General features: G+C 49.6%; 329 protein-coding genes, 4 tRNA genes, 2 pseudogenes, 1 CRISPR repeat array and 2 riboswitches (1 of these 338 only partly in view). Of the genes and pseudogenes, 159 read left to right on the plus strand and 176 right to left on the minus strand.

Translation table 11 applies throughout. The annotated features are described in order from the left end of the window. The 3 genes from bioB to L3556_RS10730 all read right to left on the minus strand — a co-directional run. Window positions 1-222: the 5' end (the start) of a biotin synthase BioB gene (gene bioB / locus L3556_RS10720; RefSeq protein ID WP_277867266.1), read on the minus strand. Its footprint begins 879 nt before the window's first position; 222 of the gene's 1,101 nt are visible here — the first part of the coding sequence; its start codon is at window positions 220-222; the stop codon falls past the left edge of the window. A 98-nt stretch (window positions 223-320) separates the two neighbouring features. After that, window positions 321-662: a hypothetical protein gene (locus L3556_RS10725; RefSeq protein ID WP_277867267.1), complete on the minus strand. Its 342-nt coding sequence runs from the start codon at window positions 660-662 to the stop codon at window positions 321-323. Window positions 663-1,077: 415 nt separating this feature from the next. Next, window positions 1,078-1,149 (minus strand) — tRNA-Val (locus L3556_RS10730). Between the two features lie 359 nt (window positions 1,150-1,508). On the opposite strand from L3556_RS10730, the gene L3556_RS10735 reads away from it, so the two are divergent. Then, window positions 1,509-2,711 (plus strand): hypothetical protein, encoded by a 1,203-nt coding sequence (locus L3556_RS10735; protein WP_277867268.1) that lies wholly within the window; start codon window positions 1,509-1,511, stop codon window positions 2,709-2,711. On the opposite strand, the gene L3556_RS10740 is transcribed toward L3556_RS10735, so the two are convergent. Then, window positions 2,695-3,489 (minus strand): ABC transporter ATP-binding protein, encoded by a 795-nt coding sequence (locus tag L3556_RS10740; protein WP_277867269.1) that lies wholly within the window; start codon window positions 3,487-3,489, stop codon window positions 2,695-2,697. The genes L3556_RS10735 and L3556_RS10740 overlap by 17 nt on opposite strands. 20 nt (window positions 3,490-3,509) lie before the next feature. Then, window positions 3,510-3,860: a YkgJ family cysteine cluster protein gene (locus L3556_RS10745; RefSeq protein WP_277867270.1), complete on the minus strand. Its 351-nt coding sequence runs from the start codon at window positions 3,858-3,860 to the stop codon at window positions 3,510-3,512. A gap of 75 nt (window positions 3,861-3,935) precedes the next feature. Here L3556_RS10745 and psb30 point away from each other — a divergent pair, with 75 nt between their 5' ends. After that, on the plus strand, window positions 3,936-4,064 hold the full coding sequence (psb30, locus tag L3556_RS10750; RefSeq protein WP_277867271.1) for a photosystem II reaction center protein Ycf12/Psb30: 129 nt from the start codon (window positions 3,936-3,938) through the stop codon (window positions 4,062-4,064). A gap of 16 nt (window positions 4,065-4,080) precedes the next feature. Here the strand turns inward: psb30 and recJ are convergent, their stop codons facing one another. Continuing rightward, window positions 4,081-6,423, minus strand: a complete 2,343-nt coding sequence (gene recJ, locus L3556_RS10755) for a single-stranded-DNA-specific exonuclease RecJ (protein ID WP_277867272.1) — start codon at window positions 6,421-6,423, stop codon at window positions 4,081-4,083. Between the two features lie 125 nt (window positions 6,424-6,548). Here recJ and L3556_RS10760 point away from each other — a divergent pair, with 125 nt between their 5' ends. Then, window positions 6,549-7,757: a glutathione S-transferase family protein gene (locus L3556_RS10760; RefSeq protein ID WP_277867273.1), complete on the plus strand. Its 1,209-nt coding sequence runs from the start codon at window positions 6,549-6,551 to the stop codon at window positions 7,755-7,757. On the opposite strand, the pseudogene L3556_RS10765 reads toward L3556_RS10760, so the two are convergent. Next, window positions 7,754-7,952: pseudogene (locus L3556_RS10765) on the minus strand (transposase); the annotation flags it as partial. The gene L3556_RS10760 and the pseudogene L3556_RS10765 sit on opposite strands and share 4 nt — an antisense overlap. 38 nt (window positions 7,953-7,990) lie before the next feature. Here L3556_RS10765 and L3556_RS10770 point away from each other — a divergent pair. Then, on the plus strand, window positions 7,991-8,365 hold the full coding sequence (locus tag L3556_RS10770; RefSeq protein ID WP_277867274.1) for a DUF309 domain-containing protein: 375 nt from the start codon (window positions 7,991-7,993) through the stop codon (window positions 8,363-8,365). 68 nt (window positions 8,366-8,433) lie between these two features. On the opposite strand, the gene L3556_RS10775 is transcribed toward L3556_RS10770, so the two are convergent. Then, window positions 8,434-9,636: a phosphoglycerate kinase gene (locus L3556_RS10775; protein ID WP_277867275.1), complete on the minus strand. Its 1,203-nt coding sequence runs from the start codon at window positions 9,634-9,636 to the stop codon at window positions 8,434-8,436. Between the two features lie 178 nt (window positions 9,637-9,814). On the opposite strand from L3556_RS10775, the gene L3556_RS10780 reads away from it, so the two are divergent. Then, window positions 9,815-10,204 carry a universal stress protein gene (locus tag L3556_RS10780; protein WP_277867276.1) on the plus strand — a complete coding sequence of 130 codons (390 nt, stop codon included), beginning with the start codon at window positions 9,815-9,817 and terminating at the stop codon, window positions 10,202-10,204. 48 nt (window positions 10,205-10,252) lie between these two features. Here the strand turns inward: L3556_RS10780 and L3556_RS10785 are convergent, their stop codons facing one another. From L3556_RS10785 to groES, 3 genes are all read right to left on the minus strand, one after another. Beyond that, window positions 10,253-10,459 carry a type II toxin-antitoxin system HicB family antitoxin gene (locus L3556_RS10785; protein ID WP_277867277.1) on the minus strand — a complete coding sequence of 69 codons (207 nt, stop codon included), beginning with the start codon at window positions 10,457-10,459 and terminating at the stop codon, window positions 10,253-10,255. A gap of 210 nt (window positions 10,460-10,669) precedes the next feature. Further along, complete coding sequence (gene groL, locus L3556_RS10790) at window positions 10,670-12,307, minus strand: chaperonin GroEL (RefSeq protein ID WP_277867278.1); 1,638 nt, start codon at window positions 12,305-12,307, stop codon at window positions 10,670-10,672. A gap of 107 nt (window positions 12,308-12,414) precedes the next feature. Then, window positions 12,415-12,726, minus strand: coding sequence for a co-chaperone GroES (gene groES / locus L3556_RS10795; protein ID WP_277867279.1), 312 nt, complete (start codon window positions 12,724-12,726; stop codon window positions 12,415-12,417). Between the two features lie 311 nt (window positions 12,727-13,037). On the opposite strand from groES, the gene L3556_RS10800 reads away from it, so the two are divergent. The 3 genes from L3556_RS10800 (at window position 13,038) to rplY (ending at window position 16,214) form a co-directional block, all read left to right on the plus strand. Next, a complete protein-coding gene (locus tag L3556_RS10800) occupies window positions 13,038-14,429 on the plus strand; it encodes an NAD-dependent succinate-semialdehyde dehydrogenase (protein WP_277867280.1) in 1,392 nt (463 codons plus the stop codon). Between the two features lie 88 nt (window positions 14,430-14,517). Next, window positions 14,518-15,861, plus strand: a complete 1,344-nt coding sequence (locus L3556_RS10805; protein WP_277867281.1) for an adenylosuccinate synthase — start codon at window positions 14,518-14,520, stop codon at window positions 15,859-15,861. Window positions 15,862-15,911: 50 nt separating this feature from the next. Beyond that, window positions 15,912-16,214, plus strand: coding sequence for a 50S ribosomal protein L25 (gene rplY, locus L3556_RS10810; protein WP_277867282.1), 303 nt, complete (start codon window positions 15,912-15,914; stop codon window positions 16,212-16,214). A gap of 63 nt (window positions 16,215-16,277) precedes the next feature. Here the strand turns inward: rplY and L3556_RS10815 are convergent, their stop codons facing one another. Then, a complete protein-coding gene (locus tag L3556_RS10815; RefSeq protein WP_277867283.1) occupies window positions 16,278-16,586 on the minus strand; it encodes a hypothetical protein in 309 nt (102 codons plus the stop codon). Between the two features lie 153 nt (window positions 16,587-16,739). On the opposite strand from L3556_RS10815, the gene L3556_RS10820 reads away from it, so the two are divergent. The 7 genes from L3556_RS10820 to rimO all read left to right on the plus strand — a co-directional run bounded on the left by L3556_RS10820 (window position 16,740) and on the right by rimO (window position 22,956). Then, complete coding sequence (locus tag L3556_RS10820) at window positions 16,740-17,294, plus strand: peroxiredoxin (protein WP_277867284.1); 555 nt, start codon at window positions 16,740-16,742, stop codon at window positions 17,292-17,294. Between the two features lie 199 nt (window positions 17,295-17,493). Continuing rightward, window positions 17,494-17,934, plus strand: coding sequence for an ATP-binding protein (locus L3556_RS10825; protein WP_277867285.1), 441 nt, complete (start codon window positions 17,494-17,496; stop codon window positions 17,932-17,934). An 88-nt stretch (window positions 17,935-18,022) separates the two neighbouring features. Beyond that, window positions 18,023-19,201 (plus strand): ABC transporter permease, encoded by a 1,179-nt coding sequence (locus L3556_RS10830; RefSeq protein ID WP_277867286.1) that lies wholly within the window; start codon window positions 18,023-18,025, stop codon window positions 19,199-19,201. Between the two features lie 52 nt (window positions 19,202-19,253). After that, on the plus strand, window positions 19,254-19,964 hold the full coding sequence (locus L3556_RS10835) for a DUF4033 domain-containing protein (RefSeq protein ID WP_277867287.1): 711 nt from the start codon (window positions 19,254-19,256) through the stop codon (window positions 19,962-19,964). Window positions 19,965-20,129: 165 nt separating this feature from the next. After that, window positions 20,130-20,834 (plus strand): hypothetical protein, encoded by a 705-nt coding sequence (locus tag L3556_RS10840; RefSeq protein WP_277867288.1) that lies wholly within the window; start codon window positions 20,130-20,132, stop codon window positions 20,832-20,834. Between the two features lie 118 nt (window positions 20,835-20,952). Then, the gene (locus L3556_RS10845; RefSeq protein WP_277867289.1) at window positions 20,953-21,612 is read left to right on the plus strand and encodes a Mo-dependent nitrogenase C-terminal domain-containing protein; all 660 of its coding nucleotides are present in this window, start codon (window positions 20,953-20,955) and stop codon (window positions 21,610-21,612) included. An 18-nt stretch (window positions 21,613-21,630) separates the two neighbouring features. Continuing rightward, window positions 21,631-22,956, plus strand: coding sequence for a 30S ribosomal protein S12 methylthiotransferase RimO (rimO, locus tag L3556_RS10850; protein WP_277867290.1), 1,326 nt, complete (start codon window positions 21,631-21,633; stop codon window positions 22,954-22,956). A 9-nt stretch (window positions 22,957-22,965) separates the two neighbouring features. Here rimO and L3556_RS10855 read toward each other — a convergent pair whose 3' ends face one another. The 4 genes from L3556_RS10855 to abc-f form a co-directional block, all read right to left on the minus strand. Then, window positions 22,966-23,424, minus strand: a complete 459-nt coding sequence (locus tag L3556_RS10855; RefSeq protein ID WP_277867291.1) for an FHA domain-containing protein — start codon at window positions 23,422-23,424, stop codon at window positions 22,966-22,968. Between the two features lie 65 nt (window positions 23,425-23,489). Next, entirely contained in the window at window positions 23,490-23,987 is a 498-nt protein-coding gene (gene rnhA, locus L3556_RS10860; RefSeq protein ID WP_277867292.1) for a ribonuclease HI, read from the minus strand. 86 nt (window positions 23,988-24,073) lie between these two features. Next, a complete protein-coding gene (locus L3556_RS10865) occupies window positions 24,074-24,370 on the minus strand; it encodes a hypothetical protein (RefSeq protein WP_277867293.1) in 297 nt (98 codons plus the stop codon). Between the two features lie 159 nt (window positions 24,371-24,529). Then, on the minus strand, window positions 24,530-26,251 hold the full coding sequence (abc-f, locus tag L3556_RS10870; RefSeq protein WP_277867645.1) for a ribosomal protection-like ABC-F family protein: 1,722 nt from the start codon (window positions 26,249-26,251) through the stop codon (window positions 24,530-24,532). Between the two features lie 159 nt (window positions 26,252-26,410). Between abc-f and L3556_RS10875 the strand changes: the two genes are divergently transcribed. The 4 genes from L3556_RS10875 (at window position 26,411) to L3556_RS10890 (ending at window position 29,770) form a co-directional block, all read left to right on the plus strand. Next, window positions 26,411-27,511 carry a M23 family metallopeptidase gene (locus tag L3556_RS10875; RefSeq protein ID WP_277867294.1) on the plus strand — a complete coding sequence of 367 codons (1,101 nt, stop codon included), beginning with the start codon at window positions 26,411-26,413 and terminating at the stop codon, window positions 27,509-27,511. Window positions 27,512-27,691: 180 nt separating this feature from the next. Then, on the plus strand, window positions 27,692-28,612 hold the full coding sequence (gene murI, locus L3556_RS10880) for a glutamate racemase (RefSeq protein WP_277867295.1): 921 nt from the start codon (window positions 27,692-27,694) through the stop codon (window positions 28,610-28,612). A 111-nt stretch (window positions 28,613-28,723) separates the two neighbouring features. Next, complete coding sequence (locus L3556_RS10885) at window positions 28,724-29,071, plus strand: YbaB/EbfC family nucleoid-associated protein (protein WP_277867296.1); 348 nt, start codon at window positions 28,724-28,726, stop codon at window positions 29,069-29,071. 57 nt (window positions 29,072-29,128) lie between these two features. Further along, window positions 29,129-29,770: a response regulator gene (locus L3556_RS10890; protein WP_277867297.1), complete on the plus strand. Its 642-nt coding sequence runs from the start codon at window positions 29,129-29,131 to the stop codon at window positions 29,768-29,770. Window positions 29,771-29,792: 22 nt separating this feature from the next. Here L3556_RS10890 and L3556_RS10895 read toward each other — a convergent pair whose 3' ends face one another. Both L3556_RS10895 and L3556_RS10900 read right to left on the minus strand, forming a co-directional pair. Further along, window positions 29,793-30,101, minus strand: coding sequence for a DUF2103 domain-containing protein (locus L3556_RS10895; RefSeq protein WP_277867298.1), 309 nt, complete (start codon window positions 30,099-30,101; stop codon window positions 29,793-29,795). Window positions 30,102-30,114: 13 nt separating this feature from the next. Beyond that, the gene (locus L3556_RS10900) at window positions 30,115-30,420 is read right to left on the minus strand and encodes a DUF3082 domain-containing protein (RefSeq protein WP_277867299.1); all 306 of its coding nucleotides are present in this window, start codon (window positions 30,418-30,420) and stop codon (window positions 30,115-30,117) included. A gap of 80 nt (window positions 30,421-30,500) precedes the next feature. Here L3556_RS10900 and rpe point away from each other — a divergent pair, with 80 nt between their 5' ends. Beyond that, window positions 30,501-31,196, plus strand: coding sequence for a ribulose-phosphate 3-epimerase (rpe, locus tag L3556_RS10905; protein ID WP_277867300.1), 696 nt, complete (start codon window positions 30,501-30,503; stop codon window positions 31,194-31,196). On the opposite strand, the gene L3556_RS10910 is transcribed toward rpe, so the two are convergent. After that, a complete protein-coding gene (locus tag L3556_RS10910) occupies window positions 31,186-32,136 on the minus strand; it encodes a tRNA (5-methylaminomethyl-2-thiouridine)(34)-methyltransferase MnmD (RefSeq protein ID WP_277867301.1) in 951 nt (316 codons plus the stop codon). The two genes, rpe and L3556_RS10910, sit on opposite strands and share 11 nt — an antisense overlap. Window positions 32,137-32,162: 26 nt before the next feature. On the opposite strand from L3556_RS10910, the gene L3556_RS10915 reads away from it, so the two are divergent. Then, window positions 32,163-32,708: a thioredoxin family protein gene (locus L3556_RS10915; RefSeq protein WP_277867302.1), complete on the plus strand. Its 546-nt coding sequence runs from the start codon at window positions 32,163-32,165 to the stop codon at window positions 32,706-32,708. A gap of 59 nt (window positions 32,709-32,767) precedes the next feature. On the opposite strand, the gene L3556_RS10920 is transcribed toward L3556_RS10915, so the two are convergent. From L3556_RS10920 to L3556_RS10940, 5 genes are all read right to left on the minus strand, one after another. Next, window positions 32,768-35,017 carry an O-linked N-acetylglucosamine transferase, SPINDLY family protein gene (locus L3556_RS10920; RefSeq protein WP_277867303.1) on the minus strand — a complete coding sequence of 750 codons (2,250 nt, stop codon included), beginning with the start codon at window positions 35,015-35,017 and terminating at the stop codon, window positions 32,768-32,770. A gap of 21 nt (window positions 35,018-35,038) precedes the next feature. Beyond that, window positions 35,039-37,240, minus strand: a complete 2,202-nt coding sequence (locus L3556_RS10925) for an O-linked N-acetylglucosamine transferase, SPINDLY family protein (RefSeq protein ID WP_277867304.1) — start codon at window positions 37,238-37,240, stop codon at window positions 35,039-35,041. Window positions 37,241-37,262: 22 nt separating this feature from the next. Further along, window positions 37,263-37,694 carry a DUF29 domain-containing protein gene (locus L3556_RS10930; RefSeq protein ID WP_277867305.1) on the minus strand — a complete coding sequence of 144 codons (432 nt, stop codon included), beginning with the start codon at window positions 37,692-37,694 and terminating at the stop codon, window positions 37,263-37,265. 54 nt (window positions 37,695-37,748) lie between these two features. After that, on the minus strand, window positions 37,749-38,096 hold the full coding sequence (locus tag L3556_RS10935) for a DUF29 domain-containing protein (protein WP_277867306.1): 348 nt from the start codon (window positions 38,094-38,096) through the stop codon (window positions 37,749-37,751). Window positions 38,097-38,213: 117 nt separating this feature from the next. Further along, on the minus strand, window positions 38,214-38,672 hold the full coding sequence (locus tag L3556_RS10940) for a type IV pilin protein (protein WP_277867307.1): 459 nt from the start codon (window positions 38,670-38,672) through the stop codon (window positions 38,214-38,216). Between the two features lie 302 nt (window positions 38,673-38,974). Here L3556_RS10940 and L3556_RS10945 point away from each other — a divergent pair, with 302 nt between their 5' ends. Together L3556_RS10945 and L3556_RS10950 are read left to right on the plus strand one after the other, a co-directional pair. Continuing rightward, a complete protein-coding gene (locus L3556_RS10945) occupies window positions 38,975-39,259 on the plus strand; it encodes a hypothetical protein (RefSeq protein WP_277867308.1) in 285 nt (94 codons plus the stop codon). After that, entirely contained in the window at window positions 39,256-39,708 is a 453-nt protein-coding gene (locus L3556_RS10950) for a PIN domain-containing protein (protein WP_277867309.1), read from the plus strand. The genes L3556_RS10945 and L3556_RS10950 overlap by 4 nt, the downstream gene beginning before the upstream one ends. A gap of 545 nt (window positions 39,709-40,253) precedes the next feature. On the opposite strand, the gene L3556_RS10955 is transcribed toward L3556_RS10950, so the two are convergent. From L3556_RS10955 to L3556_RS10970, 4 genes are all read right to left on the minus strand, one after another. Then, window positions 40,254-40,673 (minus strand): (2Fe-2S) ferredoxin domain-containing protein, encoded by a 420-nt coding sequence (locus tag L3556_RS10955; protein ID WP_277867310.1) that lies wholly within the window; start codon window positions 40,671-40,673, stop codon window positions 40,254-40,256. After that, complete coding sequence (locus L3556_RS10960) at window positions 40,673-41,752, minus strand: PIN/TRAM domain-containing protein (protein WP_277867311.1); 1,080 nt, start codon at window positions 41,750-41,752, stop codon at window positions 40,673-40,675. Before L3556_RS10960 ends, L3556_RS10955 begins: the two co-directional genes overlap by 1 nt. Window positions 41,753-41,840: 88 nt before the next feature. Continuing rightward, entirely contained in the window at window positions 41,841-42,929 is a 1,089-nt protein-coding gene (locus tag L3556_RS10965; RefSeq protein ID WP_277867312.1) for an HMA2 domain-containing protein, read from the minus strand. A gap of 55 nt (window positions 42,930-42,984) precedes the next feature. Continuing rightward, window positions 42,985-43,057: transfer RNA gene (locus tag L3556_RS10970), tRNA-Ile, on the minus strand. A 98-nt stretch (window positions 43,058-43,155) separates the two neighbouring features. Between L3556_RS10970 and L3556_RS10975 the strand changes: the two genes are divergently transcribed. Further along, a complete protein-coding gene (locus tag L3556_RS10975; protein ID WP_277867313.1) occupies window positions 43,156-43,836 on the plus strand; it encodes a hypothetical protein in 681 nt (226 codons plus the stop codon). Continuing rightward, window positions 43,837-45,240 carry a hemolysin family protein gene (locus L3556_RS10980; protein WP_277867314.1) on the plus strand — a complete coding sequence of 468 codons (1,404 nt, stop codon included), beginning with the start codon at window positions 43,837-43,839 and terminating at the stop codon, window positions 45,238-45,240. Here the strand turns inward: L3556_RS10980 and metH are convergent. Further along, on the minus strand, window positions 45,237-48,800 hold the full coding sequence (gene metH, locus L3556_RS10985) for a methionine synthase (protein WP_277867315.1): 3,564 nt from the start codon (window positions 48,798-48,800) through the stop codon (window positions 45,237-45,239). The two genes, L3556_RS10980 and metH, sit on opposite strands and share 4 nt — an antisense overlap. A gap of 177 nt (window positions 48,801-48,977) precedes the next feature. Between metH and ndhK the strand changes: the two genes are divergently transcribed. Together ndhK and L3556_RS10995 are read left to right on the plus strand one after the other, a co-directional pair. Next, window positions 48,978-49,691, plus strand: coding sequence for a photosynthetic/respiratory NAD(P)H-quinone oxidoreductase subunit K (gene ndhK / locus L3556_RS10990; RefSeq protein WP_277867316.1), 714 nt, complete (start codon window positions 48,978-48,980; stop codon window positions 49,689-49,691). A gap of 6 nt (window positions 49,692-49,697) precedes the next feature. Further along, window positions 49,698-50,393, plus strand: coding sequence for a lysophospholipid acyltransferase family protein (locus L3556_RS10995; RefSeq protein ID WP_277867317.1), 696 nt, complete (start codon window positions 49,698-49,700; stop codon window positions 50,391-50,393). 4 nt (window positions 50,394-50,397) lie between these two features. Here the strand turns inward: L3556_RS10995 and L3556_RS11000 are convergent, their stop codons facing one another. Then, entirely contained in the window at window positions 50,398-50,694 is a 297-nt protein-coding gene (locus L3556_RS11000) for a DUF4351 domain-containing protein (protein ID WP_277867318.1), read from the minus strand. Between the two features lie 247 nt (window positions 50,695-50,941). On the opposite strand from L3556_RS11000, the gene L3556_RS11005 reads away from it, so the two are divergent. The 7 genes from L3556_RS11005 (at window position 50,942) to polA (ending at window position 57,970) form a co-directional block, all read left to right on the plus strand. Beyond that, window positions 50,942-51,193 (plus strand): UPF0175 family protein, encoded by a 252-nt coding sequence (locus L3556_RS11005; protein ID WP_422110763.1) that lies wholly within the window; start codon window positions 50,942-50,944, stop codon window positions 51,191-51,193. Next, the gene (locus L3556_RS11010; protein ID WP_277867320.1) at window positions 51,190-51,552 is read left to right on the plus strand and encodes a PIN domain-containing protein; all 363 of its coding nucleotides are present in this window, start codon (window positions 51,190-51,192) and stop codon (window positions 51,550-51,552) included. The genes L3556_RS11005 and L3556_RS11010 overlap by 4 nt, the downstream gene beginning before the upstream one ends. A 43-nt stretch (window positions 51,553-51,595) precedes the next feature. Then, on the plus strand, window positions 51,596-52,639 hold the full coding sequence (locus L3556_RS11015; protein WP_277867321.1) for a tetratricopeptide repeat protein: 1,044 nt from the start codon (window positions 51,596-51,598) through the stop codon (window positions 52,637-52,639). A gap of 97 nt (window positions 52,640-52,736) precedes the next feature. Next, on the plus strand, window positions 52,737-53,450 hold the full coding sequence (locus L3556_RS11020; protein WP_277867322.1) for a tetratricopeptide repeat protein: 714 nt from the start codon (window positions 52,737-52,739) through the stop codon (window positions 53,448-53,450). An 11-nt stretch (window positions 53,451-53,461) separates the two neighbouring features. Further along, a complete protein-coding gene (locus L3556_RS11025; protein WP_277867323.1) occupies window positions 53,462-53,683 on the plus strand; it encodes a tetratricopeptide repeat protein in 222 nt (73 codons plus the stop codon). A gap of 97 nt (window positions 53,684-53,780) precedes the next feature. Next, window positions 53,781-54,890, plus strand: coding sequence for a tetratricopeptide repeat protein (locus tag L3556_RS11030; RefSeq protein WP_277867324.1), 1,110 nt, complete (start codon window positions 53,781-53,783; stop codon window positions 54,888-54,890). A gap of 182 nt (window positions 54,891-55,072) precedes the next feature. Next, a complete protein-coding gene (gene polA / locus L3556_RS11035) occupies window positions 55,073-57,970 on the plus strand; it encodes a DNA polymerase I (protein WP_277867325.1) in 2,898 nt (965 codons plus the stop codon). Window positions 57,971-57,997: 27 nt separating this feature from the next. Here polA and L3556_RS11040 read toward each other — a convergent pair whose 3' ends face one another. Both L3556_RS11040 and cruF read right to left on the minus strand, forming a co-directional pair. Further along, a complete protein-coding gene (locus L3556_RS11040) occupies window positions 57,998-59,212 on the minus strand; it encodes a glycosyltransferase family 2 protein (RefSeq protein ID WP_277867326.1) in 1,215 nt (404 codons plus the stop codon). After that, entirely contained in the window at window positions 59,202-60,146 is a 945-nt protein-coding gene (gene cruF, locus L3556_RS11045) for a gamma-carotene 1'-hydroxylase CruF (RefSeq protein WP_277867327.1), read from the minus strand. The genes L3556_RS11040 and cruF overlap by 11 nt, the downstream gene beginning before the upstream one ends. Before the next feature lie 160 nt (window positions 60,147-60,306). On the opposite strand from cruF, the gene radC reads away from it, so the two are divergent. After that, window positions 60,307-61,047 carry a RadC family protein gene (radC, locus tag L3556_RS11050; protein ID WP_277867328.1) on the plus strand — a complete coding sequence of 247 codons (741 nt, stop codon included), beginning with the start codon at window positions 60,307-60,309 and terminating at the stop codon, window positions 61,045-61,047. An 18-nt stretch (window positions 61,048-61,065) separates the two neighbouring features. Here the strand turns inward: radC and L3556_RS11055 are convergent, their stop codons facing one another. Then, complete coding sequence (locus L3556_RS11055; RefSeq protein WP_277867329.1) at window positions 61,066-61,368, minus strand: PepSY domain-containing protein; 303 nt, start codon at window positions 61,366-61,368, stop codon at window positions 61,066-61,068. 219 nt (window positions 61,369-61,587) lie between these two features. On the opposite strand from L3556_RS11055, the gene trpC reads away from it, so the two are divergent. From trpC to L3556_RS11075, 3 genes are all read left to right on the plus strand, one after another. Further along, window positions 61,588-62,526, plus strand: a complete 939-nt coding sequence (gene trpC / locus L3556_RS11060) for an indole-3-glycerol phosphate synthase TrpC (protein WP_277867330.1) — start codon at window positions 61,588-61,590, stop codon at window positions 62,524-62,526. A gap of 47 nt (window positions 62,527-62,573) precedes the next feature. Continuing rightward, window positions 62,574-63,302, plus strand: a complete 729-nt coding sequence (locus tag L3556_RS11065) for an HAD family hydrolase (protein WP_277867331.1) — start codon at window positions 62,574-62,576, stop codon at window positions 63,300-63,302. Between the two features lie 563 nt (window positions 63,303-63,865). Further along, entirely contained in the window at window positions 63,866-64,183 is a 318-nt protein-coding gene (locus tag L3556_RS11075; RefSeq protein ID WP_479682441.1) for a hypothetical protein, read from the plus strand. 37 nt (window positions 64,184-64,220) lie between these two features. On the opposite strand, the gene L3556_RS11080 is transcribed toward L3556_RS11075, so the two are convergent. From L3556_RS11080 to L3556_RS11100, 5 genes are all read right to left on the minus strand, one after another. Continuing rightward, window positions 64,221-65,960, minus strand: a complete 1,740-nt coding sequence (locus L3556_RS11080) for a transglutaminase domain-containing protein (RefSeq protein WP_277867333.1) — start codon at window positions 65,958-65,960, stop codon at window positions 64,221-64,223. Between the two features lie 31 nt (window positions 65,961-65,991). Further along, window positions 65,992-68,484, minus strand: coding sequence for an ATP-dependent Clp protease ATP-binding subunit (locus L3556_RS11085; RefSeq protein WP_277867334.1), 2,493 nt, complete (start codon window positions 68,482-68,484; stop codon window positions 65,992-65,994). A gap of 174 nt (window positions 68,485-68,658) precedes the next feature. Further along, a complete protein-coding gene (locus tag L3556_RS11090; RefSeq protein ID WP_277867335.1) occupies window positions 68,659-69,048 on the minus strand; it encodes a cupin domain-containing protein in 390 nt (129 codons plus the stop codon). Between the two features lie 73 nt (window positions 69,049-69,121). Then, the gene (locus L3556_RS11095; protein ID WP_422110764.1) at window positions 69,122-70,621 is read right to left on the minus strand and encodes a leucyl aminopeptidase; all 1,500 of its coding nucleotides are present in this window, start codon (window positions 70,619-70,621) and stop codon (window positions 69,122-69,124) included. Between the two features lie 145 nt (window positions 70,622-70,766). Next, entirely contained in the window at window positions 70,767-71,117 is a 351-nt protein-coding gene (locus L3556_RS11100; RefSeq protein ID WP_277867647.1) for a histidine triad nucleotide-binding protein, read from the minus strand. 135 nt (window positions 71,118-71,252) lie between these two features. Between L3556_RS11100 and L3556_RS11105 the strand changes: the two genes are divergently transcribed. After that, window positions 71,253-72,011, plus strand: coding sequence for a TerC family protein (locus tag L3556_RS11105; RefSeq protein ID WP_277867336.1), 759 nt, complete (start codon window positions 71,253-71,255; stop codon window positions 72,009-72,011). Here L3556_RS11105 and ndk read toward each other — a convergent pair. Further along, a complete protein-coding gene (gene ndk, locus L3556_RS11110) occupies window positions 71,986-72,438 on the minus strand; it encodes a nucleoside-diphosphate kinase (protein WP_277867337.1) in 453 nt (150 codons plus the stop codon). The two genes, L3556_RS11105 and ndk, sit on opposite strands and share 26 nt — an antisense overlap. Before the next feature lie 154 nt (window positions 72,439-72,592). On the opposite strand from ndk, the gene L3556_RS11115 reads away from it, so the two are divergent. The 9 genes from L3556_RS11115 to L3556_RS11155 all read left to right on the plus strand — a co-directional run bounded on the left by L3556_RS11115 (window position 72,593) and on the right by L3556_RS11155 (window position 78,479). Then, a complete protein-coding gene (locus L3556_RS11115; RefSeq protein WP_277867338.1) occupies window positions 72,593-74,008 on the plus strand; it encodes an isochorismate synthase in 1,416 nt (471 codons plus the stop codon). A gap of 237 nt (window positions 74,009-74,245) precedes the next feature. Next, on the plus strand, window positions 74,246-75,088 hold the full coding sequence (locus L3556_RS11120; RefSeq protein WP_277867339.1) for a GTPase: 843 nt from the start codon (window positions 74,246-74,248) through the stop codon (window positions 75,086-75,088). Between the two features lie 3 nt (window positions 75,089-75,091). Then, the gene (locus L3556_RS11125; protein ID WP_277867340.1) at window positions 75,092-75,997 is read left to right on the plus strand and encodes a GTPase; all 906 of its coding nucleotides are present in this window, start codon (window positions 75,092-75,094) and stop codon (window positions 75,995-75,997) included. A 27-nt stretch (window positions 75,998-76,024) separates the two neighbouring features. After that, the gene (locus tag L3556_RS11130; RefSeq protein ID WP_277867648.1) at window positions 76,025-76,267 is read left to right on the plus strand and encodes a nucleotidyltransferase family protein; all 243 of its coding nucleotides are present in this window, start codon (window positions 76,025-76,027) and stop codon (window positions 76,265-76,267) included. A gap of 107 nt (window positions 76,268-76,374) precedes the next feature. Continuing rightward, a complete protein-coding gene (locus tag L3556_RS11135; RefSeq protein ID WP_277867341.1) occupies window positions 76,375-76,608 on the plus strand; it encodes a hypothetical protein in 234 nt (77 codons plus the stop codon). 72 nt (window positions 76,609-76,680) lie between these two features. Further along, window positions 76,681-76,992, plus strand: coding sequence for a nucleotidyltransferase family protein (locus L3556_RS11140; protein ID WP_277867342.1), 312 nt, complete (start codon window positions 76,681-76,683; stop codon window positions 76,990-76,992). A gap of 26 nt (window positions 76,993-77,018) precedes the next feature. Then, entirely contained in the window at window positions 77,019-77,327 is a 309-nt protein-coding gene (locus L3556_RS11145; RefSeq protein WP_277867343.1) for a HepT-like ribonuclease domain-containing protein, read from the plus strand. Between the two features lie 310 nt (window positions 77,328-77,637). Continuing rightward, window positions 77,638-77,910 (plus strand): nucleotidyltransferase family protein, encoded by a 273-nt coding sequence (locus L3556_RS11150; RefSeq protein ID WP_277867344.1) that lies wholly within the window; start codon window positions 77,638-77,640, stop codon window positions 77,908-77,910. Between the two features lie 107 nt (window positions 77,911-78,017). Then, window positions 78,018-78,479, plus strand: a complete 462-nt coding sequence (locus L3556_RS11155) for a hypothetical protein (protein WP_277867345.1) — start codon at window positions 78,018-78,020, stop codon at window positions 78,477-78,479. Window positions 78,480-78,563: 84 nt separating this feature from the next. On the opposite strand, the gene L3556_RS11160 is transcribed toward L3556_RS11155, so the two are convergent. Continuing rightward, window positions 78,564-79,106 carry a YHS domain-containing (seleno)protein gene (locus L3556_RS11160; RefSeq protein WP_338405740.1) on the minus strand — a complete coding sequence of 181 codons (543 nt, stop codon included), beginning with the start codon at window positions 79,104-79,106 and terminating at the stop codon, window positions 78,564-78,566. Window positions 79,107-79,456: 350 nt separating this feature from the next. Here L3556_RS11160 and L3556_RS11165 point away from each other — a divergent pair, with 350 nt between their 5' ends. Next, window positions 79,457-79,966 carry a hypothetical protein gene (locus L3556_RS11165; RefSeq protein ID WP_277867347.1) on the plus strand — a complete coding sequence of 170 codons (510 nt, stop codon included), beginning with the start codon at window positions 79,457-79,459 and terminating at the stop codon, window positions 79,964-79,966. 76 nt (window positions 79,967-80,042) lie between these two features. On the opposite strand, the gene L3556_RS11170 is transcribed toward L3556_RS11165, so the two are convergent. The 7 genes from L3556_RS11170 to L3556_RS11200 all read right to left on the minus strand — a co-directional run bounded on the left by L3556_RS11170 (window position 80,043) and on the right by L3556_RS11200 (window position 88,650). Further along, window positions 80,043-81,251 (minus strand): PQQ-dependent sugar dehydrogenase, encoded by a 1,209-nt coding sequence (locus L3556_RS11170; protein ID WP_277867348.1) that lies wholly within the window; start codon window positions 81,249-81,251, stop codon window positions 80,043-80,045. A gap of 25 nt (window positions 81,252-81,276) precedes the next feature. Continuing rightward, the gene (gene rpoD, locus L3556_RS11175; RefSeq protein ID WP_277867349.1) at window positions 81,277-82,440 is read right to left on the minus strand and encodes an RNA polymerase sigma factor RpoD; all 1,164 of its coding nucleotides are present in this window, start codon (window positions 82,438-82,440) and stop codon (window positions 81,277-81,279) included. Window positions 82,441-82,736: 296 nt separating this feature from the next. Then, window positions 82,737-83,105 (minus strand): Fur family transcriptional regulator, encoded by a 369-nt coding sequence (locus L3556_RS11180; RefSeq protein ID WP_277867649.1) that lies wholly within the window; start codon window positions 83,103-83,105, stop codon window positions 82,737-82,739. A 267-nt stretch (window positions 83,106-83,372) separates the two neighbouring features. Then, window positions 83,373-83,663, minus strand: a complete 291-nt coding sequence (locus L3556_RS11185) for a TMEM165/GDT1 family protein (RefSeq protein WP_277867350.1) — start codon at window positions 83,661-83,663, stop codon at window positions 83,373-83,375. Window positions 83,664-83,685: 22 nt separating this feature from the next. Then, entirely contained in the window at window positions 83,686-83,994 is a 309-nt protein-coding gene (locus L3556_RS11190; RefSeq protein WP_277867351.1) for a TMEM165/GDT1 family protein, read from the minus strand. Window positions 83,995-84,062: 68 nt separating this feature from the next. Next, window positions 84,063-84,239, minus strand: coding sequence for a hypothetical protein (locus L3556_RS11195; RefSeq protein ID WP_277867352.1), 177 nt, complete (start codon window positions 84,237-84,239; stop codon window positions 84,063-84,065). 121 nt (window positions 84,240-84,360) lie between these two features. Beyond that, window positions 84,361-88,650, minus strand: a complete 4,290-nt coding sequence (locus L3556_RS11200) for a two-partner secretion domain-containing protein (protein ID WP_277867353.1) — start codon at window positions 88,648-88,650, stop codon at window positions 84,361-84,363. Window positions 88,651-89,295: 645 nt separating this feature from the next. On the opposite strand from L3556_RS11200, the gene psbA reads away from it, so the two are divergent. From psbA to L3556_RS11235, 8 genes are all read left to right on the plus strand, one after another. Continuing rightward, window positions 89,296-90,378 carry a photosystem II q(b) protein gene (psbA, locus tag L3556_RS11205; RefSeq protein ID WP_277867354.1) on the plus strand — a complete coding sequence of 361 codons (1,083 nt, stop codon included), beginning with the start codon at window positions 89,296-89,298 and terminating at the stop codon, window positions 90,376-90,378. Between the two features lie 107 nt (window positions 90,379-90,485). Continuing rightward, complete coding sequence (locus L3556_RS11210) at window positions 90,486-91,271, plus strand: sulfite exporter TauE/SafE family protein (protein ID WP_277867355.1); 786 nt, start codon at window positions 90,486-90,488, stop codon at window positions 91,269-91,271. A gap of 96 nt (window positions 91,272-91,367) precedes the next feature. Continuing rightward, window positions 91,368-92,084: a purine nucleoside permease gene (locus L3556_RS11215; RefSeq protein WP_277867356.1), complete on the plus strand. Its 717-nt coding sequence runs from the start codon at window positions 91,368-91,370 to the stop codon at window positions 92,082-92,084. Between the two features lie 72 nt (window positions 92,085-92,156). After that, entirely contained in the window at window positions 92,157-93,263 is a 1,107-nt protein-coding gene (locus L3556_RS11220) for an EAL domain-containing protein (RefSeq protein WP_277867357.1), read from the plus strand. Between the two features lie 91 nt (window positions 93,264-93,354). Further along, window positions 93,355-93,714, plus strand: coding sequence for a DUF6972 family protein (locus tag L3556_RS16330; protein ID WP_422110765.1), 360 nt, complete (start codon window positions 93,355-93,357; stop codon window positions 93,712-93,714). Beyond that, entirely contained in the window at window positions 93,677-93,934 is a 258-nt protein-coding gene (locus tag L3556_RS11225) for a hypothetical protein (protein WP_277867358.1), read from the plus strand. The genes L3556_RS16330 and L3556_RS11225 overlap by 38 nt, the downstream gene beginning before the upstream one ends. A gap of 23 nt (window positions 93,935-93,957) precedes the next feature. Beyond that, complete coding sequence (locus L3556_RS11230; RefSeq protein ID WP_277867359.1) at window positions 93,958-94,467, plus strand: putative molybdenum carrier protein; 510 nt, start codon at window positions 93,958-93,960, stop codon at window positions 94,465-94,467. Between the two features lie 61 nt (window positions 94,468-94,528). Further along, entirely contained in the window at window positions 94,529-95,269 is a 741-nt protein-coding gene (locus L3556_RS11235; protein WP_277867360.1) for a hypothetical protein, read from the plus strand. 59 nt (window positions 95,270-95,328) lie between these two features. Here L3556_RS11235 and L3556_RS11240 read toward each other — a convergent pair. Continuing rightward, window positions 95,329-95,401 (minus strand) — tRNA-Met (locus L3556_RS11240). Window positions 95,402-95,449: 48 nt separating this feature from the next. Here L3556_RS11240 and L3556_RS11245 point away from each other — a divergent pair. Beyond that, a complete protein-coding gene (locus tag L3556_RS11245; RefSeq protein WP_277867361.1) occupies window positions 95,450-95,731 on the plus strand; it encodes a hypothetical protein in 282 nt (93 codons plus the stop codon). On the opposite strand, the gene tsaB is transcribed toward L3556_RS11245, so the two are convergent. The 6 genes from tsaB to L3556_RS11275 all read right to left on the minus strand — a co-directional run bounded on the left by tsaB (window position 95,680) and on the right by L3556_RS11275 (window position 100,104). After that, window positions 95,680-96,381: a tRNA (adenosine(37)-N6)-threonylcarbamoyltransferase complex dimerization subunit type 1 TsaB gene (gene tsaB / locus L3556_RS11250; protein ID WP_277867362.1), complete on the minus strand. Its 702-nt coding sequence runs from the start codon at window positions 96,379-96,381 to the stop codon at window positions 95,680-95,682. The genes L3556_RS11245 and tsaB overlap by 52 nt on opposite strands. 6 nt (window positions 96,382-96,387) lie before the next feature. Beyond that, window positions 96,388-96,558, minus strand: coding sequence for a photosystem II assembly protein Psb34 (psb34, locus tag L3556_RS11255; protein WP_277867363.1), 171 nt, complete (start codon window positions 96,556-96,558; stop codon window positions 96,388-96,390). 57 nt (window positions 96,559-96,615) lie between these two features. After that, window positions 96,616-97,779: a glycosyltransferase gene (locus L3556_RS11260; RefSeq protein WP_277867364.1), complete on the minus strand. Its 1,164-nt coding sequence runs from the start codon at window positions 97,777-97,779 to the stop codon at window positions 96,616-96,618. Further along, window positions 97,776-98,609 carry a thiazole synthase gene (locus L3556_RS11265; RefSeq protein WP_277867365.1) on the minus strand — a complete coding sequence of 278 codons (834 nt, stop codon included), beginning with the start codon at window positions 98,607-98,609 and terminating at the stop codon, window positions 97,776-97,778. The genes L3556_RS11260 and L3556_RS11265 overlap by 4 nt, the downstream gene beginning before the upstream one ends. A gap of 80 nt (window positions 98,610-98,689) precedes the next feature. Continuing rightward, the gene (locus L3556_RS11270) at window positions 98,690-99,019 is read right to left on the minus strand and encodes a DUF2499 domain-containing protein (RefSeq protein WP_277867366.1); all 330 of its coding nucleotides are present in this window, start codon (window positions 99,017-99,019) and stop codon (window positions 98,690-98,692) included. 20 nt (window positions 99,020-99,039) lie between these two features. Further along, on the minus strand, window positions 99,040-100,104 hold the full coding sequence (locus L3556_RS11275; RefSeq protein WP_277867367.1) for a zinc-dependent dehydrogenase: 1,065 nt from the start codon (window positions 100,102-100,104) through the stop codon (window positions 99,040-99,042). A gap of 168 nt (window positions 100,105-100,272) precedes the next feature. Between L3556_RS11275 and L3556_RS11280 the strand changes: the two genes are divergently transcribed. From L3556_RS11280 to L3556_RS11300, 5 genes are all read left to right on the plus strand, one after another. Beyond that, on the plus strand, window positions 100,273-101,745 hold the full coding sequence (locus tag L3556_RS11280) for a TldD/PmbA family protein (protein ID WP_277867368.1): 1,473 nt from the start codon (window positions 100,273-100,275) through the stop codon (window positions 101,743-101,745). 337 nt (window positions 101,746-102,082) lie between these two features. Further along, window positions 102,083-103,150, plus strand: coding sequence for a UDP-3-O-(3-hydroxymyristoyl)glucosamine N-acyltransferase (gene lpxD, locus L3556_RS11285; RefSeq protein ID WP_277867369.1), 1,068 nt, complete (start codon window positions 102,083-102,085; stop codon window positions 103,148-103,150). A gap of 213 nt (window positions 103,151-103,363) precedes the next feature. Next, the gene (locus L3556_RS11290; RefSeq protein WP_277867370.1) at window positions 103,364-105,199 is read left to right on the plus strand and encodes an NAD(P)H-quinone oxidoreductase subunit F; all 1,836 of its coding nucleotides are present in this window, start codon (window positions 103,364-103,366) and stop codon (window positions 105,197-105,199) included. 12 nt (window positions 105,200-105,211) lie between these two features. Then, window positions 105,212-106,705 (plus strand): NADH-quinone oxidoreductase subunit M, encoded by a 1,494-nt coding sequence (locus L3556_RS11295; RefSeq protein WP_277867650.1) that lies wholly within the window; start codon window positions 105,212-105,214, stop codon window positions 106,703-106,705. 4 nt (window positions 106,706-106,709) lie between these two features. Beyond that, window positions 106,710-107,846, plus strand: a complete 1,137-nt coding sequence (locus tag L3556_RS11300) for a CO2 hydration protein (RefSeq protein ID WP_277867371.1) — start codon at window positions 106,710-106,712, stop codon at window positions 107,844-107,846. A gap of 87 nt (window positions 107,847-107,933) precedes the next feature. Here L3556_RS11300 and L3556_RS16335 read toward each other — a convergent pair. Together L3556_RS16335 and L3556_RS11305 are read right to left on the minus strand one after the other, a co-directional pair. Further along, a pseudogene (locus tag L3556_RS16335) lies at window positions 107,934-108,002 on the minus strand (pentapeptide repeat-containing protein); the annotation flags it as partial. Window positions 108,003-108,053: 51 nt separating this feature from the next. Next, the gene (locus tag L3556_RS11305) at window positions 108,054-108,917 is read right to left on the minus strand and encodes an Rpn family recombination-promoting nuclease/putative transposase (protein WP_277867372.1); all 864 of its coding nucleotides are present in this window, start codon (window positions 108,915-108,917) and stop codon (window positions 108,054-108,056) included. 103 nt (window positions 108,918-109,020) lie between these two features. On the opposite strand from L3556_RS11305, the gene L3556_RS11310 reads away from it, so the two are divergent. After that, window positions 109,021-109,593, plus strand: coding sequence for a hypothetical protein (locus tag L3556_RS11310; protein WP_277867373.1), 573 nt, complete (start codon window positions 109,021-109,023; stop codon window positions 109,591-109,593). A gap of 138 nt (window positions 109,594-109,731) precedes the next feature. On the opposite strand, the gene L3556_RS11315 is transcribed toward L3556_RS11310, so the two are convergent. The 3 genes from L3556_RS11315 to L3556_RS11325 are packed head-to-tail and all read right to left on the minus strand — an operon-like array spanning window position 109,732 to window position 112,231. Continuing rightward, window positions 109,732-110,562, minus strand: a complete 831-nt coding sequence (locus L3556_RS11315) for an inositol monophosphatase family protein (RefSeq protein WP_277867374.1) — start codon at window positions 110,560-110,562, stop codon at window positions 109,732-109,734. 2 nt (window positions 110,563-110,564) lie between these two features. Next, window positions 110,565-110,978 carry a 2Fe-2S iron-sulfur cluster-binding protein gene (locus L3556_RS11320; RefSeq protein ID WP_277867375.1) on the minus strand — a complete coding sequence of 138 codons (414 nt, stop codon included), beginning with the start codon at window positions 110,976-110,978 and terminating at the stop codon, window positions 110,565-110,567. A gap of 5 nt (window positions 110,979-110,983) precedes the next feature. After that, on the minus strand, window positions 110,984-112,231 hold the full coding sequence (locus L3556_RS11325) for an FAD-dependent hydroxylase (protein ID WP_277867376.1): 1,248 nt from the start codon (window positions 112,229-112,231) through the stop codon (window positions 110,984-110,986). 179 nt (window positions 112,232-112,410) lie between these two features. On the opposite strand from L3556_RS11325, the gene L3556_RS11330 reads away from it, so the two are divergent. Beyond that, window positions 112,411-113,139: a M15 family metallopeptidase gene (locus L3556_RS11330; RefSeq protein ID WP_277867377.1), complete on the plus strand. Its 729-nt coding sequence runs from the start codon at window positions 112,411-112,413 to the stop codon at window positions 113,137-113,139. On the opposite strand, the gene L3556_RS11335 is transcribed toward L3556_RS11330, so the two are convergent. The 3 genes from L3556_RS11335 to L3556_RS11345 form a co-directional block, all read right to left on the minus strand. Next, the gene (locus L3556_RS11335; RefSeq protein ID WP_277867378.1) at window positions 113,136-114,059 is read right to left on the minus strand and encodes an FkbM family methyltransferase; all 924 of its coding nucleotides are present in this window, start codon (window positions 114,057-114,059) and stop codon (window positions 113,136-113,138) included. The genes L3556_RS11330 and L3556_RS11335 overlap by 4 nt on opposite strands. A 146-nt stretch (window positions 114,060-114,205) precedes the next feature. Further along, window positions 114,206-114,382 (minus strand): hypothetical protein, encoded by a 177-nt coding sequence (locus L3556_RS11340; protein WP_277867379.1) that lies wholly within the window; start codon window positions 114,380-114,382, stop codon window positions 114,206-114,208. Between the two features lie 185 nt (window positions 114,383-114,567). Beyond that, window positions 114,568-115,212 carry a carbonic anhydrase gene (locus L3556_RS11345; RefSeq protein WP_277867380.1) on the minus strand — a complete coding sequence of 215 codons (645 nt, stop codon included), beginning with the start codon at window positions 115,210-115,212 and terminating at the stop codon, window positions 114,568-114,570. 107 nt (window positions 115,213-115,319) lie between these two features. Here L3556_RS11345 and L3556_RS11350 point away from each other — a divergent pair, with 107 nt between their 5' ends. The 7 genes from L3556_RS11350 to L3556_RS11380 all read left to right on the plus strand — a co-directional run bounded on the left by L3556_RS11350 (window position 115,320) and on the right by L3556_RS11380 (window position 123,346). Then, window positions 115,320-117,170 carry a mechanosensitive ion channel family protein gene (locus L3556_RS11350; protein WP_277867381.1) on the plus strand — a complete coding sequence of 617 codons (1,851 nt, stop codon included), beginning with the start codon at window positions 115,320-115,322 and terminating at the stop codon, window positions 117,168-117,170. A gap of 109 nt (window positions 117,171-117,279) precedes the next feature. Then, complete coding sequence (aroC, locus tag L3556_RS11355) at window positions 117,280-118,371, plus strand: chorismate synthase (protein ID WP_277867382.1); 1,092 nt, start codon at window positions 117,280-117,282, stop codon at window positions 118,369-118,371. A gap of 141 nt (window positions 118,372-118,512) precedes the next feature. Beyond that, window positions 118,513-118,887, plus strand: coding sequence for a 30S ribosome-binding factor RbfA (rbfA, locus tag L3556_RS11360; RefSeq protein ID WP_277867383.1), 375 nt, complete (start codon window positions 118,513-118,515; stop codon window positions 118,885-118,887). Window positions 118,888-119,279: 392 nt separating this feature from the next. Further along, entirely contained in the window at window positions 119,280-122,204 is a 2,925-nt protein-coding gene (locus L3556_RS11365) for an NACHT domain-containing protein (RefSeq protein WP_277867384.1), read from the plus strand. Window positions 122,205-122,373: 169 nt separating this feature from the next. Next, the gene (locus L3556_RS11370) at window positions 122,374-122,718 is read left to right on the plus strand and encodes a hypothetical protein (RefSeq protein ID WP_277867385.1); all 345 of its coding nucleotides are present in this window, start codon (window positions 122,374-122,376) and stop codon (window positions 122,716-122,718) included. Window positions 122,719-122,832: 114 nt separating this feature from the next. After that, the gene (locus L3556_RS11375; RefSeq protein WP_277867386.1) at window positions 122,833-123,105 is read left to right on the plus strand and encodes a BrnT family toxin; all 273 of its coding nucleotides are present in this window, start codon (window positions 122,833-122,835) and stop codon (window positions 123,103-123,105) included. A 7-nt stretch (window positions 123,106-123,112) separates the two neighbouring features. Then, on the plus strand, window positions 123,113-123,346 hold the full coding sequence (locus L3556_RS11380; protein ID WP_277867387.1) for a hypothetical protein: 234 nt from the start codon (window positions 123,113-123,115) through the stop codon (window positions 123,344-123,346). Window positions 123,347-123,596: 250 nt separating this feature from the next. Here the strand turns inward: L3556_RS11380 and L3556_RS11385 are convergent, their stop codons facing one another. Together L3556_RS11385 and L3556_RS11390 are read right to left on the minus strand one after the other, a co-directional pair. Next, complete coding sequence (locus L3556_RS11385) at window positions 123,597-124,988, minus strand: DUF3370 domain-containing protein (RefSeq protein WP_277867388.1); 1,392 nt, start codon at window positions 124,986-124,988, stop codon at window positions 123,597-123,599. Between the two features lie 52 nt (window positions 124,989-125,040). Continuing rightward, window positions 125,041-125,679 (minus strand): J domain-containing protein, encoded by a 639-nt coding sequence (locus L3556_RS11390; RefSeq protein ID WP_277867389.1) that lies wholly within the window; start codon window positions 125,677-125,679, stop codon window positions 125,041-125,043. Between the two features lie 128 nt (window positions 125,680-125,807). Between L3556_RS11390 and L3556_RS11395 the strand changes: the two genes are divergently transcribed. The 5 genes from L3556_RS11395 (at window position 125,808) to psaJ (ending at window position 129,404) form a co-directional block, all read left to right on the plus strand. After that, window positions 125,808-127,016: an NAD(P)/FAD-dependent oxidoreductase gene (locus L3556_RS11395; protein WP_277867390.1), complete on the plus strand. Its 1,209-nt coding sequence runs from the start codon at window positions 125,808-125,810 to the stop codon at window positions 127,014-127,016. A 30-nt stretch (window positions 127,017-127,046) separates the two neighbouring features. Then, entirely contained in the window at window positions 127,047-127,859 is an 813-nt protein-coding gene (locus L3556_RS11400; protein WP_277867391.1) for a hypothetical protein, read from the plus strand. Window positions 127,860-127,866: 7 nt separating this feature from the next. Continuing rightward, the gene (locus L3556_RS11405) at window positions 127,867-128,343 is read left to right on the plus strand and encodes a hypothetical protein (protein WP_277867392.1); all 477 of its coding nucleotides are present in this window, start codon (window positions 127,867-127,869) and stop codon (window positions 128,341-128,343) included. A gap of 407 nt (window positions 128,344-128,750) precedes the next feature. Beyond that, complete coding sequence (locus L3556_RS11410) at window positions 128,751-129,245, plus strand: Photosystem I reaction center subunit III (protein ID WP_277867393.1); 495 nt, start codon at window positions 128,751-128,753, stop codon at window positions 129,243-129,245. A gap of 27 nt (window positions 129,246-129,272) precedes the next feature. Beyond that, window positions 129,273-129,404, plus strand: a complete 132-nt coding sequence (psaJ, locus tag L3556_RS11415) for a photosystem I reaction center subunit IX (RefSeq protein WP_277867394.1) — start codon at window positions 129,273-129,275, stop codon at window positions 129,402-129,404. 121 nt (window positions 129,405-129,525) lie between these two features. On the opposite strand, the gene L3556_RS11420 is transcribed toward psaJ, so the two are convergent. The 5 genes from L3556_RS11420 to L3556_RS11440 form a co-directional block, all read right to left on the minus strand. Continuing rightward, entirely contained in the window at window positions 129,526-129,921 is a 396-nt protein-coding gene (locus tag L3556_RS11420; protein WP_277867395.1) for a hypothetical protein, read from the minus strand. A gap of 95 nt (window positions 129,922-130,016) precedes the next feature. Next, the gene (locus tag L3556_RS11425; RefSeq protein WP_277867396.1) at window positions 130,017-130,322 is read right to left on the minus strand and encodes a type II toxin-antitoxin system HicB family antitoxin; all 306 of its coding nucleotides are present in this window, start codon (window positions 130,320-130,322) and stop codon (window positions 130,017-130,019) included. Then, window positions 130,292-131,155, minus strand: a complete 864-nt coding sequence (gene hemG, locus L3556_RS11430) for a protoporphyrinogen oxidase (protein ID WP_277867397.1) — start codon at window positions 131,153-131,155, stop codon at window positions 130,292-130,294. Before hemG (L3556_RS11430) ends, L3556_RS11425 begins: the two co-directional genes overlap by 31 nt. Further along, entirely contained in the window at window positions 131,061-131,741 is a 681-nt protein-coding gene (gene hemG, locus L3556_RS11435; protein WP_277867398.1) for a protoporphyrinogen oxidase, read from the minus strand. Before hemG (L3556_RS11435) ends, hemG (L3556_RS11430) begins: the two co-directional genes overlap by 95 nt. A 31-nt stretch (window positions 131,742-131,772) precedes the next feature. Then, window positions 131,773-131,976, minus strand: a complete 204-nt coding sequence (locus L3556_RS11440) for a DUF2811 domain-containing protein (RefSeq protein ID WP_277867399.1) — start codon at window positions 131,974-131,976, stop codon at window positions 131,773-131,775. A gap of 573 nt (window positions 131,977-132,549) precedes the next feature. Here L3556_RS11440 and L3556_RS11445 point away from each other — a divergent pair. Then, the gene (locus L3556_RS11445; RefSeq protein ID WP_277867400.1) at window positions 132,550-133,935 is read left to right on the plus strand and encodes a CHAT domain-containing protein; all 1,386 of its coding nucleotides are present in this window, start codon (window positions 132,550-132,552) and stop codon (window positions 133,933-133,935) included. Window positions 133,936-133,937: 2 nt separating this feature from the next. On the opposite strand, the gene L3556_RS11450 is transcribed toward L3556_RS11445, so the two are convergent. The 8 genes from L3556_RS11450 to grpE all read right to left on the minus strand — a co-directional run bounded on the left by L3556_RS11450 (window position 133,938) and on the right by grpE (window position 142,951). Beyond that, window positions 133,938-135,113, minus strand: a complete 1,176-nt coding sequence (locus L3556_RS11450; RefSeq protein WP_277867401.1) for a glycosyltransferase family 4 protein — start codon at window positions 135,111-135,113, stop codon at window positions 133,938-133,940. A 12-nt stretch (window positions 135,114-135,125) separates the two neighbouring features. Continuing rightward, a complete protein-coding gene (locus tag L3556_RS11455) occupies window positions 135,126-136,379 on the minus strand; it encodes a glycosyltransferase (protein WP_277867402.1) in 1,254 nt (417 codons plus the stop codon). Further along, window positions 136,376-137,539, minus strand: a complete 1,164-nt coding sequence (locus L3556_RS11460) for a glycosyltransferase (RefSeq protein ID WP_277867403.1) — start codon at window positions 137,537-137,539, stop codon at window positions 136,376-136,378. Before L3556_RS11460 ends, L3556_RS11455 begins: the two co-directional genes overlap by 4 nt. Then, window positions 137,532-138,665, minus strand: a complete 1,134-nt coding sequence (gene rsgA / locus L3556_RS11465; RefSeq protein ID WP_422110766.1) for a small ribosomal subunit biogenesis GTPase RsgA — start codon at window positions 138,663-138,665, stop codon at window positions 137,532-137,534. Before rsgA ends, L3556_RS11460 begins: the two co-directional genes overlap by 8 nt. Further along, a complete protein-coding gene (locus L3556_RS11470) occupies window positions 138,628-138,882 on the minus strand; it encodes a sulfurtransferase TusA family protein (protein ID WP_422110767.1) in 255 nt (84 codons plus the stop codon). The genes rsgA and L3556_RS11470 overlap by 38 nt, the downstream gene beginning before the upstream one ends. Further along, window positions 138,879-140,015 carry a molecular chaperone DnaJ gene (gene dnaJ, locus L3556_RS11475; RefSeq protein WP_277867404.1) on the minus strand — a complete coding sequence of 379 codons (1,137 nt, stop codon included), beginning with the start codon at window positions 140,013-140,015 and terminating at the stop codon, window positions 138,879-138,881. The genes L3556_RS11470 and dnaJ overlap by 4 nt, the downstream gene beginning before the upstream one ends. A gap of 17 nt (window positions 140,016-140,032) precedes the next feature. After that, the gene (dnaK, locus tag L3556_RS11480; protein ID WP_277867405.1) at window positions 140,033-141,988 is read right to left on the minus strand and encodes a molecular chaperone DnaK; all 1,956 of its coding nucleotides are present in this window, start codon (window positions 141,986-141,988) and stop codon (window positions 140,033-140,035) included. Between the two features lie 201 nt (window positions 141,989-142,189). Beyond that, a complete protein-coding gene (gene grpE / locus L3556_RS11485; protein ID WP_277867406.1) occupies window positions 142,190-142,951 on the minus strand; it encodes a nucleotide exchange factor GrpE in 762 nt (253 codons plus the stop codon). A gap of 215 nt (window positions 142,952-143,166) precedes the next feature. Between grpE and L3556_RS11490 the strand changes: the two genes are divergently transcribed. Together L3556_RS11490 and L3556_RS11495 are read left to right on the plus strand one after the other, a co-directional pair. Further along, entirely contained in the window at window positions 143,167-143,547 is a 381-nt protein-coding gene (locus tag L3556_RS11490; RefSeq protein WP_277867407.1) for a hypothetical protein, read from the plus strand. 67 nt (window positions 143,548-143,614) lie between these two features. Beyond that, a complete protein-coding gene (locus tag L3556_RS11495; RefSeq protein WP_277867408.1) occupies window positions 143,615-144,487 on the plus strand; it encodes an alpha/beta fold hydrolase in 873 nt (290 codons plus the stop codon). Here L3556_RS11495 and crtD read toward each other — a convergent pair. Both crtD and L3556_RS11505 read right to left on the minus strand, forming a co-directional pair. Then, window positions 144,463-145,965: a C-3',4' desaturase CrtD gene (gene crtD, locus L3556_RS11500; RefSeq protein WP_277867409.1), complete on the minus strand. Its 1,503-nt coding sequence runs from the start codon at window positions 145,963-145,965 to the stop codon at window positions 144,463-144,465. The genes L3556_RS11495 and crtD overlap by 25 nt on opposite strands. A gap of 169 nt (window positions 145,966-146,134) precedes the next feature. Next, the gene (locus L3556_RS11505) at window positions 146,135-146,782 is read right to left on the minus strand and encodes a DUF3386 domain-containing protein (protein WP_277867410.1); all 648 of its coding nucleotides are present in this window, start codon (window positions 146,780-146,782) and stop codon (window positions 146,135-146,137) included. Between the two features lie 163 nt (window positions 146,783-146,945). Here L3556_RS11505 and L3556_RS11510 point away from each other — a divergent pair, with 163 nt between their 5' ends. Then, window positions 146,946-147,482 carry a P-loop NTPase family protein gene (locus L3556_RS11510; protein WP_277867411.1) on the plus strand — a complete coding sequence of 179 codons (537 nt, stop codon included), beginning with the start codon at window positions 146,946-146,948 and terminating at the stop codon, window positions 147,480-147,482. Between the two features lie 22 nt (window positions 147,483-147,504). Here the strand turns inward: L3556_RS11510 and L3556_RS11515 are convergent, their stop codons facing one another. The 3 genes from L3556_RS11515 to msrA all read right to left on the minus strand — a co-directional run bounded on the left by L3556_RS11515 (window position 147,505) and on the right by msrA (window position 154,773). Continuing rightward, entirely contained in the window at window positions 147,505-151,956 is a 4,452-nt protein-coding gene (locus L3556_RS11515) for a CHAT domain-containing protein (protein ID WP_277867412.1), read from the minus strand. 125 nt (window positions 151,957-152,081) lie between these two features. After that, window positions 152,082-154,022 (minus strand): M48 family metallopeptidase, encoded by a 1,941-nt coding sequence (locus tag L3556_RS11520; RefSeq protein WP_277867413.1) that lies wholly within the window; start codon window positions 154,020-154,022, stop codon window positions 152,082-152,084. Between the two features lie 91 nt (window positions 154,023-154,113). Beyond that, window positions 154,114-154,773: a peptide-methionine (S)-S-oxide reductase MsrA gene (gene msrA / locus L3556_RS11525; RefSeq protein ID WP_277867414.1), complete on the minus strand. Its 660-nt coding sequence runs from the start codon at window positions 154,771-154,773 to the stop codon at window positions 154,114-154,116. A gap of 127 nt (window positions 154,774-154,900) precedes the next feature. Here msrA and L3556_RS11530 point away from each other — a divergent pair, with 127 nt between their 5' ends. Next, on the plus strand, window positions 154,901-155,365 hold the full coding sequence (locus L3556_RS11530) for a YbjN domain-containing protein (RefSeq protein WP_277867415.1): 465 nt from the start codon (window positions 154,901-154,903) through the stop codon (window positions 155,363-155,365). Between the two features lie 48 nt (window positions 155,366-155,413). Continuing rightward, entirely contained in the window at window positions 155,414-156,160 is a 747-nt protein-coding gene (locus L3556_RS11535) for a biotin/lipoate A/B protein ligase family protein (protein ID WP_277867416.1), read from the plus strand. A gap of 5 nt (window positions 156,161-156,165) precedes the next feature. Here L3556_RS11535 and L3556_RS11540 read toward each other — a convergent pair whose 3' ends face one another. The 3 genes from L3556_RS11540 to cas1e form a co-directional block, all read right to left on the minus strand. Continuing rightward, a complete protein-coding gene (locus L3556_RS11540) occupies window positions 156,166-156,798 on the minus strand; it encodes a biotin transporter BioY (protein WP_277867417.1) in 633 nt (210 codons plus the stop codon). Between the two features lie 108 nt (window positions 156,799-156,906). After that, a CRISPR array of direct repeats spans window positions 156,907-159,877; the repeat unit is 29 nt; unit sequence CGGTTCACCCCCACGGGTGTGGGGACAAT. Between the two features lie 16 nt (window positions 159,878-159,893). Then, window positions 159,894-160,169 (minus strand): type I-E CRISPR-associated endoribonuclease Cas2e, encoded by a 276-nt coding sequence (gene cas2e, locus L3556_RS11545; RefSeq protein ID WP_277867418.1) that lies wholly within the window; start codon window positions 160,167-160,169, stop codon window positions 159,894-159,896. A 5-nt stretch (window positions 160,170-160,174) separates the two neighbouring features. Next, complete coding sequence (gene cas1e, locus L3556_RS11550; RefSeq protein WP_277867419.1) at window positions 160,175-161,089, minus strand: type I-E CRISPR-associated endonuclease Cas1e; 915 nt, start codon at window positions 161,087-161,089, stop codon at window positions 160,175-160,177. Window positions 161,090-161,156: 67 nt separating this feature from the next. Between cas1e and L3556_RS11555 the strand changes: the two genes are divergently transcribed. Beyond that, the gene (locus L3556_RS11555) at window positions 161,157-161,396 is read left to right on the plus strand and encodes a type II toxin-antitoxin system HicB family antitoxin (RefSeq protein ID WP_277867420.1); all 240 of its coding nucleotides are present in this window, start codon (window positions 161,157-161,159) and stop codon (window positions 161,394-161,396) included. Here the strand turns inward: L3556_RS11555 and L3556_RS11560 are convergent. The 12 genes from L3556_RS11560 to L3556_RS11615 all read right to left on the minus strand — a co-directional run bounded on the left by L3556_RS11560 (window position 161,353) and on the right by L3556_RS11615 (window position 171,892). Further along, window positions 161,353-161,613: a type II toxin-antitoxin system RelE family toxin gene (locus tag L3556_RS11560; RefSeq protein WP_277867421.1), complete on the minus strand. Its 261-nt coding sequence runs from the start codon at window positions 161,611-161,613 to the stop codon at window positions 161,353-161,355. The genes L3556_RS11555 and L3556_RS11560 overlap by 44 nt on opposite strands. A gap of 2 nt (window positions 161,614-161,615) precedes the next feature. Next, window positions 161,616-161,828 carry a hypothetical protein gene (locus tag L3556_RS11565; RefSeq protein ID WP_277867422.1) on the minus strand — a complete coding sequence of 71 codons (213 nt, stop codon included), beginning with the start codon at window positions 161,826-161,828 and terminating at the stop codon, window positions 161,616-161,618. 92 nt (window positions 161,829-161,920) lie between these two features. Then, window positions 161,921-162,541, minus strand: coding sequence for a type I-E CRISPR-associated protein Cas6/Cse3/CasE (cas6e, locus tag L3556_RS11570; RefSeq protein WP_277867423.1), 621 nt, complete (start codon window positions 162,539-162,541; stop codon window positions 161,921-161,923). Next, the gene (gene cas5e / locus L3556_RS11575) at window positions 162,523-163,170 is read right to left on the minus strand and encodes a type I-E CRISPR-associated protein Cas5/CasD (protein ID WP_277867424.1); all 648 of its coding nucleotides are present in this window, start codon (window positions 163,168-163,170) and stop codon (window positions 162,523-162,525) included. The genes cas6e and cas5e overlap by 19 nt, the downstream gene beginning before the upstream one ends. A gap of 1 nt (window position 163,171) precedes the next feature. Beyond that, the gene (gene cas7e, locus L3556_RS11580) at window positions 163,172-164,350 is read right to left on the minus strand and encodes a type I-E CRISPR-associated protein Cas7/Cse4/CasC (protein WP_277867425.1); all 1,179 of its coding nucleotides are present in this window, start codon (window positions 164,348-164,350) and stop codon (window positions 163,172-163,174) included. Window positions 164,351-164,600: 250 nt separating this feature from the next. Further along, window positions 164,601-164,822 (minus strand): type II toxin-antitoxin system HicB family antitoxin, encoded by a 222-nt coding sequence (locus tag L3556_RS11585; RefSeq protein WP_277867426.1) that lies wholly within the window; start codon window positions 164,820-164,822, stop codon window positions 164,601-164,603. A gap of 23 nt (window positions 164,823-164,845) precedes the next feature. Beyond that, window positions 164,846-165,055, minus strand: a complete 210-nt coding sequence (locus tag L3556_RS11590) for a DUF2283 domain-containing protein (RefSeq protein ID WP_277867427.1) — start codon at window positions 165,053-165,055, stop codon at window positions 164,846-164,848. Further along, window positions 165,052-165,315 carry a DUF4258 domain-containing protein gene (locus L3556_RS11595; protein WP_277867428.1) on the minus strand — a complete coding sequence of 88 codons (264 nt, stop codon included), beginning with the start codon at window positions 165,313-165,315 and terminating at the stop codon, window positions 165,052-165,054. Before L3556_RS11595 ends, L3556_RS11590 begins: the two co-directional genes overlap by 4 nt. Then, on the minus strand, window positions 165,312-165,932 hold the full coding sequence (casB, locus tag L3556_RS11600; RefSeq protein WP_277867429.1) for a type I-E CRISPR-associated protein Cse2/CasB: 621 nt from the start codon (window positions 165,930-165,932) through the stop codon (window positions 165,312-165,314). Before casB ends, L3556_RS11595 begins: the two co-directional genes overlap by 4 nt. 24 nt (window positions 165,933-165,956) lie before the next feature. After that, window positions 165,957-167,543: a type I-E CRISPR-associated protein Cse1/CasA gene (gene casA, locus L3556_RS11605; RefSeq protein WP_277867430.1), complete on the minus strand. Its 1,587-nt coding sequence runs from the start codon at window positions 167,541-167,543 to the stop codon at window positions 165,957-165,959. Window positions 167,544-168,209: 666 nt separating this feature from the next. Further along, on the minus strand, window positions 168,210-170,921 hold the full coding sequence (gene cas3 / locus L3556_RS11610) for a CRISPR-associated helicase Cas3' (RefSeq protein ID WP_277867431.1): 2,712 nt from the start codon (window positions 170,919-170,921) through the stop codon (window positions 168,210-168,212). Then, window positions 170,918-171,892: a helix-turn-helix transcriptional regulator gene (locus L3556_RS11615; RefSeq protein WP_277867432.1), complete on the minus strand. Its 975-nt coding sequence runs from the start codon at window positions 171,890-171,892 to the stop codon at window positions 170,918-170,920. The genes cas3 and L3556_RS11615 overlap by 4 nt, the downstream gene beginning before the upstream one ends. A gap of 150 nt (window positions 171,893-172,042) precedes the next feature. Here L3556_RS11615 and L3556_RS11620 point away from each other — a divergent pair, with 150 nt between their 5' ends. Further along, complete coding sequence (locus L3556_RS11620; RefSeq protein WP_277867433.1) at window positions 172,043-172,540, plus strand: 3'-5' exonuclease; 498 nt, start codon at window positions 172,043-172,045, stop codon at window positions 172,538-172,540. Between the two features lie 6 nt (window positions 172,541-172,546). Beyond that, window positions 172,547-173,842 (plus strand): metallophosphoesterase family protein, encoded by a 1,296-nt coding sequence (locus tag L3556_RS11625; RefSeq protein WP_277867434.1) that lies wholly within the window; start codon window positions 172,547-172,549, stop codon window positions 173,840-173,842. On the opposite strand, the gene L3556_RS11630 is transcribed toward L3556_RS11625, so the two are convergent. Beyond that, complete coding sequence (locus L3556_RS11630) at window positions 173,799-174,356, minus strand: GNAT family N-acetyltransferase (RefSeq protein WP_277867435.1); 558 nt, start codon at window positions 174,354-174,356, stop codon at window positions 173,799-173,801. The genes L3556_RS11625 and L3556_RS11630 overlap by 44 nt on opposite strands. A 142-nt stretch (window positions 174,357-174,498) precedes the next feature. Between L3556_RS11630 and L3556_RS11635 the strand changes: the two genes are divergently transcribed. After that, window positions 174,499-175,908 carry an MFS transporter gene (locus L3556_RS11635; protein WP_277867436.1) on the plus strand — a complete coding sequence of 470 codons (1,410 nt, stop codon included), beginning with the start codon at window positions 174,499-174,501 and terminating at the stop codon, window positions 175,906-175,908. On the opposite strand, the gene L3556_RS11640 is transcribed toward L3556_RS11635, so the two are convergent. Beyond that, the gene (locus L3556_RS11640; protein WP_277867437.1) at window positions 175,844-177,421 is read right to left on the minus strand and encodes an NAD(P)H-quinone oxidoreductase subunit N; all 1,578 of its coding nucleotides are present in this window, start codon (window positions 177,419-177,421) and stop codon (window positions 175,844-175,846) included. The genes L3556_RS11635 and L3556_RS11640 overlap by 65 nt on opposite strands. Window positions 177,422-177,721: 300 nt before the next feature. On the opposite strand from L3556_RS11640, the gene L3556_RS11645 reads away from it, so the two are divergent. Further along, on the plus strand, window positions 177,722-178,225 hold the full coding sequence (locus tag L3556_RS11645) for a universal stress protein (protein ID WP_277867438.1): 504 nt from the start codon (window positions 177,722-177,724) through the stop codon (window positions 178,223-178,225). A 59-nt stretch (window positions 178,226-178,284) separates the two neighbouring features. On the opposite strand, the gene L3556_RS11650 is transcribed toward L3556_RS11645, so the two are convergent. The 3 genes from L3556_RS11650 to gshA all read right to left on the minus strand — a co-directional run bounded on the left by L3556_RS11650 (window position 178,285) and on the right by gshA (window position 183,469). Beyond that, window positions 178,285-181,401, minus strand: a complete 3,117-nt coding sequence (locus tag L3556_RS11650; protein WP_277867439.1) for a two-partner secretion domain-containing protein — start codon at window positions 181,399-181,401, stop codon at window positions 178,285-178,287. A 91-nt stretch (window positions 181,402-181,492) separates the two neighbouring features. Next, window positions 181,493-182,311: an Rpn family recombination-promoting nuclease/putative transposase gene (locus L3556_RS11655; protein ID WP_277867440.1), complete on the minus strand. Its 819-nt coding sequence runs from the start codon at window positions 182,309-182,311 to the stop codon at window positions 181,493-181,495. A 9-nt stretch (window positions 182,312-182,320) separates the two neighbouring features. After that, window positions 182,321-183,469, minus strand: a complete 1,149-nt coding sequence (gene gshA, locus L3556_RS11660; RefSeq protein ID WP_277867441.1) for a glutamate--cysteine ligase — start codon at window positions 183,467-183,469, stop codon at window positions 182,321-182,323. A 172-nt stretch (window positions 183,470-183,641) separates the two neighbouring features. Between gshA and nadA the strand changes: the two genes are divergently transcribed. Next, window positions 183,642-184,607 (plus strand): quinolinate synthase NadA, encoded by a 966-nt coding sequence (gene nadA / locus L3556_RS11665; RefSeq protein ID WP_277867442.1) that lies wholly within the window; start codon window positions 183,642-183,644, stop codon window positions 184,605-184,607. Here the strand turns inward: nadA and L3556_RS11670 are convergent. The 5 genes from L3556_RS11670 to L3556_RS11690 form a co-directional block, all read right to left on the minus strand. Continuing rightward, window positions 184,590-184,799 carry a LapA family protein gene (locus L3556_RS11670; RefSeq protein WP_277867443.1) on the minus strand — a complete coding sequence of 70 codons (210 nt, stop codon included), beginning with the start codon at window positions 184,797-184,799 and terminating at the stop codon, window positions 184,590-184,592. The two genes, nadA and L3556_RS11670, sit on opposite strands and share 18 nt — an antisense overlap. Window positions 184,800-184,823: 24 nt before the next feature. Beyond that, entirely contained in the window at window positions 184,824-185,054 is a 231-nt protein-coding gene (locus tag L3556_RS11675; protein ID WP_277867444.1) for a hypothetical protein, read from the minus strand. A 91-nt stretch (window positions 185,055-185,145) separates the two neighbouring features. Then, a complete protein-coding gene (locus L3556_RS11680; RefSeq protein ID WP_277867445.1) occupies window positions 185,146-185,829 on the minus strand; it encodes an alpha/beta hydrolase in 684 nt (227 codons plus the stop codon). Between the two features lie 29 nt (window positions 185,830-185,858). Next, window positions 185,859-186,650: a proteasome-type protease gene (locus L3556_RS11685; RefSeq protein ID WP_277867446.1), complete on the minus strand. Its 792-nt coding sequence runs from the start codon at window positions 186,648-186,650 to the stop codon at window positions 185,859-185,861. Window positions 186,651-186,763: 113 nt separating this feature from the next. Next, the gene (locus tag L3556_RS11690) at window positions 186,764-187,453 is read right to left on the minus strand and encodes an NUDIX hydrolase (RefSeq protein WP_277867447.1); all 690 of its coding nucleotides are present in this window, start codon (window positions 187,451-187,453) and stop codon (window positions 186,764-186,766) included. A 355-nt stretch (window positions 187,454-187,808) separates the two neighbouring features. Here L3556_RS11690 and L3556_RS11695 point away from each other — a divergent pair, with 355 nt between their 5' ends. From L3556_RS11695 to L3556_RS11720, 6 genes are all read left to right on the plus strand, one after another. Beyond that, window positions 187,809-189,479 carry a putative bifunctional diguanylate cyclase/phosphodiesterase gene (locus L3556_RS11695; RefSeq protein ID WP_277867448.1) on the plus strand — a complete coding sequence of 557 codons (1,671 nt, stop codon included), beginning with the start codon at window positions 187,809-187,811 and terminating at the stop codon, window positions 189,477-189,479. Window positions 189,480-189,569: 90 nt separating this feature from the next. After that, complete coding sequence (ligA, locus tag L3556_RS11700; protein ID WP_277867449.1) at window positions 189,570-191,609, plus strand: NAD-dependent DNA ligase LigA; 2,040 nt, start codon at window positions 189,570-189,572, stop codon at window positions 191,607-191,609. A gap of 396 nt (window positions 191,610-192,005) precedes the next feature. After that, window positions 192,006-193,391 carry a hypothetical protein gene (locus tag L3556_RS11705; protein ID WP_277867450.1) on the plus strand — a complete coding sequence of 462 codons (1,386 nt, stop codon included), beginning with the start codon at window positions 192,006-192,008 and terminating at the stop codon, window positions 193,389-193,391. Further along, complete coding sequence (locus tag L3556_RS11710; RefSeq protein WP_277867451.1) at window positions 193,388-194,122, plus strand: hypothetical protein; 735 nt, start codon at window positions 193,388-193,390, stop codon at window positions 194,120-194,122. Before L3556_RS11705 ends, L3556_RS11710 begins: the two co-directional genes overlap by 4 nt. Beyond that, a complete protein-coding gene (locus L3556_RS11715; RefSeq protein WP_277867452.1) occupies window positions 194,100-194,627 on the plus strand; it encodes a pilus assembly FimT family protein in 528 nt (175 codons plus the stop codon). Before L3556_RS11710 ends, L3556_RS11715 begins: the two co-directional genes overlap by 23 nt. Then, entirely contained in the window at window positions 194,603-195,301 is a 699-nt protein-coding gene (locus L3556_RS11720; RefSeq protein ID WP_277867453.1) for a prepilin-type N-terminal cleavage/methylation domain-containing protein, read from the plus strand. The genes L3556_RS11715 and L3556_RS11720 overlap by 25 nt, the downstream gene beginning before the upstream one ends. A gap of 116 nt (window positions 195,302-195,417) precedes the next feature. Here L3556_RS11720 and L3556_RS11725 read toward each other — a convergent pair whose 3' ends face one another. Further along, entirely contained in the window at window positions 195,418-196,185 is a 768-nt protein-coding gene (locus tag L3556_RS11725; RefSeq protein ID WP_277867454.1) for an HAD family hydrolase, read from the minus strand. A gap of 197 nt (window positions 196,186-196,382) precedes the next feature. Here L3556_RS11725 and L3556_RS11730 point away from each other — a divergent pair, with 197 nt between their 5' ends. From L3556_RS11730 to L3556_RS11745, 4 genes are all read left to right on the plus strand, one after another. After that, the gene (locus L3556_RS11730) at window positions 196,383-197,891 is read left to right on the plus strand and encodes a UbiD family decarboxylase (protein WP_277867455.1); all 1,509 of its coding nucleotides are present in this window, start codon (window positions 196,383-196,385) and stop codon (window positions 197,889-197,891) included. A 113-nt stretch (window positions 197,892-198,004) separates the two neighbouring features. Further along, the gene (locus L3556_RS11735; protein ID WP_277867456.1) at window positions 198,005-198,247 is read left to right on the plus strand and encodes a NifU family protein; all 243 of its coding nucleotides are present in this window, start codon (window positions 198,005-198,007) and stop codon (window positions 198,245-198,247) included. A 30-nt stretch (window positions 198,248-198,277) separates the two neighbouring features. Beyond that, window positions 198,278-198,766: a CRR6 family NdhI maturation factor gene (locus tag L3556_RS11740; RefSeq protein ID WP_277867457.1), complete on the plus strand. Its 489-nt coding sequence runs from the start codon at window positions 198,278-198,280 to the stop codon at window positions 198,764-198,766. Window positions 198,767-198,887: 121 nt separating this feature from the next. Next, entirely contained in the window at window positions 198,888-199,190 is a 303-nt protein-coding gene (locus L3556_RS11745; RefSeq protein ID WP_277867458.1) for a hypothetical protein, read from the plus strand. 25 nt (window positions 199,191-199,215) lie between these two features. Here L3556_RS11745 and L3556_RS11750 read toward each other — a convergent pair whose 3' ends face one another. The 4 genes from L3556_RS11750 to L3556_RS11765 form a co-directional block, all read right to left on the minus strand. Continuing rightward, window positions 199,216-199,617 carry a fasciclin domain-containing protein gene (locus L3556_RS11750; RefSeq protein WP_277867653.1) on the minus strand — a complete coding sequence of 134 codons (402 nt, stop codon included), beginning with the start codon at window positions 199,615-199,617 and terminating at the stop codon, window positions 199,216-199,218. A 92-nt stretch (window positions 199,618-199,709) separates the two neighbouring features. Then, the gene (locus L3556_RS11755; protein WP_277867459.1) at window positions 199,710-201,008 is read right to left on the minus strand and encodes a CO2 hydration protein; all 1,299 of its coding nucleotides are present in this window, start codon (window positions 201,006-201,008) and stop codon (window positions 199,710-199,712) included. A gap of 50 nt (window positions 201,009-201,058) precedes the next feature. Beyond that, window positions 201,059-202,651: an NADH-quinone oxidoreductase subunit M gene (locus L3556_RS11760; RefSeq protein ID WP_277867460.1), complete on the minus strand. Its 1,593-nt coding sequence runs from the start codon at window positions 202,649-202,651 to the stop codon at window positions 201,059-201,061. 114 nt (window positions 202,652-202,765) lie between these two features. Beyond that, window positions 202,766-204,619 carry an NAD(P)H-quinone oxidoreductase subunit F gene (locus tag L3556_RS11765; RefSeq protein WP_277867461.1) on the minus strand — a complete coding sequence of 618 codons (1,854 nt, stop codon included), beginning with the start codon at window positions 204,617-204,619 and terminating at the stop codon, window positions 202,766-202,768. A gap of 409 nt (window positions 204,620-205,028) precedes the next feature. Here L3556_RS11765 and L3556_RS11770 point away from each other — a divergent pair, with 409 nt between their 5' ends. Both L3556_RS11770 and L3556_RS11775 read left to right on the plus strand, forming a co-directional pair. Then, window positions 205,029-205,172 (plus strand): hypothetical protein, encoded by a 144-nt coding sequence (locus L3556_RS11770; protein ID WP_277867462.1) that lies wholly within the window; start codon window positions 205,029-205,031, stop codon window positions 205,170-205,172. Between the two features lie 91 nt (window positions 205,173-205,263). Next, a complete protein-coding gene (locus L3556_RS11775) occupies window positions 205,264-205,659 on the plus strand; it encodes a tudor domain-containing protein (protein ID WP_277867463.1) in 396 nt (131 codons plus the stop codon). Window positions 205,660-205,662: 3 nt separating this feature from the next. On the opposite strand, the gene L3556_RS11780 is transcribed toward L3556_RS11775, so the two are convergent. After that, a complete protein-coding gene (locus L3556_RS11780; protein ID WP_277867464.1) occupies window positions 205,663-206,925 on the minus strand; it encodes a SufS family cysteine desulfurase in 1,263 nt (420 codons plus the stop codon). Window positions 206,926-207,154: 229 nt separating this feature from the next. On the opposite strand from L3556_RS11780, the gene L3556_RS11785 reads away from it, so the two are divergent. Then, on the plus strand, window positions 207,155-207,769 hold the full coding sequence (locus L3556_RS11785) for a Uma2 family endonuclease (protein WP_277867465.1): 615 nt from the start codon (window positions 207,155-207,157) through the stop codon (window positions 207,767-207,769). 80 nt (window positions 207,770-207,849) lie between these two features. On the opposite strand, the gene L3556_RS11790 is transcribed toward L3556_RS11785, so the two are convergent. The 4 genes from L3556_RS11790 to L3556_RS11805 form a co-directional block, all read right to left on the minus strand. Beyond that, complete coding sequence (locus L3556_RS11790) at window positions 207,850-208,704, minus strand: substrate-binding domain-containing protein (RefSeq protein ID WP_277867466.1); 855 nt, start codon at window positions 208,702-208,704, stop codon at window positions 207,850-207,852. A 39-nt stretch (window positions 208,705-208,743) separates the two neighbouring features. Then, a complete protein-coding gene (locus L3556_RS11795) occupies window positions 208,744-210,024 on the minus strand; it encodes a dihydrolipoamide acetyltransferase family protein (protein ID WP_277867467.1) in 1,281 nt (426 codons plus the stop codon). Between the two features lie 101 nt (window positions 210,025-210,125). Further along, on the minus strand, window positions 210,126-210,578 hold the full coding sequence (locus L3556_RS11800) for a YlqD family protein (protein ID WP_277867468.1): 453 nt from the start codon (window positions 210,576-210,578) through the stop codon (window positions 210,126-210,128). Window positions 210,579-210,583: 5 nt separating this feature from the next. Then, window positions 210,584-212,575: a long-chain fatty acid--CoA ligase gene (locus tag L3556_RS11805; protein WP_277867469.1), complete on the minus strand. Its 1,992-nt coding sequence runs from the start codon at window positions 212,573-212,575 to the stop codon at window positions 210,584-210,586. 136 nt (window positions 212,576-212,711) lie between these two features. Between L3556_RS11805 and L3556_RS11810 the strand changes: the two genes are divergently transcribed. The 3 genes from L3556_RS11810 to L3556_RS11820 are packed head-to-tail and all read left to right on the plus strand — an operon-like array spanning window position 212,712 to window position 215,177. Further along, a complete protein-coding gene (locus L3556_RS11810) occupies window positions 212,712-213,866 on the plus strand; it encodes a DegT/DnrJ/EryC1/StrS family aminotransferase (protein ID WP_277867470.1) in 1,155 nt (384 codons plus the stop codon). Between the two features lie 42 nt (window positions 213,867-213,908). Next, window positions 213,909-214,310, plus strand: coding sequence for a hypothetical protein (locus tag L3556_RS11815; RefSeq protein ID WP_277867471.1), 402 nt, complete (start codon window positions 213,909-213,911; stop codon window positions 214,308-214,310). A 12-nt stretch (window positions 214,311-214,322) separates the two neighbouring features. After that, the gene (locus L3556_RS11820) at window positions 214,323-215,177 is read left to right on the plus strand and encodes a carbohydrate ABC transporter permease (RefSeq protein ID WP_277867472.1); all 855 of its coding nucleotides are present in this window, start codon (window positions 214,323-214,325) and stop codon (window positions 215,175-215,177) included. On the opposite strand, the gene L3556_RS11825 is transcribed toward L3556_RS11820, so the two are convergent. From L3556_RS11825 to L3556_RS11850, 6 genes are all read right to left on the minus strand, one after another. Beyond that, window positions 215,174-215,293: a photosystem II reaction center protein J gene (locus L3556_RS11825; protein ID WP_277867473.1), complete on the minus strand. Its 120-nt coding sequence runs from the start codon at window positions 215,291-215,293 to the stop codon at window positions 215,174-215,176. The genes L3556_RS11820 and L3556_RS11825 overlap by 4 nt on opposite strands. A 37-nt stretch (window positions 215,294-215,330) precedes the next feature. Then, the gene (locus L3556_RS11830) at window positions 215,331-215,447 is read right to left on the minus strand and encodes a photosystem II reaction center protein PsbL (RefSeq protein WP_277867474.1); all 117 of its coding nucleotides are present in this window, start codon (window positions 215,445-215,447) and stop codon (window positions 215,331-215,333) included. 14 nt (window positions 215,448-215,461) lie between these two features. Further along, the gene (gene psbF / locus L3556_RS11835) at window positions 215,462-215,599 is read right to left on the minus strand and encodes a cytochrome b559 subunit beta (protein ID WP_277867475.1); all 138 of its coding nucleotides are present in this window, start codon (window positions 215,597-215,599) and stop codon (window positions 215,462-215,464) included. A gap of 6 nt (window positions 215,600-215,605) precedes the next feature. Beyond that, window positions 215,606-215,860 carry a cytochrome b559 subunit alpha gene (psbE, locus tag L3556_RS11840; protein WP_277867476.1) on the minus strand — a complete coding sequence of 85 codons (255 nt, stop codon included), beginning with the start codon at window positions 215,858-215,860 and terminating at the stop codon, window positions 215,606-215,608. Window positions 215,861-215,924: 64 nt separating this feature from the next. Then, window positions 215,925-216,917: a photosynthesis system II assembly factor Ycf48 gene (locus L3556_RS11845; protein ID WP_422110780.1), complete on the minus strand. Its 993-nt coding sequence runs from the start codon at window positions 216,915-216,917 to the stop codon at window positions 215,925-215,927. Window positions 216,918-217,073: 156 nt separating this feature from the next. Next, on the minus strand, window positions 217,074-217,409 hold the full coding sequence (locus L3556_RS11850; RefSeq protein WP_277867478.1) for a rubredoxin: 336 nt from the start codon (window positions 217,407-217,409) through the stop codon (window positions 217,074-217,076). Between the two features lie 99 nt (window positions 217,410-217,508). Here L3556_RS11850 and L3556_RS11855 point away from each other — a divergent pair, with 99 nt between their 5' ends. Then, a complete protein-coding gene (locus L3556_RS11855) occupies window positions 217,509-220,268 on the plus strand; it encodes a valine--tRNA ligase (RefSeq protein WP_277867479.1) in 2,760 nt (919 codons plus the stop codon). 9 nt (window positions 220,269-220,277) lie between these two features. On the opposite strand, the gene cobW is transcribed toward L3556_RS11855, so the two are convergent. The 4 genes from cobW to L3556_RS11875 all read right to left on the minus strand — a co-directional run bounded on the left by cobW (window position 220,278) and on the right by L3556_RS11875 (window position 223,453). Next, window positions 220,278-221,339: a cobalamin biosynthesis protein CobW gene (gene cobW, locus L3556_RS11860; RefSeq protein WP_277867480.1), complete on the minus strand. Its 1,062-nt coding sequence runs from the start codon at window positions 221,337-221,339 to the stop codon at window positions 220,278-220,280. Between the two features lie 26 nt (window positions 221,340-221,365). Beyond that, window positions 221,366-221,510, minus strand: a riboswitch (cobalamin riboswitch). Window positions 221,511-221,773: 263 nt separating this feature from the next. Beyond that, entirely contained in the window at window positions 221,774-222,121 is a 348-nt protein-coding gene (locus L3556_RS11865; protein WP_277867481.1) for a type II toxin-antitoxin system PemK/MazF family toxin, read from the minus strand. Continuing rightward, entirely contained in the window at window positions 222,112-222,327 is a 216-nt protein-coding gene (locus L3556_RS11870; protein WP_277867482.1) for a hypothetical protein, read from the minus strand. The genes L3556_RS11865 and L3556_RS11870 overlap by 10 nt, the downstream gene beginning before the upstream one ends. Before the next feature lie 94 nt (window positions 222,328-222,421). Continuing rightward, window positions 222,422-223,453 (minus strand): sulfate/molybdate ABC transporter ATP-binding protein, encoded by a 1,032-nt coding sequence (locus tag L3556_RS11875; RefSeq protein WP_277867483.1) that lies wholly within the window; start codon window positions 223,451-223,453, stop codon window positions 222,422-222,424. A gap of 279 nt (window positions 223,454-223,732) precedes the next feature. Between L3556_RS11875 and L3556_RS11880 the strand changes: the two genes are divergently transcribed. Both L3556_RS11880 and L3556_RS11885 read left to right on the plus strand, forming a co-directional pair. Continuing rightward, window positions 223,733-226,345, plus strand: a complete 2,613-nt coding sequence (locus L3556_RS11880) for an AAA-like domain-containing protein (RefSeq protein ID WP_277867484.1) — start codon at window positions 223,733-223,735, stop codon at window positions 226,343-226,345. Beyond that, window positions 226,329-226,892, plus strand: a complete 564-nt coding sequence (locus L3556_RS11885) for an outer membrane protein assembly factor BamD (protein ID WP_277867485.1) — start codon at window positions 226,329-226,331, stop codon at window positions 226,890-226,892. The genes L3556_RS11880 and L3556_RS11885 overlap by 17 nt, the downstream gene beginning before the upstream one ends. Window positions 226,893-226,906: 14 nt before the next feature. On the opposite strand, the gene ilvD is transcribed toward L3556_RS11885, so the two are convergent. Continuing rightward, on the minus strand, window positions 226,907-228,586 hold the full coding sequence (ilvD, locus tag L3556_RS11890) for a dihydroxy-acid dehydratase (protein WP_277867486.1): 1,680 nt from the start codon (window positions 228,584-228,586) through the stop codon (window positions 226,907-226,909). A gap of 370 nt (window positions 228,587-228,956) precedes the next feature. Between ilvD and L3556_RS11895 the strand changes: the two genes are divergently transcribed. After that, the gene (locus tag L3556_RS11895; RefSeq protein WP_277867487.1) at window positions 228,957-229,184 is read left to right on the plus strand and encodes a hypothetical protein; all 228 of its coding nucleotides are present in this window, start codon (window positions 228,957-228,959) and stop codon (window positions 229,182-229,184) included. 199 nt (window positions 229,185-229,383) lie between these two features. Next, window positions 229,384-231,045 (plus strand): B12-binding domain-containing radical SAM protein, encoded by a 1,662-nt coding sequence (locus L3556_RS11900; protein WP_277867488.1) that lies wholly within the window; start codon window positions 229,384-229,386, stop codon window positions 231,043-231,045. Here L3556_RS11900 and L3556_RS11905 read toward each other — a convergent pair. Further along, a complete protein-coding gene (locus L3556_RS11905; RefSeq protein ID WP_277867489.1) occupies window positions 231,023-231,691 on the minus strand; it encodes a hypothetical protein in 669 nt (222 codons plus the stop codon). The genes L3556_RS11900 and L3556_RS11905 overlap by 23 nt on opposite strands. Before the next feature lie 291 nt (window positions 231,692-231,982). Between L3556_RS11905 and clpB the strand changes: the two genes are divergently transcribed. From clpB to L3556_RS11925, 4 genes are all read left to right on the plus strand, one after another. After that, complete coding sequence (gene clpB / locus L3556_RS11910) at window positions 231,983-234,580, plus strand: ATP-dependent chaperone ClpB (RefSeq protein WP_277867490.1); 2,598 nt, start codon at window positions 231,983-231,985, stop codon at window positions 234,578-234,580. 532 nt (window positions 234,581-235,112) lie between these two features. Continuing rightward, on the plus strand, window positions 235,113-235,424 hold the full coding sequence (locus L3556_RS11915) for a hypothetical protein (protein ID WP_277867491.1): 312 nt from the start codon (window positions 235,113-235,115) through the stop codon (window positions 235,422-235,424). Further along, entirely contained in the window at window positions 235,421-238,096 is a 2,676-nt protein-coding gene (locus L3556_RS11920; protein WP_277867492.1) for a tyrosine-protein kinase family protein, read from the plus strand. Before L3556_RS11915 ends, L3556_RS11920 begins: the two co-directional genes overlap by 4 nt. 233 nt (window positions 238,097-238,329) lie before the next feature. Further along, window positions 238,330-238,638: a Fis family transcriptional regulator gene (locus L3556_RS11925; RefSeq protein WP_277867493.1), complete on the plus strand. Its 309-nt coding sequence runs from the start codon at window positions 238,330-238,332 to the stop codon at window positions 238,636-238,638. Here the strand turns inward: L3556_RS11925 and L3556_RS11930 are convergent. Continuing rightward, window positions 238,631-239,980 carry an NCS2 family permease gene (locus L3556_RS11930; protein ID WP_277867494.1) on the minus strand — a complete coding sequence of 450 codons (1,350 nt, stop codon included), beginning with the start codon at window positions 239,978-239,980 and terminating at the stop codon, window positions 238,631-238,633. The two genes, L3556_RS11925 and L3556_RS11930, sit on opposite strands and share 8 nt — an antisense overlap. Before the next feature lie 133 nt (window positions 239,981-240,113). Between L3556_RS11930 and gor the strand changes: the two genes are divergently transcribed. The 3 genes from gor to L3556_RS11945 are packed head-to-tail and all read left to right on the plus strand — an operon-like array spanning window position 240,114 to window position 243,335. Continuing rightward, the gene (gor, locus tag L3556_RS11935) at window positions 240,114-241,505 is read left to right on the plus strand and encodes a glutathione-disulfide reductase (protein WP_277867495.1); all 1,392 of its coding nucleotides are present in this window, start codon (window positions 240,114-240,116) and stop codon (window positions 241,503-241,505) included. 13 nt (window positions 241,506-241,518) lie between these two features. Continuing rightward, window positions 241,519-242,289 (plus strand): DUF3153 domain-containing protein, encoded by a 771-nt coding sequence (locus tag L3556_RS11940; protein ID WP_277867496.1) that lies wholly within the window; start codon window positions 241,519-241,521, stop codon window positions 242,287-242,289. 8 nt (window positions 242,290-242,297) lie between these two features. Then, window positions 242,298-243,335, plus strand: coding sequence for an AI-2E family transporter (locus L3556_RS11945; RefSeq protein ID WP_277867497.1), 1,038 nt, complete (start codon window positions 242,298-242,300; stop codon window positions 243,333-243,335). 21 nt (window positions 243,336-243,356) lie between these two features. On the opposite strand, the gene L3556_RS11950 is transcribed toward L3556_RS11945, so the two are convergent. The 3 genes from L3556_RS11950 to L3556_RS11960 all read right to left on the minus strand — a co-directional run bounded on the left by L3556_RS11950 (window position 243,357) and on the right by L3556_RS11960 (window position 246,277). Beyond that, window positions 243,357-244,595, minus strand: a complete 1,239-nt coding sequence (locus tag L3556_RS11950; protein ID WP_277867498.1) for an MlaD family protein — start codon at window positions 244,593-244,595, stop codon at window positions 243,357-243,359. Between the two features lie 27 nt (window positions 244,596-244,622). Next, window positions 244,623-245,450 carry an ABC transporter ATP-binding protein gene (locus tag L3556_RS11955; protein ID WP_277867499.1) on the minus strand — a complete coding sequence of 276 codons (828 nt, stop codon included), beginning with the start codon at window positions 245,448-245,450 and terminating at the stop codon, window positions 244,623-244,625. A gap of 65 nt (window positions 245,451-245,515) precedes the next feature. Then, window positions 245,516-246,277 carry a HEAT repeat domain-containing protein gene (locus L3556_RS11960; RefSeq protein ID WP_277867500.1) on the minus strand — a complete coding sequence of 254 codons (762 nt, stop codon included), beginning with the start codon at window positions 246,275-246,277 and terminating at the stop codon, window positions 245,516-245,518. 84 nt (window positions 246,278-246,361) lie between these two features. Between L3556_RS11960 and purU the strand changes: the two genes are divergently transcribed. After that, window positions 246,362-247,237: a formyltetrahydrofolate deformylase gene (gene purU, locus L3556_RS11965; protein ID WP_277867501.1), complete on the plus strand. Its 876-nt coding sequence runs from the start codon at window positions 246,362-246,364 to the stop codon at window positions 247,235-247,237. Between the two features lie 67 nt (window positions 247,238-247,304). Here the strand turns inward: purU and L3556_RS11970 are convergent, their stop codons facing one another. Beyond that, complete coding sequence (locus tag L3556_RS11970; protein WP_277867502.1) at window positions 247,305-247,790, minus strand: TM2 domain-containing protein; 486 nt, start codon at window positions 247,788-247,790, stop codon at window positions 247,305-247,307. Between the two features lie 139 nt (window positions 247,791-247,929). Between L3556_RS11970 and ffh the strand changes: the two genes are divergently transcribed. Further along, entirely contained in the window at window positions 247,930-249,366 is a 1,437-nt protein-coding gene (gene ffh, locus L3556_RS11975; RefSeq protein WP_277867503.1) for a signal recognition particle protein, read from the plus strand. A 23-nt stretch (window positions 249,367-249,389) separates the two neighbouring features. Here ffh and L3556_RS11980 read toward each other — a convergent pair whose 3' ends face one another. Next, complete coding sequence (locus tag L3556_RS11980) at window positions 249,390-250,193, minus strand: hypothetical protein (RefSeq protein WP_277867504.1); 804 nt, start codon at window positions 250,191-250,193, stop codon at window positions 249,390-249,392. Window positions 250,194-250,256: 63 nt separating this feature from the next. On the opposite strand from L3556_RS11980, the gene dnaK (L3556_RS11985) reads away from it, so the two are divergent. Further along, entirely contained in the window at window positions 250,257-252,182 is a 1,926-nt protein-coding gene (dnaK, locus tag L3556_RS11985; RefSeq protein WP_277867505.1) for a molecular chaperone DnaK, read from the plus strand. An 84-nt stretch (window positions 252,183-252,266) separates the two neighbouring features. Here the strand turns inward: dnaK (L3556_RS11985) and L3556_RS11990 are convergent, their stop codons facing one another. The 6 genes from L3556_RS11990 to L3556_RS12015 form a co-directional block, all read right to left on the minus strand. Next, on the minus strand, window positions 252,267-253,592 hold the full coding sequence (locus L3556_RS11990; RefSeq protein ID WP_277867506.1) for a bifunctional folylpolyglutamate synthase/dihydrofolate synthase: 1,326 nt from the start codon (window positions 253,590-253,592) through the stop codon (window positions 252,267-252,269). Further along, entirely contained in the window at window positions 253,573-254,124 is a 552-nt protein-coding gene (locus L3556_RS11995; RefSeq protein WP_277867507.1) for an MORN repeat-containing protein, read from the minus strand. The genes L3556_RS11990 and L3556_RS11995 overlap by 20 nt, the downstream gene beginning before the upstream one ends. Window positions 254,125-254,401: 277 nt before the next feature. Then, the gene (gene vapC / locus L3556_RS12000) at window positions 254,402-254,794 is read right to left on the minus strand and encodes a type II toxin-antitoxin system VapC family toxin (RefSeq protein ID WP_277867508.1); all 393 of its coding nucleotides are present in this window, start codon (window positions 254,792-254,794) and stop codon (window positions 254,402-254,404) included. After that, on the minus strand, window positions 254,781-255,056 hold the full coding sequence (locus L3556_RS12005) for a type II toxin-antitoxin system VapB family antitoxin (RefSeq protein ID WP_277867509.1): 276 nt from the start codon (window positions 255,054-255,056) through the stop codon (window positions 254,781-254,783). Before L3556_RS12005 ends, vapC begins: the two co-directional genes overlap by 14 nt. A gap of 95 nt (window positions 255,057-255,151) precedes the next feature. Further along, window positions 255,152-255,970: a DUF2189 domain-containing protein gene (locus L3556_RS12010; protein ID WP_277867510.1), complete on the minus strand. Its 819-nt coding sequence runs from the start codon at window positions 255,968-255,970 to the stop codon at window positions 255,152-255,154. Window positions 255,971-256,037: 67 nt separating this feature from the next. Further along, the gene (locus L3556_RS12015; RefSeq protein ID WP_277867511.1) at window positions 256,038-256,649 is read right to left on the minus strand and encodes a CPP1-like family protein; all 612 of its coding nucleotides are present in this window, start codon (window positions 256,647-256,649) and stop codon (window positions 256,038-256,040) included. 153 nt (window positions 256,650-256,802) lie between these two features. Between L3556_RS12015 and L3556_RS12020 the strand changes: the two genes are divergently transcribed. Continuing rightward, entirely contained in the window at window positions 256,803-258,833 is a 2,031-nt protein-coding gene (locus L3556_RS12020) for a PD-(D/E)XK nuclease family protein (protein ID WP_277867512.1), read from the plus strand. 187 nt (window positions 258,834-259,020) lie between these two features. After that, complete coding sequence (locus L3556_RS12025; protein WP_277867513.1) at window positions 259,021-259,593, plus strand: DUF2808 domain-containing protein; 573 nt, start codon at window positions 259,021-259,023, stop codon at window positions 259,591-259,593. 29 nt (window positions 259,594-259,622) lie between these two features. Here the strand turns inward: L3556_RS12025 and L3556_RS12030 are convergent, their stop codons facing one another. Next, window positions 259,623-260,009 carry a type II toxin-antitoxin system VapC family toxin gene (locus L3556_RS12030; RefSeq protein WP_277867514.1) on the minus strand — a complete coding sequence of 129 codons (387 nt, stop codon included), beginning with the start codon at window positions 260,007-260,009 and terminating at the stop codon, window positions 259,623-259,625. Continuing rightward, entirely contained in the window at window positions 260,006-260,233 is a 228-nt protein-coding gene (locus tag L3556_RS12035; RefSeq protein ID WP_277867515.1) for a type II toxin-antitoxin system Phd/YefM family antitoxin, read from the minus strand. The genes L3556_RS12030 and L3556_RS12035 overlap by 4 nt, the downstream gene beginning before the upstream one ends. Window positions 260,234-260,462: 229 nt before the next feature. On the opposite strand from L3556_RS12035, the gene L3556_RS12040 reads away from it, so the two are divergent. Further along, a complete protein-coding gene (locus tag L3556_RS12040; protein ID WP_277867516.1) occupies window positions 260,463-261,161 on the plus strand; it encodes a lysophospholipid acyltransferase family protein in 699 nt (232 codons plus the stop codon). Next, a complete protein-coding gene (locus L3556_RS12045; protein WP_277867517.1) occupies window positions 261,161-262,288 on the plus strand; it encodes a DUF3326 domain-containing protein in 1,128 nt (375 codons plus the stop codon). Before L3556_RS12040 ends, L3556_RS12045 begins: the two co-directional genes overlap by 1 nt. Here the strand turns inward: L3556_RS12045 and L3556_RS12050 are convergent. From L3556_RS12050 to trxA, 4 genes are all read right to left on the minus strand, one after another. Beyond that, complete coding sequence (locus L3556_RS12050; RefSeq protein WP_277867518.1) at window positions 262,197-264,512, minus strand: putative PEP-binding protein; 2,316 nt, start codon at window positions 264,510-264,512, stop codon at window positions 262,197-262,199. The genes L3556_RS12045 and L3556_RS12050 overlap by 92 nt on opposite strands. A gap of 12 nt (window positions 264,513-264,524) precedes the next feature. After that, window positions 264,525-266,777, minus strand: a complete 2,253-nt coding sequence (locus L3556_RS12055; protein WP_277867519.1) for a RelA/SpoT family protein — start codon at window positions 266,775-266,777, stop codon at window positions 264,525-264,527. Window positions 266,778-266,931: 154 nt separating this feature from the next. After that, window positions 266,932-267,816 carry an acetylglutamate kinase gene (gene argB / locus L3556_RS12060; protein ID WP_277867520.1) on the minus strand — a complete coding sequence of 295 codons (885 nt, stop codon included), beginning with the start codon at window positions 267,814-267,816 and terminating at the stop codon, window positions 266,932-266,934. Window positions 267,817-267,851: 35 nt separating this feature from the next. After that, window positions 267,852-268,169 (minus strand): thioredoxin, encoded by a 318-nt coding sequence (trxA, locus tag L3556_RS12065; RefSeq protein ID WP_277867521.1) that lies wholly within the window; start codon window positions 268,167-268,169, stop codon window positions 267,852-267,854. Between the two features lie 217 nt (window positions 268,170-268,386). Between trxA and L3556_RS12070 the strand changes: the two genes are divergently transcribed. Together L3556_RS12070 and trpD are read left to right on the plus strand one after the other, a co-directional pair. Beyond that, the gene (locus L3556_RS12070; RefSeq protein WP_277867522.1) at window positions 268,387-268,746 is read left to right on the plus strand and encodes a hypothetical protein; all 360 of its coding nucleotides are present in this window, start codon (window positions 268,387-268,389) and stop codon (window positions 268,744-268,746) included. 67 nt (window positions 268,747-268,813) lie between these two features. After that, the gene (trpD, locus tag L3556_RS12075; protein WP_277867523.1) at window positions 268,814-269,839 is read left to right on the plus strand and encodes an anthranilate phosphoribosyltransferase; all 1,026 of its coding nucleotides are present in this window, start codon (window positions 268,814-268,816) and stop codon (window positions 269,837-269,839) included. On the opposite strand, the gene L3556_RS12080 is transcribed toward trpD, so the two are convergent. Next, entirely contained in the window at window positions 269,836-270,231 is a 396-nt protein-coding gene (locus L3556_RS12080) for a hypothetical protein (protein ID WP_277867524.1), read from the minus strand. The two genes, trpD and L3556_RS12080, sit on opposite strands and share 4 nt — an antisense overlap. A gap of 92 nt (window positions 270,232-270,323) precedes the next feature. Here L3556_RS12080 and rpmI point away from each other — a divergent pair, with 92 nt between their 5' ends. Both rpmI and rplT read left to right on the plus strand, forming a co-directional pair. Beyond that, on the plus strand, window positions 270,324-270,521 hold the full coding sequence (gene rpmI / locus L3556_RS12085) for a 50S ribosomal protein L35 (protein ID WP_277867525.1): 198 nt from the start codon (window positions 270,324-270,326) through the stop codon (window positions 270,519-270,521). Between the two features lie 74 nt (window positions 270,522-270,595). Next, a complete protein-coding gene (rplT, locus tag L3556_RS12090) occupies window positions 270,596-270,946 on the plus strand; it encodes a 50S ribosomal protein L20 (RefSeq protein WP_277867526.1) in 351 nt (116 codons plus the stop codon). Window positions 270,947-270,956: 10 nt separating this feature from the next. Here the strand turns inward: rplT and L3556_RS12095 are convergent, their stop codons facing one another. The 11 genes from L3556_RS12095 to L3556_RS12140 all read right to left on the minus strand — a co-directional run bounded on the left by L3556_RS12095 (window position 270,957) and on the right by L3556_RS12140 (window position 278,547). Continuing rightward, window positions 270,957-272,006 (minus strand): LysR family transcriptional regulator, encoded by a 1,050-nt coding sequence (locus tag L3556_RS12095; protein ID WP_277867527.1) that lies wholly within the window; start codon window positions 272,004-272,006, stop codon window positions 270,957-270,959. A gap of 56 nt (window positions 272,007-272,062) precedes the next feature. Beyond that, on the minus strand, window positions 272,063-273,625 hold the full coding sequence (locus L3556_RS12100) for a mercuric reductase (protein WP_338405725.1): 1,563 nt from the start codon (window positions 273,623-273,625) through the stop codon (window positions 272,063-272,065). A 33-nt stretch (window positions 273,626-273,658) separates the two neighbouring features. After that, complete coding sequence (gene arsM / locus L3556_RS12105; RefSeq protein ID WP_277867529.1) at window positions 273,659-274,492, minus strand: arsenosugar biosynthesis arsenite methyltransferase ArsM; 834 nt, start codon at window positions 274,490-274,492, stop codon at window positions 273,659-273,661. A gap of 69 nt (window positions 274,493-274,561) precedes the next feature. Continuing rightward, window positions 274,562-275,296, minus strand: coding sequence for a TIGR04283 family arsenosugar biosynthesis glycosyltransferase (locus tag L3556_RS12110; RefSeq protein ID WP_277867530.1), 735 nt, complete (start codon window positions 275,294-275,296; stop codon window positions 274,562-274,564). Between the two features lie 52 nt (window positions 275,297-275,348). Further along, the gene (gene arsS / locus L3556_RS12115) at window positions 275,349-276,404 is read right to left on the minus strand and encodes an arsenosugar biosynthesis radical SAM (seleno)protein ArsS (protein ID WP_277867531.1); all 1,056 of its coding nucleotides are present in this window, start codon (window positions 276,402-276,404) and stop codon (window positions 275,349-275,351) included. Between the two features lie 69 nt (window positions 276,405-276,473). Beyond that, window positions 276,474-276,674, minus strand: coding sequence for a ParE family toxin-like protein (locus L3556_RS16340; protein ID WP_422110769.1), 201 nt, complete (start codon window positions 276,672-276,674; stop codon window positions 276,474-276,476). A 34-nt stretch (window positions 276,675-276,708) separates the two neighbouring features. Next, the gene (locus L3556_RS12120; protein ID WP_277867532.1) at window positions 276,709-276,930 is read right to left on the minus strand and encodes a hypothetical protein; all 222 of its coding nucleotides are present in this window, start codon (window positions 276,928-276,930) and stop codon (window positions 276,709-276,711) included. 184 nt (window positions 276,931-277,114) lie between these two features. After that, a complete protein-coding gene (locus L3556_RS12125; RefSeq protein ID WP_277867533.1) occupies window positions 277,115-277,465 on the minus strand; it encodes a DUF5615 family PIN-like protein in 351 nt (116 codons plus the stop codon). Beyond that, on the minus strand, window positions 277,459-277,797 hold the full coding sequence (locus tag L3556_RS12130) for a DUF433 domain-containing protein (protein WP_277867534.1): 339 nt from the start codon (window positions 277,795-277,797) through the stop codon (window positions 277,459-277,461). Before L3556_RS12130 ends, L3556_RS12125 begins: the two co-directional genes overlap by 7 nt. Window positions 277,798-277,882: 85 nt before the next feature. After that, on the minus strand, window positions 277,883-278,269 hold the full coding sequence (gloA, locus tag L3556_RS12135; RefSeq protein WP_277867535.1) for a lactoylglutathione lyase: 387 nt from the start codon (window positions 278,267-278,269) through the stop codon (window positions 277,883-277,885). A gap of 95 nt (window positions 278,270-278,364) precedes the next feature. Further along, window positions 278,365-278,547 (minus strand): CsbD family protein, encoded by a 183-nt coding sequence (locus L3556_RS12140; RefSeq protein WP_277867536.1) that lies wholly within the window; start codon window positions 278,545-278,547, stop codon window positions 278,365-278,367. Window positions 278,548-278,757: 210 nt separating this feature from the next. Between L3556_RS12140 and hisH the strand changes: the two genes are divergently transcribed. From hisH to L3556_RS12175, 7 genes are all read left to right on the plus strand, one after another. Next, window positions 278,758-279,378 carry an imidazole glycerol phosphate synthase subunit HisH gene (gene hisH, locus L3556_RS12145; protein ID WP_277867537.1) on the plus strand — a complete coding sequence of 207 codons (621 nt, stop codon included), beginning with the start codon at window positions 278,758-278,760 and terminating at the stop codon, window positions 279,376-279,378. Window positions 279,379-279,390: 12 nt separating this feature from the next. Continuing rightward, window positions 279,391-280,596: a 7,8-didemethyl-8-hydroxy-5-deazariboflavin synthase subunit CofH gene (gene cofH / locus L3556_RS12150; RefSeq protein ID WP_422110781.1), complete on the plus strand. Its 1,206-nt coding sequence runs from the start codon at window positions 279,391-279,393 to the stop codon at window positions 280,594-280,596. Then, a complete protein-coding gene (locus L3556_RS12155) occupies window positions 280,586-282,229 on the plus strand; it encodes a DUF3352 domain-containing protein (RefSeq protein WP_277867539.1) in 1,644 nt (547 codons plus the stop codon). The genes cofH and L3556_RS12155 overlap by 11 nt, the downstream gene beginning before the upstream one ends. A 15-nt stretch (window positions 282,230-282,244) precedes the next feature. Continuing rightward, entirely contained in the window at window positions 282,245-283,177 is a 933-nt protein-coding gene (locus tag L3556_RS12160; protein WP_277867540.1) for a pentapeptide repeat-containing protein, read from the plus strand. Between the two features lie 42 nt (window positions 283,178-283,219). Further along, window positions 283,220-284,767, plus strand: coding sequence for an exosortase O (gene xrtO / locus L3556_RS12165; RefSeq protein ID WP_277867541.1), 1,548 nt, complete (start codon window positions 283,220-283,222; stop codon window positions 284,765-284,767). Then, complete coding sequence (locus L3556_RS12170) at window positions 284,760-287,564, plus strand: TIGR02921 family PEP-CTERM protein (protein ID WP_277867542.1); 2,805 nt, start codon at window positions 284,760-284,762, stop codon at window positions 287,562-287,564. Before xrtO ends, L3556_RS12170 begins: the two co-directional genes overlap by 8 nt. A 117-nt stretch (window positions 287,565-287,681) precedes the next feature. Then, window positions 287,682-288,434 carry a SinI family restriction endonuclease gene (locus tag L3556_RS12175; protein ID WP_277867543.1) on the plus strand — a complete coding sequence of 251 codons (753 nt, stop codon included), beginning with the start codon at window positions 287,682-287,684 and terminating at the stop codon, window positions 288,432-288,434. On the opposite strand, the gene L3556_RS12180 is transcribed toward L3556_RS12175, so the two are convergent. The 4 genes from L3556_RS12180 to L3556_RS12195 all read right to left on the minus strand — a co-directional run bounded on the left by L3556_RS12180 (window position 288,426) and on the right by L3556_RS12195 (window position 293,197). Continuing rightward, window positions 288,426-289,856, minus strand: a complete 1,431-nt coding sequence (locus L3556_RS12180; protein ID WP_277867544.1) for a DNA cytosine methyltransferase — start codon at window positions 289,854-289,856, stop codon at window positions 288,426-288,428. The two genes, L3556_RS12175 and L3556_RS12180, sit on opposite strands and share 9 nt — an antisense overlap. 114 nt (window positions 289,857-289,970) lie before the next feature. Continuing rightward, window positions 289,971-291,074 (minus strand): heat-inducible transcriptional repressor HrcA, encoded by a 1,104-nt coding sequence (gene hrcA, locus L3556_RS12185; RefSeq protein WP_277867545.1) that lies wholly within the window; start codon window positions 291,072-291,074, stop codon window positions 289,971-289,973. A 148-nt stretch (window positions 291,075-291,222) separates the two neighbouring features. After that, the gene (locus tag L3556_RS12190; protein WP_277867546.1) at window positions 291,223-292,689 is read right to left on the minus strand and encodes a mechanosensitive ion channel domain-containing protein; all 1,467 of its coding nucleotides are present in this window, start codon (window positions 292,687-292,689) and stop codon (window positions 291,223-291,225) included. Window positions 292,690-292,717: 28 nt separating this feature from the next. Further along, on the minus strand, window positions 292,718-293,197 hold the full coding sequence (locus L3556_RS12195; protein WP_277867547.1) for a DoxX family protein: 480 nt from the start codon (window positions 293,195-293,197) through the stop codon (window positions 292,718-292,720). 262 nt (window positions 293,198-293,459) lie between these two features. Between L3556_RS12195 and L3556_RS12200 the strand changes: the two genes are divergently transcribed. From L3556_RS12200 to L3556_RS12240, 8 genes are all read left to right on the plus strand, one after another. Then, window positions 293,460-294,521 carry an ABC transporter ATP-binding protein gene (locus L3556_RS12200; RefSeq protein WP_277867548.1) on the plus strand — a complete coding sequence of 354 codons (1,062 nt, stop codon included), beginning with the start codon at window positions 293,460-293,462 and terminating at the stop codon, window positions 294,519-294,521. A gap of 14 nt (window positions 294,522-294,535) precedes the next feature. Beyond that, window positions 294,536-295,195, plus strand: a complete 660-nt coding sequence (locus tag L3556_RS12205; protein ID WP_277867549.1) for a helix-turn-helix domain-containing protein — start codon at window positions 294,536-294,538, stop codon at window positions 295,193-295,195. 304 nt (window positions 295,196-295,499) lie between these two features. Next, a complete protein-coding gene (locus tag L3556_RS12215) occupies window positions 295,500-296,321 on the plus strand; it encodes a trypsin-like peptidase domain-containing protein (RefSeq protein WP_277867550.1) in 822 nt (273 codons plus the stop codon). A 466-nt stretch (window positions 296,322-296,787) separates the two neighbouring features. Further along, complete coding sequence (locus tag L3556_RS12220) at window positions 296,788-297,477, plus strand: V4R domain-containing protein (protein ID WP_277867551.1); 690 nt, start codon at window positions 296,788-296,790, stop codon at window positions 297,475-297,477. 128 nt (window positions 297,478-297,605) lie between these two features. Then, window positions 297,606-298,079, plus strand: coding sequence for a globin family protein (locus L3556_RS12225; protein ID WP_277867552.1), 474 nt, complete (start codon window positions 297,606-297,608; stop codon window positions 298,077-298,079). 64 nt (window positions 298,080-298,143) lie between these two features. Beyond that, complete coding sequence (locus L3556_RS12230; protein ID WP_277867553.1) at window positions 298,144-298,614, plus strand: globin family protein; 471 nt, start codon at window positions 298,144-298,146, stop codon at window positions 298,612-298,614. A 33-nt stretch (window positions 298,615-298,647) separates the two neighbouring features. Further along, window positions 298,648-299,097: a DUF29 domain-containing protein gene (locus L3556_RS12235; protein ID WP_277867554.1), complete on the plus strand. Its 450-nt coding sequence runs from the start codon at window positions 298,648-298,650 to the stop codon at window positions 299,095-299,097. Window positions 299,098-299,137: 40 nt separating this feature from the next. Beyond that, the gene (locus L3556_RS12240; protein ID WP_277867555.1) at window positions 299,138-299,581 is read left to right on the plus strand and encodes a DUF29 domain-containing protein; all 444 of its coding nucleotides are present in this window, start codon (window positions 299,138-299,140) and stop codon (window positions 299,579-299,581) included. A gap of 172 nt (window positions 299,582-299,753) precedes the next feature. Here the strand turns inward: L3556_RS12240 and gifA are convergent, their stop codons facing one another. Beyond that, window positions 299,754-300,212, minus strand: a complete 459-nt coding sequence (gene gifA / locus L3556_RS12245) for a glutamine synthetase inactivation factor IF7A (protein ID WP_277867556.1) — start codon at window positions 300,210-300,212, stop codon at window positions 299,754-299,756. A gap of 50 nt (window positions 300,213-300,262) precedes the next feature. Further along, a riboswitch (Glutamine riboswitch) is annotated at window positions 300,263-300,375 on the minus strand. A 237-nt stretch (window positions 300,376-300,612) separates the two neighbouring features. On the opposite strand from gifA, the gene L3556_RS12250 reads away from it, so the two are divergent. Next, entirely contained in the window at window positions 300,613-300,777 is a 165-nt protein-coding gene (locus tag L3556_RS12250) for a hypothetical protein (RefSeq protein WP_277867557.1), read from the plus strand. Between the two features lie 26 nt (window positions 300,778-300,803). Here the strand turns inward: L3556_RS12250 and L3556_RS12255 are convergent, their stop codons facing one another. Together L3556_RS12255 and L3556_RS12260 are read right to left on the minus strand one after the other, a co-directional pair. Further along, window positions 300,804-302,183, minus strand: coding sequence for a TldD/PmbA family protein (locus L3556_RS12255; protein ID WP_277867558.1), 1,380 nt, complete (start codon window positions 302,181-302,183; stop codon window positions 300,804-300,806). A gap of 23 nt (window positions 302,184-302,206) precedes the next feature. Then, complete coding sequence (locus L3556_RS12260) at window positions 302,207-302,581, minus strand: DUF4359 domain-containing protein (protein ID WP_277867559.1); 375 nt, start codon at window positions 302,579-302,581, stop codon at window positions 302,207-302,209. A gap of 81 nt (window positions 302,582-302,662) precedes the next feature. On the opposite strand from L3556_RS12260, the gene L3556_RS12265 reads away from it, so the two are divergent. The 3 genes from L3556_RS12265 to L3556_RS12275 all read left to right on the plus strand — a co-directional run bounded on the left by L3556_RS12265 (window position 302,663) and on the right by L3556_RS12275 (window position 305,148). Further along, window positions 302,663-302,735 (plus strand) — tRNA-His (locus L3556_RS12265). Between the two features lie 23 nt (window positions 302,736-302,758). Beyond that, entirely contained in the window at window positions 302,759-304,387 is a 1,629-nt protein-coding gene (locus L3556_RS12270; protein ID WP_277867560.1) for an ABC transporter substrate-binding protein, read from the plus strand. Beyond that, window positions 304,384-305,148, plus strand: coding sequence for a TlyA family RNA methyltransferase (locus L3556_RS12275; protein WP_277867561.1), 765 nt, complete (start codon window positions 304,384-304,386; stop codon window positions 305,146-305,148). Before L3556_RS12270 ends, L3556_RS12275 begins: the two co-directional genes overlap by 4 nt. Here the strand turns inward: L3556_RS12275 and L3556_RS12280 are convergent. Beyond that, window positions 305,119-305,559, minus strand: coding sequence for a phage integrase N-terminal SAM-like domain-containing protein (locus L3556_RS12280; protein ID WP_277867562.1), 441 nt, complete (start codon window positions 305,557-305,559; stop codon window positions 305,119-305,121). The genes L3556_RS12275 and L3556_RS12280 overlap by 30 nt on opposite strands. A gap of 330 nt (window positions 305,560-305,889) precedes the next feature. On the opposite strand from L3556_RS12280, the gene L3556_RS12285 reads away from it, so the two are divergent. Continuing rightward, a complete protein-coding gene (locus L3556_RS12285) occupies window positions 305,890-306,960 on the plus strand; it encodes a toll/interleukin-1 receptor domain-containing protein (protein ID WP_277867563.1) in 1,071 nt (356 codons plus the stop codon). 68 nt (window positions 306,961-307,028) lie between these two features. Then, window positions 307,029-307,661 (plus strand): hypothetical protein, encoded by a 633-nt coding sequence (locus L3556_RS12290; protein ID WP_277867564.1) that lies wholly within the window; start codon window positions 307,029-307,031, stop codon window positions 307,659-307,661. A 189-nt stretch (window positions 307,662-307,850) separates the two neighbouring features. On the opposite strand, the gene L3556_RS12295 is transcribed toward L3556_RS12290, so the two are convergent. Beyond that, window positions 307,851-308,015 carry a hypothetical protein gene (locus L3556_RS12295; RefSeq protein WP_277867565.1) on the minus strand — a complete coding sequence of 55 codons (165 nt, stop codon included), beginning with the start codon at window positions 308,013-308,015 and terminating at the stop codon, window positions 307,851-307,853. A gap of 388 nt (window positions 308,016-308,403) precedes the next feature. Between L3556_RS12295 and L3556_RS12300 the strand changes: the two genes are divergently transcribed. Beyond that, on the plus strand, window positions 308,404-309,153 hold the full coding sequence (locus L3556_RS12300; protein ID WP_277867566.1) for a hypothetical protein: 750 nt from the start codon (window positions 308,404-308,406) through the stop codon (window positions 309,151-309,153). Between the two features lie 277 nt (window positions 309,154-309,430). Next, window positions 309,431-310,204, plus strand: coding sequence for a hypothetical protein (locus L3556_RS12305; RefSeq protein WP_277867567.1), 774 nt, complete (start codon window positions 309,431-309,433; stop codon window positions 310,202-310,204). A 12-nt stretch (window positions 310,205-310,216) separates the two neighbouring features. On the opposite strand, the gene L3556_RS12310 is transcribed toward L3556_RS12305, so the two are convergent. The 3 genes from L3556_RS12310 to L3556_RS12320 all read right to left on the minus strand — a co-directional run bounded on the left by L3556_RS12310 (window position 310,217) and on the right by L3556_RS12320 (window position 312,240). Continuing rightward, entirely contained in the window at window positions 310,217-310,702 is a 486-nt protein-coding gene (locus tag L3556_RS12310) for a PIN domain-containing protein (protein WP_479682442.1), read from the minus strand. 14 nt (window positions 310,703-310,716) lie between these two features. Beyond that, window positions 310,717-310,944, minus strand: coding sequence for a UPF0175 family protein (locus L3556_RS12315; RefSeq protein ID WP_277867569.1), 228 nt, complete (start codon window positions 310,942-310,944; stop codon window positions 310,717-310,719). A gap of 165 nt (window positions 310,945-311,109) precedes the next feature. After that, window positions 311,110-312,240 (minus strand): FAD-dependent monooxygenase, encoded by a 1,131-nt coding sequence (locus L3556_RS12320; RefSeq protein ID WP_277867570.1) that lies wholly within the window; start codon window positions 312,238-312,240, stop codon window positions 311,110-311,112. A gap of 126 nt (window positions 312,241-312,366) precedes the next feature. Between L3556_RS12320 and L3556_RS12325 the strand changes: the two genes are divergently transcribed. Continuing rightward, window positions 312,367-313,017 carry a TetR/AcrR family transcriptional regulator gene (locus L3556_RS12325; protein WP_277867571.1) on the plus strand — a complete coding sequence of 217 codons (651 nt, stop codon included), beginning with the start codon at window positions 312,367-312,369 and terminating at the stop codon, window positions 313,015-313,017. Window positions 313,018-313,421: 404 nt separating this feature from the next. Here L3556_RS12325 and L3556_RS12330 read toward each other — a convergent pair whose 3' ends face one another. Together L3556_RS12330 and L3556_RS12335 are read right to left on the minus strand one after the other, a co-directional pair. After that, complete coding sequence (locus L3556_RS12330; protein WP_277867572.1) at window positions 313,422-315,713, minus strand: glycosyltransferase family 2 protein; 2,292 nt, start codon at window positions 315,711-315,713, stop codon at window positions 313,422-313,424. Window positions 315,714-315,843: 130 nt separating this feature from the next. Beyond that, window positions 315,844-317,109, minus strand: a complete 1,266-nt coding sequence (locus L3556_RS12335; RefSeq protein ID WP_277867573.1) for a D-alanyl-D-alanine carboxypeptidase — start codon at window positions 317,107-317,109, stop codon at window positions 315,844-315,846. A gap of 239 nt (window positions 317,110-317,348) precedes the next feature. Here L3556_RS12335 and L3556_RS12340 point away from each other — a divergent pair, with 239 nt between their 5' ends. From L3556_RS12340 to L3556_RS12370, 7 genes are all read left to right on the plus strand, one after another. Then, entirely contained in the window at window positions 317,349-318,584 is a 1,236-nt protein-coding gene (locus L3556_RS12340; RefSeq protein WP_277867574.1) for an MFS transporter, read from the plus strand. A gap of 39 nt (window positions 318,585-318,623) precedes the next feature. Further along, window positions 318,624-319,970 (plus strand): type IV pilus twitching motility protein PilT, encoded by a 1,347-nt coding sequence (locus tag L3556_RS12345; RefSeq protein ID WP_277867575.1) that lies wholly within the window; start codon window positions 318,624-318,626, stop codon window positions 319,968-319,970. 1 nt (window position 319,971) lies between these two features. Next, window positions 319,972-320,700, plus strand: a complete 729-nt coding sequence (locus tag L3556_RS12350; RefSeq protein ID WP_277867576.1) for a circadian clock KaiB family protein — start codon at window positions 319,972-319,974, stop codon at window positions 320,698-320,700. A 29-nt stretch (window positions 320,701-320,729) separates the two neighbouring features. Beyond that, window positions 320,730-321,170, plus strand: coding sequence for a thioredoxin domain-containing protein (locus tag L3556_RS12355; RefSeq protein ID WP_277867577.1), 441 nt, complete (start codon window positions 320,730-320,732; stop codon window positions 321,168-321,170). A gap of 80 nt (window positions 321,171-321,250) precedes the next feature. Then, window positions 321,251-321,916: a chorismate lyase gene (locus tag L3556_RS12360; RefSeq protein WP_479682443.1), complete on the plus strand. Its 666-nt coding sequence runs from the start codon at window positions 321,251-321,253 to the stop codon at window positions 321,914-321,916. Further along, window positions 321,913-323,739, plus strand: a complete 1,827-nt coding sequence (locus tag L3556_RS12365) for a M61 family metallopeptidase (RefSeq protein ID WP_277867578.1) — start codon at window positions 321,913-321,915, stop codon at window positions 323,737-323,739. Before L3556_RS12360 ends, L3556_RS12365 begins: the two co-directional genes overlap by 4 nt. A gap of 36 nt (window positions 323,740-323,775) precedes the next feature. Continuing rightward, window positions 323,776-324,228, plus strand: coding sequence for a hypothetical protein (locus L3556_RS12370; RefSeq protein ID WP_277867579.1), 453 nt, complete (start codon window positions 323,776-323,778; stop codon window positions 324,226-324,228). Here the strand turns inward: L3556_RS12370 and L3556_RS12375 are convergent. The 3 genes from L3556_RS12375 to L3556_RS12385 form a co-directional block, all read right to left on the minus strand. Next, window positions 324,154-325,635: a site-2 protease family protein gene (locus tag L3556_RS12375; protein ID WP_277867580.1), complete on the minus strand. Its 1,482-nt coding sequence runs from the start codon at window positions 325,633-325,635 to the stop codon at window positions 324,154-324,156. The two genes, L3556_RS12370 and L3556_RS12375, sit on opposite strands and share 75 nt — an antisense overlap. A gap of 260 nt (window positions 325,636-325,895) precedes the next feature. Then, window positions 325,896-326,108, minus strand: coding sequence for a hypothetical protein (locus L3556_RS12380; protein ID WP_277867581.1), 213 nt, complete (start codon window positions 326,106-326,108; stop codon window positions 325,896-325,898). A gap of 41 nt (window positions 326,109-326,149) precedes the next feature. After that, the coding region (locus tag L3556_RS12385) for a hypothetical protein (RefSeq protein ID WP_277867582.1) at window positions 326,150-326,658 on the minus strand (509 nt) is incomplete at its 5' end.

Genomic DNA, 326,658 nt, shown 5'->3' on the forward strand with positions numbered 1-326,658 from the left:
GTAATGTAAACGCACCCGATTCCCCCAGTAATGCCGCCGCACCCGATAGGCCGCCGCCAATTGATCCAAAATCGCTTCATCCGGGGCCGTGAGAACCCTAAGAGCTTGTTCCCGACTAGGGATGTCTCCCCCTAGGGCGATCGTGGCTAGGTCTTGCCAAAGGTTTGTATCTAAAGCAGGGTTTGAATCTGGATCAAAATCTGAACCAATGAGTAGGGGCATTCCCATAAAATTCCTGAGAGTCCAAACTATTTTCCCCCTATTCTGGGCCGCAACGATAGTACCTGCCAACAAATCCAGGAAAAACCCGAGGCGATCGCCTATAGATCGTTGTAAAACAGCCCTTCCCAGCGGGTGCGTAATCCCTCCAGTTTACCAACTCGGGCCAATAGCAAGTGATTACAATTTTCCGGTTCCAGTTGGCCCGCCCAGTATTTAATTTTTTCTGGATTATTGACCCAGAAATTCATCACTGTATTAATGGCTTGCTGGACATGCCAATGTCGCCGTTGGGAAATATCTTCCACAGAACTGACAAACGTATCTAAGGTACAGTGGTGAACCCCCAGGTATTCAATGTCCTGTTCCTGGGCATAAATTTCTTGCTCCTGGAGCAGCTTAATTACGGGGGAAATACCAAGAATTTCAAATACAAATGCCATAATCCCTCCCGACCAAACAGGCTTACAGATTTATAAAAAAAGTTACCTTGACTTATGCTGGACTGTCTTTACTCAACCCCAATAGTTTTGGTTTGGCGACTATTATAGACACCCCAGCTAGGTTTGTCCTGTTCCTGTTGAACGTTTCCAATTATCCACCGCAATTATAGCTGTCGCCTCTTCTCTTAGACAGCTTGTAGAGCTTGAGCATCTAGCACGGTTAATTCGATGACCATTTTCCTAGACCTCATAAAAGATACTAGGCAATGACCTAAAAGCTAGTTAAGCTGTTTTATCCGCTTCTACCAATTTTCTACCGTTTCTTTATCAAAAGTAGAAGATTCCATTAAAGGAAAAGATATTTAGAAAGTTAGCAGAAGCTTTGTAACCCTTTCCTAGACTTGCTTTGATGAGATGGGCGATACTGGATTTGAACCAGTGACCCCTTCCGTGTGAAGGAAGTGCGCTACCCCTGTGCTAATCGCCCCTAACATTTTCTTCATCCAATCGCGAGACGATTATAGATGGAGATTCCTGTCTTTAATTATTTTTCAATGGTGCCAGCGACTCTTGCGAGTAGGTTTTTGCCCTTAGAATCCAGTTATGGATATCCTGTAGGGGTCATCACTTGAACTGACAAGTATTAACTTTATCATGAAATTACCCATCTTGGGGCTGTTACGTTCTCTATGGCTCCCCAATGTGGCTAGGCAATGTTCCTCACTTCGCGCTCGGCTACTTCTCCCAGTTAAACTGAAGTTAGGGCTGGAGGACGGCGAAGTTCCTTAATAGCCTGAAATTGAGTCTCAGTCTAGATTAAGTGCCAGAAATTAAGGCATTTTTGCAATGACCCAACCCGGAGCATCTACGCCTCAGCTACGCCGTGCGGCAGCCCAAGGAGATCTGGCTGCTATTACTCTGTTGTTGAATCGATCGCTGGAGCCACAACACACCCAAGTCACGGCTCGGATCCAAGGTCATTGTCTACACCTACGACTAGACGCAACAAAATTACCTACGGCGGCAATCTGTGTCACCCTCCTAGCTAGGGAGTTAAAAGCATGGTCACTCCAACCTGCCTTCACGGCCATGATTGACGGCTATGAAAACCTCGCTAAGGAACCTCAATGGTCTGAGCAACTAGATTTGACCAGTAGAAGTAAATTAGAATCCATTGCCCAGGGATTCCACCGGCCCCATGCTTCCGCCTTGCCTCAGGAGTCGCCATTACCAGCGGCGAGATCCCCCCAGTACCTAGATATTGCGTCAATTGAGCAACGGCGGGAAGAATTTGGCATTCCAGTGCAAGCCATCGATCGCCTCGGTTGGCAGACCATGGGGGCAGGTCTATTTCTGGCACTGCTTTTACTCGCTTCTGAGCAGGTCACATTTCTATTTAGTCCCCTGATCACGTTGATTCATGAACTGGGCCATGCGGCAACGGCTTGGTTTTTTGGTTATCCGGCTATTCCTGCCTTTGATTTTATGTATGGTGGCGGGGTCACGGTTCATGGCGATCGCGTCCCCCTGATCCTATGGCTTGTTTATGGTGGCATTGCCTTTCTGTTTTACGTTTATCGCCGGAATCGCCTCACCCTGACCGTTCTCCTGATTACGACTATTTTTTATACGTGGTGGGCCATTGGTTCAACCCACGAAATGCTATTTGTTGCCATGGGCCATGGGTTTGAAATCATCTTTTCAGGTATCTTTCTGTATCGCGGCCTGAGTGGCTATGGCTGCCGTTATCCGATTGAGCGTCCCCTGTACGGCATGATTGGTTTCTTTACGGTACTGTACAACCTGCGATTTGCTTGGCGGCTCCAGTTCGATCAGGTACAGCGGCAAATGTATCTCTATGGAAAAGGGAGCATTGATCATGATTTTGTGCGATTAGCCCGAGATTTTTTTCAGACGGACTTGAGTACGGTGGCCGCGGTATTTTGGTGGCTCATGATATTGACCCCGGTGTTTATTTTTATTCTTTACCGCTATCGCCAATTGATGCTTTTTGTTTTTGCCCGCCTATTCCTCACTCGCTCTGACTGATCTCTACATTTACATTTTCTTGCACCACGGCTTTGTTTCCCCTAGGGGTATGATTTGGCTCGTCCCGAATCACTTTGCCATCCCGGAAGAGCACAATCCGGTGGGTACATTCGGCCACATCCGGCTCATGGGTGACCATTACCACCGTCATGCCATTCTCATTGAGTTGGCCAAAAATTTTAAGAATTTCCTGGGTGGTGTGGCTATCCAATGCTCCGGTGGGTTCATCGGCCAGAAGCAACAGGGGTTGATTGACAATGGCCCGGGCGATCGCCACCCGTTGTTGTTGCCCCCCTGAGAGTTGATTAGGACGATTATGGAGACGGTGACCTAGACCCACCTGTTCCAAAGCCGTTATGGCCCGATCTCGCCGCTCTGGGCCAGACACATTGGCATAAACCATGGGCAGCATCACATTCTCTAGGGCGGTTAACTGGCTCAGGAGGTGGAACTGCTGGAAGACAAAGCCAATTTTACGATTGCGGATATGGGCTAGTTCCGTATCATCCAGCCTGGCCACATCGATGTCATCTAGAAAATAATGGCCATGACTGGGGCGATCGAGGCAACCAATAATATTCATCATGGTTGATTTGCCTGACCCAGAGGCTCCCATAATGGCGCAGTATTCTCCCCGCTCAATTAACAGGTTCACCCCATTTAAGGCCCGGACTTCAGTTTCGCCTTTACCATAAATTTTCTGGAGATGATCTAGGCGAATGAGGGGTGGGGGGGTGGCAGGGGGGCTTGAAACTGCCAGGGGAAGGGATTGGGTCATGTTTTTAGCCTACTCGCCTATCAAATGGATACAGCCTGATCATAGCGGAGGCGTTCTAGGCTGCGATCGCCATACATATCATCAATGTGTTCACGGCAGCAATCAATGGCAAACTCATTGAGTTCTTCTGGGGGCACACCATACAACGATTGAAAGACCTCAGGGTTAACGCGGCAGAAACGCGGACGTTGATCATAGATACGGCATTCTCGATTCACTGGGTCGAGATGGATGCACCAGCCATCCTCACCAATCAAACCCAGGTAGGTGTCCCACTCCTCTGCATTCAGGTATCCGGGAACCTCTGTCCGCTCCTCTAAATCCAGATAACAGCAGGCTCCACACCCTTTAATACATTGCCAAGTTGCCATTATGTTCCTCAGGGGGCCCCCTTGGGGCGTAAAATATAGGCCATGACCACTGCCGCTGATTGACTTGGAGAGATTATGGGGTTCTTAAACTTCCTTGGTAACATCAATTTTGAAGTCATTGCCCAATTGACGATGATTAGCATGATTGGCATTGCCGGCCCAGTCGTGATCTTCCTGCTAGCCCTGCGTCGAGGCAACCTTTAGTTCCTTTCCCTAAACCTTAAGGGGACTCACTTAGTTTAACTAAAAAATCCTCAGCCCTCCGCTGATACCACTGCTGAAGGTGTTCTATTTCCTGCTCTAGGGGTAATGTATCCTTAAATCCCGTGCAGGGATAACCCATTCCCCGAAGGGCAGCAACGATGGTGCGGGGGGCGACCCAATGGGTTTGGCCGAGGGCCAATAAATTGAGTTTCGGCTGTGCCTGTCCCTGAAGCTGGCCCAGATGAATGCTCAGCTTGGCCTGGAGTTCTACCCCCTGGGGAAAACGGGGGCGGTGGCCGGCCAGGTAGACAGTGTTAGGTTTGCCGATGGCCAGTAACCAGCGTAAATGGCTCCAAGACGGCGGTAAGGTCCAAAAAATAAACGTTGGACAGACCTGCCGGGGGCGATCGTAGTGAATTTGGGCGGATAGTTCCCGTTGAGCGACGTAGGGCCGTTGATCGCCATAGATTAAAATATCTCCCCTGAGGTGGGCTAAACATTGGCCGAGGTCATCCAACGGCTGCCAGTTGGGGGAGGGGTAATTCGGTGGCTCGGGACAGTCCCAGGGAATTTCCACATTTTTCTTGATGGAGATAGATACAGGAGTCGTGACGGTGGGACGGAACCCCGCTAATTCCAACTCCAGGGTGGTTTGGCCTCGCCAATTGTGCGATCGCAGTTTGTAGGCAATATCAATCTCCTGGGGCAAAGGGTAATAGTCTCCCCACCGCCAAGCCTTTGCCGGTATGGTAACTGTTTCACTGGGGCAATGGGGATTTTCCTGGCCGAGGGTAAATTTGAGGTGAGCCTGACTGGCTCCCATGGTGCTTTGCTCTAAAACCCTAACTCCCCGACTGGAAAAGATCGGCTCTGGATTGCCCATACCAAAGGGTTGCAGATTTTCCAGACTTTCGTAGAGTTCCCAGGAAATATCCGCCAAACTAATTTCAGCATCCAGGGTTACTAAGGGACGCAGGTACTCAGGTTCCAAACAGCGATGGGCAAAGTCCCGTAGCCGCGATCGCCAGCGGTCTAAATTTTCAGTTTTGAGGGAAAATCCACCGGCCGCTCGATGTCCACCAAATTTTTCCAGCAGATCCGCTGAATCCTGGAGTGCGGCAAAGACATCAAACTCAGGAATGCCCCGCGCCGATCCCCGTAAATGGTTCCCATCTTCGGGGGTGGCAATAAACACGGGAACCCCATACCGCTCCAATAGTCGGGAAGCGACAATGCCAATCACGCCATGGTGCCAGCCAGATTTAAGAATCACTAAAACCCGTTCCTGCTCTGGATCAAAGCCGCTTTCTTCTACCAGGGCGATCGCCTCTTCTTCAATGGTTGTACAGAGGTTCTGGCGTTCCTTATTGGTAGCCTCACAGATTTCTGCCAGGGCTTGGGCTTCCTGGGAATCATCCGTGGTCAGCAGATCAATGACAACTTGGGGATCCCCAATGCGGCCAATGGCGTTAATCCGAGGGCCGAGGCGAAACCCGACGGCGGTTGGTTTCAGGCTGCTATTGGCATTGGGCAGACTATCTGAGACCAGCATCAAAGCTTGAATTCCCGCTAAATTCGATTGGGGAATGGTTTGTAAACCCTGTTTCACCCAGCGACGGTTCACCCCCGTTAAGGCCGCTAAATCGGCGATCGTGCCCAGTGTACAGAGTTCGCGCAGGGGCCGCACTAAACCCTTGACCTGTCCTAGGCGTTGGGCAAGGGAAATGGCTAAAACATAGGCCACACCCACCCCTGCCAAACTGGCATAGGGGGAATCTGGGGGCAACAATTTGGGATTGAGAATGGCTTCAGCCGGGGGCAATTCCGGCGGTATGTCATGGTGATCGGTCACAATCACGGCAATACCCAATTCCCGGGCCCGTTGAATGGGTTCTAGGGCACTAATGCCATTATCCACGGTTAAAATTAGCTTGATGCCCCGTCGGTGGCAGTCTTCAACAATGCGGGAATTAATGCCATAGCCCTCCTGCATCCGTGAAGGAATTTCGTAGTCAATGTTGGCCCCCAAGTGGCGCAAGGCCCGCAGCAACAGTGCCGTACTGGTCATACCATCGGCATCGTAGTCCCCACAAATAGTTATTTTCTGCCCCTGGGCGATCGCCTGACTCAATAGCTCAACGGCAATTCCCAAATTTTCAAAAACCTCATGGGGGGGAGGAAGAATTAAGGACTCTGGCTCCAGAAAGGCTTTAATGTCGGCTTCCGTTTGCCACCCCCGATTCACCAACACTTGAGCCAACAGGGGAGCGCATTGTAATTTCTGGGATAAGTTGCTAATCAGAGCCGGATCGGACTCCTGGAGGTGCCAACGTTGGTTGGGATAGGGGGAAGACGACATCACAATCCTGCAATAACAACCTATCGTATTTTGACACTCCCCGCCCTCATGTACGAGGCTTTCAAGAAACGCTATGGTAATGGCATTCAGTTGATCAACCTTAGCAAAAAACCGAGGAGAATTGAATGACGGTTGCGCCACTCAGTTGGTCTGAATTAGAGGCCATCAATGATTTTTCAGTTGACCTAATTCATGGAGCCACCAACTCTCAGTCCGGCTTACGGTTATTTGGACAGACTGAAGATCAGGTGCGAGTTACCCTCTATCGGGATCATCATGCTTGGTGTCCCTACTGTCAAAAGGTCTGGCTTTGGCTTGAGGAAAAGCAAATTCCCTACCGCATCCAAAAAGTATCCATGGTTTGCTATGGCCAAAAGCAGGACTGGTATAAGCAAAAGGTTCCCTCTGGAATGTTGCCGGCCTTGGAATTGGATGGCCGTTTGATCACCGAAAGTGATGATATTTTGATTGCCCTAGAGCGAACCTTTGGCCCCCTAGGGTATGAGATGACAGACGCAACAGTGATTCCCCTGCGCCAATTGGAGCGATCGCTGTTTCGGGCTTGGTGTATTTGGCTCTGTTCCCGCTACCGCTCAGAACGGGAAGAACAACGGCGGCGAGATCAATTTACCGCAGTAATCAAAGACTTGGAAGCAGCCCTAGACCTAACCCCTCCCTACTTTTTACCCGTTTTTAGTGTAGTTGATGTGATCTTTACCCCCTTTTTGGAGCGCATGAATGCCAGTCTGTACTACTATAAGGGCTATTCACTTCGAGAAGAAAATATAGGTTTAGCCGCTTGGTTTGCGGCCATGGAAACCCGCTCGACCTATCGCGGTACCCAAAGTGATTTTCATACCCACGTCCATGATTTACCGCCCCAAATGGGGGGATGTTACAGCAACGCCCATCCCCAGACCCAGATCAACCAAAACCGTGTTAATTTTGGGCCTTGGTTGGGATTGCCCGATGTGTCCTATCCAGAGCCGGATACAGCGCGGCAAGAGGCCCTCTACCGGGTATTGAAGCATCGTACAAATATTATGCGGGTGAACCCCGCCAGTCCAGAGGTGATTGATTGGGCACTTCGTTGCGCTCTCACCAAATTGATCAAGGGAGAAGACTGTTTACCGCCCCCAGGTTCCGATGGGGCATTGCGCTATTTGCGCGATCGCATTAGTGTGCCCCGAGATATGTCAATCTATGCAGCCAAGCATCTACGGCAGGCCTTGGAAGTAACGGCGGCTTTGGCTGGAGATGGCCAACCGGCCCCGTTGCCCGTGAATCACCGCCAAGATCAGAACCCAGCTAATTTTAACGTGAGTTCGGCTTAAACAACTGTGAGTAAATGGTGATCAATCGTAATGGATGGCTTCTTCGGTTGATGAGTATAGACAATTAGCCCACAGACGATATCCACGATACAGTTGATTGGGGAACGGTGACGAGAGTGTTCAAGTTGAGAAATGTTCTTCAACTGATCAATCACCGTCTCAAATAATGGCCCGTTTCCTCAGCATCAAGAGATCGCTCAATTCTTATCCCCAACTCACGTTAATTTCTATCCATGGTTGTACTGACCCCTGACCATTTCCCAGATGCCTTTTGGCGGGCGATCGCCCAGTTTAATCAAAAAGACTACTACGCCTGCCACGACACTCTTGAAGACCTATGGATGGAAGCGATCGAACCGGAACGCAGCTTTTATCAGGGACTTTTGCAATTAGCCGTTGCCTGCTATCACCTCAGCCAAGGCAATCGCCGGGGAGCCATCTTGCTTCTAGGGGAAGGGATGAAGCGATTAAAACCCTATGGAGCGGACTACGCTCACCTCAACATTGCCCAACTGCGGCAACAGGCCCAATCCTTGCAACGAGAACTCCAGCAGTCTGGAGAGGTGTTACCCCTGCCCGATCTCTCTATTTCTAAAAATGATTTATAAAATCAAACATTCTAGGGTCTGCGGGAAAATTTAGCCCCAAGCTGAACCTGGGGCCAAGGTATTCCTAATTAGAGATCATCTAGGGCGGCAATGCCTGGCAAGACCTTTCCTTCTAGGAGTTCTAGGCTTGCACCACCTCCCGTGGAAATATGACTCATCTGACTGGCTACGCCGACCTTTTCCACCGCTGCAACGGAGTCCCCACCGCCAATAATGGTGCAAACGCCGGTTCCCGTTAATTCGGCTAGGGTGCGGGCGATCGCCTCAGTACCCACGGCAAATTTGTCAAACTCAAACACCCCCATGGGGCCATTCCAGATGACGGTTTTACATTCTGTCAGGGCTGCCTGAAACGCCTGAACCGAATCCGGGCCAATATCTAGACCCATCCAGCCCTCAGGGATTTCTGAGACTGGAACGGTTTTAGCATTGGCATCGGCGGCAAAGGCATCGGCAACGACCACATCCGTGGGCAACAGAAAATCGACACCTTTTTCCTTCGCTTTGATTTCTAGCTGCTGGGCTAACTCCAATTTGTCTGCCTCTACGAGGGATTTACCCACGCTCAGACCCCGTGCTTGGTAGAACGTGAAAATCATGCCGCCGCCAAGGATCAGCTTATCTACTTTTTCCAGGAGGCTTTCAATGACACCAATTTTAGAGGAAACCTTAGAGCCGCCGACAATGGCTGCCAAGGGCCGCCGCGGATGTTCAATGGCATTTTGCAGATACTCGAGTTCCTTCTCAATCAGGAATCCCGCCACACAGGGCCGGAGATACTTAGTGACACCTTCCGTGGAGGCATGGGCGCGGTGGGCCGTACCAAAGGCATCATTCACGTAGACATCGGCGCAGGCAGCTAATTGCTGGGCAAACTCGGGATCATTTTTTTCTTCTTCGGGATGGAAGCGTACATTTTCCAGTAGACAGACCTGGCCAGGGGTCATGGCTTGGCTATGGTTAACGACCGCTTCACCAATGCAGTCATCTAGTTTGACAACGGTGGTATTGAGTAGTTCTCCGAGTCGCTGGGCCACCGGAGTAAGACGCAGCTTGTCATCCACCCCCTTGGGGCGACCAAAGTGACTGGTCAGAATCACCTTAGCGTTTTTAGTGATCAAGTCTTGAATGGTCGGTAGGGCGGCGCGAATGCGGGTATCGTCAGTGATCTGGCCATTGCTATCTAAAGGAACATTAAAATCAGCCCGAACTAAGACTCGTTTACCATCTAAATCAGCGGTAGACAGATCTGCTAAGGTTTTTTTGGACACGATACGGACTCCATAAGTGCGTCAATGGGGAGATGATAGAAATAGAGGCTTTCAGACGTTGTTTAAGGTGAATGGGCGATCGCTCACCTCAACGTTATCCCAGAGTGGTTTATCCCCAGTCTGAGAACAATTTTACCGAAGGGTGTGCCCCCATAACCGATCTCGGAGTTAAACGACCATGTTCAAAACAATTCTCTTTCCCATCGATCGCAGCCGTGATACCCAAGAAGCGGTACAAACGGTTGTTGAGTTAGTCCGTCTATGTCAAAGCAAACTCATTTTACTGTCAGTACAAAATGATCAGATTGCCGACCCTGACTTGGCTGCGGCGATCGCCAGCTTTTTAGAGGAGGCCAAAACGGCATTTTCCGCCCAGGGGATTATTGCTGAAACCCTGCTGCGTCAAGGTAAACCCGCCTTTGTTATCTGCGATGTGGCGGATGAGTTGCAAATCGACTTGATTGTGATGGGCTGTCGGGGAACAGGCTTGACCCAGGAAGGTATTAATGAAAGCGTTAGCAATCGGGTGATTAATCTTTCCTCCTGCCCGGTCTTAGTAGTTCCCTAGGGAGCCTTGATTCACGGCCGCTGAGCACAGGAAGAGCAGATGCCATAATTAAGCTACAACCTCTACTTGATGGGTTTCCACCGTAAGTGGTAAGCCACGCTCTGCACGAACTTGTAGGCAAGCCGCTATGGCATCCTTGATGTTTTCAAGTGCGTCCTCTTTCGTTTGTCCCTGACTAATACAGCCTGGAATACTAGGACACTCTATAATCCAAACTCCATCCTCATCACGCTCAAGGGTTACATTGAATTTCATAAGCCTTAGTTGATAGCGGCATAATATTCACTTAACAGCTTATCTCCTATCTCTCTATGGGATGTATCCCAATAAACAGCCAAATAGGGCGATCGCCCCAGACCATGATAAATCCAGAGCGATCGCTATTTTTTTGAGTTTTGAGGACTTAGCCTCAGATTAGACCTTGATCTACCTTGATCATCTTAGGAATCGAAGACCTTAAAGACCTTAGTAGTCAAAGTCTCCACCCATGCCTGCACCGGCACCGGCAGGAGCATTATCCTTGGGTTCAGGCTTATCAACAATGATGCATTCGGTGGTCAGCACCATGCCAGCGATGGAGGCGGCATTTTGCAAGGCCGAACGAGTCACTTTGGCGGGATCCACAATTCCGGCAGCAAACATATCCACATAGCTGCCTTTGGCGGCATCATAACCGACGTTGAAGTCTTTTTCCTTCACCCGCTCGGAAATGATCGCACCGTTTTGGCCAGCATTTTCGGCAATGCGACGCAGGGGCGAGGTCAGGGCCCGCTCCACAATACCAGCACCGATGAGTTCTTCACCCGTTAGGTTGGCTTCTGCCCAGGTGGCTAGATCGGGGCCGAGGTGCGCCAATGTGGTGCCACCACCGGGAACAATCCCTTCTTCGACGGCAGCCTTGGTGGCATTAATGGCATCTTCGAGACGAAGTTTGCGATCTTTCATTTCCGTTTCTGTAGCTGCACCGACCTTAATGACGGCAACGCCACCGGCTAGTTTAGCCAAACGCTCTTGCAGCTTTTCCTTGTCGTAGCTGGAATCGGTCTCTTCCATCTGGCGACGGATTTGCTCACAGCGGGCTTTGACTTCCTTCTCGTTACCTTCGGCCACAATTGTGGTGTTGTCTTTGGTAATCGTGATCCGGCGGGCTTTGCCCAGCATTTCCAGCTTGGCGGTATCCAACTTGAGACCGGCATCTTCGGTAATCATTTGACCACCGGTGAGGACGGCAATATCCTCAAGCATGGCTTTACGGCGATCGCCAAAGCCAGGGGCCTTAACGGCGGCCACATTCAAGACACCCCGCAGACGATTCACCACTAGGGTTGCCAGGGCTTCTTTTTCAATGTCTTCGGCAATGATCACCAAGGGACGACCGGAACGGGCCACTTGCTCCAGCACAGGAACCAGATCCTGCACTAGGGTAATTTTCTTGTCGGTGATTAGAATGAACGGCTCATCTAAAATGGCTTCCATCCGCTCGGTGTCGGTGGCGAAGTAAGGGGAGATATAGCCCTTATCAAAGCGCATCCCTTCGGTGACTTCCAGTTCAGTGGTCATGGACTTGCCTTCTTCCAGGGAAATAACCCCTTCTTTGCCCACCTTATCCATGGCGGCCGCAATCATTTGACCCACTTCTTCGTCATTACCGGCAGAAATGGAAGCAACTTGGGCGATCGCCTTGGAATCTTCCACTTGCCGGGCATGGGCAGCAATTTTTTCCACCAGGTATTGGGTTGCCTTATCAATCCCCCGCTTCAGGGAAATGGGATTGGCACCCGCCGCTACATTGCGAAGACCTTCTTTGACCATGGCATGGGCAAGGACGGTGGCCGTGGTGGTTCCGTCTCCAGCCGCATCATTGGTTTTAGAGGCCGCCTGACGAATTAAGGCAACCCCAGTATTTTCAATGTGGTCTTCCAGTTCGATTTCCTTGGCAATGGTGACACCATCATTAATGATTTGAGGTGCGCCAAATTTCTTTTCTAGGACAACATTACGACCCTTGGGGCCGAGGGTTACTGCCACGGCTTCGGTAAGAATGTCCATGCCCTTTTCCAAGGCACGCCGGGCGTTTTCGTTGTAGATGATCCGCTTAGCCATAGTTCTGTATTCCTGTCTTAAAACATTGAATGGTGATTAATTGACCTAACAATTGACCGAAAAGTGACATCATCTAAACTGTGACATCACCGCTTCGACTAGAAATCCTAGACAACGATCGCCAAGATGTCTTTTTCCGAAAGCAAAACGTACTCATCGCCAGCAAGCTTGACCTCGGTGCCAGCATATTTGGAGTAGAGAACCTTGTCGCCCACTTTTACATCCATGGGCTGGCGGCTGCCATCATCATTGATTTTGCCGGGGCCAGTGGCGGTGACTTCGCCCACCTGGGGTTTTTCCCGAGCATTATCCGGTAGTAGAATCCCACCGGCGGTTTTTTCTTCGCTTTCGCTAACTTTTACAAAGATGCGATCGCCCAAGGGCTTCACAGTCGAAACACTTAGAGATACGGCTGCCATAGCGTACTGATCTCCCATTTGAAGGTTATTGTGGTTATTGAACTCTCGCCTAAACCCCTGAAAATTCACTCATTCAGGAGAAACGAGAGACTGGTAAAGTGGTTAAAGAGGATTCTAGAAACCGACAAATTCCCGTAGCTTGTCTGGTTTTAGCACTCCCAACCCCTGAGTGCTAATGTACCGGTAATCAGAATCCCTTGGCAATTCCCCGCCGAGTACGGTTTACCGAACGAATTGGACAAACTTAGCTCCCCGGTGTTTGCTAATCCACATTTTGCTCGGTGTTGTTAGCTTGTTAGGTGTTGTTAGCTATGGCGATCGCCTCAACCAACCCCACCACGGGGGAACTTCTCAAGACCTATGCGCCCCTCAATGATGGGGAAATTGAGACCTGTCTCGCCAAGGCTGCAACCGCCTTTGCCAGCTACCGCAAAACCGCCTTTGACCAACGGGCGGGTTGGCTCCTGAAGGTGAGCGATCGCCTCAAACAGGATCGGGAACGGTGCGCCCAGATGATGACTCTAGAGATGGGAAAGCCCATCACCGAAGCGATCGCCGAAGTAGAAAAATCCGCTTGGGTCTGTCGCTACTACGCGGAACATGGGGCCCAGTTTTTAGCTGATGAACTCGTAGACACTGATGCCAGCCAAAGTTTTATCCGCTACCAACCCCTAGGCCCGATCCTGGCGGTGATGCCCTGGAATTTTCCCTTTTGGCAAGTCTTTCGGTTTGCGGCTCCGGCCCTGATGGCGGGCAATGTGGGCTTACTCAAGCACGCATCCAATGTACCCCAATGTGCCCTGGCGATCGCCGAGATTTTTGCTGAGGCAGGGTTTGCCGATGGTGTTTTTCAAACCTTACTCATTCCCGCTAGCCGGGTGGCTCCCTTGATGGCCGACCCACGGATTAAGGCAGCGACCCTAACGGGCAGTGAACCGGCAGGGATGAGTCTTGCCCAAGCGGCGGGTCAACAGATCAAAAAAACCGTCCTAGAACTGGGGGGCAGTGATCCCTGTATTGTCTTAGACAGTGCGGATATAGGGGCAGCTGTCACCACCGGCCTCAAATCCCGGATGATCAACAACGGCCAATCCTGTATTGCCGCCAAGCGATTTATTGTCCAAGCCTCAATTTACGATGAATTTGCCGAGCAACTGATTCACCAAATGCAGGGCTGGAACCTAGGGAACCCCCTCAACCCGGAAACCCAACTGGGGCCCCTCGCCACCCAGGGTATCTTAGACGAGTTAGGCCAACAGGTGGAACAGGCGATCGCCCAGGGGGCAACCCTTCACTGTGGGGGGCAAGTTTTGCAAGGAACCGCAGCCCTACTCCCCGAATTACGCCAGGGTTACTTTTATCCGCCCACCCTTTTAAGTGATATTGGCCCAGAGCATCCCGCCTTTAGCCAGGAGTTTTTTGGCCCCGTCGCCCTACTGTTTCGGGTCAATACCCTGGATGACGCGATTCAACTGGCCAATGCCACTCCCTTTGGCCTAGGGGCGAGTGCCTGGACAACGGATCCCCACCAACGCGATCGCCTCCTGGATGAACTGGAGGCCGGAGCCGTATTCATCAATGGCTTGGTCAAGTCCGATCCCCGTTTACCCTTTGGCGGCATTAAGCGATCGGGCTACGGCCGCGAATTGGGGCGAGTGGGCATCCAGGAATTTGTTAACTTAAAGACCGTCTGGATCGCCTAATCAAAGATTCAGGACTCAGGGTTTGTTTTTTACCCTGGGTCTGCTGCTATAATTGTGGATTGTGTAAATTAATTGACACCGAAAACCCTTGGCAAACGTAGTTGTAGTTGGCGCCCAGTGGGGCGATGAAGGCAAAGGCAAGATTACCGATCTCCTGAGCAAATCAGCAGATGTCGTCGTCCGCTACCAGGGTGGAGTCAATGCTGGGCATACAGTTGTCGTAAAGGATCAAACCTTAAAGCTGCATCTGATTCCCTCTGGCATTCTCTACCCAGAAACAGAATGTATTATTGGTACCGGCACGGTCATTGATCCAAAAGTCCTTCTCGAGGAAATTGATCAACTGGAGGCCCTGAGCGTTAGCATCAATAACTTGATGATTGCGGAAACGGCCCACCTAACCATGCCCTACCATCGCATGATCGATCTGGCCTCAGAGGAACGGCGGGGTAGTCATCGCATTGGCACCACCGGGCGGGGTATTGGCCCGACCTATGCAGACAAGTCAGAGCGTACGGGCCTGCGGGTTCTCGATTTACTGGATGCCGATCAGTTGGCGGCCAAGGTCGAATGGGCGATCGCTTACAAGAATGTTCTTTTAGAGAAGTTCTACAACCTAAAGCCCCTAGACCCAGAACCAATTATCCAGGAATACCTAGGCTACGCCGATCGCCTGCGTCCCCATGTCGTGGATGGCTCCTTGCGAATTTATAAAGCCATTCGGGAGAAGCGAAACATTTTGTTTGAGGGGGCTCAGGGAACACTCCTAGACTTAGATCACGGAACCTACCCCTACGTCACCTCCTCTAACCCCGTGGCGGGTGGGGCCTGTGTTGGTGCTGGAGTGGGCCCCACCATGATCGATCGCGTCATTGGCGTGGCCAAAGCCTATACCACCCGTGTGGGGGAAGGGCCCTTTCCCACGGAGCTTTTGGATGAGACAGGAGAGCGACTAGGGGATCGGGGGGCCGAGTTTGGCACAACAACGGGGCGGCCCCGTCGCTGCGGTTGGTTTGATGCGGTAATTGGCCGCTATGCCGTGCGGATCAACGGCTTGGACTGTGTAGCTATTACCAAGCTAGATGTTTTAGACGAATTGGACGAGATCAAGGTCTGCGTTGCCTACAACATCGATGGCGATCGCTGCGAAGATTTCCCCAGCAATGCCCTGCACTTTGCCCGCTGTCAACCTATCTATGAGACCTTACCGGGCTGGAAACAGTCCACCAGTCATTGTCGTTCCTTAGAAGATCTGCCCGCCGCCGCCCTCAACTACCTCAAGTTTTTAGCGGAAATCATGTCCGTCCCCATTGCCATTGTTTCCCTAGGAGCCGAGCGGAACCAGACGATCATTGTCGAGGATCCTATTCATGGCCCCAAGCGGGCCTTGCTCTACCACAATGGCAGTGATGTTCCGCCCACCTTGAGCTAATTTCACGTTTGATTTTTCCCTTTTTACCTACGTTTTTTCAGGAGTTTTCCATGGCTACCCCCTTAACCATTGAATGTCATCTGCGCCCAGCGGACAGTAAGCCCAATGCCCTGCGCCAATCGGGACAAATTCCCGCCGTTCTCTATGGGCATAACGGCAATGAGTCCGTGAACTTGATCGTGGAAAGCCGGGTTGCCGGATTCCTGGTTCGGGATGCCTTTGTCGGCAAGACCCCCATTGAAGTATCCGTGCCGGACTTACCGTGGCAGGGAACCGCTGTTCTGCAAGAAGTTCAGGCCCACCCCGCCCGAGACACCCTCTACCATCTCAGCTTTTTCGTCAAGAAGCCTTAGGCTAAATTTGAGGACGGAATTTTCGGCGGGGCGATCGCTGGGTTGAGGTTAATCCTTCTAGGGTTATCGCCCCCCTGAAGGATTAATGGGTGGCCCACCTTGGCCCCGCAGTTGCTCACCCATAGCCCGCCCCTGCACGCCCCGACCTTGACCTTGCATTTGTCCCCAAGTACGCATTTGTTCACCCATGGCCTGCCCCTGAGCACCCCTTGCTTGGCCTTGTCCACCCATCTGTTGACCCACGCCAGGGCCGCCCGGGATTCCTCCTGATTGGGGGCCACGTCCTTGAGGGCTAACCGGATTTTGGGCTAGGGCTAAGGGAGAGAGCAAGAACAGTGTTGGAACGGTAATCAATAAGTCATGGATTCGCATAGGAACAACCTTGCAAAACTTGCAAAAAACGTCTGGCAAAGAAATTTGATCTAGATGAAAATTTGGTGCAGATGAATATGCTACTATCCTAGCGATTTTAACCTCAGAGATCCGGCCCCGTACCCCACTTCAGGACAATAAACCGAGATTGCCATGATACCCCTTAAAGGTTTTTACCGACTGAGCTTAGCCTGTCTGCTGGCTCTAATTATTTATTTTGGCTGGAGCGCGCCTGCCCATGCCCTAGGGGGTGAACTGCCCCCCCTGGATACCCCTGCACCAGAATTTAACCTGCCTACCCATAGGGGGGATGGCTCGGTATCTCTAGCGGATTACCGGGGGAAATGGCTCGTTGTGTATTTTTATCCGAAAGACTTTACCTCCGGCTGCACCTTAGAAGCCCAACGATTTCAGCGGGATTTAGACCAGTTCCATCAGCGAAATACCGAAGTGATTGGTATCAGTGCCGACTCCATTGATTCCCATGCCGAATTTTGTGATTCCGAAGGCTTGACCTTTCCCCTCCTCTCCGATACCACGGGTGAAGTGAGTAAGGCCTACGGCTCCTGGTTGGGATTTATTTCTCTCCGCCATAGTTTTATTATCGACCCCGACGGCATTCTCCGCGATCGCTATGTAAAAGTCAGTCCAGCGATTCATTCCCAAGAGGTGTTAACTCGCCTAGATGAGCTTCAACGGGCTGGATAGCTGCCATTCCAGAGGGGACGATGGATGAACTGGCAGATCGATGTAGCCTTGTGGGATTTGTAAGCACTTGCTAAAATGATTAAGTGTATGGGGTGTAGCAATGTATCTGTGCCTATGATCTGTAAAGGTAATTTTTTGATATTGCACAGTACCATTTCTGGTTGCACCATCCTTTACTGCTGCGTGGATTGAAGCTTATATGTCTTCACTAACGTTGACGTTTGTTGCACCGCAGTGGAATACCCTTAGTTTTACCTCAACTCTTTTCCTGAAGCCTATTTTAGACCTACTCCTCAGGGATGTACCTCCCTGCTGTCAGGATGAGTTGCGTCTAGGCTTACAAGAAGCTCTGGTCAATGCCTCCCACCATGGAAATGAGTTAAACCCAGACAAGGTTGTACTGGTGCGCTATTCAATGGTTGAACATCAATGTTGGTGGGTGATTACCGATCAAGGTATGGGGTTTTCACCACCGCGGTATATTTGCTCTGCCGTTGATGATCTACTACCGGAGGCTGAGGCCGAATCAGGCCGGGGCCTCTTTTTAATCTATGAAATCTTTGATGAAGTCTACTGGAATGGCCCGGGCACTGAGTTGAGCCTGTGTAAAGATCTAGAGCGGTATCTGCAAGGATTGTAATGGCATTTAATTTAGCCTAAGAGGGGCAATTAATCCTCGTCCTAGTTATGTCACCATGGGGGCGAGACGTCCGAGGAGGGTTAGGTGTATGGTATCAATCGCCCGTAAGAATTTATTTGAAGATTTACCACGATTTATGGTGGCCCAAGCAGGGATTATGTTTGCGGTCAGTCTAGTGACGATTCAAACGGGCTTACTGGAAGGTTTTGGCCGCTCCTCCACCCTCTTGATTGATCGATCAAAGGCAGATATTTGGGTGGCTTCCAAGGAAATTCGCTATTTAGATCTCACCCTACCCATTGACTATGAGCGGTTGAACGAAGCGGCGGCGGTGGAAGGGGTTGAACTGGCTGAGGCCCTAGTTCTCCGGGGAGCAATTTGGCAGCAGTCCACCGATGGCGAGATTGATCCGGTGCGGGTAGTGGGCTTTGATTCTGGGGGTGAACTCTTCCAGCCTTGGGCTGTTCAGTCCGGCCAGGTGAGTGAATTAGACGAATCCTATGGGGTGATGATTGATCGGGTGGATCAACGCAATCTGAATATTACCGGCATTGGTGATACCGCCGGGCTAAATGATTATCCGGCGATCGTTAAGGGGTTTACCCAGGGAATTCGTTCCATTGTCACCAGTCCCTACGTATTTACATCCCTAGAAAATGCCAACCTCTACCTTAACTTTCCCCGATTTGATGATGCTGATCCACCGGAGTTTGCACCTAGTCTGAATCCAGAAACGCCCATTCAGTTTATTTTGATTCGTGTGGATGCGGATTACGATCTCGAAACGGTGCGCCAGGATTTACAATTGACTCTTCCCGATCAGCGGATCATGACCACCGCAGAACTCTCCCAGTTGACCCGTGCCTATTGGCGTAGTAGTACGGGGGTCGGATTTATTTTAGGTCTGGGGGCCATTGTCGGCATTATTGTCGGCACGGTGATTGTGGGACAAATTCTTTACTCCTCCGTCTCCGATCGCCTCCAAGAGTACGGCACCCTAAAAGCTATGGGGGCCTCGGATTGGTATCTATACCGCATTATTATTGAGCAGGCCCTCTGGATGGCCATTATGGGCTATATCCCTGGTTTAATTCTCTCCCTGACTGTGGGGGCCTGGACCATGGAAACCCGGGCGATCCGCATCTTAATCACCCCAGAGACCGCGGCAACGGTCTTCACCGTAACCGTAACGATGTGTACCGGGGCGGCCCTATTTGCCATTCAGAAAGTCACCCACCTGGACCCCGCCATTGTGTTTAAGTCCTAGGAAATTCTAGGTTTGAGATGTTTTTCGCCAAGATCGGCGTGGAAGCGTTACCTTGGGATTCAATACCGGATTATTCAGGGAGGAGCCTGTTATCGTTAAATTAGCTAAACCCCCCCTAACTACTCCCATTCCTACGGCCAGTGCCTCGGTCTATCAAGATACCTGGTTGGATCGCCTTTGTATTTACATCCTGAAAGCTCAAATCAGTCGAGTGATTGGCCAAAAAACAAGTTTGCCGGGGTATGAGGGATTTGTGGCTCTGTCCAAGCAGGTGATGATTGGTCGGGATACTCAAGAGCAGCAGGCAGCGATCGCCCATGTACTCCGTTCAACCATTCCCCCTTGGATGACTCGCCCTATTCGCCGTCTGTTTCAGCCAAATCGCTGGGTCTGTGAAACCAATGCCTGGTTTGCAACGGTTTTATTTCAGTGGTTGGTGGGCCCCTGCGATCGCCATAGTGTGGATATTGTGGATCAAACAGGTCAGACCCACCAGCAAAACAGTGGGGTTCATATTCAGAAATGCCGCTACTTAGAACAAAGTCAATGTGTTGGCCTCTGTATTAACCTCTGTAAAGTTCCCACCCAGACCTTTTTCAGCGAAGAGTTGGGGATTCCCCTCACCCTCACCCCCAATTTTGAGGACTTCAGTTGTGAAATGGTCTTTGGTCAACAGCCACCGCCCCTGGAAACGGAACCGGCCTACCATCAGCCCTGTATTGCCCAAACCCATGGCTCTTCCCCATGTCCCAAGGTGCGGTAATTATTTTGCAGGGATTATAATTAATCAATTGGGGAGACAATCCCAAGGACAGTTTGATAACTGCCTCTGCATAGAGATGGGGGCCGGTGGGTAAGTTTTATAGTGTCATAAGACGCGATCGGGCCAAAGATTGACTAGAGATTTAGTAGTGAGGGTGTGAGGTTCATGCCTAAGTTCAAATATTTATCGTTGCAACTGGCTGCGGGTTTAACGGCCAGCTTCCTGGCTAGTTGTGGGTTTTTGGTGAGTGAAACCGAGGTAGTGGTTCCGCCGCCACCCCCACCGCCCCCTGCGCCAACCCCCGTTACCGCCGCCCCTGCACCCCTCCTAGAGAGCTTGGCCAAGCCGACGCAGCCGGAAGCGCGCTTGAGTACCCTGAAGCCGGGAGAACAGGTGGGCCGGGCCAATCCCTTTGAACCAGTGAGTACAGGAGAGGAGGGGACAGCCATTCTCAGCAGTAGTGATGTGCCCCTATTACGGCCGGGAACCTACCGCTCGCCGGAAGAAATTAGTGCCAGCCTCAGAAATATCCGCACAGCGATCGCCGCGAGTCCAGGAGGTATTGTAGGTGGCCCCGGTGGTACCATCGCGCCACCGCCCCCGCCGCCAACCCCCACCGAGGCCCAGGGGGTGCGTGTCTTTGGAGTAGCGGCCATTAATGGCATCACCCGTGCCGTCGTCCGGGCTCCAAACGAATCCGTGACCCGTACCGTTCAGGTGGGAGATACCTTAGGCGGTGGAGTGCGGGTTACGGCCATTGAAGCCTATCGCACCGATCCGGTGGTTGTGCTGGAGCAGTATGGGCAAACGGTGCGGATTAGTGTGGGCCAATCTCCGGTGTCCCAAGGTGATGCCCCCCCTGTGCTGTAGTGCCTTTTCGACCTTTTGATCGATCTCTTTGTCTAGTGTAGGTTCCCAATTTTTTCGGTATAATCCTTAGCAGAATGGCTGTGTAAATAACGCCAATATCCCCCATACCCTAGGTTTTATGACAACCTCAGCATCTGCATCAACGCTATCTCCAGACCAGTCATCGGTGTGGATTAAGGGTCTACTTAGTGTGGCCTGGGCCGACGGTCACTTTGACCCTGAGGAGCAAAAACTGATCACGGATTTGATTCAGGATGAAATTGCACCGGAGTTTTCCCTTAGCTCCTTTGAACCCGTTAAGGATGAGGAACTGATTGCGGCCCTGGGCGGCGATCGCGATCTGGCGGAAAACTTTATCCGAACAGCGGTGATGGTGGGGTTAGCCAACGGCATTTACTCCCAGGCAGAGGATGCGGAGTTACAGCGGTTTTGTCGGGCCCTAGGTTTACAAATTGATGCCCTCGATGCCCTGCAACACACCTTAGATGGCCACCACGATGAGGCGATGAAGTCGGGGGATGCGGATCTCCTCAAGCCCATGCGTCAATGGCTCGATGGCATGGATGTCAAGGATGCAAAGGTTGCCCGTTTCCTCTGTCGCTTAATTCCGCCCCAATGTCCCTTTGAGCGAGATGTTACTCTGTTTGGCCGGAAAATTGTGCACATTCCCCCCCTGTGTAAGCTTAATCCCCTCTATGATCAATTGGTGGGCCTCCGATTTCGTTCGTTAACCTATCTGGCGGATGAATGCAAAGAAGATATTACGCCCTACTGTTAGCCCATTATTCCTGAACCTATGCCATCTAAAGCCAAAATTGCGATCGCCCACTTGGGCTGTGATAAAAATCGCGTTGATACGGAACATATCCTAGGATTACTGGTGGAAGCAGGGTATGGGGTGGATACGGACGAAGCGGCAGCGGACTACGTGATTGTTAACACCTGTAGTTTTATTCAGGCGGCACGGCAAGAGTCGGTACAGACCCTGGTGGAGCTAGCGGAAGCCAATAAAAAAATTGTGATTACGGGCTGTTTAGCCCAGCATTTCCAGTCCCAACTATTGGATGAAATTCCAGAAGCCGTTGCCGTGGTTGGCAGTGGCGACTATCAGCATATTGTAGAGGTGATTGAACGGGCCGAAGCAGGCGAGCGGGTAGAGCGGGTTAGTGCGGTTCCCAATTACATTGCCGATGAAACGATTCCCCGCTATCGCACCACCCCCGAACCCATGGCCTATCTGCGGATTGCCGAAGGCTGTGACTATCGATGTGCCTTTTGTATTATTCCCCATCTACGGGGGAATCAGCGATCGCGCTCCATTGAATCCATTGTCCAAGAAGCCAACCAACTCGCCCAGGAAGGGGTTCAAGAAATCATTCTCGTCTCCCAAATCACGACCAACTATGGCTTAGATCGCTATGGCCAACCCCAACTGGCGGAACTGCTGCGGGCCCTAGGTGCGGTGGATATTCCCTGGATTCGTATGCACTATGCCTATCCCACCGGCTTGACTGATGCGGTGATTGCGGCGATGCGGGAGACCCCCAATATTCTGCCCTATCTGGATTTACCCCTCCAGCATTCCCATCCCGAGATTCTGCGGGCGATGAACCGGCCCTGGCAGGCCAATGTCAATGATCATGTGATGGAACGACTCAAGGCAAGTCTCCCGGATGCGGTCTTTCGGACGACGTTTATTGTGGGCTTCCCCGGTGAAACGGAGGAGCATTTTGATCATTTATGTCAGTTTGTAGAGCGTCATCAATTTGATCATGTGGGCGTATTTACCTTTTCCCCGGAAGACGGTACCGCTGCCCATACCCTCCCCAACCAAGTCCCAGAGGAGATAAAAGATCATCGCCGCGATCGCCTCATGGCCCTACAGCAACCCATTTCCTACCGGAATAATCAACGGCAAATTGGCTTAACGGTTCCGGTTTTAATTGAACAGGAAAACCCCCAGACTGGAGAATGGATCGGGCGATCTCCCCGGTTTAGTGCCGATGTGGATGGGGTTGTGTACGTTAAGGGGCCAGCCCAAATCGGACGCATTCTTCCCGTGGAAATTACCGCCGCAGATCCCTACGATCTCTATGGCATCACCCATCTTCGCGAGGATTAGTCCAGTCCATTAACCCACCCAGGGAACACTTGATGTGGATGGTTTACTGGCTCTTGGGGGCGGCTGCTTTTGACTCTCCTGGGTGGAAATATTCCCTAGCTGATCCCCATGGGATAGGACCTCCGGGCGGTACATTGTTGGATAGTGAAAATGGAAACTTGACGTTCCCAAAATAAAAACATCCTGATCGTGGAGCAGCGTATTGTGCTCTAGGGGATAGCCATTGAGTAAAACGCCATTGCTGCTATGGTTATCCGCTAGGAAGTAGAGGGGTTGATCTTGAAAAATAAAGGATTGAATAATGGCATGACAGCGGGAGAGATGGGGATCATCCACGACAATGCGACAGTCCATACTGCGGCCAATTGTCCAACGGATGCCGCCCCAGAGAGTAATCTGCCGTTTAGGTTGCCCCCGTTGACGGATCACTAGCCAGGCAGATGCCGTTGAACCAGGATGACTCGACATGATGCCCAAGAGAGTTAAGAAACTTTTCTGATGCTGACCGTGATTTGAGGTCGAAAAACTCCCCCCTAGTCTTCAGCATAACCAGAAATATCTTGATAACCGGAAATATCTTGGCGAAGGGAGATGGCTTGACCGATGGCAAAACTCCGGGCAATTTGATCACACCGCTCGTTTCCCAGATTGCCACTGTGGCCACGCACATGGGCCCAGGTGATCTTTGAACTATTTAACTGGTCTAGGATTTGCCAAAGGTCTTGGTTGAGGACGGGTTTCTTCGCGGATGTTTGCCATCCCCGCCGCTTCCAGCCTCCAATCCATTGGGTAATTCCTTTTTGGACGTATTCGCTATCGGTATAGAGGGTAATGGAAGAGGGGGGAAACTGCTGCCAAAATTCCAGAGCCGCGATCGCCGCCTGAAGTTCCATGCGATTATTGGTGGTGTGGGGGGCATGGCCACCCAACTCTTGGATGCGGTCATTCTCAAAATAAACCAACACACCCCAGCCCCCGGGACCCGGATTGCCTTCACAGGCCCCATCGGTATAAATCGACGTAATTTTCAAAGTCTTTACTAAAAATCTTTACTATCTTTATTAGGTCTTGCAAATATTACAACTAGTACAGCGGCGCATCGCTCACTCTAGCAGGATTAGCCAAGGGCCCGACTATACCACTGCTGCTCCTCAGAACTACATTGCACGGGACAGGATAAACGCTCAGGATTCAGAAAATCGCTGTAGCGATCGCTGGCCATGTCACGGATCAGGCTAAGGCGGGTGTCAATATAGGAGTTCAAGTGATCCAACTGGTAGCCCTCTAAATGCTGTTGATGATTGAACTGGGCTAGTAACCACTGGGATAGGGAGGCATCATCCAAGTTAAGTAATATAGCGGCCTGGGTACATTCGACAAACTTCCAGAACTGCCGGAGTAGAGACGGTGTCATAGGGTGACCTCTCTTAAGCTTTTCTTCATACTTCACACCTTAGCGGTGTTTTCTAACCTGCGGCCTAGTTTACATAAACATGCAACTAAAGTTACTGAATGCTCATGAAATTTTGTAACTTTTTCTAAAGAGTTTTAACCAATCTCAGAATTATGCCCCTTAGGATTTAGCCTTTGCGGTGCGGCTGGCCCGCTGCTTTTCCTTTTGTTTGCTGCGTTTTTCCGCTGCTTTCCGTTCCCGATCCGCTTGGATGAGCTTTAAGCGTTCCGCCTCCTTTTCCTCAGCAACTTTATCCAGGTAGTAATGGTAGTCGCCTCGGTAGAGCCGGAGTTGGCCATCCTGAATGTCCACGATTTTATTAGCTGCCTTAGAAATAAAATAGCGATCGTGGGAGACGAGAATCACCGTCCCTTCATAATGTTGCAGTGCTTCCTCTAGCATTTCCTTGGCTGGAATATCCAGGTGATTAGTCGGCTCGTCCAAAATTAATAAATTGACCGGTTGCAGCAGCATTTTTGCCAGGGCCAAGCGGGCTTTTTCGCCGCCGCTGAGGGCCGCCACTTTTTTGAAGACAGTTTCGCCGCTAAACAAAAATCGCCCCAGCAGGGTTCGTACTTCTTCGTTTGTCCAGTCTGGGACTTCGTCGTGGATGGTTTCCATCACGGTTTTATCTAAATCCAGGGCCTCTGCTTGATTTTGCTCAAAGTAGCCCGGAATGACGTTGTGATCTCCCAATTTGATCGTGCCCTCACTCGGCTTTTCTGAACCCAGGATCAGGCGTAGCAGGGTGGATTTACCGGCTCCATTGGGGCCTAAAAAGGCAATGCGATCGCCCCGTTCAATGAGTAAATTGGCATCTAGAAACAAAATATTATCGCCGTAGGTATGGGTCATACCCTGGATTTCCACCACCTCGCGACCACTGCGGGGAGCTGCCGGAAACCGAAAATGGAGCGTCCGGCTTTTGTAGGTGGGGGCCTCAATCCGCTCTACTTTTTCCAACTGCTTTTCCCGGCTTTTGGCCTGGGTACTGCGGGTGGCACTGGCCCGGAAGCGATCCACAAAGGTTTGTTGTTTCTCTAGTTCCTTTTGTTGGCGTTCGTAGGCACTCAGTTGGGCCTCTTGCCGCTCGGCCTTCTGCTGAAGATAGGCGGAATAATTCCCCAGGTAGGTGGTGGAGACCCCCCGCTCCGTTTCCACAATCTGGGTACAGAGGCGATCCAGAAACTCCCGGTCATGGGAAACAATCACCATTGGCGTTGTTAAGCCCTTCAGGTAACGCTCTAGCCATTCAATGGTTTCCAGGTCTAGGTGGTTTGTCGGTTCATCCAGGAGAAGCAGATCCGGCTCTTGTAAGAGAATTTTGCCCAGATTCATTCGCATTTGCCAGCCACCGCTATAGGAACTGACGAGGCGATCGCCATCCTCCGAGCTAAACCCCATCTCCGGTAAAATTTTCTCAATCCGGGCATCCAGTCCATAGCCATCTAGGGCCTCAAATTCCCGTTGCAGCCGATCCATGGTGTGAAGTAGTTGATCTAACCGTTCCGGAGTTGCCGTTTCCATCTCCTGGTGAACCTGGAGCAGGGCCCCATGCACCTCATTGGCTACCCTAAAGGCCCGCCAAAACTCTTCCCGGACGGTGCGGGTGGGTTCAATATCAAATTCCTGGTTCAGGTAGGCAATTTTCAGGCTGTCGGGACGAATAATTTCTCCGGCCGTTGGCTCTACCTCTCCCATAATGATTTTTAACTGGGTTGACTTACCGGCCCCATTGACACCCACTAGGCCAATGCGATCGCCGGGCTTCACCTCCCAGTTAATATCTTTGAGGACTTCCCCGGTGGGATAGATTTTACGAATATGATCTAAACGCAGCACAATAAATAAACTCCTGGGCGATCGCGGATTGAGGAACAGCAAACCATACTAGTCTAGCCAGTGAAGTAATATTAAGTAACATCGATCAAAAAATATTTGCGACCAAATATCCTGTTCTCAGTTGCCAGCAACGAACCAGGCCTTTAGAATCAAAAAGCAATGGGTTCAGGTGTGGTGGAGCAACGATTGATGGTCAAAATGATGGCAAAAGCAGCCGTTTATCAATTGGGATTGGGTTTGGGCCTGGCGGCAACGGTGTTCAGTGCCGGTTTAGGTTTGGCAGAAGGCCTCGACACTCCAGAGTCTTCAGAGGTGTCCCGGTCAAATCCGGTTCAAGCCATTGATAGCCAACCCCTGGTTATTCCAGTTCAACCCGTGGATCCCGTTGGTGAAACCTGGAATACCTATTCTCCGCCCGCGACAACAACGGGGCAGTTTCCGGTTAATCCCCAACCCCTGGATATTGACCCTGAATCCTACGGTATTGGTGCCACCCAAGCTCCCCAACCCACCCAAGTGGTGATTCAAGAACGCTCCTCCGGTTGCCAAGCGACGGTTCAATTGGGCCAGGGCGTTCCCCAAGCCATTTGTGATCCAGGCGTTCGCGCCCACGCTCCAGAGACCGCTGCCCTTAACCCCAATCGCATCGGTGCAAATCTTCAGGCCAGTTTACAAGGTTCTCGCCTAGAGCCAGGTTATGATAATCCCTCCGGTAATGGGCGATCGCTGACGGCCGTTCGTCGCTCTTTTCCTGGGCCAAACCCAATCAAATGGTTAGCCCTAAATGGCAAGAATATGCTCTTTCCCCTGGCCAGTCCAGCCCCGATTACCTCTCCCTTTGGTTGGCGGATCCACCCCATTTTTGGGACGATGCGTTTCCATGCTGGCACAGATATGGGCGCACCGGAGGGAACCCCCGTTCTTGCAGTCCATGACGGCCGAGTTGTGGAATCGGGGGACATAGGGGGCTATGGCTTAACGGTGATCTTGCAGCACCCCCCCAATCAAAAGCAGACCCTCTATGCCCATCTGTCGGAACTGTTTGTGAATCCAGGGGAATGGGTAGAACAGGGAGAAGTGATTGGTTTGGTGGGGAGTACTGGCAACTCCACGGGCCCCCACCTTCATTTTGAAATTTTAGAAATGACGGCTAATGGTTTGATCCCAGTGGATCCAGGGGGGCGCTTAGAACTGGCTCTCCAGCAACTAATTCAGGCGATGCAGGTGGCGCAAAATCAGGGTAATCGTGCAACACAATGACCGATTGTCAAGGGGCCAATTCAAAAAACTGTCACCTTAAATTTCAGGGAACTCAATACACCTGATACACTGACCCTAGGCTAGTTCTGCTGAAGGGCTGGGGGGCGATCGTCTGGGTTCCTTACCTGATTTAGTTTGAACAAAGCAATTTAACTCTGGTGTGAGGTTACGAGGTTCGGTGTGAACAACTGGCGTGATCGGCCCTGGTGGGGCCATGGAGCCGGCAGTATTGGGGTTTTTGATAGTGGAGTCGGGGGTCTCACTGTCCTTCGAGCATTGCAAGCCCAACTGCCCCAGGAATCATTTCTGTATTTTGGGGACACAGCCCGCTTACCCTACGGGATTCGTTCAGAGGCAGAGATTTTACAGTACGTCCGGGAAATCCTTACCTGGATGACAGGTCAGGGGATCAAGATGGCAGTGATGGCCTGCAATACCAGTTCTGCCTTAGCTTTAGATACGGTTCGTTCTGAATTTCCAATCCCGATTATTGGCTTGATTTTGCCTGCGGCCCAAACCGCCGTCAAATTAGGTCGCCGCATTGGTGTGATTGCCACCCCAGCAACCGTGGGCAGTGGTAGCTATCCCCTCGCCCTCCAGGAAACGGAACCCACCATTGCGGTGGCTCAATCCGCCTGCCCGATGTTTGTTCCCTTAGTGGAAAGCAATCGGCTCGAAGATCACTATACTCGGGCCATGGCTCGCCAATACCTAGACCCCCTCTTAGATTTTGGCCTCGATACCTTAATTTATGGCTGTACCCATTATCCCCACCTGAGTCGGGTGATTACCGAATGTTTGCCCAAGGATGTTCAGCAGGTGGATCCGGCCCTATCGGTGGCGATCGCCACGGGTCGAGAACTGGATCTGTTGTCCCTGCGAAATCACCATTCCTCCTTTGGCCAGGTACAGTTTTATGTCAGTGGCAATCCCCGTAAGTTTGCTGGCTTGGCAACCCAGTGGTTAGGCTACCGACCCCGGGTGAAGCAGATTCCCCTGCGGGTTTTAAGGAGTCAAGGGTTGAAACGGATGGCCCATATTCCCCGTTCAATGGCTGCCCAAGGAAACAGAGTGCCGACGGAAGGGGTGAAAATTTCCTAGAGCCAAACCTAGGGTTTCTAGCCAATCTTTGAGCGAGGGCTTTTGCTTTTAATCTGGATTTGGTGTAGAAATATGGGGAGTAGCTTCAGAAACATATATCCAAGGAAAACTATGGCACAAGGACAGGGTTTTGGGTTTGGCTTGGGCAAAATGAAGGAGCTGGCCACCGCCATCCAGAAAGCCCAACAGGTTCAAGAAGGTGCAAAAAAGCTCCAGGAAGATTTAGAAAAGATGGAAATTGAGGGTGTTGCTGGAGGAGGGGCCGTTAAGGTGATTATGAGTGGCACCCAAGAACCCCGCCGAGTAGAAATTTCTGCGGACATCCTCAGTGAAGGGGCGGAGGTGCTATCTGACCTCGTAACCGCAGCGATGAAGGATGCCTACGTTAAATCCACCACCACCATGCGGGAGCAGATGGAAGAATTAACCGGCGGATTAACCGTACCGGGACTTTCCTAGGCAGGGTATCGCAGAATAAGCAGGGCATCACTTTCCCCTCCAGAGGCTTGCATCACCATGGCGACTGAACCTCTAACCATTTTGATTGTTGAAGATGATCCGATGATGCAGTTGGGCCTTGAGCAATCCCTGTCGGGCCATCCTGAGTTCACGGTCGTCGGTCAGGCGGAGGATGGGTTCCGTGGAGTTGAACTGGCCCGCAGCCTGCATCCAAGGGTTGTGGTGATGGATATTGGTTTGCCTGGAATGGATGGGATTGCTGCCACCCAAGCGATTAAGGCGGAATTCCCCGATATTCATGTGGTGATGCTAACGTCCCATCAGTCCGAGGTGGAGGTGATTGCCGCCCTTTCCAGTGGCGCGGATGCTTACTGTATTAAGGGATCAACGGTGGATCGTCTCGTGGCGGCGATCGCGGCGGCCCAAGAAGGGGCAACTTACCTGGATCCGCAAATTGCCCGTCAAGTCATTCAACATTTACGACCGCCCCAGTCTCCCCCCCTGGGAATGCCCCTATCCCAGCGGGAGTTGGATGTATTGAAACTAATGGTGGAAGGTTATAGCAATCCAGAAATTGCTGGAAAACTCTACCTGAGTCCGAATACAATTAAGACCCATGTGCGGGGCATTATGAATAAGCTATCCGTGGATGATCGGGTTCAGGCTGCTGTCGTTGCCCTGCGAACGGGCTTGGTTTAGACATGACATGAGAAGCTAACAGCTAAAGATACTGCTGACAAATGCATTCTAGGGCTGACTGACTCAAGGCGGTGAGGATAAATACCTCCTGTACGGTTTTGCCACGGCGGGCAATGACCTTAAATCCGCCCTTGATGGGCACAGAAACTCGTAATTGCAAATGGGGCGATCGCCCTTTGACGGGAGCAATCACGCCAGGAATCACGGTGGTAATACCATCAGCTTGGGCAATGCGTTCTAACACTGGAATGAGCCCGGGAATGTGAGTCGAGTGATTGAGAACAACCCGGCCGCGATCAGAGTCTCCTGCTTTTCTGGCCGATTTCCCCATGTTCTACTTGCCCCTACTCGTCAATCTTCGGTAAGTTACCTTGGCGCAGGGATTGAATCGTCACCTGAAGGGCTAGGCCCACCAACCCCACCGCAATTAAGCTAAAAACCCCCGTTCCCAGGGTACAGACACCCACGACCAGGGTACGGACGGCCACAGATAAACTATAGGCCAGTTGATTGTGGCTGGTCATGGGATGGGTGGCAAAGGAATAGGCGATCGCACTGGTGAGCCGATACAGGAGGAGTCCTAGGGTTCCCGCTAGGAGGGCCCCAGTGAGACAGCGGAGGGGAGTTGTTTTAGGCGTGGTGGGTTCCATTGGTTGCCCTTGGTTAACAGGAGCGGTAAAATTGGAAGAAATTGTTAAAAAGTAAAAAATATTACGGAAGCAGCCCTGCCATGAGTGACAAATCGGTCGTTATTGCCCCTTCCATTCTATCTGCTGATTTTAGTCGCTTGGGTGCAGAAATCCAAGCCGTTGATAAAGCGGGAGCCGATTGGATCCATGTGGATGTGATGGATGGTCGGTTTGTCCCCAATATCACGATTGGCCCCCTAATTGTGGAAGCTATTCGTCCCCTCACTGCCAAACCCCTGGATGTGCATCTAATGATTGTGGAGCCAGAAAAATATGTGGCGGATTTTGCCAACGCAGGGGCAGATATTATTTCCGTTCATGCAGAACACAATGCCTCGCCCCACCTCCACCGTACCCTTTGCCAAATTCGGGAACTGGGTAAGCAGGCGGGTGTGGTTCTCAACCCCTCTAGCCCCTTGGAGTTGATTGAATACGTCCTGGAAGTCTGTGATTTGATCTTGATTATGAGTGTGAATCCTGGCTTTGGTGGACAGAAATTTATTCCGGCAATCCTACCCAAAATTCGCCAACTGCGGCAAATGTGCCAGGAGCGGGGGTTAGATCCTTGGATTGAAGTGGATGGCGGCCTCAAGGTGGACAATACCTGGCAAGTCCTTGAAGCTGGTGCCAATGCCATTGTCGCCGGTTCGGCAGTCTTTAAGGCTCCCGATTATGCCACGGCGATCGCCGGTATTCGGAATAGTAAACGGCCGACCCCAGAACTGGTTACTGCCTAAAGCGTTTCCGCCACTGACTACCCGATATTAAAGGGCTGCGCTGCTGCTCCTGATGGCGACGTTGAAGAATGATTGCCGCCGAATCCTTCAGGAATGGATCACGGTAGGGAATGCCGGCACGGGTGTGTAGGTAGGCTTGCTCTGCTTCCGTGAGGGGAATGGGAACCGATCGCCAGCGGGCCAGGGTTCCCGGGCTTTTTCGTCCCACGGGCGGGGTGGAGCCAAGGGTTAATCCGGCTAAACCTAGGGCGGCTCGACCGGCGGCGGCCGCTGAATAGGTGGCTAAAGAGCCTTCCGGGGCCAGGCATTGACTCACTCCGTTGAGAAATTCCACAGTCCAGAGTTGGGGACAGCGGGGCGGCGAAAAGGGATCTAAAAAAATGGCATCTGCTAAGAATCCTGACTGAATCACGCTCTGAAGGGTTTGACGAGCATCCCCCAGAAGTAATTGACCCTGGAACCGGCGATCGCCGTAGTGGTGTTTTTCTGCTAAAGCATGGCAGATGTGTTGAATCTCTAGAGGCCAAATGGCCATCGCCCCCGTAGCTAGTGCCTGGTGGGGAATCATGGGATTTAATTCTAAGCCAACCCAGTTCACCGGACAGTGGCGATTGCTGTCCCAAATGGTGGTCAGGGCCGCCGCCGTATTATGACCCAAGCCATAGCATATATCTAAAATGTGTAGGGGTTTTCCTGCCGCGCCCCGTTCCTTTAAGCCAGTGGGGCCGACAAACTTTTCTTCCGCTTCTTGTTTGGCACCATAATGGCTATGAAATGCTTCGCCAAAGTCTGCTGAATAAAAGGTGAGGGAGCCATCCCCCGTCCGTTGCAAGATCACGGAGGAGGGTGAGTCTGGAGGTATGGGGCAGCTATGGGGCATCGAAAACTCCGGCGAAAGGCCATACACTAAGGAAAGGGTCAACCAGTTAAAGTCAACCAATTAAAAACCAACTAAAATGGTCAGCTATGGCAGTTTCTTCTTCTGGACAAGGGCAACGACTCCGTAATTTTTTACTGGCCCTGGCAGCGATCGCCCTGGGATTATCTATTTATCTAGGATTTGCATCTAGTAATCAACCCACCTCCCTCGCCTATCAAGCAGAACATTCAACCCCCTGGGATGTCGCCCAAGCCAATGGCCAACCGACATTTCTAGAGTTTTATGCCAACTGGTGTGGCAGTTGTCAAGCAATGGCCACAGATATGGCCCAACTGAAACAAGCCTATGGCGATCGCCTCAATTTTGTCATGCTCAATGTTGATAATAGTAAGTGGCTTCCAGAAATTATCCGCTTTGGTGTGGATGGTATTCCCCATTTTGTCTTTTTAGATCAAAGCGGTAGTGAAGTGGGCATGGCGATCGGGAAGCAGCCTGTCTCTGTCATGGAGAAAAACCTGAATGCCCTCCTGCAGGGCCAACCCCTGCCCTATGTCCAGCAATCTGGTCAAACCTCTGCGTTTACCGCACCCCTTCGAGCCAACTCAGATGATCCCCGGAGCCATGGTGGTTGACGAATATTGCAGAAGATAATGATTGTTCGGTTAAAAATATCAATGTAATGGATAAGAGATTAACCAATAATGTGTCCTTGGGGTAGCTCCATGTTACCCGTCACATAATAGTTCCACATGGCTTCATAGGCATTCTCCACCTCTCGCGTAAATTGCTGGGCATCCCACAAAGGTGCATACTGCTTTGCTTTTTTAAGCTTCCACGTTACCTGTTTTCTCAGGTCTTCATCTGTTCCCAAACGAATGCCCCACTCAACATACTCTTCATCTGTCCAAGCAATGCCTTCAGAAACCCCAGCATTCACTAGAAATGTATAGCTATTGCGAGCTGAAAACTGTTCCCCCACCCGGGTCACTAAGGGTATTTCCATCCAGAGAGCTTCAAGGGTTGTTGTGGCCCCATTATAGGGGTAGGTATCTAAAATAACGTCGGCGATCGCCAAGTTTGCTCGGTGTTCTTCAGAGGTCGCAACAAAGGGTAAAAATTTAATTCGTTCCCGATTTACCTCCTCCCCATCGGCCAATTGATAAAAGAACTCTTGTACTGCCCCTTGATCTGCTTTACCCTTAATTAAAAGATAACTATTTGGAACCTGATTTAAGATTTTGATCTGTAATTGCGCCAAATGGGGACTGCGCTTATTACCTCGTTGTCCACTGAAATAAACAATGGCATCATTGGCAATCTCTAAAGATTGTCGAGTTAAGCTAGGTGTAGAAATCTCAAAACCTTCAACGGCCAAATAAGTATGGGGCAAACGCCAGATTTTCTCTGCATAGTACGTTTGGGCATCATCGGGTAAAACGTAGGGATCTGCAAGGAAGTAATCCATACTGGGCAAACCGGTCGCATCAAAACCTAGCCATGTTAACTGAACGGGGGAAGGCTTCAGAGCCATTACTTCGTAGCTAGTATGAAACGTAAGGCTATCTAGATCAATTAAAATATCAATTTGATCACCATAGATTTTTTGAGCAATCTCCATGACATTCATATCGCCTCTAAAGGTGCTGACATCCTGGTGTTCATACCAATCTTGAATGGGATCGAAGCGTTGCTTTTGATAGGCAACAAAATAGATGTAAATAGAAAATTTTTCCTTATCATGGTTTTTGATTAACCAACGTGCCAGAAAACCAACGGGATGGGTTCTAAAACAACTACATAGATAACCGATCCTTAGGGGGCGTGTTTTTAAGGTTCTAAGGTCATGACTAGCAAAGGAGAAATGCGTTGGCTGGTCTCCATATATACGAGAAAGATTTGTTTGAGAAAGACTAGCGATTTTATTTGAAAGTAATCGATTTGATTTTGGCTGATCCTCAATGTGGGGAAAAAGAAAACAGGGTGTTGACATAGATAATATTTCATTTGAATGATTCATGTGCATTCCTGAATCACACAACTGATGTAATAGATCTTTTAGGGTGCCATAAACTTGAATTGCCTTTTGCCAATAACCACCCCCACCCAACAGAGCAAGAAGCAGCAGGTGTTTAGTGAACATTTGATCTATTAACTGTGTTGCATTTTCATAGGCCATTTCAGCAATTTCAATGGCATTGGGGTAATCCGCAACACCTATATAAATGGATGATAAAAGTTTTAACGTCGTTAGATTTTTAGAATCCAAATCAAATGAAAGCTTTGCATACCACAGAGCCACTTCTGCATTATCTTCAACACAACGAATTCGGATGACACTTTGATTGAGCAAAGGGACTAAATGATTACATTTATCTGGAGTATGTTTTAATATATAGTTAGCAGAAATCCGAACAAAATCAAATGTTTGATGAGATAGAGAATCTTTTTCAAGGATGAAAGATAGGGTTTGGAGCAGTAAGGATAGATCAAATGCAAGGATAAAATCTTGCTCAAAAAGAGAACATAGCTGCTTGACTGCAAGCCGATCAGATGCTTGATAGGTCTGCAATATTTCTAACTGGGCCATTTTAAGCAAATTGTTGATATTCTCGTGATTAAATTCATGAATATATCCCCTGAGTATCCAGGCGATTTCATGATTTTCAGTAAGTTTTTGATCTTCGGCAACTCTTTCTAATAGATCAAGCAGTTGTGTTTTTAGTTCTGAATCATTTCCATCTATTTCTGATAAGGCATACATCCATGCTGCTTGAGCATCTAATTCATTTTGATTGAGCAGAAAACATAGGCCAGCATAAAGATAGCTTTTGAGATTTTGCGGTTCAACTTCAAACCATTCATGGCACAGTTCAAGGCCATGGGAGTACTTCTTAGATAAAATGAGTTCTTCTATTTGCTTTTCAAAGGTTGCTTGATTCATTTTTGTTCATTAATCATAGAGTTATCCTAAAGTATGGCCCGATGGCAGTTCCAGATCACCGGTCACATAATAGTGCCACATGGACTGAAACGCAGACTCAACCTCTTGGGTAAACTGACGCGCATTCCAGAGAGGAGAGTGGTGCTTTGCTTTTTTAAGCTTCCATGTCACCTGTTTTCTCAGGTCTTCATCCGTTCCCAAACGAATTCCCCACTCTACATACTCTTCATCTGTCCAAGCAATGCCTTCGGAAACCCCAGCGTTCACTAGGAATGTATAGCTATTGCGAGAAGCAAATTGTTTACCCACCCGGGTTACTAAGGGAATTTCCATCCAAAGCACTTCTAGGGTCGTCGTTGCCCCATTATAGGGATAGGTATCTAAAACAACATCGGCAATAGGGAGATTTCCCCGGTGTTCTTCATCGGAGGGGTAAAGGGGCAAAAATCTGAGGCGATCGCCTGTAATGCCCATTGACTCAGCAATTTCCAGAAACCAAGCTTGTAATGCATCCTGTTGTCCAGCTCCTTTAATGAACAAATAGCTATGGGGAACATTTCCAAGTATCTGCATCTGGAGTTCTGTCATACGCCGATTACGCTTGGCCGCCCGTTGACTGGTTAAAAAGATCACGGCATCACTGGAAATATCAAAGTCTTGGCGATGCACGGTGGGATTGTTTGCCGTGAAACCATTTACAGCAACATAGGTATGCGGGAGTCGCCAAATTTTCTCACTGTAGTAGGATTGGGCCTGCTCTGGCAAAACATAGGGATCCCCAAGAAAGTAATCCACCGCCGGTAAGCCTGAGGCATCAAATCCAAGCCAACTGATCTGAATGGGGGCAGGTTTTAGGGCTAAAATCTCACAATTTAGATCAAGAGTAACGCTATCTAAGTCGATTAAAATATCAATTTTATCTTCGTTAATTTTATCGGCCAATTTATAGCTATCATGCTCACCGTAAAAGACTTTATTCGACTTTTTGATATACCAGCTTTGCCAGGCATCCGGTTTTTGAGGAAGACCTGCACCGTAGTAGGTATTAAACTCAAAGCGATCGCCATTGAAATATTCGTATAATCCCCACGCCAAAAAACCAATGGCATGACGCTTTAAGTGAGTTGAGAGAAAACCAATTTTGATTTTTTTCGATCCTATTTTTGCAGGTGTTTTGGCCTGATATTTTTTCCTTTTATCCGCACCATATATTTCAATATTTTCTTGACATAAAGACATTAATTGATTAAAAATAGGTTTATTGTACTGCGGGCGATCTTCCAGATGGGGCGGAGATAGCAGCAAGATAAATAAACAACGAACCTGATGGCGTTCTAAGTTCAAGGGCCATTCCTGGAGCAGTTGACCTAAAAGTACATTTTGATGTTCTAGGGTAGCTTTAATTTCTTGTTCATAACTACCAGCAGCCACTAAGGATTGGAGAATGGCATGGTTGGCATATAGGCGATCTGCGAGTTCCTCTTGAAGAGCAAATAGATCCTTTGCCGCCCCAATAGATTTCTCATAGTCACGGGTAAAGCGGTAGAGGCCAGAAAGAAAACTCAGTAAGGTTGGATCTTTTGGCCATGCCTGTCGTCCCAATTCGGCATAGTCAATAGCTAAGGAATACATATCCTGACCAAAACCAAGATTGCGAGCAGTGACACGCAGTAATGGCAACAGTTTAGGTAAATAATCAGCATATACTAAGCACTGCTCAACAAAATTAAAACTTTGGGGTAATCCAGGTACCCTAGATAAAACTAGATCCAATACATCTTGAAGTTGCTCAACGTTAATCTCATCTATAGTTGCCTGAGAAATTAAATGAGTCAGCGGCTCAATTTGCGGACTATCCCAGGAAAAACACTCCTGCTTAAAGGCAAGTTGGCATAGGGCTAGACTGTTTTTGATATTATCGGGTTGAAATTCTTGGATGTAGCCACGAATTAACCAGGCATCCATCCACTGTTGTTGATCTTCCTTCGCGGTAGCATGGCTTTCTAAAATATTAATGAGATCGCCATAATAGGATTCTATCGATTCGACGGACTCTTCCAGAATAGGAGCCATCCAGGCCATTTGGGCCTCAGTTTCTTCTCCCTGGAGTAACAGTGCCAATCCAAGATAACCATAATAGATTGGTTCTAAGGGTTCTATTTCAATGGTCTTTTGGCAACCCTCAATAACCTGAGCATAATCCTGGCGATCGAGGGCATCCATTAAGTCTCTAAAACCGAGTCCTCTAAAATTCGAGGTCAATAGATTTCTCCATAATATCTATTATTGTGTAGGGGCAATCTTGGGGATAGTCCAAGCCAGTTTGCAGGATGGCATCTAATCGGGCATTTCGATACATTTTATTTATCCATTCTTGGCAGAGATACTTCTTCAGACTGGGACTATCTTCGAGATAAAAATCGAGATTATTTCTTTCCCATTGAATCGTAACTTGCCAACTGCGGGAACGCTTACTTTTCTGAAAATCCCATTTGAGTAAATGATGTAAAATCAAACGTAGACTGCTTAATAACTTATCTCGTTCTCGCTTTGACAAATCCCTGATTTCCGTCACTAAATGATCAATATCGAGGTCGCCAAAGCATTTTTCCTCTAGCGTTGTGGCCATGAGTTCAGCCCAACGAGCATAGTCTTCTGTATAGAGATCATCAGACATTGTTAATCTAGTGGAGGATTGTAAAAGTATTTTCTTGAAAATAAAAAATCATAGTTAATTGAGCGTTGTATTGCCGTAGGGTTTTAAGCTAGGGCTATCCTGAATTTTATCCTTAATTTGTTTGCGAACGTTACGGTTCTCTGCTTTCCAATGCGCGTTATTTTTTTCAATCTCGCTGTGCCAGTAGGTCAGTTTAAGTAAATGTTCCCATAGCTTTCTTAGTAAACTCTTTAGCGTTTGCTTTAGACGACGACTCAAATCTTCAACCTCATCAATCAGGTATTGCCAATCAATTGGGTCGATATTCTGATGTTTCAAGGAATCGACCGTAGCGAGAATCCACAGATGATAATCAGTGTGATATAAGTCTTTGCTAGGTGTTGAGGAGATTTGAGTAACCATCTGATCGCCCTATTCTAGGGCCAAGCGAGGTCTTAAGGGAGCAAAAGTGTCTTGAAATAAAAATGCCCTGCCAAGACTAGCCTAGCAGGACAGTATAAAAAACGTTTAACCTAGAGCCTATGGGCAAGCCTCAGGTGTACCATCGGTTGCAGTTAGAAGATCTGTAGCAGTTACTCCATTGGTATCTGCAGTAGCGCAACCTGTCACCGCTTTATCCGTGGTTGTATCATCAGGGGTGTATTGAACCTGGCCAAGGGCAGCAGTTCCTGCACTAAGGACAGGGACTTTATAACCCTGGGCTTCACCAGCACCAATCTTTAGATCACTAGTTGCACCGGCAAAGGTGGGATTTTCTAGGCGGTAGGCTTGTTGGGCGCGGTTAATGGCACCGGCTTGGGTTTGGGCACCCGACAAACGGGCACGGCTGGCTTGGTTAAGCATCGCTGGTAGGGCAATGGCAGCCAAGATACCAATAATGATCACAACAACCAGTAGTTCAACGAGGGTGAAACCTTCGTTAGCTTTCTTTTTGGCCAGCAAGTGCTGAAGAAACTTAGCTTTTAATTCAGTCTTCATGAGGGGGTATACTCCTTAGGTCAAGTCATCTTGTCCTGTACTAAGCCTAAGCTACCCACTTAGCTCACGGTTCATAACACCCCACCCTAAAATTTTTTTTGAATAGGACCACACCTACCCCCCTTTCCCCTCCTAGCTCTGCCTCACCATCCTCCAATGGGGCCTCTAGGCGATCTAGTTTGGGCCCCGCGTCTTTTAGGTGGCACATCTCGGACTTGAGTGAATCAGATTATTCTCCAAATAGGACATTAGGTTCAAGCCAGCCAGCAACTAAAATGTAGTTTAGCTATCCAGAGAGAGCCATGACCCTAACCCTTAATCTTCCATTTGAATTAGAAGAATATCTTTTGCAGGAGGCGAAACAGCAGGATCTTTCCCTTGAGGCTGTAGTATTGCAACTTTTAACAAACTCTCTTTTATTGAAGAAAAAACGGGCTGATGCAGTTCATTTACTTCAGTCTTGGATGGATGATGAAGATATGGAAGAGCAGCACACAACAGGTAAATACTTAATCCATGCACTGGATGCAGATCGCCTATCTGAGCGTAAGCTGTTCCCAGATGATCTCAAGGGTGTAACTTGGTGAGCCAAGTCATAGTGCTAGATGCAGGGCCAATTGGTCTAGTCACCAATCCCAAGCTTTCTGCTGAGAGTATCGCTTGTACCCAATGGCTACAAAGTCACATCATGTCATTTAGCCGCGTCATTGTTCCAGAAATTGCAGACTATGAAGTTCGGCGGGAATTGTTACGAGCAAATAAGACCAAGGGGATTGCCCGTCTAGATGAATTAGCTCAATTTCTTGAGTATTTACCACTTACAACCATTTCAATGCGTCAGGCAGCACAACTATGGGCACAAGCCCGTCAACAAGGACAGCCGACGGCAGGAGACAAAACGATTGATGGTGATATGATTCTGGTAGCTCAAGCGATGACCCTGGCAACTCAAAATACTGTTATAGCAACGACTAATATCGGTCATTTGTCGAGATTTATGGCAGCCGAATTGTGGCAAAACATTATCCCCATCTGAACGTTCACAACATTCCTCTATGCCGTTGCTGCACTCCTGAGGTTTTATGGCACAAGTACCGCAATCCCCCTGCCCTGGTTCCGAGTCACCACCCTCCAGTGGAGCCTCCTGGCGTTCAGTTTGGGCACAGCGTCTTTGGTGGCTAATCTCGGCCTTGAGTGAATCAGATTATTCTCCAAATACGGCATCAGCTTCAACCCAGCCAACAAAGCCGATCAGCCCTGAATGATTTCATCGCTTTTCTTGAGGAATATGGCGAGTTTTAGGACAATAGGCAGGTGAGATAAACTATAAGGCACGGTTGTGGGCAAAGACAGTATCATCGAGCAAGACTACATTTTGGTTTTGACAGTCATGCATTGTAGTCGTGAGTCGGATTACTGGTGGAAAAGCCGCAAGTAGTTGAAACAGCCAGCCTCCTAACACTGCGCTGCGACAGACGAAACATAGAACTTGGTGTGCCGCCAATAGTTTACCGCTGTTGAGCTTCGCCGTTAGACCCCGCTAGTGAGTTCTCGATCTTCGCCCAGGTATAACGGCGCGAGTTACCCATCAGGGTTATGTTTGGAGGAATCCACCCCGATGACTATTTCGGGCCCAAGTGGTGCCTGGGCAAAACAATAGTCCCTAACAATTTTTCCCTCTAGGAGATGCTCTTGGAGTATCTGTTCAATGACTGGAGGTGTTGCTGAATGATACCAGACCCCATCAGGGTAAATCAGTAGGATGGGCCCCTGTTGACACACCCGTAAGCAATTTGCTTTTGTACGATAAATACAGCGGGCAGGTTCTCCCTGGGGACGGTCTAGGCCTAGCTCCCGCAGGCGTTGTTTCAGGTAGTTCCAAGATTCTAGGCCCACTGCCAAATCACAACAAAGGGGCTTGGTTTGATCGGCACAGAGAAACAGATGATGCTGAATCTGGTTAATTCCCAGACAGGTGACGGCTTGTTCTAGGCAGTCCATTAAGCAATGGTTGAAATCTTCAAACGGGCAAAGATCATCCGCCCCGCAGAGGTTTGCAGGGCACTGGTGACAACCACCGGCAGCTGATCGCCAATGTGATCGATCCCTTCTTCCACAACAACCATAGTACCGTCTTCCAGGTATCCGACCCCCTGGGCTGGCTCCTTGCCTTCCTTCAAAATTTTAAGTTGCAGCAGATCCCCTGGTAGATAGATGGGCCGCAGGGCTTGGGCAAGTTCGTTCACATTAAAGACCTGAACTTTTTGGAAGCGGGCAACCTTATTTAGGTTAAAGTCATTGGTGACTAAAACCCCATGAATTTCCTGGGCAAGACGGACGAGTTTGGCATCCACCGTGGTTAGGTCTGCATAGTCGGCAGAATGAATCACAATGCGATCGCCCAGCATGGCTTGCAGTCGATTTAGGACATCCAAACCCCGGCGACCCCGACCTCGCTTTAGATCGTTAGATGCATCGGCCACAAGCTGTAGTTCCTGGAGAACAAACTGGGGAACCAAAATTTGTCCTTCCAGAATACCCATACTTAAAAGTTCCTCAATCCGACCATCAATGATACAACTGGTATCCAGGATTTTAGCCGCAGCAGGCTTAATCATGCCCTCCGCCAATAAGGACGTTTCTACGGAATGGGGATTGATCAAATTCAAAAGGGCGCGACCATGACTGTCGGCCAGCGTCGTTCCCGAATAGGCAAAGAGAACACTGGTCAAAACGGCGGCAAGGGGTTTGATAAAGGAAAATTCTTTGGGAATTGGCAGGAGGAAAATAGGAGCGAGAATCAAATTTGCCAATAACAAGCCCACTACTAAGCCCACGGCCCGAGAAAGCAGCACATCGGGTGGCAACTGGCGAACTTCCCGTTCAATCCGATGGTAGAGGGTTTGAATCACCAGGCCGATGGCAACCCCCACCAGACCACCAAACCCAGAGACCACCCACTGTAGACCATTCAAATTTGCAACTTGGGCCAGGACTGGCGTAGGCAGAAGGTCAATGCTATTAAAGCCGACGGCGGCCCCCGCGACGATAAAAATTAAAACTAATAGGGTATCGAGCATAAGGTCTGGCTCCGATCAGGTCAGGAGTGATCCGTGAGGGTTGCGAGGCTCTCGGTGGGCAGATTCACGCAGTCGGTCTTCCTTAGGATTATACTGATTTCCCTTCCCGGTTGCTCTCTGGGGAAGTCGTGATCTCCGTTTCTGTAGGGGGAGTTTCTGCCATTTCTTTGGTTTTTTGACCATCTTGGCCGTTCCAATCCACCAGACGACCGACCCGGGTTCCGGCACGCAGGCCAACACTTTCTGCTTGGGGCCCTAAAATAACGCGGGATAGGAGTCCCCCCAGGGTAGCCAGAGCGGTTTCACCCACAAAGGCACGACTGGTCTTCATCCACCATTCCAGGACAATATTCACGGAAAGATCTGTGGGGATGGCTGCTTCTGATTTCTCCGCCACCTGACGACTGACATCTTCGCCGATTTGTCCCCCTAGCATTTCCCCTAATACACGACCGACAGCTTCCCCGGGTGGTCCCAGGACGGTTTGTCCGGCGATTCCCCCGGCAAGTTCCCCCACCACTTCCCCCATTTTTGCACCAGAGCGGATTTCTAGGGCCTTGGCAATCTCTGCTTCTCTACGGATTTCTTCAGGGGTCAAGGCTGTTTTCGGGCCAGGTGCATCTTGCATATCCTGAAAGGTTAGCTGACTGATCTGTTCCATTGCTTCTATGCCTAGACGGCCGCCAATGACACCGCCGACAAAGGTTCCTACCTGGGCCCCCATTAACATGCCAGCGGGGCCCATGAAAACGCCTCCGGCCGTTCCGCCCACGACCCCACCGACCACATCCCCAATTTGACCGCCGACAACAAATCCCCCCATTTGTTTTAACTTGCCTCCTACTTCCTGGGGTTCGAGTTCAAAGGCACGGGTGAGATTTTCCAGGCCTTTATGACCCTGGCCAATAATTTGCACATCCCCCCACCGCTCAATCAGGGCAAGGATCTGCAGGGGTGTGATTAAATCTAGGGCGTAATGAATACTAAGGGATGCGGCCTGGAGATTGAGGCGAACCTCGGTGATACCTGGAATCGGTTTAAGATAGTCTTGCAAATAACGACCATAGTCTGGGTCTTTTTTGAGGAGGGGCAGACGCAGGCGCAGGCGATCGCGAGTGAGATGCACAAGCTCGGCAACGGGGGGCAAGCTCTCTTCATCGTCCGATGGTTTGGGCATGGCTTCATCACCTGAAACGTTATGACTTGAAATATGATGCTAGAAATATTGAAAATCCAGGGTGCAGGAGTTGAACCTGCCTAAGGCGAATTATGAGTTCGCTGCCTCATCCGCTCGGCCAACCCTGGTTAGGAGGACAATTCAACCCATGTTGGCTATTCTATATAGCATCTAGTTATCGTATCTAGTTTATCTCACCTTATATCCTGAACACCCTAACGGCCCTATGAAGCTCACAATTAATCCCGGTGTTAGAACCTCCCTAACCTTAATCACTATTATGCTGGCGATCGGTGGCGTAACGGGCCTGGTGGGTTTTATTTTTGGCCGGGAAGCTCTCCGAGGTGTCAGCCAACCCATTGTGAATCCAATTCTGAGTACCTCCATGGGGGAGGGGAACCGAGGACGGCAAAGCTTTTTGAAGGAAGAAGATATTATTGCCCAGGCTAAAAAACTTACGGGGGGTGACGAAATCAATTCACCGCCAAAACAAGAGGCCCCGTCCCCCAGTCCAAAGCCTGAGGCAAAGAATGAAAATGAACCGGAGGAGGCCCTCACCCTGGGAGAGTTTCCGATTGTGGGTGAAGATCAGGGGATTCGCTTTGAGGTGTCCTCTGCCCGCACCCAAGGGGATGAGTTGGTTTTGCAGGTCTCCCTTAAAAATGACAGCAGCCAAGGGGTACAGTTTCTCTATACTTTTTTAGAAGTGACGAATGATAAAGGGGAATCCCTTAGTGCTTTGACTAATGGTTTACCCACGGAGCTTCCCGCCGGTAGTGATGTGGCAACGGGTACGATTAATATTTCCCAGGCTCTTTTGCGGAATGCCAAGGCGATTAATCTCAAGCTATCGAACTATCCCAATCAAGATGTTGAGTTACACGTTCCTGCCATTCCGGTTGAATAGATGATTCCAATTCTGGGAATACTGGGGCAGACGACCGTTGTCAGTCGTTTAGTTGCCGTGATTATTTTGGTCTTGATCAATGCCTTTTTTGTGGCTGCCGAGTTTTCGGTGGTGGCGATGCGGCGATCGCGGGTGGAGCAATTGGTGAGTGCGGGGGATGTGGGGGCGAAGAAAGTCTATATCCTGCAACAACGGATTGATCGATTATTATCTACGACGCAGTTAGGGATTACCCTGTCTAGTTTGGGGTTGGGCTGGATTGGCGAAAGTACGATGGCCAGTGTCCTGTCCCAGGAGATTTTGCGATTTCCCCTACCCGAATCCCAACGCTACTGGCTGAGTCATAGTCTTGCGGCTCCCTTGGCCTTTGCCATGATTGCTTACTTTCAAATTGTCCTAGGAGAGCTATTCCCGAAGGCGATCGCCCTGCGTCATCCCGAACAGTTAGCCCGAGTCTTGGGGCCGATTAGTCTCATAATTGCGCGGGTGGTCAAGCCGATTATTTGGTTACTCAATCAATCCACTTACGGGTTACTGGGGCTACTCAAGATTTCCTACGATGGTCAACTCTGGTCCCATCAAGTGACCCCGGAAGAATTGCAGTTAATTATTGCCTCAAAGGAATCCAGTGGCTTAGAAGAGGAGGAGCGGGAACTCCTTCGTAATGTCTTTGAATTTGGGGATGTGTTGGTGGAAGAGGTGATGATCCCCCGTACCCAAATTGATGCCCTTTCCGATACCTCTAATCTTCAGGATGTTTTAGATGCGGTAGCCGAGCATGGTCATTCCTATTACCCGATTATCCGTGACTCTCTGGATGATGTTCGCGGTATTCTAGCCTTTAAGGATCTGGCCCAGCCCTTGGCGGATGGAGAATTAACGGGCGATCGCCCCATTAGTGATTGGGTAAAGCCGGCATGGTTTATTCCCGAAGGAACGCCCTTGGGGGAAGTCTTACCGATGATGCAAAAATATCGCCTCAGTATGATTATGGTGCGGGAAGCCGAGTCCAGTGGCACTGCCGGATTAGTGACGCTCCAGGATGTCATTAATGAAATCATTGGCGAGGAAGATAATCATCCAGCCCAAGCGGCCCCCATTCGCCGCCTAGAGGTGGGAACCTATTTGATCCAGGCCCAAACTCACCTTGAGGAGGTCAATGAAACCTTAAAGCTGATGCTGCCGGTGACGGATGATTACCAAACCTTGGCGGGATTTTTACTTTATCAATGGCAAAAAGTACCGGAACTGGGGGAAACCCTTGTCTTTAATGATCTTAAGTTTACGGTGATTTCCCGGGACGGTCCCCGCCTAGATCAGGTGCAGCTTCAGTGGCCCGATGAGGTCAGTACTGAGATCAATGCCAGTTCCGTCACTTCTGTAGAAATACCAAAGCAACTTTAAGTGCTAAAATACTTTGCGACTGGATGATAGCAAATAATGGCCGTCGTTGATTGTTCTGGATACAATTGTTCACTTTCATCCATATACATCCCTATCTGACTGGTTTTTAATAACTCTAGCTGGGTGTATTGATCCTCTAAATTGGGGCAAGCTGGATAGCCAAAACTATAGCGAGACCCTTGATAGCGTTGGGCTAAAATATCCCGAATATTGTCAGGATCAGGGGTACAGTTCAGTTCGCGGCGAATGCGTGCATGGAGCCACTCGGCCAGGGCTTCGGCGGTTTGGACGGCCATGCCATGGAAATAGAGATAGTCACTATATTGATCGGCGGCAAAGAGTTTTTGGGCAACTTCAGTGGCAATTTCACCCACGGTGACGGCCTGCATCGGGAATACATCCACCTGACCCGATTCCACAGGAGCAAAAAAGTCGGCGATACATAAACGACGACCAGATTTTTGCCGCGGAAAGGTAAACTGGGCGATCGCCCGTTCCGGAGCTATATCCTTGAAATCACCCTCTGGATCGTAGAGATAGAGCGTATTGCCTTGGGATTGGCAGGGAAAATAGCCATAGATCATCTGGGGATGGAGTAAGTTCTCGTTAATAACCTTCCCTTTCCATTCCTCCAAAATCGGGTAAACCTTGTCCCCTAAAAACTGATCGTACTCCTGGCGGGATTGCTCCTTGGGTTTGCGAAACTGCCATTGGCCGGCGATCAAGGCTTGCAGATCTAAATAGCTGAAAATCTCGGTTAAGTTAATCTCAGGACTATCAATCAATCGGGTTCCCCAGAAGGGCGGGGTGGGACGTTCAATATCTAAACTCACCGCTTCGGAGCGACGGGTATCGATCGCCTGTATTGATTCTGGAGGTGTGGATTCCCCAGCGGGTTTAGGTAGGGTCTGCGGTGAATGACCATTTTGGGAGTCAATGACGTTTTCTGCCGCCCCCTGCCACTCCGTCTTAAAGCCGCGCAAATCATCCCAATCCCCCGCTTTCTTGGCGGGCATAAGTTGATCCATAAAATGGAGATCCGCAAAGGCATCTTTGCCGTAGATCACCCGTCCGTGGTAGGTTTCTTGGCAGTCCTTGGCCACAAACTTCGGAGTCAGGGCCGCCCCTCCTAAGATTACGGGAACGGTGATCCCCCGTTCATTGAAGACCTGTAGATTCTCTTTCATAAAGGCGGTGGATTTCACCAATAAACCACTCATGGCAATACAATCAGCCCGGTGTTTTTCGTAGGCTTGGATAATGTTTTCCACGGGTTGTTTAATGCCTAGGTTAATGACGCGATAGCCATTATTGGTGAGAATAATATCCACTAGGTTTTTGCCAATATCATGGACATCCCCCTTAACGGTGGCAATAATAAACGTGCCCTTTGCATTATCCCCCGCCTCCTGTTTCTCCATAAAGGGTTGTAAATAGGCGACGGCGGCTTTCATGGTTTCTGCCGACTGCAATACAAAGGGAAGTTGCATCTGCCCCGAACCAAAGAGTTCCCCCACCACCTTCATGCCATCGAGCAAAAAGGTATTAATAATCTCTAGCGGGGCATATTTTTCCATGGCTTTGGCCAGTTGCTCATCGAGGCCAATGCGATCGCCATCAATAATCTGTTGCTTGAGGCGTTCTTCTACGGGTAGGTTGGCATCGCCACTGCGATCGCGCTTGGTGGTTTTGCCTTCAAAGAGTCGGGTGAGTTCCCCCAGGGGATCATAGACACACACCTCCCCCTCAAACCGCCGCTGATCATAAATGAGTTGGCGGCAGATCTCCTGGTGATCGGGGTCAATTTTCGCCAAAGGTAAGATTTTAGAGGCACTGACAATGGCCGCATCTAGGCCCACCTGCATGGCTTCGTGGAGAAACATGGAGTTGAGCACCTGCCTCGCCGCCGGATTTAGGCCAAAGGAAATATTGGAGACCCCTAGCAAAATATGACAGCCGGGCAACTCTTGGCGCATTTGGCGAATGGCCGCGATCGTGGCTAGGCCGTTTTGCCGATCCTCTTCAATGCCGGTGGAAATGGGTAGGGCGAGGGGGTCAAAAAAGATTTCAAAGGGGGGAATCCCGTAGGCAACAGCCGCATTGTAGGCCCGCTGGGCAATGGCAAATTTTTTCGCAGCGGTGCGGGCCATGCCCTCTTCATCAATGGTTCCCACCACCACCCCGGCCCCGTAGGTTTTGGCCAGTTCCAGCACTTTATAAAATCGCGGTTCCCCATCCTCAAAGTTCGTGGAATTGAGCAGGCATTTGCCCCCCGCCACCTTGAGACCCGCCTCCATTTTCTCCCATTCCGTGGAGTCGAGCATCAGGGGCAAGGTGACATTTGTGACCAGACGGGACACCAGTTCGTGCATATCCCGTACCCCATCCCGGCCCACGTAGTCCACATTCACATCCAGAATATGGGCCCCTTCTTTCACCTGCGATCTCCCCAGGGCCACTAAACCATCCCAGTCTTCGCCATTGAGAAGATCCCGGCATTTTTTTGAGCCACTGGCATTGAGCCGTTCACCAATAATCAAAAAGGAGTTGTCCTGATCGTAGGGTTGGGGACTATAGATCGAGGCGGCCGCTGGAATTCGCTGAATTTGCCGCTGCTTGGGTTTGAGGGTGGCAGCCATTTCCGCGAGGGCACCAATATGATCCGGCCGCGTGCCACAACAACCACCAATGACCTGCACGCCCAAGTCTTCCACAAACCGGGCCAGGGCTAGGCGTAGTTCCATGGGGGTGAGTTTGTAATGGGCATGGCCACCGACATTTTCTGGCAGGCCGGCATTGGGAATACAGGAAATGGCAAAGGGAGAATGGGCAGAAAGATAGCGAATATGCTCCGCCATTAAATCCGGCCCCGTGGCACAGTTCAAGCCCAAAATATCAATGGGATAGGGTTCTAAAATCGTTAGGGCCGCCCCAATTTCTGAACCGACAAGCATGGTGCCCTGCTGCTCCACTGTCACCGACACCATCAGGGGTCGCCGCTCTCCTTTTTCGCTAAAGACTGCCATCACCCCATTCAGAGCCGCCTTAATCTGGAGGACATCCTGGCAGGTTTCAATGAGAAAGAGATCTACGCCGCCATCAAATAGCCCCAAGGCCTGCTCCTGAAACGAAGCCTGCATTGAGTCGTAGTCAATGTGTCCTAGGGTGGGGAGTTTCGTGCCTGGGCCAATGGAACCCGCCACAAATCGGGGTTTTTCGGGGGTGTCAAATTCCGCGGCCACGGATTTGGCCAGTTCAGCGGCCCGTTTACTCAGTTCGTAGGCGCGATCGCCCAGGTCGTATTCGGCTAAAACAATGGACGAGGAGCCAAAGGTATCCGTTTCAATGACATCGGCCCCGGCCGCCAGAAAATCCTGATGGACTTTCGCCACCGCCTCCGGCTTTGAGATCACTAAATATTCATTGCATCCCTCGTACTCCTTACCGCCAAAATCTTCAGCGGTTAATTCCTGTACCTGAAGATTGGTTCCCATTGCCCCATCAAAGACGAGGACACCTGCATCACGATTATGGAGGCGATCGAGGAAACGATTAGTCATGGCAGAACTCAAGGGTAGCTGAGATAGAAAGGGGAATTGAATTTAGTAATTTCTACGATACCCTTATTCCGAACTCAGGGGAGGGCGCAAAGAAGAGAAGATCAGGGGATACAAACCCCAGGAAGGCGTTATAGTGAGGGGTGAAAGAATTTCCTTAGCCCAGGTTGGGGGCCTGCCATGACAAATACGACAACACCAAGCGTTCTCAATCCCATTAACCGCCCAGACGTGCCCCAGGAATTGGGTGAAAATATTATTCTCACCTCCCTCAATGACGTTTACGATTGGGCCCGCCTTTCAAGCCTATGGCCCCTCCTCTACGGCACGGCGTGCTGCTTCATTGAGTTTGCGGCCATGATTGGCTCCCGCTTTGATTTTGATCGTTTTGGTTTGGTTCCCCGGAATAGTCCCCGCCAAGCGGATCTATTGATTACCGCCGGTACAATCACGATGAAAATGGCTCCAGCCCTTGTGCGTCTCTATGATCAAATGCCCAATCCCAAGTATGTGATTGCCATGGGAGCCTGCACTATTACGGGGGGAATGTTTAGCTCCGATTCCTACTCCGCTGTGCGGGGAGTCGATAAACTAATTCCGGTGGATGTGTATTTGCCCGGTTGTCCGCCGCGCCCAGAGGCGATCATGGATGCCATTATTAAGCTCCGCAAAAAAATTGCCAATGAGCATATTAATGAGCGGGGAAATCTAGCCCAAACCCATCGCCTCTATACGGTGAAACACCAAATGAAGGCCGTTCCTCCCATTTTGACCGGGGAATATCTGAATGCCGCTTCCCGCCAAGCTCCACCCCAGGCGATCGCTGAGGCCATGGGAATGCCGGTTCCGGCGATTTTAGAGGCTGCTTCTGAGTCCGTTCCCCTTACCCCTTAACTTGACTTGAGCAGGGATACGGCTTCCCAGGTTCAACCCTGGTTATATTGGCTCCTCTGGCCCCTTCATCGCCTTCTGCTATTTATCTATTTCTCTAATATAAAAATAATCGGCCGCGAACATCTCCTCAGCCAGGGAGCCTGTATTCTTGCGCCGAAGCACTGTAGTCGTTGGGATCCCGTTATCCTAGCCTTGCTTCGGCCATCTCCCCTACGATTTATGACCAATGCCAACCAATTTTCAGGAATTCAGGGATGGTTTATTCGTCGGTTAGGGGCTTTTGCGGTGAATTTAAGCCGACCCCAACCCTCCTGTTTACGCCATTGTCAGGAACTATTGGCTTCTGGTCAAACTCTGGTTCTCTTTCCAGAAGGGGGCATCCAACCCGATCGCCTCCGTCCCCTCAAATCTGGTTTAGCTCGCATTGCTCTCCAGGCTGAAGCCCTGACCCATCAACCTATTCCCATTATTCCCATTGCCCTAGGATATGCCCCTGCACCTAAATTTCGCGCCCAAGTGTGCATTTATATTTGTCCCCCCCTATTTACGACGGACGCGGTAGAGAGTATCCGCCCATCGGACTCAGAATTAGAAAATATGCCAGAGCCACGGGCGATCGCCCAGGCCATGACTCAACAGTTACAACAGTCTTTAGAAGTGGGTCTAGCCCAGATCAACACCCTGATCAATTCAATAGAATAGGCTTCTAACTGTTGAGCTGTGATGTTAGCCACATTTCTAGATCATCGAAGCCTTGAAAATCCAAGAGAGCTTCCCCCAAGGATTCCAATTGGTCGAGGGATAACCCATATATCTGGTGAACAACCCCATCAGGGAGAGTCCCCAGTCGTCGGCGGAGTTGGCGGAGGACAAGGGTACATTCGCCCTCTAATCGTCCTTTTTGCAGCCCTTTGCGTTCCCCTTCCTGAAGAATTTCTTGATAAATCACTGATTCGCGCATCATTCCCTCCCGAAAAATATAGCCATGAAATACTGGATTCAATCGGTTCTCATCGCTCCCTTGGCATTGCTTTCAGTTCTTGAGTCTATCAAAACGGTACAAATTCTTCTTGTTGTTGCAGATCACGCAGTAGATAACCGGATATATTCAGAAAAAGACGTTATAAAGCTGTTGCACTCCTCTTTGAAAGTCACTGATTAGAGCAAAATATACTTCGTGGTAATCAGTAGGTAGACAGCCCCAACCGTCAAGCCCTTAAAATTAAAGGTAAGTGCATGAGGTCAACCCAATGCAAATTACTCTGAACCTGCCTGATCACCTCAGCCAAGCTGAAACCTTTAACCAGGGCGACTGGCTTCGGGAGATTGCAATTGCGCTGTTTCAGCAAGAGCGGATTTCCCTCAGCCGCGCCAGCAAGATTGCGGGGATGGAAATCATGGAATTTCAAAAGCTGCTGGCAAATCGGGGTATTTGTGTTCATTACGATGTAGAAGACTTTGAGCAGGATGTTCAGCATCTGCGCGATCGCGGCTGGCTATGATCGTTGTCAGCGACACCTCTGCCCTTTCTAATCTTGCTATTATTGATCAGCTGTGGTTGCTAGAAGCCATTTATCAAATCGTTATTATTCCTGATGTTGTTGCCAGCGAATTAGCAGCCGCTAGCAATCTCAAGATTTCAGCCATTCTCAAAGTGGGCTGGCTTCAAACCCAATCCCTGACAAATACCCAACTTTCTGACCAACTGCAACAAGAACAGGGACTCAATGCCGAGGAATTTCTCATTAATGGACGGTTAGATCGCCGTGAAGCCACTCGCCTAGGGCTTTCCATCCCAGGTGTTTTGGGAATTTTGCTGATTGACGGACAAGCTAGACTGCTATTGTTTTCATGCCAATGAACCCCTAGAATAGAACATCAAACACTGTCTTGAAAATATAGCCATGAAATTATGGATTCAATCGGTTCTCATCGCTCCCGTAGTGGTGCTTTCAGTTCATGAGTCTGTCAAAGCAGTGGAAAGTTCCTCGGTTGTTGAGCAGAGACTTGAGCAGCCACAAAGTGCCCAGCCTACTTTACTGACTCAGAAAGAATTAGCTCAGAAAGAACTCGACGAAGCCAATGAACTGTATCAGCAAGCCGAAAATCTCTATTATAAAAGAGACTATGAAGCCGCCCTGCCCCTATACCAGCGCAGTTTAAGGATTCGGGAAAGGGCATTAGGTGAGAATCATCCCGATGTTGCCACAAGTCTCCGTGGTCTGGCCGAGTTACACTCCAGCCAAGGAAATTATGGGGCTGCCTTGCTCCTGCATCAGCGCAGTTTAAGGATTCGAGAAACCGTATTAGGTAAGAATCATCCCGATGTTGCCCAGAGTCTTAATAATGTGGCTCTTTTGTACTCCAAACAAGGGAATTATGAAGTAGCCTTGCCTCTGTATCAACACAGTTTAAGGATTCGGAAAACCGCGCTAGGAGAAAATCATCCTGATGTTGCCCAGAGTCTTAATAATCTAGCCAGTTTATACTATAAAAAAGGAAATTATCAAGTAGCTTTACCTCTGCATCAACGCAGTTTAAGGATTCGAGAAACTGTATTAGGTAACAATCATCCTGATGTTGCAACGAGTCTTAATAATCTGGCTCTTTTATACTCAGACCAAGGGAATTATGAAGCTGCCTTGCCCCTATATCAGCGCAGTTTAAGAATTCGAGAAACCACATTAGGCGAGAATCATCCCAGGGTTGCAACGGTTCTTAATAATTTGGCCAACTTATACCATGAACAAGGAAGCCATGAATTAGCCTTGCCTCTGTATCAACGCAGTTTAAGGATTTTGGAAACTGTATTAGGGGAGAATCATCCCAATCTTGCAACGATCCTTAATAATTTGGCTAATTTATACTCTGACAACGGAAATGAGGCGGCCGCCATACCCCTACGTCAACGCGCTGAAAGGATTCAACAAATGGGGGGTTCTCCTTAGGGAATGAAGTTATACAATATTTGTGTCTTTTGGTTATTGTTTTTATGCCAATAAACCCCTAAAATAAGGCATCACACACTGTCTGAAAAATATAACCATGAAATTCTGGGTTCAATCGGCTCTCATCGCTCCCTTAGTGGTGCTTTCAGTTCTTGGATGTACAAACAATGTTGATAAAGCCGATGAACTGCATCAGCAAGCCACAATTCTTTATGAACAAAGAGACTATGAAGCGGCCCTGCCCCTATATCAGCGCGCTCTAGAGATTCGAGAAACCGCACTCGGTGAGAATCATCCCGATGTTGCAGCTAGCCTTAATAATCTGGCTCTTGTATACTCTAACCAAGGAAATTATGAAGCCGCCTTGCCCCTGTATCAACGCAGTTTAAGAATTGTGGAAACCGAGCTGGGCGAAAATCATCCCAGTGTTGCAGGTACCCTTAGTAATCTGGGTACTTTATACTCTCGCCAAGGAAATTATGGAGCCGCCTTGCCCCTATTTCAACGCAGTTTAAGGATTCGAGAAACCGCACTCGGTGCAAATCATCCCGATGTTGCAGCTAGCCTTTATAATCTGGCTCTTTTATACTATGACCAAGGGAATTATGAAGCCGCCTTGCCCCTGTATCAGCGCAGTTTAAGGATTTTTGAAACCGAACTCGGTGAGAATCATCGCGAGGTTTTAATGGTTCTTGATAATCTGGCTGAATTATACTCTCGTCAAGGAAATAATGAAGCCGCCTTGCCCCTACGTCGACGCAGTTTAAGGATTCGAGAAACCGCACTCGGACTCACCCCGACGTTTCATTGAACCTCGCTCTCTTGGCTGCCTTGTACCACGACCAAGGAAATTATCAAGCTGCCTTGCCCCTGTATCAACGCAGTTTAAGGATTCGAGAAACCGCACTCGGTGAGAATCATCCCGATGTTGCAGATAGCCTTGAGAATCTGGCTAGTTTGTATTCTGAACAAGGAAATGAGGCGGCCGCCTTACCCCTACGTCAACGCGCTGAAAGGATTCGACAAATGGCGGGTTCTCCTTAGGGAATGAAGTTATACAATATTTGTGTCTTTTGGTCATTGTTTTTATGCCAATAAACCCCTAAAATAAGGCATCACACACTGTCTGAAAAATATAACCATGAAATTCTGGGTTCAATCGGCTCTCATCGCTCCCTTAGTGGTGCTTTCAGTTCTTGGATGCACAAACAATGTTGATAAAGCCAATGAACTGCATCAGCAAGCCACAATTCTTTATGAACAAAGAGACTATGAAGCGGCCCTGCCCCTATATCAGAGCGCTCTAGAGATTCGAGAAGCTGAACTGGGTGAGAATCATCCCGATGTTGCAGATACTCTTAATAATCTGGCTGCTTTATACTCTGACCAAGGAAATCATGAAGCCGCCTTGCCCCTGTTTCAACGTAGTTTAAGGATTTATGAAACCGAACTGGGTGAGAATCATCCCGATGTTGCAGATACTCTTAATAATCTGGCTGCTTTATACTCTGACCAAGGAAATTATGAAGCCGCCTTGCCCCTGTTTCAACGCAGTTTAAGAATTTTTGAAACCGAACTGGGTGAGAATCATCCCGATGTTGCAAATACCCTTAATAATCTGGCTGCTTTATACTATGAACAAGGAAATCATGAAGCCGCCTTGCCCCTGTTTCAACGCAGTTTAAGAATTTTTGAAACCGAAATTTTTGAAACCGAACTCAGTGAGAATTATCTCGATGTTGCAGATAGCCTTGATGTTGCAGATAGCCTTGATCTTCTGTCTGCTTTATACGTTCGCCAAGGAAATTATGAAGCTGCCTTGCCCCTGTCGCAACGCAGTTTAAGGATTCAGGAAACCGAACTCGGTGAGAATCATCCCGATGTTGCCACTAGCCTTGGTAGTCTGGCTGCTGTATACGCTCTCCAAGGAAATCGTGAAGCCGCCTTGCCCCTGCGTCAACGTAGTTTAAGGATTCGAGAAACCGCACTCGGTGCGAATCATCCCGATGTTGCAGATACCCTTAATAATCTGGCTCTTTTATACGCTCGCCAAGGAAATCATGAAGCCGCCTTGCCCCTGTTGCAACGCAGTTTAAGGATTTATGAAACCAAACTAGGTGAGAATCATCTCAGTGTTGCATATACCCTTAATATTCAGGCTCTTTTATACTCTGAACAAGGAAATGAGGCTGCTGCCTTACCCCTACGTCAACGCGCTGAAAGGATTCGACAAATGGGTGGTTCTCGCTAGGGCATGGGTAACTATACTCGGTGAGGTACTAGAAAAAATAAGGACAATGGCATCCCCCCTGGGGTATGGATACTCAAACCCAAGGCCAAACATTACCTTGAACCCCTTGCCTGTCACGCTGATCTCTGGGGGCTTATCCTAAATAGGGGGGATATATCCATTGAGGAACGACAGACAACATCATGGCCACTACTGCTGACTTAATGACGGATTCTACTCTTCTGCTGGTAGATGGTCATTCCTTAGCCTTTCGTTCCTACTATGCCTTTGCAAAGGGTCGAGAGGGGGGGCTACGCACATCTACCGGTATTCCCACCAGTGTTACGTTTGGTTTTTTAAGAACACTGTTGGATGTCATGAAAACAGAGCAGCCCAATCATTTAGCGATCGCCTTTGATTTAGCAGAACCCACGTTTCGTCATCAGGCCGATGAATCCTATAAGGCAGGCCGGGTGGAAACCCCAGAGGAATTTATTCCAGATATAGAAAACTTACAGGAATTACTGGGGGCCTTAAATATTCCCATTTTGACCCGGTCTGGCTATGAAGCCGATGATGTGATTGGTACCGTGACCCGGCGAGTCCATGAACAGGGATGGAAGGTGAAAATCCTGAGTGGCGATCGCGATTTATTTCAACTGGTTGATGTCAAGGGTGATATTCAGGTTCTATATCTGAGTTCCTCGTTTAGTAAAAATAATCTCGCCCAGGCGATCGGGCCGGAGCAAGTGAAGGAAAAACTGGGGGTATGGCCCCATCAGGTGGTGGACTATAAAGCCCTTTGTGGGGATCCCTCAGATAATATTCCAGGGGTATGGGGCATTGGCCCGAAAACAGCGGTGCAATTACTGGAGCAGTATGAATCCCTTCAGAATATTTATGACCATTTAGGGGAGTTAAAAAAAGCAACGCGCCAGAAATTAGAGGACGGTAAGACAGCGGCGGATCATTCTAAATTTTTAGCCCAAATCATCTGCGATATTGCCCTAGACATTGATCCAGAGGCGTTACGTTTAAGTCCCTTTAATTGGTCTGAATTGGATCCCCTGCTACATAAGCTAGAATTTCGGGCCCTGCGCCAAAATCTACAACAACTGGATCAGTCCTTAGGAGGTGAAACCTCGGAAGAAGAGGGAGATACCTGGTTTTTCGCGGCGGCGGATACTCCCCCAGCCTCCCCAGTACGGGTGACGATCATTGATTCAGAAGAGAAACTAGCAGATCTCGTCAAAACCCTGGAAACCTGCAAAGATCGCGAAAACCCCGTTGCCTGGGACACGGAAACGACGGCATTGACCCCTCAGGATGCAGAATTGGTGGGCTTGGGTTGTTGTTGGGGGGCAGAACCGGATCAGGTGGCCTACATTCCCTTGGGCCATCACCAGGGGGAAAATCTAGACTGCCCTAAAACCTTGGAAACTTTACGACCCATTTTGGAGGGCGATCGCTATCCCAAGGTGTTACAAAATGCCAAGTTTGATCGCCTCATTTTACGATTTCAAGGCATTCAATTGGCCGGGGTAGTATTTGACACAATGCTGGCCAGTTATGTTCTCAATCCGGAGAGTAGTCACAATCTCACGGATATTTCCCAGAAGTATCTGGCGATCGCTGCCCAAACCTATAAAAGTGTTGTGGAAAAAGGCCAGTCCCTAGCAGATTTAGACGTAGCCACCGTGGCGAACTATTGCGGCTTAGATGTCTATACGACATTTTTGTTGGTGGCGAAACTAAAGGCCGATTTAAGGTTGGCCCCGGCCCTGGTAGAGTTGCTCTTAAATGTGGAATTACCCCTAGAGCCGGTGTTGGCGGATATGGAGTCCCGGGGAATTCGCATTGATCAGGATTACTTAAAGGAGCTTTCCCAAGAATTAGAGGAGCGATTGGAGGCGATCGCCACAGAAAGCTATGACCTTGCCGGGGAGGTTTTTAACTTAAATTCACCCAAACAACTCAGCGAACTGCTCTTTAATAAACTGGGTTTAGATACCCAGAAAACCCGCAAAACAAAACTGGGCTATTCCACCGATGCCGCAACCCTAGAAAAATTAGAACAGGATCACCCGATTATTCCCTTAATTACAACCCATCGTACCCTAGCAAAACTGAAATCAACCTATGTCGATGCCCTGCCCTCCTTGGTGCGTCCGGATACGGGGCGAGTCCATACAGATTTTAATCAGGCGATTACGGCTACGGGGCGGTTGTCCTCCTCCAATCCCAATTTGCAAAATATTCCCATCCGCACTGAGTTTAGTCGCCAAATTCGTAAGGCATTTATCCCTGAACCCGGCTGGATTTTAGTGGCTGCCGATTATTCCCAAATTGAATTGCGAATTTTAGCCCATTTAAGTCAGGAACCTCGCCTTTTAGAGGCCTATCAAAATAATCAAGATGTGCATCGCCTCACGGCCCAACTACTCCTGGAAAAAGAAGACATCACCAGTGAGGAACGCCGCCTTGCTAAAATTATCAACTTTGGTGTGATCTATGGCATGGGGGGACAACGCTTTGCTCGGGAGGCCGGAGTCAGTTTGGCCGAGGCAAAAACCTTTATTCAACGCTTTTACGATCGCTACCCCCAGGTTTTTAGTTATTTGCAACGCACTGAAAAACAGGCCGTCAGCCAAGGCTATGTGGAAACCATTTTGGGGCGACGACGCTATTTTAGTTTTGAAAGCCGGGATGTGGTCAAATTAAAGGGCTATTCCCCAGAGGCGATCGCCGAGGTTGATTTTGGCAAACTAAAAATGAGTCAGTATGAACGTGGACTCCTGCGGGCAGCGGCCAATGCCCCGATTCAAGGCTCTAGTGCGGATATTATTAAAGTAGCTATGGTGAAATTGGCAAAAATTTTGACTCAAAATCCTGAATGTACAGAAAAGACCAAAGGTAACGGCAAGCCCTACCAAGCCCGACTACTCCTACAGGTTCATGATGAACTGGTGTTAGAAATGCCCCCGGATGAATGGCCCCAATTGGAGCCGATTATTACAACTACCATGATTCAAGCCGTTCCCCTATCCGTCCCGCTTCAGGTGGAGATTCACAGGGGCGAAAATTGGATGGATGCCAAGTGACCTGTCCTTAAAGCTTTCAACCTTAACTTAAAACTCCGGCGATCGCCCATAGACCCGCCCCCGCCATTGGTTGGGCCGCTGAAACGAGGATAGGGTAATCCGCCAAACACTCAGACTATCCGCTAGGGGGGATAGCCAGAATAATCCCGAAAATGATCCTTTACCTTGGCCCATCTGCCAGTCGTACACCGGGGCGATCGCGGCGGTCATTAACCAGCGAATTCCCAGGAGAAGCCCATTTAAGCCTAGGGCCCAGATCAATGTCGGGAATGGTTCTGGCACAACCATGACTGCCAAGCCAAAGAAAATGGTACCTAGCAGAGGAAACCCCTGCACTGCCCAGAGAAACCAAAGGTCTCCCCACAGTTGGGCCGTCGCTGTGGCATCCTTCAAATCCAGGGAGCGGCCCCACTCCCGCCAAGTTTCCCGGGCCCCTTCATACATCCGCACCTTGAGAACCGGTGAACCATCCCGAAAGGAGACCCGTGCCCCCCAACGAGCCCCATGGCGCACTAGGGTGACATCATCACAAAAGGAGGTCTGCGCCGAACAATAACCATTGATCTCCTCTAGGAGCGATCGCCGAATCAGCAGACATTGGCCATTGGCAAGGATCCGCGCCGGTTCCGGCTCCACAATTTTGGAAGCCCCAAAGCGATAGATCAGCGTCATCAGTAGCGAGGGCTGCAACCACCATTCCCCTGGAAATTTCAAGACAAAGCGGGGAGAGAGGGAGAGAATATCTAGGTGATCCTGTTGGGCCGTTTGCACCAAACTGGCCACTAACCCTGGCTGGGGCAACGTATCCGCATCCAGTCCTAAAATCCAGGTACTCTCTGGCGAACTGTGGCGAAATCCCGTATGCAGAGCCCATGGCCGCCCCACCCATCCTGGGGGCAGGAGATCATCCTCCACTAATCGCAACCGTGGATCCCGAGATTGGGCGGCCCGCACCAGATCCGGCGTACCATCCTGGGACTGACTATCGACAATGAGAATTTCCCGTACCTCATAGCCTTGACGCATCAACCCATCTAAACAGGGCTGAAGCCGCTGGGCCTCATTTAGGGTTGGAACCACCACCGTCACTGAGGCTAAATCCAACACCCGTGATGTTCGGGGTTTCAGGGCCGAAGGACGATTTAAGCCGGACATCAAACGGCCCACAAGAATAGCTAATCCTGGGGTCTGAACCAATAGGCTGAGGGTGGCAATGGCCCCTAGAGCACCATTACTTAGCAACACTGGAAACCGTTAGGATATCATTGGCACTGGCCGGCGGTAGCTCTGTGGCCAAGGTGGGTAAGACGATAGGCGTTTTTGCCCACAGGAGTACCACGGGTAATACACCCATCAAAAATCCTAAACTGGCGGGAATCCAAAACCGTTCATCTAAGGAGGTGAGGGTAATCATTGCCCCAAAGGCAAAGTTCACCAGATAGACCACTAAGGGAGTTGTCAACTGCGATCGCACCAAAAGAATCGGCTTTTGCCACCATGTCACCATTGCCACTGCCATGAAAACTGCCCCCGTTCCTGCCCAACCCAGAATATTGCGGTAGGGCATACCAAAAAATGCGCCAACTTCCTGAAACTGCCAAAAGGGAACCGCCGCCTGACTCATGGCCGGGTCTAACACAAAATCCCAGGCCGTCAGAAATACCGCAGCAAGGGCAACCGTTGCCGCCCCCGCCCAGAGGGCAACCTTTTTTTGCTGACGTATAAATGCACCTATAACCCCACTGTAGGCGAGGAGAAAGGTGATAAACCCCATATAAAACCAGGAGAGGGGAATCGTAAAAGGGACTAAGCCAGCAATCTTGTAACCTAACCCACTCAAATAGCTGTAGTGGCCAAAGGGAAACCCCGTACTCGTTCCCAGGAGTTCACTGGTGAGGGAAATCCCCACGGCGGGCAACACAAAACCCCAGAGTTTCCAGGGGCCAACGATACGCCAGCCATAGAGGGCGATCGCCACCGCACCTAAGACAATATAAACGACCCCACCGCTGCCCATACTCAGTTGAAATAACTGCTGGCCCCATTGGGGTAGAGAAAGAATAAACTCTGGATGGGGAACCACTAACAATAGACCCGCAAGGCCAAAGATCATGGCGAGAATATGGGTGATCAGACACACCTGCTCGGCAAGCAGAAGGGATTTAATCGGCTTCATCAGGGCAATCCTATAGACGAACGCATTGGCAACAACGGTGATTCCCTTTAGTTTACAGAAGTTTACAGAAATTTAGCCGATCAACGGCACAGATTTGCTATCAATAACCATAGCCCTGAAAATATCCCTAAAAATTTTATCCTCTCTCCACCCCTGAGCAATGATCTACCACTTGCGCATTGCCGACTTACCCAGTGGCGATCGCCCCCGCGAAAAGCTCTTAGAACATGGCAGCCGCCACCTGACCTCCGCAGAACTTCTAGCCATTCTCCTGGGGACAGGCCAGGGGCCGGGTAAGCTCTCAGCGGTGGGCCTGGGGCAACATATCCTCAGGCATCTGAACCAGGGCAACCCTAATGATAATGATCCCGGTGTCTTGAAAAATATTACGGCCGAGGAGTTAATGGCAATTTCGGGGGTGGGGCCGGCCAAGGCGACGGCCATCCTTGCGGCCATTGAGCTAGGGAAGCGGGTACTCCAATCTCGCCCACCGGAAAACACCGAAATAAGTGATCCCAGTTTGGCGGCGGCAACCCTAGCCCAAGATTTAATGTGGCAGACAACGGAACGCTTTGCCGTCCTATTGCTGGATGTCCGCCATCGACTCCTAGGAACCCATGTGATCAGTATGGGGAGTGCCACGGAAACCATTGCCCATCCCCGGGAAATTTTTCGGGAAGTGATCCGGCGCGGTGCAAATCGCCTGATCATTGCCCATAATCATCCCTCTGGGAACCTCACCCCCAGCAAGGAAGACCTGCAATTGACCCGACAGTTATTGCAAGCAGGGCAATTCTTGGCCTTGCCTATCCTGGATCATTTAATTTTGGGTAATGGCGACTATAGTAGTCTGCGGCAAACCACATCCCTTTGGCAAGAGTATCCTCAGGGAGATACCTAGCTTGTCTAGATTCAGGAATTAATCCTCCTCCTCAATTTTTAGAACCCGATTATTGCTCAGATCAACTTCCACTTCATATTCACGATTTTGAGTATAAATTTCTACTTCACAAACATGGCGGCCACTTTCCCATTCAATCTCAACTTCAGCGACATTACCAGGTCTTGCAGCAGTGGCAGTTCTAAGGCAACTAATGACTTGATCCACGGGGACGGCATCTCGCCGACTCGCTAGAGCACCCTCGGTGCGAAGGACAGTAAACAGAAGGATGAGTAAGGCTAGCCAATGATAGCGGACATTAACATTCTGATGTAAGGGCATAAAATCTCCCTTGTAGCTGCATAAAACAAAATATTAGTGACCCGTGGAAATGGTCACAAGTTCCCTAAACGATCAGACTCAATTCTTGACTGAGAACTTACTCGTTTGCAGCATGATGTTAACTTTCGGTGTATCTTGTCTCCATGGCAAAATTTCGCATTCTAGTCTATGCTTGGTTCAAGCTAAGGACTGTTTTGTTTTGTTTAGGCTGAAAACGCTATGCAAATACGTCGTCGCCCCCCCAACCCCGCTGTTATGGTTCAACAATTGCACTACCAAGTTCAGGTTTCGGATGCTGCTCCCCGCCACATTCTCGAAGAAATCGTCTGGCATAAGGAAAAAGAAGTTGCCCAACGCCGTGAGGCCCTGCCCCTACCAGAATTGCAACGCCAAGTCTTAACCGCTCCCCCGGCTAGATCGTTTTTAGCCGCTCTGCAACATCCCCAAACCCAACCGGCCCTGATTGCCGAAGTGAAAAAAGCCTCCCCCAGTAAGGGGGTGATTCGGGGCGATTTCGACCCGGTAGCCATTGCCAAGGCCTACCAGGCTGCTGGAGCAACCTGTCTATCGGTGCTGACCGATCAGAAATATTTTCAGGGTAGCTACGACTATATGAAGCAAATCCGGGCAGTGGTGGATTTACCGTTACTCTGTAAGGATTTTATTATTTATCCCTATCAAATGTACTTTGCCCGACTCCATGGGGCCGATGCGGTTTTACTCATTGCCGCTATTTTGCCCGATCGGGATCTACGCTACTTTATCCGTATTGCCCAGGGTTTAGGAATGCGGGTTTTGATTGAGGTGCATACCCTAGAGGAAATGGATCGGGTCTTAGCCCTAGATAATGTCCAAGTGATTGGTATAAATAACCGCAATCTTGAAGATTTTTCCGTCAATATTGAAACCACGGAAAACCTTATGGCGCAACGGAAGGAGCAAATTGTGGCAAAAAATGTCCAAATCATTAGTGAATCTGGCCTCCACTCGCCTGAGGATATTGCCCGGGTTTCCCAAGCTGGGGCAACGGCGGTGCTTATTGGTGAATCCCTTGTTCGTCGGGATGGAGCCGATGACCATCTCAGTGAGGGCGATCGTATGAAAAAACGAGTTACCCATCTATTGGCGCAAACAACGCCACCGCTACTTAACCCATAAATTCAATTCATAAATTCATAAACTACTAATATTTACCTTTGTAACTTATGCCCTTAAAGGCGGTTTTATTTGACTTTAATGGTGTGATTATTGATGACGAAAACCTACACCAGGAACTCATCAATGAGATTCTTCTCGGTGAAAATTTACGTCCCCAGCCAGAGGAATATCAGCAGTTTTGCCTAGGCCGCAGCGATCGCGACTGTTTGGATAATTTACTGCGGCGGCGGGGCCGTTTTATTACGCCGGACTACCTAGATAAATTAATTGCCCAAAAGACCCAAGCCTACCAAACTCGATTGGGAACCATTGATCCCTTTCCCTTTTTTCCTGGGGTAAAGGAGTTTATTCACCAACTAACCCAAGGAGGCATTGTCGGGGCGATCGTGACGGGGGCGATCCGCCAAGAGGTAATGATTGCCCTAGAGCGGGGGCAACTTAAGGAGTTCTTCGGGGTGATTGTGACTGCGGAGGATGTCTGCCAAGGAAAACCGGATCCGGAGGGCTATCTTCTTGGGGTAAAGCGGCTTCAGCAGATCTATCCAGAGATGGACATTGAGGTAGGGGATTGCCTGGCGATCGAGGATACCTTTACGGGGATAGAAGCTGCAAAAAAGGCAGGCTTGGCGATCGTGGGGATAGCCCATACCTATCCGTTTCATATGTTGCAGCGACGCTGTAATTGGGCGATCGATCAGTTTGAGGCCTTAGAACTGGATCGAGTTAGGCAGGTTTGGGGAGCAGAACCTGTCTCCAAGAGTATATCTGGGCGTTAGTCATCCCAACCCTTTACTCAGCAACTTCTCAAGGATTCCTCGGCAAATGGGATAGATTAAGAACATGGTTAGCTTTTTGGCCCTGTTGCCGCGATCGCTCACAACATTCCTCTATGCCGTTGCTGCACTTCTGAGGTTTTATGGCACAAGTACCGCAATCCCCCTGCCCTGGTTCCGACTCACCACCCTCCAGTGGAGCCTCTTGGCGTTCAGTTTGGGCACAGCGTCTTTGGTGGCTAATCTCGGCCTTGAGTGGAACACTGAGCGTCGAAGAAGATATAAAGAGGCTGAGGAAAGAGACCGAGCTAATGAAGAAAGAGAACGAGCGACTCGCCGAACTAGAATCCAAAATCGATGGATTATTTTCCAAATACGGCATTAGCTTCAACCCAGTCAACAAACCCGATCAGCCCTGAATGATTTCATCGCCTTTCTTGAGGAATATGGCGAGTTTTAGGACAATGGGCCGGTGAGATAAACTAAAGGGATGGTTAGCTTTTTAGCCCTGTTGCCGCGATCGCTCACAACATTCCTCTATGCCGTTGCTGCACTTCTGAGGTTTTATGGCACAAGTACCGCAATCCCCCTGCTCTGGCTCCGATTCACCACCCTCCAGTGGAGCCTCTTGGCGTTCAGTTTGGGCACAGCGTCTTTGGTGGCTAATCTCGGCCTTGAGTGGAACACTGAGCGTCGAAGAAGATATAAAGAGGCTGAGGAAAGAGAACGATCAGATAGAGAACGATCGTTTGCAACTGAGGAAAGAGACCGAGCTAATGAAGAAAGAGAACGAGCGACTCGCCGAACTAGAATCCAAAATCGATGGATTATTCTCCAAATACGGCATCAGCTTCAAGGGAGCGAACAAACCCGATCAGCCCTAAGGGATTTTATGTCATTTATGGAAGAATATGGCGAGAGTTAACTACTATTTTCGCTGGAGGGAGGAATCTCGGCATGGATTGTAAATCGAACATGATTCAAGGCTAAATCCCCTAAGCGCAGACCGCGATCGCGGTAATTTGTGGTTTCAAACCGCATCCCTTTACTGAGTTCCACATGGTACCAGGGTAAACCCATAAAAAAGCGGGTGGGATAGGGGCCCCGATCAATCACATCATCTGGATTTGATTCCATGGGCAACCAGCCATAACCCGGCACATAGAATTCTAACCAGACATGATTGTAGGTGGGTTGGAGGGGAACTCCCCGCTGATCCGGTAGTGGCGGACATTTATAACGGCCGACGGTGCGGCAAGCAATCCCATTCAAACGAGCCAAGGCTAAAAGCACTCCCACATACTCGCCACAGGAGCCGACTCCCCGCTCTAATACTAAATCAGGGGTTTCAATTTTGGGCCGTAGGGCATAGGAGAGGCGATCGTAGACATAATTACGGATTTTAAGCATCTTCCGTAAAATATTTGTTTCTGTGCCCACTGCTTCGCGAGCCGCATCTTGAACAATCGCCGTACTCATCGATAATTCATCATTATCAATCAGGTAAAGCTGAGCAAATCCTTCCGGCAACGATAGCGTCTCATCAATATCATCGGGACGTAAGTGATATTTAATTGCCCGTAATTCGAGCCAGGCCCGCCAACCAAAGAAACGGGATTCCTGGGGACGCAGTTCTGGGAAATCAAAAATAGCGACCTGTTGATCACCGACGGTATCTAAACGAAAAGGAGTACCGACCGGCTCAACCCGCAGAACTTTCTGGCGTAAGGATTCCGCTGGCAGGGCAATACGCCACTCCAGATTATCTAAATGCACGGAGTCGAGGGGCGAAATCTCTTCCACATAGGACATCTCGACTAAATAGCCATTGGAGAGGGTGTAATGCTCCTGCTCTTGGGTCTCAAAAACAAGGGGATGGATGGAGGTGTAGTCGCGGGAGGCAATTTCTAAGGGGGTCTCTAAGTTATTGGGATTATCCCGTAGGTAAGGTTCTTCGCCGGCGTAGGTAACCCAGAATAGTCCCTGATCACTAAAGCTGAGGGCCGTAGGATCGGTAAAGGGCGTAAGGGCCGCAGCTAAAATCTCTCCTGTCTGACGATCCAAGCGATAGACTGACTGCTCAAGGCGATCGCACACCCAAAGGGCATCCGGGCGGATAGCCAAGTTTTCTTCACCAATGCCAGGGGCAGGAAGTTTCCCCAGTTCCTTACCCGTTTGCCGATCTAGGTGATGAATATACCCCGATTTTTGACAGGTGATATAGACCCCCTGCTCATCAACGGCCACCCCCTGCACGGGATAGCTAAATCGCTCAAAGGGATGGATGGTTAAATCCGGTAAGACACAGTAATAAACCCAGTCATCTTGACAAAACCAGAGGGTATCTTGCCAAAGACAGAGACCCTGGGCATCCAGGAATTCATCCCCGTGATAGGGATTAAGTATTTCACTGTGATCATTCTCAGGATTAATCAGAAGTAAATAGCCCCGCACCCGATCTAGGGCCAACAAACTAGAACCAACCGTTCCCTGGCAAAAGGGCATCCGAGGTAGTTGACGTAACCAGAGTGCTTGGGGATCCACCCAGGCTAACCCATAGAGCTGATAAGCTCCTAGGGGCATGACCGTGCGCCATTGGGCATCAACTGTACTCACTACCTTAGACAAGAGATCTCCATGGGCAGTCTCTTCACTGGTCATATGTTCTCCTTGGAGATCTCGAGACGATTAACTACTCAACGGTTTGCGGCTCAACAGCTTGGGGGAGTAGTTCCCGCCGTTCCGTTGTTTTGATTTTGACCTGGCCCGACTCGTCCACATCAATGAGGGCCGTGTCTCCATCTCGCACCCGCGCCGAGAGCATTTCTTCCGCTAGGGTATCCTCTAGGAGCCGCATAATGGCCCGACGCAGGGGCCGTGCCCCGTAGCTGGGATTATAGCCTTCATCAATGAGGCGATCCTTGAACCGCTCGGTGACTTCCAGGGTAATACCTTTTTCCGTTAAGCGGGCAAAGACTTCCTTGAGCAGAATCTCGGCGATTTCCTTCACCTCATCCTTGGTCAACTGCCGGAAGACAATGATCTCATCCAAGCGGTTGAGAAACTCAGGACGGAAATACTGTTTCAGTTCTTCATTCACGAGGGAACGAATCCGGTTGTACTGGGATTCCGCCGGATTATCACTGCCAAACTCAAAGCCGAGGCCACCGGCCCCCTTCTCAATCACCTTGGAGCCAATATTGGAGGTCATGATCAAGAGGGTGTTTTTGAAGTCTACGGTGCGTCCCTTGGAGTCCGTTAAGCGGCCATCTTCCAGGATTTGCAGGAGCAGATTAAAGACATCGGGGTGGGCTTTTTCAATCTCATCAAAGAGAACCACCGTGTAGGGCCGCCGGCGTACTGCTTCGGTGAGTTGACCGCCTTCGTTGTAACCCACATAGCCCGGAGGAGAGCCAATGAGTTTAGAGACGGTGTGCCGCTCCATGTATTCCGACATATCTAGGCGGATCATGGCTTCTTCGGAGCCAAAGAAATAGGTGGCCAGGGCTTTGGTTAGCTCGGTTTTACCTACCCCGGTCGGCCCGGAGAAAATAAAGCTGGCAATGGGACGATTAGGATTTTTGAGACCCACCCGTGCCCGTCGAATCGCCCGAGAAATGGCCTTTACCGCTTCGTCTTGGCCAATCACCCGCTGGTGCAGGGTATCTTCCATGTGCAATAGTTTTTCGGACTCGGTTTCGGTGAGTTTGCTAACGGGTACGCCCGTCCAAGAGGCAACAATATGGGCGATGTCCTCTTCTGTCACCATGGGGGATTCATCTTCACCCGTGGTGGTTTCTGCTTTTTTCTGCTGGGCAATGGAGCGAATTTGGGATTTGAGTTCCATTTCCCGATCGCGCAGTTCACCCGCTTTATCAAAGTTCTGGGCCCGCACGGCATCGTCTTTGTCCTTGAGGACTTGTCGCAGTTCTTTATCCAGTTCCTTGGCCGCAGGGGGCAGTTGGGAATTAATTAAGCGCACCCGGGATCCCGCTTCGTCAATCAGGTCAATGGCCTTGTCGGGCAGATAGCGATCGCTGATGTAGCGATCGGAGAGCTTGGCGGCAGCTTCTAGGGATTCATCTAAAATTTTCAGCTTGTGGTGCTTCTCGTAGCGTTCCCGCAGACCATAGAGGATTTCAATGGTTTCTTCTACGGAGGGTTCACCCACCATTACGGGCTGGAAGCGTCGCTCTAGGGCCGCATCCCGTTCAATGTGCTTACGATACTCATCGAGGGTGGTCGCGCCAATGCACTGTAATTCACCCCGCGCTAGGGCTGGCTTAAGAATATTGGCCGCATCGATCGCCCCTTCCGCTGCTCCGGCTCCAATCAGGGTATGGACTTCATCAATCACCAGCACAACGTTACCGGCCTGGCGGATTTCATCCATGATTTTCTTGAGCCGCTCTTCAAATTCGCCGCGATATTTGGTTCCGGCAACCAGTAACCCAATATCTAGGGTGACAACTCGTTTTTCGTGGAGAATATCAGGAATATCATTATTGGCAATGCGTTGGGCTAACCCCTCGGCGATCGCCGTTTTACCGACCCCAGGCTCCCCAATCAAGACGGGATTATTTTTCGTCCGCCGACCTAGAATTTGGATTACCCGCTCAATTTCTTTTTGCCGACCCACCACAGGATCCAACTTGCCGTCGATAGCCATCTGGGTGAGATTGGCCCCAAACTCGTCTAGGGTAGGCGTTTTAGTGCGTCCCTGCCCACCACCTCCGGCGGCAACTTCGGCGGTTTCTCCCAACATCCGAATCACTTGGGTGCGGACTTTAGAGAGATCAACCCCCAGATTTTCTAGTACCCGGGCCGCCACCCCTTCTCCCTCCCGGATTAAGCCTAGGAGTAAATGCTCCGTACCAATATAGTTGTGGCCCAGTTGACGAGCCTCCTCAAGAGAGAGTTCTAAAACTCGCTTAGCACGGGGGGTAAAGGGAATTTCTACGGCGACAAAACCGGAACCGCGACCGATAATTTTTTCGACTTCAATCCGGGCATCCTTTAGATTTACGCCCATTGAGCGCAGCACCTTGGCAGCCACCCCGGTTCCTTCGCCAATTAAACCTAGAAGAATTTGCTCTGTACCGACAAAGTTATGTCCCAGGCGGCGGGCCTCTTCCTGAGCCAGCATAATCACCTTGATGGCTTTTTCTGTAAACCGTTCAAACATGACCCTACCCCAAATGGTTCCTGCGTGCTGGTATGAACAATCTTAACACGATAATTTCCTTGGCATTATTTATGCTAACGTACCTCCAGTCTAGATTTCCTGACCCGATCGCGACAGGTACGGATTTCGCCCATCCATCGTTTTTGCAGATCCCTTGACTATGGGGCTTAGTTGTTATACAAGAACAACATTTTCCTGTTCATTGGGATCATTCCGGGCAACAATGGCCTTTGCGGGTTCTGTTTGACTTAGGTTAACAGGTTGGTGGGGTACATTGGCGGGAATATAGATAAAGTCGCCAGCCTCATTGATGATTGATTTTTGCAGTCCTTGGCCATAACGGGTTTCCACCCGGCCCTCGAGTAGGTAAATGGCGGTTTCAAAGTCTTTGTGGTAGTGGGGTTCCGCTGCCGCCCCCGGTGGAATAATCACCAGGTTCATGGAAATTCCCTGGGCTTGGGCGGTTTGGGCTGAGACACCAACAAAGTAGGGCAGTTTTTGGCGAGTATGGATGCTGGCATCAGGGCGAATGGTGGTAATGTCGCCATCGGTGGATTCAGACATGGTGATCACCCTAGTCGTTAAGATTGTTGCTTACATAGATTGTATTTTAAGTCCTTGGTTTGCTATGGGTGATTTATGCCTGATCTAGGGATCGATCTAGAACCCACTGAACCAATGTTCGCACCGCAAATCCGGTGCCGCCGGGGTTATTGTAACCGTCTTCTTTGTCTGTCCAAACCGGGCCAGCCACATCTAGGTGGGCCCAGGGGGTTGAATCAATAAATTGCTTCAGAAAGAGGGCGGCGGTAATGGCTCCCCCCGGTCGGGGGCCGGTATTTTTCATGTCTGCGACAATGGATTTTAGACCGTCAAAGTATTTTTCCTCTAGGGGCATAGCCCAGAGCTTTTCCCCCGCGGTTGCGGCTGCATTGGTGAGTTGACTGGCTAATGCTTCATCGTTACTCCAAATTCCGGCGATGGTTTCACCAAGGGCAACGATACAGGCTCCCGTCAAGGTGGCCAGATCCACGATGGCATCCACGGAGAGCTTTTCCGCATAGACGAGGGCATCGGCTAAGGTGAGGCGGCCCTCCGCATCGGTATTGTTGACTTCAATGGTTTTGCCGTTGGAGGCGGTGAGAATATCCCCAGGATGGAGCGCGTTGCCACTAATCATGTTTTCTGTGGCCGCAACAATAAAGTGAACTTCGACCTTGGGGTGGAGTTGGGCGATCGCCTGGGCTGCACCAAAGACCGCCGCCGCACCGGACATATCGGTTTTCATCATTTCAATGCCACTGCCGGCCCCTTTAATATTCAAACCACCGGAGTCAAAGGTGAGACCTTTACCGATAATGGCAATTTTTTTGCAGGCGGGGGTTGAGGGGCGATAGGTGAGATGGATAAATTTAGGGGGAATATCCGAGGCCTGGGCAACCCCTAAAAAAGCTCCCATCCCCAAGTCCCGACAGTCTGCTTCGTCTAAGATTTTCAGACCCATGCCGTAGGTAGCGGCTAGGTTTTGGGCCGTTTCGGCCAGGGTTAGGGAACTGACAATATTGGCGGGGGCATTCACCAGTTCTCGGGCAAGAATCACTCCCCTGGAAATAATATCCGCCTGGTTCAGGCTTGTTATTTGATGCTCCATCCCCATCAGTTGAACCGTTTGGGGATACTCGGCTAGTTTTGCTGCTTCGGGATCGGACTTAAAGCGATGATCCTGATGCAGGCCTAAATAAACCCCTTCGGCGATCGCCTGGGTGGTTTGTGACGGGGACTGCCACTGGGGGAAATGGAGGGCCAGGGTGTTCACTTTTTCCCGGCGGGCTGAACGGGCTACCGCTGCCGCTGTCCGTCGTAGGATTTCTCCGTCTAACTGATCGGCTTCGCCCAGACCAATGAGCATGAGTTTGCGGATGGGGGAATGGGGTGCGAGGCGCACGATCAAGGATGTGCCGGTTTTCCCTTGAAAATCTGCCTCTTGAATGACATCTTGAAGGGTTCCCCCCAGTCGTTGATCCAAACTAGCGTAGGCATTGTCCAAAATGATGGTCTGATCACTTTGGCAAAAACCAATGGCCATTAAGTCCCCTGACCATGCACTGAGGGAAGTTCCATTCGTCTCGATTTTCATAGGGTATTGCTGTCCTCGATCGCCCCCACAAGGGTATGGCTAAAATGCTACAGATGTTATTATGCCTAAAAGTGTTGAGTTTAGATCAAAACATTTCTGGAGGATATCGATGGTTAGCCCAGGATTCTCCTAACCTGGCAACTCCCTATCCCGGCGGCCATTGCAGCGATCGCCCTCCGAGAATATGCAAATGCAAGTGATCCACCGATTGACCTGCATCTTGACCATTATTAATCACGACCCGATAGCCCTGGGTTAGCCCCACCTGCTCCGCTACCCGCTTCACCGTCAATAATAAATGCCCTAAAACCCGATGATCCTCAGGAACCGCAGCACTTAGCTGGGGAATGGGTTGCTTGGGGATCACGAGAATATGCACCGGAGCCTGGGGATTTACGTCCTTGAAGGCTAGGGCTAAATCATCTTCGTAGACAATATCAGCGGGAATCTCGCGGCGGATGATTTTGGCAAAAATCGTGTCATTTTCTGAAGGCATCATCATTACGGAACCAATTTTTTAGCAGGGCTGTATGACCCTTGCACTGGGTTCCAATATACCATGGAGGAAATCGTCAGTTTTTCGATAAGGAAAAAGAATCATGGTGATCCCGATAGCGGGAGGTGGGAAATAGTGCTGGATCAGGTGTTGGAATTGTCTCCGGTTTGGGGATTAGATACCCTACTGTTACTGGTCATTTTAATCAGTTTGGAGGCGGTTCTCTCTGCGGATAATGCCATTGCTTTAGCGGCCCTCGTTCAAGGAATTGAAGATGCCAAGCAACAGCGGCAGGCCCTAAATTTTGGCCTGGCGATCGCCTATTTCTTTCGGATTGGTTTAATTTTGGCTGCCACCTGGGTTGTTAATTTTTGGCAATTTGAACTGGCCGGGGCCTGTTATCTACTGTGGTTGGCCATTAAATACTTTAGTTCCAACAAGGATGCCGCTGAACATCACCACGCTCAGACTTTTACTTCGTTTTGGCAGGCCATCCCCCTACTGGTCTTAGCGGATCTAGCGTTTTCCCTCGATAGTGTGACAACGGCGATCGCCCTGTCCGATGAACGCTGGTTGATTTTACTCGGGGGCACCATTGGGGTGATCACGCTGCGATTTATGGCGGGGTTATTTATCCGCTGGTTAACCGAATTTCCGCGCCTAGAAGATGCGGGCTATCTCACCGTTACCCTGGTGGGACTACGGCTATTGTTGCGGGTGATTAACTCTGAGCTAGTGCCACCGGAATGGATCATGATTAGTCTCATTGCCCTTTGTTTCGTCTGGGGATTTTCACGGCGGCAGTTACCCGAACAGATCGAGCCATCCCCACCGCCGTCACCGGAAGCAGAACCCCTATCGAGTTCCCCTACATCTCATAAATCCAAGGAGTAAGACGGGGTTCCCAAACGACCAACTCCTGGGTTTGGAACCAGAGAGCAATTTCCCGTTCCGCCGTTTCTGGGCCATCGGAGCCGTGGATAATATTGCGGCCCACATCAATGCCAAAGTCTCCCCGCAGCGTCCCTGGCTCGGAATTTAGGGGATTGGTCGCACCAATGAGTTTTCGGCAGGCAGCTACGACACCGCGGCCTTCCCAAACCATGGCAACCACCGGCCCCGAGGTAATGAAATTCACTAGCCCAGGGAAAAAGGGCTTATCTTTATGTTCGCCGTAATGGGTTTCCGCGAGTTCACGGGTGACTCGCATCAGCTTTAGTCCCACGAGGGAATAGCCTTTATGCTCCAAGCGTTGAATGATCGTCCCCACCAACCCCCGCTGTACTCCGTCTGGCTTGATGGCTAGAAATGTTCGTTCCACGCATTGCCTCCCAGGCTTGCTTTACAGATAAATTTTAGACCCGATTGGGGAACACCTGGAGGTCAATTCCAAGATTTTACCCTGGACAACTTTGCCAAACACCGCACGGGAAGGTGAAAATAGGATGGCAAGCGCACCGCCCTGATCTAGGTTTATGCCCGTTTCTCCTTCGCCGACATTTGATCTGAGTGCCCAACACCAATTTCGACAGCAGTTGGTTGCGGGATTAACCCAGGCCCGTAATCAGGGGTGCTTATTTTTAAGTATCAGTCGTGACCTGCCCCCCATTGATCCGCTCCTTGCCCTAGCGGGATTATCTGACTGTGGGATGGATCCGCAGGCGGATTACTTTTATCTGGAGCAGCCGGGTACGGGGATGGCGATCGCCGCCTTGGGGGCATTACGCACCTATACCGCCGAAGGTTGCCAACGCTTTCAGGATGTGCGCCATTTTTGCCAGACCACGTTTGCCCAAATATTTTGCCTAGATGGGGGCCACCCCCGTATTTTTTGCCATTTTACGTTTCACGATCGCCCCACGGGCCACCAAGGAACCAGTGCCAGCCGGGCAATTTTACCCCAGTGGCAGATTCATCAGCGCGATCAGCAGGTGCAACTTACCCTTAATTGTGATGTTTTACTGGAGCCTGGGGAGATCGATCGCCTCTGTGGGCAATGGCAGCGGATATGGGAACATCTGCAAACGTTGCCCCCAACCTTTGACATCGAGTCGGTGATGGTTCCCACCATTTCGTTGCCTAATCTCACGGTTCAGCATCAGGGGTTTGTTCGTGGTGTCCATACCGCCCTGAAGGTGTTGCAAACGGGGGAGATGGAAAAATTAGTTTTGGCCTGTGCTGCGGATATTACTGCTCCTCGTCCCTTTTCCTGGGAAGCGACTCTGCAAAATCTTCGCCACCACTACCCCAACTGCTATTTGTTTAGTGTGCGCTGCGATGGTGGCTCTACGTTTGTGGGAGCTAGTCCTGAACGTTTGGTGAGTCTGGAGCAGGGGGTGTTAACGGCCGATGCCTTGGCCGGTTCAAGTCCTAGGGGGGGCGATCGCCACCAGGATCAAGCCCTCACCACCGCCCTGTATCACAGCGAAAAAGACCGCCACGAACATCAGGTGATTGTTCAGTTTCTCAGCCATACCTTGAAAAATTTGGGTTTGTTGATTCCACCCCCAGGGGAACCCCAAGTGCTCAAGTTGGCCAATATCCAACACCTGCAAACCCTGATCCGGGCCACTCCCCATCCGGCGGTACATCTCCTGGATATTTTGGCCGCTCTGCATCCCACGCCAGCGGTGGCCGGTTATCCACGGGCGATCGCCTACGAATGGATGCGCCAACTGGAAACCTTTGAGCGGGGAATGTATGCCGCCCCCCTAGGTTGGGTGGATTGCAACGGTGAAGGAGAATTTATTGTCGGTATTCGTTCTGCCCTATTACAGGGAACCATGGCACGGCTCTATGCAGGGGCGGGAATTGTGCGCGGATCAGACCCGGAACGGGAATGGCAGGAGGTGCTTTTGAAGTTACAGGCCCTTGTTTCGGCGATCGCCTAATAAAATTGATACTGTATTCCAGAAAATAATTATGGCATCCTCAGCCGGTTATCCCTTAAACCATGACCCATAAAGACCAATCCAGAGGGCGATCGACCTTCCCAGGCATTGGCTTATCGTCGTCACCTTCCTGCCCTAGGGGCCATTTAGATATATTTTTCTGTTATTCCATCGTATTAACTTGCAAAATAGACGAGAGCAAGGTATAATTCCAAAAAAAAAAGGGACAATAGCATAATGATGAATATTGACTCAATCGAATTTCTGGAAAAACTAAAAGAGAAGTTGACTGAACGCCATGAAAACGAATTTACGTTTTTAATTCTTGGAAAGACAGGTGTAGGTAAATCTAGCACGATTAATAGTCTAATGGGGCAAAATATTGCTCCTGTAGGAGATTTCGAGCCTACAACAATGACGGTTGAAAAATATACTACTGAAATGTCAGGAATAAATTGCAATATTATCGACACCCCAGGATTATGTGATGACTTACCTGAACATGGTAACGATGAAAAATATTTAGAGATGGTTAGAAGTAGTGTAAAGAAGGTTGATTCACTGTGGTTTGTAACTAAGTTGAAAGATAAAATAGGTTTTGCTGATAAGAGAGTAATACAATTGATTTCTAATGTTTTTGGACAAGACATTTGGAAGCAAGCTATTATAATCCTTACCTATTCTTGGGATGTATCAGATGAAGAAAAATTTAAGGAAGGATATAAAATAAGAACTCGACTCATAAAAGAAGAAGTAAAGAAATATACTAACGATGAAATTGCATCGGGTATACCATCGGTAGCTGTTGATAATACAAACACATTAACACCAGATGGAAAAAATTGGCTTGGCGAACTTTACACAGAAGTATTCTTGAGAATGTCTGAAAATGGAGCTATTCCTTTCTTGATGGCAACAGTGAATAGAATTAATCCTGTTGAGCCGTCTAAATCGGAAACAGTAAAATATATATACTTAGACAAAAATCAAGAAGAGAAAGTTAAGAAGAAATCCAAGAACCTTTTAGAACAGGTAGCAAAGTTCGCAGGAGTTATAATCAAGGGGTTTTTTGGTTTTTAATTCATGAAGCAATATTTAGTTATTGGTCGAACTGGTGCTGGTAAATCTAGCCTCATTAATCATGTTATTGGACAGAAGGTTACTGAAACCTCCGAGTATGTAGCTTGCACTCGTTTTGTCTCTCACTATATACTGAACACCCCTGAAAAAAATATCTGTTTGATTGATACTCCAGGTTTATGTGATGAGATCGATGAAAGTTATGATATTGCTTACTTGAATCAAATCATCTCCAAAGTAAACCTTAATCATCTCTATGGAACTCTTTATGTAACCCCACTTAATGATTATTTTCGATCAGATGATATGAGAGCCTTTCGCTTATTAGATTCGGAACTTGGCAGTCATATATGGGCGAATTGTAAGATCGTATTTACTTTTTCTATGTCCGTGCCAAGGGAAGAGCAGATAAATCAAGCCGATCGCCGAATTAAGCAAATAGAAAATTATTTTAGTGATGAGATTAAAAAATCTTGTTTTTTAGGTTTTAGCAATTATTTCCTCATTGACTGTGTAAAGGAACCTAGCAATAACACCCTATTAACAGCATTACTGAATGATGCTAGTGATAAAATTGACGACAAATATCTAGCGGAAATACATGGTACTGCATCTTATTTTTATAAGATGTCCGCAAAAATTAAGTTGTATCACTCAGATCATGGTGCAACCCTTGTAGATGCATCAATACTAGAAAGTAATTACATCAATACAATAAGTTCAATAAAAAGTGTTCAGTCTTCTTCTGATCTCACAAACTTAATTAAACAATTAGAGGCTTTGAAGATAAAGGTGAGTCGTTTTAATCATAGAAAAGAAAAGTATAGATGGTCAAATTCTCTAGAAAATGAGGTGATATCCAAGTTGAAAAATATTGCTAGAAGTATTAACGAAAAAACAAAAATCTAGTATCCATATAATCCTTTTAATCCTTTCCTGCAAGAACAATATCACGTTAAAGAACTCGGAATTTTCGGTTCCTTTGTGAGACAAGAACAAACAGAAGCCAGTGATGTAGATGTCCTCGTTGAATTTTCCCAGACTCCGAGCTTGTTGAAATTTATTAATTTAGAGAACTATCTCAGTGATAATCTTGGGGTCAAAGTTGATTTGGTTCATAAGGCAGGCTTAAAACCCCGGATTGGTGAACGGATTTTGGCCGAGGTTATTTATCTATGACTCAGCGGCAGATTCAGGATATTTTAGATGCTGTAGCCGATCTATTCTCAGTTTAACCTGCCATTATTATATAGGTTTATTTAGGGATGTTTAGTAGACATCAAATCTTGTCCGCGATTAGTGGGTATCCCTGGAAAATATGCCTGTTGATGCTAGCGATCGCCGCCTGTGCTCCAAATCATGTCCAGCAATGTCAGCAAATTGGCCAGGCAACCTATACCGTCATGGCAAGGGTAAAGGGGTTTATGACGATCAAGTTGGTGACGAATCCGCTTGTTTCGGCGATGCTGCCGGAATTGTATGGACAGTTGCCGGAGCCAGGGCACTTGGCAAGGTTGTGAAGGTTTTGGTTTGGGTGGGATAGCAAAAGTTTTCTATCATGCAACGAGGAGGTTAACGATCGGAGGTGAAGAATGGCCATCAAAACAGGTTTAGGAATCCCTGATCTCTTAGATGAGCAACGAGATGAAATCCTTAAAATTGCAGCTAAACATGGTGCTTATAATGTGCGAGTGTTTGGTTCTGTAGCACGGGGAGAAGCAGACGAAGAGAGTGATATTGATTTTCTGGTAGATTATTCCCTGGATCGCATTAGCCCTTGGTTTCCGGCGGGTTTGGTATTGGATTTAAAAAAGCTGCTGGGGCGTAAGGTGGATGTAGCAACCGAGGCTGCTCTAAAGGAACGAATCCGGGAGCAGGTCTTAACTGAGGCAGTTCCGCTATGAGGAGTGATACTGAACGATTAAGGGATATGTTAGAGGCGATCGCTCAGATTGAACGATATGCAACGCGAGGACAAGATACATTTAATCAGGATGAACTCTTGCAAGTTTGGATAATTCATCATCTGCAAATTGTCGGTGAAGCCGCTAGTAAATTATCAGAGTCTTTTCTCACACAGCACTTAGAAGCTCCTTGGCCTGCGATCGTAGAATTTAGAAATATTCTAGTTCACGAATACTTCAGAGTAAATTTACAGATTGTCTGGCAAATTGTGGAACAGGATTTACCTAATCTCAAAGCCATAATCACAGATATTTTGCATAATGATTCAAGCTAGCCTGATTAGGCATTAGTTGTTAATGTAAGACACCCAGGGTAAACGCATCAAAAACAGTCTAAACTGCAACTTTCTACTAGCAATTTCTGACAGTTAGTTACTATTGAACTGAAGAGTCACGCTAATGCGGCTTCTAACAACCTAGATGACATGGTTCCTCGTGATTTATCGAGATTTGTCGATTCAAAAATCCCTGTGTTTTATCGAACAGCCTGGAGACTTTATCATATTAGCTTGGGCTTTGATAAAGTATGAACTTTCTGACCGTTAACTAAATAGAAATAGAGTCATGAAAACATTAAGAGAAATAATGAACTGGCTAAAAAATCATAAACCTTTCCTGCAAGAACGTTATCACGTTAAAGAACTCGGAGTTTTCGGTTCCTATGTGAGACAAGAACAAACAGAAGCCAGTGATGTAGATGTCCTCGTTGAATTTTCCCAGACTCCGAGCTTGTTGAAATTTATTAATTTAGAGAACTATCTCAGTGATAATCTTGGGGTCAAAGTTGATTTGGTTCATAAGGCAGGCTTAAAACCCCGGATTGGTGAACGGATTTTGGCCGAGGTTATTTATCTATGACTCAGCGGCAGATTCAGGATATTTTAGATGCTGTAGCCGATCTATTCTCAGTTTAACCTGCCATTATTATATAGGTTTATTTAGGGATGTTTAGTAGACATAAAATCTTGTCCGCGATTAGTGAGTATCCCTGGAAAATAAGCCTGTTGATGCTAGCGATCGCCGCCTGTGGTTCAAATCATGTCCAGCAATGTGAGCAAATGGGCCGTGCAACTCAAGATGTCATGGCTGGTGTGAACGAAATTTACCAAGCTCATCTAGGTCAGCCTGTTTACAATCGAGCCATGGAAGAAAAGGTTGCTGCCGCGTGGGCACAGGGGGCTGATATTCTGGAAGCTGTTCAGGTTTCCGATCGCCAACTCCAGGCCATTCAAGCAGATTTAGTAACGGCCTACACAACCGCCGCCGATGTCACCGCAGAATTGGCAGACTATCTTCCAGCGACCGCAATCCTAAAACCAGAGCAGGAAAAAGCCTACACTAAGTATCAACATCGGGCCCAGTCTGGGGTTGCCACAGCTATTGCTGCCTTAAATCGATATTGTATTGCGGGCGATCGCCATTTTTAGGATGACGTTAGGCTACTGTAGCAAAAGAATTAGCCACAGTTTCAAATTCAAAAGCTGTGGCTATAGTGCGATGAAGATAGGAACTTATCGCTTGATGACATCATTGTTAAGAATCTTTGGCCAGTTGGCATTAGCCTTCACAATTTTGGTAGCCGTATCCTGTCGCCATTCATTCTGAGCCTGTGCACTGTAATTGAGGTAGAGCTTACCGTCACGGACTTCCCACGCAGTTGGCACAGTCGTTGCCAATACTCCACCTGCTGCTGCTTTAGCACAGTAGCCACCGTACTGAGGAGCATACTGTTCAGGGTTTTGGGCAAATAAGTCACGATGGGCAGCATTGGAAAAGAGCCAGCGTACACCATTCCAGGTATAGGAAAATTCTTGCTTACCCTCTACAAGGGCATTCTGAACAAAGTAAGCCACAACATCCTGGCCATCAAGTGCTATACCATTTTCGGTATAAACAGCAGGGTGACGAGTCGTCGCTACGCTTTGAGCTACAGTTTGTGACGTGTCAGATGCAGGTGTAGGAGTGGATGCACTTAGGCTATCACCCAAGCCCACCGTGAGCAAACTCGTGAGAAATAGCGTTGCTAGATACTTAACATTCATAATTTTTATCATCCATGTTAGTGGGTATTCCGTTATCCTGCCTAGAGTTTTGAACCCATAGCAGAATCTACTAGATATACGGAAACTACTCAGGATTGGATTGAAGGTTGCCAGAGCTAGGTCAATCTTGGCAGGGCTGAACTGAGCGTCAAGCAATTACCTGTACTCGACCTCGAAATCGCTCAACACTGTTTTGATAATTTTCTTTGGAAAACTAAAACTGCTACCTGGAATTTGGTGTGGCAGTCATAGGATTACTCCTGAGCCAAATCCCATGGATGTCCTACTTAACGAGCTAGAGTTAGTCAAGTATCTTACATTTTTAATTTTTCTAGTTTTAATCATTCTAGCAAGTCTAAACTATGCAACGTTTTACTAAGGAACCCATCCCGCCCATCCTGCCCATGCCGTTTCCAAGGGCGATCGCCCATTCTTGCTGTTTGCTGGTGGTTGGAAGCCTTTCTATTCTCTTGGCTAGTTGTGGGCAAAGCTTACAGGAGCAATGTGCAGCCGTGATCGACACCGTTCAGGCAAGCCAGAGTCAACAGATATTAGGAACCCAAACCCGCGCTACCACCTTGGAAAATGCCCAAATTTACCAGACCTTGGCTGAAGATCTCCAGGCCCTAGAGCTTCAGGATCAAACCCTAGGGGAGCATCGACAGGTTATGGCCGCCGCCTACGAGCATTTAGCCACGGTGATGGAGGATCGGGCAGAATTGATGGATACCGAAGGTACCCTCACCTATCGTCAAGGCGATACCAGTATGGAGCAAATCATTGAGAATCTCCAGGCCGCTGAACAGCAAGCCTACAAGGATCTGCAAACGCTCAGTCAGGCCTATGCTAATTACTGCCTTGAAAACCGTTGATATGCTCCACAATTCCAACGGGTTGAGTTTTAGGCTTAAAATTTTTGATCGTTTTTCATAGGGCTAAGGTAGACTGCTAATTCGGCTCAATCCGCAGGAGTTGACCATTATTGCGGCTATCCGTTAAAACGTAGAGAAAATCATCGGGGCCTTGGCGTACATCCCGCACCCGTTGCCCTATGGGTATAGAGGTTTCCCGCAAAACTTGTCCCTGATCATCCAGTTCAATGCGATGAACCTCCTGGGAAACTAATCCCCCCGCAAAGAGATTGCCCTGCCATCCCCCATGGCGATCGCCCCGGTATAGGGCCAATCCTGAGGGAGCAATGGCGGGAGTCCAAACCACTAAGGGGTCTACCATGCCTGGTTGAGACGTTTCCGTGGAAATAATCGCCCCTGAATAATCCCGGCTGTGGGTGACAACGGGCCAACCATAATTTTTACCCGGCTCAATTAAATTAAGTTCATCCCCCCCCAGGGCCCCATGCTCCGTAGACCATACCCGATCTGTCAGCGGATCGTAGGCTAGTCCTTGACTATTGCGATGGCCATAACTCCACAGTGCCCCATCCCTATCCCCTCGCCCCACAAAGGGGTTATCTACGGGTATGGAGCCATCCCCATTGATCCGTAAAATTTTGCCGAGATGACTTCGCCGATCTTGGGCCTGTTCGCGAATTAACGCCCCTGCCAACTGTAGGGGAGCATTGCCCCCATCCCCCACGGACACGAGTAGGGTTTCATCGGGCAACCACAGTAAGCGAGAACCAAAGTGCTGCCCTCCGGGTTTAGCGGGGGATACCTCAAAAATGACCTGCCAATCCTCTAGGGACTGCTCCTGAAGGCGGGCCCGGGCTACGGTGGTTCGATTTGCCGCTGCTGTTCCCTGGGCATAGGTAACGTAAACCCACTGATTTTCGTCAAAGCGAGGATGCAGGGCAATGTCTAACAAACCACCCTGACCCAACGCCAACAAATTGGGAATATCGGGAATACCAGCAATGGGTTCGGGTTGCAGTTCTCCGTCTTGAACTAGGCGTAATCGGCCGGGCCGCTCCGTAATCAGGATGTCCCCGTTGGGTAGCCAGGCCATGGCCCAGGGATGTTCCAGTCCTTGGGCGATCGCCACCAGTTCCCATCCCGGCTCTGGCTGGACAGACATCGTTGACATTGATTCATTACTAGGAGAATCAACATCCGGGGCTTGGCCATTACTCGAACCAACCCCACAACCCAGCAAGCAGGTGGTGATTAAAACGGCAAGGGCAATCGACCAACGCACCATAGACAGAGATAGATTCCGTTATTGATTAACGGATGTACTCTTTGAGGACACTATTCCGGTTGGGATGACGCAGTTTCCGCAACGCCTTGGCCTCTATTTGCCGAATCCGTTCCCGGGTGACATTGAACAGTTGCCCAATCTCTTCTAGGGTTTTCATGCGGCCATCATCCAAGCCATAGCGCAGCTTTAATACATCCCGCTCCCGGGGGCTGAGGGTGCAAAGGACGGTTTCCAGGTCTTCCCGCAGCAAATGTTTGGACACTTGATCTTCGGGGGTCTCGCCATCGGATTCAATAAAATCCCCCAGGCGCGAATCTTCTTCTTTACCAATGGGGGTTTCTAGGGAGATGGGCAGTTGGGCGGACTTGGCAATGAACCGAAGTTTCTCAATCGTCATTTCCATGCGATCTGCAATTTCTTCTTCGGTTGGTTTGCGGCCCATTTCCTGGGAGAGGAGTTTTGTGGTCTTTTTAATCCGAGAAATGGTTTCGTAGAGGTGCACGGGCAAACGAATGGTTCGCGATTGATCGGCGATCGCCCGGGTAATGGCCTGACGAATCCACCAGGTAGCATAGGTGGAAAATTTATAGCCTTTCTCGTGATCAAACTTTTCGGCAGCGCGAATGAGGCCGAGACTCCCCTCTTGAATCAGATCCTGAAACGAGAGGCCCCGGTTCATGTATTTCTTTGCAATGGACACCACCAACCGCAGATTGGACTGCACCATCTTTTCCTTGGCTTTGCGACCCACAAACAGGCGATGGCGAAAGGCGGGGAGGGATAACTCCAGTTCTTCGGCCCAACGGCTGGGATGACGCTCTAAATCCTCTGGGTCACAGTCGAGATCCTCACTGAGGCGATCGCGAACCCGTTCCAATTCCAGTAAGTCGGCAATTTTCCGAGCCAATTCAATTTCTTCATCCGCCCGCAACAGCCGAATCCGACCAATTTCCTGCAAGTACAGTCGGATTGAATCTTCGGTGTAGTGTTTTTTCTTGGCTTGGGTGCGACGGCGACCGGCTCGAGGTTTACCTGTCTTAGCATCTAGATCGGCATCGTCAAAGTCCTCTGCTTCCTCATCGTCGGTTTCTGCCTCTACAGTGCCTAAGCCATATTCCGGCAATAAAACAACATCATCAATATTGTTGGCTGCCTGTTCATAAACTTCGAGTACGTTCGCCTGAGTCATGCCGTTTTCCTCATAATCTCCCTAAGTTCCAATTGCAAATTTGTTCAGCCTGATTGCTGTAGATGATTGACTGACGAATATTGATGACTTGCATCCTGGGGGGTGTTGACCCACGCACAGGCTCGGCGATCGTCAGATCGAATTCTACAGAGTTCTGATAACTAATTTAAGCTAAAGCCTAGTTGATTGTAGCCTTTCTAACAAAACTTGCCCATGAATATGGGGATCTTTTTTTACCTGCATCCTTACCCTATGCACATTTTGTCAACAATTACTAACAATTGCGCAATAAGTCGTTACAATTGTGGCTGCTGATAGCCATAGAAGTCAATGCGATAGTCCACAATTTTGACCCCCGTTTCCGCCTCAATCTTGGCGATCAAATCTGCTGGAAGTTGAACATGGACATCCAGAATCTTTTCGGTATCTAGGCAATTTACATGGCTATGACTATCGCTAATATTGCCATAGAGGCGGCCGTCGGCCCGTTCCACACATTCAATGATGCCCTGCTCAGAAAGTGCGTCAAGGTTTTGGTAAACGGAGGTGTGGCCAATATCCTTGCCCTCTTGGTTAAGGCGATCGTAGATTTGGCGGGCGGATAAATGATCCTCTGTCTGCCACAGTAATTCTAGAATCGCCCGTCGTTGACGACTTAGACGCATTCCCATTCGCTGGCATTGCTCTAAGGCATCGGCTAGGGAGCGGATGGGGGAAAAATTGGTGTCAGAAGATGAACTTAACACAAGGCTGGCCTTCGGTATTCGACGTTTTGAATGATTGATATGGTATTGATATTATTAAGTAAGATTAAATCTCATTTACTTTCTAGTACTTTCCTTGTTCTTATATCATAGGGCCGATTTTAGATCATTGGCAGGGGGACACTCATTGGTGGGGAAACATTGGTAGGGAAACAAGGTAGCTACTGATTAATCCTCACTACCTTTGTCTGTCGGTTGCCAGAGTAAATAAAATCCCAACAAGGCAAATCCCACCGCCGCGATCGCCTTTATAAAGAGGACGGGTAGGAGTTCAGCAGCCCCATTGCCCAGGAGAACCCCCAAGAAACTGGTAAAGACCAGGCCAGCGGCAACGCCCAAGAAGGCAATGCGGGGCGATCGGGCATTTCCCCCCAAGGTAATGGCGGCCAGTTGACTTTTATCGCCTAACTCCGAGAGAAAGACCACTAGAAAACTTACACCCAGGAGTTGCCAGTCCATCCGAGATTTCTCCGTTCTTACGCTAAAGATGCCCCAGATCCCACAGCAGCCATAGGGAAATGCTCAATAAACTAGCTCCCGTCATGGTTTGCAGGGCTTGGGCCGAAAGTCGCCCCGCCAGCCAACGCCCTAGGGCAATCCCCAACACGCTGGTCATGATCAGGGCAAAGGCCGCCCCCGTAAAGACGACCCAAGGGGCATGGGACTCCGCCGCCATTAACACAATGGCAATCTGGGTTTTATCGGCAAACTCTGCCAAGAAGATCGTGACAAAGGCCGCCAGAAATTCTTTCCAGGGGCCGGAATTGGCAGGCGATGAGTCCTTAGCCATGGGCTATCTCTCTACCGGAGTAACGGCCGTATTCTTGAGAACAACTGGGCCTTGAAAACGATTTGGGGTTAGGATTCGTTGGATTCTTCGCTGTTTGCTGCATCACCAGCTTTATTTTCGTTCGTCCGGTTGTCATTATGGCTGAACCGCCGACCAAACCGCCCAGAGGAACGCTTCCGAAATTTACGGGCGTAGGCTTGATTACGAAGTGCTTTTTCTTTCTTGGGATTGCGGCGTTTTGCCATGCTTACCTCGGATTGTTGGATTGCCGCTCATAAAAAGAGCAAATTTCCATTATATAGCAGCCCATGGGCCCAAAAAACTGTTTTTTCAGAACTTTAGATAAAACTAGGGCAAGGTGAGTTCTTAATCCTGGGCTTGTTTTGGATCACAGAGGTCTTCTAGCTCGGCATTGACTGTGGGCACTCCGTCAATATCTAAGGGGGATTCATCCCCAGCAACCTCACAGAGGCTTTTTTCAAGGGGGAGGTTACCTTCTTCTTCACCCTGAAGGATCGTGGCGATATTACCTGGAAAAGAGAACTCTAGGGAAGGGATAGCACTATCCGCTGGGAATGGAGGGGGGGCAGATGGCTCTAATACAGTGGTACTGATCACTGTTGTACTGGGTTGAACAGGGCGACTCACCCGATAGAGAAAACCACTGCCACTGAAGCGCGGATTGGTTGGATAGGGGGACTCAAACTGAGCCGATCCTTCTAACCCGCCCAGTTGATCCAAGTTGGGATCGGTGGAATAGACGAGCCAGCGACCATTGGGTGCTTGAATTGCCAAACTTCCGGCATTGTTTGTGAAATTATTGGCAGCAGCTAGGACAACGGCATCTCCCCCCGCCTGCGATCGCACCGGCTGATTCAGGACAATATTGCCATTGAGGGTTTGCAGAAAGACCGATCCACCACTACTAATCCCGGTCGGGTTCACCGTATCAACCGTGAGTGTGCCATTATTGACCAGACTTAAACTGCCCGTGGTTTCGGCGGCGACGCGATTGATTTGATTATTGGGATTCATGAGGCTGACATTCCCATTCACCGTCAAGGCTAATCCACCCGTTTGAATGGGTGCCGTTTGGTTGAGATTCCCGCCCGTGGTCAGGTTCAGAATATTGCCATTGGTATTTACCCCCGCCAAGGTCAGGTCATTGACATCGCGGTAAGTAATAGAGTTCGTGGTATTTGCCGTCAGGGTATTAACATTATTGTTGGCATTTGTCAGAATCACGGGGCCTGAACCATTCAGTTGTAGGGCATTAGCAGTAATAGGGGCAGATTGGGTGACGGGGCCGCCGCTATTAAAGCCCAAGGTATTATTGCCAACACTGACCGGGCCAGTAACCTGAATTCCTTGGCTACCAGCACCACCACTTTGAAATGTCACGTTATTCGTGAAGGTGTATCCTTGGGCTGTAACCAGGCCCGTACCATTGCTACGGCCAAAGTTAATCTGACTAAATTGATTGAAGGCAGGATCATTGAGGAGGTGATCCAGGATAGGGGTCGATAGCTGTAAAGTTCCGGGGGCCCCATCACCAATCCCCATAGTTGCACTGGGGGTAAGGGGTTGAAGCGTTAGGGTACCGCGTCCCAGTACTTGGACAAATTCTAAATCCATACGGTCTGCGGCTAGAGTAATATTAGCGGTGCTGTTGATATTGCCGAGAAAACTATCGATGCAGCCACAGGGATTAATAATTCCAATGGCTCCATTGCCACCAATGCCTTCTAGGACAAGACTGCCAGACACATTATTGGCGATCGTTGGCATGGCAGGATCCGACTCGCCTAACAAGATGCCATAGTTATCCGTGCCTCCACTACCCCCTTGGCCCCGAATAAAGATGTTACCTGTTTCAGTCATAATGCTGGCGATAGGAGCGATGACAACTCCCGGATTATCGTCACCGTTATTGCCCCCTTGACCTTGAATAGAAATATTGCCACTGATAGTCTCAATTATCGCAAACGGTGAGAGCACAACTCCACCATTAAAGTCATCGTTATCCCCTGCTTGGCCCTGGAGAGTGACATTGCCAGTGGTGGTCTCAATTACTGTAGAAGGCGTTAGCAAAATTCCGTCATTGAATGTACCGTCATTCCCTCCTTGACCTTGGATAAAGACGTTGCCGCTCCCCGTCTCAAAAAATGCACCGTCTAGGTACACCCCCGCAGCATCATCAACCCCATCCTGTCCCTGTCCACGCATGGAGATATTGCCGCCATTGGTTTCAATCCAAGCTCCGGCATAAATACCCGCTCCAAGGGTACCATTGGTTCCCATCGCTGGGATATTAAGTGGATCCAATCCACCCCCCATGATCACATTCCCGCCATTGGTGAAAATATTGGTGCAGCAGAGGTAAATGCCACCACCATTTCTATTGCGATCTGAATTCAGGACGACATTGAGGGGGCCATCTAAACTTTCGATATCAATGGGATCAATAAAAATATTACCTTCAGCTTGCAGGATTAAGTTAGAGGTTCCTGGCCCAGTTTTAATAATGTCTTCAATAACAAAAACATCACCTTCCCCAAGGGCTGTGAGAGTAACATTGCCCGTAAATTCCAAGCCAACAGTACCATTGACTGTACCAACCTCAAGCTCTCCGGCATTAGTAAACTGAATATCCCCCGTTGTATTCGCTGCCAGGGTCATAATGCTATTGGTGGAGCTATTTAGGGTAAAAGAGCCGCCTCCTAATAATTCCAAGCCTACTGCTTGTAAAGTACTACTCCCATCTTGAGTCACATTGCCATTAGCATTCAAAGTAATATTGCCTGTTGCTGTGACAATGCTAGAGTTTGTTAAAGAGATGTTGCGATCGGCATTGAAGGTAATATCGCGCAAACCACCGGCAACCCCCGTCACGCTATTGAGGCGAGTATCTTGACCCGCATCAAAGAGAATATTTCCTGTCCCTGAGGCCACCCCTGAGACGGAATTCAATTCAATATCACGGCCCGCATTAAAGGTAATATCACCAGAGACTGAGGCGACTCCCGCCACCGAGTTAATTTGAATGTCGCGATCGGCGTTGTAGGTAATATCCCCTAAGACTGAAACCACCCCGGAGCCAAGACTCATAGTAATGTCGCGATCGGCATTAAGAGTTAGGCTATTGCCAGATAACCAAGACACTAGAGCAAGATTTTCAAAGGTAATATCCCCATTTCCCCCCATTCCAGTAGTTTCAATAATCAATGAACCCGTATTTTGCAGGAAAAAATTAATATCCGCTGCACCTAGGGTGTTGGCATTCGTGGGACTAGCACCAATGGGAGTAACATTCCCGCCCTGAATCGTAATGTCATTGGGATCAAATAAGAGGGTTCCCGCCTGCCCAAGGGGAGCCGCCAGATCAATCCGATTCGACCACCCCGGCCCAATACTCAGAGTCTCCCGCCCAGAAATTTCGGCAAAGCCGCCATCGCCTCCTAGTTCACCACCCCGCGCCGATAAAGAACCATTAAATGTGGTGCTATTGTCTGCCCAGGTAATAATCGTGCCGCCATTGCCTTGGGTCACTGCATTCGCACTCAAGACACTGTTATTGTCGACAAAGGTATTTTGGGCATTGAAACTAGAATCTAAACGCCCCGTGCCTGCCCGTCCCCCTAGATAATCGCCGCCGCCTAGAATCGTGCCACCCCCCAATTGTCCATCGGCCCGCAGGTTGGCATTGATCACAGCCACGTTTTGACCAAGGACATTAATCTGTCCACCAATCCCCGTCGGATTTGATACATCCACCGTGCCACTCACCACCGCAGTGGGGGTATCCATGGGGAGATTAACCTTATTGGGGTCATGAACCAAGCTAAACGAGCCATCGTCATGATGCACCACACTATTCACCCGTGGACGATCTTCTCCCCCCGTGATCAGTCGGGGCAGATCCACCGCTTCAATCACCCCATCTTCAGGAATCCGATCCGCTGGAATCTCTAAGCTGAGGATCATTCCTTCCTGGGAAATCCGTACCATTCCCGTTTCTGGAACCGCCTGAATCGTAATCCGTCCCCCTGGTGCCGATAGGGTTCCGGTATTAAACACCTGATGCCCCATCAACGTTAAATTCTGCCCTGGGCCAACGGCTAAATTTCCCTCATTAATAATAATTCCCGTGCTTAAAAACTCAAATCCAGTGGGGTTGCCAACTAAATTGGTGTAATCATTCATGGCATTGAGATCAAAGATGCCGCCATCAAAGTGTACCCGTGAAGCAGTAGAGGCATGGAAGGCTGCGGGCACGTTTAATTGGGCATTGGGGCCAAAGACAATTCCAGCAGGATTGAGTAAATAGAGGTTGCTATTTCCCCCCATGACTTGAATAAGTCCATTGATATAGCTAACATCGCCACCATTCACGCCAGCGAGAATATTGCGAACGCCGGGATTGGATAAAAAATTGGCAATCTGTCCATCATTGAGACCAAACTGCTTAAACAAATGAAAAAGGTTCTGACCATCCTGGGAGAATGCACCGCCACCAATATCAAACTGCTGACCATTCACCGTCACAGTGGTACCTGTACCATTAACCGCTGGGGTAATTTGGGCAGTAGTGGGGCGAGGAATAAATACGCTTAAAACAGCAAAAAAGGCGAACCAAGAGCGGGCAACCTTAAACATGGCAGTGATTCTCAATCCAGATATCTCATTGTAATACCAGTTGTAATATCAGGGAATAATAGATATCTTATTGCCACAACGTTGTAATAACTTTGTCATAGCATTGTCATAACTGTATTGTTATAACTGGTTTCAACCTAAACCGCAAGTTGTCACATTTCTTTTGCCATCCCATTCATAAAGAGAGTTAAACGAATCCTTTTTAATACGCTTGCGGGAGCAAATAACGACCAACACCTTCTGATTTCCGACACATCAAGGGAACCTCAATTAACCGGTTTCTCCAAAGCCTGCCTCAATCGATCAAAATCAAGTCTGATCTCGACAAAAGCCCCTAAAAAGCATCTAAGCAAACCTCTAGTGAAAAGTTCTTAGAGGGCAGCGATTTTTCGGCATATTTTGTAAGTTCAACAACAGTGGCCTGTCTTCGAGTAGCCGTATTCAATGAATTTGGTTTCGATACAAAAATGATTATTTAATGATTCGTAATATATCTCGCCGCAATATATACAAAAAACAAGAAGCATTAACTATTGTTGCAAAGTCTTTCATTTCTTCGACATTTAAGGCTACATTGCAAGTAACCTTGGGCCTAAATATCTTAGGTTTCAAGGAAATGTCATTTATCTTGAACTCATTTAAATTATGACTACAACTCTCCAACGCCGCGAAGGTGCGAACGTATGGGAGCGTTTCTGTAACTGGGTCACCAGCACCGATAACCGCCTTTATATTGGCTGGTTTGGTGTTATCATGATCCCAACGCTCCTAGCTGCAACCGCCTGTTTCGTTATTGCCTTTATCGCCGCTCCGCCAGTGGATATTGATGGCATCCGTGAGCCTGTGTCTGGCTCCTTGATTTATGGGAATAATATCATCACTGGCGCAGTCGTACCCTCTAGTAATGCGATCGGTCTGCACTTTTACCCCATTTGGGAAGCTGCTTCCTTAGATGAGTGGCTGTACAATGGCGGCCCCTACCAGTTGATCATTTTCCACTTCCTCCTTGGTGCTTCCTGCTACATGGGTCGGCAATGGGAACTGAGCTATCGCTTAGGGATGCGTCCTTGGATTTGTGTGGCTTACTCGGCTCCTTTGGCTTCTGCCATGGCCGTGTTCCTCATCTATCCTCTGGGTCAAGGTTCCTTCTCCGATGGAATGCCCTTGGGAATTAGCGGTACCTTCAACTTCATGATTGTGTTCCAAGCTGAGCACAACATTCTCATGCACCCCTTCCATCAATTGGGTGTGGCCGGAGTCTTCGGTGGTGCCTTGTTCTCGGCAATGCACGGTTCCTTAGTGACCTCTTCCCTCATTCGGGAAACCACTGAAACCGAATCCCAGAACTATGGTTACAAGTTTGGTCAGGAAGAAGAAACCTACAATATTGTGGCTGCCCACGGTTACTTTGGTCGGTTAATCTTCCAATATGCCAGCTTCAACAACAGTCGCGCTCTACACTTCTTCTTAGCTGCTTGGCCCGTTGTCGGCATCTGGTTTACGGCTCTGGGCATTAGCACCATGGCCTTCAACTTGAATGGCTTTAACTTTAACCACAGTGTGATTGATTCCAAGGGAAATGTGATCAACACTTGGGCTGACATCATCAACCGTGCCAACCTGGGTATGGAAGTGATGCACGAGCGCAATGCCCACAACTTCCCCCTCGATTTAGCTTCGGCTGAATCCCATTCTGTGGCTCTGGTTGCTCCTAGCATCAACGGCTAGACCTCCAGCAGGAATTTAACAATGTATTGACCGCCTTCCTTTTGAGGGCGGTTTTTTGCTTTTATCTATTTGCTTGTTTACTGGGTGTCTCTAGGACTGTTTGACCTGTGACTTGGATACTATTGCTTGGCGGCTTGATCGCAGGACTACTCTCAGGGCTTTTGGGTATTGGCGGCGGCTCGATTATGGTGCCCCTCTTGGTGAGTCAAGGGTTTGCGCCCGTAGCAGCGGTGGGAACAAGTACGCTAACCATTGCCTTGATTGCCATTTCCGGCACGGTTCAAAATGCCCGTATGGGTTACTTTGATTGGAGAAAAGTTCTTGGCTTAGGGGTTCCCTCTATCTTCACAGCCCAATTGGGAGCTTACCTTGCCAATCGCTTGCCAGCGGCGAATTTGCTTTTTGCCTTTGGCGTGATGTTGTTGGTCAATATATATCTAATGTATCTCCGCCGCCAATTAATCACTCAGATTGGAGTCGCCGGCCCTCAAGACGCCATAGAATCCCAACAGCAGCAGGGAATAGGAAAGATGAGCATTCGTTTGTTGACGGGGGGAGCGGCGGGGTTATTAGCTGGCTTGTTTGGAGTCGGCGGTGGCATTATTATGGTTCCATTGCAGGTATTGTTTTTGGCGGAACCGATTAAAACTGCGATTCAAACCAGTTTAGGGGTGATTATTATGACGGCGATCGCCGCGAGTCTGGGGCATTTTTGGGCCGGAAGTGTGGTGGTGTCGGCAGGTTTGCTCTTGGCAGTGGGTGGAATTATCGCAGCTCAGGCTAGTGCCCGCTTATTACCGCGCTTGGGCGATCGCGCTGTTATGGTTTTGTTCAACGGCTTGATCCTGATTTTGGCAGGCTACACGTTTTACCAAGCTGGGCAAATGTCCTAATCCACCTCATCTAGCGGAAACATTGTGGCCAGAATAACGTCAAAACAAATGTCAAGAGATTATAAATTGATACATCGTTCTAATTGTTAAGGCACTATGCAATCTCCAATCAACCACCTCATTTCCCTTTCTCTTTTGAGTACCGCTATTTTTGGATTTAACTCAATGGCTGTGGCCCAAGTCACTCCCCCTGGACAATTTGGTGTGGATAATCCGGTATTGCAACGGGCCCGGAATTTAGCCCGCCAAGCAGGGGAACGGGTGAATGGAGGGTTAACCCGTTATCGGGCAGAAGCTTCTATGCATGGCCCCGCCAGTCAATCACCCTTCGTGGATAATGGCGATAGCACATTTACGTTTACCTTTTTAGGGGGAGCGCCGGCCCAGCCTCCGACCATTGAAACCGTTGTCACAGTTGCCTATGATGCCTCCACCATTACGGTGAACTACAATGGCCCGATCCGTAGTGGTGAGGCAACCCTGACCCCAGTTGAGTTCACAGAAACAGAAGCACCTACCCCAGATACGCCGGAAATCCAGCGGGGCATGAACTTGGCTCGTCAAGCTGCGGAAAAGGCCAATGGAGGGCTAGGGGCTTACCGTGCTGAAATGGCCATGTATGATGCAAACCTTGCCCCATGGCGGGTGAATTCAGACGGTAGCTTAACCTTTGATTTTTATGGTGCCCCCCCGAATGGCACAGTGGCAACCGTTCAAAGTATTGTCACGGTTTCCGAAAATGGCTCAGTGGTGACAATTAACTATAACGGCCCGGTTCAATCTCCCATGCCGGGCGATCGGGCATTAAACTAAGAATAAGACGTTCTCATTGTTCACTAGTTGTTCAAGTGTGCTCCATAAAATCCTTGTTATCGTTTTATTACCATGGCTAGGGTAGATCATCCCGGTTGCTCCCGTTGCCAAGAACTACCCGAAGTACCCACTGCGGGAGGGGTGCTGTACCTTTGGTTTCCCATTGCCCATATTTTGACGAAGATGGAGCAAATTTGGAAACGACGGCAGTGGCCCCTTCAGGTTTTACCGGGGATGCAGGGGGTCTGTCTCACCTTGACCGATCAACAACGCCTTGATCAGTGCTTGGTGGAGTTACAGGGGTGTCTGACAACCAAGGAATTGGAGGATACCCAAGCTCTCCATTTACCCAATGGCGGTGAACCCCAACTGGCTGACTGTCCACGGGTGATGCCCCTATATCGATTAGTTGCCCTATCCCAAGCGAATTGGCTCCTGGATCTGCTGGCGGAGAATCGTCTTATTAGCCATTTCCAGCCCATTGTTAACGCGGCCCAACCCAACCAAATTTTTGCCCAGGAAGCCCTTTGTCGCGGGTTAGATACAGATGATTCCTTGATTTCGCCGCGCCGACTCCTGCAAACAGCCCGGGCCGTAGATCTGTTATTTCGAGTTGATTTAGAAGCTCGCAAAGCGGCCATTCAAGCTGCGGCTCACTATCGCTTAACCACACCGATTTTTATTAACTTTACACCGACAGCAATCTACGATCCAGAATTCTGCTTGCAATCTACGGTAAAACTGATTGATCAAGCGGAAATTCCCCACCATAATATTGTTTTTGAAGTCACAGAGTCCGAGGAAACAGAGGATGTTAAGCATCTGCAAAATATTCTTTGCTTTTATCGAGAGGCCGGATTCCGCGTTGCCTTAGATGACCTTGGTTCCGGCTATTCGGGCTTGAATTTACTGCATCAGTTACGTCCTGATTTTGTCAAGTTAGATATGGAATTGATCCGAGACGTGGATCGCGATGAATATAAGGCGATGGTGACGGCGAAACTTTTAGAAGTGGCCCAAGCCTTAGAGATTAAAACGATCGCCGAAGGAATTGAAACCGCAGCAGAATTAGCCTGGGTTCAGGATCATGGAGCCGACTATGTACAGGGTTATTTTTTAGCTCGACCCTGCGCTCCACCTCGGATTAACTTAGATATAGATTCAAGCGTCAGTGACTGAATAATAATCATCAAAAATTTTGGATATAAAACCTTGTATTTGAGGGCAGCTTTTTTTAGAGGGTTTCAAGTAATGTTCGATTGTCCAATCTATGAGCGGAATTAACCGAAGTATTACCCCTGATTCTCGACTGAGCCTAATTGATCGCCATTTGCCAAATACCCCTCAAGTCCAACGGCTGCTCAAAAGAGAAGGCAGAGCACACGTATTCAATGATCTTGAAACCCTACGACGAGTTACAGAGGCGATCATTTCAGGGGGAAAGCGAACTGGAATAGATGATGAAGACGATGATTATGAACGGTATGGACTCTACTTTTCCGAGCCAATCGGCTACATAATAAGAGCAGACGGAAGCCAAATTCCTCTTTACTATGGTGAGATCAAAATTGTGAAGACAACAGGTGAGTATCATGCAATTCCACGCACCAGTCCTCGAAGAACAAGCTAAGCTCTGGAAGTATCTGGAACTTTGGGTTGATCCAGTCCTTTTTCCCCCTAAGATTCTCATGCTAGTAGGGGATCAAGATGGCACTTGCCGTATCTTTAATCCTGCCTCTGATTATAAACTCGTAGTCACTCACCCTAGTTATGAAAATGCCCAAGCATGGCTTCTCGAAGATGAATATGAACGGGTGAAGGGGCCACTTCTAGCTGAAGAAGTTTTTTAGCCTTCAGTCATTAGAGTAAACAAATGGGTCACTTTATCCTCAGAACTGGGGGGCAGTCCGGCGTGGATCGGGCAGTCTTAGATTTTGCTATTCATTATGGGTTGCCCTATGAGGGATGGTGTCCCTGGGGTGGTTGGGCCGAAGATTACCCGCAGCCGCCGGGCCTGTTAGCGGACTATCCCCATTTGCAGGAAACTGCTTCCCCTGAACCAGAGCAGCGTACCCACTGGAATATACGGGATAGTGATGCCACATTAATTTTAGTTTATGGCAGTATATTTAACCAGAGATCGCCAGGAACTCAGTTAACCCAAGCGATCGCTCAGGATATGAACCGGCCCTGTCTAATCCTGGATATTGGCCAGCGAGAAGCCTATCTAAAGCTACAGCAATGGTGTAGTGAACTGGTTCAACGTTTCCAGGAGCAGAATTTTTGCTTAAATATTGCCGGGCCCAGAGAATCAGAAGTGTCAGGAATTTATCAGCGATCCTATGAATTTTTGGAGGTTTTGGAAAATATGGGTCAGCGTTGAGCTATGCCGTCCAATGATTGCCAACTTAGGTGCATTCTCAGGGGTAGGATAATCAAGGGTTATGAAGACTCTCATTGATATTTTTGTAAATATCCTGGGGCTGCTCGGTTCCATCTTTGGTTTACTGATCATTGCCTTTGCTTTAGGGGATGCCTGGCGGCGCATTGCTCTGTGGCGGAGCTATCGCTCCATTTCTGTGTCCCAGGCCCTCTGGGATGCACCCTTAGATCAAAAACTTAAAATTAATGGTCGGATCGATCAAACAAATCCGTCTATACGCAGTCCCATCAGCCAGGACACCTGCGTATTTTGGCAAGTTGCCCTTTCAACCGCACTGCCCTCAAAATCTCAAGGATTTCCCCCCACCTATATTTCCTCCATGGAATATCCCAAAGAACTTGTGATGACCGATGACAATGGCGGGCAACTGACCCTAAACCTCAGGAATGCAGATGTTGAATTTTCCACGCCCCCCCATTTTATGGACTATCAAACCCAAGCCAAGGTTTTTTCCTTCAAGAATCCCCGCACGTTAGCCTATCTCAATGACATTTCTAGTCATGGGCCTCAGGGAAAAAATATCACTGTGAGGGAGTATATTGTCCAGCCCAATCAATCCCTCGTGGTCTGGGGAAAACTAACGGATGTTGATCGTCAGCGTATATTGATTGTTGAAAAAATGATGGATTCACAGCGATCGCTCGTGCCACGAATGATCATAACGCTGCTTCTATCATGGTTCATGGCTTCTATTTTGGTGGAGGTGTTTCTCTATTCCCTAAGAAAACTATTCGGTGGTTAGGGATATTAATCGAAATTGCCTTGCCGTTAGACTAGGGAGGGATGGGCATTGTGGAATGATGGCTCAGGCGGGATTTGAACCTGCGACCTTGGGCTTATGAGTCCCCTGCTCTAACCACTGAGCTACTGAGCCAAAAACTTGTGCGTCTTTTATAGTAACTCAATTTTGAGCGATCGTCAGATGAAATCAAATCAACGGTGTAAACAAACCGTCCTGATTACAATGGTTGGATGCCTTTTGGCGATCGCTGCAGGTGGGGTCTATTACGTTCAACGCACCCTCACCTTTCCGCCTCTGCCCACCTACCAAACCAGAATTTTGTCCGGTAAACCGGAAGGAGCTAGTTGTCTTAATAAACAGCGATCGGCAAGCCTTGCCATTGAACTCATTGATTTAGCCGCGGATAAGGTCTACTTGGCAGGGGGAGATAACCCCATTTCCGAATTTGAACCTGAAGGTTGAGACCAGGTATGGCCATAAAAGGGACGAACCGCTGACCAATGGTAGGTCTGGGAATGGGGTTCCCCTAGGAGCGATCGCCATTGGGCCTGGGCCGAGGCTAAAAGACCTTGACATAGTTGATCTGTGCCCGGAAACTCCAGCAATTGGTAGGGATGGGGCCACGTCTCTAAGACCTGTTGCCATTGCTCCCAGGTCATCAGGGCATCGCCATAGACAGGGGTGAGTTCGCTTGGGGGGCCAGGGGTTCGATAAATACCGCCATAGCAATGTCCTTTTTGGGCGGGGATGGCGATCGCCCGATCCAGGGTAGGATTCTCCCCGGAGTTTAACCACAGGGATGCGGCCAAAGCAGAAACAGGAATCAGGGGCAGATCTAATTGCTGGGCTAATATTCGGGCGGTAACGACCCCTAGGCGCGTGCCAGTAAAGCTACCCGGCCCCACACACACGGCGATCGCCCCGACATCACGCCAGGTTTGGGGGGGCAAAAATGCCTGCAAACAGACATGGAGTTGAGCCGCCAAATCCCGACCTAGGGGCCACAGTTGAATCCGTTGTTGACCTGACGGGTAAGCCACCAAACCAAGACCTAATTCGGGCCCGGCGGTGTACAAACCTAGGCAATAGTGAGATTCACTCAATGGGGTCAAAATAGGCTAGGACACCACAAAGGCGATCGTAATCAAGCCCAATACCAAAAGTAGTCCCACAGAGCCGAGAATGAGGAAGCGTTTTTTCTCCTGTTGACTGGGGGGTTTTGCTTCATACACTTGGGGTTCTACGGCAAAGTTATTGAGACGACCATCGTCATCCACGGTATAGGGCATAATCAGCAGTCCTGAATATCGGTGTAACAGTCCCGTTATTTTAGCAAGAAAACTTTATTAACTATGGGGTTTCTTTACGATTTCCTGTAATTTACCAGCCCTATGGACACGCAACCATCGACCCCGCCAATAGACCTGTTGACCAAAACAACCCAGGAGCCAGATTAGAAAATTTAAGCCATCCCGCAGGGGCAGTAGCCATACCCAGGCCAATAAACCAGGGGCCTTCATCCACACCATGGAGATGATTGCCTGACCCCAGCGCAACCCATGGATGGCCAAACAAAACCAAAGGGCGGCCGGTTCGCCCGAGACAAGAACTAGAAAGATGCTATAGACGGTTCCATAGGTCAATCCCATGCCGTAATACTGATTGCCTCGATTTGAGCGGATTGTGCGGGCCCAGCGTAGTTCCCGTTGCCACACCTGTTGCAGGGGTTCTTGGCCGCAGTCATTTTGGAGGACATAGGTAGACAGTTCAACCTTGAACCCAGCCGCCCAGGCCTCGTACCCCACCCGATAGTCATCCCCAATTCGGTTTAGGGCAATATCCAGACCGCCGATCGCCGCCAGCACTTGTCGCCGGATCACGACCGTTGGTCCAATGGCAAAGCGCAGCCCCCGATCCAAGGATCGCGCGATTAACACACTGGGAATAAAGTCGATGCAACGCCCTAGGGCAGAAATGGCGGCCCCTATGCCTTGAGGATGATGATCAAAATAGCCACAGGTGACAACCCCCAGTTCCGGATTTTCCAGGAGTGCGGTGACGGTGGTGAGGTAATCCGGGGTGACACGAATATCACTATCGGCAAAGACAATAATATCGTGGTGGGCATTTTTTAGGAGTTGGCGCAGATTACTGATTTTGCGATTGATGCCCTCAATATCGGCACAGAGATACCAGCGACAGCGATCGGGATAGGTGGCCGCTAGTTTTTCTAAGACTGGAATGGCCGGGTCTTGATCATTTTGGACACCAAACAAAACTTCGTAGCTGGGGTGGGTTTGTTCACACAGCGAACTCCAATTTTCCCAGGCTCCCGCGTCCACACCGCATACCGGCACCAATAGGGAAACGCCCCCAGGTTCATCCACGGGGGTGGGTTTGGGTTGACTAAAAAACGAGAGTACTCCTAGGGCAGACCAAAGGTAAAAGGCTGCCCCCGTCAGACTCAGGAGAAGCAGGAGAACTTCCAACGTCGCAAGGGCTAGACTCATTGATTTGGGGCGATCGTGCCGATGGTAGGGGAACTGGCACTGGCATAGGCTTTGACGGGAATACGTCCAGCTAGGTAGGCGAGGCGACCCGCTTCTGTGGCCAAGGCCATTGCTCGGGCCATGGCGGCAGAATTTCCCGCTTGGGCGATCGCCGTGTTGATGAGTAGGGCATCGGCTCCCAGTTCCATTCCTTGGGCCGCTTCACTGGGACTGCCAATTCCGGCATCAATGACCACAGGTACCGTTGCGCTTTCAATAATGATTTGAATATTCGCTGCATTCCGCAAGCCTTGACCGGAACCAATGGGGGAGCCTAGGGGCATGACCGTGGCACAACCCACCTCCTCTAAACGCTTAGCCAGGAGGGGATCCGCATTAATGTAGGGCAAAACTGCAAATCCTTCTTTCACCAGTTGCTCCGCTGCCGCCAGTGTGCCGATGGGATCTGGCAGTAGATATTTACTGTCGGGAATGACTTCCAGTTTGACGAAATTATTCTCTTCTTGACCCAGCAGTTTAGCCATTTCTCGTCCTAGGCGGGCAACCCGAATCGCCTCTTCAGCGGTGGCACAACCGGCGGTGTTGGGGAGCATCCAGATTTTTTGCCAATCCAGGGCTTGGGTTAATCCCTCATGTCCCGGGGCATTGGCCTGAACTCGGCGTACTGCCACCGTAACAATGTCACAACCACTGGCGGCCACACTAGCCTGCATATCTGCAATGGAGCGATATTTGCCAGTGCCCGTCATCAGGCGAGATTGAAACGATCGCCCCGCAATGACGAGGGGCTGATCCCTGAGGCTAGACGGGGGAGAATTCAAAGTTTGCATAGGGATGTAGTGTAAGCCGTTCTCCATTCAACCATATCAGGTGGCCCCCATTGGCCGCTGTTCCCCAGAATGATCACGCATCACTGCGTATTAGTATCATTCGTATCTTGGGAGGATTGCCGAGACCGGTGCCAAATCCAGGCCCCTGCCCCACAGAGGGTACAGTTTCCCCCGAAGGTCAGGGCCGCCTGGACGGTGACTAGCCAGGCCAAGGACTCGCTATTGTCAAAATAATGCCAGGTGAGGGCGCACATGGCACTCATGAGGGCCGGCAGCATGGCCCAACTCAACCAATGCCATCCCCGATCTGGATATAAACGGCCAAAGGCCTGAATAAAGGCGATCGCCGCAATCCACTCCAGAACACTGGAAATATGAATCACCCAGGTGGGAATTGACAGTTGGTGCATAGGGCTAGATTCAGTTAAATTTAGGCGCGGGTTAACTGCCCTGGATAGATCAAAATTTTATAGGTTTCTGGGGTGGGGGCAACGGCCTGCTCGACGGCGGTGGCCAGATCCGCTAGACCGTAGCGATCGCTAATCAGGGCATTGACATCAATCCGCTGATTAAAGACTAAATCACAGGAAAGGGCCTGGAGTCGATAGGACGAACTATAGCTGCCCAATAGATCAATCTCCCGCCGATAGAGGACATTGGGATTCAGGGGAATTTCAACTTCATCGGGAAACTCCGCAAAAAAGAGAATCTTTCCTCCCTTGCGGGTGCAGTCCAATGCCTGGAAAAAGGCCTTATCACTGGGCACCGCCAGCAAACTCACATCCACCCCTAACCCACCGGTTAAGCCATGGATTTTGCCCACCAGGTCAGGATCTCGAGCATCAAAGGCCGCTTCCGCACCGACATCCATTGCCTTGGCAATACGCGAGGGGAGTAAATCCGTGGCGATCGCCCGCGCTCCAAAATGATTCACGAGCATAATAAACATCAGGCCAATAGGCCCAGCCCCGGTAATCAAAACCGTTTGCCCAGGGGCGATCGCTGCCTTCTTGACTGCCTTCAAGCAACAATTGGTGGGTTCTACAAAACTAGCCTGCTCAAAACTCACGCCCTCAGGAATTGGAATCAGACCGCCATGGCGAACAATGTGGCCCGGTACCTTCACGTAGTCGGCAAAGCCACCCCCACTGGGTAAAAAGCCCGCCGTGGTTGTTACGGTTTTATAGACATGGCACATGGAATAATTTTCATTCAGGCAATAGGCACAGTGCATACAGGGAATGTGATGCATCACCACAACCCGTTGTCCCACGGCCCAATCCGTTACCTCGTTACCCACCGCCGCAATCACACCCGCCGTCTCATGGCCAAAAATCCGGGGTGGATCGTAGAGGGGATAGCGAATTTTCTTAATATCGGACTGGCAAAGCCCCACAACTTTGACTTGGACTAAGACCTCATCGGCGGCTAATTCCGGGATAGGTAGATCCTCGTAGCTCAGTTGATTGACCCCTCGAAAAACCTGTGCTTTCATGGTATTTTGGCGATCGCCTGACATCCCTACGAGACTACCATGTTTAAGTCGTGTTCAAGGGACTCGCCGCACACATTGGGAGGGATGCTCTAAAGGCCCTTACCAAGTCAGTCTCCATCAGGGTTTGGGGATTTGTTATATTAGGGATTAAATTAACGGAATGGTTCTATGCCCCCTGCAACCTTGTTGCGCTCCCAGGATTTACCCCAACTGACCTACCATCCCAGTGGCGATCGCTTTGATGCGTCCTGGGAGTCTCCCCTCTCCACATTGTTGGGATTAGGCCGGGCCGCTGGAGCCGACTTAGTTGAATTTTTCCTAGAGCGGGTGAACTACATTAGTGCCCTAGTGGAAGATGAGCGGATGACCAGTGTTTCCCCACGATTAAGTACGGGGGCAGGAATTCGCGTCTTCAAGGGAACCGGAGACTGCTATGTGAGTACCAATGATCTGAGTTTTTCCGGCCTACGGACGGCCCTGGAAAAAGCCCTAGGGCTGATGGGATTACAGCTACCCAGTGCCAATGCCTACGTACCAGAGATCCACTTAGAGCTATTGCGGGATTACGGAGTTCGATCCGGTAAAGATGGCTGGTTAAGTGCCTGTAGCCCAATTTCCACCACGGGGGACATTCTTTTAGCCGCCAGCGATCGCCTCCATCAAAAAACAACCCACCTTCAGTCGCGGCGAGTGAGCTATTTTCGGGATTGGCAAGAAGTCCTCGTGGCCGCCAGTGATGGTACCTTTGCCCGGGATATTCGCCTCACCCAATCCGCCATTGCCATGGTTCTGTGTGCCGACGGAGATCATCGCGCATCCATCGGCGAACGCTGTGGTGTCACCAGCCAGCCTGAATTTCTAAGCCATTGGGACTACGACCATTTAGCCGACCAAGTGAGTGAAGCGGCGGGTCGAATGCTCTACGCCGACTACGTGGATTCGGGAACCTATCCCATTATCATGGCAAATCAGTTTGGTGGGGTCATCTTCCATGAAGCCTGTGGCCACCTGTTAGAAACCACGCAAATCGAGCGGAAAACAACCCCCTTTGCCGATAAAAAGGGTGAAAAAATTGCCCATGAAAATCTCACCGCTTGGGATGAAGGAATTTCCGCCACGGCCTTTGGCACCATTGATATGGATGATGAAGGAATGCCGGCCCAACGAACCCTTCTAATTGAGCAGGGCGTTCTCAAAAACTTCCTGAGCGATCGGGCTGGCTCTCTCCGCACCGGCCATCCCCGCACTGGCAGTGGTCGTCGTCAGAGTTATGCCTATGGGGCCGCCTCCCGGATGCGGAATACCTATATTGCACCCGGGCCCTACCATTTAGATGATCTGCTGGCCACGATCGAGCGCGGTATCTACTGCAAGCGCATGGGGGGCGGGAGTGTGGGAGCCACGGGCCAGTTTAACTTTGCGGTGGATGAAGCCTACCTGATTGAAAAGGGCAAAATTGGTAAACCCCTAAAAGGTGCAACCCTGATCGGCGAGGCCAAGGATATTATGAATCGTATTTCCATGTCGTCCCAGGATCTGGAGCTTGCCCCAGGATTTTGTGGGTCTGTCAGTGGCAGTATTTATGTCACCGTTGGCCAGCCCCACATCAAAGTTGATGCCATTACCGTGGGCGGACGCTAGGGGAAATTCTTCTCCCCCTCTCTCGGAACATTGATCACTGCCTATGACAGCTTTTGATGGTCATTTATGGGTCTGAAAAGGCTGTCGCAGCGGTTTAGAAATGATTTTTCTCCCACTTACTGCTTGTCGCTTACGCAAGTCATCACAAATAGCCTTCAGATCATAATTGAATGCCTTGGCGTGTTCCTCTCGATCCCTATAGATTTCCTCTAAAATCTCATCTTTCCACATTTCTAAACTCCCATTAACTCATAAGGCGTGCAGATAGTGGGCAATTCGTACCCAGCGTCAAATTTATTCTACAGCGACAGCCTCAAACTAAAGTATGATCCTAGGCATGGCACATTCCCCATCCATGAATCTAGGCGAACTAGCCCACTACCTAGGCGCAACCCTGAGTCATCCTGAGGCTGCCCAAGTGAAGGTGTCTGGTGTGGCAACCATTGAAGAAGCCACCGCCGCTCAGGTGACATTTTTATCTAATTCAAAATATATTTCCAAGCTAGAGCAATGTCAGGCCGGGGCAATCCTAGTGCCTGAAAAATTTACGACCACTGCCCCCATGCCCCTCCTCCATGTTGCCCATCCTTACCTTGCCTTTGCCAAGGCCATTGAGTTATTTCATCCAGCCCCGCCACCGAATCAGCAAATTCACCCCACGGCGGTTTTGGGAAGCGGCGTGACATTGGGGCAAGGGGTGACGATTGGTGCCTATGTGGTCATTGGCGATCGCGTCCAATTGGGCGATCGGGTGACGATTCATCCCCATTGTGTGATCTATGACGATGCGGTGGTGGGCAATGATTGTCTGCTCCATAGTCATGTAACCCTGCGGGAGCGGGTGCAACTGGGCGATCGCGTGATCCTCCAAAATGGGGTTATTTTGGGGGCCGACGGCTATGGTTTTGTGCCCATGGCCGATGGTAGCCACTATAAAATTCCCCAGGTGGGTACGGTGGTGGTGGAAGATGATGTGGAGATTCAGGCCCTGAGTACCATCGATCGGGCGACTTTGACAGAAACACGCATTGGTGCTGGCAGTAAGGTTGATAACCTAGTCATGGTTGCCCACAATTGCACCATTGGTAAAAATGCCATCCTCTGTGCCCAGGTAGGCTTGGCCGGTTCAACCCATGTGGGAAATAACGTAATTTTGGCAGGACAAGTGGGAGCCGCCGGCCATTTGACCATTGGAGATCGCAGTATTGCTTCCGCTAAAACTGGGATTAATAATTCCTTACCACCGGGCAGTCAGGTGGGAGGCTATCCCAATATGGATCAAAAACTATTTTTGCGCGTCACGGCAGCAGTCAAGCAATTACCCCAGTTACTCCGCCGTTTTCGTGCCCTAGAAACCCAAGTGGAAACGTTAAAGTCCCAACGGCCAACCCAGGATAACCATTAGACAACACCTAACGCCTCATACACCTTATATCGTGCAAAATTCAGATTTAACCACGCCTTAGGTATTGAGTCATTGAGTCATATCTATTTTTGCTAACCCAGGTATAAGCTTCCCTCAGGAGGAGTCATAGGAAACCTAAAGGGCTGAACTGAGCTTTAGGGCGAAGCTACCGGGATATACTGAGGGGTGCAACCGCATAGAGATAGGGAATTGATGGCCGGATCACTTTTGGAAACCGCTTGGTGGATACCCTGCTATGGATTGGCAGGGGCAGTTTTAACCCTTCCCTGGGCCACGGGGTTAGTGCGTCGCACGGGGCCTAGGCCGGCAGCCTACTTTAATTTATTGATGACGATCCTCGGCTTTGTCCATGGTTTGTTTCTGTTTCAACAAACCCAGCAGGGGGAAACTGCAACCATTGTTTGGAATTGGCTACAGGCCCCAGGTCTAGATATATCCTTTACCTTTAGTATTAATTCCGTCAGCATTGGGGCAATAGAACTGGTGGCGGGGCTAAGTGTCCTGGCCCAACTATTTGCCCTAGGCTACCTTGAAAAAGACTGGGGATTAGCGCGATTTTTTGCCCTGATGGGCTTTTTTGAAGCGGCCTTGAGTGGCGTTGCTATTAGTAATTCCCTGCTCCTAAGCTACGGTTTTTTGGAAATGCTTACCCTCTCAACCTATCTACTGGTGGGCTTTTGGTATGCCCAACCCTTGGTGGTGACAGCGGCGCGGGATGCCTTTCTCACAAAACGAGTGGGGGATATTGCCCTGCTGATGGGAATTGTTGCCCTAGGGTCTTTGGCCGGTAGCTTTGAATTTCCTGATTTATACCACTGGGCAGATACGGTAGACCTCCCTGATGGTCTGGGCTTTTTACTGGGAATTGCCCTCATTGCCGGCCCCACGGGGAAATGTGCCCAAGTTCCCCTGCACCTCTGGCTAGATGAAGCAATGGAGGGCCCTAGTCCTGCCTCTATTTTGAGAAATTCCATTGTTGTATCCTGTGGAGCCTACGTTTTAATTAAACTTCAGCCCGTATTAGTGGCTTGTCCGGGTTCGGATATGGCCCTGGTTCTCATTGGTGTTGCCACGGCCGTTACAGCTTCGTTGGTTTCCATTGCCCAAATTGATATTAAGCGGGCCCTGTCCCATTCCACCAGTGCTTATTTAGGCCTAGTTTTTGTAGCGGTGGGAACCCAGTGGACAGATTTTGCCTTCTATATTTTGCTCACCCACGCGATCGCCAAGTCCCTTTTATTTATGAGTGTGGGTAGCATTATTAATACCACGAGTTCCCAGGATCTCACCGAACTGGGGGGACTGGGAGGACGGATGCCCGCCACCGCTGCGGCCTTTGTTGTGGGTGGTTTAGCCCTAGTGGGGGTCATTCCTTTAGGAGGCTTTTGGGCCTTTTATCAGGGAATGTATAGCCTTTGGTTTGATCAGTCGAGTCTAGTGGCCTTGATTTTGCTGATTAATGGCCTAACGGCGGTGAGTTTAATGCGGGTATTTCGTCTTGTTTTTCTCGGAGACCCCCAACCCAAAACCCGGCGGGCCCCAGAAGTCGCCTGGCCCATGGCCGTTCCCATGGTGAGTTTAACGATCCTAACCCTGCTGATTCCCTTAATTTTGCAGCGGGTGGGGTTGATTCCTGCCTGGGATGACTTAAATCAAACGGCAGTGGCTCTACTGGTCTTTTCCGGTTGTCTTGGTTTAGGGCTAGGGGGACTGGTGAACTTAAATCGGAGTTGGACCCGGCCCATTCGCGCTCCCCTGCGCTTTTTCCAGGATTTGTTTGCCTACGACTTTTATATTGACCAACTGTATCGGGTGACGGTGGTATGGCTCGTACAGAGTCTATCCCAAATCAGTGCTTGGATCGATCGCGCCGTTGTGGATCGGCTGGTTAACGCCACCGGATTTGTCTCCTTGGTCAGTGGTGAAATGCTCAAATACAGTGCATCGGGCCAATCCCAAGCCTACCTGCTTCTGATCTTTTTTGGCGTGGCATCGATTGGTGCGTTTATTACTTGGTTGCTGTGGTAGGGGAGATCAATGATGCTCAGTTTACTTTTAGTATTGCCGGTGTTGGGGGCGATCGCCCTGGGAATTAGCCCTGTAACCTTAACGGTGCGAAACTTTCGGCTCATTGCCTTAATTGTTGTTGGCCTGACTCTGGCATGGACAGTTGTGGTGGTGCAGCAGTTTGATCCTAGCCAACCCGGTTTACAACTCACAGAATCCTTGCCCTGGCTAGACAACCTAGGCTTGAGCTACCGCCTTAGTTTAGATGGATTATCCCTGCCCCTAATTGTCTTAAATGGTTTTTTGACGGGGGTTGCCATCTTTGCCAGCCCTAGCCAACTGATTCGGCCGCGATTTTACTTTATCTTGGTTTTATTACTGAATGCTGGGGTCAGTGGGGCATTTTTAGCCGATAACTTACTTTTATTTTTCCTATTCTACGAAATTGAACTTATTCCCCTCTACCTTTTAATTGCCATTTGGGGAGGGGCGCGGCGAAATTATGCCGCCACAAAGTTTTTGATCTACACGGCCCTGTCGGGAGTTCTTTTACTGGCGGGTTTCCTAGGGTTGGTCTGGTTAAATGGCGCGGCTAGTTTTGACTATAATCCTCTTCTAGCTCAGGCCTTACCCCTAACCGCCCAGGTCATTTTGCTATCTTTGATTTTGGTTGGGTTTGGCATCAAGATTCCCCTCGTTCCCTTTCATACTTGGCTGCCCGATGCCCACGTTGAAGCCTCCACACCCATTTCGGTGTTATTAGCCGGGGTTTTACTGAAATTGGGAACCTATGGACTGATTCGCTTTGGTGTTCAACTCTTTCCCCAGGCCTGGCAAATCCTTGCCCCTGTGTTAGCTACCTGGGCGGTGGTGAGTGTTCTCTATGGCTCCTTCATGGCGATCGCCCAGACCGATATGAAAAAAATGGTGGCCTACAGTTCCATTGGTCACATGGGGTTTATTCTTTTAGCCTGTGCTGCGGCAACGCCCCTGGCCCTATTAGCCGCCATTCTGCAAATGGTCAGCCATGGATTAATTTCCGCACTCCTATTTTTGTTAGTGGGGGTGATCTACGAAAAAACCGGCAGCCGCGATCTAACGAAATTGCGGGGGCTGTTGAATCCTGAGCGGGGTTTACCCTTAATTGGCAGTCTCATGGTGGTGGGGGTGATGGCCAGTGGTGGCATTCCCGGGCTAGTGGGCTTTGTGGCAGAATTTTTGATTTTCCGTAGCAGTTTCCCCATTTTTCCCCTACAGACCTTGTTCTGTATGGTGGGTACGGGCCTAACGGCGGTGTATTTTTTACTCCTGGTCAACCGTTCCTTTTTTGGCCGCCTTCCGCCAGAACTAGCCCAATTACCAGCGGTGGACTGGGGCGATCGCATCCCTGCTATGATCCTCGCCACCTTGATTTTAATTTTGGGCCTCCAACCCAATTTACTGATTCGCTGGAGCCAACAGACCGTGACCCTCCTTTCCGCTGCCACCCATGTAGCCCCCGCTATACCCGTTGCTCTTTTCTGGTAAAGCCATGACACCCCCTTCTTCCCTTGAGTTATCAACCCCTGAAGCCCAGGATATCCTCGATCGTTTGGGCCGCGGCGAAGCCCTCCTCCCCGATCATCCTCAAAATGTGCTTGAGGTGGTTGGCGTTCTAAAAAGCTATGGTGTGGTGCTAAAAGCCTATGCGGAAAATCTCTGCTACATTGCCGATCACCAATTTTTAGTTCTCTTTCCCTTTTTTAAGTACTTTAATGGTGAATTTTCCTGGGGGAAACTGTTGCGCCATTGGCTCCACGATCGCATCAACTACGAGTATGCCGAATACTGCATGCGAACGATGCTTTGGCATGGTGGCGGTGGTTTGGATACCTACCTAGATTCCCCAGAGTTCCGTCAACGGGCCACCCAGGCAATTCAGGCTAAGCTCAAGGGTAATCCCTTCATGCAGGGGGTCAATGCCCTCTTTCCTGAATTTTTAATCGAAATGGTGCGGATGCAGACCTACTACAGTGCCCTAGGACAGTTTTGGACGGTCATGTACCCCATTTTCCTAACCCTAAGCGATCGCTATGACACAGGAGAAATCACCTCAATTCCCGATGTTGTTGCCCATATTCGGGCCGGCCTATTAGCCGATGCCAGTTTGCCCATTACCTATGCCGTCACCTTAGGCCAAGAAACCTATGACATTATCCCCAAATCAGCGGGTCTAACCTTTGTGGCAGATACGGCTATTCCCTACGTGGAAAGTGTTTTTTTGCGGGGAACGCCTTTCTTTGGCATTATTTCCTATAATGCCCAAGCCCAGCAAATTTCGGCGGATCAGTCCCTCTTTGGCTACGGTGCCTTGTTTGCGGATCCCCTACCCACAGGAGCCGCTGGAATTCCCCCCACTCTTTTAATGCAGGATATGCGCCACTATCTACCCGACTATTTACATCAGTTGTATCAAACCCGCCTGCGGGGGGAAGATGACCTGCGGGTACAGATCTGTGAGAGTTTTCAAAAATCCATGTTTTGTGTGACAACAGCGGCAATGACAGCCCTATGTCCCTATCCTTGGAATACGGGTAACCCCACGGAACAGAAGGCTAACCGAGCGTTTTATCAATCCTGGCTCGATCGCCTAGGAGCGTCTCGACTCTGGATTGTACAGCACACTTAAAACGAATAAAAACAGATAAATTATCTTACGCATTTTTTTAGTTTCAGCGTCAATTTTATTTAACGTGAGTTCGAGATAAGTAAGGGGTCAAACATTGTTAAATGACGCACCGATAAAATTGACACCTTCTAATTTGGCATGGCAAAACTTAACCGATCTAAGTAGCGATCTCGTAGCTCATCTATTGTCATATCCATGGCGATCGCCTCAGCGTTGTGATCCTAGCCAAGTCTCTAGATCATGGAAATCTTGAAAATCCAAGAGAGCTTCCCCCAAGGATTCCAACTGTTCAAGGGATAACCCGTGGATCTGGCTAATGACCCCATCAGGAAGAGTTCCCAGTCGTCGGTGGAGTTGGCGGAGAATAAGAGTACATTCTCCTTCTAGTTGTCCTTCCTGTCGTCCACGCTGGAGGCCGAGCTGTTCCCCCTCTTGTCGTCCCTTCCGTTCCCCTTCCTGAAGAATCTCTTGATAAATCACTGACTCTCGCATCATTCCCTCCCGAAAAATGGTTTCAATAAGCTCCTTACTGTACTGTAACCCAGCCAATAGTTGAATGATGGTACTCAGTTCTTGCCGAGACTGTTCTGATTCAATTTGATCAATTTGATTAGCCACGATCTGCAATAGAGCTTCTTCGTTGTCAGTTTTTCCTAAGACGGCAAAGGGCAATAGGGCGGGAATATTAAAAAATTGTGTGGGGTCTTCTTCCCAAAGCTTCACCACACGGTAGCGATGGATTGTCGTTGGCAGTTCAAACACATCGGGCACATGAACCCTTGTCCGCCGCAGCAAGATCAAGACTTGAACAATCTCACACTGATAATTGCGATACAGCCTTAGCCAATAGTCCAGCATCCGTAAAGGCAATGTCGGCTCTGGCTCTACCTGAAATTCTAGATGGAGAATACAGTTTTGGGTCTGCACCAAAGTCACTGAGTCAGCCCGGATCGGTTCGAGGTTAAGCTCGGTTTTCAGGATTGATACATCTTCCGATGAATCCTGCAAAAGCCACTGAGTAAATGCAGTGGGATATTTTTCGGCTAGGTATTTGCAGAGGTTATCTCGCATTCCCCTAGCTTATCAAGAATGGTTGGACGTGATCGGGGCTATAGTAAGTAATACGTTTCTGAATTTAATCTTCCTGCGCTTTATTCGCCCTACAATTTATTTTATGAAATCTCGACATCAGTTTCTCGATCAAATCTATGAGATCGATCAAAGAAATAATGCCTATATGATTGAGGTAGCCCTGGATCAATATACGTATTTATTTAACGAATGGGATCCGGCTCCCTTTAAGCGGCGAGAACTTGACGTAGACTTGCAGCAATATTTAGAAAGCAGTTGCGATGAAATTCCAGCCCATTATGACATTGAGCTATGCTTTACCCTATCCCCCGGAACTCAAAATGCTGAATTGGAACATGAGGCCCGCTTGGGTTTGGAAAATAGCTTTAAGTTCAAGCTGTATCTCCTAAAACAAGAACTACGACGCATCAATACCCGCATGATTCGTTATGTTTTTGCGGGTCTAGGGACGCTGTTTGTTGCCCACCTGTTGGCCGAAAAGGCAACCATGAATACCATCGCTTCAGTTCTCAACGAGGGACTTTTTGTGGGTGCCTGGGTCTTTTTGTGGGAAGCGGTCTCTCTATTTTTCTTCTCAAACCGAGATCTCTACGATCGCTATAAAACCCTAAAGCGATTACGCACCGCCCAGATCATTTTTCAAGAGTCTACTTGATTTATAGCTGTCGCCTCTTCTCTTAGGACATTTCTAGTAAGGGGGGGTGGGGGCTTCGCCCCCAGTCAGGGGTTCCACCCCTGCACCCCGTCCTAACCTAGGTGATGATAGCTATATTTATTGATCGAAGTTCATTGATCAGGGTAGAAATGAAAAGCCTAGGGGCTTCACCTGCAAAAGGGCTTGGCTGAGGGCATCCTGGATATGACCATTGGTGGCTAGTACTCTACCGGATGCAATATCAAAGGGGCCGCGATCGTAGGCTGTAACCTCTCCCCCGGCTTCCTGGACTAAAACCACTCCCGCGGCCAAATCCCATGGTGAGAGTCCTCGTTCCCAAAAACCATCAAGACGACCACAGGCCACATAGGCCAGATCAATGGCGGCGGCCCCACCCCGGCGTACTCCTTGGGTGAGATGGGTCAGGTAGCAAAATTCTGCGTAGTTATTATCTTCCGTTTCTCGGCGATCGTAGGCAAAGCCAGTAACCAAAAGACTTTTCTCTAGTTCTCGCGTCTGGGAGACGGCCATGGGTTGACGATTGCGGGTTGCTCCCAGGCCGATCGCCCCCCGAAATAGCTCCCGATGAAAGGGATCGTACACCACCCCTACGGCGGGAAATCCATCGATCAATAGACCCACGGACACGGCACTGAAGGGATATTGATGGGTGTAGTTAGTGGTTCCATCCAAGGGATCAATGGCCCAGCAAAACCCTTGATGCTCTTGGCCAATCAACCCCGATTCTTCAGCCAAAATTTGATGCTCAGGGAAATGGCGTTGGATCACATCTAAAACCGCCACCTCGGACTGGCGATCGGCAATGGTGACTAGATCACCGGCGCGTCCTTTTTCTTCAACGGTATCTAGTTTGCCCCAGTAGCCCTCAAGTATTCCACCGCCGGCCAGGGCAGCTTCAGTAGCCACATCTAAGTAGCGGTGTAAAACCTCTTTATTGGGTAATCCCATCGTTACTCCTCATCTAGGGGAAGACCAATCCGGTTGGGCCCTTTGCCAAAATAGCGGCCAAACTGAAGCTCGTACACTTCATCTTCATCCTGGGTTTCCACTTCCAGATCGGAGCGGGCATAGCTGACGCACAAAAGGGCATAGCCTTGTTCTTGTAATGCAGTGGAGAGGCCCATGGCTTCCGGTTGATACACTTCACCAGAGAGAATTCTAACGGCACAGGTGGTACAGGCGCCATTGCGACAGGCAAAGGGTAATGCAATTCCCTGTTCTTCAGCGGAATGCAAGATATAGCGATCGCCCGTTACCCTAATGTCGTGGGTGACAATGGCAGAATCCGGGGAATGAGGCTCCGTGCAATGATTTGCGGCGGGAGTTAGGGAGCGAACGTGAATTTTGACATGATAGGTATCCATATCGCCTATGGTGACATATTCCTGGGTTGGTCGCTGATCTCAAATAAAATCCCTGCCATAAAACGCAGACTCATTTGTTTTAAGGGCGGTAGAATCTGCAAGAGATAGAGGCCAAAACGACGCAGGCTGACAAGACCTAGAAATTGATTGGAAAATAAACGATTGAGCAGATCTGTAAAGGCTAGGGTTAACCAATTTTCCCAGGTACGACGACGATGGTAGGCCCGTAATACCGCTGGATCACCAATATCTTTGCCCTGCTGGTGAGCCGTGATCAGGGCATCGGCTAGACTGTTCACGTCCCGTAGTCCCAGGTTTAGGCCCTGGCCGCCCACTGGATGACAGGTATGGGCCGCATCTCCCACCAGAACCAGGCGATCGCCCCAGTAGGAGCGGGTGTGCATTAGGCGGGTGGGAAATAAAAAACGTTTGCCCTGGAGAGTAACATCGGCCATGGTCGGGTCTAAATGGGGGATCAGTTTTTCCAGAAATTCAGCGTCATCTAAGGCCAACATCTCCTGGGCCTGAGCGTGGGGGAGGGTCCAAACAATACGGTAACGATCGCCGGTCAGGGGCAAAACACCCAAGGGACCGGTGGGCCAAAAGCGTTCATAGGCAATGGCCGGATGGGAGCGAGCTAATTTTAGGGTTGCCACGACACAGGATTGCCAGTAGGGCCAGCCTTGGGTTGTAATCCCCACAGTTTGCCGCAGGGGCGATCGCCCCCCATCAGCCGCGACCACCAGGGAACTTTCCATAATGGTAGGCGCAACCTGTTGGGAGGTATCCCCTGGTACCAGAGTCAATTGGCCAACCTTGTCCCCTAGCTGAAAATCTGAAACCCACCAGGGACAAAACCATTGAATATGGTTTGAATGTGCCAGGGCGTTCCGTAGGGTTTCGGCTAAGACATGGTGCTCGGCCACATAGCCAATGGCATCGGCTCCCAGATCCTGGGTTAAGAATTCTACGGTTTGGGGATAGGTACCATCGGACAGGCGCACCTGATCAAAGGCTTGAATGCGCGGATAGAGGGCTTGCCAAACCCCAAGGTGACTGAAAATTTGCCGGGCTACTTGATGGAGGGCGTAGGCCTGCCCCTTGGCGATCGCAACGGCCTCCGGCTGAGCTTCAATAATGGCAATCTTTAGGCCAGAGTCCCGCAGGGCACAGGCTAGGGTTAAACCAACAATCCCTGCCCCCACAATGGCCACATCCACCGATACCTGTGGGGAAGGGGGCTGAGCCGACATGTTCTGGACAGCAACGGCGTGATTCATACTAGCGGGCTAGGTAAAATAATCAAATTAGGCATCATTTAGATAAAATAAAAAATCAAAGAAATGAAGATTTGTGAACTCCCTTCCTAGTCTAGCGAACTCTTTTCCCCGATCTAAAAACAGCCAAAGCCGCGCAGAACCAGCGAATACCTATGGCCAAGCCCTATTCCTCCATGCCCATTGAAGACTGTGGTGAGCCGTTACAGCCCATTCCCCCGGAATTTTTTTGCTTGCGGCCCCATCCCTATCAATCACTAGGTGCTCCCTACGGTGCCGCCTCTCCCTTTTATCTCCGCCAGGGCGTGATCAAGGCCCTTCAGCTTGCCCAAAGCCAATTAAACGCACTCCATCCTGGCTGGCGATTAGGGATTTTTGATGGGTATCGGCCCCTGCCGGTTCAGCAATTTATGGTGGACTATACGCTAAAAGACTTGGCCCAGGCGCGGGGTCTGATTCTAGGGGAACTACCACCATCGCAGCGAGAGGCCTTAGAGGCCGAGGTCTATACCTTTTGGGCCATTCCCAGTGACAATCCCCTCACACCACCACCCCACAGTACCGGGTCTGCGGTGGATCTGACCTTAGTGGATGCGGAGGATCAACCCCTTGACATGGGGTCTGCCATTGATGAGTTGTCCGAGCGATCGCACCCCAATTATTATGAATCCCGTCAAGGCGATCGCACCCTATCCCTCCCAGATCGGGCCTATGCCAGCCAGGTGCATGAGCATCGCAGCCTACTGTACCAAATGATGCAAAGCGCAGGGTTTCAGCGACATCCCCAGGAATGGTGGCATTTTTCCCTGGGAGATCAACTTTGGGCCTGGCTAGAAACTCAACACGGTCGAAGGGCGATCGCCCGCTATGGGGGAATCCATTAAAAATCAACACCATTGATTGTGAGATAGGAGCTTTGGGCAATTTTTTCCTTCACTCGATCAACGTCGCGAATAAAAATGGTATTTCTGGAGCCATGACTTTTTTGATTTTGATCATCTAAACGTTTTAGTTGCCTTGAAAAGGGTTCATAGGTATAGGGTACAAAGTTGTGACTAGACATTGTTTCCATGATGTCTTTTTCATTGAAACCGTACAGCGAACCCGAGCCGATTAGCTCTAGAATGACGGTGTGTAGGGTGGGATTACTCAATAGTCCTTCTGCCCCACTTAAAACCGGCGTTTCGTAGCCTTCGGCATCAATCTTAAGCACACTTGGGCATTCACCTTCTAAAATCTCATCTAATTTTTTTACTTTTACGGTAATTGTCGGCGTATCTTCATCCAGTTCATCTCCTTCCTTAACGACGCGATTTCCAAAACTTCTGCGGGAGGTGTAGGCGGTAAATCTCAATTCCGAATCTTGATCTGAGACACCATAATTGAATGCTTTGACCTTACTTGTGAGTCTATTAAGGTATAAATTATCCATTAAATACTCATAGGTCCAGGGTACGGGTTCAAAGCAAATACTTTTGGCCCCCCGGACTCCGGAGGCAAGGAGAGTATAAATTCCCAAATTTGCCCCCACATCAACCAATAGATCCTCTTCGGACATCACATGGAGGAGATAGACCATATCCTCCCATTCATCCAAATGACATAGGAATGTTTCCCAGTAGGTGTCTGCCAGGATGATCTTAATTTCAGGATTATCAATAACTTGAAATAGGATTTTATTGGAGGAGCTATCTAGAAGAATTTTCGTTGCAATCTGCCACTTCCAAAACTTAAGCAGCATCGAAGTTTTTTTCTTGTTAATTAGGGGGTGGCTAGAAACAATTTCGTCACTGCGACGAAGCATATAAATAAATCTATCAAAATACTTTTTGGCCACCGATAGGATATTCATAGATAATGTTGTGCAGTGCTTTAGGGGCGTTAATTGACGTTAATACTTTAATAAATAATATCCTATTTCAGACTTGTTTCTCTGGTGGCGTTGATTCTTTAGATACAGCCATTCATCTGGGCAAAGTTGGGAGCCGTAATGTTCATCGAAGGGGTGGAGTTGATCGACCCATTGAACCCACCAGACAACCAGAGTAGGGGAATGGTAAAGAGGGCAACAGCGGCAACGTGACCAGAGATAATTAATGGGAGGGAGAGGGATTTGGGAGCTAACATGGGTTTCGTGCCTTTAACCTTGATGACTCTATTCTCCGCCACCTCTGAGAATAATGATGTGTTAGCGATCGCCCCTGCTAGTGATAGTTTTGGGCTTCGACCGTGAGCTAAATCACCCTAGTGCGGCAAATCCACTAAAATTGCCTCAAATTTTTCAATAGGTAAAAATCGTTGACCCTCGGTCCCTAGATGGTCACCACCGGGACAGGACAGATCTCCATGGTTTCAATAAGAGCCGTATCTAGGTCATAGTAGGCCCCGATGATCCTTAGGGCCCCCTTAGCGATCGCATCCTTAATTACTGGAGAAGAGCAGAGTCGCTGTCCCTGAAGTTGAACATTGGCTTTCACGGCATTGGCTAGGCGATCGCCCTCTTCCTGGGCTGAACGTTCTACCGCTGGTTGAATGGCATTGACGAGGGTATGCATCGCGCCGGGTAAGGGATTTCCGGCTAGGGTCGCCTGCACCGCACCACACCGCTCATGGCCTAAAATCACCACTAAGGACACCTGAAGCACAAAAACGGCATATTCCACACTGGCAATATCTTCAATGGCAGCAATATTCCCCGCTACCCGAATCACAAAGAGATCACCAATGCCCTGATCAAAAAGAATCTCAGGAATCACCCGGGAATCGGCACAACTGAGAATGGCCGCAAAGGGGGCCTGGTGCTCCGCCACTGAACTGAGGCGATTAAAGTCTTGGTGGGGATGGTTTTGCTGCTGCTCTACAAACCGTTGATTCCCTGCTAAAAGGGCAGCTAAAGCCTGATCTGGATTGAAGCTAGAGGGAACAAGATTCAGACTGCTCAGGTGGGGATTGCTCATGGGGAATTTTTGGTAATGATATTTTATTTTATCCTGCCCCCTTGCCAAGATGGGCCATCCCTGGGTTAAGTTGGACGTGTTGAAATGCTAAACAGTGTCAAAATACAATGAAATCAACTAAGTTTCTCCGTTTTGTGTTGATCCTGTTTTTGAGTTGTCTATTGGTTTTAAGTTGGCGATCGCCCGCCCTGAGTCAATTTAGCGTACCTAACTTGAGCCAAGTGAATGTGGTTCCTCCCCCTCCCAATATCAGCCGAGCCGGCCGCTTAGAAGCTGTTCAGATTACCTTTGACGGCGAACCACTGTTCATGATTGCCTCTGAGCTTGTGCGCGATCGCAGTAATCCGGGGGATCTAATGCCCGTTGAAATGCGGGCTGAACTGATTGAAGCTGGCCTCCAGCGAGTTGTGAAACTTGTGATGGAGCGACATGAGGGGGGAGGCATTCCACCCTTTCAAGTTGTGGTTGCCCAACTCAATCACGAAACAATTATTTTAGCCCAATCCCCCTTGTTTCGGCGCACCGGCACCATTCTCACCGTCACCGAAGCAGATGCCTCCTATAACGGCACCACCATTGAGAAATTAGCTGAGGAATGGCGGGAAATTCTTGAGCGACACTTAACCCAAGCCTTAGAAGAGCGCACCCCTGAAGCCTTTATTGAACAGTTGCGAAACGCCTTTATTACCCTAGCTGTGATGGCCGCTATTCTGATGGGCCTGATTTTCCTGGATCGGTTAGTTAAACGTCTTAATCGAACCGTTCAAGAGCGATTACTGCATTTACAGGAAGAACATTTACGGGAAGAAGTTACAACCACCGAAGTTCAAATGATGGCGGATCCAAGCCAACAGATGAATTTCCCTGCCCAGGCCCTTGCCTTTTTAGACTACCGGCGATCGCTGTTTATTACGGAGCAGGAGTATAAATTATTTTCCGCCCTATCCTATCTACTCTTTTGGGCGAAAGCATGGCTGGTCATTGCTTCTTTTGGCTTTATTTTCGCAGAATTTCCAACAACCCGGGATTTTGCCCAAAAGAGCTTAGACCTGCCCATTGTGTGGATTATCATGTGGTTTATCACCGGAGTTGTCAGTAAGATTGCTGATTTTGGCATTGATTGGCTAGGACGAGTCACGGAAAGAAATGATATTTTCAATGGGATTGATATTCACCGTAAATCCCTACGCATTTCCACGACCACCCAAGTGATGCGGGGAGTCAAAACCTCGGTCATCTACCTATTTCGTGGTACCTATATCATGACCACCTTGGGGGTTCCCATTACCTCCGTCCTGGCCTTAGGGGGGTTATTAGCCTTAGCCCTATCCTTTGGCTCCCAAAGTTTAGTCAAAGATATTATTAATGGCTTACTCATTATTTCTGAAGATCAGTATGCCATTGGTGACGTGGTGATGATCGATGACTTTGGGGGTGCGGTTGAAACCATGAATCTACGGATTACCCAACTGCGAAATGGCGAAGGGATGCTGATTACGATTCCCAATGGCACGATCACGAAGGTTGCTAATCTCACCCGAACCTGGTCACGGGTCAACTTTGAAATTGTGGTGGACTATGAAAGTGATGCGGAAAAGGCCCTCGAGGTGCTGCGTCAAGTGGTGCGCGAAATGTATGACGAACCGGAATGGAACAGTCGCATTATTGCCCCACCGGAGGTTTTAGGCATTGATGAGATGACCCATGGGGGAATGCTGGTGCGAATTTGGATTCAAACCAAACCCATTCAGCAGTGGGCCGTAGCGCGGGAATTGCGCCTGCGGGTACGCCTTGCCCTAGAGAAGCACAATATCTCCATTGGTCGTCCCCATCAGGTGCTATCCATGAATTCTTTTCATGCCAATAATCATTCTGATTATATTTCTGGGTTGAATGAAACACCTGGGACAGTTGGTTCCGTTATCCAGAAGCCACGAATAGATGGGAGAACATCTTAATGGCTGATTTTAAGGGATAGCTCTATGGTTCCCTGTTGGGACAGGAGTCGTATTTTGAGGGAGGATGGAAGATGACATTTTGTTGTTATTCGGCTAAACCATCATTCTCATGGGTAATTCTTTCGGGCATCTTTTTCGGATTACGACCTTTGGCGAATCCCATGGGGGAGGGGTCGGTGTGGTGATTGATGGCTGCCCTCCCCAAATAGATCTGAACGAAGGGGATATTCAAGCAGACCTGGATCGGCGCCGGCCTGGCCAAAGCCGGATGACAACCCCCCGCAAAGAAACGGATACCTGTGAAATTCTATCGGGGGTCTTCCAAGGTAAAACCCTGGGAACGCCGATTACCATTTTGGTTCGGAATAAAGATACCCGGCCCCAAGACTATGGGGAAATGGCCGAAGTTTACCGCCCATCCCATGCTGATGCCACCTATGATGCCAAGTATGGTATTCGTAACTGGCAAGGCGGGGGCCGCTCTTCTGCCCGGGAAACCATTGGTCGGGTTGCGGCGGGGGCGATCGCCAAAAAAATTCTTGGACAGGTGGCTGGTGTGGAGATTATTGGCTATGTCCGCCAGATCAAAGACGTGGAAGCCGCCATTGACCCCAATCATGTCACCCTAGACCAGGTTGAGGCCAATATGATTCGCTGCCCTGACCCCACCACCGCTGAGAAAATGATTGCCCTTGTCGATGACATTCGCCGTCAAGCCAATTCCGTCGGCGGTATTGTCGAATGTGTGGCCCGGAATGTTCCCAAGGGATTGGGGGAACCCGTATTTGACAAGCTAGAGGCGGATTTAGCCAAGGCCGTCATGTCCTTACCTGCAAGTAAAGGGTTTGAAATTGGTTCGGGATTTGCCGGTACCCAGTTGACGGGCCTAGAACATAATGATGAGTTTTACTCAGACGATCGCGGACAAATTCGCACTGTCACCAATCGATCTGGGGGAGTGCAAGGCGGCATTTCCAATGGTGAAAATATTGTCATTCGGGTTGCTTTTAAGCCTACCGCCACGATTGGGTCTGCCCAGCGCACTGTGAACAAAGAGGGAGAAGCAACGATTCTAGCGGCGAAAGGTCGCCATGATCCCTGTGTCTTACCGCGGGCTGTGCCCATGGTTGAGGCCATGGTTGCCCTGGTATTGTGTGATCATTTACTCCGTAACCATGCCCAGTGTCACTTATTGCGGTAGATATTTTCCGCCCAAAACCTGGGCAGCCCATTTCCATCGATCCATGAATAGGCGATAAGATGGTTCCTAAGGGTAGGTTGATTAGACTAAACGTATACCCACAGGTTTGTTTAAGTTTGTTTTATTTAAGGGAGAAAACCCATGGCAACAGGTCGGCGGGTTGCGCGTGTTGCAGAGTTGATTAAGCGGGAAGTGAGCCAAATGCTGATGTCCGATATCCGAGATGAACGGGTGGGGGCGGGCATGGTCAGTGTGACGGATGTGAATGTTTCCGGGGATCTGCAACACGCCAAGATATTTGTGAGTATCTATGGCTCCGATGCGATCCGTAAATCGACGATGGATGGTCTCAAGGCAGCATCGGGCTTTGTTCGCAGCGAATTAGGGCAGCGGGTGCGGTTGCGACGGACACCGGAGGTTGTTTTTGTGGAAGATCGCTCCTTTGAAAAGGGGATGCAGGTCTTGTCCCTGTTGCACCAACTGGAACGGGAACGAAAGGAGCAGGAACCCACGTAGTTTAGTTAAGTGGCTGGGTTCAATTAACCTAAACATACTGGTAAAGGCTATAGTCTCCCTGCCTGGGGGCTACACCGCGATTCCCTTCTCTTACCAGTAATTGTGCCTACCTACTTACGCTAAAAACTTTGCTTGTTAAGGAGTTTGAACAAAAATGAAGTTTTGTGTATGTTAGACCTAGCAACTTTTGACACCTATATATTTATGTGATAGGGTGCATTCTATCTTTATGAATAGAGAGTTCTGGCTTTCCATTACTAAATTAGCTAGGCTGCTAATCGCTGCCTAATCAATAGTTATACTGCTCAGCCTGCTGATTGGGACGTACTTGCAGGTTACTTGTGCCAGCGGCTAGATTAATAGCAGATATTTGCTCTAAAAGCATTAAGAATATGAGTCTTCAAACTTCGGAAAAGATCAAGGAATTGAATAAGTGGGTATTACAAGCGTTTGAAGACTCCGTGGTAGAAGACATCCTTAATAATGCAAGGAAAGCGGGCGAAGCTTTATGCAAAGCGGTTATATTGCATCATTATGATGAGATAAAAGGAAGCAAAATAATTCTTGGAGAAGAAAAAATAAATGGCACTGTTAAACGCGAACGTCAGCTAAGTTTTTCTGGGCTAATTGATGTCGTTGTTTATGAACAGGATGAAAACTACATAATTGTTAAGCCAAAGTCTGTTAGAAACAAAATAAAAAATTATTTAGAAACAATCAGAATTCATGGAAATCCTGCTTCTCATGATACAAATGGCCCAAACGATTTGAGCAGTCTAGCAGACGTAAAATTTACCAAGTTTGCCTTAGTCCAACTTATTTCTTGGTTCTATAAAGATTTCATAACTAAGCCTATTCCTCAAAGAATGCTTCAATATATAGGTGGTATCGAGTCCAATTATATTGATACAGAAAAAGAAACAAGCCTTTACGAAGATGTAAGGGGTTTAGATATTGTAAAAATTCAATACCCGAAGCAGAAAGTTCTTTTACAGGCGAAAGTTAATGATCCTCAAAAGAAGATCAGCTATGAGTTTGTGACAGTTGAGGTTGCAAATAGCCTCTTAATTGGTTACGTTTTTGTTAGGAAGAATATTTCAATAAGCATCACTTTGCAGCATTTTCTTGATGAATTAACGTGTAATTTAGCAAATCTAAACATATGCTCTCCACGAGTTATCAGTTCTGACACTGGTAAGGAGGTAAATAGAATAGCTAGCATCCAAGACAAGTTCAAGGAAATAACCAACGATAGCCTATTCAAAATAACAAATTTCTTTTACATCGATGATTTTGTTTGGCAGTATTGCTTATCAGAGTACGCTAAATTGCTCGACCTAGATCTAGAAAATGAACAGTATTTTGTTGATCAGGAACTCTTTCAACTTCAAGACAATCAGTCGATAGAATTAAAGCCTAGTCTTCAATACATGGGACAGATAATTAATTCTCCCGAGAAGCAAGAGCCAGTCAATATAGTTGTAGGACGTGCAGGAGTTGGTAAAACCACCTTTTGTGAACAGGTAGTAAGTTTAGTAAATGGAATCGACAAGAAGAGAGCTTTACTTATTTCTTCTACTGACTTACGTAATGCAAATGCTGATTTTACTGTCAAAAGTTTAACTGATTTGTATAGGCTGTTTGTAAAAGTTAATGAAGTTGACTCCACCGAAGCCTTGGAGTACAACAACTTTGAAATTAATATTAGTTGTGGAAACTTAGTGCTAATTATTGATGGTTTGGATGAAATAGAATCAACATTAAAAGAAAAGTTCGATTTGGATTCTTTTCTTAAATCTGCTATTTCACTCAATGAAGCCTATAAAAGCTGTTCAATTATAATAACTTCAAGAGACTATTATTTGGATAGATATATACTAAAAGATTCTGTAGCTGTATTTTTTCTCCGGGGATTTAGCAATGAGTTAGTTGATAAATATCTAGCTAAAAGGCTCTCTAAGCAAAGAGTTAAAGACGCTCAAAAATATTTGTCAATTTTTGATATTGCTGATCAAAGCCGACACACCCCTCTCTATCTATCATTAGTATGTGATTTAGTAGATCGAGATGAATATAACGAAGATGCTCTCCCTGATATATCGGAAAGCAGCTATTACTATTCCAAGTCAAAACTAGACAATTTAATCTATAAACTCTTGCAGAGAGAGATTGGCAAGCAATCTCTAGAAATCAATTGTGACGACTACTTTGAGTTGATAGTTGAAATTTCTATCAGACATCAAGGCGAGATTTCAAAAAATGACCTAAATGAGTATATTGCAATCTTCTTCCCATCAATTGAACCTACTTCCAATATTGAGTCAGATAAGTACACGCAATTTTATATAAGTCCTCTCTTTTCCTATGATAGAAGTCGAGATACATTTAAGATAAGGTATGATTTTGTAGATCTGTGGGCAAAAGTCAGGTTTGTTTTATCAAACTTTGAAAGAGAGGTTCTTGACGGAGACTTAAAGAGATTATTAGTTGAAATTTACGATGGCTCTTCGGTGCTATTAGAAGAGCTAATTGAGATGAAAAATATTGCTCAGACAGATTACATTGATCATGGCAGTAATATTCTCCAAAAGCTTATAAACGACTACCAAGAGTCTAATAAAAAAACAATTTTGACTCGAAAAGCTATTTCTGGACTTCTATACTTTGTACTTTCAGACAAAAGTAAAAAGACTAAGAGTGATTATTCAAATTACCTTGTTCGGTTATTTAGATCTGACAAGCTAAATCGTCTTTCTATATTTGGGAAATTCTTCCCATTAGACTTTCGTGGAATTCAAGTTCACGAAGGATTTTTTGAGCAGTTTCATGATTTTGAAAAATGTGAGTTTCCTTCTGATTGTACTGTGTTTTATTACTCAACCTTTAAAGGCATAAATCCAAAATTCAGTGCCACTCTTAATTCTTTGCTTTTTGATTCCACCTGTAACCTTAATGAAGATTTAAGAAGGGCTTTTGATGACAGCTTAAGCTCTGCCGGAAATCTTTCTAGCCAAGTTCGTACTAATCTTTATAGAATTCTAAAGGTTGGTTATCGCTCTGGTAGTTTCTCATGGAAATCAGAAAGTATATATAAAATGGCTCCAATTAAAGGACACGTTTCTTTAGTAGAATATCTAAGGTTTCTAACTTTAGAAGGTATATTGGAGAAACGTTCTGAGAGAGCTGGTAATGGTGATGGCTTTATAGTTTCTGCAAACTTCAAAGATGCTGCTAAAAACCTGATAGCGAACAATATCGTGAAACCTGAGTTAGAAACAGCCATCAAGAAAATATTAAAAGATTTTCACGGTTTATAGTAGTAAATAGCGCAGTATAACAATGCCCATGCACCCGATCGTCGAGAGGTTACCTGTTTAAGTTCGAGGTTGTCTTCGGCGTGTGACGGGCATCGTTAGCCTGTAAATTTGGGAATCCTTTGCGTGCAAGAATGTTGCTTTTGACTCATTACTGAAGGAAATAAAGAGTATGGATCAACTCGTGAATAAGATTGCTGCACTTGGTGTACCTGGTCTAGTGCTCGTAGTTGCTATGGCGGTTACAGGTTGGGCGGGTGCTGCTGCATTAACTGCGTCTTTAGCCGTTCTTGGCGGTTCATTTGGGATTCTTGGAGGAATTGCAGTACTTGGAATTCTTGGACTAATCTCAAAAGGTTTATCAGACTATGGGTTTGAAGCTATTTTCAAAGCAACTGTAGACGAGTTAAGGAGAAAAGGTAAGTCCAAAGTCGATATAGAGCGGGAGGTTAAATCATATCCAATTTCACGAGATTTGAAGCTGAAGATCAAGGATTACCTCCGGACAATGGCATAGTTATGGGTTTAGGGCTACTGGGTACTAATTATCAAACTTGGTGGATTGGGCTTCGCAGTGATGCACCCAACCCAATAGGATTGAAGCCAATGAAGGCAGTGGTACAATCAGTGTATGCAGTGTGAGTGGAATGACGACAAAGCGGCGAGCAATCTATCGAAGCATGAAGTCTCGTTTGAGGAAGCAAAAACTGTTTTTGATGATCCTCTCTATGTTGACTTTTACGATCCAGACCATTCTGAAGATGAGGAGCGTTACCTTATCGTTGGACAGTCAAGCCGAGGACGATTATTGATTGTGTCGTACACCGAAAGGGGTGATTCAATACGCCTCATCAGCGCAAGAGAAGTGACACGAATCGAGCGAGAAGCCTATGAAGAGGGATAAGTCAGAAATGGAAGATGATTTACGGGCAGAGTATGACTTCAAGAGCCTCCGAGTCAGAAAGTTAGGTTCTGGAAGAAAAAGCTTTGGTGGAACTACTGTACGGTTAGAGCCTGATGTCGCAGAGATGTTTCCTAGTGCTGATGCGGTTAATGAGGCGCTACGATTCTTGATTAGAGTAATGCGGGATAATCAGGCGATTGCTCCAACGGCACAGGCTAACAATTCAAATGCAGCGGATTGACCGAAGCCGCTTGGGTGGGGTGCAAAGACACTGGCAACCGCTGACCCGAACTGTTAGACCACCACTCTCCTGTTGAGACGTGGAAAAGGTTATTGGCTGGGTTCAATTAACCTAAACATGCTGGCAGGGAAAAAGGCGGTAATCTCCCTGCATGGGAGCTACACTGCGATTCCCTTCTCTTACAAGTAATTGCGCCTACCTACTTAGTTTGTGTTTGTTTATTTGGCTTAATTTGCCTGGATGCAGTTTCCTAATCCAAGGTTTGAATCGTTAATACCTGGGGTGGGGTGGCATCGGCAGGGTAGAGAAAACTGAGGCGAGTTGGCCGGATCTCCCCAGGTTGGAGGGTTAACCGCAGCAGTTCCGGCCCCTGCTCCCCCTGGCGTTGCACTAAATGGACAAATTGGCTTTGGGGTGTGCCCCGATCGTCCCGATAGTGGAGGCGAACCGTTCCCCGAAAAAATATGCGGTTGGGAGGTGTTTCATAGAACCTTAGTCCCGCAGCGGGGGCATCAAATTTGATCGGGGTTTGCAGGCTCACCGTCACGGTTTGGGGTTGGGTTGTATTATTCTGTAGGGGCAAAAATACATCGTACTCAATGCCGTAGTTGCCATGGGCAGCATAGGCCGTATCTGGATAGCGGACGACGAGAGGGGCGGTTTGAATTTGCCCCGTACCCATGGTTCCGCCCACTAGACTACTGAGGGGATAGGAGACCCGTTGCCCAGACTCAGGAATGGTGAGGGGCGTTTGTCCAGGATTTTGCCAGCGAGAGCCGATGCCAACCCCCGCAACCCGGCCATAAACTAAGGGGCCACTGGCTTCGGGGTCACTGGGGGTGCGATCGCGGGGGGTAACAAGGGCACCATTTTTGAGAATGGACTGCCACTCATCGAGGGTGGGCGATCGCTCCTGTTCGGCTTGATCGGTGTCCCTAGGGGCATATAACCCTAAACTGGCTAGATAAATGGGGCCACTACTGCGGGCCCGAATTAAGGTGGAGCGGCCATTGAGGGGCGGTGTTAGGTTCTGGACAGGAATGGGTAGATTCAGGATCAGACGACTTTCTCCCCCTGGAATAATGATTTGATCGGGCAACTCCGGCGATCGCTGCCCACGCAAAACATCATTCATCACCCGATCTCCAGGGCCAGCATAGATCCGACCTAGGGGATTGGGCTGACTAGGGGGTAGGGGAATAAAGGGCGCATCGGGTTGACTTAGATAACTAGCTCCTTGGAGTAGATCCACCGTGACTGGGCGATCGCCCGGATTATGGGCTAAAACCCCCAGGTAAAGCGTTCGCAGATCATTCTCTTGGGGCGGTTTTGCAATGTGGTGGGCAAAAATATCAAATCGACCCCGAAAGGCATAATTGAGATGGGCCTCTGGGGTGATCATGCCCGTGGGTGGGAAGGTTGAAAGCAAAATCCCTTCACTTTGAACCACCTCTGGACTATTACTATTAAAAACCGGCACCCTATCTAAACGACCCGGCAGTGGCAAAATGGGTTGGGGCTGCTCAATAATAACCTGTTCCCCAGAATCCGCTGGATGGGTAGCTAGGGGCGTGAAGGAAAATCCTAGGGCGATCGCCAGGGCCGATAGCCAATACATTCCCAGACGGAAGTTTGAAACCATAGAGAATCTTGAAACCATAGATCTGTGCATGAATCGTGCCTAAGGACTGGGGTCAAACATTGGCTCTATCATAGGCATTGGCTGCATGGCGAAACAGTTCCTGGCCCGTATGCAGATAATAATCATTAAAACACTGGCTAAACCGATCCATCTCCTCCAGTCCATCCCCAATTAGACTTAAGCAATAGAATAAATTTGTCGCCACCTTGGCCACTTCGGTTGGATTGGGCATCATCTGAAAACAGCGTTGGGCAAGGGCTAGGGATTGTTGGCAACGGTCGAGGTAAGATTGAAATTCTGCCATTAGGTCATCATCAAAGGGATCTGCCGCCAAGGCATTCAACTGGGAGGGTAGGGGTTCAAGAATCCCATCAATGAGATGGCAAACCGGATGATACACCTGTGAGAACCACCACTGTAGCTCTAAATCATGGCCACGCTGCGGATTGGGGACGGTTTGCCCTATGGTGCGACATCTTTGCCGCTGCTCATCGTAGCTTTGGCGGTGCTGGGGATCCCCCAATACTTCGTAGGCAGCATTAATTGCGGCCATCCGTTCATGGTTGGCAGCAGTCGTCAAGTTAAGATCGGGGTGAAATTGCTTGACTAAACGGCGATAGGCATCCTTAACCTCTTCCTGGCTAGCCGAAGCGGAAATCTGGAGGATGGTGTAGTAATTGGTGTCTGACATAAAATCCAAAAATAGAAAAACTATAATTTAGTTATAGATCCATGGAAATCCGGTTAAATCACGGCTGTGATCAAGCATATATCGACAGTACAGGAAGCGTCAGTACAGGATCAGTATAGGGTAAGCCATTGACAGAACCGACAGCACAGATTTGTATTCTTGGGGGTGGGTTTGCGGGTCTCTACACCGCCCTTCGCCTTGGCCAACTCCCCTGGGATGACATATCCCAACCCGTCATTACCCTAGTGGATCAGGGCGATCGCTTTGTATTTACCCCCCTCCTATACGAGCTTTTGACGGGAGAACTCCAATCTTGGGAAATTGCGCCCCCCTTTAGTGAACTTCTGAAGGAGACCTCGATCCATTTTATTCAGGCAACGGTTCAGGAGATTCAGACCAAGACGGCTACGGTGCAACTAAATTCGCAGCAAACCAATTTGCAGGAAACCCTAAACTACGATCGCCTAGTGATTGCCCTAGGGGGAGAAACGGCCGTCAGCAATATTCCGGGCATGGGTGAGTATGGCTACCAATTTCGCACCCTAGCAGATGCCTACCGTCTCGATGAGCGGTTACGGGAGCTAGAGGTTTCTGACCAGGATAAAATTCGCATTAGCCTAGTGGGAGCCGGGCCCAGTGGGGTGGAACTGGCCTGCAAACTGGCGGAGCGGCTAGGCAAACGGGGCCGGGTTCGCCTCATCGATCGCAATAGGGAAATTCTGAAATCTTCCCCTAAATTTAATCAAGAAACGGCCCAAAAAGCCCTAGAAGAACGGGGAGTTTGGGTTGACTTGGAGACTACTCCCATCGCCATGGGCCCCAATAGCCTCACCCTCCGCTACAAAGGTGATGTCACCGAAATCCCAGTGGACTTGGTTTTATGGACGATTGGCACCCAGGTGGCCGCGCCCATTCAAAACCTAGATTTAGCGAAAAATGACCAAGGCCGCTTGATCACAACACCCACCCTCCAAGTACCGGATCACGACCAGATTTTTGCCCTGGGTGATGCGGCCTACATCTGCGATCGCGAGGGTCAGCAGATTCCCCAAACTGCCCAAGCTGCGTTCCAACAAGCAGACTATGCCGCCTGGAATATTTGGGCCAGTCTGAACCAACGCCCACTCCTACCCTTTAGCTATTCTCACCTAGGAGAAATGCTCACCCTTGGCAGTGATGCAGCGGCCCTAGCGGGATTAGGTCTGACGTTGGATGGCCCCTTAGCCTACCTAGCGCGACGATTAGCCTATCTCTACCGGATGCCCACCCTAGACCATCAATTAAAAGTTGGCTTAAACTGGGTGTTTCGTCCCCTGATTGAACAATTGACTCGTTGATTTTTCGGGACTGACACATGGATCCTGTTCATGAATATTATTGAAGAGTCCCCCAAACGGCTAATTGTGCGGGAATGGCCCTGGATTGTGCTGATCATTGGCGGGTTGTGTACCGTTACGGGGTTTATCCCCCTCCTTTTTTTGGGACATCATGAATTACTATGCCAGCGATCTAGTGTGGAGGAGGCTAGCGCGGAGGAGGGTGAATGTCAAATCATCAAATCTTCCCTTTTGGGTACTCAAATTCATCGTATGCCTCTCGCTGCCATTGAAGAGGCTCGTCTGAATCGTAATGCTAGGAGTGATACGGCCGATACCTACCAAATGGAGTTAGTGACCCATGAAGGTCATTATGGTTTTGGCCTGCAAACCTCCGATCGCCATTGGCATGAAAGCCTAACCCAGCGTATGAATCGATTTCTGGCAGAGCCAAGTCAGACCCAACTGCGGCAAACTCAAAATAACCTTTGGCTGGGCTTATTCTTTATCTTGAATGGTGTCGGACTTGGCGTTGCCATCCTAGTCATTGGCATTAAAATCCTCACCATTGAAATTGATCAGCGTTTGGGGGTACTCAAGCTCTCTTGGCAGGGTTGTTTGGGTAAGGATGTGAAAGAATATCGGATTTCGATGATTCGTGGGGCGATCGTTGAGTCTAGCTATCTCAGTCGTGGCAATATATACGGTAATAGTGGCTTTGGCTATCGGGTTGCCCTCGTCATGAACTCTGGGGAGCGAGTACCCTTGCGATGGTATTACAGTACCGGCTGGAGCAACAAGGATCATCTGGCCCGAAAAATCCGTCATTTCCTAGGGCTACCAGAAGAATCCGTAGAAATTTGAGTTAGCCATGAGTAAGCCCATCCCACCTTCACCACCTGGATGGAACAAGACCATCAGCGATTTGTATGCTGAGATGGTGCGAGGAGAGCGGGCATCTGTCGGCAGTCCCGAGGTTGACTGGGCACGTGATTACGAGCGCAGACTGATTCCTCCCGACATGCGGTTTCCTCGGAAGGGCGATGTCTATGAGGCGTTGGAGGACATGACCGTTCACTACATGACTTCGTGGGCAGTACCATTTACAGGCGGCGGTGAGGGACTACTCAAGGAGGGTGACAGAGTTATTGTTGATTCTGAGCCACATGACTCCCGTGCTATCAGCACCTACGCCAGTGCTGTTGATTACGAGGCGTTGGAGGCGCGGATTGTGCCGGCCTCAGACCGGAAGGCACCGCAGTATGGCGGCTTTTACTTCTCGTTCAAGACAGTGGACTTGAATCGGAAGTTCAAGTTGGTTAACCAAGAGGAGGATTCTCATGGCTAACCATGCGCTGCGGCGAAACTGGCAGGGGCGTCACAGTTGCAATCGTTGCGTCCCGTGCGCCGAGTCGCTGAGCTTGGGTCGGTAGATCGCCAGGGTGCCTGTGGGAGTGAGATAGCAGATGCAAATAATCTATCTCTTGTTAGCTTAGAATTCCCCTGGGTCTTGCTCAACCAAACAAGGGAGGCCAAAAGTTAAGGGAGGTAGAAGAGGTGAACAATTGTTAACTAACGTTACTCAGACCGATACAAGAGTGTGATCCGGTAAAATAATGTCATCTTCTGGGGATTCAGATAAGCTGTGCCAGTCCGATTTCCCTGTTTTCATCTGGATGCAAGACTGGTTTCTCCATACAGCCGATACCTCTCCTGAAATCACTTTGATCCGTCTTAAATGAGGACAACACTTCCATGCGTCGATTGTTTGCACTGATTCTCATTCTTTGCCTCTGGGTTGGCTTTACCCCTCTGGCATCTGCCGATGTTGCCGGATTAGTCCCCTGCAAGGATTCCCCTGCTTTTCAAAGTCGTGCTGCGGCTGCGGTGAATACCACTGCGGATCCGGCATCGGGCGAAAAACGGTTCGCTCGTTATAGCCAAGCTCTTTGCGGCGAAAATGGACTGCCTCACTTAATCGTGGATGGTCGTTTGAGCCGTGCCGGTGACTTTTTAATTCCGAGTGTATTATTCCTGTACATTACCGGTTGGATTGGCTGGGTGGGTCGCGCCTACCTGATTGCCGCCCGCAAGAGTGGTGATGCCACAGAAAAAGAAATTATTATTGATGTGCCCTTGGCCCTTCAATGTATGTTGACCGGATTCGCCTGGCCCCTAACTGCCCTGAAGGAATTAGCGACCGGCGAGTTAATAGCCAAAGATGGCGACATCACGGTTTCCCCCCGTTAAACGATTACCTTTGAGGAGCTTACTCCAATGCAAACAAAATATCTTTTGACCTATCTCTCTACTGCTCCAGTGATTACCGCCCTCTGGCTAGGGTTCACGGCAGGGCTATTGATTGAATTTAATCGCTTCTTCCCTGATTTACTCTTTCATCCCCTCTAGACCTTACCTTTTGAGGGAAGCTCCGGGGAGTTATACTTTCGCGCTGTACATGGTCAGTTGCGGGAATATGGACTCCCCCCATTAATCAGAAAGAGCATCCCTCAGAATCTCTTAGATCAGATCACTGAGAGCGTTGCTGTTTCAGAATTTGCACCTGTTCAGGGGTGAAAATTTGCAGCATTTCTTGCTGAGTGAGTTGCATCACCTTGGCCAGTTCCACTTTTTGGGCTGGCCGCAAGTTCATTCCCTTCATCGCTTCTTCCGTGGTTTTACCTTGGCGAATGGCGGTTCTAAAGGCCCGGCGTTGGCTTGGCTCTAAAATTGCCATAATGCGATCGTTGGTTTTTAAGGTCAACCTAAGGAGAGATTGGCGTTGTTGTTGGGATAGGTTTAATTGCTGCTGTTGGGCCGGGTTTAATAGGGCACCCCCAGCTTGGGCCTGAACCGGTATGGTTTGGCTACTCATACCTACACCAATGAAGAGCATTAGAGCGATCGCCCAATAGTACCGTTTCATTACGTTCATCACCAAAGCTCCGTGTAACGTTTGAGCCTATTGGATCCATTGTAGTGAATTATCCCTATTCCTAGACGGATAATTTTTTTGTTGGGTCAGAAAACATCTCGCAGCGGCAGTTCAATCCCATCCACAATTGGAACCGGAACTCCTCGGGAAAGATGAAAATAAATCCAATCTTCCAGTAACTCGGTTAAATGGTGGCGACAATCCAGAATGGTATTTCCCTCCGCAACTACCCCATCAAAGCCGGGAATGCAACCATGAATTAAACCATCCTGATGATCGTGTTCGTAAACTGCTCGGGCCATGGCGGCATTCATATAGTCAGACAACAGCATGGCGATCAATCCTAGGAGTTCATATACATTTAGACGTTCTCGGGCGGCAACGAATTCCACGTTTGGTTAATGTTGGCTGCGATCTCATTGCCCTGTTGAACCCGATCGCCCAGGGCCACGCCACCAATATAGTTACTGCATAGGAATAATCCCGGAAGCTGTTTCAGATGGGTCTGAATGGATTCTAATTGTTGACCATAGCCCAGGGTGTACTGGGGAATGGCCCGTTGCCAACGTTTAACCGATAGGAGTCGTCCCTGGTTGGGAGATAGACCAAGTACACGGTGCAGATCCTGTTTCACAATGGCAGCGATCGCCTCAGAGGAGAGAGTGGTCAATTGGGGATCCGTTGCCCCACCAATAAAGCTAGTAAACATCTGCCAACCTGGGGGAGTCCGGCCCGAAAATAAACAGGATGACCAAATGGTTCCTAGGGTACGAATCCCCTGATTACGGGGAATTAAATGGCCAAATCCTGGCCGTTGAGGCGGAACGGCTCCATCAGGATAGGCGAGAACAACGCAGGCAACCCCAGGATAGGGAATGGTTTCTAGGGCATCACTGGCTAAGGTGGCATGGGGCCGTAGTAGGGTTGCGGCAACGTAGGCAGGAATCGCCAAAACCAGCTGATGGGCATGGATGTCTTGATGCCCCTCGGCCCGTTCCACGGTAATGTGAAAGCCGCCATCCCCCAGGGGAGTAATGGATGTAGCCTGTGCCCCTAAATGAATGTGATCCCCTAGACGGGTGGCGATCGCCGTGGGTAAGGTTTCCAATCCTCCTTGAAAGGACCCCAGTTCACCGGGTCGCATTTTTGCAAGGGTCAGTTTTGGGTTGGGTACGGCCGAGGGCTGAGATTTGCGAGTTTGCCGTAGGCGTAGGGCCCCAGGCACCAACCCCCCCCCCCAATTTCTCTAGTTGGACAATGCGCCGAAAGGCTGCGGCCGCACTTAACTGGGCTGGATCACCGGCATAGACCCCCGACACAAAGGGGGCCACCAGTCGCTCCAACACTTCCTGTCCGAGGTGACGTTGGAAAAAATCCGTCACCGATTCATCCCCAGAACCCAGGCGGGGCGGTACAAATCCCACGGACCCAAGGCCCGCCCGTAGTTTCCCCCAGGGGGAGAGCAAACCAGAGGTAATGAGGGATAGGGGTCGGGTGGGTTCTAAGGCATGGAGTTTCTGCTGCCAGTAGATATAGCGAGGTAATTGGCGATCGCCCCGCAGAATCTGATCATTCAGATTTAATTCCGCAATCAATTCCAAGAGGGCCGGGGTTGGGGCAAAACTGGTGGGCCCCTCCTCCCAAAGAAAACCGTCTTCCCTTTGGGTCGTAATGTTTCCACCCACCCGATCTCCCGCTTCAATCACCTGGACAGAGCGATCGGGCGCCAGTTGATGAAGCCGCCAGGCCACCGTCAAACCACTAATGCCAGCCCCAATGACTAGGCAATCAACCGTTGCTGACCCTACCACTCCCTAATTCCCCATCCAAAATGAGTTAAACCTAAAACCGCTTAAACAAGGTATCCAGATATACCCGAGCCGTGCGGCGATCGCAATCTCCATTTTGCAGCAAAAAGAGCGACAATGCCGCCACAAACACCCGATCCTGATCCCAGTCGGGATGGCTCTCCAAGTAAAACTTAAGGGTTTCGTGTAGGTCTTCCGGAATTTCCGCCAGAATACTAATCGTTGCCTGAGCATTCATAACAATCTTTACCCCATCTGTAGTGCACCAATAGGCCCTAACCCAAAAACTCACCCTGTGGAAACCTGTGGAAAACTCCATGACAAACTTCGGGATAACCCCAGGCAAAAGTGCCCGAAGTCCCCATTTGTGCTTTTGCAGCAGGCTCTAAGGTGAGTTCAGAAAAACCTAGTGGAATTACATTTTGTGATCTGTCGTTGGGACTGTCAATGTGAACTGGATAACATTTTGCGATCGCCACTAACGCAAGAATGCGGGTTTCAGCGGGTCATCGTTCCTTGACTCAGTAAAAATAAGGCAGATCCTCGGTAATCCCCAAAAAGACAGCAACCATCGATTCTACCGTTGCCCCCTGTGGAAAACTTTTGGGAAACTTGTGGAAAACTCCTGAATCTCTGGGGAAAGCTTGGGGAAATATTCCCAAAAATGGGGGGAATACCCTCTCTGGTCAAGAATCTACAAAAGTCATGAAACCTTAACTTATATGGTTAAAATATTACAAATATGCTAAGTAAACCCTGTGTCGGCGATCGCTGGATTATGATGTAAGCTACGCGATCATAGGCCTCAACCATGAAAAAATCCTTTAAGTTCTTTAGCCTTGCCCTAGGAACCCTAAGCTATATTGCTGTTACAACCTCTGGGAGCTTTGCTAAACCCAATGTGGTTCTTGAGTCGCCATCTAATCCTGAAGTAGACATTGTGGCTGCGAGTCGGCCGGAGGTATCGCCCCAATTAAGCCAGGCGGTTTTGAATATGGAGGGCCGCCTCAAAAAAGAGTTTGATGATTATTTTGGCCGAGACTTGGCGGAGGTGACCCAAGCACCGGAGGACATGGCCGTCACCCTTGCCAAAATTAGTGAAGCCACTGGCAGTAAAACCGCCGTGATGTGGGTGATTCCACGGGAAGCTGACCTCCACCTCGTCTTAATTACCCCCAACCAGCCCCCCATTGTCCGGGATTTAGAGGATGTGCCCAAGGATGTTCTTTTCCCGGTAGCAGAAACCTTTCAACGGGACATCTCCAGCCCTTTAACTCAGCAACCCAGCCTAGTCGCTGCCCAACAACTCTATGAGTGGATTATTGGCCCCTACGAAGAAGACTTTCTCAAACCCCAAGGCATTGAAACCATTCTCTTTTGTCTGGGGGCGGGGGTACGTACCATGCCCTTTGCTGCCCTCCACGATGGGGAGCAATTTTTAATTGAGAAATACACCCTCAGCCGCATTCCTGCCTTTAACCTGATCAGTATGGAGCCAGGGAATGTACGCCGTCCGCGCATCTTAGCCATGGGAGCTTCAGAATTTCCCAATCAGAGTCCCTTACCAGCGGTTCCGGTGGAAATTAATACGATTTTGCAACAGGTGCAAACCGGAAATCAGCGGGTACGCACCCAAGGGTTGTTAAATCGCTCCTTTACGATGCGTAATTTAGAGCGTAATTTGCGGCGACAACGGCCAGATATTGTTCACCTAGCAACCCATGCTGAGTTCTTGCCCGGCAAACCCAGTAATTCCTACATTCAGCTATGGGATGATCGCCTTGGCCTGGATCAGGTGGATCAGGTGGAGTGGCGTTTACCGATGCTAGAACTACTCGTCTTGAGTGCTTGCCGCACCGCCGTGGGCGATCGGGATGCGGAGTTAGGGTTTGCGGGTCTGGCCCTACAATCGGGGGTAAAATCTGTCCTAGCCAGTCTTTGGTATGTGGATGACCTAGGGACTCTAGCCTTGATGAGTGAATTTTATGGCCAACTGCCCCAGGAAGCAACCAAGGGAGAGGCCCTTCGCCAAGCCCAACTCAATTTACTCAATCAAACCGTGAAGGTGGAAAATCGTCAGCTAGAACTTTCCCAGACCCAAGTTGCATTGCCCAATACCCTCACTCGCATGGGGGACATTGATTTTAGTCATCCCCGCTACTGGGCGGCCTTCACCATGATTAGTAGTCCCTGGTAGGTTTACCTGGCCTTAAAATCAGCGATCGCCTTTTCTAAGAGGGGATTGAGTTTCTGGGCAGCCGTAGACCAATTAAACGAATCCCAATAGGCTTGATAACAGGACTGCGCTAATTTTTGGTAATTTTCAGGAGACTGGCAGCATTGAGTTATTCTTTGCATGATTTGGTGAGGTAGATCATCCCGTCTTTCAAATAAATACCCTGTCTTTTCATTAGACACAATTGTGCCAATTCCGCCAATGTTTGTTGCTAGGCATGGACAGCCATGGGCTAATGCTTCACAGTAAACAATGCCATAGGATTCGGCAAAGGAGGTCATGATGAAAAAATCACTATCCAGATAAAGATTTGATATGCGAGTCCTATCCGCAGGATGATTCTTATCTAAAAAAGGATAAATCGTAACCATGTCTTGCATGGAATCAGAAATCCTCGGTTCACACCCCACAATGGTCAAATGGGGTTTATATCCCTGAGTATTTAATAGAGATAGGACATCTAAGGCGGTTTGGCCATCCTTGCGTTGCCAATCACGGCCAATAAAGAGTAACTTGATTTCTTTGTGTTGCTGCCTTTGAATGCGCCGATGAATGGCTTGTTCCACTTCTGTGGGAGTAGGAATATGATCTAAGTTTGCACCAAAGGGAATACTAAATACCTTATAGGACTGAGCACCTAAGGTTTTCATCGCTGACGTAGCAGCCCATTCCGAGCTATAAATGGCAAAGGAACATCGTTCTAATGCTTTTCTATCCAGTGCTAATGACTGCTCTACACTATAATCACAAAATTTTGTATAGTAATGACCGAGACTCAACTCAAATGTAGAATCATACCAAAATACGTAGGGCTTATTTGTTTTCACCAGTAGACCTGCCCAGGGATGCCAGGAAAATACTAAGTCATAATCTACGTTCAGAGATTTGAGCTTTTGATTTAAGGAGTACTTCCAGACTGTGTTCACAACTGGATCGGCATCTGTAAAATACTGCTTGTTATGCACTCTAGAATAAAATCGATGCTTTAATCCACCGTATTTGGAGGCAAAAAAATCCGGTATGTCGCAGCAAATAACCTGGTGACCTAACTCAATAAAAGATTTATAAATATAAAACGATATACCTGAGAAAACATTGATATCCGCTGGATTTTGAGGAGCAACATAGAGTATTTTCATAGGGTTGTTATCTTAAACTTGATGTTCAGTTTGATATTCGTCAAAAAAATCTAGCCATTGCTTTTTCAATGATTCATAGGAGTAATGGTCGTGATAATACTTTTGCAGTTCTCGACAATTGATTTGATGAGTAGCTAGTCTATGCACCATTTCTCGAACACTAACAATAAAGGGTAATAGTTCCTCGGTGGATGTTTGCTCAACTCTGTTGGCAAGTAATCCTATATCTTCCAATTTATCCTTGAAATGAGGTGAGTTTAGGGCGTTTAGATAGGCTTGATGAGCCTTTGCAGTATCCCGTTCTAGGGGAACAACAATCACATTAGGATTATTTTCACCATAGTGGGGAATCCCACCTGCACCATAGGCAACAAAGGGAACACCACAGGCCATGGATTCGAGCAAGACAATGGGGGCACCTTCTGAACCCACCGTAGGAAGTACAGTTAAGTCATAACTCAGTAGGCGATCCGCATAGGATTGTCCACCGGAATAGGCCCCAAAGCATTTCACCCGATCGCCAATACCTTGTTCGTCAATAAAATCACGTATGGGTTGTTCATCGGGGCCATCACCATAAATATGGAGTTCTGCCAATACATCCTCTAGGAGATGCCAATGCTTAACGAGGGAAAAGGCACGTTTTTCAGGATTAAGACGGCTAAAGTAGGCTGCCCTTGCTGTTCCCATGGGAATCTTTTTAGGTTGGGCATCAGGAATAGTGGCAGTTAACTCTAACGGTTCAGGAAAGATCGCCATGGATCGACTTTTTTTCTGCCAGTTAAATGAGCTAATAAAACTTTTAGTTGTTGTTGGTGTTTGACCAATGAGTTCGTCATAGAACCACTGTACTAGCCAGCGAGAATCATACCTACCACTTGGATCCCCTGAGAGAACTTCATGGTAGATGCGGGGTATTCTGTGCCTCAAAAACAGTGGAATTAAATTAAATTTCCAGCTTGTGCCTATACTGTAATAAATATCAGGGGCAAATTTGTCTACGATCTGGATTAACTTTTGAAATTGTTTTCCCTTGATCCACCATCGTTGAGGGACAGGCATATCTAGTGAATTCTGGGTTTCAAAACAATGAATTTGAATCTGATCGTGAAAGTGGGTCTTGAAATTCAAATTATCCCTGGAAATATCATTATTGGAAAGCACCAAAACCTGATGATTAGCTTCAGCTAACACCTGAGTTAACCAATAGAGATGCTTTTGAATCCCTCCCCGTCCCCCTAATATTCCCGTAAGAACTATTTTCATAAATAAACTCGCCCTTTCCAAGCACCCCCTTGCCCTTGCCAATGTCGCCGGGCTGAGTCAATTGTCATGGCTGTATACATCAATGCCACCGCAGGTAAAACTCCGGCCATTGCAGGAGGCAGTCCATACCGGCGTAGGGTGGGAATATAGGCGATCGCCATTAACATCCACGTTACCCCAGCAATGATCATTAACTGTTGCGAATGGATCAAGAAGCCGATCACCAAAGCAACTGGTGGAACCAAATACACCAACGTCATAGCCAAAACCGTACCCATCAGTAACCACGGGGAATAATGTAATTGAGTATAGGCGGTGCGGGCCACCATTGTCCAAATGGTCTCAAGGGTGTCATAGGCCCGCAGACTGTAGGTGGTAGAACTTAACCCCAACCAAATGGGATAGCCCTGGCTCTTGATCGCTGTTGCCAAGGCACAATCATCAATTAGGGCCTCCCGAATACAGCTAATGCCGCCAATGGCTTCTAGGGCATCTTGGCGTATCAGAATACACCCTCCTGCTGCCGCTGCGGTTTTCCGTTTAGGATTATTGACCCAACGAAAGGGATAGAGCTTCTCAAAGAAAAAGATAAAGGCGGGAATTAACAGCTTTTCCCAGAAGCTTTTACACCGTAGTTTCACCATTAAGGAGACCATTGCCAATTGGTTGGTTTCTGCGTGGCAGACTAACTGGCGTAAATTATTAGGGCTATGGGCAATATCCGCATCGGTGAGAAGAATATAGTCGGGGTTATGGGTTTGGGCTGCATCAATCCCCTGGGACAGGGCCCACAGTTTTCCGGACCATCCTGGGGGTAAGGGAGAGCCTGCTAGAATCTGCAATTGATCTGAGCGTTCTAACTCAATAGCTGTCTCTTTGGCCTTGGTCGCTGTGCCGTCATCACTTTGATCATCGACTAAGATAATCGAGAGGGAACCGGGATAATTTTGCTGAAGTAAGGAGCCTAGGGATTCGGAAATGACGGTGGCTTCATTGCGGGCTGGAATAACGATCGCCATGCTGGGCCAAGTTTCTAGGTTGATTTCTAGGGTAGGTAATTCTTGGTCACTGCGCCAAAACTGTCCCCGCAGCGTGATTAAACCGAACCAAATGAGACCAGAGGTGATGGCCAATACCAAGAGAATGGTGGTGCTAGTCATAGATTTCTTCTTCTCGCTCCTGCCAATCCATCAGCCGTTGGTGCTGCTCTCGCCGCGATCGCCGACGATACTTTTTCGTATCGAGGAGGGGCTCAGAAGTCAGTTTTCCCCCAGAACCTGATTTGAGCTTGACGTTAGGTTCCGCCGATTGCAGGGACGGGTCTGAGGCAAGGGGTTGTCCTTGGATGGTCTCTAGACAGTCTAAATAAAAGGGATAGCGGGGCCAATCTCCACGGACAATACAACCGGGTTCATGATGGTGGTAGCAATCTTGAAAATGGCACGTCCCTAGGGTAAGCCGCTGGCGAATTTCGGGGAAGCAGGTTGCTAGGGTCTGGGGCGACTTGGGTAGGTTGGGCTGGTTAAATCCAGGGGTATCCGCCAACAGTCCTCCTTCTGTCAATGCAAATAGTTCCACATGGCGGGTGGTGTGTTTGCCCCGACCCCAACGCTCGGAAACGGTACCAATCCGTAGGGATTCATCCGGCATTAAATACTGAATCAAGCTACTTTTGCCGACACCAGAGGGGCCGCAAATAACCGTTAAATGATCCGCTAGGAGTGTTCGTAGATCTTGCCACCCTAAGGACTGAGGCACACTTAAAATGAGGGCACGATACCCCCAGTCTTCTAATCGGCTTTGCCATCTGTTTCGTTGTTCTGGAGTAACTAAGTCTGCTTTACTCAAGGCAATAATGAGACGAAATCCAGTTTCCTCGGCTGTAATTAAAAAGCGATTTATTTGGTGGGTATCCGGTTCGGGATCCGCAAGGGCAAAAACCAGAAGGATTTGATCCGCATTCGCCACTGCCGGTCGCAGGAGTTCACTCTGGCGGGGCAATACCTGGGCGATCGCCCCCCGTCCGCCTTGCCAATCAGGGCCATCCACTTGCACCTGATCGCCTACCATCACCTGTTGACCCATTTTTTTCAGCCGCGATCGCCGTACACACAGTAACTCGGGTCGAGGAGCCATGGCAGACGCTAAACGCACGCGATAAAAATTTGCCTGGACGGCTAAAACCGTTCCCAGCCAGGTTGGGCAGGCTAAACCGGATTCTGTGGCCGCCATCACGTTGATCTCAATCTCATAGAATAGGGGCGCAACGTTCAACGTGCAGGGCATAAAAACTCCCCTGGGATTCAACGGACAACACGCGATAACCTGCCATGCGTAAACTATCGGGAACCTGTTCAATGGGTTCACCAGGATCAAGCCATACCTCTAGGGGCTGGGCTGGGGGCAGTTGCTCCAGACGTAACTTAGTCCGCACAAAATTTAGGGGACAAGGGGTTCCCCGCAAATCCAGGGTTTCTGGTTCTGGCTCAGCCATGGGGGTCATCCGCCAAACAAGCCCCCTAAAAAGTTTTCCAGCCCCCCCTTACCCAGGCGATCGCCGCGAATCTTGGCTAGTTTTTCTAGGAGTTCCCGTTCTTCGTTACTGACTTTGGTGGGAATATCAACATTGACCGTAATCAGATGATCCCCCCGCGCCACTGGATTGCCGACCCGAGGTACACCATGACTTTCAAGGGTTAGAACCGTACCCGGTTGGGTTCCTGGGGGAATGGTTAGTTCTTCTTCGCCGTCCACCGTACTCACCATGAGACGGCAGCCTAAAATGGCTTGGAGATAGCTAATCTTTAGGGTGGAGAGGATATTATTGCCATCCCGCTTAAATTCAGCATCCTCCTCAACAAAAAGATAAACATACAAATCGCCAGAGGGGCCCCCCCGCTGACCCGCATCCCCTTCACTGGAAACTCGCAGCCGCGTTCCCGTATCCACCCCCGCTGGAATCGTAATTTTCAGCTTTTTATTGATCTGGGATTGTCCTTGACCGCCACAGGATTCACAGCGATCTTCAATGATCATGCCGCTACCGCCACAGGTGGGACAACTCGACAATTGGGTAAAGCTACCAAAGGGAGTCCGGGTGGATCGCCGCACCTGCCCCACGCCGTTACAGGTACTACAGGTGACGGGTTTAGTGCCTGGCTTAGCCCCCGTTCCCTTACAGGTTTGGCAGGTCTCTAGGTGGGTGAGCTTAATTTCTTTTTCACCACCAAAAATCGCTTCTCGAAATTCTAGGCGCAGATCATAGCGGAGATCATCCCCACGGGTTGGCCCAGGGCGACGACGGGTTGTTTGGGTTCCCATGCCACCGCCAAAGCCACCAAAAAAGGTTTCAAAAATATCGGCAAAGCCCCCCATATCTCCAAAGTCCGTGGCAAAACCACCCGCCCCTGCGGCTCCACTGACTCCCGCCTCGCCAAAGCGATCGTATTGGGCCCGAGCTTGACTATCGGAGAGCACCTCGTAGGCGCGATTAATTTCTTTGAACGTTTCCTCTGCCCCGGCTTCTTTATTCACGTCGGGGTGATATTTCCGTGCTAAACGGCGATACGCCCGTTTGAGTTCTTCCCCATCGGCGGAGCGAGAAACGCCAAGGACTTCATAGTAATCACGGGCCATAGACAAATTTACCCAAGTTAATCAACGGCTTCATAATCTGTAACGACAGTACCATCATTATCGCTGATCACCGTGGCATCGTTGTCTAAAATTTGGGTCGCCTGGCTACTGGGCCCCATGGTTCCCACCCCCACATTGGTTCCGCCAATGGAACCCCCAGCGGTTTGTTGATACACCGCCGTTCCCACACTGATTAGAGCCTGTTGCAGAGCATCCATTTTCTGACGCATACCATCGGGAGTAATCGTCTCATCGGTCATGGCATACTGCATTTCTGCCACGATGCGCTCAATTTTATCCCGCAGGGCAGCCGGCAAGGATGGAATGTTTTGCTTCAGATTTGATTCGTAACTGTAAAGGAGGCTATCGGCTTGATTCCGTAGCTCGGCCACCTCCCGCTTGATTTGATCATCCTGGGCATAGATTTGAGCCTCTTGACGCATTCGCTCAATTTCTAGGCTACTGAGGCTACCTCGATTGGTAATTTGGATACTTTGTTGTCGTCCCGTGCCCCGATCTACCGCCGATACATTCAAGATACCATTGGCATCAATATCAAAGGTGACATCGATTTGGGGGACACCGCGGGCGGCGGGGGGAATGCCCGTGAGTTCAAAGCGGGCCAGTTCCTTATTGTCTTGGGCTAGGGGCCGCTCCCCCTGATAGACGGAAACTTCGACAACGGTTTGACCATCGGAGGCGGTGGAAAAGCTTTGGGTTTTGCTAGTGGGCAAGGTGGTATTGCGATCGATGATCTTGGAGAAAACCCCCCCGAGGGTTTCAATACCTAAGGATAGGGGTGTGACATCCAACAGAAGCAGATCCTTCACCGTGGTTTCTTTGCCGAGAATACCGCCCTGGATGGCGGCTCCTAAGGCCACGGCTTCATCGGGGTTAATGGAGCGATCGGGGGGCTTGCTACAGAAGGATTTGACGGCCTCCTGAATGGCGGGAATGCGGGTGGATCCCCCCACTAGTAAAACCCGATCAATTTCCTCGACGGATAGGCCGCAGTCAGCGAGAGCCTGGTTCATCGGATCAATGGTGGCTTGGACGAGGTGACTCACCAATTCTTCAAATTTATTCCGAGTGAGATCAATTTCTAGGTGCTTGGGGCCCGTTTCATCGGCGGTGATGAAGGGTAAGTTAATGGAGGTGCTTAAGGTTCCGGAAAGCTCAACCTTGGCTTTTTCGGAGGCTTCCCGCAATCGCTGGAGGGCCATTTTATCCTTAGATAGGTCAATCCCTTCCTGTTCCTGGAAGGTGCCAAGTAACCAATCGAGGATGCACTCATCAAAATTATCTCCGCCCAGATGATTGTTGCCGGCGGTGGAGCGAACCTCAAAGACCCCATCCCCAAGTTGGAGAATTGACACATCAAAGGTGCCGCCCCCTAGGTCAAACACGAGAATAACTTGGTCTTGATCCTGTTTATCAATGCCGTAGGCTAGGGATGCGGCCGTGGGTTCGTTAATGATCCGCATGACTTCAAGTCCGGCGATCGCCCCGGCATCTTTGGTGGCTTGCCGCTGGGCATCACTAAAATAGGCGGGGACGGTGATCACAGCCTGATTGACCCCTTCCCCTAGATAGGCCTCTGCATCCTGCTTGAGTTTTTGCAAAACCATGGCAGAAATTTCTTGGGTCGTATAGGTGCGATCGCGAACCTGAACATCTACAGTGCCATCTCGCCCTTGGGCACAGTTATAGGAGACCCTTGACCGTTCCTCGGAGGTTTCTTCCCAGCGACGACCAATGAACCGCTTAATACTAAAGACGGTATTTTCGGCATTGGTGACGGCTTGCCGCTTCGCCAGTTGGCCAACGAGACGCTCACCGGACTTACCAAAGGCAACAATGCTAGGAGTAGTGCGGCCGCCCTCTGCACTGGGGATTACAACCGCGTTCCCCCCTTCCAAGACAGCGACGCAACTGTTGGTTGTTCCGAGATCAATGCCAATAACTTTACCCATAGTCTCTATCTAAACCCATAATCTCTATCTAATTAGGTGTGATCATCAAAGCCAGCAGCCCAACCAGAGATGGGAATCCTACGCACTAATTTTAGAGGATATCTCACCCTAACAAAAGAATGCCGCAATATTGCTGTTATCCTAGCACCCTTATTAGCAAAAAAAGGGGTCAGACGTGACACCTTGCAAAGATCTAATTAATTAGACCTCACTACTGTCATGGCTTGGGGTAGGGGTGGCATCGGCTTCATCATCTTCGGGCGGGGCAGCAACTTTGACCATGGCGTGACGTAGTACCCGTTCCCCCAAAAGATAGCCCCGTTTTAATTCTTCCAGGACGGTTCCTTCGGGTTGATCCGCCGTTGGTTGCCGTAGAACCGCTTCGTGGAGATTGGGGTCAAAGGGCTTGCCTTCGGGACGCATGGGCGAAACACCCACTCGCTTCAGACAGTCCACAAGTTGCTTATAGACCCCTTGATAACTGCGATGAATTTTTTCTTCCGCCTCGGTTTGGGTCTGAATATGGGTACGGGCTAGTTCAAAGCTATCCACCACCGGCAGGAGTTCGGAAATGGTGGCGCATTTAATTTGCAACTCCAGATCGTCTTTTTCCCGTTGGGTGCGTTTGCGATAATTTTCAAAATCAGCGGCAAGGCGAACATATTGGCCCGTTCGTTCTTCTACTTGCTGTTTCAGGTTTTCCTGTTCCCGCTCTAGTACCGTAAGATGTTCCTGGAGGCCAGGATCCGCCTCTGGCGAACTATCTGTTTCTGCATTCGCTACATTTGATACCTCAGGTGGCTCTTCGGGGAACTGATCCTCAGGGAGATCGCTATTTTCAATAGGTTGAGCAGAATCTTGAGGTTGCCCATCGCCGTGGCTTTGTTCTACAGCCAAATCTTTATCCTGATCATTATCTTGCGTTTCGAGATTGGGGTGGGTAGCAGTGACTTCTTCACTCATAGGTTTCAGTTCTCAAGACCCGACAGCATATAACAGATTAACATTTATTAACTATAGGCCTCGGAAGGCCATTATGAAAGGCAATGATCCTAGCTTAACAACAGAAGTGGGCGGACGGCTATCCCCACCTGCTGACCATTCCACCGAGCCACTCTATTTTTTTATGATGTTTTTAGGATAATTAAAGTAGCCACCACGACAAAGGAGATCCTGCCGTGAATTTTAAGGTTCCAGCCCTCAACCCATCTGTCCGGTTTTGGATCACTCTGATTGCCATCACCTGGCTACTGGGAGCCGTGGGCTTGGGGTGGTTGGTTAAATCCGCCGCGATTCTCCTGCTGCTGCTGTTGATTTCGCCCCTACTGTTGTTCTGGGGGATGCGTCTTTGGCTACGCTGGAACGTTGTTCAGGGAACCTGCCCCGTCTGCGACTTTGAATTTGCCAGTTTACAAGCTAGTTCGGTGCGCTGTCCCTCCTGTGGTGAAGTCTTGACCGTGCGAGATCGCCAGTTTGTGCGCCTCACTCCCCCTGGCACCATCGATGTCACGGCGATCGAAGTAAATGCCCAAGTGATCGACTCTCCTCCTAGTCATTAATCTAGTCATTAATGGTTTGATGTCCTGCCTCAGATCAATCGGATCAATTTGATTACCATGGAGCCAGATGGATTGGACGTTGCCCATGTCTGTGCTGGATGGCCCCTGGACCCATAAATTCATGGTGAGTAATGGTGTTAAATTGCACTATGTTACCCAAGGGGAAGGGCGATTAATTCTTTTTCTCCATGGGTTTCCAGAATTTTGGTATTCGTGGCGGCATCAAATTCCTGAATTTGCTAAGGATCATAAAGTTGTTGCTTTGGATCTGCGGGGCTATAACCAAAGTGATAAACTCCCGGATCCGGCGAGCTACAGCCTAGACGAATTAATTCTCGACATTGAGGGTGTCATCCAAGGCTTGGGCTACGATCGCTGCTACTTGGTTGGCCATGATTGGGGCGGTCTGGTGGCCTGGGCCATGGCCGATGCCCACCCAGAGATGATCGCTAAGTTGGCTATTCTCAACTGCCCCCATCCAGCAAAATTCCGCGAGGGGTTGTTCAGTCCAGTCCAGCTTTTGCGAAGTTGGTATATTTTGGGATTTCAACTGCCCTGGTTGCCCGAAGCCCTCCTAGAGTGGAATGATTACGGGGCGATCGCCCAGCTTTTTCGAGAAGGGGCCGTCAATCAAGGGGCCTTCACCGCTGCGGACCTCGATGCCTACCAAAATGCCGCCGCCAGTCGGGGGGCCCTCCATGCCATGGTCAATTACTACCGTAATTTGTTCCAAACCCTCTTGGTTCGGGATTGGCCGCTCCTGAAGGTGCCAACCCTGATGCTCTGGTCAGAACAGGATAAAACCCTGGGGAAGGAACTTACCTATGGCACGGAAGACTACGTTCAGGATATTAACATTCACTATATTCCCCATTGTGGCCACTATATTCAGCAGGAACAGCCTCACCTGGTGAATCAATATTTACGGGAATTTCTCTGAATTTGCTGGACAACGGTACGGGCACTATAGCTAGCACCGGCGGTACCTTCTCCGGGGTGAACGGAATCTCCCACCAGCCAAAGGTGTTTTAGGGGGGTTCGGCTGGCAATACCAAAGGGGCCAAAGGTTTGCAGGCGTTGACCAATGCCGCCAACAATGCCGCGATCACGGGCGGTAAAGCGGGCAAAGGTGCGGGGAGTTGCCGCTTCGCAATGGATGATATGGTCGGGGCGAAGATCAAAAAATTTGCCAAGCTGGGCGATCGCCCGTTGGGTATATAATTCCTTTTCTTGGGAATAATCAAGCTGGTTTTGCCACCAATGATTTGGTTCCGTAAAGCTAGAGGCAATCAGGGTGCGATATCCAGGGGGCGCACGGCCATCCTCCGGCTGGCTCACGGAGACAAAGAGGGAATTCACTTCGGCGATCGCCCCTTGGGGATTATATAAAAACTGTAGGTGAGGGGGACAGTCTGGTGGAATGGCTTCATCCTTAACCCCCAGATAAATCACAAAGGCCCCGGAGGCAGGGGGTAAATTTTTCAATCGTTGTTGATAGGTGTTGGGGGCGCGATCGCCCAGTAATTTAACTAAATCTTGAATCGTGACGTTAGCCACCACATGGTCGGCGGTTTCGACGAACCTAAGTCCGGATTTTAAGTCCTTGACTCTAACCCCCGTCACCAAATCGCCCTGCACCTGAATCTGTTCCACGGAATGCCGCAAAAATATCTCACCCCCCTGATGGTTTAGGGCCTGCTCGAGGCGATCGCTGAGCACTTGCATACTCCCCTGTAAATGGTAGAGTCCATGGGGGTCTTGGCACAAACCCAGGGCCGTGGCCCCGTACAGAAGGGCGGTTTCGGAGGCATCCACCTGGGAATAAAGCTTCAGCTGAAGATCCAAAAATTGCCGTAGTCGGCGATCGCCCTGGAGATCATAAAATCGAAGAAGATCTGTGACGGTCATTAAGCCATAGGGCACGGTCAACAGGGTATCGGGCCGGAGTGCCGCGACACATTGGCCCAAGTCGTATAAATTTCGCGGCGGTAAAATAGGGTTACGGCCCTGAAACCGCCAACTAATTGCAAATAATTGATCTAAACACTGCCAAAAGGCTTCACTGCCAGGAAATTGAGTATGACGTTCCTGCTGCCACCGCTGGCGATCGCGCCATAGGGAAATGGGTTGGGATTCTCCCGCCAAATAGACCGCACAGGCCGGATCACAGGGGATCGCCGCTGGACAATCCACTCCCAAAGCGGCAAAAATTTCAGCATGGATGCCCCCCGGTTCGAGACCTGCGACTTGGGTTGCCCCCACATCAAAGGTAAATCCCCGCCGGCGAAAGGTAGAGGCACAGCCCCCAGTTACGGCGGCCTGCTCAAAGACCTTGACCCCATAGCCCTCTTTGGTAAGTAACGCTGCTGTGGTGAGGCCGCCAATCCCAGCCCCAATCACAATCACTGATTTGTGCATAACTCCCTGAGAAAAAAGACGTTGATTCGCTCTCTTCTCATTTTGTAACATTTCTGTAACGTTTTTGTAATAATTTCGTTACATCTTCCAGTCTCCTCGTCCCTAGAATTCACCTAGGATTTGATGCCTAGGATTTGATGCCTAGGATTTGATGCCTAGGATTCGATGCCTAGGATTCGAGGAGTTGGAGATTGTCATAGCGGATATCACTAGTGCTGACCTTGCCCTGTTCATTGCTGCGAACCACTTGCCGACTCATTAGGTAGTAATCGCCCACGGGGATATAGGTATCTTCAAAATCCATTTGGCGGACAATCTCTTGGGTCTCAGGATTGCGGAAAACAGCGACATAGTTGGTGGAAATATAACCCGACCCCGTATCTAAGGCTTGACGGTGAGTAATGGCAAAGGCAATCCGACCCATGACGCGACTGACGAAGACAATTTGGTTATCCCGTACCTTGTAGTTGGAACCCATGGCATCCCCCTGAACCCGGATTTCCACTGCCTGACTACTATCCCTATCCCCCAAACTAAAACTATTCTTGCCGTGGGCTGCCTCAAAGCTATTCCGCTTGCGGTGAACAACCACATCCCGCAATTGGTTATAGAGTGACTCTTGCACATCGGCATCATCAATGCCAGAAACTTCGACGGTGTAGTCCGCATCCACTTGAGCTTGACCTTGGTAGGTTTTTTCACCATCTATGAGGGTGACATCTGCCCGAAATCCAGGAAAGTCAGCATCCCAGGTGTAGCGGTTCTCATAGGCAGAGCGAAAAAGGGTTTGAGCATCAAGGGCCTCAGTGGTGGGCATCACGGGCATTCCTCAGCAATGGACAGCAACTATTTCTAGGATAACGGATTTAGACCCCCTTGACGGCAATGTATATCTAGTGTTGACTAAGGACAAAAGCAGGACTTACACACTAGATTTGTACTTGCCCGCCATTTACGTCTGGGGAAGAATATAAAACCCTATGGTATCCCAATTACCTCTGAGTCAACCCACACCCACCAGCTTTCCCTATGCAGTGGAAGGATTAGTTCAGGTGTTTACCTCCGTACACCGCAGTTTTTTTACCGGTGTCATGGCCCAAGCCCTCACCCTTGCCGGCCAGGGAACGCCTGTGCTAGTGGTGCAATTTCTCAAGGGTGGCATTAATATGGGGCCCGATCAACCCGTCCGTCTTGGGCAAAACCTGGATTGGTTGCGGTGTAATCTGAGCCGTTGTTTAGATGCTGCCGATGATATTACCCCTGAGGAACGTCAAGCGACCCAAGAGCTTTGGCAGTATACCTGTGATGTTATTAAGCAGGAACATTATCGCTTTTTTGTCTTAGATGAGTTGAGTTTGGCAATTCAGTTGGGTCTGATCCCTGAAGAGGAGGTTGTAGGGTTACTAGAGCAACGACCGCGATCGCTGGATATTATTTTAACGGGGCCGGATATGCCTGGGTCAATTTTGAATTTGGCGGATCAAGTGACCCAATTGCGTCGGAATTCCCTCGCTTAGGCAGGGCTTTTTCCGTTATTGTCTACCAGGGGCTACCGATCAACGTAAAGGCCGACCAGAAATAGGGGTGAGATAAATTCCGGGAACCCTCAATCATTAATTCTTGGGGTAGGACAATTCCTTCTCCGCCGCGCACGCCACTCCCCCGCAGGCGATCGCCCTCGATGGTCACTTCCCCCCGTACCATTGCCAACTGGGCTTGACGCATTGCTTCTGCCTTAATGGGGGCAGTTTCCAACTGATTATAAAACTCCGTCATCAGCGCCAACGTCCCCTCATCACTCACATACCAGAGACTTGCCGCCGCACTTTTCACCCCCGCTTGTAGAGCCAACCCGGCAAAGCCCAACTCCGCTTCGCGGCTACCCACCGCCGTCCGACAGGCACTGAGGGTTAATAACTCCGTCGGGGGACGATTTAGGCGAATATCTCGCAACTCACTTAAACTCAATTGGCTATTCCAAAACTGGATGTAGGAATTACTGGGACTGCCGGCATTAAACTCCCCATGGGTCGCCAAATGAACCACATTGTAACTGCCGCGCCGCCGCTGACTTTCCAAATTGGAAACCGTAAAGGCTTGATTCAAAAAGTCTGAGCCACCTCCCAACTGCTGACTAATCACCTCAAGCTCAACGGGAACCGCGGGCAGAGGACTTTGGGTTGTAAACTCTGACGCACCCATCGCTAAAATACGGGATGTTTGAATTGGCTGAAACTGGGTATCAATTAAATTAATACTGGGAATCAGCCCTAGATTATAGTTCTCGATTAAGAATTGACCATTGCCCGTGGCCACAATCATGGGCGTATCGGACACCGTACTAGAAACGAGATCAAAACCGCCACTGTGCAAGGCTGCCATCGGTAGAGTCCGAAATCCCTCATCCATGGAGAGCAATAGGGTATCAATGCCCCGTGCCTGAAGTTCGGCATTGAGGGGTTCAATGATCCATTGATAGAGTTGCTGGGCTGCGGGTAGATAACTATTGGTATTGGTCTTTGAGGGATCCTTCACTTCGCGGTTAAAGGCATTCATTACCGCCTGGAGAGCTTCTTGATTCGCCTCCCGTACCGGAATATAGATGGGTTCTCCAGCAGGTGTAATCACTAAAATATCTAATTGCCCCGGTCGGATAAAGGTATAGAGTAATGCCGGGGTTTGTCCCGTTTGCTGCCCCATGTCCAACAGCAGGGATTGAACATTATTAATGCTCAGGTTAACTAGGGTATTGCTGCCAGGGGTGGTAAAGATCTCCTGGAAATACTCACTGAACTCATGGGTATAGAGTCGTTCTAGCCATTCAACGGCAGTATTAAAATCCCCTTGATCCAGGGCATTGGCAATCTGCTCTCGGGCAAATTCAACCCCAGGAAAGAAGGTTGTACTACCCGTGACTTGCTCCTGTTCAATTTCAGTTATCGTTTCATCAATTTCTTCGAGATTGTCCTCTTCCTGTCCAAATAAAATTCGATTGATTTCATCACCAAAAAGAGGAGGATTCGTTGAAGGTATATCTTCCTGAATCGGAGGTGGGGGCGGCGATGTGATGGATGTTTCAGTTGTTGTGGGCGGTGGTTCCATTGATGTTATGGGTACAGGTGCAGCGACCCGGTAGAGAAAACCACTACCGCTAAAGTTAGCTGTGCTAGGAAAGATCGTACTAAACTGTTCAGAACCGAGTAATCCACCCAGAATGTTATTGACGGGATCTGTGGAGTACACGAGCCATCGTCCATTGGGGGCACTTAGGGCAGACGATCCGGCATTATTAATAAAGTTGGCTCCCGCAACCAAGACAATAGAATCGCCTCCAGCGGCCGCAGCAATGGGTTGATTAAGGATAATATTGCCGTTCAAGGTTTGCAAAAACACATTTCCGCCGCTATTAATGCCTGTGGGGTTCACGGAATCAACAATAATCTGACCGCTATTCAATAGGCTAAAATTACCACTCGTTTGTGCTGCTACCGTGCCAATTTGGTTACTGGGGTTCATGAGATTTACATCCCCTGTCACCGTTAGCCCTAGGGAGCCGGTTTGAATGGGGGCCGTTTGACTGATACTGCCCCCTGTCACCAGATTAAGAAAACTGGTATTTACCTCAGAAAGAGTGCCAACGGTGCCAATATTTAGACCTGTACTGGTGGTTAAATTAATTGGGCCTGTGCTATTAGCGGCTAAGGTGCTAAAGATGTTTCCTGGATCGGTTAAATTAAACGTTCCAGACCCTAATAGAGCTAAACCGCCCGCTGTAATGGCTCCATTTTGAGTGACTGTCCCCCCGGAATTAAGGGTGAGATTTTGGCCGCCAAAGCTGATGGGGGTGAGAAAATTAATGCCACCACTACCTGCCCCAGGGGTTCGCAATTCAACGTTGGTATTAAATACAACATTCTCAACATTGATGACTCCAGTTCCATCGGCTCGACCAATAATTAACTGATTAAAACCTGTGATTCTATCCAGTTCATCTACCGTAATTTGCAGACTACTCGGGCCAAAATCGGTAATGGTAATATTTTCACTGGGGGTAAGGGGCTGAATTGTTAAGGTTTGATTGCCAATGATTTGCGAGGAAAGACTAAGAAAAAATGAATCTGCAGTTAAAGTAACATTCCCAAAGTCATTACGAATTGTTGTATCAGAGGCAATATCGATATCCGTAGCGGTTAAGTTAGTATTTCCTCCTTGCAAATTTAAGATACTAGAGCTACTCATGTACATATAGTCGGAGGTTAAATTAATATTACCTCCTAAGCTTTCCAGGGTTCCACCAAGATAAATAGTATTAGTGGCGGAAATATCTATCGAGTTTGCTCTGATTGGGGTGCTTATATCAACATTGCCACTAAAAGCGGGATCGGTGGTTGCAATAAAGCTGCCGTTCAGGAGTTCGATGAAGGCATTGATCTGAATGTCAAATTCTGCCGCTAATTTTAAGGTTGCAAAGGGTGTTCCTGACCCTTTTTGAATACTTGAATTAACATAAATTGTGCTACCTATAATGGTGACACTCGTGCCAGTATTTAAGGCAGTTTCAATCTCACCTTTATCAACAGTTGCGTTAGCGGTCGGTGTGAAAATATCTGGATTTCCACCACTGAAAGAACCATCGGTGGTTGGACTAGCATCAATAGTTACAGTAAAGGGATCAAGGAGCCACAGCCCTGCATTGCCTAGGGGAGCACTGGCATCAACTCGGCCAGTAGTGGCTAAAAACTGTTTCCCAGAGGTTTCGACAAAGCCACCCTCACCACCACTGGGGCCACCCCGCGCTGAAATAAAGCCATGGAATTGGGTTGCGTTATCAGCCCAGGCAATGACCGTACCGCCATCCCCTAGGTTGAGGGCATCGGCATTGAGACTGCTACCTGGATTAATAAAGAGGTTTTGGGCATTGAAACTACTATCTAAACGATTCGTTCCTGTACTGCCCCCTAGATAATCCCCACCAATGAGCATCGTGCCGCCACCGAAGATACCGGAGGCATCGAATTGGGCGTTGATCAGGGCAATATTTTCACCAAGGACATTGATTTGCCCCCCTAGTCCAGTGCCATTAGAGACATCTAGAGTTCCGCCCACCACCGCCGTATTCCGATTCATGGGAACCTTGGTGGGGTCATGGATCAAACTAATCGTGCCATCGTCATTGTGAACCACACTATTGACCCGTGGGCGATCGCCTCCTCCGGTAATCAGTCGCGGTAAATCCACCGCTTGAATAATTCCATCGGCGGGGATACGCTCCGCTGGAATTTCTAAACTTAGGAGCATTCCTTCCTGGGAGATGCGTACCATGCCGGTTTCGGGTACAGCTTGAACCGTAATCGTACCCCCTGGTGCTGAAAGGGTTCCGGTATTAATCACCTGATGTCCCATCAAACTCAGGTTTTGCCCTGCACCTACGGCTAAATTGCCCTCATTGATGATGATGCCAGTATTGAGAAATTCAAAGCCCGTGGGATTTCCCAGTAGGTTGGCGTAGTCGTTCACGCCATTAAGATCAAACACACCACCATCAAAATGCACCCGTTGGGCAGTGGAGGCATGGAAGGCTGCGGGCACATTCAAACTGGCATTCGGCCCAAAGACAATACCGGCAGGATTGAGGAGAAAGAGGTTGCTATTGCCGCCAGTGACTTGGAGTAAACCATTAATATAGCTGGGGTTGCCACCATTGACCCCCGTTAAAATATTGCGAACCTGGGGGTTAGACAAAAAATTAGCTATCTGCCCCTCATTTAAGTTAAACTCTCGCAAAAGATGAAAAAGATTTTGACCATCGCCAGAAAAGGCACCGCCGCCAATATCAAATTGCTGACCATTCACGGTGACGGAGGTGTTTGTACCATTCACGGCTGGGGCCATTTGGGCTTGGGCAACGGTCGCGATCGCAGAGTGAATTCCTAGGGCGATCGCCCATGTTGCGGTTGTAACTGATAGGAAAATCTTGCGATTTAATAGCATAGAAATACTCACTCTACCCTGACAGATAGCCTAAAGATGGCTGGCGATTTTTAATATTAAGTTAATCATTTAAGATTTAACCATGAATTCGACTCATTTTTAGCCGTGAACCCTTGGTTTTACCCCTAGGGAACGGTGGCTGGAATCGTAGCCCCTGAGATATTTTCTGGCGGTTGTTCTTCTGTCTCATCGGGTGAAATTTCTTCTGGGGAACTGATTGGACGATTGCCCTGATCTTCAGACTCTTCTTGAGGTTCTCGGGTTGCAGTTTCCGGTTTCGCGGGTTTACGTTGGCGGGGATTTTTTTCTTCTTCTAGGAGTTCTTCTACTAGGGCTTGCATGGTGCGGTGGCGTTCTACCCCTTCAAAGCTAAAACGATGATAGTTTTGATCTCGAATTAGACCATTGATATAACGAATCCGCTCTGGGGTGGGGGGGTGGGTTGAAAACCAGGGTAGGACGCGCACTTGACCTCGATATTCTTTTTCAAGGGTATGCATTAGGTTCAAGAGTCCATCGGCGGCATAACCAGCCCGAGCGAGCATTTGAGTTCCAAGAATATCCGCCTGACGCTCCATATCACGGCTATAGCTGGAAACCAGTAGGCCGGTTAGGTAGCCTCCCCCTGGAAATAAACGGGTTAGGTTAGCGGTGGTTGTCCCTTGGGTGACGAGTTGAAATCCGTGGGATAGGACGGCGTGGGCTATTTCGTGGGCTAAGAGACCGGCTAGTTCTGCTTCGGAATTGCTTTTGGCGATCGCCCCGGCATTGATAAATATTTTGCCACCGGGGAGAGCAAAGGCATTGAGGGTAGAGTCTTTGATCACAAAAAACTCGTAGTCAAATTCACGGCGGCCGGCGATCGCTGCCAACTTCTGGCCAATTTCATCTACGTAGGCAAGGACTTCCGGATCCTCAATCATATTGAACCGCCGACTAATCTGCCGGGCCGCGGACTGGCCGATGGCCGATTCGCCCTGAAGCACCAGGGCCATGGTTTGCACCGAATCTAGGGACATAAAGGGATTGCCAGTGACGGCTACGCCAATGAGTCCGGTGAGGGCACTGGCCAGCATACCTTTACGGATTTCGCCCTGCATGTGGCGACGAAACCGCTGCATCCGTTCCTGGGCGATCTGCTCAAAGGCCCCTGCCTCAGGGTGATCTGGATTCAATAGGGCAAACTGCTGGGCCGCTAGGGATGCCTCTATCCATTCTTGTTTCTGATCATGGGCGGCAATGATCGCCCGTTGCAGTTCGGGTTGGTCGGGGTAAAGGCCGGCAACTCGCTCTAGAAGGGCTTGGGCTTGCTTTTCCTGGCCTTGTTGTTGGAGAAGATTGGCTAACTGGAGATGGCCGGGAATAAATTCAGGAAATTGATCAACGAGTAACTGTAAGGGAACCATTTGACCGCTATAGAGTTGGCGATCGCTACCACCTTGAAACTCTCGCCAATACACCTGGGCCGCTGGGGGCAGGGTGGCCACATCTAATACGGCCTCTGGCCGGGAAGGAGATGTTTCTGTGGGGAGTTGGCCCTTGGCCTGGCGATAAAAATCTGTAGCAGCGGCCAGATCACCACTCTGATAGAGGCGATCGCCGGCTAATAGAAGTTGGTAGCGCGCTCCGTCCACGGCGACGGCCACTAGGGCACCACTGGGATAGTCCTTGACCTGTTCATCCTCGGTTTTGGGTGGGGGTTCCGAAGTGGCTGATTCCATCTCTGGGGAGGTTTCACTGATGGGATCCCCGAAATCTTCAGACGCTAGGCTTGGTTGTTCCACCCCAGGGGGTTGATTCTCTGGGGAAGTTTCCGGGGTGGGTGGGAGGGACTCCAGGAATAGATCCGCTGCCGAGCCACCACTGGGGGTAAATTCCGGCTGGGCCTGGGCTAACCAAGGGGAGGCATGGGATTTTTCCTCAGCTTGGATGAACGGCTCGTTTTTCTGCCGTTGCTCTAGGGATTCCTTTCCACGACTGGCCAACTCCGTGGCGATCGCCGGTGAACTGGATAATAATCCTAGCCCCAGGGGAACCAAGCCCCACCAGATTTTACCTATCGCCATTAGCTCCACCCCCCTATCCTGTACCTAAATTACCCTAAATCCCCAAAGCATTGATTTAGCATTTATGGGATACCCTAGCCCCATCCTAGGCTCAGTGGATCAATTCTGCCTGGGGGTCATAGCACACCCCTGTTCCGCCCAAACCACAATAGCCATTGGGATTTTGAGCAAGGTACTGCTGGTGGTAATCTTCGGCAAAATAAAACTCAGGGGCCGGCAAAATTTCAGTGGTGATCTCTCCTTTCCCCGCCTTTTTTAGGGCGGCTTGGTAGCGATCTCGGCTGGCGTTAGCCTGTTGTTCCTGCTCTGGGCCATAGACATAAATCCCGGAGCGATACTGAGTCCCGGTATCATTGCCTTGGCGCATTCCCTGGGTGGGATTATGACTTTCCCAGAACACCTGAAGGAGGATCTCGTAGCTGATCACCGTCGGATCAAACACCACCCGCACCACTTCATTGTGGCCGGTCATGCCACTACAGACTTCCTTGTAGGTGGGATTAGGTGTATAGCCTGCGGCATAGCCCACCGCTGTGACATAGACCCCAGGCAGTTGCCAGAATTTTCGTTCTGCTCCCCAAAAACATCCCATACCAAAGAGGGCCAATTCCATCCCCGTGGGGTAGGGTGGGGCAAGGGGATGGCCATTGACAATGTGATCAGCGGGTTTGACAATCGGCTGCGATCGCCCAGGTAAGGCCTGCTGAGGTTCCGGGAGACTTAATTTCTTCATAAAATCAAAGAATGCCATAGCTGCAATTTACCCGCTGCGATGAAAGGCTAAAAACTTAACATTATTGTAACAATTCCCTAACTTGTGATCAGCCACCGGAGAATGGCAAAGTAGAGATGCCGCATTCATACAAGGATGTCCCGGGATGCTTATGTCTGCCCTAGAGTCTTACTCAGATTTCAATTCCCAGACCAGTGAACGCCTCAATTATATAGACATTATCGAAACCGTGATTTCTGGACTCGATCAGTCGGGTAATCCCTTAGTCAGTCATGGTGAGGCAGGAGAAATTTGGAAATTTTGTTATGGCAGTGTGGAAGTCTTTGTGCAATTGAGTGGCAAAACCGATGATGATTTTCTGACGATTTGGTCTCCCGTCCTACCCTTGCCGGTGGCTAATGGGGCGGAACTTTTTAGAAAGCTCTTGGAATTAAACTGGCTCACGACCCTGGAAGCCCATTTTGCCATTGCCGAAGATCACGTCAATGTCGTGGCAACCCGTACCCTGGCGGGGATTACCGCTGGTGAAATTGCCCGTAGTATTACCATTGTTGCTACCCTGGCCGATGATTACGATGACACACTCAAGGCAGAATTTTCTGGAAATTAGCCTGTCTCGAAAATCCCAGTTCTTAGAGTTTCAGTCGTTAGGGGCATCGTGTCTGTTTGGCGATATATTCCGCCGTTGGCGTTACCGGGCAGCCTTCAGATGGCCATCGATCGCTGGCTCTTTGATCATTATCTAGACACCCGCCCCTGTCTGCGGTTTTATACCTGGGAACCTGCCGCCATTTCCCTGGGCTATCATCAACGCCACTACCCGGATCACTGGAACACCCTAGTTTGGCAGGGCTATCCCCTAGATATTGTCCATCGAGCCACCGGCGGTCGGGCTGTCCTGCACCAGGGGGATCTAACCTATAGCTTGGTGACAAGGGGCCACTGGCGATCGCGCCGTTTGGCTTATGAGTCCCTGTGTCAATTTTTAATTCAGGGGTGGAGCCAACTGGGTATTTCCCTATCCCTAGGCCAATCTGCCAGCAGCGAACCAAGGGGCCAGTCCGTTCCATCGACTCCATCGGCCCCGCGATCGCTCAAAGCCAATTGTTTTGCCACGGCTACGGCGGCGGATCTAGTCACCCAAAATGGCTATAAGCTGATTGGGAGTGCCCAAGTCTGGCGAAGCCAGCGAGTGCTGCACCATGGCTCCATGCGCCTCTGCCCCGATCCTGACCTGTGGCAGCAGGTCTTTGGGGATTGCTTACCTGAATCTAGGCTGGTACTACCGGCAATTGGGTCATTGATCACGATTCTTAAGGAAGCTGCCGCCGATACATGGGCGATCGCCCTAGAGGAAGAACCCATTACCCCCCAAGAGTGGCGCACTATTTATAGGTATCTTTAGTTTCCCTAGTAGATCAAGACAAATCGCAGGACTCTAGAGAAAAAAGCAATAATACAAACAATCACCAATTGCCCTGGCAAGGGAAATAGGGAATACTGTTGGGCTAGTTCAACGAAAGGTAGGGGCAGCTTACCGGCGATGCCTAGACCCGCTAAGTACAGCAGGCCGCACAGGTGAATGGCTAATAAACCCGCCAGGCAACTAAGAACCAGCCATTCTAAACGGGGAGAGGGTCTAGGGGCGTTTTTGTCTTCGGGAGGTTTGGGAACGGCTAACCAACCGCAGATCCATGCCCCCGGAATGAAACCAATCAAATAACCAAAGGTGGGTTCCTGCCAATAGCCCAGTCCGCCCCCCTGGGAAAAGACCTGAAATCCACTCAAACCCAATACCAGATAGGCAATTTGGGACAGGGCTGCTGCCTGTCGTCCACCCATGCAACCCACCAGTAAGACTGCTGCTACTTGATAGGAAACAGGTAAGGAATAGACAGGTATCGCGGACAAGGAGGTGGGTAACTCCATGCCACTTTCCCCGGTCATAAATGTGGGAATGGCGATCGCTGCTTCCATAAATGTCCCTGCAATGGTCAGGAGCAGTCCTAAAATAGCCCAAAGGAATTCATCTAAGAAATTCATCTACTGGCGGTACCATTGCATCCAGAAGCAGTGATTAATTGTATTACGCTGATTATCCTACAGGGTAACACTTGTTTTTTAACTAGGACGTGGCCCTTTTGTTGAAGTCGGTTTACCCCCACGGGTGTGGGGACAATAATGGAAATGCTCAAGGGCGCGATCGCCCACCACGGTTCACCCCCACGGGTGTGGGGACAATACGTCCAGACGGCACTTTCAAGTTCAGGAAATACGGTTCACCCCCACGGGTGTGGGGACAATACACGATCGAAGGATTTAACGCCTAGCTCTTTGGCGGTCCACCCCCACGGGTGTGGGGACAATAAGTCTGCCGGTCAATCAAGCGAGTTCGATGCCTGGTTCACCCCCACGGGTGTGGGGACAATCAAGGTTTTGGAGGTAGAATGGCATCACGAGGACGGTTCACCCCCACGGGTGTGGGGACAATTCTTCATCGTCTTCGCTTGTATCATCTCCACCGACGGTTCACCCCCACGGGTGTGGGGACAATCAAAAATTGAAGCACGTTTTGATCTTGTACCTGCGGTTCACCCCCACGGGTGTGGGGACAATGGCAGTTGAACTGCATCCGCGCCGTTGCGGTACGGTTCACCCCCACGGGTGTGGGGACAATGTTTTAGCTGCAACACACGCACCGCTTCACGTTCTGCGGTTCACCCCCACGGGTGTGGGGACAATTACGGGTTCGAGTTTATATAGCTTAGAAACGTTCGGTTCACCCCCACGGGTGTGGGGACAATGGAGCTACCAAGCTACTTTGGGCTAGGAATGCCGGTTCACCCCCACGGGTGTGGGGACAATGCGTCCTTCCGCAGCAGAGGGTCGAGCCGGGTAGCTCGGTTCACCCCCACGGGTGTGGGGACAATGTGGGGCCAGCGACAGCCTGGGGTGTTTGCTCTGCGGTTCACCCCCACGGGTGTGGGGACAATGTGGGGCCAGCGACAGCCTGGGGTGTTTGCTCTGCGGTTCACCCCCACGGGTGTGGGGACAATGAAGTACCGCCGTCCTTGATATTTGCTCCCAGCTAGGTTCACCCCCACGGGTGTGGGGACAATCCGTGTGAATTGTGGCTTAACTGCCATGGTTACGGTTCACCCCCACGGGTGTGGGGACAATTCTCGCGCCCCTGCCAATAATGCTCCTCCAACTCGGTTCACCCCCACGGGTGTGGGGACAATGAGAGCATAATGTTTTCTGTTCCGACATTATCAACGGTTCACCCCCACGGGTGTGGGGACAATGGGGGGGTTGGGATGGGTTGACCATCGCTAACCCGGTTCACCCCCACGGGTGTGGGGACAATCCCCGGGACGTGATCGAGTTGCACGCGACGGCCCGGTTCACCCCCACGGGTGTGGGGACAATGCGAGCGTGTCTAGATAAAGCATCGAGATGTGCGGTTCACCCCCACGGGTGTGGGGACAATCTTTAGTTGTGTGTTCAACGTCAACGACCTTGCCCGGTTCACCCCCACGGGTGTGGGGACAATGAGAGCATAATGTTTTCTGTTCCGACATTATCAACGGTTCACCCCCACGGGTGTGGGGACAATCGAGAATCAAAAAACAGCCGATGAGCGGATTCCGGTTCACCCCCACGGGTGTGGGGACAATGGGGGGGTTGGGATGGGTTGACCATCGCTAACCCGGTTCACCCCCACGGGTGTGGGGACAATGAATGGCACGATCGCTCTGGGAACACGTACATTCACGGTTCACCCCCACGGGTGTGGGGACAATGAATGGCACGATCGCTCTGGGAACACGTACATTCACGGTTCACCCCCACGGGTGTGGGGACAATCAGCCTTGGCTGCTTGGTTGGTTGCCCGTCGTTCGGTTCACCCCCACGGGTGTGGGGACAATGAAGCACTATTCCAGAGGCGATACTAGCGTCTACGGTTCACCCCCACGGGTGTGGGGACAATGGCTTCCTCTGAAATCTCAGTTTGAAAATCCCCGGTTCACCCCCACGGGTGTGGGGACAATGGCAAGAGCCATTAACGCCCTTTGTCACCTCCAGGGCGGTTCACCCCCACGGGTGTGGGGACAATGCAGACGCTGCGCGAGCACACGCGTGCCTGATCCGGTTCACCCCCACGGGTGTGGGGACAATGGCTGTAATGAACGGTGGAACCACTAACTATTCACCGGTTCACCCCCACGGGTGTGGGGACAATCATCACAACTAACACCTTCCCAGTAGACTTTATCGGTTCACCCCCACGGGTGTGGGGACAATGCAAGCTCCTGGGTTTGATCCATTCTGGTGAAAAACGGTTCACCCCCACGGGTGTGGGGACAATTCCCTAGTTACAGCGATAATGTCATCAAGCGTTCCGGTTCACCCCCACGGGTGTGGGGACAATTTTTCCAAACTCCTTAAAGTCTCGTTCTATTTGCGGTTCACCCCCACGGGTGTGGGGACAATGCTGAGGGCGGCCTCGGCGTCGGTGCGGCTGACGCGGTTCACCCCCACGGGTGTGGGGACAATTTCTTCACCCTGCTGCAACCGTTCATACAACTGCGGTTCACCCCCACGGGTGTGGGGACAATCCATTTTGCCAATAGTCAAAACCCACTCCCATCCGGTTCACCCCCACGGGTGTGGGGACAATGGGTAGCCAACAATCGGCTGGGTGTAACCATCCTCGGTTCACCCCCACGGGTGTGGGGACAATGGCAGTAGAGGAGAATTATCATGCCCTCACATCGCCGGTTCACCCCCACGGGTGTGGGGACAATAGTGTGGCGGCCGTGGCTTGACGCTTGTCGAATCAGCGGTTCACCCCCACGGGTGTGGGGACAATATATGACTTCCATAAGGATTTGATGTCAATCCGGTTCACCCCCACGGGTGTGGGGACAATGCTAATCCCAATCCGGCGGGACTTGGTGTAGAGCGGTTCACCCCCACGGGTGTGGGGACAATGTGGACTAACCAGGGATCAGTAGGGCTACGCAGGCGGTTCACCCCCACGGGTGTGGGGACAATGCTGAAACTGGGTTGTTGCATCCTCACTACCATTGCGGTTCACCCCCACGGGTGTGGGGACAATACTTCCATTATTCCCGCTATTGCTGGATTTTGACAAGGAGAACCCCGTCTATGTCTTCTAGGGTTCTGGAAGGGACACCAAAGGTCTTTGCTCCAAATCCTTGTTCAGTATTTTGGGCGTAAATCATGACTGCGGAGCCTTTGCCGATTTTGCGCTCAATGAGGTTCCATAATTCCTCTCGAACCAAGGCAGAAACTCGACCGGCAAAAACACCACTCTTTATCTCAAAAAGCCATCGGCTAAGTTCTCCCTTGAGAGAAGGCTTAACATTTTCTAGAATAATAATCACCATTTTGGTTATCCCTCCGGAATTGACCAGTTTTTGCCGCCTTCTACGGAGTCGAGAACATCATCCCAAAGAAGACAAAGGGGTTCTGAATCATCACTGCTGCCAAATCCAAGAACTGAGTCAATGTCATGGACGAGACGAGGCATGAGCCGATAGCTGGTGAAGCGATCTCGGCATTTGCGGCGGATGATGCTATCGAACTCTGAAGGGCGTGCCTCAGCAGTGGCTTCAAAGGCAGCAGGAATCGTAGTTTCGCCTTTGTATAAATCGGCAACATCATAAACAAACGATAGGGGCTTGCCAGTATGGATAAAGCCTAGGGCTGGGGAATACCCGACGGATTGAATGGCAGCTTGGCAAACTGCATAGAGGTAGGCATTGGCAATAGAGAGGGCTTTGTTGATGGGGTCTGCGGCATTCCAATCGCTTTGCTTATAATCTCGACCCGTCCATTCAATGCCTGTTTCCTTACTCCAGCGTTGATAGAGAGTCCTGACCCGCACTCCTTCATGTCCTCTAATCTGCTGAAGGGATAGGTCTTCACTCAGGGGTTCCTGAAACCGAAACATATACATTCGCCGCACGACCGCCAATCGTTGAATGGAGTCAGCCCAAAGGGAAACTTGGTGAAGTAAGCGATTGGTATTGTTTGCGCCCGATCGCCCATGGGCATAAAAGCGAGAAAGATTTTCACCCACCCACTGAATATTACAGGTATTATCGGCAAGGGCTTTAATCGCGGCATGGGTGATGGAGGTTCCAGGGCCCAGTAATAGGGTGGCAATGGCTGCACAGGGAATTAAGTATTTACTGTCTTCCTTGAAAATGACAATGGCTTGCTGGTCTTGTTCAATGCGGCAATGCTCAAAGTAAATAAAGCTGATGCGATCGCGGTTTTTGGGTAAGGTGCGTAGATTTTTCATAGGTAAAGCCTATAGAGGTTAAAGAATGGGGAAGCTAGGATGGAAGAGATCCTAGAAAAGCAAGTAGATGAAGACACTCCGGGACTACACCATCGTGCTACAGCCAGAAAATAATGGGACGTTTGTGGCCTATGTGCCTGCGATCGATGGCTGCCATGCTTGGGGAGAAACCCCAGAAGCTGCCCAACAGGAGCTGGTGAAAGTGTTTGAGATGATTCGGGAAGAACGCTTAAATGCTGGGGAAGCAATGGGCAACAGCCGACTCAACCATAAATGTCGCGACGATGCCCGACCCGATCCACTGTGATGACGCGAAACGATCGATCAACGTCGTAAATGACTCGGTAGTCACCCACCCTCAGCTTGAAGAAACCACTCAGGTTTTCTGTTAAGGGAATTGGCTGAATTTGCTCAAAATTTTGAACCAGCCAGTTAATTTTATTGACAATCCGTTTGCGGATGTTGACTGGAAGCTGCTTAAGGTCAGCAACGGCTTCTGGCTCATATTCAACGCGGTAGCTCACGGCTAGATCAAGCCCAACTCTTCCATAACCTGCTCGGCAGAAAGCGTTTGCGGGTCAGTTGCTCTTCGTGCTTTTAGAGATAGTAGTTGTTGTTGCAATACCGCTTTAATCGGTTTCCCTGCATCGGGATCTACGATCCAATCTTGCAGAGTTTCTTCTACGGTTTCGCGAATAAGTGCTTTGAACTCATCGATACTTAAGTCTTTAATTTGCAAAGTACGCCTCCTTTGGGTCAATGAAATAGGGATGGGTTGTTGGGGTTGTTTTCAGGTAAGGTAGGTTTTCAACTGCTGTCTTCATCGTGGCATTACTGCGGGCGTGCCAGGGACAGCAATCCACATCCGTAGGATTTGCCTCGACCCAGCCCCTGCTGTACAACGGTTAAAAACGGTTCGGGGGCGATCACTTCTAAAACACCTTGAAAGAGGACGGTGGTAATGCGGATCGGGGGTACTCCCTTCTTCTTAAATCCAAACACATTGGGTGAGGGAATGACATCGGCACTGTGGAGCCGAAATCCACAGCGATCGCCCTGGCGTTCTAGCCATGCCAGTTGGTCGGGGCGATGGTAGAACCCAATAGTTTTCTTGGTTTTAGGGTCACGCTTACTGGGGTTAGCCCGCAGGCGAAACTGGAAGACACGCTGGGTTGAGAACTGATCAGCCGTGAAATTTACCGCTTTGACGGTATAGTCCTGCAAGTAGCGATCGGGTAGTTTTGACCAGTCTGGTTCAATCTCAGACTGCACCAATACCACATCACTATCGGGTTCATGGCGAAAGAGGATGTGCCAATCCTCGCGGGGGTTGTCTCGGCTATCTTCATCTGGAAAGGCTTGCATAATGCGCTGGTGAAATTTGTGGGCATTGCCTAGTTCTCGATGTACCAGGGATTGCCGTTCATTCAGGATTAGCTGGGAAAGGTACATACGGCCTCCGGTGAGTGATAGGTCGTGGTCACGGTGCGGTGACCAAAGCGGCGGCGTTGCCAATCTAGGGGCACATCCTGACGGGTATCAGTCCCCCCATCAGCCTCTAGGACAAAGCGCAACGGGAAGGGGGGATCCTTGCGCCCGCGATGCTCATAGATTGCTGTTTGCAATGCCAGTAAAAGGGGTTGTTCTACAATGCCCATCCTCACGGGATGGCTCGGAATAAAGCTTTTGCGGCCAAAATACAGTTGCCAGTGGGGAGTCTGAAGGGCAGCATCAAGGGAGTTGAGTAATTCCACATCTCCCTCTAACCCCACCAAATAATCAGCATCTGCCACATAGTAGCGATCGCTAAGGGTTGTATTCACCTTGCTGCCGTCATCCCGCATATTGTCTTGCACTGTGTGGTAGTCCCTTTGCAAAACCCCTTCTTTGTTGACCCGTATCCCCATTTTGAGGGCGGCGAGGTCACCCACGGGTTCCCAGCGGGGACGACCCAGGGCGGCACAGATCAGGCCAATCACAGCAGATTTGGTGGGTTCACGGCGGCTATCGCGATGACCAAATTGGCTATGGTCGCCCCAACTCATCATCGGCGATCGCAGCCGCATTAAAAGGGTCGGCATCTTACTCACCCCCATTGCTGAGAGCGGCTTCCAGAGCTTCTTTCAGCAGTGTGTCCACCGACTGTTTGGACTCTTTCAGCAATAGATCAACGACTTCCTTCTCCTCCTTATCCGTGAGTTTTTTGAGGCGCTCTGCCAGAGTTGTACGGGTGACAATACCCTTGTATTGCAGACCGACTTCGCCATACATTTGGGTGAGGTCAGCCCAGTGCTTAGCCAAGGCTTTGACTGAATTTTCGAGGAGGCTTAACCCCCCTTTGGGAGCGATCGGGTCTTCAAAGGCATCAGCCAGGGAAATAGGTTGCCCTTGACGCACCACGGCCATAACGGCAGCGGGGCGGGTGTGGGCAGCAAAGCCATTTTGGTGTCCACTGGGAATTGCTTGCACAAAGGCATCGGCAAAGGCTTTAATCACTGCGTCAAGATGCTCAGCACCACCCAGATTTTTGGCTAGTTGCTCCGTATCGAGGGCAGCAAAGCGATAGTAGGTGGAGCTGTTGTAGCCTGTTTCGCCCATGTGGTCGGCTCCGGTTTCCTCCCGACCACCCAGATCGTCTACGGCGGTGAAGAAGTCAAATTCCTGTTGCAGGGTGTTGACACTGATGGCGTGGGCCATTTGCACCGCTGCATCCACATTGACAGTTGGCAAAGAAGCCATCATGCGACCAAAGAGGGCGACATCGCCGGGTTTGCCCGTTTCTACTAGGGCTTTTTCAATTACCTTGGCAATATTGGGGTCTTTCTTGGGGAGTTCCGGTTTATCCCCTGCCAGGCTTGGTTCAATTGCGGCCCAGTTGCTAACGAGAATGTTGGCGATCGCCGCCAGTTCTGTCTGTCCTAAAAAGACGATGGTGGTGGCTTTCCCTTCGTCGTTAAACTTGAGCTTTAGCCCCTCTTCGAGAGCAAGACGAGCGGCGATCGCGGCCTGTCCCGCCTCAATACCTTGCTCAGTCAGCAATTCCTGAAGCTTAGGGAGCCAGTTGCGGGAGCGATCGGCAAATTGGGCTGGGCCGAGGTCAGCATAGTCTTGATAGAACTTTCGCACCGCCCGCTTTTGGCACTGGCTAGAGATGCGGGCACGGGGACGACCACCAAAGACCGTGGATTTGGGCATCCCATTTTCATCCCGGTTCAGGTTAGCGGGGGGAAAGCTTTGGATCAAATGAAGTTCAAGTTGCATGGGAATTTCCTTATTGAAATGAGAGATTTAACTAAGACAAGGCCAAACGAAAATTAAGATTCATCGGCTTGAATCGCCTTCAAAATCTGTTTGACGATTTTGGGATGCAAGATTTTACCGCTATGAAATGGAATCACGAGCCGAGTACCGTCTTTGCCATAGATTGCGATGGCTACCCTCGCTGCGAAGCAGTTCAAACCCAGCTTTGAGGACTAAACTTTCGGCCTCAGAAGCAGTAAGTCTGGGCTGTTTAGGCAACCTGCACCTCCATCACGGTTGCAGTTAGTTCTCGGCTAAAGATTGCCTGCTTTTCCTCTTCTGACAAAGTTGATAGATAGAGGTTAATGGCTTCTTTAATGTTGGCTTCTACCTCTGGTTGAGAATCACCCTGGGTCTGGCATCCTTCCAAGGCAGGGCAGTAGGCATAGTAGCCAAATTCGTCTTTTTCGATGACGACAGAGAGTTGATGCATGTTTTTTCTCCTAATTTTTCCAATTAATGAGGTGTAGGTTTTGCAATCATGTAGCTAACGGCTTGGGGATCATCAATTCGCTGAGAAGCATCTAACACCTCTAGCCCAACGACATTGCCCTGATTATCAAAGTCAAAAATAATGCCTGACTCATCTTCATCACTTTCGCTAATAGGGGTGTCTTGGAATAAAATTCTCAGCACGTCCACTTCTGGGTCATAGATGATTTTCATGGCATTCTCCAGTACTTTTGAATTTTGCTTGTGCGATAGACTGTGATAACAACTAATGGCTTGACAGTTTCGTCTACAAAGACTCGCAGGAGGTATTGTTTTTCACTGCCAAAACTCGCTCTTGATTGATAAATCGTGCGCCGATTTCGTCCTGATAAAACCTGCTCTGGCTTTAATAGCACTGCTTGAACTTGATCTTGGGTGATTCCTCGGCGTTGCATTTCCTCTAGGGCATGGGCTGAAAAAGTTACGGACTTCATGGGTTATCTGTTTCTAGTGATGAATCTGAACTAGAGGTCATCCAAAAGGCTCTAGCCCATTGGTCTTGGACACGTTTATCAGCTCTATCCCACCAATGTAGATCGGCAATGAGTTTGGGATAATTAACGACAACATCTTTGGCCTTCATCTGGCGTAACAGCGCAGACAAGGGAGACTGTAAATATCCAAGGTCTGTATCTAACAGACTATGGAATCGCCGTTCAATCCCTTTTGCATCAGGATTCTTACGGCGAATTTCCTGTTGTAGCAACCAACAACTATTGCCAAAATTGCCACGATATTTTTGTTCGATTGGTTGAGGGTAATGAGCAAACAGACCTGCCACAAAAATCCACAACCGCCCTTTGTCCGATGGCTGTTCTGGCTGATAGTCAATGCCTACATCTTGTAAGGGCTTCAACACGGTAGAATAAGTATCTATTAAATGCTTTGTATCTCCCTTCAACACATTCTTTAGTGCTGCTCGCGCGCCTTTATTTTGTTTGATATCGTTGATGATCTGTTGATTTTCATCAAACTCAATTTTGAGTTCTTTCTGGATAGCTCTCAGAAAGCGAGATGCTTGGTCAATTGTTTTGTGCGATGGTTTAGTCATCTCTCAACCTATGGAATGAAGGACTTAATTGGCACTGGCTTGGAGCTTGGCTTTCCTCTTGGCAGCAGCTTTAGCTTTTTTGGCTTCCTTCTCCTCTGGACTGGCCCGCAGATCGGCTAGTTTCAACTCCAAGGTACGCAGGGCAGCGGCCCTGGCCTGGTAGTTGCGAATGGACGCAATGGACTCGGTAAAGGCATTGCGGGCAGCGGTTTGGACGGTTTGAGTCCAGGCGGGTAATTCTTTGAAGCCATAGCGGGTGATGCCATCGGCTCCGGTGTGACTGTCTTGGGGTAGGGCATGAAGCAGTTTTGGAAAGGCGCGATCGAGGGTGGCCCAGTATTGAATTGCACCATTGAGATTGGCAGCGAGTCGATCAGCTTGTTGACTAATAGCTTTGTTAGATGCGTTGGGTGGATTGAGTTCCTTTGCCAAGGCGTAATAGGGACTTCCTTGAAAAGAACCAAATATCCGTTTATGCTCTTCCGCCATCGCGATCGCAATCTTCAAGGTTTGCGACAAGTCCGCATCCGTCACATACCGAATCGGCGCAGAGAATTGCTCCCAACTCCAGCCCAAGGGTTTGGCCTTATCCGCACTTAGGCCAGAGATTTGGAAGGTCACGACATAATCAACTAAGTCTTCTAATTTCAGATCAGCGAGCCAGTCAACAATGCGGGGACGATGTTGTTTTTCCGCTGTGAGTAAAAAGGCATCAGCATTGCGCCATATTTGCTTACTGAGAGACAACCGCACAGGCTTATTTTCACGGTAGGCGACTCCACATTCCCACTTTTGGGGTGACACCTGATCTGGTAAGGAATTGCCCATCGTGATCGCCAACTGACTGACCTCACCATTTTCGGGAAACAGCCGCAACCGTCGCCAAGGAAAGGTGAGGTAGCTGATATAGCCTTGGGGTCTTGCTTTCTTGGGTTTGCCGCCATACCCGGTTTCCCAAGCAGGCAGATCCTCTCCTGTCACGGCGCTGGGCATATCTGCTGCGGGGTCATAGCGCATCAGATTGAGCATTAGCGTTTGCTTTAGGGTGCTGCCCCGCACCAGCACATTGGCAGCGTTAATGGTGGGAGTATTCACTGCCGAGCGGTTGCCGCTGGATTGCCCCACATAGAAGGCGCGCAGGCTGGTAATATCCACTCCCTGAAGTCGCACCAGCAACCGAGCAGCTTGGGGGAGGGAGATGCTATAGCCGCTCCATTCATGCTCATGGGAAAACACCTGGCAGGTGCTCATGGTGTGGAGAGCGTAGATGGGTACTGCTTTCTCCAAGGGCAATACGGGATCTTGCATGAAGGGGTGGTCGGTGTGGAGCAGATCAAAGCGATCGCGCCATTTGTTGAGGTCGGCGATCGCCCCCTGCCCGTTATCCTTAAAAATCTCCTCCCAATGGTCTTCATTGCTCGGCCCATGGTAGGCCCGATGGAGGATCGCCAATAGCAGACGATAGATCGCCAGAGTGGTGGGTGGGTTATCGGCCTGGATTTCCCGCAGGCTTTCCCAGGTTTGAAAGAGTTCTACCAGGGAAATCTCTTTAACATGGAAATCCGGGGTCATCACCGGAATCCAGGGTTGATTAACGAGGTTGAAAGACATACTGGAACCTTGTATTTAATACGGTTGGTGGGTAGGCGGAATAACAACGTGCCAGCGATTTGGGCCAATAGGTTTGGCTATCCAGCCGCTTTTTGCGTTCTTGTAGGACTGCCCAGACTGACGGGCGCGATAGAGCGTTGATACAGAAACGTCCAATAAGATGGCCGCCTTCTGGGTTGTACAATCCTTGATCACATTTTTTGGGAAGGCCTGACGCCTCTTGGTAGAGGCTAGAGGTTCTAGCTGACCGGACAAAAGGTTCAATTGATAAGACATGCGGGATACCTTGACTAACGCTCAAGCTGATTGGGTGGGTCTTTGGAGCAAACACTCAGATTCCTTAATCCTCGTTACTGCACCAGCCAAGGCCGTCTTCTTAAATACAATCAGGAAGGACTCAAGATGAGTTGATATCCGTTTTATTTGGCTGGAAGGAAGAAAAACCTAAAGTTTTGGGAAAAGAACAGCGTATTGGCCGGAATGTTTTTGGAGATGTCACCCCCACCACATTTGTGGGGAGAAACGCTTGTAGCAGCGTCTTTCCGGCCAATGCCGTTGGTTCACCCCCACAGGCAATGGGGATATAGATAATGTAGCACGGTTTTCTGCATCCCGCCAACGCCGTCTTGATGAAATCGTAAATTGTCTGAGTTGAATGTCTGAAAGTCATGTGGTGAGCCTCCTTTGGTTTTCTGAATCTTTCTCAATCAGCACCCCCCGCAGGGGATCCAGGGTCAGCCGCCAATCTCCCACCGTCGCTACCCCCTGAGCGTTGACCTCTACACAGCGACAGTTTCTTAGCAAGGCTGATGTCCAGGTTTTTGGGTTTTCCTGAGCCAGTAATGCCGGGACTAGCCCCTTTTTGGAGAGGCGGGTGCTGTGAGCTAACAGCTTTTTGATCAAGGTTAGGTCAGGACGAGTTGTGAGATGGATTGGCTCTTGGTCACTGGGGAAAACCAACCCTGTGTCTGTTCGTTGTAGGAAGATAGTGGCAACCGAAGGCTCACCGAGACGGGTAGCAGCGGCGATCGCACTTTCGTCGTCCTCTTCACCTTTGCGAGTGAAGTCATAGGGCTTCACTTCCCCTTGAGGCGGAGGCAGCTTAATGGCATTGGCTTTTGCTATCTTTTCCTGTTCTTCAGGAGTTAACTCTTCATCGCGTGAAGTTTGCCAATCTTGGGCATAAATGGGTTCTAATTCCTTTGGAATTGGCAGATCTGGGTTGTAAACTGCCCCTATCAGCTCATCAGTTTCCTCTGGAAGTTGAATACTCTGCCGATGCCTCAAAGCTAGCCAACTGCGGAGGAGAATGTGGCGTTCATAGATGTACTTACTGACACCAAATTCTGCCTTGCCGTTGGCGGTAATACTCGGTGCCACGATCCACAATTTTGGGGTGCTTAAGCCTGCTGGTCGCCCGTCCCGCGAATGGCGATGGAGCCGCCCCGATCTCTGCAACAACAAGTCAATGGGGGCAATATCGCTAATCATCAGGTCAAAGTCCACATCCAGGCTTTGCTCAATCACCTGGGTAGCCACCAGAACAAAACGACGGGGGCGATGAGTCTCGCCTTTGCCAAATTTCCGTAAGCAATCTTGCTCAATGCGTTCCCGGTCTTTGAAAAGAAACCGTCCGTGAAAAAGTCCCAGTTCCTCGTTGTCAAAGTAATCCTGTAGTCCTTGGAAAATTGTTTGCGCTCGATTCACCGTGGAGCAAATGACAGCAACACAACCCCCGGCATCTGCCAATACCTGCTGTAAATCCGCCATCCAATCCTCATCCTTGACCCAAGCAATTTCCAGGGCGCGGCACACATGGTCAGAGGCGGCAAAGAATTGGGCGATCGCCTGCCCATTGGCAAAGGCTGTCATTCTCGGGTAAGGAGCCTCTGGTAACGGTGGAACAGGTTGGTTACACCCTGTCGCGTAGGCGGTCAACAACTGTTGCCGGGTGGTGGTGGGCAGCGTTGCCGACAGGGCAATCACTGGGGAACCCAGTACCGCCGCCCATTCCAGAAATCGCTCTAACAATGTGCTGGTGTAGAGGTCGTAGGCGTGAATCTCATCCAGAATGATGGTGCGCCCCGCCAACCCAAAGAGGCGAACAAATTGATGGCGCGATCGCACTACCCCCATCAAGGCTTGGTCTAGGGTTCCAACTCCAAAAGGACTGAGTAAGGTACGCTTCCGCGCCGTGTGCCACTCGCTGGCAAATACCCCCCGACCTTCCTGGTCATAGACCTGTTCCAATCGACAGACGGTTTCTTGATATTCCCCCTTCAGTGCCGCCGCCCCATGGCTGAGGGTGAGATTCACCACGTTGTTGGGGTAACGCTTTTGCAAAAATGCCTGTACCCGCTGAAACATGGCATTACTGGTGGCCTGGGTGGGCAAGCCAATGTAGAATCCCCCTGCGGCTGACTGATGTTGCAGATGATCCGCTAGATACAGGGCCGCTTCTGTTTTGCCCTCCCCCATCGAAGCTTCTACCATTACTAGACAGGGAGCATTCAACGTCTTAGCCTGAGCTTCGGCGTGTTTCTGGAGTTCTCTTGGTACCTTAATTTCAGGAAAAAGCTCGGCAAAGGAGAGGGGTTCTCCTGTTTCGAGGTGACACCATCCCTGGGCTTTGAGGGCTTGCTTCGCCTTCTCGGCTAGCCCTGCCTGATAGCTTTTAAAGGGTTCGTCATTGGCATAGGGAAAGCCTGCTTTCTCGTCTGGATTTGAGGCAATCCAGTCAGATACGGTGGTTAAGCCTGCCAACATCATGGCGGCGGCGTTATCGCACTGGCTGGGCAGATCTTTGGCAGTGATGCCCACAAAATCCCTCAGTTGTTCATAGATATCACGGCGAAATTGCAACCATGTTCCTCGTCCTACATCATCGCTAAACAGAGCTTGGATATCCGCTGAGCCAGGAAAGAAACCATGGTGTCCACCCACAACGACCGCTAACTTTTTGGCTAAACACTTTTGAATCCCTAGCTCCGTCAAAAATTCCGGCAGAGTTGCGGCGGTGACTGTACCGTGGGGTGTTTTCTGTCCTGTTGTGGGATAGCCGTGCCATAGGTCATAGAGAGACTGTCCAACTAATGCTTGTCCCACAGCACTCACCTGAAATTGAAAGGCTGCACTCACCTTACCCAGGTCGTGGCTCCCGGCCATGAAGCCGCAGAAGCGAATCAGGGATTCACCATTGGGTAACCCCAATCCTTTGGCAAGATGCTGACGGGCGATCGGGCTGAGGTGCGATCGCACAATCTCCATCGCCACCGCCGCCGTATCCGCCAGGTGACAAATCACCGGATGGTACTTGGGTTGCCCATCCTCCCGTTTTTCGCCCTGACCTGTCTTTGCCCAAAATCTTGGCTGATTCATTCCCTCTCCTCCTGCTGATATTGAGCTTGTATTCCCCCAATTTCATCCCGCACCATCGCCACCAATGCTGGCGGCCCCAGCACCCGCGCCCCCCTGCCATAAAACAACACCCACCGTTTCACCTCATTCAGCCCCCGTACCACAAACCGCAGCGTCAACGATCCATCCGCGTGTTCCTCAATCTGCTGCGTCGGATGCCAGCGGCGTTCCCGGATATAGGGCGCAGTGGACGGATCAAACCAAATCACCATCTCCTGAGGGACACCCCCCACCTCGTGCTGAAACGCCGAGGCAAAATGGGCTTCGCGGTCAAAGGTGGGGTCAATCTCAAAATGCTGATCCAGCAGCTTGATCGCCTGAATTCGGTCAACGCGAAACCAGCGCGGCTCCTGGCGTTGGTGGCACCAGCCCGTCAGGTAGGGATTACTGCGGGAGAAATGGAGGACGTAGGGATCAACCTCTCGTTCTGACACAGGCTTGCCCGGTGTGGCATAGCGGATCCAAACCCGCTGCTTTTTTTGACAGGCTTCTTCTAAAACCTGCCAAATCGCTGGGCTTAAGTTGATTTCTGCTCCTACCCGAAACATCACCGAATCATCAGCAATTTGCTGCAAATCCACCCATAGTGGTTCGGGCAACCGTTTTGCCAGTTGACGAATAGCTGACTCAAGTTGCTCTTGGTATACTGAACCACTGTAGGACGATAAAATTTTGGCTCCTAAGGTGAGCGCGAAAAATTCTCCCTGGGTCAATGGAATAGAGGGTAAACGCCAGCTTGGATCGGTGTAATGAAATCCTTGTTTGCGGTTCCAGTCAATAGGGGCATCAAAGCGATCGCGCAGGAACTCAATATCATACCGAACTGTTCGGTTACTGACCTCCAACTCTTTCTTTAACTCCACCGTTGTAGTGCGAGGCAGGGTTCGCAGCAGATAATCTATTTTTACGAGGCGTTCCAAACGTCGGGTCATCCTTGCCTTCCATCACTAGCCCAATCCTACTGAGGTGACTCGGCAAAATCATTGCCACCTTAGGAAAACCTTCACAAATCTTTGTATTTTGTATATTGGTTATGCTTATTTGTTAAACCAAACTGAACAATCCTAAGCAATGGACAATCTATGACAACGTTTGTGGCACTAGATTTTGAAACGGCGGACAACGGGCGGGATAGTGCCTGTTCCATTGGGTTGGTGCGGGTGGTCAATTCTCAGATTGTGCAACGGGTTCATTACCTGATTCGACCCCCTCGGCCAATTTTTCGATATACCCATATTCATGGCATTTGCTGGCAGGATGTAATGGATCATCCCACCTTTGGCGAGTTGTGGAGTTCAATCAACGATGTGCTAGAGGGGGCAGAGTTTCTGGCGGCTCATTACGCCTCCTTTGATCAAAGGGTGCTGTATGCCTGTTGCGATCGCCATGGAATTCCCCGCCCCTGCCAACCCTTTATCTGTACCGTTCAACTGGCTCGATCCACCTGGAATATCCGCCCCACCAAACTTCCCAACGTGTGCAATTATCTTGGCATTGCCCTAAACCACCACCATGCCCTATCCGATGCCGAGGCCTGTGCCCGCATTGTTCTGGCCGCAGTCCAGCCCACCATAGCGTGAACCCCGATGCCCCGTTTTCTCCATGTTGCTGATATTCATCTTGGCTTTAACAAATACGCCAATCCGAAGCGTACCCTGGATTTTTTCTACGCCTTTGAGGATGCTTTGCGCCGCTATGCCCTTGCACCCAAGGTTGATTTTGTCGTCATCGCTGGGGATCTATTTGAGGAACGCACCATTGGCCCTGCCACCCTCAGTCATGCGGAACTCTGTTTGGGAATGCTCCACGATGCGGGTATCCCTGTCTTGGCGATTGAGGGCAATCACGACTATCAGCCCTACGGCAGTGGCTCTAGTTGGTTACGCTACCTGAATAGTGCCGAATTACTCTATCTGTTGGAACCGGACGAAAACGAAGACCTTCTCCCCTGGAATCCAGAAGCCAATTGTGGTGGCTATAAAGATCTTGATTGCGGTGTCCGGGTGATTGGTTCTCGCTGGTATGGAGCCAATGCCGCCAAAGCTGTCCAGAGTCTTGCCGAAAAAATAGAAGACCTACCTGCCGGCCCTGAATACACGGTGATGCTATTCCACCATGGACTAGAGGGACAAATCGCCCGCTATCGAGGCGCCCTGCGCTATCAAGAATTGCTGCCGCTCCAAGCCGCTGGGGTCAACTATTTAGCCCTAGGGCATATTCATCGCTACTACGGTGTAGAGGGTTGGATTTTCAATCCTGGGTCTATCGAAGCTAACTCCATTGCTGAAAATCAGGCACAAACACCCCGAGGAGTCCTGCTGGTCAATTTAGACCAAGGCGCGATCGCCACCGAACTGAAACAGGACTATTACCAACGTCCCATTCGCCGTTTTCGCTTAGAGGTACATCCCCACCAAACTGTCAATGAGATTGAATCGGGGGCGATCGCCCTGATGGAGCAAGAAAAAGAGCAAACGAAAGCAGCGATCGTGGAACTACAAATTGAGGGACAGGTGGGTTTCGATCGCCACGAATTAGCCGTTCGCCAACTGCGGGAATGCTTAGAACAGGTGAGTGAAGCCTTTATCTTTTTACTCCGATACGACGTGAACTCTACCCTGTTTGAAACCACCGCCACCGGCGAAGATGGTTTACCTCCCCGTTGTCAAGACATTGAACGAACCGTTTTTACGGATTTTCTGGCAGGCTATGCCCGCTACCGTGATCAGGCGGTCCCCTTAGCCCTGGGCCTGATGGACATCAAAGAACGACTCATCGAGCAACAATCCCCAGAGGCAATCTATGGCTGCGTGGAGCATCTATTAGCCAGGGATTTAGCTAAGAATGAAATTGCCATCCCCACCGATGAAACCGGGCAATAATTGCCTTCTTTTTTGTCGCTAAACCTTGTCGAAAGGACGCTGTGCCCAAACCCTTGCACCATAAAATTACCGCATCTTCCACGGGATGATCGTAGTAGCGGGGTCGTGTCCCTACGGATGTAAAGCCAAAGCCTTGGTATAAATGTAATGCCCCCTGATTACTGGCCCGCACTTCCAGGGTTGCCCACTGGCGATCGCCCCGTTGTTGAGCATCCTTGAGGAGGCCCCACAGGAGACATTGCCCCAGACCCCGCCGCCGATAGTCAGGATGTACCATCAACAGGGTAATGTGGGTTTCCTCTAAAATGCCCCAACTGGCCCCTAACGCCAAAAGTTCCCGTTCCTGTGGCAGGTGATCCATCCCCTGACCATGGATTCCCAAAAGGGTGTGATGGGGCTGGCTCAGTTCTTGGCGATAACTGGCCTCACCCCAAAATCCCCCTAGACACCGCTGATCCAGGGCGATCGCCGCACCTATATCTCCCTCCTGTAAGGGTGCTAAATAAATCTGCATAGCCCTCAATCATTCCCAGAGGAACATCATCGGTGATAATCAGACATCACACCCACCTTCTGACATCTCAACCCCAGCATCTCAATCAAAATTCTAAATGAATCAGTTTAAGTAATGAGTTCAAGACATTTTAGGAGACCCAATGGAATCGGCTAAACCCCTGGCAACCCATCAACCCTTGACCCTATCCACCAAACTAGCCTTTGGGGCAGGAGATCTAGGCACGGCAATCACCGCCAACCTACAGGTCTTTTTCCTGTTGGTTTTTCTCACGAATGTGGCTGGTTTGAATGCAGGCTTAGCCGGCAGTGTCCTGATGATTGGCAAAATTTGGGATGCTATTAATGATCCCGTCATTGGTATGCTCAGCGATCGCACCAAATCCCCCTACTGGGGTCGTCGCCACTCCTGGATGTTTTATGGAGCCATTCCCTTTGGTTTTTTCTTTTTTCTGCTGTGGCTCATGCCCACCACCAATCAATGGTTAGCCTTTGCCTACTATTCATTGATTGCCATTTTATTTAATACGTTTTATACCGCGGTCAATTTGCCCTACTCGGCCCTGACCCCTGAACTCACCAAGGACTATAACGAACGCACCAGTCTGAATAGTTTCCGCTTTGCCTTCTCCATTGGTGGCAGCATTGGTTCCCTACTCTTAGCATTAGTCGTCTTTCAAGCCATTCCTGGACAACAGCAGCAGTACCTAGTGATTGGTGCCATCTCGGCGGTTATTTCCATCTTTCCCATTTACTGGTGTATTTGGGGAACCCGGGCCCGACTCAAGGCCAATGAGGCCGCCAACCCCATGCCAAGCGGCACCACCCTACCTTACCTCCAGCAAATTCGCCTCGTCTTTAGCAATCGCCCCTTTGTCTATGTCATGGGCATCTATCTGTGTTCCTGGTTAGCGGTTCAGATCACGGCTTCCATGATTCCCTTTTTTGTCGGTTCCTGGTTGGGCTTACCCTCCACGGACTACACCATGGTTGCCCTAGCGGTACAGGCCACAGCCATGATCATGCTTTTTGTTTGGAGTGCGGTGAGTCGGCGCATTGGCAAAAAAGCAGTCTATGTCATTGGTATGACCCTGTGGATGATCGCCCAAGCGGGTTTATTTTTTCTGCAACCAGGACAGGGCATCCTCCTCTATGCCTGTGCGATTATGGCCGGTTTTGGCGTATCCACCGCCTACCTGGTTCCCTGGTCGATGATTCCCGATGTGATTGATCTTGATGAACTCAATACCGGACAACGGCGGGAAGGGGTGTTCTATGCTTTTATGGTGTTGCTGCAAAAGGTGGGTCTAGCCCTGGGTCTTTTTCTGGTGGGGCAGGCCTTGAACTTTGCTGGATTTATTTCCACCGTTTCTGGAGAACCTGCTCCCGTACAGCCGGACTCGGCTCTCCTTGCTATTCGCTTGGCCATTGGCCCCATTCCCACGGTCTTCCTGATTGTCGGCATTGTTTTGGCCTATTTCTACCCCATTACTCAAGCGGTACATGGTGAGATTCTGCTAAAACTCCATGCCCGTCGTGAAGGGCAGTCTTAACGCTATGGGCCGGAACCTGGGCTTCAAAGGTTTGCACAGTGGTTACGGCCGTGTTCACCACATTAAACAGGGGGTTGGCTAAAATTCCCGCCAAGGATGTGGCTAAAACCGTGAGAATCAAGCCCACTTGCAGCGGCCGCATCCCAAAGGCCGTCCAGTTGATCACCGGATAGTTTTTGACAATATCAGACATCTCCTGGGACTCTTTGACCACCATCATTTTCACCACCCGGATGTAGTAGTAGATGGATACCACACTGGTGAGCAGGCCCAAAATCACCAGACCATAGGCCCCTGCCTGCCAACCCGCCCAAAACAGATAAATCTTGCCAAAGAAGCCCGCCAAGGGAGGAATTCCCCCCAAGGACAACAGACAGAGGCTCAATCCCAAGGTGAGGAGGGGATCCTTTTGGTAGAGGCCGGCATAGTCACTAATTTGATCGGAGCCTGTGCGTAGGGAAAAGAGAATAACGCAGGTAAAGGCCCCCAGGTTCATAAAGAGGTAAATGAGCAAGTAAAAGAGCATACTGGCATAACCAGCCTCCGTACCGACGATAAACCCAATCATGACAAAGCCCGCTTGACCAATGGAGGAGTAGGCCAACATCCGCTTCATACTGGTTTGGGCTAGGGCAACGATATTTCCCAGAACCATACTGAGAATGGCCAATACCGTAAAAATTAATTGCCACTCACCGGCAACCACAGGGAAGGCGATCGTCAAAAACCGAACGGCTAGGGCAAAACCAGCGGCTTTAGACCCCACGGACAGGAAGGCAACGACGGGGGTTGGCGCACCTTCATAGACATCGGGAGTCCATTGGTGAAAGGGGACGGCGGAGATTTTGAAACTGATCCCAGCAATCACGAACACCAAGGCCATGAGTAAGCCCAAGGACTGGCCAGAGGATAGGGCTGCGGCAATATCGGATAACTGGGTAGAGCCGCCGGATAGACCATAGAGGAGGGAGGAGCCATAAAGAAAAATAGCCGAACTGGAGGCACCGATGAGCAAGTATTTCAAGGCGGCTTCGTTGGATCGGCTATCCCGCTTGGTGTAACCCGTCAGCAGATAAGAGGCAATACTGAGGGTTTCCAGGGATACAAAAATCATCACCATCTCCTCAGCCCCGGAGAGGAACATCCCCCCGACTGTTGCTGTGAGCAAAATACTCATGTATTCCCCTAGGGAACTGCCGGTTTGCTCCACATAACGAATGGACATGAGGATCGTCACAAGGGCTGAAAGGGCAACGATCGCCCGGAAAATCAAACTGAGGTTATCCCCCTGGAAACTGCCTAGGAATGACACCGTATTGGGTTGATTCCAGAGAAATACCATGGCCGCCACCGCACCCAGTAAGCCAGCGATCGCCAGGTAAGGAGTCCAGCGATCGGCGGATCGCCCTTGAATCAAATCCGCCAGCAAAACCAGCAGAAGTGTCACAATAACGATGCTTTCCGGGAGAATTGCTCCCACATTAAGTTGTGCCGCTAATGTTGTCAGATCCATAGGGTAGAGCCACGGTAAAAATGCCAAATGTATCTTAGCCTATTGCCAGCCGTTCTTTGTTGGCTTTACTCCGATTGAGTCCTTGGTTTTGGTACCCATAGGCCAGGGACGTAGATAAAAAACTGATTTAACTCGTAAAGAAGGATATAGATTTACCCAAAGAGTGTAACAAATGGTCGTGAAAGGGCGGGTCTGTGTGAAGTCCGATAACGTCAGGACTAAAGTTAAGGTGGTTGTCCTCGGTATCGGGGGATAATAAAACTATCAAGGTTAGCGATCGCCAAGGAGGATCATAAAATCATGTTTCAACGAATTTTAGCTGCCGTTGATGGCACTGAACTGGGAGAACAAGTTTTCAAGGAAGCCTTATCCTTAGCCAAGGCTAATCAGGGAACCTTAATGCTGATCCATGTTCTCTCGCCTATGAATGAATCCTACCCAGATCCGATTTTTACCTCCCCCGTTGCCACTGGGGTTTATATGGGCCTCCATGAGGAAGTTATGAAAGTCTATACCGAACAGTGGGAAAGTTTTGAGCAAAGGGGATTGGATATGCTGCGAAACCTGACCCAACTCTCCATGGATCAGGGGGTGGCCACTGAATTTACCCAAGCCTTAGGGGATCCAGGGCGAGCGATCTGTAATTTAGCCAAGGATTGGCCCAGTGATCTGATTGTTATTGGCCGTCGCGGCTTAAAGGGACTGAGTGAATTATTCTTAGGTAGTGTGAGTAATTATGTCCTGCACCATGCCCATTGTTCGGTGTTGACTATTCAGGGCATTGGCACTGAGCCAGATCAATAAATCTGGATCAATCAGTGGTGGGCTATGGAATCTCTAACCCCTCCAACTTGAACCTTACGTTAACGGCACTCGGCTGCTAAGGCAGACTCGACTGGCACACCATCGATCTCTAAGACTGTCTCATCTCTTTCTTCGAGTAATTGACAGAGGGTTTTCTCTAGGGGAAGTTCTTCCTGTTCTTGGCCAAAAAGAATGGTGGAAATTTCACTGGTGAAATGTTGCCCTGCTGGGGTGGAATTCATCGGAACAGGTGCCACTGGAGCAATAGAATTACTGGGATTGCTTGGTAGAATCGGTAAGGCCTGATTGATTGAAAGAATTGGGGTTGCTGGAATGGGTAAGGCTTGATTCGTGAGCGTAAATGCCGCAGGAGCCAGACCACTCACAAAAGCCTCTAGGGTAATCAGACCTGCTTCGCCGTTGGTGAGTAAACCAGCCAAGGTAGCAATGCCATTGGCATCGGTGATAGCTGTATTGCCTTGGGTAAAAATTAAAGCAGGGCCACTAGTTTGGCTAAATTGAATAGTGACTCCTGATGCTGGGAAACTAGACAAACTCTCAGCTAACCGAACTTGCAGAGCCGTGGGAACCGTTGAATTCACCAAGGCTTGCTGATTATTGCCTTGCAGGGTTTGGAGTTGATAGTTCACTTCCACTGCTCCTAAGTCAACGATGCCGTTAACAATCCGGGTTGCCCCCCGCTGATCGGTAGTGACAGTGCCGGGAACAGACGCATTTACCCCCGCATTAATGGCCGGACTGCCAAAGACTAAGAGATGGGTTTGGGTGGGGCCGCCATTGTTGGCGAGGGGGCCAATGATTTGACTGGTTGGAACTGAAGGGGCAAAGTAATTGACATTCTCTATACCACTGGAGATCGTGCCACTAATGCCCAGAGTGTTGTTTTGCCCAACAAGGTTATTGCCAGTAAGGTTTAGAGTGCCATTGTTATTAATTTCAGGGCCGGTGGGTGCAGTGTTACCACTAATAAGGCTGTTGGTCACATTGACTGTGCCATTATTATTAAAAATCCCGCCGCCGCTGCCATTAGCCGTATTGCCACTGATGGTGCTGTTGGTCACATTGACTGTGCCATTATTATTAGCAATCCCCCCGCCGCCGCTATTAGTATTAGTAGCCGTATTGCCACTGATGGTGGTGTTGGTCACGGTGAGCATGCCAGTGTTAATAATCCCGCCGCCGGCAGTAGCCGTATTGCCACTGATGGTGCTGTTGGTCACGGTGAGCGTACCATTGTTAAGAATCCCGCCGCCGGTAAAATCACCCGAATTGCCACGCGTAATGGTTAAATCATGCAGATTAACTGTAGTAGTACCCCCTGTAATATTGACCACCCGACGAGTATTTTGACCACTAAGAATAGTACTTGCTGCCCCTTGCCCCTGAATTGTCACATTGCGGTTAAGCGTTAGGGTTGCCCCCTGATAGGTTCCGGCTCCTAAATTAATCGTCCGAGTTCCAGGATGGACGGTAGGATTAGTCGGTAACGCATTATGAACCGCTTGAATCGAGCTAGTGGGCACGGGATCAGTGGTTTCTGGATTCACCTGATTCAGGTTAAACGTCACATTGCCTGTGCCATGGTTAAACAAGCCAGAGTCGCGAATAAACCGCCGCATCGTCAAGGTTAAAGAATTGCCACTCGTCCAAGTAACATTGGTGTTTAGGGTAATATCCCCATTGCCCCCTGTGCCGCCCGCCGTACTGATCGTAACATTATTCGCTAACAAGGCATTTTGGAGAGTCGTTGCAGTTAAAACAGCCGGGCTGTTCGTGGTGTTGAAATTTGGGCTGCCAGAAATATTGTTATCGGATGTAGCATTGATGGTCAAATCAGAAGGGTCTAATAACCAAGTGCCCGTTGTCCCTAGGGGAGCAGTTGTATCCACTCGCCCATGATCCCCTACATGGAGACTTGCAGCCCCCGATGTCTCAACAAAACCACCATCCCCACCCAACTGGCCACCCCGCGCCATAATCGTGCCATTGAAGACCGTGCTATTATCCGCCCAATTAATCACCGTGCCGCCATCCCCTTGGGTCAGCGCATCCGCTGTCATCACGGTGTTGTTGTCCACAAACAGGTGTTGGGCATTGAAACTACTATCTAGGCGACCCGTACCTGCTGTTCCTCCCAGATAATCCCCACCTCCCAGGATCGTGCCACCACCCGTTTCTCCATCGGCTCTCAACTGGGCATTAAGCATTGCCACATTTTGACCGAGGACATTGATCTGTCCGCCCATCCCCTCAGGATTCGAGACATCTATTATCCCTGAGACCACCGCTGTCGCCCCCTCCACCGGCACATTCACCCTATTGGGGTCATGCACCAAACTAATCGAGCCATCGGCATTGTGTACTATACTATTGACCCGTGGATGATCTTCTCCTCCCGTAATCAATCGGGGTAAATCAACGGCTTCAATCACCCCATCTTCCGGGATACGATCCGCCGGAATCTCTAAACTGAGGATCATTCCCTCCTGGGAAATCCGTACCATGCCCGTCTCTGGGATTGCCTGAATCGTGATCGTTCCCCCCGGTGCCGATAGGGTTCCCGTATTGAACACCTGATGACCCATCAATGTTAAATTCTGCCCTGGGCCAACGGCTAAATTCCCTTCATTGACGATAATTCCCGTACTCAGGAACTCAAACCCGGTGGGATTCCCAACAAGGTTGGCGTAGTAGTTAAAGCCATTAGTGTCAAAAATGCCGCCATCAAAATGCACTCGCTGAGCCGTTGAGGCATGGAACGCTGCCGGTACGTTTAACTGGGCATTGGGGCCAAAAACAATTCCCGCCGGATTGAGTAAATAGAGGTTGCTGTTACCTCCCATTACCTGGATTAAGCCATTGATATAGCTGACATCGTCGCCATTCACGCCAGCGAGGATATTGCGAACCCCAGGATTGGATAAAAAATTAGCAATCTGACCCTCATTTAAGCCAAATTGCTGGAATAGGTGAAATAGATTTCTGCCATCCCTGGAAACCGCACCACCACCAATATCAAACTGCTGGCCATTCACCGTGACGACTGTACCTGTACCTCCAACCGCTGGTGTAATCTGGGCTAGACTGGGACGAGGTAAAAATACACCCGAAAAAGCAAAAAGGGAAAGCCACAGGTGAGTCAACTTATGAAGCATTGGAGTGAGCCTTATTAGTGACCCGATCTTAGCCACTCATTTTGCGATCGACAAGACTTCTGTTACATTTCTTTTCATTTGCTTTGACAATCTATTGATTGAGTCTCTGAATCCACTTCTCTAGGTCATTGAGTTCGCTGAAATCCAGCAGGGCATCCCCCAGGGATTCCAATTGCTCTAGGGATAGATGATTGATTTGGGTTGCGAAAGATTCAGGGATGGGCCCGACTCGGCGGGTGAGTAATCGCAGAATAAGTGCGCGTTCGCCCTCTTGCCGTCCTTTGCGTTCCCCTTCCTGAAGAATCTCTTGATAAATCACTGATTCCCGCATCATTCCCTCCCGAAAAATGGTTTGAATAAGCTCCTTCCTGTACTGTAACCCAGCCAATAGTTGAACGACGGTACTCAAGTCCTGCCGCGCTTGGACTGATTCAATTTCACCAATTTTATCCGCGACGGACTGCAATAGGGCTGCTTCATTTTTTGTTTTACCCAAGACCGCAAAAGGAAGCAGGGGCGGAATCCTAAAAAATTGATTGGGGTCTTCTTCCCAGAGTTTAATCACTCGATAGCGATGGGTCGTTGTTGGTAGTTCAAACGCATCAGGCACATGAACCTTTGTTCGCCGTAGCAAGATCAAGACCTGGACAATCTCGCAGTGATAGTTGCGATAGAGTCTCAGCCAATAGTCCAGCATCCGCAGAGGCAATGTCGGTTCTGGCTCGACTTGAAATTCTAAATGGAGAATACAGTTCTGGGTCTGCACCAATGTTACGGAATCGGCGCGGATCGGTTCCAAGTTCAGTTCTGTTTTCAGGATTGAAACATCTTCTGAGGAATCATTCAGGAGCCACTGGGTAAAAGCGGTGGGATATTTTTCGGCTAGGTATTTACAGAGGTTGTCACGCATTTTCCTGTTTTAGGAAATAGATACGGTTGGCATTGGCTGACAAAGTTGATTTTGAAAATCTAATTCTTGATTAGCAACCTGGGCGATCGCCCCGACCATGATTTCTGCCACAGACATGCCTTGGTCATACTGTTTTAGCCACTGTTGGGCTTGGTTGCCTTCCCGGAGAATTTTCTTAATTGGGGTGAGGAAGCAACTAAACCCTTGGCCCTTGGCAATTCCCCAAACCTCGTCGTATAACTGGGCAATCCAATCCGCCGCTAGAATTTCCCGTCCATCCTGCCAGTGGTGAAGTTTGGCTTCTAAGCTATGGCGGGCTGCTGCCGCTTCATTGGTATCGGCTAATTGGGCCAGTTCTGTGGCGTTAAGCTGACTCGTTTTCAGGGGGTCAAGTCCTGGTTGATCCATTAATTGCAATAGACGAGCTTCTAGTAGTGCCGTAATGGCTAACAGATCAATCGGATCGGTGACTAGATCACAAATGCGTAATTCCAGACGATTTAAGTCGTAGGGACGGCGATCGCCATTGGGTCGGACGGCACTCCACAGGTGTCGAACATTCTGCATCGTGCCAATATCTAACTGTTCCTGAGTCCAATCAATAAAATGACGATGACTGGTAAACAGAGGTACGGCAACAGGGGTCTTGGGAAATAGGGCCCAGCGGGTGGAATGATACCCAGTCACCTGACCATCTAGAAAGGGAGATGCGGCACTCAGGGCTAAAAAGAGGGGAGCCTCAACCCGAATCAGCCGACAGGCCTGGATTAACTGCTCTAGATCACCTATGCCAACATTAATATGAATACTTGCGGTGACAACCTTTGTGCCGTAGGTTTGCTCAATGTAGCTATGGTACGGATTTTGGGGATCGGAACGATAAAATTGTTGGCTATTGCCCAAGCTGAGGGTACTGCCCGGTACCAAGGTATAGTCCCCCAATTGGTGCAGATAGGCCCGCAGTTGAAAACGAGGACGGAGGAGATCACAAAGGGCCTGATCGTAGAGGTAGAGGGGGGCAGTGGTATATTCCACATTGCGACTGTCAGGTTCGCGCACAAAACCGGATAGATCCCGGACAATGCGATCGGATAGCCCAATAATCTCGCCCTGGGGGGTTCCGGTATAGATTTCGACTTCAAATCCTTTGGATAGCACCGCGTCTCTCCCCTGGAAAAACAATTTCTCTTATTTTCGCACTCAGATCCGTCGGTCTGTCTACACCCAAGGGATGCAATCCCAATGGTTGCTCTCCTAATCTGGCGATCGCTGGTATTTTGGTGAAATCAACTATAATAAAAAAACCCTTTATTTTTTTTCATAAACAATTGTGTTAGCTACTGCTTTTCCTGTATCGGTTTCCCCTATTCCCACGGATATTGTGGGGGCGATCGCCCAATTAAAGAAAGACCTAAATGCCGTGATTTTGGCCCACTATTACCAAGAGGCGGACATCCAGGACGTAGCGGACTACATTGGCGATTCCCTGGGTCTATCCCGTCAGGCTGCTCAGACCCCAGCGGATGTGATTGTTTTTGCCGGGGTTCACTTCATGGCCGAGACGGCGAAAATTCTGAATCCTGATAAGTTGGTGTTACTGCCGGATTTAGAGGCGGGTTGCTCCCTTGCCGATAGCTGTCCGGCGGATCAATTTGCCCAATTTAAGGCAGCCCATCCCGAGCATCTGGTCATTTCCTACATCAATTGCACGGCTGAAATTAAGGCCCTCAGTGATATTATTTGCACCAGTTCCAATGCCGTTTCCATTGTGGAGCAATTACCGCCGGAACAAGGAATTATTTTTGCCCCCGATCGCAACCTTGGTCGCTATGTCATGGCCCAAACTGGCCGGGAGATGGTGCTATGGCAGGGGAGTTGTATTGTCCATGAAACCTTTTCAGAGCGTAGAATCATTGAACTGAAAGCGGCCTACCCAGAGGCAGACGTGATTGCCCATCCAGAATGTGAGGAGCCTGTTCTCCGCCATGCCCAATTTATTGGTTCAACGACCGCCCTACTGCACCACACCCAAACCAGCGATCGTCAGGTTTTTATCGTGGCAACAGAGCCAGGGATTATCCATCAAATGCAGCGGCAAAATCCCCACAAAGTCTATGTTCCGGCTCCTCCCAGTAATCGTGCCTGCAATTGTAATGAATGCCCCTTCATGCGGCTCAACACCCTGGAGAAACTCTATCTCTGCATGAAAAACCAGCAACCTGCCATTGAGATTGCCCCAGAGATTCGGGCAGCGGCCCTCAAACCCATTCAGCGAATGCTAGAAATGTCTGCCTAGCCGACGGTGGCCGAACAGGATCGCAAGGAATAGTCCACAAATCACTCCTAGGGTGAGGACAACACCAAAGGGTAAGTGAATGGATTGCCAAAACCCAAAATGAATGCGGACAGGGGTGGCATTCTGGACGGAGACAATGGCGATCGCCCCCATCCATAGGGCCATGATCATCAAAAAGACAATTCCTTTCATAAAAGAGTGCTATTGCTCAGCAAATCATTTGGTTTTGGTCTTGTCTAGTTTTTCAATCGCTTCTTCAGTGCGATCGTGGGGATTCAAGGGGGAAAACCCGGGAAATGTGCCACGAATAACATCATTCATTCCCTCGCGGGTGGCCGTACTCAGACCACCGAGGGGTTCCGGCAAAATGCGATCGCCAAAGCCAATATAAACAATACTCAACAGGAGGATCGGTACAATTAAGTCTTGAATACGCATTAGGCCCATGGGAAGATCCTCGTCACGGCTATTTATGGTTCTAGTGTACAAGATTCCCCCTTTATGCTATAGAATGCTTAATTTATTTATGAACTTTAATTTATTTATGGACTTTTTTATGGGTTTTAATGAACTGATAGGCGAGGGCGATCGCCTGGTCATTGATGGTATGGCCCATGGTGAGTTCCCGGTAGGTGCATTTAAACCCAGCTTGGTTGAGGCGATCGCGGCTATCTTGGGCCGCCTGAACCGGAATCACAGGATCCTGGTTGCCATGGATCATCAAAATCGGGGGAGAGGGTTCACTCCTGGGGAGCGATCGCAACCAATAGCCACTAAAGACGACTAGGCCCGCAAAGGGATACTTGAGGCCCACCTCTAGGGTCATGACTCCCCCCTGGGAAAAGCCACCTAAGATTGTGCGGCTCAGATCAATATCCTGGGTTGTCAACCATTGCTCTAGGAGACGACAACTATAGTCAATGGGGGCTTCATCCCCTGCCGCTGGCCCAGGTTCTCGAGGGGGTTCCCCATGGGGATCCCTCACCGTTCCATCCTCCTGGAGGTTCAATTCGTACCACATTCGTCCCCCTGGCACTAAGGGATGGGGAAAGGGAGCATTGGGGGTAAACCCTTGACCGTCCGGGGCAAGAAGGGGAACCAGGGGCAGTAAATCAGCGGCATTGGCCCCCCAACCATGGAGCAAAATCAGCCAATAGGGGGGATCCGCTTGGGGCGGCTGGGGAAATCCTATCACCTCAAGGATGGTATCGGGATCAGACATCAAAAAAACCTCAGGAACGTCTTAGTAGATTAGCGATCGTCCCGAACAGATTCCGAGGCGGGGCTATCCATGGGGGCTGGATGCTCTAGCTTTTCATGCCATTGAATGTCAGGCATGGCCTCAAATGCTTGCCGTAATGAGGTTTCCCAAAATTTACGCACCTTGACGAGGAAGGGATCCCCAAGCACAAACTCTGCCCGGTGTTTGACTAAAAAGCTATCTGCTTCGTACATCACCATACTAAAGGGCGGCCCCACCGAAATATTGGATTTCATTGTCGAATCTAGGGACAGTAGCGCGCACTTCGCCGCCGCCGTAGCCGAGATTTCATAGTTTAGGGTGCGATCGAGAATGGGTTTACCATACTTGGTTTCACCAATCTGCAAAAAGGGAGTTTCCGGCGTGGCATGGAGAAAGTTCCCCTGACTATAGATCAGATAGAGAACGTGCCCCTCACCGCGAATTTGACCACCGAGGAGAAAGGTACATTGATAGTCAATTTGATCCTGCTGGAGCCACTGGCGATTGGAATCCGTGACTTGGCGCATTTTGCCGCCGATATAGCGGGCGATCTCATACATATTGGGCAAGGTGTGTAAACTGATTTCTGCCTGGCCCTTTAAGTCCCGCTGCATCAGGGTTAAGACCTCTTGGGTCATTGCCAAATTACCCGCAGAAGAAAGGATAATCGCTCGCTCTCCTGGTACGGAAAAGTCAAAGAGCTTTTGATAGGTAGAAATATAGTCAACCCCAGCATTTGTGCGGGAATCCGCCGCCATCACCAGGCCAGTACGGGTAATAATTCCTAAGCAATAGGTCATACAACTCCTAGAGTGCCAGCTACATTACGTTCTATACCACTTTTTTTCTATACCACTTTTAAGTGGAATATATTACGCCTAGGGAATCCAACGATGCTGGCAGGGGATCGGGATTAAATTTCAAAGTTAAACCCTTGTTGTTTAAGGGCCTCGTATTTTTGTGGATCAAACTGATACAGCCTTGCTGCTCGATGGGGAACATTATCTTGGATTTCATCCAGTTCAATGAGTAGATGCATCTTTAATATCTTTTTGCGAAAATTACGTTTGTCTAAGGGCTGCCCCAGAATTTTCTCATAGAGTTTTTGCAGTTGGGTAAGGGTAAACTTTTTGGGTAAGAGTTCAAAACCAATGGGTTCCCGCCGCACTTTTCCCTGGAGGCGATCGCTGGCCATGGTCACAATTTTATCGTGATCGAAGGGGAGCTTCGGAATTTGCCGAAAGGGAAACCAAGCCGCATCTCTGGCATCGGTGGCAGCCTGGATGTGATGATCCCACAGATTTACTAATCCGTAATAGGCAACTGTCACCACCCGCTCCCGTGGGTCTCGATCGCGATCGCCAAAGGCATAAAACTGCTCTAGGAAAATGTTTTCGATACCCGTTTCTTCCTGAAGTTCCCTCTGCGCCGCTTCATCTAGGGTTTCGTCTAGGCGCACAAATCCCCCTGGTAGGGCCCACTGGCCGCCAAAGGGGGGTAGGTCCCGCTGAATCAATAGGATCTTAATATCTTCGTCATCTAGGCCAAAAACGACACAATCCACCGTTAATGCCGGCCGCGGATATAGATAGGTATAGGGCATCGGTATTTAGGACAATTCGATAGTCGAGCTTTCACCGTTTAGCATCTCACATCAGGTATTCCAGCGGCTTAATATGCCCTGTTGCGCTACCAACTTCTCAAGGCGTTCATCTACGTCCCAATAATATTGGCAATCTTTATCGTCTTATAGATTACTTGCCATCATGTGTAATTATGCTATCTTCTCAGCATGATCTCATAGTGTGAGCGACTTTGCGAATTTTTCGAGATGGCCATCATAAAGGCGGGAATTTGGAGGAATGGGTCTTTGTCTAATAGCTGTAGTCACTTCCCAGACTAAACTAGCGTCTGTTTTTGTTTCAATTTTGTCAGTCAATCAGGGGGAATAGGGGAAAATGACAGACCCATTTGAACTAATGAATTGGCATAAAAAAACAAAATATCCTTTCATTCTGCTGATTCTTTTGATGGTTGCGGGGGTTTACTTTTTCGTTTACGCCACAGGCGGAGTCAAGTATGTATTTCCGCATTCGATGTACTTACCAATTATCTTTTCTGCCATTGTTTTTGGGATAGCAGGAGGGCTACTATCTGCAATATTAGGGGGCATAGTTTTAGGCCCATTCATGCCCATAGACACCATGACGGGTGAAACGCAACAGACGATTAATTGGCTGTACCGGATGGGCTTTTTCGCACTTGTTGGTTCGATCGTAGGCTTTGCCAGTGATCGGATGCTTTTCTACGTAAAACAAATCAAATGGCTTGCCAATTATGACTCAACAACTGGACTACCTAATAGAATTTCGATGGAGAACTTTATTCAGAGTTTACCCGATCTATCCGAAAAAAACCGTTGTTCACATTTCTTACTAGGTATTGCACTGTCGAACGCAGACGAAATTGAAATGCATTTTGGGGCAAATGCTGTTAATCAAGTATTTTCCCATCTAGCCTGTTTAGCCAGCAGTGAATTGCCCAGCAACCCTTCTGTGTACCGTCTAGGCCACAATTGCCTTGGGGTAGTGTTGTTGGAAACTACCGAAACCGATATGAGGCAGAAGACGGAGAATCTGAAAAAAGCACTTCAAAAGCCGTTCGCCTTTGGTAGTCTGCACCTTCATGGCGATATTTACCTCGGAAGCGTGGTGCTAGAAAGTGCCATCAATGAGCCTGGAAAATATATTGAAAAAGTACGCTACGCCGTATCAGAAGCAACCGCAAAAAAACAGCAAGGTGAGATCGTTGTCTGCTCTGAACACGATGCGAGAATACGAGAAAATATTGAGTTACTGGGCGAACTGATGGATGGATTGCAAGCTGGGCAGTTAACCATGCACTATCAACCCAAGGTAATCACGCAAACCGGCTATATTTATGGTGCCGAGGCACTGATGCGCTGGAATCACCCTGTTCGTGGAAAGATACCCCCAAACCTATTCATACCCCGTGCCGAAGAAAGCACACTCATTGATCAAATCACCTATTTTGCAATGGATCAGGCACTAGGCCAAATCGCAACGTGGGAGCAAAATGGCCTGAAAGGTATGCAAATAGCGGTGAACATCTCAACACGTAATCTAATGAGTCATGATTTCGACAAAACGGTTCGCCAGTTACTAGATAGCCACGGTGTAAAAGGAGAAAATCTGGAGCTGGAAATTACCGAGAATTCGTTCATGGAATATGTTGAAAGCAGTCTCGAAAAGTTAACTACACTATCTAAGTCGAATATAGTTTTATCAATAGATGATTTTGGTACGGGGTATTCATCCCTACAGTACCTAGCCAAGTTGCCTATTTCCGTCATCAAGATCGATCAAGCCTTTATTCGCGGTTTACCAAACAATGTTGGAGCAAAATATATTGTGGAAGCAGCCATAAATTTGGCACACAAGTTGGATATGAAGGTTGTTGCGGAAGGGGTGGAGACCTTAGGCGCATACGATTTTCTTAGAAATGTAGGTTGCGACATAATACAAGGGTATTATGCCAGTCGCCCGATTACGGCCGGTGAATTCAATACACTGTACCAGGAATGTGGCGGTCGGCTTTTGCAAGTCTAGACCTACGCACTAACCAAATTACGCACTAGCTAAATATTAGGTGTCGTCACCCAAGTTAGGATACTGCATACTTAAAATTACTTCTATCCTATGGCTGCAATCCCTGAGCAAGAAAAAGCCCATCACCTACGGCAACTCCTCCAGGAGGCCAGCTACGCCTACTATGCGCTGGATCAGCCCATTATGGAGGATGCCGTCTATGACCAGTTATATCGGGAGTTGGCAACCCTAGAGGCAGACTATCCCGATCTGATTACCCCCGACAGCCCAACCCAACGGGTTGGTGAAAGGCCGGCGAGTCAATTTGTCAGCGTGACCCACGGCACTCCCCTCTACAGTCTTGAAAATGCCTTTAGCTGGTCAGATATGGTAGCCTGGCGCGATCGCTGGCAACGGTATTGGCGCAGTAATCAGGGGGACTTACCGGAAGATAGGAGCTATGGCTGTGAACTCAAAATTGATGGAGCCGCCCTAGCCCTGACCTACGAAAATGGCTGTTTAGTGCGGGGTGCAACTCGGGGAGATGGTATCACTGGCGAAGATATTACGAGCAATGTGCGTACCATTCGCTCCATTCCCCTCCGTCTCAATTTAAGGGAGCCGCCCCCCCTACTGGAAATTCGAGGAGAGGCATTTTTACCCCTTGATGTGTTTCATCAGATCAACCGCGATCGCCAAGATCAGGGAGATCCCCTTTTTGCCAATCCCCGCAATGCCACCGCCGGTACCCTACGCCAACTGGATAGCCAAATTGTCTCCCAACGTCAACTGGATTTTTTTGCCTATACTCTCCATGGGCCCAAGGGTTTTCTTCTGTCCCTGGAAACCCAAATCCAATGCCTAGAAGCCCTAAAACAGATGGGTTTTCGAGTAAATCCCCACTGGCAGCACTGTTCTACCCTAGAAGTAATCCAGGCCTACTACGATCGCTGGCAAACCGATCGGCTTTCCCTGCCCTATTTAACCGATGGGGTGGTGATCAAACTCAATGCCATGCACCTGCAAGAAGGTCTGGGGTTTACCCAAAAATTTCCCCGCTGGGCGATCGCCTGGAAGTATGAACCGGAACAAGCCATTACCCAGGTTCTCAATATCAGTGTCAATGTAGGGCGTACCGGTGCCCTCACCCCCGTGGCCGAACTCAAGCCTGTCCAATTAGCCGGAACCACCGTGGCCCGAGCTACCCTCCACAATGGCGATCGCCTGGCCCAATTAGACCTTCACATTGGCGATACCGTGGTTATTCATAAAGCCGGAGAAATTATCCCCGAAGTCCTGCGCGTCTTTCCCGAATTGCGACCCCAGGATGCCTGCTCCTTTCAACTACCGGATCACTGCCCGGAATGCCATGAACCCGTTGTCCAGCCCAAGGATGAAGCCGTTAGTCGTTGCATTAATACCGATTGTCCCGCCATTGTCCGGGGGGCCATTGTCCATTGGGTAAGCCGGGATGCCCTAGATATTGATGGCATGGGGGAAAAACTGGTACGCCAATTAGTGGTAACGGGCCTAGTCCATACCCCAGCGGATCTCTATGGTCTGACCCTTGAGGAGTTAGCCGGGTTAGAGCGCATGGGGCAAAAGTCCGCCGCCAATGTTTTCAACGCCATCGATCGCTCCCGTGAACGGCCCTGGAGTCGGGTGTTGTATGGCTTAGGCATTCGCCATGTCGGAGTCGTCAATGCCCAACTGCTCAGTGAAACCTTTCCCAGTGCCCCTAGTCTCGCCCAAGCGGAACAGGGGGCGATCGCCCAGATCCATGGTATTGGCCCAGAAATTGCCCAGTCCGTTTACCAATGGTTTCGGATTCCCCGCCATCAACACCTAATTCAATCCCTAGAAAAAGCCGGACTAACCCTCGCCACCGCCTCCCCAGGCCTATCCCAAACCCCTGAAATTGACCCAACCCTGAGGGGCAAAACCTTTGTGATCACCGGAACCCTGCCCACCCTCAGTCGTGATGAAGCCAAAAACTTGATCCAAAACCATGGCGGCAACGTCAGCGACAGCGTTAGTAAAAAGACAAATTATCTTGTGGTGGGTGAAAAAGCAGGCAGCAAACTCAAAAAAGCCACCACCTTGGGCATCACCTGTCTCAATGAAACAGAACTTTTAGAAATGCTGCGTTGACACTCCCCGACGTCAACTGGATTGAGAAATGCTGGGGGTGGTTAAAAACAGAATTCGCAAATGCTTACCCTATGCCCAGAACCTACGATCTGCAATGGAACAAGGACTTAAGTACCCACTGTCCCATACCAGTTTTTAGGGCAATGTAACCCCCTTAACACGCAATGCTCGAGAAGTTTGCTAATTTTAATCCTATTAAGTCCAAGTTGACTTACTCCTTTCGTTTGTCTGTTCAAGCCATTCGTACGATCGCAGTCAACCAGTCCCAGGTAAAACATTTGCTGTGAATCATTTTAGGGCATTTGTTTAGGGTGTTTCTTTAGGACGTTATCTTTTTGAAACATTAAGGTTGGGTTGCTCGGCCTTTTGATCGAGGCTGCATTGCGGGGAATTTCTATGTATCAGCGGCTACGCAATATTCATTCTCGCCTACGGCTTCAGCCTGATCAGGGTTTTACCTTGCCTTTGGTGGTGGGTATGGGCCTGGTGATGATGCTCATTGGTGTCACCATGATGCTCAGATCCCAAACCCAAACAACAACGGCTTCGGCGCAACGGGCCTCAGAGCAGAGTGTGGCGATCGCCGAGGTGGGTCTCACCCGCATCCAGGATTTTTTCACTCGGAATCGTGCCTTCCTACGGGAAGATATTCATCCAGAGGGCTCCGTTTATTGGGCCGGTGAAAGCGGAGCCTATTTAGATGACTTGGGTTGCAATAATTCCCATCCCACCTACGTCGAGGCCGAGGCCTTTAATGAATCGGTTCCTGCTCAAGGGGGACAATTCCGCATTATTCGCTATCAAGCTCCCGGTTCAATTCCCGGTACAGGAACCCTAACCCTACAAGGGGAAACATTAATGGGAAATCAGGTACGCTCCAGTACCCGCCTAGAACTGGGGATTCCCGTCAGTCGCAGTATTGTGCCGAGTATGGCCACCCCAGAGTTATGGGCCCAAGATTACACCTTCCCAGGCGCCGGTACTCAAGTGCTGTCTACGGCATCCACCCAAATTGTCGAGGCCAAATGTGGTAACTTAGGCACGCTCGTCGGTGGGGCGATCGCTGACGGGCAAGTGACCTCCAACCCCGCCCTATCCTTGCCCTCTCCCTTGGCTAGTCCGATTCCCGCTGGCGATCCCTACGATCTGGGATTAATTAATACCGCATCCGGTGTCACCACCATTTTGCCCCGGCCCGCAGATACGCCCAATGGTTTGAACGGAGAATATATTTATCGGGGGCGCATCACCCTAACCACCACGGGCACTTCGCGGGTGATTGTTAAACCGGGAGAGCGCGTCACCCTTTACCTGTCTGGAGATCTACGAACGGCCCTATCAGCGGGGGGAAGTTCAACAACGCGGGTAAAAATTGGCCATGACTGTACCGATACCAGTGATCCACCGGATGGTATGTCCAATGGAGCCACCGTTGTGACAGGCTGTAGCCCCAGTAACTTTAAGATTATTGGCACATCTGCCACCAATGAAATTTCCTTTGCCAGTCGTCATACCGCCGGCTTACCGACCACCACAGAGGCGGTGATTATTGCCCCCAATGCCTTAGTGCGGCTTGGTCAGGCGAACTATACGACCCGGTTTAAGGGGATGATTTGGGCTCGGGAAATAGATTTATCCCAGGGAACAACCACCGTTGAACCCGTGCCCGTGGCCTGGACGACCCTACAGCCCACCCTGCCCCCCCTGAATCCGCCGGGTAGTGTGTTGCCCCTGGGTATGGATTCCATTAGTAAGTGGGAACGCAAGGCGGTGACTCCATGATTGTCTCTCCCTTAAAACTAAATCGTTCTTTTCTCAGCCCCCTAGGGAGAAGGATTCCCTTGGCATCCGCAGGATTTTCCCTGGTGGAAGTCATTGTGGGCATGTTGATTGCCATGTTGTTTGTGGCCAGTTCCATGCAGTTAATGGTCTATGCCATGCTCCTGCAAACCCAAGGACGGGAAATGAGTACCACCAAAAGCTGGATTCAGGAAGACATCGAGCAAATCCGTAGTTTAGCTGCGGGCTACAAGTCAACCCAGCTAACCGCCCCGACAACCCTGGGAGCCACGACGATCAATGTGGAATGGGTGGATGGATTTGCCAGTGGGGATACCCTACGGATTGGCAGTGATCCGACTCCTTACTCTGTGACGGCGGTTTCGACAACGCCAGCCCAATTAACCTTTAACCCAGCGATCGCCTCGGTTCAGGCCAGTGGCGGGAATGTGATCGCCATTAATATGTGCAATGCCACCACTCCAGCCTTTGGATTTGCCCAGGCCCTACGCACAGAACTACCGTCCTTGGTTGCATCTACCCGTACCATTGGTGGTCAAACCTATACCTTGATTCGAGGCGGGCCGGGGGGAAGTGCCATTCCAGTGGTTGCGAATACGCCACCGTACCATATTTTGCAATTTAATTATCAAGTGGTTCCCCAAGGATCAACGACTGCCGTTGCTGTGTTAGATACGGAGGTGATTCCCGATGCTGCCCTTAAATGTCCGTAGGTGGAATCGGGGCGTGACCCTGCCGGAAATTTTAGCCGTTGTGGTGATTATTGGTATTTTGGCGGCCATTAGTTTGCCGAGTTTTTTATCCTGGCTCAACGATCGCCGGGTACGGGATGCCCTTGTCAAAGTGGAAGGGGCGATGAAGGAGGCCCAACGGGAAGCAATCCGTCAAGGCCGCCAGTGTGACTTAATCATTAATACCAGTAGTAACGGATCAATTACGGGAAGTTGTTTAGTGACGGGGCCACGGACTTTTGGCGATCCTGCCCTGCCCTTTCTCACTCCGATTCAGCTTCGCAGTAATCGCAACGACTATAGTTTTTTTGTGAATGGCACTACCAATTCGACGGCAACCCTGGTTGTGGCCTTACCTACGGGTGAAGCAACCCAGCGTTGCTTTGTCCTATCCAATGGGGTGGGGATGATGCGGAAGGGAACCTATCAAGATAGCGATACGGTGGGAGCTACCGCAGCCAATTGTACGACGCTACAGGTGCAATGATGATGCCACGGTTTTTCTTAGGGCGATATATTGCCTTAGATTTTTCCTTAGAGCAACAGGGTAAAAATAATGGGTTTACCCTCACGGAATTAATGGTGGGGGTGGCGATCGCGGGGGTGGTGATTGCCTCGCTCGGGTTTGCCCTCGTCACCTTGATGGGCATTGATCAAACCAGTCAATCCGATGGCGATCGCCGCGTTGAGATTGATCGCACCCTCAGCTATTTATCTAACGATATCCGCCAGGCCCGCAGTGTCAATTTACCCACGGGCTATACGGTGAATCCTACGGCCTGTGCCACCAATACCCCAGTGCTACACCTGCGGAATCCCGATAATACCAACACAGTGTATTACATCCGCGATATTAGTGGCTGTAATAATATTGTCTGGCTCAAACCCAACATGATTTATCGCGTACAACGGACAACGGGCGGGCTGGATTTACCGGATCCCCCCCATGCCATTCCCAATAATGTCGGTAATGAAATCATGGATGCCGTTCAGCCGCCAACAACGGCTTTTACCTGCCCCAGTGGTGAACAAGCAGGAGCCAATGGTTTTTATGTTTGCCTTGAAAACTCGCGCTCCCTCACCATTCATCTTTTTGGGCGGGGAAGCCAGGGGCAAACCATGCCAGTTCAATCCACACGGGTGGCAGTGCGGGGAAGCTAGAAAAGCAGTAGCGAAACAACTGACGGTTTGCGGTGTCCCAATGCGGTAGGTAATGAGATCGCCTTCTTCGTCCACCTCTAAGCTGAGGTAGATTTAGGGGTTTTTAATGACCCAAATTATCCGGCAACAACCTGAAGGGCATCAGGCCGATCAACAACGATATTCGTTTGACTAAACTGGGGCGTTACCGTCCATCCCCAGGTCACAGCCAATCCCATTGCTCCAGCCCGTTGAGCCATGGCCATATCCCCATCTCCATCCCCAATGACCAAGGTAGCTGCCGGTGCAATTCCTAAATCCTGGCACAGGTGGAGGAGGGGGGCCGGATCTGGTTTTGCCAGAGGCGGTTCTATCCCCCTTGCTTGGGTAAAATATGTATCTAATTCATAGGTCTGTAAGAACTCTTGAACATTAGCTGTACTATCCGCCGATAACACCGCCAGGGGAATAGCTGCAGCCGCAAGGTGTTGCACTAAGTCCATCACACCCGGAATGAGCGGTGTTTGACTGGCTTTAGCAGATTCATGGGCATCAGCTTCTGCAAAGGCTTGTTGGGCCAGGGTACGGGCCTCAAACCAACTGATACCCGTTTCCGCAATGTAGGCCGCCGCCGCAATCATATTTTCATAACGGCTTCCCACCGCTTGTAATCCACTGGGGTTCAGGTGATCCCGCTCCACCCCAAAGGCAAGTAAGAGAGGCTCTTGGGTTCCTGGAACCATGGCATCCACACGGCGTGCCCGACGACGGGCTAAATGGGCTAAAAAGCCTTCCGACTGGGCGAGGGTTCCATCTTTATCAAAGACAACCCCTTGAACCTGATTAAATTGATGGGGAGAAGTGTGACCTTGAAGGTGACATTGGAGATTGATTGTTTTAATCATTTACAGACAAAAATTAGGTCATAAACAGTAGATGTAGTTAGACGTGAACATTGATAGGCAGGAGATCATCAGCTAATCAGCATATTTCTCTGTGTCCTTTAGAAAAATAGACTGCCCAAGTATTTTCTATAATAAGTTGAGCAGTAGTGAAGATGGTACGGTTCGATTTTGGGAGTCACTGGTTTGAATAATCTAAGATGACTCAAGATCTGCGAAATTTCCTGCAAATCCTAGAGCAACGGGGTCAACTCCAGCGAATTAAGGCAGCGGTTGATCCCGATCTGGAAATTGCGGAAATTGCCAACCGACTTCTCCAGGCAGGGGGGCCAGCCCTCCTCTTTGAAAATGTGCAGGGATCCCCTTTTCCGGTTGCCATTAATCTTTTGGGAACCCTAGAACGGGTCTGTTGGGCCATGGGTATGGAGCAGCCCCAAGAACTAGAAGCCCTGGGCCAAAAACTAGGCATGCTCCAGCAACCTAAGCCCCCGAAGAAAATTTCCCAGGCGATTGATTTTGGTAAAGTTCTCTTTGATGTGGTTAAGGCTAAACCTAGCCGGGATTTGTTTCCCCCCTGTCAGCAGGTAGTGGTGCAGGGGCCAGACCTGGATCTACAACAATTGCCGTTGATTCGTCCCTATCCGGGGGATGCGGCCAAAATCATTACTCTGGGTCTGGTCATTACCAAAGATTGTGAAACGGGTATTCCCAATGTGGGGGTGTATCGGCTGCAATTGCAATCGGCTAAAACCATGACCGTTCATTGGCTCTCGGTGCGCGGTGGGGCCCGCCACTTACGCAAAGCAGCGGCACAGGGTAAAAAACTTGAGATTGCGATCTCCCTGGGGGTTCATCCCTTGGTAATTATGGCCGCAGCAACCCCAATTCCGGTGGACTTATCGGAATGGTTATTTGCGGGTCTTTATGGAGGTGGTGGAATTCACCTAGCAAAGTGCAAAACCCTTGATTTAGAAGTTCCGGCCCTCTCGGAAATGGTCTTAGAAGGAACCATTACCCCTGGGGAGGTCTTGCCAGACGGCCCCTGTGGGGATCACATGGGCTACTACGGTGGCATTGAAGATTCGCCCCTAATTCGCTTCCATTGTTTAACCCATCGGAAGCAGCCCACCTACCTGACGACATTTAGTGGCCGTCCCCCCAAGGAAGAGGCCATGATGGCCCTAGCCCTAAACCGAATTTATACGCCAATTCTGCGACAGCAGGTTTCAGAAATTGTAGATTTCTTTTTACCTATGGAGGCCCTCAGTTACAAAGCGGCCATTATTTCCATTGATAAGGCTTATCCTGGCCAAGCACGGCGGGCAGCCCTGGCCTTTTGGAGTGCCCTGCCCCAATTTACCTACACAAAATTCGTGATTGTTGTCGATAAAGAGATCAATATTCGGGATCCACGCCAAGTGGTCTGGGCCATTAGCTCCAAGGTGGATCCAGTACGGGATGTGTTTATTTTGCCGGAAACCCCCTTTGATACCCTGGACTTTGCCAGTGAAAAAATTGGCCTGGGCGGTCGCATGGGAATTGATGCCACTACCAAAATTCCCCCGGAAACCAACCATGATTGGGGTGAACCCCTGGTGTCGGACCCAGATATTGCGGCCCTAGTAGATCGCCGCTGGTCAGAGTATGGCCTGGCGGATATTCCCCTGGATCAGGTTCCTGCCTATCTTTTTGGTTATGATTTGCCTTAGGGAGATCAATGATTATCTCAAAAGCGTCTATGGATGGGGATGATAAGATAAGAATTGTAGACCTAGATTCTAAATTAAAGTCCACTTCATCCTGACAGGAGGACGATACCCCTATGGCAGCAACCCTTGAGCTTTGTTCTGAAAACGTTGAAACCGTTCTCGATGAATTGCGCCCTTATTTAATGGCTGATGGCGGGAATGTGGAGCTTGTGGAAATTGAAGGGCCCGTGGTCAAATTACGCCTCCAGGGGGCCTGCGGCTCTTGCCCCAGTTCAACGATGACGTTGCGGATGGGTATTGAGCGCAAACTTAAAGAATCGATTCCTGAAATTGCCGAAGTTGAGCAGGTATTTTAAGCCCATTAGTACAATTCTGAGGCGCAATCTATGGCGGTAACGATCTCCTTGACTCCAGAGGCGATCGATACCCTGGATTTGACCCCTGCCTTGGTGCAGATCGATCCTTGGTTGACATCGGCGAAGATTCTGGACTATGAACAGCAGATCCAATTTGAGATCGATTATCCTCGCCCTAGGGAACAACCAGATTTAGAACTTTCTCAGATTGCGCCGGTGCGTCTCTGGTTTATTCGCCTAGATACGGTGTATCCCTGGTTGCCCTTTTTACTGGACTGGCGATCGGGGGAATTGGTTCGCTATGCGGCAATGTTAGTGCCCCATGAATTTCACCCCCGTCAGGGCATTCAGTATAATCCCCAAGCCTTGGATATGTTTGTGATGGCCAAGGTCTTTATCCTGTGGAAATGGCTCTCGGAGCAAGGCGTTCCCGCAGCAGGCAAAATTAAAGCCATGGCGGAAATGTTTGGCTATGAGTTAGATATGGGGTTGTTCAAACTTTTGCAACATTCCCCCTGAACTACGGGTGAGCTTTCTAGAATGAGAGCAGCGGTGAGGCAGTCGGCTTTATCTTACAAATCTGTCTTGCGATTTTTTAGTCCGAAAAATATTAAAACTATCAAGGTAGGAGTAGGAAATCATGAATTCTTTTTCGTCCCTGCTATTGGCAACATTGATGATGATTGCCCCGGCGATCGCAGTGCGGGCCCAAACCATGCCCGTTTCTCCCCAACCCCAGGATGGATTTGCCGACTCGGCGGCGATCGGCACGATTAATGTCAGCCCTGATCTCCGCTCTGCCCTGGAAGGCCCCCAGAATCCGTCCTATGACCAGTATCAGATGATTCAAGTTGAATCAGCCGCTGCCAACAGCATTAACCAAAATACCCAAGCGGATGTGCAACGGCCACCCCGGGCCCGCTTAATGAATGTGGAATTTTGAATTTTAATGTAGTTGGGGTTGGGAATCAGCCCATCAAAATAACATTATCCAGCACATGAATAATACCGTTATCTGCTGGAATATCCGCCGCCAATACCGTCGCATTTTTGACCTCAAAACCATCGGTGCCATTCATGGGAATCGGCGCGCCTTCTAGGGAGGGGATGGTTCCCATTTGAATTAACTCGTTTTGGGTGTAACGCCCTGCTGCTACATGGTATGTCAGAATTCGGGCCAGTTGGGGCGGATTTTGAACGAGGGTTTGTACCGTTCCTGGGGGTAGTTTGGCAAAGGCCGCGTCATTGGGGGCAAAAACCGTAAATGGGCCGGGTTGCTGGAGGGCTTCAACTAGACCCGCTACCTTAATGGCCGTCAAGAGGGTGGAAAAGTCGGGGTTACTGGCAGCAATATCAACAATATTAGGCATCATAATTTCCTCATGGAAGGCTAAACTCTCAAGCGAAAACTAAACAAAATAAGCAATAGGCAGCTTGACAAAAAGAACTCCACCACCGGAGCTTAGCGATAATCCTGACGCTGAATATCCCCTAGTCGGGCTTCAGGGCGAAGAAAGCGATCCATTTGCGTTTCAAAAAACTGACGGTTGGCAAGGCGGTGGCGCGGGTTCGGATCATCTAAGGGGTAGAGTAAGGCGGTTCGTAGGGCTTGAATCACCGCTGAGGTGACGTTATACATCGATCGCTGGAAACTAATCCCCAGTTGAATCAACATATCATCCTCACCTCGACAGTGTTCTTGGTAATAGGTACGGAGATAGGGGGGTAAAAAGTGCAGCATATCTTGCATGAGTAGAGTGGGCGGAATCCCGGCACTACCCACGGGAAAGACATCCGCATACAAGATGCCGTAGTGAAAATCTTTTTGATCCTCGGGGACAAGACCCGCTTGGGCATTGTAGGACTTGGTGCCACGGAAGGGGGCGGTGCGATAGAAGACTGCCTCAACATAGGGCAAGGCTGCCTCATAGAGCCAGGTAAACCCCTTAGCCTTAGGAATTAGTTCAAAACACGCATCACCAATGTAGACATGGTGATAGATGGGGCGACCGGCCACGGCAAAAATACCATTCACCAAGAAATTCATGGCATCGGGTACGCCCTTAAAGCCGCCTTCATCGTAAATATCTGACATCTCGAAGAAGACAGGAGCCATCACTTCCCAAAACAGTCCTAAATTGGCGTAATAGGATAGCTCGCGACATTTTTCGTAAAACATTTCTGGAAAGAGCTTGTGTAATCCAAGCATTGCCGGGTTGTGCTTGAAGTAAGCGGCGATGGCGCGATCGCAATTGGTTTTATATTCATCGGTGTATAGAAAATCATTAAATCGCCCCCCCATTTCTTGGTGCCAGAGCATGGCCCGCATACAGGCTTCCGCAAATTCCATATTGATGCGATCGTGCCAGAGGTGATGGAAGAGTTTGGGCCAGGACTGTTTGACTTCCCCTTTCTCTATAAATGCCAGCAATTCGGGATGGGCCGTTGCCGCCCCTCGCCAAATCCGCAAATCCGCCGTTTCGCCAGCATAATGATTGGGGAGATCCAGATACTCCTGAGGTAAGAAATATTTGAAAACGGGGAGTGGATCCAAAAATACCCGCTCGGCAATGTAGAGCAAATCCCGCCAGTAAAAGTCCATGGGGACGGCATAGGCTTTATAAATGCCAATGATCTGCATCAAGTTTTCTGGGGTATCCGGTAGCATGGAGCCGCCGGCCTCTAGGCGATGAATCACCTCCCCATGGGGATGGGTAGAGGGTGGAATCAACTCCGGGATTGAAGACATCGTAGGGGTCATCACTACTCCTTTACTTTTGAATATTTTTGAAGGGTATTTTTGAAGATCGTTTATTTTTGCAAGGAGATTGTTTTTACTGGGAAATGGATGGGGGGCTTGATTTCGTCGGCTATCACCCCTAGGGCTTGGGCCGTTACAATTCCTGGAGAGGCTACATCATTAGCGATAAATTTAGGAGAGGGTGGCGGTAGGGTGGCGATCATTGCTGTGGCGGTGGGTTCGGCCCATTTCACTAACCAGTTAGGTTGCAGCCCCAGAAAGAGAATGAGTCCAGCCAAGACAAAAGCCGGAATTTTTTCCCAAATTTCTACTTTGGGAAAGTAGGCGATCGCATTGTCCAGCTTGCCAAAGCAGGTGCGATTGAGCAAAATCACAAAATAAACAGCGGTGAGACCAGTTCCCACCACACAGAGTAGGGTTTGCAGCGGATAGATAGCATAGCTGCCCTGAAAGACTAAAAACTCCGTCACAAACCCCATTAGACCGGGAATCCCAGCACTGGCCATTCCCCCCAATACCAATAGGGCACTGGTCATGGGTAAGCCGCGAATGGGATTCATTAAACCATTGAGAACATCCAGTTCCCGTGTGCCTACCTTGGCCTCAATTACACCGACCAAATGAAACAGAATCGCTAAAATAATGCCGTGGGCGACCATCTGGGTCAGGGCCCCGGTCAAGGCAAGATCTGTGGCCGCCGCTCCCCCTAGCAATACATACCCCATGTGCCCCACGGAACTGTAGGCCACCATTCGCTTAATATCTTTTTGAGCGATCGCCGTAATTGCGCCATAGAGGACACTAATCGTCGCCCAACTGGCTAGGTAAGGGGACAAGTTAGCCCAGGCATCGGGAAATAGGCCCAATCCAAACCGAAACAGACCGTAGGTTCCCAGCTTTGCCACCACACCCCCCAACATCATGGCCACGGGAGCAGACGCGGCAACGTAGGTATCTGGCAACCAGGTGTGTAGAGGCACGAGGGGGATTTTAATCCCAAACCCCACCAGTAACAGGCCCAGTAATAGGTATTGCCAAACCAGCGGCAATCCATGGCCCATCACAGTATCGTAGGTAAAATCGGCGGCACCACTGAGCCAAACCGTCCCTAAAAAGCCCGCCAGAATCAGTGTCCCAGAGAGGGCGGTGTAAAGCAAAAACTTAACTGCCGAGTACATTTTCTTTTCCCCCCCCCAAATGGCAATCAACAGGTAGAGGGGAACCAATTCGATTTCATAAAGCAAAAAGAAGAATAGTAAATTTTGAGCCAGGAACGCTCCCGCCAACCCGCCACTCACCAGGAGCATCAAACCGTAGAATAGCCGGGGTCGCTCCAGATCCGGGCGACTACTCCAGATCGCAATCCAGGTGATCAAGCTATTGAGGCCGATCATCAGTAGGGAGAGTCCATCCACACCCAGGTCGTAGTTCAGGCCCAATGCCGGAAGCCAGGGCAAGAACTCACGGAACTGAACCCCACTACCATCTAGCTGAAACTGGCTAAATAACCAAAGTGTCCAGAGTAGGGTAATGCCAGAAAGGGTGAGGGCCCCATTGCGGGCCCACTGAGCCGTCAGTTTTCCGGGAATGACTGCAATAATCAAAGCACCAAGGATCGGCAGCCAGATGAGAGGGCTGAGCATGGTGATTTATACTCCTAACGCAAAATGGCAATGGAACAAATAAATAAAGAAGGGTAATTAAAGGAAAATTGGAGCAGGGTTAACCCTCAAACAACAGAAGGCTGAGAGAGAGCCTCAAGGCAGGGGGGTAAAATACTGCCAGCTTAAAAGGACAGCAATGAGAGCTACCCCCGCCGTAATCGTGAGAATATAAAACTGCGATCGCCCCGTATTCCCGTACTTGAGGGTTTCACCGCCAAATAGGGAAGCCAAGCCAACCCCGTTGACGACCCCGTCCACCACGTAGCGATCGAGCCAATCGGTCAGCCTAGAGAGCAAGTCTACCCCTAACACAAACGTGTTGCGATAAAACTTTGGGGTATAAAAGTCATAGGCCAGCAGGTTTTGGATGGGTTGATGGATAAGTTTCGCAGGTTGCTGAAAAATTCGGTTGACGTACAGCAGGATACCGATGGCAAATCCCAAAATACTGGACCACGTTAGGAGCAAAGCCATGTCTTTACTGAGGGCCGCCCAGGTGGGTAGAAGATGCAACTGAGCCATGATCAGCGGTAGGTGCAGGATCAAGCCCAGACCGAGGGTCATCGGTAGAACGATTAACCAAAGGGGTTCTGGACAGCGAACGGTCATCTGTTGACTCTGCCCAGCAAAAATTAGTCCAAATAGCCGCGCCAGGCTAAAGGCAGCGACCCAGTTGACGATTAAAATGATACCCACCAGTAGGCCATGGTGATCTTGCCAAAGTTGTGAAGCTAAGGAGAGCATGGACCAAAATCCGCCGAAGGGGGGCAGGGCAATCAGGCCAAAGGCACCGCCAATCACCGCCAGTCCAGTCACCGGGCGACGACTCCACAGTCCTCCCATTTGGGTGAGATCTTGACTGATGGCATTAAAAATGATCGACCCACACCCCATCACGAGGGTGGCCATCCCCAGGGCATAGGTCAGGGCTAAGGTTAAGGCTGTATTGGGGAAATGGGCCCCCACGGCCACAAACATCAATCCCATATAGGTACTGCTGATATAGGAGAGAACCCGCTTCACGTCTATTTGGGCCGCAGAAATGAGGGTTGCCCCAAGGGCCGTTAGAATACCGATGGCGATCGCAAAGGTTGAGGCGCTTGACGAGAGAGCTAGGACGGGTTCTAATTTCACCAACACCCACACCCCCGTGATGACGACGACGGCATTTCGCAAAATCGTACTGGGCAGGGGCCCCTCCATGGCTTCATCCAGCCATAGGTGTAAGGGAAACTGGGCACATTTACTCATTGGCCCAGCAATCAGAGCAATGCCAATTAATGTGATCACGGTTGGATCCGGGGTCGCCGTTTGCGCCCAAATCCCTAACTCACGAAAATCCCAGGTGTGGGCCAGGGGATAAATCGCCAGCACCCCCATTAATAACACTAAGTCTCCCACCCGCTTGGTCAGGAAGGCATCCCGGGCCCCCGTTACCACTAGGGGCTGGTTGTACCAAAAACCCACGAGCAGGTAGGTTCCCAGGGTCAAAATCTCTAGGAGCATATAGGAGAAAAAGAGGGAATTGCATAGGACTAGGGCACACATCCCCGCCTCAAAAAATGCCATTAGGGCAAAGAAGCGGCCCCACCCCCAATCCATTTCTAAGTAACCGACGGCATACACCTGGGCTAGTAAATTCAGCCCAGTAATGACAACACAGGCCCCCAGGGTAATGGTAGAAGCTTCAATGGGAATAGCCAAACTCAAATCCCGCAACTGAAGCCAGGGCACAGCCAAAAATTGGGGTGCATCATTTTCTAAGAGAGCCATTAAAGCCAGCAAACCATGGATGAAGGCAAAGAAGGTGGTGAGAATATTGATATAGCCCGCTGGGCGAGGGCCGGTTTTGCGAATGAGGGCGGGGGACCAGGGAATGGTTAACACCACACCTATCAGTGGGTAAAGGGGAATTAGCCAACTGGTTTGAGGCAAAATTGAGGTCATGGGTGGGGTACCTTCAGCACAATCAGTATCCAATAACGTGGGTGAATGTCAGCACGGAGAACTGACCTTAAATTTCATTTGTTTTATTGATAAAAACCTATGGAATCATAGAGATAGATAGATAAAAATGGTGGATATAGAGGATAGTTTAGCGAAGGATTGGGACAAAATGGAAGCCTAAAATTGATAAAACACTATTTGTATTTTGTTTATGATTAATAAGTTTCAATGATAGGCCGCCATAGAAACAAACCCTCCGTCCTGGCAGATGGGAGATAGGGGCCATCTCTGCAAACCCTTGTAAAGACCTTGTAAATAAACGTAACAGTGGTAATCAAGAACACCCCATTTCCTAAAACTTGGCCTTAGAATCGATAAGGATTTATTGAATACGTTGTAAGTAGGTCTTATGTCTACCGATTTCAATCGTGGCATCATGAAGTTTGAGGGTGCCGATAACCCCGTTATGATTGCTGTTTCTGCCGTTCTCGTCCTTGGGGCGATCGCTACGTTAATTTGGTGGGCCTTAAGCACCGCCTATGTGCTGCATTAATGCATATAAGTCATCAGGCAAGTCATTAAGCATTGTTGATGAAGTGACTGTTTAAGCGTTCAACCTCCCTCGTTTCTCTGGAGAAGGAATTATGGGTCGTGTGTTGGTGAGATTATCGCAAGCAGTGATGGTTTCCAGTGTCATGGTTTTGGCAGGGTTTTTCTTCTCTGGTCTGAGTGAGGCCCAACAGCCGGGCGATCGAGTCTTAGGGCAGTGGAGTGATGGCCTGTGGTATCCGGCCCGGATTCAAAGTGTCCAGGGCAACCGAATCCGCCTCAATTTTGACGATGGCGATGTGGCCACCGTGGGGCCTTCTCAGGTGCGCTGGGTGAACTGGAGCGTGGGTTCACGGTTGCAGTGTAATTGGAAGAACCAAGGCCGCTACTACTCTGGAGTCATTACCCAGGTGAGTGGGGAGCAAATTTTTGTCGCCTACGATGATGGCGATCGCGAGCAAACCGTGATGGGCCGCTGTCGATCTAATTAACACCTAGGCAAATACAGTTCCGAAAAAGGCGATCGCCTCCTGCAATGCAGCAATAAACTGGTCAATCTCAGCCAAGGTATTGTAGAAATACAGGCTTGCCCGGGCCGTGGATTGGGCATTCAGGTGACGATGTAGGGGTTGGGTACAGTGGTGGCCAGCCCGAATGGCGATCCCCGCCTGATCCAAGATCGTGGATAGGTCGTGGGGATGTACCTCCCCAGCCGTAAAGCTGGCAAGGGCGGCGCGATTCGTTCCTTGGGCATTGGGGGTTGGGCCGTAGATAGTCAGTTCGGGAAGTTCCCCAAGCCGTTGAAATAGGTATTGGGTCAACTCAGCTTCGTAGCCATGAATGGAATCCATACCAATCTGGGTTAAATAATCAACTGCGGCTCCCAGGGCGATCGCCTCAGCTATGGCGGGGGTTCCCGCTTCAAATTTGTGGGGTAAATCGGCGTAGGTGGCATGATCGAGAAACACATCCGCAATCATTTCCCCGCCCCCTAAAAATGGTGGCATCGATCGCAGCAGGTCTAGCTTGCCATACAGGAAACCAATGCCCGTCGGCCCACACATTTTATGACCAGAGGCCACCAGCCAATCACAATCCATCGCCTGCACATCCACGGCCATGTGGGGCACACTTTGACAGGCATCAATCAAAACCTTGGCCCCTTGGTCGTGGCCTAAGCGACAGATCTCCGTAACCGGGTTAATACAACCAAGGGTATTAGACACATGGACGATCGCCACTAATTTTGTCTTCTCCGAGAGAAGCGTTTGATAATGGGAGAGGTCAAACTCCTGGGTTTTGCTCAGCTCTACAAATTTAAGAACCGCTCCAGTTTTTTGGGCAACAAACTGCCAGGGAATCAAATTACTATGGTGTTCCATTACCGAAAGAATAATTTCATCTCCCGGTTGCAGGGTATTCATCGCCCAACTATAGGCCACCAGATTAATGGCTTCACTGGCATTACGGGTATAGACAATTTCCTGGCGGGAACGGGCATTAATAAACTGGGCAACCTTATCCCTCGCTCCTTCGTAGGCATCTGTGGCCTGGGCACTAAGGGTATGCACCCCCCGGTGAACATTGGCATTGTAGCCTTGGTAATAGTCCTGAAGTGTATTCAGCACCGCTAGGGGTTTTTGGGATGTAGCCGCATTATCTAAATACACCAGGGGGCGATCGTGAACCTTTCGATTCAAAATTGGAAAATCAGCCCGGAGACTATCGGCAAGGGTGGGGATTGGGGTAAACGTCATAGGGCACGGTTAGGGGGTGAAACATGGGCAAAAGGTAATTGCGATTATCTCCACTCGTAGCAGGTGGGTTGCTGCTGCAAAAACAGTTGCTCGACTTCAGTATATTCGCTCATGGGACTGGGCTGACGGCGGCGTGATTGAGGGTGCTATCAATCGGTGGGTGATAAAATTATGATGACATAATCTTAAATTTCATGGATATTAAATTTCATGGCTGTTTGGGGGGCTTATGACCAGTGTAACGGTTCCAACGCCATCGGTTGATCGGTCTCCATTGCTCCTAAATGTGCAAAATGCTGTCTTGAGAGTGACACCAGAGCATTTTGATCAACTTTGCATTGACAACCCAGAACTACGGCTTGAATTAACGAAGGATGGAGAGTTGATTGTTATGCCTCCAACGGGTGGCGAAAGCGGTCGAAAAAACTTAAATTTAGCCGTTGAAGTTGGAATCTGGAATCGAAAAACGAATCTAGGCGAGGCATTTGATTCATCAACGGGATATGACTTTACGGCGTTTGGGGGCGGCAAATTATCACCGGATGTTTCTTGGATTGAAAAATCTCGATTGGCGGGAATTGATCTAGTTGGCTTTATCCCAGTGGTACCTGATTTTGTGATTGAGCTGCGATCGGCAACGGATCCCTTACAGCCATTGCAGGAGAAGATGCAGGAATACCGCCGGCTAGGGGTACGGTTGGGGTTGCTGATTAATCCTCAAAGCCAACAGGTTGAGGTCTATCGTCCTGGGTGTGAGCTGGTGGTTTTAGAGTCACCGATCGCCATCGATTGTGACGAGGTAATGCCCGATTTTGCGATCGATATGAGCCACATTTGGTCATGAGTTCATCTCAGCCCAGGGTAAATGCTGGCCCAGGGGAAACACTGAATTGCCACTAAATTTCGGTTACTGGGCTAAGAGCATTATCCATAATTTAAGATCCAGTGCCGATCCCTAGGAACTGAGATATGGGTATCTTGGGAAAAAATCTTTTCTGTTGCCGTTAGGGCTGAATCCTGAAATCTAAAGGTAGTATTTAGTCCATTGGGCTGCCAAAGGCGAGTATAAATCTTGACAGCATCTTCAGGGCCAATATCGTAATATTGTGCAAGTAGTTTAATTGTTTCTTCGGAATCCGATTCCATTTTTTGAATGATTTTTTTATAATCTTCAATAAATTGACTGAGCAAACCCTTACGTTTGCCATCTTGCAGCATCGTTTTATGTATATTGAGAACGACACCTTGATAATCTCCGAGAAAATCTTGAAAGCCAGGATCACGATCGCCAGAGCATAAATAAGAAAAAGGTGGATTTAATAATGTTGCATCAATAGAGCCTGCCTTGAGTTGCTCGTAACGCAAATTAGTCGCACCCGCTTTAACCCAGGTTAACCGTTCATAGTCCTTGGGAGAATATTTAATTTTCAAGTAAAAACGTAATGCCCTGGCGTAACCTGAATCCGTATCAATACCAATGTTCTTTTGATTTCCCGCAATATTGATATGTCCACACAAATCTAAAATTCCACCATGAATAGGCAAGAGGGCAAGAATTTCAGAAAAATGATGTTTGAGTGCTATTGATAATGTGTCATCATAGGACATCAAAACAATATCTGATTTTCTTTGGATCAGATCCTGATGGGCTTCATCAGCATTTTTAACATATTTAATGTCGAGCTTAACCTCTAGAGCAATGTTTGACTCCTGGGCAAGCTGGGTCAATACAAAGGCAGAAATATCTTTGAATGCTGAGATTTTTAGTAATGAATTCATTCAACTTCAAAGAAATCTTACTCTAAGGTCATAGACCCCTTACAGGGTTAGGGCTTGGGGATTGGTTTCAATCAAATGGGCCAAATCCTTGAGGAACGAGGCGGCATCTGTACCATAAATAACCCGATGATCACAGGTAATGGTGACATTCATCTGTCGCTTGATCCCCAATAATCCGTCATCGGTGGCCACCACTTGGGGTTTGGAGGCTCCCACGGCTAAAATAGCTCCCTGGCCAGGGGTGAGAATGGCATCAAAGCAATCTACCCCATACATTCCTAAATTGGAGAGGCTAAAGGTACCGCTATTGTATTCTTGCGGTTGGAGTTGCTTACTACGGGCCCGCTCAACCAAATCTTTCCAGGTACGGGAGAGGGTATAAATATCACTTTGATGGGCATTTTGGAGGACGGGGGTAATCAAACCACCACCGGGCATGGCCACCGCACAGGCGACATTAATTTGACTGCGATATTGAATACCCTGGTCGCTATAGCAAGCGTTGATGATCGGATGTTTTTCTAATGTCAGGGCGATCGCCTTGGCCAATAGGGCCGTCATCGTCACACCCTTGGGTTTGATTTGCTTATAGAGGCGATCCAAGGCATCGGTGGTGATGGTGTAGGCTACATGGAAATCGGGAATCTCTAAGCTGGCCACCATATTGCGGACAACGGCATTTTGCAGCGTGGTCAGGGGAACCAATTCGGATTTGACACTGGCCGTAGCGGCTATGGGAGTAGGTGCGGCCTTTGCCGGCTTAGGGGAAGGGGATAGAACGGTTGTGGTTGCGGGGGCACTCCCTTGACCCACAATGGCTTCCACGTCGGCGGCGGTAATGCGGCCATTGGGGCCTGTTCCTGTCAAGGTTTTTAGGTCAACCTTAAATTCCTTGGCTAATTTGCGGGCCCGGGGAGATGCCACTAAGCGACCACTGGCCACGGGAGTCGCCACTGGGGTTTCAACTGTTCCACCATTGCGGGAAGGAGCAGGGGCGGCCGCCGAGCTTGTTTCCGGGGAACTGGTAGAGCCACCATTGGCAAGGGTTTTTAGTTTGGCCACGGCCTCGGGAATTTCTGCTTCCGTCTCCGCCACAAGGCCAATGGTGGCCCCAACGCTGGCCGTTTCGCCTGCGTCCACGGCGATCGCTGCCAAATAGCCCTCATAAAAGGACTCCACATCCATATCCGCCTTATCCGATTCCACAATGACAACGGTTTCCCCTTTCTCCACCTTGTCACCGGTTGACTTGACCCAAGAAACAATCTTTCCTTCCGTCATCGTCGAACTTAGGGCGGGCATGAACAGTTCACGAATCATAAATCTTATATGTCCTTTTGAGGATGGCCAGTTAATGATGCCGCGATCGCTGCCTGACTGGGGCCTCAGCCAAAACAACAATCAAAAGATAATAGGTAACTCTATAATGTACCGCGAATTTGTTCAATCACCCCATCCCGGAGCAGGATTTCCACCTGCATTTTCTGAATGAGATGATCCCCCTGTTTCGCATAGAAGAAGTTATCCATTTGTCCCTGATTCACTTCCTCTTCCATTTCCAGGCGTTGCACTTGATCAAGCTGTTGCAGCACATTGTTTTTCTGCTGAAGTAACTCACCTTGGCGAGTATTCACTTGGGCCTGTACTTCCTGGATGCGGGTGTTTAACAGTTCCGGTGCATCGGCGGCCGCTTGTTTTTTGAGTTCAGCGACAATTTGCTGGGCCTGGAGATCCACTTGCTGAAGTTGGCCATCAATTTGATCAATTTGGGCCTGGAGTTGCCTCTGGGCGTCTTCTTTCCATAGGGGGGTTACAACGGCCTTGACTGTAATTTGCCGCCGGAGGAGCAGCTTGGTTTCTGTAGAATCTGCCATGAAAATTACTCAAACATCCCGTTAATCATATCGTGGTAGCGATCGCTGACCACATGACGACGAATCTTGAGGGTTTGGGTCAGCAAGCCATTCTCCATAGTAAAGGGTTCTAAGATAAAACGGAAGGTGGAAATGCGGTCATCGGGGCGATAGCCGGGCCGATTTTGCACTTCCCGCAGGAGTTCTTGGCGGAACAAGTCGTTGAGGTCTTTGTTATCGACGCTGGGGCCCAGTTTGACCAGTTCACCCACCCCTGCTGGGGCATCCTGCTTGGGAACCTCTAGGCGATAGCCCTTACTGGTAGCCCATTCTTTCAGGGTCTCAATATTGGGGACAATCAAGGCCCCAAGTGCTTTTTTATCCTGGCCCACCAACATGATCTGCTCAATGTAGGCACTGCGGATACAGGCATCTTCAATGGGCTGGGGTTCAATATTTTCACCATTACTTAAAACAATGGTGTCCTTTTGCCGCCCCGTTAGGACAAGATCCCCCATAGGGGTGAGCAAGCCTAAATCCCCCGTATCAAACCAGCTGTCCCCATCCAAAACCTTGGCCGTTGCCTCCCGCTTATTGTAGTAACCCTGCATCACTTGGGGCCCCTTAGCCAGGACTAATCCCTTTTCCCCCACGGTTAAGGGTTCTTTGGTTTCTGGATGGACAATTTTAATGGCCGTATCGGGAATGGGTCGCCCCGCCGAACCCCGTAAATTGGCCCAGTAGCGTCGTCCGGTTAAGACCACCGCCGTTTCCGTTAAACCATAGCCCACTAAAACCTCTACGCCAATCACTTCGTAGAACGTATCTAAGTGGGGGGCAAGGGCACCTCCGCCACTAATGACCTGCTTGATTTGTCCCCCCGTTGCTTCCCGAATTTTGCTGTAAACTTGTTTCTCCCCTAGTCCATAGATTGGCCCTAGGAGCATGACTTGAACTCGCGCCAGGAATTTTTGCCAGCCCGATGGTTGGGGATGGTCTAAACTCAAGCCATTTAATAGCCGCCGTTGCTGGACATAGCGTTGACCTACCCCCAAAAAGAAGGTGGCTAATCGCCGTTTACTACTGGGGGCATCCCGCAGTTGTTTTTGCACCGCTTCATAAAACCCTTCCCAAATGCGCGGAACGGCAATCATGTACTGGGGTTTGCGCTGTTTTAGATCATTCTTGAAGTGGCGAATATTGGTATAGGTCTGACTACAGCCACAGGCAAACAGAAAATATTCACACACCCGTTCGTAGGCGTGCCAAATGGGTAAGACACTCAAAATGCGATCGCCGGCATCTGGTTGTACCACGGCCCATAGACTAAAAATCTGACTGATCAGCCCCCCATGGGTAATCATCACCCCCTTCGGCTGTCCCGTTGTCCCAGAGGTGTACATCAACGTGGCTAAATCCGTGGACTCTATGGCGGTGGCCCGCACCGTACCGTACTGCCCCTCTTGAAAGACTTGATTAAAACTCAAGATAGGAATGGGCAAATCCAGGTTCGGGGTTTCTGAACTCAGGAGTACCACCGTGCGTAGGGATAAGTCTGTCAACCCGGAGGCAATTTTTTTGAGTACCGCTAGATTTTCAATGAGTAAAAGACTAGCCCCACTGTCTTGCAAGATGTAGAGCAATTCTTGACTTTCAGCCTGGCCACTGCGTACCGCGTTAATTGCCCCGGCCATGAGGCTGCCCTGATCCGCAATTAGCCAGCGGGGACTATTGTCCGCAAATAGGGCCACCCGATCGCCCTTTTGTACCCCCAACACCTGAAGTCCGGCGGCAAACCGTTGAATTTGTTTATACAGTTCACTGTAGGTAATCCGGGTTTCTGGCTCTTCGTAGGGGGCATTCAGGGCAATAATGTCTGGATAACGCCGCGCTAAAACTGCCCAAATATCGGATATTGCCTGGAGCGATCGATATTCGCTAAAACGCTCCGGTGGGGTGGCATCCTGGGATAAACCTTCAGGGGGAGTGTAGGTATAAGCTTCCGTCAGCTCAGGCATGGCTATAACTCATAAATGGCAGCACCATCAAGATAATACCTAGCATTGGGGATATCATTCGTATCCGCTTAAGCTTTCGTAAATGTTTTCTCAACAACCTTCCTGGTAAAATCAGGCTGGCTTGACGAGGCACGCTATGACCACTGGAAAGATTCCCATTCTTGATCTGACGGCTCAGTATCAAACCTTGGCCCCAGAGATTCACCAGGCCATTGAACGCATCCTAGAGTCAGGGCAGTTTATTTTAGGGCCCGAGGTCAAGGCCTTTGAGGAAGAAGTGGCGGCCTATTTAGGGGTGGCCCACGCTATTGGGGTGAATTCGGGAACTGATGCCCTTGTCATTAGCCTGCGATCGCTGGGGATTGGCCCGGGGGATGAGGTGATTACCACCCCCTTTTCCTTTTTTGCCACGGCGGAGTCCATTAGCAATGTCGGTGCTAAACCCGTTTTTGTGGATGTAGACCTAGACACGTTTAATCTGAATCCAGCCCTCATCAAAGCTGCGATCACGCCCCAAACCAAAGCGATTTTGCCCGTGCATCTTTTTGGCCAGCCTGCGGCCATGGGCGAAATCATTGAGATTGCCGCCGCCCATAATTTAGTCATTTTAGAAGACTGTGCCCAGTCCTTTGGGGCAATATACACCGCCACCTGCCCAGATTGCCATTGTTCTCAAGCCACCCAAGATCGTCTCAGGAATAAATTTACCGGCACCCTCGGCACCATGGGCGCGTTCTCCTTTTTTCCCACAAAAAATCTGGGGGCCTACGGCGATGGTGGCCTCATTGTCACCGATGATCCAGAGTTAGCCCAATTGGCGCGGATGTTACGGGTGCATGGATCAAAAAAACGCTATCACAATGAACTCCTGGGTTATAACTCTCGCCTAGATAGTCTTCAGGCAGCCATTTTGCGGGTGAAACTCCCCCACATTGACCAATGGAATCAACAGCGACGACGGGTTGCCCAAACCTACAATGAGCACCTGAGACACGTTCCTGGTCTGATCACGCCACAGATTACACCGGGCCATGTCTTTCATCAGTACACCCTTCGGGTCTTAGATGGCAAACGCCAGGGCTTGATGGATGCCCTAGGAACCCAGGCCATTAGTACAATGGTCTACTATCCCATTCCCCAGGATCGTTTACCCATTTACCAGGGGCAGTATCCTGCCTACCCCGTAAGCGATCGCCTTGCCTCGGAGGTCTTGAGTTTACCCATTTGGCCAGAACTCAATGAGCCAACTATTATCCACATTGCTGAGGCAATTAAAACCTTTTTGGCCTAGAATCACCTAGCATTTGGTTAACCATCGTTTTATTTTGGTCCCATGTATACTTTTCAAAAGTTGGCGGCGGCGGGGTGTCTTACCTTTGGGATTATTCCCTTAATGTTTTTTGTATTTATTTTCTTTCAGCCCGAAAAGACCCGCGAAGATCGCAGTGCCATGTTAGGGTTTCTGGTATTTGCCGTTCCTCCCCTGAGTCTAGGGGGAGGGTTGCTCTGGAATATCCAGCGACTTCAGCGCGATCATCTTCACAACACGTTCCACAATCTTTTAGAGCGCAATCGAGGGGAAATTGCGGTGATGAATTTTTCCCTAGAAGCCAAGATTTCTGCCGAAGCCGCTAAAAAATATTTAGAGGGCCAAGCCAAGGCCTTTGGGGCAGACTTTGATGTGGTCGATACGATGGTGGTGTATCGGTTCCCCTATCAGAAAATGCGTCGCTAGAGTGTTGCAACAATGCAAAATCGCCTGACTGCCTGGGGATTTTTATTCCCTGCCCTAGTGCTACTGACTATTTTCGTCTTTGGCCCCATTATCTATGTGGCTATTCTTAGTTTTACGGCGGGTAGTTTTACGCCAACGGGTATGTATTGGGTGGGGTGGCAAAATTATGCCCGACTTTTGGCCAGCCCTGACTTTTGGCAAGTGTTAGGAAATACCCTCTACTTTACGGTGGCAACGGTCATTCCCAGTTTAGTTATTCCCCTAGGGTTAGCTGTGGGCCTCAATCAAGCCATGGTCGGGCGAACATTCCTGCGAACCATTTATTTTTTACCTTCGGTGGCATCCATTGTCGCCGCCGGTTTGGGCTTTCGCTGGCTATTTCAACCGGAGGGGCCCGTTAATGCTCTATTGCAGGGGGTCGGGATCGAGCCAATTTCCTGGCTGGGAAGTCCTGTGTGGGCGATGCCGGTCTTGATTTTGCTTAGTATTTGGAAGCAACTGGGCTTTAATATGATTGTATTTTTAGCGGGTTTGCAAACCATTCCCCAAAGCCGTTATGAAGCAGCAACCCTAGATGGAGCCAATGCCTGGCAGCAGTTTCGCTATATTACCCTACCGGGGTTGGGGCCAACCTTAGTTTTGGCGGCAATTACCACCACCATTTTTACGCTACGGAGTTTTGAGCAGGTCTATGTGGTGACGGGGGGTGGGCCCTTAAATACCACAAACCTGCTGGTATATTTTATCTACCAACAGGCCTTTGGCATGTTTGATTTTGGTTATGCAGCGGCAGCCGCAACGATTTTATTATTGGCTACCCTGGGGCTAGTGTGGCTTCAGCTACGTACCTGGCAAGATCAACCCTAGAGGGAGGATCCTAAGCCAGCGTAGGCACCATAGAAGAATAGACCCACAATTACAATAACGCCCATCCCGGCAACGGTGCCAACTACCCAGAGGGGAATACGACCGGATTCAGACATGATATTTATCCTCCTACTGTCAAAACAATTTGGATAGTTAGTTAAAGAAATAGCTAGAGAAGAGAAGAGCCAAAACAAAAATGAGCAACAACCCCAGGTAAAGGGAGGTGCGATTGAGTTCTACTGGCTGGCGATTAGGATTTGGTTCCGTCATGTCAATACCTCAGACTACCGTTGAATGAATTGCATGGCGGCGATCGCCCCCAAGAAGAAAATGGTGGGTACGCCGAGGGTATGAACCGCAATCCAACGTACCGTAAAAATGGGATAAGTCAAGGGTTCTTGATTTGGACTATTACTGGTCATAGGGGCCTACTTCGCCTCTTGGATAAACGTCTCAACCTGTTGTTTGCTCTCAAACCGATCGGTCACCAAGGGAATCGCCCGCTGGTCTTGGGCAAAGTAGGTGTCCGGGCGGGGAGTACCAAACACATCATAGGCGAGGCCAGTGCTAACAAACAACCAGCCCGCAATAAACAACGCTGGGATGGTAATGCTATGGATGACCCAATAGCGCACACTTGTAATAATGTCCGTAAACGGCCGTTCTCCGGTAGTTCCAGCCACGTCAGATGCCTCCAAAAAACTGTAAAAAGCAAGTAATTTCTATGATACGCAAGTGGGGATTCCCTCACAATGGCAATGCAGCAATTAAATCACTCGTTGTGAATGCCGTAGATTGAACATCCCCGACATAACGGAGCAAAATACCCTGCTGTCCAATGATAAATCCTTGACTGGGACTAAAGAAAAGAATTTTATAGAAGTTTGAGGGGACATTGGTCACATCCCGATCTTTTTTCCAGGTCTTGCCCCCATCTAAACTACAGAGCAAGCTACCACTGCCCCCCGACAACCAGGCTTCCTGGGGGGTGCGAAAGGCGAGGTCTAAAAGTCCCACACTGTTTCGCCCTTGGGGACTGACGGGATCACTCCAGGTCTCCGGATCGGTGATGTCGTTAAAGCTGAGTTTGCCGCCATTGACGAGCATCCACAACTGGCCGTCTGTGCCAAAACCCATATTCTGAACCCGGCGCGAACTATTGCGATTATGGGGTTCCCAGGCGGCTTGCCCTGGCTTCCAGGTGGAATAAAAGCTGCCCCGGGAAGAGACGGCTACGTATTCCCCCTGGGGCGATCGGCTAATATTGCGAACGACACCCACGGCTTCTTGAACTAGTGCCTTCCAGGTTTTACCCCCATCTTGGGTTTGATAAATGGCACCAATATTGGTGGTCATTTCGGCACGACTGGGGCCGAGGGCATAGATGGTATTGGGGTCGCCGGGCAATTTTGCACTCAGGGGAATTTCTGACCAGGATTGGCCGCCATCGGTGGTGTGCAATAAAATCGTTGGTTCGCCGACAATCCAACCTTCCTGACCACTAAAGCTAACGGAGTTAAAACGGTAGTCCCCCGTATCTAGGGCGAGGGTTCGGGGTTGCCAAGAGCGTCCTCCATCGAGGGTTTCCATTAATGTGGCATCGGAACCCACGAGCCAACCATGCTTAGGCGAGATAAAACTCATGTCTAAGACCATGGAGTCACTGGGTAATTCCATCACCTCCCAGGGATTGAAGTCTAAGGTGGTGGAAAAACCACAACTGGTGCAGAGGAGCATCATGGCGACCACCAGCCCCAGCGATCGCCCCCACTGTTTTAGTTGAGTGAGAACATACTTAACGTGCCCTAGAAACCCGATCACTGTTTAATTCCTCTAATTTGCTCTGACGTTGATTTGATCTAAACTTTGATTTATTTTTAATCTATTGGATTGAACCTATTGGATGCCATAGAAACTCAGCAGAAAAAGAATACCTAGGGCCAACCCCCCAAAGATCAGTAAATTTTTCTGACCAGGGGTTAGGGTATTCACACCAAACCCGTAATTATAGTTTTCCTTGAATCCTGAGGCAGAACCCAGAGGGCCAATATTACTAAATTGGGATTTAGGCTGGCCGCAGGCAGGACAACGCCAATTAGCTGGCAAATCCGCAAAGGCAGTATCCGGGGCAATTTTGGCCCGACTATCCCCCTTACTGGGTTCGTAGATATAGCCGCAGGCGCGACATTCAAAGCGATCTAGTGGTTCGGTTTCGATTGTCTCTGGTGCCATGCCCGATTACGATCATTCCCATGGGTTTGCATCCTTGATTATGCCACTTTGGGATACGATTAAAAACCTAACATTGCCCCTAATTGCTCAGGTTTTCCTATGGCTGCTGAAGTGATCAATTTACCAAGTCAGTACGATCCCGCTGGAAGTGAAGCCCAATGGCAACGGCGGTGGGAAGAAAATCAGGTATTTCGGGCCCAAGTGAATCATGGGGGAGAATCCTACTGTATTGTGATTCCGCCTCCCAATGTCACCGGCAGTTTGCACATGGGCCATGCCTTTGAACACGCCCTAATTGATGTCTTGGTGCGCTATCAGCGGATGCGGGGCCGGAATGTGCTGTGGTTGCCGGGGACAGATCACGCCAGTATTGCGGTGAGTACGCTCTTGGATCGGGATCTGGCCAAGGAGGGAACGACCCGCCAGGCGTTAGGGCGATCGGCCTACTTGGAGCGGGCGTGGGCATGGAAGGAATCCTCCGGCGGCACGATTGTCGGCCAACTGCGGCGACTGGGCCTATCGGTGGACTGGACGCGGGAACGCTTCACCATGGATGGGGGTCTTTCCGCTGCGGTTTTAAGGGCTTTTAATCAGCTATACCAAGAAGGATTGATCTATCGCGGTCAGTACATGGTGAATTGGTGTCCGGCGAGTCAATCGGCGGTGTCGGATCTGGAGGTGGAAAACCGTGAGGTTCAGGGACATTTGTGGCATTTTCGCTATCCCTTGACTGATGGTTCGGGTTTCTTGGAAGTGGCGACGACGCGACCGGAAACGATGCTAGGGGATACGGCGGTGGCGGTAAACCCCGAGGACGATCGCTATCAAGCTCTGGTGGGAAAAACCCTGCGTTTGCCGATCATGAACCGTGAGATTCCCATTATTGCGGATACCTATGTGGATCCCAGTTTTGGTACGGGCTGTGTGAAGGTGACACCGGGCCATGACCCCAATGATTTTGCCATGGGCCAACGCCACAATTTACCCATGATTAACTTACTCAATAAGGATGGTAGCCTCAATGAAAATGGGGGAGACTTTGCGGGCTTAGATCGCTTTGTGGCTCGGAAACGGGTGGTGGAGCGACTCGATCAGGAGGGTTTTTTAGTCCGGGTTGAGGATTATAAGCATACGGTTCCCTATAGCGATCGCGGCAAAGTACCGGTGGAACCGCTCCTCTCAACCCAATGGTTTGTAAAAATTCGTCCCCTCGCCGATCGCACCTTGGCGGCCCTCGATAATGATCAATCCCCCCGCTTTATTCCCGATCGCTGGGCCAAGGTCTATCGGGATTGGTTAGTGAACCTTAAGGACTGGTGTATTTCCCGGCAGTTGTGGTGGGGCCATCAAATTCCCGCCTGGTATGTGGTGAGTGAAACCCAGGGGGAAGTGACCGATGATACTCCCTTTATTGTTGCCCCCTCGGCGGCAGAAGCCCAACGCCAGGCGATCGCCCAGTATGGGGAGGGGGTACAGCTAGAGCAGGATCAAGATGTATTGGATACCTGGTTTTCCTCGGGGTTATGGCCCTTTTCCACCCTGGGTTGGCCAGACCAGACCGATGATATTCGCACCTACTATCCCACCACGGTTCTAGTCACCGGCTTTGACATTATCTTTTTCTGGGTGGCGCGGATGACGATGATGGGGCTGCACTTTACCGGAAAAATGCCCTTCCAGGATGTGTATATCCATGGATTGGTACGGGATGAAAATAACAAAAAAATGTCGAAATCCGCCAACAATGGTATTGATCCGCTGCTGTTAATTAATCACTATGGCACCGATGCCCTCCGCTATGCCCTAGTCAAGGAAGTGGTGGGGGCGGGTCAGGATATTCGCATTGAATATAATCGCAAGACCGATGAATCGATTACCGTGGAAGCGGCTCGAAATTTTGCCAATAAGCTCTGGAATGCATCCCGTTTTGTGATTATGAATCTGGGGGGACAGACTCCAGCCCAGTTAGGTTTAATCAGGGACATTCCCGCCACTATGAACTTAGAATTGGGCGATCGCTGGATCCTATCTCGCTATCACCAACTCATTCAAACCTGTCGCCAGGAAATTGACACCTATGGTCTAGGGGAAGCGGCCAAGGCATTGTATGAATTTATTTGGGGTGATTTCTGTGATTGGTATATTGAACTGGTGAAGCCGCGCCTCCAGGGCGAAGATAGCCCTGAAAAAACCACCGTCCAAGGGGTTCTTGCCATGGTTTTAGAGGGAACATTAGGGCTGTTACATCCCTTTATGCCCCACATTACCGAGGAAATTTGGCATACCCTCACCCAGGCAGATTTAACAGATTATTTGGCGGTACAGGCCTACCCAGAGGCAGAATCCCAATGGATTGATCCTGACCTTGAGGCCAACTTTAGCTTAGTGATTGAGAGTATTCGCACTATTCGGAATTTACGCACAGAGGCAGGGATTAAGCCTGGCCAAAGGATCAATGTGATCATCGAAACCCGGGGCGATCGGGAGCAGGTTATTTTTCAAGCCGGCCAAGCCTATATCTGTCATTTGGGGCGGGTAGAGATCCTCACGGTGCGATCGCAGCCAGAGCAAGGAGAGCCAGGAAAATCAGGCAAAACAGACCAAGTTTTTACCGGGGTTGTGGGAACCAGTGAGGTGTTAATTCCGCTGACGGGGATTGTGGATATTCCTGCCCTTAAGGCCAAGCTGGAAAAAGACCTAGAGAAAGTGAAAAGTGAGATGAAATCCCTTCAGGGCCGCTTGAATAACCCTAACTTTATCGAAAAAGCTAAGCCGGAGGTGGTGGCCGGGGCAAAGGCGGCCCTAACAGAGGTGCAACAGCAATGTGAGATTTTAGAAACTCGCCTAGGGTTGCTTTAGGGGCTACACCTAAACCAATAAGGGGCGATCGCCCAATAGGGGGGGAATCCCCTCTGGAAAGCGACCAATGAAAACCAGCCGGGTTTGTCGTAATTCCGAGGGTTGCCAGGGGCGATCATAAAAGGTCTCAAACCGATTGCCAACCCCCTGCACCACTAAACGCATCGGTTTATCGGGCACATTGACAAAGCCCTTGATCCGGTAAATTTCATGATCCTGTACCAGGGATTGGAGATGGCCCACGAGTTCCTTGGGGTTAAATCCCTGATCCAAGACCAGATCTATGGACTGAATATCATCATCGTGATCATGGTCTTCTTCGCTGTCGTGGTGACTGGGCCGGGCATCTAGGTGATCTTCAACGGCGGCATTAAATCCCAGGAGTAGGTCTGGACTCACCTGACCGCGATCGCAGGCAATAATTTTAACTCCAGGGGAAACTTCCTGCCTGAGCCAGGTTTCAATGCGTTTCTGGCTAACCCCATCCAGCTGATCCACTTTGGTCAAAAGTACCATGTCAGCACAGGCTAACTGATCCTCAAAGAGTTCCTCAATGGGGGTTTCGTGGTCTAGGCTCCCATCTTCCTGGCGTTGATCTTCGAGGGCAGCCAAATCCCCAACAAACTGCCCCAGGGCCAAGTCCTCACCATCTACAACGGTAACAACGCCATCTACGGTGGCCCCAGTGCGAATTTCGGGCCAGCGAAAGGCTTGGATTAGGGGTTTGGGTAAGGCCAGACCAGAGGTTTCAATGAGGATACAGTCAAGGCGATCGCGGCGTTTGAGTAGCTCCTGCATCGTTGGCAAAAACTCTTCCTGAACCGTGCAACATAAACAGCCGTTGGTTAGCTCGACAATATTAGAATTATTAGTATTCAGCCTATCGGCAGATTCATCCTCGTCACACACCTGGCACGATCGCAACAGATCGCCATCAATCCCCACTTCGCCAAACTCATTCACTAAGACCGCAATGCGCCGGCCTTGATTATTCTGTAATAAATGACGCACTAGGGTTGTTTTACCGGCCCCAAGAAAGCCAGTAATCACCGTCACCGGAATTTTATGCATAGCCCATCCGTACCTCGCAGATGTGGATTTATTGTTGGCGATCGGCGGGCATCCTGACTTAGAGATGACTCCATCTCCTTACAGTTGCGGGACAGTGGCAGATTTTCACTGCGCTTTCCCCCTATCGTCTGATGGCTGTTCCCCACCAGAACCAATCCTAAAGGAGAACCCTAACACAAATTGGAGTTTACTGGAAAAAAATTTCTTAAAATAAATTTACCAATATACAAATCCGTCAGCAGGGCACCTCGATTAATTCAAAATTTGGAGCGATCGCAAACGAGATTTCAATGGTTTCAGCCTCTATTTTTAACAGATCGAGCAATTTTTCGAGGTTCCCAGCAGTTATCCCTTGTTTTAGATAATTGGAGAATGTTGAAATATCTACGCTTATTCCAGATTGAACAATTTCTCCCCTAGTTCATGAATGCAAATTAATTCAGTTGAAAGGCAAACCTCAATGCTTCATTTAGTCGCTGAAGTTGCTGCTGACCTAACCCACCTAACCGTCGCTGCAACAAGTGGTACTCTAGGGTAACTATTCTAGTGACTCTAATCTTTGAGGCGACTTTAAGACCCGTTTGGCTGAATTCCAATTCATCTGGGGTCAGGATAACTTCATCCAGAGTCGCCTCTTTCAGATTTTGTGAAGAGATAAAGCAAAGAGTGATATCTTGCCTTTGAGAATCGACACAAAGAACGACTGCTGGCCTCAGTTTAGTCTGGCTAAGATCGGTAAAGGGAAATGGTACTAGGACAACATCGCCTTTCCTTAAGGACATGGAATGGCTTCTCCATCATCGAGGCTATAGAGGTCGGGTTCGTTGTTGAGAAAGTCGAAACTACTGCCTTGCAGTGCCAGGGTCATAATGTCTGGGGTAGATGGATCAGTAGACTCAAAGAAGAGCTTTTCTTCCAAGACGGCCTGTTCTTCTGGGGAAAGTGAACGAATGACCTGAATAATGGAATCAATTAGTTGGGTGTTCATGGCTGACTCTCTGATGGCTCCATCTCCTTACAGTTGCGGCACAGGATACCCCTAGCGCACACTTGAATTCATTGGAACATTAATTCTCAAAAAACTAAATCGAATAATATAGGGGAAAAGATTTTGCTTCTTTGGGCTTCACAAACACATGTTGCTGGGGTTCAAGGCCTAGCTCATCAAATCGTTCCCTAGATAGGTGGGCCGTCAAAACCTGACCATCATCAAGGGTAAGCTCTGCCTGAATTTCCCAGCCAAGATGAATAATTCGACTCACCCGTGCTGGGGCGGTATTACCATTGGCCGTGGTTTCAATCACCACATCATGGGGGCGCAAAAATACATCGCACTGAGGCGGGGCATGATCACTATCACTATTATTATGGCCGTGAAAAATGCGAGAGGAACCAGAGAGGACATTCACCGGGCCAATGAAACTCATCACAAAAGGGCTGGCGGGATGATCATAGATTTCGGCAGGGGTTCCCACTTGCTCCACTCTCCCTTGATTCATCACCACGATTTCATCGGCAACTTCCATGGCTTCTTCTTGGTCGTGGGTGACAAAAACAGTGGTCACATGAACGTCATCGTGGAGGCGGCGTAACCAAGCCCGTAGTTCTTTGCGGACTTTGGCATCTAGGGCTCCAAAGGGTTCATCCAGCAGTAAGACCTTGGGTTCCACGGCGAGGGAGCGGGCTAAGGCAACCCGTTGGCGTTGACCACCAGACAGTTGGGAGGGGTAGCGATCGCCCAGACCCGATAATTGCACCAAGTCTAAAAGCTCATCCACCCGTGCCTTAACCTTTGGGCGGGGCGTTTTCCGTAGTTCCAGGCCAAAGGCAATATTTTGACGGACACTCATGTGCTTAAACAGGGCATAGTGCTGAAACACAAAACCAATATTCCGTTCCTGGACGGTTTGGTAGGTTGCGTCTTCCCCCGTGAGCAAAATCCGACCAACATCGGGATTTTCCAAACCGGCAATGAGTCGCAGCAGTGTTGATTTGCCCGAACCCGACGGCCCTAACAGTGCCACGAGGGAACCACTAGGTATGTCTAAATCCACCTGCTTCACCGCCTGAAAACTACCAAACCGCTTCGAGACGTTTTCAACACAAATACCCATGGAACAATACCGCAGATTTCCTAAACTCTACTTATCCTACCAGATAACCGTAGTTTGGTGATGATGCTTTAAATTTTCTCAAAAGAAGGTCTGGGGCGATCGCCCAGTTTGGTTTAGACTGAGGGGCGACGAGGGACAAACCTAGAATAAATGTCATCCTATTAATAGTGTTAATCCTGTGCCCAACCAAAACCCTCAAGATTCCGTAGCTCATCTCCGGGATCTATCCCCCACCCAAGGGTTTAGCATTAAACATTTGTTCAAAGCGTTAGTTTAGGCATGATTGGAAAAGTTCTTGGCAGTCGTTATCAAGTCATCCGCGTCCTAGGGGCCGGTAATTTTGGGCAAACCTTTTTAGCGGAAGATATTCATCGTCCGGGACGGGCGAAATGCGTCGTGAAATATCTACGGCCCGCCCGCACCGATGCCAGTTTTTTACCCCTAGCGCGATCGCTATTTCAACGGGAAGCCCAAACCCTGGAACGCCTAGGCAGCCATGATCAAATTCCCCGTCTCCTTGCCTATTTTGATGAAGACGCTGAGTTTTATTTAGTCCAGGACTTTATTGAAGGCCATGTCCTCCGCACCGAGTTACCGCCGGGCTGTAGTTGGTCAGAGGCGGATGTGATTGACCTGTTACGGGATGGTCTGAAGATTCTGCAATTTGTCCATAAATGTGGGGTAATTCACCGAGATATTAAGCCGGATAATTTGATTCGTCGCCAGAATGATCACAAGCTCGTCCTAATTGATTTTGGTGCGGTCAAACAGATGCGGGTATCCATTGCGGGTGGTACTCTCACTGGCGATACGGCGGTGAATACCATTGCCATTGGTACACCGGGGTATATGCCTCCAGAACAGGCCCAAGGTCGGCCCCGGCCCTGTAGTGATCTCTATGCCTTAGGGATGATTGGGATTCAGGCCCTCAGTGGTGAAAATCCGCTGCAATTACCCCAGGATGCCTATGGATGCTGGAATTGGCGCACCCAAGGAAAGGTGAGCGATCGCCTGGTGCAGATATTAAATCGCTTAGTTCATCCGTCGGTCTTTGAACGCTATGCCACGGCAGAGGAAGCCCTTGGGGCCCTAGATCAAGTGGAAACCTCACCACCCCTGTGGCAACGCTTGGGCAAATTTTTACGCACCCCAGTTCAAGACCTCTGGGGCAATACGGACATTACCCTATCCCCAGCTACCGTTAGCCCGGAGCCAGAGAAAACGATTCCCGATATTCGGGCCATGGCCGACATTCCAGAAACCGCCGAAGAACTGCCGACCTCCCAATCCCGCGGATCTACCCTAGGACGCTATGTATTTATTAGCCATTCCAGTGAGGGGAGCGATCGCCAAATTGCTGAGGCCTTTTTTGATGCCTTGACCGAAGCGGGCCACCATCCCTTTATGGCCAGTGAAAGTATCCGCATGGGAGAAGGCTGGGCCCAACGCATCGATCGGGAACTCAAGCAATGTGATTTTTTTCTACTGTTACTCTCCCAGGATGCGGCCCAGAGTGAAATGGTTCTAGAGGAAGTTCGCACCGTTCGCGCCCTCCAATCCCAACGCCCGGATCACCGTCCCTTTATTTTGCCTGTGCGGGTGAATTTTCCCCTAGACTTACCCCTCAACTATGAACTGCGGGGCTATTTACATCGATTACAACAACGCTTCTGGCGATCGCCCGCCGACACCGCCGCTTTAGTAAACGAAGTCCTTGACATGGTGAATGCCACCCACAGCCCGGCCCTGGCGTCCACAGATAACCCCAATTTTCCCACCACTGGCGGAGTCTCTGGGCAAGCGTCGGGAACGATGAGTGTGGATGCCCCTCCGGTGCCGGTGGCAGAGCCAGAATTGCCGGAAGGCCAGGTGGAAGTGGCATCGGCCTTTTATATTGAACGGCCCCCCATTGAAAATCGTTGTCGGGAAACCTTGCTGCAACCGGGTTCCCTAATTCGGATTAAGGCTCCCCGGCAAATGGGTAAGACATCCCTGATGGCTCGGCTCCTCTATCGTGGCCACCAGGAGGACTATGCCACGGTACCCTTAAGTTTTCAGTTGGCGGATGCCCAGGTATTTACGGATCTAGAAAAATTACTGCGTTGGTTCTGTGCTGGAGTGGGACGGCGCCTGGGCCTGGAAAACCGCTTAAAGGATTATTGGGATGATATTTTTGGCAGTAAGTATAATTGCACCGCCTATTTTGAAGAATACCTATTGCCCAACTGTAAATCCGCCAGCGGCGATCGCCCCCTGGTTCTTGGCTTGGATGAAGTGGATCGGGTCTTTGAATATCCAGAGATTGCCAGTGATTTCTTTGGTTTGCTGCGGGCTTGGCACGAAGAGGCAAAAAATCGTGATCTATGGCGTAACCTGCGGCTGATTGTCGTCCATGGGACGGAGGTTTACATTCCCCTAGATATTAATCAATCCCCCTTTAATGTTGGCCTGGCCATTGATTTACCGGAATTTAATGCTGAACAGATTTGCGAACTCAGTCGCCTCCATAGCCTAGATCTAAGCCAGGATCAACTCAGGGAACTCCAGGCCCTAATTGGTGGCCATCCCTACTTAGTTCGTCTGACGTTGTATCACCTCGCCCGTCAAGATATGACCTGGGCTGATCTGTTCCGGGATGCAGCCACGGAAACCGGCTTATTTCGAGATCACCTGCGGGGGCAATGGTGGCACCTGCATCAACGCCAAGAACTGGTTCCCGCCTTTGCTGAAGTTGTCAAAACCCCTGAGAGTATCAGTCTAGATGCGACCCTAGGTTTCAAATTGCACAGTTTAGGTCTCGTCACTCTGAATGGTAATTTAGCCCAGGTGCGGTGTGATCTCTACCGCCGCTACTTCCGGGAACGATTTGAGCAAAGTGGCACTCTACCATGATCCATCCACGACCATGACCAGCCCAGAGGAACTGTTTCACCAGGGCCAGCAGGCCTTTGAGCGGGGAAACTATGCCGCCGCCATTCAATGCCTAAATCAGGCCGCCGCCCTCAGCCAAGGGAATATCAAACTGGCAGGGGAAATAAAAACCTGGTTAGTCACCGCCTATGAGGCCGCTGGCAACCATGACGCGGCGATCGCCCTGTGTCGGCAACTGCAAACCTATCCCGATTCAGAGATTCGCAAACAAAACCGCCGCCTACTGGCAATTTTGAATGCCCCCCAGCTTCAACGGCGGCCGGAATGGTTGAGTCAAATCCCAGACTTAGAAACCGTCACTGACACAAAGGGAGTGTTCCTTGGCGATCGCCCTAGTCAGGCAGCCCCCCGGAAGCCATCGGCCCAATCCAAGACCGACCTAATGCCCTTGACACCTGAGAATCCAGAAAACCCTGCGAGTACTTTTAGCTTTAGTATCTTTATTTGGGGAACTCTGGGGATTTTAGGGGTGGGGTTGATCCTGGTTGCGGTGTGGCCCCTAGGCTAAATGCCTAGTTCTGCTTAAAACAAATCCGTTACGGCTCCTAAACTACTGGAGGACACCAGTTTGGCATATTTTGCTAAGACCCCACGGGTATAGCGAGGGCTAGGGGGTTGCCAGGTGCTACGCCGTTGTTCCAGTTCGCCATCGCCAAGATTAATCTGGAGGCGATTAGTGACCGCATCAATGGTGATCGAGTCTCCTTCCTGAATCAGGGCGATCGCCCCCCCGACCGCCGCCTCGGGAGCCACATGGCCCACCACTAAGCCATAGGTTCCTCCAGAAAAACGCCCATCGGTAATTAGACCCACGCTTTCTCCCAACCCTGCCCCAATAATCGCAGAGGTGGGAGCCAACATTTCTCGCATTCCTGGGCCGCCCTTAGGCCCCTCATAGCGCACCACGACCACATCCCCAGCCGTAATTTTTCCGGCTAGAATCGCCGCTAAACAGGCTTCCTCTGAGTCAAACACCCGGGCCGGGCCGGTCATGGTTTTAGCTTTAATCCCGGAAATCTTGGCAACGGCCCCTTCGGGAGCTAAATTGCCCTTGAGAATGGCTAAGTGCCCCTCGGCATAGAGGGGTGAGTCAAAGGGATGGATTACTGTCTGGTTAGGATCGGGTTGATCCGGTACGTCTTTTAAGCGTTCAGCAATGGTTTCCCCCGTAATCGTCAGACAGTCACCGTGGAGCAACCCTTGATTGAGCAAAATTTTCATGACCTGGGGAATGCCACCCCCTTGATGGAGATCCGTGGTGACAAACTGGCCTGAGGGTTTCATATCGCAGAGGACGGGAACCCGCTGACGAATGGTTTCAAAGTCATCAATGGTCAGGGGAACTTCCGCTGCATGGGCGATCGCCAAGAAATGGAGAACCGCATTGGTTGAGCCGCCAATGGCCATAATCACACTCAGGGCATTTTCAATGGATTTGCGCGTAATAATATCGCGGGGACGTAAGTTATTGCGAATCGCCTCCACCAGCACTTTCCCAGCTAATTCCGTGCTATCAGCTTTTTCCGCATCTTCGGCGGCCATGGTTGAGGAATACATTAAACTCATGCCCATGGCCTCAAAGGCCGAGGACATCGTATTGGCCGTAAACATCCCCCCACAGGAGCCAGCCCCCGGACAGGCATGGTGTTCAATAGCCAGGAGTTGTTCATCACTAATTTTTCCGGCACTGTGGCGACCCACCGCTTCAAAGGCACTGACAACGGTCAGATCCTGCCCCTCTAATCGACCGGGTTTAATGGTTCCGCCATAGACAAAAATAGCGGGAATATTCATGCGTGCCATGGCAATCATTGCCCCAGGCATATTTTTATCACAGCCGCCAATGGCAATCACCCCATCCATACTTTGGGCATTACAGGCGGTTTCAATGGAATCCGCAATCACATCCCGCGACACCAGGGAATATTTCATCCCTTCCGTGCCCATGGAAATACCATCACTGACGGTAATGGTGCCAAAAAGTTGGGGCATTCCCCCCGCCCCGCGCACGCCATCCTCTGCCCGACTGGCTAGGGGAGCAATCCCCATATTGCAAGGGGTAATCGTACTATAGGCACTGGCAACACCGACAATGGGTTTACTAAAATCCCCATCCCCAAAGCCTACGGCCCGGAGCATGGCCCGATTGGGCGATCGCTGTACACCTTGGGTAATGGTTTGACTGCGCCAGTTTTCTGCCATAGGAATCGTTCTCGGAATCAGCCTGAATATCTGCTGGGATCCATTCTCACCCGAAAAGGTAGCCCCTTAGCAAGAACAAAGTAAAATTCTCAGTCGGGGCGTTCAATCCCTAGTCCATCGCAATTTCTTTGACGATATATTCAACAAAAACAAGCTAAACAAAAATAAATTGAAAAATAACGGAGTGAAACGTCGTCTTTTCTTTGCTTTTCTAGCTATAATTTAATATGTCTCCCCTAGGGAAACAAGTTGGGCATCTTTAATGTAGCTTTGTATACATTAAAAGTATATATTTATACATTAAAAGACTGCACAACAAGAAACCGCCGTATCGTTTCTCTCCTTCACAATATCTGCTGCTGGAGTTTTTATGTATGATCCTGATTCGACCTACATTTTGCCCCGGAACGTACCACCAGCTAATCCTGAGGAGGCAGTTAAGCAACTCTCCCCTGAAGAGCGGGAACAACGGATCGCCCAGAAGCAATTAATGGTGAGTCTCAAATTCCACCACCGTGAGCTTCTCAAAAAATTACCCCTGGAAATGAGTCTGGAGGCGATCGCCGAGGTGTGGTATTCCCTCCAGCCCGATGATTGATGGATCAGGCAATATATTCCCACAGTCTGACAAAAACAGAAATTAAACAAAATTAAGCTCAGAAAAATGCTTCATGCTTGGGGGCGATCGCCGGCCAGTTCACCCAATCGGCTCAGGTTCATGGTTGGCTAGGTCTGTCTTACGCTATACATTAACTAGAGATGTGTGCCGGAAATACGTGTGGCGGAGAGTATTTGCAATGAATTTAAGCCGGAATGACGACGAACTGAAGCTCGTCCCAGAAATGACGGGTGGCCGGGTGGACTATCGGCCCCAGAATCACCGTCGTATTCTTTGTATTTTTCCCCGCTACAGTCGCTCCTTTGGTACCTTTCACCATGCCTACCCCCTGATGGGCACGGTGCGGGCCTTCATGCCGCCCCAGGGAATTTTGTTGGTTGCGGCCTACTTGCCCCCGTCTTGGGATGTGCGTCTCATTGATGAAAATGTTGCCCTAGCGACGGATGCTGACTATGCCTGGGCGGATGTGGTTGTGACCAGTGGCATGCACATTCAACGCAATCACATCAACACCATCAATGACATTGCCCATCGCCACGGCAAACTCACGGCTCTGGGAGGGCCGTCTGTGTCCGGTTGCCCCGAATATTATCCTGACATTGATATTTTGCATCTGGGGGAATTGGGGGATGCCACGGACAAAATGATTGAATACTTCGATCTCCATGGCTCAGAGCGACCTGAGAAACAAATTATTTTCCAAACCGAGGCACGGCTGCCCCTGAATGAATTTCCGGTTCCGGCCTATCAGCACGTCAAGATGCAAAATTACTTTTTGGGGAGTGTCCAGTTTTCCAGTGGTTGTCCCTTTCGCTGTGAATTTTGTGATATTCCCGAACTCTATGGCCGTAACCCCCGCTTAAAAACCCCCCAACAAATTACCCGTGAACTAGACAAGATGTTGGAGTCGGGCAATCCGGGGGCGGTCTATTTTGTGGATGATAACTTTATTGGTAATCGCCGGGCGGTGACGGAACTCCTGCCCCATCTGGTGGACTGGCAAAAGGTAAATGGCTATCCCCTCCAGTTTGCCTGTGAAGCAACCCTAAACATTGCCCAAAGTCCCAAACTCCTGGAAATGATGCGAGATGCCTATTTCTGCACCGTATTCTGTGGCATTGAAACCCCGGAGCCAGAAGCTCTCCAGGCAATTCACAAGGATCAAAACCTGAGTATGCCCATTCTCCAGGCGGTGGCAGCCCTCAATAGTTTTGGCATGGAGGTGGTCTCCGGGATTATTATTGGCTTTGATACGGATACGCCGGAAACGGGCGATCGCATTCTAGATTTTATCCGCACCTCCCATATTCCCACCCTGACGATTAACCTGCTCCATGCCCTGCCCCGTACCCCCCTATGGCGACGATTGGAGGCGGAGGGACGACTCAACCATGATGAAAATCGGGAGTCGAATGTCGAGTTTCTCATGCCCTACGACGAGGTGGTGGAAATGTGGCGGCGTACCATCACCCAAGCCTACGAGCCAGAGTTTCTCTATGAACGCTTTGCCTATCAAATGACCCATACCTACCCCAATCGGGTGGCCGTTCCCAATAGTCCGGCCCGCCTCAGTCGGGAAAATATCCTCCGGGGTCTGCGACTGATGAAAAATATCCTTTGGAAGGTTGGTATTCAGGGCAACTACCGGGACACTTTCTGGAAATTAGCGGGGCCAGCCCTAAAACGGGCAGAAATTGAGCAGGTCATCCATGTAGGGGTAGTAGGACATCACCTGATTAACTTTGCCCAAGAATGTGGCCGGGGTGAGGAAGCGGCCTCCTTCTATGCCCAGCGTCTCCGGGAAAAGGAAGCAGCTGCTAAAACCCCTCAGCCGGTTTAGGCAGTGGAAATAGGGACTTGGCAGTGTGGCCGCAGGTGTAGACGTAGGCGGCATCAAAGCATCCTCCGACAACGCCACCAAACATGGGCAGAATTATTTTATTCAGGTTCACCAGCCCCCGTTCCCCTGTTTTAGCCAATAGACTAAATCCAGCCCGTTGATTAATGGCGGCGATCGCCCGGGGAGAAATGCGTTGGACAACCGCTGCCCCCACTTCCTGGCCAAGGCGGATACTGGTATTCCGTAAAATTTCTTCGGCGGCCTGGCCCATGAGACAGAGCAAAATAAACGATCGCACCGAGTCCCGGTCTAGGTCATAGCCCCGCAGATGGGCGATCGCCGCAGCGGTATTGGCCCCCAGGGCATAGGAGGTGACTAAACTGGCCGGAACCATTAGGGGGAGGGAGGGAATACCCCCTAAACCGGTACAAAAACCCGTTCCCCCCGCTTGGACTGTGCGCCAGAAAATAATGCCATCAATGGCCGCCTCTGGGGTTTGACTGACGGCCAATTGATCCTTTGCCACCTGAATGGCACTGGGTAAAGGGCCAAAGCCATTAATGCCCAGATCAATGACCCAGTTAAGGGTTTGATCCACCAAGGTACGAAAGGTATCCGTGGGCTGGCTGGCTGGATTGGCAATCATAGTTATGACTCTTGGGTCTGACACCCCGTCCTTTAGAACAGCTTTATATTATAGCTACAGCCATACCTTGCCCTTCTTGCAGAATGCCGAGTAGCAAATACAAATTACTCGACTTAAAACATTGCTCCCTTTTGCAAAAGAGTGGCAAGACCCCTACTAAAAAGTGAGGAGTACCGAATTCGTGGCTGTCCCCATCGGTTTCTACAATACAAGTAGATGAAAAAAGTTTTCTAGATCAATTATTTTCTAGCTCAATTATAGTGCCGAATATTACTCTGACGAGGCCAGGATATGCAACCCTCTAACCCCAACCAATTTACTGAAAAAACCTGGGCAGCGATCGCCCGTACCCCAGATATTGTTAAGCAGTCCCAGCAACAACAACTGGAAAGCGAACATTTAATGAAATCCCTCCTAGAGCAGGATGGTCTAGCCAGTCAAATTTTTCAAAAGGCTGGAATTGCCCCCCAACGCCTGCGGGATGGTACCGATGAATTTATTAATAAGCAGCCTAAGCTTTCAACCCCAGCCAGTTCCGTCTATTTGGGTCAAAGTTTAGATAAACTCCTGGATCAAGCAGATGCCTACCGTAAACAGTTTGGTGATGAGTTCATTTCCATTGAACATTTGGTTTTAGCCTTTAGTCAGGATCAACGCTTTGGTAAAAAACTCTACCAAGATGTCGGCATTGATGAGCGACGCTTAAAGGATACTATTCAACAAATTCGAGGCTCTCAAAAAGTGACGGATCAAAACCCAGAAGGAAAATATGCGTCCCTAGAAAAATATGGCCGTGATCTCACCCAACTGGCCCGCCAAGGCAAACTGGATCCCGTGATTGGTCGGGATGATGAAATTCGCCGCACCATTCAAATTCTTTCCCGCCGTACTAAAAACAATCCGGTTTTAATTGGGGAACCAGGGGTAGGTAAAACCGCCATTGCGGAAGGCTTGGCCCAACGGATTATTGCCCGAGATGTGCCAGAATCCCTGCGCGATCGCCAGTTAATTGCCTTGGATATGGGGGCCTTAATTGCTGGGGCCAAGTACCGGGGGGAATTCGAGGAGCGGCTGAAGGCGGTGTTAAAGGAAGTCACCGAATCCAATGGGCAAATCATTTTATTTATTGATGAAATTCATACGGTGGTGGGGGCAGGAGCAGCCCAGGGATCCATGGATGCGGGTAATTTGCTCAAACCCATGCTTGCCCGGGGAGAATTACGCTGCATTGGGGCCACAACCCTGGATGAATACCGCAAATATATTGAAAAAGATGCGGCCCTAGAACGGCGATTCCAACAGGTGTATGTGGATCAACCCAATATTGCCGATACCATTTCCATTTTGCGGGGCTTAAAGGAACGCTATGAAGTCCACCATGGGGTAAAAATTTCCGATAGTGCCCTAGTGGCCGCCGCAACCCTATCTACTCGCTACATTAGCGATCGCTTTTTGCCGGATAAGGCCATTGATTTGATCGATGAAGCAGCGGCTAAGCTAAAGATGGAAATCACCTCCAAGCCAGAGCAACTGGATGAAATCGATCGCAAGATTCTCCAGCTAGAAATGGAGCGGCTCTCCCTGCAAAAAGAAACCTCCCAAGCGGCAAAGGAGCGGTTAGAAAAACTGGAAAAAGAACTGGCAGACATCAAAGAAGAACAAACCCATCTGAACGCCCAGTGGCAATCGGAAAAACAGGTCATTGATCAACTTCAAAGCATTAAGGAAGAAATTGAGCAGGTCAATATCGAGATTCAACAGGCTGAACGGAGCTATGACCTCAACCGCGCCGCCGAACTCAAGTATGGTAAACAAACGGAACTCCAGAAAAAACTAGAAGCAACGGAAACAGTCCTCAACGAATCGCAAATTGGCGGGCGATCGCTGCTGCGGGATGAAGTCACCGAGTCCGACATTGCCGAAATCATATCCAAGTGGACGGGCATTCCCATTAGTAAGCTAGTGGAATCGGAAGCAGAGAAACTCCTCCATTTAGAAGATGAACTCCATAAACGGGTCATTGGCCAGGATGAGGCCGTTACCGCCGTGGCCGATGCCATCCAGCGATCGCGGGCGGGCCTATCCGACCCCAACCGGCCCATTGCCAGCTTTATTTTCCTTGGGCCAACGGGGGTAGGGAAAACCGAACTTGCTAAGGCTCTGGCTACATTTATGTTTGACACTGAAGAAGCCATGGTGCGGATTGATATGTCCGAATACATGGAAAAACACGCCGTTTCCCGCCTCATTGGTGCGCCTCCGGGATATGTGGGCTACGACGAAGGGGGCCAACTCACGGAGGCCATTCGCCGCCGTCCCTATGCGGTGATCCTCTTTGATGAAATTGAGAAAGCCCATCCCGATGTCTTTAATGTACTCCTACAAATTTTGGACGATGGCCGTGTCACCGATGCCCAAGGTCGTACCGTCGATTTCAAAAATGCGATCATTATCATGACCAGTAATATTGGTTCCCAGTTCATCTTAGATTTGGCGGGGGATGATAATCGCTATAGCGAAATGTATAGTCGGGTCATGGAGGCGATGCGTGGCCATTTCCGGCCTGAATTTCTAAATCGCGTGGATGAATTCATTATTTTCCATAGCCTACGCAAAGACCAATTACGGGATATTGTCAAACTGCAAATCAACCGCTTGAACCAACGCCTCGGCGATCGCAAAATGACCCTAAACCTAAGTGAGGCTGCCCTTAATTTCTTGGCAGATGTTGGCTACGACCCCGTCTATGGGGCCCGACCCTTGAAGCGCACGATTCAAAAACAGTTGGAAACGGAAATTGCCAAGGGGATTCTGCGGGGAGATTTCCACGATGGCGATCGCATTAGCGTGGACATGGGCGACCATGAGCGACTTCAGTTTACCCGTTAATTTTGGCCTAAAGTATGACATTATAAGCTCTGAAAATGCTTTTAGACTCTTTCTTGCGAAGTTTATTTTAACCCATTTCCAATGACTGTATCCTCAACCGTTGACTTCAAGAGGCTAAAAGTAACAAACCAAGCAAATGTTTCCTCATAAGTGGCTGGGTTCAATTAACCTAAACATGCTGGCAGGGAAAAAGGCGGTAATCTCCCTGCATGGGAGCTACACTGCGATTCCCTTCTCTTACAAGTAATTGCGCCTACCTACTTAAGTCTCATCAAAACTTTGGAGAAAAGAATGGTAAAATCAATTATATTGATTAGTCTAACTGTACTTTACGTTAGATGTTAGTATTCCTTCTAAACTATGTAGCTACCTTATCCAATTCAATTTAAATTCACAAATCTTGTCGAACACTTACGATAGACGCTGTCAATTAGGAGCATCTCGCCGTCGTTTTGAAGATGCTGAGGTTTTACATAGCTATAGACGTTGGTGGGGTGCAGTTTATATAGGCGGGTATGCAATTGAATGTTCTTTGAAGTCTCTTATCTGCTATGACGAGCATAAAACCAACTTTAAGGAAACTTCAGCCTTCAAAAAGGGCTTACAGGGTGCAAGCCTGCACAACTTAGCAATGTTACTAAGTAAGACTGATTTGCAGCGTACTATCGAATTAGACAGAACTGGAAAACTTAAAGACACCTGGAATACTATAGCTTCAGTCTGGATCAGCGATGAACTACGATATTCTGACAAACTAGGAGAGGAATTAGACAGCACAAAATTTATTGAGGCAGTGAAAACGTGGTATCAGCTACTTTTAAGTAAGCAGGGAGAAGCCTCGTGACAGATACATCGATAACATTTGATCAAATCAAGAGCCATCTACTTCAGGAATTACAACTTCAAGATCCTAAAGTAACGGTATCTGTAAGGGAAACGTCTCTAGGTTGGCTCACAGTTCAAGTTGTAACTGATTGCTTTGAGGGAAAGACTCTAGCTGAACGTGAAGAGAAAATTGATGGTTTACTTGCAGCAGTGGAATTGAACCTTGGTCAATATCCCATTGGTAGCTATAGCTTATTGACTCCACAAGAAGAAGTTAAACAACCAGATGAGAGTATCCAACTCCCTCTTTGGTCAGATATATTGATGGCTCCTGACCCTAATCATCAAGCTTCTATTGAAAAAGACATTCCAAATCGCCCGCAGACTGTAACCTTTTATTCCTTCAAAGGAGGGGTGGGTCGCTCTACGGCTCTAGGAATGGTAGCCATTCTGCTGGCAAATCGAAACCGTCGTGTAGTTATCATTGATTTCGATCTTGAAGCACCTGGTATTTCAATACTATTCCGATCAAATTCCGTAGATGGAAATGGAGTAGAGAATTGTGGAGTCTTAGATTATATTCATCAACGTTATCTAACTCCAAATGAAAATATTCCCGCAATTGAAGATTGTATTCATCAAGTTAATTTACTCAGTCGTGGAGAGCTTTTCTTAGTATCTGCTGGAGAATATAATGAAAACTATGTTCATCGATTAGCTGAGTTAGACCGAAGAACCTGGCAATCTTTCTACAAAGGAGAAATGAATCCAGTTCAACAACTTATAAAAGATATCAAAGAGCAAGTAGATCCCGATGTCATTCTGATAGATGCTCGCCCAGGATTTAACGATACAGGTGCAATTGCGTTACTTGACTTAGCAGACACGGGAGTTATTTGTTTTTCACCAACTGACCAAAGCTTTGATGGTTTGCGATGGGTTATACAAGCTGCTCGTAAGCAGTCTGACTATCAAGGTAAACCTGATCTTCGCTTCCTACTTACACCAATGCCGACTCTTGCCGAAGATCAGCTTGATTCCTGGATAACTAAAGCTGAGGATTGGATAGTAGAACATTGGGGCTTACCTGATGGTGTAAGCGTGGGAGAGCTTTACTATAAAATTTTCTACAACCCAAACATTGCAGCTTTATCTAACTTAATTAGTGCCCCGATAAATCTTCTGAATGATTATTTGCCAATTGTAGATGCTATAGATGCTAGCCTTCCAGATATTAAACCTGTCATACCTACTGCTACAACTTCTGGAAATCGTGAAACCATTCTGAATGAGCTTCGTTTTGAAGCAGCAAGGGCACAAGATTTGCAGGCAGATAATATCCCGACTATCTTTCAACGTACAGAAGATTTTCCAAAGTTTCTTAGCAATAAGACATGGCTGGTTCGAGGTGCTAAAGGAACAGGGAAAAGTATTCTATTTAGGCTGTTTGTAGAACAGGCAGGTAGAGCCAAGGAATTAGCAAGTGCTGATGTTGATTTAACCATCTGCCAGTTTATTGCTGCACATGGTGAATCTAGATTAAGAGACTCCATTTTGAGTAGTGAAAATCTTGCAAATTATGAGCAGCAAGTTGATGAAAATAGCTGGGCTATTTTTTGGCTAAACTATGCCATTTTGCAACTATTTGATAATTTTCCAGAGCTATCTTCTGTTTCTGAATTAAACAATGGCTTAGCTGCATTAATTGCCGAAGAGCATTTGACACAAGTTTCGATTGTCGAATGGTTAGTACAACGTACTCGATCACCGCAAGCAATTCCCCAAGCTAGCGATGAGTTAAGAACAATCGATCGTTGGTTAAATGAGAACAACAAAAGTGTATGGCTTTTATACGATGAGCTTGACGCTGGATTTGGATTTGGATCAGATAGTTACGCACGAAGACGACGTGCATTAGAAACTCTTTTAGCTTGGTGGTTAGAAAGTGGAACTAGTTTAAAGCGGATTGTACCAAAGATATTTTTGCGAGAGGATATTTGGAATCAGCTTAATTTTGTGAATAAAGGACATTACGTAGGGAGATCTCTACAACTAAGCTGGGATGAAGCTGATCTATGGAGACTCGTTTTACGTCAGGCTTTACAAAGTTCTTCCACTTTAAGTTACGCTTTAGAACAAGAATTTGGGTTAACAGTAGATAGACTTGAAACCTTTGAGTTGGGGCAATTACGTAAAAATCTTTGCCCACTGTGGGGAGAGCGTATGGGCCGAGGGAAGAAAGCATTTACCTATAACTGGGTGCGTACACGAATTGCTGATAGTAACGAGAACTGTTTTCCACGAAGTTTGGTCTTACTTTTAAAAGAAGCAGTTCGTAACGAAAAGAATTTCTCTACAGAGTATAGTTCTGAGATAGTGTTGCGCCCAAAATCATTAATTGATTCATTTCCCGTTGTTTCAGATCAAAGAGTAGATGAGGTACGGAATGAATATCCTGAACTTGAAGAACCTCTTAATAAACTTCAAGGAGAACGTTCACCTATCGATGAAAATAGATTATCTGATATCTGGAATGTGCAAGATGGTGAGTTATCCCTTCGCATCAAAGAAATGATAGAGGCTGGGATTTTGAAAGAACGCTCTCGTCCTAAAGATCCTCCTCCTCGCATTTACTCTATTGCCGAATTATATTTATATGGACTTGGAATGGTTCGTAAAGGTCAGCGATAATTAATACATATGATTTTGCTTTGATTGTATACGTCGTAAACTCCAAAATCCGAACAGCAGATAAAAGAATAGTTAATGGATTGGCACTGCATTTTTGTAAAAGATACATAAACATAGTGGAGGGCACCTCAAAAAATCCAGATTTTACTGGAAGTGGCAAAGTGATTTCAAGGGTTTCAGCCCTCCAAAATCTGCCAAAGGTCAATTAATCGAGGTGTCCTTAAGGCAAACAAATGACAGATCACTCTCATGTTGGTTCTTTGCTCGATGATTTGCTTGAAGAGGATGGGATCCTCGCTGAAGTTAATGCAGTTGCCTTTAAGCGTGTCCTGGCCTGGCAAATTTCCCAAGAAATGCAGAAAAGGGGTCTGAGTAAGTCTAAAATGGCACGCTCAATGAATACCAGCAGACCTGCCCTAGAGCGGCTACTTGACCCTAGCAATACATCCATCACACTGAAAACAATGGAGCGGGCTGCCACAATTTTGGCTAAACGTTTGCGAATTGAATTAGTAGATTATCAAGAATCTAAAATTAAATAATCCCAGCAATCATCAATCCAAACCGAAGTGCAAACAATGCCGCCAGCCCCCAAAGAATGGCATTGGTTTCCTCTGATTTTCCCGCCACCCACTTTAAGACTGGATAGAGCATCACCCCCACTGCTAGACCTTCGGCAATGGAAAATGTTAACGGCATCAACAAAATTGTGGCAAAGGCGGGAATAGCTTCTGTGGGATCTGACCATGAAATCGCGCGGACACTGGACATCATCAACACCCCCACCATAAATAGAGCGGGAACGGTGGCAAAGGTGGGAATGGCGGCAAAAAAGGGCTTAAAAATTAAGGAGACAACAAATAGGAGGGCTACAATCACGGCTGTTAATCCCGTCCGTCCCCCCACTGCCACCCCCGTTGCTGATTCGATATAGGTGGTCACCGTCGAGGTTCCAAAAATCGCCCCGGCAGTTGTGCCGACGGCATCGGCCATTAAGGCGGCTTTGCTGCGAGGTAGTTCTCCCTTTTCATTCAAATATCCGGCCTGGATACCCACCCCGGCTAATGTCCCCACCGTATCGAATAGATCCACAAATAAAAAGATAAACGTAACAAGAATAAACGTCCCCAGTTGGGACATTTCCAGTTCCCCCAGACCAACAACCGCTTGCCCCATCAGATGCTCCGGCCACTGGGGAAGGCCGATAAGTTGGGATGGCCAAGGAGTAACTCCAGAAATCCAGCCGATCAGGGCTGTGGATAAAATCCCCAATAATAAGGCCCCAGGGATCCCCCGCGTAAACAGCATCGCTGTAATCACAGTCCCCGCTACGGCAATCAAGGGTTCCGGAGTATTCAGGCTACCCAAGGCGGTTTTCGTCACCGGATTGGCAACAATGATTTTTCCAGAGGACAGGCCAATATAGGCGACAAACAGGCCAATTCCCGCCGCAATTGAGTGTTTGAGGGACATGGGAATGGCATTGATAATCAGGGTGCGAATTTTAGAAGCGGTCAGGAGAATAAAAATTACCCCTTCCACCAACACAGCCCCCAAGGCCAACCGCCAGGGAATCCCCAACTTGAGGACAACGGTAAAGGCAAAAAAGGCATTCAAGCCCATTCCTGGTGCCAACGCAAAGGGGAAGTTGGCAAACAGCCCCATACAGAGCGTTCCCACCACTGCTGCCAGAGCCGTGGCAATCACCAGTTCCCCATTTAGGTCGCCAGGCTCGGAGAGGAAAATAGCATTGGACAAAATATTGGGATTGACAATTAAAATGTAGGCCATGGTCATGAAGGTGGTGACACCAGCTACGGCCTCAACTCGGATTGTGCTATTCCACTCATTTAGTCCAAAATACTGCTCAAGCAATTTAATCATGCCGCGATTATAGCTGTTTTACTTCGGATACTATTCAAGACCTCAGGGATTTTAATTATTCACGGATTTGGCACAGCCTTGGCTGGGCGATCGCAAGTAGAATATTAAGGCAGCATGGCCAGGAGATCAGCGGATGAGCTATGATTACGACCTATTTGTCATTGGTGCAGGGTCAGGGGGATTGGCGGCCTCCAAACGGGCAGCATCCTACGGCGCAAAGGTGGCGATCGCCGAAGCAGATAAAGTTGGCGGAACCTGTGTCATCCGTGGCTGTGTCCCGAAAAAGCTCCTCGTCTATGCCTCAAAATTTTCCCATCTCTACCATGATGCTGAGGGCTACGGTTGGCGGGAAGTGGATCCGAAGCTAAATTGGCAAAAACTAATCAAAGCAGTGGATAACGAGGTGAATCGCCTCAGTCAACTCCACATTGGTTTTTTGGCCAAGGCAGGGGTGGAACTCATGCCCCTAAGGGCTAGTTTGGTAGACGACCACACCCTTGAGTTACACAATCCCCAAAATCCTGATCAGACCCCCCGAAGGGTTACAGCAGCCAAGATTTTGATTGCCGTGGGTGGCGAAGCTATTAAGCCGAAGGTTCCTGGCATTGAACACAGTATTACCTCGCGGGAGATGTTCCTATTGCCCAAGAAACCCAAACGAATTGCCATTTTGGGGGCCGGCTACATCAGTGTGGAATTTGCTGGAATTATGAAGGGTTTGGGCAGTGAGGTGATTCATCTCATTCGCGGCGATCGCCCCCTGCGGGGATTTGACATCGATGTGCAAGAGGGCATTTATCAAGGCATGGTCAACCATGGGATTGATGTCCGCGGACTAACCTCCCTCACCTCCCTGCAACGCACGAAAAAGGGGAATATTCGCGTAGCCTACGAACGGGATGGCGAAGAAAGTGTCATCAAGGTGGATACGGTTCTCTGTGCCATTGGCCGATCCCCCAAGCTGTCGGGTCTGGGTTTAGAAAATGCCGGTATTCAGCTAAAAGCCAATGAGCGCGGTATTGCCTCAATCGCTGTTGATGAGTATAGCCGCACCAACCAAGCCCATATTTTTGCCGTTGGCGACTGCACCGATCGGGTCAACCTAACCCCGGTGGCGATCGCTGAAGGGCGGGCCTTTGCGGATACCGAGTTTGGCAATAACCCCCGCAGCGTCAACTATGACAACATTCCCTCTGCGGTCTTTTCCCAGCCCGAGGCGGCCAGTGTCGGCCTGACGGAAGCCCAGGCCAAGGCCAAACTAGGGGAAGATAAAGTAAAGGTATACCGAGCCAGTTTTCGGCCCATGTTCCACAGTCTGACCGGCGCAAACGAAAAAGTGATGGTTAAATTGGTGGTTGAACAGCAAACGGAATGGATTATGGGGGTACACATGGTCGGGGACTACGCCGCTGAAATTATTCAAGGCATGGCGATCGCCGTTAAAATGGGAGCAACGAAAAAAGACTTTGATGCCACCATTGGGATTCACCCCTCCACCGCCGAAGAATTTGTCACCCTGCGCTAGGTCAACACCGGATATGGCTTTATCCCGACGTTATTTCCTCCAAAATTTCCTTGAACTGTACCATTCCCAACTTCAACGTCTGAAAGGTGGGTTTCTTTGCGCTCTCCTGGCCCTATGCCTCGGTCTGACTGGATGCATTCAATCCGATATTGATATCCATTATCGGGGGCAGTCTGGCGGGGATGTGAGTCAACATCTGCAATTGGCCCGGCCCAACCCGGCCCTACTCAATCAACTGGAGCGACAGGTCAAACAACTGGGGGGGAAAGTTGAGAACCATCGTCCCACGGAACTTGATCTGAGCCTTCCCTTTGATACCAGTCAGGATCTAGCCCAAAAACTGAATCGCCTATTTCAACCCCTAGGGACGTTGCCTGCGGCTCCCCTCAACCTCGACTCAACCCATTTAACCATCCAGGATCAAAATCTCCTTCTCTTTTTGCGGCAACATTTCACCTACGACATTGATCTGCGGCCCTTGGGGGTGCAATCTGGCCAAGGGGAGGTTCTAGTCAATCCGGAGACCTTGGTACAGTTTCGCCTCAGTTTAGAAACACCCTGGGGTGGGCGGTTTATCCAAAAGGCGGCCCTGGTAACCAATGATACAGTGGTGAATCCTGGGGCAAGTAAAACCGCAACCCATCGCCTCCTCTGGACATTACAGCCAGGGTATAACAACCATTTAGAAGCAGCCTTTATCTATCCCAGTCCGGTGGGGTGGGGGGCCTTGGCCATTGGTCTATTGGTCTGGGGTGGTTGGCGACTCAAAGCTCGTAACCCATAGCATCCAAGATGAACTGGCTGGGGCCACCCTCTTCTCTGCGTCGCTATCTCATCTATGGCGGTATGGGGCCGATCATTGCCCTCAATCTTTGGGTGCTTCAACAGGTCTATTTGTACTTTGAGTACCTGATTACAATCCTGGCGATCGCCGCCATCTTAGCCTTTTTATTAAACTACCTCGTCGATCGCCTAGAACGCCTTTCGCTCCGACGGGGACGGGCGATTTTAGTGGTGTTAGTCTTGACAGTGATTAGTTTAGGCATACTAGGGTTTCTTGGCTTACCCATTGCCATTGATCAAGCCAAACAATTGCTAGAGCGTTTACCCGAACTGGCGGATACCAGTAATAAAAGCTTGCAGACCTTAGCCGCCCTGGGCCGACGATACCGCCTTCCCATTGATGTGGATGAAGTGACGGCAGATTTTATCCTCCAACTCAAAGGCGTTGCCACCCAACTCCCTGGGGTAGCCTTTACGACCTTAGGTCGATTTGTGGATACGGCCCTAATTCTAGTGTTAGCGGTTTATATGCTCTTTTATGGTGGTTCCCTGTGGCGGGGAATGATGGGGCTTTTGCCACCGCCCCTGGGAACAGTGATTAGCCAATCCCTGCGCTTGAATATTCAAGGGTTTTTCACCGCCCAGCTTGTTTTAGGGGGGTTTATGTTTATGACCCTCCTTCCCTTTATGGGGTTGCTTGGGGTTGATTTTGGCTTTTTATTTGCCCTGATCATTGGTATAGCCCAACTCATTCCCGTTATTGGGGCCACCCTTGGCATTGGTTTGGTTTTTTTATTGGTGATTTTGCAGAATTTTTGGTTGGCCATTAAAATTGCCCTAATTGCCATCATTCTCCAACAGATCAAGGACAATATTCTCGCTCCTAAACTGCTGGGGGATATGATTGGCTTAAATCCCCTGTGGCAGTTTATTGCTCTCTTAATTGGTGGGCGCGTGGCGGGCTTACTGGGCGTATTCTTGGCCATTCCCCTTGCGGCAACGTTTAAGTCAACGGTGCAAACGATGCAACAGCGGCAGACTCCCTAACCTCCCATGGGTTTTACTTAATTAATTTTCCGGTTTGGTGGGGGACTCATCCGTTACTACCCGATCATCTTCCTTGGGATTACTGGAATTAGTGGGGGAGATCGCCGGGCTAGGGGCCGATGACGGCGAAGTTGGAGATTGGGCTTCACTCAGTTGGGCTTGGGCATAGAGGGCCACCAACTGCTGTTCCAACTCTTGACTAGAGGAAAGTAAGCGACCCAGTACCCGAATTAAGCGTTGCAAATCCGATTTAAAGGACTCATCCCCCGTTAACCCCTTTAGATCATTGGTAATCTGTTGGGTATTCACAAAGGTGGCCCGAGCCGCATCCAGGGTTTGGGCTAAGGACAGCATAATCAGGGGACTGCTCAACGTACCGGATATTTTATTCAGGTTTTCCGCCGCCTCAGAACCATTGGCCGCCAAAGCTTCCAGGTTTTCGAGGAGTTGACCTTCCTGGAGCCGATTCATAAAGGGCGTCAAACTATTCAGGGCGACCCGCAGATCCCCGCCCGCCGCGTCCAGGTTTTTCAGGGTAGAAGTAATCGTATCTCGGTTAACTTCCACCAGGCTACTAATTTGATTGGCGGCCCGATCCACCGAACGGGCAGCGGCGGAAAATTCCCCCAGTTGCTCCTTGGCATCCACACTCAATTCGTTAAAGTTATCTAGGGCCAGACCCACCTTACTCAGGGATTCATCGGCGGTATCCAGGGTACGATTGGCACTGGTAAACAGAACATTAGCGTTATCAATAATCCCCGAGCTTTCTAGGGCAGCCGTAAAACGATTGGCCGTCCGAATAAAATCATCCAACCCCTGCCCCGTCGCCCCCACTAGGCGATCGCCATTACAGTAGATCAGCTTTGGATCACATTGGGGGGCAAAGGCACTGATATTTTCCGGTAGGGTAAGGGCTTCCTCTGGAGCCGGGAAATCTAAGTAGGACTGGCCAATAAATCCGGCTTGACGAATTTCAGGAACCGTATTCCGTGGAATAATCACATCGTCAATTCTGAGAATGGCAATAATTCCAGTGGGTTCAACCTTAATATCGGCAACCCGGCCCACATTTATGCCGCGATAGCGTACCGAAGTACCCGCCGCCAGCCCTGGAGCCGACTGGAGTTCCACTTCTAGGGTATAGGTTTTACCGGCAAACAACTGGCCCCGCAGCCATAGCAAGACAATACTGAAGATGGCAACCCCACCTAGAATAAACAGCCCGACCGACCCTTCCCGTGCTATCCGCGATCGCATACGCTATGACACTCCTAGACAAACAAGTTAATGAAATTGATTAACAGGATTTTTGGATGTACTTAATGGTGGCATCATTTGATCAACGACTCGAATCGGCCCCTGTACCTGACCACTGACAAATTGGCGTAAATAGGGATCGGGACTGCTATCCAGTTCCTCAATACTTCCCTGCCATCGTATCTTACCTTCATAGAGAAGAATGAGGCGATCGCTGGTGCGGCGAATCGTCGTGTCTTGGTGGGTGACAATAACATAGGTACTACAGGCATTGGCCCGTAGACGGCAGATCATATCTTCAATCACTGTCGAGGCAATGGGATCCAGACCGGCGGTAGGTTCATCATAGAGGAGAATCTGGGCATCATCATTACTATCATGGGGATTATCTAAAATCGCCCGGGCAAAACTCACCCGTTTCCGCATTCCCCCGGACAATTCCGCGGGATACAGATTCCCCATCCCCTCTAGACCCACTAGGGCCAGTTTTTCCTCCACGAGCCGATGGATTTCGCGGCGGGACAGTTTCGAGGTTTGTAACAGATAAAAACCGACATTTTCTTCGACGGTGAGGGAGTCAAAAAGGGCCGCCTGCTGAAACACCATACTCATGCGAATGGGATCGTGGCCATCTTCAATTAAACCTAGGCGTTTTTGACCATGGATATACACATCCCCGCCATCGGGTTTCGTCAGACCGGCAATGATCCGCAGAACCGTTGATTTCCCCGTTCCAGAGGGGCCAATAATCCCCAGGGCATCCCCCGGATAAACAGCCAGATCAATGTTATCGAGAATGACCTTATCGCCAAAACGCTTAGTCACACCGCGAAATTCCACCAGTGGCTCAGTCATGGGAGTTATCGGAGCTATCAATATCGGTTCCAGAATTGAGACGCTAGATTGAGACTATATTAGCCCTATAACATCTCTTCTGGTTGAGAATCGGCGATCGCCTGGAGGCCACGGGCATCCCCCAATTTCAAAAGGGCCGCCTTAGCATCCTCCTGTACCCCCATGTCTTCGTCCTCTAGGGCAATAATTAAGGCATCAATGGCTTGGGTATAGAGAACCCCCAGGGGAATTTGACGGCAGAGTTGTCCCAGGGCCCAGGCACAGTTACTACGAATGGCCGGAATCGCATCGTCCATCAGGGCCATACACAGGGGCGGAATAGCCATGGTTGCCGCATCCCCATTAACTTCAGCCATTTGACCCAGGGAACTGGCGGCCCACAACCGTACTGCCGAAATATCCGTTTGCAGGGCATGAATGAGGGGATCCAGACTACGGCGGTATACCTCTGGGGTATTAAAGCGAATCCCGCAATTTCCCAGGGCCCAAACCACTCCCTTGCGGACATAGCCGTTCCAATCTATTTTTAACTGAGCAATGAGGGGATCAATGGCGGTCAAACTGGGATTCCGGCCCAAGGCATAGGCCGCACTCACCCGGACAAGGGGACAGCTTTCCTGGAGAAGATCAATCAGATGGGGAATGGCCCGCTCATCCTGTAACTCACAAAAGGCCCGGGCTGCCAACATCCGTTCAGTCACATCCGGCGATCGCAACAGCGGCAACATTTCTTCCGGGTCGGGACGGCTTGGCTCGTCGCTAGGGAGTTGGTCGAGCAGATCCTCTGATTCTGCGGATTCAATTAGCTGCAAGTCATCATCATACATAATATTCCTACTTTACAGCCTTGGCGGTGAGAGTCCATTAAGCCGATAAAATATTTAGCAGTCTCCTGGAGCATTTGATCATTTATGGTTGGCCCAACCGCCATCTTACTGGTGTGCTGCCCTGATCAACGGGGATTAGTGGCAAAAATTGCCCACTTTATTTATAGCCACAATGGCAATATTATCCATGCCGATCACCATACCGATGGGGTTGCGGATCTCTTCTTGACCCGGATTGAATGGGAAGTGGCGGGATTTGCCCTAGGGCGATCGCACATCGCCGAAGCCTTTGAAACCTATGCCCAGGAACAGGGATTATTCCCACGCCCGGAAGAGGTTCGCTGGCACCTTGATTTTTCCGATCGGGTCTCTCGCCTGGCCATCTGGGTCAGCCGTCAAGATCATTGTTTACTTGACCTCATTTGGCGACAGCGGGCGGGGGAACTACGGGCAGATATTCCTCTGATCATCAGTAATCATGACCAGAATCGGGCGATCGCTGAGCAATTTAAGATTGATTTCCATACTATTCCCGTCAATCCCGACCATCGTGTCGAGGCCGAGGCCCAACAACTCAAACTATTGCAAACCTACAACATCGATCTGGTGATCCTCGCCAAATATATGCAGATTCTTAGCCCAGACTTCCTAGGCCAGTTTTCCCAGATCATTAACATCCACCATTCCTTTCTGCCGGCCTTTGCCGGAGCCAATCCCTACCAGCGGGCCTATGTGCGTGGCGTAAAAATCATTGGTGCCACAGCCCACTACGTTACCCAAAACCTAGATCAGGGCCCGATCATTGAGCAGGATGTGGTGCGAGTCAGCCACCGAGATGATGTCACCGATCTGGTTCGCAAAGGCAAGGATCTCGAACGCATGGTACTCGCTCGGGCCGTGCGCCTCCACCTCCATAACCGCGTTTTAGTCTACGGCAATCGCACCGTTGTTTTTGCCTAGGAGTATTTCACCGGCAATTCGAGGTGGGATTAAATATTCTGAGAAATCAAAGCTTAGAGTTCAACGATTAGAGATCGAAATGATAGCGAATGGCTCCTGTGGTCGCATCATTGGAAATCGTGGCATACCCCACCCGCTGCGCTTCCATCAAAACCGCTTGGAGTTGATCCGGTTCCAGTTGGGTATACATAGCTGCCTGGGCTGCAGATAGCACCCCCCCATTCTTCTGGGCAGCAACCAGGAGGCGTTGCATCGGCGTGTTCGTTGCTTGGTACTCGGCCTTGAGTTTCTCTAATTCTATTTGGATCGGCATACCATGGCCCTGGGGCAGAGGGGATATACCATAGCGGCCCTGAAAATATAGATTACGCTGGTGTACCAAGTCGGGAATTAAAAGCAAATCAATGAGCTGGCCAATGAAACAAAAGCCAAAGGTAAACAGATAAATCAACCCCATGACAATGTTCCCTGTGTAGAGTCGTTGAACACCACAGAGACCAAAAAAACCTAAACACCAGAGCAGGTAGGCAACACCTGTATCACTTCGAGGCATTACAGCTTAAATTGAAGCACTGACCTTATTATAATTCACGGAGCCACAGGCGATATGATGGGAAAGACACCCTAACAGCCTGCTGGGGGCACCATGCCTTGGCAGTGGGTTCCTCCTTGATTACCTACGAACAACGATTATGTTTGATGCCTTAGCTGAACGCCTTGAATCTGCCTGGAAAACCCTACGGGGCCAGGACAAAATTAGTGAAACCAATATTCAAGAGGCATTGCGGGAGGTTCGGCGGGCCTTGCTGGAGGCGGATGTCAATCTGCAAGTGGTCAAAGATTTTGTAGAGGATGTGCGGCAACGGGCCATTGGGGCTGAGGTGGTGGCAGGGGTTCGCCCCGATCAACAATTTATCAAGATTGTCTACGATGCCCTCGTGGAAGTGATGGGGGAAAGTCATCATCCCTTGGCGATCGCCCCTACTCCGCCCACTGTCATTCTCATGGCTGGTTTACAGGGAACGGGGAAAACAACGGCAACGGCAAAACTCGCCCTACACCTGCGTAAACAGGAAAAAACTGCCCTGCTGGTAGCCACGGATGTTTACCGTCCCGCGGCGATCGAGCAGCTAGTGACCCTGGGTAAACAAATTGATGTGCCCGTCTTTGAACTGGGAACCGATGTCAATCCGGTGGAAATTGCCCGTCAAGGGATTGCCCAGGCCCGCAGTTTAGGGGTTGATACGGTTATTGTGGATACCGCCGGTCGCCTGCAAATCGATACGGCCATGATGGCAGAGTTGGTGGCGATCAAAGAGGCCATTCAGCCCGATGAAACCCTATTAGTCGTGGATGCCATGACCGGGCAAGAGGCGGCAAATTTAACCCGGGCCTTCCAAGATCAGGTGGGCATTACCGGCGCAATCTTAACTAAATTGGATGGAGACACCCGTGGGGGAGCCGCCCTATCCGTCCGCCAAATCTCTGGACAACCGATCAAGTTTATTGGGGTAGGCGAAAAAGTCGAAGCTCTCCAACCCTTCTATCCCGATCGCCTCGCGTCCCGCATTTTAGGGATGGGGGATGTCCTCACCCTCGTGGAAAAAGCCCAAGAAGAGGTGGACTTGGCCGATGCAGAAACCATGTCCCGGAAGATCCTTGAGGCCCAGTTTGATTTTGATGACTTCTTAAAACAAACCCGCCTTGTCAAGAACATGGGGTCTTTGGCAGGGATTATGAAAATGATTCCGGGGATGAACAAAATCTCTGGGGATCAATTGCAACAGGGTGAAGTCCAACTCAAACGGGCAGAGTCGATGATTAATTCCATGACTCGCCAAGAGCGGCAAAATCCTGAACTTCTTTCTAGTTCTCCCAGTCGGCGGCAACGGGTGGCCAAGGGTTCAGGGTATACTGTGGCGGATGTGGGCAAGCTGGTGAGTGACTTCCAACGTATGCGATCGCTGATGCAGCAAATGGGCCAAGGAAATATGGGAATGCCAGGGATGCCAGGAATGCCGGGGATGAATCCGATGGCTGGAGCCATGCCAGGGGGACGAAGCGGGCGATCGGGCAGTGTCAAGAAGCCAAAGAAACAAAAAAAGAAAAAAGGATTTGGCGTACTCTAAGCCATGCAAATTACCGTGAAAATTTATGTAATTTTTAGGGACTTGGATGTATTCAATCTTTTCATGTTTAAGGGTTTCAGGGGAGGCAATGTTCGGGCATAGATAATTTTCTTTAATCCCTTCAGTTTGGCAAGCTTCGGTTCACCAAAGACTAATTCCTTAATTTGATAGGCGGGATAAACACAGCATTGCCGGTGTTGCTCATCAAACTCCACAAAGCACACCCAAGCATTCGGTTGATTGAGGATCGGGTCTGTTCGCTGTCCACTGGCTTGAAATGTCCAGGATAGTCCAAATTGACTGGCTCGTTCTTTTGTTTGGGTTTTTACCGCTAGATCAATGCCCTCAACTACCAAGTCTGAATCCCAGGATTTTTGCTTCCCTTGATAAATCTTATAATCTGGGCCCTGGATAGTTTTGCCTAGGTGTTCAAAAACCTGTTTGACCGCCTCTTCGCCCACCTTACTGACATAGTGATCCTGCTGAATTTTGGTGACATTTTTCTGGTGGGTATCCATGTACACACCACCAGTACCAACGGTGGGAGCTACCTTTTCTGCAAAATCTCTAGCTCTCCTGAGGACATCATCGCCAATGGATGTCGTTATCACTTGGGTAAAACAACGCATAAAACTCGCTATCAAAAACTCACTATCAAAATCGTTGAAATGTCCTTGATTTTCAAAGTCTAGCCTAATTGCGCCAAGACAAACCCCCAAGCAAAGACCTAAAAGACCTAGGAGAACGCCTAACCGCCCTTGCCTAGGTTCGGTAAATCCCCCTTTTACTGAAACCGTAGCGATCGCACTATAGAGAGAGAGGGTCATCCCCAGTTGGGTTATTTGCCCCAAGTTTATGTGTTTTTAGCCTGCGAAGGAGTCAAACGTCTTATGGGAAAAGTTGTTGGAATTGACCTTGGAACCACCAACTCCTGTGTCGCCGTGATGGAAGGGGGCAAGCCCACGGTGATTGCCAATGCAGAAGGATTTCGGACAACGCCCTCGGTGGTTGGTTATGCCAAAAATGGCGATCGCCTCGTGGGACAAATTGCCAAGCGTCAAGCGGTAATGAACCCGGAAAATACCTTCTACTCAGTGAAGCGTTTTATTGGACGACGCTTTGATGAAGTGACCAACGAAGCCACAGAGGTCTCTTACAAAGTTTTGAATGTCAATGGCAATGTCAAGCTGGACTGTACGGCCCAAGATAAACAGTTTGCCCCAGAAGAGATTTCTGCCCAAGTCCTGCGGAAGTTGAAGGAAGATGCCAGCAAATACCTTGGCGAAGATGTGACCCAAGCGGTGATCACCGTTCCCGCCTACTTCAATGATTCCCAACGCCAAGCCACCAAAGATGCCGGGAAAATTGCCGGATTGGATGTGCTGCGGATTATTAATGAACCCACCGCCGCATCCCTTGCCTATGGCTTAGATCGCAAAAGTAACGAAACCATTCTCGTCTTTGACTTAGGGGGGGGAACCTTTGACGTTTCCATCCTAGAAGTGGGCGATGGTGTGTTTGAGGTCTTGGCCACCTCCGGGGATACTCACTTGGGTGGGGATGATTTTGACAAAAAAATTGTTGATTATCTAGCCGAGAGTTTCCGATCCCAGGAAGGTATTGATCTCCGCAAGGATAAGCAAGCCCTGCAACGGCTCACGGAAGCGGCAGAAAAAGCAAAAATTGAACTCTCTAGTGTCAGCCAAGCAGAAATTAACTTGCCCTTTATTACCGCAACCCAAGATGGGCCCAAGCACTTGGATATGACCCTGACTCGGGTGAAATTTGAAGAACTCTGTGCCGATCTAATCGATCGCTGCCGCATTCCCGTGGAGCAAGCCCTCAAGGATGCCAAGCTGGACAAAAGCCGCATCGATGAAGTGGTTTTGGTGGGGGGATCAACCCGGATTCCAGCCATTCAAGACTTGGTGAAGCGGGTTCTAGATAAGGGCCCCAATCAAACCGTGAACCCCGATGAAGTGGTGGCGGTGGGTGCGGCCATTCAAGCCGGAGTCCTAGCAGGGGAAGTGAAAGATATTCTCCTGTTGGATGTCACTCCCCTGTCCCTAGGGGTGGAAACCTTGGGTGGTGTGATGACCAAAATCATTGCCCGGAATACCACGATTCCCACCAAAAAATCCGAAGTCTTTTCCACGGCGGTGGATGGCCAAAGCAATGTGGAAATCCATGTCCTGCAAGGGGAGCGGGAAATGGCGAATGACAACAAGAGTTTGGGAACCTTCCGCCTGGATGGGATTCCCCCTGCCCCCCGTGGGGTTCCTCAAATCGAAGTCACCTTTGATATTGATGCCAATGGTATTTTGAATGTCAAAGCCCGTGACAAGGGAACAGGTAAGGAGCAATCCATTAGTATTACGGGTGCCTCAACCCTACCCAATGAAGAGGTAGATCGGATGGTCAAAGATGCGGAACGGAATGCCGCCACTGACCAGGAAAAACGGGAGAAAATTGAAGCCAAGAATCAGGCGGAGCAACTCTGTTATCAAGCAGAGAAGCAACTCAATGAACTGGGCGATCGCGTCCCAGGGAATGAAAAGGAAAAGGTCACCCAGCTCATTGCCGATCTACGGCTAGAAATTGGTACTGAAGCCGATCGTAAGCCCCTTGAGTCCATTAATTTCGACCGGGTGAAGTCCCTCTTACCGGAACTACAGCAGGCTCTCTATAGCATTGGTGCAAACCTCTACCAGCAGGAAGGAGCCGCGCCAACGGATACCCCTCCCAGTGCGGATGCCGGTAGTAGTTCCCCTGGCGGAGATGATGTCATTGATGCCGAGTTCTCGGAAACCAAGTAACACCTCTGCCCTTCGTTAAGGCGTTTAGCAAGACGTTTGACCGAGGCAACACCCTTCCTCTTACCCAGGGGAGGGGTTTATTTTTTAGGGTTCTGCCAAGGTGGTTAAGACCTGACCCACTAAGTACAGGGATCCGGCAATGACCGTGAGATAATTTTGCTCGGTCTGCAAAGAAGACTGATGGAGGGCTCTTTGCCAGTCGGGCCAGGTTTGACAGGTCTCTAGATTAGGACAAAGACGATCCCCTAATACTTGCAAAGCAACGGGGTCAGCACAGATATGATTCGGAATGGGCACTAGATAGAGGCGATCGCCCGGACGGAGAAGGGCCCCTAAGATTCCCTGATGATCTTTGTTTTGCAGGAGTCCAATGATCCAGGTAACGGCTGTTTCGGGGCGTTTTGCCAGGATTTGATCTAGATATTGGCGTAAAAAGACCGCCGCCGGTTCATTATGGGCCCCATCAATTAAAATACGCTGCCCCTGATAATTTATCCATTGCAGCCGCCCGGGCCAGTGGGTCTGCGCCATACCCTGCTGGATCGCAAGGTCAGATATTTCCCATCCCTGGTGTCGTAATCGATCCACACTGGCGATCGCCAAGCTGGAGTTAATGAGTTGCATATCCCCTGCTAACACTAGGGGGTAGGTGTAGGTGCGCCACTTAGCCCAGGTTTGTTTAGCCCAGGTTCGAGAATCCGTTGGCTCTGGGGCAGGTATGGGTTGGGCCGGCTCCGGCCAGATGCTCTTGTTTTGAAGAAGGTTTAATTGGTTTTGGATGACGACTTCCGCCTCCGGCGGCACGGGGCCAATAACTCCATACCCCCCCGATTTGAAAATACCCGCCTTTTCCTGGGCGATCGCCCCGATAGTGGATCCAAGACGTTGCCAATGATCCCAACCAATGGATGTAATTACAGAGACCAGCGGTACGGGGCAGACATTCGTGGCATCCAATCGCCCCCCTAACCCCACTTCAATAATGGCAATATCTACCTCTTCCTGGGCAAAGTAGAGCCAAGCAGCGGCGGTCAACACCTCAAATTGACTGGGACTGTATTCAATTTTGGGGATGATTCCTTCTACTTGTAGCAAAAGCTCCAGTAGCCGTTCCGGGGCGATCGCCCGTTGATTGAGGGTAATGCGCTCCGTCCAATCCCGTAAATGGGGAGAGGTATAACAGCCCGTTTGATAGCCCGCTGCCGTGAAGATACTCGATAGATAGGCGCATACGGATCCCTTACCATTGGTTCCCGCCACATGGATGATCGGCATAGATTCTTGGGGTTGCCCCAGTTGGCAGAGAATGGCTTGAATGGGTTCTAAGCCCAGACGCACACCAAAGCGACTATAGGCCGTTAGCCTCTGATCAACAGCATCTAGCCCAGGGTTAGGGAACGCGCCGTCCATTCCGCCACGTTGCCGTTAACCGAGAGCCATCGGGCAGGACAAAAATACCATTCCCCTCAAAGTTACCATTGCGAAATTCGCCCACATAGCTGGTGCCATCCCCATAGGCTAAGGTGCCGCGGCCATGGTAGACCCCTTGGCTAAACGTTCCTTCATAGCGAGTGCCATCGGAAAAGGTGAGAATGCCATCTCCATGGTATTGCCCCCCCTCAAATTGCCCCTCGTAGTTGCGACCATCCGCTAACTGAAGGATACCGCGGCCATTAAAAATGCCATCCCGAAACTCACCTTCGTAACGACCACCATCGGCATAGGTGAGGACGCCCATCCCGTTGTAGCGACCATTAACAAAATCCCCTTCATAGGTATTGCCATTGGCCATACTGAGAATGCCATGGCCATTAAAGCGGCCATTGTAGAGTTCGCCCTGATAGGTGCTGCCATCGGGAAGGGTCATACTCACATCCCCCGTTACCCGCTTGCCTTCAAAAACAGCAACTTGACCCATGGCGGGTAGGGTCGTCAATCCCATAAGAGTTACCCCTAGGGTCAGGCCTAAGCCCGATATTAAGGGAGTAGGGCGGAAACGAGAAGAAACAAAGGAAAGCGTTAACATAACTCACCCAACCTTGGCGGAATAGGACAGTAGCAACTTCTATAACTGGCACAATTCCTAAAGTATGCAGAAGTATGAGCTAGGCTGTTTCCCTGAGACCCACAATATTGCCATAGGCAGCACAACAATGGTGCTGGCACTAGCGGAAGCCGTGATCACCGATAACCTTTAAGTACGATTATAGGATTCAAAGCTAAAAACGAAGATTTTGAAGAGGTCGTACCTGGGCAATGGTTTCAAAATCACGATCGTTATGAACTAAAAGAAAATTATTTTCCAGTGCAGCTTGAGCAATGCAACAATCAATTGGACTGCGAACGGTAAGTCCTTGGCGGCGCAAGTCGTAATAAATACGGGCAGCCGCTTCCCAAGAGTGAGGGGGGGAATCAACGTAACTTTGTACCTCGAGGTAAGTGGATAAAAGAGTCCACTCTTGCTCATTTAAGCTCCCTTGCAACAATTCAAGCTGAGTAAACCGGGTGATAAAAACGTCCCGATCTGCAATCAGGGTTTCAAGCTGCTGGCGTACTTGACCGCTGCGATCGCGAAACACGTCAATCCAAACCGATGTATCAATCAGCAGCATAACGAGTTTCACGCAGGGCTTTATAGTCAAAGTCAGGAGCGAACTGAATTTGACCTGCGAGATCGAGTAAGCTTCTCCTGCGGCGCGACACTCCAGAGGAGTCACTTCGTGAACGCACAAGTTCTTTCAGAGCAAGCTTGAGCAATTCTTCTTGAGTGGTAAGGTTGGTGAGTTGGAGTGCTTCGTTGATGAGGGCTTCGTCAAGATTAAGGGTAATTTCCATGGGATAGCCATTAGAAAAATGGGGTTCAGGAGGAGTCAATTTAAATCTAGTCTAGCTAAACTTAGCAATTGCCCTTCGTTGCTTCAACGCTGCCACCCTCCATAAGCAAGCCGTCATATATCAACGTTTGTTGGTTAACCAACTGTTTCCCTAAGACCCACAATATTACGATAGGCAACAACGATGACGCAGGCACTAAGGGGGGCTGTAACCAGCAGGCCGATTCCACAGAGGCAAACCCCAACCATATTAATAATGCCAATCACCAGCAAAAGCCCAAAAATGCCGATCCAGTTGCGGGTAATGATTTTACGACTGGTTTCCATGGCGGGCCAGAATTCAAATTGACGATCAACCACCAGAGGAATAGCAAAGGTATAGGCAACGCTAAAGTAGATTCCAGGCAAGAGGAAAATAATACCGACTAAAAATAAAATGGGCACCAGGGCACCGGGAATGGGCGGTAATTGCTCCAGGAAGCTCTTTATTTGCTCAAAGTCTGCGTCTGGTTCATCCAGTTGGGCATTAATGGAGTCAACTAGATTGATAAAGAATGGCAGGGAGGCGATCGCAAAAGACAGATAGGATGTTATAAAAAAAACTCCCGTAATCAATCCACTTACCAGTCCCGTGAGTAAAATTCCCACCGAGTTATTATTCTTGAAACCATCAAAGAAGGTGCTAAACTCGCAGGACTCATCCCTGGAGAGCTTAAAGCCAACGAAATAGTAGCCAGCCCCAATAATAATCATAATAATACTGTTGAGGATGCCCCCAGCCCCTGGGATATTACTCAGGGCAATACTGATAATGACGGTTAAAACAAAGAATCCAATGAAGCCACCGGGATTTTTCGAGAACAGTTGCCACCCTTCTGATAGGTATGCGCCAATGCTTACTGGGCAATCTTTCTGGGCGATCGCCTCAGGGGTATTCGGAGAGTTGTCGTACATCGGTGTTAGCCGTAAGTTACCATAAACTTAATTACTATAAAAACGTTACTCCTATAAGCTTTTTAACTTATCGTAAAAAGTTACTGACCAACCAAAAGGTTACAAAGACCGCTAGACTGACGGCTTCTTCCGTTCCCAGGGCCAAGGGTAAGACACCTAGGTTGAGGAGGAGGGCTGCCATCCCCGCCCCCACCACTAGGGCAATGAGGGTTAATAGAAAGGCGCGGCCAAGCCGTTGTTCCTTGCGACTAATCCAGACAATGTTAAAGGTCACTCCCAAGGACAGAACGAGAGCTAGGGAATCGGTACTACCGGCATAAATTCCGAGAATGGCAAGACCGGCAAAGACCCCGGTGGTAATCAGGAGTCCGCGCATTTTGGGTAAATCTAGCTGTTGTCGCCCCCAGGTAACCGCTGGGTGAGCCGGAGTGCGGGCATTTTTTTGGGGAGCCTGTTCCGCTAAACGTTCGGCGTAGCGAATCCGCTCTGGGACTTTTATCTTGCCCTCTTGCCGCAGTCGCAGCCGCTCCATCAGGATGGCATCGTAGGCCGCTTCAATTTCCGTTCGCAGGCGATCGTCCCCATAATGGGTTTGTAAAAGCAGATCCCGAGCCTCCTGAATCTGCTCAAAGGATGCATCCTCAGGAACTTGGAGTTTTTCGTAGGGGTTGTCGTTCATGGGCGGCGATCCATCTGCCATAGTTTAAGGTAAGTCAGTTTGGATAGGGGTAGGGCCCTTAAATTCTACAGTTTTTTGGAACCATTCATCAGGGCATCTTAAAATCTTGAGGGGCGATCGCCCTCACCATGGCCCCATTCAGGTTAAAAAATCGTGAGACCAGCCCTTTGGATTACCGGCCCCACCCAGAGTGGTAAAACAAATCAATTGCTGATTCATCTGGGAGAGTGGCTTCACCAGGGACAGCTACCAGGTCAACCCAAACCCCAAGAAAATCGCCTGTTGGCCCAATCCATCCTCATTTTTGCCGCCAATGGAGACAATCGCCAACGTTTGCAAAATCAGTTCCAGACCCAAAGGGGGCAGGGGTATCGCCCCTATTTCACCACACCCTTGGGCTTTTTGCAGGATGAGGTGATTTTATTTTGGCCTCTGATCATTAAACAGGCCCAGTTACCCGGCCGTTTTCCGCTGCGACTACGCCCAGAAACGGAACAGGAATTAGCCTTGCAGCTATGGCAACCCCTTTTTGACCAGAAAAAGCTCACCTTTTTAGGGGAAAACCGCGATCGCGCCGTTCGAGATCTTTTAGATGTAATGCAGTTAGCTGGCTTTGCTGGCATTCCTCTAGGAGCGTTAGGGCAGGTTCTCGATCACGAGAGTGTGGATCTTCCCGCCGAGGCAACCCAAGGGATCATGGATGCTTTGGTTCAATGGCGGGATTGGTGCTTACAACGGGGACTTTTGACCTACGGTTTGATGACCCATCTCTATGGCCAGTACCTTTTGCCCCATCCCCCATATCAGGATCACCTGCAACAGCGATTTTTAGGACTGGTGGCTGACGACCTGGATAATTATCCTGCCCTATTGGGGGACGTGATCCAACATCTGTTGAAGGCAAATGTCGCTGCCCTATTGACGTACAATCCTAACGGCGGCAATCGCTTGGGTCTGGGGGCAGATCCCGATGCCCTAGGTTTCCTGGAGTCCTATTGTCAAGGGGTTCCCTTGAACGCAAACCCGCAGACGGTCTTAGGTGAGGATGTTGCGACCCAGGTGGAGGTTTTGTTGACGGCTCCAAATCCTAGCCTACCTGCGGGCATCAAGGTGATCCAAACCATTTCCCGGATGCAGCTTCTAGAGGCGATCGCCCAGGAAATCATCCAAGCCGTTGAAGCCCAACTCATTACGGCGGCAGATATTGCCATTATTGGCCCCGGTCTGGATGCCATTGCCCGGTACACCCTGAACCAACGGTTAGCTGAAGCGGGAATTGCCACGGTTGCCCTCAGTGATCAACGGCCCCTTGTCAGTTTTCCCTTGGTGCGGGCCCTGCTGGCGATTCTATCCTTGATTTACCCAGGCTGTGGGGATCTCCTGGATCGGGAGGCGATCGCGGAAATGTTAGTGGTCTTAGCTCCCCAGCACCTTGATCCAGTCCGGGCTAACTTGATTGCCGATCATTGTTTTGCCCCCCACCCCGATCAGCCCCAACTCATTCCTATTAACGACTATAGCCGCTGGGATCGATTGAGCCATCAGGGGGAACGTGCCTACGAAAGCCTACGGATATGGATACAGGATCAGCGGCTATCCATTAATACCTTGCCGCCAGTATTCATCCTGGATCAGGCCATCCAACGGTTTCTTTGGCCCCTAAACCTAGCCAGCGATGATCTGGCCGTGTTGCGAGAATTAATGGAAACAGTCCAACATTACTGGCAGGTACAAGAACATCTCCAACGCCATTCCTCCTTACCCTTGGAAACAACAGAGACCCTCCGCCGCTTTATTCATTTAATTCGTCGGGGCACCATTACCGCAGACCCATCCCCCCAGGGCCCTGTTGCCGCCGTTTTACTATCCACCACGTTTCAGTATCGCAGTGCCCGTCTCTCCCATCCCTGGCAGTTTTGGCTAGATGTGGGGGGCCCCCTTTGGCAAAATGGCGGCTTGAATACTCTTTGGCAAGCCCCGCTCTTTTTGCGAAACGGCTTAGATAGTCCCAGTGCCCTCCTTTGGCAGGATGAAACAAAACGACTTCAGCGACTCCTCGTGGATCTATTGAGCCGGGCCCAAGGGCGGGTCTATTGGTGTCACAGTGACCTAGGTGTAGATGGGAAGGAACAACAGGGGCCCCTCTTGGGATTGCTGGATTTAGCATCCATTGATGTCACCTAAAATTTAGGGAAGGGAGAGAAATTATATCTCTGCGAATATAAAAAAATAGACAAAACTTAAGCATTTTTTCCCTTTTCTAGCTAGGATACATTTAAGCGACAGATAGGCAATCGGGAACCTTTTTCCCCCTGATCCCGTCTTAGGGTTATAAGTCTGTGGTGTGTAGTGCCTAAGAGCAGGTGTCAATATGGTTAGAGTTCAGCGTCTTCTTCCGGCAATGTTTGCCGCAGGATGTTTAGTGGCCAGCGGTATGCCTCTGGTGGCCCAGGCCCAATCCAATCCAGGCTTTACATTTAATTGGGGCGATGGCCCCAGTGGCAGTCAGCAATTGCGCTATCATCTTGACTACGGTACCCCTGGATTCCTCGGCGATCGCTATTGGCTCCGCCTAGGTAATCAAAAGGTGGCCATTAACCGGATTAATATTAGCTATCCCGACTACTTTGATGGTACATTTAACGCCCAAAGCATTGAGCTACGCACCGGCGGCAGCAAAAGTAATAGCTTTTTCCAGTTTCGGCGGGATCCGGGCAAACTGATCGAGTTAGCCGAAGTCACCCTAGATCGGGACAATCGAACCATTGATATTGTTCCGGCTGAGGTCATTCCGGCGGGGACAGAAGTACAGGTAATTATGTCCAATGTGCGGAATCCCCGCAGTAGTGGAATGTTCTATTTCAATGCCCGAATTGGTTCCCCTGGGGATGTGCCCTTGATGCGCTATATCGGTACTTGGATTATTAGTATTGCCCGTCCTTAGGACATTTAACGGTTAGCCTATTGCATCCTTTACCACAATGCTGTCACGGGATAGCTCCAAAATGCATTGTCTTTGGTTATAATAGAGATATTCTCTGTTAAACTCTGAGCAATTATGAGTCTATCAAATGGATCTTTGTGGTGAAAAGGTAGCTTTGCTAATTCATCCAAGTGTTCTGGCTGTATTTTGAGTAGCTCAATGGCATTTCCGTACACCTCGCGCTTAACCAGTTCAGTGAACGCCATTTCGATCTCTAGTTTGCCAATACTAGCCTTAATAGACATTTCCCAGAGGCTCGCAACACTCAAGAATCTTTGGTTTACTTGGTCTTCGATTAAATTTCTAGCGAGGTCACTGAGATCGAGATTGCCAGCGATAAACCACAAGAATGTGTGGGTATCGAGTAGGAGCTTCATGGAACATATTCCTCAAAACCTTCCAATAGTTCGTCAAAATCATCTGACATTCTTACTAATCCCTTGGCACTACCAAACTTGGGAGTTTCGTTTCCCGTCCTGATCGGCACAATTTTGAAAGATGTTCCATCACTTCGGATGATGATAACCTCTTCCCCACCTGCTGCTTCTTCAATTAGCTCTGCTAGTTGGGCACCAGCTTCTTTCAAGTTGACTTGGTGCATTGACGATTTTTCACAAAAACTTATACTTTGAATATAGCTTTTCTACGAAGGGTCGATCGCCCAGTATCTAATCCATCAGTCAGCTAGACCGCTTGATCAAGTGGCAGTTTGCTCTGGTTGGACTTGGCCAAAAGACCCTAAATTTAGATCTATACGCTAGAGACTACCCATCTATGCAAAACTCACTCTGTCTCTGTGCTATAGATAATGTTGTTTTGCGTCCTCTTTGATGACCGTGATCCTACCTAAGCTCACTTCTCCTACTCCCCACATTTCTCCCCTGATGTCACCATTGCTCTATCTTGTGGCTGGGGATGTTCTATTAAATTTATTTTTCAAAGATATTGATGTCCATGGCCAGGAACATTTACCGATGTCTGGCCCGGTTTTACTGGCCCCAACCCATCGCTCCCGTTGGGATGCTCTCTTGATTCCCCACATCGCTGGACGACCCATCACCGGGCGAGACCTGTACTTCATGGTGTCCCACGATGAAATGACCGGCATACAGGGGTGGGTCATTGGCAACTTCGGCGGTTTTCCGGTCAATACCAACCAACCGAGTATCAGTACCCTGCGAACCGGGGTCAACCTACTCAAGGCGGGAGAGGCCCTAGTGGTTTTTCCCGAAGGAAATATTTTTCGAGAGTCGCGGATTCAAGACTTGAAGCCTGGTTTGACCCGTCTGGCCATTCAAGCAACCTTGGCCCGACCTACCCCCGATGTCCAAATTGTCCCCATTGCCCTCCATTACAGTCAGGCCTTTCCCCAGTGGGGTAGCCAAGTCCGCATTGATATTGGCCCACCCTTGCCCACCCATCGTTATGACCTTGAACGACCCAAGGAAGCGGCCCAGGATTTAATGCGGGATCTGCGTCATGCCCTAGAAGACCTCCATCCCTTAGCCCCCATTGCCTGTCCAGCCTGATGGCCCCTGTTGCCAGTAATGGGTGTTCCCCTCGGTTTACCGTTGTAGTTATGATTCCCACGGGGATTGGGGCGGCGATTGGTGGCTATGCGGGGGATGCCATTCCCGTGATCCGGGCGATCGCCCAGGTTGCAGATTGTGTGATTACCCATCCCAATGTCCTAAATGGGGCCCAGTTGTATTGGCCCCTCGAAAATGTACTTTACGTGGAAGGCTACGGTCTGGATCAGTTTGCAGCGGGGGTATGGAATCTGCGACCGGTTCACCAAAACCGCATCGGCCTGCTTTTAGATCAGGGGATTGAGCCAGAACTGCGTTTGCGCCACATCCAAAGTGCCGAGGCCTGTCGGGCAACCCTGGGCTTGGATTTAACGGATTACCTCATTAGCGATCGCCCCCTAGGGGTTCGTCTTCTCGCCAGTGATTCGGGAGCCACCTGGGGAACCCTCGCGGAACCAGGCAGTTTACTCAGGGGCGTGGAGCGGCTCATTCAGGAGGGAGGAGCAGAGGCCATTACCATTGTCAGTCGCTGTCCCGATGACCTAGGAACCCCGGCCCTCCAAGCCTACAGATCGGGCCAAGGGGTGGATCCCCTGGCGGGGGCAGAGGCAGTGATGAGTCATTTAGTGGTGCAACAGTTTCAATGCCCTGCGGCCCATGCTCCGGCCCTGTTGCCCTTACCCCTCGATGCCACCATTAGTCCCCGGTCGGCGGCGGAGGAATTGGGCTATACTTTTCTGCCCTCGGTCTTGGTGGGGTTAAGTCGTGCCCCCCAGTTTATGACAGCCACAGAGTCTAGGGGCACTTTAGAAATCATCGATGCCTCCCAGGTAAATGCCGTGATCATTCCTGCTTCAGCGGCAGGGGGGCGGAGTCTCTTCCATTGGCATGGAAACAGCCCCATTATTACCGTGGCCGACAATCAGACAACCCTAAATGTGTATCCCCACCACTTGGGTTTTTGCACTCTAGGGAGCCAATCCTATGCTGAAGCCATTGGTGTTCTGGCGGCCCTCCGCGCCGGTGTCCATCCCCCTAGACTTCAAGCGGCGATCGCCCCCTTGGCCCCATTAACTCAAGGGTCTGTTGAATCGCCGCCTGGGTTGTCATCACCGCCTCTGGACTAACGGAGATAGTATCAATACCCAGATTTACTAACCAAGGAATCCAGGCAGAATTATGGGCGGGCAGTTCACCACAGATACTACAACCAAGGCCAACCCGTTGGGCGGTTCTAACAAAATGCTCAATGGCCGCTTTAACGCTGGGGTGGGCCTCATCTAAGGTCAGGCCCAAGGGTGGCTCATCCCGATCGATGCCCAAAAGGAGTTGAATTAAATCATTGGTACCAATGGAAATACCCTTGACTCCCCGCTCCACTAAGTCCGGCAACATAAATAACAGGGCCGGCACTTCCGCCATCACCCAGAGTTGAAACCCGGGCACCTGGTCTAACCCAGCCGCAGTAATCCGTTCTTGGCAAAATTCAATTTCTTCTAAACTACGGACAAAGGGCAAAATTAACCGCAGGGGCGCGGCCCGGGTCGTAATCGCTTGGCGTAGGGCTGATAACTCTAGATCAAATAATGCCGGATGTAGAATATAGCGACAGGTTCCCCGTAAACCGAGGAGGGGGTTGGCTTCATTGGGTTCCCACTGGTCGCCATCAATCAGGGCCCGGTATTCATGGGAGCGCAGATCCAGGCAACGGTAAAACAGGGGACGGGGAGCAATGGCCTGGATAAAGGGTGCAATTTCCGCCGCCCAGAGATCCCCCAATTCCTTGGATCGGCCACTTTCTAGCCAGCGATAGGGATGCTGTCCCCCTAGAATGCCTAGGAGCATTAATTCGGATCGCAGTAGGCCAATACCGGCGATCGCCAAGCCTGTTAACCGATCTAGGGCCGAGGCCTGACTGACATTCACCATCACCTGGGGGCCCCCTGGGTTTGGGGTCGTTGCTTGGGGGGGCGAAGGAGACGGCGTATCTGAGGCCAGGGGAATCACCCGTTGCTGTGGATCGAGGCGATAAACCCAGCCCTGATTGCCATCTAGAAACAACATTTCGCCCGTTTTAATCCTTTGCCGGGCCTGCTTCAGGGCCACCACCGCTGGACGGCTCAACTCCCGGGATAGAATGGCTCCATGGCTGGTGAGGCCTCCCTGTTCACAGATCACCCCTACTGCTGAGCGAACTAAGGGCAACCAATGGGGCAAAATGGCGGAGGCCACTAGAATATGGCCCGAGGCAGTGGCGGGGGGAGCCAAATCATTGACCACCAGGGCTGGGGCCATGGCTTGGCCTGAGGCGGCGGCTAATCCCTCTCCCACTGGCAAAAGCCGCAAGGGCATCAGGGGCGATTGACTTGGGCTAGGTTCAATTAAGCCATGACTTAACCGTAGGCGATCGCCGTGGCATTGCCATAGGAGGGGGCCCGGCCAATCCGTAAGGGACATTAAAAGCCGTCCCAATTGATCTTGTTGCTCTGGGGACAGTTTTTGCTGAGGGGACTGATCCTCAGGGGACAGACGGTGAACCGGGATTGCCCCCTGCCTTTGCACTGGAACGCTGGTATGACAACAGGCCCGACCCGTCTGCCCATGGATCAGATAGGTGACCCGACGGGGGCGATCGCCTAAGGGATGGCAAGAAAATGCCTCAAGGGGGGTAATGTGCCAGTAGGTTTGATCTGGCTCTAGGGCATGGTCAGGTTCACAGGTTTGGCATTGAATATCGGGGCTGGGATATTGGAGGGTTGCCCAACCATAGGAGGCATCTGGATCTAGGGGCTGAACCAGAATATTCACACCCAATTGCTCCAGGGTCATATCATGCTGCCACCAAAGGTAGAGGTTCTTTGCCCGTAGCATATCCCGGTAAATCAATTGAATGTGGGTGTAAAGGTCTCCATAGGCAACGAGGCGGGAGGCAACCATTCCCCAGGCAAAATCCTGATTTTGATTCTTTTGGTTTTGATGATAAAAATAGGGAATTACCAAAAACTTGGGTTCAGGGGAGGCGGCAGAATTCCTCAGGTCAAAAAGCTCTACAACCTGTTCGAGATTGCCAATGTCAAGGGGAGGCAGGGCCTGCTGAAGGGCGATCGCCATGGCTTTCAGGTGTTGACTATCGGGTAAAGCCCCATTGGCCTGGCATTGGAGCCATTCTTGGCGGCCATTGTGCCAAAGGATTTTTAGGCTGGGAATACACCCTTGCCAAACCCGATTAGAAATGACACCACTGGGACAGAGGGGCAAGCCAACATTCTGCCAAGCTTTTAACTGACTTAGGGCAGGGGCAAGAAACTCTGATGGAGAGAGGGGGAGGAGATCCAGTCGCAAAGAAGGCACGGCAACCAGTGCTTAGGGGGTAGAGACTTCCGCTTGGTGACGGCGACGTAAATTAAGGACATCAGTAATTTTTTTTATCTGGGTAAAAGTCTGCTCCAGTTGCCCGGAATCGACAATATCAATACAGAGATCAATCATGGCTGTACGGCCAGGATCGGTATGGACATGGGCATTACGAACATTTATTTGATTATCTGTTAAACGGGTTAAAATATCCTTGAGTACACCTACCCGATCAATGACCTCAATTTGCACATCTACGGGATAGGTTTGGGGACGATGCTGCCCTCGATTTTCATTCCAGCTAACGGGAATCAGGCGATCGCCGGGAATATTTTCGATATTACTACAACCTTGGCGATGAATTGAAATGCCACGGCTACCCAGGGTGACAATGCCAATAATTGGTTCTCCGGGGACTGGGGAGCAACACCCCGCCAGGTGATATAACAATCCTTCAATACCTAAAATCGGATCGTTACTATGGGTTTGGGGGGGCGGTGCATGGCGTTGGAGCAGATTGATTTCATCGGCTAAACTACTCGTTTCCGCCGTATTTTTTGGGATGTCCTGGGTTTCGGCCAGGGTATAGTTGCGGATCCGATTGACAACCAGATTGAGGGCGATTTCACCGTAGCCCAACCCCGCCAGCAAGTCTTCGGGGGTTTGGTAATTACATCGCTCTGCCACCGCCTGCATTTGGGATGACTTGAGCAGGGTATTAAACCCGGATTTCCCCAGATGCTTTTCCAGGAGTTCCCGACCCCGTTGTACGTTTTCATCCCGTCGCTCTCGCTTAAACCATTGACGAATACGATTACGGGCACTGGTGGTAACGACAAAGTTTAACCAATCTAAGCTGGGGTGGGAGTTTTTGTTCGTAATAATTTCCACAATATCGCCATTGGCCAAAAGGGAATCAATGGTGACAATACGCCCATTCACCTTTGCGCCAACGCACTGCTCCCCTACCTCGGAATGGATGCGGTAGGCAAAGTCAAGGGGAGTTGCTCCCCGCGGGAAAAAGAAGACTTCTCCTTTGGGAGTAAAGACATAGACTTCACTTTCAAATAAATCATCCCGCACACTATCGAGATATTCCTGGGCATCTTTAAGATCATTTTGCCAATCGAGGAGTTGCCGTAGCCAGGTAAATCGTTCATCCTGGGGAGTCCATTGTTGGGGCTTGGAATGCCCCGCTTCCTTGTATTTCCAGTGGGCGGCAATCCCAAATTCGGCAATGGCGTGCATTTCATGGGTGCGGATCTGCACCTCTAGGGGCTGACCTGACAAACCATTGACGACGGTATGCAGGGATTGATATTGGTTGGGCTTAGGGACACTAATGTAGTCCTTCATTCGCCCCGGCATGGCCCGGAAACAGTTATGGGCAACGGCCAAGGCTTGATAGCAATCCCCCTTGGTTTCGACGAGAACACGAATGCCAGCAACATCGTAGATTTCGTGAAATTCCTTTTGTTGCCGCACCATTTTTTGATAGATGCTGTAGAGATGTTTGGGCCGCCCGGTAATTTCAACATTGGCAAATTTTTTGTCATCCATGTGTTTCTGAAGCAGGGCGATCGCTTCGTTGACCTGGGCTTCCCGATCCACCCGTTTTTCGGCCACGTATTCCTGCATTTGCCGATAGGCATCGGGTTCTAGGTACTTAAAGGTTAAGTCTTCCAATTCCCATTTCACCCGCCAAATCCCCAAACGGTTGGCCAGGGGGGCAAAGACATCCCGGGTTTCTTGGGCAATGCGACGGCGGCGTTCATCGGAAAGGTATTCCAGCGTCCGCATATTGTGGAGGCGATCGGCGAGCTTCACCACAATCACCCGAATATCACGGGTCATGGCCAAAAACATCCGCCGGAAACTCTCGGCCTGACGCTCGGTTTTGCTGGAAAAGTCGTACTTGGAAAGTTTGGTTACCCCCTCCACCAGTTGGCGTACCTCGGGGCCAAATTCTGCCTCTAGGTCTTCGCCAGTCATGGCCGTGTCTTCAATGACATCGTGAAGGAAGCCTGCGGCAATCAGGGCCGGGCCACCCCCCAAATCCCGAAGTAAACTGGCAACGGCGACGGGATGGGCAATATAGGGTTCCCCAGAGGCACGAAGCTGACCCTCGTGGAGGTTGTAGGCAAAATTAAAGGCGTGACAGACAAGATTATCGCCTTCATCTTCATTGGGTTCCAACAAGCAGCTTTGCAACCAATCCGGCAGAGTAATATCAGTGGGAATTTTGGGAGCAAAAGCATTCATAGTGGCATCAATCCCAGGGGAGATTTTTCTATTGTAGGTAATTGATTTGGATTACAACCTAACCCAAATGGTTGAATGTTCAGAATTTTACATTATTTCTAGGGGGGTGGCAAAAATTATCTAGGGAATCAAATTGAACTACAGGCAAATTTAACTACGGGGTTGAGGGGTTAATGTCATAACTGGATCCCACGAGCATCGAGCCAATGCCGGAGTCGGTGAAAATTTCTAGGAGGAGGGCATGGGGTAAGCGGCCATCAATAATATGGGCTGCCCGTACTCCCTGGGCCAGGGATCGTACGCAACAATTCACCTTGGGAATCATGCCACCGGAGACAACTCCAGATTCGATTAATTGCCGGGCTTGGTTAATATCCAGTTTGTAGATCAGGGATTCGGGATCCTGAAAATCCTTCAAAATACCTGGGGTGTCGGTGAGTAGAATCAGCTTTTCGGCATTCAGGGCAGCGGCAATTTCTCCCGCCACCGTATCGGCATTGATGTTGTAGGCTTGACCGGTTTCATCGGCGGCCACACTGGAGATCACGGGAATATAGCCACTTTTGACGAGGGTGGCGATCACGCTAATATCTACCCCTTGAACTTCACCGACAAAACCAATATCCCCTTCGGCTTGGGCCCGGGCCCGAATCAGGTTGCCATCTTTGCCGCAGAGACCAACGGCTTGGCCACCGGCCCGATTAATCAGGGCAACCAGTTCTTTATTCACCCGCCCCACTAGCACCATTTCCACCACATCCATAGTGGGCGCGTCCGTTACCCGCAGGCCATTTTTGAATTGGGGTTCGATATTGAGTTTGGTTAACCAGGAGTTGATTTCCGGGCCACCCCCATGGATCACCACGGGACGCATCCCCACGTAGGAGAGAAAGACAATATCCCGAATCACCGTATCTTTGAGGGCACTATCTTTCATGGCGGCTCCACCGTATTTGACAACGACGGTACGGCCGGCAAAGGCTTGAAGGTAGGGCAGGGCTTCACTGAGAACTTGGACGCGATCGCGATCGGTGAGCATAGTCAGGTCACTTTTTTAGGACGGATTTTGCCATCCTAAACGAGATGACGTACCCGTTCAATAATCACTTCCGGGGGCTGAACGCCTTCCCAGTGTTCCACCACTGTTCCGTGATGAAATAACAACAATGTGGGTAAGGCCTGGACATGGTACTGGCTGGCGATCGCCGGGTAGCGTTCCGAATCAATTTTGACAACTTCTAGACGGGATTTAAGAATGGATTTTACCTGATCTAGAATCTTACCCATCATCCGACAGGGCCCACACCATTCGGCGTAAAAGTCTACTAAAACGGGGGTTTTAGCCTGGGAAATCAAGTCTTCAAAACTGGAAAATTCACGTTTGACGGCCATGGAAATTCTCCGGAAGGGGTTACGTTCTATTCTGGGAGCGATCGCTCCTCCATGGGGCAAAACATTACTAAATGTAAAGTCTTTTCAGCAAAAAATTGCAAATTGTAAGGATTTTGGAACTGGGGGAAATTCCTCTTTTAGACTGGGGAACGGAATCCTTGGGAGGCGATCCCGATCGATGGGTGTCGATCCCTAGTTGAGGTTTTATTGAGGGAAGATGATGCTACAAAATTGGGAATGGCACAGCTGGTTACTGTTTTTGTCGGCGATCGCGTCCTTGATCGGCATTCTCTGGCTGGTTCACCAAGAGAAACAGGCGGGGGCCCAAGGGCAGAACGTCCCGGAGTTAACCCTCCAACAGGCCTACGGTGAAACCCTTTTACGCATGATCTTTGTCTACTGGTTGCTCTATTGTGGCGTGAAGGGATTACAAGGCCTCGTTCCTTTAGAGGGAACGGATCTGGGGCGAATGTGCCAAGTAACAGGATTATTATCCTACTTGCTCACCTTTTCCTCGGTACTCTGTTTGCCCATGCATTACGTCCAAGCTCGCCAGGGGCAACAGCAAGTTAATTGACAATGAATAATTGACAATGAATAATTAAAAATTGACGATTGATGATTGATATTAATGAACTAAAGTCATGGCTTGGTCTACTCTGCTCCAACAATTACTCGATCGCCAGTCCTTAAGCCAGGCCCAGTCAGCCCATCTCATGGAAGGATGGCTCAGTTCTGAATTGCCGGAGGCCCTGTCGGGAGCTATTTTAGCGGCACTCCAGTCTAAGGGATTGACCGTAGATGAACTAACGGGGATGGCAACGGTGTTGTTAGAGCAGTCCCCTGGCCAGGGGGTGGATTTAGGGGTTTCTGTCATTGATACCTGCGGTACGGGTGGGGACGGGGCAGGAACGTTTAATATCTCGACCGCTGTAGCCTTTGTCGTTGCCGCAGCAGGGGTCAAGGTTGCCAAGCATGGGAATCGCTCTGCCTCTAGCCAGGTGGGTTCGGCGGATGTCCTAGAAGCCTTAGGGGTCAATTTAACCGCCGATCGCGATCGCCAATGTTCCGCCCTCACTGATGTCGGCATTACCTTTTTGTTTGCCCCAGGTTGGCATCCGGCCATGAAAGCGGTGGCGGCCCTGCGGAAAACCCTGGGCATTCGCACGGTGTTTAATTTGTTGGGGCCCCTCGTGAATCCTTTGCGGCCCACGGGTCAAGTGATTGGGGTCTATAGCGATCGCTATCTTGAGGCTTTAGCCGGGGCATTACAACGGCTGGGTTTACGGCGGGGGATTGTTCTCCATAGCCGGGAAGGGGTGGATGAAGCCACCTTGGGAGATGCCACGGATTTGGCCATGATTCAACCCGACACGGGGGCGATCGTCCGTAAAGTATTAAATCCAAGGGAACTAGGTCTGACACCCGCACCCCTTGGGGCCCTAACGGGGGGGAATTGCCAGGAAAATCGAGACATTTTAACGGCGGTTCTCCAAGGGCGGGGTACCTATGCCCAGCAGTCCACCGTCGCCTTGAATGCGGCCCTAGGATTTTATGTGGGAGAACGGGTGGCAGATTGGCCCCAGGGTCTACAACTAGCTCAAGATATTTTACAGAGCGGGGCGGCCTGGGATAAATTACAACAACTGGTTGTCTATAGCCAAGGCTAAGTTTCTTCTAGATCAATACCAAGCCAAGTTTCTAGGTGTTGACGTAGCTCTTGGGCAAAGTGCGATCGCTGATCAAATTTTTCAGTTTTAATCGTTTTGCGGCTCTCATCTAATGTCCAGCCGTAGTCACTACTCAGGCGTAATTTGTTATTCCAGTCGGCAATGGAAATAACCAGTTGATCGGAGGGATGGTTGTCGTAATTCTCTACCTTAAAAACATAATTAAAGTTATTTTGGGGGCCGGCGGAGACGGTAGAGGGTTCACCACAGCGGGCTGCCAATTGCGATCGCACCCGTTCCACCAAGGCCGGATCTCGAAATTCCTCTAGGGTTCGCAAAGAGAGGGTGAGGGCAAAGTAAAATTCCTCGATGGGTACAAACGTTAGCTGCATAGGAGTTAGCTGTATAGAAGGATGGGTTTGATCTTGCCAAGAGTCCCTTCCGAATAGTACACTAGAAAGCTGTGTCGAAATAGGGCAACATTATGCCGAAGCTAAAGACTCGTCGGGCCGCTGCCAAGCGTTTTCGGACAACCGGGAGCGGTAAGTTTATTCGTCGTAAAGCCAATAAAAATCATTTACTGGAACACAAGGGTAGCGATCGCAAAAATCGTCTGTCCCACAAAGAGGTGGTGGATGATCGGGATGAGGAAAACGTCTCCCTGATGTTGCCCTACCTCTAGGAATGGATTTGCCCATATCCGCACTAAAATTTATTTTTCCAACTCACCGTTCACAATTTTAAGGACACGTACCAATGGCCAGGGTAAAACGGGGTAATGTTGCCCGCAAACGGCGTAAAAAAATTCTCAAACTTGCTAAGGGATACCGAGCAGGGCACTCCAAACTATTCCGAGCCGCGAACCAAGTGGTCATGAAGGCTCTCTGCAATGCCTACCGCGATCGCCGTCGTCGCAAGCGGGATTTTCGTCGCCTCTGGATTGCCCGGATTAATGCAGCCGCCCGCCAGCAGGGATTGAGCTATAGCCAACTGATCGGCAAGCTGAAGAAAGCTGATATTCAACTGAACCGGAAAATGTTAGCCCAGCTAGCTATTCTAGACAACGATGCCTTTGTGGCCGTGATTAAACTTGCCCAAGCTGCCTAGGATATTTGGGCTATCCCTTATTACTGCTGCCCTGGCCCGTGGGGGTAGGTTCCGTAGGTGTTATGGACAACAACTCCTTGAGAGGTTTCTCCGCATCGGTGAGGATCGTCTTGAGGGGTTGGAACTCTTTACCGAGGGTATAGGTGGCAAACTGGGTGAGCACTTCCCGGGAGAAAACATCGGCAGCACGGGATCGGTACCGATTGGGGTTAGTGATCAGGGAAAGGGTGCGCTTGACGACCACATTGTCAATTTTGACCCGGCGCATACTCCCCAATTGCAGTTCCTTTTCAATGGCAGAAATAGAGACAAAGGCTGAACCGAGACCTGCCTGTACCGCATTTTTAATGGCTTCAATGGAGTTGAGTTCCATTTCAACTTTGAGGCGACGGGGATCAATATTGGCCCGTTGGAGAACCTGATCAATCACCTTCCGGATTGTGGATTGGGCATCTAGGGTAATAAAGTTTAGCTTGTATAAATCATCTTTTGAGAGGGTTTCACGTTCCGCAAAGGCATGGGAGGTGGGCAAAACCAAGGCCAGTTCATCTTCGGCGTAGGGGGTAATCGTAATTTGATCCACCAGTTCCGAGGGGACTTCCCCACCAATAATTGCCAGGTCAATTTGGCCATTGACTAAACTCCAGCAGGTGCGGCGGGTGGAATGGACATGGAGTTGGACAGCTACTTCCGGATATTTACTGCGAAATAAACCAATCATTCGCGGCATGAGGTAGGTTCCCGTCGTTTGACTGGCACCAATGATCAGTGTTCCCCCTTGCAGTTTTTGGAGATCCTCAATGGCTCGACAGGCCTCCTGACACAGGGAGAGGATCTGATCACCGTAGGTTAATAGGAGTTGCCCCGCTTCCGTTAGCTGGGCCCGTCGTCCCCCACGGTCAAAGAGAGGGACATCTAATTGACGCTCTAGGTTTTGGACCTGAAGACTGACGGCCGGCTGGGAGACATAGAGACTATCTGCGGCCCGCTTAAAGCTACCTTCAAGGGCGATCGCCTTAAGGATACGGAGTTGATCCAGGGAAAAAGGAAGGTCTGACATAGGCACACGGGCCTCAGAGAGGATGCTTTGAACTTATCAGGATTTGCGACTCGTTATTAAGTTTTAATTAAAAGATTTAGAGTTGTTAACTTAAGGGCGACGTTTAACAGGTATTGACTGACGGAATTCAGCAAGCTGTTTTGGTAGTAGGTATCTGCTACTTTCTTGATCACCTCGGTTCGGGTAGGGTAGGGGTAAATGACCTGGGTAAGGGATTTTAGACCCTTTTGATGAACCATGGTCTGGGTGACTTGACTAATCATTTCTCCTGCTTGGTATCCGACAATGACTGCCCCAAGAATGCGATCGCCCCTAGGATCATAAATCACCCGAATCATGCCCTCCGCCTCCCCGGCAGCGATCGCCCGATCGACCTCTGAAAAGGGAATTTCAATTACCGCCGGCCGTAGTCCCTGGGTTTGGGCTTTCTCCAGGGTGAGGCCAACCCTGGCAAGTTCTGGCTGGGTATAGGTCACTTGGGGAATAATCAGACGGCTCAACTGACTGCGCCCTAGGCCAAAGGGAGAGAACAGGGCATTTTTAATAACAATGCGGGCGGCGGCATCGGCACTATGGGTAAATTTGTGATCTAGACAGACATCTCCAGCGGCATAAATATGGGCCTGGCGAGTTTGCAAATAATCATTCACCTCTAGGTGTCCTTGCTCCGTTAGCTCAATCCCGGCCGCAGCGAGATTTAAGCTCCCCACATTGGGCGATCGCCCCACCGCCACTAAAATTTGATCCACCTCCAGGGAATGAACCTGATCCCCCTGACGATAATGAATGGACTTCCCCGTTGGAGTGAGTGCCACCGATTCTAGCTGTGCGCCTAACGCAAGGTTTACCCCCTCATTCTGGAGACGATGTTGGAGAATGGCGGCCACATCGGGGTCTTCCCGACTCAATAAATGGGCCCCCCGCTGGAAAATCGTGACCTGGGAGCCAAATTGCTGAAATGCCTGGCCTAACTCACAGCCAATGGGGCCACCACCGATAATCCCTAAGCGGGGAGGCAACGTGGTAAGGGAAAAAATCGTTTCATTGGTGAGGTAGCCCACTTCCCCTAAGCCTGGGATAGCTGGGACAGTTGGTTTTGCTCCCGTGGCAATCACTGCCCGTCGAAATTTTAGGGCCGTGCCGTCCACCTCAAGGGTAGTTGAATTCGTAAATTGGGCGACTCCAAAAAAGACATCGATACCCAATTCTTGACAGCGATGGACGGAATCATGGTGACTGATCTGCGATCGCACCCGCCGCATCCGGGCCATAATGGCGGCAAAATCAATTGATTTAAGGTCTACCTCAATACCAAACTCTTGGGCGTTCCTAACCAACGCGACGCGGCGAGCAGCCTCAATCAGGCACTTGGAGGGAACACAGCCCCAATTGAGACAATCTCCCCCCAATAACTGTTTTTCAATTAGGGCAATTTTTAAGCCCAGTTTTAATCCTGCTGTCCCCAGGGCCGTCACTAACCCCGCCGTTCCCGCACCAATCACCACCAAGTCATAGGGATTCCTAGGGGTGGGATTCAGCCAATTCGGGGGATGAACCTGCTCCAAAAGGGCCTGATTAAAGGCATCTAGGGGGGCAACAACGGGCGAAGGAGATGACACGTCATTTTCTTTCATTGGTGAACCTAGTCAACCCTAGCAGCACCCTTTTCCGGCGGCAGGAGATTCCTGGGTTGATTCCAGGGGAATAATCAAGACCCCCGTTGCCGGGCAAGGTACTTTAAGGGCAATGGAATCCAAGCTCTCCAATAGCAGATCCGCATCCAGGTGATAGGTCTGGCGATCGAGGGTGCGGTAGGGTCGTCGGCTGCGAATTTCAATGCGACCAAACCCCACTGCCTGGATCTGTTCTAAATACTCTTCGTAGGTTAATGCCCCAGAGAGGCACATGGCCCGCAGGCGTTCATCCTGGCGTAGATGGTCTGGAATGGGAGACGTGGCAATGGGGTCACTCATGAGCAGCCGGCCCTGGGGTTTCAATACCCGATAGGCTTCCTTGAGGGCGCGGTGTAGATCATCTGGCTGAAAAATATTAAACAGACAGTTCTGGGCCACCACATCGACGGATTCATCATCCATGGGCAGGGCAAAGGCATCCCCTTCCCGTACCTGGACAAATTCAGGCTGAAACCAGGAATTCATGGTTGCGGCTTCCTCTAAATTGCGAAGGGCGGCTTGGCGCATCTCTGCCACCGGATCCACCGCAATCACGGCCCCCGATCGCCGGCAGAAGTAGGCAAATTGGAGGGCTTCTAGACCACCTCCTACCCCCACATACAAGACCGTGGGTGCATCCTCCAGTTCCGATGCCTGTACCGTTGTGCCACAGCCGTAGTTCATGGCATTCATGACCGGGGGAATAATTAAATCCGGTAGCTGGAGGGATTCGTCTTGGACACAGCATAGGCCCACCTCCGGTTCCTGGGCAACGGTGGCATAGAAGTCGGCGGCGGTTTTCAGATAGCTCATGGTGACTCAGAAAAGAACAAAATGAACAATAGGAGCTTGCGGCGATCGCTCGGTTTGATCCTAGCGAATTTATCGCACATCGTCGTAAAAACGCTTCAAGTAGGTTGGAGAGACCCCCATTCCCCACAGCACACCAATGTACAAATAAATGCCCGTTGCTTTGATACTGCCCCAGTGGGCAACCCGGCGATCGCAGGACTGAACCACTCGATTAACTTGGCGAATGGCTCCATAGTCACTCAACTTGAGGCAGAGATCCGCCTCTTCCATAATCGGTAAACTGGCATCAAACCCACCACAGGCCTGAAACTGCTGCCGCCGACAGAAGATCACTTGATCGCCAAAGAGGAGCCGCAGGCCCTGCCACCAAAATCGACGGGGACGGAATAAACAGGGGGCATAGTAGGTTTTGAGGTAGTTGTGCAGGGAAATACTCCAGCGGGTGCGATCTCCCCCAGTCATCAGGGAAATAAAACCAGCCCCAGCGATCGCCGGGTTCCCTAAGGTCTTTTCCATCACAGCGATCGCATCATCGGGAATAAGGGTATCACCATGGAGAAAACAGAGAATATCCCCTTGGGCTTGGCGGGCCCCCGCATTCATTTGGTAGGATCGCCCTGCTTGGCCAGCATGAATCATTTGAACGGGATAGGTTTGGGCAATGGTCAGGGTTTCATCGGTGCTGCCCCCATCCACCACAATGATTTCCAAGGGTGGGGGCGTGAGAATACTTAAATTTCGCAGGGTACGTCCTAGGGTTTTTCCTTCATTGAGAACCGGGATAATAATTGAAATCGTTGCCATGGGTTCGTCCTAATTCCCTCCATGCTCCCCTGGACTATACTGCAACTGACTACTAGCCTGGGGCAATGGCCCCACCACAGGAACTCCCCGCCCCAGCCGTACAACCAAAACAATGGCGATCGCTAATAATTTGCCGCCGCTCTAAAATTTTCAGATCAATGTTTTTAATATGTAGGGGAATACCAGACCCATCAAGAATCGCCAAATCCAGCATTTGATTAAAGTCACAATCAAACAGCCGCCCATCCCAGGAAACCGATAGGGTATGGCGACACATCAGGCCACCAATGGTTTCAGGGTTGAAAGCATTGACTAATAATTCCATATAGTTCTGGAGTTTTCCCTGGTGATGCAAACCCATCAGATACCGGGAAATGGGCATATTATTCAATGTAATCAGGCGATCAAATTGAATACCATAGTTCGCTTGTAATTCTTGTCGCCATGCTTTTTCAATGCAAGGATTATAGCGGGCTAATTGATCATCCACTGGATTAGAAACTAAGACCAGTTGCCGCTGGGGATCCCCTTGGCCATAGCCTACGGCATTGAGCCGCTTCAGAGCCGCAATGGATTTTTGGAATGTGCCACTCCCCCGCTGGCGATCGGTCGTTTGCCCCTGGTAGTCCGGCAAGGAACAGATAATTTCCACCTGGTTTTCTGCTAACCATTGGGGTAAATCCTCCATGCCTGGGAGCAATAGGACGGTCAAGTTACAGCGATCGATCACCTTCTTGCCCCGATACCTTGCTTGGGTCACTAAATAACGAAAATGGCGATTTAACTCAGGGGCACCGCCGGTAATATCCACGGTATGGGCCGTTGTTTGATCCAATGCCGTCAGACAGGCCTCAATGGTTTCTCGATCCATATTTTCTTGGGTGCGCGTGGGGCCCGCATCCACATGGCAATGACTACAGGCCATATTACAAAGCTTGCCCACATTGATTTGTAGAATATCTAGGGTGACCGGGCGTAGTTCAGTCCACTGGTGCGCCTTGAGGGCCTCTTGAAAATGTCCCCCATGGGGAGTTTGGCTTAAATCAAGGGCCCCTAAGGTAGCTAATTGGTTTGCTGGGGCAAGGACTGGAATACGAGAAGTTGACACAGGCGGCATTTTTTCTTGCCATCATAATATAAAGGACAGTTAATTTTTAGCTAATCCTGCCATCGTGAACTAGTTCAAAAAACTTTCATATTCATCATGATCACCGATCCATATCCAGTAATAATTGTCTCCCTTCTTTAAGGCCAATGCTCGATACCCGCCACTGATGCGAGCAGACCAAAGGTTATTGCCAATTTTCTTAGAGTGCAAGGATGGATGAAGTGCGTTTTCCTGCCAAAGTCGATAAGCTTTCCGTGCTTGCTCTTGCATTTCAGGTGAAAGTTCAGCATAGGCTTTTCAAAAATCAGCTGTTGCGAAGGACTTCATCTAGATACTGCACATTATTAGTCGCTATATCTGCCTCTGCTTTAGCGATCAAGTGATCTAGTTTCCCTGCTACAAAATCTGCTTCAATCTGTCTATCCCACATTTCATCAAGATATTTCTGGAGCCAGTTTACCAGAGCGCGAATTTCACTCTCTGGCAGTTGCTTAATAGCTGACTCAACTTCTAAGCGATTAGTCATTCGACACCCACATTTGAAGATTAAGTCCATTTTATCGCCAATTATGGCTAAGGGGTGAGTGCCGTTGGAATTCCATTAGATGGTAGTTGCTTGGCTTCTTGCTCCAGCACTTCGGGGGATGGTGTTGCGTGAGACAATTAATCAAATCCAAAAACTGCAACTTGAGTCTTGGGATTAGATCGTTTCACCACGGGAGATACTGAATTTGCCCTTCCAACTCTCCCTCCTGACTGCACTCTACAAGCACAAGCAAATCTTCAATTACCTGGCCGACTGGAGAATCCGTGGCGATTTCGATCACTCCTGGCATGGGCTGTCCTTGCCTTACGCGATCGTAGGCGTAACGAGTAATCGTCGCAACATCATGAGTCAACAGAACACGCCCTTCTTGTGCTGCCCAGTCTAAGATGGCCGAATCATCCATGCCCGACAACCCGACATCTTGAACACGAACCATGTCAAGCATCGGATTGCGCCGAAACAAGCCTCGACAGATCGTGTTATCGAAGTTCTCATCCACAAGCAACTTTAACATGCTTCTTGATCTGCTCTACGGGCAAACAGTCGATCTCGTATGCTTTGCGGGTCAAATCTTGCTTGATTCATTTCCCGAATCTCTTGTGCGTACTGCCGTCGCTGTTGCAAGTAGGCTTCTACTTCCGATGGGTGCTTGAGATAGAAAGCGATTGTGGCATAAACGTCAGCTAACTTGAGTGATGGATAACGGTAAATAATCTCCTCTGCTGTCGCACCCTGATTGAAAACGGTAACTACAGTATCCAATGAGACGCGAGTTTTCCCGACGAGAATTACACCATCTTCGTTTGGTAATAGGGGAGCAAGTTCAGCCACGATTGCTAGTGTCATAAGTACCTTTAGAGGGTTTATCCTGCATTTACAGTACGATATGCTATTACCTATTAATAGTAGTCTTTGAATAGGTAATATTTGACTAAGATTTAACCTCGATCAACTCCACTTTATAGCCATCGGGATCTTCAACAAAGGCAATCACTGTGGTGCCGTGCTTCATCGGCCCTGGGGGGCGAATAATTTTACCGCCTTTACTGGAAATTGCATCACAGGTTGCATAAATGTCGTCCACGCCAATGGCAATGTGGCCGTAGGCATTCCCTAGGTCGTAGGAGGTAGTTCCCCAGTTATGGGTTAATTCCAGAACCGTCTCTTGGGATTCATCCCCATAGCCAATAAAGGCCAGGGTAAACTCACCCCCTGGATAATCCTGACGACGCAGGAGGGACATTCCTAGAACATTGCAGTAAAAATCTAGGGATTTCTCTAGATTGCCCACTCGGAGCATCGTGTGCAAAAGTCGCATAGGAATTAACCCAAACCCAACAAAATGACGATACTACCTTAGAAAGGCATCGGAGTACCAGTGATTGTTGACCAGACTTTTTGACTAAAGTCGATCTAGTCTAGGGACTCTTTAATCTTGTCTTTGACATTCTCGATGGTATGACCAATCTGTGCTTCGGTTTGCTTGGCTTTTCCTTCCAGTTTGGCTTCGGGATCTCCGGTGATTTCACCGACGGCTTCTTGGATCTTGCCTTCAATGTTTTTAGCAGTCGCTTTGATTTTGTCATCTAAGCCCATGGTAGACTCCTTTAAGCGAAAATTTGCTATGAACACCTCAAGTCTAACATCCATACAAAGATTAGACAAATATTAGTATAAATATTGGCAATATTGGCGGTGCAAAACGGCTGTAGCGTAGAATTGCAAGGGGAGTGTAAATCCCATTCGTTCAAATTCAAACAGACTCAGAATTAGCAACGCAAGATTAAATAGAGGTGATCCTGCCCCATGGCCACCATTGCAATCGTCGATTACGATATGGGTAATTTACATTCGGTCTGTAAGGGACTAGATGTCGTTGGCGGCCAACCGACCATTAGCGATCGCCCGGAGGAGCTTTGGGCTGCGGATGGGGTGGTCTTGCCGGGGGTGGGTTCCTTTGATCCAGCAATGGAGCAGTTGCGGCGGCGGGGATTAGGAACGGTTATTCAAGAAATTATTGCCAGTGGTAAACCGTTTTTAGGGATTTGCTTAGGTTTACAAATCTTGTTTCAGGGAAGCGAAGAGGGAACGGAACCCGGTTTAGGGGTATTTTCAGGGATGGTGAAGCATTTTCAAGCCGAACCCCATTTAACCATTCCCCACATGGGCTGGAATCAGTTGGAGTTTAGCCAATGCAATCATCCCTGCTGGCAAAATTTACCCCCCCAACCCTGGGTCTATTTTGTCCATTCCTATTATGTGGCCCCGGAAGACCCGCAGCTAACGGCGGCCTATGTCACCCACGGCCAGCAGCGGGTAACGGCGGCGATCGCCCAGGGGAATGTGATCGCAAGTCAGTTTCACCCGGAAAAATCTGGGCCCACGGGGCTACAGATCTTGAAAAATTTTGTTCAATCCCTGAGTTAGGGCATTATGGCGATCGCTTCCCAGACATTGATCACGGCTGAACTGAGCAACGCCCTAGACCAAGGGTGGTTAAACCCGGCCCACGCCCAGCCACTCCTAGAACAGGCCTACCAATGTGCCTCTGCCTTGGTAGATAGGTTAGACCCATTAGATCAGCTACCGCCCCTTCTCCAGGATGTGCAGAGGAGTGCCGATCACCTCCGTCACCGTCAGGTGGGCGATCGCGTCACCTATGTGATTAATCGAAATATTAACTTTACTAATATCTGTGAGCAGCACTGTGGCTTTTGTGCCTTTCGTCGCGATGCTAATACTCCTGGAGCCTACTGGCTCACCCCAGATGAAATTTTAGAAAAAACCGCCGCCGGAGTCGAGCAAGGAGCCACAGAAATTTGTATGCAGGGGGGGCTCAATCCAGAGGCAAAGCAAGGGGGGAGATCGCTGGCGTACTATGTACAGTTGGTCAAAACCATTAAACAGGCCTTTCCCCAACTTCATCTCCATGCCTTTTCCCCCCAGGAAATTCAGTTCATTGCCCGTCAGGATGATCTAGGCTACGAGCAGGTAATTGCCAGCCTCCAAGCCGCAGGGGTAGATTCCCTGCCCGGAACCGCCGCCGAGGTCTTAGTGGATCCCGTGCGCCGGATGATCTGTCCTGAAAAAATCAATACGGCAACCTGGCTAGAAATTATTACTACCGCCCATCGCCTCGGCCTTTGGACCACCAGTACGATGCTCTCTGGTCATATTGAAACTGCAGCGGATCAAGTTGCCCATTTAGCCCAGCTGCGACGACTCCAAGAGACGGCCCTAGAGCGAGGCTATCCCGGTCGTATCAGTGAATTTATTCTCTTACCCTACGTGGGAGAGCAAGCTCCCCGGCCGATGCAGCGTTTAGTGGGCCATTCCCAACCCCGTTTACTGCCCACCTTGATTTTGACGGCGATCGCCCGTTTAATGTTAGGATGCTGGATTCCGAATCATCAGCCCAGTTGGGTCAAATTAGGCCTAGCAGGGGCAACAACGGCCCTGAATTGGGGATGCAATGATCTTGGTGGCACATTGATGGAGGAACATATTACAACCATGGCTGGGGCAATGGGCGGAACCGCAATGACGGTTAATCAGTTACGGACGGCCATTCACAGCCTAGGGCGATCGCCCCAGCAACGGACGACCTTGTACCATCTCCTAGGAGAGTCTTGTCATGCAGCCTGAGGTTCAAACCAATCCCATCCTCCCCCCCCGTCCCAACCGCAAACCCCTGATCTGGCTGGGTGTCGGTCTAGCCACCGTAGCGATCGCCGCTGGTGTGGGCTACTGGGCCTGGCAACGGATGCTCCGAAAATCTCTCCCAGCGGGTATGTCCCTGGTGCCCCAATCAGCCCTGTATACCCTGTCTGTGTCCACGGTTCCTGAGCATTGGCAACCCCTAGCCGATCGGGATATTCTCAAGGCCCTCCCCTGGTTAAATCAATCCTTTGGACCGGTGGATCAAGAGGGGGTGAACATTGCCAATATTGATTATCTCAGGGATATTCGCCCCTGGATTGGGGATCAGGCCACCGTGGCCGTCCTTCCCATTTCCCCAGAGACGGTGCTAGGTTCCCCAGAGCAGCCCCAGGTGTGGGTTGTCCCCGTGATTGATGTTCCTGGGGCCCAAACTTTGCTACAACGCTATAGCCAAAACCCCATTGAGGAAGTTGGTGATGCGGTGATCTATGAAGCCCCGGACTTTATTGGCGATAGGATAGGAGGCGGTAATCGCAATGGGGCGATCGCCCTAGTCCGCCACGATGATAGTCCCTACTTAGTTTGGAGTAATATCCCCGCCACCCTGCGCCAAGTGATTATGACCAGTAAACAGGGGGATTCCGTGGCGGATTTACCCCGATATGCAGCGGCGGTGGCAGACACAACGACATCGGGGCAACGTTTAGCGGAAATCTACATTAACGTACCCGCCCTTTTGGGATATACCCGTAGTGGAGATGGGGATAGCGCAGATGGGGCTAATGCCGCCGGTCTGGGCAATGACCTCCAGGGCTTTGTCGCCTCGGTGAGTTTACAACCCAATCAGGTGAACCTCCAGGCCGTTACCTGGTTGCCCGCCAATAGCGATCGCGCCTTGGTTCCAGAAACACGGGTACAAAACCTCAGCGATCGCCTGCCCCAGGATACCGCCTTCTTTTACAGTACGGGGAATACCCAACAGTTTTGGCAAAACGCACCGGACGGGCTGCAAAAATCCATTGGCAGCGGCCTCAAGGATATGACGGGACTTGATTGGCAAACGGATTTTATGACTTGGCTGGATGGGGAATTTGCAGCGGCGATCGTACCAACCCAACGTCAATACCCAGCCTTTGGTCTAGTGTTCTTAGCGGAAACCAGCGAAGATGCCCGCGCCAATGGGGCCCTGAGTCAACTAGATCAGGCCATGGGCGATCGACTGCAATGGATGATCGACCAGAGTACCCAGGATGACCTGACCGTAACCACCTGGAAAATTCCGCCGGGTTTGCCCGTGGCCTACCATGGCTGGTTGGACAATCGCACCCTCTTTTTAAGTTTGGGCCCCGCCCTGATGAATCAGTTGGTACCACCGCCCCGGCCCTCCCTCGGTCAATCCCCCCTGTTTCGTTCTGTCATTACCGCAAATAGTAGTAGCCAGCTATTTATCAATTTCAGCGATTTGGGCAGACTAACCAATAGTCCCCTATTGCCGGAGTTGGGAGGTAATCTGCGCCAGTCCCTCGCTCCCATTCAGGCCCTAGGGATGAGTAGTACCATTCGGGATGCGAATAGTAGTCGTTATGATGTGCGAATTCTCCTCCATCCTGATGAATAATTCTGGAGACACTTTGTGAATGCGGAAGAATTGTTAAAGGCCTATGGGGCGGGAGAACGAGATTTTCAGGGAGTCAATTTACGCCACGTTAATCTGAGTCGAGCCTGCCTAGAGCGGATCAATTTAAGTCGTTCAAACCTGGCAGATGCGGGACTTCAGGGAGCCAATTTGCAGGGGGCAGATCTCTGCGGAGCTATCCTCAGTGAGGTGAGTCTCAGTCATGCGGATCTACGGGGAGCGGATCTGCGGGGGGTGATTTTAACCAGTGGGGATCTCCGTCGCGTCATTCTTCGGAAAACAAACCTGACCGGGGCAGATCTCAGTCGGGCCAATTTAGCCAATGCGGATCTCAGTGAAGCCAATCTCACCGGAGCCCAATTGAGCGAAGCCATTCTCCGGGAGGCAGATCTAACCCTAGCGGATCTAACCCTAGCGGAGTTAGAGCGGGCCAACTTAACCCGAGCGAACCTGACGGAGGCCTACCTGCGGGGCGCAGACCTAGCCGATGCCGTTCTCCGGGAAGCCCAACTGCCCCAAGCCAACCTGCGGGGGTCTAATCTCAGCAATACTGACCTACAGCAAACTAATCTAGAGCGGGCTATTCTGATTGGGGCCAATCTGCGGGGAGCCCGTTTAGAGGAAGCCAATCTACGCCAAGCCTCGTTCAAAGAAGCGAATCTACGCCATGCCTGCCTAGATAAAGCCAATTTAGTGGGGGCAGATCTGCGGGGTGTTAGTCTGGCGCGATCGCTCCTGCGGGGGGCCGATCTCAGTGATGCAATTTTGATTGGAGCCAATCTGATGGGGGCTAACCTGAGTGATGCTACGCTGCGGGGAGCCAATCTCATTGAGGCAATTTTGACCGGAGCGAGTATGTCTGGGGTTGATTTGACCGGTGTTGATCTGAGCCAAGCCGTCATGCCCGATGGGGTACTATCGGATATTTAAGACAAGTACTTAAGACGGATATGTAGGAGCTAAAACCCATTGGTGTCACCTCTCTCGTCCCGATCTCAGCCCCTAGGTCTGTCTAGGGTGGGTTGGATATTCCATCTAGCTTTAGTGTTGATTTTAACCCTGAGTTGGCTGCACGTCACCCAAGGGGCCTGGATGTGGCTCCTGGGTAGGGTGGCGGCAGGTTGGCCAAGTCCGTTGGGAATCCTGATCCTAGGTTCAGTCCTTGGCGGGGTAATCTATGGTGTACGATTTCTGGGTTGGCGATTTAGACTGGTCGCACTAGCACCTCGGCCTCTTCCGTTCCTATTCATGGTGGGCATGGCGATCGCCACGGTGGTAGAGCCATACCTTTTAGCCTTGCCCCAATTAGCTGCCGTATTTTGGTTAATGAGTGCCTACGGGTTCCTAGGCTTAGTGATCTCTAAGGAGCGTTGGCAGCGGGGATTGAGTTTCGGTATTTTGGCGGCGGTGATCCTTCCCTTTAGCCTAGATATGAATGTGGGATTGGGGTTTCCCCTGCGGCTGTGGACAGCAAATACGGTCGCCCATCTCTTTAGCCAACTGGGTGGGACAGTGATCACCTCCCAGGATATTGTGGTACTGGAAAATACCTTTGCTCAGGTGGACTTGCCCTGTAGTGGTCTCAAGGGGTTGGGAGTGGGCTTTATTTTTTTCCTGCTGATCACTTGTGTAGAGCGGTGTTCCATGGGTATAGGTTGGCTCTTGGTCTGCCTAACCCAGGGATTACTCCTAATAGTTGCCAATGTGGGACGGGTGGCTATTTTGGTATTTTTGGGAGCAATCCACCAAGAACGTTTGGCGGCAATTCTCCATGTGCCCTTGGGGGTGATCGGCTTTATCACCTGTCTGTTGGTTACCTGGGTTCTACTGCGTTGTTTGCCAAAAATAGAACTGAAAACAGTACCAAAAACAGATAGGTATCCTGCCCCTAGGACAGAAAAGGACGGGCGATCGCCCCTAGGTATCTCTCCATGGCCCTTGGGAATGGCCACCCTTGTTTTTCTGGTTTTGATGGGACTTCCTCCGGCTTCCCTCGGCACAACAGGTTTAGCTGATTTGCACCATCTCCCTTGGCCAGCCTCCCTGGAGCGGCAAGTCCTGGCCCTTTCTCCCCTAGAAGAAACCTTTTTTGCCCAGATACCGGGAACGATTGTTACCAAGGAAGCCTTTGCACAGGGAGACATCTCAGGCACATTTTTAGTGGTGGGTAGTTCCTCCTGGCGATCGCACCACGCGCCAGAGCAATGTTTTCAGGGGAATGGGTTTCAGTTAACCTCCCTGACGGAAACGACTCTGGGGCCCAATTTGCCGGTACATTGGTTGACCTTAAATGGGGGAGCGCAAACGGCAGCCTATTGGTTTCAATCACCCCAGCGGATTACACCCCACTACCTGGATCGTTTTTGGGCCAGTCTTGGGCGATCGCCGGCCAACTCTTGGCTGATGGTGTCGATCCTATTTGATCCCGGGTATCCAGCCACGGATCCCCAGATCCAGGATTTAGCCCAAACGATCCAAGAAACCCTTCAGTCCGCTTGGCAGGAGTCCTCCCATGGGTAGGTGGTTTTGGCAACGTTTACTGGCGACCGCCTTTAGTGTATTTTTCTGGATTTTTAATGCCACATTGCTGCTGGTGGCCCTCATTTGCTGGGTATTGCTCGGCCCGGAACTGGTAGTGGATTTTGCCAGGGGCCAACTGCCCTGGGATTTTATGGTTCCCTTTGTCGGATTTGTCGGGGCACCGGCGATCGCCACGGTGGTTCGATTTCGACAGCGACAGAAAACATCCCTTCGCCTGTTTCATCTTTTTTATGGCATTGAACTTCCCCTGATTATCCTGGGGCTGGTGCGCTTTTTAATGCTGCGGCAATTGGTTCCGGCCACGGGATTTATGCTGGTGTCCTTACTGCTGGGCATTAGTGCCTATGGCTACCTTTGCTGGTTGGAGGATCGCGCCCCCTCGCCCTGGCAAAGACGTTTCCAGAAGATCAGTCAGGCTTTTTTAGTGATTCCAGGGGTTTATTTACTGGCCCTTGCCAGTTTTTATATGCTGCCGATTCTTGGGGCGATCGCCCTTCATTTTCAGGAGATCGTCATCACCCTGCCTTTTTTGCTGCCGGTTAGTCCCTTTATTCTTTTGGTTTTAGGGCTACTGTCCATGCCTGTGGGCACGGGGGGACTTTATCTATACCACTGGAGTCAAGGTTGGCGTTCCCAGGCGCAGCCATGGTACAGGTATCTAGGGGGGACAGCGATTCTGGTAGCGGTTTGGCTGAGTTTATTTTGGGGACTACAACAACAGCCCCAGGTTCAAGCCTTTCAGTTGTTAGAGCAACCGCCCCAAACCCAAGAGGAGCAGGTTGCCCTTTTAGACCAGTCGAATTTGATTCGGCGGGGGTTACTCAATGCCTATTTAATGCCCTATCGCTATCTGGGAGTAGCCCAAAGTAATGGCACAATTTACTATATCTATCGAGATAACCTCAACTTCAGCGAAGAAGACAGTTTAACCCTGCAAAAACTCCACAATCAACTCCTGTCTCCCTTTTTTGCCCAAGGGCCCCCTTTTGGCTCCGGCGATCGCACCGGTCTATCCAGCTATACCCAGGAAGCGGCGGCCCTCTATGCCAGCTTTTTCGATCACCCGATTCTCCGGGCCGAAGAACAGGCCATTACCGCTGCCCTCGAATCAACCTTTGAACGCCGATCTGCTAAAGCCAGCCTCGCGGATATTAACCAAGAAAAGGTTCTCCTGGCCAATCAAGACGTGACGCTGAACCCCCAGGGAGATTGGGCAGAAATTACGATCCACGAGGTCTATCAAAACCAAACGGCGGAACCCCTTGAAATTCTCTACTACTTCACCTTGCCAGAAAGTGCGGTGATTACTGGTCTGTGGCTAGGGGATACCCCCAACCTGAGCGATCGCTATGTCTATCAAATTTCCCCCAGGGGAGCGGCCCAACGGGTCTATGCCAACCAAGTGGTACGGCAGGTGGATCCGGCCCTTTTAGAGCAGGTGGGGCCAGGCAATTATCGGTTGCGGGCCTTTCCCATTCCCCCAAGGGAACTAACCCCATCACTGGGGCGAACCGAGGTGAACACGGGCGATCGCCCTAGGGAAATGCACCTCTGGCTCACCTATCGTACCCTGGGGACGGCGGCGGGATGGCCCCTGCCCCAACTCAAGGAGCGGCGGAATATCTACTGGAATCGGCAAACCCAGCGGAATCTGAATACCCCTAAGGATCAATGGTTTGCCAAGACTATTCCCAATGCTCTGCCCAGTTCTGCACCCAATTCGGCCCATCCCCAAACCCATCAAATTCAATTAACGGATACCGTGGCGATCGCCGCCACCCCACTCCCAGATGGCCCCCCCACCCTGCCAGAGAATAAAACCTTTGCCTTGATTTTAGATACCTCCCGGAGTATGCAGGAGCAACAATCAGCCCTCCGTCAGGAATGGCAATGGTTAGCAGAGCACTTGGGCCCCAGCAATCGTTTTGATCTGTATCTGGCGCGGGCATCGGCCCTAGAGCCAGTCCGCCAGGATGATATTTCCCTGGCAGACCCACCCGACCTTCTGTTCTATGGCAGTCTCCAACCCATGGAAATGATTCAACAGTTTGTGGAACTACACCAAAACCAGGCCTATGATGCTATTTTTCTCGTCAGTGATGGTACGACCTACGAACTATCCCAAAACCTTGAGCCGGACTTAACCGTTGAGGCTCCCCTCTGGTTTGTTTCCCTAGGTGGACTCCCCATTGCCTTTGATGATCCGAGTCAGGAGATGCTGCAAAATAGTGGCGGCGGCGCAACCACAACCCTAGGAGAAGCGGTTCAACGTTGGCAGGTACAAGCTACCCCCTCCACCACCAATGCCGTAAATATTAATTGGGTCGATGGCTATCTTTGGCAACGGATCAACCTCAATGGTGCCGTACTATCCCCGTCCCCCCAGGGCGAATTAAGCAAAGGATTTATGCCCTTAGCGGCGCGACAATGGGTTCAATATTTGGGTCAACACCAACAGGCGCAAACTCAGGAACAGTTAGATGCTATTCATGAACTCGCCCAAACCTATTCCATGGTGACTCCCTACTCCTCCATGATTGTCCTAGTCAATGATCAACAACGCCAAGAGTTAGCTGCCGCAGAACAACAGGGCGATCGCTTTGACCGGGCCATTGAAGATCAGCAACCCCTTCAATCCCCTAATTTGGAAAGCTCCACCTCGGAACTTGCCCCAGATTCTATTATTAGCGGTGTTCCTGAACCCCCCTTGGTCATCCTAGTGGGCGCGGCAATTTGCCTGGGGATTGGTGGTATAGTCAACAGGCGAAGCTCCTAACCGTTCCAGATTGGGGTTTTACAATGCTTAGCACTAACCTATTTCGGTCAGCATGCCCTACGCCAAAATATTTGAACTGGCATTCTCATGACGGCTGTTCAGAAGGGGAATATCTAAATGCCTGTTAACTTTGATACCATCATCAGTACCTCAAGTTCTGAAGAAAACTTTTTGCAAATCTTTCAAGATGAGATCGCCCAACAAGCCCAGCTATTTCTTGAAGCTCATCGCACAATTTTAACAGCCTGCTACAGAAATCCAGGGCTTTCTCCTGCCCTGAAAGCTCATGCACCCGAAATGCTAGCTAAAGCTTGGTTGAAAAGGTATAGCGATAGCTATGAAAATCGAATTTCAAAAAGAATCTCACAACCACCAGGAACAGTCGCTGATCCAATTGTCAGTACAATCATCAATGCTCGATTGACAGGGCTAACAGCAGAGCATCTTGGGCAAATCAAATACGCCCACAGGCTATCAATGTCGGCAGAAAATATTCAAGGATTACTACTAGAGGAGTTTTTGGCTGAGCAACTTGCCGATTATGGTTGGTATTGCTGTTGGGGAGAATCCATTCGCCATGTAGATTTTTGCAATATCGATGGTTCTCTCTTACAGATCAAGAACCGTAGCAACTCAGAAAATAGTTCATCTTCCAGAGTGAGAATTAACCAGCCGATTGAAAAATGGTACAGAGTTGATGCCAGAACAGGTTTCTATCGATGGTCTTATTTTAACGAAAAGTACGAAACGGATCGATTCTCCGAAGAAAATTTTGTTGTTTTTGTTCGACAGGTTTTACTCAATAACCCAAATGCCTTAGCTGTAGAAACGAACAATCCTTGGCAAGATTTATCTGATCCATCAAACTAAGTTCAAAGATAACTGTTTTTCTGATGACTCTTCAAGATAACCAAAAGTATCAATTGACCAACTGACATCATCAGTCTTGTGGTATCGAGAATAGGGAAAATCTGAGTAAATGATCGGCACTTCGCCCTTTAAGTGAGTCAACAACATCCTAGCGATCGCTCTTCCTAAAGAGCAGGGTACTGCATTTCCAACTTGTCGATATTGATCGAGTAACGTACCTGTGATAATCCAATCATCGGGAAATTCTTGAATACGCTTATATTCCTCAATGCTGAGGGGTCTATCTTCTTCTGGATGTGCTAGATCGGTTGCAGGCATAGCTGGATGGGTTACTAACGTCGGGGCAGGTTTATCCCAAGCTAGCCTTCGGTAAAAACCAGTTTTTCCCCCTCCTGCATGATAAGAAGCCCCTAAAGCTTCTTGGTGCAACTCTTTCGGTAAATCCCGCCAATATTGCCCAGGCTTCAGAAGTCTGTAATATTTGAGCCGTTTTTCAGGAAACTTAACAAAATGGTGTCCATTTTTTGGAAGACCTTCCAACGCTTCTCGTAGAGTTCTCCATCTTGGAAGATCATATAAACTCTTCTCTGAGTGGGTCGGTGTGAGATAGGGAAGCTTTTTCCCATCACGACTACAAGCAAGAATAACCCTTTCCCGTTGTTGTGGCGATCCAAAATTAGCAGAGTTATATAGATTAAAAGAAATGCTATATCCTGCCTCTCTCAGCCTTTGCGTAATAAAGAGCAATGCACCTCCTCTTTGTTCATCCTGAGACAAGGTTGGGAAATTCCTCCCTCTCATTTCATGAGGTCTATGCTTCAACGGAGCGGACAATAATCCTCGAACATTTTCAATAACTGCAAATCTAGGTTTAAGTTCAGTGATTAAATCAATGAACGTCAAGAAAACATTGCCTCGCTCATCATTGAATCCTTGCCGCTTCCCTGCACTGCTAAAGGCTTGGCATGGCGGCCCGCCAACGATTACGTCAATCTCGTCAGTCGAACTCAATCCCGCTTTTTCTCGAATTTCTGTGGCCGAGTAATCCCTAATGTCCCCAATCAGTGCCACATCAGGTCGATTTATCTCAATGGTTTTTCGGGCGGCCGTGTCAATTTCGCAAGCAAGCAGCACTTGGATACCTTCCTTTTCTAGTCCCAAGTCCAAACCCATACAGCCAGAAAAAAAACTTAGGGCTTTGAGATCAGGCTTACTAAATGAGCGTCGCCCATGATCAGGAACACTTAAACTTTCATCTTCTCCCTTGATGCGGTAGTTCTGAACAGACTCTGATGCCACAATCCAACGACTGCTAATCCTCTCTCCGCTGATTTCGCCATACCGGAGCAACTGGCGAACATATTGCTCCGAGCAGTTTAGAATTTCAGAAGTTTCTTTCACAGAGAGGTATTGGTCAGCCATGATTTCGGATGCGAAACTAAAATCAGGTACCCATATTACTGCTGAAGCAGTACACTTACAAGCTTTGTGAACAAATGTTTTTATGCTGCCGTTGGGCCTAAAAGGGCGATCGCCCTATATCCCATTAATCCCATTAGTGTTGGTTAGGCTTCCCGATAAATACTCCGCTGCCGCCTCGACGATGGGAATAATCCGGCCGTAGGGCATACGGGTGGGGCCCAGGATGCCAATACTACCGACGGGGGTGTCACCGCGCTTATAACTGGAATAGACCAGGGTACAGGCCCGCATTGGCTCCAGGGGATTTTCCGCGCCAATGCGAATGGTGATCGGGGCATCGGGGGAATGGTAAATAAGGGGGTAGAGTTGATCTTGTTGATCCTCTAGGAGATGGATCAGCATTTGTACCTGTTGCAGGTGGGAGAACTCCGGCTGTTGTAGGACTTCTGAGAGACCACTCATGACAAGGGAGCCGCTGTCACTAAAGGGACTGGGTTCACTGAGTTCGACGAGTAGGTTTTGCAGTAGGCGGGCAAACTGTTGAAATTCCCGATCCATATCCTGCCAATCCAAGGTAGATAGATCCGCCAAAGAGCGGCCCTGGAGGTGGTGATTGAGAAAATTTGAGAGAACATTCAGGATGCGATCGAGCATAGCTTCATCGGGTTCAGCAGCGTCGGCAGCATCAGTATTTTGGAGTTGCTCTAGGGGAAGATCAAAAACAGCGGACTGGGTTTCATAGTTATCGGTAACAACAATGACCATGATCCGGGTCGGGGCGATCGCCACCAATTTGATGAAGCGAATCTGACGACCCAGGGTGGCGGGTAGGGTAATCAGGGTAATGCAGCCACTCAAGTCCGAGAGTAGTTGGGCAGCTTGGCGCAGGATGGTTTCTAGGCGATAGCGGCCCCACTCTAAATGACGATTTAAGAGATGCTCCACCTGTTGGGCAACGTCGGGAGCAGGCTGGACTAAATGATCAACATAGATACGATAGCCGGAGTCGGAGGGGATACGGCCCGCAGAGGTATGGGGTTGGTATAACAGGCCGCCTTTTTCCAGGACAGCCATAATATTGCGAATCGTGGCAGAACTAACATTTAGGTTGTATTCTCCTGCCAAGACCTTGGAGCCAACGGGTTCAGCGGTGGCAATGTAATGATTGATCGTTGCCCAGAGAACGTGTTTTTGCCGTTTATTGAGATGAATCTCCATACCTTCTAACATCCCAACCCTTTAGATGAGCAGATGGGCCAATGGCAGCCTATTTAATGAAACTTAATGCAACCTCACTCTAGCCAAAATTGCTGGGAGGTTCTCTTACTGTACATTTCTTTACGCATAAATATTTGCTTTGCCAACTTTACCAATTGAGTAAGCTCTTTAGCTTTTGCCGTAGTCGGGAAATGGCGTTGGGATACTCCGTATCATTTTCTTGGCTTAAATCCTGTTGATACTGAGATAGAATCTCTTGCCGCTCGGCGATCGCCTGGGCAACATCCTCCCCAAGGAAGGGATGCTCCGTGAGCAGTTGGGCAAATCCTTTTTGCTCAAGCATAAATAGCACCGTTTCGGCCATGGCTTTCATGGTGGTCGGATAGGGAACCCCTAACATCAGCGGAATTTCGCCAAAGTAATCCCCCGGTTCAAAGACAAACACGGGCACATTTTCGAGACGATTTTCCGAGAATGCCGCCACTTTACCCCCAAGGACAATACAAAACGTATTGGCCCGTTCCCCCTGCTGAAATAGCGTTTCTCCCTTGGCTAACTGCTTACGGCAGCCCATTTCAATCAGGGAGCGAAGTTGTAAATCATTTAAGCAATGAAAATAGCTAACGTTTTGTAGTAAGCTCCGTAAACTGGTCTGGGGGGCCCGGGGAAAGGCTGGAGGTGACGGTAATGGATCCGTTGATGGTTCTGTTCCTGGGTTGGGGGAGGCAGGTAATTTGGGTGGGTTCCGGTACCACAGATCCACCTGAGGAAAGGGAATTTCAATTCCATGTTGACGAAAAGTGTACTCAATTTTGAAATTCAAATCACTTCTAATCACAATGCGGCGATCGATGGCATCCACCCAAATCCACAGTTCAAAATCCAGGGAGGAGTCACCAAAGCCTTGGAAAATAACCCGTGGTGGCGGATCATGTAAGACATGGGGAGCAGAATGGGCCAGATTGAGGAGGACTTCCGTCACTAGCACCGGATCACTGCCGTAGGCCACACCAACGGGAAGATCAATGCGTCCATGACAATTACTGTAGTTCCAGTTGGTGACTTGATTATCCGCTAGATTCACATTGGGAACGAGAACCTCAGCCCCCTGAAAAGTACGAATGACGGTGGAACGAATCGAAATCTCGGAAATGTAGCCGGCAATCTGATCCATTTCAATAAAATCACCGACTTTGACTTTCCGCTCAATTAACAGAATCAGTCCACTGATCAGGTTACGGGTTACGTCCTGTAGACCAAAACCAATCCCTACTCCTAGACCCCCCACAATCACCGCTAGGGACGCTAAATCAATGCCCACTGCCTGGAGGACAATCACATAACCAAAGGCCCCAATGACAAAACTCATTAAGGTGGCGATCGCTTCTCGAGTTCCCGTATCTAAACGGAGTTTGATCAAAACATGCGTTTTCAGCATTCGTTTAATCATGCGGACTGCTAGGGTTACTAACAGGAGCAACACCAAGACTTCAACAATCCAACCCAGGGTTACGGTTTCTGTGCCTAGGGTAAATAGGGGTCGGTTAAAGGTTTCCTGGAGCCATTGCCAAATTCGAGCAGGGGTTTCCGTAATCAAAAAAAGGACATTTAACATAGAAAATTCAAAGAGTTCAACATTTATCTCAGGAGTCAATCTTCGGTGCTGCCTGGCGGGTTTTTGCTTGACGCTGTTGGATCATCCTATCAATGGATATTCGATTAAACCCATGACCGGCCAGCAAAATGAAAAAGACGAGGCAATAGACCAGTTGACTGGTGGCGGTTGTCCAGTTTTGCAACAATGTAATACCATACATCAACATTGCCATCAGAGAGAAACCCGCAATCAGGGCCGGGCGGGTGGCCAACCCCAGAGTGATACAAAAACCACTGATCAGTTCAATGATGGGCACAAATAGGGCAGGGCCCCAAACCAAGGCATCGGGCAAAAAGGAATCCGCCTCTCGGAAGAGTTCCACCATGGAGTCGGCAAACCCCGGAATATTTCCCAGGCGGACAAAACCATGATTAAAAAAGTTAAGACCCAGGACAATCCGCAGTAGGGTATAGGCTAAAACAATATCCCGTGGCCGCAATCTGGGTTGACCGAAACGTTGAGTCATTGTGGTGGCTCCCCCATATCGAATTTTTGTAAAGACTCGTCAGCTTCACTTTACCGCCTTCACTGAAGACGTAACATTTTGCCGGAGATCGCCGGCCACAAATGCCCAAATTAAGCTACACTTCTTAATGAGAATCTTTTGCATTGATCTTGTCAATGGTTAAATCGGTTGAATCATTTAACTGATATAGATCAACCAAGAAACGTAAAGATTCCCTTGACCTGTTGCCTCTGAGTCTTTAGGGGAGGAGTAACGTCTATTCATGGTGGCCACCGCGATCGCAACATCCACAATCCTGCAAGTAGAGCAGGTTAGTAAAGCCTTTGGTGATTTCCAAGCCCTGACGTCCGTTAGTCTAGACCTCCAGCGAGGTGAAATTCTTGGATTACTGGGCCCCTCCGGCTGTGGCAAAACTACCCTTTTACGCTTGATTGCGGGTTTAGAGCGGCCCGATAGTGGCAGGATGATCATGGGCGATCGCATTATCTCAGATACCCATACCTATATTCCGCCGGAACACCGCCGTTTAGGGATGGTCTTTCAGGATTTTGCCCTCTTCCCCCATTTAACCATTGCCCAAAATATCGCTTTTGGCTTGCAGCAACAACGACTGAAGCCCTCAATTATTCGGGAGCAGGTGGCAGCGGTCTTGGGGTTGGTGCGTCTTCAGGGATTGGAGAAGCGTTATCCCCATGAACTATCGGGGGGGCAGCAACAGCGGGTGGCCCTGGCCCGGGCCCTAGCTCCCCAACCGGATTTAATTTTATTAGATGAACCCCTCAGTAATTTAGATGCCCAAGTACGGCTGGAATTGCGGGAAGAGTTGCGGGCAATTTTGAAACGGGCCGGAATCACCACCATTTTTGTTACCCATGATCAAGAAGAAGCCCTGAGTATGTCCGATCGCCTTGCGGTCATGCGCCAAGGGAAGGTGGAGCAGTTGGGAACCCCGGAGGATATCTATCGCTATCCGGCATCCCGCTTTGTGGCGGGGTTTGTTAGTCAGGCTAATTTTATCCCTGCCGCCGTTGAGGGCGATCTCCTTCAAACGGATGTGGGGGCGTTTTGCCTATTAACAGAAGCACCGGGTCAGCGGGGGGAAGTAATGATTCGGGAAGAGGATATGGTCTTGGAAGCCAATGAGGAGACGGGCCTGATCATTGCCGATCGCCAATTTTTGGGCCGGGAATATCGCTATTGTCTAGCCACACCCTCTGGCCAAGAACTCCATGCCCGTTTACCCGTTGAATTTTCGTTTCCGGTGGGTACATCCGTGCAAATTTCGGCGGCGGCGGATGCGGTGCGCTTTTTTCCCGTAGATTAGATTAACTTACCCAAATGGTTGCCAAAGCCAACGTTCACCCTGCTGATGCGGCCAGAGCCAAGCTGATGGGCCAACACCTGCAAGATCGCCTTGGGGACGTAGGGATTCACTATCGTACCCAACTTCAGCAGCGGGGGTTTAGTCGTCGTCAGGTACAGCGGATCTATCAGGGGGAAATAGAGTCCCTTCGCCTAGAGACCCTCACCGCCCTAGCCAAGCTCTTTGATCTATCGGCTTGGCAACTCTTGCAGGAACTTGAAGCCGTTGCTATCTCCACCAACCCCCAGGGGCGATCGCCCCACTTGGACGTAGAACCATCCTCAGAAACTTTCCTACGGCAAACCATCCAACGCCAAGCCCTAGAGACCCTAGAATCATTTTTGCGCTTTTGGCCCACCGCCGCCTATGCCGCCCAACAAAATCCAACGGCTCCAGCGGTAAAACTCTTACCTCTGATAAAACCCGTGATGACGCTGCTATCGGATTGGGATGTGAGGGCGATCGCCGAGGTGGGGGCTTGGGTCAACTTTGATCCAACACTGCACCAAAGTGGAGTCCCCGATCTTCCCCCAGGTACAACAGTGCGAGTTACCCATCAGGGCTATGTGTGGGGAAATCCACCCCGATTACTGTTTCGGGCCCAAGTGGTGCCTGGGCAAAACAATAGTCCCTAACAATTTCTCCCCCTAGGAGATGCTCTTGCAGGATCCGTTCAATGACCTGGGGTGTTGCCGAATGATACCAAACCCGATCCGGATAAATCAGTAGGATGGGCCCCCGTTGACACACCCGTAAGCAATTCGCCTTTGTACGATACATACAGAAGGCAGGTTCTGCCTGGGGACGATCTAGACCTAGCTCCCGCAGACGCTTTTTAGATAGTTCCAAGACTCCAAGTCCACTGCCAATCATTTTAGGAGGGGACGGTCATGGGGGCAAAAAATCCCTATAATTCATTATTAGAGCGCAGTGCAAGCTATGGCGATCATCCAGTCTAAAAAAGAGATCGTGTGCGATCCTGTGAATGAATGTGCTGAGAAGATTGGTAAGCAATACCTACCATGTGTAAGGCCGATCTATGGGAGCACAATCACAGGCGTTCCCCAGCTAATTGGAACTTGCTTTCTCATGCGGTGGAAAAATACGTCTTTTCTTGTCACCGCGGCGCACGTCATTGATGAGAATGAGTCGTCAACGCTGTATGTAGGAGTTCGCGACACGCTTGTTGAAATCGTCGGTGATTTCCACGCCACTAACAAGCCCATGGCGCAGCGAAGTAACGACCGTTACGATTTTGCCTTTCTAAAGGTGACGAAACAATTTCATGCAACATTAGGAGATGTTTCATACATTGAATGTAATGCAATTTCTCAGAAGCAGGTAGATTCTCATGGTCGTGTGTATATGGCAATGGGCTACCCTGCTTCGCAAAACAAGAAGGTTAATGTAGTAGAGAAATCTCTAAAGCCCAAGATTTGGAAATATTGGTCTACGGCAGCTTCCATGACCAATCTAGCACAGGAGCTTGACGTCAGCGGCTCGGATCACGTGTTCATTACATACAACCACAAGCAATCTCGCAATTTCGAGGGAAGCATAATTAACTCCATAAAGCCGCATGGAGCTAGTGGTGGTGTGCTCATCGACCTTGGAATGCTGGGACTAAAGAATTTGGCACCCGATTTCGAGTGCGCCGGACTTGTTGCAGGTGTGCTTATTGAGGAGCATAAAAACCATAACGCTATCGTTGCGGTGAAAATTGGGCCTGTCCTTGATGCTATGGAGAAACATGCGCTCTAACAATCGCATCGGGCTGAAGTATTTGTTATCAATCCGCTGGGGATGATGCCTGATGTTAGACCCTACCAGTGAGTTCTAGTTTTTCGTTCATCTCATATCTGGGTTGGTCGTTGGGGAATAAGACATGGAGTTTCTCAGAGAACGATTTCTCTCCTATCCTTACATTTTTAGGACTACCCATTTTGGAAGGGGACAGTCAGAGGGGCAAAAAATCCGTATAAAACGCCAATAAGACACCAATATAAGAAAAATTATACAGAAAATTTCCGTATAATATCTTCATGGGGATCATTATATTCATGATGAAAAAATCCGTGGGATTACGGAACTGCAAACCCTAAGGATGTTCTAGGGTAAGAATATGCTGATTAATGGAAATACAAATTTATTGTGAACATTTGTAGCGGGGCAGGAATTTGTCGTCTATGGTATGACAGTGGACTACAACCATGGGTGAGAATTTGACATGACATCGACCCTTCCAAAGCGACCGCACCATCTCCAGGCAGCCCACCCCCAGCGGCGGCATCACTTTAGCCTCAAGGACTTTTTTGAGTACGACTCTAGCCTGGGTAGCATTACCGACTGGCATCAATCTCGTCAGGTATTGGTCACGGAAGATTTTGTGATTGGACTTGTTCAGGGCCTCGAAGAAGAAGTGGGTTCTGCCTCCGGCTTAGTGATGTACAAAGTTGGGGAGGTGTGGGGACAAAAGGATGCCCAGGTTTTCCAAAAACATTTTGAACAGGAGTACGAACGAGAACTCCGCCGCACGGCCCTAACGTTCCTCCTAGAAGCCTGGTGGTGGCCCTTTGTCAGTGAAGGTTGGGGCAACTGGGAAGTGGATCTGACCGAGCAACGAAATGGTTTTATGTTCATTAATATTTTTGATTCCGTCGTGGCCCGTACCCTAGGGGATGTGGGCAAGCCGGTATGTTATCTCTATGCAGGTTTGTTTGCCGGATTTTTTACGGAACTCATTCAAAAGCCCCTAGGTTGTATTGAAATCCAATGTTATGCCATGGGTGAAACCTATTGCAAATTTTTAGTGGGGAAACAGGATCGGATTGATGCCGCTACCTTTTGGCAAAACGAAGGGGCGACCACCCGAGATATTGAAAAACGCCTGCGTCAAGGAGAATTAATTAAAAAGTGATGATCGTCCTTCCTGCAACTTGAGATGTCCTATAAGTTGAGGTGATTATCAGCCATTGACCCCACTATTCCCCAAACTTTTCTCTGTTGAGTTATGTCATCTGGTTCTTTTTAGGAGTTAAAAAACATATGTTAAAACAACTGAATCGTTTAGCCCTCGATGCCGATGGCCGCTATGCCACGGCCAGTGAGCTTGCTTTTCTTAAGGACTACTTGGCCACCATTGAACCGCGCATCAGTGCATACCAGAAGATCCGCGAAGAAGGTGAGATTATGGCGGATAAAATTCAAGCCCGTCAGAAAGCCCAAAATGTGAATTGCTTTACCTTCAATAACCAGGATCAATCCTCCATTTGCCGTCGGGATTTGGTGAATGCCATTCGTTTGAGTGCAACTGCCGTTCTTTTTGGTGAACTGGATCTATTGCGGGATAATTTTCTGCTGTGGTATCGCACCATTGTCAAGGCTTTTAACTATGAAAATATGGCCCGCTCCACCTACGGAAAGATTTTGCCCGAATTGATGAAGGCCCTGCTTGATCCCGCAGAAAATAAAGTGACTCAGCCCGTTCTCCAACTTAATGCGTCTATCCTATCGGATTAGTAGCTGATTGGTTAAGATGGGATCATGCACAGATTCCATTCAGGACTGGGAAAATCATTTTCTTATGTTGAATCAGTTAAATCGTCTCGCAATTGAAACCGATGGTCGGTATGCCAGTGTATCGGAACTAAAGTTCGTCAAAGATTACCTGGCATCCATCGACCTACGGATTAGTGCCTATGAAAAAATCCGCGATGCTGAGGATCAAATCGTTGATCACATTGAAACTCAGTTAAAGTCCCATAACCCCAAGTTTTTTCAAAAGGGTAAACAGGACTACAGTGATATTTGTCGCCGCGATCGCAAAAGTGTATTGCGTTTATCTACAACGGCCATGCTGTTTGCGGATCTCGATTCCCTGCGGGATGGCTTTTTACTCTGGTATCGCACGATTATTAAAGCTTTTAAGGATGAAAAAGCAGCCCAAGTGACCTATAAACTCCTCCCTGCTGTTGTCACCAAAGTATTAACCCCAGAGGAAAATAAGTTGATAGAGCCGACATTAGAACTCAGTCGCTCCATTCTTGGGGAATAATAGGCAAAGAACCTCTGACTGAGGGAGTTATCAATGCAGACCCAGGCTGAATCTATCGCACTCTATGACACCGACTTCTATGGGTGGATCCAGGAGCAGGGGGCACTCCTCCGCTCAGGGAAATTTGACCAACTCGACCTTCAGCATCTCATTGAGGAAATTGACTCTTTGGGCAGACAGGAGCAGCGGGAACTTCGGAATCGCCTGGGCATTTTGCTCGGTCATCTGCTGAAATGGCACTATCAACCCAAGGGTCGCAGCAAAAGTTGGCGGGCCACTATAGGAGAGCAGCGACGACGGATTTTAGAACATCTTAGCGAAAACCCAAGTCTGAAACCTTATCTAGCTACGGCGATCGCCAAAGCCTATGGGGATGGACTTGATTTGGTTGACCGAGAAACACCCCTGAACCCCCAAGAGCTACCTCGAACCTGTCCATTTTCCCAGGCTCAAATCTTTGAGGAATCGATAGAATGGCCCTAGTGTTCGGCTAAATTGAATTTCCAGGAGTAAGGAGTCTTGAATGCAAACCCAGGCTGAATTGACTACGCTCTATAACACCGACTTCTATGGGTGGATCCAGGAGCAGGGGGCACTTCTCCGCGCCAGGAAATTTGATCAACTCGACCTTGCCCATCTCATTGAGGAAATTGAGTCTTTGGGTAGACAGGAGCAGCGGGAACTTCGGAATCGCCTGGGCATTTTGCTCGGTCATCTGCTGAAATGGCACTATCAACCCAAGGGTCGCTCCAAGAGTTGGCGGGCCACCATACGGGAGCAGCGACAGGAGATTCGCCGTCATCTCAAAGAGAATCCCAGTTTGAAACCCTATCTAGAGGAAGCAATCACGATTGGATACGAGAAGGGACTTCATCTAGTGGATCGGGAAACGCCCCTGGATCCCCAAGAGTTACCCCCATCCTGTCCATTTTCTCAGATTCAAATCTTTGAGGAGCCGATAGATTGACTTGGACTGATCTAGCTGTGGTTATATACAATCTGGTTATATAGAAATATCCGCAAGAAAAAGAAAATCCCTTCTAGGTTAAATAGAAGGGAAAATCCTTTCCTGCAAGGGCCATCAACGGCGATCGCCCCTGGGGAATTGGGTCATTCAAACCAATATTGAACAGATTGCGTTAGCTCATTGTGGCATGACTGCGATCGTAGCTGATCCGAAAGCCAGGATTGATCTTGCCCTGAATCTGATTCCAGTAATGGGATGCATCCACGGGGACACCCATTTCATTCACCAAACGAGTTAAAAGAGATTGCTCCCGATTTTTGATCATCTGATGATGGGCCATCATTAGGGAACGACTCATTGCCGTAACGTTAGGTTGAGTTGCCGGCATATCCACGGGGGATTCTGTCACGGAGGAGACGGCCGCCACTGGACGCACTGGAGCCGTGGCCTCACCGGTATGATATTCTACACCGCGATAGGTGAGATCCTTTTCCGGTTGAGCCGGAGGGTTCACAACTTTAGTGCAACGGTATTCCCAGCCCCGATATTTGGCAACGACATCCGTCGCCTGGGTGGTTAAGGCCGGGGGAATGTAGTCGTAGTGTGTGCCGCGATAGGTAAGTTTCATCATGATATTCGCCCCAAAAGATAGGTGGTTGAGGGATCTTGTGATCCCAATGAGGCGCGTTCCTTCGGGATAGCCCTACTTCCGTCTTCCCTAAATCACTGACCCTTAAATTTCCCAGGTTAAGAAGAAATTTAGCTTTTGGTACTTGAACAGGAAGATGAACGATTCGTTTCTGTATCTAATTTAACAGTTTTCTAATTATGAGAGGGCAAAGACACGAAAGTTTATTTTATTTGCACATATGTTAGTATTTCATTACTTTTGCAGTCACCGAAGAGGCAGGGTTCATCGTTTGGAGATGGATAGATAGCCTAGCGGTCAGGAAGCCGTTCTCCTAGAGATTGCAGTTCTGCGTTGGTTTCGTTATGATCACCCCTGGAATAGCCACAGGATATTTTTAGCCATGACCGAACCCACCCGTACCCCCAATTTAGAAAATCCCAAGTTTGGTTTTAATAGTTTTGCCGAACGCTTGAATGGTCGGGCGGCAATGGTGGGCCTTGTCACCTTACTGCTTTGGGAGTACTTCACCGGAGAAGGTCTGCTCCATTGGCTGGGCCTGTTTTAGGGTGTCTATTTTAGACTCTACAATTTTTAGAGCGTAAAATTAAAGTCTGCCACGAGCATTCCCGGAACTAAGCTGCCCCCTAGGGATCGGCGTTCATAGGTATCTGTATGGGGAATCCATTCCGTCTCATCGGTTAAATTGATTAAGCTTTCGCCCCAAAAGCGATACAGGCTCTCATCAAATCGTAGGTCTTGAATGGGGGCAATAATTTCTCCCTTTTCCACCCAGAAGCAGGCATAGCGGGTCATGCCGGTCATGAATCCCTTGGGGCGATCGCTCCAGTTGAGGTAGTGTAAATTACTCAGGTATAGTCCCGTATCTAGGGCGGTCAAGATGTCTTGGTTTGCCAGAGTTCCCGGCAATAGCTGCGGCGATCGCAGACTTTCGCTAGTATTGGCTCCATTGGAAACCAATTGGTACTCCTCGGCAGTGCGGCGATTGATTAAAAAGGTTTTGAGGATTCCCTGCTCAATAATGGCTAACTCCATGGGGGCGATCTCTCCTTCCGAATTAAAGCGAGGTACCGTACCCTGGCTAAAATTTTCCTGAAGCGTGATCAGCGGGGATAGATGTTGCCCCTGGGTGAGCGGGAATAGGGCACTTTGGCCCTGGCGCAAGGAGCTTTCACTGACGGCTCCCCAGGAGAGCATTCCCACAAGTTCAGCGGTGGCGGCCGGAGCCAGATAGGTACGATACCGGCCCGGGGGCAGGATTTTCACGGGTTCTTCCAGTTGGCGAAGTTGATAGCGGCCCCGTTTCAGTTGCTCGGCATACTGTTCAGGCTGCCATTGGCTTCCCGCTAGGGTGGCTTTTACGGCCTTTCCTGCTGCGGTAAAGAGAGAATAATCTAGGCAATAGGTTGTTGTCGCAAACCAGTGGTGCTGCCCCGCCGAATTATAGTTACCACGAAAAATCGTACCGCCACTATAAATTCCAGTAAAATCCAAATCTTCAACCCCAGACAACAGCACGTCCACCACTTGATCCGCTGCTAGTAATTGGCCGTGATAGATTTCCTGACTTGAGCCATGATTTTCCGGCGGGGTCAAGTAGGGGTCCACCGGCAATTGGGCTGTTTCTTGGCGAAGTAGGGTGAGGGCATCTCCTGCTAACTGTTGATCCCTGGGGCGATCGCCGGTAAAGGGAATGGTTGCTTCGCTGGTGCGTTCTTGGTAACTATATTTCAGGGTGATTGACCCATCCTCAACGGTTCCGATCTGGCGAACACGGGAATGGTTAAAGCGAATAAACTGGCTAGTTTCACCCATCACATCCAGGGATAAATGTTCCCCAGGGCTTAACTGACGGATCAGAAATTGAGCAAGCTCTTGACTGGCATCTTCAAGGAAATCTAGGGGCAGGGACACGTTGGTCATGGGCAAGTTGGGGGATGGGTGGAGAAACATTTAATCACTTTAGCGTAACCACTTTAGCGCGGCCCCAGGGCATTCAAAACCAAAAATTGGCCAAACAGGCCCAGAGTCCAGATGGATTGCACGGGCAACTCTGTGACGAAAAGACTGGCAACTCCAAGATTATAGTGACGGGTATTGTAGGCAATGTAATCCTCAATCTCGCGGGTGTTGCCCTGGGAAAGGGCCTGGCACCCTTCTTGGAGAAAACTGGCGATCGCCGTTGGATTTTTGTGTAATCCTGGACAGACCTCCCGAATGAGTAATGAGGCAATTTCCTCACTGGCGGTGGATTGATAGTGTTCTAGGGTGGGATTGGTCAGCCCCGCAACCAGGCCGACACCGATCATCCCGATGCCAGCAAGGATTAGGGTGAGTCTTTTAGGGTTCATTCTGGGCAGGCAGGTAGAAAAAATTGACCACAGGGGCATGAAAGCAAGGGTGATATGCTCTAAAATTAACTTTAGAATAAGGCGAGCGTAGCCAAGTGGTTAAGGCAGTGGATTGTGGTTCCACCATTCGTGGGTTCGATTCCCATCGTTCGCCCTAATTTTACCTGAAGATGCTAAATGATTAAACGCTGCGATCGCTGGGTTTGGCAACGCTGGATTTCTCTGTTTCTTCTGTTTGTGCTAACGGCCTGTACACCCTCTTTGGGGGACAGGGCTTTGGGGGATGGGGAGGCTAGGGGGCAAACCGTTGTCATTGGCACAACGGCCCGATTGCGTACCCTGGACCCAGCGGATGCCTACGAAGTCTTGGCGGGAACTTTACTTTATAATTTGGGCGATCGCCTCTATACCTATAAAAGCGGGACCACCGAACTGATTCCCCAGCTGGCTACGGCCCTACCGGAGGTGAGCGAGGATGGCTTGACCTATCGGATTCCCCTGCGCCAAGATGTCACATTCCATGATGGGACTCCCTTTAATGCCGCCGCAATGGTTTTTTCCCTGAAGCGTTTTATGGAGAGTGGGGGCCAACCTTCGGCCCTACTAGCGGGCAAAATTGCCGAGATCAGGGCGATCGCTGACTATGACCTAGAACTACGCCTGACCCAACCCTTTGTTGCCCTGCCAGAACTCTTAACCTTTAGTGGTCTCTGTGCCGTTTCCCCCACTGCCTATGGTGATCAGGAAACCTTTCTTCCCACCCAGTTTGTGGGTACGGGGCCCTTCCGCCTCGTTTATTATGGTACCGATAGTATTCGCCTGGAACCGTTTCAAAACTATTGGGGCGAACCGGCCCAAAATCCAGGGGTGAGTATTCAAATTTTCTCTAGCAGTGCCAACCTCTACAATTCCTTCCGCACAGGTTCCATTGATATAGCGGCGGGAGCCTTAGATCCCAATCAAATTAAAGCCCTAAGTCAGCAACAGAGCGACCATCCCTGGCGGGAGATCACGGGATCCGGCAATATTATTTCCGTTCTGAGCATTAATTTACGCCAACCGCCCTGGGATCAACAGCCCGCCCGACAGGCCCTAGCGGCAAGTATTAATCGTCAACGACTACAGGAGCGAGTTTTTCTGGGGCAAGCGGAACCCCTCTATTCGTTGGTTCCCACGATTTTTCCCGCCAGCCAACCCGACTTTCAGCAGTACGGCCCAACCACGCCGGAAACGGCCCAACGGTGGACGACCCAGGCTGGTTTTTCCGGCGATCGCCCCCTGGTTGTCAATCTTTGGTATCGGGCCAATGTGCCCAGTAATGTTTTAGCCGCCACGGTTCTCAAGGCTTCCCTAGAGCGGGATTTAGGTGATCTGGTGCAGGTGCAACTGGATAGTTCCGAGTCTGCTACCATTTACCGAAACTTGGATACGGGGGCCTATCCCCTAGTGCTATTGGACTGGTATGGTGATTTTTTTGATCCAGATAATTATCTAGAACCCTTTTTAAGTTGTGATGCGGGTTCGGCAACCGATGGCTGTACCAGTGGGGCCAGTTTTGCCTGGGGATCCTTTTTCTATAGCCCCGAAGCCAATCAACTCATTGATCAAAGCCGAACGGAAGCTGATCCAGACCGCCGTAATGCCCTCTTCCAGGCCTTGCAACAACTGAATGCGGAGCAGGTTGCTTTCATTCCGTTGTGGGAAAATAAAAATCACCTATTTGCCCAGGAGAACATTGAGGGTTTACAGCTAGAAGTAACCCAATCCTTTGCCTTCTCAACGCTTTCCAAGCAACCCACCCCATGAGTGCCCGCAAGCAGCGTTTAGATCTGCTCTTAGTGGAACAAAAACTCTGTAATTCCCGCCAACAGGCCCAGGGATTGATCCGGGCGGGGGAAGTGATGGTCAATAATACGGTAGTCGATAAACCGGGAACCCTCATTCCCATGGGTGCTCAATTGCGGGTGAAACAGCGATCGCCCTACGTCTCCCGTGGTGGCGAAAAACTGGCCCATGCCCTGAAAACCTTTCCGATTCAGGTGCAGGATCGTATTTGCCTAGATGGGGGGATTTCCACCGGCGGCTTTACGGATTGTTTGCTTCAAAACGGTGCAAAGCAAGTCTATGGAATTGATGTGGGTTATGGCCAGGTGGATTGGACCTTACGCCAGGATCCGCGGGTAATTCTCAAAGAACGGACGAATATTCGCCATCTCCGTCCCGAGCAACTCTATGAGCCCGATCAACCCCAACCGGATTTAGGGGTATTGGATCTATCCTTTATCTCCCTGGCTAAGGTGTTGCCCGCAGTATGGGCCCTCCTAAGTCCGCCCAGAGAACTGATTGCCCTCGTGAAACCTCAATTTGAGGTGGGGCGATCGCAGGTAGGTAAACATGGTGTGGTTAAAGATGCCCACGCTCACCAAGGGGCGATCGCTCAGGTTCGTCAGGCGGCCGAAGACATTGGCTGGCATTACCAAGATGTGACCCCCTCTCCCCTACTGGGCCCCGCTGGCAATCAGGAATTTTTACTTTGGTTATTGGCGGAATCTTTGTATTGCACATAAAGGTTTAATAAAGAGAATACAGGGCTGTCGTTTGTTCAACCTCTTTACATCTTTATGACCTAGCAATTCCTGTACAGTACGGATATCAAACCATTTTGAAGTAGATGCAGCAACGTTTTCTGTAATTGCAAGATGGGTAAGGAATGCCTCAACCTCTAGTGACCCCATATCTTTGGGGTGGCGTTTGTTATGAAAAAGGATATAGCGACGAATCCAGGCTACATAGCTTTGTTCAGTGCGGTAGCTATAGTGCTTGAGTCTGATGGCATCGCGGACTTGATCTAAGAGTTTCCGCTTGGGATGATCTGGGGGCAAGGACTCCATGGAAAAATATGCAGTATAACACTCCTTCAATTTGGTGGTATAACTGTGAGAAGTAAAGGCCTGTAGCATTTTGAGCTTAAAGTGCATATCCGCTTAATTCTGTATATTATTTGCTTTCTACTGCGCTAAAAACCTTGCTTGATATGGGGTTTGAACAAAAATGAAGTTTTGTATATCCTAGATATAGCAATTTTTGACACCTGTATATTCATGTGCTAAAATGTTTCGTATCTTTATGAATATAGAGTTTTGGCTTTCTATTACTAAATTAGCTAGGCTGCTAATCGCTGCCTAATCAATAGTTAGCCGTCTCAATCTTTGAGTCTAGACAGTAAACCAGATCTATTTGAATTAGGTTATACTTTTGAAATAACAAGGTTGAACTTCCCTTGATTTAATACTAAGAAATCTTTCTTGATGAGTAGAGATGCTGAGTTTGACATTGCGTTGTCATTTGCAGGAGAAAATCGTTCTTACGTCGATCAGGTCGCAAATCTATTAAGGGATGCAGGTGTAAAAGTTTTCTATGATCTTTTTGAAGAGGCAAACCTCTGGGGAAAGAATCTTTATGATTATTTGACAGAAATCTATAAAGATAAAGCGCTGTTCACAATTATGTTTGTTTCCGATCATTATGGTCGGAAGTTGTGGACAAACCATGAGCGTCAGGCAATGCAGGCACGTGCGTTTCAAGAGAACCAGGAATATATTTTGCCTGCTAGATTCGACAATACTCAAATTCCGGGAATTTTACCCACCATAGGTTATGTATCTCTTAATAATCGCGATTCAAGTTCATTTGTGGAAGTGATTCTGAAAAAGCTTGTTTATAGTGGTCGAACTGTCCCATCCGAATTGATTCGCAAGTCTCTTTTTTCAACCTCCACTATTCCAAAGGTTGATCCAATTAACTCAAAAGTCATAGTAAGGTCTACTGCTGGTGAGCCGATCTATGGTGCTAGCGTAATTGCGATTGCTGATAATGGCACCACAAAATCTGCATCAACTGATCAAGAAGGTGTTGCGGATTTAATTATTCCCACCCGCAGACTATACAAGCTTCTAGTAGCTCACGCATCTTATCCTGGAGCCGTTATCGAATCCTGGGATCCTCATGAAGACGTTGAAGTTCAGTTGTTTCCAGCAGAAAAGATAGGGTCAGTTATTTGTGAATCTACCTGTTATATAAATGGACTGGCAGGAAGATTAAATCCTATTCTTGATACCAGTAATCGTACTTATCTTTATGCAGACAATATCGCCATTGATGGTGGCAAGCAACAACCAGCTACGTTTAGCAATAATGTTCCTTTTGAGTTGGAAGACTGTAATGGTGTAATTATGCAGGTTCGTATTTTATATATTCAGAGCCGCACGTCCTTAATTCAATACATTAAGTCTATGCCTGACGACTGCTCACAAGCGGCTGCACTCGGAACAGATTTGAACGCTATGGGTTATGATTCAAAGTGTTTTGCCGTCCGGTGAGCCGCCAGCCGTTAGAAGCTCTGCATACCAGGGGCATTTATCCCCAGAATAAGTTTTAAATAGCAAAGATGGATTTTATTGAAGAAGCCGGTGCATACGCCTATCTTTTTACATCACGTGAATCTCTCACTCACGGATTCATTAGTGTCTTTGAATATTTGTCGAGACTAATGCATCTTAAACAAATGCTCTCTCCTACAAGCCCTTTAAGGGAGCTAATTTTAGAAGAACTCTTTTGGCGACCTCCAGATTTGGAAGGGGATGGTTTTCGTTTAGAAGATACTGAAATCCAAGACTCAACTACTGAATCAGCAATAAGAGAAAAAGGAGAAGATACCGCTAATTGGATTCAAGGGTATGACGATGGTTATCTGGAGTTTTTAACCAAGTCTCAGGGTGTACTTGGGGATAAATGGATGTTTCATCAATATGATCATGATCATTTTCCTAGTATTCCTCATGGTCATTTGAATAAGCAACACAGCACCAAGCTAGATGCGTATCGAGGCTACACTTACGACACACTAAGCAATAACAAACCCTTGAAACGTGAAAAAAAGCGTTTTATCATTGAGTTGTGGAACAATCCTGAGTTTCGCACTTTTGCTATCAGAGCTATAGATTACTATCTAGAATACTTTCCCGCTTTTCAATGGCGAGTCTCGTATCCGAGAAGACTTCCTAGAATCAAGCGCGTCTAACAACCCTAGTGCAACGGATTGACCGAAACCGCCTTGTATTGTTGCAAAGTCTCTGGCAACCGCTGACTAGGAACGTTATGCTGCTTCAGTTTTTTGTTCGGCAGTAAAAGTTCGTCTTGGTTTTTGGGTCATTTGGACATTCTCCTTCATTGGCGACTCTTGGAGTTTGTCCACTTTTTTCAGTCAGGGTCATAGTTTGAGAAGTACATGGAGCGATCTGTTGGGGCAGTGGGGAGAAGCGATCGCTGGGGTGACAAAGAGAAGAAGATGAGGGCGATCGGAGACGAAATCCAGATAGCAACCCCGTTGCACCCCGACCAACAAGGGCGATCGGTTGATGCAGAGATTATCCACGGCGGGTGACGCGCCAACCGTTGTGCCGCTTGAGTTCTCGGTGGGGGTGTGATCACGATTTTACTGGCTAATGTATAAAAGTTATGCTGTTGTCCGTGTTCCATCAGCTAGCATTTTTAGGTTCATGGTAAGGAAAACCGTACCTAAACATGTAGGCGTTGTATAAAAAGTACGAGTATACTAGCGATCAATCCTTGAAAGCTCTAAAAAGCTGATTATGCCAAATTGCCCATACTGTAACATTCTAATTGACGAAGCTTACAATTTCTGCGTTAACTGTGAGCAGCAGATTAAATGTTTGGTATGCAGCAGTTACCTAATAAAGGATAAGAGTAAGTGCCTTAAGTGCGGTACTTCTTTAAGTGTGTCTCAGACTACTGCCACTCCTATGAATAATTTTTCATTAGAGGAAGAGCAAACAGAAAACAACTACTCAAGAAAGCTAAATCTGTCGTTCACAGACACTGCGATTGATAAAGTTGCATCCGTTTTGGGTGGCTACGTTCCTTTAGCTCCATCCCAAAAAACTAGACCTGTTACACAATCACAACAACAGCTTTCCTCACCTTTCTTGCCAACCTCATCGGGTAGTGAACATCTTGATCAATCTGAAGTTCTAGATAGTGAAACGGTAGATACCGTAGCAAGGATTTCTTCAGAAAATAATGCTATTTCAAGTACCTCAGAGTATTTTGAAAAAGATGGGCAGGGATTTTTAATGTCACGCATTCATGATTATAAGGGTAGAAATAAAAAGCTTCAACAACAGCGATTTAGCACTCTTTACGTATGGGCTTATAACAGTTTCAACAATGAACCCGTGCCAAATGAGCATCTAACCCAAGCCGCGCAGCGAAATGGGATATATGATCAGAACTTTCCTACGTATGTCAAGGAGGTAGCAGGTCGTTTTTTTACGAAAATTGATGGTTCTTTCAAGCTCAATCCTGCTGGAAGCGCCGAAGTAGCCAAGATTCAAGCAGAAATACAAGACTCAGACTTAAGTGGTTTTGAGTATTGGAATTCAAACCGAAAAAAAACAATCGAGTTTCTCGTAACACAAAAGAAGATTTACAGAAAGTTGAACAATGGATTCAGGTTCCATCCAAACTTGAGAATTTTGATGTTAGAACGTTAAGCAAGGCGGCAGAGTTTGCAATCCTTGCCCTTTACGATATTACTAAGGAGCTAAAGGTTGAAAATGCTGTAAAGCCAGCAATGGCCTATGAGTATCTTACAAAAAGATATAAAACGGTGCCAGTTAAAAAGAAGCTCTTCAGCGATACTCTGTCTCATAAAAGATATGGAAATTACTTTGAACGCACCCCTGACGGCTTATACTATCTTACCCAAGAAGGTGAAGGCATTGCACAAAGTTGGATTAGTAAAGTAAGTAGTGTAGATCATCACAGTTAATGAGTATTCAAAGAACTCAAATTGAAGCAGCTTTATCTGCAAAACTTCCTCAAGATATCCTCACTGCATTGCTTGATGAGTATCAACATATTAAGCAACAATTTTTTCTAAGGAAATTTCAACCAGCGGAGCTAAATGCTGCTCGATTTAGTGAATGTGTTTTACGTCTCATTGAGTTCTTGGATACAGGCAACTATACTCCTTTGGGGAGGCAGTTGAATACACAAAGTATCATAAATCGTGTTTCTAATAATACTGGGTTGCCGGAAGGTATTCGATTTTTCATTCCTCAACTTACAAGAGTTCTTCTTGATATTCGGAATAAAAGAAATGTTGCTCATGTTGGCGGAGAAGTAAATCCTAATTATTCTGATTCTCTGCTTGTCTCTCATTCCGCAGACTGGATTTTAATTGAACTTATTCGTAACTACCATGTAAATAGCATTGATGAAGCAAGGAGGATTGTTGAAAGTATCAATGAAACCAAAATTCCTGTAATAGTAGAGGTTGGAAGCTTTGTAAGAGTTCAAAGCACAAAACTCAAATCTGATCAAAAGACTCTGCTTGTTCTATATTACAAACAACCAGATAAAGTTAGCGATGCAGACTTAATTAAATGGCTCAAATATTCAAATGTTAGCAGATACCGAACTAAAGTTTTGAAATCATTAGACAACGAGGCTTTAATTCACTACGAAAATGGGTTTTGCACACTCCTTCCTAAAGGAATTATCTACGTCGAAAAAAACATTAGTCCTGAACTAATCATATAAATCTTGAGTGATTTACTCATCTGCTTCACTCAAAACATCTGCATAAAGTTGGACGCTGATTCGGAAATTTGCTTGACTTATCAAATCGTCCATTATGGGTTTAACTGCTTCAATTAAATTTTGGCGTTTCGCTAACAGTAGAATTCCCAGGATGCCTGTAATATTTAGACCCAAATCTTTTGCAGCTTGTCTACCCAGTCGCTCGTCAATCAACAATCGGCTTGCTCCTACTTCAACAGCAAGTGCAATTGCTTCCGCCTCACCAATATTAACGCAAGTTCTTAACTCGGCAACCAATTGTTGATTCTGAACTGAATGAACTTCTAGCCAAGTTGCTGATTGAACTGCTGTAACCACAGTTTTTCCCGCTCTATCATCTAATAATTCTCCATATACTGCATGTAGAATCAGAATCCTTTCATAGATTTTTTGCATTAGACTTAATTGTCCAACTTTCGCCAAGTTTGAAATGGGCGAGGTGTTACTTACTATGTTCACTGATAGTCTGTATCCTATAGAGTGTTGAGATCATCTTGAAACTCAGCAACATCATAATGTACAGAGATGCCTCGATCTGCCAATAGTTTTTGAAACTCCATCCGATGCAGCCCTACTAACTCACTCGCTTTTCCCAAGCTAATTTTGTCTTGCCGGAACAGCATAAACACAATTTCCAGAAATAGCTCGCCCTCTGAGAATCCACTAGCTCTTACTAGGTCGTCGGAAATCACCAAACTCATGCTTCTCCCTCCAATTTTTAAATCTTCTGCCTAGATCGTAGCAGTGAAAGTAAGAACAGGTCAGGCTGTTGCCAGATATAGCCCTTGTAGCGGCGCGTCATAACAATGCGTTGGTGCGGACGGTACAGAGGTTATTGATGGGCGTTCAAGGTTATCTGTGAGGCGTTAAGCACGATAAGCATGAAGAGATTTAAAACTATTGCTAATTGCTGAGTCCATTACTTTCATAAAAGTGTTGCGAATTCCGACCGCTAAAGGATTTTTCAATTCGCCCATCTTGCTAGACTGTAAGGATTGCTCAACGATCGCTTTGGTACGGGGAAACCGCAGAGATTCATACTTTTGAAATGCCGCTACTGGATTGGGATTTTCTTTAAGACATTTTGCTACAACATATGCATCTTCTAAAGCAGTGCAAGCACCTTGCCCCATTGTTGGTAGCATCGGATGAGCCGCATCACCAAGTAGTGTTATATTTCCTATGCTCCAAGGCTGGGTTGGAGGGCGATCGTACAGATCTGTTGTAATGATCTGAGATTCGTCCGTTGCCGCAATCAATTCAGGAATGGCGCTGAACCAATCTTGGAAAATATTCTCTAATTCTTTCTTACGACCGATCGCGGCATCTGACTGGTTTTCTGGTGCAGTCGCAGCAACATACCAATACATCTTGCCCTTGCCAAGCATCATAAACCCGCAGCCTTTCCCACCACCGAGGTATTCATGGATATAACCTGGTCGATAGCTTTTGGGGACAAATTCGGTTAATCCACGCCAAGTCTTGAAGTTGCGATAGGTTGGTGGCACTTCCCCTAAAAGGGCTGCTCGAACCCGTGATCGTAATCCATCAGCACCAATTAAGGCATCGCCTTCCACTTGCACTCCCGACGTGAAATAGGCATAAACTCGTTTGTCTTGCCGCTCAAATCGTTCAAAGGTCTCGCCCAAAATAAACTTCTCGGTGGGGACATTTTGCCACAGCAGCCGATGTAATTCGGCTCGATGAATTCCAACAACAGGCAATTCAAACCCATCGATCGGCACATTCACTAATTCCTTCCCCTGCTGCGAACAAAATTGATAGTTCGTGGTGAGATAGCCAACTTTGATCGCTTCTTCCAGCAAGCCTAAGTTTTTCATGACATGGGTAGCATTTGCCCAAAGCGCAACGCCTGCACCAACTTCTCGCAGTTCTTTCGTTCGCTCGTAGACAACAGGCTCAAACCCCTGAAGCCTTAGAGCAAGCGCAGTGGCAGCGCCTCCAATACCGCCTCCGACTAAGATGATTCGCTTCATAACCGATCCTTTATCGACAGACTTGTCAGTTGATTAATCTCGATTGAATCAGATTTATGCAAGCTTGTCAACTGACTGTTCAGTTGATTAGGGGTAGAATGGACTTTGAAGTTCTTGAGTCCTGAGATGGCTGTGGCGCAAACAAAAACTGTAAAAGATAAGCAGGCTAAACCCGTTAGAGACGCTGCGGCAACTCAAGCCGTAATTTTAGCGGCAGCTGAGGAGGAGTTTGCCCAACATGGGTTCACGGCGACTAGAACTGAAGCGATCGCCGCCAAAACCAAGGTGGCAAAGTCGATGATTTACTACTACTTCAAAGATAAGGAGGGATTGTATCAAGCGGTTTTGGCTCGATCTCATGCGGATATTCTAGAAACAGTTCAAAAATTGGAGTTAGAACAGTTATCTGCTGAAGTTGCACTAGAACAATTTTTGAGAGCATTGCTCGATTGTGTATCCCGTAACCCAAGGCTGCCAACAATCATGTTTCACGAAGCTGTACAAAATCAAGGAAAGTTCTACAAAGAAAGTAGTTCAGCGAATATTGATACTGTTTTGATCGCAATCTTGGAGCGAGGTGTGACGCTAGGAGTATTTCGTTCACTCGATCCATTTCAGTCTGCTATCAATATTATGGGAACTTGTTTGTTCTATTTTATTGGTGCAGGCAACATCAAACAGTTTCCGCAAGGTAAACGACTCTTGAGCAAAGCTATGCTGGAGCAGCATACTCAAGAAGCGATCGCGCTAATCTTGGCAGGTGTGCGAAAATCTTGACAGCAGCAGGCAAGGAGTCATAATGGCAACAATTCAGGATAAAACTACAGAAGCTGTCAATTATTAGAGGTGTTGAAAGTTAGCTTAAAGAAGAAAAAAAGGGTAGAAATATAGTATTCTACTTTTATAAAAATATAAAAAATGTGAGTACATCATGACGTCATTTCCAAAAATTGTCAAATCAATTTTCAAGTCACTTAACCGTTCTGACTACCCAGTTCTTAGAGGCTGTTTAAAAAGAAAGATTACGCAGGGGCAAGGTAGCGTAGTGTTAGGGTTAGACATAGCCACCCGTCTGTTCATCAAAATAGTGCTTCTAATACTCCGGCCCAGCGGCTTCGTAGGCAAAGCGTTGCTACACTGGCAGCCTCAACTGGAGGGCGGATACAGATGAAATCTCTCTGCTAACCAGGAAATGTCACTCTAGGAGCCGATCCACCAATGGGCTTGGTGTGGGGTTTTTGAAACCTAGCCCAGAGAATTCGTGGATAAACCAGGGATTTAAGCAACAGGGCGATCGCCGTGCCTTCGGAAGGGGTATGGGGCCATTGCCACCGTCCTGGTTGACAAAAGAGTAATTCTACTAATTCACGATAGGTAGCCAAGTCACAATTTTTGAAGCGCAGGTCAATCACCTGTTGGGGATAGCCCAATTCTTGGGTCTGTTGCCCCGGTTTACTCAACTCAATGTTTATCAGATCAGCCTGAAGTTGGATATTTGATTCCAGTAACTTAATACTTAAATCGGCATCAAAGGCAGAGGCTGGAATACACTGGGGTAAGGAAATTTTTGCACCCCCTTCTGATAGTAATACCGAGGTTCCCCAAACGGTTAATGGTGGGCAATGCTCCCAGGCGATCGCAATCTCAGCGGTTTGTTGAATGGGCAGCCAATCAAAGGGATCGGGCTGAGGCGCATCAATCAAGACCAGCAGGGCTAAGCCAATGACTACTAGGTTATAGGCACTCCAAATCCAGGCCAGGGTCATTCCCTGTTCCGGATTAGCCAAGTTGATTCCTAGGGCAACCCCAGAGGCAATAAATAACCCTAGGAGTGGCCAACCAAATTGCCAGTTAAAGGCGTAGCGATCGCGCTGAATGCCCTTCGGCGTAACCCGAAACGATCGCCCAAAGGGTCGCCACAGGGTATGAATCACCGTAAAGGTCAAGGGAATACATTGGGCAACGGCATAAATATCTGAGATCAGGGCCGAGCGACTACGGCCATTCAGCCAGGCAAAACTACTCACTAGTACCCAATAGTAGGGCAGAAAATAGTACAACCATTCCCGCAAGGTTGTCTCTAGGGGCACAACCCCCAAAAAGGCATAGCTAAAGGGCATCAGGAGCAAGATCAACCGCAATGGGCTATGGAACCACTGAAGTAACCCTTCTAAATGGGCTAATCGCTGGAGAAATGTCAAATTGGGCAGTTTAAGGGGACTGGCCTGGATAAAAAAGGCCTGTAATGTTCCCCGGGCCCAGCGCAGCCGTTGACCAATATGCCCCGTCATGTCTTCAGCGCAGAGGCCCGCACTCAGGCTCTCATCTAGATACAAGACGCGATAGCCATGGGAGCTAAGGGTGACAGCGGTAAAGTAATCTTCGCTCAAGGACTCCGTGTTAAATCCCCCCACCTCGTCCAGGGCCGATCGCCGCGCCACAAAGGAACTGCCGTAACACAGGGCCGTTTCAATTCCATCCCGGAGGACTTGGTAATGGCGGGAAAAAATTTCTACTTCCTGGGGCAGATAGTTCTCTAAACCCAGGTTACGGGAGACCGGATCCGGATTATAAAAACTCTGATAGGTTTGCAGGAGGCCCACCTCAGGATCAGCAAAAAAGCCAAGGGTGCGACTCAAAAAATTTCTGGTGGGGATAAAGTCCGCATCAAACACCACCACCAATTCCCCGGTTGTTAAGGCGAGGGCATGGTTGAGATTTCCCGCTTTTGCATGGCGATTATCCGGTCGGGTGATATAGGAACAGCCCAACGTTGCCGCAAGTTCTTGGACGGCGGGACGGTGCGTATCATCCAATAGATAAATGGTTTTTAGATCGTAGTCTAGGGCCTGACAGCCGATAATCGTGCGCCGCAAAATATGTACCGGCTCGTTGTACGTGGGAATGAGAATATCCACCCTAGGGAGATAGCGGCCCGATTTGACCAACATTTCAGCGGCATTGGCCTGGCTGTGGCGATCCTTGATTTTTAGAACCAAATACAGTTGCAGACTATAACCCGCAATAATGAAAATCTCAATCCCCAGGAGGGTCAAACTCAACACTGAATTGAGGGGTGTCGTCAGGTTGAGGGTCAGCAGCGATCGCCAGGCCAAGTAGCGCAGCATCAGGGCAAATAAACTACTGACAATGATCAAACGCGACCAGAGACGCGGCTGGGGCGAAAAGTGGGTAATCCCTAGGGCAAGGCTGCCAAGAAGAATCGTGGGCCAAAAAATGAGGGGTTTATCCAGTTCACTAACATCCAGCCAACCCAAGGATTGGGGAACCGTCGGTAGACTTAAAAGGGCATCACAGATCTCTTTGTAGACCGTGGCCACTAGGGGAACCAACTGCCCAGAAAAGGCAACGGCCAAGCCTAAACTCACCAAGATTAGCAGAAAGAAGAGTAGGGGCGATCGCCAGCGGCGGGGCATAGATCCCTGACGTTGAGTGGTAGATTTAGGACGCACAATCACCAAGACTCTCCCGTAACATACCGCCAATTCTCTTCAATGTTAAGAAAATGAAACCTCATTGCCTGTGACCTAGGTCATGGAAATTCGGTTCCCCAGAGAACGGTGGTTCTTTCTACTGTACGAGTTAGGTCCCAGTAAGGGATCGATTGCGTTCCCGATCGCCTAGGCGAAACGGTGGACTATTGCCCTGAAACTCTAGGGGTAAGGTACTGGCTCGCCCCAAATCATCCATAAATCCTTGGACTAAATTCTCCTGTTCTTGGCGAAATCCATCCAGATGAGGGCCGCCATTAATAATAGAAAAGCACACCGTGCCATACTTCTGGGTGGGGATAATGCCGGTTAGGGCACTGACATTCCAAAGGGTTCCTGTTTTAACTAACGTGGATTGGGGTAGGGTTCGATAGTCAAGGGTTCCCCCATCCCGGCCGGCCATGGGTAAAATGTCCGCCAAACTGAGGTTTTGGGCCCCTAGTTGGGTTTGCAACATCTGAAACATGCCACAGGCAGCCCGAGGACTAATTCGATTTTCATCCCCCAGGCCCGATCCATTGATTAACTGAATCTCCTGGGTCGGTACCCCAATCATCTCAGCTACTTTGGGGCCAAGAACGGGGCCGCCCCCCACCATATCCGCTAACATCTCCGACATGTCATTGTTACTGTAGATATTCATTTGCCGCAGAATTTCTACCAAGGGCAGGGAGCGGTGTTCTAGCAAAAACTTCGTGTCTGCCGGAATGGTTTCCGTGATCATCACTTGGCCGGCGATCGCCAATTGGGGGCGGGGAGTTCCTGGAGCCATGCGATTGTAGGTGTCTTGTAATTCCCCGGGCCATTGCCGTGAATCCATCGCCTGCTTGAGAATCACACCCGCGGAGCCAGGGTCATCGGTATAGTTCATGGCAAAGGGGGGGACAATCACTACATTTCCATCAATCTGGCGAATTCCCAGGTCATTCAGGGCATTGGCCACCATAATGGCCTCCTCCCAAACAAAGAGGGGATCATTGCTGCCGACGATAACAAGATCCCCCTTGACGACCCCATTAACGAGATCGCCCGTGGTACCAAACCGGGTCAAGAACTCATGGTGGGGGGGAAACTTATCTAAGATTGCCAAAGTCGTCGCAATTTTCGTAATCGATGCCGCCGAAAGGGGGCGATCGCCCTGGTGATTGACCAATAATTGATCCTGGGTTTGCAGCCATACCCCTTGATCGGTGACAGGGATGCCCTTTTGTTCTAAAGCCTCTAGATAATCTGTAACCCGTTGTTGAACGACCTGCTCCCTTGGGAAAACCATGGTTGCCAGAGTCGTTTCGTTGAGTATGGCCTGACCCGTTGTCGCTTGCCATAGCAGATCAACTGTGGCTAAAAGTTCTAACATCCTAAACCACTCCCCCACGTTAGATGTGAATTCGTCCCTAAATGCCCAAATATAGTCCCTAAATATAATAGTGAAATAGTGAAGGATTTACTCTGTGGCATGAAATCATTTACTAATCCGATATTAACTCAGCATTAATTAGCAAATTCTCTATGGAGAAATCAGAGGTCTCCTATGGCAGGGGCAAGGACTGAAAGCTATCCTGGAAGGAGTTAAAGATTTGTTAAGTAGGTGAACATTTGCTGACATTACTGGGATTGCCGCCCCAGGTACGGAAAACGCTTTTTGCCCTGTGGATGACGGCACTGCTCTTTTGGTCAAGTCTGGCATCCTTGCTGCCAACATTGCCCCTCTATATTCGCGATGTGGGGGGAACACCTCACCAAATTGGCATTGTCATGGGAGCCTTTGCCGTGGGGCTGCTGGTATCCCGGGCCTGGTTAGGACGAGTGGCGGATCAGCGAGGTCGAAAAATGGTTCTGGTGATTGGCCTGGCGGTGGCTGCGGCTGCCCCGTTGATCTATCACCTAAGTCAATCCCTGTGGCTATTGGCCTGGGTACGGGCCTTCCATGGCATTAGTATTGCCGCCTTTACGACGGGTTACTTGGCCCTGGTGACCGATGTAGCACCCTCGGAGCATCGGGGTGAAGTGATTGGCTATACCAGCCTGGCCCATCCCATCGGCGTGGCCATCGGCCCCAGTATAGGGAGTTGGATCCATGAGTGGGCCGGTTATTTGCCCCTGTTTATGATCTCCTCTGGCCTGGCTCTGATCGGATTAATCTGTATTTGGCCGATCCGGGAGCCGGAATCTTCCCGCAGGTCTGGTTTAGGCTCGACCCTTAACAAGGGACTGTTTTGGCGGTTACTTCTGGGCGATCGCCTGCGAACTCCTGCCTTAGTCATGCTTTTAGTGGGTTTGACCTTTGGCATCATGGCCACCTTTATTCCCCTATTTATTGCCGATATGGATTTTTCCCTGAACGCGGGCACATTTTATACAGCAGCGGCGATCGCCAGCTTTTTAGGACGGATTTTGACGGGGGCTGCCTCCGATCGCTGGGGGCGCGGTATTTTCATCTCCATGAGTTTGGGCTTTTATGGATTATCCATGGTTCAACTGGCCCAGGTGACCAGTGATCAACAACTCTTACTGGCGGCGGTGATCCAGGGTCTTGGTAGTGGCATCTTAATTCCGATGATGGCCGCCATGATGGCAGATCGCTCCCTGCCCCAGGAACGGGGTCGGGTACTGAGCTTGAGTCTGGGAGGCTTTGATTTAGGCATTGCCATCGCTGGCCCGGTGTTTGGGGCCCTGGTGATTCCCTTGGGCTTGCCCTTTTTATTTTTACTGGCAGGTGGATTTAGTTTTCTGGGATTGGTCTTATTTATGAGTTTTAGTAGTAAAACCTTTGGTGAATCTCTCTTGTTTGCCCTAGGCCGCAGCCGCGATCGCTATGCTCTAGAATCGTGACATTAACCCTTCACATGACCCCTCACTGAGAATCCATCTATGGCTGATCCTCAACGTCCCCCTGGGCCACCCCCCCGCATGCCTGCCCCACCCCCCATGGCTCCCCGTCCTGGCTCTGCTCCCTCCCCCCAAGACCAGTCCACCCAAGCCATGCCAGCGGCTCCTCGACCGGCCCCACCCCCACCACGGATGCCCGGCCCACCCCAAGGAATGCCACCCATGCCCCCCGGTCAAGGGATGCCCATGCCACCACCGGCCATGCGTCCCCCGGGCCAACAATCTGCTCCCACCCAACCCATGGCAACCCAAGGGCCTCGTCTCAATGGCCCAACGATGGAGCAACTCATCCGCGAAGCCTTTGAAAATGGCTTTTCAGATATTCACGTTGGTGTGGGTGAAACCCCCCGTTTTCGGGAGCGGGGCAAACTGGAGCCAAGCAACCACCCCGTCACTGATGAGGATACCTTTAACTATTGGTTAAACGAGTTACTCACCCCCCAACAGACAGAACAGTTTCGCACCCATCTGGAATACGACGGCGCGAAGCAGTACGAAGGGATGTGTCGGGTACGGATTAATATTTTTGTTGCCCTGAAGGGGCCCGCCATGGTGCTGCGGCTCATTCCTCTGAAGATATTAACGATGGAGCAGTTAAATCTGCCGCCGGTCTTTAAGGATCTCTGCCACTATCACAAAGGCTTGATTTTGGTAACGGGACCCACAGGTTCCGGGAAATCCACAACCCTAGCCGCCATGGTGGACTACATCAACACCGAGATGCCCAAGCATTTAATCTCCATTGAAGACCCAATTGAATTTGTCCATCAAAGTCGGCGGGCGATGATCCGGCAACGGGAGGTGGGCATCCATACCCTCAAGTTTGATAATGCCCTGAAGGCCTCTCTGCGGGAAGACCCGGACATTATTTTGATTGGGGAAATGCGCGATCGCGAAACCGTGAATACGGCCCTCAAAGCTGCCCAAACCGGTCACATGGTCTTTGGAACCCTGCACACCAACAGCGCAGTGAAAACCATTGAACGGATTCTCAACCTCTACAATCCAGAGGAACAGGGGCCGATGCGGATGCAGGTAGCAGAGTCCCTCGTGGCGGTTATTGCCCAAGCCTTGGTGCGAACTACCGATGGTAAACGGGCGGCGATCCATGAAATCATGATCAACACCGATGCCATTAAGGACTATATTTTGCGCGGTGACGTGGAAGAGATTGAAGCCATTATTCCCCAATGTACCTACGACGGTATGTGCACGATGAATCAATGTCTCTTTGAACTCTACGAATCCGGGCGAATTGACGAGGAAACGGCGATCGAAAACTCACCCAAGCCCAACGAAATGGCCCAAGCCATGCGTGGCCGGATTTAAGATGGTGGCAAAACCTCTTCTCTATAAGGGGTTAGCCCTATTTACCCCAGGGGAGGATCTGATCTATTGCCTGGATCCCCACAAGCAGGGCCGTTGGCATCACCATCTCTGTACGGTTTTGCAGCACCTGTTGGATCTAAGTGAACCTCCCCTTTTTTTAACGCCCTACTATACGGCAACGGTGGATTATTGGTATGACCCTGCCAGTCAACAAATTCGTGTCGTCGCTGAGGCCCATCCGCCAGTGTGGCAACATCGGCCCCTCCTGAATCAGCTTTTTGCATTGCCAGGACAAAAAAGTATTCCTTGGCAGTGTCTTGAAACGGTGGACACCCAGGATCATTCCTCAGCGATCGAAGCCTATCGTCACCGCTACCCCCAGCTATGGCAACATCACCAACTGATCTATGGCCTGCAAGATATTGCTTCACCCACGGTCTCGAACCTGCCCACGGCCTCTACCACCGAACCCTATCTCCTCCGCCTTTATGTCTCTGGTCATACCACTGCCACGGCCCAGGCCCTAAAAACGCTCCATGAACTATTGCCCCGTTGTCTGTCCCGGCCCTACACCCTGAAAGTGGTAGATGTCGCCCGCCAACCGGATCTGGCAGAGGAAGATCAGGTGACAGCAACCCCGACCCTAGTACGCGCCCGTCCCTTTCCGATCCGGCGACTCGTAGGAAGTTTGGATAGTATAGAGAGATTACAACGGCTCCTAAGTCCCTAGGAATGATAACAGCTATGAGGATTACCCCTATGAAATACCCCCACCTGCTCCAATTGATAGGGGTGGGCCTAGGTCTGGCTGGATTTGCCATTGCGGGCCAGGCGATCGCCCTTCATCGGAATCCATCCCTGGAGACGCTACAGCCCATTGAGGCCAACTCCTCCCTCGCCCAAGCATCTGCTAAACAATCCCTAGCCCTGCACCTGAAGCAAATTAATGCCAAGATGTACGGGGCCTACTGGTGTCCCGCCTGTAAAAAGCAAATTGAAGTCTTTGGTAGCCAAGCCTTTCGCCAAATTAACTACATTGAATGCGATCCCGGTGGTGCCAATGCCCAGCCCAAGGTCTGTGCCAATGCCAAAATTCGCGCTTACCCGACCTGGGAAATCAATGGAAAAATGTACGAAGGAGCCTATCCCCTCAAGGCCCTAGCCCAAATTTCCGGTTATCGTGGCCCCATGAATTTTTAGGGGCATGACTGACTCCGGCTCTGTGAGAATAGCCGACAGTTGCTAAAATTAATCAAGTTTTGTTAAGAGACCTGAATCCCTTGTCTGCTTCCCTCCTTTCTTCAGTGGCTACGGAATGGTATGCCCTTGATCCTCTTTGGCAAGGGGATTTTAGCGTTATTCAACAGGGTTTACCCCATGAGTTACTCCGGCCCACCTGGCAAATTTTGATCCTGGGGGATGGATCGCCAACGCGGCATTTACAACTTCTCACGGGGGAGCCGACGGAGGTGGATGTCATTGATATGTCTACGGTGGGGATGGATCCCGACGGTGCCCCCCATCAAATTCAACTGATTCCGGGGCCGCGCATGCGCCGACAGGTTTGGCTACGCACCGCATCGGGTCAACGTTTAGCCTACGCAACCTCCTGGTGGGAAAATTCCCATGTGGATGAATATCTAGAAAACCGTTCGATTCCGATCTGGGCCAGTCTGGCCAAACTGAAGGTGGAGCTTTATCGGGATATTCAAGGGGTTTATCTGGGGGAATCCTCGGACTTAGCAGAGGCCTTCCAGGAAACGGGGCCCTTTTGGGGACGACATTACCTTTTTTGGCACGATCGCCGCCCCTTGACGTTGATTTATGAAGTGTTTTCCCCCTACCTGTCCCGATACCTAGGGTCGATGGAACCTGCGGATGGCCATGGTCGTGAAATTCTGCGGGAAGCTCTGGGCAAAAATTTTATCGAGGATGATCGATCATGACGGTAGCCGCGATCGCCCCGGAACCCTCCCTATCGCCCACCTATTGGTTGCACTATCAGGTGGACTGTACCCAACCCCAGTCCCATCTGTTGACCGTGACCCTGACTATTTTGACCCAGGACCAAACCAGCCTTGATCTCAAATGTCCGGTGTGGACCCCCGGTTCCTATCTGATCCGTGAGTATGCCCGCCATATCCAGGATTTTCAGGCCCATCAGGCCGACGGGACTCCCCTACCTTGGCAAAAGATCAGCAAAAACCATTGGTGTATTTCTCTGGGGGCAGAGTCAATAGCAGCAGAGTCGATAGCAGCAGAGTCGATCGAGAAAGTGGTGGTCTCCTACCGAGTCTATGCCTACGAATTAACGGTACGCACCAATCACTGTGATGCCAGCCATGCCTACTTTAATCCTGCGGCCCTCTGTCTCTACGTGCCGAAATACCGCGATCGCCCCCTCCAGATCACGATTATTGCTCCCGTTGGTTGGCAGGTGACGACTCCCCTACCCACCTTATCCAATCAAACCCATGGATTTTGGGCAGAAAACTATGACACCTTGGTGGATAGCCCCTTTGAGATTGGTTGTCATGACCTCTATTCCTTTCAAGTCCAGGGGAAACCCCACGAATTAGCGGTGTGGGGCCAGGGAAATTTAGACCCGGATCGGGCGATCGCCGATATTGAAAAAATCATTAAGGTGGAGGCGGATCTGTTTGGCGGCTTGCCCTACGATCGCTATGTGTTTTTCCTTCATTTAACGGCAAAAAGCTATGGTGGCCTAGAGCATAAAAATGGTTGCTCGTTGATTTTTAGCCGCTTTGGCTTTCGGCAGCCGGAGCAATACCAGCGATTTCTTTGTTTGGTGGCCCACGAGTTTTTCCATCTTTGGAATGTGAAGCGACTCCGGCCCAAGGAACTAGAGGTTTTCGACTACGACCAAGAGAACTACACGCCCTGTCTCTGGTTCTGTGAGGGGATCACCAGCTACTACGATCAACTGATTCCCCTCTGGGCCCAATTATTTGATGCCGCAACCTACCTCAAGCTCCTTTCCGAAAGCCTGAATCGCTATCTACAAACCCCTGGCCGGCAGGTGCAGTCCTTAGCTGACTCCAGCTTCGACGCCTGGATTAAGCTCTATCGACCCGATGCCAATAGTCCCAATGCCCAGATGTCCTACTATCTGAAGGGTGAATTAGTGGCCCTGTTGTTGGATCTGCGAATTCGCCTGGCCCACAATCACCGGCGATCGCTCAATAATGTACTTCAGAACCTGTGGCACACCTATGGAATCCCGGAAACTGGCTACAGTCACGATCAACTCTGGGCAGAAATTGAGGCGGTCGCTGAAGAAGACCTGGGAGATTTTCGCCGCCGCTATGTTGAACAAACCGATGAGTTGCCCCTTGCAGAAACTCTAGGGAAGGTTGGCCTAGAACTTGTCCACGACGAAGGTAAGGCCATTCCCTACACGGGTATTCAGTTGAAACAAACCCATGGTGCGGCCATCCTAAAAACGGTTTTCCGGCATTCCCCGGCCCAAGACGCTGGCCTGGCCCCCGGCGATGAACTGGTGGCGATCGCCCGTTGGCGAATCACTGCGGAACAATGGCAGGAACACCTACGCAACTATCAACCGGGGGATCATCTGGAAATAACCTTCTTCCGGGAGGGGATACTGCACACCACTACCCTGGTTTTAGGGGATCCTCAGCCCCATAAATACGTTCTCCGTCGCCATCGGGAGGCTTCCTCTGGGGCGATCGATCATCTCTGTGCCTGGCTAGGCCCATCGGCCCGGGGCCTAGGGTCGCTAGGATAGAACTAGAGCAACCTTCCTCGGATACCCCACCTTGCTATGGCCTCTCCCCCTGGTTCTGCCTCGGATTTTCCCAATCCCCATCTGTTTGCCCTAGAAGTAGAGCGACTCCACCGTTTGACGATTTGGGGCCGCTGGCTGGTGGTGCTAGGATTATGGCTGACGGTTGGTTTAGGGAGTCTCTGGAATTTTCGCTACGAAATCTCCCTACTCCGCGAGCATTTCACCTGGGCAGCCCTGCGCTATGGCATTATTTTTAACCGCTTGGCCAGCCTTGGTTTAGCCTTTTGCATTGGCATGACCCTAGCTATTTTGATGTGGCAGACGCGCAATATTCTTTGGGGGCGGCCCAAGACCTGGCAAAAACACCTAGAGCAACGAGTTCTCCGCATTCGCCGCCAGGGTAAAACCCATCCCCTATGGCGTTGGGTGTGTTGTCAGGAGGATTTGACTCAGGGGATCCGGCACCGGAAAAATAATCACAATCAGTAGGGCAAGGGCAATTAAACCAAGACCATCCCGCCAATTGTCCAGTTCACTCACGTCATTGACGGCGGGTTCATCAAACGCGGGCATAAAAAATAAAATGATCGCCCAGAAGAAGAGCCAGGGCTGAATAAATGAGAGAACCAGTACCAAAAGACGACTGATTTGGCCAATCATGGCTCCGACCCGATGGCCATACATGGCATGGACAATGTGGCCCCCATCTAGCTGACCTACGGGCATTAAATTCAAGGCCGTGACCACCAGTCCCAATAAGCCGGCGATCGCCACTGGATGGAGATCAATGGCCGTGAGAGTGGTTAACTCCGAACCAAAGATCAATCGACAAAACACCGCAAAGAGAATCGAAAGGCGCGGATTCAGGGCGGTTACATCTAAGCCAGTGGTGGCACTATCCGGCAACGGCACTAGCTCCGACTGACTCAAACCCCACACCAAAAGGGGGATAGTGGCTAAAAATCCGGTAATGGGCCCGGCAATCCCCACATCAAATAGGGCACGGCGATGGGGAATGGGTGATCGCATTTGGATAAATGCCCCCAGGGTGCCTAGGGCAAAGGGAAGGGGAATAAAGTAGGGGAGGGTAGCCCGAATTTGATAATAGCGAGCCGCCAGGAAATGACCCATCTCATGGATCCCTAAAATCGCCATCAGGGATACCGCATAGGGCAACCCCGCCAATACCAGCCGCGGATTTCCACTCAGTTCTGCGGCCGTCAAATCCGGCTGGGCCAAGGCCAGGCCGGCCATGGTCGTGGTCAGGAGCGTCATTAAAAATAGGAATAGGCTTAAACTGGGTCGATGTAACTGCCCCACCTGGGGTAAGCGGCTGCGGGGAATCAGGGCAAAAAAGGGTTTGTTACTTAGGCCCATTTGGAACGTCACTAAAAAGCGATCGCCAAACCGATGGGTAATATTATCCTGGATGGTTTTGAACACCTTTTCCGAGGTTCCCCGCATTTGTCCCCGACAGATCACCGCCTGGGGACGGTATTCAATTTGTTGCAGGTAGTATAACCCCCAGGGAAAACACCCCTGTAACTGAGCTTCTTCATCTCGATTGAGCAGTTTCGTCTCAATCTCACTCTCTTTTTCTGTTGCTGTATCTAGGGCTGCGGTTTCCGGGGATGGGCTAGAACCATTCGTCCCAGGGATTTGCCCCCGACGTAATAGAATGACGTAGGAGAACGAACTAAGGATAAATAAGCTCACCAATAGCAGGGTCGGAACCGTTTGGTTGCCTTTAACTAAAGTCCAGATGGCAATGAAAAAGGCGGGAAACATCAGTACCAGCCAGAGTAGCCACCAAGGCGTTCGCGTGATGCGGGAAGCACTTTGGCGTACCAGCAATAGTAGAATGATGCCCAATAGCAGAAGGGAAATCCAGGTCATGCCGTATAAATCCTGTGGCTCAGTTGACTAAACAGCCTCGGCTAATTTTGCCGGATGTGTTTGCGTTTGCCCCTAATCGAGAAACATTAGGTGGGACGGCTTATCTTATTGTAAGAAACGATGGCAATACCCTGGTTGATTCTCCCCCATGGCAGCCAGAATATGTTCAGTTTATGCAGGATCGGGGTGGGACTCAGCATCTTTTACTGACCCATCGGGGGGCAATTGGGGCCGCAGTGGAGATTCAACACACCCAGGACTTACGCAAGGATTATAGGAATATCAGGTTGCTTGAGTTGTTGAATCAAGTAGTTGGAGAGCATTCCATGTTTAAGTTGATAGATAGTTTGCCCAGTTTTTTCAGTCAGGGTCAGTTTTAGGATTGATACATTTTCTGAGGAATCCTTGAGGAGCCACTGGGTAAAGGCGGTAGGATATTTTTCTGCTAGGTATTTACAGAGGTTGTCACGCATTTCCCTACTTTAGGCAGGCAGTTGTCCAGAAAATGACCCCACTACCAGGCTTTTGGCTTAAATTTATCATCATTGAGAATCACCATACTATCCCCGGACTGGGCTAGGACAAATAAGCCCTGATGATAGGCATAGCGGGCAACCTCTGGCGGAACGACCATGCCAGCCACGGCTCCCATTAGTTTCATGGATCGATGTTGGGGGGATAAGCGTCTAAATTTGGCAATGCGTTCGAGATGCTCATTCACATCAGTGTGGCTGAGTTTACTTTTGACTTCGACGGCAACGGCTTCATCCCCATTGACCACGAGTAAATCAATTTCTAGGCTATCTTCCCCTGCTTCAATGGTGACATCACTGGCAAGTTGACGCACGGCAATACCCCGCTCTCGAAAGAGACGCACAGCAGCGGGACGGACTTGCCATTCGACAAATTCGCCGAGGCGGTTGCCTAAGTTACCAATTTGTTGATTCACTTGCTGGATTTGGCGATCGGTCTTGCGAGCCTGATCTTTGAGAACTTGCTCCGTTTCCTGAAAGCGGCGTTCTG

The organism is Candidatus Synechococcus calcipolaris G9 (assembly GCF_029582805.1).
In the GTDB taxonomy this organism is placed as follows: domain Bacteria; phylum Cyanobacteriota; class Cyanobacteriia; order Thermosynechococcales; family Thermosynechococcaceae; genus Synechococcus_F; species Synechococcus_F calcipolaris.

Bases quoted from the DNA above. Each gene is read 5' to 3' on its own strand.
- L3556_RS10725 (WP_277867267.1), bottom strand. From the start codon at position 662: ATGGCATTTGTATTTGAAATTCTTGGTATTTCCCCCGTAATTAAGCTG.
- L3556_RS10735 (WP_277867268.1), top strand. From the start codon at position 1,509: ATGACCCAACCCGGAGCATCTACGCCTCAGCTACGCCGTGCGGCAGCC.
- L3556_RS10740 (WP_277867269.1), bottom strand. From the start codon at position 3,489: ATGACCCAATCCCTTCCCCTGGCAGTTTCAAGCCCCCCTGCCACCCCC.
- L3556_RS10745 (WP_277867270.1), bottom strand. From the start codon at position 3,860: ATGGCAACTTGGCAATGTATTAAAGGGTGTGGAGCCTGCTGTTATCTG.
- psb30 (WP_277867271.1), top strand. From the start codon at position 3,936: ATGGGGTTCTTAAACTTCCTTGGTAACATCAATTTTGAAGTCATTGCC.
- recJ (WP_277867272.1), bottom strand. From the start codon at position 6,423: ATGTCGTCTTCCCCCTATCCCAACCAACGTTGGCACCTCCAGGAGTCC.
- L3556_RS10760 (WP_277867273.1), top strand. From the start codon at position 6,549: ATGACGGTTGCGCCACTCAGTTGGTCTGAATTAGAGGCCATCAATGAT.
- L3556_RS10770 (WP_277867274.1), top strand. From the start codon at position 7,991: ATGGTTGTACTGACCCCTGACCATTTCCCAGATGCCTTTTGGCGGGCG.
- L3556_RS10780 (WP_277867276.1), top strand. From the start codon at position 9,815: ATGTTCAAAACAATTCTCTTTCCCATCGATCGCAGCCGTGATACCCAA.
- L3556_RS10785 (WP_277867277.1), bottom strand. From the start codon at position 10,459: ATGAAATTCAATGTAACCCTTGAGCGTGATGAGGATGGAGTTTGGATT.
- groL (WP_277867278.1), bottom strand. From the start codon at position 12,307: ATGGCTAAGCGGATCATCTACAACGAAAACGCCCGGCGTGCCTTGGAA.
- groES (WP_277867279.1), bottom strand. From the start codon at position 12,726: ATGGCAGCCGTATCTCTAAGTGTTTCGACTGTGAAGCCCTTGGGCGAT.
- L3556_RS10800 (WP_277867280.1), top strand. From the start codon at position 13,038: ATGGCGATCGCCTCAACCAACCCCACCACGGGGGAACTTCTCAAGACC.
- rplY (WP_277867282.1), top strand. From the start codon at position 15,912: ATGGCTACCCCCTTAACCATTGAATGTCATCTGCGCCCAGCGGACAGT.
- L3556_RS10815 (WP_277867283.1), bottom strand. From the start codon at position 16,586: ATGCGAATCCATGACTTATTGATTACCGTTCCAACACTGTTCTTGCTC.
- L3556_RS10820 (WP_277867284.1), top strand. From the start codon at position 16,740: ATGATACCCCTTAAAGGTTTTTACCGACTGAGCTTAGCCTGTCTGCTG.
- L3556_RS10825 (WP_277867285.1), top strand. From the start codon at position 17,494: ATGTCTTCACTAACGTTGACGTTTGTTGCACCGCAGTGGAATACCCTT.
- L3556_RS10830 (WP_277867286.1), top strand. From the start codon at position 18,023: ATGGTATCAATCGCCCGTAAGAATTTATTTGAAGATTTACCACGATTT.
- L3556_RS10840 (WP_277867288.1), top strand. From the start codon at position 20,130: ATGCCTAAGTTCAAATATTTATCGTTGCAACTGGCTGCGGGTTTAACG.
- L3556_RS10845 (WP_277867289.1), top strand. From the start codon at position 20,953: ATGACAACCTCAGCATCTGCATCAACGCTATCTCCAGACCAGTCATCG.
- rimO (WP_277867290.1), top strand. From the start codon at position 21,631: ATGCCATCTAAAGCCAAAATTGCGATCGCCCACTTGGGCTGTGATAAA.
- L3556_RS10855 (WP_277867291.1), bottom strand. From the start codon at position 23,424: ATGTCGAGTCATCCTGGTTCAACGGCATCTGCCTGGCTAGTGATCCGT.
- L3556_RS10865 (WP_277867293.1), bottom strand. From the start codon at position 24,370: ATGACACCGTCTCTACTCCGGCAGTTCTGGAAGTTTGTCGAATGTACC.
- L3556_RS10875 (WP_277867294.1), top strand. From the start codon at position 26,411: ATGGGTTCAGGTGTGGTGGAGCAACGATTGATGGTCAAAATGATGGCA.
- L3556_RS10885 (WP_277867296.1), top strand. From the start codon at position 28,724: ATGGCACAAGGACAGGGTTTTGGGTTTGGCTTGGGCAAAATGAAGGAG.
- L3556_RS10890 (WP_277867297.1), top strand. From the start codon at position 29,129: ATGGCGACTGAACCTCTAACCATTTTGATTGTTGAAGATGATCCGATG.
- L3556_RS10895 (WP_277867298.1), bottom strand. From the start codon at position 30,101: ATGGGGAAATCGGCCAGAAAAGCAGGAGACTCTGATCGCGGCCGGGTT.
- L3556_RS10900 (WP_277867299.1), bottom strand. From the start codon at position 30,420: ATGGAACCCACCACGCCTAAAACAACTCCCCTCCGCTGTCTCACTGGG.
- rpe (WP_277867300.1), top strand. From the start codon at position 30,501: ATGAGTGACAAATCGGTCGTTATTGCCCCTTCCATTCTATCTGCTGAT.
- L3556_RS10915 (WP_277867302.1), top strand. From the start codon at position 32,163: ATGGCAGTTTCTTCTTCTGGACAAGGGCAACGACTCCGTAATTTTTTA.
- L3556_RS10920 (WP_277867303.1), bottom strand. From the start codon at position 35,017: ATGAATCAAGCAACCTTTGAAAAGCAAATAGAAGAACTCATTTTATCT.
- L3556_RS10925 (WP_277867304.1), bottom strand. From the start codon at position 37,240: ATGGATGCCCTCGATCGCCAGGATTATGCTCAGGTTATTGAGGGTTGC.
- L3556_RS10930 (WP_277867305.1), bottom strand. From the start codon at position 37,694: ATGTCTGATGATCTCTATACAGAAGACTATGCTCGTTGGGCTGAACTC.
- L3556_RS10935 (WP_277867306.1), bottom strand. From the start codon at position 38,096: ATGGTTACTCAAATCTCCTCAACACCTAGCAAAGACTTATATCACACT.
- L3556_RS10940 (WP_277867307.1), bottom strand. From the start codon at position 38,672: ATGAAGACTGAATTAAAAGCTAAGTTTCTTCAGCACTTGCTGGCCAAA.
- L3556_RS10945 (WP_277867308.1), top strand. From the start codon at position 38,975: ATGACCCTAACCCTTAATCTTCCATTTGAATTAGAAGAATATCTTTTG.
- L3556_RS10955 (WP_277867310.1), bottom strand. From the start codon at position 40,673: ATGGACTGCCTAGAACAAGCCGTCACCTGTCTGGGAATTAACCAGATT.
- L3556_RS10960 (WP_277867311.1), bottom strand. From the start codon at position 41,752: ATGCTCGATACCCTATTAGTTTTAATTTTTATCGTCGCGGGGGCCGCC.
- L3556_RS10965 (WP_277867312.1), bottom strand. From the start codon at position 42,929: ATGCCCAAACCATCGGACGATGAAGAGAGCTTGCCCCCCGTTGCCGAG.
- L3556_RS10975 (WP_277867313.1), top strand. From the start codon at position 43,156: ATGAAGCTCACAATTAATCCCGGTGTTAGAACCTCCCTAACCTTAATC.
- L3556_RS10980 (WP_277867314.1), top strand. From the start codon at position 43,837: ATGATTCCAATTCTGGGAATACTGGGGCAGACGACCGTTGTCAGTCGT.
- metH (WP_277867315.1), bottom strand. From the start codon at position 48,800: ATGACTAATCGTTTCCTCGATCGCCTCCATAATCGTGATGCAGGTGTC.
- ndhK (WP_277867316.1), top strand. From the start codon at position 48,978: ATGACAAATACGACAACACCAAGCGTTCTCAATCCCATTAACCGCCCA.
- L3556_RS11005 (WP_422110763.1), top strand. From the start codon at position 50,942: ATGCAAATTACTCTGAACCTGCCTGATCACCTCAGCCAAGCTGAAACC.
- L3556_RS11010 (WP_277867320.1), top strand. From the start codon at position 51,190: ATGATCGTTGTCAGCGACACCTCTGCCCTTTCTAATCTTGCTATTATT.
- L3556_RS11015 (WP_277867321.1), top strand. From the start codon at position 51,596: ATGAAATTATGGATTCAATCGGTTCTCATCGCTCCCGTAGTGGTGCTT.
- L3556_RS11020 (WP_277867322.1), top strand. From the start codon at position 52,737: ATGAAATTCTGGGTTCAATCGGCTCTCATCGCTCCCTTAGTGGTGCTT.
- L3556_RS11030 (WP_277867324.1), top strand. From the start codon at position 53,781: ATGAAATTCTGGGTTCAATCGGCTCTCATCGCTCCCTTAGTGGTGCTT.
- polA (WP_277867325.1), top strand. From the start codon at position 55,073: ATGGCCACTACTGCTGACTTAATGACGGATTCTACTCTTCTGCTGGTA.
- cruF (WP_277867327.1), bottom strand. From the start codon at position 60,146: ATGAAGCCGATTAAATCCCTTCTGCTTGCCGAGCAGGTGTGTCTGATC.
- radC (WP_277867328.1), top strand. From the start codon at position 60,307: ATGATCTACCACTTGCGCATTGCCGACTTACCCAGTGGCGATCGCCCC.
- L3556_RS11055 (WP_277867329.1), bottom strand. From the start codon at position 61,368: ATGCCCTTACATCAGAATGTTAATGTCCGCTATCATTGGCTAGCCTTA.
- trpC (WP_277867330.1), top strand. From the start codon at position 61,588: ATGCAAATACGTCGTCGCCCCCCCAACCCCGCTGTTATGGTTCAACAA.
- L3556_RS11065 (WP_277867331.1), top strand. From the start codon at position 62,574: ATGCCCTTAAAGGCGGTTTTATTTGACTTTAATGGTGTGATTATTGAT.
- L3556_RS11075 (WP_479682441.1), top strand. From the start codon at position 63,866: ATGGCACAAGTACCGCAATCCCCCTGCTCTGGCTCCGATTCACCACCC.
- L3556_RS11080 (WP_277867333.1), bottom strand. From the start codon at position 65,960: ATGACCAGTGAAGAGACTGCCCATGGAGATCTCTTGTCTAAGGTAGTG.
- L3556_RS11085 (WP_277867334.1), bottom strand. From the start codon at position 68,484: ATGTTTGAACGGTTTACAGAAAAAGCCATCAAGGTGATTATGCTGGCT.
- L3556_RS11090 (WP_277867335.1), bottom strand. From the start codon at position 69,048: ATGTCTGAATCCACCGATGGCGACATTACCACCATTCGCCCTGATGCC.
- L3556_RS11095 (WP_422110764.1), bottom strand. From the start codon at position 70,621: ATGAAAATCGAGACGAATGGAACTTCCCTCAGTGCATGGTCAGGGGAC.
- L3556_RS11100 (WP_277867647.1), bottom strand. From the start codon at position 71,117: ATGCCTTCAGAAAATGACACGATTTTTGCCAAAATCATCCGCCGCGAG.
- L3556_RS11115 (WP_277867338.1), top strand. From the start codon at position 72,593: ATGCCCGTTTCTCCTTCGCCGACATTTGATCTGAGTGCCCAACACCAA.
- L3556_RS11120 (WP_277867339.1), top strand. From the start codon at position 74,246: ATGATGAATATTGACTCAATCGAATTTCTGGAAAAACTAAAAGAGAAG.
- L3556_RS11125 (WP_277867340.1), top strand. From the start codon at position 75,092: ATGAAGCAATATTTAGTTATTGGTCGAACTGGTGCTGGTAAATCTAGC.
- L3556_RS11140 (WP_277867342.1), top strand. From the start codon at position 76,681: ATGGCCATCAAAACAGGTTTAGGAATCCCTGATCTCTTAGATGAGCAA.
- L3556_RS11145 (WP_277867343.1), top strand. From the start codon at position 77,019: ATGTTAGAGGCGATCGCTCAGATTGAACGATATGCAACGCGAGGACAA.
- L3556_RS11150 (WP_277867344.1), top strand. From the start codon at position 77,638: ATGAACTGGCTAAAAAATCATAAACCTTTCCTGCAAGAACGTTATCAC.
- L3556_RS11160 (WP_338405740.1), bottom strand. From the start codon at position 79,106: ATGATAAAAATTATGAATGTTAAGTATCTAGCAACGCTATTTCTCACG.
- L3556_RS11165 (WP_277867347.1), top strand. From the start codon at position 79,457: ATGCAACGTTTTACTAAGGAACCCATCCCGCCCATCCTGCCCATGCCG.
- L3556_RS11170 (WP_277867348.1), bottom strand. From the start codon at position 81,251: ATGGTGCGTTGGTCGATTGCCCTTGCCGTTTTAATCACCACCTGCTTG.
- rpoD (WP_277867349.1), bottom strand. From the start codon at position 82,440: ATGACTCAGGCGAACGTACTCGAAGTTTATGAACAGGCAGCCAACAAT.
- L3556_RS11180 (WP_277867649.1), bottom strand. From the start codon at position 83,105: ATGCGTCTAAGTCGTCAACGACGGGCGATTCTAGAATTACTGTGGCAG.
- L3556_RS11185 (WP_277867350.1), bottom strand. From the start codon at position 83,663: ATGGACTGGCAACTCCTGGGTGTAAGTTTTCTAGTGGTCTTTCTCTCG.
- L3556_RS11190 (WP_277867351.1), bottom strand. From the start codon at position 83,994: ATGGCTAAGGACTCATCGCCTGCCAATTCCGGCCCCTGGAAAGAATTT.
- L3556_RS11195 (WP_277867352.1), bottom strand. From the start codon at position 84,239: ATGGCAAAACGCCGCAATCCCAAGAAAGAAAAAGCACTTCGTAATCAA.
- L3556_RS11200 (WP_277867353.1), bottom strand. From the start codon at position 88,650: ATGTTTAAGGTTGCCCGCTCTTGGTTCGCCTTTTTTGCTGTTTTAAGC.
- psbA (WP_277867354.1), top strand. From the start codon at position 89,296: ATGACTACAACTCTCCAACGCCGCGAAGGTGCGAACGTATGGGAGCGT.
- L3556_RS11215 (WP_277867356.1), top strand. From the start codon at position 91,368: ATGCAATCTCCAATCAACCACCTCATTTCCCTTTCTCTTTTGAGTACC.
- L3556_RS11220 (WP_277867357.1), top strand. From the start codon at position 92,157: ATGGCTAGGGTAGATCATCCCGGTTGCTCCCGTTGCCAAGAACTACCC.
- L3556_RS16330 (WP_422110765.1), top strand. From the start codon at position 93,355: ATGAGCGGAATTAACCGAAGTATTACCCCTGATTCTCGACTGAGCCTA.
- L3556_RS11225 (WP_277867358.1), top strand. From the start codon at position 93,677: ATGCAATTCCACGCACCAGTCCTCGAAGAACAAGCTAAGCTCTGGAAG.
- L3556_RS11230 (WP_277867359.1), top strand. From the start codon at position 93,958: ATGGGTCACTTTATCCTCAGAACTGGGGGGCAGTCCGGCGTGGATCGG.
- L3556_RS11235 (WP_277867360.1), top strand. From the start codon at position 94,529: ATGAAGACTCTCATTGATATTTTTGTAAATATCCTGGGGCTGCTCGGT.
- L3556_RS11245 (WP_277867361.1), top strand. From the start codon at position 95,450: ATGAAATCAAATCAACGGTGTAAACAAACCGTCCTGATTACAATGGTT.
- psb34 (WP_277867363.1), bottom strand. From the start codon at position 96,558: ATGCCCTATACCGTGGATGACGATGGTCGTCTCAATAACTTTGCCGTA.
- L3556_RS11260 (WP_277867364.1), bottom strand. From the start codon at position 97,779: ATGAGTCTAGCCCTTGCGACGTTGGAAGTTCTCCTGCTTCTCCTGAGT.
- L3556_RS11265 (WP_277867365.1), bottom strand. From the start codon at position 98,609: ATGCAAACTTTGAATTCTCCCCCGTCTAGCCTCAGGGATCAGCCCCTC.
- L3556_RS11270 (WP_277867366.1), bottom strand. From the start codon at position 99,019: ATGCACCAACTGTCAATTCCCACCTGGGTGATTCATATTTCCAGTGTT.
- L3556_RS11275 (WP_277867367.1), bottom strand. From the start codon at position 100,104: ATGAAAGCACAGGTTTTTCGAGGGGTCAATCAACTGAGCTACGAGGAT.
- L3556_RS11280 (WP_277867368.1), top strand. From the start codon at position 100,273: ATGCCCCCTGCAACCTTGTTGCGCTCCCAGGATTTACCCCAACTGACC.
- lpxD (WP_277867369.1), top strand. From the start codon at position 102,083: ATGGCACATTCCCCATCCATGAATCTAGGCGAACTAGCCCACTACCTA.
- L3556_RS11290 (WP_277867370.1), top strand. From the start codon at position 103,364: ATGGCCGGATCACTTTTGGAAACCGCTTGGTGGATACCCTGCTATGGA.
- L3556_RS11295 (WP_277867650.1), top strand. From the start codon at position 105,212: ATGCTCAGTTTACTTTTAGTATTGCCGGTGTTGGGGGCGATCGCCCTG.
- L3556_RS11300 (WP_277867371.1), top strand. From the start codon at position 106,710: ATGACACCCCCTTCTTCCCTTGAGTTATCAACCCCTGAAGCCCAGGAT.
- L3556_RS11305 (WP_277867372.1), bottom strand. From the start codon at position 108,917: ATGCGAGATAACCTCTGCAAATACCTAGCCGAAAAATATCCCACTGCA.
- L3556_RS11310 (WP_277867373.1), top strand. From the start codon at position 109,021: ATGAAATCTCGACATCAGTTTCTCGATCAAATCTATGAGATCGATCAA.
- L3556_RS11315 (WP_277867374.1), bottom strand. From the start codon at position 110,562: ATGGGATTACCCAATAAAGAGGTTTTACACCGCTACTTAGATGTGGCT.
- L3556_RS11320 (WP_277867375.1), bottom strand. From the start codon at position 110,978: ATGGATACCTATCATGTCAAAATTCACGTTCGCTCCCTAACTCCCGCC.
- L3556_RS11325 (WP_277867376.1), bottom strand. From the start codon at position 112,231: ATGTCGGCTCAGCCCCCTTCCCCACAGGTATCGGTGGATGTGGCCATT.
- L3556_RS11330 (WP_277867377.1), top strand. From the start codon at position 112,411: ATGGCCAAGCCCTATTCCTCCATGCCCATTGAAGACTGTGGTGAGCCG.
- L3556_RS11335 (WP_277867378.1), bottom strand. From the start codon at position 114,059: ATGCTTCGTCGCAGTGACGAAATTGTTTCTAGCCACCCCCTAATTAAC.
- L3556_RS11340 (WP_277867379.1), bottom strand. From the start codon at position 114,382: ATGTTAGCTCCCAAATCCCTCTCCCTCCCATTAATTATCTCTGGTCAC.
- L3556_RS11345 (WP_277867380.1), bottom strand. From the start codon at position 115,212: ATGAGCAATCCCCACCTGAGCAGTCTGAATCTTGTTCCCTCTAGCTTC.
- L3556_RS11350 (WP_277867381.1), top strand. From the start codon at position 115,320: ATGAAATCAACTAAGTTTCTCCGTTTTGTGTTGATCCTGTTTTTGAGT.
- aroC (WP_277867382.1), top strand. From the start codon at position 117,280: ATGGGTAATTCTTTCGGGCATCTTTTTCGGATTACGACCTTTGGCGAA.
- rbfA (WP_277867383.1), top strand. From the start codon at position 118,513: ATGGCAACAGGTCGGCGGGTTGCGCGTGTTGCAGAGTTGATTAAGCGG.
- L3556_RS11365 (WP_277867384.1), top strand. From the start codon at position 119,280: ATGAGTCTTCAAACTTCGGAAAAGATCAAGGAATTGAATAAGTGGGTA.
- L3556_RS11370 (WP_277867385.1), top strand. From the start codon at position 122,374: ATGGATCAACTCGTGAATAAGATTGCTGCACTTGGTGTACCTGGTCTA.
- L3556_RS11375 (WP_277867386.1), top strand. From the start codon at position 122,833: ATGCAGTGTGAGTGGAATGACGACAAAGCGGCGAGCAATCTATCGAAG.
- L3556_RS11380 (WP_277867387.1), top strand. From the start codon at position 123,113: ATGGAAGATGATTTACGGGCAGAGTATGACTTCAAGAGCCTCCGAGTC.
- L3556_RS11385 (WP_277867388.1), bottom strand. From the start codon at position 124,988: ATGGTTTCAAACTTCCGTCTGGGAATGTATTGGCTATCGGCCCTGGCG.
- L3556_RS11390 (WP_277867389.1), bottom strand. From the start codon at position 125,679: ATGTCAGACACCAATTACTACACCATCCTCCAGATTTCCGCTTCGGCT.
- L3556_RS11400 (WP_277867391.1), top strand. From the start codon at position 127,047: ATGAATATTATTGAAGAGTCCCCCAAACGGCTAATTGTGCGGGAATGG.
- L3556_RS11405 (WP_277867392.1), top strand. From the start codon at position 127,867: ATGAGTAAGCCCATCCCACCTTCACCACCTGGATGGAACAAGACCATC.
- L3556_RS11410 (WP_277867393.1), top strand. From the start codon at position 128,751: ATGCGTCGATTGTTTGCACTGATTCTCATTCTTTGCCTCTGGGTTGGC.
- psaJ (WP_277867394.1), top strand. From the start codon at position 129,273: ATGCAAACAAAATATCTTTTGACCTATCTCTCTACTGCTCCAGTGATT.
- L3556_RS11420 (WP_277867395.1), bottom strand. From the start codon at position 129,921: ATGAAACGGTACTATTGGGCGATCGCTCTAATGCTCTTCATTGGTGTA.
- L3556_RS11440 (WP_277867399.1), bottom strand. From the start codon at position 131,976: ATGAATGCTCAGGCAACGATTAGTATTCTGGCGGAAATTCCGGAAGAC.
- L3556_RS11445 (WP_277867400.1), top strand. From the start codon at position 132,550: ATGAAAAAATCCTTTAAGTTCTTTAGCCTTGCCCTAGGAACCCTAAGC.
- L3556_RS11450 (WP_277867401.1), bottom strand. From the start codon at position 135,113: ATGAAAATACTCTATGTTGCTCCTCAAAATCCAGCGGATATCAATGTT.
- L3556_RS11455 (WP_277867402.1), bottom strand. From the start codon at position 136,379: ATGAAAATAGTTCTTACGGGAATATTAGGGGGACGGGGAGGGATTCAA.
- L3556_RS11460 (WP_277867403.1), bottom strand. From the start codon at position 137,539: ATGACTAGCACCACCATTCTCTTGGTATTGGCCATCACCTCTGGTCTC.
- rsgA (WP_422110766.1), bottom strand. From the start codon at position 138,665: ATGCCCTGCACGTTGAACGTTGCGCCCCTATTCTATGAGATTGAGATC.
- L3556_RS11470 (WP_422110767.1), bottom strand. From the start codon at position 138,882: ATGACCCCCATGGCTGAGCCAGAACCAGAAACCCTGGATTTGCGGGGA.
- dnaJ (WP_277867404.1), bottom strand. From the start codon at position 140,015: ATGGCCCGTGATTACTATGAAGTCCTTGGCGTTTCTCGCTCCGCCGAT.
- dnaK (WP_277867405.1), bottom strand. From the start codon at position 141,988: ATGGGTAAAGTTATTGGCATTGATCTCGGAACAACCAACAGTTGCGTC.
- grpE (WP_277867406.1), bottom strand. From the start codon at position 142,951: ATGAGTGAAGAAGTCACTGCTACCCACCCCAATCTCGAAACGCAAGAT.
- L3556_RS11495 (WP_277867408.1), top strand. From the start codon at position 143,615: ATGGATTGGACGTTGCCCATGTCTGTGCTGGATGGCCCCTGGACCCAT.
- crtD (WP_277867409.1), bottom strand. From the start codon at position 145,965: ATGCACAAATCAGTGATTGTGATTGGGGCTGGGATTGGCGGCCTCACC.
- L3556_RS11505 (WP_277867410.1), bottom strand. From the start codon at position 146,782: ATGCCCACCACTGAGGCCCTTGATGCTCAAACCCTTTTTCGCTCTGCC.
- L3556_RS11510 (WP_277867411.1), top strand. From the start codon at position 146,946: ATGGTATCCCAATTACCTCTGAGTCAACCCACACCCACCAGCTTTCCC.
- L3556_RS11515 (WP_277867412.1), bottom strand. From the start codon at position 151,956: ATGCTATTAAATCGCAAGATTTTCCTATCAGTTACAACCGCAACATGG.
- L3556_RS11520 (WP_277867413.1), bottom strand. From the start codon at position 154,022: ATGGCGATAGGTAAAATCTGGTGGGGCTTGGTTCCCCTGGGGCTAGGA.
- msrA (WP_277867414.1), bottom strand. From the start codon at position 154,773: ATGGCATTCTTTGATTTTATGAAGAAATTAAGTCTCCCGGAACCTCAG.
- L3556_RS11530 (WP_277867415.1), top strand. From the start codon at position 154,901: ATGCTTATGTCTGCCCTAGAGTCTTACTCAGATTTCAATTCCCAGACC.
- L3556_RS11540 (WP_277867417.1), bottom strand. From the start codon at position 156,798: ATGAATTTCTTAGATGAATTCCTTTGGGCTATTTTAGGACTGCTCCTG.
- cas2e (WP_277867418.1), bottom strand. From the start codon at position 160,169: ATGGTGATTATTATTCTAGAAAATGTTAAGCCTTCTCTCAAGGGAGAA.
- cas1e (WP_277867419.1), bottom strand. From the start codon at position 161,089: ATGAAAAATCTACGCACCTTACCCAAAAACCGCGATCGCATCAGCTTT.
- L3556_RS11555 (WP_277867420.1), top strand. From the start codon at position 161,157: ATGAAGACACTCCGGGACTACACCATCGTGCTACAGCCAGAAAATAAT.
- cas6e (WP_277867423.1), bottom strand. From the start codon at position 162,541: ATGTACCTTTCCCAGCTAATCCTGAATGAACGGCAATCCCTGGTACAT.
- cas5e (WP_277867424.1), bottom strand. From the start codon at position 163,170: ATGCCGACCCTTTTAATGCGGCTGCGATCGCCGATGATGAGTTGGGGC.
- cas7e (WP_277867425.1), bottom strand. From the start codon at position 164,350: ATGCAACTTGAACTTCATTTGATCCAAAGCTTTCCCCCCGCTAACCTG.
- L3556_RS11585 (WP_277867426.1), bottom strand. From the start codon at position 164,822: ATGCATCAACTCTCTGTCGTCATCGAAAAAGACGAATTTGGCTACTAT.
- L3556_RS11590 (WP_277867427.1), bottom strand. From the start codon at position 165,055: ATGAAAATCATCTATGACCCAGAAGTGGACGTGCTGAGAATTTTATTC.
- L3556_RS11595 (WP_277867428.1), bottom strand. From the start codon at position 165,315: ATGAAGTCCGTAACTTTTTCAGCCCATGCCCTAGAGGAAATGCAACGC.
- casB (WP_277867429.1), bottom strand. From the start codon at position 165,932: ATGACTAAACCATCGCACAAAACAATTGACCAAGCATCTCGCTTTCTG.
- casA (WP_277867430.1), bottom strand. From the start codon at position 167,543: ATGTCTTTCAACCTCGTTAATCAACCCTGGATTCCGGTGATGACCCCG.
- cas3 (WP_277867431.1), bottom strand. From the start codon at position 170,921: ATGAATCAGCCAAGATTTTGGGCAAAGACAGGTCAGGGCGAAAAACGG.
- L3556_RS11615 (WP_277867432.1), bottom strand. From the start codon at position 171,892: ATGACCCGACGTTTGGAACGCCTCGTAAAAATAGATTATCTGCTGCGA.
- L3556_RS11620 (WP_277867433.1), top strand. From the start codon at position 172,043: ATGACAACGTTTGTGGCACTAGATTTTGAAACGGCGGACAACGGGCGG.
- L3556_RS11625 (WP_277867434.1), top strand. From the start codon at position 172,547: ATGCCCCGTTTTCTCCATGTTGCTGATATTCATCTTGGCTTTAACAAA.
- L3556_RS11630 (WP_277867435.1), bottom strand. From the start codon at position 174,356: ATGCAGATTTATTTAGCACCCTTACAGGAGGGAGATATAGGTGCGGCG.
- L3556_RS11635 (WP_277867436.1), top strand. From the start codon at position 174,499: ATGGAATCGGCTAAACCCCTGGCAACCCATCAACCCTTGACCCTATCC.
- L3556_RS11640 (WP_277867437.1), bottom strand. From the start codon at position 177,421: ATGGATCTGACAACATTAGCGGCACAACTTAATGTGGGAGCAATTCTC.
- L3556_RS11645 (WP_277867438.1), top strand. From the start codon at position 177,722: ATGTTTCAACGAATTTTAGCTGCCGTTGATGGCACTGAACTGGGAGAA.
- L3556_RS11650 (WP_277867439.1), bottom strand. From the start codon at position 181,401: ATGCTTCATAAGTTGACTCACCTGTGGCTTTCCCTTTTTGCTTTTTCG.
- L3556_RS11655 (WP_277867440.1), bottom strand. From the start codon at position 182,311: ATGCGTGACAACCTCTGTAAATACCTAGCCGAAAAATATCCCACCGCT.
- L3556_RS11670 (WP_277867443.1), bottom strand. From the start codon at position 184,799: ATGAAAGGAATTGTCTTTTTGATGATCATGGCCCTATGGATGGGGGCG.
- L3556_RS11675 (WP_277867444.1), bottom strand. From the start codon at position 185,054: ATGGGCCTAATGCGTATTCAAGACTTAATTGTACCGATCCTCCTGTTG.
- L3556_RS11680 (WP_277867445.1), bottom strand. From the start codon at position 185,829: ATGTCTGATCCCGATACCATCCTTGAGGTGATAGGATTTCCCCAGCCG.
- L3556_RS11685 (WP_277867446.1), bottom strand. From the start codon at position 186,650: ATGACCTATTGCTTAGGAATTATTACCCGTACTGGCCTGGTGATGGCG.
- L3556_RS11690 (WP_277867447.1), bottom strand. From the start codon at position 187,453: ATGCCCTATACCTATCTATATCCGCGGCCGGCATTAACGGTGGATTGT.
- L3556_RS11695 (WP_277867448.1), top strand. From the start codon at position 187,809: ATGACAGACCCATTTGAACTAATGAATTGGCATAAAAAAACAAAATAT.
- ligA (WP_277867449.1), top strand. From the start codon at position 189,570: ATGGCTGCAATCCCTGAGCAAGAAAAAGCCCATCACCTACGGCAACTC.
- L3556_RS11705 (WP_277867450.1), top strand. From the start codon at position 192,006: ATGTATCAGCGGCTACGCAATATTCATTCTCGCCTACGGCTTCAGCCT.
- L3556_RS11710 (WP_277867451.1), top strand. From the start codon at position 193,388: ATGATTGTCTCTCCCTTAAAACTAAATCGTTCTTTTCTCAGCCCCCTA.
- L3556_RS11715 (WP_277867452.1), top strand. From the start codon at position 194,100: ATGCTGCCCTTAAATGTCCGTAGGTGGAATCGGGGCGTGACCCTGCCG.
- L3556_RS11725 (WP_277867454.1), bottom strand. From the start codon at position 196,185: ATGATTAAAACAATCAATCTCCAATGTCACCTTCAAGGTCACACTTCT.
- L3556_RS11730 (WP_277867455.1), top strand. From the start codon at position 196,383: ATGACTCAAGATCTGCGAAATTTCCTGCAAATCCTAGAGCAACGGGGT.
- L3556_RS11735 (WP_277867456.1), top strand. From the start codon at position 198,005: ATGGCAGCAACCCTTGAGCTTTGTTCTGAAAACGTTGAAACCGTTCTC.
- L3556_RS11740 (WP_277867457.1), top strand. From the start codon at position 198,278: ATGGCGGTAACGATCTCCTTGACTCCAGAGGCGATCGATACCCTGGAT.
- L3556_RS11745 (WP_277867458.1), top strand. From the start codon at position 198,888: ATGAATTCTTTTTCGTCCCTGCTATTGGCAACATTGATGATGATTGCC.
- L3556_RS11750 (WP_277867653.1), bottom strand. From the start codon at position 199,617: ATGCCTAATATTGTTGATATTGCTGCCAGTAACCCCGACTTTTCCACC.
- L3556_RS11755 (WP_277867459.1), bottom strand. From the start codon at position 201,008: ATGACCCCTACGATGTCTTCAATCCCGGAGTTGATTCCACCCTCTACC.
- L3556_RS11760 (WP_277867460.1), bottom strand. From the start codon at position 202,651: ATGCTCAGCCCTCTCATCTGGCTGCCGATCCTTGGTGCTTTGATTATT.
- L3556_RS11765 (WP_277867461.1), bottom strand. From the start codon at position 204,619: ATGACCTCAATTTTGCCTCAAACCAGTTGGCTAATTCCCCTTTACCCA.
- L3556_RS11770 (WP_277867462.1), top strand. From the start codon at position 205,029: ATGTCTACCGATTTCAATCGTGGCATCATGAAGTTTGAGGGTGCCGAT.
- L3556_RS11775 (WP_277867463.1), top strand. From the start codon at position 205,264: ATGGGTCGTGTGTTGGTGAGATTATCGCAAGCAGTGATGGTTTCCAGT.
- L3556_RS11780 (WP_277867464.1), bottom strand. From the start codon at position 206,925: ATGACGTTTACCCCAATCCCCACCCTTGCCGATAGTCTCCGGGCTGAT.
- L3556_RS11785 (WP_277867465.1), top strand. From the start codon at position 207,155: ATGACCAGTGTAACGGTTCCAACGCCATCGGTTGATCGGTCTCCATTG.
- L3556_RS11790 (WP_277867466.1), bottom strand. From the start codon at position 208,704: ATGAATTCATTACTAAAAATCTCAGCATTCAAAGATATTTCTGCCTTT.
- L3556_RS11795 (WP_277867467.1), bottom strand. From the start codon at position 210,024: ATGATTCGTGAACTGTTCATGCCCGCCCTAAGTTCGACGATGACGGAA.
- L3556_RS11800 (WP_277867468.1), bottom strand. From the start codon at position 210,578: ATGGCAGATTCTACAGAAACCAAGCTGCTCCTCCGGCGGCAAATTACA.
- L3556_RS11805 (WP_277867469.1), bottom strand. From the start codon at position 212,575: ATGCCTGAGCTGACGGAAGCTTATACCTACACTCCCCCTGAAGGTTTA.
- L3556_RS11810 (WP_277867470.1), top strand. From the start codon at position 212,712: ATGACCACTGGAAAGATTCCCATTCTTGATCTGACGGCTCAGTATCAA.
- L3556_RS11815 (WP_277867471.1), top strand. From the start codon at position 213,909: ATGTATACTTTTCAAAAGTTGGCGGCGGCGGGGTGTCTTACCTTTGGG.
- L3556_RS11820 (WP_277867472.1), top strand. From the start codon at position 214,323: ATGCAAAATCGCCTGACTGCCTGGGGATTTTTATTCCCTGCCCTAGTG.
- L3556_RS11825 (WP_277867473.1), bottom strand. From the start codon at position 215,293: ATGTCTGAATCCGGTCGTATTCCCCTCTGGGTAGTTGGCACCGTTGCC.
- L3556_RS11830 (WP_277867474.1), bottom strand. From the start codon at position 215,447: ATGACGGAACCAAATCCTAATCGCCAGCCAGTAGAACTCAATCGCACC.
- psbF (WP_277867475.1), bottom strand. From the start codon at position 215,599: ATGACCAGTAATAGTCCAAATCAAGAACCCTTGACTTATCCCATTTTT.
- L3556_RS11845 (WP_422110780.1), bottom strand. From the start codon at position 216,917: ATGATGCTCCTCTGCACCAGTTGTGGTTTTTCCACCACCTTAGACTTC.
- L3556_RS11850 (WP_277867478.1), bottom strand. From the start codon at position 217,409: ATGGCACCAGAGACAATCGAAACCGAACCACTAGATCGCTTTGAATGT.
- L3556_RS11855 (WP_277867479.1), top strand. From the start codon at position 217,509: ATGGCTGCTGAAGTGATCAATTTACCAAGTCAGTACGATCCCGCTGGA.
- cobW (WP_277867480.1), bottom strand. From the start codon at position 221,339: ATGCATAAAATTCCGGTGACGGTGATTACTGGCTTTCTTGGGGCCGGT.
- L3556_RS11865 (WP_277867481.1), bottom strand. From the start codon at position 222,121: ATGTCCTTAAGGAAAGGCGATGTTGTCCTAGTACCATTTCCCTTTACC.
- L3556_RS11870 (WP_277867482.1), bottom strand. From the start codon at position 222,327: ATGAACACCCAACTAATTGATTCCATTATTCAGGTCATTCGTTCACTT.
- L3556_RS11875 (WP_277867483.1), bottom strand. From the start codon at position 223,453: ATGGGTATTTGTGTTGAAAACGTCTCGAAGCGGTTTGGTAGTTTTCAG.
- L3556_RS11880 (WP_277867484.1), top strand. From the start codon at position 223,733: ATGATTGGAAAAGTTCTTGGCAGTCGTTATCAAGTCATCCGCGTCCTA.
- ilvD (WP_277867486.1), bottom strand. From the start codon at position 228,586: ATGGCAGAAAACTGGCGCAGTCAAACCATTACCCAAGGTGTACAGCGA.
- L3556_RS11895 (WP_277867487.1), top strand. From the start codon at position 228,957: ATGTATGATCCTGATTCGACCTACATTTTGCCCCGGAACGTACCACCA.
- L3556_RS11900 (WP_277867488.1), top strand. From the start codon at position 229,384: ATGAATTTAAGCCGGAATGACGACGAACTGAAGCTCGTCCCAGAAATG.
- L3556_RS11905 (WP_277867489.1), bottom strand. From the start codon at position 231,691: ATGATTGCCAATCCAGCCAGCCAGCCCACGGATACCTTTCGTACCTTG.
- clpB (WP_277867490.1), top strand. From the start codon at position 231,983: ATGCAACCCTCTAACCCCAACCAATTTACTGAAAAAACCTGGGCAGCG.
- L3556_RS11925 (WP_277867493.1), top strand. From the start codon at position 238,330: ATGACAGATCACTCTCATGTTGGTTCTTTGCTCGATGATTTGCTTGAA.
- L3556_RS11930 (WP_277867494.1), bottom strand. From the start codon at position 239,980: ATGATTAAATTGCTTGAGCAGTATTTTGGACTAAATGAGTGGAATAGC.
- gor (WP_277867495.1), top strand. From the start codon at position 240,114: ATGAGCTATGATTACGACCTATTTGTCATTGGTGCAGGGTCAGGGGGA.
- L3556_RS11940 (WP_277867496.1), top strand. From the start codon at position 241,519: ATGGCTTTATCCCGACGTTATTTCCTCCAAAATTTCCTTGAACTGTAC.
- L3556_RS11945 (WP_277867497.1), top strand. From the start codon at position 242,298: ATGAACTGGCTGGGGCCACCCTCTTCTCTGCGTCGCTATCTCATCTAT.
- L3556_RS11950 (WP_277867498.1), bottom strand. From the start codon at position 244,595: ATGCGATCGCGGATAGCACGGGAAGGGTCGGTCGGGCTGTTTATTCTA.
- L3556_RS11955 (WP_277867499.1), bottom strand. From the start codon at position 245,450: ATGACTGAGCCACTGGTGGAATTTCGCGGTGTGACTAAGCGTTTTGGC.
- L3556_RS11960 (WP_277867500.1), bottom strand. From the start codon at position 246,277: ATGTATGATGATGACTTGCAGCTAATTGAATCCGCAGAATCAGAGGAT.
- purU (WP_277867501.1), top strand. From the start codon at position 246,362: ATGGTTGGCCCAACCGCCATCTTACTGGTGTGCTGCCCTGATCAACGG.
- L3556_RS11970 (WP_277867502.1), bottom strand. From the start codon at position 247,790: ATGCCTCGAAGTGATACAGGTGTTGCCTACCTGCTCTGGTGTTTAGGT.
- ffh (WP_277867503.1), top strand. From the start codon at position 247,930: ATGTTTGATGCCTTAGCTGAACGCCTTGAATCTGCCTGGAAAACCCTA.
- L3556_RS11980 (WP_277867504.1), bottom strand. From the start codon at position 250,193: ATGACCCTCTCTCTCTATAGTGCGATCGCTACGGTTTCAGTAAAAGGG.
- dnaK (WP_277867505.1), top strand. From the start codon at position 250,257: ATGGGAAAAGTTGTTGGAATTGACCTTGGAACCACCAACTCCTGTGTC.
- L3556_RS11990 (WP_277867506.1), bottom strand. From the start codon at position 253,592: ATGGACGGCGCGTTCCCTAACCCTGGGCTAGATGCTGTTGATCAGAGG.
- L3556_RS11995 (WP_277867507.1), bottom strand. From the start codon at position 254,124: ATGGGATTGACGACCCTACCCGCCATGGGTCAAGTTGCTGTTTTTGAA.
- vapC (WP_277867508.1), bottom strand. From the start codon at position 254,794: ATGCTGCTGATTGATACATCGGTTTGGATTGACGTGTTTCGCGATCGC.
- L3556_RS12010 (WP_277867510.1), bottom strand. From the start codon at position 255,970: ATGTACGACAACTCTCCGAATACCCCTGAGGCGATCGCCCAGAAAGAT.
- L3556_RS12015 (WP_277867511.1), bottom strand. From the start codon at position 256,649: ATGAACGACAACCCCTACGAAAAACTCCAAGTTCCTGAGGATGCATCC.
- L3556_RS12025 (WP_277867513.1), top strand. From the start codon at position 259,021: ATGGTTAGAGTTCAGCGTCTTCTTCCGGCAATGTTTGCCGCAGGATGT.
- L3556_RS12030 (WP_277867514.1), bottom strand. From the start codon at position 260,009: ATGAAGCTCCTACTCGATACCCACACATTCTTGTGGTTTATCGCTGGC.
- L3556_RS12035 (WP_277867515.1), bottom strand. From the start codon at position 260,233: ATGCACCAAGTCAACTTGAAAGAAGCTGGTGCCCAACTAGCAGAGCTA.
- L3556_RS12040 (WP_277867516.1), top strand. From the start codon at position 260,463: ATGACCGTGATCCTACCTAAGCTCACTTCTCCTACTCCCCACATTTCT.
- L3556_RS12045 (WP_277867517.1), top strand. From the start codon at position 261,161: ATGGCCCCTGTTGCCAGTAATGGGTGTTCCCCTCGGTTTACCGTTGTA.
- L3556_RS12055 (WP_277867519.1), bottom strand. From the start codon at position 266,777: ATGAATGCTTTTGCTCCCAAAATTCCCACTGATATTACTCTGCCGGAT.
- argB (WP_277867520.1), bottom strand. From the start codon at position 267,816: ATGCTCACCGATCGCGATCGCGTCCAAGTTCTCAGTGAAGCCCTGCCC.
- trxA (WP_277867521.1), bottom strand. From the start codon at position 268,169: ATGGCCGTCAAACGTGAATTTTCCAGTTTTGAAGACTTGATTTCCCAG.
- L3556_RS12070 (WP_277867522.1), top strand. From the start codon at position 268,387: ATGATGCTACAAAATTGGGAATGGCACAGCTGGTTACTGTTTTTGTCG.
- trpD (WP_277867523.1), top strand. From the start codon at position 268,814: ATGGCTTGGTCTACTCTGCTCCAACAATTACTCGATCGCCAGTCCTTA.
- L3556_RS12080 (WP_277867524.1), bottom strand. From the start codon at position 270,231: ATGCAGCTAACGTTTGTACCCATCGAGGAATTTTACTTTGCCCTCACC.
- rpmI (WP_277867525.1), top strand. From the start codon at position 270,324: ATGCCGAAGCTAAAGACTCGTCGGGCCGCTGCCAAGCGTTTTCGGACA.
- rplT (WP_277867526.1), top strand. From the start codon at position 270,596: ATGGCCAGGGTAAAACGGGGTAATGTTGCCCGCAAACGGCGTAAAAAA.
- L3556_RS12095 (WP_277867527.1), bottom strand. From the start codon at position 272,006: ATGTCAGACCTTCCTTTTTCCCTGGATCAACTCCGTATCCTTAAGGCG.
- arsM (WP_277867529.1), bottom strand. From the start codon at position 274,492: ATGAGCTATCTGAAAACCGCCGCCGACTTCTATGCCACCGTTGCCCAG.
- L3556_RS12110 (WP_277867530.1), bottom strand. From the start codon at position 275,296: ATGGCAACGATTTCAATTATTATCCCGGTTCTCAATGAAGGAAAAACC.
- L3556_RS16340 (WP_422110769.1), bottom strand. From the start codon at position 276,674: ATGCAAGAGCAAGCACGGAAAGCTTATCGACTTTGGCAGGAAAACGCA.
- L3556_RS12120 (WP_277867532.1), bottom strand. From the start codon at position 276,930: ATGACTAATCGCTTAGAAGTTGAGTCAGCTATTAAGCAACTGCCAGAG.
- L3556_RS12125 (WP_277867533.1), bottom strand. From the start codon at position 277,465: ATGTTAAAGTTGCTTGTGGATGAGAACTTCGATAACACGATCTGTCGA.
- L3556_RS12130 (WP_277867534.1), bottom strand. From the start codon at position 277,797: ATGACACTAGCAATCGTGGCTGAACTTGCTCCCCTATTACCAAACGAA.
- gloA (WP_277867535.1), bottom strand. From the start codon at position 278,269: ATGCGACTTTTGCACACGATGCTCCGAGTGGGCAATCTAGAGAAATCC.
- L3556_RS12140 (WP_277867536.1), bottom strand. From the start codon at position 278,547: ATGGGCTTAGATGACAAAATCAAAGCGACTGCTAAAAACATTGAAGGC.
- hisH (WP_277867537.1), top strand. From the start codon at position 278,758: ATGGCCACCATTGCAATCGTCGATTACGATATGGGTAATTTACATTCG.
- L3556_RS12155 (WP_277867539.1), top strand. From the start codon at position 280,586: ATGCAGCCTGAGGTTCAAACCAATCCCATCCTCCCCCCCCGTCCCAAC.
- L3556_RS12170 (WP_277867542.1), top strand. From the start codon at position 284,760: ATGGGTAGGTGGTTTTGGCAACGTTTACTGGCGACCGCCTTTAGTGTA.
- L3556_RS12175 (WP_277867543.1), top strand. From the start codon at position 287,682: ATGCCTGTTAACTTTGATACCATCATCAGTACCTCAAGTTCTGAAGAA.
- L3556_RS12180 (WP_277867544.1), bottom strand. From the start codon at position 289,856: ATGGCTGACCAATACCTCTCTGTGAAAGAAACTTCTGAAATTCTAAAC.
- hrcA (WP_277867545.1), bottom strand. From the start codon at position 291,074: ATGGAGATTCATCTCAATAAACGGCAAAAACACGTTCTCTGGGCAACG.
- L3556_RS12190 (WP_277867546.1), bottom strand. From the start codon at position 292,689: ATGTTAAATGTCCTTTTTTTGATTACGGAAACCCCTGCTCGAATTTGG.
- L3556_RS12195 (WP_277867547.1), bottom strand. From the start codon at position 293,197: ATGACTCAACGTTTCGGTCAACCCAGATTGCGGCCACGGGATATTGTT.
- L3556_RS12200 (WP_277867548.1), top strand. From the start codon at position 293,460: ATGGTGGCCACCGCGATCGCAACATCCACAATCCTGCAAGTAGAGCAG.
- L3556_RS12205 (WP_277867549.1), top strand. From the start codon at position 294,536: ATGGTTGCCAAAGCCAACGTTCACCCTGCTGATGCGGCCAGAGCCAAG.
- L3556_RS12215 (WP_277867550.1), top strand. From the start codon at position 295,500: ATGGCGATCATCCAGTCTAAAAAAGAGATCGTGTGCGATCCTGTGAAT.
- L3556_RS12220 (WP_277867551.1), top strand. From the start codon at position 296,788: ATGACATCGACCCTTCCAAAGCGACCGCACCATCTCCAGGCAGCCCAC.
- L3556_RS12225 (WP_277867552.1), top strand. From the start codon at position 297,606: ATGTTAAAACAACTGAATCGTTTAGCCCTCGATGCCGATGGCCGCTAT.
- L3556_RS12230 (WP_277867553.1), top strand. From the start codon at position 298,144: ATGTTGAATCAGTTAAATCGTCTCGCAATTGAAACCGATGGTCGGTAT.
- L3556_RS12235 (WP_277867554.1), top strand. From the start codon at position 298,648: ATGCAGACCCAGGCTGAATCTATCGCACTCTATGACACCGACTTCTAT.
- L3556_RS12240 (WP_277867555.1), top strand. From the start codon at position 299,138: ATGCAAACCCAGGCTGAATTGACTACGCTCTATAACACCGACTTCTAT.
- gifA (WP_277867556.1), bottom strand. From the start codon at position 300,212: ATGATGAAACTTACCTATCGCGGCACACACTACGACTACATTCCCCCG.
- L3556_RS12250 (WP_277867557.1), top strand. From the start codon at position 300,613: ATGACCGAACCCACCCGTACCCCCAATTTAGAAAATCCCAAGTTTGGT.
- L3556_RS12255 (WP_277867558.1), bottom strand. From the start codon at position 302,183: ATGTTTCTCCACCCATCCCCCAACTTGCCCATGACCAACGTGTCCCTG.
- L3556_RS12260 (WP_277867559.1), bottom strand. From the start codon at position 302,581: ATGAACCCTAAAAGACTCACCCTAATCCTTGCTGGCATCGGGATGATC.
- L3556_RS12270 (WP_277867560.1), top strand. From the start codon at position 302,759: ATGATTAAACGCTGCGATCGCTGGGTTTGGCAACGCTGGATTTCTCTG.
- L3556_RS12275 (WP_277867561.1), top strand. From the start codon at position 304,384: ATGAGTGCCCGCAAGCAGCGTTTAGATCTGCTCTTAGTGGAACAAAAA.
- L3556_RS12280 (WP_277867562.1), bottom strand. From the start codon at position 305,559: ATGCACTTTAAGCTCAAAATGCTACAGGCCTTTACTTCTCACAGTTAT.
- L3556_RS12285 (WP_277867563.1), top strand. From the start codon at position 305,890: ATGAGTAGAGATGCTGAGTTTGACATTGCGTTGTCATTTGCAGGAGAA.
- L3556_RS12290 (WP_277867564.1), top strand. From the start codon at position 307,029: ATGGATTTTATTGAAGAAGCCGGTGCATACGCCTATCTTTTTACATCA.
- L3556_RS12300 (WP_277867566.1), top strand. From the start codon at position 308,404: ATGAATAATTTTTCATTAGAGGAAGAGCAAACAGAAAACAACTACTCA.
- L3556_RS12305 (WP_277867567.1), top strand. From the start codon at position 309,431: ATGAGTATTCAAAGAACTCAAATTGAAGCAGCTTTATCTGCAAAACTT.
- L3556_RS12315 (WP_277867569.1), bottom strand. From the start codon at position 310,944: ATGAGTTTGGTGATTTCCGACGACCTAGTAAGAGCTAGTGGATTCTCA.
- L3556_RS12320 (WP_277867570.1), bottom strand. From the start codon at position 312,240: ATGAAGCGAATCATCTTAGTCGGAGGCGGTATTGGAGGCGCTGCCACT.
- L3556_RS12325 (WP_277867571.1), top strand. From the start codon at position 312,367: ATGGCTGTGGCGCAAACAAAAACTGTAAAAGATAAGCAGGCTAAACCC.
- L3556_RS12335 (WP_277867573.1), bottom strand. From the start codon at position 317,109: ATGTTAGAACTTTTAGCCACAGTTGATCTGCTATGGCAAGCGACAACG.
- L3556_RS12345 (WP_277867575.1), top strand. From the start codon at position 318,624: ATGGCTGATCCTCAACGTCCCCCTGGGCCACCCCCCCGCATGCCTGCC.
- L3556_RS12350 (WP_277867576.1), top strand. From the start codon at position 319,972: ATGGTGGCAAAACCTCTTCTCTATAAGGGGTTAGCCCTATTTACCCCA.
- L3556_RS12355 (WP_277867577.1), top strand. From the start codon at position 320,730: ATGAAATACCCCCACCTGCTCCAATTGATAGGGGTGGGCCTAGGTCTG.
- L3556_RS12365 (WP_277867578.1), top strand. From the start codon at position 321,913: ATGACGGTAGCCGCGATCGCCCCGGAACCCTCCCTATCGCCCACCTAT.
- L3556_RS12370 (WP_277867579.1), top strand. From the start codon at position 323,776: ATGGCCTCTCCCCCTGGTTCTGCCTCGGATTTTCCCAATCCCCATCTG.
- L3556_RS12375 (WP_277867580.1), bottom strand. From the start codon at position 325,635: ATGACCTGGATTTCCCTTCTGCTATTGGGCATCATTCTACTATTGCTG.
- L3556_RS12380 (WP_277867581.1), bottom strand. From the start codon at position 326,108: ATGCGTGACAACCTCTGTAAATACCTAGCAGAAAAATATCCTACCGCC.